General features: G+C 71.5%; 401 protein-coding genes, 19 pseudogenes and 2 riboswitches. Of the genes and pseudogenes, 213 read left to right on the top strand and 207 right to left on the bottom strand.

Translation table 11 applies throughout. From position 1 onward, the window contains the following. Positions 1-103: 103 nt before the first annotated feature. The 3 genes from QFZ82_RS33470 to QFZ82_RS33480 form a co-directional block, all read right to left on the bottom strand. The gene (locus QFZ82_RS33470) at positions 104-1,363 is read right to left on the bottom strand and encodes a S8 family serine peptidase (protein ID WP_307716682.1); all 1,260 of its coding nucleotides are present in this window, start codon (positions 1,361-1,363) and stop codon (positions 104-106) included. 375 nt (positions 1,364-1,738) lie between these two features. Further along, entirely contained in the window at positions 1,739-3,316 is a 1,578-nt protein-coding gene (locus QFZ82_RS33475) for an alkaline phosphatase (RefSeq protein WP_307716683.1), read from the bottom strand. Positions 3,317-3,463: 147 nt separating this feature from the next. Next, positions 3,464-4,294 (bottom strand): alpha/beta fold hydrolase, encoded by an 831-nt coding sequence (locus tag QFZ82_RS33480; RefSeq protein WP_307716684.1) that lies wholly within the window; start codon positions 4,292-4,294, stop codon positions 3,464-3,466. Positions 4,295-4,459: 165 nt separating this feature from the next. On the opposite strand from QFZ82_RS33480, the gene QFZ82_RS33485 reads away from it, so the two are divergent. Further along, the gene (locus tag QFZ82_RS33485) at positions 4,460-5,353 is read left to right on the top strand and encodes an RNA polymerase sigma-70 factor (protein ID WP_307716685.1); all 894 of its coding nucleotides are present in this window, start codon (positions 4,460-4,462) and stop codon (positions 5,351-5,353) included. 248 nt (positions 5,354-5,601) lie between these two features. Beyond that, on the top strand, positions 5,602-6,369 hold the full coding sequence (locus QFZ82_RS33490) for a GntR family transcriptional regulator (RefSeq protein WP_307716686.1): 768 nt from the start codon (positions 5,602-5,604) through the stop codon (positions 6,367-6,369). Positions 6,370-6,487: 118 nt separating this feature from the next. On the opposite strand, the gene QFZ82_RS33495 is transcribed toward QFZ82_RS33490, so the two are convergent. Continuing rightward, positions 6,488-7,645: an ROK family transcriptional regulator gene (locus tag QFZ82_RS33495; RefSeq protein ID WP_307716687.1), complete on the bottom strand. Its 1,158-nt coding sequence runs from the start codon at positions 7,643-7,645 to the stop codon at positions 6,488-6,490. 197 nt (positions 7,646-7,842) lie between these two features. On the opposite strand from QFZ82_RS33495, the gene QFZ82_RS33500 reads away from it, so the two are divergent. After that, on the top strand, positions 7,843-8,277 hold the full coding sequence (locus QFZ82_RS33500) for a hypothetical protein (protein WP_307716688.1): 435 nt from the start codon (positions 7,843-7,845) through the stop codon (positions 8,275-8,277). A gap of 20 nt (positions 8,278-8,297) precedes the next feature. Here QFZ82_RS33500 and mug read toward each other — a convergent pair whose 3' ends face one another. From mug to QFZ82_RS33515, 3 genes are read right to left on the bottom strand one after another with little or no spacing between them, the layout of a single operon-like run. Then, complete coding sequence (gene mug / locus QFZ82_RS33505; protein ID WP_307717921.1) at positions 8,298-8,858, bottom strand: G/U mismatch-specific DNA glycosylase; 561 nt, start codon at positions 8,856-8,858, stop codon at positions 8,298-8,300. Beyond that, positions 8,855-10,297, bottom strand: coding sequence for an adenylosuccinate lyase (purB, locus tag QFZ82_RS33510; RefSeq protein ID WP_307716689.1), 1,443 nt, complete (start codon positions 10,295-10,297; stop codon positions 8,855-8,857). The genes mug and purB overlap by 4 nt, the downstream gene beginning before the upstream one ends. A 59-nt stretch (positions 10,298-10,356) precedes the next feature. Further along, complete coding sequence (locus QFZ82_RS33515) at positions 10,357-11,175, bottom strand: SGNH/GDSL hydrolase family protein (RefSeq protein WP_307716690.1); 819 nt, start codon at positions 11,173-11,175, stop codon at positions 10,357-10,359. Between the two features lie 60 nt (positions 11,176-11,235). On the opposite strand from QFZ82_RS33515, the gene QFZ82_RS33520 reads away from it, so the two are divergent. After that, positions 11,236-12,243 carry a maleylpyruvate isomerase family mycothiol-dependent enzyme gene (locus tag QFZ82_RS33520; RefSeq protein ID WP_307716691.1) on the top strand — a complete coding sequence of 336 codons (1,008 nt, stop codon included), beginning with the start codon at positions 11,236-11,238 and terminating at the stop codon, positions 12,241-12,243. A 91-nt stretch (positions 12,244-12,334) separates the two neighbouring features. Here QFZ82_RS33520 and QFZ82_RS33525 read toward each other — a convergent pair whose 3' ends face one another. From QFZ82_RS33525 to QFZ82_RS33535, 3 genes are all read right to left on the bottom strand, one after another. Then, on the bottom strand, positions 12,335-13,348 hold the full coding sequence (locus QFZ82_RS33525) for a hemolysin family protein (protein WP_307716692.1): 1,014 nt from the start codon (positions 13,346-13,348) through the stop codon (positions 12,335-12,337). Next, the gene (locus QFZ82_RS33530) at positions 13,345-14,688 is read right to left on the bottom strand and encodes a hemolysin family protein (protein ID WP_307716693.1); all 1,344 of its coding nucleotides are present in this window, start codon (positions 14,686-14,688) and stop codon (positions 13,345-13,347) included. The genes QFZ82_RS33525 and QFZ82_RS33530 overlap by 4 nt, the downstream gene beginning before the upstream one ends. Positions 14,689-14,899: 211 nt before the next feature. Then, positions 14,900-15,322: a GNAT family N-acetyltransferase gene (locus tag QFZ82_RS33535; protein ID WP_307716694.1), complete on the bottom strand. Its 423-nt coding sequence runs from the start codon at positions 15,320-15,322 to the stop codon at positions 14,900-14,902. A gap of 120 nt (positions 15,323-15,442) precedes the next feature. Here QFZ82_RS33535 and QFZ82_RS33540 point away from each other — a divergent pair, with 120 nt between their 5' ends. After that, entirely contained in the window at positions 15,443-15,658 is a 216-nt protein-coding gene (locus QFZ82_RS33540) for an antitoxin (protein WP_307716695.1), read from the top strand. Next, entirely contained in the window at positions 15,655-16,026 is a 372-nt protein-coding gene (locus QFZ82_RS33545; protein WP_177152991.1) for a fic family toxin-antitoxin system, toxin component, read from the top strand. The genes QFZ82_RS33540 and QFZ82_RS33545 overlap by 4 nt, the downstream gene beginning before the upstream one ends. A gap of 54 nt (positions 16,027-16,080) precedes the next feature. On the opposite strand, the gene QFZ82_RS33550 is transcribed toward QFZ82_RS33545, so the two are convergent. The 5 genes from QFZ82_RS33550 to bioB form a co-directional block, all read right to left on the bottom strand. Next, positions 16,081-16,755, bottom strand: coding sequence for a class I SAM-dependent methyltransferase (locus QFZ82_RS33550; protein WP_307716696.1), 675 nt, complete (start codon positions 16,753-16,755; stop codon positions 16,081-16,083). 60 nt (positions 16,756-16,815) lie between these two features. Continuing rightward, entirely contained in the window at positions 16,816-17,169 is a 354-nt protein-coding gene (locus QFZ82_RS33555) for a VOC family protein (protein WP_307716697.1), read from the bottom strand. Between the two features lie 5 nt (positions 17,170-17,174). Beyond that, complete coding sequence (gene bioD, locus QFZ82_RS33560; protein ID WP_307716698.1) at positions 17,175-17,888, bottom strand: dethiobiotin synthase; 714 nt, start codon at positions 17,886-17,888, stop codon at positions 17,175-17,177. Between the two features lie 64 nt (positions 17,889-17,952). Then, the gene (locus QFZ82_RS33565) at positions 17,953-19,251 is read right to left on the bottom strand and encodes an adenosylmethionine--8-amino-7-oxononanoate transaminase (RefSeq protein ID WP_307716699.1); all 1,299 of its coding nucleotides are present in this window, start codon (positions 19,249-19,251) and stop codon (positions 17,953-17,955) included. Continuing rightward, positions 19,244-20,422, bottom strand: coding sequence for a biotin synthase BioB (gene bioB, locus QFZ82_RS33570; RefSeq protein ID WP_307716700.1), 1,179 nt, complete (start codon positions 20,420-20,422; stop codon positions 19,244-19,246). Before bioB ends, QFZ82_RS33565 begins: the two co-directional genes overlap by 8 nt. Before the next feature lie 146 nt (positions 20,423-20,568). Here bioB and QFZ82_RS33575 point away from each other — a divergent pair, with 146 nt between their 5' ends. Together QFZ82_RS33575 and QFZ82_RS33580 are read left to right on the top strand one after the other, a co-directional pair. Beyond that, on the top strand, positions 20,569-21,723 hold the full coding sequence (locus tag QFZ82_RS33575) for an 8-amino-7-oxononanoate synthase (protein ID WP_307716701.1): 1,155 nt from the start codon (positions 20,569-20,571) through the stop codon (positions 21,721-21,723). 216 nt (positions 21,724-21,939) lie between these two features. After that, entirely contained in the window at positions 21,940-22,371 is a 432-nt protein-coding gene (locus QFZ82_RS33580; protein ID WP_307716702.1) for an ATP-binding protein, read from the top strand. A 13-nt stretch (positions 22,372-22,384) separates the two neighbouring features. On the opposite strand, the gene QFZ82_RS33585 is transcribed toward QFZ82_RS33580, so the two are convergent. Further along, on the bottom strand, positions 22,385-23,320 hold the full coding sequence (locus QFZ82_RS33585) for a LysR family transcriptional regulator (RefSeq protein ID WP_307716703.1): 936 nt from the start codon (positions 23,318-23,320) through the stop codon (positions 22,385-22,387). An 82-nt stretch (positions 23,321-23,402) separates the two neighbouring features. On the opposite strand from QFZ82_RS33585, the gene QFZ82_RS33590 reads away from it, so the two are divergent. After that, positions 23,403-24,035, top strand: coding sequence for a LysE family translocator (locus tag QFZ82_RS33590; RefSeq protein WP_307716704.1), 633 nt, complete (start codon positions 23,403-23,405; stop codon positions 24,033-24,035). 99 nt (positions 24,036-24,134) lie between these two features. Here QFZ82_RS33590 and QFZ82_RS33595 read toward each other — a convergent pair whose 3' ends face one another. The 3 genes from QFZ82_RS33595 to QFZ82_RS33605 all read right to left on the bottom strand — a co-directional run bounded on the left by QFZ82_RS33595 (position 24,135) and on the right by QFZ82_RS33605 (position 26,061). Then, on the bottom strand, positions 24,135-24,611 hold the full coding sequence (locus tag QFZ82_RS33595; protein WP_307716705.1) for a C40 family peptidase: 477 nt from the start codon (positions 24,609-24,611) through the stop codon (positions 24,135-24,137). A gap of 3 nt (positions 24,612-24,614) precedes the next feature. Further along, a riboswitch (cyclic di-AMP (ydaO/yuaA leader) is annotated at positions 24,615-24,813 on the bottom strand. Positions 24,814-25,115: 302 nt separating this feature from the next. Next, positions 25,116-25,424 carry a hypothetical protein gene (locus tag QFZ82_RS33600; protein ID WP_307716706.1) on the bottom strand — a complete coding sequence of 103 codons (309 nt, stop codon included), beginning with the start codon at positions 25,422-25,424 and terminating at the stop codon, positions 25,116-25,118. Positions 25,425-25,431: 7 nt separating this feature from the next. Next, positions 25,432-26,061 carry an ATP-dependent Clp protease proteolytic subunit gene (locus tag QFZ82_RS33605; protein WP_307716707.1) on the bottom strand — a complete coding sequence of 210 codons (630 nt, stop codon included), beginning with the start codon at positions 26,059-26,061 and terminating at the stop codon, positions 25,432-25,434. Positions 26,062-26,140: 79 nt separating this feature from the next. On the opposite strand from QFZ82_RS33605, the gene QFZ82_RS33610 reads away from it, so the two are divergent. Then, positions 26,141-26,428 carry a type II toxin-antitoxin system Phd/YefM family antitoxin gene (locus QFZ82_RS33610; protein ID WP_307716708.1) on the top strand — a complete coding sequence of 96 codons (288 nt, stop codon included), beginning with the start codon at positions 26,141-26,143 and terminating at the stop codon, positions 26,426-26,428. 212 nt (positions 26,429-26,640) lie between these two features. On the opposite strand, the pseudogene QFZ82_RS33615 reads toward QFZ82_RS33610, so the two are convergent. Then, positions 26,641-27,563: pseudogene (locus QFZ82_RS33615) on the bottom strand (ABC transporter permease). Positions 27,564-27,691: 128 nt separating this feature from the next. Here QFZ82_RS33615 and QFZ82_RS33620 point away from each other — a divergent pair. From QFZ82_RS33620 to QFZ82_RS33655, 8 genes are all read left to right on the top strand, one after another. After that, positions 27,692-28,336 carry a TetR/AcrR family transcriptional regulator gene (locus tag QFZ82_RS33620; RefSeq protein WP_307716709.1) on the top strand — a complete coding sequence of 215 codons (645 nt, stop codon included), beginning with the start codon at positions 27,692-27,694 and terminating at the stop codon, positions 28,334-28,336. A gap of 127 nt (positions 28,337-28,463) precedes the next feature. Then, entirely contained in the window at positions 28,464-28,766 is a 303-nt protein-coding gene (locus tag QFZ82_RS33625; RefSeq protein WP_177152975.1) for an urease subunit gamma, read from the top strand. A 12-nt stretch (positions 28,767-28,778) separates the two neighbouring features. After that, on the top strand, positions 28,779-29,090 hold the full coding sequence (locus QFZ82_RS33630; RefSeq protein ID WP_307716710.1) for an urease subunit beta: 312 nt from the start codon (positions 28,779-28,781) through the stop codon (positions 29,088-29,090). Then, positions 29,083-30,804 carry an urease subunit alpha gene (locus tag QFZ82_RS33635; protein WP_307716711.1) on the top strand — a complete coding sequence of 574 codons (1,722 nt, stop codon included), beginning with the start codon at positions 29,083-29,085 and terminating at the stop codon, positions 30,802-30,804. The genes QFZ82_RS33630 and QFZ82_RS33635 overlap by 8 nt, the downstream gene beginning before the upstream one ends. 151 nt (positions 30,805-30,955) lie before the next feature. Continuing rightward, a complete protein-coding gene (locus QFZ82_RS33640; protein WP_307716712.1) occupies positions 30,956-31,618 on the top strand; it encodes an urease accessory protein UreF in 663 nt (220 codons plus the stop codon). A gap of 26 nt (positions 31,619-31,644) precedes the next feature. Then, positions 31,645-32,328: an urease accessory protein UreG gene (gene ureG / locus QFZ82_RS33645; protein WP_177152971.1), complete on the top strand. Its 684-nt coding sequence runs from the start codon at positions 31,645-31,647 to the stop codon at positions 32,326-32,328. Between the two features lie 9 nt (positions 32,329-32,337). Beyond that, a complete protein-coding gene (locus tag QFZ82_RS33650; protein ID WP_307716713.1) occupies positions 32,338-33,087 on the top strand; it encodes an urease accessory protein UreD in 750 nt (249 codons plus the stop codon). A 121-nt stretch (positions 33,088-33,208) separates the two neighbouring features. After that, positions 33,209-34,786: an alpha/beta hydrolase gene (locus tag QFZ82_RS33655; RefSeq protein WP_307716714.1), complete on the top strand. Its 1,578-nt coding sequence runs from the start codon at positions 33,209-33,211 to the stop codon at positions 34,784-34,786. A 64-nt stretch (positions 34,787-34,850) separates the two neighbouring features. On the opposite strand, the gene QFZ82_RS33660 is transcribed toward QFZ82_RS33655, so the two are convergent. Both QFZ82_RS33660 and QFZ82_RS33665 read right to left on the bottom strand, forming a co-directional pair. After that, on the bottom strand, positions 34,851-35,576 hold the full coding sequence (locus QFZ82_RS33660; protein ID WP_307716715.1) for a 1-acyl-sn-glycerol-3-phosphate acyltransferase: 726 nt from the start codon (positions 35,574-35,576) through the stop codon (positions 34,851-34,853). 345 nt (positions 35,577-35,921) lie between these two features. Beyond that, positions 35,922-36,737, bottom strand: coding sequence for a serine hydrolase (locus QFZ82_RS33665; RefSeq protein WP_307716716.1), 816 nt, complete (start codon positions 36,735-36,737; stop codon positions 35,922-35,924). 428 nt (positions 36,738-37,165) lie between these two features. On the opposite strand from QFZ82_RS33665, the gene QFZ82_RS33670 reads away from it, so the two are divergent. The 7 genes from QFZ82_RS33670 to QFZ82_RS33700 all read left to right on the top strand — a co-directional run bounded on the left by QFZ82_RS33670 (position 37,166) and on the right by QFZ82_RS33700 (position 43,554). Further along, positions 37,166-38,110: a nucleoside hydrolase gene (locus QFZ82_RS33670; RefSeq protein ID WP_307716717.1), complete on the top strand. Its 945-nt coding sequence runs from the start codon at positions 37,166-37,168 to the stop codon at positions 38,108-38,110. Between the two features lie 260 nt (positions 38,111-38,370). Next, complete coding sequence (locus tag QFZ82_RS33675; RefSeq protein WP_307716718.1) at positions 38,371-39,588, top strand: hypothetical protein; 1,218 nt, start codon at positions 38,371-38,373, stop codon at positions 39,586-39,588. 162 nt (positions 39,589-39,750) lie between these two features. Next, a complete protein-coding gene (locus tag QFZ82_RS33680) occupies positions 39,751-40,440 on the top strand; it encodes a class F sortase (RefSeq protein ID WP_307716719.1) in 690 nt (229 codons plus the stop codon). Between the two features lie 124 nt (positions 40,441-40,564). After that, a complete protein-coding gene (locus tag QFZ82_RS33685; protein ID WP_307716720.1) occupies positions 40,565-40,927 on the top strand; it encodes a hypothetical protein in 363 nt (120 codons plus the stop codon). A 163-nt stretch (positions 40,928-41,090) separates the two neighbouring features. Continuing rightward, entirely contained in the window at positions 41,091-42,068 is a 978-nt protein-coding gene (locus QFZ82_RS33690) for a hypothetical protein (RefSeq protein ID WP_307716721.1), read from the top strand. 109 nt (positions 42,069-42,177) lie between these two features. Further along, the gene (locus QFZ82_RS33695; RefSeq protein WP_177148161.1) at positions 42,178-42,528 is read left to right on the top strand and encodes a PRC-barrel domain containing protein; all 351 of its coding nucleotides are present in this window, start codon (positions 42,178-42,180) and stop codon (positions 42,526-42,528) included. Between the two features lie 606 nt (positions 42,529-43,134). Continuing rightward, positions 43,135-43,554 (top strand): SSI family serine proteinase inhibitor, encoded by a 420-nt coding sequence (locus tag QFZ82_RS33700; protein ID WP_307716722.1) that lies wholly within the window; start codon positions 43,135-43,137, stop codon positions 43,552-43,554. A gap of 22 nt (positions 43,555-43,576) precedes the next feature. Here QFZ82_RS33700 and QFZ82_RS33705 read toward each other — a convergent pair whose 3' ends face one another. The 5 genes from QFZ82_RS33705 to QFZ82_RS33725 form a co-directional block, all read right to left on the bottom strand. Beyond that, the gene (locus tag QFZ82_RS33705) at positions 43,577-43,735 is read right to left on the bottom strand and encodes a hypothetical protein (protein WP_307716723.1); all 159 of its coding nucleotides are present in this window, start codon (positions 43,733-43,735) and stop codon (positions 43,577-43,579) included. 107 nt (positions 43,736-43,842) lie between these two features. Next, complete coding sequence (locus tag QFZ82_RS33710; RefSeq protein WP_307716724.1) at positions 43,843-44,793, bottom strand: cytochrome c oxidase assembly protein; 951 nt, start codon at positions 44,791-44,793, stop codon at positions 43,843-43,845. A gap of 105 nt (positions 44,794-44,898) precedes the next feature. Then, entirely contained in the window at positions 44,899-45,924 is a 1,026-nt protein-coding gene (locus QFZ82_RS33715) for a 6-phosphofructokinase (RefSeq protein WP_307716725.1), read from the bottom strand. A gap of 188 nt (positions 45,925-46,112) precedes the next feature. Next, positions 46,113-46,841 carry a type 1 glutamine amidotransferase gene (locus QFZ82_RS33720; RefSeq protein WP_307716726.1) on the bottom strand — a complete coding sequence of 243 codons (729 nt, stop codon included), beginning with the start codon at positions 46,839-46,841 and terminating at the stop codon, positions 46,113-46,115. Between the two features lie 38 nt (positions 46,842-46,879). Next, on the bottom strand, positions 46,880-48,115 hold the full coding sequence (locus QFZ82_RS33725; RefSeq protein ID WP_307716727.1) for a MurT ligase domain-containing protein: 1,236 nt from the start codon (positions 48,113-48,115) through the stop codon (positions 46,880-46,882). A gap of 127 nt (positions 48,116-48,242) precedes the next feature. On the opposite strand from QFZ82_RS33725, the gene def reads away from it, so the two are divergent. Beyond that, on the top strand, positions 48,243-48,812 hold the full coding sequence (gene def, locus QFZ82_RS33730) for a peptide deformylase (protein WP_307716728.1): 570 nt from the start codon (positions 48,243-48,245) through the stop codon (positions 48,810-48,812). A gap of 407 nt (positions 48,813-49,219) precedes the next feature. Here def and QFZ82_RS33735 read toward each other — a convergent pair whose 3' ends face one another. Then, complete coding sequence (locus QFZ82_RS33735) at positions 49,220-49,855, bottom strand: TetR family transcriptional regulator (RefSeq protein ID WP_177148170.1); 636 nt, start codon at positions 49,853-49,855, stop codon at positions 49,220-49,222. Between the two features lie 163 nt (positions 49,856-50,018). Between QFZ82_RS33735 and QFZ82_RS33740 the strand changes: the two genes are divergently transcribed. After that, a complete protein-coding gene (locus QFZ82_RS33740) occupies positions 50,019-51,284 on the top strand; it encodes an acyl-CoA dehydrogenase family protein (protein ID WP_307716729.1) in 1,266 nt (421 codons plus the stop codon). A 68-nt stretch (positions 51,285-51,352) separates the two neighbouring features. Here QFZ82_RS33740 and QFZ82_RS33745 read toward each other — a convergent pair whose 3' ends face one another. After that, the gene (locus tag QFZ82_RS33745; protein WP_307716730.1) at positions 51,353-51,838 is read right to left on the bottom strand and encodes a glutathione peroxidase; all 486 of its coding nucleotides are present in this window, start codon (positions 51,836-51,838) and stop codon (positions 51,353-51,355) included. Between the two features lie 92 nt (positions 51,839-51,930). On the opposite strand from QFZ82_RS33745, the gene QFZ82_RS33750 reads away from it, so the two are divergent. Next, positions 51,931-52,335: a hypothetical protein gene (locus tag QFZ82_RS33750; protein ID WP_177148173.1), complete on the top strand. Its 405-nt coding sequence runs from the start codon at positions 51,931-51,933 to the stop codon at positions 52,333-52,335. 18 nt (positions 52,336-52,353) lie between these two features. Here QFZ82_RS33750 and QFZ82_RS33755 read toward each other — a convergent pair whose 3' ends face one another. Further along, positions 52,354-53,277: a LysR family transcriptional regulator gene (locus QFZ82_RS33755; RefSeq protein WP_307716731.1), complete on the bottom strand. Its 924-nt coding sequence runs from the start codon at positions 53,275-53,277 to the stop codon at positions 52,354-52,356. A 292-nt stretch (positions 53,278-53,569) separates the two neighbouring features. Between QFZ82_RS33755 and phnA the strand changes: the two genes are divergently transcribed. The 6 genes from phnA (at position 53,570) to QFZ82_RS33785 (ending at position 63,720) form a co-directional block, all read left to right on the top strand. Next, positions 53,570-54,814: a phosphonoacetate hydrolase gene (gene phnA / locus QFZ82_RS33760; protein WP_307716732.1), complete on the top strand. Its 1,245-nt coding sequence runs from the start codon at positions 53,570-53,572 to the stop codon at positions 54,812-54,814. A 125-nt stretch (positions 54,815-54,939) separates the two neighbouring features. Then, the gene (locus QFZ82_RS33765; protein ID WP_307716733.1) at positions 54,940-56,256 is read left to right on the top strand and encodes an MFS transporter; all 1,317 of its coding nucleotides are present in this window, start codon (positions 54,940-54,942) and stop codon (positions 56,254-56,256) included. Positions 56,257-56,324: 68 nt separating this feature from the next. Beyond that, positions 56,325-57,458, top strand: coding sequence for a TIGR03364 family FAD-dependent oxidoreductase (locus QFZ82_RS33770; RefSeq protein ID WP_307716734.1), 1,134 nt, complete (start codon positions 56,325-56,327; stop codon positions 57,456-57,458). Positions 57,459-58,225: 767 nt separating this feature from the next. Further along, positions 58,226-59,266: a lyase gene (locus QFZ82_RS33775; RefSeq protein ID WP_307716735.1), complete on the top strand. Its 1,041-nt coding sequence runs from the start codon at positions 58,226-58,228 to the stop codon at positions 59,264-59,266. 23 nt (positions 59,267-59,289) lie between these two features. Then, on the top strand, positions 59,290-60,633 hold the full coding sequence (locus QFZ82_RS33780; protein ID WP_307716736.1) for a cytochrome P450: 1,344 nt from the start codon (positions 59,290-59,292) through the stop codon (positions 60,631-60,633). 189 nt (positions 60,634-60,822) lie between these two features. Next, positions 60,823-63,720 (top strand): AAA family ATPase, encoded by a 2,898-nt coding sequence (locus tag QFZ82_RS33785; RefSeq protein ID WP_307716737.1) that lies wholly within the window; start codon positions 60,823-60,825, stop codon positions 63,718-63,720. A 90-nt stretch (positions 63,721-63,810) separates the two neighbouring features. Here QFZ82_RS33785 and QFZ82_RS33790 read toward each other — a convergent pair whose 3' ends face one another. From QFZ82_RS33790 to QFZ82_RS33800, 3 genes are all read right to left on the bottom strand, one after another. Further along, positions 63,811-65,268, bottom strand: a complete 1,458-nt coding sequence (locus tag QFZ82_RS33790; protein ID WP_307716738.1) for an aldehyde dehydrogenase — start codon at positions 65,266-65,268, stop codon at positions 63,811-63,813. A gap of 194 nt (positions 65,269-65,462) precedes the next feature. Beyond that, positions 65,463-66,326: an acyl-CoA thioesterase II gene (locus tag QFZ82_RS33795; protein WP_307716739.1), complete on the bottom strand. Its 864-nt coding sequence runs from the start codon at positions 66,324-66,326 to the stop codon at positions 65,463-65,465. Between the two features lie 24 nt (positions 66,327-66,350). Next, complete coding sequence (locus tag QFZ82_RS33800) at positions 66,351-68,873, bottom strand: RNA helicase (protein WP_307716740.1); 2,523 nt, start codon at positions 68,871-68,873, stop codon at positions 66,351-66,353. Between the two features lie 112 nt (positions 68,874-68,985). On the opposite strand from QFZ82_RS33800, the gene QFZ82_RS33805 reads away from it, so the two are divergent. Continuing rightward, a complete protein-coding gene (locus tag QFZ82_RS33805; RefSeq protein ID WP_177148178.1) occupies positions 68,986-69,777 on the top strand; it encodes a metal-dependent hydrolase in 792 nt (263 codons plus the stop codon). A 49-nt stretch (positions 69,778-69,826) separates the two neighbouring features. On the opposite strand, the gene QFZ82_RS33810 is transcribed toward QFZ82_RS33805, so the two are convergent. Both QFZ82_RS33810 and QFZ82_RS33815 read right to left on the bottom strand, forming a co-directional pair. After that, positions 69,827-71,608: an ABC transporter ATP-binding protein gene (locus QFZ82_RS33810; RefSeq protein ID WP_307716741.1), complete on the bottom strand. Its 1,782-nt coding sequence runs from the start codon at positions 71,606-71,608 to the stop codon at positions 69,827-69,829. Then, the gene (locus QFZ82_RS33815) at positions 71,605-73,407 is read right to left on the bottom strand and encodes an ABC transporter ATP-binding protein (RefSeq protein ID WP_307716742.1); all 1,803 of its coding nucleotides are present in this window, start codon (positions 73,405-73,407) and stop codon (positions 71,605-71,607) included. Before QFZ82_RS33815 ends, QFZ82_RS33810 begins: the two co-directional genes overlap by 4 nt. A 185-nt stretch (positions 73,408-73,592) precedes the next feature. On the opposite strand from QFZ82_RS33815, the pseudogene QFZ82_RS33820 reads away from it, so the two are divergent. Next, positions 73,593-74,971 (top strand): annotated as a pseudogene (locus tag QFZ82_RS33820) (peptide-N4-asparagine amidase). Positions 74,972-75,086: 115 nt separating this feature from the next. Here the strand turns inward: QFZ82_RS33820 and QFZ82_RS33825 are convergent. After that, a complete protein-coding gene (locus tag QFZ82_RS33825; protein WP_307716743.1) occupies positions 75,087-75,533 on the bottom strand; it encodes a MarR family winged helix-turn-helix transcriptional regulator in 447 nt (148 codons plus the stop codon). Between the two features lie 111 nt (positions 75,534-75,644). Between QFZ82_RS33825 and QFZ82_RS33830 the strand changes: the two genes are divergently transcribed. From QFZ82_RS33830 to mltG, 3 genes are all read left to right on the top strand, one after another. Then, on the top strand, positions 75,645-77,471 hold the full coding sequence (locus QFZ82_RS33830) for an ABC transporter ATP-binding protein (RefSeq protein ID WP_307716744.1): 1,827 nt from the start codon (positions 75,645-75,647) through the stop codon (positions 77,469-77,471). A gap of 121 nt (positions 77,472-77,592) precedes the next feature. Further along, entirely contained in the window at positions 77,593-78,186 is a 594-nt protein-coding gene (locus tag QFZ82_RS33835; protein ID WP_307716745.1) for a hypothetical protein, read from the top strand. A 176-nt stretch (positions 78,187-78,362) separates the two neighbouring features. Next, on the top strand, positions 78,363-79,220 hold the full coding sequence (gene mltG / locus QFZ82_RS33840) for an endolytic transglycosylase MltG (RefSeq protein ID WP_307716746.1): 858 nt from the start codon (positions 78,363-78,365) through the stop codon (positions 79,218-79,220). A 42-nt stretch (positions 79,221-79,262) separates the two neighbouring features. Here mltG and QFZ82_RS33845 read toward each other — a convergent pair whose 3' ends face one another. Continuing rightward, positions 79,263-80,363, bottom strand: a complete 1,101-nt coding sequence (locus tag QFZ82_RS33845; RefSeq protein ID WP_307716747.1) for an NAD(P)-binding domain-containing protein — start codon at positions 80,361-80,363, stop codon at positions 79,263-79,265. A gap of 89 nt (positions 80,364-80,452) precedes the next feature. Here QFZ82_RS33845 and QFZ82_RS33850 point away from each other — a divergent pair, with 89 nt between their 5' ends. Next, on the top strand, positions 80,453-80,875 hold the full coding sequence (locus QFZ82_RS33850) for a YjbQ family protein (protein ID WP_307716748.1): 423 nt from the start codon (positions 80,453-80,455) through the stop codon (positions 80,873-80,875). Between the two features lie 8 nt (positions 80,876-80,883). Here QFZ82_RS33850 and QFZ82_RS33855 read toward each other — a convergent pair whose 3' ends face one another. Next, positions 80,884-81,111: a hypothetical protein gene (locus QFZ82_RS33855; protein WP_307716749.1), complete on the bottom strand. Its 228-nt coding sequence runs from the start codon at positions 81,109-81,111 to the stop codon at positions 80,884-80,886. A gap of 80 nt (positions 81,112-81,191) precedes the next feature. Between QFZ82_RS33855 and QFZ82_RS33860 the strand changes: the two genes are divergently transcribed. After that, entirely contained in the window at positions 81,192-81,413 is a 222-nt protein-coding gene (locus tag QFZ82_RS33860) for a hypothetical protein (RefSeq protein ID WP_177148189.1), read from the top strand. Between the two features lie 56 nt (positions 81,414-81,469). Here the strand turns inward: QFZ82_RS33860 and QFZ82_RS33865 are convergent, their stop codons facing one another. The 13 genes from QFZ82_RS33865 to QFZ82_RS33925 all read right to left on the bottom strand — a co-directional run bounded on the left by QFZ82_RS33865 (position 81,470) and on the right by QFZ82_RS33925 (position 97,545). Beyond that, positions 81,470-83,686 (bottom strand): sialidase family protein, encoded by a 2,217-nt coding sequence (locus QFZ82_RS33865; protein ID WP_307716750.1) that lies wholly within the window; start codon positions 83,684-83,686, stop codon positions 81,470-81,472. 166 nt (positions 83,687-83,852) lie between these two features. Then, on the bottom strand, positions 83,853-85,451 hold the full coding sequence (locus QFZ82_RS33870) for a polyamine aminopropyltransferase (protein ID WP_307716751.1): 1,599 nt from the start codon (positions 85,449-85,451) through the stop codon (positions 83,853-83,855). Positions 85,452-85,457: 6 nt separating this feature from the next. Beyond that, positions 85,458-85,895, bottom strand: coding sequence for a DUF350 domain-containing protein (locus tag QFZ82_RS33875; RefSeq protein WP_177148190.1), 438 nt, complete (start codon positions 85,893-85,895; stop codon positions 85,458-85,460). 55 nt (positions 85,896-85,950) lie between these two features. Then, on the bottom strand, positions 85,951-86,352 hold the full coding sequence (locus QFZ82_RS33880) for a DUF4247 domain-containing protein (RefSeq protein ID WP_307716752.1): 402 nt from the start codon (positions 86,350-86,352) through the stop codon (positions 85,951-85,953). Next, a complete protein-coding gene (locus QFZ82_RS33885; RefSeq protein ID WP_307716753.1) occupies positions 86,349-86,843 on the bottom strand; it encodes a DUF2617 family protein in 495 nt (164 codons plus the stop codon). Before QFZ82_RS33885 ends, QFZ82_RS33880 begins: the two co-directional genes overlap by 4 nt. 269 nt (positions 86,844-87,112) lie before the next feature. Beyond that, positions 87,113-87,322 carry a Trm112 family protein gene (locus tag QFZ82_RS33890; protein ID WP_307716754.1) on the bottom strand — a complete coding sequence of 70 codons (210 nt, stop codon included), beginning with the start codon at positions 87,320-87,322 and terminating at the stop codon, positions 87,113-87,115. Positions 87,323-87,390: 68 nt separating this feature from the next. Next, a complete protein-coding gene (locus QFZ82_RS33895) occupies positions 87,391-88,272 on the bottom strand; it encodes a hypothetical protein (RefSeq protein WP_307717922.1) in 882 nt (293 codons plus the stop codon). A 4-nt stretch (positions 88,273-88,276) separates the two neighbouring features. Then, positions 88,277-88,996 (bottom strand): class I SAM-dependent methyltransferase, encoded by a 720-nt coding sequence (locus QFZ82_RS33900; protein WP_307716755.1) that lies wholly within the window; start codon positions 88,994-88,996, stop codon positions 88,277-88,279. Continuing rightward, positions 88,993-90,303 carry a condensation protein gene (locus tag QFZ82_RS33905; protein ID WP_307716756.1) on the bottom strand — a complete coding sequence of 437 codons (1,311 nt, stop codon included), beginning with the start codon at positions 90,301-90,303 and terminating at the stop codon, positions 88,993-88,995. Before QFZ82_RS33905 ends, QFZ82_RS33900 begins: the two co-directional genes overlap by 4 nt. Then, positions 90,303-94,478: an alpha-(1->3)-arabinofuranosyltransferase family protein gene (locus QFZ82_RS33910; RefSeq protein ID WP_307716757.1), complete on the bottom strand. Its 4,176-nt coding sequence runs from the start codon at positions 94,476-94,478 to the stop codon at positions 90,303-90,305. Before QFZ82_RS33910 ends, QFZ82_RS33905 begins: the two co-directional genes overlap by 1 nt. Next, positions 94,475-95,194 carry a class I SAM-dependent methyltransferase gene (locus tag QFZ82_RS33915; RefSeq protein WP_307716758.1) on the bottom strand — a complete coding sequence of 240 codons (720 nt, stop codon included), beginning with the start codon at positions 95,192-95,194 and terminating at the stop codon, positions 94,475-94,477. The genes QFZ82_RS33910 and QFZ82_RS33915 overlap by 4 nt, the downstream gene beginning before the upstream one ends. Next, positions 95,191-96,396, bottom strand: coding sequence for a glycosyltransferase family 4 protein (locus tag QFZ82_RS33920; RefSeq protein ID WP_307716759.1), 1,206 nt, complete (start codon positions 96,394-96,396; stop codon positions 95,191-95,193). Before QFZ82_RS33920 ends, QFZ82_RS33915 begins: the two co-directional genes overlap by 4 nt. 165 nt (positions 96,397-96,561) lie before the next feature. Continuing rightward, positions 96,562-97,545: a DUF3068 domain-containing protein gene (locus QFZ82_RS33925; RefSeq protein ID WP_307716760.1), complete on the bottom strand. Its 984-nt coding sequence runs from the start codon at positions 97,543-97,545 to the stop codon at positions 96,562-96,564. Positions 97,546-97,730: 185 nt separating this feature from the next. Here QFZ82_RS33925 and QFZ82_RS33930 point away from each other — a divergent pair, with 185 nt between their 5' ends. Then, positions 97,731-97,883, top strand: coding sequence for a hypothetical protein (locus tag QFZ82_RS33930; protein WP_177148201.1), 153 nt, complete (start codon positions 97,731-97,733; stop codon positions 97,881-97,883). Further along, on the top strand, positions 97,880-99,103 hold the full coding sequence (locus QFZ82_RS33935; RefSeq protein ID WP_307716761.1) for a helix-turn-helix domain-containing protein: 1,224 nt from the start codon (positions 97,880-97,882) through the stop codon (positions 99,101-99,103). Before QFZ82_RS33930 ends, QFZ82_RS33935 begins: the two co-directional genes overlap by 4 nt. A 75-nt stretch (positions 99,104-99,178) precedes the next feature. Here the strand turns inward: QFZ82_RS33935 and QFZ82_RS33940 are convergent, their stop codons facing one another. Next, positions 99,179-99,865: an HAD family phosphatase gene (locus QFZ82_RS33940; RefSeq protein ID WP_307716762.1), complete on the bottom strand. Its 687-nt coding sequence runs from the start codon at positions 99,863-99,865 to the stop codon at positions 99,179-99,181. A gap of 25 nt (positions 99,866-99,890) precedes the next feature. Further along, the gene (locus tag QFZ82_RS33945; protein WP_307716763.1) at positions 99,891-100,373 is read right to left on the bottom strand and encodes an Lrp/AsnC family transcriptional regulator; all 483 of its coding nucleotides are present in this window, start codon (positions 100,371-100,373) and stop codon (positions 99,891-99,893) included. 238 nt (positions 100,374-100,611) lie between these two features. Here QFZ82_RS33945 and QFZ82_RS33950 point away from each other — a divergent pair, with 238 nt between their 5' ends. Continuing rightward, positions 100,612-102,141 (top strand): FUSC family protein, encoded by a 1,530-nt coding sequence (locus QFZ82_RS33950; protein WP_307716764.1) that lies wholly within the window; start codon positions 100,612-100,614, stop codon positions 102,139-102,141. 132 nt (positions 102,142-102,273) lie between these two features. Next, positions 102,274-103,314, top strand: coding sequence for a lactonase family protein (locus tag QFZ82_RS33955; protein WP_307716765.1), 1,041 nt, complete (start codon positions 102,274-102,276; stop codon positions 103,312-103,314). A gap of 102 nt (positions 103,315-103,416) precedes the next feature. Here the strand turns inward: QFZ82_RS33955 and QFZ82_RS33960 are convergent, their stop codons facing one another. The 5 genes from QFZ82_RS33960 to QFZ82_RS33980 all read right to left on the bottom strand — a co-directional run bounded on the left by QFZ82_RS33960 (position 103,417) and on the right by QFZ82_RS33980 (position 107,402). Beyond that, positions 103,417-104,334, bottom strand: a complete 918-nt coding sequence (locus QFZ82_RS33960) for a sirohydrochlorin chelatase (protein ID WP_307716766.1) — start codon at positions 104,332-104,334, stop codon at positions 103,417-103,419. Positions 104,335-104,429: 95 nt separating this feature from the next. Continuing rightward, positions 104,430-105,413: an N-acetylglucosamine kinase gene (locus tag QFZ82_RS33965; RefSeq protein ID WP_307716767.1), complete on the bottom strand. Its 984-nt coding sequence runs from the start codon at positions 105,411-105,413 to the stop codon at positions 104,430-104,432. Next, positions 105,410-106,087 carry a uracil-DNA glycosylase gene (locus tag QFZ82_RS33970; RefSeq protein ID WP_307716768.1) on the bottom strand — a complete coding sequence of 226 codons (678 nt, stop codon included), beginning with the start codon at positions 106,085-106,087 and terminating at the stop codon, positions 105,410-105,412. The genes QFZ82_RS33965 and QFZ82_RS33970 overlap by 4 nt, the downstream gene beginning before the upstream one ends. A 61-nt stretch (positions 106,088-106,148) precedes the next feature. Next, positions 106,149-106,400 (bottom strand): hypothetical protein, encoded by a 252-nt coding sequence (locus QFZ82_RS33975; RefSeq protein WP_307716769.1) that lies wholly within the window; start codon positions 106,398-106,400, stop codon positions 106,149-106,151. A 264-nt stretch (positions 106,401-106,664) separates the two neighbouring features. After that, on the bottom strand, positions 106,665-107,402 hold the full coding sequence (locus QFZ82_RS33980) for a MerR family transcriptional regulator (RefSeq protein WP_307717923.1): 738 nt from the start codon (positions 107,400-107,402) through the stop codon (positions 106,665-106,667). A gap of 59 nt (positions 107,403-107,461) precedes the next feature. Between QFZ82_RS33980 and QFZ82_RS33985 the strand changes: the two genes are divergently transcribed. Then, a complete protein-coding gene (locus QFZ82_RS33985; RefSeq protein ID WP_307717924.1) occupies positions 107,462-107,941 on the top strand; it encodes a DUF6194 family protein in 480 nt (159 codons plus the stop codon). A 317-nt stretch (positions 107,942-108,258) separates the two neighbouring features. Here QFZ82_RS33985 and QFZ82_RS33990 read toward each other — a convergent pair whose 3' ends face one another. Together QFZ82_RS33990 and QFZ82_RS33995 are read right to left on the bottom strand one after the other, a co-directional pair. After that, entirely contained in the window at positions 108,259-109,344 is a 1,086-nt protein-coding gene (locus QFZ82_RS33990; RefSeq protein WP_307716770.1) for a sialidase family protein, read from the bottom strand. A gap of 247 nt (positions 109,345-109,591) precedes the next feature. After that, positions 109,592-110,671 (bottom strand): NADH:flavin oxidoreductase/NADH oxidase, encoded by a 1,080-nt coding sequence (locus tag QFZ82_RS33995; protein ID WP_307716771.1) that lies wholly within the window; start codon positions 110,669-110,671, stop codon positions 109,592-109,594. A 204-nt stretch (positions 110,672-110,875) separates the two neighbouring features. Here QFZ82_RS33995 and QFZ82_RS34000 point away from each other — a divergent pair, with 204 nt between their 5' ends. Beyond that, entirely contained in the window at positions 110,876-111,226 is a 351-nt protein-coding gene (locus QFZ82_RS34000) for a helix-turn-helix transcriptional regulator (RefSeq protein WP_307716772.1), read from the top strand. Between the two features lie 178 nt (positions 111,227-111,404). Here QFZ82_RS34000 and QFZ82_RS34005 read toward each other — a convergent pair whose 3' ends face one another. Together QFZ82_RS34005 and QFZ82_RS34010 are read right to left on the bottom strand one after the other, a co-directional pair. Then, on the bottom strand, positions 111,405-112,751 hold the full coding sequence (locus QFZ82_RS34005) for an FAD-dependent oxidoreductase (RefSeq protein ID WP_307716773.1): 1,347 nt from the start codon (positions 112,749-112,751) through the stop codon (positions 111,405-111,407). Positions 112,752-112,850: 99 nt separating this feature from the next. After that, positions 112,851-113,528, bottom strand: a complete 678-nt coding sequence (locus tag QFZ82_RS34010; RefSeq protein WP_307716774.1) for a DUF305 domain-containing protein — start codon at positions 113,526-113,528, stop codon at positions 112,851-112,853. Positions 113,529-113,686: 158 nt separating this feature from the next. Here QFZ82_RS34010 and QFZ82_RS34015 point away from each other — a divergent pair, with 158 nt between their 5' ends. After that, positions 113,687-115,207 carry an LVIVD repeat-containing protein gene (locus tag QFZ82_RS34015; RefSeq protein ID WP_307716775.1) on the top strand — a complete coding sequence of 507 codons (1,521 nt, stop codon included), beginning with the start codon at positions 113,687-113,689 and terminating at the stop codon, positions 115,205-115,207. Here the strand turns inward: QFZ82_RS34015 and QFZ82_RS34020 are convergent. The 5 genes from QFZ82_RS34020 to QFZ82_RS34040 form a co-directional block, all read right to left on the bottom strand. After that, the gene (locus QFZ82_RS34020; protein WP_307716776.1) at positions 115,174-115,845 is read right to left on the bottom strand and encodes a TetR/AcrR family transcriptional regulator; all 672 of its coding nucleotides are present in this window, start codon (positions 115,843-115,845) and stop codon (positions 115,174-115,176) included. The two genes, QFZ82_RS34015 and QFZ82_RS34020, sit on opposite strands and share 34 nt — an antisense overlap. 156 nt (positions 115,846-116,001) lie before the next feature. After that, on the bottom strand, positions 116,002-116,742 hold the full coding sequence (locus QFZ82_RS34025; protein WP_307717925.1) for an HAD family hydrolase: 741 nt from the start codon (positions 116,740-116,742) through the stop codon (positions 116,002-116,004). A gap of 25 nt (positions 116,743-116,767) precedes the next feature. After that, on the bottom strand, positions 116,768-117,463 hold the full coding sequence (locus tag QFZ82_RS34030) for a phosphatase PAP2 family protein (RefSeq protein WP_307716777.1): 696 nt from the start codon (positions 117,461-117,463) through the stop codon (positions 116,768-116,770). A 33-nt stretch (positions 117,464-117,496) separates the two neighbouring features. Further along, entirely contained in the window at positions 117,497-118,432 is a 936-nt protein-coding gene (locus QFZ82_RS34035) for a M56 family metallopeptidase (RefSeq protein ID WP_307716778.1), read from the bottom strand. Between the two features lie 96 nt (positions 118,433-118,528). Continuing rightward, positions 118,529-119,083, bottom strand: a complete 555-nt coding sequence (locus QFZ82_RS34040) for a DUF5134 domain-containing protein (RefSeq protein ID WP_307716779.1) — start codon at positions 119,081-119,083, stop codon at positions 118,529-118,531. 226 nt (positions 119,084-119,309) lie between these two features. Here QFZ82_RS34040 and QFZ82_RS34045 point away from each other — a divergent pair, with 226 nt between their 5' ends. Beyond that, a complete protein-coding gene (locus tag QFZ82_RS34045; RefSeq protein WP_307716780.1) occupies positions 119,310-119,864 on the top strand; it encodes a GNAT family N-acetyltransferase in 555 nt (184 codons plus the stop codon). A gap of 15 nt (positions 119,865-119,879) precedes the next feature. Here QFZ82_RS34045 and QFZ82_RS34050 read toward each other — a convergent pair whose 3' ends face one another. Further along, a complete protein-coding gene (locus QFZ82_RS34050; RefSeq protein WP_307716781.1) occupies positions 119,880-120,563 on the bottom strand; it encodes a glycerophosphodiester phosphodiesterase family protein in 684 nt (227 codons plus the stop codon). 314 nt (positions 120,564-120,877) lie between these two features. On the opposite strand from QFZ82_RS34050, the gene QFZ82_RS34055 reads away from it, so the two are divergent. The 5 genes from QFZ82_RS34055 to QFZ82_RS34075 all read left to right on the top strand — a co-directional run bounded on the left by QFZ82_RS34055 (position 120,878) and on the right by QFZ82_RS34075 (position 125,495). Next, positions 120,878-122,272: a DUF6421 family protein gene (locus tag QFZ82_RS34055; protein WP_307716782.1), complete on the top strand. Its 1,395-nt coding sequence runs from the start codon at positions 120,878-120,880 to the stop codon at positions 122,270-122,272. Positions 122,273-122,298: 26 nt separating this feature from the next. After that, a complete protein-coding gene (locus QFZ82_RS34060; RefSeq protein WP_307717926.1) occupies positions 122,299-123,054 on the top strand; it encodes an SDR family oxidoreductase in 756 nt (251 codons plus the stop codon). Then, positions 123,033-124,112 carry a low specificity L-threonine aldolase gene (locus tag QFZ82_RS34065; RefSeq protein WP_307716783.1) on the top strand — a complete coding sequence of 360 codons (1,080 nt, stop codon included), beginning with the start codon at positions 123,033-123,035 and terminating at the stop codon, positions 124,110-124,112. Before QFZ82_RS34060 ends, QFZ82_RS34065 begins: the two co-directional genes overlap by 22 nt. Before the next feature lie 76 nt (positions 124,113-124,188). Further along, the gene (locus tag QFZ82_RS34070) at positions 124,189-124,791 is read left to right on the top strand and encodes a transglutaminase family protein (RefSeq protein ID WP_307716784.1); all 603 of its coding nucleotides are present in this window, start codon (positions 124,189-124,191) and stop codon (positions 124,789-124,791) included. A gap of 11 nt (positions 124,792-124,802) precedes the next feature. Further along, positions 124,803-125,495, top strand: coding sequence for a B3/4 domain-containing protein (locus tag QFZ82_RS34075; RefSeq protein ID WP_307716785.1), 693 nt, complete (start codon positions 124,803-124,805; stop codon positions 125,493-125,495). 18 nt (positions 125,496-125,513) lie between these two features. On the opposite strand, the gene QFZ82_RS34080 is transcribed toward QFZ82_RS34075, so the two are convergent. Then, a complete protein-coding gene (locus tag QFZ82_RS34080) occupies positions 125,514-126,236 on the bottom strand; it encodes a 1-acyl-sn-glycerol-3-phosphate acyltransferase (RefSeq protein WP_307716786.1) in 723 nt (240 codons plus the stop codon). A gap of 245 nt (positions 126,237-126,481) precedes the next feature. On the opposite strand from QFZ82_RS34080, the gene QFZ82_RS34085 reads away from it, so the two are divergent. The 5 genes from QFZ82_RS34085 to QFZ82_RS34105 all read left to right on the top strand — a co-directional run bounded on the left by QFZ82_RS34085 (position 126,482) and on the right by QFZ82_RS34105 (position 131,061). Then, positions 126,482-126,808, top strand: a complete 327-nt coding sequence (locus QFZ82_RS34085) for a thioredoxin family protein (RefSeq protein WP_307716787.1) — start codon at positions 126,482-126,484, stop codon at positions 126,806-126,808. A gap of 199 nt (positions 126,809-127,007) precedes the next feature. Then, the gene (locus QFZ82_RS34090) at positions 127,008-127,619 is read left to right on the top strand and encodes a flavin reductase family protein (RefSeq protein WP_307716788.1); all 612 of its coding nucleotides are present in this window, start codon (positions 127,008-127,010) and stop codon (positions 127,617-127,619) included. 181 nt (positions 127,620-127,800) lie between these two features. Continuing rightward, complete coding sequence (locus tag QFZ82_RS34095; protein ID WP_307716789.1) at positions 127,801-128,586, top strand: electron transfer flavoprotein subunit beta/FixA family protein; 786 nt, start codon at positions 127,801-127,803, stop codon at positions 128,584-128,586. A gap of 56 nt (positions 128,587-128,642) precedes the next feature. Continuing rightward, complete coding sequence (locus QFZ82_RS34100) at positions 128,643-129,605, top strand: electron transfer flavoprotein subunit alpha/FixB family protein (RefSeq protein WP_307716790.1); 963 nt, start codon at positions 128,643-128,645, stop codon at positions 129,603-129,605. 160 nt (positions 129,606-129,765) lie between these two features. Then, a complete protein-coding gene (locus QFZ82_RS34105) occupies positions 129,766-131,061 on the top strand; it encodes an aldolase (protein WP_307716791.1) in 1,296 nt (431 codons plus the stop codon). A gap of 89 nt (positions 131,062-131,150) precedes the next feature. Here the strand turns inward: QFZ82_RS34105 and QFZ82_RS34110 are convergent, their stop codons facing one another. After that, complete coding sequence (locus QFZ82_RS34110; RefSeq protein ID WP_307716792.1) at positions 131,151-132,131, bottom strand: LacI family DNA-binding transcriptional regulator; 981 nt, start codon at positions 132,129-132,131, stop codon at positions 131,151-131,153. A 225-nt stretch (positions 132,132-132,356) separates the two neighbouring features. On the opposite strand from QFZ82_RS34110, the gene QFZ82_RS34115 reads away from it, so the two are divergent. Continuing rightward, positions 132,357-133,331: an ROK family protein gene (locus tag QFZ82_RS34115; RefSeq protein WP_307716793.1), complete on the top strand. Its 975-nt coding sequence runs from the start codon at positions 132,357-132,359 to the stop codon at positions 133,329-133,331. Between the two features lie 134 nt (positions 133,332-133,465). Here the strand turns inward: QFZ82_RS34115 and QFZ82_RS34120 are convergent, their stop codons facing one another. Then, a complete protein-coding gene (locus tag QFZ82_RS34120; RefSeq protein WP_307716794.1) occupies positions 133,466-133,645 on the bottom strand; it encodes a hypothetical protein in 180 nt (59 codons plus the stop codon). 165 nt (positions 133,646-133,810) lie between these two features. On the opposite strand from QFZ82_RS34120, the gene QFZ82_RS34125 reads away from it, so the two are divergent. After that, complete coding sequence (locus QFZ82_RS34125) at positions 133,811-134,845, top strand: NUDIX hydrolase (protein ID WP_307716795.1); 1,035 nt, start codon at positions 133,811-133,813, stop codon at positions 134,843-134,845. Here the strand turns inward: QFZ82_RS34125 and QFZ82_RS34130 are convergent. Both QFZ82_RS34130 and QFZ82_RS34135 read right to left on the bottom strand, forming a co-directional pair. Continuing rightward, entirely contained in the window at positions 134,819-135,526 is a 708-nt protein-coding gene (locus QFZ82_RS34130; RefSeq protein WP_307716796.1) for an MBL fold metallo-hydrolase, read from the bottom strand. The genes QFZ82_RS34125 and QFZ82_RS34130 overlap by 27 nt on opposite strands. A gap of 96 nt (positions 135,527-135,622) precedes the next feature. Then, on the bottom strand, positions 135,623-136,987 hold the full coding sequence (locus tag QFZ82_RS34135) for a dipeptidase (protein ID WP_307716797.1): 1,365 nt from the start codon (positions 136,985-136,987) through the stop codon (positions 135,623-135,625). 146 nt (positions 136,988-137,133) lie between these two features. On the opposite strand from QFZ82_RS34135, the gene QFZ82_RS34140 reads away from it, so the two are divergent. Then, complete coding sequence (locus QFZ82_RS34140) at positions 137,134-138,366, top strand: geranylgeranyl reductase family protein (RefSeq protein WP_307716798.1); 1,233 nt, start codon at positions 137,134-137,136, stop codon at positions 138,364-138,366. Between the two features lie 224 nt (positions 138,367-138,590). On the opposite strand, the gene QFZ82_RS34145 is transcribed toward QFZ82_RS34140, so the two are convergent. Beyond that, positions 138,591-139,049, bottom strand: coding sequence for a nitroreductase family deazaflavin-dependent oxidoreductase (locus QFZ82_RS34145; protein ID WP_307717927.1), 459 nt, complete (start codon positions 139,047-139,049; stop codon positions 138,591-138,593). A 165-nt stretch (positions 139,050-139,214) separates the two neighbouring features. Here QFZ82_RS34145 and QFZ82_RS34150 point away from each other — a divergent pair, with 165 nt between their 5' ends. From QFZ82_RS34150 to QFZ82_RS34160, 3 genes are all read left to right on the top strand, one after another. Further along, the gene (locus QFZ82_RS34150; RefSeq protein WP_307716799.1) at positions 139,215-140,153 is read left to right on the top strand and encodes a TetR/AcrR family transcriptional regulator; all 939 of its coding nucleotides are present in this window, start codon (positions 139,215-139,217) and stop codon (positions 140,151-140,153) included. A gap of 251 nt (positions 140,154-140,404) precedes the next feature. After that, the gene (locus QFZ82_RS34155) at positions 140,405-141,634 is read left to right on the top strand and encodes a sensor histidine kinase (protein ID WP_373429361.1); all 1,230 of its coding nucleotides are present in this window, start codon (positions 140,405-140,407) and stop codon (positions 141,632-141,634) included. Beyond that, positions 141,631-142,296, top strand: coding sequence for a response regulator transcription factor (locus QFZ82_RS34160; protein WP_307716801.1), 666 nt, complete (start codon positions 141,631-141,633; stop codon positions 142,294-142,296). Before QFZ82_RS34155 ends, QFZ82_RS34160 begins: the two co-directional genes overlap by 4 nt. A 67-nt stretch (positions 142,297-142,363) precedes the next feature. On the opposite strand, the gene QFZ82_RS34165 is transcribed toward QFZ82_RS34160, so the two are convergent. Beyond that, positions 142,364-143,845 (bottom strand): MFS transporter, encoded by a 1,482-nt coding sequence (locus tag QFZ82_RS34165; protein ID WP_307716802.1) that lies wholly within the window; start codon positions 143,843-143,845, stop codon positions 142,364-142,366. Between the two features lie 87 nt (positions 143,846-143,932). Here QFZ82_RS34165 and QFZ82_RS34170 point away from each other — a divergent pair, with 87 nt between their 5' ends. After that, positions 143,933-144,343 (top strand): MarR family winged helix-turn-helix transcriptional regulator, encoded by a 411-nt coding sequence (locus QFZ82_RS34170; protein ID WP_307716803.1) that lies wholly within the window; start codon positions 143,933-143,935, stop codon positions 144,341-144,343. Positions 144,344-144,532: 189 nt separating this feature from the next. On the opposite strand, the gene QFZ82_RS34175 is transcribed toward QFZ82_RS34170, so the two are convergent. From QFZ82_RS34175 to QFZ82_RS34185, 3 genes are all read right to left on the bottom strand, one after another. Next, positions 144,533-145,270 (bottom strand): maleylpyruvate isomerase family mycothiol-dependent enzyme, encoded by a 738-nt coding sequence (locus QFZ82_RS34175; protein WP_307716804.1) that lies wholly within the window; start codon positions 145,268-145,270, stop codon positions 144,533-144,535. A gap of 75 nt (positions 145,271-145,345) precedes the next feature. Beyond that, positions 145,346-145,690: an SCO4225 family membrane protein gene (locus QFZ82_RS34180; protein ID WP_307716805.1), complete on the bottom strand. Its 345-nt coding sequence runs from the start codon at positions 145,688-145,690 to the stop codon at positions 145,346-145,348. A 68-nt stretch (positions 145,691-145,758) separates the two neighbouring features. Then, entirely contained in the window at positions 145,759-147,045 is a 1,287-nt protein-coding gene (locus QFZ82_RS34185) for an MFS transporter (RefSeq protein ID WP_307716806.1), read from the bottom strand. A gap of 76 nt (positions 147,046-147,121) precedes the next feature. On the opposite strand from QFZ82_RS34185, the gene QFZ82_RS34190 reads away from it, so the two are divergent. Beyond that, positions 147,122-148,336 (top strand): ROK family protein, encoded by a 1,215-nt coding sequence (locus QFZ82_RS34190; RefSeq protein ID WP_177148246.1) that lies wholly within the window; start codon positions 147,122-147,124, stop codon positions 148,334-148,336. 82 nt (positions 148,337-148,418) lie between these two features. Next, on the top strand, positions 148,419-149,267 hold the full coding sequence (locus tag QFZ82_RS34195) for a YhjD/YihY/BrkB family envelope integrity protein (protein ID WP_307716807.1): 849 nt from the start codon (positions 148,419-148,421) through the stop codon (positions 149,265-149,267). A gap of 37 nt (positions 149,268-149,304) precedes the next feature. Here the strand turns inward: QFZ82_RS34195 and QFZ82_RS34200 are convergent, their stop codons facing one another. Continuing rightward, positions 149,305-149,886 carry a DUF4865 family protein gene (locus QFZ82_RS34200; RefSeq protein ID WP_307716808.1) on the bottom strand — a complete coding sequence of 194 codons (582 nt, stop codon included), beginning with the start codon at positions 149,884-149,886 and terminating at the stop codon, positions 149,305-149,307. 7 nt (positions 149,887-149,893) lie between these two features. After that, a complete protein-coding gene (locus QFZ82_RS34205; RefSeq protein WP_307716809.1) occupies positions 149,894-150,481 on the bottom strand; it encodes a TetR/AcrR family transcriptional regulator in 588 nt (195 codons plus the stop codon). A gap of 154 nt (positions 150,482-150,635) precedes the next feature. Here QFZ82_RS34205 and QFZ82_RS34210 point away from each other — a divergent pair. Beyond that, positions 150,636-150,749: pseudogene (locus QFZ82_RS34210) on the top strand (SHOCT domain-containing protein); the annotation flags it as partial. A gap of 171 nt (positions 150,750-150,920) precedes the next feature. Here QFZ82_RS34210 and QFZ82_RS34215 read toward each other — a convergent pair. Together QFZ82_RS34215 and QFZ82_RS34220 are read right to left on the bottom strand one after the other, a co-directional pair. Then, positions 150,921-151,442 (bottom strand): ATP-binding protein, encoded by a 522-nt coding sequence (locus tag QFZ82_RS34215; RefSeq protein WP_307716810.1) that lies wholly within the window; start codon positions 151,440-151,442, stop codon positions 150,921-150,923. A gap of 182 nt (positions 151,443-151,624) precedes the next feature. Next, a complete protein-coding gene (locus QFZ82_RS34220) occupies positions 151,625-151,948 on the bottom strand; it encodes a hypothetical protein (protein WP_307716811.1) in 324 nt (107 codons plus the stop codon). Between the two features lie 196 nt (positions 151,949-152,144). On the opposite strand from QFZ82_RS34220, the gene QFZ82_RS34225 reads away from it, so the two are divergent. Further along, complete coding sequence (locus QFZ82_RS34225; RefSeq protein WP_307716812.1) at positions 152,145-153,341, top strand: PLP-dependent cysteine synthase family protein; 1,197 nt, start codon at positions 152,145-152,147, stop codon at positions 153,339-153,341. A gap of 47 nt (positions 153,342-153,388) precedes the next feature. On the opposite strand, the gene QFZ82_RS34230 is transcribed toward QFZ82_RS34225, so the two are convergent. After that, positions 153,389-153,871 carry an SRPBCC family protein gene (locus QFZ82_RS34230; RefSeq protein ID WP_307716813.1) on the bottom strand — a complete coding sequence of 161 codons (483 nt, stop codon included), beginning with the start codon at positions 153,869-153,871 and terminating at the stop codon, positions 153,389-153,391. A gap of 179 nt (positions 153,872-154,050) precedes the next feature. Between QFZ82_RS34230 and QFZ82_RS34235 the strand changes: the two are divergent. The 6 genes and pseudogenes from QFZ82_RS34235 to QFZ82_RS34260 form a co-directional block, all read left to right on the top strand. After that, positions 154,051-154,315 (top strand): annotated as a pseudogene (locus QFZ82_RS34235) (aminoglycoside phosphotransferase); the annotation flags it as partial. 247 nt (positions 154,316-154,562) lie between these two features. After that, positions 154,563-155,900 (top strand): LCP family protein, encoded by a 1,338-nt coding sequence (locus tag QFZ82_RS34240; RefSeq protein ID WP_307716814.1) that lies wholly within the window; start codon positions 154,563-154,565, stop codon positions 155,898-155,900. A gap of 265 nt (positions 155,901-156,165) precedes the next feature. Then, a complete protein-coding gene (locus tag QFZ82_RS34245) occupies positions 156,166-157,782 on the top strand; it encodes a phospholipase D family protein (protein WP_307716815.1) in 1,617 nt (538 codons plus the stop codon). Between the two features lie 426 nt (positions 157,783-158,208). Beyond that, positions 158,209-158,865, top strand: a complete 657-nt coding sequence (locus tag QFZ82_RS34250; protein WP_307716816.1) for a DUF4360 domain-containing protein — start codon at positions 158,209-158,211, stop codon at positions 158,863-158,865. A 270-nt stretch (positions 158,866-159,135) separates the two neighbouring features. Continuing rightward, positions 159,136-159,780, top strand: a complete 645-nt coding sequence (locus QFZ82_RS34255; RefSeq protein ID WP_307716817.1) for a CBS domain-containing protein — start codon at positions 159,136-159,138, stop codon at positions 159,778-159,780. 152 nt (positions 159,781-159,932) lie between these two features. Further along, positions 159,933-160,634, top strand: coding sequence for a VOC family protein (locus tag QFZ82_RS34260; protein ID WP_307716818.1), 702 nt, complete (start codon positions 159,933-159,935; stop codon positions 160,632-160,634). Between the two features lie 216 nt (positions 160,635-160,850). Here the strand turns inward: QFZ82_RS34260 and QFZ82_RS34265 are convergent, their stop codons facing one another. The 6 genes from QFZ82_RS34265 to QFZ82_RS34290 all read right to left on the bottom strand — a co-directional run bounded on the left by QFZ82_RS34265 (position 160,851) and on the right by QFZ82_RS34290 (position 166,249). Further along, positions 160,851-161,189: a MerR family transcriptional regulator gene (locus QFZ82_RS34265; protein ID WP_307716819.1), complete on the bottom strand. Its 339-nt coding sequence runs from the start codon at positions 161,187-161,189 to the stop codon at positions 160,851-160,853. 794 nt (positions 161,190-161,983) lie between these two features. Then, the gene (locus QFZ82_RS34270) at positions 161,984-162,292 is read right to left on the bottom strand and encodes an SCO5918 family protein (RefSeq protein ID WP_307716820.1); all 309 of its coding nucleotides are present in this window, start codon (positions 162,290-162,292) and stop codon (positions 161,984-161,986) included. 49 nt (positions 162,293-162,341) lie between these two features. Then, entirely contained in the window at positions 162,342-162,740 is a 399-nt protein-coding gene (locus QFZ82_RS34275) for a CBS domain-containing protein (RefSeq protein WP_307716821.1), read from the bottom strand. A 45-nt stretch (positions 162,741-162,785) separates the two neighbouring features. Further along, entirely contained in the window at positions 162,786-164,303 is a 1,518-nt protein-coding gene (locus tag QFZ82_RS34280; protein ID WP_307716822.1) for a DEAD/DEAH box helicase, read from the bottom strand. A gap of 367 nt (positions 164,304-164,670) precedes the next feature. Further along, positions 164,671-164,874, bottom strand: coding sequence for a cold-shock protein (locus tag QFZ82_RS34285; protein ID WP_004986771.1), 204 nt, complete (start codon positions 164,872-164,874; stop codon positions 164,671-164,673). Positions 164,875-165,403: 529 nt separating this feature from the next. After that, positions 165,404-166,249 (bottom strand): DeoR/GlpR family DNA-binding transcription regulator, encoded by an 846-nt coding sequence (locus QFZ82_RS34290; protein WP_307716823.1) that lies wholly within the window; start codon positions 166,247-166,249, stop codon positions 165,404-165,406. Positions 166,250-166,472: 223 nt separating this feature from the next. Here QFZ82_RS34290 and QFZ82_RS34295 point away from each other — a divergent pair, with 223 nt between their 5' ends. After that, a complete protein-coding gene (locus QFZ82_RS34295; protein WP_307716824.1) occupies positions 166,473-168,929 on the top strand; it encodes a hypothetical protein in 2,457 nt (818 codons plus the stop codon). Positions 168,930-168,971: 42 nt separating this feature from the next. Here the strand turns inward: QFZ82_RS34295 and QFZ82_RS34300 are convergent, their stop codons facing one another. The 3 genes from QFZ82_RS34300 to QFZ82_RS34310 all read right to left on the bottom strand — a co-directional run bounded on the left by QFZ82_RS34300 (position 168,972) and on the right by QFZ82_RS34310 (position 173,114). Next, positions 168,972-171,398, bottom strand: a complete 2,427-nt coding sequence (locus QFZ82_RS34300; RefSeq protein ID WP_307716825.1) for a right-handed parallel beta-helix repeat-containing protein — start codon at positions 171,396-171,398, stop codon at positions 168,972-168,974. A 129-nt stretch (positions 171,399-171,527) separates the two neighbouring features. Continuing rightward, on the bottom strand, positions 171,528-172,136 hold the full coding sequence (locus QFZ82_RS34305) for a hypothetical protein (protein ID WP_307716826.1): 609 nt from the start codon (positions 172,134-172,136) through the stop codon (positions 171,528-171,530). Between the two features lie 516 nt (positions 172,137-172,652). Next, the gene (locus QFZ82_RS34310; protein WP_307716827.1) at positions 172,653-173,114 is read right to left on the bottom strand and encodes a DUF6643 family protein; all 462 of its coding nucleotides are present in this window, start codon (positions 173,112-173,114) and stop codon (positions 172,653-172,655) included. A 256-nt stretch (positions 173,115-173,370) separates the two neighbouring features. Here QFZ82_RS34310 and QFZ82_RS34315 point away from each other — a divergent pair, with 256 nt between their 5' ends. Continuing rightward, positions 173,371-174,651, top strand: coding sequence for a TerD family protein (locus tag QFZ82_RS34315; protein WP_307716828.1), 1,281 nt, complete (start codon positions 173,371-173,373; stop codon positions 174,649-174,651). Between the two features lie 18 nt (positions 174,652-174,669). Here QFZ82_RS34315 and QFZ82_RS34320 read toward each other — a convergent pair whose 3' ends face one another. Beyond that, positions 174,670-175,860, bottom strand: a complete 1,191-nt coding sequence (locus QFZ82_RS34320) for a glycosyltransferase (protein WP_307716829.1) — start codon at positions 175,858-175,860, stop codon at positions 174,670-174,672. On the opposite strand from QFZ82_RS34320, the gene QFZ82_RS34325 reads away from it, so the two are divergent. The 6 genes from QFZ82_RS34325 to QFZ82_RS34350 all read left to right on the top strand — a co-directional run bounded on the left by QFZ82_RS34325 (position 175,859) and on the right by QFZ82_RS34350 (position 182,453). Beyond that, entirely contained in the window at positions 175,859-176,707 is an 849-nt protein-coding gene (locus QFZ82_RS34325; protein ID WP_307716830.1) for a glutamate racemase, read from the top strand. The genes QFZ82_RS34320 and QFZ82_RS34325 overlap by 2 nt on opposite strands. Before the next feature lie 96 nt (positions 176,708-176,803). Continuing rightward, positions 176,804-177,364: a hypothetical protein gene (locus QFZ82_RS34330; RefSeq protein ID WP_307716831.1), complete on the top strand. Its 561-nt coding sequence runs from the start codon at positions 176,804-176,806 to the stop codon at positions 177,362-177,364. Between the two features lie 96 nt (positions 177,365-177,460). Next, positions 177,461-179,083 carry an apolipoprotein N-acyltransferase gene (gene lnt, locus QFZ82_RS34335; RefSeq protein WP_307716832.1) on the top strand — a complete coding sequence of 541 codons (1,623 nt, stop codon included), beginning with the start codon at positions 177,461-177,463 and terminating at the stop codon, positions 179,081-179,083. Positions 179,084-179,127: 44 nt separating this feature from the next. Then, complete coding sequence (locus QFZ82_RS34340; RefSeq protein WP_307716833.1) at positions 179,128-179,610, top strand: NUDIX domain-containing protein; 483 nt, start codon at positions 179,128-179,130, stop codon at positions 179,608-179,610. Positions 179,611-179,664: 54 nt separating this feature from the next. Next, positions 179,665-180,468 (top strand): 3-hydroxybutyrate dehydrogenase, encoded by an 804-nt coding sequence (locus QFZ82_RS34345; protein WP_307716834.1) that lies wholly within the window; start codon positions 179,665-179,667, stop codon positions 180,466-180,468. Positions 180,469-180,551: 83 nt separating this feature from the next. Continuing rightward, positions 180,552-182,453 carry a GAF domain-containing protein gene (locus QFZ82_RS34350; RefSeq protein WP_307716835.1) on the top strand — a complete coding sequence of 634 codons (1,902 nt, stop codon included), beginning with the start codon at positions 180,552-180,554 and terminating at the stop codon, positions 182,451-182,453. A gap of 170 nt (positions 182,454-182,623) precedes the next feature. Here the strand turns inward: QFZ82_RS34350 and QFZ82_RS34355 are convergent, their stop codons facing one another. The 4 genes from QFZ82_RS34355 to QFZ82_RS34370 all read right to left on the bottom strand — a co-directional run bounded on the left by QFZ82_RS34355 (position 182,624) and on the right by QFZ82_RS34370 (position 188,097). Next, positions 182,624-184,015, bottom strand: coding sequence for an MFS transporter (locus tag QFZ82_RS34355; RefSeq protein ID WP_307716836.1), 1,392 nt, complete (start codon positions 184,013-184,015; stop codon positions 182,624-182,626). A 382-nt stretch (positions 184,016-184,397) separates the two neighbouring features. Then, a complete protein-coding gene (locus tag QFZ82_RS34360) occupies positions 184,398-186,110 on the bottom strand; it encodes a hypothetical protein (protein WP_307716837.1) in 1,713 nt (570 codons plus the stop codon). Positions 186,111-186,249: 139 nt separating this feature from the next. After that, positions 186,250-186,480, bottom strand: coding sequence for an acyl-CoA carboxylase subunit epsilon (locus QFZ82_RS34365; protein WP_307716838.1), 231 nt, complete (start codon positions 186,478-186,480; stop codon positions 186,250-186,252). A gap of 72 nt (positions 186,481-186,552) precedes the next feature. After that, positions 186,553-188,097: an acyl-CoA carboxylase subunit beta gene (locus QFZ82_RS34370; RefSeq protein WP_307716839.1), complete on the bottom strand. Its 1,545-nt coding sequence runs from the start codon at positions 188,095-188,097 to the stop codon at positions 186,553-186,555. Positions 188,098-188,845: 748 nt separating this feature from the next. Between QFZ82_RS34370 and QFZ82_RS34375 the strand changes: the two genes are divergently transcribed. The 4 genes from QFZ82_RS34375 (at position 188,846) to QFZ82_RS34390 (ending at position 194,522) form a co-directional block, all read left to right on the top strand. Next, positions 188,846-189,388: an ATP-binding protein gene (locus QFZ82_RS34375; protein WP_307716840.1), complete on the top strand. Its 543-nt coding sequence runs from the start codon at positions 188,846-188,848 to the stop codon at positions 189,386-189,388. A gap of 182 nt (positions 189,389-189,570) precedes the next feature. Beyond that, positions 189,571-190,842, top strand: coding sequence for an MFS transporter (locus QFZ82_RS34380; RefSeq protein ID WP_307716841.1), 1,272 nt, complete (start codon positions 189,571-189,573; stop codon positions 190,840-190,842). A gap of 189 nt (positions 190,843-191,031) precedes the next feature. After that, positions 191,032-193,248, top strand: a complete 2,217-nt coding sequence (locus QFZ82_RS34385) for a nitrate- and nitrite sensing domain-containing protein (protein WP_307716842.1) — start codon at positions 191,032-191,034, stop codon at positions 193,246-193,248. After that, complete coding sequence (locus QFZ82_RS34390) at positions 193,248-194,522, top strand: ABC transporter substrate-binding protein (RefSeq protein WP_307716843.1); 1,275 nt, start codon at positions 193,248-193,250, stop codon at positions 194,520-194,522. Before QFZ82_RS34385 ends, QFZ82_RS34390 begins: the two co-directional genes overlap by 1 nt. 62 nt (positions 194,523-194,584) lie before the next feature. Here the strand turns inward: QFZ82_RS34390 and QFZ82_RS34395 are convergent, their stop codons facing one another. Continuing rightward, complete coding sequence (locus QFZ82_RS34395; protein ID WP_307716844.1) at positions 194,585-195,280, bottom strand: GntR family transcriptional regulator; 696 nt, start codon at positions 195,278-195,280, stop codon at positions 194,585-194,587. Between the two features lie 289 nt (positions 195,281-195,569). Between QFZ82_RS34395 and QFZ82_RS34400 the strand changes: the two are divergent. From QFZ82_RS34400 to QFZ82_RS34415, 4 genes and pseudogenes are all read left to right on the top strand, one after another. After that, positions 195,570-196,363 (top strand): annotated as a pseudogene (locus tag QFZ82_RS34400) (putative hydro-lyase). A 65-nt stretch (positions 196,364-196,428) separates the two neighbouring features. Further along, entirely contained in the window at positions 196,429-197,181 is a 753-nt protein-coding gene (locus QFZ82_RS34405) for a LamB/YcsF family protein (RefSeq protein WP_307717928.1), read from the top strand. Further along, positions 197,178-197,861 (top strand): allophanate hydrolase subunit 1, encoded by a 684-nt coding sequence (locus tag QFZ82_RS34410; RefSeq protein WP_307716845.1) that lies wholly within the window; start codon positions 197,178-197,180, stop codon positions 197,859-197,861. Before QFZ82_RS34405 ends, QFZ82_RS34410 begins: the two co-directional genes overlap by 4 nt. After that, positions 197,858-198,736, top strand: a complete 879-nt coding sequence (locus tag QFZ82_RS34415) for a biotin-dependent carboxyltransferase family protein (protein WP_307716846.1) — start codon at positions 197,858-197,860, stop codon at positions 198,734-198,736. Before QFZ82_RS34410 ends, QFZ82_RS34415 begins: the two co-directional genes overlap by 4 nt. Positions 198,737-198,848: 112 nt before the next feature. Here QFZ82_RS34415 and QFZ82_RS34420 read toward each other — a convergent pair whose 3' ends face one another. Beyond that, positions 198,849-200,153: an MFS transporter gene (locus tag QFZ82_RS34420; protein WP_373429459.1), complete on the bottom strand. Its 1,305-nt coding sequence runs from the start codon at positions 200,151-200,153 to the stop codon at positions 198,849-198,851. Between the two features lie 509 nt (positions 200,154-200,662). Here QFZ82_RS34420 and QFZ82_RS34425 point away from each other — a divergent pair. The 3 genes from QFZ82_RS34425 to QFZ82_RS34435 are packed head-to-tail and all read left to right on the top strand — an operon-like array spanning position 200,663 to position 203,087. Further along, entirely contained in the window at positions 200,663-201,757 is a 1,095-nt protein-coding gene (locus QFZ82_RS34425; RefSeq protein WP_307716848.1) for a M20 family metallopeptidase, read from the top strand. After that, positions 201,754-202,359 carry a hypothetical protein gene (locus QFZ82_RS34430; protein WP_307716849.1) on the top strand — a complete coding sequence of 202 codons (606 nt, stop codon included), beginning with the start codon at positions 201,754-201,756 and terminating at the stop codon, positions 202,357-202,359. The genes QFZ82_RS34425 and QFZ82_RS34430 overlap by 4 nt, the downstream gene beginning before the upstream one ends. Before the next feature lie 35 nt (positions 202,360-202,394). Next, on the top strand, positions 202,395-203,087 hold the full coding sequence (locus tag QFZ82_RS34435; RefSeq protein WP_307716850.1) for a DUF4253 domain-containing protein: 693 nt from the start codon (positions 202,395-202,397) through the stop codon (positions 203,085-203,087). A gap of 244 nt (positions 203,088-203,331) precedes the next feature. On the opposite strand, the gene QFZ82_RS34440 is transcribed toward QFZ82_RS34435, so the two are convergent. The 3 genes and pseudogenes from QFZ82_RS34440 to QFZ82_RS34450 form a co-directional block, all read right to left on the bottom strand. Then, a complete protein-coding gene (locus QFZ82_RS34440) occupies positions 203,332-204,321 on the bottom strand; it encodes a BtrH N-terminal domain-containing protein (protein ID WP_307716851.1) in 990 nt (329 codons plus the stop codon). Positions 204,322-204,416: 95 nt separating this feature from the next. Further along, positions 204,417-204,638, bottom strand: a complete 222-nt coding sequence (locus tag QFZ82_RS39865) for a MerR family DNA-binding transcriptional regulator (protein ID WP_373429362.1) — start codon at positions 204,636-204,638, stop codon at positions 204,417-204,419. 61 nt (positions 204,639-204,699) lie between these two features. Next, a pseudogene (locus QFZ82_RS34450) lies at positions 204,700-204,881 on the bottom strand (IS630 family transposase); the annotation flags it as partial. On the opposite strand from QFZ82_RS34450, the pseudogene QFZ82_RS34455 reads away from it, so the two are divergent. Next, a pseudogene (locus tag QFZ82_RS34455) lies at positions 204,822-205,049 on the top strand (MerR family transcriptional regulator); the annotation flags it as partial. The pseudogenes QFZ82_RS34450 and QFZ82_RS34455 overlap by 60 nt on opposite strands. A gap of 138 nt (positions 205,050-205,187) precedes the next feature. Here the strand turns inward: QFZ82_RS34455 and QFZ82_RS34460 are convergent. The 5 genes and pseudogenes from QFZ82_RS34460 to QFZ82_RS34475 form a co-directional block, all read right to left on the bottom strand. Beyond that, positions 205,188-206,708 (bottom strand): cellulase family glycosylhydrolase, encoded by a 1,521-nt coding sequence (locus QFZ82_RS34460; RefSeq protein ID WP_307716852.1) that lies wholly within the window; start codon positions 206,706-206,708, stop codon positions 205,188-205,190. A gap of 158 nt (positions 206,709-206,866) precedes the next feature. Next, a complete protein-coding gene (locus QFZ82_RS34465; RefSeq protein WP_307716853.1) occupies positions 206,867-207,646 on the bottom strand; it encodes a fibronectin type III domain-containing protein in 780 nt (259 codons plus the stop codon). A 601-nt stretch (positions 207,647-208,247) separates the two neighbouring features. Further along, positions 208,248-208,571: pseudogene (locus QFZ82_RS34470) on the bottom strand (fibronectin type III domain-containing protein); the annotation flags it as partial. Positions 208,572-208,586: 15 nt separating this feature from the next. Continuing rightward, positions 208,587-208,838, bottom strand: a pseudogene (locus QFZ82_RS39870) (carbohydrate-binding protein); the annotation flags it as partial. Between the two features lie 272 nt (positions 208,839-209,110). After that, positions 209,111-209,440, bottom strand: a complete 330-nt coding sequence (locus QFZ82_RS34475; protein WP_307717929.1) for an ATP-binding protein — start codon at positions 209,438-209,440, stop codon at positions 209,111-209,113. Positions 209,441-210,254: 814 nt separating this feature from the next. On the opposite strand from QFZ82_RS34475, the gene QFZ82_RS34480 reads away from it, so the two are divergent. The 6 genes from QFZ82_RS34480 to QFZ82_RS34505 all read left to right on the top strand — a co-directional run bounded on the left by QFZ82_RS34480 (position 210,255) and on the right by QFZ82_RS34505 (position 217,486). Further along, the gene (locus QFZ82_RS34480; protein WP_307717930.1) at positions 210,255-212,018 is read left to right on the top strand and encodes a glycoside hydrolase family 18 chitinase; all 1,764 of its coding nucleotides are present in this window, start codon (positions 210,255-210,257) and stop codon (positions 212,016-212,018) included. 101 nt (positions 212,019-212,119) lie between these two features. Continuing rightward, positions 212,120-212,464, top strand: a complete 345-nt coding sequence (locus tag QFZ82_RS34485; RefSeq protein ID WP_307716854.1) for a hypothetical protein — start codon at positions 212,120-212,122, stop codon at positions 212,462-212,464. Positions 212,465-212,930: 466 nt separating this feature from the next. Continuing rightward, on the top strand, positions 212,931-214,205 hold the full coding sequence (locus QFZ82_RS34490) for a sensor histidine kinase (RefSeq protein WP_307716855.1): 1,275 nt from the start codon (positions 212,931-212,933) through the stop codon (positions 214,203-214,205). 80 nt (positions 214,206-214,285) lie between these two features. Then, positions 214,286-215,161, top strand: coding sequence for a LytTR family DNA-binding domain-containing protein (locus tag QFZ82_RS34495; protein ID WP_307716856.1), 876 nt, complete (start codon positions 214,286-214,288; stop codon positions 215,159-215,161). Between the two features lie 113 nt (positions 215,162-215,274). Then, positions 215,275-215,592: a hypothetical protein gene (locus QFZ82_RS34500; RefSeq protein ID WP_307716857.1), complete on the top strand. Its 318-nt coding sequence runs from the start codon at positions 215,275-215,277 to the stop codon at positions 215,590-215,592. Between the two features lie 52 nt (positions 215,593-215,644). Further along, positions 215,645-217,486 carry a cation acetate symporter gene (locus tag QFZ82_RS34505; protein WP_307716858.1) on the top strand — a complete coding sequence of 614 codons (1,842 nt, stop codon included), beginning with the start codon at positions 215,645-215,647 and terminating at the stop codon, positions 217,484-217,486. Here QFZ82_RS34505 and QFZ82_RS34510 read toward each other — a convergent pair. Then, positions 217,483-217,965: an ATP-binding protein gene (locus QFZ82_RS34510; protein ID WP_307716859.1), complete on the bottom strand. Its 483-nt coding sequence runs from the start codon at positions 217,963-217,965 to the stop codon at positions 217,483-217,485. The two genes, QFZ82_RS34505 and QFZ82_RS34510, sit on opposite strands and share 4 nt — an antisense overlap. Positions 217,966-218,501: 536 nt before the next feature. Here QFZ82_RS34510 and QFZ82_RS34515 point away from each other — a divergent pair. Together QFZ82_RS34515 and QFZ82_RS34520 are read left to right on the top strand one after the other, a co-directional pair. Further along, positions 218,502-218,939: pseudogene (locus QFZ82_RS34515) on the top strand (transposase); the annotation flags it as partial. Between the two features lie 1,113 nt (positions 218,940-220,052). Then, entirely contained in the window at positions 220,053-221,465 is a 1,413-nt protein-coding gene (locus tag QFZ82_RS34520) for an RtcB family protein (RefSeq protein ID WP_307716860.1), read from the top strand. 60 nt (positions 221,466-221,525) lie between these two features. Here the strand turns inward: QFZ82_RS34520 and QFZ82_RS34525 are convergent, their stop codons facing one another. Beyond that, a complete protein-coding gene (locus QFZ82_RS34525; RefSeq protein WP_307716861.1) occupies positions 221,526-221,990 on the bottom strand; it encodes an archease in 465 nt (154 codons plus the stop codon). Between the two features lie 241 nt (positions 221,991-222,231). Here QFZ82_RS34525 and QFZ82_RS34530 point away from each other — a divergent pair, with 241 nt between their 5' ends. Then, positions 222,232-223,386, top strand: coding sequence for a site-2 protease family protein (locus tag QFZ82_RS34530; protein ID WP_307716862.1), 1,155 nt, complete (start codon positions 222,232-222,234; stop codon positions 223,384-223,386). A 129-nt stretch (positions 223,387-223,515) separates the two neighbouring features. On the opposite strand, the gene QFZ82_RS34535 is transcribed toward QFZ82_RS34530, so the two are convergent. Both QFZ82_RS34535 and QFZ82_RS34540 read right to left on the bottom strand, forming a co-directional pair. Continuing rightward, the gene (locus QFZ82_RS34535) at positions 223,516-224,337 is read right to left on the bottom strand and encodes a hypothetical protein (RefSeq protein ID WP_307716863.1); all 822 of its coding nucleotides are present in this window, start codon (positions 224,335-224,337) and stop codon (positions 223,516-223,518) included. A 5-nt stretch (positions 224,338-224,342) separates the two neighbouring features. Beyond that, positions 224,343-225,224, bottom strand: coding sequence for an alpha/beta fold hydrolase (locus QFZ82_RS34540; RefSeq protein ID WP_307716864.1), 882 nt, complete (start codon positions 225,222-225,224; stop codon positions 224,343-224,345). 349 nt (positions 225,225-225,573) lie between these two features. On the opposite strand from QFZ82_RS34540, the gene QFZ82_RS34545 reads away from it, so the two are divergent. From QFZ82_RS34545 to QFZ82_RS34610, 14 genes are all read left to right on the top strand, one after another. After that, entirely contained in the window at positions 225,574-226,773 is a 1,200-nt protein-coding gene (locus QFZ82_RS34545; RefSeq protein WP_307716865.1) for an acetyl-CoA C-acyltransferase, read from the top strand. Position 226,774: 1 nt separating this feature from the next. After that, positions 226,775-227,413 (top strand): HAD family phosphatase, encoded by a 639-nt coding sequence (locus QFZ82_RS34550; RefSeq protein ID WP_307716866.1) that lies wholly within the window; start codon positions 226,775-226,777, stop codon positions 227,411-227,413. 79 nt (positions 227,414-227,492) lie between these two features. Next, positions 227,493-229,019 carry an AMP-binding protein gene (locus QFZ82_RS34555; protein WP_307716867.1) on the top strand — a complete coding sequence of 509 codons (1,527 nt, stop codon included), beginning with the start codon at positions 227,493-227,495 and terminating at the stop codon, positions 229,017-229,019. A 79-nt stretch (positions 229,020-229,098) separates the two neighbouring features. Beyond that, entirely contained in the window at positions 229,099-229,791 is a 693-nt protein-coding gene (locus tag QFZ82_RS34560) for a TetR/AcrR family transcriptional regulator (protein ID WP_307716868.1), read from the top strand. Between the two features lie 318 nt (positions 229,792-230,109). Continuing rightward, a complete protein-coding gene (locus tag QFZ82_RS34565) occupies positions 230,110-230,928 on the top strand; it encodes an SDR family oxidoreductase (protein ID WP_307716869.1) in 819 nt (272 codons plus the stop codon). Beyond that, positions 230,925-231,737: an enoyl-CoA hydratase-related protein gene (locus QFZ82_RS34570; RefSeq protein ID WP_307716870.1), complete on the top strand. Its 813-nt coding sequence runs from the start codon at positions 230,925-230,927 to the stop codon at positions 231,735-231,737. Before QFZ82_RS34565 ends, QFZ82_RS34570 begins: the two co-directional genes overlap by 4 nt. Beyond that, positions 231,724-232,953 (top strand): acyl-CoA dehydrogenase family protein, encoded by a 1,230-nt coding sequence (locus QFZ82_RS34575; protein WP_307716871.1) that lies wholly within the window; start codon positions 231,724-231,726, stop codon positions 232,951-232,953. Before QFZ82_RS34570 ends, QFZ82_RS34575 begins: the two co-directional genes overlap by 14 nt. 1 nt (position 232,954) lies before the next feature. After that, complete coding sequence (locus tag QFZ82_RS34580; protein WP_307716872.1) at positions 232,955-233,737, top strand: SDR family oxidoreductase; 783 nt, start codon at positions 232,955-232,957, stop codon at positions 233,735-233,737. Next, the gene (locus QFZ82_RS34585; protein ID WP_307716873.1) at positions 233,730-234,764 is read left to right on the top strand and encodes a phosphotransferase family protein; all 1,035 of its coding nucleotides are present in this window, start codon (positions 233,730-233,732) and stop codon (positions 234,762-234,764) included. Before QFZ82_RS34580 ends, QFZ82_RS34585 begins: the two co-directional genes overlap by 8 nt. 60 nt (positions 234,765-234,824) lie before the next feature. Beyond that, on the top strand, positions 234,825-234,962 hold the full coding sequence (locus QFZ82_RS34590) for a hypothetical protein (RefSeq protein WP_307716874.1): 138 nt from the start codon (positions 234,825-234,827) through the stop codon (positions 234,960-234,962). Then, positions 234,959-235,756, top strand: coding sequence for an SDR family oxidoreductase (locus QFZ82_RS34595; protein ID WP_307716875.1), 798 nt, complete (start codon positions 234,959-234,961; stop codon positions 235,754-235,756). Before QFZ82_RS34590 ends, QFZ82_RS34595 begins: the two co-directional genes overlap by 4 nt. Before the next feature lie 78 nt (positions 235,757-235,834). Then, positions 235,835-237,493, top strand: coding sequence for an AMP-binding protein (locus tag QFZ82_RS34600; protein ID WP_307716876.1), 1,659 nt, complete (start codon positions 235,835-235,837; stop codon positions 237,491-237,493). A gap of 20 nt (positions 237,494-237,513) precedes the next feature. After that, positions 237,514-238,398 (top strand): acyl-CoA thioesterase II, encoded by an 885-nt coding sequence (locus QFZ82_RS34605; RefSeq protein WP_307716877.1) that lies wholly within the window; start codon positions 237,514-237,516, stop codon positions 238,396-238,398. A 31-nt stretch (positions 238,399-238,429) separates the two neighbouring features. Beyond that, complete coding sequence (locus QFZ82_RS34610) at positions 238,430-240,505, top strand: 3-hydroxyacyl-CoA dehydrogenase NAD-binding domain-containing protein (protein ID WP_307716878.1); 2,076 nt, start codon at positions 238,430-238,432, stop codon at positions 240,503-240,505. Between the two features lie 152 nt (positions 240,506-240,657). On the opposite strand, the gene QFZ82_RS34615 is transcribed toward QFZ82_RS34610, so the two are convergent. From QFZ82_RS34615 to QFZ82_RS34625, 3 genes are all read right to left on the bottom strand, one after another. Continuing rightward, the gene (locus tag QFZ82_RS34615) at positions 240,658-241,977 is read right to left on the bottom strand and encodes an aldehyde dehydrogenase family protein (RefSeq protein WP_307716879.1); all 1,320 of its coding nucleotides are present in this window, start codon (positions 241,975-241,977) and stop codon (positions 240,658-240,660) included. Positions 241,978-242,099: 122 nt separating this feature from the next. Further along, on the bottom strand, positions 242,100-243,026 hold the full coding sequence (locus QFZ82_RS34620; RefSeq protein WP_307716880.1) for an NADP-dependent oxidoreductase: 927 nt from the start codon (positions 243,024-243,026) through the stop codon (positions 242,100-242,102). A gap of 62 nt (positions 243,027-243,088) precedes the next feature. After that, positions 243,089-244,486: an MFS transporter gene (locus tag QFZ82_RS34625; RefSeq protein WP_373429363.1), complete on the bottom strand. Its 1,398-nt coding sequence runs from the start codon at positions 244,484-244,486 to the stop codon at positions 243,089-243,091. 246 nt (positions 244,487-244,732) lie between these two features. Here QFZ82_RS34625 and QFZ82_RS34630 point away from each other — a divergent pair, with 246 nt between their 5' ends. The 3 genes from QFZ82_RS34630 (at position 244,733) to QFZ82_RS34640 (ending at position 246,999) form a co-directional block, all read left to right on the top strand. Continuing rightward, positions 244,733-245,197, top strand: a complete 465-nt coding sequence (locus QFZ82_RS34630) for a MarR family winged helix-turn-helix transcriptional regulator (protein WP_307716882.1) — start codon at positions 244,733-244,735, stop codon at positions 245,195-245,197. A 311-nt stretch (positions 245,198-245,508) separates the two neighbouring features. Next, entirely contained in the window at positions 245,509-245,940 is a 432-nt protein-coding gene (locus QFZ82_RS34635) for an NfeD family protein (protein WP_307716883.1), read from the top strand. A 3-nt stretch (positions 245,941-245,943) separates the two neighbouring features. Beyond that, on the top strand, positions 245,944-246,999 hold the full coding sequence (locus QFZ82_RS34640) for an SPFH domain-containing protein (RefSeq protein ID WP_307716884.1): 1,056 nt from the start codon (positions 245,944-245,946) through the stop codon (positions 246,997-246,999). 251 nt (positions 247,000-247,250) lie between these two features. Here the strand turns inward: QFZ82_RS34640 and QFZ82_RS34645 are convergent, their stop codons facing one another. Then, positions 247,251-249,275: a S8 family serine peptidase gene (locus QFZ82_RS34645; RefSeq protein ID WP_307716885.1), complete on the bottom strand. Its 2,025-nt coding sequence runs from the start codon at positions 249,273-249,275 to the stop codon at positions 247,251-247,253. Positions 249,276-249,418: 143 nt separating this feature from the next. Here QFZ82_RS34645 and QFZ82_RS34650 point away from each other — a divergent pair, with 143 nt between their 5' ends. The 6 genes from QFZ82_RS34650 to QFZ82_RS34675 all read left to right on the top strand — a co-directional run bounded on the left by QFZ82_RS34650 (position 249,419) and on the right by QFZ82_RS34675 (position 254,227). Next, positions 249,419-249,961 carry a hypothetical protein gene (locus QFZ82_RS34650; RefSeq protein WP_307716886.1) on the top strand — a complete coding sequence of 181 codons (543 nt, stop codon included), beginning with the start codon at positions 249,419-249,421 and terminating at the stop codon, positions 249,959-249,961. A gap of 194 nt (positions 249,962-250,155) precedes the next feature. Further along, on the top strand, positions 250,156-250,605 hold the full coding sequence (locus QFZ82_RS34655; protein WP_307716887.1) for a hypothetical protein: 450 nt from the start codon (positions 250,156-250,158) through the stop codon (positions 250,603-250,605). Between the two features lie 55 nt (positions 250,606-250,660). Further along, a complete protein-coding gene (locus QFZ82_RS34660; protein ID WP_307716888.1) occupies positions 250,661-250,933 on the top strand; it encodes a hypothetical protein in 273 nt (90 codons plus the stop codon). Then, complete coding sequence (locus tag QFZ82_RS34665) at positions 250,930-251,580, top strand: hypothetical protein (RefSeq protein WP_307716889.1); 651 nt, start codon at positions 250,930-250,932, stop codon at positions 251,578-251,580. The genes QFZ82_RS34660 and QFZ82_RS34665 overlap by 4 nt, the downstream gene beginning before the upstream one ends. A gap of 526 nt (positions 251,581-252,106) precedes the next feature. Next, a complete protein-coding gene (locus QFZ82_RS34670) occupies positions 252,107-252,811 on the top strand; it encodes a GNAT family N-acetyltransferase (protein ID WP_307716890.1) in 705 nt (234 codons plus the stop codon). A 303-nt stretch (positions 252,812-253,114) separates the two neighbouring features. Next, the gene (locus QFZ82_RS34675; RefSeq protein WP_307716891.1) at positions 253,115-254,227 is read left to right on the top strand and encodes a PP2C family protein-serine/threonine phosphatase; all 1,113 of its coding nucleotides are present in this window, start codon (positions 253,115-253,117) and stop codon (positions 254,225-254,227) included. A 53-nt stretch (positions 254,228-254,280) separates the two neighbouring features. Here the strand turns inward: QFZ82_RS34675 and QFZ82_RS34680 are convergent, their stop codons facing one another. Both QFZ82_RS34680 and QFZ82_RS34685 read right to left on the bottom strand, forming a co-directional pair. After that, positions 254,281-254,946 (bottom strand): TetR/AcrR family transcriptional regulator, encoded by a 666-nt coding sequence (locus tag QFZ82_RS34680; RefSeq protein WP_307716892.1) that lies wholly within the window; start codon positions 254,944-254,946, stop codon positions 254,281-254,283. Further along, on the bottom strand, positions 254,943-256,238 hold the full coding sequence (locus QFZ82_RS34685) for a CdaR family transcriptional regulator (RefSeq protein ID WP_307716893.1): 1,296 nt from the start codon (positions 256,236-256,238) through the stop codon (positions 254,943-254,945). Before QFZ82_RS34685 ends, QFZ82_RS34680 begins: the two co-directional genes overlap by 4 nt. Positions 256,239-256,426: 188 nt before the next feature. Between QFZ82_RS34685 and QFZ82_RS34690 the strand changes: the two genes are divergently transcribed. From QFZ82_RS34690 to QFZ82_RS34715, 6 genes are all read left to right on the top strand, one after another. Next, positions 256,427-257,185 (top strand): ABC transporter ATP-binding protein, encoded by a 759-nt coding sequence (locus tag QFZ82_RS34690; protein WP_307716894.1) that lies wholly within the window; start codon positions 256,427-256,429, stop codon positions 257,183-257,185. After that, positions 257,182-257,988, top strand: coding sequence for an ABC transporter ATP-binding protein (locus tag QFZ82_RS34695; RefSeq protein ID WP_307716895.1), 807 nt, complete (start codon positions 257,182-257,184; stop codon positions 257,986-257,988). The genes QFZ82_RS34690 and QFZ82_RS34695 overlap by 4 nt, the downstream gene beginning before the upstream one ends. Further along, entirely contained in the window at positions 257,985-258,875 is an 891-nt protein-coding gene (locus QFZ82_RS34700; RefSeq protein ID WP_307716896.1) for a branched-chain amino acid ABC transporter permease, read from the top strand. Before QFZ82_RS34695 ends, QFZ82_RS34700 begins: the two co-directional genes overlap by 4 nt. Then, positions 258,872-259,975: a branched-chain amino acid ABC transporter permease gene (locus QFZ82_RS34705; protein WP_307716897.1), complete on the top strand. Its 1,104-nt coding sequence runs from the start codon at positions 258,872-258,874 to the stop codon at positions 259,973-259,975. Before QFZ82_RS34700 ends, QFZ82_RS34705 begins: the two co-directional genes overlap by 4 nt. A gap of 5 nt (positions 259,976-259,980) precedes the next feature. Further along, a complete protein-coding gene (locus tag QFZ82_RS34710) occupies positions 259,981-261,258 on the top strand; it encodes an ABC transporter substrate-binding protein (protein WP_307716898.1) in 1,278 nt (425 codons plus the stop codon). Between the two features lie 332 nt (positions 261,259-261,590). Further along, on the top strand, positions 261,591-262,385 hold the full coding sequence (locus QFZ82_RS34715) for a serine hydrolase (RefSeq protein WP_307717931.1): 795 nt from the start codon (positions 261,591-261,593) through the stop codon (positions 262,383-262,385). Between the two features lie 30 nt (positions 262,386-262,415). Here the strand turns inward: QFZ82_RS34715 and QFZ82_RS34720 are convergent, their stop codons facing one another. Beyond that, positions 262,416-263,825: a S9 family peptidase gene (locus QFZ82_RS34720; RefSeq protein ID WP_307716899.1), complete on the bottom strand. Its 1,410-nt coding sequence runs from the start codon at positions 263,823-263,825 to the stop codon at positions 262,416-262,418. A 421-nt stretch (positions 263,826-264,246) separates the two neighbouring features. Between QFZ82_RS34720 and QFZ82_RS34725 the strand changes: the two genes are divergently transcribed. Continuing rightward, on the top strand, positions 264,247-264,720 hold the full coding sequence (locus tag QFZ82_RS34725; protein ID WP_307716900.1) for a TetR/AcrR family transcriptional regulator: 474 nt from the start codon (positions 264,247-264,249) through the stop codon (positions 264,718-264,720). Here the strand turns inward: QFZ82_RS34725 and QFZ82_RS34730 are convergent. Genes QFZ82_RS34730 through QFZ82_RS34740 form a run of 3 tightly spaced genes read right to left on the bottom strand, consistent with a single transcriptional unit; the run spans position 264,704 to position 268,992 of the window. After that, positions 264,704-266,071 (bottom strand): phenylacetate--CoA ligase family protein, encoded by a 1,368-nt coding sequence (locus tag QFZ82_RS34730; protein ID WP_307716901.1) that lies wholly within the window; start codon positions 266,069-266,071, stop codon positions 264,704-264,706. The genes QFZ82_RS34725 and QFZ82_RS34730 overlap by 17 nt on opposite strands. Further along, positions 266,068-267,729: a carboxylesterase/lipase family protein gene (locus QFZ82_RS34735; protein ID WP_307716902.1), complete on the bottom strand. Its 1,662-nt coding sequence runs from the start codon at positions 267,727-267,729 to the stop codon at positions 266,068-266,070. Before QFZ82_RS34735 ends, QFZ82_RS34730 begins: the two co-directional genes overlap by 4 nt. After that, positions 267,730-268,992 (bottom strand): CSLREA domain-containing protein, encoded by a 1,263-nt coding sequence (locus tag QFZ82_RS34740; RefSeq protein WP_307716903.1) that lies wholly within the window; start codon positions 268,990-268,992, stop codon positions 267,730-267,732. Positions 268,993-269,462: 470 nt separating this feature from the next. Here QFZ82_RS34740 and QFZ82_RS34745 point away from each other — a divergent pair, with 470 nt between their 5' ends. After that, positions 269,463-270,575, top strand: a complete 1,113-nt coding sequence (locus QFZ82_RS34745; protein WP_307716904.1) for a catalase family protein — start codon at positions 269,463-269,465, stop codon at positions 270,573-270,575. Between the two features lie 117 nt (positions 270,576-270,692). Here QFZ82_RS34745 and QFZ82_RS34750 read toward each other — a convergent pair whose 3' ends face one another. The 5 genes from QFZ82_RS34750 to QFZ82_RS34770 all read right to left on the bottom strand — a co-directional run bounded on the left by QFZ82_RS34750 (position 270,693) and on the right by QFZ82_RS34770 (position 275,083). Then, positions 270,693-271,745, bottom strand: coding sequence for an alcohol dehydrogenase catalytic domain-containing protein (locus QFZ82_RS34750; protein WP_307716905.1), 1,053 nt, complete (start codon positions 271,743-271,745; stop codon positions 270,693-270,695). A gap of 25 nt (positions 271,746-271,770) precedes the next feature. After that, positions 271,771-272,778, bottom strand: coding sequence for an NADP-dependent oxidoreductase (locus tag QFZ82_RS34755; RefSeq protein ID WP_307716906.1), 1,008 nt, complete (start codon positions 272,776-272,778; stop codon positions 271,771-271,773). A 300-nt stretch (positions 272,779-273,078) separates the two neighbouring features. Continuing rightward, on the bottom strand, positions 273,079-273,543 hold the full coding sequence (locus QFZ82_RS34760) for an SPW repeat protein (protein WP_307716907.1): 465 nt from the start codon (positions 273,541-273,543) through the stop codon (positions 273,079-273,081). 24 nt (positions 273,544-273,567) lie between these two features. Continuing rightward, complete coding sequence (locus QFZ82_RS34765) at positions 273,568-274,494, bottom strand: hemerythrin domain-containing protein (RefSeq protein WP_307716908.1); 927 nt, start codon at positions 274,492-274,494, stop codon at positions 273,568-273,570. Positions 274,495-274,645: 151 nt separating this feature from the next. Continuing rightward, complete coding sequence (locus QFZ82_RS34770; protein ID WP_307716909.1) at positions 274,646-275,083, bottom strand: DUF4383 domain-containing protein; 438 nt, start codon at positions 275,081-275,083, stop codon at positions 274,646-274,648. 347 nt (positions 275,084-275,430) lie between these two features. Here QFZ82_RS34770 and QFZ82_RS34775 point away from each other — a divergent pair, with 347 nt between their 5' ends. From QFZ82_RS34775 to polX, 3 genes are all read left to right on the top strand, one after another. Next, a complete protein-coding gene (locus tag QFZ82_RS34775) occupies positions 275,431-276,249 on the top strand; it encodes an alpha/beta fold hydrolase (RefSeq protein ID WP_307716910.1) in 819 nt (272 codons plus the stop codon). 250 nt (positions 276,250-276,499) lie between these two features. Then, the gene (locus QFZ82_RS34780; protein ID WP_307716911.1) at positions 276,500-277,183 is read left to right on the top strand and encodes a triacylglycerol lipase; all 684 of its coding nucleotides are present in this window, start codon (positions 276,500-276,502) and stop codon (positions 277,181-277,183) included. 100 nt (positions 277,184-277,283) lie between these two features. Beyond that, complete coding sequence (gene polX, locus QFZ82_RS34785) at positions 277,284-278,999, top strand: DNA polymerase/3'-5' exonuclease PolX (RefSeq protein WP_307716912.1); 1,716 nt, start codon at positions 277,284-277,286, stop codon at positions 278,997-278,999. Between the two features lie 183 nt (positions 279,000-279,182). Here the strand turns inward: polX and QFZ82_RS34790 are convergent, their stop codons facing one another. The 5 genes from QFZ82_RS34790 to QFZ82_RS34810 form a co-directional block, all read right to left on the bottom strand. Further along, the gene (locus QFZ82_RS34790) at positions 279,183-280,832 is read right to left on the bottom strand and encodes an FAD-dependent oxidoreductase (protein ID WP_307716913.1); all 1,650 of its coding nucleotides are present in this window, start codon (positions 280,830-280,832) and stop codon (positions 279,183-279,185) included. Positions 280,833-280,891: 59 nt separating this feature from the next. Further along, on the bottom strand, positions 280,892-281,818 hold the full coding sequence (locus QFZ82_RS34795; protein ID WP_307716914.1) for a diiron oxygenase: 927 nt from the start codon (positions 281,816-281,818) through the stop codon (positions 280,892-280,894). A gap of 424 nt (positions 281,819-282,242) precedes the next feature. Then, complete coding sequence (locus QFZ82_RS34800; RefSeq protein WP_307716915.1) at positions 282,243-284,564, bottom strand: FtsX-like permease family protein; 2,322 nt, start codon at positions 284,562-284,564, stop codon at positions 282,243-282,245. Between the two features lie 2 nt (positions 284,565-284,566). Next, entirely contained in the window at positions 284,567-285,328 is a 762-nt protein-coding gene (locus QFZ82_RS34805; protein ID WP_307717932.1) for an ABC transporter ATP-binding protein, read from the bottom strand. Between the two features lie 137 nt (positions 285,329-285,465). After that, positions 285,466-285,972 carry a PadR family transcriptional regulator gene (locus QFZ82_RS34810; RefSeq protein ID WP_307716916.1) on the bottom strand — a complete coding sequence of 169 codons (507 nt, stop codon included), beginning with the start codon at positions 285,970-285,972 and terminating at the stop codon, positions 285,466-285,468. A gap of 168 nt (positions 285,973-286,140) precedes the next feature. Here QFZ82_RS34810 and QFZ82_RS34815 point away from each other — a divergent pair, with 168 nt between their 5' ends. The 6 genes from QFZ82_RS34815 to QFZ82_RS34840 all read left to right on the top strand — a co-directional run bounded on the left by QFZ82_RS34815 (position 286,141) and on the right by QFZ82_RS34840 (position 295,380). After that, positions 286,141-287,412 (top strand): ABC transporter substrate-binding protein, encoded by a 1,272-nt coding sequence (locus QFZ82_RS34815; RefSeq protein ID WP_307716917.1) that lies wholly within the window; start codon positions 286,141-286,143, stop codon positions 287,410-287,412. Between the two features lie 214 nt (positions 287,413-287,626). Further along, a complete protein-coding gene (locus QFZ82_RS34820; RefSeq protein ID WP_307716918.1) occupies positions 287,627-289,306 on the top strand; it encodes a glycoside hydrolase family 13 protein in 1,680 nt (559 codons plus the stop codon). Between the two features lie 28 nt (positions 289,307-289,334). Continuing rightward, positions 289,335-290,666, top strand: coding sequence for an ABC transporter substrate-binding protein (locus tag QFZ82_RS34825; RefSeq protein ID WP_307716919.1), 1,332 nt, complete (start codon positions 289,335-289,337; stop codon positions 290,664-290,666). 10 nt (positions 290,667-290,676) lie between these two features. Beyond that, the gene (locus QFZ82_RS34830) at positions 290,677-292,008 is read left to right on the top strand and encodes a carbohydrate ABC transporter permease (protein WP_307716920.1); all 1,332 of its coding nucleotides are present in this window, start codon (positions 290,677-290,679) and stop codon (positions 292,006-292,008) included. Then, on the top strand, positions 292,005-292,934 hold the full coding sequence (locus QFZ82_RS34835) for a carbohydrate ABC transporter permease (RefSeq protein WP_307716921.1): 930 nt from the start codon (positions 292,005-292,007) through the stop codon (positions 292,932-292,934). The genes QFZ82_RS34830 and QFZ82_RS34835 overlap by 4 nt, the downstream gene beginning before the upstream one ends. Positions 292,935-293,160: 226 nt before the next feature. Then, positions 293,161-295,380 carry an NADP-dependent isocitrate dehydrogenase gene (locus QFZ82_RS34840; RefSeq protein WP_307716922.1) on the top strand — a complete coding sequence of 740 codons (2,220 nt, stop codon included), beginning with the start codon at positions 293,161-293,163 and terminating at the stop codon, positions 295,378-295,380. Positions 295,381-295,513: 133 nt separating this feature from the next. On the opposite strand, the gene QFZ82_RS34845 is transcribed toward QFZ82_RS34840, so the two are convergent. Beyond that, a complete protein-coding gene (locus QFZ82_RS34845; protein WP_307716923.1) occupies positions 295,514-296,437 on the bottom strand; it encodes a glutamate ABC transporter substrate-binding protein in 924 nt (307 codons plus the stop codon). Positions 296,438-296,820: 383 nt separating this feature from the next. Between QFZ82_RS34845 and QFZ82_RS34850 the strand changes: the two genes are divergently transcribed. After that, the gene (locus QFZ82_RS34850) at positions 296,821-297,228 is read left to right on the top strand and encodes a hypothetical protein (protein ID WP_307716924.1); all 408 of its coding nucleotides are present in this window, start codon (positions 296,821-296,823) and stop codon (positions 297,226-297,228) included. Between the two features lie 139 nt (positions 297,229-297,367). Here the strand turns inward: QFZ82_RS34850 and QFZ82_RS34855 are convergent, their stop codons facing one another. Continuing rightward, positions 297,368-299,818, bottom strand: a complete 2,451-nt coding sequence (locus QFZ82_RS34855) for a SpoIIE family protein phosphatase (protein WP_307716925.1) — start codon at positions 299,816-299,818, stop codon at positions 297,368-297,370. 143 nt (positions 299,819-299,961) lie between these two features. On the opposite strand from QFZ82_RS34855, the gene QFZ82_RS34860 reads away from it, so the two are divergent. From QFZ82_RS34860 to QFZ82_RS34875, 4 genes are all read left to right on the top strand, one after another. After that, complete coding sequence (locus QFZ82_RS34860; protein ID WP_307716926.1) at positions 299,962-300,435, top strand: VOC family protein; 474 nt, start codon at positions 299,962-299,964, stop codon at positions 300,433-300,435. A gap of 98 nt (positions 300,436-300,533) precedes the next feature. Further along, positions 300,534-301,898 carry a cytochrome P450 gene (locus tag QFZ82_RS34865; RefSeq protein ID WP_307716927.1) on the top strand — a complete coding sequence of 455 codons (1,365 nt, stop codon included), beginning with the start codon at positions 300,534-300,536 and terminating at the stop codon, positions 301,896-301,898. Positions 301,899-301,970: 72 nt separating this feature from the next. Further along, positions 301,971-302,627, top strand: coding sequence for a maleylpyruvate isomerase N-terminal domain-containing protein (locus tag QFZ82_RS34870; protein WP_307716928.1), 657 nt, complete (start codon positions 301,971-301,973; stop codon positions 302,625-302,627). Positions 302,628-302,686: 59 nt separating this feature from the next. After that, the gene (locus tag QFZ82_RS34875; RefSeq protein ID WP_307716929.1) at positions 302,687-303,631 is read left to right on the top strand and encodes a hypothetical protein; all 945 of its coding nucleotides are present in this window, start codon (positions 302,687-302,689) and stop codon (positions 303,629-303,631) included. Positions 303,632-303,674: 43 nt separating this feature from the next. On the opposite strand, the gene QFZ82_RS34880 is transcribed toward QFZ82_RS34875, so the two are convergent. From QFZ82_RS34880 to QFZ82_RS34890, 3 genes are all read right to left on the bottom strand, one after another. Then, positions 303,675-303,890, bottom strand: a complete 216-nt coding sequence (locus QFZ82_RS34880; protein ID WP_307716930.1) for a hypothetical protein — start codon at positions 303,888-303,890, stop codon at positions 303,675-303,677. Positions 303,891-304,174: 284 nt separating this feature from the next. Beyond that, positions 304,175-304,834, bottom strand: coding sequence for a hypothetical protein (locus QFZ82_RS34885; protein WP_307716931.1), 660 nt, complete (start codon positions 304,832-304,834; stop codon positions 304,175-304,177). A gap of 277 nt (positions 304,835-305,111) precedes the next feature. Further along, on the bottom strand, positions 305,112-305,498 hold the full coding sequence (locus QFZ82_RS34890; protein ID WP_307716932.1) for a VOC family protein: 387 nt from the start codon (positions 305,496-305,498) through the stop codon (positions 305,112-305,114). 397 nt (positions 305,499-305,895) lie between these two features. On the opposite strand from QFZ82_RS34890, the gene QFZ82_RS34895 reads away from it, so the two are divergent. After that, the gene (locus QFZ82_RS34895) at positions 305,896-308,316 is read left to right on the top strand and encodes a SpoIIE family protein phosphatase (RefSeq protein ID WP_307716933.1); all 2,421 of its coding nucleotides are present in this window, start codon (positions 305,896-305,898) and stop codon (positions 308,314-308,316) included. Between the two features lie 40 nt (positions 308,317-308,356). Further along, complete coding sequence (locus QFZ82_RS34900; RefSeq protein WP_307716934.1) at positions 308,357-308,824, top strand: MarR family winged helix-turn-helix transcriptional regulator; 468 nt, start codon at positions 308,357-308,359, stop codon at positions 308,822-308,824. Positions 308,825-308,855: 31 nt separating this feature from the next. On the opposite strand, the pseudogene QFZ82_RS34905 reads toward QFZ82_RS34900, so the two are convergent. Then, a pseudogene (locus QFZ82_RS34905) lies at positions 308,856-310,114 on the bottom strand (Tm-1-like ATP-binding domain-containing protein). 223 nt (positions 310,115-310,337) lie between these two features. On the opposite strand from QFZ82_RS34905, the gene zwf reads away from it, so the two are divergent. From zwf to QFZ82_RS34935, 6 genes are all read left to right on the top strand, one after another. Further along, the gene (zwf, locus tag QFZ82_RS34910) at positions 310,338-311,873 is read left to right on the top strand and encodes a glucose-6-phosphate dehydrogenase (RefSeq protein WP_307716935.1); all 1,536 of its coding nucleotides are present in this window, start codon (positions 310,338-310,340) and stop codon (positions 311,871-311,873) included. Further along, the gene (gene opcA, locus QFZ82_RS34915) at positions 311,870-312,814 is read left to right on the top strand and encodes a glucose-6-phosphate dehydrogenase assembly protein OpcA (RefSeq protein WP_307716936.1); all 945 of its coding nucleotides are present in this window, start codon (positions 311,870-311,872) and stop codon (positions 312,812-312,814) included. The genes zwf and opcA overlap by 4 nt, the downstream gene beginning before the upstream one ends. A 586-nt stretch (positions 312,815-313,400) precedes the next feature. Then, positions 313,401-313,619, top strand: a complete 219-nt coding sequence (locus tag QFZ82_RS34920) for a type A2 lantipeptide (protein ID WP_307716937.1) — start codon at positions 313,401-313,403, stop codon at positions 313,617-313,619. A gap of 151 nt (positions 313,620-313,770) precedes the next feature. Then, positions 313,771-314,577 (top strand): HlyD family efflux transporter periplasmic adaptor subunit, encoded by an 807-nt coding sequence (locus QFZ82_RS34925; RefSeq protein ID WP_307716938.1) that lies wholly within the window; start codon positions 313,771-313,773, stop codon positions 314,575-314,577. Next, positions 314,574-316,862: an NHLP family bacteriocin export ABC transporter peptidase/permease/ATPase subunit gene (locus tag QFZ82_RS34930; protein WP_307716939.1), complete on the top strand. Its 2,289-nt coding sequence runs from the start codon at positions 314,574-314,576 to the stop codon at positions 316,860-316,862. Before QFZ82_RS34925 ends, QFZ82_RS34930 begins: the two co-directional genes overlap by 4 nt. A gap of 1 nt (position 316,863) precedes the next feature. Then, positions 316,864-319,767, top strand: a complete 2,904-nt coding sequence (locus QFZ82_RS34935) for an NHLP bacteriocin export ABC transporter permease/ATPase subunit (RefSeq protein ID WP_373429364.1) — start codon at positions 316,864-316,866, stop codon at positions 319,765-319,767. 112 nt (positions 319,768-319,879) lie between these two features. Here the strand turns inward: QFZ82_RS34935 and QFZ82_RS34940 are convergent, their stop codons facing one another. Together QFZ82_RS34940 and QFZ82_RS34945 are read right to left on the bottom strand one after the other, a co-directional pair. Next, positions 319,880-320,290 (bottom strand): hypothetical protein, encoded by a 411-nt coding sequence (locus QFZ82_RS34940; RefSeq protein WP_307717934.1) that lies wholly within the window; start codon positions 320,288-320,290, stop codon positions 319,880-319,882. Positions 320,291-320,621: 331 nt separating this feature from the next. Further along, the gene (locus QFZ82_RS34945) at positions 320,622-321,545 is read right to left on the bottom strand and encodes a MurR/RpiR family transcriptional regulator (RefSeq protein ID WP_307716940.1); all 924 of its coding nucleotides are present in this window, start codon (positions 321,543-321,545) and stop codon (positions 320,622-320,624) included. 108 nt (positions 321,546-321,653) lie between these two features. On the opposite strand from QFZ82_RS34945, the gene QFZ82_RS34950 reads away from it, so the two are divergent. Both QFZ82_RS34950 and QFZ82_RS34955 read left to right on the top strand, forming a co-directional pair. Then, the gene (locus QFZ82_RS34950; RefSeq protein ID WP_373429365.1) at positions 321,654-324,230 is read left to right on the top strand and encodes a SpoIIE family protein phosphatase; all 2,577 of its coding nucleotides are present in this window, start codon (positions 321,654-321,656) and stop codon (positions 324,228-324,230) included. Beyond that, a complete protein-coding gene (locus QFZ82_RS34955; RefSeq protein WP_307716941.1) occupies positions 324,227-325,057 on the top strand; it encodes a uracil-DNA glycosylase in 831 nt (276 codons plus the stop codon). Before QFZ82_RS34950 ends, QFZ82_RS34955 begins: the two co-directional genes overlap by 4 nt. Here the strand turns inward: QFZ82_RS34955 and QFZ82_RS34960 are convergent. The 4 genes from QFZ82_RS34960 to QFZ82_RS34975 form a co-directional block, all read right to left on the bottom strand. Further along, positions 324,993-327,119, bottom strand: a complete 2,127-nt coding sequence (locus tag QFZ82_RS34960; RefSeq protein ID WP_307716942.1) for a xanthine dehydrogenase family protein molybdopterin-binding subunit — start codon at positions 327,117-327,119, stop codon at positions 324,993-324,995. The genes QFZ82_RS34955 and QFZ82_RS34960 overlap by 65 nt on opposite strands. After that, positions 327,116-328,111, bottom strand: a complete 996-nt coding sequence (locus QFZ82_RS34965) for a xanthine dehydrogenase family protein subunit M (protein ID WP_307716943.1) — start codon at positions 328,109-328,111, stop codon at positions 327,116-327,118. The genes QFZ82_RS34960 and QFZ82_RS34965 overlap by 4 nt, the downstream gene beginning before the upstream one ends. Further along, the gene (locus QFZ82_RS34970; protein WP_307716944.1) at positions 328,108-328,683 is read right to left on the bottom strand and encodes a (2Fe-2S)-binding protein; all 576 of its coding nucleotides are present in this window, start codon (positions 328,681-328,683) and stop codon (positions 328,108-328,110) included. Before QFZ82_RS34970 ends, QFZ82_RS34965 begins: the two co-directional genes overlap by 4 nt. A 129-nt stretch (positions 328,684-328,812) precedes the next feature. Further along, positions 328,813-330,414 carry an FAD-dependent oxidoreductase gene (locus tag QFZ82_RS34975; protein ID WP_307716945.1) on the bottom strand — a complete coding sequence of 534 codons (1,602 nt, stop codon included), beginning with the start codon at positions 330,412-330,414 and terminating at the stop codon, positions 328,813-328,815. A gap of 165 nt (positions 330,415-330,579) precedes the next feature. Between QFZ82_RS34975 and QFZ82_RS34980 the strand changes: the two genes are divergently transcribed. After that, positions 330,580-330,732: a hypothetical protein gene (locus QFZ82_RS34980; RefSeq protein ID WP_307716946.1), complete on the top strand. Its 153-nt coding sequence runs from the start codon at positions 330,580-330,582 to the stop codon at positions 330,730-330,732. 44 nt (positions 330,733-330,776) lie between these two features. Then, positions 330,777-331,139, top strand: coding sequence for a hypothetical protein (locus QFZ82_RS34985; RefSeq protein ID WP_307716947.1), 363 nt, complete (start codon positions 330,777-330,779; stop codon positions 331,137-331,139). A 32-nt stretch (positions 331,140-331,171) separates the two neighbouring features. Here the strand turns inward: QFZ82_RS34985 and QFZ82_RS34990 are convergent, their stop codons facing one another. From QFZ82_RS34990 to QFZ82_RS35005, 4 genes are all read right to left on the bottom strand, one after another. Next, positions 331,172-331,879, bottom strand: a complete 708-nt coding sequence (locus tag QFZ82_RS34990; protein ID WP_307716948.1) for a DUF6766 family protein — start codon at positions 331,877-331,879, stop codon at positions 331,172-331,174. An 87-nt stretch (positions 331,880-331,966) separates the two neighbouring features. After that, entirely contained in the window at positions 331,967-332,380 is a 414-nt protein-coding gene (locus QFZ82_RS34995) for a hypothetical protein (protein WP_307716949.1), read from the bottom strand. A gap of 4 nt (positions 332,381-332,384) precedes the next feature. Further along, positions 332,385-332,777 carry a DUF6479 family protein gene (locus tag QFZ82_RS35000; protein ID WP_307716950.1) on the bottom strand — a complete coding sequence of 131 codons (393 nt, stop codon included), beginning with the start codon at positions 332,775-332,777 and terminating at the stop codon, positions 332,385-332,387. Between the two features lie 122 nt (positions 332,778-332,899). Then, the gene (locus QFZ82_RS35005; RefSeq protein ID WP_307717936.1) at positions 332,900-333,913 is read right to left on the bottom strand and encodes a LacI family DNA-binding transcriptional regulator; all 1,014 of its coding nucleotides are present in this window, start codon (positions 333,911-333,913) and stop codon (positions 332,900-332,902) included. A gap of 400 nt (positions 333,914-334,313) precedes the next feature. On the opposite strand from QFZ82_RS35005, the gene QFZ82_RS35010 reads away from it, so the two are divergent. Genes QFZ82_RS35010 through QFZ82_RS35035 form a run of 6 tightly spaced genes read left to right on the top strand, consistent with a single transcriptional unit; the run spans position 334,314 to position 343,898 of the window. After that, entirely contained in the window at positions 334,314-335,612 is a 1,299-nt protein-coding gene (locus tag QFZ82_RS35010; protein ID WP_307716951.1) for a sugar ABC transporter substrate-binding protein, read from the top strand. 24 nt (positions 335,613-335,636) lie between these two features. Beyond that, complete coding sequence (locus tag QFZ82_RS35015; RefSeq protein ID WP_307716952.1) at positions 335,637-336,608, top strand: carbohydrate ABC transporter permease; 972 nt, start codon at positions 335,637-335,639, stop codon at positions 336,606-336,608. Next, entirely contained in the window at positions 336,605-337,465 is an 861-nt protein-coding gene (locus QFZ82_RS35020; protein ID WP_307716953.1) for a carbohydrate ABC transporter permease, read from the top strand. Before QFZ82_RS35015 ends, QFZ82_RS35020 begins: the two co-directional genes overlap by 4 nt. Positions 337,466-337,501: 36 nt before the next feature. Continuing rightward, positions 337,502-338,788: a glycosyl hydrolase gene (locus tag QFZ82_RS35025; protein WP_307716954.1), complete on the top strand. Its 1,287-nt coding sequence runs from the start codon at positions 337,502-337,504 to the stop codon at positions 338,786-338,788. A 30-nt stretch (positions 338,789-338,818) separates the two neighbouring features. Further along, positions 338,819-340,837, top strand: a complete 2,019-nt coding sequence (locus QFZ82_RS35030) for an endo-beta-N-acetylglucosaminidase (RefSeq protein WP_307716955.1) — start codon at positions 338,819-338,821, stop codon at positions 340,835-340,837. 28 nt (positions 340,838-340,865) lie between these two features. Then, positions 340,866-343,898, top strand: a complete 3,033-nt coding sequence (locus QFZ82_RS35035) for a glycoside hydrolase family 38 C-terminal domain-containing protein (RefSeq protein WP_307716956.1) — start codon at positions 340,866-340,868, stop codon at positions 343,896-343,898. A gap of 133 nt (positions 343,899-344,031) precedes the next feature. On the opposite strand, the gene QFZ82_RS35040 is transcribed toward QFZ82_RS35035, so the two are convergent. After that, positions 344,032-345,429, bottom strand: coding sequence for a 3-hydroxybutyrate oligomer hydrolase family protein (locus tag QFZ82_RS35040; RefSeq protein ID WP_373429460.1), 1,398 nt, complete (start codon positions 345,427-345,429; stop codon positions 344,032-344,034). Between the two features lie 92 nt (positions 345,430-345,521). Further along, positions 345,522-346,991, bottom strand: a complete 1,470-nt coding sequence (locus tag QFZ82_RS35045; protein WP_307716957.1) for a PHB depolymerase family esterase — start codon at positions 346,989-346,991, stop codon at positions 345,522-345,524. Positions 346,992-347,257: 266 nt separating this feature from the next. On the opposite strand from QFZ82_RS35045, the gene QFZ82_RS35050 reads away from it, so the two are divergent. Together QFZ82_RS35050 and QFZ82_RS35055 are read left to right on the top strand one after the other, a co-directional pair. Further along, positions 347,258-348,538: a streptophobe family protein gene (locus QFZ82_RS35050; protein ID WP_307716958.1), complete on the top strand. Its 1,281-nt coding sequence runs from the start codon at positions 347,258-347,260 to the stop codon at positions 348,536-348,538. Between the two features lie 331 nt (positions 348,539-348,869). Then, entirely contained in the window at positions 348,870-349,343 is a 474-nt protein-coding gene (locus QFZ82_RS35055) for an ATP-binding protein (RefSeq protein ID WP_307717938.1), read from the top strand. Between the two features lie 216 nt (positions 349,344-349,559). Here the strand turns inward: QFZ82_RS35055 and QFZ82_RS35060 are convergent, their stop codons facing one another. Together QFZ82_RS35060 and QFZ82_RS35065 are read right to left on the bottom strand one after the other, a co-directional pair. Beyond that, a complete protein-coding gene (locus QFZ82_RS35060) occupies positions 349,560-349,793 on the bottom strand; it encodes a hypothetical protein (protein WP_307716959.1) in 234 nt (77 codons plus the stop codon). Between the two features lie 149 nt (positions 349,794-349,942). Continuing rightward, positions 349,943-350,860 (bottom strand): S1 family peptidase, encoded by a 918-nt coding sequence (locus QFZ82_RS35065; protein ID WP_307716960.1) that lies wholly within the window; start codon positions 350,858-350,860, stop codon positions 349,943-349,945. A 670-nt stretch (positions 350,861-351,530) separates the two neighbouring features. On the opposite strand from QFZ82_RS35065, the pseudogene QFZ82_RS35070 reads away from it, so the two are divergent. Continuing rightward, positions 351,531-352,196 (top strand): annotated as a pseudogene (locus QFZ82_RS35070) (DUF6629 family protein). A 140-nt stretch (positions 352,197-352,336) separates the two neighbouring features. Here the strand turns inward: QFZ82_RS35070 and QFZ82_RS39875 are convergent. Next, positions 352,337-352,594, bottom strand: a pseudogene (locus QFZ82_RS39875) (carboxypeptidase-like regulatory domain-containing protein); the annotation flags it as partial. A 368-nt stretch (positions 352,595-352,962) separates the two neighbouring features. Here QFZ82_RS39875 and QFZ82_RS35080 point away from each other — a divergent pair. The 6 genes from QFZ82_RS35080 (at position 352,963) to QFZ82_RS35105 (ending at position 359,464) form a co-directional block, all read left to right on the top strand. Then, positions 352,963-353,340: a hypothetical protein gene (locus tag QFZ82_RS35080; protein WP_307716961.1), complete on the top strand. Its 378-nt coding sequence runs from the start codon at positions 352,963-352,965 to the stop codon at positions 353,338-353,340. Between the two features lie 58 nt (positions 353,341-353,398). After that, positions 353,399-354,802, top strand: a complete 1,404-nt coding sequence (locus QFZ82_RS35085; RefSeq protein ID WP_307716962.1) for an NADP-dependent succinic semialdehyde dehydrogenase — start codon at positions 353,399-353,401, stop codon at positions 354,800-354,802. A 3-nt stretch (positions 354,803-354,805) separates the two neighbouring features. After that, positions 354,806-355,771, top strand: a complete 966-nt coding sequence (locus QFZ82_RS35090; protein ID WP_307716963.1) for an LLM class F420-dependent oxidoreductase — start codon at positions 354,806-354,808, stop codon at positions 355,769-355,771. Between the two features lie 164 nt (positions 355,772-355,935). Further along, positions 355,936-357,600 (top strand): hypothetical protein, encoded by a 1,665-nt coding sequence (locus tag QFZ82_RS35095; protein WP_307716964.1) that lies wholly within the window; start codon positions 355,936-355,938, stop codon positions 357,598-357,600. Continuing rightward, a complete protein-coding gene (locus tag QFZ82_RS35100; RefSeq protein WP_307716965.1) occupies positions 357,540-357,926 on the top strand; it encodes a hypothetical protein in 387 nt (128 codons plus the stop codon). The genes QFZ82_RS35095 and QFZ82_RS35100 overlap by 61 nt, the downstream gene beginning before the upstream one ends. Beyond that, complete coding sequence (locus QFZ82_RS35105; protein WP_307716966.1) at positions 357,923-359,464, top strand: hypothetical protein; 1,542 nt, start codon at positions 357,923-357,925, stop codon at positions 359,462-359,464. Before QFZ82_RS35100 ends, QFZ82_RS35105 begins: the two co-directional genes overlap by 4 nt. 51 nt (positions 359,465-359,515) lie before the next feature. On the opposite strand, the gene QFZ82_RS35110 is transcribed toward QFZ82_RS35105, so the two are convergent. From QFZ82_RS35110 to nagB, 22 genes are all read right to left on the bottom strand, one after another. Then, positions 359,516-360,394 carry a peptidoglycan-binding protein gene (locus tag QFZ82_RS35110; protein ID WP_307716967.1) on the bottom strand — a complete coding sequence of 293 codons (879 nt, stop codon included), beginning with the start codon at positions 360,392-360,394 and terminating at the stop codon, positions 359,516-359,518. A 25-nt stretch (positions 360,395-360,419) separates the two neighbouring features. After that, positions 360,420-361,967, bottom strand: a complete 1,548-nt coding sequence (locus QFZ82_RS35115; protein ID WP_307716968.1) for a DUF6519 domain-containing protein — start codon at positions 361,965-361,967, stop codon at positions 360,420-360,422. 46 nt (positions 361,968-362,013) lie between these two features. Further along, positions 362,014-364,167 carry a hypothetical protein gene (locus tag QFZ82_RS35120; RefSeq protein WP_307716969.1) on the bottom strand — a complete coding sequence of 718 codons (2,154 nt, stop codon included), beginning with the start codon at positions 364,165-364,167 and terminating at the stop codon, positions 362,014-362,016. Between the two features lie 22 nt (positions 364,168-364,189). Continuing rightward, the gene (locus QFZ82_RS35125; RefSeq protein WP_307716970.1) at positions 364,190-367,960 is read right to left on the bottom strand and encodes a putative baseplate assembly protein; all 3,771 of its coding nucleotides are present in this window, start codon (positions 367,958-367,960) and stop codon (positions 364,190-364,192) included. Then, positions 367,957-371,136 (bottom strand): putative baseplate assembly protein, encoded by a 3,180-nt coding sequence (locus tag QFZ82_RS35130; protein WP_307716971.1) that lies wholly within the window; start codon positions 371,134-371,136, stop codon positions 367,957-367,959. The genes QFZ82_RS35125 and QFZ82_RS35130 overlap by 4 nt, the downstream gene beginning before the upstream one ends. Further along, entirely contained in the window at positions 371,133-371,510 is a 378-nt protein-coding gene (locus QFZ82_RS35135; RefSeq protein ID WP_177148429.1) for a GPW/gp25 family protein, read from the bottom strand. Before QFZ82_RS35135 ends, QFZ82_RS35130 begins: the two co-directional genes overlap by 4 nt. Further along, the gene (locus tag QFZ82_RS35140) at positions 371,507-371,857 is read right to left on the bottom strand and encodes a hypothetical protein (protein WP_307716972.1); all 351 of its coding nucleotides are present in this window, start codon (positions 371,855-371,857) and stop codon (positions 371,507-371,509) included. Before QFZ82_RS35140 ends, QFZ82_RS35135 begins: the two co-directional genes overlap by 4 nt. A 38-nt stretch (positions 371,858-371,895) precedes the next feature. Beyond that, entirely contained in the window at positions 371,896-372,423 is a 528-nt protein-coding gene (locus tag QFZ82_RS35145) for a phage baseplate assembly protein V (protein WP_307716973.1), read from the bottom strand. Positions 372,424-372,457: 34 nt separating this feature from the next. Then, positions 372,458-373,597, bottom strand: coding sequence for a hypothetical protein (locus tag QFZ82_RS35150; RefSeq protein WP_307716974.1), 1,140 nt, complete (start codon positions 373,595-373,597; stop codon positions 372,458-372,460). Continuing rightward, positions 373,590-373,961 carry a hypothetical protein gene (locus QFZ82_RS35155; RefSeq protein WP_307716975.1) on the bottom strand — a complete coding sequence of 124 codons (372 nt, stop codon included), beginning with the start codon at positions 373,959-373,961 and terminating at the stop codon, positions 373,590-373,592. The genes QFZ82_RS35150 and QFZ82_RS35155 overlap by 8 nt, the downstream gene beginning before the upstream one ends. A 5-nt stretch (positions 373,962-373,966) precedes the next feature. Next, entirely contained in the window at positions 373,967-374,653 is a 687-nt protein-coding gene (locus QFZ82_RS35160) for a hypothetical protein (RefSeq protein WP_307716976.1), read from the bottom strand. Then, complete coding sequence (locus tag QFZ82_RS35165; protein WP_307716977.1) at positions 374,650-375,345, bottom strand: hypothetical protein; 696 nt, start codon at positions 375,343-375,345, stop codon at positions 374,650-374,652. The genes QFZ82_RS35160 and QFZ82_RS35165 overlap by 4 nt, the downstream gene beginning before the upstream one ends. Next, complete coding sequence (locus QFZ82_RS35170) at positions 375,342-381,758, bottom strand: DUF4157 domain-containing protein (RefSeq protein ID WP_307716978.1); 6,417 nt, start codon at positions 381,756-381,758, stop codon at positions 375,342-375,344. Before QFZ82_RS35170 ends, QFZ82_RS35165 begins: the two co-directional genes overlap by 4 nt. Continuing rightward, positions 381,755-382,051 (bottom strand): hypothetical protein, encoded by a 297-nt coding sequence (locus QFZ82_RS35175; protein WP_307716979.1) that lies wholly within the window; start codon positions 382,049-382,051, stop codon positions 381,755-381,757. The genes QFZ82_RS35170 and QFZ82_RS35175 overlap by 4 nt, the downstream gene beginning before the upstream one ends. After that, positions 382,042-384,444, bottom strand: coding sequence for an AAA family ATPase (locus QFZ82_RS35180; RefSeq protein ID WP_307716980.1), 2,403 nt, complete (start codon positions 384,442-384,444; stop codon positions 382,042-382,044). The genes QFZ82_RS35175 and QFZ82_RS35180 overlap by 10 nt, the downstream gene beginning before the upstream one ends. 33 nt (positions 384,445-384,477) lie before the next feature. Then, the gene (locus QFZ82_RS35185) at positions 384,478-385,284 is read right to left on the bottom strand and encodes a DUF4255 domain-containing protein (RefSeq protein WP_307716981.1); all 807 of its coding nucleotides are present in this window, start codon (positions 385,282-385,284) and stop codon (positions 384,478-384,480) included. Next, positions 385,281-386,000 carry a hypothetical protein gene (locus QFZ82_RS35190; RefSeq protein ID WP_307716982.1) on the bottom strand — a complete coding sequence of 240 codons (720 nt, stop codon included), beginning with the start codon at positions 385,998-386,000 and terminating at the stop codon, positions 385,281-385,283. Before QFZ82_RS35190 ends, QFZ82_RS35185 begins: the two co-directional genes overlap by 4 nt. Beyond that, positions 385,993-386,730 (bottom strand): hypothetical protein, encoded by a 738-nt coding sequence (locus QFZ82_RS35195; RefSeq protein ID WP_307716983.1) that lies wholly within the window; start codon positions 386,728-386,730, stop codon positions 385,993-385,995. The genes QFZ82_RS35190 and QFZ82_RS35195 overlap by 8 nt, the downstream gene beginning before the upstream one ends. Before the next feature lie 25 nt (positions 386,731-386,755). Further along, entirely contained in the window at positions 386,756-387,280 is a 525-nt protein-coding gene (locus QFZ82_RS35200) for a phage tail protein (RefSeq protein ID WP_159694533.1), read from the bottom strand. A 36-nt stretch (positions 387,281-387,316) separates the two neighbouring features. Further along, on the bottom strand, positions 387,317-389,167 hold the full coding sequence (locus QFZ82_RS35205) for a phage tail sheath C-terminal domain-containing protein (RefSeq protein WP_307716984.1): 1,851 nt from the start codon (positions 389,165-389,167) through the stop codon (positions 387,317-387,319). Between the two features lie 777 nt (positions 389,168-389,944). After that, the gene (locus QFZ82_RS35210) at positions 389,945-390,511 is read right to left on the bottom strand and encodes a transglycosylase SLT domain-containing protein (protein ID WP_307716985.1); all 567 of its coding nucleotides are present in this window, start codon (positions 390,509-390,511) and stop codon (positions 389,945-389,947) included. 527 nt (positions 390,512-391,038) lie between these two features. Next, positions 391,039-391,824 (bottom strand): glucosamine-6-phosphate deaminase, encoded by a 786-nt coding sequence (gene nagB / locus QFZ82_RS35215; protein WP_307716986.1) that lies wholly within the window; start codon positions 391,822-391,824, stop codon positions 391,039-391,041. Between the two features lie 199 nt (positions 391,825-392,023). On the opposite strand from nagB, the gene QFZ82_RS35220 reads away from it, so the two are divergent. Further along, positions 392,024-393,022 (top strand): alpha/beta fold hydrolase, encoded by a 999-nt coding sequence (locus QFZ82_RS35220; protein ID WP_307716987.1) that lies wholly within the window; start codon positions 392,024-392,026, stop codon positions 393,020-393,022. A gap of 8 nt (positions 393,023-393,030) precedes the next feature. Here the strand turns inward: QFZ82_RS35220 and QFZ82_RS35225 are convergent, their stop codons facing one another. Further along, positions 393,031-393,246: a hypothetical protein gene (locus QFZ82_RS35225; protein ID WP_307717939.1), complete on the bottom strand. Its 216-nt coding sequence runs from the start codon at positions 393,244-393,246 to the stop codon at positions 393,031-393,033. Positions 393,247-393,665: 419 nt separating this feature from the next. Between QFZ82_RS35225 and QFZ82_RS35230 the strand changes: the two genes are divergently transcribed. Beyond that, on the top strand, positions 393,666-394,340 hold the full coding sequence (locus tag QFZ82_RS35230; RefSeq protein WP_307716988.1) for a hypothetical protein: 675 nt from the start codon (positions 393,666-393,668) through the stop codon (positions 394,338-394,340). A gap of 269 nt (positions 394,341-394,609) precedes the next feature. On the opposite strand, the gene QFZ82_RS35235 is transcribed toward QFZ82_RS35230, so the two are convergent. Beyond that, positions 394,610-394,996: a metalloregulator ArsR/SmtB family transcription factor gene (locus QFZ82_RS35235; RefSeq protein WP_307716989.1), complete on the bottom strand. Its 387-nt coding sequence runs from the start codon at positions 394,994-394,996 to the stop codon at positions 394,610-394,612. A gap of 123 nt (positions 394,997-395,119) precedes the next feature. Here QFZ82_RS35235 and QFZ82_RS35240 point away from each other — a divergent pair, with 123 nt between their 5' ends. Continuing rightward, positions 395,120-397,096: a heavy metal translocating P-type ATPase gene (locus QFZ82_RS35240; protein WP_307716990.1), complete on the top strand. Its 1,977-nt coding sequence runs from the start codon at positions 395,120-395,122 to the stop codon at positions 397,094-397,096. Between the two features lie 300 nt (positions 397,097-397,396). On the opposite strand, the gene QFZ82_RS35245 is transcribed toward QFZ82_RS35240, so the two are convergent. The 7 genes from QFZ82_RS35245 to dhaK form a co-directional block, all read right to left on the bottom strand. Then, entirely contained in the window at positions 397,397-398,239 is an 843-nt protein-coding gene (locus QFZ82_RS35245; protein ID WP_307716991.1) for an energy-coupling factor ABC transporter ATP-binding protein, read from the bottom strand. Then, a complete protein-coding gene (gene cbiQ, locus QFZ82_RS35250) occupies positions 398,236-398,985 on the bottom strand; it encodes a cobalt ECF transporter T component CbiQ (RefSeq protein ID WP_307716992.1) in 750 nt (249 codons plus the stop codon). The genes QFZ82_RS35245 and cbiQ overlap by 4 nt, the downstream gene beginning before the upstream one ends. Before the next feature lie 6 nt (positions 398,986-398,991). Then, positions 398,992-399,390 (bottom strand): energy-coupling factor ABC transporter substrate-binding protein, encoded by a 399-nt coding sequence (locus QFZ82_RS35255; protein ID WP_307716993.1) that lies wholly within the window; start codon positions 399,388-399,390, stop codon positions 398,992-398,994. Continuing rightward, the gene (locus tag QFZ82_RS35260; protein WP_307716994.1) at positions 399,387-400,076 is read right to left on the bottom strand and encodes an energy-coupling factor ABC transporter permease; all 690 of its coding nucleotides are present in this window, start codon (positions 400,074-400,076) and stop codon (positions 399,387-399,389) included. The genes QFZ82_RS35255 and QFZ82_RS35260 overlap by 4 nt, the downstream gene beginning before the upstream one ends. A 28-nt stretch (positions 400,077-400,104) precedes the next feature. Further along, a riboswitch (cobalamin riboswitch) is annotated at positions 400,105-400,301 on the bottom strand. Positions 400,302-400,395: 94 nt separating this feature from the next. Continuing rightward, the gene (locus QFZ82_RS35265) at positions 400,396-400,809 is read right to left on the bottom strand and encodes a PTS-dependent dihydroxyacetone kinase phosphotransferase subunit DhaM (protein WP_307716995.1); all 414 of its coding nucleotides are present in this window, start codon (positions 400,807-400,809) and stop codon (positions 400,396-400,398) included. Next, positions 400,806-401,420 carry a dihydroxyacetone kinase subunit DhaL gene (gene dhaL / locus QFZ82_RS35270; protein ID WP_307716996.1) on the bottom strand — a complete coding sequence of 205 codons (615 nt, stop codon included), beginning with the start codon at positions 401,418-401,420 and terminating at the stop codon, positions 400,806-400,808. The genes QFZ82_RS35265 and dhaL overlap by 4 nt, the downstream gene beginning before the upstream one ends. A 50-nt stretch (positions 401,421-401,470) precedes the next feature. Next, the gene (dhaK, locus tag QFZ82_RS35275) at positions 401,471-402,463 is read right to left on the bottom strand and encodes a dihydroxyacetone kinase subunit DhaK (protein ID WP_307716997.1); all 993 of its coding nucleotides are present in this window, start codon (positions 402,461-402,463) and stop codon (positions 401,471-401,473) included. Between the two features lie 377 nt (positions 402,464-402,840). Between dhaK and QFZ82_RS35280 the strand changes: the two genes are divergently transcribed. Genes QFZ82_RS35280 through QFZ82_RS35290 form a run of 3 tightly spaced genes read left to right on the top strand, consistent with a single transcriptional unit; the run spans position 402,841 to position 403,963 of the window. Further along, a complete protein-coding gene (locus QFZ82_RS35280) occupies positions 402,841-403,176 on the top strand; it encodes a helix-turn-helix transcriptional regulator (RefSeq protein WP_307716998.1) in 336 nt (111 codons plus the stop codon). Next, complete coding sequence (locus QFZ82_RS35285; protein WP_307716999.1) at positions 403,176-403,352, top strand: hypothetical protein; 177 nt, start codon at positions 403,176-403,178, stop codon at positions 403,350-403,352. The genes QFZ82_RS35280 and QFZ82_RS35285 overlap by 1 nt, the downstream gene beginning before the upstream one ends. Next, positions 403,349-403,963, top strand: a complete 615-nt coding sequence (locus QFZ82_RS35290) for an isoprenylcysteine carboxylmethyltransferase family protein (RefSeq protein WP_307717000.1) — start codon at positions 403,349-403,351, stop codon at positions 403,961-403,963. Before QFZ82_RS35285 ends, QFZ82_RS35290 begins: the two co-directional genes overlap by 4 nt. Positions 403,964-404,069: 106 nt before the next feature. Here QFZ82_RS35290 and QFZ82_RS35295 read toward each other — a convergent pair whose 3' ends face one another. After that, complete coding sequence (locus QFZ82_RS35295) at positions 404,070-404,207, bottom strand: hypothetical protein (protein ID WP_307717001.1); 138 nt, start codon at positions 404,205-404,207, stop codon at positions 404,070-404,072. Between the two features lie 1,041 nt (positions 404,208-405,248). On the opposite strand from QFZ82_RS35295, the gene QFZ82_RS35300 reads away from it, so the two are divergent. The 3 genes from QFZ82_RS35300 to QFZ82_RS35310 all read left to right on the top strand — a co-directional run bounded on the left by QFZ82_RS35300 (position 405,249) and on the right by QFZ82_RS35310 (position 409,311). Beyond that, positions 405,249-406,382: a PLP-dependent cysteine synthase family protein gene (locus tag QFZ82_RS35300; RefSeq protein WP_307717002.1), complete on the top strand. Its 1,134-nt coding sequence runs from the start codon at positions 405,249-405,251 to the stop codon at positions 406,380-406,382. Then, positions 406,379-407,680: an MFS transporter gene (locus tag QFZ82_RS35305; RefSeq protein WP_307717003.1), complete on the top strand. Its 1,302-nt coding sequence runs from the start codon at positions 406,379-406,381 to the stop codon at positions 407,678-407,680. The genes QFZ82_RS35300 and QFZ82_RS35305 overlap by 4 nt, the downstream gene beginning before the upstream one ends. 185 nt (positions 407,681-407,865) lie before the next feature. Continuing rightward, the gene (locus QFZ82_RS35310) at positions 407,866-409,311 is read left to right on the top strand and encodes an MFS transporter (RefSeq protein ID WP_307712680.1); all 1,446 of its coding nucleotides are present in this window, start codon (positions 407,866-407,868) and stop codon (positions 409,309-409,311) included. 232 nt (positions 409,312-409,543) lie between these two features. On the opposite strand, the gene QFZ82_RS35315 is transcribed toward QFZ82_RS35310, so the two are convergent. After that, positions 409,544-410,293, bottom strand: coding sequence for a TioE family transcriptional regulator (locus QFZ82_RS35315; protein ID WP_307717004.1), 750 nt, complete (start codon positions 410,291-410,293; stop codon positions 409,544-409,546). 58 nt (positions 410,294-410,351) lie between these two features. Between QFZ82_RS35315 and QFZ82_RS35320 the strand changes: the two genes are divergently transcribed. Further along, a complete protein-coding gene (locus tag QFZ82_RS35320; RefSeq protein WP_307717005.1) occupies positions 410,352-411,557 on the top strand; it encodes an erythromycin esterase family protein in 1,206 nt (401 codons plus the stop codon). A gap of 69 nt (positions 411,558-411,626) precedes the next feature. Continuing rightward, positions 411,627-412,493 carry an N-acetyltransferase gene (locus QFZ82_RS35325; RefSeq protein WP_307717006.1) on the top strand — a complete coding sequence of 289 codons (867 nt, stop codon included), beginning with the start codon at positions 411,627-411,629 and terminating at the stop codon, positions 412,491-412,493. Between the two features lie 52 nt (positions 412,494-412,545). Here the strand turns inward: QFZ82_RS35325 and QFZ82_RS35330 are convergent, their stop codons facing one another. The 8 genes and pseudogenes from QFZ82_RS35330 to QFZ82_RS35365 form a co-directional block, all read right to left on the bottom strand. Then, positions 412,546-414,084, bottom strand: coding sequence for an alpha/beta fold hydrolase (locus tag QFZ82_RS35330; protein ID WP_307717007.1), 1,539 nt, complete (start codon positions 414,082-414,084; stop codon positions 412,546-412,548). Positions 414,085-414,162: 78 nt separating this feature from the next. Then, complete coding sequence (locus QFZ82_RS35335; protein ID WP_307717008.1) at positions 414,163-414,855, bottom strand: alpha/beta hydrolase; 693 nt, start codon at positions 414,853-414,855, stop codon at positions 414,163-414,165. Next, on the bottom strand, positions 414,849-415,262 hold the full coding sequence (locus QFZ82_RS35340) for an SDR family NAD(P)-dependent oxidoreductase (RefSeq protein WP_307717009.1): 414 nt from the start codon (positions 415,260-415,262) through the stop codon (positions 414,849-414,851). The genes QFZ82_RS35335 and QFZ82_RS35340 overlap by 7 nt, the downstream gene beginning before the upstream one ends. 45 nt (positions 415,263-415,307) lie before the next feature. Next, the gene (locus tag QFZ82_RS35345) at positions 415,308-416,381 is read right to left on the bottom strand and encodes an acyl-CoA dehydrogenase family protein (protein ID WP_307717010.1); all 1,074 of its coding nucleotides are present in this window, start codon (positions 416,379-416,381) and stop codon (positions 415,308-415,310) included. A gap of 143 nt (positions 416,382-416,524) precedes the next feature. Next, positions 416,525-417,190 (bottom strand): annotated as a pseudogene (locus tag QFZ82_RS35350) (MFS transporter); the annotation flags it as partial. 127 nt (positions 417,191-417,317) lie between these two features. After that, complete coding sequence (locus QFZ82_RS35355) at positions 417,318-418,307, bottom strand: acyl-CoA dehydrogenase family protein (protein WP_307717011.1); 990 nt, start codon at positions 418,305-418,307, stop codon at positions 417,318-417,320. Next, positions 418,307-419,485 (bottom strand): acyl-CoA dehydrogenase family protein, encoded by a 1,179-nt coding sequence (locus tag QFZ82_RS35360; protein ID WP_307717012.1) that lies wholly within the window; start codon positions 419,483-419,485, stop codon positions 418,307-418,309. The genes QFZ82_RS35355 and QFZ82_RS35360 overlap by 1 nt, the downstream gene beginning before the upstream one ends. Next, the gene (locus tag QFZ82_RS35365) at positions 419,485-420,345 is read right to left on the bottom strand and encodes an enoyl-CoA hydratase (RefSeq protein ID WP_307717013.1); all 861 of its coding nucleotides are present in this window, start codon (positions 420,343-420,345) and stop codon (positions 419,485-419,487) included. The genes QFZ82_RS35360 and QFZ82_RS35365 overlap by 1 nt, the downstream gene beginning before the upstream one ends. A 104-nt stretch (positions 420,346-420,449) precedes the next feature. On the opposite strand from QFZ82_RS35365, the gene QFZ82_RS35370 reads away from it, so the two are divergent. From QFZ82_RS35370 to QFZ82_RS35390, 5 genes and pseudogenes are all read left to right on the top strand, one after another. Then, entirely contained in the window at positions 420,450-421,616 is a 1,167-nt protein-coding gene (locus tag QFZ82_RS35370) for an acyl-CoA dehydrogenase family protein (RefSeq protein WP_307717014.1), read from the top strand. Continuing rightward, positions 421,613-422,401 (top strand): SDR family oxidoreductase, encoded by a 789-nt coding sequence (locus QFZ82_RS35375; RefSeq protein WP_307717015.1) that lies wholly within the window; start codon positions 421,613-421,615, stop codon positions 422,399-422,401. The genes QFZ82_RS35370 and QFZ82_RS35375 overlap by 4 nt, the downstream gene beginning before the upstream one ends. 45 nt (positions 422,402-422,446) lie before the next feature. Beyond that, positions 422,447-423,034, top strand: coding sequence for a TetR/AcrR family transcriptional regulator (locus tag QFZ82_RS35380; RefSeq protein ID WP_307717940.1), 588 nt, complete (start codon positions 422,447-422,449; stop codon positions 423,032-423,034). Positions 423,035-423,060: 26 nt separating this feature from the next. After that, a complete protein-coding gene (locus tag QFZ82_RS35385; RefSeq protein ID WP_307717016.1) occupies positions 423,061-424,218 on the top strand; it encodes an acetyl-CoA C-acetyltransferase in 1,158 nt (385 codons plus the stop codon). 430 nt (positions 424,219-424,648) lie between these two features. Beyond that, positions 424,649-425,380: pseudogene (locus tag QFZ82_RS35390) on the top strand (ATP-binding cassette domain-containing protein); the annotation flags it as partial. A gap of 197 nt (positions 425,381-425,577) precedes the next feature. Here QFZ82_RS35390 and QFZ82_RS35395 read toward each other — a convergent pair. The 5 genes from QFZ82_RS35395 to QFZ82_RS35415 are packed head-to-tail and all read right to left on the bottom strand — an operon-like array spanning position 425,578 to position 429,375. Continuing rightward, positions 425,578-425,871 carry a tyrosine-protein phosphatase gene (locus tag QFZ82_RS35395; RefSeq protein WP_307717017.1) on the bottom strand — a complete coding sequence of 98 codons (294 nt, stop codon included), beginning with the start codon at positions 425,869-425,871 and terminating at the stop codon, positions 425,578-425,580. A 60-nt stretch (positions 425,872-425,931) separates the two neighbouring features. Further along, positions 425,932-426,996, bottom strand: a complete 1,065-nt coding sequence (locus QFZ82_RS35400) for a nitronate monooxygenase family protein (RefSeq protein WP_307717018.1) — start codon at positions 426,994-426,996, stop codon at positions 425,932-425,934. Further along, the gene (locus QFZ82_RS35405; protein ID WP_307717019.1) at positions 426,993-427,763 is read right to left on the bottom strand and encodes a CoA-transferase subunit beta; all 771 of its coding nucleotides are present in this window, start codon (positions 427,761-427,763) and stop codon (positions 426,993-426,995) included. The genes QFZ82_RS35400 and QFZ82_RS35405 overlap by 4 nt, the downstream gene beginning before the upstream one ends. Continuing rightward, positions 427,760-428,623, bottom strand: coding sequence for a CoA transferase subunit A (locus QFZ82_RS35410; RefSeq protein WP_307717020.1), 864 nt, complete (start codon positions 428,621-428,623; stop codon positions 427,760-427,762). The genes QFZ82_RS35405 and QFZ82_RS35410 overlap by 4 nt, the downstream gene beginning before the upstream one ends. Next, positions 428,620-429,375 carry an enoyl-CoA hydratase family protein gene (locus QFZ82_RS35415; RefSeq protein WP_307717021.1) on the bottom strand — a complete coding sequence of 252 codons (756 nt, stop codon included), beginning with the start codon at positions 429,373-429,375 and terminating at the stop codon, positions 428,620-428,622. Before QFZ82_RS35415 ends, QFZ82_RS35410 begins: the two co-directional genes overlap by 4 nt. Positions 429,376-429,452: 77 nt before the next feature. Between QFZ82_RS35415 and QFZ82_RS35420 the strand changes: the two genes are divergently transcribed. Both QFZ82_RS35420 and QFZ82_RS35425 read left to right on the top strand, forming a co-directional pair. Then, positions 429,453-430,229, top strand: coding sequence for an SDR family oxidoreductase (locus QFZ82_RS35420; RefSeq protein ID WP_307717022.1), 777 nt, complete (start codon positions 429,453-429,455; stop codon positions 430,227-430,229). Between the two features lie 119 nt (positions 430,230-430,348). After that, positions 430,349-431,263 carry an SDR family oxidoreductase gene (locus QFZ82_RS35425; RefSeq protein WP_307717023.1) on the top strand — a complete coding sequence of 305 codons (915 nt, stop codon included), beginning with the start codon at positions 430,349-430,351 and terminating at the stop codon, positions 431,261-431,263. 39 nt (positions 431,264-431,302) lie between these two features. Here QFZ82_RS35425 and QFZ82_RS39880 read toward each other — a convergent pair. Together QFZ82_RS39880 and QFZ82_RS35435 are read right to left on the bottom strand one after the other, a co-directional pair. After that, positions 431,303-432,141 (bottom strand): annotated as a pseudogene (locus QFZ82_RS39880) (transposase). Positions 432,142-432,170: 29 nt separating this feature from the next. Continuing rightward, a pseudogene (locus tag QFZ82_RS35435) lies at positions 432,171-432,476 on the bottom strand (pyridoxamine 5'-phosphate oxidase family protein); the annotation flags it as partial. A gap of 252 nt (positions 432,477-432,728) precedes the next feature. On the opposite strand from QFZ82_RS35435, the gene QFZ82_RS35440 reads away from it, so the two are divergent. The 6 genes and pseudogenes from QFZ82_RS35440 (at position 432,729) to QFZ82_RS35465 (ending at position 436,840) form a co-directional block, all read left to right on the top strand. Continuing rightward, on the top strand, positions 432,729-432,989 hold the full coding sequence (locus QFZ82_RS35440) for a hypothetical protein (protein WP_307717025.1): 261 nt from the start codon (positions 432,729-432,731) through the stop codon (positions 432,987-432,989). A 300-nt stretch (positions 432,990-433,289) separates the two neighbouring features. After that, entirely contained in the window at positions 433,290-434,606 is a 1,317-nt protein-coding gene (locus QFZ82_RS35445) for a PQQ-binding-like beta-propeller repeat protein (protein WP_307717026.1), read from the top strand. Positions 434,607-434,853: 247 nt separating this feature from the next. Then, positions 434,854-435,095 (top strand): annotated as a pseudogene (locus QFZ82_RS35450) (transposase); the annotation flags it as partial. Next, positions 435,067-435,570: pseudogene (locus QFZ82_RS35455) on the top strand (SDR family NAD(P)-dependent oxidoreductase); the annotation flags it as partial. The pseudogenes QFZ82_RS35450 and QFZ82_RS35455, both read left to right, overlap by 29 nt. 152 nt (positions 435,571-435,722) lie before the next feature. Beyond that, complete coding sequence (locus tag QFZ82_RS35460) at positions 435,723-436,178, top strand: hypothetical protein (RefSeq protein WP_307717027.1); 456 nt, start codon at positions 435,723-435,725, stop codon at positions 436,176-436,178. Positions 436,179-436,306: 128 nt separating this feature from the next. Next, the gene (locus QFZ82_RS35465) at positions 436,307-436,840 is read left to right on the top strand and encodes a GNAT family N-acetyltransferase (RefSeq protein ID WP_307717028.1); all 534 of its coding nucleotides are present in this window, start codon (positions 436,307-436,309) and stop codon (positions 436,838-436,840) included. Positions 436,841-437,692: 852 nt separating this feature from the next. Here the strand turns inward: QFZ82_RS35465 and QFZ82_RS35470 are convergent. Beyond that, the gene (locus QFZ82_RS35470) at positions 437,693-438,676 is read right to left on the bottom strand and encodes a LysR family transcriptional regulator (RefSeq protein ID WP_307717029.1); all 984 of its coding nucleotides are present in this window, start codon (positions 438,674-438,676) and stop codon (positions 437,693-437,695) included. A 301-nt stretch (positions 438,677-438,977) separates the two neighbouring features. On the opposite strand from QFZ82_RS35470, the gene QFZ82_RS35475 reads away from it, so the two are divergent. Beyond that, positions 438,978-441,182, top strand: a complete 2,205-nt coding sequence (locus QFZ82_RS35475; RefSeq protein ID WP_307717030.1) for a M9 family metallopeptidase — start codon at positions 438,978-438,980, stop codon at positions 441,180-441,182. Between the two features lie 308 nt (positions 441,183-441,490). Here the strand turns inward: QFZ82_RS35475 and QFZ82_RS35480 are convergent, their stop codons facing one another. Continuing rightward, a complete protein-coding gene (locus tag QFZ82_RS35480; protein WP_307717941.1) occupies positions 441,491-442,390 on the bottom strand; it encodes a LysR family transcriptional regulator in 900 nt (299 codons plus the stop codon). Positions 442,391-443,354: 964 nt separating this feature from the next. On the opposite strand from QFZ82_RS35480, the gene QFZ82_RS35485 reads away from it, so the two are divergent. The 10 genes from QFZ82_RS35485 (at position 443,355) to QFZ82_RS35530 (ending at position 448,439) form a co-directional block, all read left to right on the top strand. Next, positions 443,355-443,657: a gas vesicle protein gene (locus QFZ82_RS35485; RefSeq protein ID WP_307717031.1), complete on the top strand. Its 303-nt coding sequence runs from the start codon at positions 443,355-443,357 to the stop codon at positions 443,655-443,657. 65 nt (positions 443,658-443,722) lie between these two features. Then, positions 443,723-444,157, top strand: coding sequence for a gas vesicle structural protein GvpA (locus QFZ82_RS35490; protein ID WP_307717032.1), 435 nt, complete (start codon positions 443,723-443,725; stop codon positions 444,155-444,157). Between the two features lie 3 nt (positions 444,158-444,160). After that, positions 444,161-444,874, top strand: a complete 714-nt coding sequence (locus QFZ82_RS35495; RefSeq protein ID WP_307717033.1) for a GvpL/GvpF family gas vesicle protein — start codon at positions 444,161-444,163, stop codon at positions 444,872-444,874. A gap of 25 nt (positions 444,875-444,899) precedes the next feature. Beyond that, positions 444,900-445,154 carry a gas vesicle protein GvpG gene (locus tag QFZ82_RS35500; RefSeq protein WP_307717034.1) on the top strand — a complete coding sequence of 85 codons (255 nt, stop codon included), beginning with the start codon at positions 444,900-444,902 and terminating at the stop codon, positions 445,152-445,154. A 157-nt stretch (positions 445,155-445,311) separates the two neighbouring features. Next, positions 445,312-445,755 (top strand): gas vesicle protein, encoded by a 444-nt coding sequence (locus QFZ82_RS35505; RefSeq protein ID WP_307717035.1) that lies wholly within the window; start codon positions 445,312-445,314, stop codon positions 445,753-445,755. Next, complete coding sequence (locus tag QFZ82_RS35510) at positions 445,752-446,582, top strand: GvpL/GvpF family gas vesicle protein (protein WP_307717036.1); 831 nt, start codon at positions 445,752-445,754, stop codon at positions 446,580-446,582. The genes QFZ82_RS35505 and QFZ82_RS35510 overlap by 4 nt, the downstream gene beginning before the upstream one ends. Then, positions 446,579-446,791 (top strand): gas vesicle protein, encoded by a 213-nt coding sequence (locus QFZ82_RS35515; RefSeq protein ID WP_307717037.1) that lies wholly within the window; start codon positions 446,579-446,581, stop codon positions 446,789-446,791. The genes QFZ82_RS35510 and QFZ82_RS35515 overlap by 4 nt, the downstream gene beginning before the upstream one ends. Next, a complete protein-coding gene (locus QFZ82_RS35520) occupies positions 446,724-447,149 on the top strand; it encodes a gas vesicle protein K (RefSeq protein ID WP_373429461.1) in 426 nt (141 codons plus the stop codon). The genes QFZ82_RS35515 and QFZ82_RS35520 overlap by 68 nt, the downstream gene beginning before the upstream one ends. Positions 447,150-447,292: 143 nt before the next feature. Beyond that, the gene (locus QFZ82_RS35525; RefSeq protein ID WP_307717942.1) at positions 447,293-447,808 is read left to right on the top strand and encodes a DUF2165 domain-containing protein; all 516 of its coding nucleotides are present in this window, start codon (positions 447,293-447,295) and stop codon (positions 447,806-447,808) included. 256 nt (positions 447,809-448,064) lie between these two features. After that, positions 448,065-448,439: a VOC family protein gene (locus tag QFZ82_RS35530; RefSeq protein WP_307717039.1), complete on the top strand. Its 375-nt coding sequence runs from the start codon at positions 448,065-448,067 to the stop codon at positions 448,437-448,439. Positions 448,440-448,538: 99 nt separating this feature from the next. Here the strand turns inward: QFZ82_RS35530 and QFZ82_RS35535 are convergent, their stop codons facing one another. The 3 genes from QFZ82_RS35535 to QFZ82_RS35545 form a co-directional block, all read right to left on the bottom strand. Then, positions 448,539-448,985, bottom strand: coding sequence for a roadblock/LC7 domain-containing protein (locus tag QFZ82_RS35535; RefSeq protein ID WP_307717040.1), 447 nt, complete (start codon positions 448,983-448,985; stop codon positions 448,539-448,541). After that, the gene (locus QFZ82_RS35540) at positions 448,982-451,039 is read right to left on the bottom strand and encodes an ATP-binding protein (protein ID WP_307717041.1); all 2,058 of its coding nucleotides are present in this window, start codon (positions 451,037-451,039) and stop codon (positions 448,982-448,984) included. The genes QFZ82_RS35535 and QFZ82_RS35540 overlap by 4 nt, the downstream gene beginning before the upstream one ends. Positions 451,040-451,342: 303 nt before the next feature. After that, a complete protein-coding gene (locus tag QFZ82_RS35545) occupies positions 451,343-454,339 on the bottom strand; it encodes a family 16 glycoside hydrolase (protein WP_307717042.1) in 2,997 nt (998 codons plus the stop codon). Positions 454,340-454,769: 430 nt separating this feature from the next. Here QFZ82_RS35545 and QFZ82_RS35550 point away from each other — a divergent pair, with 430 nt between their 5' ends. Next, on the top strand, positions 454,770-455,582 hold the full coding sequence (locus QFZ82_RS35550; protein WP_307717043.1) for an AraC family transcriptional regulator: 813 nt from the start codon (positions 454,770-454,772) through the stop codon (positions 455,580-455,582). A gap of 118 nt (positions 455,583-455,700) precedes the next feature. On the opposite strand, the gene QFZ82_RS35555 is transcribed toward QFZ82_RS35550, so the two are convergent. Continuing rightward, entirely contained in the window at positions 455,701-456,972 is a 1,272-nt protein-coding gene (locus QFZ82_RS35555; protein ID WP_373429366.1) for an alpha-L-fucosidase, read from the bottom strand. 223 nt (positions 456,973-457,195) lie between these two features. Then, on the bottom strand, positions 457,196-457,759 hold the full coding sequence (locus QFZ82_RS35560) for a rhodanese-like domain-containing protein (protein WP_307717045.1): 564 nt from the start codon (positions 457,757-457,759) through the stop codon (positions 457,196-457,198). Positions 457,760-457,858 lie beyond the last annotated feature (99 nt).

Consider the following 457,858-nt stretch of genomic DNA (forward strand, 5'->3'; position numbering starts at 1 on the left):
GGCCGGGCCACGTGGCACCCGGACCCGTAGTCGCAGAAGCGCCCATGGCGTGGGCGCGCACCCGCACCGGTGCGCGCCCACGCCATGGGGCAGGTGACCGCCGTCAGAAGGACGTGAGCCCGAGCAGACGCTCCTTGGTGCCGTTGCCGTCCTGCGAGGGCCAGGTCCAGTTGAGGCTGCCGGCGGCCTGCAGAGCCGTCTTGACGCTCTGCGGCAGTGCGCCGGGGTGGGTGGCCCGGTACAGCGCTGCGCCGCCCGCGACGTGGGGCGCGGCCATCGAGGTGCCGGACAGCGTGGTGTAGCCCCCGGTGTTGGAGGTGGAGCGGATGCACACGCCGGGCGCGATCAGGTCGACGTCGGAGCCGTAGTTGGAGAAGTCGGCGAAGGTGTCGTCCTGGTCGTTGAGGCACGTCGGCCGGCCGAGACGCCCCGGCTTGCCGTCGAAGTCGGCCAAGGCGCTGACCGTGATCACTTCGTCGTAGGCGGCGGGGACCATGTCCTTGGCGTCGGCATGGTCGTTGCCGGCTGCCACGGTGTAGGTGACGCCCTTGGCGACGGAGTTGCAGATCGCCTGGTGCATGGCGTCGTTGTTGCTCTTGCCACAGTTGCCGTCGTCGGTTCCCGCGCCGCCCAGGCTCATGTTGGCGACCTCGATCTCGTCGGCGTGCTGAGTGACGTAGTCGATGCCGCAGACGACCGCCGAGGTGGTGCCGCTGCCCAGAGGGTCGAGCACCTGCACCGGCCAGAGCCGGACGCCCGGCGCCGTACCGACCACCCCGGTGCCGTTGTCCAGGGCGCCGATGGTTCCGGCGACATGCGTGCCGTGACCGTGCCAGTCGGAGGGGGGCAGGACGGGCAGCCAGCAGTTCTTGCCGCCGGAGCGGTGCACATTGAGATCGGGGTGGTTCGGGTTGATCCCGGTGTCGATGACGGCGACGTCGGCGTTCACCCGGGTGTCGACACCGTCGATGGCCGCCGTGGGGCTCTTGTCGGCCTCCACCCGGTCCACACCGGTCGGGACGGACTGAGCGGTGGCCTGTACCCGCCGGTCGGGCTCCACCGAACGCACCCGCGGGTCGTCGGCGAGCGTGGCCGCGACCCTCGGGCTCATGGACGCGGAGTAGCCTTGGAGGGCGTAGCGGTACACGTGCTGCACATCGGCACCCAGGGTGGTGGCCTGCTCGACAGCCGCGTTCACAGCCGCTTCCACGCCGGCGGCGTCGGCAGCGGCTGTGTCCTTGAGGGTCACGATGTAACGGTTGGGAACCTGGTCGGACTGCGAAGGCGCCTTGGCCGCCGCCGGGGCCAGCGGCGCGGCGGCAAGAGTGAGCGCGAGGAGGGCCACAGGGAAGATTTTGGGCATCCCAGACCTTTCGTGAGGGCATGGAGGCCGGAGAGCAACGCGGTGTTTCCGGACAACTTGTCGTAGCGTGTACATTTCGCTACCGCGCTCACTGCTAGCAGGTTCGCGGCGGTGGCGGCAGGCCGACATCCGGCGTTCACCGGATCCGCTGACCCTCTGTCAACCATGTGGTCCTGTGGCGCCGTGCTCCCGGCCGCAGCCCGAGGTCGCCCCGGGCTGCTGTGCCCCTTGAACGACCGTCGGCCGTGCCTTCCGGAAGCGGAAGAACACGGCCGGCGGCCACGTCTGTGCATCAGGGCGAGGCCAGCGCCTCGCGGCGTCCGCGCCGGTCCGGTGGACCCACGAGGCGCGGGCAGCCGGTCCCGCCGCCCGCGGCTACTGCCCTACGCGCCCCGGCTGGAGCGTCTTGGTGAACAGAACCGTTCCGCCCTCGGCGCGCAGCCGTACCGTCAGCTCGCCGCTGTCGCCGTCGATGTCCACCTCGCCGAAGTACTGCGGTGACTCCATCGGTGACACGTTCGCCCGCTGCGGGGCGCGCACGAAGACCCGGTCGGGGCCGAACGTGGCGTCGAGCGCGTTCGCCGGGAAGCCGCCCGCGGCGAGCGGGCCCGAGACGAACTCCCAGAACGGCGCGAAGTCCTTGAACACCGCACGCTCGGGCGCGTAGTGCTGGGCCGACGTGTAGTGCACGTCGGCGGTCAGCCACACCGTGCCGGTGATGCGGCGGTGCTTGACGTACCGCAGCAGGTCGGCGATCTGCAGTTCGCGTCCGAGCGGCGCGCCCGGGTCGCCCTGCGCCACGGCCTCGAAGTTCGCCGAGCCGTCCGGCACGATCAGGCCGAGCGGCATGTCGGAGGCGATCACCTTCCACACCGCGCGCGACCGGGACAGTTCGCGCTTGAGCCAGGCGAGCTGCTCCGCCCCGAGGATGCCCTGGGTGTCGTCGGCCTGCCGGCCCGGCGAGTTGGCGTTGCGGAAGCTGCGCATGTCGAGGACGAACACGTCCAGCAGCGGCCCGTGGTGCACCACCCGGTGGATGCGCCCCTCGCTCCCGCGCGCGGAGAGCGTGCCGACGGGGAAGTACTCGGCGAACGCCCGCATCGAGCGCCGCGCGAGCACGTCGACGTTCTTCTCCGTGTACCGCGCGTCCTCGAGGATCTGGCCCGGGTACCAGTTGTTGCGCACCTCGTGGTCGTCCCACTGCACGATCGTCGGGACCTGCGCGTTGAACCGCCGCACGTTCTCGTCGAGCAGGTTGTAGCGGAAGTTGCCGCGGTACTCGTCCAGCGTCTCGGCGACCTTGGACTTCTCCTCGGTCACGAGGTTGCGCCACACCCGCCCGTCCGGCAGGGTCACGCTCGGCACGAGCGGCCCGTCCGCGTAGACGGTGTCGCCGCTGCACAGGAAGAAGTCCGGGTCGAGACGGCGCATCTCCTCGTACGCGCGGTAGCCGCCGATGTCCGGGTTGATGCCCCAGCCCTGCCCGGCGATGTCGCCCGACCACAGGAACCGCACGCCCTGCCGACGCCGCGCGGGCGCGGTGCGGAAGGAGCCCTGGACCGTCTCGCCGGTACGGCGGGGGTCGTCCGGGTCGGCGAGCGTGACGCGGTAGTGGACCTGCTCGCCGGGCGGCAGCCCGCGCAGCGCGGTCGTCCCGGTGAAGTCGGTGTCCGGGCCCAGCAGCGGACCGTGCCAGGTGCGTGGCCGGCGGAAGGACTCCGTCGCCGACGTCTCCACGATCATGCGGGCGGGCCGGTCGGAACGCACCCAGACGAGTCCCGACGTCGTCGTCACGTCACCGGTCTGCACCCCCCACGCCGCGCGCGGCCGGCCCGAAAGCGCCAGGGCGGGGGCCGATCCCACGGCCGGCAGGGCCAGCGCCGCCGAGGCGGCGGCCGTTCCGCGCAGGACGGAACGGCGGGCGGGGGTGAATCTCCGGGGGCTCTGGGACATCGCTGCGCCTCCATACGGGGTCCGGACGGTGTGCCGCCATGCCTAATGCCCGGCCGCGGCCGGGACAAGAACCCCAAATGAACAGACGGATGCGCTCGTTGTGTCACGGCCTGCCCGGCCCCCGTCCTCCCGGGCGCGCGGGAGGCGTCAGCGGCTGCCGTCCAGCAGGACGCGGGCGACGAGCGCCGGGTCGTCGCTCATCGGCACGTGGCCGCAGCCCGGCAGCCGTACGAGCCGTGCGCCCGGGATCACGTGCTTGGCCCGCAGCCCCTGGCGGCGGAGCAGGAGTCGGTCCTTGGTGCCCCAGCCGATGGTGACGGGAATGTCGCGGATGTCGTCGGTGAACAGCACGTCCCGGCCGGCAGCGAGGGTCCGGTGGAAGCCGGAGGCCCTGCGCAGGGCGTACGTCTCGGCGACGGCGGCCTCGGGGGAACGGCGGGCGGGCCGGGCGTAGATGGTGCTCACGAGCGCCCTGCGGCCCACGGCGGAGCGGGACAGCCGCTCGATCACCGGCCCGGGCATCGAGGCGGCGCCCACCCGCATCGCGCGCAGCAGCCCGAAGGCGTAGATCCGCTCGCGCTCCGACCAGAAGCCGCCGGGGGACAGGGCGGTGACCGACCGGACGAGCTTCTCGCGGCCGAGTTCCAGGGCGAGCAGCCCGCCCAGCGAGTTGCCCGCGGCGTGGGGGCGCTCGATGCCGATGGCCTCGCAGAACGCGCCCAGCGCCGCGCCGACCGTACCGAGGCTGTACGGCAGTCCGTCCGGCAGTGCGGCCGAGGCGCCGAAGCCGGGCAGGTCCACGGCGACGACGTCCCGTTCCGTGGCAAGGATGTCCATCACGGGCTCCCATGCCTGCCAGTGGTGGCCGATGCCGTGGAGCAGCAGCAGCGGTTCGCCGGCGCCCCTGCGCTCGTAGTGCAGGGTCACGGTGCGGCTGCCGTCGGCGGCCTGGACGGCGAACGCGATCTCTTCGGCCATGTACGCCAACTCCCTGATCACCAGAAGGATGTAGACGGCTTGTCAGTAACAATTACCGCTCGGTAGCCGACGGTTCAAGAACCGTGGCGCAGACGCCTGCCGATGTGCTGCGCGCCGCACTGATACCTCCTGGACACCCGGGGTCGCGTCGGCTGGGATGGAACCGTGGCAACAGACACCGTGACCGACGTCTTCGAAGAACACCGGCCCGTCCTGACCGGCGTGGCCTACCGCATGCTCGGGCGCGTCGCCGACGCCGAGGACGTGGTCCAGGAGGCGTGGCTGCGCTGGTCCGCGGACGCCCGTGACGACGTGCGCGAGCCGCGCGGTTTCCTCGTACGCATCACGACCCGCCTCGCCATCGACCGGCTGCGGCACGTCCAGTCGCGCCGTGAGTCCTACGTGGGGCCCTGGCTGCCCGAGCCGATCGTCACCGACTTCGGCCCGTCGGTCCCCGACACCGCCGAGCGGGCCGTCCTCGCTGACTCCGTCTCGCTCGCCGTGCTCGTGGTCCTCGAGTCCCTCTCGCCGCTGGAACGCGCGGTGTTCGTGCTCCGGGAGGCCTTCGGCTTCCCGTACGCGGAGATCGCCGCCACCCTGGAGAAGTCCGAGGCGGCCGTGCGTCAGCTCGCCGGCCGCGCCCGCAAGCACGTCGACGAGCGCAGGCGCCGCTACGACGTCGACCCCGGCGAATGCCGCGCACTGACCGAGCGGTTTCTCGCCGCGGCGGCCGGAGGCGACCTGTCCGGACTGCTCTCCCTGCTCGCCCCCGACGTGACTCTGGTCGGCGACAGCGGCGGCAAGTCCAAGGCGCCGCTGCGGGTCATGCGCACCGCCGACAAGGTGGGCCGCTTCCTCCTCGCGGTGTCCCGGCAGCCGCTCGAGGAGATGGAGGTCCGTTTCGTCGAACTCAACGGCGCACCCGCGCTGCTGATCCTGTCGGGCGGGCGGCCGGACAGTGTCTTCCAGATGGAAGTCCTCGACGGGCGCATCAGCTGCGTCTATATCGTCCGAAACCCGGACAAGCTCACCTCGCTGGCCGTCACCGGCACCGCTTGAAACCGCCTGCGCCCCACGTCAGACCCCGCGTCCGCTTTCGGATGCGGGCTCTTGTGCTGCCCCGCGACGCCTCGGTACGAACACCCTGTGAACGCTCTGCGAAGCGGCACGGTTCCGCTGGGTGACCGTCGCAGCATTGGTCTTGACCAAGGGTGAGGCCCGTCCTATGGTCGCAGGGATAGTGCAGGAACCTTTAATAAACAAGGGCACGGAAAGCCGCCGGGACACGGCGATTGCGGAGGATCAGGGTGGGGACCACGCAGCTGGACACGGTGCCGGAACCTAAGTACTGGCACCTCAAGACCGTGATCGGCGAAGCGCTCGACTCGGACTTCTCGGTGGGCGAGATCCTGCCCAACGAGCGTGACCTCGCCGCCCGTTTCGGAGTCGCCCGCGCCACCCTCCGGCAGGCGCTCGAACAACTGGAGCTCGAAGGCCGTCTCCAGCGCCGCCGCGGCGTCGGCACCACCGTCGCGCCGCCCCGCATGGGCGTCGACGTCTCGCCGTCGCCGCACGACTGGCCGGGCGCCGGTGCGACCGAGGCATGGCAGGCCACCGAGTGCGGCTCCGCGGTACCGCCCGCGTCCGTCGCGCGCCTGCTGGACCTCGACGGCGACGAGGAGACGCACGTGGTGCGCCGCGTGCGCGCCGACCACGGTCAGCCCGTCGCCACGGAGCTCCTCTACGTGCCGGCCTCCTCCGTGCCCGACCTGCCGGCCATCGACGCCCCTTCCGGTCCCGCGCTCGCCCGCGGCGTCCTGCGCGACCTGGCCCGCCTCGACCTGGAGGGCCAGGACCGCGCGGTGGAGCTGGGCTCCGCCGGCGCCGTCGACGCCAAGGAGCTGGACCGGCTGCCCGGCGCTCCCGTCCTGGTCGTCACCACGCGCTACTTCTCCGAGGGCCGCACGGCCGCCGTGTCCGTCGCGACCTACCGGGCCGACACCTGCCGGCTCACCTTCGGCGCCTACGGGGACCTGGAGATCAGCCACGGGGCCGAGGAGCGCCGCGCCTCCTGACGGAGGGTCCACCGCCTTCTCCCACGGCCCGTCGCCCGAGCGCCCCGCTCGGCGGCGGGCCGTTGCCCGCGGCCGGGTGCGCAGGCGTCGCACCGCCCGGGCCCGGACCCGCCGGTCCTCAACGGCGGGCCGTCACCGTGCCCTCCACGGCGAACAACTGCTCCTCCACGTGGTCGAGCGCCAGCCGCAGCGCACCCGTCGCCACAGCGGCCTCGCCCAGCAGCGACAGGGTCACCCGCGGCGGGCGCAGACAGTAGCGGGACAACTCGTCGCGCAGGGGCTCCAGTACGCCGTCGAGCCCGGCCGCCCAGCCGCCGATCACCACCAGCTCCGGATCGAGCGCCAGCACCAGCGCGGCGACGTCGTGCACGAGGCGCTGGTTGAAGCGGTCGACAGCGGCCCGCGCCCGCTCGTCCCCGCTCTTCGCGAGCGAGAAGACGTCGGCGACCGCCTGTTCGTCCAGCGGATGCAGCGGCTCGTCCGTCGTCGACAGCAGTCTCTCCGGGGTCACCTCGCGGCCCAGCAGATGCAGTGCCCCGATCTCGCCCGCCGCGCCGCCGTAGCCCCGGTGCAGCCTGCCGCCGATCAGCGATCCGGCACCCGGGCTCAGCCCGGCCAGGACGAACACGATGTCGTCCGAATCCGTGGCCGCGCCCTTCCAGTGCTCGGCGACCGCGGCCGCGTTGGCGTCGTTCTCCACCAGCACCGGACAGCGGAAGGACCGGCGCAGCCGGTCCCCGAGCGGCAGCCCCGTCCAGCCGGGCAGCGCCGTCGACAGCCGCACCGTGCCGTCGGTCTCCACGATCCCCGGCGAGCCCACGCCCACCGCCCGCAGACTGCTGCGCGCCACACCGGTCCTGCGGAGCACGTCCGCGACGACCGTGCGTACCTTCTCCAGCCTGTCGTCCGCGGACGCCGTCTCGGACACGTCCCGGGAGCCGGCGCCGATGATGCGCCCGTCGAGACCCGACATCAGCACCGCGACCCGGTGCGCCCCGATCTCGATGCCCAGCAGATGACCGGCCTCGGCGCGGAACCGGAAACGGCGGGCCGGGCGCCCCTGCCGGCGAGCCTCGCCCTCCTCGGGAACGCTCTCGACGACCAGACCGGCCTCGATCAGCCCCTCGACCACGCCCTCGACCGTCGGCCTGGACAGTCCGGTGATCCGGGTCAGGTCCGTGAGCGTGGAGGAGTCGGCGCCGCGCAGGGAATGGAGTACCACTGCGGAGTTGATCCGCCGCAGCAGCGACGGGTCTCCGCCGGTCAGCCGCCCCACTGTGTGTCCTTCCAGCTCGAGCGCGTGTCTGCGGGATCGTACTCGCTGCCGCCGCTCGCCGCGCGCACACCCCGGAGGGCGGCGGCCGTCCGCCTCGGGCGGGGCTCGTGGGTCGCCCGGGCACAGGGCTCGGCCCGCGTGGCCGAACGCCACCTGACGGTGTGCCAATTGTCAGTAGGGGCCGCTTTACTGGCGTCATGACCACTGCACAGCACCTCGCTGCGATCGACCTGCTGCGGCGCCGGGCGTTCCCGGCCGTGCGCGGCCGGTCGGAGCTCGGCGACAGTGGCCCGGGCTATCACCTCGCCCGCCTCTCCACGGCGGGGGTGGACGGGCAGGAGTGCGGCGTGCGGCAGGAGGAGGCGGCCGAGCAGTGCCGCGCGGAGTGCGAGGCGCTGGCCGACGCGCTCAGCACCCGCTGGGGGCAGCCGCAGCAGGTCAGCCTGTGGTCGGTCTCGGTGAGGAGCATCGCGGGGGAGGAGGTTCCGGACCCGTGGGAGGAGCTCGGTCAGGTCGCGGACGACCTCCATTTGTGGCGGGTGGACGGCCACTGGATAGCCGTCGGCGTCGCGCGGGCGGACGAGCACCGGTGGGAACTGCTCGCGGTCGTCACGGAGACGGACCCTCCCTGAGGCAGTTCCGGGCGGCCCGCTCAGGCAGGAGCGTCGGCCGCCTCGGCGGCATCGCGCAGCTCCCCGTACGCCGCCGCCATGGTCTGCGCCGTCCAGTGGGCGTTCAGCCCGCTCGGATTGGGCAGCACCCAGATCCGGGTGTCCCCGATCGTCCGCTCCTGCGGTCCGATCGCGGCCCCGCGCTCGCCGAAGGCCGTGCGGTACGCGGTCACGCCGACCACCGCGAGCCAGCGCGGCCGCAGCCGCTCCACCTTCGCGGTGAGGATCCGTCCGCCCTCGCGGTACTCCTGCGCGCTCAGCTCGTCGGCGCGTGCGGTGGCCCGCGCCACCACGTTCGTGATCCCCAGCCCGAGCGCCGGCAGTTCGTGCTGTTCCGAGGGCTTCAGCAGCCGGGGTGTGAAGCCCGACAGGTGCAGCACCGGCCAGAAGCGGTTGCCGGGACGGGCGAAATGGTGACCCGTGGCCGCCGTCATGAGCCCCGGATTGATCCCGCAGAACAGCACGCGGAGGCCGTCCGCGACGACATCCGGCACGAGCCGGTCGCGGGCGGCCTCCAGCTCCGCCGGTCCCAGCCGGGTCAGAGGATCGCTCCCGGGGCGTACGCCGCGGCCTCGGGGTGCTGCTTGGCGATCTCCTCGATGCGGGAGACGAGAACGGCCACCTGGTCGGCGGCTGCGCCGGTGAACGACAGCTTGTCGGCCATCAGTTCGTCCAGCTGCGCCCGGTCCAGCGGGATGCGCTCGTCGGCGGCCAGCTTGTCGAGCAGTTCGTTGCGCTCCGCACCCTGCTCGCGCATCGCGAGCGCGGACGCCACCGCGTTCTCCTTGATGGCCTCGTGCGCGACCTCGCGGCCGACACCCGCGCGCACCGCGCCCATCAGCACCTTGGTCGTGGCGAGGAAGGGCAGGTAGCGGTCCAGCTCGCGGGCGACCACGGCCGGGAACGCGCCGAACTCGTCGAGCACCGTCAGGAACGTCTCGACCAGGCCGTCGAACGCGAAGAACGCGTCCGGCAGCGCCACGCGGCGGACCACGGAGCAGGACACGTCGCCCTCGTTCCACTGGTCGCCGGCGAGCTCGCCGGTCATCGAGGCGTAGCCGCGCAGGATCACCATGAGCCCGTTGACGCGCTCGCAGGAGCGGGTGTTCATCTTGTGCGGCATGGCGGACGAACCGACCTGGCCCGGCTTGAAGCCCTCGGTCACCAGCTCGTGACCGGCCATCAGACGGATCGTCTTCGCCACGGAGGACGGGGCCGCCGCGAGCTGCACCAGCGCCGAGACGACGTCGTAGTCCAGCGAGCGCGGGTAGACCTGGCCCACGGAGGTGAAGGCGTGCGCGAAGCCGAGGTGGGCCGCGATGCGCTGCTCCAGCTCGGCCAGCTTGCCGGCGTCGCCGCCCAGCAGGTCGAGCATGTCCTGCGCGGTGCCGACCGGGCCCTTGATCCCGCGCAGCGGGTAGCGGCCGAGGAGGTCCTCGAGCCGGCTGTAGGCGACCAGCAGCTCGTCGGCGGCCGTCGCGAACCGCTTGCCGAGCGTCGTGGCCTGCGCGGCCACGTTGTGCGAGCGGCCCGCCATGACCAGCTCCGCGTACTCGCCGGACAGCTTGCCCAGCCGCGCGAGGACCGCCACGGTGCGGTCGCGCATCAGCTCCAGGGACAGCCGGATCTGCAGCTGCTCGACGTTCTCGGTGAGGTCGCGCGAGGTCATGCCCTTGTGGACGTGCTCGTGCCCCGCGAGGGCGTTGAACTCCTCGATGCGGGCCTTCACATCGTGGCGCGTGACCTTCTCGCGCTCGGCGATGGAGGCCAGGTCGACCTGGTCGAGCACGCGCTCGTAGTCGGCGATCGCCGCGTCCGGCACGTCGATTCCCAGGTCCTTCTGGGCACGCAGCACCGCGAGCCAGAGCTGACGCTCCAGCTTGACCTTCTGCTCGGGGGACCAGAGGACGGCGAGCTCCGTGGAGGCGTAGCGGCCGGCCAGGACATTGGGGATGCGAGGCTTCGCAGACACAGCAGTCACGTGACCAGATTCTACTGGCGGTTTCTGCAGGCCAGCGCCACGGTCCTGGTTGTACCTTGCTACGAACCGGCGACACGGTCCGGCCGCAGGACCAGGTCCTGCGGCGCCGGCGGCTCGTACGGCAGGAGTTCGGGCCGCTTCGCCGGCCGGCCGTCACCCGACGAGCGCCCCGTCAGCCGCCGCGCGATCCACGGACCCAGGTGCTCGCGTGCGAAGCGCAGGTCGGCCGCCCTGCGCGCCGCCCAGCCCACCCGCGCCGGCGGGGGCAGCAGCGCCTGCCAGTCGGTCTCGGCGTCCAGGCCCAGCGTCTGCCACACGGCCTCGGCGACGCGTGCGTGCCCCTCGGCCGTCAGGTGCAGCCGGTCCACGTCCCACATCCGCTGGTCGCCCAGCACCGGTGAGCCGTAGAGGTCGACCACCAGCGCGCCGTGCCGTGCCGCCAGCGCGTCGACGTGGGCGAACAGCTCCTCCATGCGCGGGCGGAACCGTTCCATCACGGGGCCGTTGCGGCCCGGGCTGCGCATCAGGACCAGCGTCCCGCACGAGGGCGCGAGCCGCTCCACCGCCTCCTCCAGCAGACCGCGCACCCTGGCCATGTCGCACTTGGGGCGCAGGGTGTCGTTGAGCCCGCCGACGAGGGTGACCACATCGGCCTCCATCGCGGCCGCCACGTCGACCTGCTCGGAGACGATCTGGCCGATCAGCTTCCCGCGCACGGCGAGGTTCGCGTAGCAAAAGCCCGGCGTACGGGCCGCCAGGCGCGCCGCCAGCAGATCGGCCCACCCGCGGTAGGAGCCGTCGGGGAGCAGGTCCGACATCCCCTCGGTGAACGAATCACCCACCGCGACAAAGCTCGTGTAATTGGCATGCGTCTCCATGGCGGAGCGATCCTACCGCGCGGTAAGGTCCGTCGGTTCCGTACCGGGAGGAGAGCATTCGTGAGCGACGCACTGCTCAACACGCTGGCCGAAGCGCTGGCCGATGTGGTGATCTCGATCGACACCTGTGACGACGACGTACTCGACCCGGACACCGCGGTGAAGTGGCTGGAGACCACGGGATCCCTGCTCGACCGGCTCCCGCCCGCCGACCGGCGCGAGCTCGCCCGGCTCTTCCGGCGCACCGCCCGCAGGTACGCCGAAGGGGCCCGGCGCGACGAGCTGCTGCGCATACCCGACGGCTTCGGCCTCGACGACGACCAGCACGAGCTGTACTGCGACGCCATCGAGCACATCGAGCGGCGCTTCGTGGCGACCGTTCGGGAGGCGGATCCGGCCGCGCCGGTGACCACCTGCCCGGGCTGGACCTTCGCCGACCTCGTACGCCACCACGGCACCACGCACCGCTGGATGGAGCACCTGGTACGGACCCGGGCCTGCGAGCGCGTCCGGTCGCGCGAGATCCCCCTCGACCTGCCCGACGACCCGGCCGCCTACCCGGACTGGCTCGCCCGCGGCGCGGACAGCGTGCTCGGCATGCTGCGCAAGGTCGACCCGGACACCCCGATGTGGTCCAACGGGGCGGACCAGCGAGTGGCCTACTTCCCGCGCCGGCTGCTGTTCGAGGCGCTGGTCCACCTCGCCGACGCGGAGCTGTCGCTGGGGCGCGCGCCGAGCATCGACCCGGGAACGGCGGCGGACGGGATCGAGGAGTTCCTGGAGAACCTGCCGTACTTCTCGTGGCTCGCCGAACCGGTGTCGCGCCTCGCGAACGGCTCCGTCGTCCTGACGGCGACGGACACCGGAGCGTCCTGGACGGCCGCGTTCGGCGAGGTGGGTTTCCGCTGGTCGAAGTCCGCGACGTCCGAGCCGTCGGTGCGCGTCGAGGGCCCGGCCGGTGACCTGCTGCTCCTGACGTACGGCCGCCGCTCGGCGGACGATCCGCACTTCAGGGTCACCGGAGACGCGTCCGTGCTGGCGTCCTGGCTCGCCGCGACGGCGTTCTGAGCGACGCCGCCCCGCGAGCGGATCCCGCACGGACCGGGGCCGGGAGGCATCGTGCCCTCCCGGCCCCGGGACCGCCTGCGGACGTCGGGCGTCAGGCGGGACGGCCCACCAGCTCGCGCAGGATGTCCTCCATCGTCACCAGCCCCTCCGGCCTGCCCTGCTCGTCGAGGACGGCCGCCAGGTGGGTGCGGCTGCGGCGCATCGCGGTGAGCACGTCGTCGAGCGGGGTCGTGGCCCGCACCCGGGCGATCGGGCGCATCGCGCCCACCGGGAACGGCACGTCACGCGGAGCGGCGTCCAGCGCGTCCTTCACATGGAGGTAGCCGAGGATGCGACGTCCCGCGTCCACGACCGGGAAGCGGGAGTACCCCGACTCCACCGACAGCTGCTCCAGCTGCTCCGGCGTCGTCCCGTCCTTCGCGTACACGACCTGCTCGATCGGCATCACCACATCGCGCACCGGCCGGCGTCCGAGCTCCAGCGCGTCCCGCAGCCGTTCCGCCGAGCGGTCGTCGAGCAGGCCCGCCTCGCCCGAGTCCTGCACGAGGCTCGCCAGCTCGTCGTCCGAGAACGTGGCGGACACCTCGTTCTTCGTCTCGACCCTCAGCAGCTTGAGCAGCCCGTTCGCGAGGGCGTTGACCGTGAAGATCACCGGGCGCAGCGCCCGCGCCAGCGCGACCAGCGGAGGCCCGAACAGCAGCGCGCTGCGCACGGGCTCCGACAGCGCGACGTTCTTCGGCACCATCTCGCCGAGCAGCATGTGCAGATACGTCGCGAGCGCCAGCGCGATCACGAACGAGATCGGGTGGACTGCGCCGTGCGGCACGCCCACCGCGTCGAAGACCGGTTCCAGCAGATGCGCGATGGCCGGCTCGGCGACGATGCCGAGCACCAGGGTGCACAGCGTGATGCCCAGCTGGGCCGCCGCCATCAGCGCCGAGACGTGCTCCAGACCCCACAGCACGCTGCGCGCCCGCCTGTTCCCGGCCTGCGCCTCCGGCTCGATCTGACTGCGCCGCACCGAGATCAGCGCGAACTCGGCACCGACGAAGAAGGCGTTGAGCACCAGGGTCAGCAGACCGATGAAGAGCTGGATCGCGGTCATCGTCCGGCCTCCTCGGCCACATCGCCTTCGGCGGCGTCGAGCGGTGCGTGCATCAGCACGCGCGCGGCGCGGCGCCCGGTGGCGTCGACCACGTCCATCTGCCATCCCCCGAGATCGATCCGGTCGCCCTTGGCGGGGATGCGGCCCAGTTCGGTGGCGATGAGACCGGCGAGGGTCTCGTAGGGGCCGTCGGGGACCCACAGCCCTATGGTCTCCAGCTGGTCGGTACGGGCGGCGCCGTCCGCGGACCACAGCCTGCGGCCGTCCGCGTCCTCACCGGCCCGCGCCAGGTCGGGCGTCTCGTGCGGGTCGTGCTCGTCGCGCACCTCGCCGACGACCTCCTCGACGATGTCCTCCATCGTCACCACGCCGGCCGTGCCGCCGTACTCGTCGATGACGACGGCCATCGTGGACTTGCCCGTCAGCTGGTCCAGCAGCCGGTCCACGGTCAGCGTCTCGGGCACCAGCACCGGCTCACGCAGCAGGTCCGCGATCGAGTGACGGGCCCGGAACTCCGCCGGGACCGTCAGGATGTCCTTGATGTGTGCGATGCCGACGACGGTGTCCAGGCTGCCCCGGTAGACGGGGAAGCGGGACAGGCCGGTCGCGCGCGTGGCATTGGCGACGTCCTCGGCGGTGGCCGACGCGTCGAGAGCCATGACCTGCACGCGCGGCGTCATGACGTTCTCCGCGGTCAGCTCCGCGAGGTTCAGCGAGCGCACGAACAGCTCGGCGGTGTCCGCCTCCAGCGCGCCCGCCTTGGCGGAGTGCCGGGCCAGGGCCACGAGTTCCTTGGGGCTGCGTGCGGACGCGAGCTCCTCCGTGGGCTCCATGCCGAGGCGGGTCACGATGCGGTTGGCGGTGTTGTTGAGGTGGGCGATCAGCGGCCGGAACGCGGCGGTGAAGATCCGCTGCGGTGTGGCCACCACCTTCGCGACGGCCAGCGGGGAGGAGATCGCCCAGTTCTTGGGGACCAGCTCGCCGACGACCATCAGCACCACCGTGGACAACGCGGTGCCGATGACCAGCGCCGCGGACGACGCGACGGAGGGCGACACGCCGAGCGCCTCGACCGGACCGCGGATGAGCGTGGCGACGGACGGCTCGGCGAGCATGCCGACGACCAGGTTCGTGACGGTGATGCCGAGCTGGGCGCCGGAGAGCTGGAACGTGAGGCTCCGCACGGCCTTGAGGGCGCCTGCGGCGCCCCGTTCGCCGCGCTCGGCCGCACGTTCGAGCTCGCTGCGCTCGACCGTCGTGAGGGAGAACTCCGCCGCGACGAAGGCGCCACAGGCGAGCGAGAGCAGCACGGCCACGGCGAGCAGAAGCACTTCGGTCATCGGGTCACCTCCGTCCCATGGTCGGACAGGGGAGGTGGAATGCGCGATGTCGGCTACTGGGAGGCTCGCCCATGGGCGGACGCTCACACCTTTCGTACGGGGAGTGGATGGTCCACTCATGGTAAAGGACCGGCAAAGCCGCCGGGGCGGCGGAGAGCGCGACCGGGCGGACCGCGCGTCCCGGCTGACCGGGTGCCCACGGGCGCCGCGCTCAGACGAACGGCTTGACCCAGCGGCGCCAGTGGTCCTCGCGGTGGTAGCCGGCGGAGGCCCACGCCCGGTGGGCCCGCTCGTTCGCCTCCAGCACCATCGCGTCCCCGCGCCGCCCGCCCGCCGCGACGAACCGCTTCTCGGCCGCGTCCAGCAGGGCCGCCGAGATGCCGCGGCGCCGGTGCGAGGGAAGAACGGCGAGGCGGTACAGCGAGCAGCGCCAGCCGTCGTACCCGGCGATCACGGAGCCGACCAGCAGCCCGTCGGCCTCGGCCAGGATGAGGGCCTCGGGGTCGCGGGCGATGAGCCGGGTGACGCCGTCCACGTCGTCCGTGATGCTCGTGCCCTCCGCCGCCTCCTCCCAGAAGGCCAGCACGGACGCGGCGTCGTCGACGGAGGCGGTACGTATGCGCAGATCGGTCATGCCGGGAGCCAAGCATGCCCGCCGCGCCCCACGCCAGCGACTTCCGGCACCCAGGACAGGCCGCGGCCGCGCCCGGGGGAGGACCTTGCCGTGCTAGCGCCCGCGCGCTAGCGTGAAGACGTGGCGAAGACTCAGTTGAACGTACGCGTGGACGAGGCCACCGCGGAGGCCGCCCGCCGGCGGGCGCTCCAGCGCGGGATGAGCGTGAACCGCTACATCGAGGAGCTCGTCAGGCAGGACGCAGGCGAGGTGGGCCGCGCCTTCGTGGACGCTGCGGCCGATTTCATGAAGCAGTACGAGTCGGTTTTCGCCGAGGAGTTCGGCGAGAAGCGTTGAACCTGACGATCGATCTCGCCTGGCTTCTCATGGTCGCCGAGCACAAGACCCCCGGCGACCCCCAGGTCACCGACTGGGGCGCGCTCGTCGCCGCCGTCAGCCGTCATGACGCGGAGATATTCGGCACGCCCGTCTACGCCGATCCGCACGCCCGCGCCGCGGCCCTGCTCCAACTGCTGCTGCACGTGCCCGCGTTGGAGCACTCCAACGCGATGTTCGCCTCCGCCGTCGCCTACGGCTACCTCGTCGCCAGCGGACTCAAGGTGGTCACCTCGCCCGAGCAGGTGCGGGACCTGGCCCGCCTGGTCAAGGAGGGCAAGGCGGACGTACGCGCTGTCGCGGACGAACTGCGCCAGTGGAGCGAGTGACCGTCTCCCGGGGCCGGCCCGCGGGTCGTGGCCCCCGCCCCAGGGCGCTCCCGTCTAGGACGTGAACGGGCGGCGCGCCACCCCCAGAACGCACGGCGAGGTCGGCAGCCGCAGCCGGCCGTCCGGCACATTGAACCTGCGGTGCGTCCCGAGCTCGAAGCCCGCCGCCTCGATCGCGGCGAGCGTGTCCCTGGCCGTGTGGCAGCCGCCGAACAGACGGGGCCACACCGTGCGGTCCAGCGCGCGCTGCGTCCGCGCCAGGCCCGGGCTGCCGGCCAGGCCGTGCTCGAAGAACCGCAGCTCCCCGCCCGGCCGCAGCACCCGCCGGATCTCCGAGAGCGCCCGCGGCAGGTCCCGTACGCTGCACAGCACGAGGGAGGCCACCGCCGCGTCGAACGCCTCGCTCTTCACCGGCAGTGCCTCCGCCGCACCCGGCACGACGTCCACCGGGACCCCGGCGCGCAGCCCCGCCTCGACGGCCAACTTCCGCAGGGTGCGCTCCGGTTCGAGAGCGACGACCTCGGAGACGGCCGCCGGATAGTGGGCGAAGTTGAGACCGTTGCCCGCGCCGATCTCGATGACACGGCCGGACAGGCCCGACAGGAGCTCCGCGCGGTAGGCGGCGATGCCGCCCTTCACATCCGCCGATACGCTCATGCGCGCGTAGAAACGGGCGAAGACCGGATGGTGGACGGCGTCCCGGGGCGCCTTCGTACTGCGCGGCGGCATCGCGGACCTCCTCGGACGGGGCGGACCGGTCAGGGCCATTCTCCCCCGATAAGACTCCGCTCAGCCGTCGTTGCCCGCCACGAAGCAGAATTCGTTGCCCTCGGGGTCCCGCAGGACCTGGAAGCGGCCGTGGACGTCGGGGACGACGGCGCCGACGCGCTCCGCGCCCAGCCGCACCGCCTCGTCGGCGGCGGCGTCCACATCGCCCGCGTACAGGTCCAGATGGAGCCGGTTCTTCGCCGTCTTGCCCTCGGGCACCAGCTGGAACGCCACGCGGGCGAACTCCGGCGGATCGACGTACGACCAGTCCTCGCTGCGGTCGACCGGCTCGCCGCCGAGGAGCGCCGCCCAGAACCGGACGAGGCGGGCGGGGGCGTGACAGTCGAAGACGATCTCGTCGATCCGTGCGCGCATGGACCTCAGCCTACGGCCGAGCCGAACGCCTCCGCGTCCCAGCCGCCGCCGAGTCGCGGGGCCAGCCACTGCCCGGCCCGCTCCCGGAACGCGGCGGGCGCGAGCGCCCCGGCGCCCTCCGGGACCGCCCCCAGCAGCGGAGCGCCCGCCGCCTCCGGCAGGTCCGCGAGGTTGCAGCGGGCCGCGAGGTCGGGCCGGCCGGGCCAGCTGCCGACCACCACGCCCAGCTGGTCGAGCCCACGGGCGCGCAGGGCTTCGGCGGTCAGCGCGGTCGTGTTGAGAGTGCCCAGGCCGGCGGGCACGACGACCAGCACGGGAGCGCCCAGCAGACCCGCCACGTCGGCGAGTGTCGCGCCCGCTTCGTCGAACCGTACGAGGAGGCCGCCCGCCCCCTCGATGAGCACGAGGTCGTGCTCCGCCGCGAGCTTCCCGGCCTCCTCGGCCACCGCGTCGGGCGTGACGGGGGCGAGCCCGGCCCGCCGGGCGGCCGTCGCGGGCGCCAAGGGCTCCGGGAACCGGCCCAGTTCGACGCCCGTGACCGGCCCGGCGAGCCGCCGGACCTCGTCGACGTCGCCCGCTTCGTGCGGCCCGACCCCGGTCTGCGCCGGCTTGACCACGGCGACCGACCGGCCCTCGGCCACGGCGAGCGCGGCGACGGCCGCCGTCACGACGGTCTTCCCGATCTCGGTTCCCGTCCCGGTCACGACGATCACTGTCATGGTGCTTCCCTGTCCTGTCTCGCTCGTCTCCTCCGGGCGCCGCATGCGCGCCGCGGCCCTGGCGTCAGCCCGCTGCCGCCGCCGCCCGGACCGCGCGGCACACCCGCGCCAGGTCCTCGTCACCCGTCACGTACGGCGGCATCGTGTACACGAGGTCCCGGAACGGGCGCAGCCACACGCCCTCCCGCACGGCGGCCGCCGTCGCCGAGGCCATGGCCGCCTCGTCAAGGGCGCAGTCCAGCTGTACGACACCGATACCGCCGAGCACCCGGACGTCCTTCACGCCCGGCAGGGCGGCGGCCTCGGCCAGACCGGCCCGCAGGCCCGTCTCCAGGCGCTCCACCTCCCGCTGCCAGTCCTGGCCGAGCAGCAGATCGATGGACGCGCACGCCACCGCCGAGGCGAGCGGGTTGCCCATGAACGTCGGGCCGTGGGCGAGCACGGGGACCTCGCCCCGCGAGATCCCGTCCGCCACCCGGGAGGTGCACAGCGTCGCGGCCAGCGACAGGTAGCCGCCGGTCAGTGCCTTGCCCAGGCACATCACGTCCGGGGCCACACCGGCGTGACCGGCCGCGAACAGCGCGCCCGTGCGGCCGAAACCGGTCGCGATCTCGTCGAAGACCAGCAGCACGCCGTGCTCGTCGCACGCCTCGCGCAGCACCCGCAGGTATGCGGGGGAGTGGAAGCGCATGCCGCCCGCGCCCTGCACCACCGGCTCCACGATCACCGCGGCCAGCTCGTCCGCGTGCCGCCCGATCAGCTCGCGCAGCCCGTCCGCGTACACCTCGTCGTAGTCGGCCGGCGGGGCGGGCGCGAAGAGCTGCCGGGGCAGCACGCCCTGCCACAGACCGTGCATGCCGCCCTCGGGGTCGCACACCGACATCGGCTGCCACGTGTCGCCGTGGTAGCCGCCGCGCCAGGTCAGCAGCCGCTGCTTGGCCGGGCGGCCCACCGAGCGCCAGTACTGCAGGCACATCTTCACCGCGACCTCGACCGACACCGAGCCCGAGTCGGACAGGAAGACATGCCGCAGAGGCTCCGGCGTGATCTCCACCAGCCGGGCCGCCAGCCGTACGGCGGGCTCGTGCGTGAGCCCGCCGAACATCACATGGCTCATGCGGCCCAGCTGCGCCGTCGCCGCCTCGTTGAGGACGGGGTGGTTGTAGCCGTGCACGGCCGACCACCACGACGACATGCCGTCGATCAACTCGCGCTGCCCGTGGATCTCTTCGGCCAGCCTGAGCCGCACCCCGGCCGCGGACTCGACGACCAGCGGCTCCTCCCGGCCGGGCATCGGACCGTACGGGTGCCAGACGTGGGCGCGGTCCAGGGCACGCAGCTCGCCGGGCGTGAACTCACGCATTGGGCGCGAGGTCCGTCCCGGCGCCGCGGCGGCGCACGGCGACCAGGTCCGTACGGGCCGCCGGGACCTCCGACGGAGCGGCCTCCGCCTCCGCCGCGGCGGACGCGTCGTGGCAGCCGCCCGAGCCCTCGTCGTCGCCGCACACCGAACCGCAGCCGCCGACCGCCCCGCGGTGCTCGGGCAGGGTCGTCGTGTCGGTGCCCTCCACCTCGAAGCCGGCGTCCGCGATCATCTCCAGGTCGGCCTTGCCCGCCTGGCCCTCGCTGGTCAGGTAGTCGCCGAGGAAGACGGAGTTGGCCAGGTGCAGCGCGAGCGGCTGCAGCGTGCGCAGATGGACCTCGCGCCCGCCCGCGAGACGCACCTCGACGTCGGGGCAGACGAAGCGCACCATCGCCAGGATGCGCAGCGCCCGCTGCGGGGTCAGGTTCCACTCCTTGGCGAGCGGGGTGCCCTCGAAGGGGATCAGGAAGTTCACCGGCACCGAGTCCGGGTCCAGCTCGCGCAGGGCGAAGACCACGTCCACCAGGTCCTCGTCGCTCTCGCCCATGCCGGCGATCAGACCGGAGCACGCGGACAGGCCCGCGGCGTGCGCCTTGTTCACCGTGTCCACGCGGTCCGCGTAGGTGTGCGTGGTCGTGATGTCCCCGTACGTCCCCTCGGACGTGTTCAGGTTGTGGTTGTACGCGTCGGCGCCCGCCTCGCGGAGCCGTTCGGCCTGGCCGTCGGAGAGCAGACCGAGACACGCGCACACCTCGACGCCCTCGTTCTCCTCCTTGATCGCCTCGATCGTCTTCGACACCCGGTCTACGTCCCGGTCCGTCGGGCCGCGCCCGCTCGCCACCAGGCAGACCCGCTTGGCGCCGCCCGCGACGCCGGCGGCCGCGGCCCGGGACGCCTCGTCCGGCTTCAGCCAGGTGTACTTGAGGATCTCCGCCTTCGACCCGAGCCGCTGCGAGCAGTACGAGCAGTCCTCGGGGCACAGGCCGGACTTCAGGTTGACCAGATAGTTGAGCTTCACCCGCCGTCCGAACCACTGGCGGCGCACCTTGCCGGCCGCGGCCACCACATCGAGCAGATCGTCGTCGGAGGTCGCCAGTACGGCGAGCGCTTCTTCACGGGTCGGCAGCTCGCGCCGCAGCCCCTTCTCCACCAGGGTGTTCAGCAGGTCCATGGCGCTGATCCTTACCCACGGCAGCCGCCCGGGCCAAGGAGGAACCCCACAACAGCGGCGGATTGAGGTGTGTGCATGGCCACATCCGCACCCGGCCCGCACGCGGTTAAGGTCTGTGCGCTGCCTACAAAAGGACCGGACCCCTCATGCCGCAGGCCACTCAGGATCCTTTCGACTGGATCGACGACGAGGCGCGCCGTCGCGAGCGTGCGGGCCTCGTGCGCACGCTCCGGCCACGCGCCGCCGACTCGCCCCTGCTCGATCTGGCGAGCAACGACTACCTGGGACTGACCCGCCGGCCCGAGGTCACCGCCGGGGCCGCCGACGCCGCCCGCCGCTGGGGCGCGGGCGCCACCGGCTCCCGCCTGGTCACCGGCACCACCGCGCTCCACGCCGAGCTGGAACGCGAACTCGCCGCGTTCTGCGGTTTCGAGGCTGCCCTCGTCCTGTCCTCCGGCTACGCGGCCAACCTCGCCGCCGTCACCGCCCTCGGCGGACGCGACGCCCTCGTCGTGTCCGACGCGGGCAACCACGCCTCCATCGTCGACGGCTGCCGGCTCGCCCGTGCCGAGACCGCGGTCGTCCCGCACGCCGACCCCGACGCCGTACGCAAGACCCTCGGCGCCCACCCGGACCGCCGCGCCCTCGTCGTCACCGACTCGGTGTTCTCCGTCGACGGCGACGCCGCGCCGCTGCCCGCCTTCGCGGCAGCCTGTCGCGAACACGGCGCGGCCCTGCTCGTCGACGACGCCCACGGCCTCGGCGTCCTCGGCGACGGCGGCCGGGGCGCGCTCGACGCCGCCGGACTGGCCGGCGCGACCGGAGTCGTCGCCACCCTCACCCTCTCCAAGTCCCTCGGCAGCCAGGGCGGCGCGGTCCTCGGCCCGGCGCGGGTGATCGCGCACCTGGTCAACACGGCCAGGACCTTCATCTTCGACACCGGACTCGCACCGGCCGCGGCGGGCGGCGCGCTCGCCGCCGTCGGGGTGCTGCGCCGCGAACCGGAGCTCGCCGGCCGGGCGCGGGAGGTAGCGGCCGTGCTGCACCGGCGGCTCACGGACGCGGGACTGACCGCCGCGCGGCCGGACGCGGCCGTCGTGTCCGTGCAGGCGCCCTCCCCGGAGGCGGCGCTGCGCTGGGCGGCGGACTGCCGGACGGCAGGTCTGGTCGTGGGCTGCTTCCGGCCCCCGTCGGTGCCGGACGGCATCTCGCGCATCCGGCTCACCGCCCGCGCCGATCTGACCGCCCGGCAGGTCGACACGGCCGTCGCGACGATCATCGCCTCCGCGCCGCGGGGCTGAGAACAGCCGGTCCGGAGCGTGCGGTCCGTCCCCAAATACGGTCTCTCGTCGCAGACTTCACCGCTTTGAGCGACAGATATGCACGTATCTTGGTGGATTGCCGCACCGGCCTGACGACAAGTGGCAGTCTGACGCCGAAGCGCAATCCGTGGCCGTCCTCGCGTGTCATCCGCTACGAGTCGGAGCCCGGCCCGGTGGGAAAGGGACAGCGTCGCCATGGCAGACCGTCAAGAAGCATCCGTCACTCTGCCCAGCGATCCGGCATCGGTCTCCGCCGCCCGGAGATATGTCACCGATGTCGTCTGCGGATGGGGTCTGCCGGACGGCACCGACGCCGTCGACACCCTGCGGCTGATCGTCTCCGAACTGGCGACCAACGCAGTGCAGCACACCTTCGGCCAGTCGCCCACCTTCACCGTCGACGTGCGCCTCGAACGGGACGAGCGACTGTGCATCGGCGTCACCGACAGCCACCCGCGCTGGCCGCGCCGGCTGCCCGCCGCCGTCCGACAGGACAACGGCCGGGGGATGGTCATCATCCGCAGTCTCACCGCGCAGTACGGCGGGCGGCTCTCCGTGACACCCACCGAGGAGGGCGGCAAGACCGTGTGGATCGCCCTGCCGTGGACCGTACCCGTGAAGGGCTGATCCGCGCCCGGGTTCACCACACCCTGGCCGCAGTGCCCTGTTGACCCGCCCGTCCGAACGAGCTCCGCAGGAGAGCCCGCAGCGACTGCGCCGCCGGCCCCGACTCCTCTCCCCGGTGCGCCACAGAGATCGTGCGGCGGAAGGCCGCCGGCTCCAACTGCCGTACCTGCAGCGGCGTGGCGGACATCGCCGCCACCATCTCCGGCACCACCGCCACCCCTATCCCCGCGGTCACCAGGGCGCACACCAGCGCGTAACCGGGCGACTCGCACACCACGGCCGGCGTCGCCCCCGCCTCGGCCAGCGCACCCTCCACTCCCTTGCGCGGCGGATGCGCCGGAGCGCTGCTGATCAGCGGCTGCCCGGCGAGTGCGCTCACCGGCAGCCGCCCCGATCCGCCCGCCAGGGCGTGCCCGGGAGCGGTGATGAGCACCAGCTCCTCGACCAGCAGCGTTTCCACGACCACCCCCGGCGGGGGCGGCGCCGGATCGGCGGGCTCGTAGGCATGCGTCAGCGCGAGATCCATGGCGCCGCGCGCCACTGCCGTGACCCCATCCGGGGGTTCGTACTCGGCGACGGTCAGGTCCACATCCGGATGGGCGCGCCGGAAGGCGCTCAGCACCGGGGGCAGCAGGTGGATGCCGACCGTGGTGAAGGTGGCCACCCGCAGCCGGCCGCCCGCGAGCCCCGACAGCCGGGCCAGCTCGTGCCGCGCCCGGTCCATCTCGTCCAGCACCCGGCGCGCCCGCTCCGCGAGCAGCTCACCCGCGGCCGTGAGCCGCGCCCCGCGGTGGTGGCGCACGAGCAGAGGCGCTCCGGCCTCGCGCTCCAGCTTGGCCAGCTGCTGGGAGAGCGCCGGGGCGGTGTAACCCAGGCGGGCCGCGGCGCGGGTGATGGAACCGGCCTCCGCGACAGCGACCAGGGCGGCCAGCCGGGTCGGGTCGTACATCGCACCCCTTAAGCATTGCTTTTGGCTGACCCAGGATATTCCCCATACACGCTGAAGGCACTGAGACGGCAGGCTGGAGGGCATGGACGCACACCTGATCGCTTTCACCGGTGTCGCCGCGGGCATGGTCGCCATGCCGGGTGCCGACTTCACCGTGGTGGTACGCAGTGCGCTCGCCTCGCGCCGCGCGGGCGTCGCCTGCGCGGTCGGTGTGGCGGGCGGGCTGCTGGTGCACACCGCGCTGGCCGTGGCGGGACTCGCCGCGGTGCTGGTGGCGGTGCCCGTGCTCTACCGGACGCTGCAGATCGCCGGCGGGATCTACGTGCTGTGGCTGGGCCTGCGCGCTGTGCGCTCCGCGCTGCGCCCGCTCGAAGGGCCCGCCGCCCCCGACGGCGCCGCGCCCTCCCACGGCGTCGGGCGCGGCCTGCGGCAGGGCTTCCTCACCAACGTCCTCAACCCGAAGGCGCCGGTGCTGTTCCTGAGCCTGCTGCCGCAGTTCGTGCCCGACGGCGCGGCGGTGCTGCCGCGCACCCTGCTGCTGGCCGCGATCGTCGTCCTCCTGGCGCTGATCTGGTTCCCGGCGGTGGCCCTCCTGGTGGACCGGCTGGGCCGGTGGCTGCGCAGGCCGCGCACCACGCGTGCCGTGGAAGGAGTCACGGGCGGCGCGCTCACCACGCTCGGCGCGACCCTGCTGGTCCAGCCGCTGGCACACTGACCGGCACCGGTCCGTCGCACCATGGTGGGTGCGGACGATTCTCAGGCGCGGGGCCGCCGCCGGGGAGCCGGAAAGGCGGGGCAGCCGGAAGGCGGGCCGTCAGCGCACCCGGCCGTACGAGACGCCCCTGGTCCAGATCTTGGCCAGCCGCACGACGTCGCCCGTCTTCGGCGAATGCCAGATCCGCCCTCGGCCGGCGTAGATGCCCACGTGGTAGACGTAGCCGCCGGAATGGAAGAAGACCAGGTCACCGCGTTTTCGTTGGGAGGCGGAGACATGGCGCGTACGGTTGTACTGCTGCTGAGCGGTGCGCGGCAGCTTCTTGCCGGCCTTCTTGTACGAGTACTGCGTCAGCCCGGAACAGTCGAAGCGGTGCGGGCCTACGGCGCCGAATCTGTACGGCGACCCCTTCTTCGATGCCGCGACCTTGAGTGCCTTGCTCGCGTAGCTGGTGATCGCGTGGGCCTCGGGGGCGGTGCCGGGAGCGAGGAGCGTGCCGCCGACGGCGGCGATGGTCAGTGCCGATACGGCGCCCGCACGTGTGAGCAGGAACGGGACATGCATCTGCGCAGTCATGCGCAACCCTTCGTCAGCCGCCTGTGAAGGGTGACCTGTCGGGTTCGGACTGGCGAAGACGCCCGGCCGCCGAAGCGGCTTCACCCCAAGGGGCCTACCGGGATCACCGGTCACCCCGTGCTGCTCGGGTCCTCCACTCCTGCCGATGCACTTCTGTCGACCAGTCGTCCGGTGCGGCGGCAGGATTCAGCGTCCGCCCGGACCGCCCCGTCAAGGTGGCGGGGGCTTGTCGTCCCAGCGATCGTCACTCATGGATGTCCGATTTCCGAGTTGAAACGGCTTTTGTGAAGCCAATCACGACTGATCTGTTCGGGTGGACAGGGATGTTGGCGGTCGCCTCGCCTGACGCGGAATCATGGTCGTACCAGCGCGGAAGCCGTTCGACTCCGCCAAATCGGTGGTGTGCGTGGCGCAACTCCTGCGGCACGGAACAACGTCGCCGAAACTCCACCGAACGGGGTACGAAAGCCGCGGCCCCCTTGGCGGAAAGCAGCGGATCGACCGTCAACTCGTCGAAACCGGGGGCATGGTCACCCGGTTCGCTCTGCGTTCCCCGTCGAGAATCCGCAGCGCCTCGGCGAGCGTGTCCGCGTAGACCTCGTTCTCCCCGCGCAGGTGCATCAGCGTCAGGGCGTCCTTCAGGGCGGTCGCCCGCCCGACCAGTGCCTGAGCGGCGCGCAGCGCGCCGTAGGTGTGGGTGACCCGGGACGGATTGATCCGCCCCAGCAGATCGACCACTTCGAGATACCTGTCGATCAACTCCGCCTCCGCGCGGGTCAGCCCGGGAAGCGGTGGCAGCTCCGGGAGCAGCATCCCTCGCTCACCTCGCCCCGGCCGGCGAGGCTTTGCGGCTCCCGATGACGTGGTCCACCAGGCCGTATCCCTTCGCTGCCTCGGCGTCGAAGATCCTGTCCCGCTCCAGATCGGCCGCGATGCGCTCGGCGCCCTGTCCGGTGTGGCGTACGAGCATGGCCGCCAGCTGCTCCCGCAGGCGCAGCAACTCGGCGGCGTGGATCTCAAGATCGGACGGCTGGCCGCGCAACGGCTCCTCCACGGCGGGCTGCTGGACGACGACACGTGCGCCGGGCAGCGCCGACCGCTTGCCCGGGGTGCCCGCGGCGAGCAGCAAGGCGGCTGTCGAAGCGGCCTGGCCCAGGCAGGTGGTGGCGATGTCGCAGGTGATGATCTGCAGGGTGTCGTAGATCGCGGTCATGGCGCTGATGGAGCCGCCGGGGGAGTTGATGTACAGGCAGATGTCCTGATCGGGGGCCGCGTACTCGAGGTGCAGCAGCTGGGCGACGACGTCGTTCGCGGCGGTGTCGTCGACGGCGGTACCGAGAAAGACGATCCGCTCGTCGAGCAGCTTCGAGTACGGGTCGAGGGTGCGGGTGCCCGAGCTGGTGCGCTCGGTGAACTCGGGCAGGACGTAGCGGGCGGCAGGACGGTTCATGGCATGCCTCTCGTCGGAGTCGGGCGAGCTGCGTTCTGTAAAAAATGTACAGGACGTACAGGCCGTTATGATGGGGAGCATGGCCTACGAGATTCCGGTGACGCAAGCCCGCGCAGAGCTCGCCGAACTGATCAACCGCGTCGTCTACGGCGGGGAGCGCGTCGTGGTGACCCGTCACGGGAAGCCGCTCGTGGCGCTGGTCTCCGCGGCTGACCTGGAGCGACTGGAGAGCGAACGGGAGGCGGCGGAGGAGCAGGTGATCCGCTCCGTCTCGTCGCTCGGCTCGTCGTCGTCCGCTGCCGGCGAACGCGGCCGGTTCGGCCTGGCGGCCGAGCACCACCGCCCGGGCGACGACCGCCGCGCCTGAACACCCGGCGGCGGCTCCCCGCCGCGCGCGCTGGGGCTCTGCGCCGCACCCTCCGTGCCGCCTGCATCCCGTCCGGGCGCAGCAGCGCCCGCTCCCGGTGCAGCCCGACCGGTGCCAGGAGACCCGCATTGCACCGCGCAGGAAAGAGGCCGCGTGCCTCCCCGTCCGCTTCGGCGGACGGGGAGGCACGCGGCCGGTTCAGGGGGTGGCCGTCAGGCCGTCGGGGCCGGTGTGCGGCGGAGGCGGGGGGCGGCGACGACCGCGATCAGACCCAGGCCCGCCCACAGCGACAGCGTGAACAGGGCCGATCCGATCCCGTGCCCGTCGAAGTACGCCACCGAGCGCAGCAGCCACGCCCCCGCGCCCGGTGGAAGCCACTGTCCGATCACGCCGGCCGGGTCCGGGAGCAGTTCGGGCGCGCTCGACGCACCCGAGAACGGGTTGCCGATCAGGATCATCAGCAGCGCGCCCACACCGATGCCCGGTATCCCCAGCAGCGCCCCGAGCCCGGCAACGGACGCGCCGACGGCGAGGGCCGTCAGGCCCAGCGCCCCCGCCTCGGCCCACCAGTTGCCGTCCAGTACGCCCAGCCAGCTGTGCGCGATCCCGGCCGTCGTCACGCCGACCAGCAGCGCCGCACCTGTCAGCGCGGCGGCGCCGCGCATCCCGCGCAGACCGAGCACGGTGACCAGCGCCCCGGCCGCGACCCCGGCCAGCGCGAGGGGCAGCGCGCTCGCCGCGAGGGCGCTGCCGCGCGGGTCGCCGGAGGGGAGCGGGGCCAGGTCCGCCACCTGGACCCGCGCGCCGTCCGGCGCCGCCGCGGTCACGGCCTCCTCGAGCATCTGCGCCACGACGGGGCTCCCCGCGGGCGCGGTCAGCAGGGTCACGCCCTCGGGGGACGCGACGACCGCTCCGTATACGACCCGGTCCTCGACAGCGGCCCGGGCGGCCGCCTCGTCCTCGTACCGGTGCACCTCGAACGCGCCCGCGCGCTGCTCGAAGCCCCGGTCGCCGCGGCGGCGGGGCCGGCGACACCGACGGGGACGTCGCGGGGCGCTGTACGGGCCGCGGGCCATGCGAAGGCCCACAGGGCCACGGCGACCATGACCGGGATCAAGGCCGTCACCGCGACCATGCGGCGTGTGTGTGGCACTCATGAGAGGGCTCCCGTAAAGAGAAGGATCGTTCGTTTTGCTTTCATCGCCACTGTCGTCCCGGGGTCGTTCCTTGTCAAGAAGGAACGTTCGTTTTAGGTTGGTCGCCATGGCACGCGTATCCCAGGAACACCTCGATGCCCGTCGGCGGCAGATCCTCGACGGCGCCGCTCGCTGCTTCGCCCGCAACGGCTTCCACGCGACGTCGATGCAGGACATCCTCCGCGAGGCGGGCCTCTCGGCAGGCGCGGTCTACCGCTACTTCCGCAGCAAGGAGGAGCTGATCGAGGCCATCGCCGACGAGGCGTTCGGCGGTATCCGGGCCGCCTTCGACGACGCCGCCCGCACGACCCCGCCGCCCACGCCCGACGTGCTCCTCGGGCGGGTGCTGCGCAGGCTGCTGATCGACGAGGCGCCCGGCGGCGACGCGAGGGCTTTCGCCCGGCTCGTCGTCCAGGTGTGGACGGAGACCCTGCGCAACGAGACGCTGGCCGCCACGCTCGCCGAGGGATACGGCGGCATGCGCCTGGCGTGGGCCGAGCTCGTTGTCGCCTACCGCGCGGCCGGCCTGATGGAGAAGGAAGTGGACGCCGACCACGTCGCGCGCACGCTCATCGCGACCGCCCAGGGCTTCATCGCCCAGCAGGCGCTCTTCGGCGATGTGCGCGTCGAGGTGCTGGAGGAGGGGCTGCGCGCCCTGATGTCCATGCAGGATCCCCAGATCGGTCAACGGCAGGATCCCCGGGTCAGTTAACGCGCCGGAAAAACTTGCGTCCTAACGTTCACCCCCTGGTCGTGAGATGCCCGTGCCCAGGTCGACTCTGCGGTGGCCTGGGCCAGGGTCCACACGCCCCCGGGCCGGACGACAGTGAGGTGGACGCGTGCAACTCTCCCCGCACGAGCAGGAACGACTTCTCATCCACGTGGCCGCCGACGTGGCCGAGAAGCGCAGGGCGCGCGGGGTGAAGCTGAACCACCCCGAATCCGTCGCCCTCATCACCTCGCACATCCTCGAAGGCGCGCGTGACGGCCGCACCGTCGGCGAACTCATGGCATCGGGGCGCAAGGTGCTCACCCGCGCCGACGTCATGGAAGGCGTCCCCGAGATGATCCACGACGTCCAGGTCGAGGCCACCTTCCCGGACGGCACCAAGCTCGTCACCGTCCACGACCCGATCGTCTGAGGGGCGGAGCCGATGATTCCCGGAGAGATCCTCTTCGCCGACGAGCCCGTCGTGCTCAACGAAGGCCGCGAGACCACCCGCCTCACCGTCGTCAACGCCGCCGACCGGCCCGTCCAGGTCGGCTCCCACTACCACTTCGCCGAGGCCAACCCGGGCCTGGAGTTCGACCGGGCGGCCGCCCGCGGCAAGCGGCTCGCGATCGCGGCCGGCACCGCCGTACGGTTCGAGCCGGGCATCCCCGTCGACGTCGAACTCGTCCCGCTGGCCGGCCGCCGCATCGTCGCCGGACTGCGCGGGGAGACCGGAGGTCACCTCGATGGCTGAGCTGCACCGTGCCGTGTACGCGGATCTCTTCGGGCCCACCACCGGCGACCGCATCCGCCTCGCCGACACCGATCTGCTGGTCGAGATCGAGGACGACCGCTCCGGCGGCCCCGGCCGGGCGGGCGACGAGGCCGTGTTCGGCGGCGGCAAGGTGATCCGGGAGTCGATGGGCCAGTCCCGTGCGACACGGGCCGACGGAGCCCCCGACACCGTCGTCACCGGCGCCGTCGTCATCGACCACTGGGGCGTCGTCAAGGCCGACATCGGCATCCGGGACGGGCGTATCACCGGCATCGGCAAGGCCGGCAACCCCGACACCATGGACGGCGTCCACCCCGACCTCGTCATCGGGCCCGAGACCGAGATCATCTCGGGCAACGGGAAGATCCTGACGGCCGGGGCGGTCGACGCCCACGTCCACTTCATCTCGCCGACCCTCGTCGACCAGGCACTCGCCACCGGCGTGACGACCCTCGTCGGGGGCGGCACCGGACCGGCCGAGGGCACCAAGGCCACCACCATCACGCCCGGCTCCTGGCACCTCGCCCGGATGTTCGAGGCCCTGGACACGTACCCGGTCAACATCGGCCTGCTCGGCAAGGGCAACACGATGTCGCGCGAGGCCATGCACGCGCAGCTGCGCGGCGGAGCGCTCGGGTTCAAGATCCACGAGGACTGGGGCGCCACCCCTGCCGTCATCGACGCCTGCCTGACCGTGTGCGACGAGACCGGTGCCCAACTCGCCGTCCACACCGACACGTTGAACGAGGCCGGATTCGTCGGCGACACACTCGCCGCCATCGCCGGCCGCACGATCCACGCGTACCACACCGAGGGCGCGGGCGGCGGCCACGCGCCCGACATCATCACCGTGGTGTCCGAGCCGCACGTGCTGCCGAGCTCCACCAACCCGACCAGGCCGCACACCGTCAACACCATCGAGGAACACCTCGACATGCTGATGGTCTGCCACCACCTCAACCCCGCCGTGCCCGAGGATCTCGCCTTCGCCGAGTCCCGCATCCGGCCCTCCACCATCGCGGCCGAGGACGTCCTGCACGACCTCGGCGCCATCTCGATCGTCTCCTCCGACTCGCAGGCCATGGGCCGCATCGGCGAGGTGGTCATGCGCACCTGGCAGACCGCGCACGTGATGAAGAAGCGGCGCGGCGCACTGCCCGGCGACGGACGCGCCGACAACCACCGGGTCCGTCGCTATGTCGCCAAATACACGATCAACCCGGCGGTCGCGCAGGGACTCGCCCACGAGATCGGCTCGGTCGAGACCGGGAAACTGGCGGACCTGGTGCTGTGGGAGCCGGCGTTCTTCGGCGTGAAGCCCCAACTCGTCATCAAGGGCGGGCAGATCGCGTACGCGCAGATGGGCGACGCCAACGCCTCCATCCCCACCCCGCAGCCGGTCATGCCGCGGCCGATGTTCGGCGCGCTGGGGCGCGCGGCGGCGCACGGGTCGTTCAACTTCGTGGCCCGGGCGGCGATCGAGGACGACCTCCCGGAACGGCTGGGGCTGGCGAAGACGTTCGTACCCATCACGAGCACGCGGCGGATCACGAAGGCGGACATGCGGGAGAACGACGCACTGCCGCGGGTCGAGGTCGACGCGGACACGTTCACGGTGACGATCGACGGCGAGCCGGTCGAGCCCGCGCCCGCCACGGAACTGCCCATGGCGCAGCGGTACTTCCTGTTCTGATGCGCCCACCGAAGACACCACAGGTGCTGACCGCTGCGCCGCGTCCGGCTCCGACGGCCGCGCCCCCGAGCGCCGGGTTCGACGGGAGCCCGGTGCGGGGCTCGCGCCCCGGGCGCGGGATGGCCCGTTACGCAGCCATGGCGGGTGGCGCATGAGCCGCGCCGCGCTGCTCGTGCTGGCCGACGGGCGGTTCCCCGCAGGAGGGCATGCGCACTCCGGCGGTGCCGAGCCGGCCGTTCGGGAAGGGCGGATCCGGGACGCCGCAGGACTCGCGGACTTCTGCCGCGGGCGTCTGCACACCACCGGGCTCACCTCCGCCGCGCTCGCCGCCGCTGCCGCCCTCGGGCACGACCCCGCCGAGCTCGACCGCGCCGCCGACGCGCGTACGCCCTCACCCGCCCTGCGGGGCGCCGCCCGCAAGCTCGGGCGCCAGATGATGCGCGCCGCCCGCGCCGCCTGGCCGGGGCCCGAACTCGACGCGCTGGCCGCCGCGTTCCCCCGCGGGACGCACCAGCCCATCGTGCTCGGCACCGCCGCCCGCGCAGCCGGTCTCGGACCGTACGACGCCGCGCACTGCATCGTCTACGAGACCGTCAGCGGCCCGGCGACCGCCGCCGTACGGCTCCTCAGCCTCGACCCCTTCCAGGCCACGGCGGTCCTCGCCCGCCTCGCGCCCGAGATGGACGAGGTCGCCGCCCGGGCGGCCGGGGCCGCCCACGAAGGAGTGGACGCCCTTCCCGCCGCATCCGCCCCGCTGCTCGACATCACCGCCGAGCAGCACGCGACCTGGCCCGTACGCCTCTTCGCGTCCTAGACGCCCGCACCAAGGAGCCGCACCCCATGCATCTCGATCACAGCCATGACGAGGCCGGCGCATCCGCCGTCGGCGCCGACGCCGTGCGTCCCGACGGCACACGGCGGGCCCTGCGGATCGGGCTCGGCGGGCCGGTCGGCTCCGGCAAGACCGCCACCGTCGCCGCACTGTGCACCGCCCTGCGCGACCAGTTCTCCATCGCGGTCGTCACCAACGACATCTACACCCGCGAAGACGCCGAGTTCCTGCTGCGCAACGCCGTGCTGCCGCCCGAACGCATCCAGGCCGTCGAGACAGGAGCCTGCCCGCACACCGCGATCCGCGACGACATCTCCGCCAACCTCGAAGCGGTCGAGGACCTGGAGGACAGTGTCGGCCCGCTCGACCTGGTCCTCGTCGAGTCCGGCGGCGACAATCTCACCGCCACCTTCTCCAAAGGGCTCGTCGACGCCCAGATCTTCGTGATCGACGTCGCCGGGGGCGACGACATCCCGCGCAAGGGCGGTCCCGGCGTCACCACCGCCGACCTGCTCGTCGTCAACAAGACCGACCTCGCGCCGTACGTCGGCTCCGACCTCGCGCGCATGGCCCGCGACGCCAAGGAGCAGCGCGGCGAACTGCCCGTCGCGTTCACCTCGTTGCGCGAGGGCGACGGCGTCCGCCCGGTCGCCGACTGGGTGCGGGCGCGGCTGGCCGCCTGGACCGCCTGAGCGCGCCGGATGAGCATCGAGGCCAGAGCCCGCGTCGTCGCCGACCGTACCGGTCTGCCCGTCCTCGTCAGCGACGGGCCGCTCGCCCTGCGCCGTACCCGCGCCACCGGTCCGGGCAGCAAGGTCACCGTCGTCGGCGCGATGAGCGCGCCGCTCGGCGGGGACCGGCTCGCCATCGAGGCCGAGGTGCGCGAGGGGGCCCGCCTCACCGTGGACTCCGCCGCCGCGACCATCGCGCTGCCGGGGCCCACCGGCGAGCATGCCCGCTACGACGTGACCCTGAAGGCGGGGGAGGACTCTGTACTGCACTGGCTGCCCGAGCAGCTCGTCGCGGCCAGGGGGAGCATCCTGCACCAGCGCACCCGCGTCGAACTCGCGCCCGGAGCACGGCTGGTGCTGCGCGAGGAGCAGGTCCTCGGCCGCCACGGCGAGGAGCCGGGCACGCTCGTGACGCGCCTCACCGTCCACCGCTCCGGCCGCCTCCTGCTCGACACGGAGCTCGCCTGCGGTCCCGGCGCGCCCGGCGGCTGGGACGGCCCGGCCGTTCTCGCCGGGCACCGGGCGGTCGGCCAACTCCTCGTCGTGGACCCGGCATACGCCGACAAACCACGTGAACCGCTTCTGCTCGGACCGACCGCCGCACTCGCACCGCTGGCCGGACCCGCCGTTCTCGTCACGGCCGTTGCCGCCGACGCGCGCGCCCTGAGGCGGCTGCTCGACGACGGTCTGGCCGAGGCCGCCCCGGATCTGCACCGCTGAGCGGAAACCGTTCACCGGTTATTGGTTCGGTAAAGAACACCTGTGCGGACTGTCCCCGCTGCCCTGTTGGCGAAAGGATCCCCCGGAGCTTACGACTACAGCAGCAGGGGGAGGTTTCCACGTGAGACGCACAGCAGTGCTCGGCTCGGCCGGCACTCTGATAGCGGGCACGCTCATGGCCGGTGCCATCGCGGCACCGGCGGCGAACGCCGACAACCGTGACCACGGTTGGTCCGAGGCCCGCGGCGCGCGGATCGCCGCGGAGCGGGCAGCGGAGCGAGGAATCGACTGGGCGGACTGTCCCGAGGACTGGGGGCTCGCCAAGCCCATCCAGTGCGGATGGGTGACCGTACCCCTCGACTACAGCCGGCCCGACGGCCGGCAGATCAGGCTGGCCGTCGACCGTATCGGCAGCACCGGCGCCAAGGACGAGCGCCAGGGCGCACTCGTCTACAACCCGGGCGGCCCCGGCGGCTCGGGCATGCGCTTCCCGGTCCGCGTCACCGGCAAGAACCCGCTGTGGGCCAAGACCGCGAAGGCGTACGACTTCGTCGGCTTCGACCCGCGCGGCGTCGGCCACTCCACGCCCATCTCGTGCGTCGACCCGCAGGAGTTCGTCAAGGCGCCCAAGCCCGACCCGGTGCCCGACGGCGAGGCCGACAAGCTCGCCCAGCGCAAGCTCGCCGCCGAGTACGCGGACGGCTGCGCCGAGCGCAGCGGCTGGATGCTGCCGCACATGACCACGCCGAACACCGCGCGCGACCTGGACGTCATCCGGGCCGCACTCGGTGAGAAGAAGCTCAACTACCTCGGCGTCTCCTACGGCACCTACCTCGGCGCGGTGTACGCGACCCTGTTCCCCGGCCACGTCCGCCGGATGGTCGTCGACAGCGTCGTCAACCCGTCCCGGGAGAAGATCTGGTACCAGGCCAACCTGGACCAGGACGTCGCGTTCCAGACGCGCTGGGACGACTGGAAGGCCTGGGTCGCGAAGAACGACGCCGCCTTCCACATCGGCGACACCCCCGAGAAGGTCGAGGCCCAGTGGGTGAAGCTGCGGGCCGCCGCGAAGGAGAACCCGATCGGCGGGGTCGTCGGCCCGGCCGAACTCATCGGCCTCTTCCAGAGCGCCCCGTACTACGACTCCGCCTGGATGCCCGTCGCCCGCACGTGGAGCAAGTACCTCGCCGGTGACACCCAGGCACTGGTCGACGCCGCCGCGCCCGACCTGTCGGACACCGCGGGCAACATCAGATCGGAGAACGGCAACGCGGTCTACACCGCCGTGGAGTGCGCGGACGCCAAGTGGCCCACCAGCTGGAAGAAGTGGGACCGCGACAACACCCGGCTCCACCGGGACCACCCCTTCATGACGTGGGCCAACGCCTGGATGAACCTGCCGTGCGCGACCTGGTCCGTCAAGCAGCAGACCCCGGTCGAGGTGCGTACCCGCAAGGGCCTGCCGCCCGTGCTCATCGTGCAGGCCACCCGTGACGCCGCGACCCCCTTCGAAGGCGCCGTCGAGCTGCACGAGCGGCTCAAGGGCTCGCGTCTGATCGTCGAGAAGGACGCCGGGTCCCACGGTGTGACCAGCCTGGTCAACCCGTGCGTCAACAACCGGGTCGACGCGTACCTGCTCAGCGGCGAGCTGGACAGCAGCGACGTGACGTGCGAGCCGCACGCCACGCCGAAGCCGTAAGGACACGGACGAACGGGAGGGGCGGCAGGACACCGGCCGCCCCTCCCGCCGTGCACGGCCCGGCCTAACACTTGCGCCGCGCCGGGAACCGTTTCAGCCGCGGCTGCTCCTGCTCCTGCTGCTCCGCCTTGACCTCGGCCGCGTACCGGTCCACGTACTCCTGGCCGGACAGTTCGAGGATGGCGTACATGATCTCGTCGGTGACCGCCCGGATCACCGCCTTCTCGTTCTCCATGCCCGCGTACCGCGAGAAGTCCAGCGGCTCGCCGAACCGGACCGTGACCCGCTTGATCTTCGGGAGCACCTGACCCGGAGGCTGGATCTCGAACGTGCCCACCATCGCGCACGGCACCACCGGTACACCGGCCTTGAGCGCCATGACCGCGACACCCACCTTGCCCTTGTAGAGCCTGCCGTCGTGCGAACGGGTGCCCTCCGGGTAGATGCCCAGCAACTCATCCTTGCTCAACACCCCGAGGCCCTCACGGATGGCCGCCTGCCCGGCCTCCTTGCCGGAGCGGTCCACTGGGATCTGGCCGGCGCTGCGGAAGAACGCGGCGGTCAGCCGGCCCTTGAGGCCCGGCCCGGTGAAGTACTCCGCCTTCGCCAGGAAGGTGATGCGCCGCTTGAGGATCGCCGGCATCAGGAAGTGGTCGGAGAACGACAGATGGTTCCCGGCGACGATCGCCGCACCCTCGGCGGGGATGTGCTCCAGTCCCTCGATCCTGGGGCGGAACAGCAGCCGCAGCAGCGGCCCCAGAAGGACGTACTTGAGCACGTAGTAGAACACGGTGGCTCTCTCCCATCTCGGCGCGTCCGCGGCGATCGATCGTAGCCCGACCAGGTCGGGAGGCTCACCGGCTCTGCATCAGGTGCTCATGGTGAGCCTGACGCACAGGCATGTCGCGTACCGCCCCTTCCTGTCCGGGTGTCTGCCGGCACGTCTGACGAAGGGTCGGGAACCCCTTCAGGGGAATGCTCTTCCACTTCCCCCGAATTGGCCAGGGACGTGGAGCAATGGCCATCAGTCCTCTCTACGGGCGGGGAACAAGGACGCCAGGGCGCCGAGCGTGGAGCTTCAGCGCCCCTCGGCGGTTCACACACGTCGAGCCGCGACGCCGAGGCGCCCGCTGCCTCACCGGCCGGGGTACAGGTTCCGGTGGACGGCCTTCGCCACGCCCTCGATCGTTTCCATGCCGTAGGCCCACCCCGCATCCGGGTCCTGGTCCTCGGGGACCCGGTTGTTCTCGGTGAGGACCACCAGACCGTAGTCGTAGGCCCGCCCGGTGAGCGCGCTCATGCTGTTGACCTTCCAGTCCCCGCGGTCCCGGGGGTCCTTGAGGTTCTTGTCGGAACGCTGAAGCCATCCGTTCTTGACCTGGACGGCAGCGTCCGCGGGCGCCCCGGCGGGCGCTCCCCAGCGCTGATCCTCCTGCACATCGTGCATGAGCCCGAGGATGTAGGCGCGCTCTTCCGTGCCGAGGACCGCATCGTCCTCGCCGGTGAGCAGTTCGAGCAGGGTGGCCTGGTCCCGGGCGGTGACCTGCGTCAGGCCCATGAAACCGGCTTCGTCGATGATGGTGTTCGTCATTCCGGCGGCGTCCAGAAAATCCTGGATGTTGTCGGGGCCCACGAGGTCCCACAGCACATACGTCGATGCGTTGTCCGAATGCACAATCATTTTCCTGGCGAGATCCTGCTCCTCTGCGGACAATTCCCCGCCCGTGGCGTGAAGCAGCGCTCCCAGGACGATCGGTTTGACAATGCTCGCCGAGTCGTAGTGTTCGTCGGCGCGGTACATGCAGGAAGTGCGCGTGGTCCGGTCGTACAGCACTATCGAGACCCGGCTGTCGCGACTGGCCAGGGATCGGGTTATGTCCCGGGTCAGGGCCTGGGCGAGCCGGGGTTTCGCGGAAGCGCATTGGATGGGCTCGCCCTCGAGCCGTTGCACGGCGGTTCCCGCATTCCCCGTCCCGCGAGAGGCTGCGGGAGCGTGTGCCGGTGGCGAGGCCGGAACGGAAGGAACAGCCGAAGCCGGACGGGGGGCGGAATTCTGGGAAGGGGCCGAAGCGGCTATGGCGAAGGCAAGGGCGGCCGCGACGGAAATCGTTCCCGAGGTCACCTTCGACGTCGTCTCACTGAACATCAGCCCGTTGCCCTTTCGGTGTCGGCCCGCCTCCGCGAATGTGGCAAGCGTCGATACGGCGCCGTCCGGCGCCCGCGAATGCGACGCTACAAGCGGGTAATCCGCCTGGCCTGTTCTGTCGGCCGATAGGCCTAGGCGGGCAGGTGCCGGTATGTCCCGGACGGGGGAGCACGGGAAGCGCGGCGCGTGAGGAGAGACTGAGGACGTCCACGCCCCGCGAGCCGAGGAGAGCCGTGTCCGTCCCCCTCATGATCGACTGCGACCCCGGGCACGACGACGCCATCGCCCTCATGCTGGCCGCGGCCGACCCGGCCGTCGACCTCCTCGCCGTCACCACCGTCGCCGGCAACCAGACCGTCGAGAAGACCACGCTGAACGCCCGCAGGGTCTTCACCGTCGCCGGCATCACCGGCGTCCCCCTCGCGGCCGGCTGCGCCAGACCCCTGGTGCAGCCCCTGGCGGTCGCGGACGACGTGCACGGCGCCTCCGGACTGGACGGCCCGCGGTTCCCCGCCCCGGCCGTGGACGTCGTTCCGGAGCACGCCGTGGAGCTGATGCACCGCGTCCTGACGGGGCATCCGGAACCGGTCACCCTCGTCCCCACCGGGCCCCTGACCAATGTGGCGCTGCTGCTCACCCGATACCCGGACGTCACCGCACACATCCGCGAGATCGTGTTCATGGGCGGCTCCACCGAGCGCGGCAACCGGACACCCGCCGCCGAGTTCAACGTCCACGTGGACCCGGAGGCCGCCGACATCGTCCTCACCAGCGGCGTGCCGGTCACCATGTGCGGGCTGAACGTGACCCACCAGGCCCTGGCCACCCCCGCCGTACTGGCCCGCCTGGAGGCCCTGGACACCGAACTCGCACGGACCTGCGTCGAGTTGCTGACCTATTTCGCGTCCACGTACCGGCGGCTGTGGGGCTTCCCCGCGCCGCCGGTGCACGACCCCGTGGCCGTGGCCCGCGTCATCGACCCCGCGACGGTGCGCTGTGTGGACGCGCATGTGGCCGTCGAGCTGTGCGGGCGGTACACGCGGGGAGCGACCGTGGTGGACCTGCACCGCTACACCGGCCGGCCCGTGAACGCGCAGGTGGCGGTCGGTCTGGACGCCGACAGGTTCTGGGACCGGGTCATCGCCGCGGTGGACGCTCTGGGGCGGCGCGCGACGTGAGGGAAGCCGCGGGGGAAGCGGCCGGGACGCCGGCATTTCAGCCGTGACGCCAGGCCAAACCTGGCTTCGGCGTGGCGTGCAGTCCCCCGGGTGAATATCGCACCGAGGGTCACTCTTCGGGCCCATGATGTCGCCCGGATGCCAGGCTCTCCAGTGGTGGCCGACCGCGAATGGGCTGACGGTGAATCACGTCGCCACTGCGATGAGGCGAGCCGACGACGTGTCGGCCCTCGCAGTCGCGGCGAAAGGAAAGGCTCACCATGCGCTCTGCCCGCATCCTGCTCGCCTCGGCCGTTGCCACGGCGGCCCTCGCGATCTCCGGTCCGGCCTATGCCGTGATCACCGCCGACGACTGGGATGACTCCTCCTCCTCGAGCAGCGAGAAGAAGGACGACTATTCGTCGGACAGCGACAAGAAGGACGAGTACTCCGACAAGAAGGACGATTACTCGGACAAGAAGGACGACCACTCGTCCGAGAAGAAGTGGGACAAGAAGGACCACGACAAGAAGGACCACGACAAGAAGGACTACGACAAGAAGGACTACGACAAGAAGGACTACGACAAGCCGCACGGCGGCGTGCACACCGGTGGCGGTGCGCTGGCGCGTGTGGCTGCCGACGAGGACGAGGACAAGGACGACTACTCGTCGGACAGCGACAAGAAGGACGAGTACTCCGACAAGAAGGACGATTACTCGGACAAGAAGGACGACCACTCGGACAAGAAGGACGACTACTCGTCCGAGAAGAAGTGGGACAAGAAGGACCACGACAAGAAGGACTACGACAAGAAGGACTACGACAAGCCGCACGGCGGCGTGCACACCGGTGGCGGTGCGCTGGCGCGTGTGGCTGCCGACGAGGACGAGGACAAGGACGACTACTCGTCGGACAGCGACAAGGACGACTCGGACAGCGACAAGAAGGACGAGTACTCCGACAAGAAGGACGATTACTCGGACAAGAAGGACGACCACTCCGACAAGAAGGACGACTACTCGTCCGAGAAGAAGTGGGACAAGAAGGACTACGACAAGAAGGACCACGACAAGAAGGACCACGACAAGAAGGACTACGACAAGAAGGACTACGACAAGAAGGACTACGACAAGCCGCACGGCGGCGTGCACACCGGTGGCGGTGCGCTGAACCGTATGAACGCGGACGACTGGAACAAGGACGACTCGGACAGCGACAAGAAGGACGAGTACTCCGACAAGAAGGACGATTACTCGGACAAGAAGGACGACCACTCGGACAAGAAGGACGACTACTCGTCCGAGAAGAAGTGGGACAAGAAGGACTACGACAAGAAGGACCACGACAAGCCGCACGGTGGCGTGCACACCGGTGGCGGTGGCACGGCCATCTCCGGTAGCGGCCTTGCCGCCGGTTCGGTCCTGCTGCTCGGCGGCCTCGGTGCCGGTGCGTACATGCTGCGCCGCCGTGGCGCGAACGGCTCCGCCGCGGCCTGACGCCCCCCGGGCCGTACCCGGCCCACGCCCGTCGCGGCCGCCGCCCCCAGGGACGGCGGCCGCGACGTCGCCGCTTCCGAGCCCGGTCGGCGGCCGCGCACCCATCAGCGCCCCGCCCGGCCCTCACCACGTCGTCACGGCAGTGAAAGGTAACGAACCCGCATGTCCGCGCAGCCTCCCCTCGTGCAGTCGCAGACCGAATCCGCCCCCCGTTCCCTCGGACGCGCCTTGCTCTGGCCTGCCGCGGCCGTCGCTCTGGGTTTCCTGCTGGTCTTCAACTCCTTCGGCACCTCCACGGACGCCAAGCCCCCTGCTCAGCCCGTGGTCTCGGCACCCGTCGTTGTCCAGTCACCGTCCGCCAAGGCCGAGGAAAAGGGCCTTGAGCTGCCACCCGCCGAACCGAAACGGCTGAAGATCGCGGAGATCGCCGTCGATGCCCCCTTCACGGGCCTGTCCCTCGAGGCGTCGGGCCAGTTGGAGGCGCCGCCGGCGAACAACAGCAATCTGGTCGGCTGGTACCAGGAGGGCGTGATGCCCGGTGAACGCGGCACGGCGATCGTCGCCGGCCATTTCGACACCAAGACGGGCCCCGCCGTCTTCATGCAGCTCAGCGAGCTCAAGCGGGGGAGCAAGATCGACATCAGCCGCGAGGACGGCTCGGTCGCCACCTTCGTCGTCGACTCCGTCGAGGCCTTCAGCAAGGCGGAGTTCCCCAACAAGCGCGTGTACGCCGACACCCCTGACGCACAGGTGCGGCTGATCACCTGCGCGGGCGAGTACGACAAGAAGGCGCAGGACTACACCGAGAACCTGGTGGTCTTCGCGCACCTGGAGGCGGTGAAACGGCCGTGACGGCGTCCGGGCCCGGGCGCGCCGCACAGCCGAGTGAGTGCGCAGATGGCGCATTGTCCTAGCGGTTCCGGGCACCTTCGATACGGCGGAAGCCGTGAAACCGCCGAGCGGACGGAGGCTCGTGATGCTGCACCACACGATCGAGCGCGGAGTTCTGGTCGTCACGCTTCACGACGACGTGTGCCTCGGTAATCGCGTCGCTGCGGCGCACGGCATCGCGTCCCTCGTCAAGGCCCATATGCCGGCCCCTGTGGTGATCGTGCTAGCGGCCTCCGCGGTGAGCGCCGCCGCGCTCGGCACGGTGTTGCGTGCCCACCTCCTGTGCAGTCGGCTGCAGGTGCTGATGGCGGTCGTGACGCCGAGCGCGCCCGCCCGCCGTGTGCTCGAGGCGAACGCCGACGTCGGCGGCACCCGCCTTGTCGTGTTCGCGCGCAGCGGCCAGGCGATCGACGCTCTGGCCGGGTTCGGTCCCGTCTGGGCGGCCTGAGCTCCGCGCCGTGCCGCGGCCCCCACGCCTGCGGGCGTGGGGGCCGCGCCGCATACCGGGCACCCGTATCGCGAGAAGCCCCGAACCGGGTTGACTTTATACCCCCCAGGGGTATGTTGAGGGCGTGTGGTCGCGGAGGGCGGCCCCGATCGAGGAGTGGGTCATGAACACGGGCGTCAGGATCACCGCCTTCGCGGCGGCACTCGCCGCGGCCTTCGGCACCGCCTATGCCGTGGGCCAGGGCATGGGCCCCGTGGTGGCCGAGGCGGAGCCGGCGCGGCACGGCGGTCACACGGACGAGGGTCAGGGCGAGGCGCGCGGGGGCCACGACGGTCACGAGGGCGAGAGTGGAGGGACACCATCCGCTCCGGGCGGCCTCCAGGTGTCCGAGGCGGGCCTAAGGCTGGACCTCGAGACGCAGCGCGTGGAGGCGGGCAGGAACACCGAACTGCGCTTCGCCGTGGTGGACGAAAAGAAGGACCGCCACGTGACCGCGTTCCGCCGTGAGCACGGCAAGGAGCTCCATCTGATCGTCGCGTCGCGCGATCTGACGACGTATCGGCACCTGCACCCGGTGCGAGCGGCCGACGGTACCTGGTCCGTACCGGTCCGGCTCCCCGAGGCCGGCGGCTACCGCGTCTTCGCCGACTTCACCCCGGACATCAAGGGCGCCCGCGGCCTCACGCTCGGCGCCGACCTCGCCGTGTCCGGCCCCGCCGACCCCGATCCGCTGCCCGCGCCGAGCGCCACCGCCACCGTCGACGGCTACGAGGTGACCCTCACCGGCGGCCTCCGCCCCGGCACAGGCAGCGAACTGCTCTTCGGCGTCGCCAAGGACGGCGAGCCGGTCACCGACCTGCAGCCCTACCTCGGCGCCTACGGGCACCTCGTGGCCCTGCGCTCGGGAGACCTCGCCTACTTGCACGTCCACCCGAACGGCGAGCCCGGCGACGGCGCCACGAAGCCCGGGCCGGAGATCTCCTTCACCGCCACCGCGCCGAGCAAGGGCGCCTACCGCCTCTTCCTCGACTTCCGGCACGAGGGCAAGGTCCGCACCGCAGCCTTCACGGTCCACGCCGGGGGCCCCGCCGCCGAGCGGACACCCGCGGGCGGTGACGAGGAGCCCGGCCACCGGCACTGACCCGGCCACCGTCACTGACCCGGTCGGCGGACGGCGCCGTGTGAGCGTGCCGTACCCGGGGTACCCGCGCCGGTGGACGGGGACTGTCGGGCCAGGTGAGGAGGCCGAGATGGGTGCTGACATCTGGGGCTACCCGGAGACAGCCGCGTACGTGCCGGGAGCGGAGCTCGTGGGGTTCTCGGTCGAGGCGACCGACGGCTCGATCGGCAAGGTCGACAAGCACACCGAGGAGGTGGGCAGGTCGTACCTCGTCGTGGACACCGGGCCGTGGATCCTCGGTCGCCGTGTGCTGGTCCCCGCGGGCGTCGTCTCGCGCATCGACACCGCCGACCAGGTCGTCCACCTGTCCTGCACCAAGGCCGAGGTGAAGGACTCGCCGCCGTTCGAGAGCGGCCGGCACGAGGAGGACCTGAGCTACCTCCAGCTCATCGAGCACTACTACGCCAACCGCCATATGTGACGGGCGACCGGTCCGCCGTGCGCGACGACGGTCGTGCTCAGCACGACCGTCGTCGCGCACAGCGCGGTCGGACACACTCTGCGCTGCATGAACCATTCCTTCCCAGGTGAGCCGGGGGTGGAGGCGGCGCGGTCACGACGGTACGCGCGCGCGCCGTGTCAGGGGATGAACAGGCCGTCGGGCCAAGGCAGTCGGGGCGCCGGTGAGGGAAGCCGCCCTCGTGGCGGTCGTTGCGGACGCGCACTTCCTGAGTCCCGCGTACCGGTGAGGCGCGGCGGAGCAGGGGGCGGCGGGCGGACGCCGTCCATCATCGCGATCCGGGGCGGCGCGACAGCGGTGGCGCGCGCGAACGGCAGGGCGGCGTCGAAGTACGACAATGCGCCCAAGACGGTTCGCGAGGTCCGCCGGAGGCATACGGGTCGCTCCGGCCAGGGGAAGGGGAACGGCCGAAGGGGCGGCCCGGCGGAGCCGTCCGGGCCAATCCGGTGTACCCCTCCGCGCTACGGCCCGGCGTGGCGCGTTGCGGCGGGCCCGGCGGAAGGGTGCTCTATGGCTCGCCCGAACCCGTACCGGCCGCGTGCCGGCTTCCCCGTCAGGAGGCACCGGATGCACCGCACCGCAGCCCTCGCCGCAGCGGCCCTTCTCGCCGTCGCGGCAGCCGTCCCCTCGGCCCTCCCCGCCGCGGCGTCCCAGGCGCCGGAGCGGGTGGACAAGCCGGTCCCGCGCCATGGACTGTTCCTCACCGTCTCGGGCGCGGAGAACACCTGGATCCGCGGTGTGCTGCTGCACTGCAGCCCCGTGCCGAGCGGCCCGCACCCCGACGCCGTCGGCGCCTGCGCCGCCCTCGACGCGGCCGGCGGCGACCTTGACAGCCTGCCGGGCGAGCCGCACCCGTGCACGAAGCAGTACGACCCGGTCACGGTGAGCGCCACCGGAGCCTGGCGCGGCCGGCCGACCGCCTGGCACAAGACCTTCTCGAACGCGTGCGAACTGGCCGCCGCGACCGGGGCCGTCTTCCGCTTCTGACGCCCTCGGCCGGCGCCCGGCCTCAGGTGCTCCGCGAGGCGACCACGCCGAGGGTCACCAGGCCGAGCACCACCCACCCGAACCACAGCCAGCCGTTGCTGCCGAGTGCCGCCGTGTACGCCGTCACGGCCACGAGGGACCCGACGGTCAGCACTCCCATGACCTTCGTCGAACCGGACATGCGCGCGCCCTCCTTCGACGGCGGGAACCGTCGGGACCATGGTCGCGCGTAAGGAGGGCCCCGCGCCAGCGGCCTGCGGAAACCGGCCGGGGGCTACCGGCGGCGCGTCACCGGCCGCGGGCCTGGAGCGAGGCGAGATACGCGTTGTACGCCTCCAGCTCCTTGTCACCGTCCCGGTCCGCCGCCCGGTCGCGGCGCTTGGCCTGCCGCTGGTCGGAGCGGTACCACTGGAAGACCAGCGCGATGAGCACCAGCACGGAGGGGATCTCGCTGAACGCCCAGGCGATGCCGCCCGCCGCGTTCTGGTCCGCCAGCGCGTCGATGCCCAGGGACGCGGGCGGATTCTCGTACGCCTCGACCATCGGCGCGGTCGCCATCATCAGCGCGATCCCGAAGAACGCGTGGAACGGCATGCCCGCGAACAGCTCCAGCATCCGCATCACGTAGCCCGGCCGGTGGGGGCCCGGGTCCACGCCCATGATCGGCCAGAAGAACACGAGGCCCACCGCGAGGAAGTGCAGCATCATCGCGATGTGGCCGGGCTTCGACTCCATCAGGAAGTCGAACAGCGGCGTGAAGTACAGCCCGTACAGGCTCGCGATGAACAGTGGGATCGTGAAGGCCGGGTGGGTGACGACCCGCATGTACCGGCTGTGCAGCAGCATCAGGAGCAGCTCGCGGGGACCCTTGCGGCCTCGGCCCGCGACGGGCAGCGCCCGCAGCGCGAGCGTGATCGGTGCGCCGAGAAGGATCACGATCGGCGACAGCATGCTGATGACCATGTGCTGCACCATGTGCACGCTGAACATGACCATGCCGTAGTCGTTCAGCTTGGTGCACATCACCAGCGCGACACTGAGCACGCCGACGGTGAACCAGACCGTACGGCTCACCGGCCAGGCGTCCCCTCGTGCCCGAAGCCGGGCGACGCCCCACCCGTACAGGCCGAGCGCCAGCAGGCAGCCGACCAGGAAGAAGGGGTCCGGTGAGAACTCCAGGCCCCGCCCCAGCGTGAACGGCGGCAGATCCATGGTCATGCCGTGCCCGCTGTGATCCATCTGTGTGCTCCCGGGCTCCCGATTCGTGCCTGTTGTCCGGACCAGACTAGATGTGCCCCCGGCCGCGACCGCGACCGGGGGCACAACCCATGGCAGGGGGCCGGATCAGAGCACGCACTCCGCCTCGTCGTACCGGTCCGCGGGAACCGTCTTCAGCGTCCGGGTCGCCTCGGCGAGCGGCACCATCGTGATGTCCGTGCCGCGCAGCGCCGTCAGCATCCCGAACTCGCCGCGGTGCGCCGCTTCCACCGCGTGCCAGCCGAACCGCGTGGCCAGCACACGGTCGTACGCGGTCGGGGTGCCACCGCGCTGCACGTGGCCGAGGATCACCGGACGGGCCTCCTTGCCGAGCCGCTGCTCCAGCTCGACGGAGAGCTGGCGGGCGACGCCCGCGAACCGCTCGTGCCCGTAGATGTCCTTGCCGCCCTCGTCCCAGCGCATCGTGCCCTCGCGGGGCTTCGCGCCCTCGGCGACGACCACGATCGCGAACTTCTTTCCGGCGGAGAACCGCTCGCCGACCCGGGCGGTCAGTTCGTCGATGTCGAAGGGGCGCTCCGGGACGACGATCGCGTGGGCGCCGGCCGCCATGCCCGAGTGGAGCGCGATCCATCCCGTGTGCCGGCCCATGACCTCCACGATCAGCACCCGCTGGTGCGACTCGGCCGTGGTCTTCAGCCGGTCCAGCGCCTCCGTCGCGACACCGACGGCGGTGTCGAAACCGAAGGTCACGTCGGTGGACGCGATGTCGTTGTCGATCGTCTTCGGCACGCCCACGATGGGCAGGCCGGCCTCCGACAGCAGGTGGGCCGCCTTGAGCGTGCCCTCACCGCCGATCGGGATGATCGCGTCGAGACCGAGATCGGCGACATGGCCCTTGGCCCGCTCCACACCGTCGCGCAGATGCGCGGGCTGGACGCGGGAGGAACCGAGGATCGTGCCGCCACGGGCCAGGATGCCGCCCACCGCGTCCAGGTCGAGCTTGCGGTAGTCGCCCTCCAGGAGGCCCTTCCAGCCGTCGTGGAATCCGATGACCTCGTCGTCGTGGTCGACGACGGCACGGTGCACGACGGAACGGATGACGGCGTTCAGACCGGGGCAATCGCCGCCGGAGGTGAGCACACCAATGCGCATAGCCCGAAAACCTTTACAACGTGGGCCGACTCCCGGACCACGTCGTCCGGTTGGATCCCCGCCACCCTACCGGCGTCGGGCGGCCGGTCAGAAACGGGCGTCCGACAGGTGGGACCGGGCAGAAGACCCCTTCGCTCGGCTGAGCGAAGGGGCCTTCAGGATGTGCGCTCGACTGAGCGGAGGCGGCGTCAGGCGGGCTGGGTGGCGGACGCGATCCGCTCGGCGCGCAGGGCCTCGTACCAGCGGTCGTCGGTCGGCGGCAGCGCGTTCACGTCGAGCGCCAGCTTCAGCAGCAGGTCCGCGATCTGCGGGTTGCGGGCCATCACGGGACCGTGCATGTACGTGCCGAAGACGGTGTCGTTGTACGCCCCTTCGGTGCCGTCCCCGGTGCCGTTGCCGCGGCCGAGGACCGTGCGCGCGAACGGCCGGGCGGTCGGGCCGAGGTGGGTGATGCCCTGGTGGTTCTCGAAGCCCGTCAGCTGGGGCAGCCCCAACTGCGGGTCGATGTCGGCCAGGACGTCGCCGACGCAGCGGGCGCCCTCGCCGCGCGTGGAGATCACGTCGATCAGGCCGAGACCCGGCTCGCGCTCGCCGAGGTCGTTGATGAACTCGTGGCCGAGGATCTGGTACCCGGCGCAGACCGAGAAGATGATCGCGCCGTTGGAGGCCGCACGGCTCAGGCCGCCGTCGCGGCGCAGCCGCTCGGCCGCGAGCCGCTGGGGGCGGTCCTCGCCGCCGCCGATCAGGTAGATGTCGCCGGATGTCGGCACGGGCTGGTCACTGCGCACGTCGATGCGCATCACGTCGAGACCGCGCTGGCGGGCGCGGCGCTCGACGACGAGCGCGTTGCCCTGGTCGCCATAGGTGCTGAGCAGATCCGGGTAGACCCACACCAGACGCAGACTGCTGTCACTCATTCCCATAAGTCCTTTTCGTCCGTCCGCTCGTCAGTCGCTCAGTTGCCGACGCGGCGGCGCACGTCCTGGAAGGCGGTGTAGTTGGCGATCAGCTCGATCCGGCCCGGCGGGGCCGTCTGCACGGCCTCGTCGACGGTCTCGCACACCCGGAAGTCCAGGCCCGCGACCTCCAGCCGGACCGCGAGGTCGAGCTTGCGGTCACCGATCACGAAGATCGGGTGCCCGGCGAGACGCGTGTAGTCGACGTCCCACAGCCACGAGGTGTCGGTGCCGTCCGCGCCGCGGGCGTTGACGGACAGGATCACCGGCGTCGGCGGCGGGTCGATCAGCGAGAACGTCTCCAGCCAGCCGGCCGGGTTCTTCGCGAGCAGCAGCCGCACGTCACGGCCGAGGAAGGAGACGACGTCGTACCGGCCGGCGACGGCCTGGACCTGGTACATGCGCTCGAGCGCGACCTGCGGCGGAACGCCGAAGCAGGCGGCGACGGCGGCCGAGGTGGCGGCGTTCGCCTTGTTGGCGCGGCCGGGCAGCTGGAGGCGGATCGGCCAGGCCGAGCCGTGCGGGTCGAGGACGTGGTCACCGCTGAGCACCCAGCTCGGGGCGGGACGGCGGAAGCCGCACTCGCCGCAGAACCAGTCGTCGCCCGGGCGCTGCATCACACCGCCGCAGGACGGGCAGGACCAGGCGTCGTCCTTCCACTCCTGCCCGGCGGCCACCCACACCACATTGGGGGAGGAGGACGCGGCCCACACGACCAGCGGGTCGTCGGCGTTCGCGATCACGGTGGCCTTCGCGCCCGTGAGGCCCTCACGCCACTTCTCGGCCAGCATCCGGGTCTCGGCCGCGCGGTCCAGCTGGTCGCGGGAGAGGTTGAGCAGCGCGATGGCCTTGGGCGTCACGTCCCTGGCCACACCGGCGAGGTACTTCTCGTCGACCTCGATCACACCGAACTTCGCGTCCGAGCCGCCGGCCAGTGCGGAGGTGATGCCCGCGGGCATGTTGGCGCCGAGCGCGTTCGAGACGACGGGGCCGCTGGCGCGCAGGGCCTCCGCGATCAGCCGCGTGGTCGTGGTCTTTCCGTTGGTCGCCGACACGAGGACGACGTCCAGGTGCTGCGCGAGCCGTCCCAGCAGGTCGGGGTCCAGCTTGAGCGCCACCCGGCCGCCGATCACCGATCCGCTGCCGCGCCCGGCGGCGCGCGACACCGCCGCTGCGGCCTTGCCCGCCGTAACGGCCAGCTTGGCTCGTGGCGTCAGCTCCGAGTTGCCTGACATCGTCCTTGATCCTCCTAGCATCGGTCGGGAGTCAGCCTATCGACCTCTTCTCGGCAGCCCGTACCGCGGCACCGTCGGAATACGTGGAGGTCACGGGGGGACCTGCGCGGAACGTAGGCTGGTCGCCATGCGAAACCGGCCCATCCCCGGCAGTTCCGGACTGGTCAGGCCCATGAGCCTGCTCGGTGATCCGGTGCTGCACGCCCCCTGCGAGCCCGTCACCGACTTCGGCGCGGAGCTGGGGCGGCTTGTCGAGGACATGTTCGCGACGATGTACGCGGCCCAGGGTGTCGGTCTCGCGGCCAACCAGGTCGGCGTCGCGCTGCGGGTGTTCGTCTACGACTGCCCCGACGACGAGGACGTCCGCCACGTCGGGCACGTCGTCAACCCGCGTCTGGTCGAGGCCGACGGCCTCACGGTCCGCGGCCCGGAGGGCTGCCTGTCCCTCCCGGGCCTGGAGGCGGGGACGGAGCGCTTCGACCGGGCGGTCGTGGAGGGCGTGGCGCTGGACGGCGAGCCGGTCCGCGTGGAGGGCACGGGGTTCTTCGCGCGCTGTCTGCAGCACGAGTGCGATCATGTGGACGGCCTGGTGTACGCGGACCGGCTGACGCCGTGGCGCCGTGGCCGCCTGGCGCGGGCGGCCCGCAAGGCGCCGTGGTCGACGCCGGAGGGCGTGTCGCGCCTGCGGCGCGCTTAGCCGGGGGCCGTTTCCCCCACCCCGCCCCTTACCCGTAACTGGGGCTCCGCCCCGGACCCCGTGCCCCTGCGCCCTGACGGGCGCAGCGTTGGGCTCCGCGCCCGGGCCGCCGTGTGCTTTGCGCCCTGGCGGGCGGGGGCATTTGGGGCTTCGCCCCAGACCCGTGCCCAGTTCGCTGCCGGCCCCCACTCGTGCACCGGGTTCTGTGCCCGGTTGGCTCCGCCCCGGGAACGGGAACGCGCTTCGCGCGGTGTCCTTCAGGTGCCGGACGGGCAGGAAACCCCAGCCCCGCCGGCGATTGAGGCCGGGGTTCGGGGCGGAGCCCCGACGGGTGTGTCGGGCAGGGGTATTCAGTCCCGCCGGTGATTGAGGCGCAGCGGCCCCGGATGCGCAGCGCGGTGTATCCGTCAGAAGCCCGGGCCGCCCACGCGGTCAGGGGCGTCGAAGAGGCGGCCGCACAGGAGGTCCGTCAGGCTTTTCACCAACTGCGCGCGCGAGCAGGGGCGTTCGCCCAGCCACCAGTCGCCCGCCGCGTGCATCATGCCGACGATGCCGTGGCCCCACACCCGCGCCAGCAGGTCGCCGCCCGGGCCGAGGTCGACGCGGTCGGCGATCACCTTGCCCAGCTCCTCGCCGAGGCGGCGCAGCAGCGGGGCCGAGTGGCGGCCGACGTCGAAGCCCTGTTCGGAGGGCTGGTTGTCCTCGGCCGGGTGCATCAGGAAGCGGTAGACCTGGGGCCGCGCCTCGATGGCCGCGAGGTAGGTGTCCAGCGTTCCCGCCACCCGCTCGCGGCGGTCGACGTCCGCGTCCACCGCCACCTGCAGAGCCCGCAGCAGGGCGTCGGTGTGGCGCTTCGCCAGGGCCCGGTACAGCCCGCCCTTGTCGCCGAAGTGACGGTAGAGGATCGGCTTGGTGATGCCCGCCTCGGCCGCGATCGCGTTCATGGAGGCGTGCGGCCCCTCGCGGAGCACCACCCGGTCCGCTGCTTCGAGCAGCTCCCGTCGCCGCTGGTCCGCCGACCGCTGCTGGTGTGCGCTGTCCATGCCCTGTCTCTCCCCGCCCTTGCGAATGCGTGACGCGCAAGGTAACACCCGCTGCGAGGGACCAGTGATCCGGTGGCCTCGGTTGACAGGTGCTACTACCCGGTAACAGACTTCGAGTTACCGCAAGTAACGCCCTGGCGGGCGTCGTAGTGCTGGAGGGGACATGGCCGAGTTCACGCTCGATCTCAACGAGGACCAGAAGCAGGTCCGGGACTGGCTCAACGGCTTCGCCAAGGACGTGATGCGCCCGGCCGCGGCCGAGTGGGACGAGCGTGAGGAGACCCCCTGGCCCGTCATCCAGGAGGCGGCCAAGCTCGGCATCTACTCCCTGGACTTCTACGCCCAGCAGTTCTTCGACCCCACCGGCCTCGGCATCCCGATGACGATGGAGGAGCTCTTCTGGGGCGATGCGGGCATCGCCCTGTCGATCGTCGGCACCGGCCTGGCCGCCGTAGGCGTCATCGCCAACGGCACCGAGGAGCAGATCGGCACGTGGATCCCGCAGATGTACGGCGACGCCGACGACGTCAAGGTCGCAGCCTTCTGCTCCTCCGAGCCCGACGCCGGCAGCGACGTGGCCTCCATGCGCACCCGCGCCGTATACGACGAGGCCAAGGACGAGTGGGTCCTCAACGGCACCAAGTCCTGGGCGACCAACGGCGGCATTGCCAACGTCCACGTCGTCGTCGCCGTCGTCGACCCCGCACTCGGCTCCAAGGGCCACGCGTCCTTCATCGTGCCGCCGAACACCCCCGGCCTCTCCCAGGGCCAGAAGTTCAAGAAGCACGGCATCCGCGCCTCGCACACCGCCGAGGTCGTCCTGGAGAACGTCCGCGTCCCCGGCCACTGCCTCCTCGGCGGCAAGGAGAAGCTGGACGAGCGCCTGGCCAAGGCGCGCGAGAGGGCCAGGTCCGGCGGCGAGCGAAGCGAGATGGGGGTCCCCCCGGCCGGAGGCTGGGGGAGGGTCAAGAACGCGGCGATGGCCACCTTCGAGGCGTCCCGCCCCGCCGTCGGCGCCATGGCGGTGGGCACCGCCCGTGCCGCGTACGAGGAAGCGCTCGAATACGCCACGACGCGCGAGCAGTTCGGACGTCCGATCATCGACAACCAGGGCGTCGCCTTCCAGCTCGCCGACATGCGCACGCAGATCGACGCCGCCCGCCTGCTGGTGTGGCGGGCCTCCTGGATGGCGACCACGGGCAAGCCGTTCACCTCGGCCGAGGGGTCCATGTCCAAGCTGTTCGCCAGCGAGACCGCCAAGAAGGTCACCGCCCAGGCCATCCAGATCCTCGGCGGCAACGGGTTCACCCGCGAGTACCCGGTGGAGCGCATGCACCGCGACGCCGCGATCTACACCATCTTCGAGGGCACCAGCGAGATCCAGCGCCTGGTCATCGCCCGCACGCTGTCGGGCATGCCGATCCGCTGACGGGCCGACGCGGCGAAGGCTCCCGTCCCGCCCGGGACCGGAGCCTTCGCGGTGTGCCCGGCGGCCCGTCAGGCAGCCAGCAGCCCCTCGATCGCCGCCACGACCTCGGCGGACTCCGGCTCGGTGCGCGGGCGGAAGCGGGTGACCTCGCCCTGCGGGGAGATCAGGAACTTCTCGAAGTTCCACTGGACGTCACCCGCTTCGCCGGCCGCGTCCGCGGTCTTCGTCAGCTCCGCGTACAGCGGGTGCCGGCCCTCGCCGTTCACCTCGGTCTTCTCCAGCAGCGGGAACGTCACACCGTACGTCGCCGAGCAGAACTCACCGATCTCCTCCGCGTTGCCCGGTTCCTGGCCCGCGAACTGGTTGCAGGGCACGCCGAGCACCGTGAGACCCCGGTCGCCGTACGTCTTCTGCAGCCGCTCCAGGCCCTCGTACTGCGGCGTCAGGCCGCAGCGGGACGCCACGTTCACCACGAGCACGGCCTTGCCGCGGTGGTCGGCGAGCGACGTCGGCTCGCCCGTCAGGGTATGCAACGGGATGTCGAAAAGGGACATCGAGGACTCCTTCGTACCTGTGTTTATGTGATTCTTATTCTTCGTGTAGCGTGCGCGCGTTCGATAAGCATGCAACCACGAGGAAGTCCGCCATGAGCGCCCCGACGTCCCCCTCCGCCCCGCAGGACCCCCAGCAGTTCCCGCAGGGTCAGCCCGATGCTGCTCCCGCTCCCCAGCCGGCCAAGAAGGGCATCGTCCGGAAGCTCCTCGGGGTCGTCGTCCTCATCGTCGTCGCCGTGGCCGTGAAGCTCGGCGCCGGCTACATCCTCGGTGACGCCCCGGTCCGCGCCGAGGCCGGCGACTGCGTCCAGGTCACCGGTCCGGACGACGCCCCGGAGGTCGAGACCAAGAAGTGCGGTGAAAAGGGCGCCAACTACAAGGTCGTCAAGGTCATCGAGAACAGCTTCGACGTCAACGCCTGCACCGTGGGCGAGGCCGCCCTGGCGCAGCAGTGGGACGCCGACAAGTTCGTGCTCTGCCTCGACCCGGCCAAGTAAGCGCCTCCGAGGGGCCCCTCAGGGCGCACCCACCGCCGGCAGCTCACGCGGCCACTCGCCGACGGAGCGCAGCAGCTCGATGAAAGCGCGCTCCGCCGGCGACAGCAGACGGTCCCTGCGGCGGACGAGATTGACGGGCCGTGACCGCGGCACCGGACTGACCGGCAGCACCGACAGCGTCCCGGCCCGTACGTCGTCCACCACGGCGTGCTCGGAGATGAGGGCGAGCCCGAGACCCGCCACCACGCACTGCTTGACCGCCTCGGGCCCCCAGACGTCACCCCGCGACACATGAGTCAACTCCCAGTCCGCGAGCGCCTGTTCCTGGAGCTCCCGCGTCTGGGACCCAGGCTCGCGCAACAGGAAGCGGCAGTCCGCCAGATCGCGCGGGCACACCTCGTCCCGCGCCGCCAGCGGATGCCCCGGCGCCGCGATGAGCACCAGACGTTCACCGAGCACCGTCTCCGGCACCAGCTGGGACGCCGTCGGCGCACCCGCGACCACCGCGACTCCGATGTCCCCGGCCAGCAGCCGCTCCAGCACGGCCTCGTTGTTGCCCACGAAGATGTCGCACTCGATGCCCGGATGCCGCTCCTGGAAGCGCGCCAGCAGCGGCGGCAGCAGATACGTGCCGACCGTCGTCGAACCGCCGACCAGCAGCCGCCCCGACGTCAGCCCGCTCACCTGCTGCACCGCCGCCACGGCCTCCTCGGCCAGCAGGAACACCCGCTTGCCGTACTCCGCCAGCACCTCGCCCTCGGCCGTCGGCCGCGCCCGCGAGCCCGAACGGTCGATCAGGGTGACCTTCAGGGACTGCTCCAGCCGGCGCACCTGGTTGGAGACCGACGGCTGACTCATGTAGAGCCGGTGAGCCGCCGCCGAGAAGCCCTGGTGCTCCACGACCTGCATGAAGATCCACAAACGGTGGAGATTGAGTTCCACTGGCCTCCCCACGCCGCTCGCCGATCACCCGGGCCGCCGACTCTAGCCCCGGGACGCCCTGGTGGGGAGGGTGCGGGACGCGGTGACCGCACCTGCCGGGGCCTTCCCCGAGGAAACACAGCAGCCGCCGACGGCCTCTGCCCTGGTCAGCCACGACCGCGTCAAGGGGCTATGGCGGCCATAGCGAATCCGGTGGTTCTGCCCCTGCTCGGCCCGGTGCTACCCATGAAAAGGCGGGACGGCGAACGAAGCGGTCGTCCCGGCTCCTTCGACCTCAGGGGTGGATCCGCACATGACCGAACCGCTGACAGTGAACGGGCGCCGCTACCACCGGCCCCGCCGGCCCGTTGTCGTGGTCTGCATCGACGGCAGCGAGGACGCCTACCACGAGCGGGCCGTCGCGGACGGCCGCATGCCCTTCCTGGAGCGCATGCTGCGCACGGGCAGCGACCTGCGCGCCGACTGCACGATGCCGTCCTTCACCAACCCCAACAACCTGTCCATCGCCACCGGGGTCCCGCCCTCCGTCCACGGCATCTGCGGCAACTACTTCTACGACACCGTCAGCGGCACCGAGGTCATGATGAACGACCCCGAACTGCTGCGCGCCCCCACGCTGTTCGCCGCCTTCTCGCGGCAGGGCGCCAAGGTCGCCGTCGTCACCGCCAAGGACAAGCTGCGCCGCCTCCTCGGCAGCGGTCTCGTCGACGGGATCTGCTTCTCCGCGGAGAAGGCCGACCAGGCCACCGAGGAGGAGAACGGCATCGGCAAGGTCCTCGCGCGGACCGGCATGGACCTGCCGTCCGTCTACAGCGCCGAGCTCAGCGAACTGGTCATGGCCGCCGGGGCCGACATCCTCGACAAGGACCGCCCCGACCTCATGTACCTCTCGCTCACCGACTACATCCAGCACAAACACGCACCCGGATCGCCCGTCGCCAACGACTTCTACGCCATGCTCGACCAGTACTTCGAGCGCATCGACGCGCTCGGCGCCGTCCTCGTCGTGACCGCCGACCACGGCATGAACGCCAAGGCCGACGGCGACGGAACCGCCCGGGTGGTCCACCTCCAGGACGTCCTCGACGCACGTCTGGAGCCGGGATCCGCCCGCGTCGTCCTGCCCATCACCGACCCCTACACCGTCCACCACGGCGCACTCGGCTCGTACGCCACCGTCCATCTGCCCGAAGGCGCCGACACCGGCGCCCTCACCGCCCACCTCGCGGCACTGGCGGGCGTGGACATGGTCCTGACCCGCGAGGAGGCGTGCGCCCGTTTCGAACTGCCCGGCGACCGCATCGGGGACCTGGTGGTCATCGCGGAACGCAACACCGTGCTCGGCACCACGCCGGCGCGGCACGACATCTCCGGCTTCACCGAGCCGCTGCGCTCGCACGGCGGACTCACCGAGCAGAAGGTGCCGTTCCTCGTGAACGCCCCCCTCACCGGGCTGCCCGACGGGCACCGGCTGCGCAACTTCGACGCGTACTGGGTCGGCACCGCGATCGCGGCGGGAGAGCCGCTCACCGCCTGAACCGCACCGATCCGCACACGACCCGGCCCCGGCGCGCCGCCGAGGCGCGCGCCGGGGCCGGGTCATGCCCGCTGCCGCCCCCCACGCCAGCCAATCCGCCCCAGGACGAGGGACAGGACACAGCTATGGCCGACCTCGCACCACCGCAACCGCACCGCAGACCCCTGCCCGGCACGACGGAGGCGGACGCCGTCCGCTGGCGCCGCCGGATCTTCGCCGTCACCTGGCTCGCCTACGCCGGGTTCTACTTCGTACGCCAGGCCTTCTCCGTCGCCAAACTCGGCATCCTCGACGACCCGGCCGTCGACACGGTCCTCACCGAACGCGTCCTCGGCGTCATCGACGCCGTCTACCTCGCCGCCTACGCGGCCGGGCAGTTCCTGTGGGGCGTGTGGGCCGACCGCTTCGGCCCCCGGGTCGTGGTCATCGGAGGCATGATCGGCGCCATCGCCGCGGCCTGCGTGATGGGCCTCAGCAGCGCCCTGCTCGTCTTCGGCGGCGCGATGGTCGTCCAGGGCCTCGCCCAGTCGGCCGGCTGGGCGCCGCTGTGCAAGAACATGGGCAGCTTCTTCCCGGTACGGCAGCGCGGCCGGGTCCTCGGGTTCTGGAGCACCAACTACGCGTTCGGGGGCCTCGCCGCGCCCCCGTTCCTGGGCTGGATCGCCTACTCCCTCTTCGACAGCTGGCAGGTGGCGTTCCTCGCGGGCGCCGCGACCCTCGCCGGCGTACTGCTGCTGTTCGTCGCGCTCCAGAAGGACTCTCCGCGGGACGCGGGCATCGCCGAGGACGACGCACCCGGCGAGGAGGCGGCGCCGGAGCCGGGTGAGCGGCGCGGCGGGCTCGCGCTCTACCGCGAGACGCTGCGCGACCGCATGGTGCTCACCCTCGGCGCCGCCTACTTCCTGCTCAAGCCCGCCCGTTACGCGATCCTGCTGTGGGGACCCGTACTCGTCAGCCGGCGGCTGCCCGACATCGACAAGGTCGGCGCCGTCCTCATCCCGATCGCCTTCGGGGCGGCCGGCGTCCTCGCCCCGATCGTCGTCGGCTGGGTCTCCGACCGGCTGTTCGCCTCGCGCCGCGTACCGCCGTGCGTCCTCGCGCTCGCGGTGCTGACCGTGACCCTCGCGCTGTTCATGCCGCTCACCGCGACCGGCAGCGTCCCGGTCATGATCGGTGTCCTCGCCGTGATCGGGCTGACCGTGTACGCCGCCGACTCGATGATCTCGTGCGTCGCCGCCGTGGACTTCGGCACCGACAAGGGCGCGGGCACCGCGGCGGGGCTGGTCAACGGCTGCGGCTCCGTCGGCGCCATTCTCGGAGGGCTGCTGCCCGGGTTCCTCTCCGGCGGGGCGCTGTTCACCGGTTTCGCCGGCGCCGCGCTGCTGGCCGGGCTGCTGATGCTGCCGCACTGGAACCGGCTGCCGCGCACGGCAGGCGCGTGAACTGCCGTCGCACGAACCCGCGTCACCCCTCGCCGTACCGGCCGTACCGAGAGAGGAACCGAAACCCCATGACCGTCAACCAGGCCGACACCGTCGTCGTCGGCGCAGGAATCGTCGGACTCGCGCACGCCCTGGCCGCCGCCCGCCGCGGCGAGCGCGTCGTCGTCTTCGAGCGCGACGACTTCGCCGTCGGCGCGTCCATCCGCAACTTCGGGATGATCTGGGCCATCGGCCAGGAACGGGGCGCCGTCTACGAGCGCGCGCTGCGCAGCCGCGAGATCTGGCTGGAGGTCGCCGCCAAGACCGGTCTGTGGGCCGAGCAGACCGGCTCGCTCCACCTCGCCCACCACCCCGACGAGGTCGCCGTCCTCGAGGAGTTCCTCGCCACGACGCCGGCCGCCCGCGAACGCGGCGCCACCCTGCTCACCGCCCGGGAGGCCACGCGGCGCAGCGCGGTCGCCCGGCCCGACGGCCTGCTGGCCGCGATGTGGAGCCCGACCGAGGTCAACGTCGACCCCCGGCGGGCGATCCCCGCCGTCGCCGAACACCTCGTCGCCGAGTACGGGGTCGACATCCGCTTCGGCACCACCGTGCGCTCGGTCGACCTGCCCACCGTCTCCACGACGGCGGGGGAGTGGCGTGCCGGGCGCGTCTTCGTGTGCAGCGGGAACGACTTCGCGACGCTCTACCCTGACGTCTTCGCCGAGAGCGGCCTCGTCCGCTGCAAGCTCCAGATGATGCGCACCGGCGTCCAGCCGGGCGGCCGGCAGCTCGGTCCGATGCTCTGCGGGGGGCTCACGCTGCTCCACTACGCGGCTTTCGACGGCCTCGCCGCCCGCGTGCCGCTCGCCGAACGGATGGCCGCCGAGCTGCCGTTCCACCGCGAGCACGGCATCCACGTGCTGCTCTCCCAAACCGCGGACGGACGGCTGACGATCGGCGACAGCCACGCCTACGGCATGACGCACGACCCCTTCGAGAACGAGGAGATCAACGAAGCCGTCCTCGCCTACCTGGCCACCTTCGCCGTGATCCCCGACGCCCGCATCACCGAACGCTGGACGGGCTACTACCCCTCCCTGCGGGACGGGCGCACCGAACTCGTCGTCTCCCCCGAGCCGTCCGTCACCGTCGTCAACGGCGTCGGCGGGGCCGGCATGACGCTCTCCTTCGGCCTCGCCGAGGAGGTCGTCGGCGCCTGAACGGGTGGAAGAGCCCCGGCGGGAACGTCCTGACGCCGTTGGCGCACAACGGGCCCGGCGCGACGTCGGCCTTCACGACCCGGTGGTGGTGAAGGCCGACGTCGTGTTGTGGGAAGGGCGTCGGTGTCCTTGCGTATCGAGGAGCCAGGGGAGGTCCCGGACGGGACGCCCCGCGTGGCTGTCCAGGCTGCCGCGGCTGGTCACATGCCCGCAGCCGATCGGGGAAGAGCCGTTGGAGGCGGACAATTGAGCCGGGCGGCGCGCAGGGCGAAACGTCGGCGCACGAGTACGGACACGGGCGCCTGACGGGCTCGCGCGCGCCTGGCGGCCTCCTCCCGGCCGGCCCTGCCCTTCTCGTCTCCTCGCGTCGACACGTCCCTCTGCGCCCGGTCCTGAAGCCATGGCGATGTACGCCTCTGACCTGCGGGTTCTCCGGCGGGTGCCGTGCGCCCCGCGTGGGGTGTGGGCGATGTGCCGGACTCTCTGGCGTCATAATTATGGCATTCGCATATGACTTCCCGAATAACCGCCTGGCGATTGCCCAAAGCGTCCCGGAATTTCGTGCCCGGATTACATTGACAGTCTGCTCGATACCGCGCGTTAATTGACCGCCCGAGGTGTTAGATCTTCTCGCGCGGATGCGCAAATCGACCAATTTTGTGACCAGAGTGATCGTGGAAACATGTCGGGCCATACCGTACTTGAGGCGTGATCGCCTGGGCGTTCAGTGCGGAAGTGTCGAATCCGGATTCCCTCTGGAGGGATTTATGGCCCTTCTCGACTCCTTCTCCATTCCAGACTTCCATCTGCCCTTCGAATCCTCCAAACATCCGCAGTCGGGCCAGGCGAACGACGAGGCGACCTCGTGGGCACTTCGCCGTGGGCTGATCACCGACGCGGCGGAGCAGTTCGCCGGCATCGGTTTCGGGCACCTGTCCGGGCGGGTGTGTCATGAGGCGCCCTACCAGCACGTCGTGCTGCTTGCCGAGTGGATGGCCTGGTCGTTCGTCCTCGACGACCAGCACGACCACCTCATCAGGACGGGTCGGCTCGAGGCGTGGCGTCCCCTCGCCGATGCGATCACCGGGTACCTCGCCACGGGGAAGATCGACGGTACGCCGCAGCTGCGCCACAATCCGCTGGTGGTCGGCTTCGTGGACCTGTGCGACCGCATCCTGGCCGGGATGCCGCCGAGCACAGGGGAGCGCTACCGGGGGCACATCCCCCTCATGCTGCGCTCCCTCGACCAGGAGGCGGTCAACCGGAATGCCGCACAGCAGCCGACGATCGACGACTACGTCCACATGCGCCGGCACAGTTCCCAACTGCTGCCGATGATGGACATGGTGGAGGCCGGCCTGGGCGTGGAAGTGCCTCCGGAGGTGTACGACAGCTCCCCGTTCCAGGACCTCATGAGCAGTGCCCTGGACGTCATCTCATGGGGCAACGACGTCTTCTCCCTGCGCAAGGAGTTCTCCTGCGGGGACAACAACAACCTCGTCTCCCTCCTTGCCTGGTGGAACGAGTGGTCACTGCCACAGGCCGTGCTCGCCGTCCAGGAGCGCACCCGCGTCCGCGTCGAGGACTTCCTGGCCGCCGCTCAGGGGCTGCCCGATGTGCTGGACACGCTCGGGGTGACGGACGCCTCGGTGCGTGCCGGAGTCGCGCGCTGTGTGAAGAGCTATCAGGACTGGATGATCGGCGCCGACCTCTGGCAGCGGTACGAGTGCACCCGCTACAGCGATGAACGGTGGGTCGCGGGCCTCGAGTCCACGTACATACGCCCGGATCTGGTCCCGGGGACATGAGCGGCAGGACGGAGAGGTCGCCCATGGCGCACGTCAACCCGGCACGGAACGCGGCGGTGGCTCCGGGGAGTCTTCCCGTCCTCGGCCACGCACTGCAGTTGTGGCGCAGGCCGATAGCGTTCCTGGAGTCGCTGCGGACGCACGGCGATGTCGTGAGGGTCGACGTGGCCACCTGGCCCGTCCACGTCCTCACCAGCCCGGAACTGATCCAGACCGTACTGGTCGGTGACGCGAAGAACTTCGGGCGCGGCAGGGTCTTCGACAGGCTGCGCCCGCTGTTCGGCAACGGTCTTCCGTTGACCGACGGCGAGTTCCACCACAGGCAGCGCCGTCTGCTGCAACCGGCGTTCCACCGCAATCACATCGCCGCCTACGCGGAGATGATGTGCCGACAGGCGGACGAGATGTCCACCTCGTGGACCGCCGGACAAGAGATCTCGGTGACGACGGAGATGCGCCGGTTCGCGCTGTCCTCGGTCGCGGCGATGATCTTCTCCGGCGACCTCGGACGGTCGGCTGTCGAGGAAGTGCACCGCTCGTTCCCCATCCTCGTGGAGGGCATCCTCAGGCGAGCGATCATGCCGAAGTCGCTGGACCGGTTCCCGGTCACGATGAACCGGCGGTTCGACGCGGCCGCCGCACGGCTGCGCCGGATCATCGACGAGGTGATCGCGCGCTACGGCACCGAGGAGTCGGGCCGTGACGACTTTCTGTCTCTGCTGTTGTCCACCGTGGACGCCGAGACGGGCAAGGCGATGAGCGACGAGCAGGTGCGGGACGAAGTGATCTCCATCTTCTTCGCCGCGACGGAGACGTCGGCCACGGTGCTGTCCTGGATCTTCCATGAACTGGCCCGTCATCCGGAGGTGGAGAAGCGCCTGCACGCCGAAGTCGACGCAGTGATCGGCACGCGGCCCGTCCGTCCCTCCGACATCGCCCATCTCACGTATACGAACAATGTGTTCCAGGAGGCGCTTCGCCTGCATTCGCCGCTTCTGTTCACCAGGCGTGCCCTGGTTCCGGTGAAGATCGGTGGCGCCTCGATCCCGGCCGGAGCCGAATTGGGCTACAGCCCCTACGCGCTCCATCGGGACCCCGCGCTGTTCCACGAGCCCAGGACATTTGATCCGGATCGTTGGAACACCGGCTCGGCGGACCGGCCACGCCCTCACAGGTTCATTCCGTTCGGGGCCGGTCAGCACAAATGCATCGGGGATTCCTTCGCGGCGTCAGAGATCGTGATCGCCGTGGCGACCGTGGCCTCCCGGTGGCGGTTGGTCCATGCTCCGGGCACCACTGTGCGCGAGGTTCCCGCAGGTATCCCGCAGCCGGACGCGCTGGCCATGATTCCCCTCGCACGGCACTGACGGAATAGGCCCCTGGCACCTTCGGGACGATCGTCGGCCGGTCTCGCGACTGCGTGCCCACGGCTGCGTCAGCGGAGGGTACAGGTCCCCCCACGAATGAGTGGCCGATTTCCCTGAAAATGGTCGCAAGGAGTATCACCCCACGCCTCTGACCGTACACTCGGCGGCACGCGCTGGAGGGGGCACGAGGTGACACAGGTCGTCGAGCAGCACGGGTGGGCTCATCAGCCCATTCTCGAACGGGAAGCCGAAGTCCGCGCGATCCAGCATGCGTTGGACGAGTTGTACGGAGCCTCGGCCAACGGCTCGGGTGCGCGACGCGGCGGCGTGCTCGTCTTCGCGGCACCAGCCGGACTGGGCAAGACCACCCTGCTCGCCGAAGCCCGCCGGCGCGCCACCGAACGCGGCTGCACGGTGCTGTCCGCGCGCGGCGGCGAGCAGGAGAAGCAGGTGCCGTTCCATGTGGTGCGCCAGCTCATCCAGCCCACGGTAGCCGCCATGAGCGAGGGCGAGCACCGCGAGATCCTGGGGCACTGGTACGGCATCGTCGCACCGGCGATCGGTCTGACGGCCCCGCAGGATGGCACCGCACCCGACCCCCAGGGCGTGCGCGACGGTCTCGACTGGGTCGTCACCCGACTGTCGGTGCGCTCCACGCCCGTCGTGCTGATCCTCGACGACGCGCACTGGGCAGACGCGGAATCCCTCGCGTGGCTCACCGCCTTCGCCACACGCGCCGAGCAACTGGGGATGCTGATCGTCGTGGCCTGCAGGCCGGATGAGCTCCCTCCCGACGCCACCGTGCTGCACACCCTGGCCTCGCGCCACGGGGCACGCCCGCACCAGCTGGAGCCCCTCACATCGAGTGCGGTGGCGCGCATAGTGCGCAGCGCCCTCGGCGACGGCGCCGACGACCTGTTCTGCCGGGAATGCTGGACGATCACGGGTGGAAACCCGTTCGAGGTCGTCGAACTCACCGCGAAGGCCCGCGAGCGTGGCCTGAAGCCACAACGGGACACCATTCCCCACCTGCGCGATCTCGCCTCGGCCGTCAAGGGCAGCGGGCTCATCGAACGGCTCGAACAGCTCGGTCCCTCCACCGTCCGGCTCGCCTGGGCCGCCGCGGTGCTGGGCACCGGTATTTCCACCAGGATCGCAGCGAGCGTCGCCGCGCTCGGCGACGCGCAGATCAACGAGGCCATCGACCAACTGCACGCCGCGCGCATCCTGACGGTCCTGACCACGGTGCAACGCGACGAGGTCGTGGAGTTCTTCCACCCGCTGATCGCCACCGCCGTGTACCGGTCCATCCCTCCCGGCGTACGCGTCGCCATGCACGGCATGGCGGCGAAGGCAGTGATCGACGCCGGCCTCGGCGCCGGGGCCGCCGCCCGCCACATGCTGGAGATGCATCCGGAAGGCGACAGCTGGGTCGTGCAGCACCTGCGCCAGGCCGCCCGCGAAAACTTCTCCGCCGGAGCTCCCGACGCCGCCCGCCGCTATCTGGCCCGCGCTCTGCGTGAACCGCCGATTCCCGAGGACCGGGCCCACGTGCTGTTCGAACTCGGCTCAGCCAGTCTCCTCCACGAACCCGCCACCACCGTCAACCACCTGCGGGCCGCACTGGAAGAGCCCGAGATCGAACAGGGTCTACGGGAAGACGTCATCTACCGGCTCGCCCAAGCCCTCGCCCACACCGGGCAGTTGGCCGAGGCAACCGAACTCCTCGCTGACGAGGCCCGCCGCACCTCCAGCGCCCGCGCCAAACTGCGGATGCAGGCCGAGCAGTTCAAATGGAATGCGGTCCGCGTCGACGAGCAGGACTCGCCGGCCCGCTCGCGGCTGCTGGCCCAGTTCGCCAAGCGCCTCACCGGCCACAGCCTGGCCGAACGCCACATCCTGGGGCTGCGGGGCTGGGACTGCGTGATGCGCGGCGAACCCTCGGCCAGGGCGCTGCAGTACGCGGAACGGGCGCTGGACGGCGGCCTGCGCTGGACCGACCAGGACTTCGGGTTCGAGGTGCCGGCCGTCATCGCTCTCACCCTCATGTACTGCGATCAGCCGGGCAGGGCCGAAGAACTGTTCAGCGATGCCATCACCGAGTTCGAAGCACGAGGATGGCGCGGCGCGCACCTGTCCTTCGCCTACACCCTGCTCGGCTACGTCCGCTACCGGCGTGGACGGCTCACCGAAGCAGAGGACTTCGCGCGCCAGGGACTTGAGATCGCCGACCGGGTGGGGCGCGGAATCCCCGCGCAGTGGCAGGCGGTCGGCACCCTCATCGAGACACAGCTCGCCCACGGACACACCGCCGAGGCCCAGCGCGTCGCCGACGCCTACGACTTCGGAAAGGACTTCCCCAACTCGGTCATCTACCCCGACCCCCAAGCCGTCTGGGGAAAGCTCCTCCTGGCCCGCGGCATGCATGACGAGGCCGAGCGGCAGCTCGCCGAAGCCGGCCAACGCCTCGACAGCCGAGGCACACGCAACCCCTCGTGGAGCCCCTGGCAACTCGACCTCGCCCTGGCACAGGCCAAGCATCAACCCGAGAAGGCCCGTGCCACCGCGCAAGAGGCCGTTGCGCGCGCCCGCGCATTCGGCACCGCCGGCGTCATCGGTCACGCACTGCGCGTCCAGGCGGCGACCACCGACCCGGCCGAGGCGGTCGTCCTCCTCCAGGAAGCCGTCGAGCACCTCGAGAAGTCCCCGGCCGCGTACGAACTCGCCCACGCACTCGTCGACCACGGCACCGCCCTGCACGCCCTCGGCGACCTGGAGCGCGCCGCCCACCAGCTCTACTCCGGCATGGAAGCCGCGACCGGCTGCGGCGCCGAAGTCCTCGCAACCCGCGCCCGAACCGAGCTCGCCGCCGCCGGACTGTCCCCGCGCCGCCGCCAGGTCGCGGAACAGGACACCCTCTCCGAAGCGGAGAGCGCGGCAGCCCGCCACGCCGCGCTCGGACTCGACAACGCGGCGATCGCCGCCGAACTCGGCACCGGCGAGCACGCCGTGTCGAAACTGCTGTCCGCGGTCTTCACCAAACTGGGAACCGACCGAGGGGGCCTGCGCCGCGCGCTCGGCATGTGATCCGGCCGGGCCCGGGACGGCGCACGCACCCACGCCGACGCCGGGAGCGGTAGCCGCCGCCGTCCCTGTGTCCGCTTCGCCGTGCTGCGCTCAGTAGCCGATACAGGCCGAATGCCACGCGGTGTAGAACTCCCACACCTGAGGCGAGCACTCCGGAGGACCGTACTGGGACGCCTTCGCGCCGGTGTGCGGCAGATGCGCGTACGCGCCGACGCCCGGACGGTTCACGTGCAGCATCCCGGCCTCGAACCGTTCCACCGCCTCGAACGCCCGCGACTGGGACGCCGTGAACACCGTCCCGCTCATCCCGTACCTCACCGAGTTCGCGATGCGCATCGCGTCGTCGAAACCGTCCGCGTCGACGACGGCCAGCACGGGCCCGAACACCTCCTCCTGGGCGAGTTCGCTGTCCCACGGCACGTCCCGGATCACCGTCGGCTGCACGTAACACCCCTCCGGCAGCCCCTCCCGCTCCTCGGGGCCGCCGCCGCACAGCACCTTGCCGCCGTCGTGCTGCGCCCCGGCGACCGCGGCCAGCGCGGCGTCCCTGCGCACCGTGTTGACCACCGGGCACACCTGCGAGTCGGGATCGTCACCCGGCCCCACCCGCAGGGCGGCCACTCGCGGCACCAGCCGCTCCAGGAACTCCTCCCGCACCCGTACGTCCACCACCGCCCGGCTCGTCGCACTGCACCGCTGCCCGGCCTGCCCGAACGCGCCGTGCACCACCGCGTCCACGGCCCGGTCCAGGTCGGCGTCGTCGCACACCACGACCGCGTTCTTGCCGCCCAGCTCCAGCTGCGTCCGCAGCAGCCGGTGCGCGCCGCCGGTGTGGATCGCGGTGCCCACCGCGAGGGAACCGGTGAAACTGATGCCCGCGACGCCCGGGTTGGCGACCAGCGCCTCACCGGCCGCCACATCGCCCTGCACCAGGTTGAGCACCCCGTCGGGCACCCCGGCCTCCTGGAACACCTCCACCAGCAACGCCGCCGTGAGCGGAGTGAGCGGCGAGGGCTTCAGCACCGCCGTGCACCCCGACAGCAGCGCCGGTGCCACCTTCCACATCGGGATGGCGAGGGGGAAGTTCCACGGGGAGACCAGACCCACCACACCGATCGGGCGGCGGAAGGTGTACGCGAAGGTCCGCTCGTCCTCCGCGGGCGCCGTCACCCCGCCGAGCAGCCGCGCCTGGCCGGCCGTGAAGTCGAGCACGGCACGCGCCCTTGCCACCTCGCCGCGCGCCTCGGCGAGCAGCTTGCCCTGCTCCCGCGTGATGACGGCGGCGAACTCCTCGGCACGTTCGGCGAGCAGCGCGCCCGCCCGCGCGAGATACGCCGCCCGCTTGATCGGACCGAGCCCGCGCCAGCCGGGCAGCGCGGCCCGCGCCGCGTCGACCGCCCGGTCCACGTCGACGCCGCCCGATTCGGCGAACTCGCCGACGGCGTCGGTGAAGTCGGCCGGATTGATGTTCTCCCTGGTCAGCCCCGACTCGGCCGGGACCCACTGTCCGTCGATGAAGTTGAGCCGAAGGTGCTGTGACTGAGCCATGCCCTCCCCTTCGCTGGACCACGTCGGCACTGCTGCCGGACCCGGCCAGACTCTCCGACGGAGAGCGCCGTCACAACGCGCGATTGCCGAATGCGGCCGATAGCCCCGGCCTATCGGTGGCGCGTCCCGTCGACGGGGACGCCCCTGCTGCCGGAGGGCGACGGGACCGGACACCGGGACATACTGCTGACCGGTTACACCGGCCGGAACAGGCCCTCCTGCACCACCGACACCAGCAGCTGACCCTCCCGGTTGTAGATCCGGCCGCGCGCCAGGCCGCGACCGCCGGTCGAGATCGGGGACTCCTGGTCGTACAGGAACCACTCGTCCGCCCGGAACGGGCGGTGGAACCACATCGCGTGGTCCAGCGACGCCATGTCGAAGCCGCGCGGTCCCCAGAGCGGCTCGACGGGGATGCGCACCGCGTCCAGGAGCGTCATGTCGCTCGCGTACGTCAGCGCGCAGGTGTGCACCAGCGGGTCGTCGCCCAGCGGGCCCACGGCGCGCATCCACACCGCGCTGCGCGGGTCCGCGTCCTTCAGCTCCTCGCGGGTCCAGCGCAGCCGGTCGACGTAGCGGATGTCGAACGGCTGCCGCCGGCCCATCCGCTCCAGCGACTCGGGCAGAGCGCCGAGGTGGTCGCGGATCTCGTCCACGAGCATCGGCAGGGTCTCAGGGGCGGGCACGTGCCGCGGCGGCAGCTGGTGCTCGATGCCGCCCGGCTCCGGGCGGTGGAAGGACGCCGTCAGGTTGAAGATCGTCTTCCCGTGCTGGACGGCGGTCGTGCGGCGCGTGGTGAACGACCGGCCGTCCCGGACCCGTTCGACCTGGTAGACGATCGGCACACCCGGAACCCCCGGCCGCAGGAAGTACGCGTGCAGCGAGTGCACGGGGCGCTCCCCGTCCGTCGTCCGGCCGGCCGCGACCAGCGCCTGGCCCGCGACCTGCCCGCCGAAGACGCGTTGCAGCGACTCCTCGGGGCTGCGCCCACGGAAGATGTTGACCTCGATCTGCTCCAGGTCGAGCAGATCGACCAGCCGCTCGGCCGGATTCGTCATGACGGGTCGTCCTCTCGATGCGTTTCAGAGCTGGCCGACGGACGTGACGCGCACGACCGCCCGGCCCTCCTCGTCGGAGGCCGCCAGATCGACCTCCGCGCTGATGCCCCAGTCATGGTCGCCGTTCGGGTCGGCGAACGTCTGGCGCACACGCCACAGACCGTGCGCCGGGTCCTCCTCGATGGCGAGGAGCTTCGGGCCGCGGGCGTCCGGGCCGGTGCCCAGATCGTCGTACTCGTCCCAGTAGGCGTCCATCGCCTCGCCCCACGCCTCCTCGTCCCAGCCGGACTCGGCGTCCATCTCACCGAGTTCGCCGACCTGGTCGAGGGCGGCGAGCTCCACCCGGCGGAACATGGCGTTGCGGACCAGGACGCGGAAGGCGCGGGCGTTCGCCGTGACCGGCCTGACCTGGTCGGCCTTCTCCTGCGCCTCCTCGGCCGTCTCCACCTCGGGGTTCGCCAGCTGTTCCCACTCGTCCAGCAGGCTGGAGTCCACCTGACGGACCATCTCGCCCAGCCAGGCGGTCAGATCCTCCAGGTCCTCGGTCTTGATGTCGTCCGGGATGGTGTGGTCCAGCGCCTTGTACGCGCTCGCCAGATAGCGCAGCACGATGCCCTCGGTGCGGGCCAGCTCGTAGAAGGACGTGAACTCCGTGAAGGACAGCGCCCGTTCGTACATGTCACGGATGACCGACTTCGGCGACACCGGGTGGTCGCCGACCCACGGGTGCGACTTCTTGTACGTGTTGTACGCGTGCCAGAGCAGCTCTTCGAGCGGCTTGGGGTACGAGATGTCCTGGAGCCGCTCCATCCGCTCCTCGTACTCGACGCCGTCCGCCTTCATCGCGCCCACGGCCTCGCCGCGCGCCTTGTTCTGCTGGGCGGCCAGGATCTGACGCGGGTCGTCGAGCGTCGACTCGACGACGGAGACCATGTCGAGCGCGTACGACGGAGACTCCGGGTCCAGCAGCTCGAACGCTGCCAGCGCGAACGTCGACAGCGGCTGGTTGAGCGCGAAGTCCTGCTGGAGATCGACGGTGAGCCGGATCGTGCGGCCCTCGGCGTCGGGCTCGTCGAGCTGCTCGACGACCCCGCCGTCCAGCAGCGAGCGGTAGATCGCGATGGCGCGGCGGATGTGCCGCAGCTGGTTCCTGCGCGGCTCGTGGTTGTCCTCGAGCAGCTTGCGCATCGCCTCGAAGGCGTTGCCCGGCCGGGCGATGACCGACAGCAGCATGGTGTGGGTGACACGGAAACGCGAGGTCAGCGGCTCGGGCTCGGAGGCGATCAGCTTCTCGAAGCTGTTCTCCGTCCAGCCGACGAAGCCCTCCGGGGCCTTCTTGCGCACCACCTTGCGGCGCTTCTTCGGGTCGTCGCCCGCCTTCGCGAGCGCCTTCTCGTTCTCGATGACGTGCTCCGGCGCCTGCGCGACCACGAAGCCCGCCGTGTCGAAGCCCGCGCGCCCGGCCCGGCCCGCGATCTGGTGGAACTCACGCGCCCGCAGCGTCCGCACCCGGTTGCCGTCGTACTTGGTGAGCGCCGTGAACAGCACCGTGCGGATGGGGACGTTGACGCCGACACCCAGCGTGTCCGTGCCGCAGATGACCTTCAGCAGACCCGCCTGGGCCAGCTTCTCGACCAGGCGCCGGTACTTGGGCAGCATGCCCGCGTGGTGCACGCCGATGCCGTGCCGCACGTAACGGGACAGGTTCCTGCCGAACTTGGTGGTGAAGCGGAAATTGCCGATCAGCTCGGCGATCCTGTCCTTCTCCTCGCGCGAGCACATGTTGATGCTCATCAGCGACTGCGCCCGCTCGACGGCCTGCGCCTGCGTGAAGTGGACGATGTAGACCGGCGCCTGCTTGGTATCCAGGAGTTCGGTCAGCGTCTCCGTGATCGGCGTCAGCCGGTACTCGTACGAGAGCGGGACCGGGCGCGTCGCGGAGCGGACGACGGACGTGGGACGTCCCGTGCGGCGCGTGAGGTCCTTCTCGAACATCGACACGTCGCCGAGCGTCGCCGACATCAGGACGAACTGCGCCTGCGGCAGTTCCAGCAGCGGGATCTGCCAGGCCCAGCCGCGGTCCGGCTCCGCGTAGAAATGGAACTCGTCCATCACGACCTGGCCGATGTCGGCGTCCTTGCCGTCACGCAGCGCGATCGACGCGAGCACCTCGGCGGTGCAGCAGATCACGGGGGCGTCGGCGTTGACCGAGGCGTCGCCCGTCAGCATGCCGACGTTCTCCGTGCCGAACAGCTTGCACAGGTCGAAGAACTTCTCCGACACCAGCGCCTTGATCGGCGCCGTGTAGAAGGTGACCTGGTCATTGGCCAGCGCCGTGAAGTGCGCACCCGCCGCGACCAGGCTCTTCCCGGAGCCCGTGGGGGTGGACAGGATCACGTTCGCCCCCGAGACCACCTCGATCAGGGCCTCCTCCTGAGCCGGGTACAGCGTGATGCCCCGCTCCTGGGTCCAGGAGGAGAAGGCGTCGAAGAGGGCATCGGGGTCGGCGTCGGGCGGCAGCTGATCGATAAGGGTCACGCCCCCCATCTTGCCTGGCTTCCGCCCGGATGAGGGAACCGGCCGCCGCAGCGAAGATCACGAACGATACGCTGCCCTGTCAACTGGGGTTCAGCACAACAGCAATGGGGCGGGCACACACATGATGGGACCGGCGCACTCTCTGTCCGGGGCGGCTGCCTGGCTGGGGGTGGGAGCGGCGACGGCCGCCGCCGGCCACCCGATGCCGTGGCCCGTGCTCGTCGTCGGAGCGCTGATCTGCGCGGGCGCGGCGCTCGCCCCGGACCTCGACCACAAGGCGGCGACGATCTCGCGCGCCTTCGGTCCGGTCTCGCGCGGGCTGTGCGAGATCGTCGACAAGCTCTCGTACGCGGTCTACAAGGCGACGAAGAAGCCGGGGGACAAGCGCAGGACCGGCGGCCACCGGACCCTGACGCACACCTGGCTGTGGGCGGTGCTGATCGGCGGCGGCGCCTCGGTCCTGGCGATCATGGGCGGCCGCTGGGCCGTGCTCGGGATCCTGTTCGTCCACATGGTGCTCGCGGTCGAGGGCCTGCTGTGGCGGGCCGCCCGCGTCTCCAGCGACGTCCTGGTGTGGTTGCTGGGCGCGACGAGCGCGTGGATCCTCGCCGGCGTGCTGGACAAGCCGGGCAACGGGGCGGACTGGCTGTTCACCGCGCCCGGCCAGGAGTACCTGTGGCTCGGCCTGCCGATCGTGCTCGGCGCCCTCGTCCACGACATCGGCGACGCGCTGACGGTCTCCGGCTGCCCGATCCTGTGGCCGATCCCTGTGTCCGGCAAGCGGTGGTACCCGGTGGGCCCGCCGAAGGGCATGCGGTTCCGGGCGGGCAGCTGGGTGGAGCTGAAGGTGCTGATGCCGGCGTTCATGCTGCTGGGGGGCGTGGGTGGAGCGGCGGCGCTGAACATGATCTGAGGGGGGCTTCCCGGAACCGGGGGCAGGGCCCCGGCCCCGGGCAGGGCCGTCACCCGTGCCAGGAGCGCCAGAGCGCCGCGTACGCCCCCTCCGCCGACACCAGCTCGTCGTGGCTGCCCAGCTCGCTGATCCGGCCGTTCTCCACCACCGCGATCACGTCCGCGTCGTGCGCCGTGTGCAGCCGGTGCGCGATCGCCACCACCGTGCGGCCCTCGAGCACCCGCGACAGCGAGCGCTCCAGGTGGCGCGCCGCCCTCGGGTCCAGCAGCGACGTCGCCTCGTCCAGGACCAGCGTGTGCGGGTCCGCCAGCACCAGGCGGGCCAGTGCGATCTGCTGGGCCTGGGCCGGGGTGAGCGTGACACCGCCGGAGCCGACCTCGGTGTCCAGACCCTCGGACAGCGCCCGTGCCCACCCGTCCGCGTCGACCGCCCCGAGCGCCGCCCACAGCTCGGCGTCCTCCGCGGACGTACGGGCGAGGAGCAGGTTGTCCCGCAGCGAGCCCACGAAGACGTGGTGCTCCTGGTTGACCAGCGCCACATGCTCGCGCACCCGTTCCGCCGGCATCCGCGACAGCTCGGCCGCGCCCAGCGTGACCCGGCCGGTGCGCGGGGCGTAGATGCCCGCCAGCAGCCGGCCCAGCGTGGACTTGCCCGCGCCCGAGGGGCCGACGAGCGCCAGCCGGGTGCCGGGCGCCACGTCCATCGAGACGCGGTGCAGCACGTCGACGCCCTCCCGGTACCCGAAGTGGACCCGGTCCGCGCGCACGTCGCGCCCCTCCGGACGCACCGCCCCGTCGCCCGCGTCCGGCTCGATCTCCCGCACGCCGACGAGCCGTCCCAGCGACACCTGGGCGACCTGGAGCTCGTCGTACCACCGCAGGATCAGGTTCACCGGGTCGACCATCATCTGGGCGATCAGCGCGCCCGTGGTCAGCTGTCCGATGCCGATCCAGCCCTGGAGTACGAACACGCCGCCGATCATGAGCACGGAGCCGAGCACGGTCGCGTGCGTGACGTTGAGGACGGGGAAGAGCACGGAGCGCAGGTAGAGGGTGTACCGCTCCCACGCCGTCCACTCCTTGATCCGCCGGTCGGAGAGCGCCACCCGGCGTGCCCCGAGGCGGTGCGACTCCACGGTGCGGCCCGCGTCGACGGTCTCGGCCAGCACGGCGGCGACGGCCGCGTAGCCCGCGGCCTCCGAGCGGTAGGCGGAGGGGGCCCGCCGGAAGTACCAGCGGCAGCCGATCACCAGCACCGGCACGGCCACGAGCACCGCGGGCGCCAGCGGCGGCGCGGTCACGGTCAGCCCGCCGAGCAGCAGCACGATCCAGAGCACACCGATCGTCAGCTGCGGGACCGCCTCGCGCATCGCGTTCGCCAGCCGGTCGATGTCCGTGGTGATACGGGACAGCAGGTCGCCCGTCCCGGCTCGCTCCAGCACGCCGGGCGGCAGCCCGACCGACCGTACGAGGAAGTCCTCGCGCAGGTCCGCCAGCATCCGTTCACCGAGCATCGCGCCCCGCAGCCGTACCAGGCGCACGAACGCGGCCTGGATCACCAGCGCCACCGCGAACAGCGCGACCGTCCGCTCCAGATGGAGCTCGCGCGCCCCGTCCGCCGCCCGCTCCACGAGCGAGCCGAGCAGCCACGGGCCGGCCATCGAGGCCACGACGGCCACGGTGTTGACGAGCACGAGGAGCACGAAGGCCCGGCGGTGGCGGCGCAGCAGCCCGGCCACGCACGCCCGTACCGTCGCGGGTGAGCCCACCGGCAGAGTCGTCGCCGTCCGGGGAGCCGCCGGGTCGTAGTCCGGTGGCGCCACGCCGATCATGCTGTCTCCTCGATGTCGATCCCGGTCCTGAGGGCGCCGTCGCCCGACGCGTGGACCGAGGAGAGCTGTTCCTCGTCGGTCTCGCGGGTGACGACCGCGCGGTACCGCGGTTCCTTGTGCAGCAGTTCGCGGTGCGGGCCCACCGCCGCCGCCTCGCCGTCGTGGACCAGGACGACCCGGTCGGCGCGGTCCAGCAGCAGCGGCGAGGACGTGAAGACGACCGTCGTACGTCCGGAGCGCAGCGACCGCACTCCCTCGGCGATCCGCGCCTCCGTGTGCGAGTCGACGGCCGACGTCGGTTCGTCGAGCACCAGCACCTCGGGGTCGGTCACCAGCGAGCGCGCCAGCGCCAGGCGCTGGCGCTGGCCTCCGGAAAGGGAGCGACCGCGCTCGGTGATCGGCGCCTCCATGGGGTCCCCGTCGAGCGACGCCTGCGCGAGCGCGCCGAGCACGTCCCCGCACTCGGCGGCCGCGAGCGCGTCCGCCGCCGACACCGCACCGGACGCGGGCACGTCGAGCAGCTCGATCAGCGTCCCTGACAGCAGGACCGGGTCCTTGTCCTGGACGAGGACGGCCGCCCGCGCGGCGTCCAGGGGCAGGCCGTCGAGGGCGACGCCGCCGAGCAGCACGGACGGCAGTCCCTCCGGTTCCGCGGGGTGGCCGCCGAGCCGTTCGGCCAGCCGGCCGGCCGCGTCCGGATCGCCGCACACGACCGCGGTCAGCAGGCCGGAGGGCGCGTGCACCCCGGTGGACGGGTCGTACAGGTCCCCCGTCGCCACCGCGTCCGTGCCCGTGCCGCTCGTGGGGCGCTCCAGTGACAGGACCCGCGCCGCCCGGCGCGCCGAGGGGCGGGAGAAGGAGTACGCCATGGCGATCTCCTCGAAGTGCCGCAGAGGATAGGCCAGCAGCATCACCGCGCTGTACGCGGTGACCAGTTCGCCCACCGCGATACGGCCGTCGCTGACCAGCCCGACGCCGTGGTGGACGACGGCGATGGTCAGGAGACCCGGCAGCAGCACCTGCACGGCCGCGATCAGCGACCACATCCGGGCGCTGCGCACCGCCGCCCTGCGCACCTCCTGGGAGGCACGGCGGTAGCGGGCCAGGAACAGCTCCTCACCGCCGATGCCGCGCAGCACCCGAAGGCCCGCGACCGTGTCGGAGGCCAGTTCGGTGGCCTTGCCCGCCTTCTCGCGCTGCGTGTCCGCGAGCCGGGTCGCGCGCGGCAGCAGCGGCAGCACGCCGAGAGCCAGGACCGGCACCCCGATCGCGACCAGCACACCGAGCGCCGGCTGGTAGACCAGCAGGGCGGCGCAGACGACCACGACCGTGACGGCCGCCGCCAGGAAGCGGGAGACCGCCTCGACGAACCAGCCGATCTTCTCGACATCGCCCGTCGAGACCGCGACGACCTCACCCGCCGCGACCCGGCGGGTGAGCGCCGAGCCCAACTGCGCGGTCCGGCGGGCCAGTAGCTGCTGGGTACGGGCGGCGGCCGTGATCCAGTTGGTGACGGCCGTACGGTGCAGCATCGTGTCGCCGAAGGCGATACCGGCCGTCGCGAGCGCCATCAGGCCGCCCGCCGCGGCGAGTTCGGACCCGGAGCGCTCCACCACGGCCTGGACGGCGAGACCGACGCCGTACGGCAACGCCATCACGGACACGAAGTGCAGCAGGCCCCAGCACAGGGACTTGACCTGTCCGCCCAGCTGGCCCAGGCCGAGCCAGAGGAGGAAGCGGGTGCCGGACCGGACGTCGGGTACTCCTGGATCGGGATACGGAAGATCGCGAATCTGCATGACGTCCCAGGGCTCGTCGAAGAGGGGGGAAGGGGAGGGAGCAAGGGTGGTTCAAACCGTGCAAGGTTCGCGGTTCACCGCCCCCGCGAGCAATTGATTTTCTGCGCACGGCGGCACAGAACGCGCCAATATCCATCAGCGGGGGTCTGGCGCGGCACGGCCCGCGCACGCTTCCCTCCTGACCCATGAAGCGAAAGATCATGTCCATGATCGCCGCGGCGGTCGTCGCCGTCGGCACGCTCCTGGGACGGCACCGGCGTCGGCGGCCGAGAGCCCGCCCGCGGAGTCCGGCAGCGACTGGCACGATCCCGTCAGTGCCGCCCCGCCTGTGGAGCGCCCCGACACCAGATCGTGCCAAGTCACCGTCGCGCAGGCCAGGTTCCGTGACTTCACGCCCTACCGCGGCGCCTACGCACCGCCCGCGGAGTGCGGCACCCTCCCCCAGCTACCGCTGGGAGGTGCCCCCAGAGCAAGGTGGTGCTGCGGCTCGAAGGCTCCGTGAAGGGACGCCAGTACGACCGGCTCGGCCACCTCGCCATCGGCGGGATTGAGATCCTGCGGACGTCGGCCCCGCAGCCCTCGCCGGACGGCATCACCTGGTCCGTGGAGAAGGACGTCACCCGCTACAGCGACACCCTGCGCCGGGCGCAGCCCGTCGAGATGCTGATCGGCAACGTCGTCAACGAGACGTACACCGGCGTCATCGACGTCAAGGTCACCTTGACCTTCTACACCCCGGGGCGGGGCGCCCGGGCCGCCGAGACGCCCGACAAGGTGCTCACCCCCGACGGCACCACTCTCACCACCCCGCGCAACAGCGAACGCGTCGTCGCGGAGGTCTACGCGACCGGTTCGGGCGGCGGCTGCGAGGAATACTGGTACATGACCGTTCCCGACGCCGCCCCGTACTCCTGCAAGGCCGCCGACGGTCCCTACCGGGAAGTGCAGATCAGCGTCGACGGGCAACTCGCGGGCATCGCGGCACCGTTCCCGACCGTGTGGACCGGCGGCTGGTCCAACCCGTTCCTCTGGTACGTCGTTCCGGAGCCGCGGGCCCTCGAGCCCGGACACCCGCGGCGCACACCGCCTCACCGCCGCCGGCCACCTCGACACCTCGCACGGCAGGGTCGCCACGACGGTCGCCCGGTCCGTGGCGAACACCTCGGTCCACCGCTGGAGCGACGGCGAGAACCCCGACGCGCTCACGGCCACATGGACCGACGACGAGACGGTCACCAGGTGAGGCGTCGTCACCGCCACCCGTCGCACGTACGAGATGGACGGGGTGACCACGCTCGGCGAGGGCGACCGGCTGCGTACCGTCCTCACGCTCGCGGACAAGGCCGACACCACCGTCACCCGGGGCGCGCGGCGGCTGTCGTGGTCGCGCCTCGACGACACGTACACGGGTGATGCCACGTACACGGCGAATGTGCCCCGCGACCAGCGGCACGCGGTCGGCACGACGGCCGAGCGCTATCGGCTGTACGGCTCCGACGGCTGCTACGACCGCAGCCTGCGCACGGTGCAGGGAGTGCTGACCGAGGACCGGCGTCTGTGCTGACGTGACCGGGAGGGGGTGCCCGGCCGGCGTGCAGGGAGCCGGCCGGGCACCCGGCCGCGGGCCGGACGGGCACTCGACAGTCCCAGAAGCCGGCGCCCCGGCCCGGCGGTGACTCTCAGCAGCGCGGGCCGGTTCCGTCGACCAGCGTGGACAGCAGCTCGCCCAGCACCTTGCGCTGATCGGTGGTGAGCGGTGCGAGGACGTCCTCCGCCGCGGCGCGCCGCGCGTCGCGCAGGGTCCGGAGCGCGGCGCGGCCGGTGTCCGTGAGCTCGATGCGGGTCACCCTGCGGTTGGCCGGGTCGGGGACGCGCCGCACGCAGCCGCCCGCCTCCAGCCCGTCGACGAGGCTGGTCACGGCACGCGGCACCACTTCAAGGCGCTCCGCGAGATCGGCCATGCGCGGCGGCCGGTCGTAGTGCGCGACCGTCCGCAGCAGGCGAGACTGCGCCGGAGTGATGGCGATGTCGGCGGACTCCAGCTGGCGCTTCTGGCTGCGGTGGAGGCGGCGGGTCAGCCGCAGCAGCTGCTCGGCGAGCAGGCCGTCGGCGTCAGGGGTGCTCATGCGGGAACATTAGCAGGATGTTGTTCATTGTGAATACAGGTAACAGTGAGCTAGGCTCTCGGACGTCGTCCGCAGGACGACCCCGTCCGTCCGCCCACCGGAAGGAGCCCGGTGCGCCCCGAGCACCCGACCTGGACCCCGCCGCCCAAGGACCCCGACCAGCCGCCCGCGGACGTCCGCCGCATCCTCCGCCTCTTCCGGCCCTACCGCGGCAGGCTCGCCGTCGTCGGCCTCCTCGTCGGCGCGTCCTCGCTGGTCTCCGTCGCGTCGCCGTTCCTGCTCCGCGAGATCCTGGACACCGCGATCCCGCAGGGCCGCACCGGGCTGCTCAGTCTGCTGGCACTCGGCATGATCGCCACCGCGGTGACGACCAGCGTCTTCGGAGTGCTCCAGACCCTGATCTCGACCACCGTCGGCCAGCGTGTCATGCACGACCTGCGCACCGGGGTCTACGCGCAGCTCCAGCGCATGCCGCTCGCGTTCTTCACCAGGACGCGCACGGGCGAGGTCCAGTCCCGCATCGCCAACGACATCGGCGGCATGCAGGCGACCGTCACCTCCACCGCCACCTCCCTGGTCTCCAACCTCACGGCCGTGGTCGCCACCGTCGTCGCGATGCTCGCCCTGGACTGGCGGCTCACCGTCGTCTCGCTGCTCCTGCTCCCGCTGTTCGTCTGGATCAGCCGCCGCGTCGGCCGTGAGCGCAAGACGATCACCACACAGCGGCAGAAGCAGATGGCGGCGATGGCCGCCACGGTCACCGAGTCCCTGTCCGTCAGTGGCATCCTCCTCGGCCGCACCATGGGCCGGGCCGACTCGCTGACCCGGTCCTTCGCGGACGAGTCCGAGCGGCTCGTCGACCTGGAGGTGCGCTCCAGCATGGCGGGCCGCTGGCGGATGTCGACGATAGGCATCGTCATGGCGGCCATGCCCGCCCTCATCTACTGGGCGGCCGGTCTCGCGCTCAGGACGGGCGGACCGGCGATCTCCATCGGCACGCTCGTCGCCTTCGTCTCGCTCCAGCAGGGCCTGTTCCGCCCGGCCGTCAGCCTGCTGTCCACCGGCGTGCAGATGCAGACCTCGCTCGCCCTCTTCCAGCGGATCTTCGAGTACCTCGACCTGTCCGTCGACATCACCGAGCCCGCGAAGCCCGTGCGGCTCGACAAGATCAGCGGCGACGTGCGCTTCGAGGCGGTCGACTTCGCCTACGACCCCGCGCAGAAGCAGCCGACCCTCGACCGGATCGACCTCGCCGTGCCGGCCGGCGGCTCCCTGGCCGTCGTGGGCCCCACCGGCTCCGGCAAGTCCACGCTCAGCTACCTGGTGCCCCGGCTCTACGACGTCACGGGCGGCCGCGTCACGATCGACGGCGTCGACGTCAGGGACCTCGGCTTCGACACCCTCGCCCAGGCTGTCGGCGTCGTCTCCCAGGAGACGTACCTCTTCCACGCCTCCGTCGCAGACAACCTGCGCTTCGCCAAGCCCGACGCCACCGGCGAGGAGATCGAGGCCGCGGCCCGCGCCGCGCAGATCCACGACCACATCGCGTCGCTGCCCGACGGCTACGACACCCTGGTCGGAGAGCGCGGATACCGCTTCTCGGGCGGTGAGAAGCAGCGGCTCGCCATCGCCCGCACCATCCTGCGCGACCCGCCCGTGCTGATCCTCGACGAGGCGACCAGCGCCCTCGACACCCGCACCGAGCACGCCGTGCAGCAGGCCATCGACTCCCTGTCCGCCGGACGCACCACCATCACCATCGCCCACCGGCTGTCGACCGTCCGCGACGCCGACCAGATCGTCGTGCTGGAATCCGGACGCATCGCCGAGCGCGGCACGCACCAGGAGCTCCTCGACCGGGACGGCCGCTACGCCGCACTGGTCCGCAGGGACGCGGAGCTGCGGCCCGACGCGGCCGTGACCGCCGACGTCACCTGACGGCCCGCGCCCCAGGGCCTCCTGACGACGTGTCGGCTCGCGGCCGCCCTCGACCGCTCGCGGCTCATGAGCGGCACCCCGCGGGCCCGCCGATGCGCCCCATGCGGCATGATCGCCGGCCATGAGAGCACTCCTGGGTGTCGACCTGCCGGGATTCCGTCCCGTCGACCACGACGTATGGGCCAACGACGAAGGCGACATCCTGTCGCTGCACTTCTTCGGGCTGCCGCCGGACCTGCCCGCGTCCCTCGACGACGGCCCCGCGCTGCGCGCCGCGCTCACGCGGTACACCGCCGAGGCCGGCGGCGGCCTGATCGAGGCGTCCGTCAAGTCGCTCGGTTCCCTGCCCGCGCTGCGCCAGATACTCAAGCTGCCGCTCCCGGGGCAGCCGAACGGCCAGGTGTTCATCGGCAGCTTCACGGTGCCCCGCGCCACCTGCAGCACCGTCGTGAAGATCCAGGCGCCCGAGCGGGGGACGACCGGGATGCGCGAGGCGATGGTCATGGCCCAGGTCGGCCCCACCGACTACTTCCGTCCGCACCCCTACGCACCCGAGGTGCAGGGCGGTCTGCCCTTCCACGCGGCCGACCACGCCCAATGGGACGCCCAGTTCCCCGACCACCCGCTGAGCCGGGTCCGACGCGGGCTCGCCACCCTCGCGGAAGGGGTGCAGGCGGTACCGGAGTTCGCCGCGCTGCCGCCGTTCGCACCCTGACGGAGCCGTACCTGACGGCGACGCCGCTCCCCGGGGACGGCTGAGCGGCGTCGCCGTGGGGCGAGTGCGGGGCGCGCCGGCGCACGACGTGGACGGCTCCGGCGGGCAGGCGCGTCCTTCGTGTCGCAGCGCGAGAGGTACCCGGGCGAACGGGGCGGCCGCGTTAGCGTGCCCGTATGACGAACGAGCGCTCGTCGGCCCGGCGCGGGCGCGGGTACCGCCTCACCCGCCGCGGCCGTCTGGTCCTGCTCCTCGGCACGGCCACGGTGGCGGCGGCCGCCGTCCTGGTGCCCTTCCTGCTGAGGGAGGAGAAGAGCGAGCGGCCCCGCCCCGCCCCTGTGTCGCTGGTGATCCCCGAAGGATGGCGCGCGGGCCAGGTGTACGCCGCCGTCGACAAGGCCCTGAAGCGCCCACCCGGCACCACGCGGACCGCGATCCGCTCGGCCCGGCTGAAGTTGCCGCCGGAGGCCCGGGGCAACCCCGAGGGGTACCTGTTCCCGGCCACCTATCCCATCGACGAGAAAACCACCCCGGCGAGCCTGCTCAGCTTCATGGTCAACACGGCGCACCAGCGGTTCGGGGCCAGGGCCGTCATCGCGAGCGCCCGCAGGGGAGGGCTCAGCCCCTACGAGGCGGTCAACGTCGCCAGCATCGTGCAGGCCGAGGCGGACACGGCGTCCGACATGGGCAAGGTGGCCCGCGTCATCCACAACCGGCGCGCCAAGGGGATGCCGCTCCAGATGGACTCCACCCTCAACTACGCCCTCGATCGCAGCACCGTCGACACCACCACCGCGGACACACGGCTCGACAGCCCCTACAACACGTACGACCGCACCGGCCTGCCGCCGACGCCCATCGACAACCCGGGCGAGGAGGCGATGCGCGCGGCCGTCGAGCCGCCCGCGGGCGACTGGCTGTACTTCGTCACCGTCGAACCCGGTGACACCCGCTTCACCAGTGACTACGAGGAACACCAGCGGAATGTGGGGGAGTTCAACGCCCGCCGCGCCGAGGCCGGGGACGCGGGCTGACCGGCGGCCCGCTCCCGGCCGCCGCCGCGGGACCACCGCGCCTCACACCAGCGCCGGTTCGCGCTCCGGCTCCGGTTCGCGCTCCAGGAGGCGTTTGATCTCGCGGACCGCGGCGCGCCCTGCCCGGTTCGCCCCGATCGTCGACGCCGAGGGGCCGTAGCCGACGAGATGGACGCGCTCGTCCCGTACGGCCCTGGTCCCCTCGACCCGGATGCCGCCGCCCGGCTCCCGCAGCCGCAAGGGCGCCAGATGGTCGATCGCCGCCCGGAACCCGGTCGCCCACAGGATCACGTCGGCCTCGACCGTCCGGCCGTCGTCCCAGGCCACCCCGGTCGGTGTGATCCGGTCGAACATCGGCTCGCGCTCCAGCACCCCGGTCTCACGGGCGTGCCGGACGGCGTCGGTCAGCGGCAGCCCGGTCACCGACACCACGCTCAGCGGCGGCAGTCCGCGCCGCACACGCTCCTCGACCATGGCGACGGCCGTCCGTCCGGCGTCCTCGTCGAAGGGCCCCTCGCGGAAGACGGGGGGCCGGCGCGTCACCCAGGTGGTCTCCGCGGCCACCTCGGCGATTTCCATCAGGTGCTGGGTGCCCGACGCCCCGCCGCCCACCACGACGACGCGCTGCCCGGCGAACTCCTCCGGGCCGGGGTAGTCCGCGGTGTGCAGCTGACGCCCCCAAAACGTCTCCTGACCGGGGTAGCGGGGCCAGAACGGCCGGTCCCAGGTGCCGGTCGCATTGATCAGCGCGCGCGCCGACCACACTCCCTCGGAGGTCTCGACCGCCAGCCGGCCGCCGCCCGCCTCGCGTACCGCGCGGACCTCCACGGGGCGGTGGACCCGCAGGCCGAAGCGTTCCTCGTACGCCGTGAAGTACGCGCCGATCACCTCGGAGGACGGCCGGTCGGCGTCGGCGCCGGTCAGTTCCATACCGGGCAGGCTGTGCATGCCGTGCACCTTGCCGTAGGTGAGCGAGGGCCAGCGGAACTGCCAGGCGCCCCCCGGGCGCGGTGCGTGATCCAGGACCACGAAGTCCCGGTCGGGCACCAGGCCGGCGCGCCGCAGGTGATAGGCGGCGGAGAGCCCCGCCTGCCCGGCGCCGATGACGACCGCGTCCACGTCCTGTGCCCCAGAGTTGTTCACGGTTCTACCAACCGGGAACGGGCCCGGGATCTTCCCCGAGGCGGCCGTGCGACGCGCGCCGGGCAGGTGACGGGCGGGAGGATGGAGCCATGCCCGGACACTTCACCACCACGACCCTGACCCTCGCCACCGGATCCGGCGAGACGGTCACCGATCTGACGCACACCTGCGAGCAGTTCCTCGCCCAGCACGCGGACGGCAGGGACGGCCTGCTCAACGTGTTCGTCCCGCACGCCACCGCCGGAGTCGCCGTCATCGAGACCGGCGCGGGCAGCGACGACGACCTGCTGGCCGCGCTGCACACGATCCTGCCCGCCGACGACCGCTGGCAGCACCGCCACGGCAGCCCCGGCCACGGCAGGGACCACGTCCTGCCCGCCTTCGTCCCGCCGCACGCGACGCTGCCGGTGCTCGGCGGCCGCCTGGAACTGGGCACCTGGCAGTCGGTCTGTCTGGTCGACACGAACAAGGACAATCCGAGCCGCCAGGTGCGGTTGACTTTCCTGGGCTGACCCGGGCGTCATCGGTCGCCGCTCGGCCCGTCGGCGTAGTCCTCGAGCAGGTCGCCGATGAGCGCGAGCAGGGCGTCGGCCCGGTGCCGGTCCTCGCGCTGGTTCCGCAGGGCGTGGTCGAGCGCTCGAAGTGCGGCCAGGGCGGCCGGGTCTGCCCAGAGGCAGCGGCTCCTCCGCGGACCGGCGACGGCGCCGAGGGCGGTCGGGGCGCGTGCCAGGGCAGGCGGGCCATTCAAGATCGAAAGACGGGTGCCGGGGAACCAGGGGCGGCCGGACAGGGCTCGCGACCCGCTCGGCGGGGCATACTTAGTCCACGATGACAAATCGATCCGCGCCGCGGCGCCACCTGCCCACCAGCCCCTTCGCAGCTCCAACCGATCCCGTGATCAAGGACTTCGCCCTCGGAGACCGCGTCTCCCACGACCGGCACGGCCTCGGAAAGATCGTCGGTCAGGAGGCCGCTGGTGCCTTTCTCGTCGACTTCGGTGCCTGCCAGACCCGCATCGTCAGCCCCTACAAGGGCATGCACAAGCTCTGACCACCCGTCCCCGGGGCACGGCCGCTCGGCGGCCGGGCCCCGGGGACGTACAGCGGTCAGCCGGTGGTGAGCTCGTAGAAGCCCCGGCCGAACGTGGCCGCGACCATGCGGTGGTGGCCGGCGTCGTACTCGATGTCGTCCACCGGGACCGCGGGCATGCCCCGGCCCAGGCGGAACCACTGCCGCCCGCCCGACGGGGACGTGAAAACACCCTGGTCGGTGCCGATGTAGAGCACCTTGCCGCGCCCGACGACGAGATCGTTGACGGGTGCGTCCGGCAGGTTCCCGGACAGGTCCTTCCAGTGCCTGCCGCCGTCCGTGCTGCCGTAGACGTGGGCGAGTCCCGAGCCCGCGCGGTAGGCCGAGTGCGTGGTGTAGACCCGGTCGGGGTCGGCGGGATCGACGACGACGCGGGTCACCCAGGGCAGCCCCTCCGCCAGCTTGGTCCAGGTGGCGCCCAGGTTCCTGGTGACCCAGACCCGGCCGTCGTCGGTGCCGGCGTAGACCGTCCGGCCGTCACCGGCCGGGGCGATCGAGGTGATCGTCCCGTAGTTGGTGTAGATCGGGTCGGGCCCCGGGCCGCCGGACAGGTCCGGGCTGATGGCCTGCCAGGTCACACCGCCGTCCGTGGAGCGGTTGAGCACCTCGGCGCCGTAGTACACGATCTTGGGGTTCCGCGGGTCGAGGACGACGGGCGTGAACCAGTTGCGCCGCTTGAAGGTCGTGCGGTCGGCGAAGTACGTCAGGGTGTCGCCGCCGTCGGTGGACCGGAAGCAGTTGCCGTACTGGTAGCAGGCGTACACCTTGTTCACGTCGGTCGGGTCGATGACGTTCTCCTCGCCGTCCCCGCCGAGGTACTCGTTGAAGCCGTCCCCGCCCCAGGAGCGCAGCGAGCCGTTGTCCTGTGATCCGCCGGAGACGCGCGAGGTGTCCTGCGGGCTGATCGCCGCGCTGTAGAGCTGGGTGTACGGCTCGTGGCGGGCCTTGACCCAGCCGCCGTCCCCGTTCGCGTCCGAGCGGTAGACCCCGCCGTCGTTGCCCAGGTAGACCCGGCCCGGCCGGCGCGGGTCCCAGACCATCGCGTGGTGGTCGACATGGATGCTGGTGTCGTCGTACGTCCAGGTGGCGCCGGCGTCCTTGGTGGTCATCAGCGGTACGCCGGCGACGTGCACGTGCCGCGCGTCCTTCGGGTCGGCCCAGATCTTCCCGAACCACCATCCGAAGGACGACTGCGACTCCGTGAGGTTCTTGTTCTCCGGGGTCCGGCTCCAGGTGTCGCCTCCGTCGGTGGAGGTGTAGAAGCCCTCGAAGGGGCCGCTGGTCCGGTTGACGATGGCGTACAGCCGCTCGCCCGCGACGGCGAGTCCGATCCGGCCCACCTCGGGGCCCGGTGCGGGCAGGCCGCCGCCGAGGCGCTGCCAGGTCCTTCCGTCGTCGGTGCTGCGGAAGACGCCGGAGCCCGCGCCGCCGTAGGTGCGCAGTTCCGGCGTACGGCGGTGGTCCCACATCACGGCGTACAGCGTCGAGCCCTGGACGAACACCTCGGTGGCGCCGGTGAACTCATTGGCTCCCGCGAGGATCCGCCGCCAGGTGTTGCCGCCGTCGTCCGAGCGGTACACCCCCCGGTCCCCGCCGCCGTTGTAGAGCGAACCGGCCGCGGCCACATAGATGCGCCGCGGGTCGGCGGGATCCACCGTGATCGCGCTGATCGCGCCGGAGTCGCGCAGCCCGATCGGGCGCCAGTGCTCGCCGCCGTCGGTGCTGCGGTACAGGCCGGTGCCCTCGTACGTGATGCTGCCGCCACCGGGGTTGGGCTCGCCGGTCCCCGCGTACAGGGTCCCGTCCGGGGCCGTGGCGACCGCTCCCATGGCCTGCGTCCAGTCGTCCGGCCACGCGGACTCGAAGGTCTGCCCGGCGTCCGTGCTGCGCCAGACGCCTCCGCTCGCCGCGGCGGCGTACACGGTGTCGGCCCGCTGCGGGTCGAGCGCGAGCGAGACGATCCGCCCGCCGATGTCGGTGGGTCCAACCGCCTTCCAGCGTCCGCCGACCGTGGGCAGCAGGCGTGCCTGCGCGGCGGCGTCCGCGTGGGCGTGGCGCGGGATCGGCTGTCCGGGCAGCGTCTTCTGCAGGTACCGGTACTCGGCCGGTGCGGCGGGCCCGCGGACCGGGCGGTACACGTCGGGCGGGCCCGGTGGTGCGGCGGCGGCCGGCGCCGCGATCACCGCGAGGCCCGCCGCAAGAGCTAAGACCAGCTGAAGGAGACGCTTGTGCATGGGCACCCTCTTCTTTGTCATGGCCATCTCAGGCCGTGACGTTACGAGAGTCGGCGGCGCAACAGAAGGTCACGGACGGGACTTTGCGCCGTAGGAGTCTCAGAGGCCCGGTCTGGAGGCGTGACGGGTGGGGGCACGGGGCGGGCGGGCGACGCCGTGGACCGGATCAGTAGTTCTGCCACTCGTTGTTGGTGTACTCCAGGATCACGGGGTCCATCAGGGTGCTGGCCCGTACGTTCTGCGGGCGGCGGTCCACGGGGAAGACGGTGGCCGCCTCGAGGACGGCGTCGTCCAGGAAGCGCAACGGCGGGGCGTCCTCGGCCAGGCGCAGGGGCGGCGGCGGCCCGTCCGTGCCAGGAGTCGCCAGGACGAAGCCCCAGTTGCCGAAGCTGGGGACGTCCACCTGGTACTCGGTGGTGCGGTAGCCGGCCTCGCCGATCGTCGCGGCGATGGACCAGTACGACTTGGGGGCGAAGAAGGGGGAGCCGCCCTGCACCATGACCTGGCTGTCCGGCTTCAGGACGTGACGGAGCAGGTGGTAGAACTCGACGGAGTAGAGCTTGGCGAGCGCCGCGTTGTCCGGGTCGGGGAAGTCGATGACGACCGTGTCGTAGCGCCGGCCCGCGTCGCGCAGCCAGTTGAAGGCGTCCGCGTTGACGGCCGTGACCCTCGGGTCGTCGAGCGCCCGGCCGTTGAGCTCGCGCAGCGGTGCGAAGGTGCGGGCCAGCCGCGTCATCGCCGGATCGAGGTCGACCAGCGTGACCGTCTCGACGTCGTCATAGCGCAGGACCTCCCGCAGGGCCAGGGCGTCGCCGCCGCCCAGGATCAGCACGGAGGACCGCTTCGCGGACAGGGCGGGGTGGACGAGGGCCTCGTGGTAGCGGTACTCGTCGACGGACGAGAACTGGAGGTCGCCGTTGAGGAACAGCCGGGTGTCCGGCTCCCCGGTGAACGCGGTGGACCGGGTGACCACGATGTCCTGGTACGGCGTGGTCTCGGCGTGGATGATCGGGTCGCGGTAGAGCTGCTGCCGCGCGGTGACCTCGATGTCGTCCGCCAGGGCGTACACCGTGCCGAGTACCGCCAGGACGGCGGCCATGCCGGCCAGCAGCGCGATGCGCACGAACCGGCGGGTCTCGCGGCGGAAGATCCACAGGACGACGAGGACACCCGCCACCGCGTTGACGGCGCCCACCACCAGGGCGCCCTTGAGCTGGCCGAAGGCCGGCAGGAGCAGCAGCGGGAAACACAGACCGCCGACGAGGGCGCCGATGTAGTCCACGGCGAACATGTCGGCGACCGCGCTGCCTGCCTCCTGACGCCTGATCCGCTGAAGCAGCGTCATCAGCAGCGGTATCTCGGCCCCGATGAGGAGGCCGACGACGAAGGACACCACCACCATGGACGGCATGTAGATGCGCAGCCAGGCGAACGACACGTACAGGACGAGCACCGACAGCCCGCCGGCGAGCGCGAGCAGGCCCTCGACGAGGGCGAACGCGCCGACCGCGCGCCGCTGGAGCGGCTTGGCCGCCAGCGATCCGACGCCCATGGCGAACACCATGACGGAGATGACCACGGAGGTCTGCATCACGGAGTTGCCGATGAGGTAGCTGCCCAGCGCGGTGAGCGCCAGTTCGTAGACGAGGCCGCAGGCCGCGCAGAGGAACACCGAGAACAGCAGCAGGAAGCGCGCCCCCCGCGAGCGGGTCGCGGGCGGGCGGGCGGCGGCCGTGGTGGTGCGGTCGAGCGTGGTGGTGCCCATGTGTGGTTACGAGACGGCGGCGCCGACCATGAAGGCCGTGCCGATGTACATCGCGGCCTGGACCCAGGCGGCGGGGTGGGGGCGGTCCCCGTTGTCGTCGAGCACGGCGTGACCGAGGCGGCCCGGGGTCAGCAGACCCACGACGCAGGAGATGAACGTCATCACGGCGACGCCCGCGAGGCCGTACAGCAGGGTGCTGAACAGGCCGAGGCCCAGGCCCAGTTCGGACTCGCTCGCCCTGATGGACTGGTCGATGACGAGGCCGATGGCGATCGTCTGACCGGCGAGCAGGACCGCGGCGCCGCGGTTGCGCTCGGTCCAGACCACGTGAAGGAGCTTGCCGGGGGTCACGAGGTCGAGTGCGATGAAGCCGACCGCCATCACGATGAAGCCGACCAGGCCGTAGAGCAGGGCGGTGCCTGCCGACTCGAGGATCTCTGCCACGGGGGTGCCTTTCGGGGACGTCGTCGGTGAGTTCGGGTGGGTGGACCGGATGCGGTTACTTGCCGGAGCCGGGGCCGCCGCCGCGGAACGCGTCGCTGTCCGGGTCCGGCCACACGTTGCCGATACGGGACTTCCAGCGGCGGTGGCCGTCGCGGTAGTCGTCGATCTCGATCATGCTGCCGCTCTGGTGGGGGGTGATCGCGACGATGTCGTCGCGGTAGCGGAGGAACACGTGGCCGTCGTCCTCGATGCGGTCCCCGGCCGCGGTGTGCCCGCCGATCTCGTCCCCGACCGCGGCCGGCGTGTCGAGGCTGTCGGTGTACGTCGGTCCGACGCCGTCGTACTCCTGGTGGATCCACGACCTCGGCACGTCGTTGACGTCGTCGGACTCACCGGCACAGGCGGTGAGCGCGACCGTGGCGAGCATCGTCACGCTGATGAGTCGGGCGGTCTTCATCGGGCCTCCAGCCGGGTGTGCGTCGCCACGATCTGGCGGCTCTGCGGATAGGTGTGCCACGTGCGCCAGTCCAGTCCGGTGGCGTGCCGGTCGACGGTCAGCGCGGTGACGGCTTCGGGGGAGCCCGGGAAGATCCCGTACAGCGCCTCGGGGTTCCCGTCCGACCGGCTGCGGATCCATGCCACCCGGTTGCTGAACCCGGCCGAGGTGAAGTGCCGGACGCGCGCGGCGAAGTGGTAGGTCCAGTCGTCGAACTCCTGCACCGTCGTCCGGGGCAGACCTCCCGCGACGCCCGGGAGGCAGGCCACGGTCTCCCGGACCGGCCCGGCGAAGACCTGATGGGAGGCGCCCAGGAGTCTGAGCTGGACGTCGAGCCCGCCGACCGTCAGATCGCGTACCGCGAGCGCGTCGAGCGCGGGCAGGACCAGCGAGAAGGAGAGCTGGTCCGCGTCGGTGTCCAGATACGGGGTCGTCAGTGCTATGCCGCTCACGTACCGCTGCCCGCCCGGGGGTCGGATGCGGCAGCCCCGGAGGGGCGCCCTCCTGGCGCGGGCGTCCGCTCCCTGCGACCGGCACCGGAGACGGATCCGGTGGCGAGGACGGCGGACTGGGGCTTCAACGGTGATCCCTACGACATGGAACGGGCAATGAGCGCGCTGAGTATGGCACAGGCGTTCCCCGTCACAGTGCGGGGGTGGCCCCCGCGATCCCGGTCGGCCTGCGGCGGGCCCGGGGGCCCGCCGCCCGCCGACCGGGGCGGTCAGCCTGCGGCCGCCCGCACGAAGCGCTCGTGGTCGTCCGCGCAGACCTTGCTCCCGGAGGAGGGCAGCAGCTGCGGAATGCCGTCCACGATCGGGTAACTCAGCTGGAGACGCGGGTTGTACAGCACGTTCTCACCGGCCGGCAGCGTCAGCGGCCCCTTGTCCAGCGGGCAGGCCAGGATCCGCAGCAGCGGGTCGTCGGGGTTCATGGGACGGGCTCCTCGTTCTCGTGGGCGGTACGGGGGATACGGGCGGCACAGGCCGTACGGCGGACGGGTCAGGTCTGCGGGTCGTGGCGCGGCATGGCCAGCAGCACGGACAGCGCCAGCGCGGTGCCGGCCACCCGCAGGGTCAGCAGCAGCGGGTCGTCCGGCAGACGTTCCCCGAAGGTCAGCGTCCCGAGCACCGCCGTGAACAGGCAGGTGACCGTCGTGCAGACGGGCACGATCAGGGAGGCCCTGCACCGCTGCAGCGCGGCCTGCGACATGACGAGACCGGCGACGGCCGTGAACAGCAGCAGATACGGATAGGGGGAGGCGAACAGCGACCGCGCCGCCTCACCGACGCCCGCGCCCGTCAGCCGGCCGGACGCGCCCTTGATCGCCAGCGAACTGACCCCGTACAGCAGCCCGACGGCCACCCCGTACCCGATGCCGTTCGTCGGCACCCGGTGCCGCCTTCTCGCCCGCGCCTCCACGCGCCCGTACAGCCACACCCCGCCCGCCAGCGACGGCACGCACACGAGGAGCACCAGTGTCCACGGAGCGCCGGTGCTCACGACGTCCTCGCCCTCGCGGACCGAGGCGACGACCATCAGCAGGGCGACGAGCACGGCGCCGAGCGCGTAGCGTTCCCGGCCGGAGGGCTGTTCGCCGAGCACGGCGGACGACAGCAGCAGGAGCAGGACGAGACCGGAGACGAAGATCCCCTGCGCGGCCGCGATCGGCAGCGCACGGTAGACGATCAGCTGGGCGACGAACCCGGCGGCGAGCGCCAGCGCCCCGGCGATCCACAGGGGGCTCGCCAGCAGCACGGCGACGACGCGCGCGGGCCGCCGGGCCGACAGGGCGGGCAGGTCGCCGAGCGCCCGTTTCTCCAGCACGAAGCCCACGCTGTACAGCACGTTGGCCAGCAGCGCCGCACCCACACCCCACCACATGCCGCTACCTCCGCCGGGCATGGGCCAGCAGGATGGACGACGCCGAGGGCACGGCGCAGGCAGCCCGGTCCAGCAGCCGCAGCCCGCGCGGCACCCCGTGGAACGGGGCGCCCGAGATCCGCACGACCTCGAAACCGGACGCGGTGAGGAAGGAACGCAGCGCACGGGCGGTGTACAGCCGCAGATGGCCGACCACTTCGCGGCCCGGCCGGCCGTGAATGCCGCGCAGGCTCACCTCCGAGAAGACGGGTTGCCATCCGGCGAGCAGCAGCGCGCGGTTGTACCAGGCGGCCAGGTTCGGCGTGGACAGCATCAGATGACCGCCGGGCCGCAGGATCCGCCGCAGCTCGTCCAGCGCCGAGTCGGGGTCGGCGAGATGCTCGACGACCTCGCTGAACAGCACGGCGTCCGCGCAGCCGTCGGCGAACGGAAGGCCGCCGTCGCCCAGTTCGCCGCGCACCGCGTGCGCGAGCCGGGGCCGGGCCCGGCGCAGGGCGTCCTGCGACCAGTCGACACCGACGATCCGGTGTCCCGCGAGGACCGGCGCCGCGATGGCGGCCGCACTGCCGTCCCCGCAGCCGACGTCGACGACGAGCGCGCCCGGTACGCCGAGCGCCCGGGCCAGCAGCCGCGCCTGGCGCCTGCTGCGCGCGTCGCCCGACGCCACCGGAACGGCGGGGTTCTCGTAGAAGGCACGCAGGCCGGAGGGGGCGGTGCCGCTCACAGGGCGTCCGCATCGGTCGCCGCCAGACGGCCGGCGAACACGTCGCGCAACCGCAGCCCGTCGTCGTCGCCCAGCAGCGCCCGGGACCAGCGCAGCACCAGGTGCAGCCGGCCGCCCGTGGACGCCGTGGTGACGGTCAGACCCCGCGGCATCCTGGCGGGCGCCGAGAACCAGACGGCACTGGCCCGGCCGGCCTCGCCGAAGTCCAGGGGATAGGGGACCCGGCCGATGTTGCTGAGCAGCGTCGTGGACGTCCACGGCGAGGCCAGCCGCGTCAGGCCCCGGGTCGTCGCGGCCCTGGCGCCGACGGGCAGTACCGGCGCGGTCAACAGGGACGCGCCGCGTCCCAGTGGGGGACGGGGCCGCGCCTTGAGGGCGCGGGTGCGTTCCGCGGTGAGCCGCAGGAGGACGCCCATGTCGGCGCCGGCCGCCACTTCCGCCGCCGTGAAGCGGACCTCGACCAGGCGGGTGCCGTTGCCGATCGGCATCTCGGGACCGCGGCTGCGGTCGTCGACGGGCATCGTGATGCGCAGCGGGCGCTCGGGCGCGCCGTGCTCGCGGTTCCAGTCGGCGACGGTCAGGGCCGTGGCGGCCATCAGCTGGTCGTTGACCGTGTACGGAGCGCCCGGCTCCCGCCGCGGCACGGGCAGTTCGGCGACGAGCATCGCGTTGCCGGGCACCGGCCCCGGTCTGCCCGCGGCGACCCGGGCGGGTCTGGCCAGTACGGGCGTACGGGCCGCCCTCCGCTCCGGGGCGGCCAGGGGCCGGACCGGGGACGGCACGACCGGGGCCGGGCGGCCGCTGAGGAGCTCCGCCGCCGTCGCCGCGATCCGCAGGCACGACGGGCCGTCGAGTGCCGTGTGGTGCACCGTGAACAGGAGCACGCAGCCCGGCGTTCCCGGCTCCTCCACGACCTCCAGGCGCAGCGGAGGGGACGCCGACAGCGGCGGCGCCGCGGTGAGCGCGCGTGCGCGGGCGAGTGCGAGGGCGCCGGATACGGGTGGCGGCACGGAGACGACCTCGGTGTCGGGCCCGTCCGTCAGCTCCCACTCGTAGCGCCGCGCGAACGGGCCGTGTGCCCGCTCCCGCATCAGTGCCCGCGGGTGCCGGCGCAGAGCGTGGGCGAACGCCTCGCTCAGCCGGTCCGGTGGCAGGCGGCCCGGCAGGTGGATCTCGATGTGCACGGTGTTGGGCTCGGAGGAATCCATGCAGTGCCGTGCCACCTCGTCGACGACCGGGAACGGCACGCGGGCCAGCGGTCCCCGCGCGGCTGCTCCGGCGGCGGACGATTCTTGAACGGTGGCCATCAGACCCTCCCTCGGTCGTGGTGGGGCGCGTGCCCGCCGCCTTCCGTCGGCCCGGTGGCCCGGTGGGCCCCGCTCCGGCGCTCCCGGCCCACCGTCACCAGCGCGGCGAACAGCGCGGTCAGGGCGAGGAGTTGGGCCACCGGGCCGTACGCCCCCCGGCCCAGCGCGGCCGCCTCCCCGCTGCCGGCGACGGCGGCGACACCGGCACCGGCCATGGCCACGAACGCGAGCGGACCGAGGACCGCCGGGCGCAGCCACGCCACGACGGCGAGCAGGGGCACCACCGCGGCGACCGGACCGGCGACCACCGCACCCACCAGCGTCAGTGCGACGGTGCCGAGCAGCAGCCCGGGGCCGGGCGCCGTCTGCTCCGGCAGCGCCGGCGCGGCGGGGGAGCGGCGGCGGACGAGGGCGAGGGCGGCCAGCAGCACCAGCAGCACCCCGGCACCGGTCATCCCGGCGTCGTACACGCGCGAGGGCTCGTAGAGGAGCGTCACCGTGCCGCCCTGACCGGCCGGGACGAGCCATGCCTGCTGCCAGCCGTCGATCCGCAGCGGCGTCAGCTCCCTGCCGTTCAGTGTGGCCTTCCAGCCCGCGTTGTGGTTCTCGTGGATCTGGAGGTACGAGGCCTCTCCCGCACCCACCAGCACCGTGCGGCGATCGCCGCCGCCCGAGACGGTCTCCACGCGGCGAGGTGTGCCGGCCGCGGCCCGCGACGGCCCGGTGGCGAGCGTGATCCCGGTGACGGCCAGCGGGCCGGTGTCCCCGGCCTCGACCGTGTGCGGGCCGCGGTCGAGCGGCACACGCCCGCCCTTGGTGCAGAGCGAGACGGCGACCGGGCGGCGCTCGGTCAGATCCCGTACCCGCCCCTCGGCGCGTGTCTCGAGGAACTGGCCGTCGACCGACACGATCGGTCCCTTGCCGCAGGGCAGCCTGAACGTCTTGTCCGGGTCCGGCTGCGGCGCGCGGAACTTCTCCAGGGCCGGGATGTGCACCTCGCTCAGCCCGACCGGGAGCTGCAACCGGTCGTCGGCGACCGGGTTGTGGAGTGTCAGCGGGGCCACCCGCGAGATCGTGATGTCCATGCGGTCGGTGGTGACGGGCGAGAACCGGGCCATGCCGTTCTCGTCCACCGCCGCCACCGCCGTCCCGTCGGGAGAGCTGATCTGCACCTGCTCGGGCCGGGTGGCGAGCCCCCCGGCCGCCGCGAAGACGATCTCGCCGACCGCTGTCTTCTTCGGCCAGGACAGATGCAGGACGGGGCGTTCACCGGCGACCCAGGCCGTGGTCAGGTCGCCGTCGGTGAGGTTGCGGGGGCTCAGGTTCGTGCCGAGGCGCGCCGTGGAGTCCGCGCTCACGAGGATCTTGTCGCGCTGTCCTGTGAGGCCGAACAGCAGCTCGTCGAGCGCGTCGCCCGGCACGGGCAGCGCGGTCGCCCGCACCGTGTAGTCGCCGGGGCGGGCGGCGTCGAACTGCCGGTGCAGCCCCACCTCCGCGGGCACCGCGGACAGTCCGCCCGGATCGCTGCCGCGCCGCAGCGAGTAGACGACGGAGCCCGCGCCGTCGCGCGGAGCGTCGGCGGGCAGCTCCAGCATCCGGGTCACCTGCACACCGGGCACCGAGATCTCCGTGAATCCCGCGCCGGTCAGGCCGGGGCGGCCCTGCTGGGAGTCCAGGATCGTCACCTTCAGCCACCGCGCGTCGCCCTCGGGGGCGGCCACCTGCTGGGCGGTTCCGTCCGGCCGCAGCGGGGAGACCCTGCTGCCCCGGTCGGTCTCCACCCGCACCGACGTGGGGGCCGCGCGTACGTTGCCACTGGGCAGCGGGGTCATGGACAGCGTCGCGGGTACCCGCGTGGGGCCGGTGAACGCGATGCGCAGCCACTCGCCCTCCGGCGAGCCCGGCGATCCCTCCGCCCAGCCCGTGTCGGGATTGCCGTCGAAGGCGTTCACCGGGTCGTACTGGGGCAGATGGAACAGCCAGTTCCCCACGGAGGACGCGCTGACGGACGCGGCCCCCCGCAGCACGGCCGTCGTCCGGTGCCGCTCCGCCGTCAGGGGCAGGATCTGCCGCGGCTGCGCGCCCGGGTCCTGCGCCGCGTTCTCCGGGTTGCGCTCCTGACGCGTGTACGTGTGCGACGTGTGCGAATTGACCAGCCCGAACCGGGTGTCGGCACGGCGCATCCCGTCGCCCGCCGCGTACAGGGAAGGACGGTCCACCCCGGGATGCGCGTCCCCCGCGAGGACGGCGGACCGCCCGGTGAGGGCGCCGTCGGCGGACAGCGGCAGCAGGGTCTCCGGCCCGCCGCTGACCACAGCCGTCGACGCCACCGGCGTCATCCGTGCCCTGCCGGGGCGCTCGGTCCCGGCGGGCGGCTCGTAGACCTCCACCGCGCGCTGGCGCGGGAACAGGCCCTCGACCTGCACGGGGGTGTCGTCCGCGATGCGTCCGCCCGTGAGCACCGGACCGAACCCGATGACCCGCTTGTACCCGGACGCCTCCAGCGTGCGCTTCACCGTCGTGGTGGGGACGTGGCCGATCTGGTCCGGGTCGAGGTCGTTGCGCACGACGACGTGGTGGAGACCCGCGCGGCCCAGGAACTCGCTCAGGCCGGGCACTTCACCGCCCGACGTCAGCGCCTGCTCCACCGCGTCCATGGCCCGCCGGTTGCCGGGAGTGCCGAAGGGCACGTAGTCGCGCTGCGCCCAGGGCGAGCGGGCGAGGACGTCCAGCGGCTGGTCGATGGGCGAGCCCCAGGTGTAGAGGCCGTGCGCGGTCGCCGGCACGACGAGCGCCCGGTCCTCGGGCGAGTTCTCGGCCAGCCAGTCGGCGGTCGTCTCCCAGTACGCGGGCAGCTGCCGGAACGAACCGGGCTGCAGGATCGAGCCGTTGACGTAGGGCCAGCAGAGGCCGGGCAGCACGAGGGCGGCCGCCGCCACGGGCGCGAGGCGCCGGGCGCGGGCGGGCACGGTGCGCGGCACGACGGCCGTGAGGTGCATCAGCCCGAGGGCGAGCGCCAGCGCCAGGCCGGTCTGGAACTTGTAGATGTTCCGGAACGGCACCAGCGGCCCGTTCAGCCAGCCCTGCACCGTCTCGTGGAACGGGCCGCCCAGCGCGCCGCCGTACCCGGCGAGGGTCACGAGGGCGACCGTCAGCACGGTCAGCACCAGCCAGCGCCGCTCGGGGAGATCGCGCCGCGCGAGACCGGCGAGTCCGAGCGCGGCCGCGAGCGCCGATCCGGCGATCACCAGGGCCGAGGTGGCGACGGTCCAGCCGGCGGGCAGCCAGGCCTCCCCGAAGTTCAGGTAGCCGACCCAGTTGCCCGCGCCGCGCAGCACCTCGGTCGCCGACATCGTCGCGGTGGTGGTCTGTGACGTCTCCACGTACGGCATGAAGTTCTCGCCGTACGTGCCGAGCAGCAGCAGCGGCACGATCCACCAGGCGGTCGCGAGGACCACGCACGGGGTCCACCAGGCGATCAGCGCGCGCTTGCGGGGCCCGGCCGGCCGGCACAGCAGGTACAGGCCCACGGGCAGCAGCGAGGCGAGGGTGGACGCGGCGTTCACACCGCCCATGAGGGGGATGATCAGCGCGGAGCGGGCGGCGGCGGTCCGGGGGCTCGTGCGCGGGTCGGTCAGCGGCAGAAGCACCCACGGGAGCAGCGCGCCGGGGAGGGCGGCGGCCGAGGTCGAGCCGACGACGATGGTGTACGTCGGCCACAGGGCGTACACCGCGGCACCGGGCAGCCGGGTCGCGGCGGAGCCGGTGCCCAGGCGCTCGGCCAGGCGCAGCGCACCCCAGAAGGCGGTGGTGACCACCAGCGAGAGCCACAGCCGTTCGGCGAGCCACACGGGCAGCCGCACGAGGTCGGCGGCCGCGTGGAACGGCAGCATCGGGATCAGGTAGCCGGCGTACTGGTCAGCGATGCCGCCGAACCCGGCCCGGTCGTGCCACAACTGGCCCAGGTCGCGGAGGAACTTCCAGGGGTCGGCCACGACGCCGAGCTTCGTCTCGAACGTCATCCGCCCCGGCGAGACGGCGAGGAACGCGACGAGGACCGCGGCCCAGAAGCCGAGCAGCCAGCGGCGCGAGCGCGGCGGCTGGGGCGGTGGACCGGGCGGCGGGGGGCCGGCCGCGGGGGAGGCGGGCGGGCGGGCGTGCACAGCGCTGGTCATGGACACCGCCGGAGGATGAGGAGGAGGTTCCAGGTGGCGAACTCGCGCAGCCCCGGCACGAGCGGGACGAGCTGGGGGACGACGGGCCAGTACCGCGACCGCGCGGAGACGATCTCCACGTCGCCGCGGCCCCTGACGTGCCGCAGGGTCGCGCCCACGCCGACGGCGAACAGGTTCTCCCCGAGGCGGTGCTTGGCCGGCCGGCCCGTCCGCCGCTCGTAGCGGGCCCGGGCACGCTCGGCACCGAAGTAGTGCCAGGGCGCCCACTCGTGACCGCCCCACGGGGACAGCCAGTTGGTGAACGAGACGTAGATCAGCCCGCCCGGACGGGTGACCCGCACCATCTCGCTGAGGAAGGTGCGCGGGTCGGACACATGCTCCAGCACGTTGGACGAGAAGCACACGTCGGCGGCGCCGTCGGTGAGTGGCAGGAGATAGCCGTCCGCCACGACCGTGCCCGCACCCGGCTCGGCGGCGAGCTCCGCCGGGTCCGGTTCGAACAGGTAGCTGTGGGCGCCGCGCCTGCGGAACTCCCGCGTGAAGTACCCGTGTCCGCCGCCGACGTCGACGACGACGCGGCCGCTCAGCCCCATGTGGCGTTCCACCTGGTCGGCCGCGTCCCGCGCCAGCAGGCGGTAGGCGGTACGGGGATCGTCCTGCTCGCGGAGGAAGGCCCGGAAGAGGGTGAGGGAGCGGCGGAACGACGGATCCCTCACCTGCGCGCGCCCGTCGTCCCGGCGCCGCCGCCCTGGGCGCCGGCGCGCTCCACGGCCTCGGCCGCCACCGTCGCGAACTGCCGTACGGTGCTGTTCCAGTGGAAGGCGGCGGCGTGCTCGGCCGCGGCCTTTCCCATGCCCTCACGCCGGTCGTCGTCGAGCGCCAGGGTGCACCACGCGGCCGCGAACGACGACTCGCCGCCGACGAGAACGCCGGTGACGCCGTTGTCGACCGAGTCCCGCAGGCCCGGCACGTCGAAGCCGAGGGCCGGCGTGCCGCGCGCCCCGGCCTCGGTCACCACGAGCCCCCAGCCCTCGACGGCCGCGGGGTGCAGCAGGAGCCAGGAGGCGCACAGCAGCCGGTGCTTCTCCTCCTCCGTGACATGGCCGGTGAACTCGACGGACGGGCCGGCGAGGCGTTCGAGCCGCTGCCGTTCGGGGCCGTCGCCGACGATGACGAGCCTGCCGCCGGTCACCGGACGGACCCGTTCCCACAGCCGCAGCAGGAGGTCGATGCGCTTGTAGTCGACCAGCCGGCCCAGAGCCAGGAAGAGCGGCGTCGTGGAGCGAGGCGTGCGCACCTCGGGCTCGTGGACTCCGTTGTGCACCACGCGGATCTGCTGCGGCTCCACGCCGATCGCCCGCAGCGCGTCCGCCGTGGACGGGGAGACGGCGACCAGGAGGTTGCCCCGGTGCGCCCGCGCCAGGGCCCAGTGCTCCAGCAGCCGCCCGGCCCGGGCGACGGGCGCGGGGAAGCGCATGTCCCACAGCTCGGTGTGCACATGGTTGACCAGGCACAGGGTGGGACCGCGGTGCCACAGCGGTGTCAGGTACGGCATCCCGTTGCAGACCTCGACGAGCAGGTCGCACGCGCCGATCTGCCGGGCGAAGGCCGAACGGGCGCCGGCGTAGTGCCCCAGCGCGCTGCCCGCCGACACGACGCGGTAGGGCCGCCGGTGTCCGGCGGGGCCGCCGCACAGCAGGGTGACGTCGTGGCCGCGGTCCGTGAGACCGCCGGCGAGCCGGTCGATCAGCAGCTCGGAGCCGCCGGCGGCGGGGTTGTCCAGGTCGCGGTGGGCGAGGAAGACGATGCGGCGGGGCGGCCCGGGGTCGTGCGGTGCGGCCAGGGCGAGGCCGAGCGGGTGCCGGTGCGGGTGCCGTCCGGCGTCGAGCAGTGGGGGAGGAGGTACGTGCTGGGGCATGCGTGCTCCAACTCGTGTCGCTGTGTGGGAGGTTGAGGGGACGCGGCACAGAGGTCGCAAGGTGGGGGAAGGTGACCGGGTGGGGCCGTGCTCTGGTGGGGAAAGCCAGTGTTCGGCACGTGTTCGACACACGGCTACTCACCGGTTTGACAACTTGTTCGACTGTCAGGCGGCCTGATTCGTCATCAGGTGAGCATCCGGATGCGCGCGTTCCGCTCGGCGGCCCCGTGCGACCAGCACACCGCCCAGGAGGGCGAGTACCGCGCCCAGGACCGCCGCCCCGGCCGGCGCGGTCGTACCGAGCAGTGCGAGCTTCCCGCTGTCCGCCGCGGCCAGGTCCACCTGCTGCCGTTGTGTACGCGGGGTGAAGGCGATCTTCTCGCTCGCCAGGAGCACGACCGCGTCCTTGTCCGAACCGGGCGCGCGCAGGGTCTTCCTCGGGCCGATGGCGGCGTACACGATACGGCCGGTGCGCCGGTCCGCGACCAGCTCGATGCCGCTGTTGGAGTACCACTCCTCGGCCAGTACCTGCGGCGTCCGCGGCCTGCCGACGAGCCGGCCCGGCACCTGGCGCACCCCTGTCCTCGTGGGAGCGACGCTGCCGGTGAACCGGAGTCCCTCGTACCCCTGCACCGTCCGGCGGCCGGCGTAGCGGAGCTGTACCACCGCGCCGAGCGTGCCGTCCCACCAGCGGTAGGAGCGCTCCTCGACGTCGAAGGGGAACTTCAGGTACGCCTCGCCGTCGAAGGCGGGCGTCTCCTGGCAGCAGTGCACCGGTTCGTTGGTGGAGCGGTCGGTCACCCAGCGCTCCAGCGTCCACTGGAGGGAGTCGCGGGTGTCGGACGCGGGCAGCGTGCGATCGGTGTCGACGGAGGTCGACACGTCCCACACGGCGTTGCCGCTCCTGATGCTGTCGGACACGTCGCCGCGGACCTGGCGGGTGATCGTGATCGTCTTCCCGTGCACGGTCCTGAGCTTCGAGGTGTCGAAGTAGCTCCCCGTACCGGTGAACACCGTGGTGGTGTCGACGTCGATCGGGGTGCGCTTGGCCTGCGGCTGGACGTACGCGACCAGGAGAGGGGCCAGGACCAGCAGGAAGACTCCGGCTCCCAGCAGGACAAGGGACATCGGTGAAGCGGTACGGCGCATCCGGGCACTCCTGAATCGAGAAACTCGCACGGAGATGCACGGGCCCGGGCCGGTCAGCCCTCGCGGGCCATGACAGTAGGGGGGTACTTGACGGATTGTCAATGTCCCGTCAACACTGTGCGTCCAGCCGGTGGGGGCCGGCGTTACGGGGTGGGGATCGTCTCCAACGAGGAGCTGACCCGACTATGCGCAGACTGTTCGCCGCCGCAGCGACCGCGGTGGTCGCCGCCGTACTCGCCGTGGGCACGGCCTTCGGGATCGTCGCCGTGCTCAACGCCACTCCCGAGCAGCCGAACGTCCCGTTGATCAGCTACGACACCGCCCCGCCGGGCCGATGACCCGCCCGGCATGGAGCGAGGTGCCCAGGCCGAAGGTGGAGCGGTTCGCCGCCATCGCCCTCGGCGAGGCCGGCGAACTGGCCCAGGCGATCCTCCGTGAGATCCGCCACGACTTCCCGCACCTGCGGCTCGTGGGGGACGAGTCCGGCGAGCCGATGGCACTCGTCGGCATCCGGCGCGCGATCGAACGCTTCGTGCAGCACCTGGCGTCCGGTGCCCAGGACGCCCGGGTGCCGCCCGAGGTGTTCCAGGAGTTCGGGCGGGGCGAGGGCCTGAACGGCCGCAGTCTCGACTCCCTCCAGGCGATCTACCGGCTCGGAGTCCGGCTCGCGTGGCGGAGGTTCGCCGAGATCGGCCAGCAGGTCGACATCGCCGCGCCCGCCATGTACGAACTCGCCGAATCCGGCTTCGAGTACCTGGACGGGCTCGTGGAGCAGTCGGTGCGCGGCTACGCCGAGGCGGCGGCCCGCCGCGCCGGCGAACGCCTGCGCCTTCAGCGTCAGTTGATCGACCGGTTGCTGGTCGAACACCGCGGCGACCCGGCCGCAGCTCTCGGCGAACGGGCCGCCCGCATCGGCTGGGAGCTGCCGGCGGCGATCGCCGTGGGCGTGCTCATCCGGCCGGCCAGGGAGGCCGTGGCGCCGGCCGTCGGCCAGGGCATCCTCCTCGACATGGAGAGCGAGCAGCCCCGCATCGTCATCCCCGAACCGGACACCGCGGGCCGCTGGGACATGGTGCGCCGCGCCACGGCCGGCTGGTCCGGCGCGATCGGCCCCTCGGTGCCGCTCGCCGCCGCCGCGACCTCGCTGCGCTGGGCGGAAACGGCGGTGCGGCTGGTGGAGAGCGATCTGCTGCCGCGGGGCGAGGTGCTGCACTGCACCGAACGCACGGAGGAACTGGTGCTGTTACCGTCCCAGGAGCTGATCGACGCGGCGGCGCGGCGCTGTCTCGCACCGCTGGAGGGCACGAGCCCGGTGCAGGCGCGACGCCTCGCCGCGACGCTGCTCGCCTGGATCGAGACCTCGGGCGGCGCCCCCGAGGTCGCGACCCGCCTCGGCGTCCACCCCCAGACGGCCCGCTACCGGCTGCGACAGATCCGCGAACTGTGGGGCGACGCGATCGACGACCCGGACCGCCGCTTCGAAATGCTGCTGGTACTGCGCGCCCAGCGCCTGCGCGGCGAACTGAAGGACGCCACGGAATGCGCGCCGGGCCGCTGACACCGACGTCGCCGCCGTCCTGCGCCGGCTGTCTCGGCCCGCCGGCGCGGCACCCGCAGGGCGGCCCGCCGCGCGTCAGCGCGGGGTCGTCGTCCAGGCGTACGCCGTCTCCGACGTGAACTCCCGCTGGCCGCCCGCGAACAGCAGGTCCGCCGCCAGGAACGCCGGGTCGGACGCCGTGCCCGGCACGTACGGCACGGCGATGCAGCGCATGCCCGCCGCCCGCGCGGCCGCCGCGCCGGGCGGCGCGTCCTCCAGGACGACGCAGTCCGCGGGGTCCGCGCCCAGCCGGCGGGCCGCCTCCAGGAAGACGTCCGGCTCCGGCTTGCCGCGTCCGACCTCCTCCGCGGAGACGGTCAGCGGGATGTACGCGTCGAGGCCGGTCCCCGCGAGGACGGCCTCGATCGCGGCCCGCGACGAGCCCGACGCGACAGCCATCGGCACCCCGTCCGCCGTCAGACGCTCCACGAACTTCCGCATCTCGGGGAAGACGTCCGTCGACGCCCGCGCCAGCTCCAGATAGATCCGGTTCTTCTCCGCCAGCAGGGCGTCGAGCGGCGCGTCGATGGTGTACCGGGCCCGCAGGATCTCCAGCGTCTCGCGCGTGCCGATGCCGATGAACGAGGTGTGCTCCGCCCAGTCGAATCCGGTCACACCGTGCGAGGCGAGCACCCTGCGCCCCGCCTCGTAGTAGTTCGGCTCGCTGTCCACCAAAGTGCCGTCGAGATCGAAGATGACCGAGGGAGTACGCGCAGTGCTCATGGCGTCCAGCATGCCAAGGGGCCGATCAGCGGGATGAACCGGCTGCCTTCCCCACCGATTCGACCAGCGGCAGCAGCCGGTAGGGCACCCGCTCGCGCAGGGCCATCTCCGTCCGCGTACGGACCACGCCGGGCAGGTTGATCAGCCGCTGGATGACGTCCTCCAGATGACCGTTGTCCCGCGCCACGACCCGGGTCAGCAGATCCCCGCCGCCCGTGATCGAGAACGCCTCGACGATCTCCGGCACGGCCGCCAGCGACTCGCCGACCTCGTCCAGGTGCCCCTGGGTCACCTCGATGTGGACGAAGGCGAGCACCGGATGACCGAGCGCGGCGGGGGAGAGGTACGGCCCCGTGCCGGTGATCACCCCCTCCCGCTCCAGCCGGTCGATCCTGGCCTGCAGCGTGCCGCGGGCGATCTGGAGAATGCGCGCGTACTCCCGCACGCTCGTGCGCGGCTGTTCGATCAGCAGGCGCAGGATGCGGGTGTCGAGCTCGTCCACCGCCATGGTCCGTTGGTCCTTCCATGGTCCCTGTGCACCGTCTGCAACTGTACCAATGGCCCAGTGGAAATCCACCCGGTTGAGCCATTGACCTGCGGATGTTTTCCTTGCACCGACAGGGCGCTGCGCAGCGCCGGCCGGCGACGGAGCCGGACCCGGACCCGCGGCGCCTTTGCCGTGTCCGAGACCGCCGCCGAGCGGCGAGTCGATCAGCAAGGGGGGCGGGACGACCGTCGTGAGGAGCATGACCGGCCTGCAGCACATCAAGAGGGCGTTCACCGCGCCCGACCCGGGACGCCTGCGGCTGCGCGTCTCGACGCGCGCCGTCCTCGGCGTCGGCCTCGCCGTCGCCGCCACGGAGCTCGCCGGCCTCTCGCTCGTCGCCTCGATCACCGGCGGCCTCGCCGCGATGCTCGCCCTCTTCACCGTCGCCGACCCGACCGTGCGCCGGCAGGCCGTGACGACGGCCCTGCTGCCGGCGGCCGGCTTCCCCGTCCTGGCACTGGCCACCGTCCTGCACGGACAGCCGCCGGCGCGCGCCGCCGTCTGGCTCGCGGTGGTCTTCTGCGGTGTCTACGCCCGCCGATGGGGTCCGCGCGGGCACGCGCTGGGAATCTTCGCGTTCATGATGTTCTTCGTCACCCAGTTCCTGCACGCCGTCCCCGCGCAGCTGCCCGAACTGTACGGAGCCGTCGCCCTGGCCCTCGCCGCCGCGTCCGCCGTCCGCTTCGGGGCCTGGTGCATCGAGCGCCGGACGCCCCCGCCCCCACTGCCCGCGCCGCTGCCCGGCCGCGGCCTCGCCCGGCCCACCACCCGCCAGGCCTTCCAGGCCACCGCCGCGTGCGCCCTCGCGCTCGCGGCCGGGCAGCTCGTGTCGGGGGACCGCTGGTACTGGGCCGTCGGCACCGCCTGGTGGATCTTCGTCAACACCGCGTCCCGCGGCGAGACGCTGATACGCGGCTTCCGCCGGGTCGTCGGCACCGTCACCGGCATCCTCGCGGGCCTGCTGGTCGCCGTCCCGGTGGCGGGCGCGCCCGGTCCCACCGCCGCGCTGGTCGCCGTGTGCGTCTTCGGCATCTTCTACACCGCGGCCCCCTCCTACAGCTGGATGATGTTCTTCGTGACCGTCATGGCCGGTCTGCTCTACGGGCTGCTCGGCGTGCTCCATCCGGGCCTGCTGCTCCTGCGCCTGGAGGAGACCGCGGTCGGCGCGCTGGGCGCGGCGCTCGCCGTCGCGCTGGTCCTGCCCGTGACGACCCACACCGCGACCGACGCCTGGATCCGGCGCGCGGTCCGGTGCGTGCACGACTGCACCACCACGGCCGCGCGGCGCCTCGCCGGCGACGAGACGGCGGATCCCGCGCCGCTCGCCGCGGAGCTGGAGCTGCTGCTCGGCCGCGTACGCCTCTCGCTCGCCCCGCTGGTCCACCCGCTCAGCCCGCTGCGTGCGCGAAAGGCCCGCGCGCGCCGGGTCATCGAGCTGCTCGACGTATGCGCCCGCGAGGTGCGCGGCCTGGCCGCCGTCGCCGCCGATCCGCAGGCGTCCCACGACGCCCGGCTCGCCGCAGCCTGCGGCCGCGTCGAGGCGGCCGTCCACGCGCTGGTGCCGGCGCGGCCCGCCCGCCCCTCGGCCGCGACCGAGGTCGTGCACGTACCGCCGCACCACCCGGGGGCCGAGGCGGCGCTCGGTCACCTCCATGGCCTCGAACGGGCGCTCGCGGACCTCGCCCATCCGGTGCGCACCTCCCCGCGCGCCCCGCTGGTACCGGCGTGAGCGGCCTGCCGCGCGGTTGCCGCCCCGAGCGATCCCCTTTGGTCTAGACCTACTGCTACCGTCGGGGCCGCGCACCCATGTGCGGCCCGTGGGCGGTCCACGGGCGCTCCACGGGGCGGAGAGGGGATTGCTGTGGGTGACACAGGCGTGGGGCGGGCCTTCATCGGATCGTTCACCTCGGCGGGCGGACGGGGGATCGTCGCCGCATCGGTGGACCCCGGCACCGGAGCCCTGACGGCCACCGCCGCCACTCGTGCGGTCGCCGACCCCTCCTACCTCGCCGCGACGGACTCGGTCCTGTACGCCGTCTCCGAGACGGCCGACGGCGCCGTCGCCGCCTTCGACATCACGGGCGGCGCGCTGCGCCCGCTCGGCGAACCGGTACTCGTCGGCGGCCACAGCCCGACGCACCTCGCGCTCGCCCCGGGCCGGCTGCTGACCGCCCACTACGGCTCCGGCAGCGTCAGTGTGCTGCCGCTCGGCCCGGACGGATCACCGGGCCCGGTCGCGTCGGTCGTCCGGTACGAGGGCCGCGGCCCCGACCCGGACCGGCAGACGCGGCCCCACGCCCACCAGGTCCGGCCCGACCCGTCCGGGCGCTGGATCCTCGCCGTCGACCTCGGCTCCGATGCGGTGCGCGTCCACGCCCTCGATGCCGTCACCGGCGGTCCGGCGGCGGGCCACCGGACGACCGCGCTGCCGCCCGGTACGGGACCGCGCCACCTCGCCTTCCATCCCGGCGGCCGACATGCCTACGTGCTGGGCGAACTGGAGCCGACGCTCACCGTGTGCCGCTGGGACGACCGCAGCGGGATCCTGGAGCCGGTCGCCGCGAACCGCGTCCTGCCGGACGGCGTGGCGAAACCGGCGTATCCCTCGGCAGTCGTCGTCGCGCCGGACGGCAGGCGCGTGTGGGCCGCGATCCGGGGCCACGACAGCATCGCGGTGCTGGACCTGGACGAGACCTCCGAGAAGGCGGAGCTCGTGACCACGGTCCCGTGCGGCGGCCACTGGCCCCGCGACCTCGCACTCGATCCCTCGGGCCGCAGGCTCTACGCGGCGAACGAGCGTTCCGGGGACGTCACCTGGTTCCACGTCGAGGAGGCGACGGGCATCCCGCACCCCGCGGGCTCCCTGCCGGTCCCGGCCGCTTCCTGCGTGGTCTTCACCTGACCCGTCCGGTGCACGGCGGTCGGCCGCACCCACGCGAAGGGCCCGTGCCGGTCGGGACGTCGACCGGCACGGGCCCTTCGGCACCGACGCCCTGCGGGACCGTCAGCGCAGCTGAGTCCCCTGCGGCTGGGCGATGCCCAGGGCGGTCGCGTACTGCGACAGCACCAGCTTGCCGATGGCCGGGTACGCGCCGAGGGCCTCGGAGGCGGCGCAGCCGGCATCCTTCACGGCGGCGTCGAGCAGCCCCTCCGGCAGCTCCGGACCCACCAGGTACGGCGCCAGCGCCAGCTGGACGGAGCCCGAACCGCGCAGCTGCTCCGCGACCGCGGCCACCGAACCCGGCTCGTCGAGCCCCGCGGCCATCACCGGCACGGCCAGCCGGGCCGCCAGGAGCATGCCGGTGATACCGGCGGCCTGTACGGCCTCCTCGCCGCCCACCGTGGCGAGGATGATGCCGTCGGCCGCCGTCGCCACCGTGAACAGCCGCGCGCGGTCGGCACGCGCCATACCGGCCTCGGAGAGCCGGACGTGCACGGCCTCGGCGAGCAGCGGGTGCGGACCGAGGACGTCGGTCAGCTCCACCGTGACGCGGCTGTCCATGAGGGCCTCGCGGATCCGGCGCATCAGCGCGTTGTCCGGGCCCGCCAGCAGCGGGACGACGACGGCGGCAGGGCCCTCGGGCTCGGCGACCTCGCGGCCGGCGGCCTTGGCGATCTCGTACCGCTCGGTGCGGACGGCCGCCGTGCGCGCGAGGACCGTCGCCAGCGTCGGGTACTCCTCGTCGTCGCCCTCGAGGTAACCGATGGCGACTTCGAGGCCGGGCAGCTCGGAGCGGGCGATGCTTATGACCTCTTCGGCCAGGCTGCGCGTCGTGGGCGCGGGGGCGCCGGGCACGGCGAGAACGAGCGGGGGCGCGCCCTCGGGAGCGGCCACGGGCTCCGGGCGGCGGTGTCGCCCGGTCTGTCGGGGGCGTGGCATTCGTACAGGCAGGCCGGGTGCAGGCCCAGTGGGGGAGCTCATGGCGCCGCATGCTACTGGCTTTGTGCGCGCGGCTGTTCGGGGAGGGTGCAGTCGTGCGTCTTCTGTCCGTGTTTATCCGCCGGGCGGTGTACGGATCACGCAACTCCGTCCATCACGACGTGCAGCAGGGCCGGATGCGGCGGCAGCAGCAGCCCGCCGCTCGCGACGGCCTCCGCGAGAAGCAGCGCGCCGGACAGCGGATCCCCGGCCGCGGGGACGACGCGCGCCTGGGGGACCTGGTGCGCGAGCTCGGCCCGCAGCGGCACGAGCAGCGGGTCGCCGAGCTTCGCCACCCCGCCGGTCACCGCGACCTCGCACCCGTCCGGCGCGTCGGGCCCCGCCGGGCACACCGCCGCGGCAGCCTCGGCGATGTGCTCGGCCGCGCGCGCGAGGACGCCCGCCGCCACCGGGTCGTGGGCCGCGCAGGCGGCCACCTCGGGGGCGAAGGAGGCCAGCGTCGCGGGCCGGTCGGCGCGGGGGTAGAGCAGCCCCGGCAACTCCGCCGCCGGGCCGAAGGCGGCCTCCATCCGCGCCAGCAGCGCCCGCGAACCACCCCTGCGTCCGTCGTGCGCGCGCAGCGCCGCCTCGAGGCCCGCCCGGCCGATCCAGGCGCCGCCGCCGCAGTCGCCCAGCAGATGGCCCCAGCCGTCGGCCCGGCGCCACGACGCGAGGTCCGTGCCGACCGCGATCATGCCGGTGCCCGCAGCGACCACGGCGCCGGGTCGCTGACCCAGCGCACCCGCGTACGCGGTCACCGCGTCGGCGGCCAGCCCCAGCCGCCGTACGCCGAGCGACGCGGCCAGCGCGGCGGGCAGTTCGGCGCGCAGCCGGCCGCCCAGCGTGGCCATCCCGGCCGCGCCGATCACCACGGCCGTCGGCTCGCCGCCCCCGGCCCGCTCCAGGAGGGCGCGCGCCATCGGCATGAGCTGCTCCAGCATGTGCCCGGCGTCGATCCCGTCCGAGCCCGTGCGCACCGGTTCGGCCGACACCGAGATCGCGGCCTTCTCCAGCGCGCCCGCCTCGGCGAGCGCGACCCGCAGGCCCGAGCCGCCCGAGTCGACGCCGAGCACGCGGATCACGGCAGCCGCCAGTCGACGGGCTGCCCGCCCTGCCGGATCAGCAGCTCGTTGACCCGGCTGAACGGGCGGGAGCCGAAGAAACCGCGGTCCGCGGACATGGGCGAGGGGTGCGACGACTCGATCGCCGGCAGATCCCCCAGCAGCGGGCGCAGATTGCGCGCGTCCCGGCCCCACAGCACCGACACCAGCGGCTTGCCGCGCGCCGCGAGCGCACGGATCGCCTGCTCCGTGACCTCTTCCCAGCCCTTGCCGCGGTGCGCGGCGGGTTTGCGTGGTGCGGTGGTCAGCGCCCTGTTGAGCAGCAGCACACCCTGACGCGTCCAGGGCGTGAGATCCCCGTTCGAGGGACGGGGATGGCCGAGGTCGGCGTGCATCTCCCGGAAGATGTTGTCGAGGCTCGGCGGCCACGGCGACACGTCCGGCGCCACCGAGAAGCTGAGCCCGACGGCATGGCCCGGCGTGGGGTACGGATCCTGGCCGACGACCAGCACTCGGACATCGTCGAACGGCTGCTGGAAGGCGCGCAGCACGTGCTGTCCGGCGGGCAGATATGTACGCCCTGCGGCGATCTCCGCGCGGAGGAAGTCCCCCATGGCGGCGATGCGTTCGGCCACGGGGGCGAGAGCGTCGGCCCAGCCGGGCTCGATGATTTCTTTCAACGGTCGTGGTGCCACGGGTGCCTGTCCTCAGGTGTCGCTTGTGTGTCAATGAGCAAAACGCGGGTCGAGGCGGCCCTCAAACCTGCAGGGGAGGCAAGTGGATCTCGCCGGGCAGTGGCGTGCCCGGCACGCCCTCCAGGGCCTCCATGATCTGATCCCACAGGCACGAGCGCTGCCGGCGCAGGAGCGCTGGGGCGAAGGCGCCGAAGGCCCCGTACGTGACCGGCAACTGCCGCCAGGTGACCCGGTGCGCGCCTTGTGGAGCGCCGCAGCCGCGTCCGGCTGCTTGTGCTGAGCGGATGCACGGCTGCTCGTGCTGCGACGTCAAAGGCGGCTGTGAGAGTGTTGGTCATGTCAGTCCCTTCACGACTGGCGACCCGATCCCGGTGGCGTGGCCTCGCTGCCGGGATCTTCAGCTTGGCGGCAGCATCTTATGCGGCGGGTCTGTCAGGCCGAGGCGAAAAGAGATGTGCAGCAGGCGGCTGTCAGCGCCTGCGTCGTGCTCGGTGTTGAGGTCCCAGCTGATCCGGATCCGGAGTTGCAACGCGGTCTTGACCGCGGTCCGGATGTTTTGTGGCGAGGCGGTCCGGGCCTATCCGGCGATCGGTTCCTGACCGGACGTGACAACGGCCGCCAAGTCTGCGCCCGCTCGGAGTAGCGCCACGGTCCGCGTGGCGATCTGGTCAAGACGTTGCTGCAGGATGCGTTGGGTCTCTCCCAGCCCGTCGAGCTGGTGCAGGGAGCCCATGATCTCGCGCACTGCGGGGATGCCGTAACCGGTGCCGCGCAGGGCCGCGACGATTCGGGCCGCTCTGATCGCTGAAATACCGTAACGACGTGCTCGCAGTGACGTCACCCGCTCGGGAATGACAAGCCCTTCCTGTTCCCAGAACCGCAGGGTTGAGGGACGTACATCGAGCGCTGCGGCCAGCTCCGTGATCGTCATCGCGTCACTGGCCTGCTCGAGCTCGGGTGTGTTCGTCTCATCCTGGATCGCACGCAACGCTTGTTGAGCGCGCAGTGCCTCGTCTCGCTCCCGCGCGAGCCGAACGTGCACCGAACTGATCGCCGAGGCTGCCGCCGCGATCGTCTCCGTTCGCAGCTCCGCGAGCATCTGCCGGGCCGCGACAGGCCCGACAGCACCTGCGAGTCCGCGATAGGCGCGAAGAGCATGCACGTGAACTGATGTGTATGAACGGTAACCGTTGCTCGATCGAGCGGCTGGGGGAATGACTCCCAGCCGCTCCAGGTCGCGAACCTGTTGCACCGAGTACCCCGACTCTCTGGCGACATCGACTGTTCTGAGCAGTACTCGTTGCGAACCGCTCATGGTCTCGCCCACCAGCCAACCCCACATAAGCACTTGAAGGTGATGCTTGAACCATGAGTATGGAACAGATCATCGCGACCGTGCGAGGCTTCGACGGCGCGCTCGTGCTCGTCCCGGAACCGGGAGGCGACTTCCCTGAGCTCGCGTGGGGGGACGCGTTCTTCTACTACGCCCCCGACGGCCAGATGCCTGAGAACGTCCAGCCCTACGGGACGATCGTCACCAAGAACTACCCCGACGACGCCGCTTCCGACCTCGACCCTCCGGGCCGCTGGCGCGTGAACGTCCGCGTCGACCGTGCGACGTTTCAGGAGGTCACTGGGGAGGATCCGCGCAGCATCAGCCGCCGCCGAGACCATGCAGCCGCCGACAGCCTGATGCCGCACCCGGTATACGGCGCGCTCGGCTGGATCTGTGTCGTCAATCCCGGTGAGAGGACAACGGACACCGTCGCGCAGCTTCTGCGCAGCGCCCACGACGCCGCTCGTGCCCGGTTCGCGCGGCGACACGAACCAGGACAGCCGCTGGACGCGGACTGACGTCACTGGCGATCTTCGACCTCTGGCGAGCATCGTGAATGCGCGCAGCTCCTCGGTGCGGCAGGCGCCGAGGAGTCCTGTTACCCCGGCCCTGCTGCTGAGGCCACAGGGGAGGGTCGTCCTCCATCTCCTCGGTCGGCAGGTCGCGCACGTCCTTGCGGAGATCGAGCCGCCACTTCTTCATTGCCATGGGCCCCATGCGAAGAGCCCCCGCATGAGCGGAGGCTCTTGCGCTGTTTTGTGGTGCCTCAGCCCCCGCGGCACCACATGATCCGTTCCTCCGGCGGCCGTGGGCCGCCGTCCGTGACCGGCCCCTGTCAGCGCATCACCGCCGCCCGCACGCACAGCACGTCCGGGAGATGCGAGGCGAGTTGCTTCCAGGAGTCGCCGTCGTCCGCACTCGCGTACAGCTCGCCGTTGCGGTTGCCGAAGTAGACGCCGGCGGGGTCCGCGTCGTCCGTGCACATCGCGTCGCGCAGCACCGTCCCGAAGTGGTCGCCCTCGGGCAGACCCGCCGACAGCGCCTCCCAGCTCCCGCCCGCGTCCCCGGTCCGGTAGACCCGGCAGCGCCGGCCGGCCGGGACGCGGTCGGAGTCGGCGGTGATCGGGAAGACGTACGCGGTGTCGGCGCGGTGCCGGTGCGCGGCCACCGCGAAACCGAAGTCGGACGGCAGTCCGGCGCCGATGTCGGTCCATGTGGCCCCGGCGTCGTCGCTGCGGTAGACGCCCCAGTGGTTCTGCAGGTAGAGGCGGTCCAGGTTCGCGGCGTCCTGGGCGATCTTGTGCACGCACTGCCCGAACTCCGGGTGGGGATCGGGCAGGAAGACCGCCGACACCCCCTGGTTGGAGGGCGCCCAGCTCGCTCCTCCGTCGCGGGTGCGGAACACACCTGCCGTCGACACCGCGACCGTGACCGCGTCGGGGTCGCGGCGGTCGGTCACCACCGTGTGCAGACCTTCACCGCCGCCGCCCGGCACCCACTGCGAGCGGGTCGGGTGCTCCCACAGCGGCCTGATGAGCTCGAAGGTCTCGCCGCCGTCCTCGGAACGGAACAGCGCGGCGGGCTCGGTGCCCGCGTAGACCACGTCCGGTGCCGCGTCGGACGCCGGGTGGAGCTGCCACACCCGCTCCAGCGAGGCGCCGGTGTCCTTGGGGAACTTCACCGCGGGCTTCTTCGGCTCGATCCAGGTCCTGCCGAGGTCGTCGGAGTGGAAGACGGACGGGCCCCAGTGCGCGCTGTCGCCGCCGACGAGCAGCCGCGGCACCCCTCTGCGTGTGTCGATGCCGACCGAGTAGACGGCCTGCGCATTGAAGTGGGGGCCGTCGAACTCCCATGCACCGCCCCTCCTGCGGCCGATGAAGAGCCCTTTGCGAGTGCCTACGGTGAGCAGTACATCGGTCATGGCCGATATCCCTCCAGGACGCCGTTGTCTCGGATACGGGCCAGTCTGCACCCGACCACTGACAACGTCCTGCGATGCGGTCCGTGCGCACGTCGGCCCCGTGACAGCAGTGCGGACCGGACCGGCCGGCGAAACTCATCGGTGTGCGCGGGTGAATCCCGCGCACACACGCCGGCCCGCCGGGAGAGATCTCCCGGCGGGCCGGCGTCAAAGGCCCCGAGGGCGGGTGCCCGGAAGGACGGACGGATCAGACGGAGCGGTGGTACTGCTGCGGCACGTGGACCTCGGCGCCGAGCGTGCGGGCCGCGTGCCGCGCCCACGACGGGTTGCGCAGCAGCTCGCGGCCGAGCAGCACGGCGTCCGCCTCGCCGTTGGAGAGGATCTTCTCGGCCTGCTCGGCCTCGGTGATCAGGCCGACCGCGGCGACCGGCAGCCCGGTCTCCGCCCTGACCCGCGCGGCGAAGGGCACCTGGTAGCCGGGACCGGTGGGGATGCGGACGCGCGCGGCGTTGCCGCCGGAGGAGACGTCGAGCAGGTCGACGCCGTGCTCCTTGAGGAGAGCGGCGAAGCGGACGGTGTCGTCGACCGTCCAGCCGTGCTCCTCCAGCCAGTCGGTGGCCGAGATGCGGAAGAAGAGGGGCAGTTCCTGCGGCCACACCGCGCGCACGGCGTCGACGACCTCGAGCGCGAAGCGGACCCGGTTGTCGAAGGAGCCGCCGTACTCGTCGGTGCGGCGGTTGCTGTGCGGCGAGAGGAACTCGCCGATCAGGTAGCCGTGCGCGCCGTGGACCTCGGCGATCTCGAACCCGGCGTCGAGCGCGCGGCGGGCCGCGTCGGCGAACTGCCCGACGATCTCGGCGATCCCTTCCCGCGTCAGCTCGTCGGGCACGGGGTGCCCCTCGTCGAAGGGGACCGGGCTGGGGCCGAGCGGCTGCCAGCCGTGCTCGTCGGCTCCGAGCGGCGCGCCGCCCTTCCAGGGCCGGTCGGTCGAGGCCTTGCGGCCGGCATGGGCGAGCTGGACGCCCGGAACGGTGTTCTGGGTCTTGAGGAAGCGGGTGATGCGCCGGAACGCCTCCACCTGGGTGTCGTTCCAGATGCCGAGGTCCGCGGGGCTGATCCGGCCCTCGGGGCTGACCGCGGTCGCCTCGACGAGGATCAGGCCGGTGCCGCCGGCGGCGCGCGCCGCGTAGTGGGTGAAGTGCCAGTCGCCCGCGACGCCCGCGTTCGGGCCGAAGACCTCCGCGCTGTACTGGCACATCGGCGCCATCCAGGCGCGGTTGGGGATGGTCAGCGAGCGCAGGGTGTAGGGCTGGAACAGCGAGCTCACGGGGGACTCCAATGCAGACAGGACGGAACCGGGATACAGAATCGAGGGGCGGGACCCCGTCACGCTTCGTACGATACCCATCGTAGTACGGGAAGTGTCAAACTACGATACCTCTCGTACAATGGAGTTCGGGGTGAGCCGCAGCGGCCGCGCCCCCTGCCGTACGAAGCCCACCGGACGAACCCCGGACGAAGCGGAGCCACCGTGACCAGCGTGAGCAGCGCCCGAGTTCTCGATCACCCCGCGCGGGACGAGATCCGGCTGGAGAACGTGCTCCACGCACTCTCCGACCCCATGCGCATGCGGGTGGTCCGGGCGCTGGCGACCACCCACGACGAGCTCTCCTGTTCGTACTTCGACCTGCCCGTCACCAAGTCGACGACCACGCACCACTTCCGGGTGCTGCGCGAGAGCGGCGTGATCCAGCAGATCTACCGCGGCACCGCCAAGCTCAACTGCCTGCGCCGGGACGACCTGGAGGCCCTTTTCCCGGGTCTGCTCGACAGCGTGCTCGCCGCGGCCGAGGGCCAGGACGAACGCCTCGGCGCACGCTGAGCGGCCGGGCCCCGGCGGGCTCGGTCCGGCAGGCGGCCCCGAAGTGCGGGGTCAGGGCGACGACGACACCTGCGACGGTCTCGATGACCGCCGCCCGGTCCGCGGCGGCATCCCGTGACACGCCGACGTGGCCAGCGACAGGCGGCGCCGCCTGCCTCGGGCCGCCGCCCGTGCCGCCTCAGTCCGCCCCGTCCGCGGCCGTCAGCAGACCCTGCCAGTCCGCGATCTTGACCGAACGCCGGCCCAGCGTGCGGCCCAGTGCCTCCTCGGCCGACTCGATGGCCAGCCAGCCCGGCCAGGCGACCGGACGGTGCCCGGCCGCGCGCAGCTCCGCGACCGGATCGGCCGCGACCGGCCTGGCGGCCAGGCGTGCCGCGTCCTCCAGCAGCGAGGTGACGGTTTCCTTGGCGCACGGCCGGTTGGTGCCGATGACGCCCGTCGGTCCCCGCTTGATCCATCCCGCCACGTACTCGCCAGGGGAGGGCACGCCGCCCCTGAGCACGCGCCCGGCCGCGTTCGGCACGATGCCGCGATCCGCGTCGAACGGGAGGCCCTCCGTCGGCACACCGCGATAGCCCACCGCCCGCAGCACCAGCTGCGCCTCGATGTCCTCGTACGCGCCCGTGCCCCGCACCCCGCCCCGGCCGTCGGGCGCCGTGCGTTCGAAGCGGACCCCCGCGGCCCGCCCGCCGCGCTCCAGCACCTCGACCGGGCGCAGGAAGAACCGCACATGGATGCGCCGGGCCCTGCCCGTGGGACGCCGGGCGGCCCATTCCCGTACGACCGCGAGGTTGCGGCGGACGACGGCGGGCACGGCCTCGGGATCGGCGTACGCCGTCTCCAGGGCGAGGTCCGCCGGCTCGACCAGCACGTCGGCCCCGGGCAGCGCGCCCAGTTCCCGCAGCTCCTTGGTGGTGAACTTCGCGCCGGACGGACCGCGCCTGCCCACCATGTGCACCTCGCGCACGCCGCTCGCCTCGAGCGCCTCGAGCGCCGGTTCGGGCACGTCCGTGGGCCGCAGTTCGTCCGCACCCCGGGCGAGGATGCGGGCCACGTCGACGGCCACGTTGCCGACCCCGATCACGACGGCCGACGGTCCGCCGAGCGGGAATCCGCCGGTCACCGCGTCGGGATGGGCGCTGTACCAGGAGACGAAGTCGGTGGCGGAGTGACTGCCGGGCAGGTCCTCACCGGGAATGCCGAGTCTGCGGTCCCGCGCCGCCCCCACGCAGTAGACGACGGCGTGGTACAGCTCCAGGAGCCGCGCCGGCGTCAGGCCGTGCGCCCCTACCTCGATGTTGCCGAGGAAGTCGATGCGGTCGTCCTCCAGCACGGACCGCAGGTTGTTCTGCAGCGACTTGATCTTCTCGTGGTCGGGGGCGACCCCGTAGCGCACGAGTCCGTACGGGCAGGGAAGACGGTCCAGGATGTGCACCCGGACGTCGGGCACGGCGGACTGCTGGACGAGGGACTGCGCGGCGTAGACCCCGCTGGGGCCCGATCCGACGACGGCGACACGAAGCACGACTGCGCTCCTTCCCGCAGGGGATTCCAGCATCGCACCGGTGTGCGCGCCTGGGGAGTCTCCCGCCCGAGTGTCGTCGCGGCGCCGCGACGACGCAGCTCACAGCGCTCGCATCCGGCCGATCTCGCTCGTCTGCTGCGCGATCACGTCGTTCGCCATCTCCTCCACCGCGACGTTGTTGCCGCTCGACAGGACTTCGGCCGCCATGGTGAGCGCCCCCTGGTGGTGGGTGATCATCAGCTTGAGGAAGAGCTCGTCGAAGGCCGTCCCCTCGGCATGGCGCAGCTGGTCCAGCTGGGCGTCGGTGGCCATACCCGGCATGGAGGCGTGGTCGTGCTCGTGGGCGCCTGCCGAGTCCCCACCGTGCGTCTCCAGCCACGCCCGCATCGCCCCCACCTCGGGCTCCTGCGCGGCGGCGATGCGCCCGGCGAGCCGCTCGATGCGCTGCGAGCCCGCTCGGCCCTCGGCCAGCGAGGTCATCTCCAGTGCCTGCTCGTGGTGCTTGATCATCATCTGCGCGTAGCGGAAGTCGGCGGCGTTGGGACTGTCGTCCGGCACGGCCTTCGCGGCCTCCTCGGCGGACAGGGTCTTCGCCGGCTCTCCCGGCTTCCCGGGCGCGAGGACCGGCGCCCCCTTGTCCGCGCCGGCCTCGGCGCGCGTGCCGGAGTCCGCGTCGCAGGCCGCCAGGACGAGCGCGGCGGCAACCGCCGCGACCCTGAAGGAGGTTCGGGTGCGCGCGGATCTGCGGGGCTTCAACACGGCGACCTCCTGGGGCACTTGGGGTGTTCGAGGAGCGTACTTGCTTGAACGCGCGGCGAGTCGATCAAAATCCTTCATTACATGTGTGTTGCCATCTGTTGAGATGTGCATGCAAAGGAAGATACTGCCGGGGTCCGTGAACCGTTCCGCCAAGAACGGCGACAAGGGAGGACGCAGTGACCCCGTTGCACACCACCGGAGTGCGGCGCAGACGTCTCGGCGCGGCGACGGCCGCCGCCGGTCTGCTGACCGCGCTGCTGACCGCGGGACCGGCCGTGGCGATCCCCGACCCGGGAGACGCTCCGGCCGGGGGCAAGGTCTCGTCGAGCCAGGCGGCCGGGACCCGGTCCGCCATCGCGAGCGGTGACATCCCCGGTGTGGACGAGATCGTCCACAGCGACAACATCGAGCACGTGAGCAACATCCCCAAGGACGCGATCAAGGGGACCAACTCGGACCTCGCGTTCCAGGGCTCGTATGCCTTCGCCGGCAACTACGACGGGTTCCGGATCTTCGACATCAGCGACCCCAGGTCACCGAAGTCCGTGGCCCAGGTGCTGTGTCCCGGATCGCAGAACGACATCAGCGTCGCCGGCGATCTGCTCTTCCTGTCCACCGACTCCTCGCGCAGCGACAACTCCTGCAACAGCACCTCGCAGCCGGCCACGGAGAAGTCGTCGTGGGAGGGCATGAAGATCTTCGACATCAGCGACAAGCGCAACCCGAAGTACGTCGCCGCCGTCGAGACCGCCTGCGGCTCGCACACCCACACCCTCGTTCCCGAGCGCAGGAACATCTACGTCTACGTGTCGTCCTACGCGCCGAACGCCGCGTTCCCCGACTGCCGGCCGCCGCACGACGGCATCTCCGTCATCAAGGTGCCCCGCAAGGCCCCCGAGCTGGCCGCCGTGGTGAACTTCCCCGTGCTCTTCCCCGGTGAGGGCCCCGACGGAGGCGGCAACCCGGGAGGGCCCACCAACCCGGGCGTCTCCAAGACCACCGGCTGCCACGACATCACCGTGCTGCCCGCCAAGGACCTCGCCGCCGGCGCCTGCATGGGCGACGGCATCCTGTTCGACATCGAGGACCCGGAGAATCCGAGGGTCATCGACCGCGTCCAGGACAACGTGAACTTCTCCTTCTGGCACTCGGCCACCTTCAACCAGAAGGCGAACAGGGTCGTCTTCGCCGACGAGCTGGGCGGCGGCGTCGCGGCCACCTGCAACACCCGGGTCGGCCCGAACCGCGGCGCCGACGGCATCTACGACATCACCGGCAAGGGCGACGGGCGCAAGCTGGTCTTCCGCAGCTACTTCAAGATCGACCGCCACCAGGCCGACACCGAGAACTGCGTGGCGCACAACGCCTCGCTGATCCCGGTCAAGGGCCGCGACATCATGGTCCAGGCGTGGTACCAGGGCGGCGTCTCCGTGGTGGACTTCACCGACGCCGACCGGGCCGAGGAGATCGCGTACTTCGAGCGCGGCCCGGTCAGCACGGGCAATCTCGTCGTCGCCGGCTCCTGGTCCGCGTACTACTACAACGGCTACATCTACTCCAACGACATGGCCAAGGGCCTCGACGTCCTGAGGATCCACGACCGGCGCACCGACGCCGGCGCGCAGGTGCGGATGCACGAGCTCAACGTGCAGACGCAGCCGGACTACTTCGAGGACTTCGAGAGCTCCGACGACTGACCCGGGACGGCCGGGGCAGGACGAGACGTTCCGCCGGGTCCACGCGGGCCCGGCGGAACGCCGAGCTCCCAGTCCAGCCCGTAGCGCTGGAACAGCTCGGCGCGCAGCCGTGCGAGAGGCATGGGCGCGCCCGGCAGCAGCACGGCGAACACCGCGCCCATCAGCAGGGCGCGCAGCAGCGGATAGTCGGTGTCCACGTCCGTGGAGCCGTACCGCTCCACGGTGTCGCGCAGCAGAGCGGCGAGCTGCTGCTGCTCCGGGCACTGCACGAACCCCTCGGACTGCAGGATCCCCGCCATGTGCGTACGCATCAGCCTCGGATGCTCGACCGCGAGACACAGGATCGCGTCGACGGCGCGCGCCAGGCGCTCCTGCCCGTCCTCGGTGTGCGGCTCGCGTTCGAGCGCGGCCTCCAGCGTGCGGCGCATGAGCCGGTGCACCGCGGACTGCAGCAGCTGGTGCTTGCCGGGGAAGTAGTACGAGACGAGACCGCGGGCCGAGCCCGCCCGGTCGGCGATGTCGCCGAGCGTCGTCGCCTCGAATCCTCTCTCGTCGACCAGCTCCACCGTCGCCTGCAGCAGCCGCTCGCGCGAACGCCGACGAAGTTCTTCATTGACCTCTGCGCTCCGCGGGGACATCCTGGACTCCTGCGTTGACTGGCTCGGAGCCAATATACTCAGCGCGTCCCGCCTCCAGGCCCAGCGGGGGCTGGTCGGCGGATGTGGTGCCCGGACCGGGCGACGCGGGGGATCGCCCGGTCCGGGTGGCTCTTCACCTGATTCTGTCGGCTGTCTTCAGTCTGCTCCGCTCGCGTCGCCGACCGGGTGCCCGGCCGCCCTGCGGTCCCGGTCGACCAGTTCGAGCACCGGGCGCAGCCCGTCGGGCCGCTCGTCCACCGGCAGGTGGTCCACGAAGCGCACCGCACACCCGAGGGCCGCGGCGCCGCCGTCGGCCTGCGGGTGGTCGCCCACCATCAGGGCGTCGTGCGGGTCCCGGCCGAGCGCCTCGCAGGCCGCGCGGAACAGCCGCGCGTCCGGCTTCTGCACCCCGTGCTCGTACGACAGCGTGTACGCGTCGACAAGGGCATCCAGGCCATGGGCGCGGAACACCGGCCTCAGGTCCCAGCCGATGTTGCTCACCACCCCGACCCGTACGCCGCGCTCCCGCAGCCCGCGCAGCACCTCGGCCGCGTCCGGGTAGGGGCGCCAGGCCGCGGGCGTCATGTGGCGGTCGTAGAGCGCGTCGTACAGGCCCTCGTCGGGCAGCGCCACCTCGCGGGCGAGGCCGGTGTACACGGCTCGGTGCAGCTCCGGGCTCCTGTCGCGTATCGCCCACTGCTCGCCCAGGTGTTCCGGCAGGCGCAGCGGCGGCGGCCCGCCGGGGAGGGCGCCGGCCTCGGCCAGCCGACGTGCGAGGTGGTCCGCTTCGGGCTCCGGGAGCGCGGTGTCCCGGTCCCGGAGCACCGCGCGGAGCCAGTCGTGGGCCGACTCGCTGCGGAACAGAGTGCCGGAGAAGTCGAACAGCACCGCCGTGATCGCCATGCCGACGATCCTTCACGGTTCAGCGACGCCGCGACAAGACCGCCCTGTGGTACGAGACCGTCGTCAGGGCCACCACGGCCGCCCCCAGCAACCATCCGGCGACCACGTCGGAGGGCCAGTGGACGCCCAGATACACGCGCGTGAGGCCCACACCGGCGACGCTCACGACGGCGAGCGCGACGCACCACGCCCAGCCGGCCCCGGAGGCTCCGTAGCGCCGGGCCAGCCACAGGAGCAGCCCGCAGGTCACCGCCGCCGTCATCGCGTGACCGGAGGGAAACGCCGAGTACTGCGCGGAGTCCACCGGGTCAGGCCACTGCGGACGTTCCCGGCCCGCCATCGCCTTCAGCGACTGCTGCACGGCCGCAGCCAGGGCGCTCGCGGCGGCCACCCACACCGCGAGGAGCCGTTCGCCCCGCAGCCAGAGCCACACGGTCGCCGTGGCGGCCAGCAGGCGCATCGTCCACGGGTCCCACACCCAGTCCGTCAGCACCCGGTTGACGCGGGTGAGCCCCGGCTCGGCGACCGCGGTGCTGTGCAGCGCCTCCGCGACGTCGCGGTCGAAGGCGAGCAGCGGGGACCAGGGCAGGACCACCAGCACCGTCAGCACGGCCGTCAGGGCCAGGCAGACCGTGCCCGTACGGGCCGCCGCGGTCACGCGCGGGGCCGGACGACGGGCAGGGGCGGGGGCCGGGCTCAGGCGCGAGAGGGTCATGCACCGATCCTGGCCCCTTGACGTGCGGTCCGGCTATCCCAGCGCGCGCAGTCCCGGGACGAATGCCACGAGCAGCGGAACGACGGGCACCAGCGCCGCGGCCGCCGTCAATTGAAACCGGCGGCCGGCGGTGAACCGCGGCACGGGGGTCAGCAGCCGGTTCACCCGCTGCGGGAGCTGTGCGCCTGGCGTGGGGCAGGGGCCGAAGACCCCGCGGTCCTCGTTCAGTTCGACCAGCGCCAGGGCGATCGTCAGCCGCCCGAACCGACGCGAGGCGACATCGTCCGCGGCCAGCTCGACCAGCCGGTGCATCTCGTCGCGGAACGCGGCGAACACCGGGATCTGCGGGAACCCGTTGGCCAGCGCGGCGGAACAGTGCAGCAGCCAGTCGTGCCGGGCCCGGGCGTGCCCCTGCTCGTGCGCCAGCACCGCATCCAGCTGACGCCCCTTCAGCCTGAGCAACGCCGCGGTCGTGATGACCAGTTGGGGCGCCGCGCCCGGGAGCCACCAGGCGTCCGGCCGCTCGCCCTCCAGGACCACCAGCGGCTCGTCGCCCGGCTCCTCGCCGGGCAGCAGGGGGGAACGCACCAGGAGCTCCCGGTGCCGCCGACGGCGCCGCGCGTGAGCCCGCAGCACCTCACGCGTGAGCATCGTCGCGGTCCACAGCCCGCCGCAGGCGAGGAGAACCGCCAGCACGGCGGACCAGGGCTCGTTCGCCCGCAGGGCGTAGGCCTCGACGACGCCGTGCGGAGCCGGGGCGAAGACATGGCCGCGGACCAGCTGCCAGGCCGCGGCGGCGCTGAGGACCATGGACAGGGCGAAGGAGAGGAGCACGGCGGCGACCACGCACTGCCACACCCACAGCGCGACGACGGGCTCGCGCTCCGCCCAGTCGCCGCGTGACACGAGTCGTGGGGCGACGAGGGCGGCCAGTACCCCGAGCAGAAGCAGCGCGAGCGAGACCATCATGGAATCCAGCCTATGAGCGCGGTGCTACCTGCCGGTATGGCCCTGCGCGTCAAGTGATGCACGCCACGGTTTGAACGGCGGACCGTCCGAGGCGGCTCACAGGGTCAGAAGCATCGCCAGCATCGCCGTTCCCATCGCGACTCTGCAGGCCAGGGCAAGTTCCGGTGGGGCGCCCCAGGAGGGCGCCGCCGGGCCCGGGCTTCCGGCGGGGGCCGCGACCGGGACGAGGCGCAGGCCGGCGCGCAGCACGTACCCCGCGAAATACACGACGAGCGCAGCAGTCAGCAGAGGGACTCCCGTGCGGGCGTGGGACGCGTGATGGGTGCCGGGTCCGGCCATCGCCGCCGCCATGTAGATCATCGCCAGGCACGCCACGAGATGGTGCACGTGGTGGCGGCGGGTGCGCAGCGCCCATATCGCGCGCAGGGCCGCGGCGCCGAACACCACGGCGTACACCACCCAGTGCCAGGAGGGAAGCGTGAGCACGGCAGCGGGTACGGCCATCGCCGCCATGCCGAAGCCCATCAGCGCCTCGCCCCCGGCCGCCTCGCGCGCCTCACCCGTGCAACTGCGCATCCGCAGCAGGCAGTACGCCCCGGTCGCGGCGCACAGCGCCATGAGCAGCAATCCGGACGTCATCGGTCCGTGCACGCGTCTCTCCCCCTTCGACGGCGTCGAAGGGTGCATGCCCGCAGGCACAGGACGTACCCGAGCGCACAGGAGTACAGGGGAGCGCGTCAGGGGCGCGGGCGGGGAGGTCCACGGGGTGACCGGGGCTGACTCGGCCGCCGGTGGGCACGTTACCCTCGTGCCACGCGTACCCCCTCGTGCCGCCGGCGCCTCGCCGTGCCCGCACCCGGTCGAAACGGAGCCGCCCATGGACACCGCACCGCCCCGCGATTCCGGTGAACTCACCTACCGTGACGCGGTGGCGGACGACGTCCCGGTGCTCGTCCCGCTGATCGAGTCGGCGTACCGCGGGGAGAGCAGCCGTACGGGCTGGACCACCGAGGCCGACCTCCTGCACGGTCAGCGAACGGACCCCGAGGGCGTACTCGCGGTGATCCGCGCGCCCGGCAGCCGGCTGATGGTGGTCGAGCGCGACGGCGAGCCGCTCGCCTGCTGCCAGCTCGAACACCGCGGCGACGCCGCCTACTTCGGCATGTTCGCCGTGCGTCCCGATCTCCAGGGCGGGGGTCTCGGCCGTCGGGTGATCGCCGAGGCGGAGCGCAGCGCGCGCGAGACCTGGGGAGTGCGGGAGATGCACATGACGGTGATCAGCCTCCGCGAGGAGCTGATCGCCTGGTACGAGCGCCGCGGCTACCGCCGTACGGGACAGCTGAGCCCGTTCCCGTACGGCGACGAGCGGTTCGGGATCCCGCAGCGCGACGATCTGGTCTTCGAGCTGCTGGTGAAGGACCTCACCGACTGATCGGAGCCGGCTCCGTCACGCGGTGAACCGCCCGGTGCGGCGGATCTCGGGGAAGTCGGTGGTCGCGCCGTCCAGTTCGAGGGCGCGCACCAGCCGCAGGTGCTCCTGGGTGTTGACCACCCAGCCGATCACTCCCAGCCCCGCGCCGTGGGCGCGCTCGACGGTCTCCAGCGTGAGCCTGCGGATGTTCAGCGCGAGCGACGCGGCGCCCACCGCCTTCCCCCGGTCCACGATGTCCGCTTCCCACCGGCTGGCGATCAGCACCGTCCGCACGCCCGGCACCAGAGTGGCCATCTCCGCGACGGCGTCGTCGTGGAAGGACGAGACCTCCACCCGGGGCACCAGGTCGCGGCGCTTCATCACCTCGGCCAGCGCGCGTGCCGCCGCCACGTCCTTGATCTCCGCCTGCAGCGGCGAGCGCACGGCGTCGAGGACCTCCTCGAAGACGGGCACGCGCTCGCCCATGCCCGCGTCGAGCTGACGCAGCTCCGCGAGGGTCTTCTCGGCGATAGGGCCGTTCCCGTCGGTCGTGCGGTCCACGTCGGCGTCGTGCATGACGGCCAGCGCGCCGTCCTTGGTCAGATGCAGGTCCAGTTCGATGGCGTCCATGCCGCACTGCTCGGCGCGGACGAAGGAGCGCAGGGTGTTCTCCGGCTCGACGCCCATGACCCCGCGATGACCGATGGTGAGGAAAGTCAAGATTCTCTCGCTTCCGTCGACGGCGGCTCCCGCGGCCCGGCCCCCGCTCGCCCACGCGGTGGGGGCGCACGCGGGTAAGGACGCAGCCTAACGGCCCCTCCCGCACAGGGGACCGTTCTCGTACGGGGTGTCCGGAAGCTGCCCGTCCGCGTGTCTCCCCAAGTCGCGGACTGTCCGTGATGCCCGCCACTCACCGCAAAAACTTCTGCGATCATGGGGGTGGGACAGGATAATTTCCGATGCCTCCTCTTGTATGGAGGAACGCCGCACCGATACGGTGTCTTGACGCGAGGTTCTCCCGTGAAGGAAGTGGCATGACGGAAATTCTTGTGCAGGACATGGCCGACAAGGGCATATCTCACGACGGGCGGGTGGTCGACCACCCGAGCTGGCCGGTGCTCAAGAATGCCGTCGAAGAGATCCGCCCCTGGCAGTCCAAGGACGGCTCCATCGACTTCGACGCAGAGGGCGCCCCCGCCCGCTCCGACGCCGAGGCCGCCGTCGAGCAGGTCATCGGCGCGGTGGAGGACCTCTCCCTGCTGCTTCCGCACGACGACGCCTACCACCGGGCCCTCGTCGCCGACCTGCGCAAGTGGGCGAAGGACGGCTTCACGGTCCCGGACTTCCTGGACTCGCTGCTCGCCTTCCATCCGGCCGCCGCCCGCGAGGACGGACTGCAGCACCTCGTCGTCTTCCCGATGTACACGCAGAACGGCAACCCGGACCGCAACCTCGAAGCGGTGGTCCTGCGCATGGTCTGGCCCGAGTGGCTCGCCGAGCTGGAGCGCACCCGCTACGACAACCCGCTCTTCTGCGGCATCACCTTCGAGGACTTCACCGCCGGGTACGACACCAACTCGGCCGTCCTCTTCCCGGAGACCATCGCCGTCCGCGAGGCCCCCGAGCGCTTCACCTGGGGCGGCATCTTCTGCGACCGCGAGGCCGCGCGCTTCCGTGCCGTGACCGAGGAGGCCGTGCGCATCCTCGGCCTGGAGCTGCCGGACGACATCCGCGAGATGGTCGGCGACCAGAAGCGCTGCGAGCAGGCGTTCGTGCTGTGGGACATGGTCCACGACCGCACTCACAGCCATGGCGACCTGCCGTTCGACCCGTTCATGATCAAGCAGCGCCAGCCGTTCTGGATGTACGGCCTGGAGGAGCTGCGCTGCGACCTCACCGCGTTCAAGGAGGCCGTCAAGCTGGAGGCCGAGGGCAGCCGGCACGGCCGCGACGTCCAGTACGCCGTCCTCTTCGACCGCATGTTCCGCTTCCCTGTCACGGGTGACCGGACGCGCAACTACGACGGCCTCGGCGGCCAGCTCCTCTTCGCGTACCTCCACAAGCACGACGTGGTGCGCTGGACCGACAACACCCTGAAGATCGACTGGGAGCGGGCGCCGCAGGTCACGAACCAGCTGTGCGCCGAGATCGAGAAGCTCTACCGCGACGGCATCGACCGCCCGAAGCTGGTCCACTGGTTCGCCGCGTACGAGCTGGTCTCCACGTACCTCGCCCCGCACCCGGGCTCCCGCTGGGCCAAGGGCCCCGACGCCCTGGACCTGTCCCAGCCTCCGCGCAAACTGGTGGACGACGTGCTTCCGGACGAGTTTCCGCTGAGCATGTTCTATGAGGCGCTCTCCAAGAAGCTGAAGAACGTGATCGCCTCCACCAAGGGGATCACCGCTGCTTCGGCCGGAGCGGCCGCGTGAGCTCTCGCATCCAGGAGGCGACCACCATGAACGGGAACGGCAACGGCGCGCTCGAAGGCGCGGTCGTGGCGGTGGCCGGTGCGGCCGGCCCCGCCGGACGGGCCACCCTGCTGAGGCTGGCCGAGGCCGGCGCGACCGTCGTCGCCTCCGACGCCGACGCCGAGCGTCTCGCCCAGGCCGTCGACGCCGCGCGGTACGCGCACGGCGGTGCCACGGTCATCGGCGACACCGTCGACCTGCTCGATCTGAACGCCGCCAAGGCGTGGGCGGACAAGACCGAGAAGGAGTTCGGCCGGGTCGACGGGCTGGTGCACCTCGTCGGCGGCTGGCGCGGCAGCGCCGGCTTCACCGAGAGCGACCCGGCCGACTGGGCCCTGCTCGAGAAGCTGCTGATCCGCACGGTCCAGAACACCTCGCTGGCCTTCCACGACGGACTGCTGCGCAGCGACCGCGGCCGCTATGTGCTCATCAGCGCCGCGGGAGCCACCAAGCCCACCGCCGGCAACGCCGCCTACGCCGCCGCAAAGGCCGCCGCCGAGGCGTGGACGCTCGCCGTCGCCGACTCCTTCCGCAAGGCGGGGGGCGATCAGGGCCCGGCGGCAGCGGCTGCCATCCTGGTCGTCAAGGCACTGGTGCACGACGCCATGCGCGCCGAGCGCCCGAATGCGAAGTTCGCGGGCTTCACCGACGTGACGGAGCTGGCAGAGGCCATCGCCGGAGTCTGGGACCGGCCCGCCGAGGAACTGAATGGACAGCGTCTGTGGCTGACCCCCAAACCCTGAAGACCGACGCCCGTCGTCACCACGACCCGTCCGTCCGCGGGTTCGCCAGTGACAACTACGCGGGCGCCCACCCGGAGGTGCTCGCGGCCCTCGCCCTCGCCAACGGCGGCCACCAGGTCGCCTACGGCGAGGACCAGTACACCGAGCACCTCCAGCGGGTCATGCACAGCCACTTCGGGCCGACCGCCGAGGCGTTCCCGGTGTTCAACGGCACCGGCGCCAATGTGACCGCCCTGCAGGCGCTCACGGACCGCTGGGGCGCGGTGATCTGCGCGGAGACCGCGCACATCAACGTGGACGAGGGCGGGGCGCCGGAGCGGATGGGCGGACTCAAGCTGCTCACCGTGCCGACCCCGGACGGCAAGCTCACCCCCGAGCTGATCGACCGGCAGGCCTGGGGCTGGGAGGACGAGCACCGCGCGATGCCCCAGGTCGTCTCGATCACCCAGAACACCGAGCTGGGCACCGTGTACACCGTGGACGAGATCCGCGCCGTCGTCGAGCACGCGCACGGCCTCGGCATGAAGGTCCATCTCGACGGTGCCCGGATAGCCAACGCGGCCGCCTCTCTGGACGTCCCGATGCGGACCTTCACCAACGCGGTCGGCGTCGACGTGCTCACCTTCGGCGGCACGAAGAACGGCATGCTCTTCGGCGAGGCGGTCGTCGTCCTCAACCCGGACGCGGTCAGCCACATGAAGCATCTGCGCAAGATGTCGATGCAGCTCGCCTCCAAGATGCGTTTCCTCTCCGTGCAGTTCGAGGCGCTGCTCGCCAAGGACCTGTGGCTGCGCAACGCCCGCCACTCCAACGAGATGGCGCAGCGGCTCGCCGCGGGTGTGCGCACGGTCGACGGCGTGGAGATCCTCCACGCCGTCGAGGCCAACGCCGTCTTCGCGCGGCTCCCGCAGGACGTGACCCGGCGGCTGCAGGAGCGCTTCCGGTTCTACTTCTGGGACGAGGCGGCCGGGGACGTCCGCTGGATGTGCTCCTTCGACACCACCGAGGACGACGTCGACACGTTCGTCCAGGCGCTGAAGGAAGAGATGGCGCGCTAGACGGGAATTGCATAAGGATGCGGCCAACCGGAAAACCATTGGTTTCCGGTCGGCCGCGCTCTTACGCTCGGTCGTCATGGAACTGATCCAGCAGGTCCCCGAACTGTCGGCGTACCTCGCCGCAGACGCCGCCATCGACCACGGCCATCCACGCGTCCGGGAAACCGCGGCGCAGCTGCGCGCCGATCACCCCGACGCATACTCATACGCCAAGGCGGCGTACGAATTCGTCCGCGACGCCATTCCCCACTCCGCCGACAGCGGCGACAGGCGGGTCACCTGGCGGGCTTCGGACGTGCTCGCGCTGGGTACCGGAATCTGCCACGCGAAGTCCCACGCGCTCGCCGCGCTGCTGCGTGCCGAAGGCATCCCCACGGCCCTCTGCTACCAGCGCCTCACGGACGACGACGGCTCGAACCCGATGGTCCACGGACTGGTCGCGATCCCCCTGCCCGGCGCATCGGGCTGGGCGCGCCAGGACCCGCGCGGCAACATCCCCGGGGTCGTCGACGCGCAGTTCTCGACGAACGGGGAGCGTCTGGCCTGGCCCGTACGACCCGAGTGCAGTGAAGTGGACTATCCGATACTCTTTGCTGCACCACATCCGGCGGTCCTCACGGCCCTGCGGACGGCATCCGACCGGCCGGCCCTGTGGCGCACGCTGCCCACGGACATCTGAACGGCGGACCCATGGCACTCTCCCTCACCGTCTCGGACGAGGTGCGCGCCCTCGCGCCCGGCTTCGTCCACGTCGCCGTCGAGGCGCACGGCCTCGTGAACGGCCCGAGCAACGACGACAGTTCGGCGCTGCTGGAGGACGCGGCACGCCGACTCGCCGCCCGTCTCGACGGCCGCGCGCCGCACGAGGACACGCACATGGCGGCCTGGCGCGAGGCTTACACCGCCTTCGGCGCCAAGCCCTCGCGCACCCGCAACTCGGCCGAGGCGCTGGCCCGGCGGGCGCTCGCCGACGGCGGACTGCCCCGCATCAACGCGCTGGTCGACCTCTACAACGCGATCAGCGTCGCCCATCTGATCCCGGTGGGCGGCGAGGACACCGACCGCATCGCCGGCGGCATGCGCCTCGTACGGGCCACGGGCGAGGAGCCGTTCGTCACGGTCGCGGGCGGTGAGGAGGGCGTGGAGCACCCCGACGCGGGCGAGGTCGTCTGGTGCGACGAGGAGGGTGTCACCTGCCGCCGCTGGAACTGGCGCCAGGGCGTGCGCACCCGTCTCACCGAGGACACGGTGAACGCGCTGTTCCTGCTGGAGGGCATGGCCCCGGCGACAGGGGGTGAGCTCGCGGCGGCAGCCGCCGAACTCGCCGAGGGTCTGGAGAAGCTGAGCCCCGGGGCGCGGGTCACGGTCCACGCCCCGCGGTAGGCCCTTAGGGCCGGGGCCTCAGCTGGCCTCGCGGACCTCGGCGGGCGTCGGTGCGGTGCCCCCGAGGTGCGCGGGGACCCACCAGGTGTCGCCCGCGTCCCTGGGGCGTACCGGGTACGCGCGCTGGGCCGCCTCCAGCAGCTCCTGCACACGCTCGCGCAGCCGCCGCGTGAGGGCGCCCGCGTACTGGTCCGTCGGTGCCTCCATGGGCTCGCCGACCCGGATCGTCACCGGGATGTGCGAGCGCTTGAAGTTCCGCGGACGGCCCTTGGTCCACAGTCGCTGCGTACCCCACAGCGCCACCGGGATCAGCGGCACGCCGGCCTCCTGTGCCAGGCGTACGGCGCCCGACTTGAAGGACTTCAGCGTGAACGACTGGGAGATCGTCGCCTCCGGGAAGACGCCCACGATCTCGCCCGAGCGCAGCGAGTCCAGCGCGTGCGCGTAGGCGGCCTCACCCTGTTTGCGGTCCACCGGGATGTGCTTCATCCCGCGCATCAGCGGTCCGGAGACCTTGTGGCGGAAGACCGAATCCTTGGCCATGAAGCGGACCAGGCGCTTCTGGGGCAGCGCGGCGAGCCCGGCGAAGATGAAGTCCAGGTAGCTGATGTGGTTGCTGACCAGGACGGCACCCCCAGAACGCGGAATGTTCTCGGATCCCTGAGTGTCGATCTTCAGGTCGAGCGCCTTGAACATCGTGAGGGCGGCGCCGATGACCGGCCGATAGACGAGCTCTGCCATCTGGGGGGGACCCTTTCGTCATGCCCGGGGAGGGTGCTCCCGGTTGGAAGTTACGCAGCCGTAGGTTTTCGGCATTGGGCCGATCGTCCCCCATGTGGGGCGTGCTGACCAGCCCTGGGGCCCGGGACAGGCGAGATTCTCATCACGTCCGGACCCCCGTCGCCGCCCGTTCACGCCCGTCACGGGGAATCATTGCCTTCCTGCGAACGCTACAGGGGCCGACGACTCGACGGAGGTGGACCGAAGTGCGCGCTCACGACCCGGAACGACGGCTCGGCGCGGCGGAGCTGGGTACGGGGCTCGGGCGGCGGGCGACGCTGGTCCAGTTCTCGACCGCCTTCTGCCAGCCCTGCCGTGCCACGCGCCGCACGTTGTCGGATGTCGCGGGCATGGTCGACGGTGTCGCGCACATCGAGATCGATGCCGAGGAGCGGCTCGCACTCGTGCGGGAACTGGGCATCCGCACGACGCCCACCGTCCTGGTGCTCGACTCCGCCGGGCGTGTCGTCACCCAGGCCTCCGGGGCACCCCGCAAGGCCGACGTCATCGCCGCACTCGGAAGGGCGGTGTGACGCCCCGTGAGCCCGGTCGCACATTCCCGTGCGCGCTTGACTGTACAGGGCAACTGTCGTCAGGCTGACGTCTGTGCCTCCAGTACTCCTTCTCTTCGGTCGGGTCCATGTGGACCTCGTCCGTCATGCGAGCGCGCGCTGTCCGGCTGACGTCGACGCCCCAGCCGCCTAGTTCGCACCCATGCAGAAGGAATCCTCGATGACGGCCCCGACCGATCTCGGCACCTCACCCCTGACCTCCTCCTCCGCCCTCGCCGTCCCCCGGCCCGGGTCCGCTGCGGGCCTCGGGCGCGCACAGCAGTCGCCGGCCGGCCGGCGTGCCGCCTCGCCCGCCTCTCCCGCCGCCGACGAGTTGCTGAAGTCGGTCTTCCGTCAGCACGCCGCCGGCGTCGCGGTGATCACCGCGCAGGGGGAGCGTCCCGTCGGCTTCACCGCCACGTCACTCACCTCCGTGGCCGCCGACCCGCCGCTGATCTCCTTCGGGGTGGGTACCGGATCCTCCAGCTGGCCGGTGGTCGCCGAGGCGGAGTACGTCGGCGTCCACATACTCGGCGAGCACCAGCAGGAGCTGGCCGCCACCTTCGCCCGCAGCGGCGCGGACCGTTTCGCCCCGCCCACCCGCTGGCGCACCGGTCCCGAGGGCGTGCCCGTCCTCGAAGGAGTGGTGGCGTGGCTGGTCGCCCGGGTGGTGGCACGCGTGCCCGCGGGAGACCATCGCCTCGTGATCGCCGAGGTCGTGACCGGGGACCCGGCCGGCGGCGGCCGTCCGCTGCTGTACCACCGGGGTCGCTTCACTGCGCTGCGCGACTGACCTGGCACGCCGTTGTCAAGGTCACAGTTCAAAGCGCTTGCTTAGCGGGAACAACATGGGTGTACTGACGAGTAATATTTCGATCGGAGCGCGGCCCGCCCCGACCGGGATCCGCCCCATCGGACGCCTATGCTGCGTTCACAAGGCAGTCCAGTAGAGACGATGCAGTAGGAGAGCCGGCGTGAGCCTGAGGATCGTTGTCTGTGTGAAGTACGTGCCCGACGCCACCGGCGACCGGCACTTCGCCGATGACCTGACCGTCGACCGCGACGACGTCGACGGCCTGCTGTCGGAGCTGGATGAGTACGCGGTGGAGCAGGCGCTGCAGATCGCGGAAGAGGCTGACGACGCCGAGGTCACCGTGCTGACCGTCGGTCCGGAGGACGCCAAGGACGCGCTGCGCAAGGCCCTGTCGATGGGCGCCGACAAGGCGATCCACGTCGAGGACGACGATCTGCACGGCACCGACGTGATGGGCACCTCGCTGGTGCTGGCCAAGGCGATCGAGAAGGCCGGCTACGACCTGGTCATCGCCGGTATGGCCTCCACCGACGGCACGATGGGCGTCGTTCCGGCGCTGCTGGCCGAGCGTCTGGGCGTCCCGCAGGTGACTCTGCTCTCCGAGGTCTCGGTGGAGGACGGCACTGTGAAGGGCCGCCGTGACGGCGACACCGCCTCCGAGCAGCTGGAGGCGTCGCTGCCGGCCGTCGTGTCGGTGACGGACCAGTCGGGCGAGGCGCGTTACCCGTCCTTCAAGGGCATCATGGCCGCGAAGAAGAAGCCGGTGGAGTCCTGGGACCTGGAGGACCTGGAGATCGACGCCGACGAGGTCGGTCTCGAGGGTGCCTGGACCAAGGTCGACTCGGCCGCGGAGCGTCCGGCCCGTACCGCGGGCACGATCGTCAAGGACGAGGGCGAGGGCGGCAAGCAGCTCGCGGAGTTCCTCGCGAGCCAGAAGTTCATCTAAGGCTTCGGCCACCAACCGCCCCCTTCATACTTCGCAAGCAGGAGAGAAGAAGTCCCATGGCTGAAGTTCTCGTCTACGTCGACCACGTGGACGGTGCCGTCCGCAAGCCCACCCTGGAGCTGCTGACCCTGGCCCGCCGCATCGGCGAGCCCGTCGCCGTCGCGCTCGGCTCCGGTGCCGAGAACACCGCCGCCGCGCTCGCCGAGCACGGCGCGGTAAAGGTGCTGACCGCCGACGCTCCCGAGTTCACCGAGTACCTCGTGGTCCCGAAGGTGGACGCGCTGCAGGCCGCGTACGAGGCCGTCTCCCCGGCCGCCGTGCTGGTCCCCTCCTCCGCCGAGGGCAAGGAGATCGCGGCCCGTCTCGCGGTCCGGATCGGGTCGGGCATCATCACCGACGCCGTCGACCTGGAGGCCGGTGCCGAGGGCCCGGTCGCGACCCAGTCGGCGTTCGCCGCCTCGTTCACCACCAAGTCCCGCATCACCAAGGGCACCCCGGTCATCACGGTCAAGCCCAACAGCGCGGCCGTGGAGGCCGCCCCGGCCGCCGGCACCGTCGAGGCTCTGTCGGTGTCGTTCTCCGAGAAGGCGACCGGCACCAAGGTCACCGCGCGTACCCCGCGTGAGTCGACCGGCCGCCCGGAGCTGACCGAGGCCGCGATCGTGGTCTCCGGTGGCCGTGGTGTCAACGGCGCGGAGAACTTCGCGATCATCGAGGCGCTGGCCGACTCGCTCGGCGCGGCCGTCGGCGCCTCGCGTGCCGCGGTCGACGCCGGCTGGTACCCGCACACCAATCAGGTCGGCCAGACCGGCAAGTCGGTGTCGCCGCAGCTGTACATCGCCTCCGGCATCTCCGGCGCGATCCAGCACCGCGCCGGCATGCAGACCTCGAAGACCATCGTGGCCATCAACAAGGACGCCGAGGCCCCGATCTTCGACCTGGTCGACTACGGCGTCGTCGGCGACCTGTTCGACGTCGTCCCGCAGCTCACCGACGAGGTCAAGTCCCGCAAGGGCTGACCGCACATCTTTCGGCAGGGGCCGCGTGGTGATCTCCACCGCGCGGCCCCTGCCCGTTGTGGCGGACCATTGACGCAGATCACGGGCTCCCGTTAACTTCATTCAACAGAATGTTGATTCCGTGAAGCGGAAAACACGGACACAGGGATCTGCGGAGGGTGTGGGAATGGGTCAGCAGGAGAAGGTGGCGACGAGCCTCGCCGGCGCGGTCAGCGAGGGCATCAGCGCCTCCCTGGCAACGGTGGACGCGGAGCTCGCCCGCCGGTACCCGGGAGACCCCGGCACCCGCCAGCCCGTCCACACCGTCTACGTCCCCGGCGACGTCTTCGCCGCCGACACCGTCCGCACCTGGGGCGACGCCGCCCTTGCGGCGCTCGACGAGCACGCCCCCGACGCCGCCGGCTTCGCCCGGGTCCTCGGCCTGAGTGACGAACTGGCCGAGCCGGTGTACACGCGTGTACGCGCCAAGCTGGAACGCGAGCCGATCGAGGACCTGCGCGTCGACTTCGAGGACGGCTACGGGGGCCGGGACGAGGACGCCGACGCCGCACGCGCCGCCCGGCTGATCTCGGAGGCGTACGCGAAGGGCGCCGCCGCGCCGTACATGGGCATCCGCATGAAGTGCATGGAGGCCGCCGTACGCGACCGGGGCATCCGCACCCTCGACATCTTCCTCACCGGCCTGATGGAGGCGGGCGGCCTGCCCGACGGGCTCGTCCTCACCCTGCCCAAGGTCACGTACATCGAGCAGGTGTCCGCGATGGTGCGGCTCGTCGAGGAGTTCGAGAAGGCCCGCGGCCTGGAGAGCGGCCGCATCGGCTTCGAGATCCAGATCGAGACCAGCCAGTCCATCCTCGGCCCCGACGGCACCGCCACCGTCGCGCGCATGATCGACGCCGCCGAGGGACGGGCCACCGGTCTGCACTACGGCACCTTCGACTACAGCGCCTGTCTCGGCGTCAGCGCCGCCCACCAGGCCAGCGACCACCCCGCAGCCGACCACGCCAAGGCCGTCATGCAGGTCGCCGCGGCCGGGACCGGCGTACGGGTGTCCGACGGCTCCACCAACGTCCTGCCCGTCGGCTCCACCGAGAAGGTCCACGACGCCTGGCGCCTGCACTACGGCCTCACCCGCCGCGCCCTCGCCCGCGCGTACTACCAGGGCTGGGACATGCACCCCGGCCACCTGCCCACCCGCTACGCCGCCGTCTTCGCCTTCTACCGCGAGGGCTTCGAGCAGGCCGCGGCGCGACTGTCCGCCTATGCCACCCAGGCGGGCGGCGACGTCATGGACGAGCCCGCCACCGCCAAGGCTCTCAGCTCCTACCTGCTGCGCGGCATCGACTGCGGCGCCCTCGACACCGCGGAAGTCGCCCGGCTGACCGGTCTCACGCGCGCCGACCTCGACGGCTTCGCGGCGCCCCGGCGCGGGGAGTTGACGGCCACAGCCGAGTAACAGCCTGCACCGGGCGCACCGCTGCCCCCTCAGGCTGTGTGCCGTCACCGTCGCATCTCGGGGGATGCTCCCCGAGCCGTGACGCTGGATCAGGCCGGCGGGGGAATCTCCCCGGAGCCGCGCGGGATCAGGACGGTGTCCAACGTCAGCTGCGCCGGCTCCTCGTTCACTCCGTCCAGCCTGCGGAACAGCCGCTCCGCCGCCGTACGGCCCAGGGCGGCCGCGTCCTGGGCTATGACCGTGATGCCGAGCAGGTCGGCGAGTTCGATGTCGTCGAAGCCGACCAGCGCGACCGGCTCCTCGCGTCCGGCGAGGAGCCGGACGACCGTCACCGTGACCCGGTTGTTGCCCGCGAAGATGGCGGTGACCGGCTCGGGGGCCTCCAATATCGACGTCACCGCGTCCCGGACCCGCTCCGGCGCCGTGGAGCCCAGCGAGACCCAGGAGCCGTCGATCTCCAGACCCGCGTCCTCCATCGCCGCGCGATAGCCGCGCAGTCGCTCGACCGCGGTGTGGATGCGTGGCTGGTCACCGATGAAGGCGATGCGCCGGTGGCCGTGTGCTATCAGATGCGCCACGCCCGCGCGTGCTCCGCCGAAGCTGTCGGACATCACCGTGTCCGCCTCGATCCGGCCGGCCGGACGGTCGACGAACACCGTGGCCACGCCCGCCTTGATCTCCGGCTCCAGGTAGCGGTGGTCGTGACCCGCGGGGATCACGATGAGCCCGTCCACCCGGCGCGCGCACAGTGCGAGCGCCAACTCCTGCTCGCGGTCGGGGTCCTCGGCGCTGGAGCCGTTGATCAGCAGGGCGCCGTGCGCCCGGGCCACCTCCTCCACGGCCCGGCTGAGCGGCCCGTAGAACGGGTCGGCGAGGTCCTCCAGCACCAGGCCGATGGACGCGGTGCGGCCCTTCCGCAGCACCCGCGCACTGTCGTTGCGGCGGAAGCCCAGCGACTCGATGGCCTCCTGCACCCGCCGCTCGGTGTCGGCTGTGACGCCCGGTTCGCCGTTGACCACCCGGGAGACGGTCTTGAGACCCACTCCCGCGCGCGCTGCGACGTCCTTCATCGTCGGCCGATTTCCGTAGCGGGGCTCGGGGCCTCGAGGGCTTCCCGGCGGCTGCGGGGGACGAGTCGTATCGGCCACGGTGAGCTTTCTGTCCGACGGCAGGCGGTCGCGTTCGATGGTATGGGATGGTGTGGCGTCGGGCATAGGGCCTGGACAACGTTGTCAGGGCAATGGAGACTATGGGAATCCGCAGGTCCGACAGTCTCCCCGGGGGATCGCACACCGATGCATACCAGCCTCGTCGCCGCTCTCGACATCGGCGGTACCAAGATCGCCGGCGCGTTGGTCGACGGGGGTGGCGCTCTCCTGCTGCGTACGCAGCGCCCCACGCCGGCCCGGGAGAGCGGTGACGCGGTGATGCGCGCGGTGGAGGGCGTCCTCGCCGAGCTGACGGCGTCGCCGCTGTGGGCGGACGTACGGGCGGTCGGCATCGGCAGCGCGGGGCCGGTGGACCGCTCGGCCGGTACGGTCAGCCCGGTCAACGTCCCCGGCTGGCGCGACTTCCCGCTGGTCGAGCGGGTGTCACGGGCCGTCGGCGGTCTGCCCGTCGAGCTCGTCGGCGACGGCGTCGCGATGACGGCGGCCGAGCACTGGCTGGGCGCGGCCCGGGGATACGACAACGCGCTGTGCATGGTCGTCTCGACCGGCGTCGGCGGCGGTCTGGTGCTCAACGGCCGTCTGCACGCGGGCCCCACGGGCAACGCCGGGCACATCGGCCACATCAGCGTCGATCTGGACGGCGACGCCTGCCCGTGCGGGGCGCGCGGCTGTGTGGAGCGGATAGCCAGCGGCCCCAACATCGCCCGCCGGGCCGTGGAGAACGGCTGGCGTCCCGGTGCCGACGGCGAGGCGACGGCCGCCGCCGTGGCCGAGGCGGCGCGGGCCGGCGACCCGGTCGCGACCGCCTCGTTCGAGCGCGCCGCCCAGGCACTCGCCGCCGGGATCGCCGCCACCGCGACGCTGGTGGAGATCGACATCGCCGTGATCGGCGGCGGTGTCGCGGGCGCGGGGGACGTGCTCTTCACGCCGCTGCGCCGTGCCCTGCGCGACTACGCGACGCTGTCGTTCGTGCAGCGCCTGACGGTGGCACCGGCGCGGATGGGCACGGACGCCGGTCTCGTGGGCGCGGCGGCGGCGGCGCTCACCCTCGGGCGGGCGGCGGACTGGGTGACGCACTCGGGCGCGGCCGGCCCCGTGTAGCTGGGCGCCTCTGTCCGGCGCGACTTCTCGGGCGTGCCGACCGCCGGGGCCCCGGACGACCCAGAGCCGTCACTGCCATCGGCCCCCGGCACCCCCGGGCAGGGGGTCACGGGGGCGCGACGCCCCCGGGACGCTCACCAGGCGCGGTCTCCGTGCTGTTGCCGGGGGACGACCACCAGGAACGCGTCCGACTCCAGGTCCATCACCACCTCGGCCGCCAGCCCCTCGTCCCGGCGGTGCCGGGCGTACTCCTCGGCGGCCCAGCTGCCCCGCGGATCTCCTGCGGGGAACTTCTCCAAAACAGTGCGGCGCATCGCGCACCCCCTTGTCTCTTCCGCTCCAACGACGGTCCTCGGCAGGTGTCACGGGCAACGGCCCGGCCACAGTTCCGTCCCCGATCAGCCAACCCGTTCCGGCCGGGGGTTTCCGTGGCAGGGTGATGCGGGCAAGCCACTGTGGGCAACGGAAGAGGGGGACCCGTGATCGTCTGGATCAACGGTGCGTTCGGAGCGGGCAAGACGACTGCCGCACGCGAACTGATCGATCTGATCCCCAACAGCACACTGTTCGACCCCGAGCTCGTCGGCGCCGGCCTGCGGTACGTGCTGCCGCAGAAGCGTCTCGACGATGTCGCCGACTTCCAGGACCTTCCCATCTGGCGGCGGCTCGTCGTGGACACCGCGGCCGCGCTCCTCGCCGAGCTGGGCGGGGTGCTGGTCGTACCGATGACCCTGCTGCGTCAGGAGTACCGCGACGAGGTGTTCGGCGGGCTCGCCGCCCGGCGCATCCCCGTTCACCATGTGCTGCTGAGCCCGGATGAAACGATCCTGCGCGCACGGATAGCGGGCCGGCCCGTGCCCGACACCCCGGACGGCGACCAGCGCGTCAGGCAGTGGTCGTACGACCGCATCGAGCCCTATCGCGCCGCGCTCGGCTGGATCACCGCCGACGCGCACGTGATCGACACCAGCCGTATCGACCCGCACGAGACGGCCCGGCGCATCGCCGCGGCCGTGCGTTCCGGAGCCGCGGCCGCCTGCGAGATCGTCCAGACGCCCGAACCCACCGCGGAGACCGTCGCCGCGGGCGTGCTCCTTTTCGACGACGAGGACCGGGTGCTGCTCGTCGACCCGACCTACAAGCCCGGATGGGAGTTCCCCGGCGGAGTCGTCGAGCGGGGAGAGCCGCCGGCACGGGCGGGGATGCGGGAGGTCGCCGAGGAACTCGGCCTCGAACTGGCCGATGTCCCACGGCTGCTCGTCGTCGACTGGGAGGCCCCGCGGGCGCCGCGCTTCGGCGGCCTGCGGCTCCTGTTCGACGGCGGCCGGCTCCCGGACGGCGACGCGCGACGCATACGCCTGCCCGGACCGGAGCTGCGCGACTGGCGGTTCGTGGGCGAGCAGGAGGCCGCGCACCTGCTGCCGCCCGCGCGCTACGAACGGCTGCGCTGGGCGCTGCGCGCCCGCGAACGCGGCACCGTGCTCAATCTAGAGGCCGGCATCCCCGTCGGCTGACGCCTCCGCCGCGTCCAGCAGCGCCGCGGTGGCGTTCTCGGTCAGCGGGTCGCCGTGGCCGAAGCAGACCGTCGACGGCGCGAGTGAGGCCAGCCGGCGCATCGACACCTGTGCCGTCGCCCGGTCCACGTTGAACACCCCGAGCATCACCTGCCCGACCCCCGCCACGCAGTCACCGGTGAACAGCACCCCGTGATGCGGCAGATGGATGCCGATCGAGCCGTCGGTGTGACCGGGGGAGTGGACCACGCGCGCACCGCCGCCGAAGTCCAGTACGTCGCCGTCCTCCAGCTCCCGGTCCACCCGGGTCGGCGGCGCGGGCGGCACCGTGAGCCCGTGCTCGTACAGCGGGACCTCCCAGTCCAGCAGTACGGGCTCGGGCACGGGCGCCTCGCCCCGTACGACCGGGGCGTCGAGGCGGTGCGCCAGCACCTCGGCCCCGTACCGTGCGGCCAGTTCGCCGGCCGCCCCCACGTGGTCGCGGTGGCAGTGCGTCAGAACGATCCGCCGCAGGGCCGCCGGATCGAGCCCCGCCCCCCGTATCGCCTCCTCGATCAGCGGCGCGGCGTCCCGGTGGCCCGCGTCGACGAGCGTCAGCTCGTCGCCGTCGCGCCACAGGTAGGCCTGGCCGATCGGGAAGCGGAACATGTGCAGCTGCGGCAGTACCGGGATGAAGTCCATGCGGCGAACGTACGCACAGGAGCACGCCCGCCGCCCGGAACTACGCTGCCGGCGATCTTCGCCGAGCGCGGAATCGCCTCCCCGCCCGGCAGGCAGTCAACTCAGCTTCGACTCGGCGTAGTTCACCAGGAACAGCGCCTCGGCGACCGACAGCCGCTCCAGTTCCTCGGGGGACACGCTCTCGTTCACCGCGTGGATCTGCGCCTCCGGCTCGCTGAGCCCGATCAGCAGGATCTCCGCCTTCGGATACAGCGCGGCGAGCGTGTTGCACAGCGGGATGGAGCCGCCCATCCCGGACGCCTGCATCTCCTCACCCGGGTACGCCACACGCATCGCCTCGGCCATCGACGTGTACGCGGGGCTGGTCACGTCCGCCTGGAACGGCTGGCCCTGGCCCACCTGCTCCAGCGTCACGCGCGCGTTCCACGGAGTGTGCTTCTCGATGTGCGCGAACAGCAGCTTCGTCGCCTCCGCGGCGTCCTGGCCCGGCGGCACCCGCAGGCTGATCTGCGCCCGCGCGCTCGCCGGGATGGACGGCGTGGCGCCCGCGACAGGGTGGCAGTCGATGCCGATCACGGTGACGGCGGGGCGGGCCCAGATCCGGTCCGCGACCGTGCCGTTGCCGGGCAGGCCGACACCGTCGAGGACCTTCGCGTCCTTGCGGAACTCCTCCTCCGGGTACTGCAGTCCCTCCCACTCGGCCTGCGCGGGAAGGCCGTCGATCACCGTCGACCCGTCCTCGGCGCGCAGCGAGTCCAGGATGCGGATCAGCGCGGCCAGTGCGTCGGGCGCGGCCCCGCCGAACTGGCCCGAGTGCAGGTTGCCTTCGAGTGTGTCGACCTGGACGCGGACCATGGTCATTCCGCGCAGCGTCGCCGTCACGGTCGGCAGGCCCACCCGGAAGTTCCCGGTGTCGCCGATCACGATCGCATCGGCCGCGAGCAGGTCAGGGTGCTCCTCCGCGTACCGCTCGAGGCCGCCCGTGCCCTGTTCCTCCGAACCCTCCACGACGACCTTCACCGAGACCGGGACGCCGCCGTTCGCCTTGAGGGCGCGCAGCGCGAGCAGATGCATGATGAAGCCGCCCTTGCAGTCGGCCGCACCGCGCCCGTACCAGCGGCCGTTGCGCTCGGTCAGCTCGAACGGCGGGCTCGTCCACGCGGCTTCGTCCAGCTTCGGCTGCACGTCGTAGTGCGCGTACAGCAGAACGGTCGGCGCACCCTCCGGGCCGGGCAGCAGCCCGTACACCGACTGCGATCCGTCCGGGGTCTCGAGGAGCGCGACGTCCTGAAACCCCTCCGCGCGCAACGCGTCCGCCACCCAGACCGCCGCCGCCTCGCACTCGCTGCGCGGCGCCACCGCCTCGTCCGCCACCGACTGGAAGGCCACCAGCTCGGTGAGCTCCGCCTTGGCACGGGGCATCAGCGAGGCGACGGTCTCGGCGATCGGATTCGCGGTCATGGGCACGCTCCTTGTGGGTGCGACGTTGTGCGCTGTGTGTACGGCGAATGTGTGGTCGATCCTCCCACAGGGGGCGGAAGCGGTCTGCGCCGTAGGATGCGGTCGAGAGCACGGGCCATGGGTCGGATCGGGAGCAGAAGTACATCGTGAGCAGCGAGAACGATGCCACCGGAGCAGAGGCGGCACAGGAGCTTGGCGAGGGTCCCGCGTGGGACGTCGTCGTGGTCGGCGCAGGACCCGCCGGAGCCTCGGCGGCGTACGCGGCGGCGGTGAGCGGTCGCAGGGTGCTGCTCCTGGAGAAGGCCGAACTGCCCCGCTACAAGACCTGCGGCGGCGGCATCATCGGCCCCTCGCGCGACAGCCTCCCACCCGGCTTCGAACTGCCCCTGCGCGACAAGGTGCACGCCGTCACCTTCTCGCTGAACGGGAAGTTGGCCCGCACCCGCCGCTCCAAGCGGATGCTCTTCGGTCTGATCAACCGTCCGGAGTTCGACGCCGGTCTGGTCGAGCAGGCGGAGAAGGCGGGCGCGGTCGTGCGCACGGGCGTCACCGTCTCCCGTGTGGAGCAGCACGGTCCCGCCGTCCCCGACCGGCGCACGGTCGCCGTCGTGCTGTCGGACGGCGAGACGGTGCTGGCCCGCGCGGTCGTCGGGGCCGACGGCAGTGCCAGCCGGATAGGCGCTCACGTGGGTGTGAAGCTCGACCAGGTGGACCTCGGCCTGGAGGCGGAGATCCCGGTGCCGGACACCGTCGCGGAGGACTGGGCGGGCCGGGTGCTCATCGACTGGGGACCGATGCCCGGCAGTTACGGCTGGGTGTTCCCGAAGGGCCGGACGCTGACGGTCGGCGTGATCTCGGCGCGCGGCGAGGGCGCCGCGACCAAGCGGTATCTGGAGGACTTCATCGCACGGCTGGGGCTGGCGGGTTTCGAACCCGCCATCTCCTCCGGGCACCTGACGCGCTGCCGCAGCGACGACTCGCCGCTGTCGCGCGGCCGGGTGCTCGTGTGCGGGGACGCGGCGGGACTCCTGGAGCCGTGGACCAGGGAGGGCATCTCCTTCGCCCTCCGGTCCGGGCGGCTCGCGGGGGAGTGGGCGGTGCGGATCGCCGAGGCGCACGACGCCGTGGACGCCCGCAGGCAGGCGCTCAACTACGCGTTCGCCATCAAGGCGGGGCTGGGTGTGGAGATGGCGGTCGGTCGGCGGATGCTCGCCGTCTTCGAACGCAGGCCCGGTCTGCTGCACGCGGCGATCACCGGGTTCCGGCCCGCCTGGACAGCCTTCACCGACATCACGCGCGGGGCGACGACGCTCGCGGGGCTGGTGCGGACGCACTCGCTGGCGCGGCGCGCGCTGGACGTGCTGGACAAGCGCGCGTAGGGGGCATCCGGTCCGGTCGCGCGGCCTCGCGCGGCCGGGTTTCGCGCGGACGGCAGGGGGAGCCGGCTTTCGCGCGCGGCAGGGGCGGGGCCGGGTTTCGCGCGCGGCGAGGGCGGGGCCGGTCGGTGCGGGTGCGGGTGCGGGTGCGGCTGCGGGTGCGGGTGCGGGGCTCTCGGCTCGGAGACCGGGCGCCGCGCGCCCGTGCGACGCCGCCGCGCAGGCGGTCACTTGGTGACCGTGATGCGGAAGACGGGGTGCTTGTGGGCGGCGGCGAGGAGCTCCTCGTCCGTGGAGTCCGCGTTGACGTCCCCGAAGAAGCGGCCGACCTCCCAGCCCCAGCGCTTGAGATACGAACGGAGCAGGTTGGGCTTCTCCTCGTCGGGGAGTTCCGCGGCGGTGAAGTGCTGGGTCCTGCGGCCGACCTGGAGACGGCCGCCGCCGGCCGCGCGCAGGTTGCGGACCCACTGCGAGTGGCCACGGGCGGAGATCAGGTACGGGCCGCCGTCGTAGGGGAGCGGGTTGACCGGTATGCGCCGCCACTCGCCGGTGGTGCGGCCGCGCACGGAGAGCTCCGCGGCGCCCAGGAGGCTGACGCCGCGGCGGGCGAGCCATCCGACGGTGTTGTTGAGGACCGTGTCGAAGCGGTTGGGCTTGATGTAGTGGGCCGGGGCGTGGTGCGGCATGGCCGTGATCTCGCTCTCTGTTCTGGTCGTCACCTATTCGAGAGCACTGCTCTCGCTTAAGAGCAGTGTGCACGGGCTCATGCTCTGAAGCAAGAGCACTGCTCTCTTTTGTGATGCCCGATCTCGTTCATGGTCGGTGCTCCAAAGCGTGACAGACTGTCTCGTATGACGACCGTCCGAGGGGCCAGGGAACGGGCCCGCAGCGAGATCACCGCGGCGATCAAGGAAGAGGCGCGCAGGCAGCTCGCGGCGGAGGGAGCGGCGAAGCTCTCCCTGCGCGCCGTCGCCCGCGAGTTGGGCATGGTGTCCTCCGCGCTCTACCGCTATTTCCCGAGCCGGGACGACCTGCTGACCGCGCTCATCGTCGATGCGTACGACGCGGTGGGGGCGGCCGCGGAGGCCGCGGCCGCGGTGCGCGGTCCGGCGCCCGCCGCACCCGCCGGGCACGCGCCCGCCGTGGCCGGGCGCCCTGACGGCCCCGGCCCTGACGCCGCCACACCCGCCGGGCACGCGCCCACCGCCGCTGCCCGCACCGACGCGCCCGGCCCCGAGGCCACCGCGGCCGCAGGTGTGCTCAGCGACGGCGACGGCGTTGCCGCCGGGGCGGCCGGTGGCAACGCCGGCGTACGCGATCGCACCACCGTGGCGCCGGGGCGGGAGTTCGCGCGGTGGGGCGACGTGTGCCGGGGCGTGCGGGACTGGGCGCTCGCGCATCCACATGAGTACGCCCTGATCTACGGCTCGCCCGTCCCCGGCTACACCGCGCCCCAGGACACGATCGCCCCCGCCTCGCGCGTCGGCGCCGTGTTCATCTCGATCGTCCGCGAAGCCCATCGCACCGAGGGGCTGGCGGTCCCGCCGCTCGGCGGCGGGGTGCGCACCGAGGCCGAACGCGTCGCCGCCGCCTTCGCCCCCGACCTGCCGCCGTCCGTCGTCGCCGCGCTCATCGCCGCCTGGGCGCAGCTGTTCGGGCTGATCTCCTTCGAGCTGTTCGGGCAGTTCGAGCGGGTCGTCGAGGACCGCGACGCGTTCTTCGCGCACGCCGCGGCGCGGCTCGCCGCCGAGGTCGGCCTGCGCCCGGGGCCGGCCGTCGGCACACCGTGACCGCGGCGGCAGGGCGGGGTCTGACGCGCCACCCGCCCCGGTTCGGGATGCTCGGGGCCGGTCCCACGAGTGCAGATGGCGATGCGGCTCTCCGGCAGCGCCGCCTGGTGGACGCCCGAGCCGCTGCGCCGGGTGCCGCGCGCTGCGGCTCGCGGACGCCTCGCACCCGGGTTCGTACTGCACAGGGAGTACGCGTGACCGCCACGCCGGGGTGACGTCCCCGTCCCGCGCCCGGGTCTAGCGTGGCCGGTATGGACGAGCAGCGCGCCCGCGGGTGCGGTGGTCCACCCCGGGCACGGGGCGGACCACCGCTGATGCGTCAGTGGGAGGAACGACGGCGCCGGGCCCGTGTTCCCTGGGTGTCGACCGTGGCGCTGGCCGTCTTCGTCATGGCCGGCACCGGCTTCGCCGCCGAGGGACAGCCCGAGCGGGAACCGCTCGACGCCTTCGCACGCGTCCTGCTCCTGCTCGGCCCCGCGCTGCTCCTGCTGCGCATCCGGTACCCGGTCGTCGCGGTCTCCGGCGTGTGCGCGACCGCCTTCGTGTACTTTGCGGCCGGCTACCCCTACGGCCCGGTCTTCCTCACGATCGCCGTCGGCTGCTTCTCCGCGATCGTCGCCGGGCACCGCCGCGCCGCCTGGTGGTCCATCGGTCTGCTGTGGGCCGGCCACCTGCTGATCGCGCACTGGGTCTACCGCTATCTGCCCCCGGGAGGCGACGACGCCGCCCCCTGGGGCCAGGAGGTCTTCGTCACCGCCTGGGTCGTGGCCGTCGTCGCCGCGTCCGAACTGGTCCGCGTACGGCGCGAGGTCTGGGCCCGGGAGCGCGCCGAACGGGCGGCCGCCGAGAAGCGCCGCGCCGACGAGGAGCGGCTGCGCATCGCCCGCGAGCTCCACGACGTCCTCGCCCACTCCCTCTCCGTCATCAACGTCCAGGCGGGCGTGGGCCTGGCCCTCCTCGACTCCGACCCCGAACAGGCGCGGACCGCGCTGACCACCATCAAGGCCGCGAGCAAGGAGGCCCTCGGCGAGGTGCGCCAGGTGCTGGACACCCTGCGCACCCCCGGCGACGCCCCCCGCGCGCCTGCCCCGGGCCTGGCACGCCTGCCCGAACTCGTCGAGCAGGCGGCGAGCGCCGGACTCACCGTCGACGTCGACACGGCGGGCACCCTGCCCGCGCTCCCGCCCGGCGCGGACCTGGCCGCCTTCCGGATCGTGCAGGAAGCGCTGACGAACGTCGTCCGGCACTCGGGTTCGCGTACCGCCCGGGTGCGCATCGCCTACGCCGCGGGCCGGCTCGACCTGCGGATCGACGACGACGGGCCCGCCACCGGCTCCGATGCCGGGGGCAGCGGCAACGGACTGGCGGGCATGCGGGAGCGGGCCGCCGCCCTGGGTGGCACCATCGAGGCGGGTCCGCGGCCGGACGGCGGCTTCCGGGTCCGCGCCGAACTGCCCGCGCAGCCCAAGGAGACGACGTGATCCGCGTACTGCTCGCCGACGACCAGATGCTGGTGCGGGCCGGTTTCCGGGCGCTGCTCGACGCCCAGCGGGACATCGAGGTCGCCGGGGAGGCGCCGGACGGCGAGGAGGCCGTGCGCCTGGTGGGCGAACTGCGCCCGGACGTGGTCCTGATGGACATCCGTATGCCGTTGCTCGACGGTCTCGCCGCGACGCGCCGGATCACCGGTGACGAGCGCCTGAGGGACGTCAGGGTGGTCATGCTCACCACCTTCGAGCTGGACGAGTACGTCTTCGAGGCGATCCGTTCCGGGGCCTCCGGTTTCCTCGTGAAGGACACGGAACCGGAGGAACTGCTGCGCGCCGTAAGGGCGGTGGTGGAGGGCGACGCGCTGCTGTCGCCGGGCGTCACCCGGCGGCTGATCGCGGAGTTCGCCGCCCGGTCCAGGGCTCCGGCGAAGGCCGAGGGACTCGACGAGCTCACGGAGCGCGAGCGGGAGGTGATGGCGCTGGTCGGCATCGGGCTGTCCAACGAGGAGATCGCGCGCCGCCTGGTCGTCAGCCCGCTCACCGCCAAGACGCATGTGAGCCGGACGATGGTGAAGCTGGGCGCCCGTGATCGGGCCCAACTGGTCGTCCTCGCCTACGAGTCGGGCCTCGTACGGCCCGGCTGGCTGGGCTGAACCGGGAGTCGTGAAGCGGCCGGCGGGCTGGTGCCCGCCGACCGCGTCCCCCGTGGCGGTGTGGCTGTCAGTCGCCGACCTTCACCGGCTCCGGCTCCACAGCCGGAACGGACGTGGCGACGACAACCGACTCCCCGGTGGCGCGTCGCGCACGCAGTCCGGTGAGGGTGATCAGCAGTCCGACGGCCGCGATCGCCGTGACGACCACCAGGCCAGGCCGGAAGCTGTCCAGCACCTCCTGCGCGGAGCGGCCGGTCTCGCCGCCCGCGGTGATCACGGCGGTGACGACGGCCAGGAAGATGGCGCCGCCGACCTGGATCGAGGTGTTCAGCAGACCGGACACCATGCCCTGCTCGTGGTCCTCGACACCGTTGGTGGCCTGGATGTTGAGCGACGGGAAGACCAGTGCGCATGCCGCGCCGAGCAGCAGCATCGACGGCAGGATCACGGCGGCGTACGTGGGCGTCAGGTCGATCTGGAGGAAGAGCGCGTACGCGACGACCAGCAGCGAGAACCCGGCGGCGATCACGCGGGGCGTCCCGAAGCGGTCCACGACCGAGCCGATCTTCGTCGCGGACAGCGCGACCAGCGCGCCCGCGGGCAGGAACGCGAGGGCGGTCTGCAGGGCCGACCAGCCGAGCAGCGACTGCATGTACTGGGTCACCAGGAACTGGAAGCCCACGTACGAACCGAAGAAGAACGCCGCGCCGAGGTTCGCCCGGATCTGGTTGCCGGAGCGCAGCACGCCCAGCCGGATGAGCGGGTGCGCGCTGCGGCGCTCGATGGTGACGAACGCGGCGAGCAGGACGGCGGTGGCGGTGAAGGAGAGCAGCGTCTGCGCGGACGCCCAGCCCACTTCGGGCGCCTGGACGACGGTGAAGACGAGCAGCAGCATCGACAGCGTGCCGGTGACCGCGCCGGGCAGGTCGTAGCCCTTGCCGGAGTCCTCGCGGCTGCTGCGCGGGATCAGCCTGACCCCGGCGACGAGCGCGATCAGCGCGATGGGCGCGGGCAGCAGCATGGTCAGCCGCCAGCTCACCTCGGTCAGCAGCCCGGAGAGCACGAGGCCCATGGAGAAGCCGGTGGCGGCGCAGGTGGTGTAGATCGACAGTGCGCGGTTGCGCTGCGGGCCCTCCTTGAAGGTCGTGGTGATGATCGACAGGCCGGCCGGAGCCGTGAAGGCGGCGCTGAGGCCCTTGATGAAGCGGCTGGCGATCAGCAGCGGGCCGGAGTCGACGAGGCCGCCGAGCAGGGAGGCCAGCGCGAAGACGGCGAGGGCGACGAGGAAGACGCGGCGGCGTCCGAGGAGATCGGCGGCGCGGCCGCCGAGGAGCAGCAGTCCGCCGTAGCCGAGGATGTAGCCGCTGACGATCCACTGCAGGGTCGAGGTGGACAGGTGGAGATCGGTGGCGATGGAGGGCAGCGCGACACCGACCATCGAGACATCGAGGGCGTCGAGGAACATCGCGGCGCAGAGCACGAGCAGGGTGCCCCACAGGCGTGGGCTCCAGCGGTCCTGCGATGTGGGGACGTCGATCGGAGAGGTCATGCGCAGCACACTACATGCACATGCATTGACTGCAAGTGCATTTAATTCCGGTGCAACAATGTGCGTCATTTCTGCTAACGTGCGGTCATGGCTGCGACGAAATCCGAGCGCGTGCTCGTGAAGGAGTGGCGGGACGTCCTCGCGCTGCACGCGCGCACGATGTGCGAGCTCGATCGTGAGCTGCACAGGTTCGGGCTGGGCGCCAGCGATTTCGAAGTGCTGGACGTGCTGGCCGAGTTGGGCGGCGATTACGGGGCGCCGGGCGAGTGCTCGTCCCGTGTCCAGGAGCTGGCCGGCCGCGTGCACCTCAGCCAGAGCGCGCTCTCGCGCCTGATCGCCCGTCTGGAGAAGGACGGACTGGTGACCCGGGGCATGTGCCCCGAGGACCGCCGCGGGGTGCGGGTGGCGCTCACCGAGGAGGGCCGCGCGCGCCATGCCGAGGTGAAGCCGCTGCAGCGCGCGGTGCTGTCGCGCATGCTGCCGGACGCGACGGGCTGAGCTCTGTCGCGCCCTGGCTCCGAGGCACGGTGACCGCGCACGGGTTCCCCCGCCGGCGCAGGCGCGTGTGACAGGGCGGAGGACGCGTGTCCCCGCCGACGCGTCGCCGGACCGGCGTGAACAGCGGCGACGCGGGCGGGGCTCCGGGCGGTCGGGGGACGGGCCCCGACCGGCGGTCGCGCCTAACTGCTAGGCGATACCCGAGGTCTTGCGCCACAGGCGGGCGAGTGCCGCATCGCCGGTGACGGACACGGCGTCCAGGGGCAGCCTGTTCCACAGCGTCAGGTAGAGCCGCTCCGCCGACCCGCTCAGCTCGCAGTCGCACGGACCCTCGCCGCCGCGTTCCGTGCGCGCCGGCTCCTGCGACAGCCGTACGGTCCACACGTCACCCGTGTCCGTGGTCGCGACGCGCAGCACCTTGGGGGTCGCGGTACGCACCCGGCTCTTGCGCCGTGCGTGGAACGCCGCCAGCAGCTCGTCGATCCCGTCCACCGCGAACTCCGCGGCGACCGGCCCGGGTTTCCCGTCCGACGCCGACTCGGCATCCGCCCGGTGCACCGCCGTCTCATGGGCCTGGCGCCGCGCCCAGAAGGCCAGCGGCGAGGGCGCGGGCAGGAACGACCAGCACGCGAGGTCGGCCGGGGCCTCGCTCAGCGCCGCCACCAGCAGCCCGTGCCCCTCTCGGAACCACGCGAGCAGTGCGTCGCCGTCGAGATCGGGCTCCCCGGCTTCCGGGCGGTACGCCGTGTGTCCCTCGGTGACGAACGACGTCGCCCAGCGGTGCACCGTGCCCGTGTGCCGCAGCAGGTCCCGCATCCGCCAGCCCGGACACGTCGGCACGAGGGCCCCGGGGCCGGCCGCATCGGCGGCCGCCGCGAGCAACTGCCCCTCGCGGACCAGGGACTTGATCAGCGCCGCGGTCTCCATGGCGCAGATTCTGCCAGCGCGACGGGATTCGCTCCAGGGCGCCCAGCCCCGAGCCCCGAGCGCCGGCACCGGGCGTCAGGCCCCGTGCGGGCGGGCGGCCTGCGGTCCGTCGCGCAGCAGTCGGACGAACAGGCCCAGCGCGCACGCCTGTACGAGCACCGCGACGACCAGCGCCGGGTAGAGGAACGCGGCGGACTCCGCCACGCCCTCCCCGAACACAGTGCCCAGCGCCATGAGCGCGAAAATCGTCGGCGCGGTCAGCAGGAACAGCCATATGCCGGCCATCGACGCGTCCTCGTGATGCACGAACAACGTGTCGACGGACACGAAGAGGGCCGCTGCGACGACCAGCGCCAGATAGATCCTGGACGCGAGGTTGCCGAAGGTCAGTTGTGCGAGCGAGGTCAGTCGAGCGTGCATGGCCGTCTCCCCTGGTGGTCGTCGTCCTTCCATGCTGCGCCCGTCCGGGTGCCCGCAGCTGAGTACGGCTACTCAGCCGCCATGGGGGAGACGGCCCGATCCTGTGAACGCCCGGCGGCCCGACCGCGCCGCGCGACCTCCGTACCCGGCGCCGAGGCGTGACGTGCGCCGTACGCGATCAGCGCGGCTCCTGCGGCCAGTGCCGCCACCGTCGTCAGCGCGACGGGCAGCGAGAACCAGTCGGCGAGGAAGCCGATCACGGGCGGGCCCAGCAGCATGCCGCCGTAACCGAGCGTGGACGCGGCCGCGACCCCGCTGGGCCCGGCCAGCGCGCCCGCCCTGCCGACGGCTACGGGGAAGATGTTCGCCAGGCCCAGACCGGCGACGGTGAAGCCCAGCAGCGCGAGCCACACGTTCGGCGCGAGCGCGCCGAGCAGCATCCCGGCCGCGGCGGTCGCGCCGCCGGCGACGAGCGTACGGGTCTGGCCGAGCCGCTCCAGCAGCAGCGTGCCGGTGAGGCGGCCCGCGGTCATGGCGAGGGCGAACAGCGAGTAACCGGCGGCGGCCACGCCCGGGTGCGCGTGCAGATCCTGCTCCAGGTGCAGCGCGCTCCAGTCGGCCATCGCACCCTCGCCGTAGGCGGTGCACAGCGCGATCACGCCGAAGAGGACCACCAGGTTGCGGGTGCGCCCCGTCAGGCGCGCGGGTGCGGTCCCGGGCGCGGGGTCGTCGGAGTTCGGCGCCGGGTGCGTCAGGAGCACGGGTCCGGCCGCGGCGGTGACCAGCAGGCCGAGCCCGGTGAGCGCGAGCAGGTGCGCGGTCGGGGACAGGCCGCCGGCGACGAGACCGCCGAGTCCCGCGCCGAGCATGCCACCGAGGCTGAACGCAGCGTGGAAGCCGGGCATGACGGGCCGGCGCAGGGCCGTGACCAGATCGACGGCCGCGCTGTTCATGGCGACGTTGATCCCGCCGTACGCGGCGCCGAAGACGAGCAGCACCAGACCGAGGGTGAGCGCGGAGTGCGTCAGCGGAGGCAGCGCCATGCTCAGCGAGAGCAGCACGGCGCTGCCCACGGTCACGGCGTGGCTGCCGAGGCGGCGGCACAGCCGGCCGGTGAGCGTCATGGTGACCACGGCGCCGGCGGAGACGCCGAGCAGGGCGAGGCCGAGATCGCTCGCGGAGGAGCCTGTCTGTTCCTTGATCGCGGGAATGCGGACGACCCAGCCGGCGAAGAGGAAGCCGTCGAGGGCGAAGAAGACGGTGAGGGCGGTGCGGAGGCGGGACAGGGAGAGCGGTGCGGTGTTTCCGCCGGGTCCCCCTGAAGCGGCCGTCCGGAGTTTGTTTAGAAGCGGCACAAACTCAGAATAGGGCCTCGGGCCCGTTGCGTACAAGGCGGCTGCTCCCCGTCCGGATCATGGGACACTCACCTGCATGAACGGCAAGGCGACGAGCAACCGGACGAGAATCGAAAGAGGCCGCAGCGCCCTCGGCCCGGCACTGGAACTGGTGCACACCGGGCGGGCGCCCACGCGTGCCGTACTCACCGCCGAGCTCGGCGTCACCCGCGCCACGGCCGGAGCCGTCGCCGCCGAGCTCGAAGCGCTCGGCCTCATCCGGGTCGACTCGCGGCCCGGAGCCGCCGCCGGATCCCAGGGCCGCCCCTCGCACCGCCTCGCCGTCGACGACACCGGCCCGGTCGTCCTCGCCGCCCAGGTCCACGCCGACGGATTCCGTGCCGCGCTCGTCGGCCTCGGCGGCCGCACGGTCGCCACAGCGCCCGGCTGCGTCACCGTCCAGGCGGATCCGGCGCAGGTGCTCGGTGAGGTCGTCGAGGCGGGCGCGGCTTTGCTGCGCGAGAGCGGCCGACGCTGTGTCGGCGCGGGGCTCGCCGTGCCCTCCGCGGTCGCCGAACCCGAGGGCACCGCCCTCAACCCCCTGCACCTGGCCTGGCCGGCCGGTGCCCCCGTACGCGACATCTTCGCCGAACGCGTCGCCGCGGCGGGCATCCGGGGGCCCGCCTTCACCGGCAACGATGTCAACCTCGCGGCACTCGCCGAGCACCGCCACGGCGCCGGCCGCGGTGCCCAGCACCTGCTGTGCGTCGCCACCGGCCACCGCGGCGTCGGAGGCGCGCTGGTGCTCGACGGCCGCCTGCACACGGGCAGTTCGGGCCTCGCGCTGGAGGTCGGTCACCTCACCGTCAACCCGGAGGGCCGCCCCTGCCACTGCGGCAGCCGTGGCTGCCTCGACGTCGAGGCCGACCCCCTCGCCTTCCTGACCGCCACGGGCCGCGACCTGGGCCCCGAGGTCTCGCTGCTCCAGCAGTCCAGGGACCTGCTGCGCGGGGAGTACGACGACCCGGCCGTCCGCAGGGCGGCGGAGGAACTCATCGACCGCCTCGGCCTCGGCCTCGCCGGACTGGTCAACATCCTCAATCCGGACCGGATCATCCTCGGCGGCCTCCACCGCGAACTCCTGGAGGCGGACCCGGAGCGCCTGCGCGCGGTCGTGGCGGACCGCAGCCTGTGGGGCCGCAGCGGGGGAGTCCCGATCCTGCCGTGCACCCTCGACCACAACTCTCTGGTGGGCGCCGCGGAGCTGGCCTGGCAGCCCGTCCTCGACGACCCGCTGGCGGCGCTCGCCTGACGCACCGACGGGCGGGACGGCGGCCACCCGTCCGGAGGACGGCCCGGCGATCCGCGCCGTGCTTGCGGGTAGTCGACGACACATGACCCACAAGCCCTCCGGGCCGCACCGCGCGCACCGGTTCGAGCACCTGCACCGCAGAGTGCTCGAATCACCCGTCGGGCTCGGCTGGAACCGCGGCCGGGAGATGGAGCTGCTGCACCGGGCCATGGGCTTCGCCGCACTCGGTTTCGTCACCCTCGTGCCGCTGCTCGTCGTCGTCGCGGCCGCCGACCCCGTCAGCGCCGAGGGCTTCGCCCGGTGGCTCGGCGAGGGGCTCGGCGTCTCGCCGGGGTCCCAGCGGCAGGTCGAGCAGCTCTTCGGCATGCCCGGACAGGCGCTCCAGCGCACCACGGCGTTCGGTCTCGCCGCGCTCGCCGTCTTCGGGCTCACCTTCGGGTCCGCCGTACAGACGGGCTACGAGAAGGTGTGGGACCTGCCCACCGCCCGCTGGCACACCATGTGGCGCCACGTGGTGTGGCTGGCGCTGCTGATCCTCTTCCTCGTGGTGTTCATCAATCTCCCGGAGCCGGACTCGGTCGTGGCCACCGTGTTCACCATGATCGCCGACCTGCTGGGCACGGTCGTGTTCTTCTGGGTGTCCCAGCGCATCCTGCTCGGCGGCCGGGTCCGCTGGCGCGCCCTGCTGCCCGGCGCGGTGGCCACCGCCGTGTCCATGCTCGGGCTGCGGGTCTTCTCGCAGCTCGTCTTCTCGCCGCTGATCGCCTCGAACGCCGTCACCTACGGCCCGTTCGGCACCGTCCTCGTGATCCAGTCGTGGCTCGTCGGCGTCGGCGTGGTGGTCTACGGCGGGGCGCTCGCGGGTCGCCTGGTCCACGAGGAGCTGACCCGGCGCAGGCTGCTCCGCGCGGTCGAGCACGACGACTTGTAGCCCACCGTCCCGCGACCGGGCCCGCCGTGCACGAGAGTCACCAGTGCCGTCCCCGGCCCAGGGAGCCGCGCTCGGGCGACGAGACGTGCAGGACCTCGTAACGGTCGCCGGGCGCCGCGGGCGAGTCGTGGTCCCACAGGGTCACGTGCATCAGCTCCCAGCGGTACGGGTCGACGCCGAGCGCCGCGCAGACGGCGCCCTCGCGCCGCGCGAGCCGTTCCGTCTCGGCAGCCGCCTCCTCGACGAGCGGGCCGGGCCTGACCCCCGGCGGAAGCCGCTGCCTGCGCCGGACGGCGGTGCGCGCCCCGGCCGCCGCCGAGGGCCCGTCGTGGTACGCGGCCCCCGTCCAGTGCTGCACCTCCGGGCGGCCGAAGTCGTCGACGATGCCCTGGAAACCGGGCCCCCACAGAAAGCCGTTCATGCCCTCGGGCGCGGCCCACAGATACAGCGGCGCGTACTGGTTCACGGGCGAGCCGGCGGCGCGTTCGCGCATCAGGTACGCCTTGAGGCCGAGTCCGGGGAAGCCGTCCAGCAGATGGCCGCGGCGCGCCACGCGGTCGCGGATGATCCCCATGTCGTAGTCGGCGGGCAGGGTGATCTCGTACTGCATCGCGTGCACGGTCGGGTCAACTCCTTTGGGCGGACGGGGGTGCGAGGAGGGCGAGCAGGCCGCGGACACCCGCGTCGAAGGGTGCCGTCGAGCCGGAGGCGCGGGCCAGCACGTAACCGCCCTGCACGGTCGCGACGATCGTCGCCGCGACCTCGGACGGGACCAGCGCGGCACTCAGCTCTCCGCTCTCCCGGCCCTCGTCGACGACGGCGGCGAGCCTGCCCCGCAGCCATGCGAGCGTCTCGTCCACCGGTGCCCGCAACGCGTCGCCGGCGACGACGTCCGGATCCATCGTCAGCCGGCCGACCGGGCATCCGCGGAGCACGTCGCGCTCGCGCAGCAGGTACGCGGCGATGCGCTCGTGCGCGGTGCCGGGACCGCCGAGCACCGTCTCGGCCGCGGCCCGCATGTCGTCGGCCGTGCGCCGGATCGCGGCCAGCGCCAGGTCGGGCTTGCCGGAGAAGTGGTGGTACATGCTGCCCTGGCCCGCGCCGGCCTGCTGCTGGATCGCCTTCGGGCTGGTGCCCACATAGCCGCGCTCCCACAGCAGTTCGCGGGTCGCCTCGATCAATCGTTCCGAGGTGCTCATGGAGGCAGTGTACATACCAGTAGGTACAGAACGTCATCCCCGGCCCCGAGCCGCCCGGAGAAGCCGCCCTCGCCCCGCGTACTCCCCGTGGGGTACGCGCACAGCCGCCGGCCGTACGACGATTCGGCCCCCGTCCGGCGGGAGCCTCGGAAGCGTCAGCTGAACCGAGATGAACACCCTCGCCTGCGACGGGCCCGGCCCGTGGATCCTCTTCTTCCCGCTGATCTGGGCGGCCGTCATCGTCGGCGTCGTCACCGTCCTGCGCCGCACCGGCGTCTGGCAGTTCGGCCGCACCACCAAGGACGGTGCGGCATGACCCCGCACCCGAACGGGCCCGGACCACCGGTCGGGGCGGGGGCGGACCACCGGGCCCCCGCCCCGCCGCCCGGGTCGTCGACGCCGTGAAGGTCTACGGCAGCGGGGACACCGACGCCGCCCTGCCCGCCCCGCCCGGTCAGCCGGCAACGGCCGACCGGGCGGTGGCAGTTGCGGCATCGGCCTTCGCCTCGGGCACCTCGGAGAACGGGCCGGTGGTCGTGGCCCCGTACACCGCCGGGTACTCGGGCAGCGTGATCGCGGGGCAGGTCGCGGGCAGGGTGAACCAGACGACCTTGCCCGCATCGCCGCGCGGCCGTACGCCCCAGCTCTCACTGACGGCGGCCACCAGCGCGAGGCCGCGGCCGTGGGTCTCGGAAGAGTCCGCGTCGTGGACGGTCGGCAGACGCGGATCGTGGTCGTGGACGGAGACCGTGAGCCGGTCGAGCAGCAGCTCGACGTCCACGGTGCACGTCTTGTCCGGCTGGGCGTGCCGGTGCACATTGGTCAGCAACTCGGTGACGCCGAGCGCTGCCTGGTCGATCAGAGGATCGAGATGCCAGTAGCGCAGTTGCGCCGAGATGATTCTGCGGACCTGACCGATCCGCGACGGCAGGGCCTGGAGCTCCACCGTGCAGTGCCTGCTGGGCTGGCTGATCACGGCTGCGACTCCCCGAATTAGGTCCGGAAGAAGACGAGACAAGAGATCCAGCAGTCGGCCGCCTGCTGAACATACCGGCGGGGCTGGATCTCAGCGTGACCGCCGGTTAACCCTGAGTGATGTGGAACCAGCGTGAACCATGACCTGGGGGGCCGCAACTCGCGGCACTCCCGTGCCTGTTCTCAACTCCTGTTGCCGCCCGCCCCGCGCAACGCCTCCAGGAAGCGTCCGGCGAGAGCCTTTCCGTCGGGCCGCCGACTGCGCTGACCCATGGTCAGGCGATACCGCTTCCCGTTCAGCGTCGCCACCGTGCTGTCGTCACCGGCGAACCAAGGCCGGCCCGCGGTGACGGCGCGCACGGGCGCGCTCTCGATCACGCGGCCGTAACTCGTCATCAGCGCCAGCCGGCCGTCCTTGATCAGCACTTGCCCGGCCCGCGTCAGTGAACGTGGCCAGCGCTCGATCCGCACGCCAGTCGCGCTGAAATCCGGCTCCGCGGTTGCCATCGTGTCCGCCCCCTTCGCAGCTACTCCTGTGGGAAGTCTGCACACTTGGGCCGCCGTGCACCAGTGCGCCTGGTCCAAGCCTTGCACAAGTGCCTCCTATGGATCCCCAAAGCGAATGTTTGCCCAGGTGAGGGGCTTACTGTTGCGGGTGGGCACACATCGTGGACCAGTGGCGGGCGAGGCGAGGACGGCACTCATGAGCACGCGTGAGAATCCAGTGGCGGGCGAGGCGGGCGACGTATCCGCCGAACGGGTGAGACCGGATGCGGACCCGGCTCCGCCCACGGCCGGGGCGGTCGCGACCGTCGACGTGGACCGCACCGACCCCGCGTACCGGACCTGGCTGAAAGAGGCCGTGCGCAAGGTGCAGGCCGACGCCAACCGCTCCGCCGACACGCACCTGCTGCGCTTCCCGCTGCCCGAGGAATGGGGCATCGACCTCTACCTCAAGGACGAGTCCACGCACCCGACGGGCAGCCTCAAGCACCGCCTGGCCCGCTCGCTGTTCCTGTACGGCCTGTGCAACGGCTGGATCCGGCCCGGCAAGCCCGTCATCGAGGCGTCCAGCGGCTCGACCGCCGTCTCGGAGGCGTACTTCTCGAAGCTGATCGGCGTCCCCTTCATCGCCGTGATGCCGCGCACCACGAGCCCCGAGAAGATCCGGCTGATCGAGTTCCACGGCGGGCAGTGCCACTTCGTCGACGACTCGCGCCGGATGTACGAGGAGTCCGCCGCGCTCGCGGAGCGGACCGGCGGCCACTACATGGACCAGTTCACCTACGCGGAACGGGCCACCGACTGGCGGGGCAACAACAACATCGCCGAGTCGATCTACCAGCAGCTGCGGCTCGAACGCTATCCGGAGCCCGCCTGGATCGTGGCCACCGCCGGCACGGGAGGCACGTCGGCGACCATCGCCCGCTACGTGCACTACATGCAGTACGACACCCGGGTCTGCGTCCCCGACCCGGAGAACTCCTGTTTCTTCGACGGCTGGACCCACGGCGACCCGGAGGCGAGCAGCGACTGCGGCTCGCGCATCGAGGGCATCGGACGGCCCCGCATGGAGCCGAGCTTCGTCCCCGGCGCCATCGACCGCATGATGAAGGTGCCCGACGCGGCGAGCGTCGCCGCCGTACGCGCCCTGGAGACGGCCATCGGCCGCAAGGCGGGCGGATCGACGGGTACCGGCCTGTGGAGCGCGCTCAAGATCGTCGCCGAGATGGTGGGCAGGGGCGAGAAGGGCAGCGTCGTCACCCTGATCTGCGACCCGGGCGATCGCTACCTCGACAAGTACTACTCCGACGAGTGGCTGGCCGCGCAGGGCCTGGACATCCGGCCGTACGCGGCCGCGATCGAGTCGTTCCTGAGCACCGGCGCCTGGCCCTGCTGAACGCCGCTCGGAGCTGGTCCGCCGGGGTACGGGCGCGGCCGCGCCCGTCAGGGCGTACCGGGTCCGGCCAGCCGGCGGTCCAGATTGCGCACCGCGTCCCTGAAGGCACGCCCCAGCCCTCCTCTGCCCAGCAGCAGCGCGAGGCGCAGCGGAGCGGGTCCGTCGGCGGCGAAGGTCCACTGGATGCGTGATCCCGTCGCCGTCGGTGTGATCCGCCACTCCTCCAACAGGGCGCGCAGGCCCGGGGCGTTGGTCTGCTCGATGCGGTACGCGTAGCGGGTGTCCGGTTCCTTGGCCAGGATGCGCTCGGTGAACACCGTGCCGCCCTTGAGCCTGACCTCGCGGCCCGCGCCGCCCTCCGTCGACCGGGCCGCTGTCACGGCCGTGAACCACTCGGGCAGGTGCTCCACGTCCTCGGCCAGCGTGGCGTACACGGCGGACGGCACGGCCGACACGGGGGCCGAGAACACCAGGCGTATCGGTGCGTTCTCCACGAACTCCAGCTCGACCGGGCGCAGTTGGCGTGCCATGGTGCGGACCTCCAGTGGCGGCGAAGGGTGTGGGGACCGCACACCCTAGCGGCGGGGGCGAAGGATGTCCGCCCCTACGGCTTTCGCCGCGAGCACCCGTCCCGCCCTGCGCCTCACGCGCGGTCGACGCGCCCCGATTGCGCAGCGCGCGAACAGTCCGCCCTGCGCCTCGCGACCCCGACCAGGGCGCGACGCAACCTTGCGACAGCCTCGCCGCCGCCTGGATCCTGCTGCCGGACGGCGCCGCCGGCCTCTTCCACGAGACCTACCGGCCAAGCCCGGACGCCGCGACCCTACGCCGCGCTCGCGGCTGGGCGGTGCTGCGCGCCCTCAGCGGCATCCACATCGGAGACGACGGCGCACGGTGGCCCCGGAGGCAAGCCCACCTGGGGCCCACCCGCCCACGCCGCACTGCAGCGCCTCACCGCATCGGTCCACCAGTGATCAAGCACCCCGGGCGCCGGGCACGGTGAACCACGGGCTGGACAGGCGCGCGGGGCACGTGACTCGCACCGTGACTGCGAACGTCCTGCGGCCGTGGACAGAAGGACCACCGGGGCAGTCCGAGACCCGCGCTGGACAACGCGGGTGACTACCGCGGCCCCGGCGGCGTGCCGAGCGCTCGTAGCGCGCTTCGTCCACTTCTTCCCGTTACCGTCCCACGTGTTCCCTACTCTCTCGGGGGTGTGTGATGCGCCGACTCGCTGTGGGTGTGGCCTTGCTGTCCTCCCTGGTCTCCTGGCCCTGGTTCGCGGGACAGGCCGACTCCGCCCTGGGCGCATCGGAAGCCCGGGCCACCGGCCGCGGCACGAACATCCTGATCGTGGGGACAGACAGCCGTGCCGGCCTGTCTGCTGCCGAGAAGCGGCGCCTCCACGTCGGCGGCGAGGGCTGCGACTGCACTGACGTGATGATGCTCGTGCACCTTTCCGAGGACCGTCGTCGCGCAAGCATCGTCTCCATCCCCCGGGACAGTTACGTCGAGTACGCCACACCGGAAGGTGGCACCACTCCGGCCCACCGGGGCAAGATCAACGGCGCCTTCAAGATCGGCCGGGGTCCCCTCGCCGTACGCACGGTCGAGAAGGCCACCGGGCTGCACATCGACCACTACCTCGAGACCGGCTTCACCGGCTTCGAACAGGCCGTCGACAACCTGGGTGGAGCGACCGTGTGCACGGACAAGCCGCTCAAGGACGAGAACTCCGGCCTCGACATCACCGCGGGAAGCCATCTCATCGACGGAAACGGAGCACTGCGCTACGCCCGGGCCCGGCACATCGACCGACCAGGAGACCTCGGCCGGGTCCGCCGCCAGCAGCGACTGCTCGCCGACATGCTGGCGGACCTGACGGCCAAAGGGGCGCTGACCGGCCCCGCGAGCGCCGCGAGCACGGCTCACCAGCTGCTCAAGTCCGTACGCACGGACGAGCGCACGGGTCTGGACGATCTTGTCCGCATCGGCTGGTCGCTGGGGCGGCTGTCGGCGGACCGGACGGAGTTCGCCACCGTGCCGATCTCCCACTTCGACCACCGGGTGCCCGGCGTCGGCTCCACGCTCCTCTGGCACGACGTCCGCTCCGAGGCCCTGTGGGACGCCCTGCGCGCCGACCGCCCCATCACCGGCGACACCCGCATTCTGCCCGTGCCGGAAACACGCGCCGAGACCGATCCCGCCCGAATCGCGGTACGTGTCGACGACGCCACCGTGGCCAAGGCTCTTCGGCGCAGCAAGTTCGTCGTGACGGACACCTCGGCGTCGGCTCCGGGGGTACGACCCGCAGGCCCCGCCGTCATCACCTACCCCGTCCGGCGTGAAGCGGACGCGGCCACACTGGCCGCGGCCCTGCCCGGGGCGCACCTGCGGGCAACCTCGCGGGCCGATGCCTTCTTCGACGTCGCCGTCGGTTCCGAGCCCGTCGCGGTCAGAGCCGTCACCTACGACCGCAACGTCGCGGACGGCGCCCCCGTCACAGCGGACCGTCTACGCTGCTCCAACGTGACCAGGGCGTATCGACCCCACCGCTGAGGGCCGACGCCGAGGAACCACTGGGCCTGTCGAACAGACCCCGGCCTCATCCTCAGGTGGGATTCCGCACCATGAGGCAGCGGTTGCGGCGTCGCGATCGTGCGGCGGTTCGCGTCAGCCGGCGCACGAGGCCCCGCCGGCCCGCGCCGGCGTCGGGCCGCTCACCGGAACAGGCAGCGGCTGCCGGATCGGCCCTGAAGTGGTACGAAAGAGACCGTCGGAAGCGCACGTGGTGCCCTGCGGTCGTAGGTCGGAGGTGCCGTCCGTGGAACCCATCGACTGGCTGCTGACGGCCAGGGAGCGCGGCAATCCCGCAACCCGCTTGGATCGTCGGCGCCCCGACGGGACGGCATGGTCGGCCGGCAACGAAGTTCGCCCCTTGGTCCACGGTGCGACGTACTTCGCCGAGCTGCTCGCCGCCGTCCGCGCTCTGCGGGCCGGAGACCTGCTGCTGTTCACCGACTGGCGCGGCGATCCCGACGAGCGGCTGGCGGGCCCCGGGACCGAGATCGGTGCCGTGCTGCGCAAGGCGGCCGAGCGCAACGTGGTCGTCAAGGGTCTGGTGTGGCGCTCCCACCTGGACAGTCTGCAGTTCAGCGAGGAGGAGAACCGCCACCTCGGCGAGGAGGTACGGGCGGGAGGCGGCGAGTATCTGCTGGACATGCGAGTCCGTCCCGGCGGCACACACCACCAGAAGTGCGTCGTCCTGCGCCATCCCGGGCGCCCTGAACTGGACGTCGCGTACATCGGTGGCATCGACCTGTCGCACAACCGCAACGACGACATCGACCACGGCGGCGACGACCGCTCACAGCCCATCGCCGCAGCGTACGGACCGCATCCGCCCTGGCACGACATCCAGCTCGCGATCCGGGGCCCCGCGGTCGGCGACGTCGAGACCGTCTTCCGGGAACGCTGGACGGATCCGGCGCCCCTCACCCGCAGCCCGCTGTCCCGGCTGCGCGAATTGCTGCACCGGGAGGACATCCACGCGAACCCACTGCCCCCTCAGCTGCCCGATCCCGCGCCCTGCGGCACACACTCGGTGCAGGTGCTGCGCACGTACCCCAACCGGCTGCTGCGAGGCTACGACTTCGCCCCCGACGGCGAGCGCAGCGTCGCGCGTGCCTATCTGAAGGCACTGCGGCGGGCCCGGGCACTCATCTATCTGGAGGACCAGTACCTGTGGTCCCCGCAGGTGGTGGAGCACTTCGCCCGGGCGCTCCGAGCGAATCCAGGACTACGCCTCATCGCCGTCATCCCCTCCGTCCCCGAACAGGACGGCCCGCTCACGCTGCCGATGAACCTGATCGGCCGCATCACCGCCCTGGAGACACTGCGACGGGCGGGCGCGGGGCGGGTCGCGGTATACGGGCTGGAGAACCATGCCGGGACACCGGTGTACGTGCACGCCAAGGTGTGCGTGGTCGACGACGTGTGGGCCGCGGTGGGCTCCGACAACATCAACCTGCGCTCCTGGACGCACGATTCCGAACTCAGCTGCGCCGTTCTGGACGAGACGACGGACTCCCGGGAACCGCAGGACCCCGCCGGCCTCGGCGACGGCGCGCGCCCCTTCGCCAGGAACCTCCGGCTGACGCTCGCGCGCGAGCACCTGGACCAGGAGGCGCCAGGAGACCCGCAGGCCCCCGACGTCCTGTGCGATCCGGTGGGTGCCTTCGACGCCTTCGCGTCGGCGGCGGCCGCGCTGGACTCCTGGCACGAAAGGGGCCGGTCCGGTGCGAGGCCGCCCGGCCGTCTGCGCACCTACCGGCCACCGGAGCTTTCGCGGGTGCAGCGGCTTCTCGCGATGCCGCTGTACCGCGTGATCATCGATCCGGACGGCCGCCCGCTTCGGCTGCGGCTGCGCAAGACGTTCTGAGAAGCCGGTGGCGCCGCCTTTCCACTTCTCGCTGTAGCCCAAGAAGGGCTTCCGGTCGGCCGAGTTGAAGCCGCATGTCCTCACGCAGGTCCCGGACGGACGCCGGTGATTCTCCTGAGCTCACCCACGTCCGGGAAGGACAGACTCCACGCTGTTCGCCCGCACCCTCTCGTTCCCGTGACGCCTGTGCGTCCTGGGATGCCTATAGCGGGGTCCCAGCGCAGGACGTCTCCCGCTGCGCTCGCCTGGTAGTGCTTTGTCAGGTGGCGTTGGGTGGCGTCAGGTGGCGTCGTAGGGCTGCCATGGCAAGTGTTCGGCGTGGGTCCCGCGGCTCGGAGTCACCTCATGGTCGACTTTGTGTCGCTATGGGTGACGGCCCCATCGAAGTGGTTCGAGCGGGCGCACTGAGCGATCGGAAGGGACCCCATGTTCAGAACAGTGTTCATCGGTGGCGCCACGGCGGCACTTGTCGCTGCCTTCACCCCGCCCTCGGGGGCCACGGCGGTCATGAAATCCCCCGCCCCGCCCGACAAGGTCACGATCGACCTCGTCTCCGTCAATGGCTCGGGCTGCCGACCTGGCAGCGCAACCGTGGCCGTCGCGCCGGACAACACGGCCTTCACCGTCACCTACAGCGAGTACCTCGCCCAGGTCGGCAAGGGCGCCAAGCCGACGGACTTCCGCAAGAACTGCCAGCTCGGTTTGAACGTGTACGCCCCGCAGGGCTTCACCTATTCCATCGCCAAGGCCGACTATCGCGGCTTCGCCAGCCTGCAGAACGGCGCGAGCGCCACGCAGCAGGCCAGCTACTACTTCCAGGGCATGTCCCGGACGTCGTACCGCAGCCACCGGTTCCACGGCCCGCTCCAGGGCAACTGGCAGGTCTCCGACACAACTGCCATTCAGGCCCTCGTCCACAAGCCCTGCGGTGAGGAGCGGAACTTCAACATCAACACCGAGCTGCTCGTGGACGGAGGACGCTCCGACACGACCAACACCACCAGCTTCATGGCGATGGACTCGACAGACGGCAGCTTCACGACCAAGTACCACTTCGCCTGGAAGAAGTGCCCGGTGCGCTGACGCCTGCGTAGCCGGCCCGGCGCCCGACGTGTCGGCCGCCGGGCCGGTTGGCCAGACCCAATGCTGCACGCCGCCGGTTACTGAAACCGCGGGGGCCGCTGGCCCTCCTCGCCAGGCCAAGTGTCACTGGTCGCCGGAGCGGCGGGGTGCTGTCATGGGTAGGGAAGAGGCGTTGACGAGCCGGCAGGGCCGCGGAGGCCGGCGCGCCGCGCGTGTCCGCTCAGGCGGTCCGACCGCGACCACCCCGTCGCAGCGGAGGAGGCCGATGCCATGCTGTACCGCCGCACGGTCGGTGACGTGATGACCGAGGAGGTCGTCACCCTCCGTCCCGACACACCGTTCCAGGAGGTCGCCGCCCTGCTGGACGCGAACGACATCGTCGCGGCCCCGGTCGTCGACGACGACGGTGCCCCCGTCGGCGTCGTGTCCGCGTCCGACGTGCTGCGGCACGAGACCGGTATGCCCGATCCGCTGGGGCAGGACGGGAACGATGAGCATGCCTGGGGCAAGGCGCGGGCCCGGACCGCGGGCGCGCTCATGAGCAGCCCCGTCTTCACCGCCCGCGCCGACTGGACGATCACCCGGGCCGCGCGGGAACTTCGCAGGCGGCACGTCAAGCAGCTGCCGGTGGTCGGCGACGACGGCCTCCTCACCGGCATCGTCAGCCGCAGCGACCTGCTCGACGCCTTCATCCGCTCCGACGCCGAGATCCGCGGCGAGGTCGAGCAGGACGTCCTGGGGCGAATCCTCGGCCTGGACGAGGGCACCGTCGCGGTCGAGGTCCGGGACGGGGCCGTCACCCTTCGGGGTCACGTTCCGGAACCGCGTCTCGTCCCGGTGGTCGTGGGCCTCTGCCAGGGCGTCGACGGTGTCGTCACCGTGGACGCCCAGCTCGCCGCCGCCAGGGAAGGCTAGCTAGGGCATTCCACTAAAGCGGATCTTGGTCGTGAGTGATCGCGTTCTGTGGGGCGTGGGGCTCTGGCGAACGGCCGGTGGGCCGACTTGAACCGTTAGGCGATCACCAACAAAATGTCCCTTACTATTCAAGTTTGACTAGACTGGCGGGCGTGAGTGAGAAGACCATCCCGATGCTGCCGTGCCGGACCATCCAGCCTGTTCTCGACTTCTACACCGCCCTCGGGTTCGACGTGACCTTCCAGCAGAAGAGCCCTAATCCGTACGCGGTCGTGGAGCGCGGCGGCATTCAGCTCCACTTCTTCGGGATGAAGCGGTACGAACCGGCCGAGTCTTACAGCACGTGCTACATCCAAACCGATGACGTCGATGGGCTGCACGAGGTCTTCCGGACCAGGCTCAAGGCGGCGTACGGAAGAATCCCGACCCGCGGGCTGCCGCGCATAGGGCCGCTGAAGGACACGTCGCACGGCGTACGGCAGTTCCTCGTGACCGATCCGGGCGGCAACTGCCTGCGCATCGGGCAGCAGACAAGTCAGGACCACCATCACCGGCCCGCACCCAAGGAGATCTTTTCCCGAGCCCTGCATCACGCGTCCCTCCTCGCGGACTCGAGGGACGACCCGGCGGGCGCCGTGAAAATCATCGACCGGGTGTTGCGCATCGAGGGCGAGTTGCCCACCCCCGTGCAGTTGCTTCGCCTCCTCGTGCTGCGTGCGGATGTCGCCGGGCGCCTCGGTGACGAAGAGACCGCGACGTCCGCGCTCACCAGGGCCGCCGCACTCCACCTCACCGCGCAGGAGCGGGAGTCGGTGCACGACGACCTCGAGCGTCTCGAGGAGCTGCGAGGCTAGGGTCTGCTGCGAAAGTGCTGGTCACAGCCACTTGTTGAGCCCATCGTCCGAGAAGTCCGCGCGGGATCCGGAGCCACCGGCTGCCATCGGCGAGGCCGGTGGCACCGGGGGCATGTGGCGCGACGCGACAGTGCTGTCAGGCTCCGTCCCGGGCCTGCTCGCCGCTGGGGGCGACGACCTCGTGCGCTGCAGCCGGGCCTTCGGGCCCGGACGGGCTCACTGGGACTCGTCGCCTTCTGCGGCCGCCGCGCGGCGGAACTCCGCGTTGATGCGCTGGGCCTCCTCGAGTTGGTCCTCGAGGATGACGATGCGGCAGGCGGCCTCGACCGGCATGCCTTCGTCGACGAGCTCGCGGGCGCGGGCGGCGATCCGAAGCTGGTAGCGGGAGTAGCGGCGGTGTCCGCCCTCCGAGCGGAGCGGGGTGATGAGCCGGGCCTCACCGATGGCGCGGAGAAAACCGGGAGTCGTGCCGAGCATCTCGGCGGCACGTCCCATGGTGTATGCGGGGTAGTCGTCGTCGTCCAGGCGACCACTGAGCGGAGTGTCTGCTGTCATTCTCACCTCGTAGTACAACGCGTCGAGGGGCCCTGGTGCTGTACGGCACCAGGGCCCCGAAGGAAATTCAACACCATCTGTCGGCTCTACTTGCTGTGCCGACCTGCTGTGTCCGTCACCTCGCCCGGGAGAGGGCGAGAGTACGGGGATCGCGGATGCGTGACCGGGGACCACCTTCCATTCCGGGGTCTTGCGGTACCCGGGCGGAATCCTCCGTGCCCGGGCGATCCTGATGGCGTCTGGTTCCTCCATTTCTCCGTCGAGCCGATCACCGGCAACTGACTGGTGGTGCGAACTGCTGGTGTTGCTGTCGGCAGCCCCTCGGCCTGCGGGCCGCCCGGTGCGCCTGCCAGTCCCGTCGCCGTCCTGCGAACAACGTGGCTTCGGAACTCCGCAGTCGCACCGTCCTGCGAACTTCTTGTACCGCTACCCGGCAGTTCGTCTCTGCCGGGTCTCATTCGACTTCTCCTGCGAAAGAAACGCTAGCTGGGTGGCAGTCCAATGTCTACTGTGGCGAGCATAGATTTTGATTGCTCATGACCGAGGTAATCCGCGCGCAGCAACGGCAGATCGCCCCGCTCGTCCGGTCCGGGCCATCGCACGCGGCGGGAAGCGCCGCCACGTGCCATGGCCAGTGGGCCCCGCCCGACGGGCCTGCAGATCTCCGACGCACCTCCCGCCACGCGGCTCGGGTGCCAGCCAGTCCGGATGCCGAACGCGACAAGGGCTCGACCGGCGAGTGCCGGTCGAGCCCTTGTCGCGTCGTGTGTCCCGCCTTTGGCCTCTTGCGCCTGCTACACGGCGGAGGAGCTGCCGAGCAGGGCCGCCGCTTCCTCGAACGGAGTGCGGTCACGCGCGGGCGTGGCGACGGGCTGGGCCCGGCACGTGAAGCCGAGGCGGGTCACGGCCCTGGTGACCTCGCCGGCGGTGAAGTCGCGACGGTCCTGCCGGGTGATGACCTCGCCCACTTGCATCACGGGGTAGTGGCGGCGGCCGATGATCACGAAGTCACCCTTGATCGGCTCGGGCCTGACGCCTTTCATCGACGCCAGCACCCCGCTCTTGGACAGGTCGAACGGGAAACGGGCGATGACGCAGCGCATGGTGCCTCACATTTGGGGAGAAGGGTCCGGCCGGGGGAGCGCCGACAGATCAGCGCGAGAGGGTGAGGACACCCACGGCGCAACCGTGCTCGTCGACGACGGGCAAGGATCCGAGCTGCAGGTATCGCATCGCGTGCTCCGCTTCGACCATCGTGGTCACGGGCGAGGGGAACGGTCCTGCGTCGCCGAGGATGTCCCGCAGGCGGACCCGGTCCGTGTAGGCGGAGCTGTCGCGGACGCCGGTGAGCTGGGCCTGAGTGATCAGGCCCGTGCACCGGCCGTCCTCGTCGATGACGAGCAGGTGCCGCGCATGGGCACCGGCCATGACGGACAGGGCCACCTCCACCGTCATGTCGTCCCAGACCTGCGGTCCGGGCGCGTCCATGGCGGAGACCACAGTCCTGGTGGCGGAACCCGCCGGGTGCGGCTGCATCTGGACCAGCGTCAAAAGTGCCTCCTGCGGAAGTGGGTGAGGGGTCTGGTCGCGGAAGTTCTAGGCCGCCGCGTCGAAGACGGACTGGCGCTGAGCCGTGCGGCGCGCCGTCTGGCGGGTCCGGCCGTTCCCGGCGGTACGGCCGCGGCGGCCACGGACGGCGGAGGCGCTGCGCCTGGGGCGCTCGGCCACCGGTGCCGTGATGACGACAGGGACGCCCGACGGAGTCCGCGCGCCGGTGATGCGGCTCAGTTCGGCCTCACCCGAGCGGACCTGGGTGGTGTGCGGGCGGATCCCGGCATCGGACATGAGACGGGTCATGCCGCGGCGCTGATCGGGCGTCACCAGGGTGACGACGAGACCGGACTCGCCGGCGCGCGCCGTGCGGCCCCCGCGGTGGATGTAGTCCTTGTGGTCGCTGGGCGGGTCCACGTTGACCACGAGGTCGAGGTTGTCGACGTGGATCCCGCGTGCCGCGACATTCGTCGCCACCAGGACCGTCACATGCCCCGTCTTGAACTGGGCCAGGGTCCGGTTGCGCTGCGGCTGCGACTTTCCGCCGTGGAGGGCGGCGGCCCGTACACCGCTGTTCAGCAGATGGCCGGTGAGCTGGTCGACGGCATGCTTGGTGTCCAGAAACATGATCACCCGGCCCTCTCGGGCCGCGATCTCGGTCGTCGCCCGATGCTTGTCCGCACCGTGCACATGGAGCACGTGGTGCTCCATCGTGGTGACCGCACCGGCGGACGGGTCGACGGAGTGGACCACCGGGTCGGTCAGGTACCGGCGGACCAGAAGGTCGACGTTGCGGTCCAGGGTGGCCGAGAACAGCATCCGCTGCCCGCCGGGACGCACCTGGTCCAGCAGCGCCGTAACCTGCGGCATGAAGCCCATGTCCGCCATCTGGTCGGCCTCGTCCAGGACCGTGATGTCGACCTGGTCCAGGCGGCAGTCGCCCCGCTCGATGAGGTCCTTCAGCCTGCCCGGCGTCGCGATGACGACCTCTGCCCCACCACGCAGCGCACTGGCCTGCTTGCCGATCGACATCCCACCGACCACGGTGGCCAGCCGCAACCGCACGGAGCGGGCGTAGGGAGTGAGCGCGTCGGTGACCTGCTGCGCCAGCTCCCGGGTAGGCACCAGCACCAGGGCCAGCGGCTGCCGGGGCTCGGCCCGCCGGCCGGCCGTACGGGCCAGCAGCGCCAGGCCGAAGGCGAGGGTCTTGCCGGATCCTGTGCGCCCGCGGCCGAGTACGTCACGGTCCGCGAGGGAGTTCGGCAGGGTCGCCGCCTGGATCGGGAACGGGACGGTCACGCCTTCGGTGACGAGCGCGGCCAGCAACGGCCGGGGCATGTCGAGGTCGGCGAACGCCTCGACGGCGGGCAGCGCCGGGGTGAGCGTCACCGGCAGGGCGAACTCGCCCTGGGGCGCGGCGGGACGGCGCCCGTGGCCACCGGAACGGCCCGGAGTACGGGAGCGGTTGGAGGCCGGGGCGCCCGAGCGGCTGCCGCCCTTTCCGGAGTAGGAACCGGCGGTACGCGTGCGGGTGGAACGGTCGTTCGTACGTGTGCGGTTCATGCAGAACCTTCCTCGAAGCGGCACGTACCAAGGAATTTCTGCGGAATGAACGGCGCAGAGAATCGCAAGAACGGGCCAACATGCGAAAGCGGACCGACCGGCGAGGGAATTCTCGGGTCGAGGCGCTGAAAATGGGTGGCGCCATCCGGTGCGGAGAGACCGGGCGCCGAGTACGGGAAGCTCTGGACGGACTGGGGGTCCGGAGCCTCGAGTGGAGCATCCGCCGTACTGAGGGGCTGCGGAGCTCTCGCAATCATGCCGCCGGTGAAATCGCCGCGGCGTGACAAAGGGGCTGTGCCCTGAAGTGGAACGAGCTGGGGCCCGCACCCAAGGTGCGGGCCCCAGCTACGAACTGTGCGCGTCAGCGTCAGGCGGGAACGATGTTCTCCGCCGTCGGGCCCTTCTGGCCCTGCGCGATGTCGAAGCTCACCTTCTGGCCTTCGAGCAGCTCGCGGAAGCCCTGGGCGGCGATGTTCGAGTAGTGGGCGAACACGTCAGCGCCGCCACCGTCCTGCTCGATGAAGCCGAAACCCTTTTCCGCGTTGAACCACTTCACGGTGCCAGTAGCCATTATTGAATCTCCTTCGGGGCAGTGCATCGGACTCCGCACTGTGCGGAGTCCGTGTCGCCGCGATGATTGCCCTGCCCGCGAAATGACGGGAAATACAAAAGAACTCTCGGTGGCTTGTGAAGCCGGTGAGGGCGCTTGAAGCTCTGGGAACCACAACTGCAACTGATGTCGACAGTAGCACGCCTGTGATCGGCTGTGCGCGGCGAATAATTTAGCTCCGTCTGTGGCGTCAGAAACCTCATCAGGTGCTGCGTCGATTTCTCATTTCACGGGCACAGATATTGGTTGGTCCGGAACACAGCGTCGGCTCGAGGGGCGGTCCTTCAGCTGTTTGGTGAGACCCGTCCGGCAGGCCCCGGACCACCGCCGAGGGCGTGGCAGGGCGCGGCGCCGGGGCAGCGGCCGCGTACACGAAAGCGTCGGTCCTTCAGGCCACGCAGGGCCTGAAGGACCGACGCTTCGCGATGGCCGGCGCTGTGACCGGAAATGATCAGCGGTTCGGTGCTGACTTGCCGGTTGAATGTGACGCTCAGCCGCCCTGCCCGTGAGCCACCTCGTCCTCACCGGCCACGACCAGGCCGGGCAGGTACTCGGCCATCTCCTCGCGCGCCTCGGCCGTGAGTCCCGCGTCCGTCACCAGCGTGTCCACGTCCGACAGCCGGGCGAACGAACTCAGGCCCACCGTGCCCCACTTGGTGTGGTCCGCGACCACCACGACGCGCCGCGCGGCCTCCACGAGCCGGCGGTTCGTCTCCGCCTCCGCGAGATTGGGCGTCGACAGACCCGCCTCCACCGAGATGCCGTGCACGCCGATGAACAGCACGTCGAAGTGGAGCGACCGGATCGCCTGATCCGCGACCGGCCCGACCAGTGAGTCCGACGGCGTGCGCACACCGCCGGTGAGCACGACCGTCGCGGCCCCCGGCCGCGGGCCGCCCGCCGGGCCCGTGCCACGGGCCGAGTGGAAGACGTCCGCGACACGCACCGAGTTGGTCACCACCGTCAGGTCGGGCACGTCCAGCAGATGGTGCGCGAGCGCGTACGTCGTGGTGCCGCCCGACAGGGCGATCGCACTGCCCGGGACCGCGAGCCGCGCCGCCGCCCGTGCGATGTCCTCCTTGGCGCTCAGCTCCAGCGCCGACTTGGCCTCGAACCCCGGCTCGTGCGTGCTCGCCTCGACGACCGGCACCGCTCCGCCGTGCACCTTCTCGACGACGCCCTGGCGGGCCAGGGCGTCCAGGTCGCGGCGCACCGTCATGTCGGAGACGTTCAGCCTGCGGGTGAGTTCGTTGACCCGCACGCCGCCGCGCCGTCGGACCTCGTCGAGGATCAGGGCACGCCGCTGCTCCGCGAGCAGGTTCTGGTTGTCGCTCACCGCCGGGGGACCCGTCCTTCCGTGTCGTCGCCGCATCGGGTCGCAGCGCCTGTCGGCCAGGGTTCCTCATCCTCGCACGCGTCCCTGAGGCCCGGCTCGGGGAGATTCCGTAAGTGCCGTGCGGCGCACGGTCATGATCCGGGATTCTGGTCACGAAACGCAGCACGGCCGCGCACCCGCCGTTCCGTTCACCCACCCTGCGACGAGAGAGCGAGTCACCTCAGTGTCCCCTGCCACCCCGGCACCGCAGGGCGAAGGGCCCGCGCTGGAGCTGCTGGTCCACGGCGTCGGCGGAGCCACTCCGCAGGACATGCTCAAGGACCCGCGCACCGTCCGGATCACCGGCGACGACAAGGCCGCCGTGCACCGGCGCGCCGACGACGCCGAGGCCGAGCAGCACCCCGAGGAGTACCTCGACCGGCCCGTCCCCGAGGCGTACTGCTGGTCCAACCTCACGTCCGGCAACGGTGCGCGGGCCCTGTGGCTGCTGTTGCTCCCGTTCATGGTCGCCAACCTCGCCCACTGGATGCGTCCCAAGGCGAAGGGCAGCCGGCGCACGACCCGCCTGTACGGCGCCCTGGTGCGGCTCGTCGCGCTGAGTCTCACGATCCTTCTGACGGCAGCGGCCTGCGAGGTCGCGCTGGACCTGCTGGCGTGGCAGTGCGCGGGCTCGGCCGCGTGCAGCGGGGAACGGGCCTGGCTCGGATTCCTGTCGGCCGAGCGGGGCGGCTGGTGGTCCCAGCCCGGTCGGCGGCTGGCGCTCGCGGCCGTGGTGCCCGCCGCGCTCGTGGTGCTGCTGTGGTACCTGTCCAACCGCACATGGAGCGCGTACGAGTCCCAGCGGCCGCCGACCGCCGCCGACGGGTGCGTCGCCGGCGTCGACTCCGGTCACGGTGACAGTGTCGGCTCCCGCGACGGTGACGACTTCCACGGCGATGAAGACTCCGACGACGGCGACGAGTCCGACGAGGTGTCCCACCACGAAGAAGGGGGCGGCGCGCAGGCCCCCGGGCCGCGCCGGCCCTTCGTGCGGCCCGCGCTCGGCAGGCCCGGCTTCTGGTACGGCCGCAGGCTCGTCGCCCGGCTGCGCGCCGCGCACACCGCGGCCGGATTCCTGACCGTCGCCGCCGCGGTGGCCGGCGCCGCGGCCCGCCACGACCGCTCGGCGGACGACACCCTGCTGAAGGCCTGCGGCGTACTGCTGGAAACCGCGCTGGCCCTCGCAGGCGCAGCGGTGCTGTGGGTGGTGCTGCGCAGGGGGCGCAGCGAGAGGCGGGTCGACGCGCGGCTCGACCGGACCGCCGTACGGTATCTCCCGGGCGCCGCCCTGGCGTTGCTCGCCCTCGCGCTCCTCTACGCCGCCTGGTCCCGGCCCTCATGGGAGTCGGCGGCGACGCTCCCCGGCGACGTCACCTTCCGTGTGATCGCCCTCGCCCAGGGCGCGCTCGTCGTCGCCCTCGCCGTGGTCGCCCTGCGGCTGCACCGCCGGGCACGCCACCCCCGCGCCGTGCTCCACGGCTTCGGCGGGCCGGCCGTCGCCATGCTCGCCTGCGCGCTCGGCGGCGTGATGACCGGCGGCGTGGCCCAGCGCGTCGCCGACTGGCTCGACGGGCCCGGCACGCCCGGCATGGACGAGCACGGCGCCATTCCCGGCCCGCCCGTCCTGCTCAGCTGGCAGGCCGCTGTGATACCGGTGCTGCTGATCGTGCTGCTGCTGCCCACGCTCGCCCTCGCCGTACGGACCTGGGTCCTCGGGCGCCGCCTCGGCCCCGTCGTCGAGGCCGAGTACCGCGAGGACCAGCCTGATCCCGTCCGCACCCGGCGCATCGCCGGCACCCGCGCCCGGGCCCGACTGACCGACGACGCACCCCTGTTGGTCGGCCTCCTGGCCGGGGCCACGCTCCTGCTCGGCATCGGTGCCGTCGTCGGCGCGTGGGTGAGCGGAGAAGTGCCGGGCCGCGCGTTCGGCGACAGCGATGGCCTGACCGAGTCCACGGCCGAGGCCGCCCAGGCGCTCGGCTCCTGGCTCGTCGGGTTCGGTTTCCTCCTGTTCGTCACCATGGGGCGGCGCGCCTACCGCGACGCGTCCGCCCGGCGCACCATCGGCATCCTGTGGGACGTCGGCACGTTCTGGCCGCGCGCCGCCCACCCGTTCGCGCCGCCCTGCTACGCCGAGCGGGCCGTGCCCGACCTCACCTGGCGCATGTGCACCTGGACGGAGCGCACCGGCGGGCGGCTCGTGATCTCCGGACACTCCCAGGGCAGTGTGCTTGCCGCGGCGGCCGTGTGGCAGCTGCCGGAGGCCACCCGCCGCCGCGTCGCCCTGCTGACGTACGGATCACCGCTGGAACGCCTCTACGGCCGCTGGTTCCCCGCCTACTTCGGACCGGAGGCGCTGCGGGAGCTCAACAGCCAGATGGACTGCTGGCGCAACCTGTGGCGGACCACCGATCCCATCGGCGGGCCGGTGCTGGTGCCCGCCGCCGACGGCCATCCCGACGTCGACCGCGACGCGCTCAAGGACCCGCTGGTCCACGGCCGTTCGGGCCGCTACCCGCTGCCCGAGCCGATCCTCGGGCACTCCGACTACCAGGCCGACCCGTCGTTCGCCAAGGAACGCGCGCATCTGCTCGACCGGCTCACCCCCGTCGTGCCCGCTCAGGCCAGGGTCGAGCCCTGACCGGGCTGCGAGGCTGTCCGGCCCGATCCGCCGGACAGCCCCTCAGGGCAGGTCCGGCAGATCCTCGGAGTAGAGCAGGCTCAGATCGTCGGTGCTCATCTCGACGAGCTCCGCCACCCGCACCGCGTGCCGCTCCACCATGGACTCGAACGTCTGCCGCGCGGTACGGCCGTTGCCGAAGGCCGGTCCCTTCGGCAGCGCCGTGAAGTACTTCAGCAGGGCCTCCGCCGCTCCCTCGCCCAGCCGGTACTCGTGCTCCTCGGCCTGCTGCTCGACGATCCGCAGCAGTTCCTCCGGCGCGTAGTCCGGGAACCTGATGGTCCGTGAGAAGCGCGATGCCACCCCGGGGTTGACGTTCAGGAACCGCTCCATCTCGGCGGTGTACCCCGCGACGATCACCACGACCGCGTCCCGGTGATCCTCCATCAGCTTCACCAGGGTGTCGATCGCCTCCTTGCCGAAGTCGCGGCCGGAGTCCTCGGGCGACAGCGCGTACGCCTCGTCGATGAACAGCACACCACCGCGCGCCCGTTCGAACGCCTCCTGGGTGCGGATCGCCGTCGAGCCGATGTGCTCGCCGACCAGGTCCACCCGGGACACCTCGACGAGATGGCCGCGCTCCAGGACCCCGAGCGAGGCCAGGATCTCGCCGTACAACCGGGCGACCGTCGTCTTGCCGGTGCCGGGGGAACCGGTGAAGACCAGATGGCGGCGTACGGAGGCGGCCTTGAGCCCTGCCTCCTGGCGGCGCCTGCCCACCTCGATCATGTTCGTCAGGGTGCGCACCTCGCGCTTGACGCTGTCCAGGCCCACCAGCGCGTCCAGTTCACCGAGGACGGCTCCGGAGCTGCGCGCCGGCTCGGCGGCGGGCGCGGCCGACCCCGCTCCTTCGCCGACGGCCGGGGGAGCGGCGCTCCGGGCGGCGGGGAGGGCCGAGAGCAGGCCGGGGGACTGCGGGGCGGCGGGCAGCACGGCCATGGCGGCGCCGGGCCGCACCGTGCCGCTCTCGTCGCTCGTGCAGTCCTCCACGATCGGTCCGTCGTCCTCGCCGAACTCGTAACCGCCGCGCGCACAGCGCTCGGTGCGGCAGCGGCTGAGCATCGTGCGGCAGCCGTCCATGATGTGGAAGCCGTAACCGCCGCTGCCCGTCACCCGGCAGTCGCGGAAGGTGCCCCGGCCCTCTGCCGACACGTAGAAACCGGCCTCGGCGGGCGAGGTGACCGTGCAGCGCTCGATCAGCGGGTCCGCTCCCTTGGTCACGATCACGCCGGTCTGCGCCGCGTCGATCGTGCATCCGTTCAGCGTGCCGCCGCTGCCGTGGTCACGGAACCAGGCGCCGGTGGACACCTCGCGGATCCGGCAGTCGTCGAGCTGGGCGGTGGCGCCGTCGCTCACGGAGACCGCCGTGTTGCGCACCTGGGAGAGATCGCTGTCGACGACGTCGGCGCGCGAGCCGCGGTCCAGGACGAACAGGGCGTCCGGGACGTCGTGCACACGGCAGGAGTCGAGCACGGCGGTCGCGCCGTCGCTGACCCAGACCGCCGGGTAGTCGCCCGTACTGTCGTGGATCTCGCACTGGTTGGCGTCCACCCGCGTGCCCGGGTCCCACACGGACAGGCCGTTGCGCCCGAAGCGGCGCACCGTCGAGCGGGTGAGCGTGAGCACGGATCGGGACCGCAGGTCGATCGCGTTCTCCGGGATGTCGTGGATGTCGCAGTCGGAGAGGGTGAGCACCGCATCCGTGTCGAGCGTGACACCGTCCGAGGTGGTGCGGTGCACGGAGGAGTCGGCCAGATGCGCGGTGGCTCGCGACGCGATCTGCACCCCGCTGCCCTTGACCTCGTAGATCTCGCAGCCGACGGCCTCCAGGCCGGTGCCCTCACCGGTCACGGTGACGCCCGCGCCGGAGGCGTGGTGGACCCGGCACCGGTCCAGACGAGGGTGGGCCCCGCCGCGCACCGACACCCCCGACTGACCGGCGGCGACCACCTCGCACTCCTCGAACACGCCGCTCGCGCCGTCGAGTACGGCGATGCCGACACCGGCCGGGTTGTCCACGGTGCAGCGGCGCACCGTGGGCCGTGCGGCACCGCGCACCTCGAGTCCCGCCGCCGAACGGGTCACGATCCGCAGGTCCGTGAGCTCCGGTGTGCCGTCCTCCACGAGCAGCGCGGGGGCCGCGGAGTCCTGGCCCTCCACATGAAGGTCCTGGACGGTGGCGGACGCGCGCACGGTCAGCGGCACTCCGTCCACGGGCGCGATCCGCACCGAGCCCACCGCACCCTCGGGCCCGCGCAGCGTCACCGCCCGCTGGACCACGAGATTCTCGCGGTACGTTCCCGGGGCCACGGTGAGGACGTCGCCGTCGCCGGCCGCCTCCAGAGCAGCGGCGAGGGACGCGTACTCACCTGTGCGGCGCCGCCACCGCGATGTGCCGGTGTGCGTCACCTGGACCGAGCCCTGTGCCATGGCGCTGCTTAGCCCCCACCTCGTGTTTTCGTGCAAAGCCGCGCCGCTGACGGGGACGCGTCCCGCCCCCCGCGTGGGGGTCGCACCACCGTAGCGCGCGCGGCGGACGGGAGTTGACGGGACCGGGAGTCAGCTGCCGGCACCGGCCCGTCCCCAGTCCGGACCCACCGCGGCCCAGGCCCGGTCCAGGTCCGCGAATCTGCGCCGCACCAGCCGCCAGAGCACGATCCGTCTGGCACATTCGACGAGCAGGCCGAGGGCCAGGGCGGCACCGATCCCGGCGAGCGTCGCGTGCACCCGGGCCGTGCCGGGCTCCATGGGGCGGGGGACCATGCGGCCAAAGCCGTCGGTCCAGACCGTGAACGTGGCACCCGTGCGTGAGGACCGCAGACCCGTCGTCAGGCTCCCCGTGCGCCGGGTGCCGTCGGGGGCCGTCCATTCGGCCGCGACCGCTCGGCGCTGCTCGCTCGCCGCGGTGGACTCGGGGGCGAAGGCCGCGGGGCCCGCCACGGTGGCCGGTCCCAGGACCGTGGCCGTCGTGGCGTGGCGCTGCTGGCGCTGGATCCGCACGGACTGCCGCAGCGACTCGTCCGTCAGCGTGCCGGTGATCCAGCCGACGACCGGGGCGGCCGTGACGAGGAGAAGCGCCGCGACGAGGGCCACCCACGCCTCGGCGAGGTCCGTCGCACGGCGCAGGGGATTGTGCCGCCAGCGCCAGATTCCCGCGGCTGCTCGCACTGCTCGCCACCCCCTTCTGTGTCCGTGATAGCCCGATACGGCACGGAACAAGCGCGGGTCGTGCGAAGAGAGAGCAACGTCACCCCCTCCCGTCGGCCCCCGTGTCCGTCGCGAGGATGTCCTCGCGACGGGTCCAACGCAGGGCGCTCCGCGAAGGGTTCCCGCCGGGCGGCGATTTCCACGGAACGGGTGCCGGAGGGCTTTGCGGGGTGCCCGAGGGAGGGCGGACCGAGGGCAGTACGGCGACGTGCGCCCCCGGCGCGCGGGCACACTCGGGCGCGGGGTCGCTCCGGCAGAGTGCCCCGGCGGCGCCTCGGCGCACGGCCAACACCGTTGGTGGAGCGCCCCGTTGCACGGGAACCCCGGCCGACGAGTCGGCCGGGGTTCCACCAGTGGTCTCCCCGCATTCCCCCGCGGCTCTGCCACCTTGCGCCGGGTGCGGTGCGCTCCCTGCCGTGGCGTGCCGCGTCGCGGCAGGCCGGAGGGGCGCCGTCACCGGCCGCCGTCACTGTGCCGTCAGTACCCCCGTCCCTGGTACGGGCGGTTGTACGGGTCGTCGTACGGCGCGGGAGAAGGCGCGGGCCGCGGCGCGGCCGGGCGCATCGCCTCGTACCCGGTGGCGACCGGCCGCGGCGGCTGCGGCTGGCCCTGGTACTGCGGGCCGGGGTACCCGCGGGGTACCGACGCCTGCTGCGGGATGTACGGCGCGGGCGCGTGCTGCAGCGGTACAGGCTGCGGCGCATGCTGCGGGTAGCCGTAGGCAGGGGCCGGTGACGGTGACGGTGCCGCCGGGAGGGCGGGCAGGGCCGCGGGGAGCGCCGGCAGGTAGCTGCTGCCGGTGTCGTACGCGGCGGGCACTCGGATCGGCGCGATCTGAGGCGTGCCCCGCTCCGCGACCAGAGAGTCGTAGATCGGGGTGTCGGGGAACGACGGCGCGGAGTAGTAACCGCCGCCGTAGGTGGCGCGGGGGGAGGTCATGGCACATAAGTTAAGCCCACGATGTGCTGGTTGGGGAGCCCGATAAGCGGGTTGTTTCGACAGCTCTGAGTGACCACGGATCCTCAATTCGAGCGAATCAGGTAAAAACGGTCGCCCCAGCGTCTCGCTTTCGTGTAAAGGGCAAGCGTAGAGAGGGTTACCGGCGGGTCGGGCTCGATCGGGCGGATGTATGCGGAATAGGTTGACGATGAATGAACTTCCGGGCGCAGGAACCGAACCGGTGATGGGGGCGGTCATGTCGATGCTCAAGGGAGCCAACACCGCGGTGCAGGCGCAGCGCGTCCGCGTCGAACTGGGGTGGCGGCCGGGGCCGGGCGTTCCGGACATCGACGCCTCGGCGCTTCTCCTGGCCGGCGGAAGGGTCCGCTCCGACGCCGACTTCGTCTTCTACAACCAGCCCGCGCACGCCTCGGGAGCCGTGCGCCACGAGGGGAAGCGGACCGGCCAGGGCGCCGCCACCGACGTGGTCGCCGTCGATCTCGACCGTGTCGAGGCCGGAATCGACCGGATCGTGCTGGCCGCGTCGGCCGACGGCGGCGCGTTCGGCCAGGTGCCCGGGCTGCACATTCGCGTCCTGGACGCGGCGTCCGGCGCCGAGCTGGCCCGTTACGACAGTAAGGACGCCACCGTCGAGACGGCGTTCGTGCTCGGCGAGCTCTACCGGCGCCAGGGCGCGTGGAAGTTCCGCGCGGTCGGCCAGGGGTACGGCACCGGACTCGAGGGGCTCGCCACGGACTTCGGCATCACTGTGGACGAGCCCCGGCGCCCGGCGGCGCCCGCTGCGGCCGTGCCGCCGGCGCCGGCCGCCCCGGCGCCCGTCGCCGCCTCGCCCGTCGCGGCTCCGCCGCCTCCCGCCCCGCACGCAGCGCCTCCCGCCCCGGTACGGCTCACCAAGATCACCCTGACCAAGGAGGCCCCGTCCGTCTCGCTGACGAAGCAGGGCGGCACCTCGGGCGCGATGCGCGTGAACCTGAGCTGGCAGGTGCGCAAGCAGTTCCAGGGCTGGGGCGCCAAGCTCGGCCGCGCCGTCGCCATGCACGGCGACCTCGACCTCGACCTGTGCGCCCTGTACGAACTCACCGACGGACGCAAGGGCGTTGTCCAGTCCCTGGGCAACGCCTTCGGCGCACTGCACCAGCCGCCGTACATCCACCTCGACGGCGACGACCGCACCGGCGGCACACCCGGCGAGAACCTCACCATCAACCTCGACCACAAGAGCGCCCTGCGCCGGGTCGTGATCTTCGTGACGATCTACGAGGGCGCGCGGAGCTTCGCCGACCTCGACGCGACGGTGACCCTGCAACCCCAGCACGGCGCCGCCATCGACTTCTCCCTCGGCGAGTGCACCGTGCCCTCCACGGTCTGCGCCCTCGCCCTCATCACGAACACCGGATCGGACCTCGTCGTCCAGCGTGAGGCCCGCTTCCTCCTGCCCGACCGGGGCGTCAGCCCCCAGCGCACCGTCGATCACGCCTACGGCTGGGGCATGAACTGGACGCCGGGCAGGAAGTGACGCCCGCCCGACGGGTGTTCAGCGGTCGGGCGCGGCCTCGGGCCGGGCGTAGGTACGCCCCTTCCAGGCCGCACCCCGGCCCCGGTGGTGCTGCACCGCCGAGTCGACGGTCATCAGCAGGTAGAGCAGCGCGGTGAACGGCAGCGTGGGCGCGAGCAGCAGCGGCTGGCGGTAGTAGCGAAGCATCGGCGCGTACGTCCCCGCCATCACCGCCCAGGCGAGTCCGGCCGCCCACGCGGCCACGGGGTCGCCCGCCGCCGTCGCGGCCGCCAGCACGACGGGCGGCGCGAGATACACCAGGGCGAGCCCCGCGACTGTGGCCACCAGCACCAGCGGGTTGTGCCGCAGCTGCGCGTACGCGCTGCGGGACACCATCCGCCACAGGTCCGCGAGCCGCGGATACGGGCGCACGCTGTCCACCCGCTCCGCGAGCCCCAGCCAGATCCGGCCGCCCGCGCGCCGCACCACGCGCGCCAGCGAGACGTCGTCGATCACCGCGTGCCGGATCGACGCCGGGACGTTCGCCCGCACCGCGGTGGCGGTGCGCAGCAGGACGCACCCGCCGGCCGCGGCGGCCGTCCTCGCGCCGGCCGAGTTGATCCAGCGGAAGGGATAGAGCTGGGCGAAGAAGTAGACGAACGCCGGGACCACCAGGCGCTCCCAGCCGCTCTCGACGCGCAGCCGCGCCATCTGGGACACCAGGTCGTACCCACCCGTGCCCGCGTCGCCGCTCCCGTGGGCCGCCGCCACAAGCTTGCGCAGGCTGTCCGGCTCGTGGGCGATGTCCGCGTCCGTCAGCAGCAGGAACTCCGGATCGTTCGCCCGGGCCAGGGCGATCCCGTGCCGCAGCGCCCACAGCTTCCCCGTCCAGCCCGGCTCCGGCTCGCCCGGGGTCACGACCCGCAGCGGCAGCCCGCCGTGCCGCTCGGCGAGCGAGCGCGCGACCTCGCCGGTGCCGTCGCCGCTGTTGTCGTCCACGAGCACGATCTCCGCGCGGCCCGGATACCGCTGGCCGAGCAGGGACGGCAGGCTGCCCGGCAGGACGGCGGCCTCGTCCCGCGCGGGCACCACGACGGCGACGTCCGGCCACACGGCGGGCGCCTGCCGCCCGGGCAGGCGCTGATCGGTGCGCCAGAAGAAGCCCTGACCGAGCAGCAGCCAGCACCACGCGGCCAGCGATCCGAGGGCGGTCCACGCAAGGGCGCTCATGCGCCGCAGTCTGCCCCACGCCGGCGGGCCCGCGGCGGCGGTCGACTATGGTGACCGGGTGAAGATCGCGCTCATGGACTCCGGACTCGGCCTCCTCGCGGCGGCCGCCGCCGTACGCCGACTGCGGCCCGACGCGGATCTGGTCCTCTCATCGGCTCCCGACAGCATGCCCTGGGGGCCCCATACGCCCGACGAGATCACCGAACGCGCGCTCGCCGTGGCCCGCGCGGCGGCAGCCCACCGTCCGGACGCCCTGATCATCGCCTGCAACACCGCCTCGGTGCACGCTCTGCCCGCGATCCGTGCGGAGCTGGAACCGGACCTCCCCGTCGTGGGGACCGTGCCCGCGATCAAGCCCGCGGCGGCAGGCGGCGGCCCCGTGGCCATCTGGGCCACCCCGGCGACCACGGGCAGCCCGTACCAGCGCGGACTCATCGCGGACTTCGCCCACGCCGTCGACGTCACCGAGGTCCCCTGCCCTGGTCTCGCCGACGCCGTCGAGAGCGCCGACGAGGCGGCGATCGACCGGGCGATCGCCGCAGCGGCGGCCATTACGCCGCCTCACGTCGGCGCCGTCGTCCTCGGCTGCACCCACTACGAACTCGTCGGTGAACGCATCCGCGCGGCCGTAGCGGCCGACGGTGACGGGGGCGCCCTCGCCCTCTACGGCTCCGCGGACGCGGTCGCCGCCCAGGCCCTGCGCCGCAGCGGTGCCGCCCTCGCACCCGATGCCGCGCCGAGCGGCCGGATCACGGTCCTGCTCAGCGGCCGGGAGTCCGAGCTGTCCCCCGCCGCCCTGGCCTACGCCGAGGGGCGCCTGCTCCAGGCGGTCACCCCCGCGGTCTGACGGCGCCCGCCACCGGCGCGCCGGCCCGCCGGTGATCATTACCCTCCGTCACGCCCGGACCGTGCTGTGTCCGCCGATGCTGGGTACGCTCCAGACATGAGGCACCATCTCCGCCACATGGGGCCCGGCATCGAGCCCCTTCCCGAAGTCTGGACCGGCCGAGCGACCAATCGCCTGCAGTGGGTGCTCGCGGCCGCGGGTGCGGGCTGCCTCGCGCTCGGTATCAAGCTCGCCGTCTCGGCCGACTGGGAGACGGGCATCACGGCCCTGTTGATGGCGGTGATCGGCTGCGTCGCGGCCGGCCTCCTGGTGCTCTACGGAACGCTTGCCTTCGTCCGCCTGGAAGTGACCATCGACCAGGAGGCCCTCGAAGTGCGCTGCGGCCATGTGGGCCTCCCGCGCAAGCGCATCCTCCTCAGCGAAGTCGTGAAGGCGGACTACGACCCGAAGATTACCCCGCATCAATGGGGCGGCTGGGGCTGCCGCTGGCGTCCGGAGAAGGGGACGGCGTGGGTCGTGCGGCGCGGCGAGGGAGTGGTCGTCACGCTGGCGGGCGGCGACACGTTCACGGTGACCGTCGACAACGCCGCGACGGCCGTGCGCGTCCTCCGGGACCGCCTCAGCCGGTCGAACAGCGGCCCCGTGCCGCACGTCTGAGCCGGGCCGCCCCAGGCCGAGCACGGTCGTGCCGTCCCCGTCGCGCACGGTGACCGCACTGCCGGGCACACAGGGCACCGCCGTAGACTCCGGCAGGTGAGCGTCACCATCACCCCACTCGACACCCCGCAGCCCGCCCGCGCGGCCGGCCGCCCGCTGATCCGGCGGTTCGTACGGCCCGGAGCCGCGGCCCTGTCAGGGGTGCTGCTCTACCTGAGCTTCCCGCCGAGGCCCCTGTGGTGGCTGGCTCTCCCCGCGTTCGCGCTGCTCGGCTGGACCTTGCGCGGACGGCGGCCGCGGGTGGCGCTGGGCCTCGGCTACCTGACCGGCCTGGGCTTTCTGCTCCCCCTGCTCCTCTGGACCGGCGAGGAGGTCGGCGCGGTCCCGTGGCTGGCGCTCGCCGCCGTCGAGGCGCTGTTCGTCGCGGTCACCTGCGTCGGCATGGCGGCCGTCTCGCGCCTGCCCGCGTGGCCGGTGTGGGGCGCGGCGGTGTGGATCGCCGGAGAGGCGGCCCGCGCCAGGGTGCCGTTCGGCGGCTTCCCCTGGGGGAAGATCGCGTTCGGACAGGCGGACGGCCTCTTCCTGCCGCTGGCCTCCGTCGGCGGCACGCCCGTGCTGAGCTTCGCCGTCGTCCTGTGCGGACTGGGCCTGTACGAAACGGTGCGGCAGGTGGCGGCGCGCCGCCGCACCGGCAGTGTGCGGCGCGGGGCGGCGGCCGCCGCGCTGCTGGCTCTCGTACTGCCGCTCGTGGGAGCCCTGTGCGCCCGGCCGCTCGTCGACGACGCCGCCGAGGACGGCACCGCGACCGTCGCCGCCATCCAGGGCAACGTGCCCCGCCTCGGTCTCGACTTCAACGCCCAGCGCCGGGCGGTCCTCGACAACCACGCGCAGCGCACCGAGCAGCTGGCCGACGATGTGGCGGCGGGCAAGGCGCCGAAGCCCGACTTCGTGCTGTGGCCGGAGAACTCCTCCGACCTCGACCCCTACCGCAACGCCGACGCCCGCCTCGTCATCGACGACGCCGTCAGGGCCATCGGCGTCCCGACCGTCGTCGGCGCCGTGGTCACCCCGGAGACGGGCACGCTCCGCAACACGCTGATCGAGTGGGACCCGCGCCGGGGCCCCGTCGACACCTACGACAAGCGCCACGTCCAGCCCTTCGGGGAGTACATCCCGCTGCGTCCGATCGTACGGATCTTCAACTCCGACGTGGACCGCGTCAGCCGCGACTTCGGTCCGGGGCACGAGGTCGGCGTCTTCGACCTGGCGGGGACGCGGGTCGGGCTCGTCACCTGCTTCGAGGCGGCGTTCGACGACGCGGCCCGCGACACGGTCACCCATGGCGCGCAGCTCATCTCCGTCCCCAGCAACAACGCCACCTTCGGCCGCAGCGAGATGACCTACCAGCAGCTGGCCATGTCGCGCGTGCGGGCCGTGGAGCACAGCCGGTCCGTGGTCGTCCCGGTGACCAGCGGCGTCAGCGCCGTGATCATGCCGGACGGCGAGATCGTCCAGGAGACGCGCATGTTCACGCCCGACGCGCTCGTCGCCGAGGTGCCGCTGCGCTCGTCCCTCACGCCCGCCACCCGGCTCGGCGTCTGGCCCGAGGTGGCGCTGCTGCTCCTCGCGGCCGCCGCAGTGGGCAAGGCCGTCACCGATGCCGTACGCGAACGGCGCGAGCGCTCGGCCGCCGCAGTGGAGCAGGGCGCCGGCGTCTGACCTCTCCGGTCGACGCCGGGGGCCGCCCCGTTAGGGTCGCGGGCATGGGCACGCCTGACTTCATCCGCGAGATCCGGGTCACCGCAGGCCACCAGCTGCTGCTCCTGCCGGGAGTGAGCGCCGTCGTACTCGACGACGAGGGGCGCGTGCTGCTCGGCAGACGCGCGGACACCGGCAAGTGGTCGATCGTCGGCGGCATCCCGGAGCCGGGGGAGGAGCCGGCCAGGACCGCGGAGCGCGAGGTGTTCGAGGAGACGGCTGTACGGTGCGTCGCCGAGCGGGTCGTGCTCGTGCAGGCGCTGCCCGATCCGGTCACCTACCCCAACGGGGACCGCTGCCAGTACATGGACATCACCATGCGCTGCCGGGCGGTCGGCGGCGACGCCCGGGTCAACGACGAGGAATCGCTCGAGGTGGGCTGGTTCTCGATCGACTCGCTGCCGGAACTCCAGGAATTCGGCCTGTTCCGGATCAAGCAGGCGCTGACCGAAGGACCAGCATGGTTCCACCCCACCATTGAGCAGTGAAGTATGGGAGCTGACCACATCGGTGGGGCAGTGATCGCTGCCTAGGGTGCACACATGACCGCGCCCATCACCTCAGGTCCCGCAGAGCCCTCCGTCTCCCTCGACCTCGGCGGCCGCACCGCCCTGGTCACCGGTGCCGCGGGCGGCATCGGCCACGCCTGCGCGCTGCGGCTCGCGGCCGCGGGCGCGAAGGTCAGAGCCGTCGACCGCGACGCCGAGGGGCTGGCGGCGCTGGTGGAGCGGGCCGACGGACTCGCCGGCGCCGTCGAGGCGCGGGTGCTCGACCTCACCGACCTCGACGCCGCCGAGGCCGTCGCCGCGGGCGCGGACATCCTCGTCAACAACGCCGGACTGCAACTCGTCCGCCCCATCGAGGAGTTCCCGCCGGACGTCTTCCACACTGTGCTCACCGTCATGCTGGAAGCGCCGTTCCGCCTGATCAGGGGCACGCTGCCGCACATGTACGCGCAGGGCTGGGGGCGGATCGTCAACATCTCCTCCGTACACGGGCTGCGGGCCTCCGCCTTCAAGTCCGCCTATGTGGCCGCCAAACATGGTCTGGAGGGCCTGTCCAAGACGGCGGCCCTCGAAGGCGCGCCCCACGGAGTGACGTCGGTGTGCGTCAATCCGGGCTATGTGCGCACGCCCCTGGTCGAGAAGCAGATCGCCGACCAGGCGGCCGCACACTCCCTGCCCGAGGAACGCGTCCTGACCGACGTCCTCCTCAAGGACTCGGCGATCAAGCGCCTCGTCGAACCGGACGAGGTCGCCGAGGCCGTGCTGTACCTGTGCTCGCCGCAGGCCGCGTTCATCACCGGCACCTCCCTGGCCCTCGACGGCGGATGGACCGCCCACTGACGGCGGGCGCGGCCGCCGAGGGCGGCCGCCCGGTTGTCCACAGGGCTGGCGCGACCCCGCCCGCGCCGGGTAATCCTGTGTCCATGTCCCTGGATCAAGCCGCCTACCTGGAGCTCCTCGCCCGCGGCGCCGCAGCCGAGGCCTACGACAGGCCCGTGCTCCTCGCGCGGGCACACGGCGCCGACGCCGAGTCGCTCGCCGCTGTCGAGCACGCCAAGCAGCTCGCGCTGCGGGTCCGTGCCGAGCTGGAGGGCCGCAGGCGGCGCGAGGCGGAGCTGTCCGCGCTCTTCGAGACGGCGCACGACCTGGCCGGTCTGCGCGACCTCGACGCCGTGCTGCGCGCGATCGTGCAGCGCGCCCGTTCCCTCCTGGGCACCGAGGTCGCCTACCTCAGCCTCAACGACCCCGTCGCCGGCGACACCTACATGCGGGTCACCGAAGGGTCGGTCTCGGCGCGTTTCCAGCAGGTCCGGCTCGGCATGGGGGAGGGCCTCGGCGGCCTCGTCGCGCAGACGGCCCGCCCCTATGTGACCGACAGCTACTTCGACGACGCCCGGTTCGAGCACACCGGGCCGATCGACGCGGCGGTCAGAGACGAGGGGCTGGTCGCCATCCTCGGTGTGCCGCTGACGCTCGGGAGCCAGGTCATCGGCGTGCTGTTCGCCGCGGACCGCCGCGCCCGCGTCTTCGAACGGGAACAGGTCGCGCTGCTCGCCTCGTTCGCCGCACACGCCGCCGTGGCCATCGACACGGCGAACCTGCTCGCCGAGACACGGTCCGCCCTGTCCGAGCTGGAGCGGGCGCACGCGATCATCCAGGAGCACAGCGGCGTCATCGAGCGCGCGTCGGAGGTGCACGACCGGCTCACCGAACTGGTCCTGCGCGGCGGCGGTGTCGACGACGTGGCCGCCGCGCTCTCCGAAGTCCTGGACGGCACGGTCGAGTTCACCGAGCACGGCCCACAGCTCACCGCGGCGGACGGCCGCGCGGGCCGCCGCGGCGACGACTGGGTCGCCGAAGTCTCCGCGGGCGGCGAGGTGTTCGGCGCCCTCGTGCTGCGCGGCCACCCCGACCTCGCCCCCGTCGACCAGCGCACCCTGGAGCGGGCCGCCATGGTCACCTCGCTGCTCCTGCTCGCCCGGCGATCGGCGCACGACGCCGAACAGCGGGTACGGGGCGAGCTGCTGGACGACCTGCTGGACGCGCCGGACCGCGACCCCCGCCTGCTGCGGGAGCGTGCGGCACGGCTCCGCGCCGACCTGGACCTGCCCCACGTCGTGCTGGCCGCGCGGATCGACGGCCACCCGGACACCGGCTCCGCGGCCGGCCCCGAGTCGGCCGCGCGGGAGAGTGCGGACCGGCAGCGGCTGTGGTCGGCCGCCTCGCACCTGGCCGCGACCCGTTCCGGCCTCGCCGCGGCCCGGGACGGCGGCACGGTCCTGCTCCTCCCGCTCGGCCCCGACGACACCCCGGCCTCCCTCGCCCGCCAGACCGCCCGCCAACTGGCGGGCACGCTGCGCGAGTCGGTGACTGTCGGGGCCTCGTCCCCGGTGGCCTCCCCGGCCGGCGACCCCGCTCCGATATCCGGTGCCTACGACCAGGCGCGGCGCTGCCTGGACGCGCTGCGCCTGCTCGGCCGCTCCGGACAGGGCGCGGCCGCCGAGGACCTGGGCTTCCTGGGGCTGCTGCTGGCCGACCCCGGCGACATCGACGGCTTCGTGCACCGCACGATCGGCGAGGTCGTCGCGTACGACAGACGCCGCGGCACGGACCTGGTCGGCACCCTTGACGCGTACTTCGCCAGCGGCATGAGCCCGGCCCGTACGAAGGACGACCTCCACGTCCATGTGAACACCGTCGCCCAGCGGCTCGAGCGCATCGGCCGGCTCCTGGGACCCGACTGGCAGACGCCCGCCCGCGCCCTGGAGATCCAGCTGGCCCTGCGGCTGTACGGGATGTCCTCGGCGGTGGCGCCCCGGGAATGAAGCCGGCGGCTCGCCCGCCGCTCTTGCGGCTGCCGGAGCGCGCCCTGCCCATGAAGTCCCTCCTTGCGTGCCCCGCACACGAAGCCCGTCTGCCTGGAGCCTGCGCCGCACATGAAGCCGCGCGGGACCGATGTGGTCCCGCGCGGCTTCATGTGCGGTGGGGGCGCTGCTCAGGCGGTACGGGCGGCATCCGCCGAAGGGGAGGACACGGAGTCCGCGGCGCCGTCGGAGCCGGGCTCCACGTCGTTGAGGTTCCGGTGCCTGGTCTCCTTGGCGCATGCGATGGCCACCACGGTGAGCAGGGCGGCGGCGATGACGTACAGGGCGATCGGCGTCGACGAGTGGTAGTCGGCGAGCAGGGCGGTCGCGATGAGCGGCGCGGGGGCTCCGGCGGCGACGGAGGAGAACTGCGCGCCGATGGACGCCCCGGAGTAGCGCATGCGCGTCGCGAACATCTCGGAGAAGAACGCCGCCTGGGGCGCGTACATCGCGCCGTGCAGCACCAGACCGACGGTCACGGCCAGCAGCAGCGAACCGAAGCTGCCCCGGTCGATCAGCGCGAAGAAGGGGAACATCCACGCGCCGACGCCGATGGCGCCGATGAGGTAGACAGGCCGGCGGCCGATCCGGTCCGAGAGCGCACCCCAGAGCGGGATCGTCGCGAAGTGGACGGCCGAGGCGATGAGTACGGCGTTGAGGGCGGTCTGCTTGCTCATCTCCACCGCGGTCGTCGCGTACACGAGGATGAACGCGGTGATCACGTAGTAGCTGATGTTCTCCGCCATGCGCGCGCCCATGGCGACCAGCACATCGCGCCAGTGGTGGCGCAGCACGGCGACGAGCGGCATCTTCTCGACCTGACCGGCGGCTGCCTTGCGCTGCTCGGCCTGGGCCAGGGCGGCCTTGAAGACAGGCGATTCATCGACAGAGAGACGAATCCACAGGCCGACGATCACGAGGACACCGGAGAGCAGGAACGGGATCCGCCATCCCCACGAGGTGAACGCGGCGTCCGAGAGCAGTGCGGTGAGCGCGGAGAGCACGCCCGTCGCGAGCAGCTGCCCGGCAGGCGCGCCGGTCTGCGGCCACGACGCCCAGAAACCTCGCCGGTCGGCGTCCCCGTGCTCGGACACGAGCAGGACGGCCCCGCCCCATTCGCCGCCGAGGGCGAAGCCCTGCACGAGGCGGAGGACGGTGAGCAGCACGGGCGCCGCGGTCCCGATGGTCGCGTGCGTGGGCAGCAGCCCGATCGCGAACGTGGCCCCGCCCATCATCAGCAGGCTGAGCACCAGCAGCTTCTTGCGTCCGAGCCGGTCACCGTAGTGCCCGAAGACGAGCGCCCCGAGCGGCCGGGCGGCGAAGCCGACCGCGTAGGTGAGGAAGGACAGCAGGGTGCCGACGAGCGGGTCGGACTCGGGGAAGAAGAGCTTGTTGAACACCAGCGCGGCGGCCGAGCCGTACAGGAAGAAGTCGTACCACTCGATGGTGGTGCCGATGAGGCTCGCGGCGACGATGCGCTTGAGCGAGTTCGGCGCTGGTGGAGCGGTTTGTGCGGCGGCCATGAACACCACTTCCGGACGGTTGGGCGGGGACGATTCCGTGTCGCCACACCGTAGAAACACGCAGGTCACGGGCACATGTGGTGGGACACCATAGTTCTGGGCGCTGGGGTGCGCGCGGCCACCATGAGGGCGGTGTCGGGGCTCCGTGACGGCCTCGACGAGGCCGCGAAGGGGGCTGTCCGAGTTGCACTGTTCGGGCATGATGTGGAGGTGCCGTGCTGACTCCCGTGCTGGTTCGGTGCTGACTGCGCAGCGTAGAAGTCCGGCATGTATTGCCGATCGGGCCCCGAGGTCGCCCGAGGAGATCGATCCGATCCTTGAGCAGGTCATGGACCACGGGTCGTTCGGGACCAGTCGACCTGGTGACTGCTTGCTTTGCGGGTCAGCGCGGAGTCCGCGCGGCGGCCGCGACGGTGAGGCAGAACAATGCGGGGGCGAGTCTGCGGCCCTGCCGTGTCGCGTTGGAGTCGGTGAAGCCCTCGCGGTGGCCAGACAGAAGGGTGGCAGCCGGCTCGATGTCGCGCGCCAGGCCATGGCCGTCGAAGGCGCGGGCGTGTTCCTTCGCCGCGGCCACCAGGCTCGCGTCGAGGAGAGGACCGGCCGTCGTGACCGCGGTCCGGAGCGTCATTGTCGCGGCCGGGCCGTCGGGGTCCCTGCGGATCTCGGCGATGGTGCCTGCGCCCACCGAGGGGTCGATGGCGGCTATCCTCATGCCCAGCGTGAAGGCCAGCGCCGCGGCGACATCGGCGTCGCGCTTCGGGTCGTAGTCCTTCTCGTGCTCCGGGTGAGCATGGAGGAAGTCGTCGATGGCCGCCCTCCACGCACGCTGGTGGGCGACCCTGGCGAATCCGGCCGGGCCCGGTGGTATCAGTCCGGTGGTCCGCGAGGCATGCAGTGAGGTGACCGACAGACCGGCTTCCTCGAGCAGGGCCAGCCACGGCGGCTCGGGCAGGTCGAGAATGGACGGGTCGAACAGCGGATCGTTGACCTGCAGCGGCCGCTTCAGCTGTGCTTCCCGCAGCTTCCGCTGGAACTTCACCAAGGCCGCGGCCTGCTCTCCGAGCGCGATGTGTTCGTGTTCGCTGGTCCGGACGCATGTTCCCGGCCGCAGGGCAAGCGCCTCGCGTACGGCGGCGATGCCGACCTCTGATCGCCAGGAGACGTGGGCGGGCTCGGCCGGGACGTGCACCTGGGGCAGTGTCATCAGCCGCGCGAGCGTCTCCGCACTGCCCAGGCGTCGGGCCGTTGCCCGGCAGGCGAGGTCGGCGACCGCGGTGACCGGAGCTCGTTCGGGAAGGCCGGCCACCCAGTCCTGTGCGCGCTCGCGAGCAAGCGCTGCGGTGACGTCGGCCGCGCCCCCGGCGTATCCGGTGTACCCCAAGCAGAGGGCCAGCAGTACGAGTTCGTGGTCGGCTGGGGTGACGTCGGCCGCGGTGAGAGTCCGCAGGCCGATGCGGAGGGCGTCGGCCGGAGTGAGGTCGTGGGGCAGCTCGGTCTCGATGGCCGCGAGCGCCCGCACGGCATCGGCCGCGCGGTGGGATTCCCGGGTGGGTTCGGGCAGCCGCTCACGGAGGTTGATGCCGGCAACGGATCGGTGCTCGGCGAGTGCCTCGGCAGGATGGAGGCCCAAGGGGAGCGCTTCCATGCACCGCTCAGCGGTAGAGAGGTCCGCGGACAGTTCCAGGAACAACCGCGGGGTGTCGATGGGCACATCCAGCCGGTTGCTGAGCGCGAGCATGCGCTCCAGCAGCTCCGCGACGGCGGGCCACTGCCGGTTCTCGCGCAGTACGTCCAACCAGGCGTCCCGCGCGTTGGCGAAGGACGCCTCGCCCTTCGGGGACTTGCCCCTGCACATGCCCAGGAACAGAAGGTCAAGCGGATCGCACTTCGAGTGCCAAGGCGGGGCCGTTCCGGCCTGCAGCCGGGTGACGACCTCGGCATAACCCATGAACAGCCCGGCGGCCGACGACAGTTGCCGACCACGAACGGAGCTGAGGACCTGCTCCAGCCGCTCGTCCTGTGACGGCGTCCTCGCGCGAGTGCCCGCCCGCGACGTGTTCCTGACTTCCTTGCGGCTCCTGCTGGCCCTTCCCACCTCGAGTTCCTCTCACGTTTGTGCGGCGCTCGGCAGCGTCGGTTTGTGGTCCGGCTCGTCCCTGACGCGACCGGACCTGTCGCCGGCTTCGTCGTGGCCGAGCGCCCTTTGCCGAGGAGCTTCGTACCAAGGGCACACATCACCCGGCCGGCCAGCCGTAGGCGGTGCGGGGGAGGCCGGTCAGGCGGTCGAGGGCCGGCGGGCGCACCCCGATGGCCGCTGCGCGGTCTGCCCAGGCCGAACGCCCTGTGCGGAGCGTTGCCGGGCCGGTGGCGGCCGCGGCGTGCGCGGCACGGATTCTGAGCACCGCGACGACCGCGGCCAGCTCCTCGGGGGTGGGCCGCCCGTACAGCACTTCGATGGAATCCATGGGATGCCTACTCCTGATGCCGGAAGACGTGTGTCATGGTGCGGCGGCCGCCTGGCAGGCCCAACACCTGTCCTACAGGGGGATGTTGCCGTGCTTCTTCGCAGGAAGAGCCTCCCGCTTCGTGCGCAGCGCTCGCAGGCCGCGGACGATGTACTGACGTGTCCTGGACGGCCTGATCACCGCATCGATGTCGCCGCGTTCGGCACTGGTCGAGGGGTTGAGCAGTGTCTGGGCGTACTCGGCCATCAACTTGGCCCGCCGTTCCTCCGCCACGGCAACTCCGCTGTGGTCAGCTGTGGCCGGCTCGTGCGGAAAGAGGGGAGCCATGGCGGTGTGGGGGCCGGCCGCAGCGATCTGTGCGGTGGTCCAGGCCACGCAGAGATCGGCGCCCAGGTGCTTGGTGCCCATCACGTCGTACGCGCCGCCGTACGCCTTGCGGGTGATGACGGTGACGAGGGGGACCGTGGCCTCACCGTAGGCGTATATCAGCTTTGCCCCGCGTCGGATGATGCCGTTGTGTTCCTCAGCGACTGTGGTGAGGAAACCTGGAACGTCGACGAACGTCAATATCGGCACGTTGAAGGCGTCGCAGGTCCGAACGAATCTGGCTGCCTTCTCGGAGGCGTCGATGTCCAAGCATCCGCCGAAGTGCAGTGGTTGGTTGGCGACCACGCCGACCGGGCTGCCCTCCACCCGGCCGAAGCCGGTCATGATGTTCGGGGCGAACAGTGGCTGCGTCTCGAGGAACTCCCCGTCGTCGAGCACGGACTCGAGGATCTGCCGCATGTCGTAGGGCTGATTGGCGGATCGGGGAACGACCGTGTCCAGCTCCAGGTCCTCGGTGCAGTGGTCCCGGGTCACCTCGCAGGGATGCACCGGCGGCTCGTCACAGTTGTTCGACGGGAGATACGACAGCAGAGCCCTGACATACTCGAGGGCGTCTTCCTCATCGCCCGCCATGTAGTGCGCGACGCCGGAGGCGGCGGCATGGGTGCGTGCGCCGCCCAGCTCTTGAAGGCCGACATCCTCACCGGTGGCCACGGCGATGGAGTCTGGCGCAGCGGTGAACATGCACGAGGTTCCCTCGGTCATCACCGTGAAGTCGGTCAACGCGGGTGAAAACACCGCGCTGCCGACGCATGCGCCGAAGACGAGCGAGATCTGGGGCAGCACGCCCGAGCAGTGCACATGGCGGCGGAAGATTCCGCCGTAGACGCCGAGGGCGCTCGTCCGGTCCCCCCAGCCGGCCAGCCCGGCATCATGGATGGCAACGACTGGACAGCCGGTCTTGAGCGCGAAGTCGATCACCTTGACGATCTTCCGGGCCGGCGCCTCGTCCAGAGCGTCACCGGGAACCGTGCAGTCGACCGCATAGACGGCCACCCTCCGACCGTCGACCGTGCCGTACCCGGCAACCACCCCACTGCCGCGCGGGCGGCCGTCTCCCGGTCGCGCGGCCGCCTCCTCCAACTCCAGGAAGGAGGATTCATCGACCAGCTGCTCCACGCGTTCCCGGGCGGTCGTCCTTGCCCCTTGGTCCGCGCCCTCGACGCTCCAGTGATCAACGGGTTTCTTGCGCACCGCAGCGCCACGGTGGTCCTTGTTCTCGGCGGCCATGGGCGCCTCCTTTTTTGGCGAGCGGGTGGGTGACAGGTGGGTTCTTCCAGGGCACAGCGAGACGGGTAGGCAGGGATCCGACGCTGCAGGACTCCCTTGGGCGGTGGGGTGGCCGCGGCCCGTCGGCGGTGAGGCCGTACCGGACGAGGGCCGGCGCCGAAGCTGCTTCGTAGGCACTGCCGGCGGTATGCGGGGTCAGAAGGGGTCATGGCACGCCTTGAGTGTGTGGCGCGGCAGGACGCAGGAGGCGGCATGGTCGAGGCGTCGCTGATTACGCGAGTGTAGTGATTGTTGAACGATTCCTCAATCCTTTCCTCGTAGGTGGCGCCAGTGATCCGCGTTCGTCTTCGGCGGCACGGACTCCACTGCGGTCCGCACGTGCCTGTGAGGGCGGCTGGCCAACGGGGGCGTTGCTCAGTTCACTGCCGTCGCCCCCCACTCCGGGGTGCCTCGCTCGCGAAGCGGGCGGCAGTGTCTGACGCCTGGAGGGGGTGCCTGGGAGCGGCTGCAACCTCAGGGCGAAGCCCTTGACAATCGGTGAATTGCCTGCTAATCCAGAAAAAGGATTGTAGAACGATCCCCGGAAAAGGTAGGCGAAAGTCGGGACTCGCGAGTGCGTGACCGCGGTCTCACCGACGCCAGAGGCGCCAGTCGCCATTCATTCCGCTCCGAGCCCTCTCGAGGCGGACCGCCTGCGGTCAGTCCCGGCAACGTCGGTGCCGCACACACATCCCTCTTGGGGTACGCAATGCCTCCCTTCGTTTCCGCCCAGGTGGAGCCGGCCGGTCCGACCCTCGGCCAGGCGGAGCTCCAGGCGAGTGTGACCTGGGTTCTGCGCCCGGCGGCCAGTTCCGCCCAGACCGCTCGTCGGCAGGTCGGCGCCCAGCTGGAGGCCTGGGGCCTGCGGCATCTCGTCGACAATGCCGAACTGATCATCTCCGAGCTGGTCACCAACGCCTTCAGGCATGGCTCGAAGGTGGAGCCGGTCTGGCACACGATGCGCCGCATCTCCACCGACTGCGGCGACGTGATCCGCCTCGAAGTCGGCGACTGTGGGGGTGGGGGGTCGGGCAGCGTTCCCGCTCGGCGGGAGGTGGTCGATTCCGACGCCGACGGGGACGAACTCCTCTGTAGTGGCCGGGGGCTGTGCCTGGTGGAGGCCGTCTCCTCGGACTGGGGAGTGTGGCGCCTGCCTCACGGCCATGTGGTCTGGGCGGTGCTGCCTGCTGGAGAAGTCGACCCGGGGATGGTCCGCGCTGAAGAGCTGCCGTACGAGTACGGCCTGAAATGAACCTGAGTTGTAGAAGTAACCTCCCACCCTCTTGAAGGATCGTTCAACGATCCCTACCTTGTTCCCATCGTCGAGCCGAGCCCGATGTGCGTGATCTCCCGATCGCGAGGCCGGAAGCACCGCTTCACCGGCAGTTCTCCAGAGGTCTCGGCCCGTTCCTTCCCTCCCTCCGTGAGGCCATCGTGACATCCATCCCCACCACCCCCCCGACGACTGTGGAGGCTGAGCCGACCGGCCGGTTCGCCTGGTACCGGTCGATGTCCCCGCAAGGCCGCAAGGCGTTCAAGGGGGCTTTCGGCGGCTATGCCCTCGACTCCTACGACTTCCTTGTGCTGCCGATGGCGATGGTGGCCATCACCGCCTACTTCGGCCTGACGACGGCTCAGACCGGCCTCCTGACCACTGTCACGCTGCTTGCATCCGCAGTCGGTGGCGTGATCGCGGGCATGCTGATCGACCGTATTGGCCGGGTGAAGACGCTGATGGTCACGGTGGCCACCTACGCGCTGTTCACCGTGCTGTGCGGCTTCGCCACCAACTACCCGATGCTGCTCGGCTTCCGGACGCTCCAGGGAATCGGCTTCGGCGGGGAGTGGGCGGCCGGAGCAATCCTGGTCGCCGAATACGCCAAGGCCCGCTACCGCGGCCGTGTTCTCGCCTGGGTCCAGAGTTCGTGGGCGGTGGGCTGGGCGCTGGCCGTCGTTGTCGGCACCGCCGTCATGAACAACGTCGACCCGGATCTCGCCTGGCGGGTGCTGTTCTGGACCGGAGCGCTGCCGGCGGTACTGCTGGTGTACGTGCGGCGCAATGTGGAGGATGCGCCCGAGGTGACCGAGCGGCTCGCGGAAAAGAACGCGCGCGTCCCCCTGTCCTCCATCTTCCAGGGTGACCTGACCCGCAGGACGTTCTTCGCGACCTTGCTGGCCACCGGCGTGATGGGCGGCTACTACACGTTCGCCACATGGCTGCCCGCCTACCTCAAGGCGGAGCGTGGCCTCACCGTCGTCGGTACCGGCGGCTACCTGAGCGTGCTGATCACCGGCGCCTTCTGTGGCTATGTCACCGCAGGTCACCTCGTCGACCGGCTGGGACGCAAGGCATCGTTCGCCCTCTTCGCATTCCTCAGCGCGGGCCTGCTGATGACCTACGTGAACATCCCCGAGGGGTCGAACACTCTCCTGCTCGTACTCGGTTTCCCCCTCGGCTTCAGCGCCTCCGCCATCTTCTCCGGCTTCGGCTCCTACCTGGCCGAGCTCTACCCGAGCGCGGTCCGCGGCACCGGCCAGAGCTTCACCTACAACGTCGGACGGGCCGTCGGGGCGATCTTCCCCACCGCCGTGGGCTTTTCGTCGGCGGGTGTCGGCGGTGCACTGATCTACGGCGCCATCGGCTACGGACTCGCCCTCGTCGCGCTCCTTTGGCTGCCGGAAACACGCGGCAAGGAACTGTCCTGACGCACCGCCGGCCTTCAGGCAGATGATTCTGCACATCAGTGGTGGTCGGCGGCACTGCCGGCCACCACTGATGTGCCTGGTCCGGACCGCCGGGCCGGCACTCACGAGAGGTTCCAGCCGTTGCACACCAGAGCGAGCCATTCCCTCAAAGGAAGGCTTCGGCGCCGGTATGAGCCGGAGGTCAAGGCCGTGCGCCGCTTGTACCGCCCCGAGAACTGGCGCGTCCGGCACAAGCTGACCGCGGTCGTGCTGTTCCCCGGCCTGCTGGCGGCTGCCATGGCCGTCGTGAGTATTTCGCACACCATCGGCGACGCGAACGACCACAGACGCTTCTCCGAGATGGCCCGGCTCCAGCAGCCGGCCCTCGACCTGGTCCGGGCTCTGCAGGACGAACGCGACGTCACGGCATCCTTCATCCGGGGCCGGCGCGAGGCTGCAGATACCGACCCACGGGAACAACGCGCCGAGGTCGACACAGCGGTGGCCGCCTACCGCTCGGCAGCGGCCGGCATCGACACCACCGATGATCCGCAACTCGACACAGTCCTCCAGGACATCGCCAGGGAACTGGGCAGCCTGCCGGCACTGCGCACGTCCGTGGACCGGGCCAACCTCACGCAGAGCTCCATCCTCGCCAACTACACCACGGCCATTCGCAGGTTGCTGGACATCGGACCGGCCCTGGCCTCGCGAAACGGCGGCAGCGCGGCCGCTTCTCACGTGCACTCCCTCAACGCCCTCTCCCGGGCCACGGAGAACACCAGTCGGGTGCGTGCCTCGCTCAACAGCGTGCTGACCACCCGCACCTTCCTTGTCGGGCAGTTCCCGGACTTCGCCGGCACAGTCGCCCGCCAGCAGGAATCCATCAACGAATTCATGACCACGGCGAGCACGGAGCAGCGGAGTCTGTACGCCGACACCGTGAAGGGCGTACCGGTCAGCACCGCACACGCCATCCAGGAACGAGCCACCGAACAGGCGCAGTCTGCGCGCATCGACGTGGACCCCGCGGCCTGGCACAGAGCCTCCAGTCACAAGATCACCCTGATGCGGGAGGTGGAAGCGGAGATCCTCGCCGACCTCGTGGCCGTCAGCAGCGAGGCACACGCCTCCCGGGAGCGTGTGGCCCTGTGGTCCGCGGTCGGACTGGCGGCCGTGTTCGCAGCCACGGGCTGCGTGATCACTGCCGTAGTGCGTTCCCTGACCCGTCCGCTGGCAAGGCTCCGCATGTCGGCACTGGAGGTTGCCAACGAGCGCCTGCCCGAGGCGCTCACCCGCCTGCGGCAGGCGCATGTCGACGATCTCGACGGTTACCGGTCCACGCCCACCGGCGTGGCGTCCGACGACGAGATCGGGGAAGTCGCCGAGGCCTTCGACGCGGTGCAGAACGCCGCCGTCGCACTGGTCAGGGACCAGGCAGCGCTGCGCGCGCACATCAACGGCATGTTCATCCACCTCTCACGCCGCAACCAGCAACGGGTGGGCAGGCTGCTCACTGAGATCGGCGACCTCGAGCAGCACGAGCGCGACCCCGACCACCTTGCCCGCCTCTTCCGCCTGGATCACCTCGCCACGCAGATGCTGCGCACGGACGAGAGCCTTCTGGTGCTCGCAGGGTCCGACACCGGCCGCATCTGGGAACAGCCGATGCCCCTGGCCGACATCATGCTGGCGGCCGGCGCCGAGGTCGAGCAGTACACCAGGATCGACTACCGTCCCCTGGTGACCGCGGACGTAGCGGCGGATGCGGTCACCGACCTGGTGCACCTGCTCGCCGAGCTGATGGAGAACGCGACGGACTTCTCCGGCGCAGACACGCGCGTCACAGTGACCTGCGGGATGGCGCCGGACCGTCTGAGCGACCTCCTCATCTCCATCCAGGACCACGGCACCGGGATGACGCCCGAGCACCTGGCCGCGGTGAATCAGCGGCTCGCTTCCGCTTCGTCTCTGGACCCGGGCGCAGGCCGGAGCATGGGACTGATCGTCGTCGGCCGCCTCGCCGCCAAACATGGCGTCCACGTCCATCTGGTTTCCGGCGTCCAGCGGGGGACCACGGCACTGGTACGCATCCCGGCGAGCCTGCTCACCGCCCGCCACCACGGTGCTCCCGCCGTCACCCACGAGCAGTGCCCCCCGACAGCCGATCGGCCCGTCTCCCGCTCCGAGCCCGCCCGGCTCTCCTGCCAGGGAACTGCCGACGACCCGGGTACTGCCGACGACAACGGTTTCCCCCGCGGCGCCCCCCACAGCACCGACGCCGCACCGGCCTTCTCCTCGCCGCAGGAATGGCTGACCCAGCGCCGGTTCGCCCAACGGTTGCACAGCGGTGACACCCCCGCTCCCTGCCCGTTGCCTCCCGCCCGATCCGGCAGCACCCCACCCGACACGGAAGGTCGCCTCTGATGCCCAGACCAGCTGCCGGCGTCGCCGCGCTCCTGTCCACCGCGCTGCTCGTCGCAACGGCCTGCACCGGAAGTGCCGACGTGCCGGTCCAGCCTCACCGCACGGTGAACATCGGCTTCCTCGCACCTGTGTCGGGGCCCGTGGCCACAGTGGGAACCGACACCCGGCGGGGCGCCGAACTGGCCGTCGAGATCGTCAACGGCCGTTACCCGATCCCTCTGCCACTGGCGAAGGGCGCGGGCCTGCCACGCCTGCACAACGCCCGAATCAAACTCCTGGTGGCCGACACCCACGGCTCCGCGACGCGAGGTGCCGCCGAAGTCGAGCAGTTGGCGAGCGACGGGCAGGCGGTTGCCATCGTCGGTGGATACGAGTCGGCCGTCACCGAAGCGTCCAGCGCGCGGTCCGAGAAACTCAAGATCCCCTTCGTCAACGGAGGCTCCTCCGCCTCCTCGCTGACCGAACGGGGACTGGACTGGTTCTTCCGCACCGGCCCCTCGGAGCTCGACTACGGCCGGGTGGTCTTCTCTCTGCTCAAGGAACGCCAGAGCACGGGTACGTCCGTCCGGCGCATCGCCGTCATCCACCAGGACGATCAGTACGGCAACGACGGAGCCGCCATGATCAAACGCCTCGCGTCCCACGTCGACGGGCACGTCGTCGCCGACGTGGCAGTCGAGAGCGGGACGGAGGGCCTCGTCGCTCCTGCGCGTGCGGTTGCGGAGGAGGAGCCCGACGTCGTCCTGACACTGCTGTACACCGCGCAGGCCCTGGCGCTGCAGGAGTCCTTCCGCTCCCTTGCCTACCGCCCCAAGGCACTCATCGCGTTCGGCGGCGGCCATGCGGATCCTGCCTTTCTGCGCAAGGCCCGGGCCGGGGCGGAAGGAGTGTGCAGCCGGTTCGCGTGGTCGGCAGACCTGGCCGAACGCAATCCCACGGCCAAGGCCGTCGCAGACCTGTACTGGAAGCACTATCGCGCTCCGATGAACGACGACGCCGCCCGCGCGTTCACCGCCGTCATGACCCTCGCCCAAGCGATCAACAGTGCTGGATCCCGCGAGCCGGCCGACATCCGCTCGGCACTGGTGAACACAGACGTACCGGGACGGGACACGATCATGCCCTGGGACGGTGTGAAATTCGACGACAATCATCAGAACATCGGCGCACGCGGCATCGTGGAACAGGTGCACGCCGGCAGATACCGCCTGGTCTATCCCTACGACGTCGCGCAGGCCCAGCTGGAGTGGCCAATGACGGGTGACGGTTGGTAAGCGGCCGCACGTCACCGGCGTCGGCCGGGTGGAGCCGGGGTGCCGGTCTGATGCCCGGCCCGTCAGGCGGTCCGGAGCTCTGAGTACCTCTGAACCAGCAGCTTTTCCGCGTCGGCAAGGTAATCGGCCAAGAGCAGTTCGGCTCTGACCCTGTCCGCCTCGCGCAGGGCGGAAAGGATCTGCCGGTTGCGCTCCAGGAAGGGCTCGTGAAAGCCGCGCGGGTTGTCCATGGCATGGAAGACCAACCGCAGTTCCGCCAGGACACCGCGCATCAGCTCGTCCAGACGCTTGCTCTTGGCGAGGGCCACGACAGCGTGATGGAAGTGGATGTTCGCTGTGCCGAGCTCGAGCCAGGAGCCTTCTGCCGCCGCCTTGTCGCCTTCGGCGACCGCGGCTTCAGCCCTGCTCAAGTCATAGGGAGGTGCCCCGAGATTGCGGACTGCCGCGCATTCGATGAGCTTGCGGACCCGGTAGATGTCGATCACGTCCTGCACCGTGAGGTCGCGGACGAACACGCCGCGGTTGAGCTCGTGGACGAGCAGCCTCTCGTGGGTCAGCAGACGGAAGGCCTCGCGCAGTGTGTTGCGGGAGACTCCCAATGCGCTGCCGATCGCGTCCTCGGACAGCTTGCTTCCCGGTCGCAGATACCCGTCGGTGATACGAGACCGCAGGATGTCGGCCACCCGGTCCGCGGTACTGGACCGCCCCAAGAGCGCCCGGTCCCCGGCGAGAACTGACGGGTCGACCTCGGTTGTCATCCCTTTTCCTTCCCCGACGGCCGGCGGTGCGGCCGATGACCTCTTCAAGCCTGTTCGTTTCCAGTCAACCGGAAATGGGTGAACGAAACAACACACCATCTACCGGATCGTTCAACGATCCTCTAGTATGGATGCCAGAGGTGCTGCTCTGCCGGGTCAAGATCTGGGTCCGGATCAGGGGCACGCCGGCGCTGTCGAGGGCCGCTGCGCCCCAGTGGCCAGAGCTTGATTCCTACAGGCCTGCACAGGACGGGAGTCGTCGCCGACACCTGTGACGAGAGGATCACCGATGACAAATGTTCCAGCCCCGGTAGCCCTGACTCCCCGGGCGGCGCGGGCGAGATTCCGCGACGGCACCGACGTGCCCACCACAGGCTGGTGCGCCGCCTATACGCAGGCGAACCTCATCGCAGTGCCGGCCGACTGGGCCTACGACGTTCTTCTGTTCTGCCAGCGCAACCCCAAGCCGTGCCCTGTCCTCGACGTCACCGACCCGGGCTCCTGGTCGACACCGCTGGCCCCCGGCGCGGACCTGCGTACCGATGTCCCCCGCTACCGCGTCTGGCAGGACGGACAGCTGGTCGACGAGCCCAAGACGTCGTCGACGTGTGGCGCGAGGACCTGGTCACGTTCCTCATCGGCTGCAGCTTCTCCTTCGAGACAGCACTGGCCGAGGCAGGCGTACCCCTGCGCCATGTGGATCAAGGCCGCAACATCGCCATGTACCGGACCAGCCTCGACTGCCGGCCGGCCGGCCGGATCAAGGGATCCGTGGTCGTGTCCATGCGGCAGATTCCCGCCGGCCTGGTCGACACCGCGACACGCGTCAGTGCTCTCATGCCGGCGGTCCACGGAAGCCCTCTGCACGTCGGCGACCCCGCCGCTTTGGGCATCAAGGACCTCGACCAGCCCGATTTCGGAGATCCGGTGGCGGCCGAGCCGGGCGACGTACCGGTGTTCTGGGCCTGTGGGGTCACGCCCCAGGCAGCGCTGATGGTGTCGCGACCCCCCTTCGCGATCACGCACGCCCCCGGGTACATGCTTATCACCGACGCTCGTGACACGGACTACCGCCTCGCATGACCGCGCAGTGGCTGCTCGTGCCGAGTGGACTGCTTCAAGGAGACACAACAGCTGTGACAGACATCGTGATCGACCTCAACGCCGATCTGGCAGAAGGCTTCGGTCGCTGGACGCTCACCGACGACGAGGCGATGCTGTCGGTGGTGACCAGTGCCAATGTCGCCTGCGGTTTCCACGCCGGAGACCCGAGCATCATGCACCGCGTCTGCGACACGGCAGCCGAACGCGGCGTGCGGATCGGAGCCCAGGTCTCCTACCGAGACCTGGCCGGCTTCGGCCGCCGAGCCATGGACGTCCCCGCCCAGGAGCTCGCCGACGAGATCACGTACCAGATCGGCTCCCTCCAGGTGTTCGCCCGGGCAGCCGGAGCGGACGTCGCGTACGTCAAGCCTCACGGGGCGCTGTACAACCGTGTGGTGTTCGACCACGAGCAGGCAGCCGCCGTCGCTGCGGGTGTCCGGCTCGCGGATGCCACGCTGCCCGTCCTGTGCCTGCCCGGCTCGGCCATGCATGCGGAAGCCCGGCTCGTCCGCCTGCCGGCTGTGGAGGAGGCTTTCGTCGACCGCGCCTACACGGCGGAAGGGACGCTCGTTCCCAGGGCCACCCCGGGCGCGGTGCTCACCTCTGCCCAGCAAGTCGCCCGGCGGGCCGTGGACCTGGCGCGGAAGGGTTGCGTCGACTCCCTCGACGGGGAAACGGTGCCCGTCAGGGCGCGCTCGCTGTGCCTGCACGGAGACACCCCTGGGGCCGTCGAGCTGGCCAAGCACGTGCGCCGGGCGCTGGAATCGGCGGGTGTCAGGGTAGAGGCCTTCGCATGAGACTGAACCCTGTGGGAGCCGATTCCCTCCTGGTCGACCTGGACACGCCGGAGGAGGCGCAAGCCTGGCATGTTCAGATCCTGAACCGCCGCAGCGCAGGCACGCTCCCGCCGGTGCGCGAGGTCGTGCCCGGCGAGAAGACCGTACTGCTGTACGGAGTCGGCGACGTCGACGTCATGGCCGCAGAACTGCGTCACTGGTCGGTTCCGACGCTCACAGCCGACAGCGGCCCGCTGGTCGAGATTCCGGTGCGCTACGACGGTGCCGATCTTCCCGCCGTGGCGGAGCTGTGGGGTGTCACCGAGCACGATGTGGCCGGCATCCACAGCAGCACCCAGTACCGCGTGGCCTTCTGCGGCTTCGTTCCCGGGTTCGCCTACATGCTCGGGCTCCAAGAGCCCTACCACGTGCCCAGGAAAGCGGAGCCCCGCACGTCCGTACCCGCGGGCTCCGTGGCACTGGCAGGCCCCTACACCGGCATCTACCCCCGTGCCTCTCCCGGCGGCTGGCAGCTGATCGGCACGACTGACGTGTGCCTGTGGGACATGGAACGCGACCCCGCCGCGTTGCTGGCCCCGGGCACGCGTGTCCGCTTCATCCCACAGCCCGTATCCCGTGATCGGGGCGCGTCCAAGAGAACCGCGCAGGCCGACACGAAGGGCGGGAGGCACAACGCATGAGCGGCGGCAAGATGGAAGTCGTACGGGCCGGCGCCCTCACAACGATTCAGGACCTCGGCCGGTTCGGCCACGCCAGTCTGGGCGTACCGCGGTCCGGCGCCCTCGACCAGCCGGCGCACCGTCTGGCGAACCGGCTGGTGGGCAATCCGGCCGACGCTGCGACCTTGGAAACCACACTCACCGGCGTGGCCGTGCGCGTCACGCAGGCTGTGGTCGTGGCCGTGACCGGTGCCCCCGCCCCGGTACGCGTCAACGACAGACCCGCGGCGTGGGCCGAGCCGGTGTACCTGCCCGCAGGCGCTGTGCTGTCGGTGGGCACGGTCACGAGCGGCCTGCGCAGCTACGTCGCCGTCAGCGGAGGTATCACCGTCCCGTCCACCCTCGGTAGCCGCTCCACCGATCTCCTCTCCGGCCTCGGCCCCGCCCCTCTCCGGGACGGCGACACCGTCGCCGTGGGCGTACCCGGCGGTCGGCCGATGCGATCCGACACCGTGGCATGGCAGGCACCCCCGTCCGAATTGGTGCTCCCGGTACTCCTCGGTCCTCGGGACGACTGGTTCACGCGCGCCGCGGTGGACACTCTCGCGAGCGCCCGATTCTGGGTCTCCTCCAAGAGCAACCGCATCGCGCTGCGGACGGACGGCCCCGTTCTCGAGCGCGCCGTGCACCGTGAAATGGCCAGCGAGGGCATGGTCGTCGGCGCGATTCAGGTGCCACCCGAGGGGAAACCCGTGGTCTTCCTGGCCGACTCCCCGACCACCGGCGGCTATCCCGTCATCGGTGTCGTACCCGAGAACCGACTGGCGGCGGCAGCCCAGGCCGTGCCGGGCCTGCCGGTCAGGTTCGGTCCGATCCACCGACGCCGCCGGATCTGAGCCGGCCGAAGCGTGGGGCGGACGAACTCCGCGCCGGCCGGCCCTCCAGGCCTCCGCACTCCTGGCCCGCCACCGGACCGACGACCGGCGGCTGCCTGTGCCGCTGAGCCGGTCAGGTGAGTTCCGTGCCGCGGGTCTCCGGCAGACCGACGAGGGCGATGAGGGCGACGGCGTAACCCATGACGCCGTAGACAAGAGCGCCGCCGACGCCTTCGTCGCCTGCCGCAAACCCCACGGAAGTCGGGAAGAAGGCCCCGCAGGCGCGTCCGACGTTGTAGGTGAAACTCTGCCCGGTGCCCCGGACAGCACTCGGGTAGAGCTCGGCGAGGAAAGCGCCGAAGCCAGAGAAGATGGCGGAGGCACAAAAACCCAGAGGGAAGCCGAGGACCAGAAGCATTCTGTTGGAACCCTGGGGGATGTTGATGTAAGCCATCAGCAGGCCCCCGCTGAGAACCGCAAAAAGGGCGAAGGACTTCTTGCGTCCCAGGAAGTCGACCACGTAGCCGGCGGTGACGTAACCACAGAAGGCGCCGGTGATGAGCACGAACAAATAGCCGCCGGTACCGACGACGGTCAGACCGCGTTCGGTCTTGAGATAGGCGGGCAGCCAGGTCGCAATGGTGTAGTAGCCGCCCTGCACCCCCGTCGCGAGCAGGGTGGCGAAGAACGTCTTGCGGGCCAGGGCGCCTTGGAAGACCGATGACAGCGGGACGCGCACCTCCTTCGCGAGCCGCCTGGTCAATTGGGGGGCGTCCTGCACCTTGCGGCGCACATACACCAGCAGCAGTGCGGGAAGAGCGCCGGTCCAGAACATCACGCGCCAGGCGATGGCGGGATCGAGGTTGTCCATCACCACGGTGCTCACGATGACCGCCAGCCCCCAGCCGACGGCCCAGGAACTCTGGATGAAGGCCAGCACCCGGCCCCGGTACTGGCTCCTGGCGTACTCGGCGACCAGGACGGCACCGGCCGCCCACTCGCCGCCGAAACCGATGCCCTGAAAGGCCCTGCTCACCAGCAGCATGGGATAGTTCACGGCGAAACCGCACAGCACGGTGAACAGGGCGTAGGTGCCCACGGTGATCATGAGGGTGCGGACCCGGCCCACACGGTCGATCAGCACCCCGGCGAGAATTCCACCGATCGCAGACATCAGCAGTGTGACGGTTGTCAGCAGCCCCGTCTGCGCCGTGCTGAGGCTGAAGTAGCCCGCGATCGCGACCATGCTCAGCGGCAGTACCTGAAAGTCGTAGGAGTCGAGAGCGAAGCCACCGAACGCCCCTTTGAAGGCCCGGCGTCCCTCGCGAGTGAACGACCGGTACCAGGACAGAGGGCCCGTCACCTCCTGGCCGTCCGGCCCCAGCCCGCTCGGCGTGGACGCCACGGTGTACCTCCGATCGCCAGAGAGGAGGCACATCGGAGGCTGCTGAGCCGCCCGACGCGGGCCTCGCCGGGAAATCCGCGCTTCCAGCCTCTCATCCGCCGGAATGTGGTGAGCCCAGATGCGCAGGATGTCGGCCAAGTCTGGCGCCCTTTCGAAGGGAATCCGGTGTCCCGGCGCGCGGGCCCCCGGTCGTCTCTACGCCGGATTGCCGCCTTGGTGAACGACCCCGTCTCGGCCACGGCCACGGGCAGCCGCAGCGCGTCGTTCTCGACACGTTCCTCCCGCCGCCGGGCCTCCCCTCGTCCCTCGACTCGTCCTCAACCCATGTCTGTGGCGCATGGATTCCATGCAATCCAGTCGCTGGTGACATCTCTTGCCGCGCCCTAGCGTCGTTCGTGCGGCGGCGCTGCGGAGGAGGAAGGCGCACGGCCGCTCCACCGACACGTGCGATCCGAGGGGAGAGGTGTGATGTTGCGACGAGCTGAGCAGAGGCGGGGCCGGTGGGATCAGTGAACCGGAGGGGCGTGCTCCAGTTGCCGGTGATGCTCGCTGATCTGAAGGAACTCGTCCGGTGCGAGTCCTTCTCGGGAGACCACGCCGCGGTGGCGCGCAGTGCCGAGGCGGTCGGCGCCCTCGGCACGAGGCTGCTGGGAGCCGAGCCGGAGACGATCGTGATCGACGGAGTGACCCATCTGCGGTGGGCGTTCGGTACCCCGCGGGTGCTGCTGGTGGGACACCACGACACGGTGTGGCCCATCGGCTCGCTCCGGTCCCGTCCTTGGTCGGTGGCCGACGGCATGGCCCGGGGCCCCGGGGTCCTGGATATGAAGGCGGGACTGGTGCAGATGTTCCACGCGCTGGCCTCGCTGCCTTCCCCGGACGGAGTGTGCGTCCTGGTCAACGGGGACGAGGAGGTCGGCTCCCCGACATCCCGGCACCTGATCGAGGAAACCGCGCGGGGGTGCGTCGCCGCCTTCGTGCTGGAGGCGGCCGCGGACGAGAGGGGTGCGCTCAAGACCGCCCGCAAGGGCACCTCACGGTACGAAGTCGTGGTGCACGGCCGGGCAGCCCACGCGGGTCAGGAACCGCACAAGGGGGTCAACGCCGCCGTGGAGGCCGCTCACCAGGTACTCGCCCTCGCCGGCATCGAGGCAGCCGTGGGCGCGGCTCACCCTCTTCTGGGCGCCGCGACCGTCACGCCCACCCTGCTGTCGGCCGGCAGCGCGCGCAACACGGTGCCCGCGACGGCGAGGGTGTCGGTGGACGTACGTGTACCGACCGCGGCGGCACAGGACCGGATCGACGGGCTCGTACGAGAGCTCACCCCACGAACGCCCGGTGCCCGGCTGGAGGTCCTGGGCGGCCCCGGGCGGCCGCCCATGGAACCGGAGTCCAGCGCCGATCTGTTCTCCCTCGCCTCCCGCGTCGCCGCGGAACTGGACCAGGCGCCTCTGCGCGCAGCCGTCGTCGGAGGCGCCTCGGACGGCAACCACATCGCGGCGACGGGCTGCCCGACCCTGGACGGCCTGGGCGCCGTGGGTGGCGGAGCCCACGCGGACACCGAGTACGTGGAGGTAGCGCAGATGGTCCCCCGCGCGCGTCTGCTGGCCGAGCTGATGAGGAGGACCGCGCGATGAAGCCACCGACACGACACCTCGGCTTGGTGTTCACCGCGCTCGCAGCCGCCGTGACCCTGGCCGCCTGTTCCACCGCTCCCGGCGCGGCACCGGCCACTGAACCGACGCCCACGGACACCACCACGGCGATCGCCGACCCGCTGACGCCGACGGAGAGCACTCCGCCGACGCACTACCCGTCCGCCACCACCTCCGCTCAGACCGCCGCCAATGTTGCGCTCTGGTACTGGTCCGGAGGTGAGGAGCAGATCACCGGCGTGCACCGCCGGGCGGAGGAGGTGTACTCCCACCATGAGGAGGACAGGTGGGTCATCGACTTCACCTGGTTCTTCGATGACGTCCGCGAGGCCAAGGAGTACCCTCCCATCCCCGACCCGAAGACCCAGGCCGCCTGGGCGGCCGCCCTCAAGAACATCAGCGAGGGTGGCGGCGCCGTGTACGACGTGACGCGGCTCGACACCGGCGAGAGCAGCCAGAGCGCCGAGGAGGCCAGGCAGATGGACCGGGGCTGGAAGGAACTCGCCAAGGGCATCAAGGGCCTCGAGGCGGTCGAAGAACGGCTCAGCCGGACCTTCGGACTCGAACCGCTGACGGCTCCCTGAGAGGTCGTCAAGCGGCCGGCAGGACGGTCGACGCCATGGGCGCCGCGCAGACGCATCTGGCCGGGCGAACGGCGGCCGCGGTCCCTGGTGAGGTGATCCGGGCCCACTGCCGCCCACGACAGCCGGTTGGTGTCGGAGGCGCGGGCGCCGTCCGCCTGGAGGGGGTGCTGGCCGCGGACTTCGCCGAGTATCGCCGCGGGAAGCTGCCGTTCTGGACGGATCCGACGCCGGCCCCGGTACCTGAAGGAGTCGAGCCGTGGCCACACGACCCCGGGCCGCCCTTCGAACAGTGGCCGGGCCTGGCGCCTGAGTTGCCCCTCACCTCTGAAGGCTCCGCGCCCGAGGAGGCTGCGTCAAGCCTGCTGGCCGGGCTCATCGAGACGGGCCGGTTCGGGCTGGACGCGTGTCGCCTCGTTCTCGTCCCTGCCCATCGCAGCGGCGATGCTCTGGCGTTGATCGGCTGGTCTGCAAAGGCGCCGCTTCCTCTGCTGTGTGCACTCCTGCGCAGCTGGGAGGACCGTTTCGGTGCCCAGGTCGTGGCCGTGTTCGGCAGCGAGCTGTATGTCTCGGTCGCGAGACCTCCCGTTGAAGCAGAGCACGCGAACCTGCTCGCTTTGGAGCACGTGCTGTCGACCGCGGACAACATCGTCGATGACCCGCCCACGCCGTTCCCCGAGTATGCGGCGGAGCTCGTGGGGCGGACTTCCTGGTCGTTCTGGTGGGACTAGGCATGACGGCCGGGCTGCCCAAGGAAGTAGGTGTGGTCAAGAAGGCGGAGCTCGACCGTGAGCGCACAGCAGTCCCGCCCAGCAGCAGGTCCTGCTCATCCTTGCCGGGCAGGCGTCGGCACTGCTGCCACAGGCGGCGTTCGACCTCCGCCACCTGGACGGTGCCAAGCGACTCGCGCGCACGGCTGTTCTGTACGGCGAACAGCGCGGTTCGAGCCGCTGCGGGCTGGATCCGCTCGGTGTCTCACTCCTGCAGGCAGCTCAGCGCCTGCATGGCCTCGCGCTCCAGGCGTGAAAGATCGCACAGGATGGTTCCTGCCTGTGCGAGGTGCTGCGCATCGCCTGATTCGCCGGCTGTTGTGATCAGTGCTGCGGCTTCCGTCCACAGGATGCCTGCCTCGGTGTACAGCCCGTGGCCGGTGCGCAGGTGGCTGCTGTCGAGTAGTTGGGTGCATTCGGCGAGGAAGTCGCGGTAGAGATTACGGAACAGGGCACCGCCGGTGCCGGCCTTCTCCATCGAGAGGGCGGCTTGGGGCAGGTCCCGTTGCGGGTTGTCGGTCCGCTGGAGCCATGTGCGCACCAGCTTGCCGGCCTTCTCGATCCCACGGTGGCCCAGGTTGGCGATGGGCGGGTTGAGGAAGGCGTCGGCGCAGGCGGTGATGGCGGGAATGATCTGGCCCTGTGGGGAGGGCAGGTTCGTCGGAGCGGTGAGGGTGAAGGACCGCTGCTTGGCGGTCATCGGGCCGCGCGCGGCCCTGGCCTTGGCGAGGCTGGTCAGGCTGGTGGACACGGCTCCGCCTTGCTGGTCGGTGTCCACCAGGTAGGCGTCGTGGTCGTCATAGCCGTACATGGCGACGACATGACCGCTGAAGTGCACCTTCGACCCGAAGTAATCCAGGTAGTAGCTGTCGAGCTGCAGTCCGACGGGGCGGCCGGCGTCGATGTGGGCTGCCGCGTTCTCCCATGCCCTGCGGGGGGAAGTGGTCTCCTGGACCAGGAGCTCCAGCCCGAGTCCGGCGGCCAGGTTTCTGGTGAGATCGAAAGGCTTGACCCGTCCCCCGAGGAAGGGGAAACCCATGTTCTTGCTGTCCCAGTAGATGAAGGACAGACCGGAGCCGAGGCCGAAGAGCATGGGCTCGGACAGATCGAGCCCTTGGTGCCGCAGCAGCACTCCCAGAGCTGTCGTCTCGCAGTGCTGTGTACTGCGGGCATCGATGCCTTTCACCGTGGTCATGCCATGCTCTCCTGGACGGGGATGATCAGCCGGGTCATCAGTTCCTCTTGCGGTGCCTCCGCCGGCCCGACGAGATAGGCCTCACGTACGGGCGCTTACGGGCGCAGACCGCGCTCGTGGACGGCGGCAAAGAGCGCGTTGTAGGCCAGGGGCAGCTGGCGTAGGGCCCGATGTGCATACGCGTAATAGCGATAGCCGGAGCCGGCGTCCACGCGGGCAGGAGCCAATAGCCCCATCTCGTCGTAGTGCCGCAGCTGCTTGACGCTGAGCCGGCACAGGCGGGCGAAGCGCCCGATGGTGAGAAGGCCGTCTTGCACGCCATCATGGTGGACTCTCCCATGGTGGGAGAGTCCACCGCTGTGCCCTGTTGAACTTGATCAGGAACTTCTTGAACTCCTCGGTGCGGTGCCGGCGGTGCAGGGAGCCGATCACTTTGCCGCTGGCGACTTCCAGTGCGGCGAACTGTGTGGTGGTGCCGCGCGAACGTAGTCGTGGGTGGCCCGCTCGGGAACCCCGGGCATCATCGGCAGCACGGGCTGGGACCTGTCCAGGGCCTGGATCAGCTGCGCATCGCCGCCCGCGACGCCCGCGAACTCGTAGACCAGGGCACCCCCATCGAGGCCGCCTGCCGCATCGTCATCCTCGAAGACCAACTCGAAGACGCCCAGCGCATCAACGACCAACTGCGCACCCAAGGCCGCGAGGCGCAGTCCAAGACCTCACCCTGATGGCGCCAGGCGCAAGCGGAACCGCCGGGGCTGCGCGCCGGGCCGTCCGGTCATCGTGAGAAGTTCCGCTGGAAGGTGGGGCCCGACTGATGGATGACGCCGCTCGAAGCGCCGAACGCGGGACGGGGGCAGTGCCGTTCAGCCGGTCGGGAAGTTGTCCGGGGTCCTGATCCGGTCACGGACCCAGACGCCGGCGGGCTTGAGTGAGCCGGTGCCTGTCCAGGGGCCGTTGTTGTTGCAGGTGCCGGGCTTGAAGACGGCGCCGGTGCGTTCGTCGTCGGAGTAGTTCCAGTTGACCCAGCTGATTTTCTTGGCCGCCATCAGGTCGAGATACTCCTGGGCGCGGGTGAAGTTGTTGGTCCCGTCGCCCGAGGCGGTCTGGGTACCGAATTCCGTGACGAACATGGGGATGCGGTCGGCGGCGCGGGACAGGGCGCCCACGTACGTGCTGCCGTGTGAGGCGGCGTAGAAGTGGAAGGTGTACATGATGTTGGACGCGTTCACCGGGTTGTTGATCACCTCGGTCTCGCTGCCGCCCTCCGAGAGGCCCAGCGAGGACCACCCGCGTGTGCCGACCAGAACGGGGGTGTCCGGGTCGTTGGCGCGGATGACCGGGATGAGTTCCTCGGCGTAGCCCTTGATGCGCGACCAGCTGACGCCGCTGGGCTCGTTGGCAATCTCGTACAGCAGGTTGGTCTTGTTGTTGTGGCGTTGGGCGATCTCGGTGAAGAAGGTCTTGGCGCGGCTGAGGTTGTAGTAGGGATCGCCGGGGCTGAGCATGTGCCAGTCGACGATCGCGTACATGCCGCGGGACGTGGCCTGCTCGATCAGGTTGTGCACCCGGTCGGTGTACAGCCGCGGATTGGTTTCGTAGCCGCCCTCCTGGATGTACATGGAGATCCGCATGACGTCCGCGTCCCAATCCGTGGCAAGTGCGTTGAGGGACCCGGTGGTCAGGCACTGGTTGTACCACTGCAGACCGTGGGTGCTCATTCCGCGCAGTTGGATCGGGTTGCCGTACCGGTTGCACAGCTTGATGCCGCAGACCTCGAGTTGCCCGTTGATCGCGGCCGGAGTCGAGCCCGCGTCGGATCCCGTGGACGAGGTTGTCGCAGTGATCTGGTTGCTCGCGGCGGAGACGTTGCCTGCCGCGTCCCTCGCCCGGACCATGTACGTGTAGGTGGTGTTGGTGGCCAGTCCGCTGTCGGTGTAGGAGGTGCCGGTCGGCGTGGCCACCCGTGTGCCGTTGCGGTAGACCTCGTAACCGGTCACTCCGACGTTGTCGATAGCGGCCGTCCATGACATGGAGACGCCGGCGGCCGTGACGCCGGTGGACTTCAGGCCGCTTGGCGCGCTGGGCGCCGTGGTGTCACCGCTGCCGCCGCCGACGGCCTTCCAGAGAGCGGGCACGTTCGGCGGTTCCCAACCCGGCTGAGAGGTGTGGCTTTGCAGCGCTTCGTAATCGATGCCGTTGTACGTCACCCGTGTTCCCACGGCGTAGGCCATCCACGGCTCCCAGGCGGCATAGGCAGCGAGTACGGTCGATCCCCCGATCTCGACCTCTTGACGGTCGGCGGTGGCGTTGGAGGTGTGCAGTGCGGTCAGTCCGAGAAGCAGCGCGGCCAGCAGCGCGCTGGGCCGAGGTCGGGCAGGCCTCATACAACTCTCCGTTCGTTGTGAGGAGAATTTCCTTATGCGATGATTGCGTACATGACAAATCGCGCGGGTATGAGCTGGGTTCGCACGCGTCGAGCGGACGCCGGCGCGGTGTTCGCCCCGGCCGAGGCGGGCAGCGCCGGCCTGCCGGTTTCTCGAAGCTAGTCCGGCGAACCGGGTGTCCCCGTCGAGACTGCCGAAGAGGGCTCGTCGGCGAACCGGGCGGAGCGGGTTTTCTGGTGTGCGACCTTGGATGGTGGCCCGTAGGTGAAGGCGCGGACGCGGTACCAGGCCTGTTTCTCGTGCGGCAAGGTGATCAGGCCGAATGAGTTGACGTCGGGATCGAGGACGGCGACCACTTTGAATTCCGAGCTGCCCGTCGGCTTGACCTCCAGGAGCTGTCCCTCTTCATCAGTGGCCCGGTCGCTCCATTGGAACCTGATGCCGTTGGCGTGCATGACGGCGGCGCTCAGGCCCGTCGGCGCGGCGGCGCCCTCTGCGATCGAGGCGGTGGCGGTCGGCCGCCCCGGAGCCGTCGTGGGCGCTGTCCAGTCATGATCGCCTCTCTGAGCCTTCTCATTGAAGGATCCTTTGGGCAGGGTCACTTTGATCGGTTCCGAGGCCGGGCCGTAGAGGGCACGGAGCCGGTAGTAGAACGGCGTGTTCGGCAGCAGGTCGGGGTGGGTGAAGCTCGTCTTCCGGGACGGCAGGAACTCCAACGGGGTGTAGGGGCCCTGCCGGTCCGTCGCGAACTCGAGGACGCGGCCGGCGGCGTCCCGGTCGTGTGCCCGCCACTCCAGCACGATGTCAGTGGGCGAGATCAGGGTGGCCGAGAGCTCCTCTACCGGGCGGGGCTCGGCTTTCTGGGTATGGGCACCGGAGCACCCGGTCAGCGAGCCCAAGAGCAGCGCAAGCGTCAGCATCGAAGTCTTTGCGGTCATTGCCTGCCTCGGGTGAAAGATCGTGACCGTCCCGGCTCTGCGTGCGGCGCGGCCGGGAGGGTCACGTCGTGCTGATAAGTCCGGTTCACTTGCGCCAGAACTGGATTCCGCTCCAGTCGACGCCGATCGGCCCGCTTCCGCTGGCGGTGCGGTAGGCGCCGAACTTGTCGTAGAAGTCGCCGGAGGGGCTTGAAACGCTGTGGCGCAGTGAGCCGTTGATGTAGGTGCGGTGGCTGCTGCCGACGACGTGGACTGTGTTGACTCGCACGTTGGTGCCGATCGTGGCACCGGTCGCGATCGTCGTCCCTCCATGTACGGCGTAGAGCCGTCCGCCCTGCTCGACCGCGAGCATGAAGAACGGGCCGGTTGTCTGGAAGGTCTGCTTGAGGCTGACGCGGGAGCCACCCATGCTGGTGATCCGGAAGTACCCCTCGAACTGGCGGCTGCCGCCGGTGTATGTGGCGTAGCGCCGCTCGGCCCGCTGGTCGCCATCAGCAGCGGAACAGGTCAGACGGAACGTCAGGTTGCTGACCACGCCGCAGCCGCGCTCCTGGATGCTGAAGCTGGGAGAGTACGAGATCCAGCCGCCCGGCTCGACCGGGCCACTGTCTCCCGAGCCCCCGCCGGTGGCGGTGGTGGCGTTGACGGTGTTGCTGGCGCCGGACAGGTTCCCGGCCGCGTCCCTGGCCTTGACCGTGTAGCTGTAGGCCGTACCGGAGGACAGTCCACTGTCGGTGTAGGACGTGCCGGAAACCGACGCGACCTGGGAACCGCCGCGGTAGACGTTGTACCCGGTCACACCCACGTTGTCGCTGGAGGCGTTCCACGCGAGGGACACGCTGGCGGCGGTGGTCCCGGTCGAACGCAGGCCGCCAGGCACGCTCGGCGCCGTGATGTCGCCGCCACCGCCGCCACTCCCGTCGACCTTCTTCCACAGGGACGCCACGTTCGGCGGCTCCCACCCCGGCTGGGACGTGTGGCTCTGCAGGCACTCGTATTCGACGCCGGCGTAAGTCACCCGATCTCCCACGGAGTAGGGGGTCCACGCCCGCCACTCCGAGTAGGCCGCGATCGTCGCCTCCGCGGCATTGAACCCGGTGGCCGATACGGGGGTCGACAGGGGTACTGCGAGGACGGCCAGTGCGCTCAGCGCGAGTACGAGTGGGCGTCGTCTCATGTCGGATCCTGTCATTAGGAAACTTTACTAACCAGGGTTATAGAGGTGTCTCGTGAGCCGCGCAAGCTCCATGGAGCTCTTGCATCGCTGCAGCCTCACTCGGCACCGCAGGGGCCGGCAGCACCCCGGCAATGCCGATGGCACCGCCGCTGCACGCTAGGGTTGTGTGCTGGTCAACAAGGCGGTGCTGAGGGCGCATGCGAAATGAGCGTGTCGGGCGCCTCGGTCATCGTCCGGGTGTCGGCGCGACCGCGGAAGAAGGTCTCGACGACTGCGTCCCCGGATCGCTATGCCCCGCGTAGCGGATCAGGTCGAAGCGACAGCAGGCGGTTCCCGCCATACCCACTTCGCTCCCACCACAGCCGGTCGGCGAGCTGCTCGATGATCCACAAACCCCGGCCCTGCGTCGCGAGCTCGTCCGGATCCTCGCACGGCTGTGGCAGGCGCGGATCGTCGTCCTCCACCTCCACGCGGACCGCCGCCGTATTTTCCAGACACAGGCCCACGGTCACCCAACGCCCGGCCAAGGCGCTGCCCGCCGGGCCGACCGTGTGGCGCACGGCGTTCCCGGCCAGTTCGGAGGCACGGAGCAGGACGTCGTCGGTCAGGAAGAGCAGGCGTCAGTCCGTCAGTGTGGCGGTAACCAGCGCCCGTACAGCGCGGGTCGTATTCGGGTAATCCACTGGGAAGGCGGCAACCCGATGCGGGAACGGCGAGGTTTGCGCGCCCTGCCGGCGGTCGTGGTGGGGCCGGGGACCGTACCTGGGCGGGAGGCGGCGAAGTGGGTCATGGCTGTGGCCCTCTGGGTGGCAGGAGCCCGGTCGGCGCAACCGCGATCGGGGGCCACGGCGCCCGGTGCGTCCCGGGCTCGAGGAGGCTTGCGCCGCACGGCCACGTGTTCACCGGGGGAAGGTGCCCGACCGGTCCCACACCGTCGCGGGAAGGCGGGCTTGCCACGGGGGCCGGCTCCGGCGGTCCCCGGTCGTTTTGGTCTACACCATTGGAGGAGTAGACCCGTTTTAGCACGCCCACCGAACAGCAAGGAAGAGGGCTCCACCAGCAAAACGGAACCTGGTGGAGGGGAGTCGAATGCCGACATCGCGGCGCGACTGGTCATGACCGAGGCCACGATGAAGACCCGAGTTGACAGGGTTACAGGGGGCTGGAGCTGCCCGGTTAGGTGCAAACTGCCGCACCGGCCCAGGAGTTGGATGTCTTCGGGGCGGACTATTGACCATTGGTCCAGACCTCCCTAGTCTCGCCGCACACTCTGCGGTGACCACGCAGTGTGCGGAGTTCACAAACCACCCCCGAAATGTCTGTCCGCTACTCGAGGAGCACCGCGTGAGAACCCGCATTCCTCTTCGCCGAAGAACGATCAGCACCAGAGCTGCGGCGGCACTCACCGCGCTGCTGCTCCCCCTCGCGGCCATGGTCGGCCTCGCCTCTCCCGCCGAGGCCGCCGATGCGGCCACCGCCACCTACACCAAAGCCTCCGACTGGGGGACCGGCTTCGAGGGCAAGTGGACGGTGAAGAACACCGGCACCACCTCGATCAGCTCCTGGACCGTGGAGTGGGACTTCCCCTCGGGAACCGCTGTCACCTCCGCGTGGGACGCCGACGTCACTGGCTCCGCCAACCACTGGACCGCCAAGAACAAGACCTGGAACGGCACGCTGGCCCCCGGCGCCTCCGTCTCCTTCGGCTTCAACGGCACCGGATCGGGCGCCCCCTCCGGGTGCAAGCTCAACGGTGCCTCCTGCGACGGCGGCAGCATTCCCGGCGACAACCCGCCCTCCGCCCCCGCAACGCCGAGCGCCGACAACATCACCGACACCTCGGTGCGGCTCAGCTGGAGCGCTGCGACCGACGACAAGGGCATCAAGAACTACGACGTGCTGCGCGACGGCGCCAAGGTCGCCACGGTGACCGGCACGACGTACACGAACGCCGGGCTGACCGCGGGCACGGACTACTCGTACACCGTCCGGGCGCGCGACACCGCCGACCAGACCGGACCGGTCAGCGGCGCCCGCGCGGTCCGCACCACCGGCGGCGGCACGAACCCTCCCGACCCGGGCAGCAAGGTCAAGCTCGGCTACTTCACCGAGTGGGGTGCCTACGGCCGCAATTACCACGTCAAGAACCTGGACACCAGCGGCTCCGCCACCAAGATCACGCACATCAACTACGCCTTCGGCAACGTCCAGGGCGGCAAGTGCACCATCGGCGATGCCTACCCCGCGTACGAAAAGGCGTACACGGCCGACCAGAGCGTCGACGGCGTCGCCGACACCTGGGACCAGCCGCTGCGCGGCAACTTCAACCAGCTCAAGAAGCTCAAGGCGAAGTACCCGCACATCAAGGTGCTGTGGTCGTTCGGCGGCTGGACCTGGTCCGGCGGCTTCGGCCAGGCCGCAGCGAACCCGACGGCCTTCGCGCAGTCCTGCCACGACCTGCTCAACGACCCGCGCTGGGCCGGCCTCTTCGACGGCATCGACCTGGACTGGGAGTATCCCAACGCCTGCGGTCTGTCCTGCGACACCAGCGGCGCCGCGGCCTTCAAGAACATGATGCAGGCCATGCGCGCCAAGTTCGGCACCGGCAAGCTCGTCACCGCTGCCATCACCGCCGACGCGTCCTCCGGCGGAAGGATCGACGCGGCCGACTACGGCGGCGGCGCACAGTACGTCGACTTCTACAACGTGATGACGTACGACTTCTTCGGAGCCTGGGACGCACAGGGCCCCACTGCCCCGCACTCCGCGCTCACCTCGTACTCCGGCATCCCGAAGCAGGGCCTCTACTCGGACGCGGCGATCCAGAAGCTCAAGGGCAAGGGGATCCCGGGCAGCAAGCTGAATCTGGGCATCGGCTTCTACGGCCGCGGCTGGACCGGCGTCACCCAGGCCGCCCCCGGCGGCTCGGCGACCGGACCGGCCCCCGGCAAGTACGAGCCGGGGATCGACGACTACAAGGAGCTCAAGACCAGGTGCCCGGCCACCGGCACCGTCGCCGGTACCGCCTACGCGCACTGCGGCACACAGTGGTGGAGCTACGACACCCCCTCCACCATCAACAGCAAGATGACCTACGTGAAGAACCAGGGTCTCAAGGGCGCGTTCTTCTGGGAGTTCAGCGGCGACACCAGCAATGGCGAACTGGCGACCGCGATCAGCAACGGTTTGCAGTAGCCCTGCTGCAAAGGAGCCTGGGAGAGATCCACTCCCGGGCTCCTTTGCGTTCGCCCGGCAGCCCTTGTCGAGCCGCATCCACTCTCCCCGGACACGGCGCGGTGCCGGTTCCGGACCCATTGCTCGAGGTCGCCGATGCGATTGCGCAGTTCGGCGCCGCGCCTGCCGGCGGCGGACGGGAAGCCGGGTCGTTGGCGTGGGCGCAGCGCGGCGAGGGTCATGTCGGGAAGACGCTGCTGCTGGGCCTGGCGCAGTCCGACGACGTCGTCGTCGGAGGCTGCGGCTGTGGGCCTGGCGCGGAGTCGTGGGCGGGGATCGGGTGGTGTCGGGCCGAGGCCCGGTACGGCGTGTCCGAGCCGGCAGCCACAGAGCACAAGGGCATCATTCTCGAGCAGGGTCTGGTGATCGACGCGTTCGGCTCTCCCTCGCCGGCACGGAGCACCTGAAGATCGACAGATGGTGGTTGCCGATGGTGCCTCCTGTCTGCGGTTCGCGGAGGCGTGCAACCCATGGGTCTGGAAGCAGGGCCGAAGGAAGCTGCCGGGGCCGCCCACCCGGCCGGAGAACGCACCGACTCCTGTGCCCAACGCAATGCCGCGAGGTCCCGTCGTGGCGCGAAGACCATCTCCAAGGCCTCCCCTCAGGCCCGCGGTGAGGGCCGCAAGAAGAAGGTCAGGCCGCAGACCTGTCCGCACCACCGGTCCTCGCAGGACCAGGCACGATCAGGAATGAGCGCGCAAGGTGCTGCGGCGGGGGCCGGGGCAGGAGCCTGGTGATTCCTGCCGCCTACCGGCCCACCCCACCAGCGCCCGCTGTGTCGCGGGACGGGACGGGACGGGCGGCAGCGGTCTGCCCGAGCGCGGGTCGCAGCGCCGCCCTGCGCGGGCCGGTGCGCGGGTATACCGTCCGAGCATGGCGTGGTTCTCCACCGGTACGGCTGTCCTGCTCGTGGGGGCGGTGCTGGTGCTCCTCATCGCTGCCGCGCTGTTCCTGCTGCGCACCGTCGGCCACCGGCAGTTCATGGGCACCGCGCAGGAGCGGGCGACGTACGAGACACTGCACACCGCGTCGCTGGCCGCGCCCCCGCTTCGGGCCACGCTGAACGCGGAGAGCGCACGGCGGGCCGGACGGCATCTCCGGGCGCTGCTCGGCGTGCCCGCGCTGGCGCTGACGGACGCGTCCGGCACGGTGCTGGCCTGGGACGGTTCCGCGGTCGGCCACGACCACGGGTCGGCTGTTCCCGGGCATGCTCAGCGGGCCCTCGACAGGGGACGCACCGAGGTCATCGGCCCAGGCGACACACCCTGCGACAGGGCCGACTGCCTGCTGCGACAGGGCGTGGTGGTGCCGCTGATCGTCGCGGGTCGGCCGGAGGGCGCACTCGCCGTCTACGGATCCCAGGCCTCGACCGGTCTGGTCCTGGCCACCACGGAGGTCGCACGCTGGGTGTCGACCCAACTTGAGCTGGCCGATCTAGACCGCTCGCGCGCCGCCGTCGCGGAGGCGGAGGTCCGCGCCCTGCGCGCCCAGATCTCGCCGCACTTCATCTACAACTCGCTGTCGGCCATCGCCTCCTTCGTCCGTACTGACCCGGAACGGGCCAGGGAGCTGCTGGTGGAGTTCGCGGAATTCACCCGCTACTCCTTCCGGCGGCACGGCGACTTCACCACCCTCGCCGAGGAGTTGCGCTGCATCGACCGCTACCTGCTTTTGGAACGCGCTCGTTTCGGTGACCGTCTCAAGGTCTCCCTGCGGGTGGCACCGGAGGTCCTCTCCGTGGTGGTGCCCTTCCTGTGCCTTCAGCCCCTCGTCGAGAATGCGGTCCGCCACGGCCTGGAGCGCCGCCCGGGCTCGGGGCACCTGGTGATCAGGGCCAACGACGCGGGGAGCGAAGCGTGGATCAGTGTGGAGGACGACGGCGCGGGGATGGACCCCGGGCGCCTGGCGCGCACACTCAGGGGTGAAAGCGAGGAGAGCCCGGTGGAGCCCTCCGGCTCCGAGCGGTGGCGGGAACCGGGGCGCGAGCCGGGGATCGGGCTGCGCAACGTCGACGAGCGACTGCGGCAGATCTACGGGGACGCCTACGGGCTGGTCGTGGAGACCGCGCCGAACGCCGGAACGACGGTGCGGCTGCGGGTGCCGAAGTTCCACCCTCGGGCCGTCCAGAACGGGCCGGCCCGCGACTGACGGCATAGGCGTGCATTCGGTGCACATCAGGCGTCCGGTTCGAGTTCCACCTCGGGTCAAAAGACGGTTAACCTCGCAATATGCTCCACATTCTCGCGGTAGACGACGAGGTGCCGGCCCTGGAGGAGCTGGCCTACCTGCTCCGCTGCGACCCGCGTGTGGCGGAGGTGCGGACAGCGAACGACGGGGCTCAGGCACTCCTCGACATCGGCGGGGCCATGGAGGCGGGACGTCCCCTCGACGCCGTCTTCCTCGACATCGGCATGCCCGGCCTGGACGGGGTGTCCATCGCCCGCGCGGTCTCCCGTTTCGCCCGGCCGCCACGGGTGGTGTTCGTCACCGCGCACGAGGACTACGCGGTGGACGCGTTCACGCTGCACGCCGTCGACTACGTGCTCAAACCCGTTGCCCGGGAGCGCCTGGCCGAGGCGGTGCGCCGTGTCGCGGACGAGGCGGATGAGACAGCGGACGAGCCCGCCGACCAGGCGACGCAGGCCGCCGCCACCCCTGCCGACGAGGTCATCTGTGTGGAGCTGGCCGGCGTGACACGCTTCGTCAAGCGCAGCGAGGTGCTCTACGCCGAGGCCCACGGCGACTACGCGCGCCTGCACGCCCCGTCGGGCACCCACCTGGTGCGGACACCGCTGGCCGCCCTGGAGGAGCGCTGGCGCGATGCCGGGTTCATCCGCATCCACCGCAGCTATCTCGTCGCCCTCAGCGAAGTGACCGAGCTGCGGATGGAGGGCGGAAGGACGTGTGTGCGGCTGGGGGATCAGCTGCTGCCGGTCAGCAGGCGCCACCTCCGGCAGGTCAGGGAGGCCCTGGTACGGCATGCTCGGACCAGCCCGCCCGACGGCCGCCCGGCGGGCCCGCCCTCGCCGGGCGGTGCGCCGTCCGCCACCGTGGTGCCGCCCGTCCAGCGACGGCCCTTCCCCGACCGTGGCGGTGCGAGATGACTGACATCCCGGATCCGTCGCGCGGCGATCCCGGCCCGGACGTGCCTCCTCCGCGCCGCGTCACCGTGGCCCACCCCCGGACGCTGGCGGCCCTCCGGAGCGGACAGACACCGATGGACCGTCCCGCATACGTCACCGACGATCTCGGACGGCAGACACCGCTCGGCGACATCTACCTCCGCTCACTGATGCGCAGCCAGCTGCGGCTCGGACTCGCCGTGGTGGGTGCTCTCGTCATTGTCCTCGGCGGCTTGCCGTACCTGTTCTTGTTCACGCCTGCCCTGCGGGACGGGACCCTTGCGGGAATCCCCGCGGCCTGGCTGGTCATCGGCGTGGCGGTGTATCCGGTGATCCTCACGCTGGCACTGGTCTGCGTACGCCATGCGAAGAGGAATGAGCGTGACTTCGTCGAACTGATCGAGCGCTCATGACGGGCGTCCGCGGAACGGGTCCACAGCGTCCTGTGGGGGTGGTCCGCGCCCCATGACCGACGCGCAGTCCATCGCTGCTGTGACGCTGGTGTGCGTCGCCACGGCCATGTTCAGTGTCTACGGGCTTCGGCCTGGCCGTGCCACATCGGACTTCTACGTCGCCTCGCGCGCCGTCTCCCCCCTGCGCAACGCCTCCGCAATCGGCGGCGAGTACCTCTCCGCGGCCTCCTTCCTGGGCATCGCCGGGCTCGTGCTGGCCTACGGCGCCGACATGCTGTGGTTCGGCGTCGGCTACACCGCCGGATACCTGGTGCTCCTGGCGTTCGTGGCCGCCCCGCTGCGCCGCTCGGGCGCCTACACGGTGCCGGACTTCGCGGAGGCGCGCCTGGAGTCCACCCGGGTGCGCCGCCTGACGGCGCTGCTCGTGGTGCTCACCGGCTGGCTCTATTTGCTGCCGCAACTCCAGGGTGCAGGACTGACGCTGCGTACCGTCACGGCCGCCCCGCTGTGGGTGGGGCCAGTGGTCGTGACCGGCGTGGTGATGATCACCGTCGCCTCGGGCGGGATGCGTAGTGTCACCTTCGTCCAGGCCTTCCAGTACTGGCTCAAGCTCACAGCGCTCGCCGTCCCCGTGATCTTTCTGCTCCTTGCCTGGCGCGCCGACGGAGCCCCCTGGCCCGGTGCCGACACCCCGCCGCGATTCCGGGAGGCGACGACCGTGTCCGTGCAGCAGGCCGTGCGGGTACGGGTCGACGAGCCCGTGACCGTGACCGTGAGCGGCAGCCTCGACGGGCAGCGTCTGGATGACGCACAGGTACGGCTCCGGCCGGGTGACCACCGGATCGGCGAAGGGGCCACCGTTTACTTCCCCGCCGGAGCCGACGTCCCCCACCCGGTGGGTCAGGAGCCGCTGAACGGCAACGACTGGGCCCGACCGCTGTCGGGCACCAGCCATCCGGTGTACGGGACGTACTCGCTCCTGATCGCCACCCTGCTGGGCACCATGGGGCTGCCCCATGTGATCGTGCGCTACTACACCAACCCCGACGGAGCGGCGGCCCGGCGCACCACCTGGGCCGTGCTGTGGCTGCTCGCCGCGTTCTACGTACTGCCCCCGGTGTACGGAGCGCTGGGCCGCATATACACACCGGAACTGCTCATGACCGGGCGCACCGACGCGGCCGTACTGCTGCTGCCGACTCGACTCGTCGGTGGGACGGTCGGGACGCTGCTGGGCACGCTCGTGACCGCCGGCGCGTTCGCGGCGTTCCTGTCGACGGCAAGCGGGCTGACCGTCTCGGTGGCCGGTGTGCTCAGCCAGGAACTGGAGCACATCCGGGCAAGAATCACGGCACGGCTCAAGCGCAGGGCGACGCCAATCGGCAGGCCGCGCCGCGCAAACGCCATGGCAGAGCCCCGGGAGGGCCGCGCCTACGTGCTGCGCCTGCGGCTCGCCGGTGTGGCGGCGGCCCTTGTGCCCTGCGCGCTGTCCCTCGTCGTGGTGCGCCTGCCGGCAGCGGACGTCGTCGGGCTTGCGTTCGCGGTGGCGGCGTCGTCGTTCTCGCCCTTGCTGCTCCTGGGCATCTGGTGGCGGGGCCTCACCCCGCAGGGTGCCGCGGCGGGACTGCTGGTCGGCGGGGGCGCCGCCATCGGCGCGGTGGCCGTCACCATCGCCGCCCAGCCGTCCGGGGGCTGGCCCCAGGCCATGCTGAGCCGCCCGGCGGCCTGGAGCGTGCCACTGGCCTTTGCGGTGATGATCGGGACCTCGATGCTGACCCGGCGCAGTATCCCTCCCGGTACCGCGCGTGCGCTGGTGCGCCTCCATGCCCCGGAGTCGCTGGTCCTGCCTCACCGACCGGGCTCTGCGGCCGCGGCCGCGCAGGACGAGCCCTAGAGGAAAGCAAGTGCCAGCCGGGAGCCCGCGCAGCACGGGGAGGAGACATGCCCGCTGCGGTCGCTGTGTCCCGAGCCGCTGACGGCCAGGGTGGCCCACACGACCTTTCCGCCGCACGGTTTGGCGATGGTGCCCCAGCAGCTGGCCAGGCACTGGAGGATGTGCAGGCCGCGGCCGTGTTCTTCCACCGCTGCGGGGGAGGTGGCCTCGGGCACAGGCTGGGCGGGGGACTCGTCTGTGACGGTGATCAGCAGCTGCGGGTCCGCCGGTGTGCCGCACTCGGCCAGTCGCACGGTGACGGTTTCGGTCCGCCCGTAGAGCACGGCGTTGGTCACGAGCTCGGACGTGATCAGGGCGGCGTCGTCGGCCATGTGGTCCAGGTTCCAGCACCGCAGATTGGCCGTGACCTGGCGGCGCGCGGTCGCGATGTGCGCCGGATCGGCGGCCAGGGCGAAATCGACGCGGTTCGGGCAGTTCATGGAGCGCTCGCTCGAGTGGTGTGCTTCCCGCGCGGAAGGACAGGAAGCCGGATCGGCTGCAGTGGTAGTGGACATGAGCGGGTGGTTCCCTTCGCGCGGCAGAGGACTGGGAGGAGTCCGTCGCTGCACCTGTCGGTCCGGCGGCCCGATACGGTTGGAGCCGCTTCCTCGCTCGAACGGCGTGCCGCCGGGGGGTCTCGGCAGTCCCTGCACTTCCTGTGTACGCCGTCGAGGCCGCACCGTTCCCCCTCCGGTACCTCGGGTATGCCGAGTGGAAGCGCTGTTGCGACGGGCGGACTGAGTGAGCGCGTCGAGCGGTGGGTCCGGCACGACGAACGGCAAGGGATACGGTCGCTCGTCGTACAGTCCTTCAGCGGGGCGCGCGCTACCGAGCGACCCGTCCGGCACTCAAGCCCGCCTCCTCACAGCACGACGACCTCTCCGACGCCAGCTGGCACATGCAGGCGATGGACCAGGGTCGCTGCACGCCTGAACGAGACGGTCCTGCGCCTGCGCTCGACAACCGTGAGCTTCCGATGGAGCGGTCGCCGGACGAAGCCCAGGTCGAACCCGTCGAGCCGTGGAGTGTGGTGAGTGGTCGCGCCCGTCGTATGCTCGCTGCAGCGTTGGAGGCCGAAGCCGACCAGCAGGTAGCCGAGTTGGCGGTGGAGACCGACGAGGTGGGGCGGTGCCTGGTGGTCCGCAAACGGCTACCACCGGCCCCGCAGCGTCGTCACCTCCGCCGGTTCGGTCGAGGTGAAGACCCCGCGCGTGAACGACCAGCGTGTCGATGAGATCACCGGCGAGCGGTGGCGAGTCTCGTCCGCGATCCCTCCGCCGTGGTGCGGCAAGTCGCCGCATGTCTCCGAGGTGCTGCCGCTGCTCTATCTGCACGGCCTGTCGTCCCGCGACTTTTCTCGGCGCTGGAGCACTTCCTCGGCAGCGCGGCCGGACTCTCGCCGGCGACCGTGACCGAATGAGGCGTCTTTCGGTCGCCGCCTTCCGCCAGGTGTGGTTCAGGGGAACGGGTCAGGAAGGAGGCTTGCTGTCCGGGGGCTTGACCACCTCGCGGATGTAAGGGCGGCACCAGCGTCTCCCCGAGCAGGAAGGCCAGGAACAGGCTGAGGAACGCCCAGATCGTCCAGTCGCCGGTGAGCGTCACATGGGCCTCTGGCAGGGCCTGGAGAACCGCGCCGGGCCCGCCCGCCTTGCCGAGGGCCGGTCTCTCATCGTGGCGCGAGCCGTCCGGCCGTTGACGGAGTTGGCGGCGATGCGGTCCGCGGGCCGCGTGCCGTGTTGGTGGGCGCGTGACGGTGAGACGGGCGCTTCGGTCCTGGTCTCGCATGTGGTCGACAGCGACTTCGCGACAGTCCAGGCAGCGAGTCCCAATGGTCTGTCATGGCAATGCGCTTTGTCGCCGGAGATGGCTCGGGATTACGGCCTCCCCTGTGAGTGGATCGGTGATCCGGTCGAAGTGGGTGAGCGAGCTGCAGCCTGGGCTCGCGAGGCCGGCCTTCGACCAGACCCGGTGGCCCTCAGGACTGCCCTGGTGGCTGAGTGTGATCCGCTGGCGGAGGACTTGGTCTTCGCGCTCGTTCACGCCTTGGGGTTCCGGTTTCGTGACAGGGTCGACCTGGAACCGCCAGCCATGTGATCAGGGAGTACCCGTTCGCCAACTGCGCCCCGGAGACTTCCTCGCCGCCGGGGAGCTGCCAGTCGTCGACCTGCGCACACAACGCTGCCCACCGTCAGGGAGCTGCAGCGGTTTGCGCGGCGGCCACGAACACCACTTCCGGACGGTTGGGCGGGGACGATTCCGTGTCGCGACGCCGTAGAAACTCGCAGGTCACGGGCGTAGGTGGGGGTACACCACAGCTCTGTGGGCGGGAGCGCGTGCGCCGCCACGCAGGCGGCCGTCGGCGGCGATGAGCGTTGCCTCCAGCCGATCGCGTCGGAAGGCGCGCATACGCCGGCGCTTGCGCCAGGGGCCGGTTCGGCGGCGCCGGACGTGGGCACTCGCGCCCGGGCCCGCTTCGGCGGCGACCGGGAAACGGCGGACCCTGGAAGAAAGAACCCTGGAGGCTGCCATGGAGCTCGTGGAGGAGCGCCCGTACCGCTACCGCATCGATCCGCAGCGCGACATGAGGGTGCCCGGGATCGTGTTCGCCTCGCGCGGGCTGCTGCGGGACGCCGAGAAGTCGTTGGAGCAGGTCGCCAACGTGGCGACGCTGCCGGGCATCGTGACGGCCTCGTACGCGATGCCGGACGTCCACTGGGGCTACGGCTTCCCCATCGGCGGGGTGGCCGCGACCGACGTCGAGGAAGGTGGAGTGGTCTCACCCGGCGGTGTCGGGTTCGACATCTCCTGCGGCGTGCGGCTGCTGGCCGCCGACTGCGACCGGCAGGACCTCGCGCCTGTGCTGTCCCCCTTGATGGACGGACTGGGCTGGGCCACCCCGCGCGGTGCCGGACGCGGCGCGGTCTGGCAGCTGGGCAGTACCGCTCAGCTCGAACGGGTACTGGAGGGGGGATCCCGGTACGCGGTCGAGAGGGGCCACGGCGAGCCGCGCGACCTGAGCCGCTGCGAGGACAACGGGGCGGTACCCGACGCGGACGTGACGCAGGTGAGCGAGCGGGCGGCGGAGCGGGGGCTCGGGCAGGTCGGCAGCCTGGGCGGCGGCAACCACTTCCTGGAGGTGCAGGAGGTCGCCGAGGTCTACGACGAGCCCGTCGCCGCCTCCTTCGGACTCGCCCTCGGCCAGATCTGCCTGATGATCCACTGCGGCTCGCGCGGACTGGGGCACCAGGTCTGTACGGACCATGTCCGGGCGATGAACCTGGCCATGCCGCGGCACGGCATCACGGTTCCCGACAAGCAGCTCGCCTGCGCCCCGGTCGACTCCAGGGAAGGGCGCGCGTATCTCGGCGCGATGGGCGCCGCGGCCAATTACGGGCGCGCCAACCGTCAGCTTCTTTCGGAGGCGGCGCGTCGTGTCTTCCGTCGCGAGCTGGGGGCCCGTCTTTCCCTGGTCTACGACGTGTCCCACAACCTGGCCAAGATCGAGACCCATCTCGTGCGGGGGAAACCGCGTACCTTGTGCGTCCACCGCAAAGGTGCCACCAGGGCGCTGCCGCCCGGCCACTCCGATCTGCCGGACGACCTGCGCGGGGTTGGGCAGCCGGTGCTCATTCCCGGCACCATGGGCACCGCCTCGTATGTCCTGACCGGGGTCCCCGACGGCGACGCGTTCCATTCCACCTGCCACGGGGCCGGCCGGGTCCTGAGCCGGCACGCGGCCGTGCGGGCGGTGCGCGGCCGGGAGCTGCGGTCCCGCCTGGAGGCGCAGGGCATCGCGGTACGCGGTGCGTCCTTGCAGGGTTTGGCCGAGGAGGCCCCAGAGGCGTACAAGGACGTCTCCGCCGTGGTGGAGGCGAGCGAGGGCGCGGGGCTGTGCCGCAAGGTGGTCCGGCTTGTTCCGCTGGGCGTGGTGAAGGGGTAGGCCGGACCGTCAGGGATCAGGCGTCATGGATCAGCCGGTCATACGTCCTGGATCAGCCCGTCATACGTCGACCGTCACCGCGCAGGACCAGCCGTACGGATCCGGGGCAAGGCGCAGATCGCTCCACGACACGGCCTTGGGCATGGCGCCGATGATCCGTACCGCCGCCACGTCGGTCACGGCCAGCCGTACGTCGAGTCCCCCGTCCGTCGGCTCCGCCTCCACATCCACCGGCACCTCGCCGTGCACCTCCAGCCGGAAGATGACCTCGTCCAGGGAGGCGATCAGCAGATCGTCGTCGTCGGCCTCGGCCAGCTCCACCTGCCGCACCGCGGTCGGCCGCACTCCGGAGACGTCCGCGAAGCACCCCACCATCCCGAGCACAGCCTCCGCCAGACACTGCTCCCGGCTCACCCCCCACGCCTCGATCCGCACATCGGCCGTGTGCGGGACCGTCCGGTGACCGCTCGCCTGCCTGCCCGCCCGCCCGTCACCTTGTGCGTCGTCCTGAGTGTCGTCGGCCATGTTTCCATCATGTGCCCGGTCCATGCCCGGGGCAGCATCGATGGTGTGGGCAGGGAGGCGCCGAGCGGTGACGGACCGTGGTGTACGCGAGCAGCAGCGCTCCTGTTGGCGGGCCGCGGGCACCGGATGGCCGAGCAACACTTTGAGTAGGGCGGACACCGTACTGAACCGATCCCCGGGAGCGCCCCGAGGGCCCGCAGCTCGGGTGGAGGACCGCCCGCTTCAGCCATGGGAGACGGAGATGAACGGCTCGGTACGGATCGGACGAGTATTCGGCGTGCCGCTGCGCATCCACTGGACCGTGCCCCTGCTCGTGGTCCTCTTCGGCTACAGCCTGGCAACCCAGACGCTCCCCGCCTGGATTCCGGACCGGTCGACCGCCACATACACGGTCGCCGGCCTGGTGGGGGCCCTGCTGCTCATCGCAAGCCTGCTGGCTCATGAGGCCGCGCACGCGATCATCGCCCGGAGGAAGGACATCCCTGTCCAGGACGTCACGCTCTGGGCGCTGGGCGGGATGACTCAGATGGGCAAGCCGCGCACGGCCGGCGCGGCCTTCCTGGTAGCGGTCGGCGGGCCGCTCACCAGCCTTGTCGTCGGCGCAGCGGCGCTCGGTGCGGGCGTCGGGCTCAACACGCTGTTCGGCTGGGCGGTGCCGGCGGCCGTCCTGGCGTGGCTGGCGTGGGTGAACTTCCTGCTGGGAGTGTTCAATCTGCTGCCCGCCGCGCCGCTCGACGGAGGGCGTGTGGTGCAGTCCGTGATCTGGTGGCGTACCGGAGACCGGGACCGGGCCGAACGAGCAGCCGCACGCAGTGGGCAGGTACTCGGCTTCCTGCTGATCGCCGGCGGCTGGATCTCCGTCCTGCGCGGTGCCTTGGGCGGTCTGTGGCTGATGGTCATCGGGTTCTTCGTCCTCATCGTCGCCAACGCGGAGCGACGGCAGGCCGGAATGGCCTCAGCCCTGCACGGGGTACGAGCGGCTGACGCCATGTCGAGCCCTGTGGAGACCTGCCCCGACTGGCTCACCGTGGAACGCTGTGTCGACGACGTGGCGATGCGGGCCCGCCATTCCGCCCTGCCTCTGATCGACTTCGAGGGCCGCCCCAGCGGTTTGGTCGACCTGTCGCGGTTCGCGAAGATCCCCCTTCCTCAGCGCAAGGAACTGCGCGTGCGTGACATGGCGACCCCGCTGTCGCAGTGCACCACCTGCGCGCCGGACGACCTCTTGGCAGACGTTCTCGAGAAGGCCGGCCCCGGCAGGAACGCCATGCGGGTCCTCGTCACCGATGGCCGGCTCCTGGTGGGCATCATCACCGCACGCGACATCGCCCGGCTCGTCCAGCGCCGCTCACTGCGCGGTACGGACAGCGGTACGAACAACGACACGGGCAACTGACGCCCCCACCACAGTCGTTGGTCAGGGGCCGCGAGCCTGCGGGGGAGCCGCTGACGTCGCGGCCACGCGTCGACGTGGGTGAGTCGGTTCGAGCAGACCGAGTACGAGGCGGAGGGAAGAAGGGCCCGGTCAGCCGATCTTGAGGAGGCCGGCCTCGACGACGGCGCGGCCGAAGGGGCTCGCGAGTTCGGCGAGGCGTTCGCAGTCGGCGTCACCCAGGGCGGCGTAGGCGGGAAGGGCCAGAAGGTCGGTGCGGTCCTCGATGTGCTGGCGCAGGCGTACGCCTTCCGGGCTGAGGGAGTCGCCGTCGAGGAGACCTCGCGTGCGCAGGCGCTCCTGGGTGCCGGCCCACTCCTCCTCGGGCCATGCCCGGCTTGCCTTGAGGAAGTCGACGGGAACCTCACCGGTCGCGGCGTGCAGAACCAGGGACTCCAAGCCCCCGACGCCCTCGCTCAGCAGGCACGCGACATGGCCGTCTCCACGGAACTCCCGGAGCAGCGTCTGGGCGTGCCACAGCTGCAGTACCGGTTCCTCCGGCCAAGGCAGTGCGGCATGCGCGGCGAACAGCGGGCGGCCCTGTGCGTGTTCGCAGGCCGCCTCGGCGGCCCGGCGGGTCAGTGCCACCACCTCGTCCAGAGCGGGGAGTTCGTGGATCCCGGCCCGGCGCAGGGCCTCGCTCGCGGCGGCGTGCCGCGCGTCCAGCACCTGCTGCGGCGTCGCCGCGTCCCAGGCCCCGTCGACCGCTTGCCGGACGAAATCGGGGTTGAAGTTGTAGAAGGTCGAGATGACCAGCTCGGCGGATGCCCGGCCGAAGGCGGCGCTCCGGGAGGTGAAGTACCCGGCGCGTCCGCTCAGTCCGAGGTCCGCGTACCGTCGCCTTCCCTCGGGGGCGAAGTAGATCATGGCGTGTACGGGCTCGAGCCGGCGCCAGGCTGCTCGTGCTGTCTTCATGGGGGTCACCTGTTCTGAGAGTCGGCAGTCGGGGACTGCGCTGTGGTTCCGTGATCGCCGTGCGTTCGCAGATGTTCGAGCAGCAGGCGGTTCAGCGTCTCGGGCGCCTCCTCCGGGACCCAGTGGCTGACGCCCTGGAGGGTCTCGAACCGGTACGGCCCGCCCACCCACTGCCCGGTTTCCTGCGCGGCCGCCGGGCCGAAAGCGCTGTCCTGCGTGCTCCAGACGTACAGCGTGGGCACGTCGATGACGCCGATCGCGCCGTCGGGGCGGCCGGCGCGGTACCAGTTCAGCGCTGCGGTGAGAGCGCCCGGCTGGGACAGGTGCCGCACGTAGGCGTCGGCACTGTCCTGCGGGATCTTTCCGGCGTAGGAGGCGCGAAGCGCCTCGGCATCGTCTGCGAGCATGTGTTCTTCGGTCGCGGGCGCTTCGCGCCAGTCGATCATGTAGCGCGATCGTTCTCGCTGGTCCGGGTCGGTACGCAGAGTGGTGGCGAGAGCGCCGGGGTGCGGCGTCGAGACAACCGTCAGGGTACGTACGCGTCCGGGGTGGGCATCGGCGGTCCACCACGCCACCGCGCCGCCCCAGTCATGGCCGACCAGGTCGAACGACGCCCAGCCCAACTCCTCTGTGATCGCGACGACATCCTCGACCAGAACGCTGATGCGGTAGTCCTCGGGCCGCTCGGGGCGGGCCCCGGGGGAGTACCCACGCTGGTCGGGTGCCACCACCCGGTAGCCGTGCGCGGCCAGCGCCTCGATCTGCCGTTGCCACACGAGCCCCGTCTGCGGGAAGCCGTGCAGCAGCAGCACGGGGCGGCCCTCTGGGGGACCCGCCGCGATCGCGTCGAACACGCCCGCAGCAGTGGAGATGCTCAGCTCGGTCACCTGTCCGCCCCTTCATACCGACTGGTCGGTCAGCTTCCAGTCGTGGAAATGGATTGTCAAGGTCGAGGGAGCGCGCATTCCCGCAACGACGACCGCACGCGGCGCTTTCTGGGCGGGGGGGGGGGTGCGCCAGGGGCATGGTTGAACCTGACGCCGGATTCAACTATAACCAACCGGGAGGCCGGCCCGTCATCCTGCGGCCATGGCGCACGCCCTCGGAAAAGGGGAGGCGGAGCGCCCCGGGTGGCATGCGGAAAGGGCGACCGGCATCGAGCCCGGCTCGCGGAGCCCGGGACACCGGACCTGAAGCTCCCGGACGAACCGGACCGACAGAAAGCAGTGAGGCGACATGAGGGAAGCAGTCATCGTTTCGACGGCCAGGACGCCGATCGGAAAGGCGTACCGCGGCGCGTTCAACGACACCCAGGCGCAGGAACTCGCCGCCCATGCCCTCTCGCACGCGGTGCAGCGTGCCGGGCTCGAGGGAGGCGAGGTCGAGGACGTGATCTTCGGCTGTGCCGTGCAGCAGGGGGCCTCCGGTGGCAACGTCGCCCGCCAGGCCGTTCTTCGTGCCGGACTTCCGGACGCCGTGTCCGGGATGACGATCGACCGGCAGTGCTCATCGGGCCTGATGGCGATTGCGACGGCCGCCAAGCAGATCGTCAGCGACGGGATGCAGGTCGCTGTCGGCGGCGGTGTCGAGTCGATCTCCTTGGTGCAGAACGACCACATGAACACCCACCGCATGGCGGATCCCTGGCTGGTCGAGCACAAGCCGAGCATCTACATGCCGATGTTGCAGACGGCGGAGATCGTCGCCGAACGCTACGGCGTGAGCCGGGAACGCCAGGACGAGTTCGCGCTGGTGTCACAGCAGCGCACCGCGGCGGCGCAGGAGGCCGGGCGGTTCGACCGGGAGATCGTCGCGCTCGCCAGTGTCAAGAAGGTCGTGGACAAGCAGTCCGGGGAGGTGCGGGAGGAGCCTGTGACCCTGACCCGGGACGAGGGCAACCGCGCGTCGACCACACGTGAGGGCCTGGCCGGGCTGGCGCCGGTGCTGCCGGACGGTCGGGTGACCGCGCATTCCAGCGTGACGGCGGGCAACTCCTCGCAGTTGTCGGACGGGGCTTCGGCGTCGGTGCTGATGGAGTCGAAGGAAGCCGAGCGCCGCGGACTGGAGCCGCTGGGGGTGTACCGCGGCATGGCCGTTGCCGGTTGCGGGCCGGACGAGATGGGGATCGGTCCGGTCTTCGCCATACCGAAGCTGCTGAAGCAGCACGACCTCACCATCGACGACATCGGTCTCTGGGAGCTCAACGAGGCGTTCGCTTCCCAGGCGCTGTACTGCCGTGACGAACTGGACATCGACCCGGAGCGCTTCAACGTCGACGGCGGCGCCATCTCGGTCGGCCATCCGTACGGAATGACCGGCGCCCGCCTGGTGGGGCATGCCCTGATCGAGGGCAAGCGCCGTGGCGTCAGGTATGTGGTGATCTCGATGTGCGTCGGCGGCGGAATGGGCGCGGCCGGGCTGTTCGAGGTGGCCTGAGGTGTCGAGCGTGACGGAAAAGGCGCGAACCGCGGTCCTCGTGGACTTCGGCGGGGTCATCACCTCCAGTGTGTTGCGGGCTTTCACCGATTTCGGCGCCTCGCTCGGCGGCGACCCGCGCCTGCCGCTCGACCTCCTGAGCCGGGATCAGCTGTCACGCGCCCTCCTGGCCGATCACGAGTCGGGCCGTATCGACGCGGAAGCCTTCGAGCGAGGGTTCGCCGAGCGTCTCCGCGCCCACGGCGCCGACGTACGGGCGGAGGGGCTCACGGCCCGGATGCAAGCGGGAATGTCGATCGATCAGGATGTGCTCGCCCTGCTCGATGACCTTCGCGCCGCCGGGTATCCCGTTGCGCTGGTGTCCAATTCGTTCGGGACCGGAACCTATGACGGCGTCGACCTCGCCTCCGTGGCCGACGCGGTCGTCATCTCCGCCGAGGTCGGCATCCGTAAGCCTTCCCGGCGGATTTACGCGATCGCATGTGAACGCCTCGGCGTCGCCCCCGAGGAGGCAGTCATGATCGACGATCTGCAGCAGAACCTCGACGGAGCGGCGCGCATCGGAATCGGGGGCGTACTGCACACCAGTGCCGCCGACACTCGCCGCCAACTCGCCGAACGCTTCAGGATCAGCGCCTGACCGCTCGACCGGTCGCAGGGGAACCGGTCGAGCGGATCCGCACCGCATCACCTGATCACACCTCCGGAAGGCACCGCCCATGGCCAGTGTTCTCGACCCGGTCTGCCGCCACGCGGCCGCAACTCCCGACAACATCGCGCTGCGCGGCGGCGCGGATCAGTGGACCTACCGGCAACTGCGCGACGCGAGCGCACGGTACGCGAGCGCCTTGGCGGCCGCGGGCCTGTCACCCGGGGACCGGGTGCTGCTGGCGGCGCCGTCGGTGCCCGAGTTCGTGGTGGCCTACCTCGGGATCCAGGCCGCGGGCTGTGTCGTGGTGCCGGTCAACACGATGTCCACCCGGGCCGAGGTCGAGTACGTTCTCGGCGACGCCGGGTGCTCGTTGGCGATCGCCTGGCACGCCCTGGGTCCCGCCGTAGCGGAGGCGGCCTCTTCGCTCACGGTGCCCTCCTGGACGCTGTCTCCCGGCGCGACGGTCACCGTTGCCGACCCGGCCCCCGTGGTCGACCGGGACCGCGACGAGACCGCGGCCATCCTGTACACCTCAGGTACGACAGGGCGGCCGAAGGGAGCCCAACTCACTGTGGGGAACCTGTTGTCCGCCGGGGAGATCGGCGCCGAGTGCAGCCGCGGGACAAGCGCCGACCGTACCGGCACCGGACTCCCGCTGTTCCACGTGTTCGGCCAGGCATCGGTCATGATGGCGACCTTGACCGTGGGCGGCTCGATGTCGTTGCTGGCACGATTCGACCCGACGTCGATGCTGGAGATGCTGCGTCGCGACCGGCTCACCATCATGGCCGGCGTGCCGACCATGTGGAACGCGCTGCTGCACGCGGCGGGTGATGCGGACCAGGCGGACTTCGCCGGGCTCCGTATCGCCGTCTCCGGCGGTGCGTCCCTTCCTGGGGAGATCGCCCAGGCCTTCGAGGCCCGCTTCGGCTGCACCATCCTCGAAGGGTACGGGCTCACCGAGACCACCGCCTTCGGCACCTTCAACGACATCGACCGCGGCGGCAAGACCGGGTACACCGGGCGGGCGGTCCCGAGGCTGCGGGTGCAGGTGCGGGACGACGACGGCAACGAGTGTCCGCCGGGCACCGTCGGCGAGGTCCACATCAAGGGGCCCACCGTGATGCGCGGCTACTGGAACCGCCCCGCGGACACCGCCGCGGCCATCTCGCCCGACGGCTGGTTCCGGACAGGCGACCTGGGTGAGACCGACACGGACGGCGACCTGCGCATCGTGGACCGGATCAAGGACCTGATCATTCGTGGCGGCTACAACGTCTATCCCGGTGAGGTCGAGGAAGTGCTCTACGAGCACCCGGACATCGTCGAGGCAGCCGTGATCGGCGTTCCCGACGACCACTACGGCGAGGAGGTCGCCGCGCTGGTCGCCGCCCGGCCCGGTTCGGAGCTCGGTGCCGCCGAGGTGTCGGACTGGACACGAGAGCGGCTGTCCGCCTACAAGGTGCCGCGCATCGTCCGGTTCGTCGACGCGCTGCCCAAGGGGCCGACGGGGAAGATCCTCAAGCGTTCCATCGACCGTACGGAGCTGACCCGTGACCCCGCGCTCGGCGACGCACCCGCCCGCCGACACTGATACATCCGTCGACGTTCCGCGGGCCTCGCGCACCCTTGCGTTTATGATCCCGGCGTCGGATTCACGTAGGGTTCTGGTGATGGACACCACTGCGCCCGAGGAGAACGACAGCGAGAAGGTCCCGCCGATGGCGCCTCTCTCGCCACTTCGCGAGCCGCCGACGACGAAGCGCGGAGCGCGGACACGCGCCGCTCTGGTGCAGGCCGCGCGGAAGGTGTTCGAGCGGGACGGCTACCTCGACACCCGCCTGGTCGACATCGCCAAGGAGGCCCGATGCGCGACGGGGTCCTTCTACACCTACTTCGCCAACAAGGAAGAGGTGCTTGCCGCTGTCCTCCTGGAGGCGCAGGAGGACATGTTGCACCCTGGCATGGGCCGGGTGCAGGGCACCGACGATCCGTACGCGGTACTCGAGGCCAGCAATCGCGCGTATCTCGAGGCGTACAAACGCAACGCGAAGTTGATGGGGCTGCTGGAGCAGGTCGCACAAGTGGAGCCGGTGTTCCGCGAGTTCCGGAGCCAGCGATCGGACGCGTTCGTCCGTCGTAACGCCCGCGGCATTGCCGACCTCCAGGCGCGGGGTGTCGCAGACCGCGAGATCGATCCGATGATGGCCTCCCATGCGCTCTCGGGCATGGTCAGCCTCATGGCCTACAAGGCGTTCGTGCTCGGCGAAGGGCGAGCAGAAGATACGCCGGTGGACTTCGAGGAGCTCGTGTCCACGGTCACACGGCTCTGGGCGAACGCCCTGCGGTTTCCCGGCCACCACTGATCCGGCAGCAGCCCACCGGGGCGGAGCCCGCCCCTACGGCCGTTCGACGTTCCTGGTGCCCGCATCGGCGACGCGCACCGGCTTGCGCGAGCCTTCACGCGCGACCACCTGATGCATCACACCTTCGCACCGTCGGCGACCCTTCACTCCTTCTCGTCGCCTGGCCGCAGTTCGGTGGGCGAGGCGGCGCTGTCCCCGTGGTGATGTGCCCCACGGTTGAACTTGACGTCGGATTCAAATATACAGGTGGGGCACACCACGGTCACAACATGTCGGGGTGCCCTGGCACCGCATGCTCCGCCACGGAGAGGGTTCGCTGTGAACGTTGCACAAAGAGTCGCCGTCGTCACCGGTGGCGGTGGAGGCATCGGCGGCGCGCTGGTCGCACGGCTCGCTCGCGACGGCGCAAGGGTCGTCGTCGCAGACCTCGACGCGGACACCGCACAGGCGGTGTCGGAGAGAGTCAACGCCGACCACCCCGGAAGCACCGTCAGTGCCGGCGCCGACGCGTCGGACACCGCCCAGATCCAGCAGTTGATCGCCCTCGCGGAGAGCACCTTCGGACCGGTCGACCTCTACTTCGCGAACGCGGGCATCGCCGGGGCACCGGGCCTCGACGTGAGCGAGCAGGACTGGGACCTCTCGATCGACGTGAACCTTCGAGCCCACATCCGTGCGGCGAAGCTGCTGGTGCCGGGGTGGCTCGAGCGCGGCGAGGGCTACTTCGTCAGCACCGCCTCGGCGGCCGGGCTGCTCACCCAGATCGGCTCCGCCACGTACGCCGTCACCAAGCACGCGGCCGTCGGCTTCGCCGAATGGCTGAGTGTCACCTATGGCGATCGCGGGGTCCATGTCAGCTGCCTGTGCCCGATGGGCGTGAACACCAGGATGCTGTCCTTGGGGAAGGACTCCGGGGACGCGCTGGGAAGAGCGGCCACGCAGGCCGTCACGTCCGCGGGTGACGTCCTCGAGCCGGCCGAGGTCGCCGACGCCGTCCTCGCCGCGATCGAGGAGGAGCGCTTCCTGATCCTCCCGCACGAGGACGTGCTGGACATGTACCGGCAGAAGGGCTCGGACTACGACCGGTGGCTGCGCGGCATGCGCCGCTACCAGAACTCCCTGCTGGCGCAGGCATGACCGGCGAGCCCGAGGAACTCGTCCTCGCCGAACACCGCGGGCCCGTGCTGGTGCTCACGTTCAACCGGCCGGCCAAGCTGAACGCCTGGACCGACGAACTCGAAGACCGCTACTTCGCGCTGCTCGACGCCGCCGAGGACGACCCGGACGTACGCGCCGTCGTGGTCACCGGCGCGGGACGCGGATTCTGCGCCGGCGCGGACCTCCAGCGGCTGCAGGCGGTGGGCGAGGTCTCCGAGGCGGACAGGGCGCGGCGCCGACCGCGCGACGTGCCGCTGACCCTGCGCAAACCGCTGATCGGTGCGGTGGGCGGGGTGGCCGCGGGCCTCGGCATGGTGGAGGCGCTCTACTGCGACATTCGTTTCGGCTCGCCCTCGGCCCGGTTCACCACGGCATTCGCGCAGCGCGGGCTGATCGCCGAGTACGGGATCTCCTGGCTGCTGCCGCGGCTCGTGGGGCACAGCCGGGCCATGGACCTGCTGCTGTCGAGTCGCATGGTGGACGCCGAGGAGGCGCTGCGTATCGGACTCCTCGACCACCTGGTCCCCACCGGCAGTGTGGTCGATGCCGCCGTCGCGTACGCCGCAGATCTGGCGACGCGCTGCTCCCCGGCATCCATGGCCACCATCAAGAGCCAACTGCAGGGCGACGCGGACGGCACGTACGCCGATTCCCTGGCCCGCGCGGAAGGCGCCATGCTCCAGGCCTTCCGCGGAGCCGATTTCGTCGAAGGCGTGGCCAGTCACCTCGACAAGCGCCCGCCGAGCTTTCCCTCCCTCCCCGTCAGGAGTTCAGATGTCCCTGTTTGATTTGTCGGACCGCGCCAAGAAGTACCAGGCGGATCTGCTCGAGTTCATGGACTCGCACATCTACCCCGCCGAGGAGGTGTACCACGAGCAGATGCGCGCGTCGGGCGACCCGAATTTCCACCCGCCGATCCTGGAGGATCTCAAGGCGGAAGCGCGTAAGCGCGGCCTGTGGAACCTCTTTCACCCGCACCCCGAGTGGGGCCCGGGGCTGACGAACCTCGAATACGCGCCGCTGGCCGAGATCATGGGACGCAGTCACATCGCCTCCGAGGCGTGCAACTGCAACGCCCCTGACACCGGCAACATGGAGGTGCTCACGCTCTTCGGCACCGACGAGCACAAGGAGAAGTACCTGAGGCCCCTGCTCGACGGGACGATGGCCTCGGCCTTCGCCATGACCGAGCCGCGCGTGGCAAGCTCCGACGCCACCAACATCGAGTTGCGGATGGAGCGCGACGGCGACGAGTACGTGCTCAACGGCCGTAAGTGGTTCGCCTCCAACGCCCTGCACCGCAACTGCAAGGTGCTCATCGTCATGGGGAAGACGGACGCCACCGCTGCCCCGCACCGGCAGCAGTCGATGATGGTCGTCCCGATCGACGCCCCCGGGATCACGGTGATGCGCGGGCTGCCGGTGTTCGGCTACCAGGACCGTGAGGGGCACGCCGAGATCGACTTCACCGACGTACGGGTGCCGGCCAAGGACGTACTCAAGGGCGAGGGCGAGGGTTTCGCGATCAGCCAGGCCCGGCTCGGGCCCGGTCGTATCCACCACTGCATGCGGGCGATCGGCGCGGCCGAGCGGGCGCTGGAGCTGATGTGCCGGCGCGCGCACTCACGGGTGACGTTCGGTCGTCCGGTTGCCGACCGGTCCAACATCCAGGACTGGATCGCGGAGGCGCGCATCGACATCGAGATGATCCGCCTGCTCACGCTCAAGGCCGCGTATCTGATGGACACGGTCGGGAACAAGGAAGCGCGCACCGAGATCGCGGCCATCAAGGTGGCCGCCCCCAACATTGCGCTGAAGATCGTCGACCGCGCGATCCAGGTGCACGGGGCAGCAGGAGTGACCGAGGACTTCCCGCTGGCGATGATGTACGCGCATCTGCGGACGCTGCGGCTGGCGGACGGTCCCGACGAGGTCCACAAGCGGGCCATCGCCAGGCAGGAACTGCGGCAGTACCGCGACGCAGCTACGGCAGCGGTGAGTTGAGATGGCAGGACTCGATCTCACCGGTCGCACCGCCGTCGTCACCGGCGCCTCGCGCGGTATCGGGCTGGCGATCGCCCAGGCCATCGCCGCAGCCGGCGGAAACGTCGTCCTCACCTCCCGGTCCCAGGAGGCGGCGGACGCCGCCGCGGCCCAGGTCAAGGGCACAGCGGTCGGCGTCGGTGCGCACGCGGTCGACGAAGAGGCGGCCCAGCGCTGTGTGGACCTGACGCTCGAGCGCTTCGGAAGCCTGGACATCCTGGTCAACAACGCGGGGACCAATCCGGCCTTCGGTCCGGTCATCGACCAGGATCACGGGCGGTTCGCCAAGACCTTCGACGTGAATCTGTGGGCTCCGGTCCTGTGGACGGGGCTGGCCACGCGGGCCTGGATGGGCGAGCACGGCGGGGCGGTCGTCAACACGGCGTCGGTCGGCGGCATGGCCTTCGAGGCGAACATCGGGTTGTACAACGCGTCGAAGGCCGCACTCATCCATCTCACGAAGCAACTGGCCCTGGAACTCTCGCCGAAGGTTCGCGTGAACGCGGTGGCACCGGGTGTGGTGCGCACGAAGCTGGCCGAGGCCCTGTGGAAGGAGCACGAGCAGGCGGTGGCCGACGCGACGGCGCTCGGGCGCATCGGGGAGCCTGCCGACATCGCCTCGGCGGTCGCCTTTCTCGTCTCGGACGCGGCGAGTTGGATCACCGGCGAGACGATGGTGATCGACGGCGGACAACTGCTCGGTGACGCCGTCCCGTTCAGGCAGGGAGCCGGCATCGGTGTCTAGCGCGGACGTCGTCGGAATCGACGCCGGGGCGGTGAGCCGCTGGTTCCACACCCTCGGCGTCGACTTCGCCGGGCCGCCTGTCCTCGACCGGATCGGGCTCGGCCAGTCGAATCTGACCTACCTGGTACGGGACCAGGACGGCCGCAGGTGGGTGCTGCGGCGCCCACCGCTGGGTCACCTGCTGGCGTCCGCGCACGACGTGGCGCGCGAGGCGCGGATTCTGACCGCGTTGGAGGGCACCGCCGTCCCGACCCCGCGGGTGCTCGGGCTGACCGATGATCCTGCCGTGACCGATGCCCCACTGCTGCTCATGGAGTTCGTGGACGGCCAGGTCGTCGACACGATGTCGATCGCACAGTCGTTGACGCCCGAGCGCCGCCGGGCGATCGGGATGTCGTTGGCGCGGACGCTGGCGAAGATCCACACGGTCGATCTCGAGACGGCCGGGCTGACCGGTCTGGCCGGCCACAAGCCGTATGCGCAGCGTCAGCTCAAGCGGTGGTCGGGCCAGTGGGAGAAGTCCAGGACGCGCGAGCTGCCCGCCCTCGAGGACCTCACCCGGCGCCTCGTCGCGGCAGTCCCGGAGCAGCGCGAACTGACGCTCGTGCACGGCGACTTCCATCTGCGCAACCTCATCACCTCCTACGACAGCGGGGAGGTGACCGCGGTGCTCGACTGGGAGCTGTCGACATTGGGGGATCCGTTGGCGGACATGGGCAGCCTGCTGGCCTACTGGCCGGCCCAAGGTGAGAACACCTCGGGCGACTTCGGCGCGACCGCTCTCGACGGCTTCCCGACCCGCGAGGAACTCGTGGCGGCCTACTTTGCGGCGTCCGGACGCGACCTGACGGCGCTGGGCTACTGGCACACGATGGGACTGTGGAAGGTCGCGATCATCGCGGAGGGCGTCATGCGCCGCGCGATGGACGAACCGCGGAACAAGGCCGCGTCCGGGACCCCGACCCCGCAGCGCATCGACGCGCTGGTGGCCAAGGCCCACGAAGTCGCGGACACGGCAGGCATCTGACCCGATCGCCTGCCCACGGGACTTCGACACTCACGCACACAGGACAGGAAAGGAGCGGTGATGAGGCAAGCAGTCCTCGTATCGGCGGCGCGTACGCCGATCAAGAAGGCCTACCGCGGCGCGTTCGGCAACACCGAGGCACAGGAGCCGGCGGCGCACGCGATCGGTGCGGCGGAGCTGTTCGAGGTGGTGTCGTGAACCCCGCCGCACTGTTCGACGTCAGCGGAAAGACCGTGGTGGTGACCGGCGGCTCACGCGGAATCGGGCTGATGATCGCGCACGGTTTCGTGGCGGCCGGGGCCACGGTGATCATCTCCTCCCGCAAGGCCGAGGCGTGCGAGAGGGCGGCAGCGGAGTTGTCCGCGCTGACGTCCCCCGGCGCCGGAACCTGTCTGGCGCACCCGGCGGACCTGTCCACCGCCGAGGGCCTCGAGAGCCTGGCCGAGCGGGTCGCGGAGGTGGCTCCCCGGCTGAACGTCCTGGTCAACAATGCGGGAGCCGCCTGGGGCGCGCCGATCGGCGAGTTCCCCGACTCGGGCTTCGACAAGGTGCTGAACGTCAACGTCAAGGCCGTCTTCTCGCTGACGCAAAGGCTGCTGCCGCAGTTGCGGACGGCCGCCACCGCGGAGGACCCCGCGCGAGTGATCAACATCGGTTCGATCGACGGGCTCGTGGTCTCCGCGTCCGACAACTTCTCCTACGTCGCGAGCAAGGCGGCGGTGCACATGCTGACCCGCAAGATGGCCGCCACGCTGGCGAGTGATCACATCACCGTCAACGCCCTTGCGCCAGGCCCGTTCCCGACCAAGATGATGGCGCACGCCCTGGACGACCCCGAGCTGCGGGACGCCGTGGTCGAGCGGGTGCCCCTCGGCCGCGTCGGCACCCCCGAGGACATCGCGAGTCCGGCGATCTTCCTCGCCTCCCGCGCGGGCGCCTACCTGACCGGCACGGTGATCCCCGTGGACGGCGGGATCTCCGGGACGCGCTGACCGGTCGCATGTGAAGGTCACCGCGCTGCGAGCGGGACACCCCCACACTCTCTTCCCCGAAAGGCGGGTCAGGCCGCGATGAGCTGGTTCGACGACAGTCCGTGGACGGCGCAGTATCCCGAACGGATGGCGGAGGTGGAACGGGTCCCCGACCGCACCACGCTGGAACTGCTGTCCGACGCGGTGGCCACTGCCCCTCAGGGCCCGGCCATCACCTACCTCGGTGGCACGCTGACCTACCGGGAAGTGGACGAGCTCTCCGACGGGGTGGCGCACTACCTGCTCGAGCGTGGCTTCGGTCCCGGCGACCGGCTGGCGTTGTACCTGCAGAACGTTCCGCAGTTCCTGCTGGCTCTGTTCGGTGCCTGGAAGGCGGGCGGCGCGGTCGTACCGCTGAACCCGATGTACCGGGACGAACTCGCGCACATCCTCACCGACGCGGGGGTGTCGGCGCTGGTGTGCGATGAGCGGGCCTGGACGGAACACGTCCGTGAGCGGGCCACCGCGGCGGGGGTGACGACAGCGCTCACCGCCAGCCCGCTGGACCTGCAAACTCTGGACGACGCGCGCGTCTTCGCCGGTCTGACCCGGCAGCGCAGCGAGGGCGCGGACGACATCCTCGACGTGGCGAGGGCACGGGCGGGGCGGCGACCCGCCCATCCCGGGCCGACACCCGACGACATCGCACTGATCTCCTACACCTCCGGCACCAGCGGACTGCCGAAGGGGGCGACCAACACCCATCGCAACCTGACCGTCAACGCGGTCCTGCTGCGGCTGTACGACGAGATCCCCCCGGGATCGCCGATCTTCGCGCTGGCCCCGCTGTTCCACATCACCGGCATGGTCGTCCAACTGCTCAACGCGGTCGACCTGGCGAGCCCCCTGGTACTCGCCTACCGCTTCGAGCCGGGCGTGGTGATCGACGCGCTGAAGCGGGAACGGCCCGCCTACATGGTCGGGCCGTCCACCGCCTACATGGCGCTGATGGCACACCGCGACTTCTCCGCCGAGGCGTTCGCCTCGCTGAGGACCCTCAACTCCGGCGGCGCTCCGCTGCCGCCCGCGGTCGTCGAGCGGTTCCGAGAGCAGACGGGACTGTACATCCGCAACGGCTACGGGCTCACGGAGACAAGTGCCCCTTGCGTTGTGGTGCCCGTGGGCAGACAGGCTCCCGTGGATCCCGACTCGGGCACCTTGTCGATCGGCCTGCCCCTTCCCGCCGCGATGGTCCGTATCGTCGACGAGGGCGGCAGGGACCTGGGACCGAACGAGGTCGGCGAGATCGCGGTCGAAGGACCCATGGTGGTGCCCGCGTACTGGAACAGGCCCGAGGCCACCGCGGAGTCGATCCCGAAGGGGCGGCTGCTCACCGGCGACGTCGGATTCATGGACCGGCAGGGCTGGGTGTACGTGGTGGACCGCAAAAAGGACATGATCAACGCCTCCGGGTTCAAGGTGTGGCCTCGCGAGGTCGAGGACGTCCTCTACCGGCACCCCGCGGTGCGCGAGGCGGCCGTGGTCGGTGCGTCCGACCCCTACCGCGGCGAGACGGTGGCGGCCTTCGTCAGCCTGAGGCCCGGAGGCTCCGTCGAGCCCGAAGAGCTGGTCGCCCACTGCCGCGAGCACCTGGCCGCCTACAAGGCCCCTCGGACCGTCAGCATCCGGGACGAGCTGCCCAAGACCAGCAGCGGCAAGATCCTGCGCCGCGAACTGCGCGGGGCGACGTCCGCATGACGAGCGAGAGGAGCCCAAGCATGGCCGGCCTGCCAGAGGTCCTGGCCCTCGACGAGATGGTGCCGGACCGGTTCCGGTCCGGCCCGATCCCCAGCGAGTGGGCGCGGACGTTCGGTGGCCAGATCGCCGCCCAGTCGCTGATGGCCGCGGCGCGCACCCTCGACCGGTCGTACTCGGCCCACTCGCTGCACGGCTACTTCCTGCGGCCCGGCCGTCCGCACGAGCCGACCGACCATCTGGTCGAGCGGATCCGCGACGGCGGCAGCTTCTGCACCCGCCGGGTGACCGCGGTCCAGGCGGGGGAGGCGATCTTCACGGTGACGGCGTCGTTCCATCGCGGGGACGAAGGGTTCTCCCACCAGGTGGACATGCCGGCGGTGCCGGCACCTGACGACATCCCGGAGTCCGACCGCATCAACGGCTGGGGCATGCCGCGGCCCGTGGAGTGGGGCGACTGGGACATGCGATGGGTGCCCGGGGGCGAGACCGGCCGCGTCCCGGGGGCGCCGGCCTGCCAGCGGGTGTGGATCCGGTACGGACGTCCGCTGCCGGACGACGGTGCCGTCCACACCTGCGCGCTGACCTACCTCAGCGACATGGCGCTGCTGGGCTCCGCGCGGCTGCCACATCCCCGAACCGCCGTACAGGGCGCGTCGTTGGACCATTCGCTGTGGTTCCTGCGTCCCTTCCGCGCGGACGAGTGGCTGCTGTACGACCAGGTCTCCCCGTCGGCCGAACACGGCCGGGCGCTCACCAGCGGAAGGCTGTTCGACACGGGCGGGCGTCTGGTGGCCGCCGTCGCGCAGGAGGGACTCATGCGCTTCGACCGGCCCCGGTCGGCGGAGAGCGGCGACAGGGAAATGTCCCTGTCATCCCCCGCTTCAGCCGTCCCCGACCCGCGTTGACCGACTACTCGTCAAGGAAGTGGTGCCGACCATGTCCACCCAGTACAGCGTCATCGGGCGCACAGCGATCCTCAGCCTCGACAACCCGCCGGTCAACGGGCTCGGCCACGCGACGCGGCAGGGCATCGTGCAGGGTCTGCACCGTGCCCTCGACTCCGGCGACGTCGATGCCGTCGTGCTCACCGGCCGCGAGGGATTCTTCTCCGCCGGGGCCGACATCACGGAGTTCGGGACGCCCAAGACCACCGCGGAGCCGACGCTCGGCGACGTCATCGCGGCGCTGGAGGCCGCGGGCAAGCCCGTCGTGGCCGCGATCGACGGCGCATGTTTCGGTGGTGGACTGGAGCTGGCGCTGGGAGCCCATTACCGGGTTGCGACGTCGAAGAGCAGGATCGGGCTCCCCGAGGTGAACCTGGGACTGGTCCCCGGCGCCGGTGGCACCCAGCGGCTGCCACGCCTGGTGGGGGCCGCCGTGGCGGCGGACATGATCAGCGGCGGTGCGCCGCGTACGGCGCGAGAGCTCGGAGACCTCCCTGGACAACGGCTCTTCGATCGGCTCGTGGACGGCGACGTGATGGCGGCGGCGCTGCAACTCGCGGCCGAGATGTCCGCGGTACGGCCGCTCCCGCGGGTCCGGGACCTGAGTGTGGATCCCGGCGACGCGGACGCGGTGAGCGCGACGCGGGAGCGCCTGAGCCGGCGCAGCCGAGGATTCCTGGCGCCGGCGGTGGCTCTCGCTCTGGTCGGGAAAGCGGCAACCACACCGTTCGAGGAGGGGCTGGCCGAGGAGCGGAAGACGTTCCTGGAGTTGATGAACGGCGACCAGTCGGCCGCCCTGCGCCATGCGTTCTTCGCCGAGCGGGCCGCCCGCAAGGTCCCCGGCGTCCCGCCCGGGACGCCGGCCCGGAGGGTGGACACGGTGGCGGTCATCGGGGCCGGAACGATGGGCGGCGGCATCGCGATGACCTTTGTGGACGCAGGGATTCCGGTCACTGTCCTGGAGAGCAGCCAGGAGACGCTCGACCGGGGTCTGGGCGTCATGCGCAGCAATTACCAACGCCAGGTGGACAAGGGAAAACTGACGCCCGACGGCCTGGAGCAGCGCATGGCGCTCCTGACGCCGACCCTGGACTATGCGGACGTGTCGGACAGCGACCTGGTCATCGAGGCGGCCTTCGAGGACATGGACGTCAAGCGTTCGGTGTTCACCCGGCTCGACGAGGTGGCGAAACCCGGCGCGATTCTGGCGTCGAACACCTCGACCCTCGACATCGATGCGATCGCCGCGGTCACCGGGCGCCCCGAGGATGTCCTCGGCATGCACTTCTTCAGCCCCGCGAATGTCATGAAACTGCTGGAGATCGTGCGCGGGGCCAAGACCTCGGACGACGTGCTGGTCACAGCCATGGCGGTGGGACAGCGGATCGGCAAGACCGGCGTGGTGGCCGGGGTGTGCGACGGCTTCATCGGCAACCGGATGCTGGCCAAGTACCGGGATGCGGCGATGGAACTCCTCCGCGCGGGCGCGACACCGGCCGATATCGATTCCGCCGCGGAGAACTTCGGCTTCGCCATGGGCCCGTTCCGGACGGCCGACCTGGCGGGCAACGACATCGGATGGGCAATCCGCAAGCGACGCTACGCGGAAGACCCCGGCATGCCCCGGGACGAGATCGCCGATGCCCTCTGTGAAATGGGACGGCTCGGGCAGAAGACCGGTGCCGGGTGGTACGACTACAAGCCCGGCAGCCGAGCGGCGATCCCGAGCCCTGTCGTCGACGACCTGCTGGCTTCGTTCCACGCCAAGCATGGCACCGAGCTCCGTACCTTCGAGGCGGATGAGATCGTGCAGCGCCTCGTCTTCGCCCTCATCGACGAGGGCGCGCGCATCCTCGACGAAGGCATAGCCCTGCGCGCCTCGGACATCGACGTCGTCTACATCGCGGGGTACGGCTTCCCGAGGTACCGCGGCGGACCGATGTTCTACGCCGACACGGTGGGTGCCGCACATGTCCTCTCCGGACTCAGGCGGTTCCACGCAGATGACGGTTGGGAGCCCTCGCCGTTGCTGATGCGGCTGGCCGGCGAGGCCGGGACATTCAACTGACGCCGGCAACTGCAGATGTGGGGCCCGGCGGTTACGCGGCGGCCGGCCGCGACTTCTCCAGGAGGAGCCGCGGCCGGCCGCCGCGCCGTGCGAGGCCGGCACGCGTAGCCCAAGTCGTCACCTGGCAGGACTTCGCATCGTTCACGCGTGGATCAGCCGAGGGGCTTGTCGAGGACGGCTTTGCGATGGCTGAAGGTCTCGATGGAGTAGCGGCCGTGGTAGCTGCCCATGCCGCTCTCCCCGACGCCCCCGAACGGCAGGTCGGAGATGGTGAGGTGGGCCAGCGGCAGGCCGAACCCGAGGCCGCCCGAGGAGGTTTCGGCGGCGAGCCGTTCCCGGGTGGTGTCCGATTCGGTGAACGCGTACAGAGCGAGCGGCTTGTCGCGGTCGTTGACGAAGTCGATCGCCTCGTCGAGCCCGGCCACCTCGACGATCGGGAGGATCGGGCCGAAGATCTCCTCCTGCATCACGGGCGCGTCCGGTGACACCTCGGCCAGGACGGTCGGCGCGATGTACTTGGAGTCCCGGTCGTACGCCCCACCGGTCACCTGGCGGCCGGAATCGAGGAGGGCGGTCAGCCGGTCGAAGTGGCGTTCGTTGACGATCCGGCCGTACTCCGGCGAGGCGGAGGCGTCCGGTCCGTACATGCTCTCCACAGCCTTGGCCAGCGCGCCCTCCAGAGCGCGTGCGGTCTCGGGGTCGGTCAGCACGTAGTCCGGGGCGACGCAGGTCTGTCCGGCGTTGAGGAACTTTCCGGCCGCGAGGCGGGCGGCGACGGCGTCCAGGTCGGTGCCCCGGTCCACGAATGCCGGGGACTTGCCGCCGAGTTCGAGGGTGACGGGCGTGAGGTGCCGGGCGGCCGCGGCCATCACGATGCGACCGACCGTGCCGTTGCCGGTGTAGAGGATGTGGTCGAAGCGCTGCTCGAGCAGGGCGGTGGTCTCTGGGACGCCGCCTTCGACCACGGCGACCGCGTCGGTGTCGAGGTACTGCGGCAACAGGCGGGCCAGGGCGGCGGAGGTGGCCGGGGCCAGTTCGCTGGGCTTGGCGACCACCGCGTTGCCCGCTGCCAGGGCACCGGCCACCGGGGCCAGCAGTAGCTGCGCCGGGTAGTTCCAGGGGGCGATGACCAGCACGACGCCCAAGGGGTCGGGCTGCGTCCAGGCCTTCGCCTCCCCGATGAACGCGGGCACCGGGGCCGGCTCGGGGCGCAGCCACCCGTCGAGATGCTCCAGGGTGTGATCGATCTCGCGTATGACGAAGTCGATCTCCGTGCGGTAAGCCTCGGTGGCGCTCTTTGCCAAGTCGGCGTGGAGTGCCGCGGCGAATGTCTCCCCCTGCTCGGTGAGCAGGGTACGCATCCGGCGCAGCTGCTCGGTGCGCCACTCCATGGGCTTGGTCCTGCCGGCGCGGAAGGTGGCGCGCAGCCGGGCGACGAGCTCGGCGGGCTGCTCGGGCGCTGGGTTGTTCATGGTTTCCCTCACAGGTGCGGTACGTGGACGGGGGGTTGTCGCCGCGCCGCGGGGCCGCCCGGGCGCCGGCGTCGACAGGGTTTCGCGCAGGCGCCGGTGGCGGGGCGGCGGCGAGCGGTGGCTCAGGCGACGGTGATGATGATCTTGCCGCGGGTGTGGCCCTCGCGGTTGAGGCGCTGGGCGTCGGCGGCCTGCTCGAGGGGGAACGTGGCGGCCACGTCCACCCGCAGCTCCCCGCGCTCGGCGAGCTCGGTGAGAGCCTCCAGGTCCCGGGCGTCGGGTCGCACGAAGACGTACCCGCCACCGAGGCCGAGCACGGCGCCGTCGACAGCCGAGGCCAGGCGGCCGCCCTCGGCAAGCAGCCCTGGCGAGACCTTCAGGGCGTCTCCGCCGACGAGGTCGAGGACGGCATCCACGCCCTGCGGCGCGAGGGCGTGGACACGGTCGGCGAGGCCCTCGCCGTAGGCGACCGGCTCCGCTCCCAGCCCGCGCAGGTAGGCGTGGTTGTGCTCGCCGGCGGTGCCGATGACCCGGGCGCCGAGAGATCTGGCGATCTGTACGGCCAGGGAGCCGACGCCACCCGCCGCGGCGTGCACCAGCACGGTGTCGCCGGCCCGCACCCGCAGGGATCGCGTCAGTGCCTGGTATGCGGTGAGGCCGGCCAGCGGGAGGCCGGCGGCCTCCTCGAAGGAGAGGTTGGCGGGCTTGCGGGCGAGCGTACGGACCGGAGCGGCGACGTACTCGGCGAAGGTCCCGCGGGAGACGAAGTCCTCACGGACGTAGCCGATCACTTCGTCACCTGGAGCGAACTCGGTGACCCCGACGCCGGTCTCCTCGACGACGCCCGCCACGTCCCAGCCGGGGATGACGGGGAAGACGGCGTCCATGACGGCGTCCAGGTACCCGGCCTGGATCTTCCAGTCGACCGGGTTGACGGAGGCGGCCTTGACGCGGACCAGCACGGTGTCCACGCCGAGCTTCGGGTTCGGCACATCGCCGTACTCCAGGACCTCCGGGCCGCCGTAGGTGTGGTAGGTGATGGCCTTCATGGTGGTGACTCCTTGGTGTGGTGGTGCAGTGGTGCGGGTGGCGCAGATCGGGGTGGGGCTCGTCAGGCAGCGGTAGTCGCAGCGGCCGGCTCCGTGGCGGGCAGGTGTTCCTTACGGGGTGCCTGCTGTCCCCGCCTGAGGCCCATCAGCGAGAGGGCCAGGACGAAGGCGAAGGCGACACCGGCAAGGGCGAAGCTCAGGGTGAACTGGCTCTCGGCGGGCAGCGGGGGCATTCCGGCCGGAAGGTTCTCGATGGTTCTGGAGGCGAGCAGTGAGGTGATCAGCGCGCTGCCGATCGAGCTGCCGACGGACCGGGAGATGGAATTGATGCCGTTGGCGATGCCGGTCTGGTGGGGTGGCACCCCCGCGACGATGAGGGCGGGCATCGCGGCGTAGCCGAGGCTGATGGCTGTTCCGACAGCCATTCCGGCGCCGATGACCGAGGGCGTCGAGGAGTGTGCGGCGGCCAGCCACGCGAAGCCGGCCATGCCGGTCATCGCGCTGAGGGCGAGGGTGAGGCGTGGTCCGATCCTGCGGATCAGCAGGCCGCCGAACTGGGAGGCGACGAGGGACGCGATGGTGCTGGGCAGCAGGTACTCGACGGAGGCGCGGAGCACGGAGGCGCCGAAGCCGTAGCCTGCGACGTCCCTCGGCACCTGCGCCAGGTAGGAGACGCCGAGGAACTGGGCGAACATCCCGAATCCCACGAAGAGGCCCGCGAGGTTGCTCAAGAGCACCGGGCGGTGGAGGAACATCCTCATGTCGACCATGGGTTCGCGGACGCGGCTCTCGGTGAAGCTCCAGACGCCGGCCATGAGGACCGCTCCGGTGAAGCTGCCCAGCGTACGGGCGGAGGTCCAGCCCCACTCGTGACCCTGGGAGATCGGCAGCAGCAGCAGAACCAGGAAGAGGCCGAGGGTGAGGGCACCGAGTATGTCGGTGCGGCCGCCGGTCTTACTGCGGCTCGCCGGTACGAGGAGGACGACGGCGAGCAGGGTGACCACTGCAAGGCCGGCGGCCAGCCAGAAGACGCGGTGGTAGTCGGCGTCCTCGCCGCGGGTCAGCAGGCCGGTGGTGACCAGTGCGAAACCGCTGCCGAATGCCAGGGTGCCGCTGACCAGCGCCATCGCTCCCGGCAGACGGCGGGCGGGGAGCTCCTCGCGGAGCACCGACAGAGCGAGCGGGAAGATCGCGGTGGCGGCGCCCTGCAACACGCGGCCGACGATCAGCCAGAGCAGCGAGTCGGTCGTGGCGGCCAGGACGGACCCGACGATCATCACTGCCAGCACGCCGATGAGGGTCGGCTTCTTGCCGTGCTGGTCGCCGAAGCGGCCGAGCAGCGGGGTGAAGACGGCTGCCGAGAGCAGGGTTGCGGTGGTGACCCAGCTGACCTCGGCGGAGCTGGCGCCGAGGCTGCTCTGGATCAGGCCGAGGATCGGCACCACCAATGTCTGCATCATCGACACGATCATCGCGGCGAGGCTCAGGGCAAGGACGACTGTGGTCTCGGCTCGGCGTCGGCCATGCGGCGGAGCAAGGGGTTGTGACACGGGTGCTTTCTCCGGTGCGGGGCGGGGCGTCGTGGGGGGAACTTCGACGGGGGACTGGTCGAACGACTAGATGCTCAATGAACCCAAGTAATGCCTGAGACGGTAAACCTCAATGGTTGAGGAAGTCAAACATTGATGCTCGCCTACACTTGAGGCATGGCCCACACCCCCGCCCCGCCCGCCGACCACTCCGCTGCGCAGGGCAGCGACCCTGCCCACGACGCACTCGTGGAGCGCTTGGCGCGCGCTGCTGCCGGTTACTACCGGGATCTGACAGCGGCGGCCGCAATGCACGGGCTCACCATGACGCAGGCCAAGATGCTGATCCTGCTCCGGCAACCGCTGCCCATGCGCGCCCTCGCGGGGCGGCTCGCCTGCGACGCCTCCAACATCACCGGACTCGTCGACCGACTGGAGGCGCGTGGACTGGTCTCCAGGCACGCCGACGCGGCCGACCGGAGGATCAAGAACGTGGTCGCCACCGAAGAGGGAAGGGAGGCGGTCCGCCTCATCCGCGCCGACATGCGGGCCACCTCGGCAGCCTTTGCGCGTCTGGACGAGGAGGGTCGCCGCAGTCTCTACGAGCTACTGGGGCGCCTGCACCCCGAGGAGACCACCTGATCGCGGCCGGGCACCGACCGCTGTATGTCACCTCGATCTCGGCGCCCGCGCCTCTCAACTCCCCAGCTGATCTCGTCAGTTCGTGCTCGCCAACCGTGGGCCTGGAGCTCGGACCGCCGAAGGCGTGCCGCGAGTGGGGGCGAAGAGGTCTCCGGATCAGTCGGCCAGGTCGTCGAACAACGCTGAACTCCTACTCGGTGGCTGCCTGGACGCATATGGGAAAAGGCCTGGGGTCCAGTAAAGGGGTAAATTGGCGTAAAGGGTGAATCAGTCGCCTGAGGTGCCCGAGCCGTAGCGGCCAGGAGGGCGCGATGGATCCATGGCTGATCTGGTTGATCGCCGCAGGGGTGCTGGCGGTGGCGGAGATCTTCACTCTCACTGCTGCGCTCGGGATGCTGGGTGCGGCTGCGTTGGTCACGGCAGGGTTCGCCGCGGCGGGACTTCCGATGCCCTTGCAATTCTTGGTGTTCACCGTCCTCGCTGCGGTCAGCTTGTTCTTCGTGCGCCCCATCGCGGTGCGCCACCTGCTCAAGCCTCAGGCCGAGCGGTTCGGCGTGGACGCACTGGTCGGCAAGGCTGCCTATGTCGTCTCGGAGGTGTCGGGCCTGGGCGGCAGGGTCCGCATCGGAGGCGAGGAATGGACGGCTCGTAGCTATGACGAGACGCTGGTCATTCCTCCGGGAACGACCGTCGACGTCATAGAAATCAATGGTGCCACCGCCCTGGTCTACCCCCGGGAGTGAGCCATGGAAGTCTCGGCGTTGCTCATAGCCGGCGTGATCGTCGCGCTCATCGCCGTATTCACGGTGGTGCGGGCGGTACGCATCGTGCCTCAGGCGCGCGCTCGCAATGTCGAACGCCTCGGCCGCTACCGGCGCACACTGAGGCCGGGTCTCAACCTTGTCATCCCTTATATCGACCGGGTCTATCCGGTGATCGACCTGCGGGAACAGGTCGTCTCGTTCAAGCCGCAACCGGTGATCACCGAGGACAATCTCGTTGTCGAGATCGACACCGTCCTGTACTTCCAGGTCACGGATCCACGAGCGGCCGCCTATGAGATCGCCGACTTCTTGCAGGGTGTCGAACAGCTCACCGTCACCACGTTGCGCAACGTCGTAGGTTCCATGGACTTGGAGAAGACGCTCACCTCGCGCGACACCATCAACAATCAGCTCCGTGGCGTGCTGGACGAGGCCACCGGCAAGTGGGGGCTGAGAGTCAACCGGGTGGAGATCAAGGCCATCGACCCTCCGCAGTCCATCAAGGACGCGATGGAGAAGCAGATGCGTGCCGAGCGCGACAAGCGGGCGGCGATTCTGGGGGCCGAGGGACAACGGCAGTCGCAGATTCTCACCGCCGAAGGCGACAAGCAGTCCGCTGTCCTCCGGGCGGAGGGCAACCGTACCGCTGAGATCCTCAAGGCCGAGGGCCAGTCCCGGGCCATCGACGAGGTGTTCCAGTCCGTGCACCGCAACGATCCCGACCCCAAGCTGCTCGCCTACCAGTACCTGCAGATGCTGCCTCAGCTCGCCCAAGGGGCGGGCAGTACCTTCTGGGTGATCCCCAGCGAGGTCACTTCCGCACTTCAGGGTGTGTCCCGCGCGTTCAGCGAGGTGCTGCCTCAGTCGCCGGCCACCCGTGAGACGTCCTCGGAGGACAGGGCGGCCGCCCAGGCCGCCGACGATGCGGCCCAGGCCGCGGAAGCCGCCGCCGAGGCCCTCGCCGACGCGGCGGAGGCCGACACCGGCCCGCCCCGCCCCCTCACAGACGGTCAACGCCGGTCACCGGACATGGAGTAGCCGTCGGCCGCCGTCGGGCATGTCCTGGCCGCGGCCGCGGCCGCGGCCGCAGCCGCACGGCGGACGGCTGCGGCGACGGCAGTGCCCGGCTCGTCATGGCCCGGGGCCTGCCGCACAAGCGGCGGCCCCAGGGCCGGGAGCCTGAAGAACCGTCCACATCCGGACGGTTCGGTCGGCGTTGACGAACGAAGGCCTGTTCTCATAAAGCTGCAGCCAACCGGCAATCGGCTTTCCGCAGCCCGGCCTGCCGGTCAGCCGGTGACCTTTCCGGTGGCGACCAGGGCGAAGTCGGCGTCGGTCGCCGGGGTTTCCACGTGGCCGTCTGTGTTGACCTGGCTGGCGACGACCTGGATGGTCCAGGTGCCGGCAGCCGGGTTTTCGATGAATACGTTCTCGACGGTGTCGATCGTGTTCGCCGAGCCACCCGGCGTCGACCAGTTGCCTGCCGCGAGTCCGTTGTTTCCCCAGTACACGGTGCCGTCCGGGGCGGTGAGCTTGAGGGTCAGATCGTTGACCCGCGCCTGGGCCGCCGAGGGGGAGCCCATCGGGTCGGTGTAGGCCATCGTCGCCTTCAGTGGCTGGCTGCCGTCGGTGGTCAGTGTGTAGGTCGCGGACTGGCCCTGCGTGAGCACGTCGGTCTCGTCGACCAGGATCGGCAGCTGCCAGTTGTTGTCCTGTGCTTGTTCGTAGAGGTTGCCGGCGCTGGCCGAACCCCAGCCCTGCTTCATTCGGGCCAGGTCGTGGGACTCTCCGGTGAAGGCGTACTGGTCGGCCGAGTTGATCAGCAATGCCTTGGCGGTGGCGGCATGCGGCCGGGACGCGAAGACGTCGCGGTTCTGACCGGGGCCGCCGTCGAAGACCCCGTCGGCCCACATCTGGTGGATGAGACCTGCGTAGCCGCAGGTGATCGGGGTGGCGGCGCTGGTGCCGTTGAACGTGCTGGTGTACGCGGCGTCGCCGCCGCTCGCGGTGGTGTGGACCGCGTCGTAGTAGTTCGACAGGTCGGGCTTGATCCGCCCGTCTGCGGCAGGGCCGATGCCGGCGCCGCCGTTCCACGCGTCATCGGTGCGGGAGAGGGTGTCGTAGTGGTATACGCCGCCGACGGACACCACGTTCTTCGCCCACGCCTGTGGCCGGGCAGAGCGGTTACCGGTGTTGCCCTGGGCCTGGCAGATCAGGATGTCGTGGTCGAAGACGATGTCGTCCATCGCCGCCGACGTCGAGTTGTAACCGAAGGTCAGCGCGCTGCCCCAGCTGTTGGACTGGAACACCGCGCGGTACGGGCCCGTCGGGTCGACGAGTTGCGCGGTGTGCGCCCACCGGTCGGACACCTGGTTGTTGGCGAAGATGGGCTGTGCCTGGGGGAGCAGGCCGCGGGCATTGGCGTTGACGCCGGAGGAGAAGATCTGCCCGTACGTCGAGGTGCCGTGGCTCGTGTTGGTGGTGTTTGCGGTGTGCATGATCGGCGGGAATGCCGCGAACTCCTGGTGGGTGGTGCGCAGTCCGGTGTCCATCACCTCACCGCGTACGCCTTGGCCGAGGTAACCCTGTGCGGTCTCGACCATGTTGGCGCCGCCCGCTGCGCGGGCGTTGTTCATGTCGACTTCGGGTGCCGTCCGGACGTCGAGCGCGAGCACCGCGTCCAGGTGCGCCACGGCAAGTGCCTGCGCCGGCTTCAGGGTTGCCTCGATCAGTTGCCTGCCGGCCGATGCGACGTGGACTTTCCCGCCGAGCTTGGTGATCTTCTGGACCACCGCGCGTTGGTCGGCGGCGTTCCGTTCCACGAGCGTGATGAGATATCGGCGGCTGCGGGACGGCACAGCCCCGCCTTCGAACTTGTCGCCGGCGTCGTACCGGCCGACCCATCGCACGTACGGCAGCGCGGCGACCCGTGCCCGGGCCGCGGCGTTCATGCGCACCACGTACGCAGCGTCGGGAATGTAGGCGCCGATCCGGGCGCCGAGGGCCGCCAGCTCGGTGCGGTGCCTGTCGAGCGGCGTGGTCGCGAACTGGACCAGGTACGCGTGGCCACCCACCGACCGCAGGGCTCCCCGCGGCCGGGTGCCCTCCGCCTCCGGTGTGGTCGGATCGAAGGTACGGGTGCGCAGCCGGATCAGCGTGGGGTCGTTCTGATTCCCGTGGTCGTGGCTGGCGTTGGCGAGCCGGGTCGGCTCCGTGCGGCCGTGGTGCGCCGGCATGGACAGGGCGGGGCTGGCGGCGGCGGTGAGGACCAGGGCGAGGACGGTATAGGTCGCTGTGCGTGCGGAGTTGCGCAAGGGGGCTCCTGGACGAAGATCCGCCGAGGGGTGCGGATGGGTGAAACCGGTCGAGGAACGCTAACCGGTTGCAGTCGGACAGAAACCGGCTGAACGGGTGACGATGGATCAAAATCACCCTCAGCGGGCTCTATAGTCGCGGCGTGCAAATGCTGTGGACGCTGCTGGGCGTCGGGTCGGCGGTCGTGGTGACGGTGCTGCCTGGCGCAGCGGCGCCGGTGACGAGCCCTGCCGTGGTACGCGTCGCGCAACCGCCGGGCACGCTGTCGATCAGCGTGCCGGCTGCGGTGAATCTCGGCGCGGCCTTCCCTGGTTCCTCGATCAGCCGGCAGCTCGGTGAAGTCCGGGTGTCGGATACGCGGGGCAGGCGGCCGGCGGTCTGGACGGCGACGGTGTCGGCGAGCGACTTCACGACGCCGGGCGGTGGCGCCGCCCGGCAGATCTCCAGGAGCCGGTTCTCATACTGGTCGGGTCAGGCCACCAGAACCATCGGCCCCGGCACCCGAGTGCCGGGCCAGCCCACGAGCGCGCAGGCGCAGAGCCTGAGCGTCCCGCGTACCGCGTTCGCCAAGACGTCGGGCAACGGGAACAACACCACCGCCTGGCAGCCGACGCTGATCGTCGCGATCCCCGCGTCCGCCGTGGGCGGCACCTACACCGGGACGCTCACCCACTCAGTCGCATGACTCGGACGGTGGCCGTGTGCTCCACGGTGATGAGGACACGAACGACTGGAGTACTAAATGTCAGCGTTTCGTCACAGACCGCATACGGTGGTGCTGTGAGAAGAAGAGCGATGTTTTCGTGCGCTGTCGCCGTGGCCGTGGTGGGCGCGGCTTCGCTGCCTGCGGTCGCCCAAGGGCCGTCCGGGGACACGACCGTGACGTTCACCGTGGCAACGTCGAACCTCGTGATCGAGGTGCCCTCATCGCGCGACCTGGGCTCCGGGTTCCCCGGGCAGACGATCAGCGGCCAGCTCGGCACTGTGACGGTGCACGACGAGCGGGCCGCGGCGGACGCCACATGGACGGCGCAGGTGTTCGCGACGCAGTTCGACACCGGAACGGACCAGCCCAGCGAGACCGTCCCGCCGAACCTGGTGGACTACTGGTCCGGGCCGGCGACCGCCACCACCGGCAACGGCGACTTCGTGCCCGGCCAGCCCACGCGTGCCAGCCGGGTCAGCCTGGAGCGGCCACGCACCGCGTTCTCCCATACCTCGGGCAGCGGAAACAACAGCGCGAGCTGGAACCCCACCCTGGAGATCACCATCCCCAATGACGCCGTCGGCGGGCTCTACAGCGGGACGGTGACCCATTCGGTTTCGTGAGCCCGCGGCCGGACTGCTCCTTGCGCTGTCCCTGCTCGTCGGATCAGTGGCGCCCGTGGCCGCAGAGGCGCCGCGGCGGGCCTCCGACGACGTGAGCGTCGGCATCCGGCTCGTCGACGCGCCGGTCAGCCGCCGCGACGACAACCGTGCCCACCGGTACGTCATCGATCACATCGAACCAGGCGAGCAGATTCGCAGGCGGATCGCGGTGACCAACCTGTCTGACACGCGACACCGCGTGCAGCTCTACCCTGCGGCCGCCGCGGTCCACAAGGACGGCTTCACCTTCGCCCCGGGCGCAGGGGCAACGAGCTCACCCGTTGGGTGAGGCTCGAGCACAGCGAACTCGTCCTGGCGCCCGATGAGACGGCGACCGTGTGGACCGAGATCACCGTGGCGAAGGATGCGACCGGCGGCGAACACTACGGTGTCATCTGGGCGGAGATCAGTCCCCAGCGCGACCCCTCACAGCAGGTGCACCAGGTGGCCCGCGCCGGGGTGCGCATCTATTTGTCCGTCGGGCCCGGTGGAGAACCGCGCTCGGACTTCCGCATCGAAGATCTGACCGGCGCACGCGCCAAGAACGGCGTACCGGTGGTCACGGCCCGAGTGAAGAACACCGGCGGGCGGGCCCTCGACCTCACGGGCAGACTCACCCTGTCGGACGGGCCGGGCGGGGTGTCCGCAGGCCCGTTCGACGTCAGGGCAGGCACCCTCGGCCCTGGCCGCTCGACGCTGGCGAAGACCACACTCGACCCGCGGCTGCCGGACGGTGCGTGGACCGCACAACTGTCCCTCGCCAGCGGACTCGTCACACGAGAGACCAGCGGCCGCATCACCATCGGCAGTCCGCAGCCGGCCCACCGGCGCGGTGGGAACACCCGGATGGCCATGCTCACGGTCGGCAGCCTCGTTTCGGTTGCCGCGACAGCGGTGATCGCGTACGCATACCGCCGCCGCAACCGCTCCCGCTGACCGGGCCACCCGGCGCAGCGCGGCGGCACGCCGTATTCCCCTCGGTCGTACCTCCCGGAGGGCGTGTCAGCCAGAACCTGTCCGGTCGATCACCTGTGTGCCGACATGGTGGGCCCCTGTCCGGTGGGGCAGGGGGCGGCTGCGAGCGGCGTCGCTGCGGCGGTCACAGGTGCTTGCCGAAGAAGTCGGTCAGTTCGGCGACGGCCGGCGTTACGCCTCGTTCCTGTCGTAGAGGTCGACATGGGCCTGCGCGGTGCGGGCCTGTCCGGACTGCTCGACCATGGCAAACATCATCGTGCGCGCGAGGTGCCCAAGAGTTCGGGGTAGTGGGAGGCCGCGCAGCAGTCCGAGCGGCCTGCGTCGCTCCTCCCTCGAGGCGCATGTCTATGATCGCAACCCGTACCGGGCTCAGCAGAGATGGCCGGGTCGGCTTGAGCCCGCTGCGCTTGCGGAGTCGGGTACGCCCTTCGGTGTCGAGCGGCCCTGGGCGCCGGACTTCCGCGCACGACATGAGAGGTACAGCACGATGGTTGACCGCGACGCCCTGGCACTCGACGACCCGGTGGGCCAGTCACTCAGCGGCCACCACGCACATTTCGCCCGGCGACTCGGTCGGACTGCCACCTACCTGCCGGGAGTCGCGACCTTCTCCGCGGTGTCCGCCGACGCGGACGCGGCGGAATGGGCCGACCTGGCCCGGCTGCTCGGTCCGGGTGAACTCGCCGACATGTTCAGCTCCCCGGCCGCTCCGCCGTCGGGCTGGGAGCCGGTCTTCAGCCTCGAGGGCCGCCAGATGATCTGGCCCGGCAGCGGCCGCCCCGATCACCCTCGTGCCGCGACCGACACCGGTGTCGTCGAACTGGGCGCGGACAGCGTGCCCGAGATGCTCGACCTCGTCGCGCGGGCCCAGCCAGGCCCGTTCTGGCCGCGTACCCATGAACTTGGTACCTATCTCGGCATACGTGACAACGGCACGTTGGTGGCGATGGCGGGTGAACGGCTGCGGCCTCCGGGCTGGACCGAGATCAGCGCCGTCTGCACCGCTCCCGAGGCACGCGGGCGAGGTTATGCCGCCCGTCTGGTCAGTGCGCTCGGCGCGCGTATCGTGGCTCGCAACGAACGTCCCTTCCTGCACGTGGCCGAGGCGAACACCGGCGCGATCGCACTCTACGAGCGGCTCGGCTTCAAGGTCCGCAAGCACGTGACCTTTTGGGGGCTCCGCACTCCCTGACGGCCCCGACCACGCACACCGCGGCGGATCGTCGCTGCGGCGCCGCGCCCATGAGTCGCGCCCGCAGGGCCCGTGGTGCCCTCGCTTCTGCCCGGCTCGTCGACCGCTACGGCCGCCCCGCCCTCGCGGCCGAGCCTCCGGCATCACGCTCCTCGCCGCCGGGATCACCGCCGCCGCAGCACCCGGGGACTCCGCCGGCCTCCGGGTCGCGAAGCAGCCAGGCCCCGGAACCGCTCCGACCGCCGGACATCGGTTCTGCGCTGTCGCGGATCAATGCCCAATCATCCCGATATGATCTGTTTCGTGATCAGGTCAGGACGGCTCCGGCGCCGCCATCGTCCGTACGGTGGCCAGCGGGAAGCCGTACTGCTGTCACCGGTGATCGTCACCGTTGTCATCGCCGGCCTGGCGTTCTCCACCCCGAGGGAGATCGCCTTCAGCCGCCTCCTGCCCGCGGCGCCCGCCCTCGCCGCCGCGTTGTGGCCGGTGCTCCCGACGGTCCTGCTGGGGTCGTTCTGCCTGATGATCATGATCGGCCTCAGCTTCGTCTACTCCGATCTGGGGACGCCGTACACGGCTGGCGCGATCGTCGCGGTCACCTTGGCGGCCGCATATGCGAGCCATCTCCGACTCCAGCGAGAGGAGACGCTCTTCCAGGTGCGGCTCGTCGCCGACGCGGCCCAGAAGGTGCTGCTGCGTCCGCTGCCGCACCGTATCCAGGACGTCGAGATCGAGTCGCTGTATCTGGCGGCCCAAGAGCAGGCCCGGATCGGAGGCGACTTCTACGAGGTGGCCGACACGCCGTACGGAGTCCGGCTGCTCATCGGCGACGTGCGCGGCAAGGGCCTGTCGGCGGTGGGGGCGGCCGCGGCGGTGATCAACTGCTTCAGGGAGAACGCGTACGACCAGCCCGACCTGAGGGGCATCATCCATCGCCTGCAGATCACCATCGGTCGCTACGGTGCCGCGATCCCCGCTGATGACCAACCGGAGCACTTCGCCACCGCTCTGATCGCCGAGATCCCGCACGGCAGCGGGCACGTCAGAATTCTCAACTGCGGGCACCCGCCACCGGTCTTCGTGCGGAGCGGGGAGGTCCACGTTCTTGATCCCGCCGTTGCCTCAACACCCCTCAATCTCGCGGCGCTCCTCGGAGACCACTACTACGTGGACACTGTCGCCTTCGGCCCGGGCGATCAGATGCTGCTCTACACCGACGGCGTAGCGGAGACCCGCGACCGCACCGGCGAGTTCTTCCCGCTGCCGGACTGGATGCGGCAGCACACCGCGGCGCCGCCCCGTGAACTGCTGGACCGGCTGCACGGAGACCTGCTCCACTACGGCGGCGGAAGGCTCGACGACGACATCGCGGCCCTCGCCGTGCGCTGCCGGCACACCCCGGCCCAGGAGCCCTAGCCCCACCTCGGGGGAGTGCGCGCACGGGTCCGAGGTGTCGGCGGGCCGGCCGGTCAGCCGGGTGGAGCCGTCAGGTGGACGAGGATGCCGCACACCTCGTCCACGATCTCCCGGGCCTCACTCTCGTCCGCGCAGTCGCCCAGCTCGCGTGCCGCCCCGCCGATGACGGTGGTCAGCACTCTCACGCGAACCCGGCCGGCGCGTCGCTTCTCGTCCACCTCCAGGAGCCGGGCGTTGCGCCGTACCCACGCGCGGTCCCACTGGCGGCGCAGTGCGTCGAAGCCCGCGGGGCCGTCGTCCTCCAAGAGGAGGGAGCCGAGGCGCCGGTTGCCCCAGGCACCCTCCAGGTACGCCCTGGCTCCCGCCACGAAGAGGGCGATGGGATCGTCCACGCCACGGCCACGCTCGCCGGCCAGCGTCGCCGCGGTCCTGCGCTCCTGCTCCTCCCGGAACTCCTCCCAGAGGGCGAGGTAGAGCCCTCGCTTTCCGCCGTAGTGCTGGAAGAGGCTGCCCACCGGGATGCCGGCGCGTGCCGCGATCTCGGCGAGACCGGCTTCGGCGTAGCCGCGCTCGGTGAACACCTCCAGCGCGGCGTGCAGCAGGGCGTGCCGAACCGATCCGTACCGCTCGGGGTGCCCCTCCGGCAGCCGCCTGCCTGCCTGCCCGTCCGGCCGCTGACGTGCCGCCTGCGTCCCGGTCGGCTCCACGATGCCGCTCACTGATCATTCCCGCCTTCTCCGGCCCCGTCGCGGATGGCGAGGGCGACCAGCAGTTCCAGGAGGTCGGCGATCCGGCGCGGATTGCGCCCGGTGCGTTCCTCGATCCGGCGCAACCGGTAGTGCGCTGTGTTGTGGTGCACCCGCAGCCGGTCGGCGGCCAGCCGCAGGTTCAGGTCCGCCTCCGCGAAGGCCCGTATGGTCGCCGCCAGCATGTCGCCACGTCCGCGGTCCTCCTCCAGCAGCGCACGCACGCGGGGATCGACCAGCTGGCGGGCGAGGTCGTCCGCGCGCAGCGCCAAGTAGTCGAAGGGGGACAGGCGCGGCAGCGCCGCCACCCCGCCCCCGCTCGGCACCAGGTCGAGGGCGGCCCGCGCCTCCTCGTAGGCGCGTGGCAGTTCGCAGGCGCCCCGGGCGACGGTGCTGATGCCCATGGAGAGCAGAGTCCCCTCCCGGGCGAGCCGCCGCTGCACCGCCTCGAAGTGGGCACAGATGTCCTCCGCGTCCATGCCGGTGCGCACCACGGGCACGGCCACCACCTCGCCGTGGCGTACGACGACCAGGGTCCGGCCGGCCCAGGGACCGGCGACGCTGAGAGACGCGCTGGTGGCGTAGCCGTGCTCGGCCGAGGTGAGGTCGCCGGTGCGGGTGTCGCCGATGCACACGGCCACGACCGCCATCATCGGCGAGTGCGGCCCGATGCCGTACGCCTGCGCCGCGGCCAGCAAGGGACCGCGCGTCGGCGCCGCGCCGGCCAGGAGCTGGTCCAGGAGATCCCGGCGCTCCCGGTCCGCGTCCGCGACGACGTGCTGCTGGTACTCGACATAGGCCTGGGCGGCGTGGGTGCTGGCGTAGTCGACGTACCGCATCAGCGGTGTGACGAGGGACAGCGCGGCCTGCTGTGCCTCGGCGGACGTGCCAGCGCAGTCCAGCAACGCGTCCCACAACACCTGCCGGCCGACCCTGAAGGCGCTGATCCAGTCCTCGAGGGCGAACCCCGCGCGCGCCCGGCGCATAGCTGCCGCGCGGCTGAAGACCAGGTCCTCGGGGGCGATGTCCTGGTCGCCGGCCAGCGCCGCCAGCTGCATCCGGTAGTGCGTGAGGACCTGGCCCCGTACGTCGTCGAAGAACCGCTCGTCCTGCAGCGCGTAGGACGGGATCTCGGTGCGCATCACCGCAACGGCGGCCTTCGCCACCTCCTCGAGCCGGCCCTGGACGGCGTGCAGGATCCGGTGCCGCTCCCGGCTGAGGGGTTCGGAGAGTGCGGGGGCGCCCAGGATGGGTCCGCGAGACATGGCGCCGATCGTGGCTGCCCGACTCGTGTCCCGTCAACAGGCTCGGCGGGCGAGATGCCGGGGCGACTGGGCGCGGCGCACAAGTCGGCGACTGCGAAGTTGGGTGCTCGCACCCAATGTGCGCCCGGAAGGCCCCCACCTACTGTGACGCTCGCCCAACCCCCAGCACCTCGGAAGGGGCGTCATTCATGCTCGCGGTCGACGGTATCAGCGTGCGCTTCGGCGGGATCACGGCACTGGACGGTGTCGCGTTCTCCGTCGAGCCGGGCACCGCCGTGGGGCTCATCGGACCGAACGGAGCCGGTAAGACCACCTTGTTCAACTGCCTCACCAGGCGCTGCACCCCTGATGCGGGGACAGTGCGGTTCGAGGACGAGGACCTGCTCGCCCTCCCGCCGCACTCCGTGGCCGGGCGCGGCATCGCCCGCACCTTCCAGAACCTGGGACTGTTCCCGCGGCTCACGGTCCGGGAGAACGTCATGATCGGCGCCCACAGCCGGGGGCGCACCGGACACCTCGCCGCGGCGCTCCGGCTGCCCCGCGTCCGGCGCGAGGAGGCGGAACTGCGTGACCAGGCGGACGACCTGCTACGGAGGCTCGGCCTGGCGGACGTCGCCGACCACCCCGCCTCCGGGCTGCCGTTCGGCACCCTCAAGCGCGTCGAACTCGCCCGGGCGCTCGCGGTACGCCCCCGGCTGCTGCTGCTCGACGAACCCGTCAACGGTCTCAGCCACGGCGAGGTCGACGAATTCGGGGATCTGGTCCGCGCGGTGCGCCAGGCATTCGACCTGACGCTCGTGGTGGTCGAACACCACATGGGTTTTGTGATGGGTCTGTGCGACAAGGTGGTGTGTCTCGACTTCGGGCGCAAGATCGCCGAGGGCTCGCCGGAGGAGATCCAGCGCGACCCGGCGGTCATCGAGGCGTACCTGGGGGTGGCGGCATGAGCGAGCCGACCACCGACCGCACCGAGGCCGGGCCGAGTGCGGAGCCGGACTTCCTGAAGGTGTCCGGCCTGCACGCCGGATACGGCCAGGCCCGCGTGCTCCAGGGTCTCGACTTCTCCGTCGCGCGCGGCGAGGTGTGCGCGATCCTCGGCCCCAACGGCGCGGGCAAGACGACAACCCTGCGCGCCCTGTGCGGCATGGTCCGTGGCCGAGGCTCGGTGACCTTGAACGGTACGGAGCTGCTGGGCCGCTCCCCGGAGCAGGCGGCCCGGCTCGGTGTGGCGCACGTGCCCGAGGGCCGGGGCACCTTCAACGACCTGACCGTCGAGGAGAACCTGCGCATCGGCGCCCACCTGCGCACCGGCCGGTGGCGGCGGGGCCGCGCCGAGCGCGGGGCCGTGGCGGCCGACCTGGAACGGATCTACGGCTACTTCCCCAAGCTGCGCCAGCGGTCCCGCCAGGCCGCCGGCAGTCTCAGCGGCGGCGAGCAGCAGATGCTCGCCATCGGCAGGGCATTGATGCTGCGGCCTTCGCTGCTGCTCCTGGACGAGCCGTCGCTGGGGCTCGCGCCGCTGGTCACGCGTGAGCTGTTCGAGATCGTCCGTGCCGTGAACGAGGAGGAACGCACCACCGTGGTGGTCGTCGAACAGAACGCCCAACTCGCGCTGGATGTCGCGCACCGGGCCCACGTACTGGAGGCCGGCCGCCTGGTGCTGTCCGGACCGGCCGACCGGATCCGCGAGGACGGGCAGGTCGCCGAGGTGTACCTCGGTGTCTCCGTCCGCTCCGGAAAGGACGGGTGAGCGCCGTGACCGAACTGCTCCAGCAAGTGGTGGAAGGGGTCGGCTCCGGCGCGGTCTACGCCAGCCTGGCGCTGGCTCTGGTGCTGATCCACCGGTTCACCGGGATCGTCAACTTCGCTCAGGGTGAGCTCGCCATGATCTCCACGTATGTGGCGTGGCAGCTCGTGGCGTCCGGGATGTCGTTCTGGCTGGCGCTGCCGGTCACCCTGACGGTGGCCTTCATCGGCGGCATGCTGGTCGAGCGGATCGTCATCCGTCCCGTGCAGAACGCGCCCGAGCTGACGATGGTCATCGTCACGGTCGGCCTGTTCATCTTCGTCAACGCGATGGCCGGTCTGATCTGGTCGTTCACCGTGAAGGACTTCCCGCAGCCGTTCCCCGGCGGCGGGATCGACCTGGCCGGAGTGCGCGTGGACTGGTCGACCCTCGGGATCATCGCGGTCGTCGCCGCCGTGATGGGGCTCCTGTACGTGCTGTTCCAGCACACCTCCATCGGCCTGGTGATGCGGGCGGTCGCCTGCAACCCCGCCTCCGCCCGGCTGTCGGGCATCCGGGTGGGACGGGTGCTGATGCTCGGCTGGGGGCTGGCCGCGACGGTCGGCGCGGTGTCGGGCGTGCTCGTCGCCCCGGTGCTGTTCCTGGAGCCCAACATGATGGGCGGGGTGCTCATCTACGCGTTCGCCGCGGCCACCCTCGGAGGCTTCGACAGCCCGGTCGGCGCGGTCGTCGGCGGCCTGTTCGTGGGCGTCGCCGAGACGCTGGCCGGGGCGTACGTGGACGTGATCGGTGCCGATCTGAAGGTGGGAGTACCCCTGTTGATCATCCTTGCGGTGCTACTGGTGCGGCCCCAGGGCCTGTTCGGACGGGCGGCGGTGGAACGCGCATGAGCACGATCGTCGCAACACTCGGCACCGAACGCGCCCGGCGCCTGCGGGCCACGGTCATCGGGCTGCTCGCAGCGGCAGTCGCCGTCGGCGCACCGTTCTACTTCGCCCCCTTCCAGGTCTTCCAGTTGACCATGGTGCTGCTGTACGCCGTGGCGCTGGCGGGACTGAACCTGCTGGTCGGATTCGGCGGGCAGATCTCCCTCGGACACGGCGCGTTCTTCGCGGCAGGGGCGTACACGGCGGCGGTCATGCTCGACCGGTACGACACCGGCCACCTGGCCACGCTGCCGGTCGCGGCCGCCGGATGCTTCCTGCTGGGCCTCGGTTTCGGGGTGCCCGCTCTGCGGCTGCGCGGGTTGTACCTGGCCCTGGTCACGCTCGCCTTCGCGGTGTTCCTGCCGCCGCTGCTCAAGCGGCTCGAACCGGTCACGGGCGGCTCGATGGGCCTGACCGTGGACAAGGTGCAGCCGCCCGCGTGGAGCGGGCTGGCCGAGGACCAGTGGACGTACTTCGTCGTCCTCGCCGTCGCCGCGGTGGCCCTGCTGCTCGCCCGCAACCTGCTGCGGTCCCGGGTCGGCCGGGCACTGCTCGCCGTGCGGGACAACGAGAGCGCCGCGGAGGTCATGGGCGTGCGACTGTCGCTGCACAAGACCCTCGCCTTCGCCTGGAGCGCGATGTTCGCGGGTGTCTCGGGGTGTGTGTACACCTGGGTGATCGGCTTCGTCTCCCCCGACTCGTTCAGCTTCGTCCTGTCCATCACGCTGCTGGCCGGCCTGGTGGTCGGGGGGCTCGCCTCGCTGTACGGACCGCTGCTCGGGGCGGCGTTCGTGATGTACGTGCCGAGCGTGGCCCAGGACATCAGCGACGCGGCGCCCGGTGTGGTGTTCGGCCTGCTGATCATCGCGGTGATGTTCGTGGCGCCGACGGGACTGGCCGGTCTGGCGGCACGTGTCCGTGGCGTCGCCGCCGGCCGCCTCACCCGTACCACCACCACCGACCGGACCCCTGACCCCGAACCCTCCGCGCCCCCCACCCCGGCGGATCCCTCACCTGCCGACGCCGAACCCGTGGGCGCTGCGCCCCGCACGGAAAAGGAATGACTCACATGCGCAAGACGACCTCTCTGCGGGCGGCCGCGGCCGCGTCCGCCGCCCTGCTCCTCGCCACCGCCTGCAACAGCCAGCGAGCGCAGGACGACAAGAACGCCGCCGCCGACGGCGCGTGCCAGGGGCAGCAGACCACCGGCATCACCGACAAGACCATCAAACTGGGCGGCATCTACCCGCTGTCGGGACCGGCCTCCGCGTACGGCACGATCAGCAAGGGCGTGAGCGCCTACTTCAAGCACGTCAACGACCAGGGTGGCATCGACGGCCGCACGGTGGAGTTCACCGTCCGCGACGACGGTTACCAGCCGCCCAAGGCGGTCGAGGAGGCCCGCAGACTGGTCGAGCAGGAAAAGGTCTTCGCCGTGTTCCAGACCCTGGGCACCCCGTCCACGGCAGCCGTGTGGGACTACCTCAACAAGCGGAAGGTGCCGCAGCCCTTCGTCGCCACCGGCGCCTCCGTCTGGGGCACGGACGACAAGCACCCGTGGACCACCGGCTGGCAGCCCAACTACGTGGCCGAGTCACGGGTGTACGCCAAGTACCTCAAGGACGAGAAGCCGAAGGCCAAGGTCGCGGTCCTCTACCAGAACGACGACTTCGGCAAGGATCTGCTCGGCGGGTTCAAGGAGGCCGTCGCCGGCAGTGGCATCAAGGTGGTCGCCGAGGAGAGCTACGAGGTCACCGACCCCTCCGTCTCGGCCCAGATGTCCGGGCTCGCCCGCTCCAAGGCGGATGTGCTGCTGAACATCACCACGCCCAAGTTCGGCAGCCAGGCGCTCGCCGCCGATGCCAGGAACACCAAGTGGAACCCGCTGCACATCGTGAACAACGTCTCCTCCTCCGCCACCGTGCTGGGGCCCGTCGGGTTCAAGAACGTCCAGGGAGTGGTCTCGGCGACCTACTTCAAGGACCCCGCCGACCCGCAGTGGGCCGACGACGCGGAGATGAAGACGTACCGGGACGCGCTGCGCAAGTACGCGCCCGGCTCCGACCCGGCCAACCAGTTCAACGCTTACGGATGGGCCGCCGCCTCCAGCATGCACAAGGCCCTGGACGCGATGAAGTGCCCGACGCGGGAGGGACTGCGGGACGCGGTGCGCAACCTGAAGGACGTCGAGGTGGACATGCTGCTGCCCGGTGTCACCCTCTCCACCGGGCCGGACGACGCCTTCCCGATCGAGACGATGCAGCTGATGCGGTTCGAGGGCGAGCGGTGGCAGCTGTTCGGCAAGCCGGTGGACACCCGCAAGGAGTTCGGTTCCCCGGCGAACTGAGCCGGCGGGGGCGGTCCGAGTCGATGCCCGACACTGAGGACCGCCCCCCAGCGACGACGTCGCTCCGGCGCGCCTTCCTGAGATCCCTCCGCCTGAACCTGTGGCTCTCCCCACAATTCAGGCAAAAAAGACTCTTTCGTTACATCGGTCACATCGCAGGACGGGCGTTCTGATTACGTTCGCAGTTCCGTGCCCTCCCACACGAACCGCGAGGCCCCTTCACCATGCCGCACCGACCGTCCCCCCTGTCGCATCCGCAGAGCGCACGGAGGCGCAAGCTCCCCGCCAGGCGTGCCGCAGGCCGCGTCGGCGTTCTCGCGGCATCCGTGGCGATGCTCCTCTCGGCCGGCACGCTCGCCCCGGCACTGGCGGCCACGGCGCCGACGGGGCCCGACGACGCCACGACCCACTTCCGTGCGCTGGTGCGGCCAGAGGGGAAGGAGCGGGTGACGGCCGCGGTGCTCGACCTGGACGGCACGGGCCGGGAGCCCGTGGTGTACGGCGACGACTCGCTCTACGACACCGCGAGCATCGTCAAGGTCGACATTCTTGCCGTCGCGCTGCTCCAGGCGCAGAACGCCGGACACGACTTGACCGCCCAGGAGCGCGCCTGGGCGACGGCGATGATCGAGCGCAGCGACAACGCGGCGGCGAACGCGCTGTGGCGGCGCATCGGCCTGGCGCCGGGCCTGGATGCGGCGAACAAGCAGCTGGGGCTGACCTCGACGAAGGGTGGCCCCGGCGTCAGGTGGGGGCTGACACGGACGACGGCGAGCGACCGGATACGGCTGCTGCGCGCGGTGTTCGACACTGCCCCGGCTCCACGCGCGACCCCCTCGGCGCTCCATGAGTCCTCCCGAACCTACATCCGCACCCTGATGGCCCATGTCGTCGGCGAGCAGGCATGGGGCGTCTCGGCGGCCGGCTCCGGATGGGCCTTGAAGAACGGCTGGCTGCAGCGCAGCACGACCGGGCTGTGGGACGTCAACAGCGTCGGACAGGTCACGACGCGTGGACACCGCTACCTCGTCGCAGTCCTCTCGGACGGCAGCACATCGATGAAGGACGGCGTCTCGCTGGTGGAACGCGCGGCCCGCGCGGCGGTCTCCTCGGCGACCGAGCACTGACGACACCTCGACCCCGGCCTCGTCCGCTGCTCAGCGTCCCGGCAACGTCTCCTGCAGCCAGTCGAAGACGACCTCGCAGTGCTCCTGCGGGGCCATCGGAGAGCAGTGCAGTTGCGCGCCGGTGGCGGCGCTGAGCTTCACGTAGTCCTTGGGGGACGTCAGCTTGTCGAACAACTCGCGCGGCTGCCCGGGATAGAACTGCTCGTCGTCGTAGTCCAGGACCAGTGTGGGCGTCTTGATGCGCCCCACGACGTTCGTGATGTCGAGCGACTCGACGAGCTTGGCCGGGGTGTGGAAGTCGGTGAACATCTTCCCCTGGCGGGCGGCGAGCATCGCCGGCACGGAGAACGGTTCGAACCGTTTCCTCAGCGTCGCGGCCTCGGCCGGCGACAGCTCGGGGACGACCTCCTTGTTCCAGATGTTGTTCGTCTCCTCCTTGTCCGGGGTGAGGATCTCCCGGATCTCCGCCGGGAAACCCAGCCAGGGCCTCAGTACTCCGGGCATCGCCACCAGAGCGGCGATCCTGTTCTCGTAGGCCGCGGCCCGGGGAGCCAGCTCGCCTCCCATGCTCAGTCCGGTCAGGGCGATCCGGTCGGTGTCCACGTCGGAACGGGCGGCCAGCCAGTCGACGAGGGGAGTCACCACCGTCTCCCAGCGCGGCGTGAAGACCACGCGGTCCACGAAGAGCATCTGGCCCTGGCCCGGTCCGTCGTACACGAGGGCGTTCCAGCCGCGCTCCAGGGCGGCCGGCACGCCGTAGGTCCACATGTCGACGTTCTGTCCGTCGCTGCCGTTGGTGAGGATCACGGTGGGGCGTCGCTCGGCGGAGTCGTCCGGCCGGAAGAACCAGACCGGAAGCGACGTGTTCCCGTACGGAACGTTCGCCGTCACCGGGGCCGGGTCGGAGAGCTTGCAGAACGTGTCCCAGGCGCCGCGCGTGGACTTGTACAACTGCTCCTCGTTGCCGGGGTCGTCGGAGCCGAGGACGAAGAACAGCGCCTGGCTGTAGTACTGCGATGCGCGCAGCGCACGGAAGCGCGTGGTCTCGGTGCCGGGCTTGTCGCCCTCGGGCGCCTTCGACAGCCGGTCGGCCAGCTTGCGGAAGGTCTCCACATACGTCTGCGCGGAGAGCCCGGCCTTGTTGATCGCGTTCACCGCGGTGAGCACCTCGCCCACTTCAGCGGAACCCTGGCCGGACCCGCCGAGGGCGAGAAGCGCGTTGAAGTTGAACGCCGGGTCCTTGAAGAGGGTCATCACCCCGGGCGTGGCACCGTCCGCGGAGCCGGTGGCCGACCTTGTGGGGCTCGGGGTGGTCCCTTGCGCGGAGGTATTGCCCAGGGGCGTACAGCCGGCCGCCAGCACCGCCCCGGCGCCGACGACGAGCCCAGTCAGTGCCGTCCGCCGGGTGGGGTCGGCGGCGCCCTTCGGTAGATGCGTCATATCAGCCGACCGTAGGAGCGGTGCCCCTCGCATCCCGTTGACCACACCGGCGAATCCCCCGAACAGCCGCCCTGCCGGCCCGGACGGCTCTGATGAGGGCCGTTCACGAGCACGTGAGGCGATCCGGCATGACCGCCGCCGTGGAGGCCCTCGCCGCGAGGAAGGTGCCCGTCCCGTCGCTGCCCATGCCTCGAGCAGAGGCCCTGTCGGCCTGTGTTTCCTCTAGAGTCGGCCCTATGACGGAGGCATCGGCCCAGGACCGTGGCGCGCGGTCCCGTGACGCGATACTGGACTCCGCCGGCGAACTGATGGCGCGCTGCGGCTACGCCGCCACCTCCATCTCGATGATCTCCGCCGCTGCGGTCTGCCGGTCAGCTCGATCTACTGGCACTTCGGCAGCAAGGACGGGATCTACGTCGCGGTGCTGGAGCGAGCCAGGACCGCGCTGCTGGCGGCCCTGCCCCCGGCCGAGGTGCCGGGTGCCGACGTGGCGCAGCGTCTGGACACCTTTCTCGTGGAGGTCGAGGACGCGTTCCGGCGTCATCCGCACGGTGTGAAGCTGCTGTTGGGGCTGGGCACGGTGCGGCAGGACGCCAGTGCGGCGGCCGTGGCCGAGGTGCGTCAGTACCGTGACGCGCTGGTGGGCTGGGCCCGGGATTCGGTGGGCTCCGTCTTCTCCTTGCGTGACCGCCCCGAGGTGGCGGACGAGTTGGCGCGTTTCACGCTGAGGATGGCGAGCGGAACCGCCGTGGCCCGTTGGTTCGAGCCGGACACCCTCCTGGAGACCGGACCGCTGCGCGTGGCGTTGCTGGCGCTGGCGGCCCACCACGGCGTTCCGGTGCGGGGCGTCCCGGGCGGGGACGCCCCGTCGCGTGGCGTCACGGCCGGGGAATGACGACCCGGTACTTGCCGCCCGGAGACTGCTCGGGCGGCTCATGGGCGCGTTCGACGCTCACCTGGCCCGCCCCGTGGGCGGTGAGCAGGGCAACCATCTCCTTTCGCACCGCCGCCCACAGCCGCTCCCGATCGGCTCCGGCGGCGGACCGGATCCGCACGCGGACACAGGCGGGCGCCGTCTGGACGATCTGGAACAGGTCGATGCCCGGGATGCTCTCCAGGAGGGTCTCGAAGGCCATGGGCACGATACGGACGGTGCCGCCGTCCCGGCGCGGGAAGGACAGCAGGTCGGCCGCGCGGCCGCGGACCTTGATCGCGGGGAGCGGGTCTCCGCACGGGCAGGCATCCGGGCGCAGCAGGACGCTGTCGCCGAGGTCGTAGCGCAGGATCGGCTGCGCCCATCGGCACAAGCTGGTCAGGAGCACGGTGCAGGACTCCCGGCCCGGCGGGGTGGGGCGGTGGTCGGCGTCGACGGGCTCCAGGATCAGCCAGTCGCTGTGGACGTGCAGCCATCCGAACGGGCAGCCGTAGGCCAGGGCGAGACTCTCGTTGCAGCCGTAGGTGTTGACCAGGTGCGCCCCGAAGGCAGAGCGGATCCTGCGGTGGTCGTGGTCACTGACGCCCTCGGCGAGCAGTGACACCACGGCCGGGGCGATGCGCAGCCGGCCGGCCAGCTGCTCGCCGGCGAGCAGCGCGATCACCGTGGCGTAGCCGGCCAGGAGCACCGGGCGGTACCGGTTGAGCCGGTCCACCAGCTCCGGCAGCGGGCTGTGCGCCGACAGCACCAGGCTGCCCCGGGCGGGCAGCCGGCCGGCCGCGCGGGAGCGGGCGATGACGGCGTACGCGGCCAGATGGCCGCTGGTGGCAACGATGTGCGCCGACCGCACACGGCGGGCGAGCAACCGGGCCGTCACCGAGGGGGTGAGGGTACGCAGGGCGGCCCGCAGTGACAGGGCCCTGACCACCGCCGCCGCGCGGTCGTCGAGCAGGAACAGGCCGCGGTGGCCGGTGGTTCCGGATGTGGTGGTGGCCAGGTACCGGCCCAGGAAGCGTTCGCCGGCCCGTCCGGGATCCGCGACGAAGGCCCGTACGCGGTCGATGGTCACCTCGGGATCGGTGACCCAGTCGTCGAAGCGTGCCATCAGGGTCTGCTTGTGCGTCACCGGCAGCAGGGCGGGGTCCTCGACGCGTTCGGGCAGGGTCCGGTACAGCTCGCGGTAGTACGGCGAGCGGGCGCGGGCGAAGCCGACCATCGCGGCCAGCCGCTCCCGCTGCCGGTGCGCCAGGGCGTCCGGGCCCTGCCTCAGCGTCCGGCGCCCGTCCCGGGCCAGGGCGAAGGTCGATGTCATCGCACCGCTCCTCGGTGAACGGGGGAGGACTGCCAGAACGCGCAGTGGTGGTCGGCGGCGAACCCGGTGGTGGGTCCGACCCGGTCCGGCGCCAGCACCTGGACGCGGTCCCCGTCGGCCGTGTAGCGCGGCCAGCGCGGAGTCCCGGGCGCGTTGGGATCGCCGGTGGCCGTGAAGCGGGCCCAGTAGGCGGTCATGGTGGCGGACAGCCGGCGCTGGGCGGGGTTCAGGGGCGGTAGAGCGTCCGTGGGGAAGAGATAGGCCAGTTCGGAGGCGTGGAAGGCACCCTGTGGCGTGTGTGGTGCCGGGATGAACGGCGGTGCCTGCGGGTCGTGGAACTCGTAGGCGTAGACGGCCGCCCGGGTGCTGTACAGCCGGCTGTCGGCCCGTGCCGGGCAGGCGAACCGCTGGTCGGTGCCGACGGCGGAGTAGGCCAGGTTGGGGGACGGATACGCCGGGGCGGGGTACGTGTCGAGGACCGCGGCCGCGCGGTCTCCGTGCTGAAGCCTGATCAGGGCGGCGTACGAGGCGGGGGTCAGCGGGCCGCCGCCGAGCAGATCCACGTACAGAGCGGTGAAGTAGCGGTACTCGTCATGGGTGTTGCCGCTCAGCGTCGGGACAGCGTTCACTCGTCCCTCGGCCCACGCCTCGTGCGGAGGGCGCGGGAGGACGCGTGGTCCGGTGTTCGGGCCCCACAAGGACGAGGCCCCGGTCCCGGTGGCGCGGATGAGCTCGGTGGTGGGCACGGCGCGCAGACAGGCCGCCGCGGTCGTCGGGTAGGTGCAGCCGACCGAGGCCGCGAAGTCGCTTCCCTTCCGCTCGGCCGCGTCGAGCGTGAGGGGCGTCAGACCACCGTCCGCGGCGCAGCTTCCGCTCTGCTGGATCGCCCGGTGGAACAGCCCCTTCGCGGTCGGCGAGGCGATGTGGAGGCAGGTGTCCGCCGATCCGGCGGACTGGCCGCCGAGCGTCACCCGGTTCCGGTCGCCGCCGAAGGCACCGATGTTGCGCCGCACCCAGCGCAGCGCGGCCTGCTGGTCCATGAGGCCGTAGTCGCCGGAGGCATGGTCCGCGCTTTCGGCGGACAGGGCGGGGTGGGCGAGGAACCCCAGGGCTCCGAGGCGGTAGTTGACGGTCACCACGACCACGCCCCGTGCGGCCAGCGCGGCGCCGTCGTAGTCGCTGCCCGCGCCGTAGACGTTGCCTCCGCCGTGCAGCCACACCAGCACCGGGAGGGGGCGGCCGCCGGTGCGGGCGGGCGTCCACACATTGAGGTACAGGCAGTCCTCTGTGGTGCTGCCGGTGCGGTTGGACTCGCCGGGCAGGACAGGGCCGCCGTCGGGGAGCAGCGTCAGCGGTAACTGGGGGCAGGGGTCGGCCGGTTCGGTGGCGTCCCGTACGCCGGACCACCGTGCTGCGGGTTGCGGCGGACGCCAGCGCAGCTCACCGGTCGGCGGGGCGGCGAAGGGGATCCCCTGGAAGACCCGCCCGCCGTCGCGGTCGGCCGCGCCCCGCACCCAGCCCCGGTCGGTGCGTACGGCCAGGGAGCCGGGGCCGGAATCGGCGCGGGCGGCGGGCGCAGGAACGGTCAGTGACAGGAGCAGGGCCGCGACGGCGGCTGTGGCGCGGGCCAGGGCGTGGCGCAGGCTCGGGGCTCTCATTCATCGCTCCAGGTTCGTTCGGGGGGTCGTGGCGTGCTCGTAGGCGCCGATGTCGCAGGCGGCGCCCTGCGGGCGGGTGACGCCGCGCTGATCGGTGGCCGGGCAGCCGTCGGCCGCGTCCAGGGCGGGGCTGCCCGGCAGCAGTGCGGCCGTGTCCGTGGAACCGCCGTGGTCGGCGACCGGTCCCAACAGCGGGTCCCGGCTGGGCAGATCACCCACGGCGGTGAGCCGGCAGCTGCCGTCGCCGTCGATGTTGTGGCCCAGCGACGTGATGGTGGCGAAGGCCTTCTCGCAGTCGCCGGCCGCGCCGTCGACGGTGTTGCCCGCGACGACGGAGTTGCGCAGGGTCATACGCCCCAGCGGCAGATCGACGATGTCGGGGATGGGCGCGGGCAGGCTGTCCAGGTAGGCCGGAGCGATGTTGATTCCGCCCCCGCCGTCGCTGGAACTGTTCCGCGTGATGGTCGAGTTGAGGATCCGCACGGTCCCCAGGCCGCGGATGTCGATGCCTCCTCCGTACCCGCCGAGGCTGCCGGGGCGGTCGCCGGGGTCCGTCGCCCGGTTGTCGGCGACCGTCGAGTTCGTCACGGTGCCGCTGTCGTCGAATCTGATGCCCCCGGCCTCTCCCGCGGCGTTCCGGCTGACCGTGCTGTCCACGAGATCCAGGTGGGAGTCCGGGATGTTGAAGACGCCGCCGCCGTAGCCGGCGGAGTTCCCGGTCACGGCGACCCGACGCAGTGTCAGGTGCCGTTCGTTGGCGATGCCGCCGCCACCGGTGTCGGTGAAGGGCAGTTCGCGCTGCCTGGCCCTTCCGCCGGTGATCGTCACATCGGACATGTGGGTGTCCGCCCGCAGGCGGAAGACCCGGTCCAGGCGGTTGGCGTCGATGACGGTGCTCCGTGCGCCGGCGCCTCGAATGGTGGTGGGTGCGTCGACGTTCAGGTCGCCTGTGGTGGGATCGGGATGGGACCCGAGGATCAGCCTCGGGTCCGGCGGGATTGTCAGCCGGTAGTGGCCGGGAGGCACCGTGACGGTGCTGCCCGGCCGGGCGTTGGCGGCCATCACGGCGGCGCGCAGGCTGCACGCGCCCGACGCGGTACGGCACCGGCCGTCCGACGGGTCGGCGTCCACCGCGTCAGCGGTGGTGTCCACGGTGAACTCCGTGGGGCCGGCGGCCCGAGCCGCGGCGGTGGGGGCGGCGAGGGACTCCGCGATGGCCAGGGGGATGACGGCGAGTGCCGCAAGGGTGACTCGGACCCTCATGCGGTGAACTCCTCTCGGCGAGCAATCTGGGCGTACGAGGACTCGGTTGCTGCGAGGACTTCGTGCTGGTGCGGGATGCACGGCTCGTGCGGAGAGCGTGACGGGGCTGCGCTCGAGCGGCGACGCGGACCGATGAGCAGAAGACGAACCGGCTGAGCGGGAGAACAGGTCGGCGTCTGTAGCGAGCGTTCCATTCAGAGCGGGTCGTGTCCACACAGCCACAGAGAATTGACCGAAGCGGAGCGGCTCCGTGGGTGGCCAGGGCGCTGCCGCAGGCAGCCGAAGCAACGTGAGAACGCCGGGTGTTGGCGACGGCGGCCGGTTGCAGCCGGACCGAGGCGATGCCCGGCGACGCGCGTTGTCCTCGGGTCGGTCTGGCGTGCGATTCATCACAGCAAGTTATGTTGTGCACAATTTAATTGCCCACTAGCGTCTGAGGTGAACACCACCACCGACATGGAGGCACCGTCATGGACCCCGTCCGCTACGAGGACTACCAACCCGCCGAACGTCCCACCTATCAGGATGAGTTGGATGCAGTGGTCGCCCAGGTGGCGCAGCGCACCCGCGCCTCGGTCGAGCGCGAGGCCGTCGGCCGCGCCGTCCGCACCGCCCACGGAAAGACCTACGGCCTCCTCAAGGCGACCGTCACGGTCGGTGACAACCCGGGCTTCTACGGCCAGGGCATCTTCGCCAGGCCCACCGTGTACGAGGCCGTCGTCCGCTACTCCAACGGCCTCGGCCACCAGCGCCCCGATCACCAGTTGGGCGCGGCGTGCGGGATGGGCATCAAGATGTTCGGCGTCCCCGGCCCCTCGCTGCTGGACGACGAGCCGGACAGCGGTACCTTCGACCTCAACCTGATCAACAACGAGGTCTTCTTCGCGAACACCGCCTACGACTACATGGTCATCGAGGAGTTGTTCGCCGAGCTGCCCGAGGCCCTGGTGAATCCCGCCCGCCGCAAGAGCTGGATGGCGGAGTTCCTGACCCGCCGGGGCACGCTCACCGATCCCGAAAGCTGGCTGTGGGACGAACTGTTCGCCATGCTGTCGTTCACCACCGTCCCGCGCAGGAACCTGCTGTCGTACACCTACAACAGCATGGGCGCCTTCCGGTACGGCGACCACATCGCCAAGATCCGTACCGTGCCGACGGCCGAGTCCCTGGCCTTGCTCACGCACCAGATCGTGGACGTGCGCGCGGACCACGAGGCGTTCCGCCGCACCCTGGTGGCCGAGGCCGTGGAGAGGGACCACTCCTTCGAGCTCCAGGTGCAGCTCAACACCGATCCGGTCCGCATGCCGGTGGACAACACCTCAGTGAAGTGGCCCGAAGAGCTGTCCCCCTGGGTGACCGTCGCCCGTGTGGACCTTCCGCGCCAGGACGTCGGCGGGGACGACAACCTCGCGGCCGCCGACGCCACATCGATCACCCCGTGGCGATCCCGCGAGGAGCACCGGCCCATCGGGGAGATCCAGCGGGTGCGGCAGGAGGTGTACCGGCGCTCGTCCATCGAGCGGCACCGCATCAATGGGCAACAGCGGCGCGAACCGGCCGGCAGCGCGGAACTGCTCGGCTGAGCGCACGGACGGGATGCGCCGGCACAGTGCAGGCCGAACAGCAGACCCCGGACCGGCTCGATCCGGGGTCTGAAGTGGGCCAGGTGCTGATGATCGGACGAGGCGGGCCGATGAAGGTCAGCGCGTGGGGTCGAGAAGTATCTTGCGGACGCCGTCGGAGCGGCCGGCGAACAGTTCGTACGCCGCCGGGCCTTCGGAGAGGGGGAAGCGGTGGGAGACCACGACCTCCGGCTTGATCCGGCCGGCACGGGTGAGGGCGAGCAGGGGAGGGAGCTCGTAGTGCACCGAGCAGAGTCCGATGGCGAACTCGAGTTCCTTGACCTGTGCCAGTCCCATGTGGAAGGGGAACGCCTTGCTCTGGCTGACTCCGATGACGCTGACCCGGCCGGCCTGCCGGACCGCCTTCAGGGCGAGCTCGATGGTGGCGTCCGAGCCCACGGCCTCCACCACGGCGTCCGGCCCGCGTCCGGCGGTCATCTCCCGTACGGCCGTCCGCGTGTCCTCGCCCTCGACCGGCTCGACACCCAGGGTGGCGGCGAAGGAGCGGCGCTCCGGGACCAGGTCCGCGCCCAGGACCCGCGCGGCGCCCATCGCGAAGGCGGACTGGGCGGCCATGAGGCCGACCGGACCGAGGCCGACGACCAGGACGGTCTCACCGGGCTGGATGCGGGCACGGCGGCAGCCGTACCAGGCCGTGGGGGCGTTGTCGGTCAGGACGACGGCGGCCTCGTCGGAGATGCCCTCGGGCAGCCGGACCAGATTGACATCGGCGTACGGCACCGCGAGGGCCTGGGCCTGGCTGCCCGGAAGCTGCGGGCTGACTCCGTAGCAGAGGTCGGTACTGGACTTGGCGCGTTCGCACCGGGCGGTGAACCCGGCCGCGCAGGACCGGCACAGGGCACAGCCGACCGATGCGGGCACCAGAACCCGGTCGCCGGGCTTGAAGCGGGTGACCTGGCCGCCGGTGTCCACGACCACGCCGACGCACTCGTGTCCCGGTGTGTAGCCCAGCTCCGGGCTGAACCCGTTGCCACCGTAGATGTGCAGGTCGCTGCCGCAGATGCCCGCCGTGGTGACCTGGACGACCGCGTCGGTCGGGCTGGTGACGGCCGGGTCCGGGACATCCCCGTAACGGATGTCGTGACGGCCGTGGTAGCTCAGGGCTTTCACTGGATCTCTCCCTCCCCCTGCCCGGTCAGTCCGCGATCTTCAGCACGAGCTTGCCGTGGTTCTCACCACGGAAGAGGCGCATGAGGGTTTCGGGGAACGCCGCCACTCCTCCGGACACCACGTCCTCCAGAGACGTGAGCCGGCCCTCCGCCCGCCATGTGGCCAGTTGTGCGACGCCCTCGGAGTACCGGTCGGCGTAGTCGAACACCACCATGCCCGTCATGGAGGCGCGGTTCACCAGCAGCGACAGGTAGTTGGCGGGGCCCTTCGGCTCGGTGCTGTTGTACTGGGAGATCGCGCCGCAGACGACGATGCGGGCACCGTGCGCCAGTCGCAGCAGCACGGCGTCCAGAACGTCACCGCCGACGTTGTCGAAGTACACGTCGACGCCGTCGGGGGCGTGCTCGCGCAGCGCCTTGCGCACGTCCTCCTTCTGGTAGTCGATCGCGGCGTCGAACCCGAACTCGTCGACCACCAGCCGGCACTTGGCCTCGCCGCCGGCGATGCCGATGACCCGGCAGCCCAGGATCTTGGCGATCTGCCCGACGACGCTGCCGACCGCTCCCGCCGCTCCGGAGACGACGACGGTCTGGCCGGGCTCGGGACGTCCGATGTCGATCAGGCCGAAGTAGGCCGTCAGGCCCGACATGCCGAGAGCGCCGAGATACGTCGGCAAGGGGGCGGCCGCCGGGTCGACCTTGGTCACGCCGCGCCCGTCCGACAGGCAGTACTCCTGCACGCCGAACGAGCCCGACACGTGGTCGCCGACCGCGAACCCGGAGTGCCGGGAGGCGATCACCCTTCCCACCGCGCCGGCGCGCATCACCTCGCCGATCTCCACCGGGCGGATGTAGGACCTGCCCGCGTTCATCCAGCCGCGCATCGCCGGGTCGATCGACAGACAGAGCACCTTCACCAGGAACTCCCCGTCGCCCGGCTCCCCGGCCGGCTCCTCGACGTGCTCCCAGTCGGTGGACCGCGGCTCTCCCACGGGGCGTGCAGCCAGACGCACCTGGTGGTTGATTCTGCTCATCTGCGCGGCTCCTTCGACGGTCGCGTGGGATCGGCGGCCGGTACGGGCGGCGGACCGGTGTCGTCGCGTACCGACGCGCCCGCACGGCATACCGGCTAGTCGGTATGGGGGTGAGCGTACGGGTGCCGTCCCGTCGGAGGCAAGAGGGGCCAGTGCGACGTACGACGCAAGGTCACACGCGATGTGGGGATGTGTCCGGCCACGGCTTCCGGCCCCGTGGGGAGGGCCGCGAAAAGTCAGTGGGCAAGGAGAAGGCCCCGGCGCTCCTGTCGCCGGGGCCGCTTCGTCGATCCAGGGCGGTCAGCTGGTCGGTCCGCGCCTGGCTGCGCGGCTGGAGCCGCCGCCTCCGGCTCGGGGGCCGGCCGCAGCGGCCATCGCCAGGCCGCAGAGCAGCGCGACCACGCCGACGATGATGTTGCTGACGACGCTACGGGTGGTGGCCATGTCGCCGGATACGACCCATGGGGAAATGATCGTCCAAGCGCCGATGGCGCACGCCGCCCAGGCCATGGCGTGGGTGCGCTCGTATGCGGAGCCGAATCCGCCCATGCACAGGACAAAGGCGATTCCTGTGATCAGATTGCACACGGCCAGGTTGGTCAGCCCGCTGAATCCGGCGATCCATGGCGAGGCAGCCAGGTAGAGGCCGGTGAGAACGGCCAGAGTCTCGACGGCCTGGGCGCGTGGCGTGCTGGTCGCCCGCTCGAAGCGGGAACGCATCTCGGCCAGGTCCGGGTGTTGCCCGATGTCTGCGTGTGTGGTCACGGTGGGCCGCCTCCTGTCAGCAGCTTATGTGTCCTTTATGTCCATGGAACGTCTGTCGGGGCAGCCGGTCAACCGGGAGGAGTGCGGCTCTCCGCAGCCGCGACAGGCGGTCGCCGGCCGGGGGCGCCATCGACGCCGCTCGCCCCGCAGGCTCCTCACCCCGCACGAACTTCCGGCCAGTGCCCGGGCCACGGCTGAGCGGCCCGTGTGCCGGGAGGACGAGCTGGATCGCCGCTGCTCGAATGCAGCGACGTGGCCGTGATTCGCCTGTGCTCGTCTGGCTGCGAACCAAGCGGTGATCAGCGCAGCCGTGAGTGCAGCCGTCATCACCGCGATCCTTCGGCCGCCTCCGGTCGGGGAACCGGCCCGGAACAGGTCGCGGGCCCGGTCGAACGCACTCAGCGGGACTCCGGCCACGGCGTTGCGCGGCGGTCGCCGGGACACTGACGGATGGGGATGCGTGGGGGCGGTACGTCGCACGGTCTCCCACGTGGTGCCCAGTCGACGCAAGCGCGCGGGGTCATGATGGAGCGCTTCCTGCAGGCGTGGCAGGAGCAGATCCTCCTCGTCCTGGATGTCCTGCCGTATGAGGGCGAAGGCCCGGCCGACCAGCTCGACGTGGCGGGGGTCGGCCGGGCTGGTGCGCTCGATGCCGGCGACCAGGTTGTTGATCTCCTGGTGCTCCTGTTCGACCCCCGCGGTGAGTTCTTCGCCGTCGTCTGCCAGCCGCCGCAGGGCCGGCCACAGCACCGTCTCTTCGGCGAAGGCGTGGCTGAAGGTGAGCTGGATGATGTGCTGCAGAGTCTGCTGCCGCTCCTGTGTCGGTTGGCTGCCTTCTGCGTAAAGGTTCATGAGGCGGTCGAGCTCGGCGTGGTCACGGCGCTGCCGGGCCAGGACGCTTGCCTCGCCGCCGAGCTGCTCGATGCTCTGCTCTGTGATGGAGGGCGACATCGCTTTCTCCTAGGGGGTCGCGGTCCTCGATGCGAGGGGCACGACGCCGGCGGCGTCCGGTGACCAAGGACTCGATCCCCCAGGAAGGTGACGATCGACAGCGATGCCGCTCCTCGGTCACGGCCAGCCCCGACCGTTCAACGACCTGACGTCAGCGTTGTGGACGACGAGTCAGCAGGAGCCCCAGCGCGATCATGACGGCGCCGAGCACGAGATGGAGCCAGTTGTCAGCGGTGTTGAGCGGAACGAAGTTGGCGGCGCTGTCGTGGTCGATGATCAATCCATAGATCCACAACACCAGGTAGACGAGCCCTCCACCGATGAGGAACGTGCGTGCGGTGACGGCTGCGCGGGCCATGAGCAGGCCGGCGATGCCGAACAGCAAGTGCACGATGTTGTGAAGGATCGACACCTGGAAAAGCCCCAGCAGCTTCGCTTCCGAGTCGTGCGCGAACTTCATGGTGTCGTAATCGGTGGTGACACCAGGGATGAAGCCCAGGACGCCCACGAGGAGGAACACCGCTCCGGCGAGCATCGCGGCCTGCTGCGCGGGTGACCTGGTCATAGGTGTGTGGTGTGTGGCGGCCATGGCGTGCCCCTTGAGATGCTCGGCCTCTGACGACCCGCGGGTACCCGTGTCGCGTTTGCTCAAGCCCCAAGAGCCCGCACGAACAGACCCGGGCGGGCTCCCGGGCAGGTCAGGAGGGGGACAGCGGACCTCGAAGGGTTGACACGCCGGTAACATACGCGCAAAATCGCGGCACCGCACGACATTGTCGAACGGTGTTCGGGGTTGATCTCCCTCAAGGGAGTCCGCCCTTGGTCCCGGCGAGCGGACGCGATCAGCGCCGTCCCCGGGGGCAGCCAGACACCGCCGTCGACCACTGCAGCCACGACTTGTGGTTCCCGCTCCCGTTCGCCACAGAAGGACATCCCGTGCCGAGACTGCGCCCGATCCTTGCCGCCGCCGCTCTCGCGGTCACCGCTACCCTCGCCCCCCTTCCGTCCGCCGTCGCCGACACCACCGATGTCTCCCCGCCCGGCGCCAACGACTGGTCGTGCAGGCCCAGCGCCGAGCATCCCGACCCGGTCGTGCTCGTGCACGGAACGTTCGAGAACATGGCCAAGAACTGGCCCACGCTCAGCCCGAAGCTCAAGAGCGAGGGATACTGCGTCTTCGCGCTGAATTACGGTGGCAACGCCATGGGGCCCATCGCCGAGTCGGCGCAGGAGCTCGACTCGTTCGTCGGCGCGGTGCTCGGGGCCACCGGTGCGCGCAAGGTCGACCTCGTCGGGCACAGCCAGGGCGGGATGATGCCCCGCTACTACATCAAGAACCTCGGCGGTGCGACGAAGGTCGACGATCTGGTCGGCATCGTTCCCTCCAACCACGGCACAGAGGGCGTCATCCCCCTGCCTGCCGGGTCCGAGACCAGCGCCTGTCCGGCATGCGACGAGCAGCAGGCCGGGTCGCAGTTCCTGACCGACCTGAACGCCAAGGACGAGACGCCCGCCGGCCCCGACTACACCGTCGTCACCACCAGGTACGACGAGGTTGTCACGCCGTACACCAGTGCCTTCCTGGACGGATCCGCCCGCGAGGTCACCAATGTGACCCTCCAGGACGCGTGCCCGCTGAACACCATCGAGCACGACCAGGCACCCAACGACCCGGTGGTCCACCAGTGGGTCCTGCACGCGCTGGAGCACACCGGTCCGGCCGACCCGGCCTTCCTGCCCTCCTGCGTCGCCTGACGCTCAGGCCGCCTGCCGTACGCGGTGGTCCCGAAGTATTTCCTGCACGCGTATTGCCATGTTCCGGATACCCGGCAGTAACCTTTCGGCACCCCCGTACGGCACCGGTGCCTCATCCCTGCGGCTTCTGCGGACTCCTGTTCTGCCGACCGCTCCTGGTCTTTCCGTGACCCGGGAACGACACGCTCTGGACAGTTTCCCCAGCGCCCCCGCGCGCTGTCCCGCTTGCCCGGAACTCCGTGAGGTGACCGTGAGAAAGCACATGATCGTGATCGCTCTGACCGCCGTGCTGCTGGCCCCGGGGTTCGGGACTCCGGCAGGCGCAGTCGGCACGTCGACGTTCAACTCCTCCAGCCATCCCATCCTGTTCGTCCACGGCTACAACGGCAGCGGTGCGAACTGGGACACCATGGTGAGCCGGTTCAAGAACGACGGCTGGCCCGCCGCGTACCTCGATCAGTGGAGCTACGACTCGCGGCAGTCCAACGCCACCACTGCCGAGCAACTCGCCGGTGCGGTCGACCGGTTGCTCGCCGCCACGGGCGCCTCGCAGGTCGATGTCGTCACCCACTCCATGGGCGGGCTCTCCTCGCGCCACTACCTCAAGAACCTCGGCGGCGATGCGAGGACCGAGGCATGGGTGTCGCTCGGCGGACCCAACCACGGCACCGACGCGGCCAATGGTTGCCTCGACCCCTCGTGTGCGGAGATGCGCATCGGATCGAACTTCCTGACCGCCCTCAACTCCGGTGACGAGACGCCAGGAGCCCCGCGGTACGCGACCTGGTGGTCACCCTGCGACACGGTCATCAACCCCGACAGCAGCGTCGCCCTCACGGGCGCCGGCAACACGCGGACCGCGTGCCTGGGCCACAACGCACTGCTCACCGACGCCACCGTCTACGCCCAGGTCCGCAGCATGATCAACAGTTGAGCCGTCTTCGCCTCCCGAGCAACCGGTCGCCGTGGGCACGGGCCCGGCGTCCGGCCTCGGCCGCGCTGCCCGCACGGCGGCGCCGAAGCATCCTGGAAGCATGGTGCGAGCCAATGAGGAGGTCCAAGCGCTCCTCCAGGAGTACGCCGACCTCATCGCCATCACCGGAGGCGACGCCTTCAAGGCGCGCGCGTACGAGAAGGCCGCGCGTGCGGTCGGCGGTTACCACGCGGACGTGTCCCGGCTGGACGCCGGGCAGCTGCGGGAGATTCCCAACGTCGGCAGGTCCATCGCCGACAAGATCGTGGAATTCCTGCATTCCGGCCATGTCTCCGCCATCGAGGAGCGCCGGGAGGCCATCCCGGCCGGCGTCCGCGAGCTGATCACCATCCCCATGCTCGGCCCCAAGAAGGCCTTGGTGCTCTACGAGGAACTGGGCATCTCCTCCGTTGACCAGTTGCTCGACGCCATCCACGAGGAGCGGTTGCGCGACCTGAAGGGCTTCGGCGAGAAGACCGAGGAGAACATCCTCCACGGCATCTCCTTGATGCAGAAGGCCGGCGACCGCATCCTCCTCGACGCGGCCATGGACACCGCCGAACAGATCGTCGCCGAGCTGTCCCGCATCACCGGCTGCGGACGATGCTGCTACGCCGGGTCACTGCGCCGCATGTGCGAGACCATCGGCGACATCGACATCCTGGTAGCGGCGCAACAGCCCCGCCCCTTCATGAACGCGGTCGCCGGCCTTCCGTACACCGCCGAGGTCATCGCCCGGGGCGAGAAGAAGACCAGCATCCGCACCACCAAGGGACTCCAGATCGACGTCCGGGTCCTGCCACCGGAGTCCTGGGGAGCCGGACTCCAGTACTTCACGGGGTCGAAGGCCCACAACATCCGCACCCGCGAGATCGCCGTGCGCCACAAGCTCAAGCTCTCCGAGTACGGACTGTTCCGCGTCAAGAGCGGCAAGAAGATCACCTCGGAGACGGAGGAGGAGATCTACGCCCGCCTGGGCCTGCCGTGGATTCCACCGACCCTGCGCGAGGACCGCGGCGAGATCGCCGCCGGGCTGCGCGGCGAACTCCCCGACCTGCTCGACGAGGCGGACATCCGGGGCGATCTGCACACACATACCGATCTCACGGATGGTCTCGCCCCACTGGAGGACATGGTCGCCGCGGCGGCCGAACGCGGCTACGCCTACTACGCGATCACCGACCACGCCCCCGACCTCGCGATGCAGCGCATGACGAAGGAGAAGATCCTCGCCCAGCGCGAGCGTGTACGGGAACTGGACCGCCGGCACAACGGCATGCGCCTGCTGCACGGCACGGAACTCAACATCGGCCCGGAGGGCGAGGTCGACTGGCCCCGCGACTTCCTGGAGACCTTCGACCTGTGCGTGGCCTCGGTCCACTCCCACTTCAACCAGAGCCGGCAGGACCTCACCCGCCGTCTCGTACGCGCCTGTGAGAATCCCTGCGTCGCCGTCATCGGTCATCCCACCACGCGGCTGCTCGGCAAACGCCCCGGCATCGACGCCGACTTCGACGCGGTCTTCGAAGCCTGCGCGCGCACGGCCACCGCCCTGGAGATCAACGCGCATCCGAACCGGCTCGACCTGTGCGACGAGGACATCCTGCGAGCGAAGCGGTACGGCGTGAAGTTCGCGGTCAACTCGGACGCCCACGCCACCACGCACCTGCCGTACATGCGCTACGGAGTCGGCACGGCGCAGCGTGGCTGGCTCACCACGGACGATGTCATCAACACCTGGCCGCTGACGAAACTGCGCCGCTTCCTGCGGCACTGATGCCGTGGGCGGTGTGGAGTGCCAGGGGCTGCCGTACTGCCGTGTCCACCGTTCGGGTGCGGCACCGGCGACCCGGCAGAGGCCGGGAGGCGAGCGGACGGCATCGCGCGGCGAGCTGCCCTCGCCCTCGGCGGCGACGGGCCGTCCGGTGCGGTGCACCCGACGGCCCGTGACCCCCGTGCTTCAGCGCGACAGCGCCCAGCGGCCACCCTTGGCCGCAGCGAGCAGTTCGGGCACCGTGGCCAGCTTGACCCTCGGCCGGCCGGTCCGGCGGCCACGGGTCAGCTCGGCCCGTTCGATCGCGGCCAGGCCGCGGGCGTCGACGACCTGGCGGTTGCGGCGGCGGGCGAGGCGGTGGAACGCCTTCGGCGGGGCCGTCGGCGTGGGCAGCGAGCCCGCGACGGCATCGGCGAGGAGCGTGCCGATCGTCTCGGCGGCGCACGTGCGGTTGGCGCCGATGCCCCCCGAGGGCCCGCGCTTGATCCAGCCCACGACGTACGTCCCCGGCCGGCCGGTCACTCGGCCCGCCTCGTGCGGGACGGTGCCCGTGACCTCGTCGAACGGCAGCCCGGCGACCGGCACACCGCGGTAGCCGACCGCCCGCAGCAGCATGCCGGCCACAACCTCCTGATCGCCGGAGTCCGTTGTGACACGCACGGCACGGACCCTCTCCTCGCCGAGCACCTCCGCCGCCGCGGAATGGAACCGGAAGACGATGCGCCGCCCCGGCGCGGGCGGAAGCGAGAAGTCGACACGGTCGCGGGTGACGCCCTGGAGCACCGCTGCCTTGTCCCTGGGCGCGGCCGCGTCGATCGACGCACCGGTCCGTGGATCGTGGTCGTCCACGACCAGCTCCACACCGTCCAGGTGCCTGAGCGCGAGCAGTTCGGACCTCGTGTACGCCGCGTCCTGCGGACCGCGGCGTCCGAGCAGCACCACCTCGCGCACCGAGGCGGCGCGCAGGGCCGTCAGCGCGTGGTCCGCGATGTCGGTGCCTGCCAGCATGTCCGGGTCCGCGACCAGGATGCGGGCGACGTCGAGGGCGACATTGCCGTTGCCGACCACGACCACGCGCTCGGCGGACAGGTCGATCGCGTCGGGCGCGACCTCCGGGTGGGCGTTGTACCAGGCGACGAACGCCGTCGCGGAGATGCAGCCGGGCAGTTCCTCGCCGGGGATACCCAGCCGGCGGTCGGTGGAGGCGCCCACGGCGTAGACGACCGCGTCGTGGTGCGCCGCGAGCTCCTCCGCGGTGATGTCCCGGCCGACTTCCAGGCCCAGGTGCATCCGCACGCGGGGGTGCGAGTGGAACCGCCCGAAGGTGTCGCCGACCTTCTTGGTGGCGGGATGGTCCGGCGCCACCCCGTACCGGACGAGGCCGCCGGCCACCGGGAGCCGGTCCACGAGCGTGACCTCGGCGTTGGTGTGCAGCAGCAGGTCCTCGGCGGCGTACATGCCGGCCGGGCCCGTGCCGACGACCGCGACCCGGATCGGCGCGAAGTCGGACGGCAGGCTGCGGTCGAAGGCGGGCTCGCCCCAGGAGTGGAAGTTCGGGCCGTCGTCGGCCGGTTGGGGCTCCTGGCCCTCGAAGTACTCCGCGTTGATCCGGGCGTACTCCTTCTGCGCGGTGGACAGGCTGTCCACCGGGAAGATCGCGTCCACCGGACAGGCGTCGGCGCACGCGCCGCAGTCGATGCACGACTTCGGGTCGATGTACAGCATCTCCGTGCTGCCGAAGGCGCGTTCCTGCGGCGTCGGGTGAATGCAGTTGACCGGGCACACGGCGACGCAGGTGGCGTCGCTGCAACAGGTCTGGGTGATGGCGAAGGTCATGTCGTCAGCTCGGTTCGGCTCGGATTCGGCTCTGTCGGGCTCAGCTCGGTCCGGCGCGGTCAGATCAGGTTCGCGCGCTTGTAGAACATCTGGGCCGGCTTGGTGAGCAGTCGGGCCGAGGCCAGGAACTCCATGAGGCCCGCGCAGCTCGAGCGCATCAGGGACTTATGGTGCTCGTTGGCCTTCGCCTCGCCGACGGCGCGCTTCCTGTCGAGTCCGGCGTTGGTGTAGACGTCCTTGTTCACCATGCTGGTGACGATGACGTAGGACGCGACCGCGATGACGAAGGCGTGGATCTGGCGGCGCAGCCACCCGGCCTTCTCCAGGTGCCTGCGCGTCTCGTCGCGGGCGAACTTCATGTGCCGCGACTCCTCGACGACATGGATGTTGTTGATGGTGCGGACGAACGGCACGACCCGCTCGTCGCGCATCCAGTCGCGCTGCATCACGTCGAGGACCTCCTCGGCCACGAGGATCGCGGCGTACGCGGCCTCCCCGAACGCAACTGTCTTGAAGACCCTGCCCAGTTCGACCGCGATCCGGTGCGGGCGGTACGCCGGTGCGCCGAGCTTCTTCGCGCCGCGGGCGAACATGATCGAGTGCCGGCACTCGTCGGCGATCTCGGTCAGGGCCCACTGGAAGCCGGCCTGGGTCGGGTCCTTGGCGTAGATGTCGCGGAGCACCATCTGCTGCAGGATCATCTCGAACCAGATGCCGGTGCTGGCGACCGACGCGGCCTCCTGCCGCGTCAGCTCCTTGCGCTGCGCATCGGTCATCTCCCGCCAGTACGCCGTGCCGTACAGCGTGCTCCACTCCGGGCTCGCACCGTGGAAGTCCTTGTCAAGCGGCGTCTCCCAGTCCACCTCCGTGACCGGGTCGTACGACAGCGTCGCGGCCGAGTCGAGCAGGCGCCGGGCGACGTCGTGGTCGCGGTCCTCGTCGGGGGCCCCGTCCTGGATCTCCGGCCGAACGGTGCTGCTTGCCATGGTGCGGCTCCTCGTTGCGGTGGGTGGTGTTCCTTGTTCGCTGGTGCGGGATGTGCGGGATGTGCGGGTTGTGCGGGGGTGCGTCGGGGCGACGGGAGGGCTGTGGGGCCGTCAGTCGCGCTCGTGCCCGCGCGGTGACCGGCGGCTCGCGAGATCCCGTCGCCGCCGCTTGTTAGACGGACCGTATAGTAAGAGTGCCGCTCGGGCCTACCCCCGAGTACAAAATCGTCAACGGCGGCCCGGCAGGGGTGTGCTGAGGAGTGGCGCCTCACCAGGACGTCCCGCTTCACGCACGGGAAACCGACCGGCACCGGCGCTGGACCTGCGACATGTACGGCACGCGAACAAGACCCGCGACTGCCGAGCCGCACACCGCACGGAGCCGCGGCCGACCCGACCGCCCGCGGTCAGCCGGCCCGTCAGCTCACAGCGTCTCGCTCAGCGAGTCCGCCGGCCTGCGACGGGCCGTTCGGGTCGCGGGGACCGAGGCCGCCGCCACCGCGCCGAGCACCGCCGCGGCGATCAGCGCCAACAGCACCGGCAGCGGCGGCAGTTGCGCAATGCCCGCGCCCATGCCGCCGGCGCCGCCCTGGGCGTCCACCAGACGGCGGCCCGCCACGGCGCCCACGGTTGTCCCGAGAACGGCGGACAGCAGCGCGGTCAGACCGGCCGCCGTCACGATCACCGCCCCGATCTGCCGGGGCGTCAGGCCGATGGCCTTGAGGGCGAGCAGGTCGCGGCCCCGTTCGCGTACACCCGTACCGATCAGTGTCAGCAGCTCGATCAGGCCGATCAGCGCGAGGACCGCGATCAGCGCGGCGATCACCGCGCGCGCCGGTTCCAGACGGTCCGCCGGGTTGGGCGTCTCCCGGATCTCCAGCGCGCCGCCGCCCGCCTCGGCGAGCTCCGTGCTCACCGCGCGCGGATCGGCGCCGTCGCGCAGCACCAGCGCGTGGAATCCGGGCCGCAGGCCGGGATCGCGCTCGCGCAGGGTGTCGATCGTCGTCGAGACGATCCGGCCGCCGGACTCCGGTTCGATGCTGCGGCCGACGATGTGGAGGATCTGCGGCCGTCCCTCGACCGTCATCCGCACCCAGTCGCCCACCCGTACGCCGAGCAGGTCCAGCAGCCCCTGGCCGGCGACCGCCTCGTCGGGGCCGTCGGGTGCCCGGCCCTCCACCACGGCGGACGGGTACGGCTCCTGGGCGGTGCCGAGCCCGCGCAAGGTGATGGTGCCCGTCTGGCCCGGTACGAGGGCCGCCGTCTCCACGCCGGGATGGACCGCTGTCACGTCGTCGACACCGGCGAGGATGCGCTCCAGCTCCGCCTCCGTCGGACCGCCCGGCTGCTCGGCCCGTACGGTCAGCGCGGCCGGCAGTCCCACCCGGTCCGGGTGGCTGCGGAACTGGTCCAGGGTCGACCAGGCGACCAGCGCCACGGTGATCAGCACCAGCGGCAGCGCGAGGCGGAGTACCGCCGCCACCGCGCCGCCCCGGCGTGCGAAGGCGGCGCGCGTGCCGAGCACGAGGGCGGGCGGCACCCGCATGCCGAGCGCCCATCTGCCGAGCACGGTCATCGGCGCGGCGGTCGGCAGCGCCGCCCGGGCCACGGGGACCGGGGGCACGCGTCCGGCACGCCAGGCCGCGAGGCCCGTGGCGACCGCGATGAGCAGCACCGCGCCGCACGGCAGGCCGATCAACAGGGCCGTGTGACCGGGCAGGTCCTGCCACAGGGCGACCGCGTCACCGATCCGGCCCGGTATCCGCGACCCCAGCAGGGCGATCGCGAGCGTGCCGAGCGCCGCGCCCAGGAGCGCGAAGGCCAGGTGCTGCACGAGGAAGCCGCGGACCACCTGGCCGGGTGTGAACCCGACGGCCTTGAGCACCGCGATGTCCCGGAGCTGGCCGCGCACCCGTGCGCCGATCGCCCCCGAAGCGGCCAGAGCGGCGGCCAGCAGCGCGCCCGTCCCGAACACGGCGAACAGCTGCCCCAGCAGCCGGTCGTCGCCGCCCGCCTCGGCCCGCGCCTGCTGCCACTTGGTGACCCGGGCGACGCGGTCGGCGCCGAGGAGCGTCACCGCGCGCTGGACGGTGAAGTCGGTGTCGTCCGGGTCGTCCAGCCGCAGGCCCACGGTCTGCCCGCCGCTGCCGGGGTCGACCTTGTCGAGCGTGCCGGGCAGCACCCAGCCGATGCCCGGCTCGCCCCCCGGCCGGTAGCGCGGCTCCGCGGCCTCCGCGATGCCCGCGACGCGCAGCGTGCTCGCCGAACCCTCCGGCCCGGCGACCCGCAGCGTGTCGCCCGGCTCCGCCCACAGGGCCCGGGCGACCGACGTCTCCAGCACGACCGCGGCCGCGCCGCCGTCGCCGGACGGCGGGAGCCAGCTGCCCGAGGTGACCAGCGGCCGGGCGGTCTCCGGGGGCCGGGCGCCGGTCGCGCGCAGTTCGAGGCCCGCCCGTGCCCCGCGCGACTCGACCGTGGTCGTCGCGGTGCGGTACGGGCCGGAGAGTGCGGCCACGCCGTCGAGCCGGGACAGGCCGGTGGTGTCGGTTCCGGCGCGCGTGTGCAGCCAGATGTGAGCGCCCTGGGACTGGTTGAAGACCCGCTGCCAGGGGTTGGCCGCGTAGCCGAACAGCGCGCCGGCCAGGAGCAGAGAGGCGATGATCCCTGCACTGGCGAGGACGACGAACAGGGCTTCGCCGCGGTGTGCCCGGAAGTCGGCGTGCGCCCAGCGCAGAGTGGCGCGCACCGTCAGTCCCCCAGCTCGAGCACGCCGGAGACGCCGCCGCCCGGGGCGCGGTGCCCGGTGCCGAGCACCGCGTCGTCGGCGATGCGTCCGTCGAAGAAGCTGATGACGCGGTCGGCGGCGCTCGCCATCCGGGCGTCGTGGGTGACCATGAGGATCGTCTGACCGCGCTGGTGGAAGCGGGAGAGCAGCCGCAGCACCTCACGGGTGCCCTTGCTGTCGAGGCTGCCTGCGGGCTCGTCGGCCAGCAGCAGCGCGGGGTGGTTGACGAGTGCCCGGGCGAGCGCGACGCGCTGCTGCTCACCGCCGGACAGTTCGCCCGGCATCGACTTCTCCCGGCCTTCCAGCCCGAGCTCGGCGAGCAGTTCGGCACGGGAGGCGCGCGCCGACCGGGGCGACGCCCCGGCGAGCAGCGCGGGCAGTTCCACGTTGTCGGCGACGGTGAGGTTGGAGACGAGGTTGAAGAACTGGAAGACGATGCCGATGCTGCGGCGCCGCAGCACCGCCCAGCGGGCCTCCCGGTAGGCGTCGACCTGCTCGCCGCCGATCCACAGCCGCCCGCTGTCGGGCCGCTGGAGCCCGCCGATCAGGTGCAGCAGCGTCGACTTCCCGGCGCCCGAGGGACCCGTGACCGCGACGAATTCTCCGGGCCGCACGGTCAGGTCCACCCCGCGCACGGCGTGCACGGCGGCGCCCTCGCCGTAGTGGGTCTTGGTCAGACCCTCGGCGCGCACGATCGGTGTGCTCCCGGCTCCGGAGGGTGGCATGTCCGGGTGCGGCGAGGAGCCCGTGTCCGCGCCGGTGCGGACGCCCCGGGCCTCGGACGGCCGGACACCGCGGTCCCGGCCGCCGGACCCGGCCGCGCCGGGCTGCGCCCTGCGACCGCCGGACGGCGCGTCGTCGCTCATTCCAGCTCCTCCTGACAACGTTCCAGCCAGTCGAGGTCGGCCTGCAGATGCAGCATGGCGCCCTCGATCAGCAACTGGGAGATCCTGTTGTCCCGGTCCTCGGACGCGGCCAGCTTCGACAGCTCCCGCATGGTGTTGAGGTACTGCCGCCGCTGCCTGTTGATCAGGGCGATCGGGTCGGCGAGCCCCGACTCCGGCGCGAGCGCGAGCTTCATGAAGAACTCGTCCCGCACCCGCGGCTCGTCGGTGGTCTCCTCGAACCAGGCCAGCACGGCCTCGCGCCCGGCGTCGGTGAGCCGGTACGTCCGTTTGTTGGGCCGGCCCGACTGTTCGACGTCCTCGCCGTCGATCAGGCCGCTCTTCTCCAGCCTGCCGAGAGTGACGTAGATCTGGCCGACGTTCGGCTGAGGGTACGCGGCGCCCAGGAGCTTCTCAAGGTCCTGCTTGAGCTCGTAGCCGTGCGCGGGGCCCCGGGTGAGGAGTGCCAGGAGCGGCAGCCGCACGCGCTCCCCCTCTCTCCCGCTGCGTAGTCTGCTGTTGGCCGGGCAGTGGGACGTCCGGACCGCCCGCCCGCCCCGTCTGCCTGGGCCTCTAGTATCGCCCATGCCTAACGGGTATATATAGGCCACGATGGTCGGCGGCGCAGCCGGATCGTGCACCGGGAGGAACCTATGCGGTGGATGCGTGCCGCGGGTAGGGGACTCCTGGCCGCGGCGGTGGTTCTCGCGGGATACGCCGGATTCGACGCGCGCGGCGGGGGAGCGGAGCCCGCCGGCCGGGGGCCGATGACCCTGGTGACGGCCGGCGACCTGACCGGCTATCTCCCGCCGCTGCTCGAGGACTGGAACGAGGAGCACCCCGGCGAACGCGTGACGCTCGTCGAGCTGCCGGACTCGGCCGACGAGACCCGCGCGCAGATGATCAGCGAGCTGCGCTCGGGCAGCGACCGGTTCGACGTGCTCAACATCGACGTGGCCTGGACCTCGGAGTTCGCCGCGGCGGGGTGGATCTCGCCGCTGGAGCGCGACCGCTTCCCCCTGGACACCTTCCTGAGTCCCGTGGTGGACACCGCGACCTTCGACGGGCGGTTGTACGCCGTCCCGTACGTGACCAACGCCGGGCTGCTCTACTACCGCCGGGACGTCCTGGACCGTGCCGGCGTGAAGCCGCCCCGCACCTGGGCCGAGCTGGCCCGCCAGGCCCGCACCCTCGCCCCGCGCCACGGCCTCGGCGGCTACGCGGGTCAGTTCCTGCCGTACGAGGGCCTGACCGTCAACGTCACGGAGGCGGTGCACTCGGCGGGCGGCTCGATCCTGCGGGACGACGGCGAACGGGTCACAGTGGACTCGGACGCCGCGCGTGCCGCCTTCTCCTTCCTCGCGGACGGCGTGCGCGAGGGCTGGATTCCCCGTGACGCCCTCGGCTACAAGGAGGAGGAGTCGCGCCGGGCGTTCCAGGACGGCCGGCTGCTGTTCCTGCGCAACTGGCCGTATGTGTACACCGACGCGAGCGCGAAGGACTCCAATGTGGCCGGGCGGTTCGGCGCGGTGCCCCTGCCCGGTGCCGACGGCCCGGGCACCAGCGTGCTCGGCGGCTCCAACCTGGCGATCAGCAGCCATGCGCGCCATCCTGAGTCGGCCGCCGACCTGATCGCGTACCTCACCAGCGAGCGCGTCCAGCGGAAGGTCCTGACCGAGGGGTCGCTGCCGCCCGTGCGCGCCGCGCTGTACGAGGATCCGGCGCTGATCGCCGCGCATCCGTATCTGCCGACCCTGCGCCGCAGCGTGCTGTCGGCCGTGCCGCGCCCCAAGTCCGCGCGCTACGACCAGGTGAGCCTCGCCGTGCAGGCGGTGGCGCAGGACGTCATGGCGCTGCGCCAGACGCCCGAGCAGGCGGTCGCGCGACTGGCGCGCGAGCTCGGCGCCATTTCCCGCACCGGCTGAGCCCATCGTCACCTCCCCCAGGAGCCCTTACTTACATGTTAAGTAGAGGCTCCTCGCTATTTGAAGACCCCAGAGCGGGACATAACCCCCCAGCTTTCGATAGTTTACGGACGCATCGTTGACACCTCGGCGTCATGGCTACTTAACATGCATGCATAACAGCGCCACTCGATCCGGGGCGCTCTCGCATTCAGCAGAAACAGGTCGACGCGAGATGCTCAGCACGCTTCCGGCCGGCATCGGCCACCCCACCCGCAGCTCCGCCACCCCCGAACCGTGGTGGCGCGACGCGGTGATCTACCAGGTGTACGTCCGTAGCTTCCTCGACAGCACGGGGGACGGGATAGGCGACCTGGCCGGCGTCCGTGCCGGGCTTCCCTACCTGCGGAAACTCGGCGTCGACGGCATCTGGCTCAGCCCGTTCTACCCCTCACCGCAGCACGACCACGGCTACGACGTCGCCGACTACTGCGACGTCGACCCCGTCTACGGCGACCTCGCCGAGTTCGACCGGCTGGTGGCCGACGCCCGCAGGCTCGGGCTCAAGCTGCTGCTCGACATCGTCCCGAACCACTGCTCCAGCGAGCACCCCTGGTTCCGCGAGGCCCTCGCCGCTGCCCCCGGCAGCCCCGCCCGCTCCCGTTTCCACTTCGCCCCCGGCCGCGGCGCGGACGGCGCCGAACCGCCCAACAACTGGCGCGCCATGTTCGGCGGCCCCGCCTGGAGCCGGACCACGGACCCCGACGGGACGCCCGGAGAGTGGTACCTGCACCTGTTCACCCCCGAGCAGCCCGACCTCAACTGGCGTGACCCGGCCGTCGGCGACGAGTTCGAGCGGGTGCTGCGCTTCTGGCTCGACCGCGGTGTGGACGGCTTCCGCATCGACGTGGCGGCCGGTCTCTACAAGCACCCCGACCTGCCGGACTCGGACGACCCCGAAGCGGACGAGCGCTCCCGCGACTCGGTCAACCCGCTCGCCTGGAACCAGCCGGAGGTCCACGACGTGTGGCGCCGCTGGCGCGCGGTGTGCGAGGAGTACGCCGCACGCGACGGTCACGAGCGGCTGCTCGTCGGCGAGGTCTCCGTACCGACCGCGCGCGAGCACGCCCTGTACGTCCGGCCCGACGAACTGCACCAGGCGTTCTTCTTCGACTTGCTCAGCGCCCCCTGGGACGCCGACGCCTTCCGTTCGACGATCGACGAGGCCGTACGCGACATCGCCGGCACCGGCTCCACCGTCACCTGGGTGCTCAACAACCACGACCAGATCCGCACGGTGACGCGGTACGCGGGAGAACCCGGTGTCGAGGGCAGCGGACTCGGCGCCGCCCGCGCCCGCGCCGCCGCCCTGCTGATGCTGGCCCTGCCGGGCGCCGCGTACGTCTACCAGGGGGAGGAGCTCGGCCTGCCCGAGGTCCTCGACCTGCCGGACGAGGTCCTCACCGACCCGATCTTCCACCGCACCGGCAGCCGCAAGCACATCCGCGACGGCTGCCGCGTTCCGCTGCCCTGGTCCGGCCATGCTTCCCCGTTCGGCTTCAGCCAGGGCGAGGCCGGGGCCCGGCCGTGGCTGCCGCAGCCCGAGTGGTTCGCGGAGCACGCCACGGACCGGGCCCTCGCCGACACCCGATCCTTCTGGCACCTGTACCGCGAGGGCCTGCAACTGCGGCACAGCCTCCCGCAGTTGGGCGAGGGCACGCTCCGCTGGCTGGACGCGCCCCCGCACGTGCTGGCCATGGTCCGCGGCGACGGACTGATCTGCGCCGTCAACTTCGGCGCCGAGCCCGTCCCCGCTCCCGCGAGCGGCACCCCTCTGCTCTCCAGCGGCCCCTGCCCCGACGGTGTGCTCCCCGGAGCGACCGCCGCGTGGTGGACCGCCGACCCCACCTCCTGACCGCCCCACTCTCGGAAGGACCCTCACCATGCGACGACCCTCGAACACGACCCGGCGGACGGCAGCGACGGTCTCGGCGGCCCTCGCCGTCGCCCTGACCGCCACCGCCTGCGGTGGCACCACCGGCCCCGCGAGCGGCGGTGAACTCAGTGGCCAGACCGTCACCGTGGCCGGTGTCTGGACCGGCAGCGAACAGAAGAACTTCAAGAAGGTGCTCGACGCCTTCACCGAGAAGACGGGTGCGAAGACCGTCTTCGTGCCCTCCGGCGACAACGTCTCCACCTTCGTCGGCAGCAAGATCGAGGGCGGCAACGCCCCCGACGTGGTGATGGTCCCGCAGGTCGGCGTGCTGAAGCAGTTCGCCTCCGAGGGCTGGCTCAAGCCGCTGTCGGACAAGACCGCGAAGTCGGCCACCGACGGCCTTTCCCCTGTCTGGAAGAACTACGGCACGGTCGACGGCACCTACTACGGCCTCTACTTCAAGGCGGCCCACAAGTCGACCGTCTGGTACAGCCCGGACGCGTTCACCCAGGCCGGCGTCACGGAGCCCAGCTCGTGGACGGGCCTGCTGGAGGCCGGCCGCACCCTCTCGGACTCCGGCCGACCCGCCTTCGCGATAGCCGGCGAGGACGGCTGGACGCTCACCGACTGGTTCGAGAACGTGTATCTCTCGCAGGCCGGACCGGAGAAGTACGACCAGCTCGCCCAGCACAAGATCAAGTGGACGGACGAGAGCGTCGTCAAGGCGCTGACCACCCTCGCCGAGGTGTTCAAGGACAAGCAGCTCGTCGCCGGCGGCGCCCAGGGCGCGCTGCGCACCGACTTCCCCGCCTCCGTCGAGCAGGTCTTCGGCCCCGAACCGAAGGCGGGCATGGTCTACGAGGGCGACTTCGTCGCGGGCGTGGCCAAGGACGAGTTCGGCAGGAAGCCGGGCGAGGACGCCAAGTTCTTCCCCTTCCCCGGGGTCGGCGCCGGGGAGCCGCCGGTGGTCAGCGGCGGCGACGCGGCCGTCGTCCTGAAGGAGGGCAAGAACGCCGAGGCCGGGATGCGGCTGCTGGAGTTCCTGGCGACGCCCGAGGCCGCGGAGGTCTGGGCCGGCGCGGGCGGCTTCCTCTCGCCGAACAAGGACGTCAGCCTCGACGCGTACAGCGACGACGTGACCCGTAAGACCGCCGAATCGCTGATCGGCGCGGGCAACTCGGTCCGCTTCGACATGTCCGACCAGGCACCCGCCGCCTTCGGCGGCACCAAGGGCGCGGGGGAGTGGAAGCTGCTCCAGGACTTCCTGCGCGACCCGTCCGACCCGAAGGCCACCGCGGCGAAGCTGGAAGCCGCGGCGGCCAAGGCGTACCGGAACTGAGGCCGCTCTCATGCCTGACACCCTCAAGGCCGGCGTCGCGGTGGACCCGCGGCGCCGGGCCCAGCGCAGGAAGCGCCGCCTCGCGGTCGTCTTCGTCCTGCCCGCACTGCTGCTCCTCGGCGCGCTCGTCGTCTACCCCGTCCTCTTCTCCGTCGGCCGCAGTCTGTTCGACGCGAGCGGGGACCGGTTCGTGGGCGCGGCCAACTACACCGAGATGTTCAGTGATCCGGCCACGCTCAGGGCCATCCGCAACAGCACCATCTGGGTCGTCGTCGCACCCGTCCTGCTGACCGGTCTCGGGCTGATGCTCGCCGTGCTCACCGAGAAGGTGCGCTGGGCCACCGCGTTCAAGCTGGTGCTCTTCCTCCCCATGGCGGTCTCCTTCCTCGCCGCGGGCATCATCTTCCGGCTCGCCTACGAGCAGGACCCGGACCGGGGCGTGCTCAACGCCGCCGTCGTCGGCGTCCACGACGCCTTCGAGGATCCGGCGGCGTATCCGACGGCCAGGGCCCGCGAGAACCAGGGTCTCGCCGGCGGCGCGGGCGGCTCCTACACCACCGAGGAGGCCGTGCAGCCGGGACGGACCGTGACCCTCGGCTTCGTGGGCGTCGCCCCCGACGCCATGCCCGCCGGGGCGAAGGCCGCGGCCGTGAAGGAGCCGGGACCCGACGCGATCGGCGGAGTCGTCTACCTCGACTTCGCCCCGGGAGGCGGCGGTGCGCAGGGAAAGGTCGACCCGGCCGAGAAGGGACTGCCGGGCATGACCGTCGAGGCCGTACGTGACGGGACGACCGCGGCCACCACGACGACGGCCGCCGACGGATCGTTCCGCTTCGCCGGCCTGGACGACGGCGCGTACACGGTCCGGCTGCCCGCGTCGAACTTCGCCGCCCCCTACGGAGGCGTGAACTGGCTCGGCCCCGCCCTCGTGACCCCCGCGATCATCGGCGCCTACCTGTGGGTGTGGACCGGATTCGCGATGGTGCTGATCGGGGCCGGCCTCTCCGCCATCCCGCGCGACGCGCTGGAGGCGGCCCGGATGGACGGCGCCACCGAGGGCCAGATCTTCCGCAAGATCACCGTGCCGCTGCTCGCACCCGTGCTCACCGTCGTCTTCGTGACCCTGGTGATCAATGTGATGAAGGTCTTCGACCTCGTCTGGATCATCGCGCCCGGACCGGTCCAGGAGGAGGCCAACGTACTGGCCACCCGCATGTGGCTGGTGTCGTTCGGCGGCGGCAACGACCAGGGCCTCGGCAGCGCGCTCAGCGTCCTGCTCCTCCTGCTCGTTGTCCCCGCGATGATCTTCAACGTCCGGCGGTTCAGGAGGAGCGGAGCATGAGCGGCCACAGCACCATCGAGCGCCCGCCGCTCGCCGAGGCCCCCGTCCCCACGGCGGTCCCGGCCGCGCCGCGCCGCCCCGGGCGGCAGAAGCGCCTGACCAAGTGGCTGAACAGCGGGATCGTCCAGGCCCTGCTGATCGTCGTGGCCCTGGTCTGGATCACGCCCCTCGCCGGACTGTTCCTCTCCTCGCTGCGCTCGGAGCGGGACAACGCGTCCGACGGCTGGTGGACGGCGCTCAGCGACCCCTCCCAGCTGTCACTGGACAACTACACGGCGCTGCTGGAGGACTCCGGCATCACCGCCGCGTTCTGGAACACCGTCCTGATCTCCGTGCCCACCACGATCCTGGTCGTCGGCATCGCCGCACTCGCCGGATACGCCTTCGCCTGGCTCGACTTCCCGGGCCGTGACGCGATCTTCCTGGTGGTCGTCGGACTGCTGGTGGTCCCCGTCCAGATCGGGCTGCTGCCCGTGGCCAAACTCTTCGGCGCCATCGGGCTGTTCGGTACGATCGCGGGCGTCGTCCTGTTCCACGTCGCCTACGGACTCCCGTTCGCGATCTTCCTGTTGCGCAACTACTTCGCCGAGATACCGCGCGAGATGCTGGAGGCCGCCCGGATGGACGGCGGCAGCGAGTGGCGGATCTTCTCCCGTCTCGTGCTGCCGCTCGGCCGGCCGGCCCTCGCGAGCCTCGCCATCTTCCAGTTCCTGTGGGTCTGGAACGACATGCTCGTGGCGCTGCTCTTCGCGGACAGCGGATCCCAGCCGCTGACCGTCGCCCTGCAGTCCCAGATGCGGCAGTTCGGCAGCAACATCGGTGTGCTGGCCCCGGGCGCGTTCCTCTCGCTGGTGGTCCCGCTGGTGGTCTTCTTCGCCTTCCAGCGGCACTTCGTGCAGGGAGTGATGGCCGGATCGGTCAAGTAGGACCGAGAGACCGGCGTCGTCCGCCCGTGGGGCGGACGACGCCGGTCCACGCGCGCGCGGACGCCGGCCGTCCCCCGCCACGGCCGTCCCGCCCGGGCGCGGGCGGTCAGGATCGCTCCCTCCGGGGCGCCGATCACGACCGTGACGAGGCCCCTGTCGATCAGGGGCCGATCACGAGATATCTTGATGTCGAGCAATGTTGCAGACGTGGAGAGCGGAGCACCCGGTGACTGACTCGACCATCATCTATACGCACACTGACGAGGCGCCCGCCCTGGCGACGTACTCGTTCCTGCCCGTGGTCCAGGCGTACGCCTCGACGGCCGGTGTCACCGTGGAGACCCGTGACATCTCGCTCGCGGGACGGATCATCTCCCAGTTCCCCGAGTACCTCGAAGAGGGACAGCGCGTCGACGACGCCCTCGCCGAGCTCGGCGAGCTGGCCAAGACGCCCAGCGCGAACATCATCAAGCTGCCGAACATCTCGGCCTCGATCCCGCAGCTGAAGGCCGCGGTCGCCGAGCTCCAGGAGCAGGGCTACGCGCTGCCGGACTACCCGGACGACCCGAAGACCGACGAGGAGCGCGACATCCGCGCCCGCTACGACAAGGTCAAGGGCAGCGCCGTCAACCCGGTCCTGCGCGAGGGCAACTCCGACCGCCGCGCCCCCGCCTCGGTCAAGAACTACGCCAAGGAACACCCGCACCGCATGGGCGCGTGGACCTCCGACTCGAAGACGAACGTCGCCACCATGGGCGTCGACGACTTCCGCTCCACCGAGAAGTCCGCGGTCGTCGCCGAGGACGGCACCCTGCGCATCGAGCTCAAGGGTGACGACGGCTCCACCACCGTGCTGCGCGAGTCGGTCCCCGTCCTCGCCGGCGAGGTCGTCGACGCGTCCGTCATGCGCGTGGCCGCCCTGCGCGAGTTCCTCACCGCCCAGGTCGCCCGCGCCAAGGCGGAGGGCGTGCTGTTCTCCGTGCACCTGAAGGCCACGATGATGAAGGTCTCCGACCCGATCGTCTTCGGCCACGTCGTACGCGCCTTCTTCCCGAAGACCTTCGCGCAGTACGGCGAGGCGCTCGCCAAGGCCGGCCTCACCCCGAACGACGGCCTCGGCGGCATCTTCAAGGGCCTCGAGGCCCTGCCCGAGGGCGCCGAGATCAAGGCGTCCTTCGACGCCGAGCTCGCCGAGGGCCCGACCCTCGCCATGGTCGACTCCGACCGCGGCATCACCAACCTGCACGTTCCGAGCGACGTCATCGTCGACGCCTCCATGCCGGCCATGATCCGCACCTCCGGCCACATGTGGGGCCCCGACGGCCAGGAGGCCGACACCCTCGCCGTCCTCCCGGACAGCAGCTACGCGGGCGTCTACCAGGCCGTCATCGAGGACTGCCGCGCCAACGGCGCCTACGACCCGGCCACCATGGGCTCCGTGCCCAACGTCGGCCTGATGGCGCAGAAGGCCGAGGAGTACGGCAGCCACGACAAGACCTTCGAGATCCCCGCCACCGGCACCGTCCGTGTCGTCGACGCCGACGGCAACGCCGTGCTGGAGCAGGTCGTCGGGGCGGGCGACATCTTCCGCATGTGCCAGACCAAGGACGCCCCGATCAAGGACTGGGTGAAGCTCGCCGTCACCCGCGCCCGCGCCACCGGCGACCCGGCCGTCTTCTGGCTGGACGAGGGCCGCGCCCACGACGCGCAGCTGATCGAGAAGGTCAAGGCGTACCTGCAGGAGCACGACACCGAGGGTCTGGACATCAGGATCCTGTCCCCGGTCGAGGCGACCAAGTTCTCCGTCGAGCGCATCCGCCGTGGCGAGAACACCATCTCCGTCACCGGCAACGTGCTGCGCGACTACCTGACCGACCTCTTCCCGATCCTGGAGCTGGGGACCAGCGCCAAGATGCTGTCGGTCGTCCCGCTGATGAACGGCGGCGGCCTCTTCGAGACGGGCGCCGGCGGCTCCGCCCCGAAGCACGTCCAGCAGCTCGTCAAGGAGAACTACCTGCGCTGGGACAGCCTCGGCGAGTTCCTCGCGCTGGCGGTCAGCTTCGAGCACCTGGCGACGACCACGGGCAACGCGCGCGCCCAGGTTCTCGCCGACACGCTGGACCGCGCCACCGGCACCTTCCTCAACGAGGACAAGTCGCCCAGCCGCAAGCTCGGCGGCATCGACAACCGCGGCAGCCACTTCTACCTGGCCCTGTACTGGGCCCAGGAGCTGGCCCGGCAGACCGACGACGCGCAGCTCGCGGAGGCGTTCGGGCCCCTGGCCAAGACGCTGGGCGAGCAGGAGCGGACCATCGTCGACGAGCTGATCGCCGTCCAGGGCTCCCCGGCCGACATCGGCGGCTACTACCAGCCCGACCCGGCCAAGGCCGCGACCGTCATGCGTCCCTCGGCGACCTTCAACCAGGCGCTCGCCACTCTCGGCTGACGCCGACGCACCCCATCCGCCCCGGCCGGCGCCACGCCGGCCGGGGCGGACGCGTACTCCCGTGACGTCGGCCGGGCACGACGAAGGGACGGCCACCCGATGACCGGGTGACCGTCCCTTTGGTGACGGTGCGTCAGTAACGCTCGACGAGCGGCGCGCCGCCGTACTTGGAGCCGGACAGACCGAGCGTCGCGTCGTACGCCTTCTCGTGGTCGCCGTTGGCGTCGTGCGCCTCGATCGAATCCGACACCGCCTTGCGCAGCGCCGTGTCGTCCTTGTCCATACCGATGCCGTACGGCTCCTCGGTGAACGGGTTGCCGACGACCTTCAGTTTGTCCGGCGCCTGGGCCGCGTAGCCCATCAGGATGGCGTCGTCCGTGGTCACGGCGTCGACGTCGCCGGCGAGCAGCCGCTCGACGCACTCGCCGTCCTTGTCGGTCGCGACCGTCTGCGTGTTGTACTCGGGCTTCTGGATCTCGCGCAGGGCCGTCGCGCCCTTCACCGCGCAGACCGTCTTGCCCTCCAGGGAGTACGGGCCGCCGATGGTGCCGTCGTCCTCGCGGACCAGCAGGTCGGCGCCGGCCATGAAGTACGGCCCCGCGAAGCCGACCTTCTTCTTGCGCTCGTCGTTGATCGTGTACGTGCCGACGTACAGGTCGACCTCGCCATTGGTGATGGCCGCTTCACGGCTGCGGGTGTCGATCGTCTTGAACTGGATCAGCCGGGGCGCGAAGCCGAGGTCCGCGGCGACCATCTTGGCGATCTCGATGTCGAAACCCGAGCGCTGGCCGTCCTTGTCCTGGTAGCCCAGGAAGGGCTGGTCGTCCGCGACCCCGATCACGAGCTTGCCCGCCTTCTGCGCCCTGGCCAGGGTCGGGGAGTCGAACGAGACGTCCGTCGCGACCTTGTACGTGGGGAGCTTGGGCCGGTCCATGGAACTCGGGCCGCCCGGCGGGTCGTCATCCGCGGAACGCGATTCGCCGCTGCAGGAGGTGGTGGTGAGAGCGACCGCGATCATGGTGATCGCCGCGAACGTGGCCGACTTGCGGGACTTCATGGTGCGACATCCTCTGTTCCAACGATCCGGGGGAGCGGACGACGCCCGGAGACGGCGTTCGCTCCCGCACCGAGACCGTGGTCCCCTGCTCCACCGTTCTCGATTGTGAGGACCCTAAGGAAGGGCGCGGTGGTTCGTCACCACATCTGAGCTGAACTTGAGGATCACGGTCCGGAAACGGAGAGGTGAAACCGGGGCGAACTGTGATGTCAACGGCGCGGTGATCCGGGTCAAGGGCACGAGCCGCACATCCCGAGGAAAAGCGCTGGTCGGAAAGTGTGGGCGAGGGGTCGTTCCCCCGGTTGTGGTGTGGCGTGTTGCGGCGGCGACCGCCGGGCCCCTAAATGAGGCAAATCCCTAAAATTTCCCGGATCGGATGGCTCATGGTGCTCACCTACACGCTCCACCGTGGCGTACTGGTCGTCACGCTCCACGGCGACGTCATGATCAGTGACCGTGCCACGGTGTCGCAGCAGCTCGCGGAGGTCGTCCGGTCCTATCTGCCGCGGGCCGTGGTGATCGAGCTCCGGACGTCGGTGGTGAGCGCGGCGGCGCTCAGCGCCGTGCTGCGGGCGCACCGGCAGTGCGGCCAGGCGGGCATGACGCTGTCGGCTGTGGCCACGGTGGCATCGGCCAGGCGCCTGCTCAAGGCCGGTACGGACGGCTCCGGCCTGCGGGTCTTCGCCCGCCGCGCGGACGCCGTCACAGCGGCGGTCATGCCCGCGGCGTCGCCGGTCGCCCCTCCCGCCGCGGTGACGCCTCCGGCGGCCGCTGCCCCGGCCCCGGCCTGACGGTCCGGTGTCGTCTCCGACGCCGCCCCGGGGGCCGGGGCCCGAAGCGTGTCGTGCGGCCGCCCGATGGCCGACGGCATCGCGTGCGCGCCCGTGGGCGTGCCGCCTCGGCCGCCGGGGCGCCGCGCGCCGGTCCCGGTCACACCACCGGGCTCCCCGGCGTCGGCGGGAGCAGCTGCTCCGTCCACACCGTCTTGCCCTCCCGCGCGTGCCGCGTTCCCCAGTGCTCCGTCAGCTGGGCGACGAGCAGCAGGCCGCGTCCGCCCTCGTCGGTGGAGCGGGCACGCCGCAGGTGCGGAGAGGTGCTGCTCGGGTCGGTGACCTCGCAGATCAGCCGGTGATGGTGGATCAGCCGCAGGGTCACCGGGCCCCCGGCGTAGCGGTACGCGTTGGTCACGAGCTCGCTGACGATCAGCTCGGTGGTGAACACCAGCTCGTCCAGCCCCCAAGCCGCCAGCTGTTCGGCCGTCAGCCGACGGGCCTTCGAGGGCGCGGTGGCCTCCGCGGTCAGCTCCCACGTGGCGACGAGTTCCGGCGCCAGCCTGCTCGTCCGTGCCAGCAGGAGCGCCACGTCGTCACTCGGCCGGGCGGGCAGGAGCGCGTCGACGACGGCCTCGGCCATCTCGTCCAGCTGCCGCGAACCGGACCCGCCGAGCACGGTGCACAGGCGGGCGATCCCGTCCTCCATGTCGTGCTCCTCGCCCTCGACGAGACCGTTGGTGTAGAGCGCGATCACGCTGCCCTCCGGCAGCGTCAGTTCCGCGGTCTCGAACGGCAGTCCGCCGAGGCCCAGGGGCGGCCCGGCGGGCAGGTCCGGGACGCTCACGACGCCGTCCGGAGTCACCACCGCGGGCGGCGGGTGTCCGGCCCGCGCGATGCAGCACTGCCGGGCCACCGGGTCGTACACCGCGTACAGGCAGGTCGCCCCCACCACCTGCTCCCCGGGGGCTCCCTCGTCGTCGGGCTCCTGCTCGCCGGCGAGACGGGTGACGAGGTCGTCGAGGTGGGAGAGGACCTCGTCCGGTTCGAGATCCAGGTCGGCCAGGGTGTGCACCGCGGTGCGCAGACGCCCCATGGTCGCGGCCGCGTTGATGCCGTGCCCCACGACGTCGCCGATGACGAGGGCGACCCGGGCCCCGGACAGGGGGACCACGTCGAACCAGTCGCCGCCGACCCCCGCCGCACCGCCGGCCGGCAGGTAGCGATGGGCGACGAGGACCGCGGGATGCTCCGGCAGTTCCCGCGGCAGCAGCCTCCTCTGCAGCGCCAGCGCCGTCCTGCGCTGCTGCGTGAACCGCCGTGCGTTGTCGATGGACACGGCGGCCCGCGCGGCCAGTTCGCCCGCGAGCGTGAGGTCGTCCTCCTCGAACGGTTCGGGCAGCCGGGAACGCCACAGGCTCATGCATCCCAGCACGAGACCGCGCGCGGTGAGGGGCACGACCATGAGCGAATGCACCCCCCGCAGTTCCGCGGCCTCCGCGCGATCCAGACCCGCGAGCGCCTTCGACAGGTCGACGAAGGGTTCGAGGACGGGACGCCGTCCGGACAGACAACGCGCCTGCGGTGTGCCGGGAGGGAAGGTGGTGAGCGTGCCCACCGGGAACATGATCCCTTCGGATTCGGGTGCGACGCTGTGCAGCGCCGTCCTGCGCACCGCGTCTCCCCTGCTGTCCGGAACCGGCTCCTCGCCACGGCTGACCTGTTCCAGGAGGTCGACCGAGACGCAGTCGGCCAGTCCCGGCACGGCCGCCTCCGCGAGCTCGGATGCGGTCGTCCCCACGTCCAGCGTCGTGCCGATCCCGGCGCCCGCGGCGCTGAGCAGCGCCAGCCTGCGCCGGGCCCGGTGCCGCTCGGTGACGTCCTCGACCAGCTGGGTCACTCCGAGCACCCGGCCGGTGGAGTCCTCCAGCCGGTACGCGGACACGTCGACGAACCGTTCCGTGGCGGGCGCGGCGAGCAGCCGGCAGGACTGCTCGGTGAAGATCAGCGGCTCCCCGGTGTCCAGCACCTCCCGCAGCCGGTCCTCCACGGTGTCCGCGTCCACCCGTACGAGGAAGTCACCGATCCTGAACCCGCGGGCCTGCTCCGCCTCGAAGCCACCGAGACGGGCGATCGCCCGGTTGACGCGCAGGATGCTCAGATCGGTGTCGTGGACCGCGAGCCCGATAGGGGACCTGCGGAACAGGCCGTCCATCACCGAGCGGTCGATTTCCCACTGGACGACCTCGGCCGCCGGGGCACCGACCAGGAACCACTCCGTCTCCCCGTCGTCCCGCGTCACGAGCCGGGCGCGGACCCCGAAGCCGAGGGTGCGCCCCTCCTTGACGCGTACGGGCACCACCCCGAACCAGCCCCGGTCCCGCCCGCACGCCGCCGCGGCCTTCAGGACGACCCCCTCGTCCTGGGGGTCCACCAGCAGCTCGGTGGCCGCCCGGCCGAGGGCCTCGCGGGCCGAGTATCCGAGCAGCGCCTCCGCGCGCTCGCTCCAGCCGGTGACCCGCCCGTGCGGATCCAGCACCACGGAGACGGCCCGACCCAGCGAGAACGGGTCCTCCGGGCTCTCACTGATCAGCGTCACGGAACCGGTCATCGCTTCCATCCTCCGCCGGGACCCCGGGCCGCGCACTCGGTGGCACTCCGGGAAAGTCCGGAGGCGGGCGGCGATGAATTCCGGACGGCCGGGCGGTCTGAACCGGCGAAGACCCGTCCGCCCCACCCGGTCAGGAGAACGACATGCCCAGGATCACGCCCAATCTCTGGTTCGACACGCAGGGCAAGGAGGCCGCCGAGTTCTACGTCTCGGTCTTCCCCAACTCCAAGATCACCAACGTCTCCTACTACGGCGAGGCGGGCCCGCGCCCGGCCGGGACCGTGCTGACCGTGGACTTCGTGCTCGACGGCCAGCCCTACACCGCGATCAACGGCGGACCCGAGTTCACCTTCGACGAGGCGGTGTCCTTCCTCATCGACTGCGCCGACCAGGAGGAGGTCGACTACTACTGGAGCAAGCTGTCCGAGGGCGGGCAGGAGGGCCCGTGCGGATGGCTCAAGGACAAGTACGGACTGTCGTGGCAGGTGGTGCCTGCCGTGCTGGAGGAGCTGCTGAAGGATCCCGACGCCGGGCGCGCCCAGCGCGCGATGAAGGCCATGCTCGGTATGGGCAAGCTGGACGTGGCGGCACTGCGCGAGGCGGCCGACGGAGCCTGACCGCGGCGGTGGTGGCCGGGCGCGCCCCTCACCCAACGCCCTTTGACACAATGGGCGTTCACAACGATGCGCGACGCCGCCGCCGACCTGGGGGGACCATGACCACCACTGCCGCACGGGTACCCGGTCCGGCGGGGCTGCCGCTGCTCGGGTCGATGCTCGACCTCAAGCGGGACTCCCTCGGCACCTTCCTCGCGGCCCGGCGCGAGCACGGGGACGTCGTCCGCCTCACCGCCGGGCCGCCCGGACTGCGGGCCGAGCTGTACGCCGTGTTCTCCGCCGAGGGCGCGCAGCAGGTGCTCGCCACCGACGCGGCCAACTTCCGCAAGGACAACGCCTTCTACCAGGAGGTCCGCGAGTCCTTCGGCAACGGCCTGCTGACCAGTCAGGACGCCGACTACCTGCGCCAGCGCCGTCTGGTGCAGCCGCTGTTCACCCGGCGCCGCGTCGACGGCTACGCGGAGGCCGTCACCGCCGAGACGGCGTCGATGCTCGCCGCCTGGCGCGGCGCCCCGGCCCGGACCGTGGACGTCGTCGCCGAGATGACGGGCCTGACCCTGCGCGCGGTAGCGCGCATCCTCTTCGGCACGGACGTCGAATCGGCCGTCGCCGTCGTCGAGCGCTGCTTCCCCGTCATCGGCGACTACGTCCTGCGCCGGGGCTACTCGCCCGTCAACGTCCCGCGCGACTGGCCCACTCCGGGCAACCGCCGCGCCGCGGCCGCGACCCACGAGCTGTACGCGGTGTGCGACCGCATCATCGAGAAGCGGCGAGCGGACGGGGACGCGGCGACCGGCGACGACCTGCTCACGCTGCTCGCGGCGGCGCAGAGCGAGGAGGACGGCAGCTTCGACGCCGCCGAGATCCGCGACCAGGTGCTGATCTTCCTGCTCGCGGGCCACGAGACGACGGCGACCTCGCTCGGCTTCGCGCTGCATCTGCTCGCCCGTCACCCCGAGCAGCAGGAGCGGGCCAGGGCCGAGGCGGCGAGCGTCCTCGTGGGTCGCGTACCGGGCGCGGCGGACCTCGACTCCCTGCCGTACCTGACCAAGGTGCTCAAGGAGACCATGCGGCTCTACCCGGCGGGCCCGGTCATCGGCCGCCGCGCCGTCGCCGCCACCGAGATCGGCGGTCACACCGTCCCGGCGGGCGCCGACGTGCTCGTCGCCCCCTGGGTGACGCACCGCCACCCGCGGTACTGGGAGGAGCCCGAGCGCTTCGACCCCGAGCGCTTCACGCCCGAGCGGGAGAAGGAACGGCCCCGCTACGCCTGGTTCCCGTTCGGCGGCGGGCCGCGCGCCTGCATCGGCCAGCACTTCTCCATGCTGGAGTCCGTGCTCGCGCTCGCGATGATCCTCGGGGAGTACGAACTGACCGCGAAGGACGAGACGGTGCCCGTCGACACGGGGATCACCCTGCGCGCCGCCGGGCCGGCCCGCTGCGTCCTGCGCCCCGTCTCCTGAAGGCGTCGGCTGAGGCCGCGTGGAGGGGTATCGGGTGGACGGCGACCCGTCCGCCCGGGATACGGTCCCGGCATGTCCCCTTCAGCCGAGAACAGGGCCCCCTCCGCCGTGACGGCGGACGACGTCGACCGCGCCGTGCGTCTCTGCCTCGATCTCCTGGGCTCCGCGCCGCCCGGCGCCGCGTGGGACGCGAGGGCGGGGACCCTCGAGTGGGACTGCTGGGAGACCGTCGAGCACCTCGCCGACGACCTGTTCGCCTACGCCGTCCAACTCGGCCCGCGCCATCCCTCCCCGGACCGCGTCGTGCCCTTCGTCTACGACAGCCGCAGGCCGGGCGGCCCCCGCAACACCGTGCACGTGGACCGCGGGGAGGGAGCGGCGGGGCTGCTGGAGGTCCTGGAGTCGTGCGGGGCGCTGCTCACCGCCATGGTGCGCACGGCGCCGCCCGGGCTCCGCTCGCACCACGTCTTCGGGAACTCCGACGCCGAGGGCTTCGCCGCCATGGGCGTCGTCGAGACCCTGGTTCACACGCACGACGTGGCGCTGGGGCTCGGGCTGCGCTGGGCCCCGCCGGACGGACTGTGCGCGGGGGTGCTGACGCGGCTGTTCCCCGACGTGCCGGGCGGTACGGACCCCTGGCCCACGCTGCTGTGGGCCACCGGGCGCGGCGATCTCCCCGGGCGGCGGCGCCGCACCGCATGGCGCTGGTACGGCGAACCGAGGTCGTGAGCCATCCTGGTCACGGGCCCTCTCCGCCGAGGGCGGGGTGACGGGCCGCAAGGAGGACCGTGGACCTGGAAAGCATCCTCGACGAGCTGTACGGGCTGCGCCCGCAGGACTTCACCGCAGCGCGCAACGCGCGCGCGGCCGAGGCCCGCGGAGCGGGGGACCCCGGCCTCGCGGAGCGCATCAAGGCACTGCGGCGCCCCACCGTCTCGGCGTGGGCGGGCAACCTCCTCGTGCGCCGCGACCCGGAACGGGTCCGGCCGCTGCTGGCCCTCGGCGAAGGTCTGCGCAGTGCCCACCGCGGCCTCGACGGCGAGCAGCTGCGCGAGCTGAGCCGGCAGCAGCATCTCCTGGTCGCCGCACTCGCCCGCGAGGCATGCGACCTGGCCGCGGCGGAGGGTCAGCAGGTGGGGGAGACCGCCCTGCGGGAGATCGAGGGGACCCTGCACGCCGTGCTCGCCGACCCGGCGGCGGCCGAGGAGTGGGCGGCGGGCCGCCTGGACCGGCCGCTGACCCCGCCCGTGGGGTTCACGGCTGCGGTGGCGGACCCCGGCGTCGTGGCGGATCGCGCCGCCGCGCCGAGGCCGGGCGGGAGGCCACAGGCCGAGGGCTCGGAACGCGCGGCGGGGCAGCGTGGACGAGAGCGGCGCGCGGAGCGGGACGAGGCCCGCCGGGCGGAGCAGGAGCAGGCCCGCCGCAAGGAGCGGGAGCAGGCCCGCCGGGCGGCCGCATCAGCCGAGGAGGAGGCGCGCGACCGCGAGGCGGAGCACGCGCGGGCCGACGAGGCCGCCGAACGGGTCGACGCGCGGGCCGACGAGGCCGCCGAACGGGTCGACGCGCTGACCGAGGAGCTGAAAGAGGCCAGGTCGGACCTGCGTGCCGCCGAGAAGGAGGCCCGCCGGGCACGCGACCGAGCCCGTGCCGCGGACCTCGCGGCTTCGTCGGCGCGCCACCGGGCCCGCCAGGCGTCACAGAACGTGGGGCGTCCGACGTCGGGCAGGGAGTGAGCCCGGCCGCCCGGGCCCGCCCCCCGCCGACTCGCCGTCCGCCTCAGCGCTCGCGCATACGCCGGGAGCCGGGGCCGCCGGCGCCTTCGGACCCGCCGGCGCCCTCGGACCCGCCGGGCTCGGCGTCGTCCGCACCCGGCTCCGGGTCGTTCGCCAGCTCGATGCGTGTGTGCTGCTGCCGGGACCGCAGGTAGTCCTGCACCTCGTGCTTCATCTCGTCGTCCTTGCGCGGGCTCACGCGGTTGCTGCCACGCTCCATGGAGAGCGCACCTCCTTAACGTGCCTTCGTTCTCTGCCCGGCCCATACCCGTAGGCGGCAAACCCACACGAAACACCCTGCCGTATCTGGTGGGCGCGCCGCAGCCGGAAGCAGTGCGCAGTACCCGCCGGGACGCCGATCATGCGCGGTATGCCGCGGACCTTCGACGCATTGATCGCCGAGGCCGAGTCGGCCCCCGTGGCGGCCACTCTCCCGACGTCGGGGCACGCGTTCGCACCGGCAGCGAGGCTGCCGGGCGAACCGGACCCTCCGGTCCAGGGCGGTCAGGTGCTGTGCGCCGCACCCGCCGCCCGTGTGCGGCGCACCAGCGCCGAGCCGGTCACGAGCGCCGCTGCCACCGCGCTGAGCATGGCCGCCGCCCTCGCCGAGGTGAACGACTCGCCGAGGCTGCTGTGCAGCAGGTCGACCGCGCCCGCACTCGCCAGAGCGTGGAGCGCGACGACGCCCACGGCCAGTCCCGCCGCCGCGGCCGAGACGACCACTGTGTCCCGCACGGCGAGCCATACGGCGCACACCAGGCAGAGCACCATGACGGCCACGGACAGCATCTCCGCGTAGCCGCCCGACCGCAGTCCCGCGAGGTCGGTCGGCAGATGGAGGAGGCCGCAGGCGAACAGCAGGACCGCCGCGGGCCAGCGCAGCGCAGAACGCAGCGCGGGGGAGACGGTGTGACTGCTCGGCCCTGCCGCGAGCGCGCTGTCCAGCGCCGCCGTCGGCCACGTCGAGGGCTCCGGCGACTCCTTCCGCTCCCGCGGCCGCTTCGACCGTTTCGGCCGCTCGGCCTGCACGGCGAGGACGGCCGGGGGGACCTTCCCGCCCTCGTCGCGTTCGTCCGGGCTCCGCGCGGCCCGCGCCGCCGGCGCGGGCCCGGCGGGCTGGTTCATGCGGTCGGCCGGATCCGGGGTGAAGGCGTCGGGGGGCATGGCGCGGGCTCCGTTCGTGGAACAACCGGTAGGCGTCCACCGTGTCTGTCTCGGGCTGCCTTGTGCTCATGAGCGGGCGCGTCCTCATGAGGGGCGCGCACTTGTTACATCTAGTGCGCAGTTCCCCGCACTGCGCCATCGGGGGTCGGCCCCCGATGGGCCGTCGGGGCGAACGGGTCCCGGATCCTCGGCAGCGGGAGGGCGTACAGGGGCGGGGACACGGTCCCCGCCCCTGTCGGAGCACTACGCGATCCGTGCGGGCCGCCGGCCCGCGGGCTCAGCTCCCGCCGCTCCCGTACGGCCGGGTGATGACCTCCATGCCGTGCCCTGCCGGATCGTGGAAGTACATGCCCCGCCCGCCGTCGTTGCGGTTGATCTCACCCGGCCGCTTGCCGTGCGGATCGGCGAAGTACATGACGCCCGCTTCCTCGATGCGCCGGAAGATCCCGTCGAACTCGTCCTCCGAGACCAGGAACGCGTAGTGCTGGAGGGGGACTTCGTCACCGAGCGTCGCGAAGTCGAGGGTGACGCCGTTGCTGAGGGCGAGCGGGATGAACGGGCCCCACTCCTGCCCGACTTCGAGCCCGAGGACATGGGCGAGGAACGCGGCCGACTCGCGGTTGTCCTTGGCGAACACGATGGTGTGGTTGAACTCTACTGACACTGTGGATTGCCTCCGTCGGGCAAACTCACGGGCACCTCCATGCCTCACCCGGTCGGTGACCGGCACGCGATGCCGTACACATGAGCGTAAATCGGCTCCCGGGCCCCTGTCACGCCGCTTTTCTGCCGCGCGCGGCACCCCATGTGGCGCTCCGCCGAGGCGAGTTGGCCTCACGTGACGCGGCGCGGGGCCGCCCCGAGGGCCCGGTCGGTGCCGGCCCGTTCACCGGTTCGCCGAGCGGCAGCGGGCCCGGTGGAGTTCAATGAGAGGCGCGGGGGCCGAGCGCACAGCCGTCGCCGGTCGCCGGCGGGACGGGACACCGGCCGATGCCGGGCGCGGACCGGCGCCGGGCAGGGACCGACGGATCACGGGAGCGCCTCCTGGGAGTGATCGACGAGTGAGCACCAGCGGCCATGTTCCCGGCAGCGGTCCGGACCGCCCGGAGGACGGCGCACTCCTCGTGCTCGACGACGCCGGTACGGTGCTCGCCTGCACCGCAGCCGCCGCCGAACTGCTCGGAGCCCCCGCCGCCGGGATCAGCGGACGCGACGTCGGCGCGCTCTTCGCCGAACCCGGCGACTGGCCACGGCTGCGGGGCCTCGCGCCCGACGACCGTCCCCGCTCGATGCGCGCATCGCTGCGCGGGTCCGGCGGTCCGGTGCCCGTGCAGCTGGATCTGCTGCCGATCGACGGCACGCTGCCCGCGCGGTTCCTGCTGCGGATCACGGCCGCGGAACACGTCGACCGGCGGGAGGAGAATGAGGCCCTCGTCGGCGCGCTGTTCTCGCAGACGGGCATCGGGCTCGCCATCCACGACCCGGAGCTGCGCCTGACGCGCATCAATCCGCTGCCCGGGGACGTGCGCCCCGGGGCGGCGCGGCGCGACCCCTCCGGCGGTGCGCTCGGGCTGCGGATCGGGGAGCTGCTGGTCCCCGAGGACGCGGCGGTCGTCGAGGCCCGGCTTCGCCGTGTCGCCACGACGGGCGAGCCGCTCATCGACTTCGTCACCCCGGCACGGCTCGCCAGGGCCCCCGAACGCGAGCGGGTCATCTCGCTGTCCGCGCTCCGGCTGTCGGGCGCCAAGGGAGCCGTACGCGGTGTCGCCGTGACGTTCACCGACGTGACCGAGCACGAACGCTCCCGCAGGCGCGCGGCACTCGTCGGCACGGCGGCCTCCGCACTCGGCCGGTCCCTGGAGGTCTCGCGCAACGCGCAGGTGCTGGCCGACCTGCTGGTCCCGGCGTTCGCCGACCTGGCCGCCGTGGACCTCACGGAGGCCGTGCTGGTGGGCGACGAACCGGGCGCCTTCGCGACGGGGGCGCCGCTGCGCCGGGTCTCGGCCGTCGCGGCCGACGGCGGGTGGCCCGACGAGCTGTACCCGCCCGGCTCCGTCATCCGCGTACGGGGCTACGAGAGCGACCGGCTCCGGCTCGGGTCGGCCGTCATCGTCGCCGACCTGGACGAGCTGCGGCCCAGGATCGCCGACGACCCCGACCGGGTGCGTCTCGTGCTCACCGACCGCGCCGCCTCGTACATGGTGGTGCCGCTGCAGGCCCGCGGGCACGTCCTCGGAGCGGTCTCGGTGTGGCGGAGCGGCGACCGGGCCCCGTTCGACGCGCAGGACGCCGCCGTCGCGGAGGACATCGGCTCCCGGGCCGCGCTCGCCGTCGACAACGCCCGGCGGTACACCCGTGAACGGCGCACCGCGGAGACCCTGCAGCGCAGTCTGCTGCCGCGCCCTCTGCTGAAGGTGACCGCGGCGGAGACGGCGGGGATCTACGTGCCCGGCAGGACGCTCGCGGGCACCGGCGGCAGCTGGTTCGACGTGATCACGCTCTCGTCGTCGCGGGTCGCCTTCGTCGCCGGCCATGTGCGCGGGCACGGTCTCAACGCGGCCGCCGCGATGGGCAGTCTGCGGACCGCCGTGCGCACGCTCAGCGATCTCGACCCGCCGCCGGACGAGCTGCTGACCCACCTCGACGATCTCGTGGTGCGGCTCGCGGAGGACGAACAGCCGGGCGGCGCCGAGGGCACGGTCCGCGGGGCGAGCTGTGTGTACGCCGTCTACGACCCGGTCAGCGCACGGTGCAGGATGGCCAGCGCCGGTCACGCGCCGCCCGTGCTGGCCCGGGCCGCCGGAGGCGCCACGCCGGTCGGGCTGCCGGCCGGCCCCGCTCTGGGCAGGGAGGGCGCGCCCTTCGAACCGGTGGAGGTGGAGCTCCGGCCGGGCGACCTGCTGGCGTTCACCGCCGGATCGCTGTCCGCCGAGGCGGGGGGCGCGGGCCGTGTGACCACGTATCTGGGCGAGGAGGCCGTCGGCGGCGGGACCCGGCCGGTGCCCGAGATCGGCCGGGAGATGCTCGTACCGTTCCTGGCCGAGCCTCCGGACCACGACGCCGCGCTGCTGCTGGCCAGAGTGGCCGTCACGCCCGAAGAAGCGGTCGCCACCTGGGAGTTCCCGGCGGACGTGAAGATCGTGGCGGACGCGCGGGCCGAGGTCGCCCGCCGGCTGACCGGCTGGGGGCTCGACGACCTCGTGTTCACCACCGAACTGATCGTCAGCGAGCTGCTCACCAACGCCATCCGGTACGCGGGCGGGCCGGTCGGTGTCCGGCTCATCAGGGACCAGCGGCTGGTGTGCGAGGTGTCCGACCCCAGCCAGACCCAGCCGCATCTGCGCCGGGCGCGCCTCACCGACGAGGGCGGCCGCGGACTCTTCCTGATCGCCCAGCTCACGCACCGGTGGGGGAGCAGGTACACCGCGTCCGGCAAGACGCTGTGGACGGAGCAGCTGCTGCCGCCGCACCTGCGCCCGTGAGCGGGCGGGACGCTGATAGTAGCCATGTACAGTGCCCGGCATGAGCAAGGCATCCACGGGTCCGACGCCCGGCTTCCTGGTGTGGCGGCTGTCGATGAAGTGGCGCGTCGCCGTCGACCGGGCGCTGGCGCCGGTGGGCCTGACCCACGCCCAGTACTCGCTGATGGCGACCCTGCACGGGCTCGACCGGTCCGGCGTACGCCCCAGCCAGCGCGAACTCGCCGACCACACCGGCCTCGAAGCGCTCTACGTGTCCAAGCTCGCCCGCGCCCTGGGGGCCGACGGGCTGATCGAGCGGGTCCGGGACGCCGCCGACAGCCGCGCCGTACGCCTCTCGCTCACCGAACGCGGACGGGACGTCACCGGCCGCGCCGTCGTGATCGTCCAGGACCTGATCGGCAAGCTCCTCGTCCCGCTCGGCGGCCCGGACAGCGACCGCACGGCCGCCTTCGTCCGCGACCTCACCGCCCTGCTCGACGCCCCGCTCGACCCGCCCGGCGGACCGTAGCGCCGACGCACCGAGTCCCACGCGGCCGGTGTCAGGCAGGGGCGGCCGCGCGAGCGGTGATCATCCGGTGCAGGCGTTCGGCCGTCGCCCGGCCGAAGAACGCGTCGTTGATGTCCGCGTCGATGTCGGTCACCGTGACCGCACTGCCCCGCAGTCCCTCTCCCGCAGCGCGTCGAACAGGGCCGCGTCCGCCGCCGGGTCGTGGTACGGGCCGCCCGGGACGCCCAGCGTCGACAGGCCGCGCAACGGTAGGCACACCTCGGCCGGGCCCGTGGCCGCACGCAGCTTCGCGGCGATCCGCCGGCCCAGTTCGGCGCACTCCTCCGCCGTCGTGCGCACCACCGTGATCGACGGGTTGTGGACCAGGACCTGACGGCCCCGCATCGCGGCCGGGAGCGTGTCCGGCGGGCCGAACTTCAGCATGTCCAACGCCCCCAGGCTCACCACCTGCGGCACACCGTTGCGCCCCGCGGCGGTGAGCCGGTCCGGTCCCGCCGACAGGATGCCGCCGGCCAGGTCGTCCGCGACCTCGCTCAGCGTCAGGTCGAGCACGCCGGCGAACAGCCCCTGCCCGGCCAGCGACTCCAGGGTCCGCCCACCAGGCCCGCTGACGTGGAACACCAGGACCTCGTAGCCCAGCTCGGTCAGCCGGGCCCGGGCCGCGTCGACGCCGGCCGTCGTCACGCCGGCCATGCTCGTCGCCACCAGCGGCCGCTCGCCCGCGGCCAGATCGGCGGGGCGCAGCGCCCGGCGCCCGGCCGCGAAGCCCTTCGCCATGCCCGCCGCCGCGTCGGCCGCGTTCGCGAGGACCGGGGCGGAGACGGAGTTGATCCCGGCGATGTCGACGACGCTGTGCATCATCGTGATGTCCGTGGACCCCACGTACGGCGACACGTCGCCCGCCGCCATCGAGGAGACCATCAACTTCGGAACGCCCAGCGGGAGCCCGCGCATCGCACGGGTCGCGATGGAGGTGCCGCCGCTGCCGCCCATCGCCAGGAGGCAGTGCAGCCGGCCCTCCCCGTACAGCCGCGCGACGGCTTCGGCCGCCCCGCGGGCCATCGCCGTCACCGCCGTGCCCCGGTCCCCCTGCGCGCGGAGTTCGGCCAGGTCCGTCCCGGCGGCGCGCGCCACCTCCTCGCGGGGGACGTCCGCGGTGAAGTGCGGCTTACCGATCACTCCCGTGTCGACCACCACCACGTCGACCCCGCCGCCGAGCAGCCGCTCGCGCAGCCAGCCGTACTCCTCACCCTTGGTGTCCAGGGTCCCCACCAGCACAACTGTCGCCATGGGACGTACTGTTCGGTACAACCGGGCCCGGGCACAAGAGCGCCGTCGCGGGCGGGCGGGGTCGGTGGCTCGGTGCGGACGGCGCACCGCGTGTGCCGCCGTTCGGACCGCACGGGAATGGATCGACGCGTCGCTGCGCTGATGTAGCCGCACAAGATCGGGTGAGATGCGATCCTCGGAACGGACGCACTCGAAGCCGTTCGCTCAAGGAGGCCTGACCCCCATGTCAGAGAACAGCGGCTGGGCGAATCCGCTGCGGGACCCGCTCGACCGGCGGCTGCCCCGTATCGCCGGGCCCTCCGGACTCGTGATCTTCGGCGTCACCGGGGACCTGTCCCGCAAGAAGCTGATGCCCGCCGTCTACGACCTCGCCAACCGGGGGCTGCTGCCGCCGGGCTTCTCGCTCATCGGCTTCGCCCGGCGGGACTGGGCCGACCAGGACTTCGCGCAGGAGGTCCACGACGCCGTCATGGATCACGCGCGCACACCGTTCCGCGAGGAGGTGTGGCAGCAGCTGGCCGAAGGAATGCGGTTCGTCCAGGGAGACTTCGACGACGACGCCGCCTTCGAGCGGCTGAGGGCGACGGTCGAGGACCTGGACAAGGCGCAGGGCACGGGCGGCAACTTCGCCTTCTACCTGTCGGTGCCGCCGAAGTTCTTTCCCAAGGTCGTCCAGCAGCTCAAGGACCACGGGCTCTCCGATGCGCCCCAAGGCTCCTGGCGGCGCGCCGTCATCGAGAAGCCCTTCGGTCACGACCTCGTCAGCGCACGCGAGCTCAACACCATCGTGCACGAGGTGTTCGCCCCGGACGAGGTCTTCCGGATCGACCACTACCTGGGCAAGGAGACCGTCCAGAACATCCTGGCACTGCGGTTCGCCAACACCCTCTTCGAGCCCGTCTGGAACCGGTCCTTCGTCGACCACGTGCAGATCACGATGGCCGAGGACATCGGCATCGGCGGCCGCGCCGGCTACTACGACGGCATCGGCGCCGCCCGTGACGTGATCCAGAACCACCTGCTCCAGCTGCTCGCGCTGACCGCGATGGAGGAGCCCGTCTCCTTCGACGCCGCTTCCCTGGTCACCGAGAAGCTGAAGGTCTTCAAGGCCGTCAAGGTGCCCGACGACCTGGGCCGGCACACCGTGCGCGCCCAGTACACGGCCGGCTGGCAGGGCGGGGCGAAGGCCGTCGGCTACCTCCAGGAGGAGGGCATCGACCCCGCGTCGAAGACCGACACGTACGCCGCGATCAGACTGGAGATCGACAACCGCCGCTGGGCGGGCGTCCCGTTCTACCTGCGCACCGGCAAGCGGCTGGGGCGCCGCGTCACCGAGATCGCGGTCGTCTTCCAGCGCGCCCCGCACTCCCCGTTCGACTCCACGGCCACGGAGGAACTGGGCCAGAACGCCCTGGTCATCCGCGTCCAGCCGGACGAGGGCGTGACCATGCGGTTCGGCTCGAAGGTGCCCGGCACCTCGATGGAACTGCGCGATGTGACGATGGACTTCGCGTACGGCGAGTCGTTCACCGAGTCCAGCCCCGAGGCGTACGAGCGCCTGATCCTCGACGTCCTGCTCGGCGACGCCAACCTCTTCCCGCGTGTGGAGGAGGTCGAGGAGTCCTGGAAGATCCTCGACCCGATCGAGCGGTTCTGGGACACGAACGGCTCCCCGGCCCAGTACCCCGCGGGCACCTGGGGGCCGAGGGAAGCGGACGAGATGCTCGCACGAGACGGACGGAGCTGGCGCAGGCCATGAAGATCGACCTCACGGACACCACGGCCAGCAAGATCAACAAGGCGTTGGTGCAGGGGCGCCGGGCCATCGGCACCCCCGCCGTCGGCATGGTGCTCACCCTCGTCATCGTCACCGACGAGGAGAACGCCTACGACGCGCTCAAGGCCGCCGGCGACGCCTCGCGCGAGCACCCCTCGCGCACCCTCGTCGTCATCAAGCGCGTCTCGCGCTCCCTGCGCGACCGCCGCGACACGCGCCTGGACGCCGAGGTCCGCGTCGGCGCCGACGCGGGCGCGGGCGAGACGGTCCTGCTGCGGCTCCACGGCGAACTGGCCGAGCGCGCCGACTCCGTCGTCCTCCCCCTGCTGCTGCCCGACGCGCCCGTCGTCGTCTGGTGGCCCGTCGACGCGCCGCCGGTCCCGGCCAAGGACCCCCTCGGCGCCCTCGCCCAGCGCCGTATCACCGACGCGTACGCGGTCGAGGAGCCGCTGCGGGAGCTGGCCGCCCGCGCCTCCGGTTACGAGCCGGGGGACACCGACCTGGCCTGGACACGGCTCACGCCGTGGCGCTCCATGCTCGCGGCGGCGCTCGACCAGGCGCGGGCGGAGGTCGTCTCGGCCGTCGTGGAGAGCGAGGCGGAGAACCCCAGTGCCGAACTGCTCGCCCGCTGGTTCGCCGACCGCCTCGGCGTGCCCGTCGAACAGGTCGTCACCGCCGGTCCGGTCGTCACGGCCGTACGCCTGCGCACAGCCGACGGCGAGATCCACATCGACCGTCCGGAAGGTCCCGTGGCGCGGCTCTCCATCCCCGGCCAGCCGAACCGCGTGCTGGCCCTCAAAGTGCGCACCACGGCCGAGCTGATCGCGGAGGAACTGCGCAGGCTCGATCCCGACGAAGCGTACGCTGCCGCACTTCACGCCCGGATCACCTCACCTGCGGCCGAGGCGGCCACGGGAGGCTGATTTCCTTCGCTTTTCCATGCACCGGGCGCCCCGTCCGGCATATCCGACAAGGTAAACTGGCCTTTACTGTCCGTAATTGCCCGGTGACACAATTCACGACCCGAGGGGTGCGGCGTACACGCCGCACCCCTCGGGTCGTGAACGCCTTGTGACGCCCCGTCAAGCCACCTTCACCTGCCGCGAATCTGCACAGTGAATGCGCAGGCGCCACACCGTCTCCTCATGGTCATCCCTGCTCTGACCAGCGATTATCTGGCTCTGTGGGGGAATGTCCCCTTCGTCGTCGGAGTGTGGCGCGCATGCATCGGGGCCCCGCGGGGTGATCATGTGAAGAAGATGGCACCAATTCATGTAGGGGCGTGCACGCTGCGGTAATACGACGACCTCTCGCGGCGCGATCCCGGGTTCCCGCCGTCTCCGCGATTGGCCGCTCAACACGCTTACGTGCTTTGATCCTTCGCACCGCGGGATTCATTGGGTTCCCGGATCCGGGAATCTCCCCACCCCGCTGGGCGGCCGGCAACACGCTCATTCCGTGCGACCGGGCGCTGTCATTTCGAAATATCCATCCGAAGGGAAGCTTCTTATGAACTTCGTCCCCACCCAGGAGATCTCCGACAGCGAGCTGGACAACGTGGCCGGCGGTCTGCACAGCGCCACGGTGAGCAACGCCACCGCCGCTCTTGACACCATCGTCCCGGTCTCCGGCACCGTTGCCACCGTCACCGGCGTCGTCGAGGGTGCCACCGGCATCAACTCCGCCGCGATCACCGGCCCGGTCAACGGCCTCGTCGCCGGTCTGTAAGACCTCCGCGGCCCGCCGGCCCGCTCTGCCGGCCGTGCCGAGCCGTGTGCCCCGGACCGATCCAGGATCCGGGGCGCACGGCCGTGCGCAGTTTCCGCCCCCCGGCGAATCCGGGGACCCGTACCGTTCAGGCAGTTGAGGGAAGAGTGTCGTGCAGTTCCGCCAACAGGCCCTTTCCAAGCTGCAGTCACCGGAGGAGATCGACCTTCCGGTGCGCTTCGCCCGCCCGCAGGGCCTCCTCGTCCTGGCCGTCACCCTCGCCGTCATGGTCGCCGCCGCCGTCTGGGCCGTCGCAGGGACCGTGACCTCCACCGTCTCCGCGCCCGGCATCCTCACCCACGGCCAGGGCAGTTACGTCCTCCAGAGCCCGGTCTCGGGACAGATCACCGAGGTGCTGGCCAAGGAGGGCGAACGCGTCGGGGCCGACGCACCCCTGCTCAAGGTCCGCACCGCTCAGGGCACCGCCGTCGTACGCACCATCGCGGCCGGACGGCTCACCACCCTCGTCGCCGCGATCGGCTCCGTCGTCACCACCGGCAGCGACGTCGCCGCCGTGGAACGCGTCGAGAGGCCCGGCGACCCGCTGATGGCCGTGCTGTACGTCCCCGCGGAGAACGGCGCGTCCGTGCCCGTCGGTGCCCGCGTCGACCTCACCGTCCAGTCCGTCGCGTCGCAGAAGTACGGTGTGCTGCGCGGCCGGGTCAAGGCCGTGGGCCGCACCGCCGAGACCCGCCAGCGCATCACCGCCTTCCTCGGCAGCAGCCAGCTGGGCGAGCAGTTCTCCAAGGACGGCCAGCCCGTGTCGGTGCTCGTCGAGCTGAAGAAGTCCCCCGGCACCGAATCCGGCTACGACTGGTCCTCCTCGCAGGGCCCTCCCTACGCCCTCGAGTCCATGACCCTCGCCGGCGGCTCCGTCCACCTGGCCGCCCAGCATCCGATCGATTGGCTGCTGCCGTGACCGCACACCGAGACACCGTCCCCGCCCAGCGGCAGCTCCCGCCCGCGGGCCGCCGCAGACACCGCCCGGAGCCGGCCCCCAGCGGCCGCCGCGGCGCGCGCCGCGCCGCCCCGCCGCCCCGCCGGCAGCAGAAACCCAAGCCCGTCCGCACGCCGACCGTCCTGCAGATGGAAGCCGTCGAGTGCGGTGCCGCCGCGCTCGCCATGGTGCTCGCGCACTACGGACGTCATGTGCCGCTCGAAGAACTCCGCATCGCCTGCGGCGTCTCCCGCGACGGCTCACGCGCCAGCAACATCCTCAAGGCCGCCCGCAGCTACGGACTCACGGCCAAGGGCATGCAGATGGAGGCCACCGCCCTCGCCGAGGTGCAGCCGCCGGCCATCCTCTTCTGGGAGTTCAACCACTACGTCGTCTACGACGGCACGGGCCGCCGCCTCGGACGCCGCGGCGTACACATCAACGACCCCGACAAAGGGCGTCGTTTCGTGTCCGTGGAGGACTTTGACACGAGCTTCACCGGCGTCGCCCTGGTCTTCGAGCCCGACCGCACGTTCACCAAGGGCGGCCGCCGGCCCGGGATCATGAAGGCCGTGCCCGCCCGGCTGCGCGGCACCACCGGCACCCTGCTGGCCGCGCTGCTCGCCAGCCTCCTGCTGGTCGCCGTCGGCGCGGCGGTGCCCGCGCTGAGCCGCACGTACATCGACATGTTCCTGATCGGCGGGCAGACCTCGCTGCTGGGCCCCCTGTTCGCCTCGCTGGCGACCCTCGTGGCGCTCACCGCCGTACTGACCGGCCTGCAACAGGCCAACCTGCTGCGCGGGCGCATCATCTCGTCCACCCTGGGCAGCGCCCGCTTCCTCAGACATCTGCTGCGGCTGCCGGTCACCTTCTTCGCCCAGCGCAGTCCGGCAGACCTGGTCCAACGGCTGCAGTCCAACGACGCGGTGGCCGAGACCCTGGCCCGTGACCTCGCGGCCGCCGCCGTCGACGGCGTCGTGGTCGTGCTGTACGCGGTGCTGCTGTGGACGTACGACCCCCAGCTGACGGTCGTCGGCGTGCTCATCGCACTCCTCAACGTGGTGGCCATGCGGATCGTCGTCCGGCTGCGGGCCACCCACACGCAGAAGCTGCGCGCCGACAGCGCACGGCTCACCAACACCTCCTACACCGGTCTCCAGCTGATCGAGACCATGAAGGCGACCGGCGGCGAGGACGGCTACTTCCGCCGCTGGGCCGGTCAGCACGCCACCACGCTGGAGGTGCAGCAGCGCCTCGGGGTGCCGAGCGCCGTGCTCTCCGTCGTCGCGCCCACCCTGGCCACCCTCAACAGCGCCCTGATCCTGTGGATCGGCGGCCTGCGGGCCGTCGAGGGCCACATCACCATCGGCCTGCTCGTCGCGTTCCAGGCGCTCGTCGCCCGCTTCACCGCCCCCATCACGCGCCTCAACGGCGTGGCCGGGCGCATCCAGGACTTCGCCGCGGACGTCGCCCGGCTCAAGGACGTCGAGAACTTCCCCGTCGACCCGCTGTACTCGCGCGACGAGCCCGACCCGAGCACCCGCAGACTCAAGGGCCATGTCACGCTGGAGGACATCACCTTCGGCTACAGCCCGCTCGACGCACCGCTGCTCAGCGGCTTCTCCCTCGCTGTCGGACCCGGCCGGCAGGTCGCCCTCGTCGGCGGCTCGGGCAGCGGCAAGTCCACGGTCTCGCGCCTCATCTCGGGCCTGTACACCCCGTGGGAGGGGACGATCCGCATCGACGGCGAACGACTGGAGGACATCTCCCGCAGCGCCGTCGCCGCCTCCGTCGCCTTCGTCGACCAGGACATCTTCCTGTTCGAGGGCACCGTGCGGGACAACGTCGCCCTGTGGGACCCCTCCATCACCGACGAGGCAGTCCTCGCCGCGCTGGAGGACGCCGCCGTCCTCGACGTCGTCCGGCGCAGGCCGGACGGCATCCACAGCCGCGTCGAACAGGACGGCCGCAACTTCTCCGGCGGGCAGCGCCAGCGCCTGGAGATCGCCCGCGCCCTGGTGCGCCGCCCGAGCATCCTCGTGCTGGACGAGGTGACCAGCGCCCTCGACGCCGAGACCGAGCGCGTCATCATCGACAACATCCGCCGGCGCGGCTGCGCGTGCGTGGTGATCGCTCACCGGCTGAGCACCGTGCGCGACAGCGACGAGATCGTGGTGCTCGACCACGGCACGGTCGTCGAACGGGGCCGACACGAGGAACTCGTCGCCGCCCAGGGCGCGTACGCCGAGCTGGTCAAGGAGCACTGACGTGTCATCCGCACACCCGGACGCAGGCCACACCGCGGCCGCGGGGACGCCGGAGACGACCGACGCGGTGATCCAGGCCTTCGGGGGCCTCGGCGCGCCCGTCGACTGCACCGGCCTGCGCAGCCTCCACCTCGAAGGTCCGCAGGTGCTGTGGCTGGTGCTCGGCGGCTTCCTCGACCTGTTCGCCGTGGACGCCGCCGAGCAGGGCCACTGGCACTTCCTCGGCCGGCTCGAACCCGGCACGCTGCTGCTCGGTCCGGTGGAGGGCCCGCGCCACACACTCGTCGGGCGCCCCTCGCAGGAGTGCGTGCTGCGCCGCATCGCCCTGCGCGAGCTGTACCAGGACCCCTACGGGCAGGACCCGTACGCGACCCAGGGCATCCACGTGCCCGACCCGTACGCCGCCCAGGACCCGTACGCCCAGGACCCGTACGGCCACGGAGCCTGGAGCCCGTTGGAGCACGCCTTCGCCCTGGGCGTGGGGCGCAGCCTCGGCGTCCTGTTCGAGGCGCCCCTCGACGGCCGCCCCGCAGACGCGGGCATGACCGACGAGGACATCCTGTGGATGCCCGTCGACCCGGGCAGCGTCCGCTACGGCGCCTCCTACAGTGCGGAGGCGGCGGCCGATCTGCTCGTCGAGGGCGCGATGTGGCAGCGGATGGTCAACCAGCAGTACCGGCTGCTGTCCGCCGTCGACCAGTGGATCGAACAGCTGGAGCGCGCCCACGAGGACCGCGCGGCGGCCGGGATCAAGGCGGGCGAGGACGTCCGCGCACGGGCCGACGAGGCGCTGATCGCCTCCATCGGCAAGCGCGGCGGCGCGCGCCGCACGGCCGGGGCGGACAGCGACGACGCCGTGTTCGCCGTGTGCCGCAGGGTCGCCGAGGCCGCCGGGATCACCCTCACCGAGCCCCCGAGAACCGCCGCCGACGAGGAACGCGTCAGCCCCGTCGAGCGCGTCGCGATCGCCTCCCGCGTCCGCACCCGGCCCGTACGCCTCACCGGCAGCTGGTGGCGCACGGACAGCGGCCCGCTGGTGGGGCACCGCGCGGCGTCCGGCGCACCCGTCGCCCTGCTGTGGCGACGGGGACGCTACGAGGCCGTCAACCCGCTCACCGGCTCGCGCACCCGCATCGCAAAGGACAACGCGGACGACTTCGAGCCGCGCGCGGTCATGTTCTACCGGCCGCTGCCCGAACGTCCCGCGAGCCTCAGGCGCCTGGCGAGCTTCAGCCTGCGCGGCACCCGCATGGACGTGCGCAACCTGCTGCTCGCCGGTCTCGTCACCGTCGGCGTCGGCGCCCTGGTGCCGGTGGCCACCGGAAAGGTGCTCGGCGCGTACGTGCCGAGGGCCGAGACCGGCCTGATCGTGCAGATGGCGCTCGCGGTGATGACCGCCGGCATCGTGTCGGCGGCGTTCATGCTCCTCCAGAACCTCACCATCCTGCGGATGGAGGGCCGGATCGAGAGCGCCCTCCAGCCCGCCGTGTGGGACAGGCTGCTGAGGCTGCCGACCCGCTTCTTCACCGAACGCTCCACCGGCGAGCTGGCGAGCGCGGCGATGGGCATCAGCTCGATCCGCCGTGTCCTGTCCGGAATCGGTCCGGTCGCGTTGCAGTCGGGCACCGTCGGCGCGATGAACGTGGCCCTGCTGCTGTGGTACAGCGTGCCGCTCGCCCTCGCGGCCATCGGCATGCTGCTGGTGATCGGTCTCTTCTTCCTCGGGACGGGGCTGTGGCAGGTGCGCTGGCAGCGGCGGCTGGTGGAGCTGGGCAACAAGCTCAACAACCAGGCGTTCCAGACGCTGCGCGGGCTGCCCAAACTCCGCGTGGCCGCGGCCGAGAGCTTCGCGTACGCGGCGTGGGCACGGGAGTTCGCCCGCTCCCGCGAACTCCAGCAGCGCGTCGGCCGGATCAGGAACCTCACCACCGTGATGGACGCGGTCTACCTGCCGCTGTGCTCGCTCATCATGTTCATGCTGCTGGCCGGCCCGGCCCGCGGCAGCATGTCGGCCGGTGACTTCCTCACCTTCAACGCCGCCGTGACGATGCTGCTGACCTCGGTCACCCAGCTGACCGGCGTACTGGTCTCGGCGGTCGCGGTGCTGCCCATGTTCGAGCAGGTGCGCCCGATCCTCGACGAGACGCCGGAGGTGCGGGGAGCGAGCGCCCAGCCGGGCGTCCTGTCCGGCGAGATCGAGGCGCGCAAGCTGTCGTTCCGCTACACCGACGACGGCCCCGCGGTCCTCGACGACGTGTCGCTCCAGGTGCGGCCGGGGGAGTTCGTCGCCGTCGTCGGCCCCAGCGGCTGCGGGAAGTCCACACTGCTGAGGCTGCTGATCGGCTTCGACCGGCCGGCCGCCGGGTCGGTGCTCTACGACGGCCAGGACCTCTCCGCCCTGGACCGCGCCGCGGTGCGCCGCCAGTGCGGCGTCGTCCTGCAGAACGCCCAGCCGCTGACCGGCTCGATCCTGGACTGCATCTCGGGCGCCGAGAGCTTCTCCCAGGAGGAGGTCTGGGCGGCTGCCGAGATGGCCGGACTCGCCGAGGACATCAAGCGGATGCCCATGGGGCTGCACACCATGATCTCCAACGGTGGCGCGATCTCCGGCGGGCAGCGCCAGCGGCTGATGATCGCGCAGGCGCTGGTGCGCCGCCCGCGCATCCTCTTCTTCGACGAGGCGACCAGCGCGCTGGACAACGAGACCCAGCGGACGGTGATGGACAGCACCCGCAAGCTGAGCGCCACGCGCGTGGTGATCGCCCACCGGCTCACCACGGTCATGGACGCCGACCGGGTTCTCGTCATGTCCGACGGCCGGATCGTGGAGGAGGGCCGCCCCGCGGATCTGCTCGCGGACCCGAACGGGCGGCTGTACGAGCTGGTGCGACGGCAGATGGCCTGACGGCCGGGGAAGCGCGGGCGCCCGACCGGGACCGGCCGGGCACGGCGCGGACCCCGGTCCCGACCGGCCCGCGGCGGTACGACGCGTCCTCGGCCCGGGGGTCCCGCCGCGGTTACGACACGCGCTGCGCGGGGGTGCGCCTGCGCGGCGCGGGGGGCGTGCCCTCGGCGAGCAGCGCGTCGGTGATGAGCCGGACGCCGCGCGCCAGCCGGTTCAGCTGGTCCAGCTCGACCGCGTACATCCGGATGCTGTTCTCGATGACCGATTCCGCGAGGCCCAGGGTCGGCAGCTCGGCACGGGCGGTCTGGAGCGCCACGCGCACGGTGCGCACCTCGTGCTGCAACTGGAGCTGGGCGTGGCGCGCGAGCAGGACGGGATGGCGGGTGAGCGGCGAGTATCCCGCGTAGCGGGCCGGCAGCAGGTCGCGGAGCCACCGGGCGGCCGTACGCTCCCAGTCGCGCGTTCCGGGGGCGCTGACCTGGCAGGGCCAGTCCGGTCCGAGCGTGGTGAGGGTCTGGGACATCGTCGTCGCTTCCGGGGTCATGCCGACGGGCTCTGATCGAGAGGCTTGTGGCGGTCCCGGCCCAGGGGTTGACCGGGACCGCCAGGGGCACCCGCGGTACGGCGGATGCCCGGATTGAACACCGGAGTCCGATGCGAGGAGGGAGCACCGGTCTCTGGATGTTCGGTCGTGGGGCAGGGGCGTGCTCGTGGTGCCGAGGACCCGGCTGCCACGAGCAGTAAATATATATACCGTCGAGTAAGCAAGAGTATGAAAAATTTCATGCAACCCCGGACGTGAAAATATCCCGGAAACACACAGGTCACACGGGAAAGTCGTCCACCCCTGACCGTCAGTCCTCGAGGAAGAAGTCGTGCTGCTCGGCGACCTGCTCGTACCCCTCGAGACGGGACTGCGTGCGCTCCGGGTCCGCGTCCGCCATCGCCTGCAGCACGGCGGCCGACAGGACGCCAGGCGCCGAGTACGAGTCGAAGACGAGCCGTGAGCCGGTCCCCGCCGTCAGCGACACATCGGCCTCGTCCACGAGCGGCCCGAGCGTCAGATCCGTGATCAGCGCCACGCGCAGTCCCGTGCTGCGCGCGGCCCGCAGCGCCGCGAGCGTCTCGTTGGCGTGCCGCGGCATCGCGTACGCCAGCACCCACGTCCCGCCCGCCTCGCGCGACTGGAGCAGCGCGTCGTAGGCGACGCTGCCGCCACGGGTCACCAGCCGCACGTCGGGGTGGATACGGCGTGCCGCGTACGCGAAGTACTCGGCGAGCGACACCGAGATCCGCAGGCCCAGCACCGTCAGCGGCATCGAGCGGGCCAGCTCCCGGCCCACGTCCAGGACCCGGTCGGTGTCGGCGAACACCCGGCGCAGGCTCTCCAGGTTCGCGATCTCCGCGTCGACGGCCGCCTGGAGCTCGTTGTGGCGGATCTGCTCGCGCGTCTCCTGGGCGCCCGCCACGGCGCTCAGCGCGATCGGCTGCAGCGCCTCCCGCAGTGCCGGGAAGCCGGTGTAGCCGAGGGAGGTCGCGAACCGGGTCACCGAAGGCTGGCTGACGCCCACCCGCTCGGCGAGGTCCGTGATCGACAGGAACGCGGCCTCGGTCAGATGGTCGATCATGTACTGGGCGATACGGCGCTGTCCCGGCGACAGCCGGTGGCTTCCGAACAGGGCCCGGACCCTGTCCGCGGGCGCGGCCTCGGGCACCGGCGACTGCCGGCCCGGGGTGATCGCCGCCGCCTGCGCACGTGCCTGCTGCCCTGATGGCACCGTGTGCCTCCTTGTCGTCCGGATCGGGCTCAAATCTAGCTCAACCGCCCAGACCCCAGGGCCGCCTCGCAATCGGCCGCAGGCGCCGCCCGCGCGACGGTCCCGAAGATGCGGAGCACGGCCGCCGGGGAGCATCCTGGCAAGGTGACCGGGAAGGGTGCGGGCAGGCGCCACCCGTCCGCCCGGGCCGGAGCGGAACCCGTGGCGGCGGCCGGGGTCGGCCCGGCGCCGGGGGAGCTGCCCATGGTGCTGGCCCAGGCGGAGGTGAGCGCCATCGAGGCCGTCGGCGGCTTCGCCGGCGGTCTCTACATGCGCTCCGGCACACCCGAACTGCTGCGTCTCGCCGTGCTCGCCGGACTGCCCGCGAAACTGTTCCAGCACTGGAGCCGGATGCATGTGAACCGGCCCTTCCCGCACTCCGACGTCTACCGTTCGGGCCGGCCCGTCTACCTCTACGACGCGGAGGAGGCCATGCGCTGCTACCCCCAGCTCATGGCCGGCCTGCCCTTCCCTTTCGCCTCGCTGTACGTGCCGGTCACCCACGAGCGGGAGACGTTCGGGGTGGTCGCGGTGCTCCGGCCCGCCACACCCGGCCTCCCGGTCGACGAGGGCGACCGCCGCCGCCTCCGCGAGGTCGGCGCCAACCTCGCCGGCACGCTCGCCGCCATGTCGGCGGACGGACGGCGTATCGAGTGGGACGACGAGCCGATGGCGGTCACCCTGCCCTCCGTCACCGCGCCGCCGGTACGGATCGGCTCGTTCGACTGGGACCTGGAGGCCGGTACGGTCACGGGCGACGAGGGCTGGTGCGCCATTCTCGGCACCACACCCGACCGACTGCCGGTCACCGTCGATGCGCTGGCCGCGCGGATCGAGCCGGAGGACGCGTACGGACTGTGGGCCCTGGCCCGGCAGGCGGCCGTGTCCGACCGGCCGGTGAACCGCCGGATGCGGCTGCAGGGATCCGACGGACGACCGCATCTGCTGGAGATCACCGGCCGGCGCGGACGCCCGCGGGACGGCCCGCCGGGCACGCACCTGACCGGCTACCTCATCGACCTGGGCGCCGGACCCGTCGTCGCCGAGGCCGCGGACAGGCTCCCGCACGGTGTCTGCAACGTCGACCGCCTCGGCCGCATCACCTACCTCAACCACCGGGCCGAGACCCTGCTCGGCCTGCCGCGCACCGAACTCGTCGGCCGCGTGCTGTGGGAGGCGGTGCCCTGGTTCGCGCAGGCCGCCTACGAGGACCACTACCGGGCAGCCCTGCTGTCCAGCGATCCGGTGCACTTCGCCGTGAACCGGGGCGGGGACTGGCTGTCGGTCTCCCTCTTCCCCGGGGCCGACGGGCTGACCGCGACCCTCAGCCCCGGCGAACACCCCGCCTACGCACCGGAATCCGTCGTCGCCCCCGGCACCGGACTCGGCTCGCCGGCCGACCGGGCCGTCGCCCTCTACCGTCCGGTCGCGCTCGCCATCGCGCTCACCGAGGCGGTCACGGCCCGTCAGGTGTCCGCCGTCGTCACCGAGGAACTGCTGCCGGCCTTCGGCGGCCGGCAGCTCGCCATCTACCTGCTGAGCAACCGTCACCTCCATCTCGCCTGGGAGACCGGTTTCCCCCGCGGCTTCCTCAGCCGGTTCGAAGGCGTCGGCCTCGACGCCAAGCTCCCCGGTGTCGAGACGCTGACCTCGGGCCGCCCCCTGTTCTTCGAATCCATGCAGCACCTGGCCGCCGCCTATCCGGGCATCCCCCTCGACGCCCACGTCGGCGCCCGCGCCTTCCTGCCGCTGATCGCCTCCGGCCGGCCGGTGGGCACCTGCATCCTCGGTTTCGACCAGCCCCGGGGCTTCGGCCCGGAGGAGCGAACGGTCCTCACCGCCCTCGCCGGACTCATCGCCCAGGCCCTCCAGCGCGCCCGGCGCTACGACTCCGAGGCCGCGCTCGCCCGCGGGCTCCAGGACGCGCTGCTGCCTCGCCGACTGCCCGTGGTCGACCATGTCGACACCGTCGGCCGCTACCTCCCCGGCACCCAGGGCATGGAGGTCGGCGGCGACTGGTACGACGTCGTCGAGACGGGCCAGGGACTCGCCATCGTCATCGGCGACGTCCAGGGGCACGGTGTCTCGGCCGCCGCCACGATGGGCCAGCTCCGCAGCGCCGTGCGGGCCCTGGCCGTCAGCGGCCACAGCCCCGAGGAAGTGATGAGCGGCACCAACCGGCTGCTCATCGACCTCGACCCCGGCCAGTTCGCCAGCTGCTGCTACATCGTCCTCGACCCGGCCACCGGCAGCGCCCAGGCCGTCCGGGCCGGCCACCTCCAGCCCCTGCTGCGCCACCCCGACGGCCGCACCGACGTCCTCGACCTGCCCGGCGGCGTGGTCCTCGGCGTCGCCGCGGACGCCGCGTACCCGGCCACCGGCCTGCGGCTCGCGCCCGGCGCCGTCCTCGCCCTGTTCACCGACGGTCTCGTCGAGCAGCCCGGAACCGACATCGACCAGGGCGTCGAAAGCCTGCGCCAGACCCTGTCGGATGTGGGCTCGTCCCCGCTCGCCGAGACGGCGGACCGCCTGATCAACGAGGCGCGACGGAACGCCGACCGTCCCGACGACATCGCCCTGCTCCTCGCCGCCCGCTGGTCCGAGCCGTCGGACACGTCCCCGCGGCCGCACCGGGGCGCCCGGTGACTCCCCGGCACGAGCGGTCCGTGCGGGGCGACGACGACGCCGGTGACCCGGACTTTCCCGCCCGTACCGCGCCGCACTGCTCCGGCCTCGGGGAGCTGGACGCGCAGGTCGCCCGGTGCCGGGCCTGTCCGCGTCTCGTCGCCTGGCGGGAGGGCGTCGCCGCGGAGCGGAGGGCCGCGTTCCGGGAGTGGGAGTACTGGGGGCGGCCCGTCCCCGGGTTCGGGCCCGACGACGCGGTCCTCGCCGTCGTCGGCCTCGCCCCGGCCGCCCACGGCGGCAATCGCACCGGCCGGATGTTCACCGGGGACGACTCCGGTGACGTCCTGTTCGCCGCGCTGCACGCGGCCGGACTCGCCTCGCAGCCCACCTCCACCCATCGCGGCGACGGTCTCCGCCTGCGCGGCGTGCGGGTCACCGCTCCCGTCCACTGCGCGCCGCCGCAGAACCGGCCCACGCCGGAGGAACGGGACACCTGCCGTCCGTGGCTCGCCGCGGAACTCGGGCTGCTGACCGGGCTGCGCGGAGTCGTCGTGCTCGGCGCCTTCGGCTGGCAGGCGGTGCTGCCCGTCCTCGCCGCCGCCGGATACCGGCTGCCGCGCCCGCGCCCCCTTTTCGGGCACGGCGCCCATGCGACGCTGCCGGCCGGGGACGGGTCCGGCGAACTCCACCTCTTCGGCTGCTACCACCCCAGCCGGCGCAACGTGTTCACCGGGCGCGTCACCCTGCCCATGCTCGTCGAGGTGTTCCGCCGCGCGGCCCGCGTCACCGGCCTGGATCCGGCGCCACCGGCGTCCGGCGCAGATGCGCCAGGACCTTGTCCGGGGTGAGGGGCGGCTCCCGCAGCCGTGCGCCGACGGCATGGTGGACCGCGTTGCCGATCGCGGCCGCCGTGCCGACGATGCCGATCTCTCCGATGCCCTTGCTCCCCATGGGGTTGAGATGGGAGTCGTGCTCCTCGATCCAGTGCGCCTCGACCTCCGGCACGTCGGCGCAGACGGGCACGTGGTAGGTGGCGAGGTCGCACTCGGCGAAGTCGCCGAAGCGGTCGTCCATGGTGCTTCCCTCGGTCAGCGCCATGCCCAGCCCCATCGTCATGCCGCCGATGAACTGCGAGCGCGCGGTGCGGGGATTGAGGATGCGGCCGGCCGCGAACATCCCCAGCAGCCGTCGCGTCCGTACCTCGCCGGTCACCGTGTCGGCCTGGACCTCGGCGAACACGGCCCCGAACGCGTGCCGCGCGTACGGCGGTTCCTCCGCCGTCTCCGCCCTCGTGTCGGCGGTGACCGTCAGGCCTTCGGCCGGCACACCGCCCGGCAGCCCGGCCAGCCGCTCCGCGAGCTGCGAGGCGGCTTTGTGCACCGCCCACCCCCACGACGCCGTGCCCGCCGAGCCGCCCGCGAGCGGCGCCGCTGGCAGGTCGCTGCTGCCGATGTCGATCCGTACCGCGTCGAGCGGCGCACTCAGCGCGTCGGCCGCGATCTGGGCCAGCACGGTCCGGGCACCGGTGCCGAGATCGGTCGCGTTGACGGTGATCCGGTACGTGCCGTCCGCGGCCGCGTGCGCACCGGCGCGCGAGGGGCCGATCAGTACGGGATAGGTGCTCGCCGCGACGCCCGTGCCCAGCAGCAGAGCGCCCTCCCGCCGCACCCCGGGCCGTGGGTCGCGGTCCTGCCAGCCGAAGCGGCGCGCCCCCTCGCGCAGGCAGGCGACGAGACCGCGGCTGCTGAAGGGCCGGCCGCTGTCAGGCTCCGTGTCGGGCTCGTTGCGCACCCGCAGCTCCACCGGATCGATCCCGGCCGCCGACGCGAGCTCGTCCATCGCGGACTCCAGCGCGTACATCCCCGACGCCTCTCCCGGTGCCCGCATCCAGGAGGGGGTGGGCACGTCGAGGGAGGCGACCCGGTGCACCGTACGGCTGTTGGGGGAGGTGTACATCACGCGGGCGGGCACCGCGGCCTGCTCCACGAACTCCCGCACCCGCGAGGTGTGCGTGACCACGTCGTGGTCCAGCGAGGTGATCACGCCGTCGGCCCGGGCTCCGATCCGCACCCGCTGCAGCGTGGGCGCGCGGTGCCCGACGACGGCCGCCAGCTGCCGCCTCGGGAGGGCGAGGGTGACCGGCCGTCCCGTGTGGCGCGCGGCCATCGCGGCGAGCACCACCTGGGGCCGTGGCGTGCCCTTGGAGCCGAAACCGCCGCCCACGTGCTCGGAGACCACCGTGATGTCGTGCCGGTCCACCCCGAACATCTTCGCCAGGACGTCCCGCACGGTGCCGGCGCCCTGGCTGGAGTCGTGCACGATCAGCCTGCCGTCGCGCCACTCGGCGGTCGACGCGTGCGGCTCCATGGGGTGGTTGTGCAGCGCGGTCAGTGTGTACGCGGCATCCACCCGCACCTCGGCCGCGGCGAACGCGCCGTCCGCGTCGCCGCGTTCACGCGCGCCGGGATAGCCGCCGTTGACCTCATCGGGCGTGTACAGGTCCGGACGGTCGCGGGTGAGCCGTACGTCGTGGTCCTCGGCCGCGTACGTGACGTGTACGGCGGCGGCGCCCGCGCGGGCGTTCTCCAGCGTGTCCGCCACGACGAGGGCGACGTACCAGCCGCGGTGCGGGACGCGTGCGTCCTGCAGGAGGGAGAGCGTCGGGTCGTCGCAGGGCGTCAGCCGCGGCGCGTTCTCGTGGGTCAGGACGGCGAGGACGCCGGGCAGCGCGAGTACGGCGCCGGCGTCGACCGCCGTGACGCGGCCGCGGGGCACACCGGCGGCCACGGGCCACGCGTGCGCCCGCCCTGCCGGACGGGCCTCGGCCGCGTAGCGCGCCCGCCCGGTGACCTTGTCGCGGGCCTCCCGGCGGACGGTGTCCGCACCGAGGGCGCGGGCGGACAGCTTCATGACGCCTCCTGTGACGGCACGAGACCTGACAGCACGTCGATCGCGACGTCGCCGGCGAGCCGCACCTTGAACGCGTTGTCGCGCAGCGGCTCGGCCGCGTCGAGCTCCGCCTCCACCGCATGCTCGAACGCCGCCGCGGTGGCCTGCGCGCCCAGCAGCCGTTCCTCGGCCGTCCAGGCCCGCCACGGCCGGTGCGCGAGCCCGCCGAAGACGAGCGCCGCATGGCGGATCCGGCCGTCCTCGACGGCGAGGACCGCCGCCACGGAGACCAGCGCGAAGGCGTACGAGGCCCGGTCGCGCACTTTGCGGTACACGGAGCGGGCACCCGCCGGCGGGGACGGCAGCTCCACCCCGGTGATCAGCTCGCCGTCCTCGATCACGGTGTCCCGGTCGGGCCGGTCGCCGGGCAGCCGGTGGAAGTCCGTGACGGGGACGGCGCGTTCGCCGCCCGTACCGCGCAGCCGGACCGAGGCGTCGAACGCGGCGAGGGCGACGGCCATGTCGGAGGGGTTCGTGGCGACACAGTGCTCCGAGTGCCCGATGATGGCCAGATCCCGGTGCACCCCCTCCCGTGCCGGGCACCCCGTCCCCGGCACCCGCTTGTTGCAGGGCTTGGACACGTCCTGGAAGTACGTGCACCGGGTGCGCTGCAGCAGATTGCCGCCGGTCGTCGCCGCGTTGCGCAGTTGGCCCGACGCACCGGCGAGCAGGGCCTGCGACAGGGCGGGGTAGCGGGAGCGCACCGCGCGGTGGGCGGCGAGATCGCTGTTGCGGACGGTCGCGCCGATCAGCAGGCCCCCGCCTGGCGTGTCGTCGACCGTGTCCAGCGGCAGCCGCCGGACGTCGACCAGCACGTCGGGGGCCGTGACGCCGAGCTTCATCAGGTCGACGAGGTTGGTGCCGCCGGCGAGGTACTGGGCGCCGGGACGGGCGGCGTACGCCTCGACGGCTTCCTCGGGGCTCGTGGCGCGGACATACGCGAACGGCTTCACGGCTTCGCCTCCCCGACGACGTCCTCGACGGCGGCCACGATGTTGGTGTACGCGCCGCAGCGGCACAGATTGCCGCTCATCCGCTCGCGGATCTCCTCGCGCGTGAGCGGGACGGCGCCGCCTGCGTGGTCACGGGCCGTGACATGGGACGGATGACCGTCCGCGGCCTCGGCCAGCATGCCGACCGCGGAGCAGATCTGGCCCGGCGTGCAGTACCCGCACTGCAGGGCGTCGCGCGCCACGAACGCCTCCTGGAGCGGATGCAGCCGCTCACCGTCGGCCAGCCCCTCGGCCGTGGTGATCCGCGACCCGTCGTACGCCACGGCGGGCAGCAGACACGGGAGCATCCTCCGGTCGTCCACCAGCACCGTGCACGCCCCGCACTGACCGTGGTCGCAGCCCTTCTTCGGCCCGGTCACGTCCAACCGCTCGCGCAACGCGTCCAGCAGCGTCGTGCGGTGGTCGAGGGCGATCGTGTACGCGACGCCGTTGACATGGAGGGTGAGGACGGAGCTGTGGGTGTCCGCCGCACCGGCCGCCCCCACGCTCCCCTGTGGCCTGCTCGGATCCACGCCTGGCACCTTTCCGTGTCACGTCCGCCGCACCGCGGGCCGCCCGGCGGCGGCTCTTCCAGCCTGTGGCGGAACGCGTCGTCGCGCTCGCCGAGCGACGCCGATCACGCGCTTCCCGTGCCGTCCGGCTCAGGGCTCCTCCGTGTCCGGCGAGCCCGCCGCGTCCGGGCCGCCGGCGCCGTCGACGTCGCGCTGTTCGAGCGGGTGTACGGCCGGCCCCTGGAGCACCGATCCGTCGACGCCGAACCGGGAGCCGTGACAGGGGCACTCCCAGGTGCGTTCGACGGCGTTGAACGACACCAGACAGCCCAGATGGGTGCAGCGGGCCGACACGGCGTGGCACACGCCCGCCTCGTCCCGGTACACGGCGCTGCGCCGCCCGGCGAGTCGGACGACCGCTCCCGTGCCGGGCGGGATGTCGTCCGCCGAGTCCACGTGGGTCGTGCGCAGCCGGTCGCCGACGAAGTGCTGGGCGACCTCGGCCTGTTGGGAGAGCATGGTCGGCGCCTCGCGCAGGGCGCTCCACAGCCGGCGCGGATCGTACAGCCGTGTCCACGGGGGAGTGACGGCGCAGATCAGATCGGTGATCAGCCGTCCCGCCATGACACCGCTGCTCATGCCCCATCCGCCGAAGCCGGTCGCCACGAAGGTGTGGCGGGCGCCCGGATGGAAGGCGCCGACGAGCGGGACCGAGTCGCTGGGGTCGTTGTCCTGCGCGGCCCAGCGGTAGCGCGTCGCGGTCACCGGGAAATGGGTGTGCATCCACTCTTCCAGACGGCGGAAGCGCTCGCCCGCGTCGGCGGTGCCGGGCGTGAAGGACTCACCGGTCACGATGAGCAGCCGGCTGCCGTCGTCGAGCGGCGCGGTGCGCACCGACCGCTTGGTTCCCTCTTCGCAGATGTACATGCCGTCCGGATCGCAGTCGGCGGGCAGGGGACCGGCGACGACCAGCTCCCGGCGCGGCGACATCCGGGTGAACAGCAGCGCCCGGTCGAAGACGGGGAAGTGGGTCGCCACCACGACGTCGCGTGCCGTGACGGTGTACCCGTTCTCCGTGGTGACCTGGCACGGCGTGCCCTCCCGCAGGCCGGTCACCCGGGTGCGCTCATGGATGGCGTTCCCGTACGCCGTGAGGTCCGCGGCCAGCGCGAGAAGGTACTTGCGGGGGTGGAACTGCGCCTGGCCGTCGATCCGCACGGCGCCGGCCGGCGTGAACGGCAGACCCGTCGACTCGACGTACGAGGCGTCCAGGCCGGCCGCACGCGCGGCCTCGGCCTCGGCGCGCAGCGCCGGGCGCTGCGCGGTGTCGCGGGAGTAGGCGTACGCGGGCACGCGCTCCAGCTCGCAGTCGATGTCCAGTTCCGCGCAGATCTCGGCCACGCGCTCGACCGCCGCCTGCTGCGAGCGCGCGTACAGCTCGGCGCCCTCCGCGCCGCGCGTGCGGCGCAGCCGGTCGTAGCGCAGTCCGTGCTGTGCGGTGAGCTTCGCGGTCGTGAAGCCGGTGACCCCGGAGGCGATGCGGTCCGCCTCCAGGACGGCGACCGAGCGTCCCGCCCGGGTCAGCTCCCAGGCGGTGCTCAGCCCCGCGATCCCGCCGCCGACCACGACGGCGTCGACTGTCGTGTTACCGGCCAGCGGCGGGTACGAGGTGCTGTCCGTGGTGCGCAACCAGTGCGATTCGGTGGTGCGCGGCGGGGAGGTCACGGGTGGGGTACGGGCATCGTTCGGCATGCCGTGCGAGTGCCCCGCCCACCGCGACCGAAGCATCACCTCTGCGGCCTTTCGTCCCGGCGGCCGGGACTGACGCGCCGCATTCCGGGTACCCGCAGCTCACATGAACGACATCACCGTTCCGGCGACGTCGCCGGTACCGAGGGACCAGAGGAGGTGTCAGCCGTGGACACCCACGCCGACACCGAACCGATGAGCAGCGAGATCCCCGAACACGAACGGGTGCGGACCTGTCTGCCCGCCGTCGTCCGGCAGGGCGTGGAAACGGAGCGGGGCGACAGCAGTGCCGACCTGACGATCGTCCGGGGCGAGGACTGATCCCCCGGGAGAACCGCCTGACTGCGTAATGGGAGGCGCGGGCCATGGACGGAGCCGGACTGTCGCAGAGGGAGCGCGCGATACTGGCCGGGATCGAAGAGCAGCTGAGGACCGACGCGCTGCTCGACCGCCGCCTCAGGACCATGCGCCCGGGACTGCCGTTCACGGAAGCCCCTGGCCTGCTCCGCGGGCGTCTGCTCACGCTCGGCACCGGCCTCGGAGGCGCCATGACGGCGGTGCTGCTGGTGATGGCCGCCTCATCCTCGTCGCCCGCACTGATCTGGGCGTTCGCCGCGACCTGGGTGCTCACCCTGAGCGGGCTGAGTCTGCTGCTCTGCCGGTGGTCACGGCGGCTCGCCGCCGGACACCTCGGCACGGACCGCCCCGACGGCGACGCGCAGGACTGAGCCCGGAGCCGTACGGTTTTGGGCCGTCGGCGTCAGCCCTCGACACCCGTCGCCTCGTGGGACGAGCCCACCGGCTTCGACTCCGGTGAACCCCGCTGGCGGAGATAGACCGACAGGATGACCATCGACGCCACCGCCAGCAGCTCCGACTGCCAGTTCTGCAGCGTGCGGTCCCAGAAGTCGGCCGACAGGACGTACTGGCCCCAGGTCATCGGCGCCTGCAGCCCCCGCAATTGCTCCTCGTTGAAGGCGACCATGCCCGCGATCGACTGGGCGGTCCACGAGGCGAGGAAGATCGTGCCCATGATGAGGCCGAGGGAGCGCGAGTACAGCGCCTGGCGCAGTCCCCCGGTGAAGGCCGAACGGGGTGAGTCCGGCCGCGCGAAGGAGCCCATCCGTTGTTCCCGGTCCGATTCGGTGCCCGCTTTGTGGAGCTGTTTGGACTCCGGCGACCCCAGCTGCAGCAGCCAGACCGTGAGGAAGATGAAGAGGAAGAACTGCAGGTACTCCGACTGCCAGTTCTCCGTCACGTCCACCGCGAACCGCGACGAGGCGAGGTACTGCCCGAACCCGATCGCGTGGAGGTGCTCGGCGGTGAGCTCGCTGTTGAACTTGGCGTGTCCCGCGAACGCCTGGCCCACGAGCGTGAGCAGGAACGCCGCGCCGAAGACCAGGGTCAGACCGTTCTGCTGCAGGGTCCTGAGGAGGGGGCCGCGCGGGGCGGACTGCTGATCGTTCAACGGTGCAGCACTCCCAACGCGATGAAGTACGCGAGCCCCAACCCGACCACGGCGAGGCAGAGGACGAACAGGAACCGTGTCATCCGCTCATTCCCCCTTCACTTCGCAGCTGTAGGGCAGGCCGCCCGTCCTCGGTTCGCAGCCGGCCGCGGTGATCCGCCAGCCGTCGGGGAAGACGGACAGGAAGAGCGTGTCGTGCAACAGGACCACCCGGGCCTGACGGCCGTAGACGTCGACGCGTTCGACCGCGCCGCCCGCGGGCACCTCGGCAGCACTCAGCGCGGCGGGACACGCCCTCTTCGCGGAGTCCTCGAGCTCCTCCAGGGTCCCGGGGGCGAGAACGGCGCAGGCGCGCTCGGCCTGTCCCGAGCGCAGCGCCGCCTCGAACCGTTCGACGGCACCGGAGGCGGCGCTCTCGCGCTCGGTGACCGAGGCGCACCCGCTCAGCAGAAGCAGCCCCGCCGCGGCGGCGGCGGGGCACAGGAACGGACGGTGCGGCACCGGGTCAGCCGCCGTGGCCGCCGCTGCCGAAGGCCCCGCCGCTCTCGTCGGAGTCGCGCGGCGGCTCCTTCTCGGGCGCGAGCCTGGACGGCATGTTCCCGTAGCCGTGCAGTTCGTGGGGTGTCAGGCGTCCGGGGGCCTGGTGGCCCTGCGTGGGGTCCACCTCGTCCGGCTCGAGACGGCTCTCGTAGTGGGTCTGGTGCTCGGGCGGAACGGGCTGCTCCTCCCGAGACGGGGGTGTGTCGCGCCGCCTTCTGGCGCCCACCTGCCAGACGACCCACACGAGAAGGACCAGCAGGCCGAGCACGACGAGGAGGAAGACGATGACCGCCGGCGCTCCCTCGCCCGCGGCGAGCAGCGCGGCGGCGTCCTGAGCCGTTTGACTGTAAGTGGCCATGACTATCGGGTACCCATTCTGGCTCTCTTATGAGCCAGTATGGACCCGGACGCCCTAATTGATGCCGCAGGCCGTAGCCCTTTCGTCCTCCAGGACGCGCGGGCCTGCGATCCGCAGGGAAGTCAGGGCCGGGAGCCGTGGATCGGTGCCGTGCTCTCCCGTTCGATCAGCTCCGGCAGCGGCACGTGCACCGAGCGGGCCGTGCCGCCGTCGAGCAGCGCCGTGAGCTCCTTGGCCGCGATACGGCCGAAGGCGACCGGATCGCGGGAGAGCGCGGTGAGGTAGGGGTGCACCATGCGGCAGAGCACGGAGTCCTCCCACGACACGATCGACACGTCCGCGGGCACGGCCAGGCCCAGGCCCGCGACGACGGCGGCGCCGGCCGCGGCCATCACGTCGTTGTCGTAGACCAGCGCCGTGGGCGCGGCCTCCGACGCCAGAACGCGCCGGGTGACGGCGGCGCCTTCCGTGTCGGAGTAGTCCGTGGTCACCGACCGCACCCCCGTCAGCCCGCGCCGCATTGCCTCGTCGCGCAGCGAACGGATGCGCCGGTCGGTGTGGGCCAGCGAGGGCAGCCCCGCGATGTGCACGATGCGGTGGTGGCCGAGCTCGTGCAGCCGGTCGACGACATGCGCCATGGCGCCGGTGTCGTCGGCCCGCACCTCCGAGAGGTTGGGGTGCCGGTCGGGCAGACCCCCGATGACCACGCCGGGCAGCCCCAGCTCGTCGAGGAGGGCCGGCCGCGGGTCATCCGTCCTGGGGTCGACGACCAGCACGCCGTCGACCCGGTGCTCGGCCCACCAGCGGCGGTAGGCCGCGCACTCGGCGGTCACGTCGTCCACCATCTGGAAGAGCAGGCCCAGCTGACGCTCCGCCAGGACCTCCTGGATGCCGGAGATCAGCTGCAGGAAGAACGAGTCCACGCCGAGTGTGGTCGCCGGGCGGGCCACGACCAGGCCGACGGTCGCCGCGCCTTCCCCCGACAGGGCGCGCGCTGCGGTGCTGGGGCGCCAGCCGAGCTGCGCGGCGACGCGGCGGACGCGGTCGCGGGTGATCTCCGAGACGCCCGGGCGGTCGTTGAGCGCGAAGGACACCGCGCTCTCCGAGACACCGGCCCGCTGTGCGATGTCCTTCATCGTCGGCCGCCGGGCGGGAGTGCGCCTCGGCTGCGAAGTGTCCCTGGCGGACGGGGTGTTGGCAGTCACCCGGACCCCTTCCCAAGTCTCCGTGCCCGCGTGGGCGGGCCGGTACACGGGCATCCTATGGCCTGCGCCCGGGCCGGTCGAAACAGTCGCCGATCGATCACTAAAGCGCTTGAGCCCCACCATCCTAAAGCGCATTAGTCGATCTCGACAAGAAGTATCTGGCATTCCTCTGACCTGCTGTGATGTCGCCAGGATGGAATTTGTGCGACGAATCTGTTGACTTTCTCCGCCGGGCCCGTGCAAGGTCTGCTGGGCATCCGCAGCCGGCCACCTCTTCGAGCCGGCCGCCATATCCCTCATGCGTCTGTGCCGAGCAAAGGAGCCGTTCACCGTGCGCATCAACCGCAGGGCCTTCGCCGCTGCCGCCGTCATCGCCGTCGTCCTGCCGCTGAGTGCCTGTGGCGGCGGCTCCGGTTCGGGCGCGGCCGACGGCTCGGGCAAGATCGAGGGCAAGGTCGAAGGCGAGATCACCTTCCAGACCTGGAACCTCCAGGCCAACTTCAAGGACTACTTCAACGGCCTCATCGCCGAGTTCGAGAAGCAGAACCCCGGCACCGAGGTCAAGTGGGTCGACCGGCCGGCCGAGGGCTATGCCGACAAGCTCAGCGCCGATGCGGCCGGCGGCACCCTGCCCGACGTCGTCAACGTCTCGCCCGACCTCGTCGCCCCCCTCGCCAAGGCGGGCCTCGCGCTGGACCTCGACAAGGCGGCGCCGCAGTACAAGAAGGAGTACCTGCCGGGTGCCTGGCAGGCCCACGAGGTACCGGGCGTCGAGGGCACGTACGCCTTCCCGTGGTACCTCAACACCGGTCCGCTCTTCTACAACAAGCGCCTGCTGAAGGAGGCGGGGCTCGACCCCGAGAAGCCCCCGACCACCTACGACGAGGTCTTCGACCACGGCCTGAAGATAGCCGAGAAGAGCAAGGGCAAGGTCGCCACCCTCGCGAACGTGCCCACCATCGAGGACTTCGGCCGCTACGGCGTCCCCCTGATGAACGAGGAGGGCACCGGCTTCGCGTTCAACGACGCCAAGGGTGTCGAACTGCTCACCCGCTACAAGGAGTTGTTCGACGCGGGAGCCCTGGACTCCCAGGCGCTGACCGCGACCCCCGAGTCCGCCGGCCACAAGTTCCTCACCGGGTCCGTCGCCATGAACCCCGGCAGCGCGCTCGACCTCGGCAAGTTCGAGAAGGAGGCCCCGAGCCTCTACGAGAACATCGGCATCACGGACCAGATCACCAGCACCGGCAAGGCGAACATGTACGTCATGGGCGTGATGGTCAACGCCCAGACCAAGCAGAAGCCCGCCGCCGTCGCCTTCGCGCACTTCGTGACCGACGCGACCCGCCAGATGGAGTTCGCGAAGCAGGTCGCCATCTTCCCGAGCACCGCCGGCTCCCTCGACGACCCGTACTTCACCGAGGAGGACGGCACCGACGAGACCCGGGTGCGGATCGCGGCCGCCAAGTCCCTGAAGACCGCGGTCAACTACACGCCGGTGCTGTTCAGCGAGCAGATGAAGACCGAGCTGCGCAACGCGGTCGCCCGTGCCCTGCAAGGGAAGCAGAGCCCCGAGGAGGCGCTTGATAACGCTGTCAAGGCGTGTGACCGGCTGCTGAAGCAGAGCTGACCGACCGAGCTGATCGACACCGCCATGAAGACCTTCACCGCCTCCGAGGCGATCTCGTCCGACGCGGCCGCATCCGGCCCGGCGCCCGGGAGCCCCGGCTCCCCGGAGCGCCGGCCCGGCGGCGCCGTCCGCCGCCATCTGCCGTCCAGTCCCTGGCTGTTCGCGGCGCCCGGCCTGCTCGTCGTCGGCGCGTTCGTCCTGTACCCGTTCCTCAGCACCCTGGTCAACGCGTTCACCGACCGGCGCACGCTCGTCCCCGGCCAGTTCGTGGGGCTCGCCAACTTCCGCGAACTGCTCGACGACGAGATGTTCTGGATCGGCCTGCGCAACAGCACCCTCTACGTCCTCGGTGTCGTGCCCGCCCTGGTGATCCTGCCGCTGCTCCTGGCGATGCTCGTGCAGCGCCACATCCCCGGCATCACCTTCTTCCGCTCCGCCTTCTACACCCCGGTCGTCGCCTCCATCGTCGTGGTCGGCCTCATCTGGGTCTGGATGCTGGACGACCGCGGCCTGGTGAACGCGGTGCTGGAGGCGGTGGGCGTCGGCCGGATCGGCTTCCTCAGCGACCAGTGGCTCCTGCTGCTGAGCGCGATGGCCGTCACGGTCTGGAAAGGCCTCGGCTACTACATGATCATTTATCTGGCGGCGCTGGCCAACGTCCCGCGCGAGCTGCACGAGGCCGCGGCCGTCGACGGAGCCGGACCCGTACGCCGCTTCTTCTCCGTCACCGTCCCGGCCGTCCGCTCCACCATGGTTCTCGTCGGGGCGCTCTCCGCCGTCGCCGCCTTCAAGGTCTTCTCCGAGGTCTACCTGATGGCCGGGCCCAGCGGCGGCCCCGCGGGCGAGGACACCACGCTCGTCATGCTCGTCCAGCGCGTCGGCACGGGCCTGTCCGGCCGCGTCGGCTACGCCTCCGCCATCTCCGTCGTCGTCTTCGTCGTCACCGTCGCGCTCATGCTCCTCGTGCTGCGCGCCGACCGGAAGGAGGACGCGTGAGCAACCGGGGTATCACCGACGCCGAGGGCAAGCGCATCCCCGCCACCCAGCTCGTCCTGCGCTACCTCCTGCTGCTCGCCGTGCTCGCGCTGACCGTCGGGCCGTTCCTCTGGCAGCTGTCCACCTCGCTCAAGGGTCCGCACGAGGACATCTTCAGCTCACCGCCGCGGTTCCTGCCGAGCGACCCGACGTTCGGCAACTACACGCGCGTCGCCGAGACCATCCCGGTGTGGGACTACGCGTTCAACTCGCTCAAGGTCGCCGTCGCCAACGTCGTCACCAACTGCGTCGGCGCCGCCCTCGCGGGCTACGCGCTCGCCCGGCTCAGCTACCGCGGACGCAGGGCCGCCACCCTGGCGTTCATCCTCGCCATGCTCGTCCCCGTCGAGGGCATCATCATCGCCCAGTTCACCACCATGCGGGACCTCGGTCTCAACAACACCCTGCTCGGTGTGCTGCTGCCCGGGTCGGTCGCCGCGCTGAACGTCCTGCTGATGCGCAACGCCTTCCTCAACCTCCCGCAGGAGGTGGAGGACGCCGCCTTCGTCGACGGCGCCAACGTCTGGCAGCGGTTCGCGCGCATCGCGCTCCCCTCGGTCCGGGGCACCCTCGCCGTGGTCGCCATCTTCGCCTTCATGGGCGCGTGGGACGACTTCCTGTGGCCCCTGATCGTGCTCAGCGACCCGGAGAACTTCACCCTCACCATCGGCCTCAACTACCTGCACGGCACCTTCGCCAACGACGAACGGCTCGTCGCGGCGGGCACGATCATCGCCGTGCTGCCGCTGATCGTCCTCTTCGCCTGCCTCCAGCGGTTCTTCTTCCGCGGCGTCGGCGAGGGCGCCGTCAAGGGCTGACCGACACCACGACGAGACTTGGGACACCGCCTCTCCATGAGTTCCGCCCCCCTGCGCTTCGGCGCCAACTACACCCCCAGCGAGGGCTGGTTCCACCACTGGCTGGACTTCGACATCGACGCCGTGCGCGCCGACCTCGACTCCGTCGCCGGCCTCGGGCTCGACCACATCAGGGTCTTCCCGCTCTGGCCGCTGTTCCAGCCCAACCGCACCCTCATCCGCCCGCGCGCCGTCGACCAGCTCGTCCGACTTGCCGACGCCGCGGCCGAACGCGGCCTCGACGTCAACGTCGACGGACTGCAGGGACACCTGTCCAGCTTCGACTTCCTGCCCGCCTGGACCCAGACCTGGCACCGGCGCAACATCTTCACCGACCCCGATGTCGTCGCCGGACAGGCTGCGTACCTGCGCACCCTCGCCGAGGCCCTCGCCGACCGGCCCAACTTCATCGGCATGACCATCGGCAACGAGATCGCCCAGTTCGCCGCGGGACCCCACCCCGACCCCGACCGCGTCACCCCCGAGCAGGCCGGCGGCTGGCTGGAGCGGCTGCTCGCGGCCTGCGAGGAGGGCGCGCCGGGCCGGATGCACCTGCACGCCGAGTACGACGCCTCCTGGTACCAGGACGACCAGCCCTTCACCCCCGCCCACGCGGCCCGCATCGGCCCCGTCACCGCCGTGCACTCCTGGGTCTTCAACGGCACCGCCCAGCGGTACGGCCGCACCGGCACCGCCACCGAGCACCACGCCGCCTACCTCATCGAGCTGTCCAAGGCATGGGCGCTGGACGCCCGCCGGCCCGTGTGGCTCCAGGAGGTCGGCGCGCCCGCACCGCACATCCCGGCCGAGCACACCGCCGCCTTCACCGAGGCCACCGTCGCGGGCGCGCTGGACTGCCCGGACGTATGGGGCGTGACCTGGTGGTGCTCCCACGACGTCTCCCGCTCACTGGCCGACTTCCCCGAACTCGAGTACAGCCTCGGCCTGCTGACCAACGACCGGAAGGTGAAACCGGCAGGACGGGCCATCGCCCGCATCACCGAGGCGTGGCGCGGACGCGAGCACCGCCCCGCGCCCCGTACGACCGCCCTCGTCGTCGACGCCGGCGACGAGGACACCGCGCCCCGGCGCTCGGTGTGCGCCCCCGGCGGCCCCGTCTTCGAGGCCTTCGCGCGCCTGACCGCCGACGGGGCACGACCCACCACCGTCCTCGCGAGCCGCGCCGGCGACCGGGCGCATCTCGCCGCCCGCGGCATCACCGAGGTCGTCACCCCCGAACAGGCCGGCGTCATTCCCGAGCCGGTCACCCCCACCGCACCGTAAGCCGTCCACGACACGATACGGAGCACCGTCATGACCCCCCGCCTGAGCAGACGAGCCGTCCTCGCGGCATCCGCGGCCGCCGCCCTCGCCCCGGTCCTCGTGCCGGGCACGGCCGCCGCCGCGAAGAAGAACGCGCTCGGCGCGCCGTACGCCTCCTACTGGTACCCCGACTCGCTGCCCTTCGGCAGCCCCGGGGAAGGCATCACCTGGCGCAGCCTGAAGTCCTGGCGGGCCGAGCAGGACACGGACCTGCCCTTCAACAGGTCCGCCGTCCCGCTCGCGCGCCGGTTCACCCCCACCCCGGTGAACGGCACCGCGCGCGCCGGCCAGGCCCGCATCCAGTCCCTCGTCTCCTTCGCGCCCACGGCATCCAACCCCTCCCAGGGCGCGCCCACCGCCGACTACTACGCCACCACCCACTGGGCGTACGTCGACGAACTGGTCTTCTGGGGCGGCTCGTCGGGCGAGGGCCTGATCCTCGCGCCCAACGCGCCCGTCGTGGACGCGGCCCACCGCCACGGAGTGCCCGTGCTGGGCAACGTGTTCCTGCCGCCCGTCGCCTACGGCGGTCAGCTCCGCTGGACCCGCGACCTGGTGCAGAAGGACGCCTTCGGCCGCTACCCGCTGGCCGCGCAGCTCGTCGCGGTGGCCGTGGCCTACGGCTTCGACGGGTGGTTCGTCAACGCCGAGACCGGCGGTGGCGACCGGGCGCTCGCCACCGACATGCGGGGCTTCCTCGCCGAGCTGAAGAGCCTCGGCACCGCGAAGGGCCTGCGCGTCACCTGGTACGACTCGATGACCGTGGACGGGTCGGTGGACTGGCAGGACGCCCTGAACGACCGCAACCGGCCGTTCTTCGAGGCCGCCGACTCCATGTTCCTCAACTTCAACTGGACGCGCGCCGACCTCACCTCCTCCGGGCAGCTGGCGCAGCGGATGGGCCGCAGCCGGTACGCGTTGTGGGCGGGCGTCGATGTGGAGGCCAGTGGCTCGAACAAGTCCGTCGACTGGGACGCCGTCCTCCCCGAGGACACGGACGACGTCGTCTCGCTGGGCTTCTACCGGCCCGAGTGGACCCGCAACCACCTGCCGGCCGGCCGCACCCCGGCCCAGTTCCACGCCGCCGACGACCGCTTCTGGAGCGGACGTTCGCTCGACCCGTCCCGGCCGGACACCTCCGACACCTGGCGCGCCCCGGCGCTCGCCGTCGCCGACCGCTCGACGGTCGGCGCCCTGCCGTTCGCGACCGTGTTCAACACCGGGCACGGCCTGCGCTGGTACGAGGCGGGCAGGGCGGTCTCGGACACCGCGTGGAACCACCTCGGCCTCCAGGACCGCATGCCGTCCCGCCAGTGGGTCGTGCGCACCGAGGGGACCCGGCCCGCAGTCGGATTCGACTTCGCCGACGCCTGGCACGGCGGCAGCAGCCTCCGGGTCGACGGAGCCCTCGACGCGCCGGCCACGCTCGACCTGTACGCGACGCGGCTGCCGCTCGCCGCGGACACCGTCGTGGAGCTCACGCACCGCGCCGAGGCGGGCGAGGTCGCCGTCGAACTGGCCGTCGCCACGGCGGAACCCGCCGGACCCGGCGAGCCCCACCCGTACACCTACCTCCCCGTGGGCACCGCCGGACCGGGCTGGATCACACGGACCGTGCGGCTCACGGGCCTGACCGGGACCGTGCACGCCCTCGGCGTACGGCTCACCGGCAGGGGTGGCCGGGTGACCTGGCGGCTCGGCGCCCTCGCCGTGCGCGCCGCAGGGACCGTACCCCGGCCCGCCGCTCCCACGGCCCTGCGCGTCACCGACGCCTCGGCCGCGGGCCTGCGCTTCACCTGGCAGCCCGCGCCCGGCGCCGTGCGTCACCACACCCTGCACCGCCTCCTGCCCGACGGGACGCGGCGCTTCCTCGGCGCCACCTGTCAGCGAGCCTTCTTCGTCCCCGGCCAGAAGCCCGAACAGGGCGAGCGGGCGGCCCGGTTCGAACTCCGCGCGGTGGGGGAGCTGTACAGCGTGTCCACCGCCGCGACGACCGACCACCTCTGGTAAATCACCACCGACCCCCGGAGCACCCCTCATGCATGACGACCGCACCCTCGTCGAGGCGCGCCTGAAGCGCGTCCTCGACGAACGCATCCGTCCCGCCGTCCACCCCGCGTCCGTGCCGCTCGACGTCGCGGTGTGGAACGCGCCGGGCGAGCCCGTCCCGGTCGCCGAAGGACTCGCCGCGACGCCCGCGCCGATCGCGGTCGGCGACCGGTGGGGTGCTCCGTGGGGCACCAGCTGGTTCACCGTCACCGGGACCGTTCCGGTCGAGTGGGCCGGCCGTACGGTCGAGGCGATCCTCGACCTCGGCTTCGACGAGAACATGCCCGGATTCCAGTGCGAGGGGCTCGTCTACCGCCCCGACGGCACCCCGGTGAAGGGCCTCAACCCGCGCAACCAATGGGTCCGCATCGGTGCACCGGTCAGCGGCGGCGAAGAGGTCCTGCTGCACGTCGAGGCCGCGTCCAACCCCGTGATCCTGGACTACCACCCCTTCCTGCCGACGCAGCTCGGCGACAAGGAGACCGCGGGCAGCGAACCGCAGTACCGGCTCGCGCGCATGGACCTCGCCGTCTTCGACGAGACCGTGTGGCAGCTCGTGCTCGACCTGGAGGTGCTCGGCGAGCTCATGCACGAGCTCCCGGCGGACGGCCCCCGCCGCCACGACATCCTGCGCGCCGTGGGCCGCGCACTGGACCGCGTCGACCTCCAGGACGTGAACGGCAGCGCCGCCGCCGCCCGCGCCGAGCTCGCCGGGGTGCTCGCCACCCCGGCCGAGCCCTCCGCGCACCGCATCAGCGCCGTGGGCCACGCCCACATCGACTCGGCGTGGCTGTGGCCGCTGCGCGAGACGGTCCGCAAGGTGGCCCGTACGACGTCCAACATGACGGCACTGCTGGAGGACGAGCCGGACTTCGTCTTCGCCATGTCGCAGGCGCAGCAGTTCGCCTGGGTCAAGGAGCACCGGCCCGAGGTCTACGCCAAGGTCAAGAAGGCGGTCTCCGAGGGCCGGTTCGTACCGGCCGGCGGCATGTGGGTCGAGTCCGACACCAACATGCCCGGCTCCGAGGCCATGGCACGGCAGTTCGTGCACGGCAAGCGGTTCTTCCTCGACGAGTTCGGCGTCGAGAACGACGAGGCCTGGCTGCCGGACACGTTCGGCTTCGCGGCCGGGCTGCCCCAGATCATCAAGGCCGCGGGCTCCAAGTGGCTGCTCACCCAGAAGATCTCCTGGTCGCAGACCAACACCTTCCCCCACCACACCTTCCTGTGGGAGGGCATCGACGGCACGCGCATCTTCACGCACTTCCCGCCCGTCGACACCTACAACTGCTCGATGAAGGGCAGCGAGATCGCCCACGCGGCGAGGAACTTCAAGGACAAGGGCGCAGCGAGGCACTCGCTCGCGCCGACCGGCTGGGGCGACGGCGGCGGCGGCACCACCCGCGAGATGGTCGCCAAGGCGGCCCGGCTGCGCGACCTCGAAGGGTCGGCCACCGTGACGTGGGAGACCCCCGCGGAGTTCTTCGCCAAGGCCGAGGCGGAGTATCCCGCTCCGCCCGTATGGGTGGGCGAGCTCTACCTCGAGCTGCACCGCGCCACCCTGACGAGCCAGGCGAAGACCAAGCAGGGCAACCGGCGCAGCGAGCACCTGCTGCGCGAGGCCGAGCTGTGGGCCTCGACCGCCGCCGTGCGGACCGGATTCGCCTACCCGTACGAGCAGTTGGACCGCATCTGGAAGACGGTCCTGCTGCACCAGTTCCACGACATCCTGCCCGGCTCGTCCATCGCCTGGGTGCACCGCGAGGCGGAGAAGACGTACGCGGCCGTCGCCGAGGAGCTCAGCGGCATCATCGACGAGGCCCAGCGGGCCCTCGCCGGAGACCCGGTGGCCGGCGGCGAACTCGTCTTCAACGCCGCCCCGCACGAGCGGCACGGTGTCGCGGCCGGCGGCGCCGCCGTGCCCGCCGAAGCGGGCGGTGCCCGGCTGACCGAGCGCGACGGCGGGGGTTTCGTCCTCGACAACGGCCTGCTGCGGGTGGAGGTCGACGCCGACGGCCTGATCGTGTCCGCGTACGACATCGCCGCCGAACGCGAGACGGTCGCGCCCGGCCAGGCCGCCAACCTGCTCCAGCTCCACCCCGACTTCCCGAACATGTGGGACGCCTGGGACGTCGACGCGTTCTACCGCAACACGGTCACCGACCTGACCGACGCCGACGAGGTGTCCCCGGTCGACGCCGGCTCGTCCGCGGCCGTGCGCGTCGTCCGCGGTTTCGGCGCGTCCAAGGTCACGCAGGTGCTCACGCTCACTCCCGGGGTCAAGCGCCTCGACATCGACACCGAGGTCGACTGGCACGAGACGGAGAAGTTCCTCAAGGCCTCCTTCCCGCTCGACATCCACGCCGAGCGGTACGCCTCCGAGACCCAGTTCGGCCACTTCCACCGCGCCACCCACACCAACACCAGCTGGGAGGCCGCCAAGTTCGAGGCGTGCAACCACCGCTTCGTCCACATGGAGGAACCGGGCTGGGGCGTCGCGCTCGTCAACGACTCGACGTACGGCCACGACGTGACCCGCACCGTCCGCACGGCCGACTCCGGCACCACGACCACGCTGCGGGTGTCCCTGCTGCGCGCGCCCCGCTTCCCCGACCCGGAGACGGACCAGGGCGTGCACCGCTTCCGCCACGCCCTCGTGCCGGGCGCCTCGATCGGCGACGCCGTCCGCGAGGGCTACCGCGTCAACCTGCCCGAGCGGCGCGTCCCGGGTGACACCGCGGTCGCACCGCTGGTCACCGTCGACAACGACGCGGTCGTCGTCAGCGCCGTGAAGCTCGCCGACGACGGCAGCGGCGACGTCGTGGTGCGGGTCTACGAGTCGGCGGGCGGCCGTGCGAGGGCACGGGTCGTCCCGGGCTTCACGGCGAGTGCGGTCGCGACGACGGACCTGCTGGAGCGCCCGCTCGCCGACCCGCGGCGGCACGAACTGGAGGACGGCGCGGTGCGGTTGAACCTGCGCCCGTTCGAGCTCGTGACGCTGCGTCTGACGCGCGGCGCCTGACAGCCGCGCGCACGGCCCGCCGCCTCACGCTCCCTGGGGAGCCGTGAGGTGGCGGGCCGGTGTGGCCGCCGACTGGAAGGTCGCCCGAACAGGCCCCTGCGGCAACTCGGACCGCCGGGGTGGAGGACCGCCCTCAGCCGCCCAGCGAACAGCGGCTGAGCAGATCGCGTCCGTCGCCCTCGCCCGCCCTCGGAAGCGGAACGGTACGGCTCGGCGCGGGCGCCCTGCCGTCCCCGATCCAGTCCTCCAGAGCGGTGAACGCCGAGCGGTGACACGGCGTCAGGGGCCGCAGCCGGTCCGGGAAGGCGTCGTAGAGCGAGTCCACATGCGTGCCGCCCTCGACGCGGTAGTACCGCAACAGCTTCCCGCGGCCCGCGTCGCGCACCATCCCCGCGTACACGTCGGAGTCCTTCCCGATGGGCAGCAGCACGTCGAGTGTGCCGTGCAGCGTGATCAGCGGCTTGCCGATCCGCCCCGTCAGCGCGATCCGTTCGACCGCGTCGGCCACCTCGCGGGGCCGGTCCCCGTACACGTAGTCCGCGTCGCACGCGGGGGTGCCGGGTGCGCAGAACGGGGTCCCGGCCTGCGTCGCGCCGTCGAAGCCCGGGTCGAGCTCCTCGCGGTATATGCGCTGTGTCAGGTCCCAGTAGTACCGGTGGTGGAAGGCCCACAGGAACTCGGAGCCCGCCGGATACCCGGCCGCCACCATCTCGCGGTGCGCCCGCTCGGCCCCCTCACCGCCCGCCGCGTACACGGGATAGCTGCGCAGCGCCGGGGGCAGGAACGTGAGCAGGTTGGGGCCCTGTGCGCGCCACAGATTGCCCTCCCAGTCCACGCCGCCGTCGTACAGCTCCGGATGGTTCTCCAGCTGCCAGCGCACCAGGTAGCCGCCGTTGGACATGCCGGTGGCCAGCGTGCGCGACGGCGGCCGGTGGTAGCGCTGGGCGACGACCGCGCGGGCGGCCCGGGTGAGCTGGGTGACCCGCTCGTTCCACTCGGCGATCGCCTCGCCGGGCCGGTCGCCGTCGCGGTGGAACGCCGCGCCGGTGTTGCCCTTGTCCGTCGCGGCGAACGCGTAGCCGCGGGACAGCACCCAGTCCGATATCGCCCGGTCGTTCGCGTACTGCTCCCGCACACCCGGCGAACCGGCCACGACCAGACCGCCGTTCCAGCGGTCAGGGAGCCGGACGACGAACTGCGCGTCGTGGTTCCAGCCGTGATTGGTGTTGCCCGCCGAGTCGTCGGGGAACCAGCCGTCGATCTGGATGCCCGGCACCCCGCTCGGCGTCGCCAGGCCCGCGGGAGTGAGCCCGGCCCAGTCCGCCTCGTCGGTGTGACCGGAGGCGATCGTGCCGGCCGTCGTCAACTCGCCGAGGCACGAGACCTCCTGGTGCCCGGCGCCCGGCACGCGCAGGGCGGCCATCCGGGCGCAATGCCCGCCGCCGGAGTCCGGGGCGGCCGCGGCCGGGACGGCGACGGACCCGACGAGCAGGGCGGTCACGGCCGCCGCGCGGGCGGTCCAGTGGGACAGCGCGTGCGCACGGCGGCGCGGGCGGACGGATGCGGTGCGTGGCGGCGGTGCGGACTGCACGGACGGGCCTCCTGGGGGTCGGGGGAGCGGGGTCAGAGACAGGAGCCGTCGGCGACGACGAAGTAGCCGGCCGGCGACTCCTTGAGCGTGTGGGTGACGAACGTGTTGTTGAGGCCCATGTACTGGCCGGATCCCCTGGCGTAGGCGTAGCCGCCGGCGGTGGTCGCCCGGCCCGCCTGGACGTGCGCGTAGTTGCTGCTCGTCCAGCAGGCCGCGGCCCGGCCGGTGGTCGACGCCGTGACCGCGCCGGAGCGGACGCCCTCGCTTCCCTGTGCGTCCCGTGCGGCCACGCTGTAGGCGTACGAGGAGCCGGGGGCCAGGCCGGTGTCGGTGTGCGAGGTGCCGGCGGGGGCGGCGATCCGGACGCCGTCGCGGTACAGGGCGTACCCTGCCGCCCCGTCGACCGCGTCCCAGCGCAGGGACACCGAGCTGTCGTCCGCTCCCGTGGCCGCGAGACCGTTCGGTGCGGGCAGACCGCCCGGGTCCGGGTCGCCGTCGCCCGCCAGGCCGAAGAACTCGCTCACCCAGAGGCTGGAGCAGATCGAGACGATGAAGTGCGGCGTGCCGGTCGCCCCGCAACTCTCCGGGCCGCTGCCCGGATCCACCGGCGTGCCGTGCCCGATCGCCGGCACCCGGTCCACCTCGACGGCGACCTCGCCGCCGTTCAGGTACTGCTCGCGCCGCGTCCCGTTCGGCCCGATGGCGCCGGTCCGGTCAGGGACCTGGCCGAGCCCGTGCACGGCCGTCCACTGGTCCCGGAGCTCACCGGCGTTCATCGGGGCGACCGTGGTGTCGTCGTCCCCGTGCCAGATCGCCACCCGCGGCCACGGCCCGGTGTACGACGGGTACGCGTCGCGCACCCGCTGCGCCCACGCCGAGGGCGTCCGGTCGGTGCCGGGGCTCATGCAGGTGAACGGTCCCGTGTCCCTCGTGCAGTCGTACGGGATGCCGGCGATCACGGCGCCCGCCTCGAAGACGTCCGGGTAGGCGGCGAGTACGACCGCCGTCATCGCGCCGCCGGCCGACAGCCCGGTGACGAAGGTGCGGGAGGGGTCTGCGCCGTAGGCGCTCTCGGCGTGCGCCACCATCTGCCGGACGGAGGCGGCCTCGCCCTGCCCGCGGCGGCTGTCCGCCGCCTGGAACCAGTTGAAGCAGCTGTTGGGGTTGTTCGACGCCGTCGTCTGGGCGAGGACCAGCAGGAAGCCGTGGCGGTCGGCGAAGGCCGCGAGCCCCGAGTTGTCGGCGTAGACCTGGGCGCTCTGCGTACAGCCGTGCAGGGCGACGACGACCGCGGGCTCGGCCGGAAGGGACGCGGGCCGGTGGACGTACATGGCCAGATTGCCCGGGTTGCTGCCGAAACCGGTGACCCGCTCCAGGGGGACGGCCGCGTACGCGGCGGGAACGGGGACGGCCCACAGGCACCCGAGCAGCACGGCGAGCACCGCGGCCAGCCGTCCGGCGGACCTCGGTCCCCGGGGCCGGGGGCTCATGCGCTGCGACATCCGGACCTCCCACGATCGGTGGATCCCGGTCACAGTAGGAACCGGCCACCCGCGACAGGAATGGTGAGGCGGCCCACAGCCACGCTCCCGGTCAGCGGCTCACGGCCTCTTGCGGCGGAGGCAGTTGTGCGCTATTTGCGCCCATGACGGAGTCGTGCCCCCGCTGCCGAGGGGTGCGGGACGGCCCTCGGATACGCGTCCCGCCATGGGCACGCGGTCGGCCCACCCGGGGCGCGCGGCGATCCGGGCCTGCTTAGCGTGGCAGCGTGAGTCAGGAAGCGACGACGAAGCCGGCCGGTACGGCGCGCGCTGCCCACGGCTGGCCCCATGCGCTCCTGGCCGTTCTCGCCGGTCTTGTGGTCATGGTCGTCACCGCCGCGCTCGGGTTGTGGGCGGCCGGTGCGGCCGACCTGCCCGACGGCGCCTTCGTCGACGTCCTGGCGGCCACCGTCGTCATGGCTGTCGGCGGCTCCATCGAGATCTCGGGTGAGGCCGGGGTGATCGCCGAGACGGACGCCGCACTCACCGCGGTGCCGCTGTCCGTGACGGTCGTCGGCGCCCTGACCGTGGCCGCAGGGTTTCTGCGGCCGCTGCGCCACCGGGCCGTCGCCTCCGCGCCGGAACTCGCCGGCTGGGCCCTGCGGTTCGCCGTGCTCTGGCTCCTCGCCCTCGCCGGCCTCGCCGTACTGGCCCGCCACACCTTCACCATCCCGTTCGAGGACCCCACGGGCGGCCTGATCGAGGACGTCTTCGACGTCACCCCACGCGTCGGCTTCCGCACCGAGGTGCCGCAGACCCTGGTCATCGGACTGCTGTGGCTCCTGGGGGTACTGGCCCTGGCTCTGCTCGTCTCCCGCGGCGCGCCGCTGCCCGCCCGTCTGCTGCGCTTCCAGGAAGCGGTGCGCCCCGCCGCGTACGCCATGGTCGCCCTGCTTCTCGCGACGCTCGCCATCGGCGTCGTCATCGGCCTCGTCGTCGCCGCGACCCGTGGACATGCGGCCGACACCTTCGCCGTGATCCTCCTCGGCCTGCCGAATCTGATGTGGCTGGCGTTCACGATCGGCCTCGGCTGCTCGTGGGAGGGCACGGTGCAGGGCCCGTTCGCGCTGCCGATGCCGAGGCTCCTGGACGAGGTGCTGCGTGCCGGGGACGTCTCCACCCTCGATCTCGGGGCGCTCACCGAACGCGACGGCCGGGCCTGGTGGCTGCTCGTCGTCACCGCGGTGCTCGTCCTGGCCGCCGCGGTCCTGACGGCGGTGCGCTCACCGGCCCGGATGCGGCCCCGCGAGCACGCCCTGCACATGGCCGTCGCGCTCGCGCTCACGGTCCTGTGCGTCTGTCTTCTCGTACGCCTCACCGCGCACTACGGTCTGTCCGTCCTCGGCGCCGGGGACCTCGGCGGCGACCTGGCGGGCGAGGTGTTCCTGCGGCCCCACCTGTGGCAGGCGGTCGGGCTGGGCGCCGGCTGGGGGTTCGTCGCCGGGTTCGCCGGGGGCCTGCTCGCCTCGCGGCTCCACCGGCGCGGCGAGGTCCCGGCGGACCGGTGAGCACGGCCGCCGGGCATTGGTGACCGGGCAGGCAGGCGGAGTCACCGGCCCGCTCCCGCCGCGTCGAGCAGTTTTCTCGCAAGCGGTACCGCCGCGCTCCGCACCCGGTCGGCGCAGTCGTCGGACCGAACGGCGCAGGCCCCGGCACGGGCTTGCGCCGAGCGGGCGCCCGCCGCGCGTGTTGCGGGGCGGGCCGGGTGCAGGCACCCTGATGGTGACCCAGAAGCGACAAGGGCTCACTCTTCGTACTCGGGGGTCCATCCTGCGAAATGAAGGGCCGTCGCGGTGAGGAGCCACGGTCATGAATGTTCCGGTTGCCTGCCACTACAGAATGGAAGTGGCGGCATCGTCAGAGCGCATTCCCCAGATCCGGCGCATTCTCGCGGCGCATCTGAGGTACTGGAGCCTTGAGCACCATGTGAATGCTGTCTGCAGCGCCGTCGACGAACTCGTCGACAACGTCGTGCAGCACGTCAGCGGCGACAAGACCTGTGTGGTCGAGCTGCGCTGGACCGGTCGTCGGCTGGTCGCGTCCGTCTCCGACCGGGACCGGTGCCTGCCACCGGTGCGGACCTCCTCCCCGTCGCGGGGAGGGCTCGCCACGGTCGCCAAGCTCAGCGACAGCTGGGGCACGTGCGGCACCGAGGAGGGCAAGGTCATCTGGTTCAGCAGGCGGGTCAAGGAGGCCGAGCGGATCCTGACCGGCCCCCGTGCCCCGAGGCGGCCCGTCGTCGAGTTCAGGCCGCTGGCACTGCCCGTGCATCCGTCCGACGCACCTGCCTTCGAGGTGGACGCCGTGCGGTGAGAGGTCCGCGGTCCCTCAGTCGCGCGCGTGCGGTGCACGCGCGTTTCGGCAGCGGGGCCGGCGGACACGAAAAGGCCGTCAACCCGGTCACTCCGCGACACGCGCCCTCTGTGGCGACACCCACGTCCGGCGAGACGGACCGCGGCCTGTCGGCAGCCCGTGCGGCCGGCCTCGGTCTCGTACCCGGGACCGGCCGCCGGGCGAATCGCAGCCGCCTCAGGCGGCGCTCCTGTTCTGCCGGGCGGTCGCGTGCAGGTCCGCCACCAGGCGGAAGAATCCGGCCTCGTTGCCCGCCAGTCCGACCGCGCTCAGCGCCTCGTCCGCCTCCGCCATCGGCGCGGACAGCAGCGGAAGCGCCGCCGGGGCCCGTTGGGGATCGGCGAGCACGGCTCTGGTGGTCTGCAGAAGCCGTACGTACGCCTGCGCGGCGGCGAGCTCGGGATCGTTCATCTCGCGGTTCCCCTCGTGAAGGTGTCGTACCGTCAAGCATCTCGTGCGGCACTGACAACGCCCTTGCGCCAACACGTTCCGGGCACGCGAGAACGACCGGCGGCCCGCCGGCCCGGATGATGTGCGGAACCGCAGAACGGCGGCGGGTGCTAGAAGACGCTCACGCCGTACGCGCTCAGCGCTTCGGTGACCGGCTGGAAGAAGGTGGTGCCGCCCGATGAGCAGTTGCCGCTGCCGCCCGAGGTGAGGCCGAGCGCGGTGCTGCCGGAGAACAGGGCGCCGCCGCTGTCGCCGGGCTCGGCGCACACGTTGGTCTGGATGAGCCCGTAGACGACGTCGCCGTTGCCGTAGTTGACGGTGGCGTTGAGGCCCGTCACCGAGCCGCCGCGCAGGCCCGTGGTGGAGCCGCTGCGCTGCACGGACTGCCCGACGTACGCGTTGCCGGCCGACGTGATGTCGCGGTAGCTGCCGTTGTAGAGGTACACCCGGCCGTCCGCCGCCGAGGCGTTGGAGTGGCGGATGATGCCGTAGTCGTTGCCCGGGAAGCTGGACCCCGTCCGGGTGCCGAGCAGCGTGGTGTTGGAGGAGTTGGTGTACCAAGTGCTGCCGATGTCGGTGCAGTGGCCGGCGGTCAGGGCGTAGTAGGTGCTGCCGCTGCGGACGTTGAAGCCGAGCGAGCAGCGTCCGCCGCCCGCGTAGATGGCCTGGCCGCCCGCGATGAGCTTGCTGAAGGCGCCGGGCGTGCGCTTGATCTCGAGGGCGTCGGCGTCGTCGCCCGCGGCCTTCTCGATGGCGGCGATCTCGGCGGCCGAGACGGTGGAGTCCGCCGTGACGACGACCTTGCCGGTCGCCTTGTCGGTGTACCAGGCCGTGCCCGGCACGTCGGCGTCGAGCACCGCGCCGTTCGCCCGGGAGAGTTCGGCGGTGGTGGCCTTGGCGGTGGGCGACGACTCGGCCACGGCCGAGGGGGCGGCAAGCGCGGAGACGGCCAGGAGGGCCGATGCCACGGCGATCAGCCGCGCACCTCTCGCCACGCCGCCGAGGGGGGACAAGCGCTTGATGTTCACTGCATCCTCCGGTGGGGGGTGTCGGGGCCCGCTGGATGGGCGGGCCCGTGCGAGCAAGGGCTGCCGGGCGGGCGGCCGAAGCGGACCTCGGGCGTCATGTGCCTGTCAACTCTTGCGGTAGGAATCCTGGGCTCCGGCCGCTCCGGTGGCAAGATCGGCTTTCGGTCGCTGTGCGCATGTCCGGCGGGGGCGCCGGTCCGCGGATCGGTTGCACGCGGGGGCGCGTGACGCAAGAGGGCGGAGGAGTGGGCGGGTGGTCCGGCTGCCGCGAAGTCTTGCCGTCGTTTGCTGATCGAGCGTCAGGTGGCATGGAGGAGAAAGCGCTTGCGCTCCAGCAAGGAAGAGGGCGCGGACGTAAGCGGAATCTGCAATCCCGTTTTAGCTGCTCAGCGCCGGACGCCGTCCCGGCCCCGGCGGCGCCGACCGCGCGGGGGTGCGGCAGGGTCGTTGGGACCGCACCGGTGCGTTGCAGTAGCGCTCGCACACACCAGACCCGCGCCCGCTGTCCGGGCGGGGCTCCGGTCTGTCCGTGCGGGGGCGGGCGGGCCGCCCCTCCCAGCGGGTGGCGCAGGGCCCGCCGGCCCCGCCCGGCGGCACCCTTATGCCGCGATCACTCCCCTTCGCGCAGCGCGCGCCGGTGTCCGGATCGCGACCGTCGTACGGTGACCCCATGTGCTGGAGTGCCACGGCCGACCTCGCCGCCGGTGCCGGTATCGCCGCCGTCGGAGCCGTCTGCGTCGCGACGACCGTGCGCCGCGGCCGCGCACACGATCTGCCGCTCGCCGCACTGCCGTTGCTGCTCGGCGCCCACCAGATCGTCGAGGCCGCCCTGTGGGCCGGGGGCGGCGGCGCCGGACCCGCCGTCACCGCCTGGGCCGTCATCGCCCTGCCGGTGCTCGCCGCCTGGGTCCCGCTCGGCGTGCTCGCCGCCGCGCCCGCGTGAGCCCGCGTGCGGGTGGCGGTCCCGGCGGCCGCGGGCGTGGCCACCTGCGTAGTGCTCACCCACGTCCTGGCCACGCGTACGGTGGCCGCCGACATCCGCGGCCACACCGTCGGCTACGTCATCGGCCTGCCGTACCCGGCCTGGCTGCTGACCGGCTACCTCGTCGCCACCGTCGGCTCGCTGCTCCTCGCCCCGGACCGGACCCTGCGGCTGCTCGGCATCCTCGCCGGGGCGGGGGCCGTGGCCTGCGCCCTGCTGTGGCGAACGGTGTTCGTGTCCACCTGGTGCGCGCCGGCGGCCGTCGCCTCCCTCACGCTGCTCGCCTGGGCCCGGCGTCCCGCCACTGTCGCCGAGCGCGGCCGCCCGCGCTCGGGTGCGGACCCCGTGTCCTGAGGGCCGTGCTGCCCGCCAGGCCGTCCGGTCGCCCCGCGTCGGGTGCGGATCGCCCGGTCGGCCCCGCGCGGTGGGGGCCGCCAGCCCCCCGCCGGCCCGGACGCCGTGTCCTGACGGACCTGCGTGGGCGTCAGCGTCATGTCGTACTCGGCCGCGGCGCCCTCCCGCTCGTACACCGCCGTGAACGCACGCGGCGCGTGCCCGGACGCCGTCACCGCCGGCACACAGCTCCCCTCGGGCGGCTCGGGGAGGGCGTAACGCCCTTGTGCGTCCGCCACCGCCAGGCCCGCCTGGCGGCCCGACCGGTCGATCAGCGTCACATGGGCGCAGGCCACCGGCGCGCCCTCCGACGTCCCGCACGTGGCCGTGGAAGCCGGCCGGCAGGTCGGCGGCGGGATCCTGGGGAGCGGTCGCCGGCAGCCGTGGCCGACCCGTCTCCTCGCGCGACGGCAGGAACGCGGCGCACACCAGCCCGGCCGGCACGGCGCCCACGGCGATCAGGAACGCCGGCCGGAAGCCGAGCATGCGTGCCTGCTGCATCTTTCCGCCGGCTCCCGTCCTGTCACCCCTCACCTCCTGACGGACCACGCATCGTCACCCGCCGCCTGGGTACCCGAAGCCCCCGGCGGCCGTCCGCCCACCGCCCGGACCCGGCCCGCTCGCACCGCCGCGGCCGGGGAGCGAGGCTTGAGAAGACGGGGAGGGCACGCCGCCCGGCGCGGACAGGCCCGGCCCCACGGGACAGGAACGGAAGGCGGGAATCACGGTGAACACTGCACAGGAGCACACGGAGTCGGTCGTCGTCACGGTCACCGGCTGCTCCAGCGAGGACGCGGACGCCGTCTTCCGCGCCCTCGGCCGCGCGTACCCCTCGGACCGCGACGAGTCCGAGGTGCCCCGGCACGTCATGGAGGGGCACGACACCGTATGGACGACCACGTTCGACGTGTCCCACCCCCTCGGCAAGGCGGAGCCGGTACGGCTCGCGGCACCCGTGACGGTCGAGATGCAGGGCGGCTACTGGGCCGTGGACCGCATGAAGGAGATGCTCGCGACCAGCTTCCAGGTCCAGGAGGAGGGCATGGCGGCCGGTGACCAGGAGAAGGACGTGCAGCTGCGGCTGACCAGCGGCATCCATCAGTGACCGGCTCGGCCGAACAGACCGGCGACCCACCAGGCACCCGAGCCCAGGAGGACTGTCCATGCCCATCGCCACCGTCAATCCCGCGACCGGGGAGACGCTCGAGACCTTCGACGCCTTCGGCCCCGGCGAGATCGAGCGGCGCATACAGCTCGCCTCCGACGCCTTCGCGAGGCATCGCACGACCTCCTTCGCCGAGCGGGCCGGCCTGCTGAACCGCGCCGCCGACCTGCTGGAAGAGGACCAGCAGGGCATCGCCCGCACGATGACCACCGAAATGGGCAAACCACTGGCCGCCGCCCGCGCCGAGGCGGCCAAGTGCGCCAAGGCGATGCGCTGGTACGCCGCCCGGGCCGAGGAGCTCCTCGCCGACGAGCACCCGCCGGAGGCCGACGTGACGGACTCCGGAGCGGCCCGCGCCACCGTGCGCTACCGGCCCCTCGGCGTCGTCCTCGCCGTCATGCCGTGGAACTTCCCGCTCTGGCAGGTCGTGCGCTTCGCCGCGCCCGCCCTGATGGCGGGCAACACGGGGCTGCTCAAGCACGCGTCCAACGTGCCGAGGACCGCCCTGTACCTGGAGGACCTGTTCCGCCGGGCCGGCTACCCGGAAGGCTGCTTCCAGACGCTGCTGGTGGGTTCGGACGCCGTCGAGAAGGTCCTGCGCGACCCGCGCGTGGCCGCTGCCACCCTGACCGGCAGCGAACCCGCGGGACGCTCCGTCGCCTCCGTCGCCGGTGACGAGGTCAAGAAGACGGTCCTGGAACTCGGCGGCAGCGACCCGTTCATCGTCATGCCCTCCGCCGACCTGGACCGCGCGGTCGCCACCGCGGTCACCGCCCGCGTACAGAACAACGGCCAGTCCTGCATCGCGGCCAAACGGTTCATCGTCCACGCCGACATCCACGACGCCTTCCGCGACCGGTTCACCGCCGCGATGCGTGACCTGACCGTCGGTGACCCGATGGACGAGTCCACCGACGTCGGCCCGCTCGCCACCGAGAAGGGCCGCGAGGACCTCGAACAGCTCGTCGACGACGCGCTGGCCCGGGGCGCCACCGCGCAGTGCGGCGGACGGCGCCCGCCCGGCCGCGACCGCGGCTGGTACTACGAGCCGACCGTGCTCACCGGCGTGACCGACGCGATGCGCATCCACCGGGAGGAGGCGTTCGGACCGGTGGCCACGCTCTACCGCGTTGCCGGCGCGGACGAGGCCGTCGCCCTCGCCAACGACTCGCCGTTCGGACTCAGTTCCAATGCCTGGACCCGCGACGAGGCCGAGGTCGAGCGGTTCTCGCGGGACCTCGAAGCGGGCGGCGTCTTCTTCAACGGCATGACCGCCTCCCACCCCGCCCTGCCGTTCGGAGGCGTCAAACGGTCCGGCTACGGACGCGAGCTGTCCGGGCACGGAATCCGGGAGTTCTGCAACGTCACCACGCTGTGGCACGGCAAGGACGAGGAGGCGTAGCGCATGGTGCGCATCGGATACACGATGATGACCGAGCAGGCCGGGCCGCGTGAGCTCATCGGCCATGTGGCCGGCGCCGAGGCGACCGGTTTCGACTTCTCCGTCATCTCCGACCACTACTTCCCCTGGCTCGGCTCCCAGGGCCACGCGCCGTACGCCTGGAGCGTCCTCGGCGCGGCCGCCCAGGCCACCTCGACCATCCCGCTCATGACGTACGTGACCTGCCCGACGACCCGGTACCACCCCGCCGTCGTGGCCCAGAAGGCCGCCACCGTCCAGCTGCTGTCCGAAGGGCGCTTCCGCCTCGGCCTCGGCTCCGGCGAGAACCTCAACGAGCACGTGGTGGGCGGCGGCTGGCCCAGCGCACACGAGCGCCTGGAGAAGCTGGAGGAGGCCACGGACATCATCCGCAGGCTCCTCGACGGCGAGCACGTGACCCACCACGGACCCCACTTCGACGTCGTCGACGCCAAACTGTGGGACGTGCCCGAACAGCCCGTGCCCATCGGCATCGCCGTCTCCGGCGACAGCTCCTGCGAGGTCGCCGGGAACAACGCCGACCTGGTGATCGCCACCGAGCCGAAGAAGGAACTGCTCGACGCCTTCGACCGGTACGGCGGCGCCGGCAAACCCCGCATCGGCCAGCTCCCCGTCTGTTACGACACCGACCGGGACGCGGCCGTGGCCCGCGCCCACGACCAGTTCCGCTGGGCGCTCGGCGGCTGGCGGGTCAACGCCGAACTGCCCGGACCGAAGTCCTTCGAGCAGGCCACCGCACTCGTCACCCCCGAGGACGTCGCCGGACAGATCCCCTGCGGCGACGACGTGGACGCCTTCGTCGACGCCGTACGCCCGTACGCGGAGGCCGGATTCAGCGAGGTCGCCCTCGTCCAGATCGGCGGGGACCGGCAGGGGCCGTTCCTCGACTGGGCCGGGAAGAAGCTGCTGCCGGCGCTTCGCGAGCTCTGACCTCCGCGCGTCGGCGCGCGCACTGCCCGCGTCATGCTCGGGCCGCAGGTGACACCGGCGCTCACAACCCCCTGCCGAGCGGGCGTACGTCGGGTAAATTCCCTCTGTGCACGGCGAGTTGATCTCATGATGCGCAGCTGGCAGGGGGAAGGCGGGGGAGCGCCATGGGCGGGAGACTGTACGGTCAGCAGGCCCTGCAGGAGGACTTCGTCCCCCGGCTGGTGGGACTGCACCACAAGAACGCCTACCAGGTCGCCTTCGCCTATCCCAAAGGCGCGCCCGTGGTGCGGATCGTCGGCGGACGCGGCAGCGGCAAGACCGCGCTGCTCGGGGCCGTCCATGACGCGTACAACGGCCGGGTGCCGCTCGCGCGGGTCGACCTCGGAGCCCCCGGATTCGGCGAGCCGGGTGTCGCCGAGCTCAGCGACGAGGAGGTCCCCAACGCCTCCCACATCACCCACCTGCTGTATCTCCTCGCCTACAAACTCGGCCTCGACGTCCGGCACTTCGGTCGGCCCATGGCCTTCCCCAGGCTGTCGCTCGGCCTCCTCGTCGTCACCGCCTGGCGCCCCTTGAACAGCGACGAGACCGATGTGCGGCCCCCCGACCTGCGGCGGGCCGAGGCCGACCTGCGCACCTTCATCACCGCCGAGGACCCCGACGTACGCCGCCGCAGGGAAAGCCTCGGCCGCTGGTTCGACGTCGTCACCGACAACCTCCCGCAGGTCCTGTCCGCCGTCCCCGGCCTCGACTCCATCGCCGGAATCGTCCTCGACACCGCACGCCAGCAACTCGTCAAGAGCGAACCGGACAAGGGCGCACTCGCCTGGTGGGGCGGCCGGCTGCACAGCTCCCAGGGCTACCAGGGCGACTCCCTGCAACGGCTGTTCCAGTTCGTCCGCGGGTTCCGCAGGCTCGACGACCGCCGGCGCACCGCCGAGGAGCACCTCGTCGCCGCCCTCCTCGACGACGTCGACGCCAACTACGGCAGACTGCGCCGGCTCAACAAGAAGCCCCGGCCGCTGCTGCTGCTCGACAACGCCCACTCCGACGTCGGACGCACCTTCCTCGACCTGCTCGACGCCGGCTACGACACCCCCGGCAAGGACCCGACGCGGCCCGTCACCCTCGCCACCGTCCTCGGCAGGAGCGAGGGGCATCCGCCGCTCGGCGAGGTCGGCGGCGACGCCGTCCCGCAGGACCGGCCCCTCGTCCTCGGCATCCCCGCCATCGAACCGGCCCACATCGCCGAGATGCTCAGCCGCGTCGACTACCCCGACCACCTGCCCCGCGTCGTCGCCCGCTACAGCGGCGGGCGCGCTGCCGCCGCCCGGATCCTCGCGGACGCGGCCGTCCGCCGCGTCCAGGAGGCCGGCACGCTGGGCAGCCGGGAACTGCTCGACGACGCCGCACCCGCACTCCTCGCCAAACTGCTGCCCGACCCCGTGCTGCGGGACCGTCTGGTGCTGCTGTCCGCCGCGGCCGACGCGGGCACCCGGCCCGGACTGTGGACCTTCGCCCACCCCGAGGACCACTCCGGCGACCTGGTCGCCGCCCGTGTCCGCGAGGCAGACGACTACCGCACCCGCTCCTGCCTCGACGGCGACCGTGCCCTCGACCTCCTGCTGCGGCACCGGCTGGCCGCCACCACCACCCACGAGCGCTGGCGCGACACCCAGCTGCGCCTGCGCTCCCTGTGCGACCCGCGCAGCGACACACCTACCTGCACTACACCCTCGCCCTCGGCCGCGTGGACGAGGTGGTGTGCGTGCTGCACCACCGGTTCACCGTCACCCCGCCCGCCGAGTGGCTCACCGCGCTCAACCTGATCTGCGCCGCCCCCCACCCCCGCGAGGGCTACGAGCCCCCGGCCGGGAGCCCCGCCCTGTCGTGCACGGCCTGCGGCAGCGACGTCCCCGGCCCGCACCACGAGGCCGTCGCCTCGCTGGTACCCCTGCTGTGGCGGCTGTCCGACCCGCTCACCCTCGCCCCCCGCGAGGACGAACTGACCACCGTCCGCATCGCGCTGGAGACGCTGTACGGCAACAAGGCCGCGCACGCCCCCTACCGCGAGGCGTCCGCCGCCTGGCCGGCCCGTCTGAGAGCCGGAACTCAGGCCCCCGACCTGCCCGTCCAGGAAGGTGTCGCGTCATGACGTCGTTCATCGGAAGACTCCCCGGCGGACCGCTCACCAAGGCGGCCGCCCTCGTCGTCGCCCTCGCCGTCCTCGGCGCCGCCGTGTGGACCGGCATCGTCGTCTTCGGACCCGACCCGGCCTGCGGCAAGGGCATCGAGGAACGCGGCCCCGAGGGCGCCAGGGAATGCACGGGCGTCACCGACGGCAGCTACGTCTTCGCCGCCAACCTCAAGGAGGTCAGCGCACGCATCAAGGCGGAGAACGACCGGATCGCGGGCGAACCGCACGTCTCCGTCGCCGTGATGCTGCCCATGGCGCCCAGCCAGGGCTTCGAGCAGGAGAAGACCCTGCACGAGGTGCAGGGCGCCTACCTCGCCCAGTACCGTGCCAACCACGAGTCCAACAGCAAGAAGCCCGCGATCCGGCTCCTGCTCGCCAACCCGGGCCGCAGCCACGCCCACTGGAGGCCCGTCGCCGAACAGCTCGGCGAGATGTCCGAGTCCACGACCGACAACCTCCGGGCCGTGATCGGCTTCGACGTCTCCACCGCCACCACCCAGGCGGCCATCGGCTACCTCACGCGGGAGCGCGGCATCCCCGTCGTCGGCGGTCCCATCACCGCCGACGACTCCGGCAACAGTCCCGAACGGCCCGACGCCTACCCCGGCCTCGCCCGGGTCGTGCCCACCACCACCGACCAGGCCAAGGCCCTGTCCCACTTCAACAAGGACATCGACCCCAGACACACCCTGGTGGTCGAGGACGTCCGCACCGGCGACAACTACGTCGACGCCCTCAAGCGGGCCTTCGCCGAACGCACCCTCGGATCGCCGCGCGCACCCGAGCAGTACCGCGCACCCGACGAGTTCCACGAGGAAGGCACCACCGCCAACGCCTTCGACCAGATGGTCGACACCATCTGCACCTCGGCCGCCAAGGTCATCTACTTCGCCGGACGCCCCGTCCAGCTGCGCCAGTTCGTCAACGAGCTCGGCAACCGCGGCTGCACCGAGAAGAAGTACACCGTCATCACCGGATCCGGCGCCTCCACGCTCTCCTCGGACAAGCTCCTCGACTGGGACGCCTTCCGCAAGGGCGTGACCCTCCAGTACGCGGCCGTCGCCCACCCCGACGCCTGGACCGGCCCCAAGGCGCCCGCCACCGGCGGCTCCGCGGCCGCCTACCGCACCCTCGCCGAGCTCGCGCGCAGCAAGGAGGCCGGAGACATCGGCGCGGTGGAGCTCACCGACTCACGGACCATCACCTTCTACGACGCGGGACTCACCGCCGTCACCGCCATCCGGATGCGCGACGACGGCGACCCCGTCATCCCCGCACTCAGCCGCATCAGCGACTCGTGGCTGCGGCTGCACGGCATGGGCAAGGTGGACGGCGCGAGCGGCTGGATCTGCCTGGACAACTACGGCAACCCCTACAACAAGGCGGTCTCCGTCGTGGAACTCACCCCCGACGCCCCCGGCCGCATCCGCTTCGTCGGACTCGCCTGGCCCACCGGCAGGCCCACGCCCGCGGACTGCACCGCGAGCCGTACCTGACACACGACGGCGGCCGCACACCCCGGGTGTGCGGCCGCCGCCACGCTCACGTCAGACGTTGGGCACCTTCAGCTTGTCCCAGCTCGTCCTGCCCGGGATGCCGTCCGCGTCGCCGCCCGAGTAGCCGAGCTTGCGCTGCCAGGCCGCGTACGACGCGCGGTCGGCCTCCGTCCACTCCGGGCCCGGCCCCACCTCGTAACGGCCGCAGCCCTCGGCCACCAGCCGCTTGCCCATCGCCGTGATGATCGGGCTGCGCCGGCCCGCCTGGAAGAACGCCGCGCCCGGGAACGGCTCGTACTGCGGTGCCGGCGGCGGTGTCGCCGGACCGTCCGGACCGCCGCCCAGCCGCTCCTTGATCCGGCTGCGCATCGAGTCCATCGTGAACCCGCGCGGATCCACCTTCCCCGGTTGCCACTCCTTGTGCCCGATCACCGAGCGGTGCGACCAGCCGTGCGCCCGGCAGATCGCCGCGGCGGCCTTCTCGATGGCCTCCAGCTGCGCCGCCGGCCAAGGGTCCTTGCCGTCGCCGAGGTTGATGCACTCGAAACCGTAGAAGTGCCGGTTGCCGTCGGTGTTGGCCTCGTTGTCGGCGGGCAGTGGCGCCGACTCGTTGACGACCGCGCGCAGGACGTCGTCGTCGCCCAGCCCGGCGTGGTTGGCGCGGCCGTTGCCGACGAGGTAGACCGTGCCGTCCTTCGCGATGACACCGTGGCACAGCGGTCCGGGCAGACTGGAGTGGCCGTTGTAGCAGAGTTCGACGGAACTCTCGGTGCCCTTCGTCACGGTGTGGTGGATCATCACGCCGTTCACCGGGCCCCACGGTCCCTTGTGGTTGCGGTTGTGCGTGCGCCAACTGCGGTGCTCGACCACGCGCAGGCCCTCGTTGCGAAGGGCCTTCAGCAGTCTGTCGGCCGACAGGGGTGTCGCCATGGTGATACTCCTTCCCGGGAGTCCGTCAGTTCTCCGGCCGTCCCTGATCGGTTTGCCCGGTCTCCGTATCCGCCGAACCGCCTTGCGCGGCACGCTCCGCCGCCACGGCCTCCTCCTCCGCGCTCGCCTCGGCCGCCAGCGCCTCCGCGTCGGCCGCGGGGATCGGCGCCGCCAAGGAACCGAAGGACTGCCGCAGATCGGCGACCGACCCCTCACCGAGCACCCACGCCAGCGGCGCGTAGTGCACCTCGACACCCTGCGGCGAGCGCAGCAGCGGACGCCGCGCGCTGTCCGTCGGCCACTCCACGTCGCCCGTCGCCGTGCGCGCCGCCACGGTCCAGAAGTCCCCGGACCGGTAGGCGCGTCCGGGCTCGAAGTACACGAACACCCCGTCCTCCAGGGGCAGCCAGACACCCTCCTCGATGCGCAGCGCCCCACCCCGCGCCTTCGACGCGCCGCCCTTGCCCCGGCCCGCAGGCGGCCGGTGGTCCCAGCGCCGCAGATACGGGTTCAGCTCGGGACGCCGGCCCACCGAGGGGTGCGGCTCGTCCGACAGCCTCACCCGGCGGCCGGGCAGGTCCAGTTCCTCGACCCGCAGCAGCGGTTGGGGCTCGCGGCGGCTGGTGTACGCGGTGTCGGTGAACTCGACCCAGTCACCCACGTTGAGGTCGAGCTTGTCGTCGCCGCCGAGGGACGCCAACTCGACCCAGGTCCCGTCCAGTTCGTCGACCGGGAAGGTCACCGATCCGTTCTCCCTCGACCACTTGAACGTCGCGTCCTTCGCCGCCCCGCCCTCGTGGATCTCCACCCGGTACAGCTGGTTCTCCGGTCCGCGGTAGCGGGCGTCGGGCGGCACCGGGCACGGGTCCTCGTCCGCGCGGTCCGGACGCTCGCTGCGCGCCGCCATCCGCGCCGTCGGAGCCTGCGCCGCGGCCCACTTGTCGAACGCGGCCCGCACCTGGTCCTTCGTCGCCCCGTCCGCCAGCTCCAGCTCGGAGCCGGGCACCGGAACGACCTGCCAGACCACCTTCACCCGCGCCGCGGTGTCCGGCATGGCCGAGCCGAGCGCGACCTCCCGCAGCAGCGGGTCCTCGGCGGCGGTCACGACCCGCTCCCACACCTTCAGCGCCGCCAGGTACGGGAACTGGGTCGGCAGCCGGTCAGCGGGCCGCTCCGGGTCGCGGTAGCCGTCCGGCTGGTCCCAGTACGTCCAGGTCGCCGGCGGCGGGGGACTGTCGGCGGCCTCGCCGTCCGCGGCCTGCTCCGTGACCGGGACGCCCGGCGCGGGACGCGTCGCGTCGACGAGGATGCCGTCCACGTAGTAGCGGCCGCCGCCGATCGCCAGATCGTCCAGCTCCCGGCTGCCGCCCAGGAACTGCACCGCGAAACCGGTCGCGCCCTGCGGGCCGCCGTGCTGCCCGATCAGATCGCGGGCGACGGTCCGGGCCTGATGCAGCTGGATCGCCGTCTGTTCGTTGGCGTCCGCGTCCAGCTGGACCCGGCCCTGCTGGGCGATCACCGCCGAGTAGTGCCTCTCCGGCCGGAAGGTGACGCGGGAGATGTCTGCGTGCATGAGTTGGGGTCCCCCTCGGGAAGTTCAGGCAGTCGTGAAAGTCGTGTCAGGTGACGGGGATGATCCCGGCGTCCGTACCGGCCGGGGTGTACTCGGCGAGCCGGGCCCGCAGGCTGTCCTCGCGCTGCGGTTCGTACAGGTCGTGGAAGACGCCCATCTCGGAGCCGTCGTCGGCGCCGCGCCGGATCTCCGGCGGGCACACCCCGGCGAGCCGGCCGTAGGCGGGCGTGCCGTACCGCTCGCTCGCGAAGAGCGGGCGGACCGGCTCACCGCCCGCGAGGTCCGGCTGGCAGCGGTGCCGGCGCGGGGTGCGGGAGCCCGGCGGCACGTACGAGTACCGCAGGCAGCCGATGCCGCGCCGGGCGACGCGCATCCGCCCGGTGAAGACGCTGTTCTCGCCGATCTCCACGGCATGCGTGTGCACTTCCCCGATCACCGTGGTGCGGTGGGCGTGCAGCACCGCGTGCGCGAGCCGGCAGTCGGGAGCGGACAGCGCCTCGCGGTCGTGGCCGGTGGCGTCCAGGATGCTGTCCCGGATGTGGAGCGGCAGCGGCTCGTGGTTCACCTCGTCCCCGATGACCTCGATCGTGCCCAGAACGCTGTGCTCGATCTGCACGCACGCCGTCGTCCGCTCCAGCACCAGGCTCGGCTCCTCGGGGGAGTGCGGGTCGCACTCGGGCTCCAGCGACCAGCCCGGCACCAGCGTGCAGTGCCGCAGCACCACCGCGCCCACCGGACCGCTCACATGCAGGCCGCGGCCGGTGACCAGCAGACCGTCCAGCACGATGCGCGGCGCCTCGCCCCCGCAGTCCTCCTCCTGCGCCCGGATGTTGAGCGCGTCGGGGCGGTTGCTGTACCAGTCGAGGAGGCGGATCACCGGGCGGCAGCCCTCCGCCGCCCTCAGCTCCAGCCGGTCGCCGCGCTCCAGGTCGAAGTCCAGCTGCTCCTGGTACGCGCCGCTGTGCGTGATCTCGATGACGCCCTCGGGCCCGCACCGGCCCGCCCTGCGGTCCTCGCGCCACTCCTCGTACGCGTCCATGATCTTCTGGTGGCCGCCGCCGGGACCCACCCGGTAGACCTTCGCCGCCGGCGAGGTGTCCCGCTCCCGCGGGTACTCGCCGCCGCCGATGTCGTCGCCGAACGCGTAGTGGTACGTGACCCACACGCCCTGCCGCGGCGCCGAACGCGACCCGAACGCGATCCGTCCCAGCACCGGGTCGACCGCCACCTGGCCGCGCCGCGGCCGGTAGCGCCACTGGGACAGGTCCGCGACCACGATGTCCGACATCGGCACGGGCTCGTCCTGGCCGTCCCGCCAGATCGTGAAGCTCTTGCCCGGCCCGTAGTAGTCCGCGAGCCGGTCGGCGAGCTGCCGGCGCCGGATGTACGCGGGCACGTTGTCGATCGTGGCGATGTGTGTCGTCGACGGCTCAGGCACCGGATTCGTCACCAGCGGGGCGTCGTTGCCGAGGATCGAGAAGGTGTAGAGACTGCGCGCACGGTCGATGCAGTACGCCGGGGCCCGGTTGAGGTGATACGGCTTCAGCCGCCACACGAACAGGCCCACTCCCGCGGGCGTGTACCCGCCCGTGCGTCGTGCGGAGCCCGCCCTGCGCACGTCCACCGACCGTGCGGTGTTCCCGAACGGGCCGCCCGCCAGGTCCAGTTCGGCGCCCTCCCGTACGTCGGCGAGCCGGCCGCGCCCGGCCCGGCGCACATCGGCGGCCGCCGGTCCGGACCCGTACAGCTTCACCGGCTGGTGGTGGGAGACGAGCCGGGAGAACTCCACGGCCCTCGCCGGCCACCCCCCGATCTCCTGCGCCAGCTCCTCCAGCAGGTGCAGCGTGCCCTTGCGGCGCCGGTTGGCGACCGTGGCCGCCACGTCCCGGCGCGGCGCGAGGGCCTCGGCGAGAGCGCCGCGCGAGGCGTCCCGGCCCGCGTCGCCGAGCCCGTCGGTGCGCACCCTCTCGTAACCGGGGAGCGGCCTGTAGCCCACCAGGTCGCCGATGTACGGCAGCACCCAGGGCGCGGCCGTCTCCACGAACAGGTCCTCGTAGCCCTGCTCCACCCGGTCGCGCACCAGGTCGGCCTGCTCGGCGATCACCGCGAGGAGCGCCCGCAGAGGTTCCCCGGCCTCGGCGTCCCGGAGCCGGTGCCACTGGGGGAGGAGCTCCGCGAGCCCGTCCGGTTCCCTGCTCATGCGGCGCTCCTTTCGTACGTGTTCATGCGGTGACCTCCGTGAGAATGAGCGTGTCCGCCACGTGGGGGGACAGCAGGACGAGCTGGGCCGGGCGGATGCCGCGGAAGACGCACACCGCGCGCCCCTTCGCCAGCCGCCGGGTGTCGGTGACGTCCGGGTTGAGGCGCAGGAGTTCGGACAGCGGGATCCCGTACCGGGCCGCCACCTCGGTCAGGGTCTCGCCCTCGTCGGCGGTGACCGTGTGCACGTCCTCGTCGTACGCGGCGAGCCGTGCCGGGACCGTCGGCCGCACCTCGGCGAGCCTCTCGGCGAGGCGGGTCAGACCGTCGGGCGTGACCGACGCCGGGACCCCGCCGAAGACGTCCACGTCGACGAAGTCGACGCCCGGCACCCGGTGCGCCGTCGCCAGCACGTCGGACAGCTGGGCGGGACTGCCGAGGTCGCGCCGGCCGGGCCCGAACTCCCGCAGCAGCGCCTGCCGCAGCCTCGGCTCCACCACCTGCCAGCTGTGGTCCGGCGCGACCTTCACCTTCGCCGCGATCAGCAGGAGCACCAGCTCCCGCACGTCCACCCGCACCGGCAGGCGCGAGTCGCCGTACTCGGCCAGCGAGGAGCGCAGGGCGCGCAGCACGTCGGAGTCCCCGGCGACCGGGATGTCGTCCACCCCGGCGACCGTCACGTGCAGCACCTGCCGGCGGCCGTCGAAGACCTCCCGTGCCACGGCCCGGCCGATCCCTGCCCGGGAGCGTGCGAAGTCCTCGTAGTCCGCGACCGATACGAGCCGGTCGAGCGCGGACACCGCGAGCGGCACCGTGCGACGGGTCAGCGAAGGCCCGTCGGCGTCCGCGCCGCCCGTAGCGGGCTGCGGATTGGTGACTCCCGTGACGCCCAGCGGCCGCGTGACGGCCTGGGTGATGCGGTTCGCCCGGACGTTGGCCGCGCGGCCGGTGCCGAAGCGGTAGCGGGCGCGGACGTTCTCGCTGCCGCTGGGCAGGCGCGCCCCGTGCACCCCGTCGCCGAACGTCACCGTCGTACGGCCGTCGGCCGTCGTGCCCGTGACGTACACCCTCTCGTTCGGGCCGCGCCCGGCGAGACTGTCCACCTCGTGCCACAGCAGCCCGTCGACACGGACCTCCAGCACGGGCGTCGCCCCCAGGGGGGTGTCGGCAGGCAGCCACGTCAGGGGCGACTGCCACAGGGCGAACGTCTGGTTCGGCCGGTTCGCGTCCCCGCTGCCGATCGGCTCGTCACGGCTCTCGCCGTGTGTCGCCGGCACCACGTTGCCCAGCACGCGCACCGTGTCACGGCGGTAGCGGTAGGCCAGCTTCGACGTCAGCGACAGCCGGGTGTGCACATGATCGCCCGGCAGACGCCGATCGACCACCTGCTCCACATCCGCGATCACCACCAGCTCCGTGCCCATGACCCCCGACGCCGCCGGGGACTGCGGCAGCACGTCCGTCCGTTCCCCGGAGACCACCAGGTGGCGCCCCGGACGCAACCCGTCGTACAGCTCCGCGAGTTCGATCTCGTCGCCGTGCACGTCCTCGCCGAGCGGCTCGCCCGCGAGCCGCAGGGTCTGACCGCCCGCGTGCACCGTGGTGTCGCGGATGTTGGACAGCAGTACGTCGTGCTCGTCCAGCCACGGGTCGGCCAGCGTCAGCTCCGTGCCCCGGCCCGTGATGCCGTAGTTGGTGTAGACGGCCGTGCGCACAGCCGTCACCCGGGTGGTGACGAAGCTCAGCCGCGCGTCGCCGGGGATCCCGTCCGCCCCCTCCGCGCCCTTGCGGGGACGCTCGATCGCCACCCAGCTGCCGACCGTCACCGAGTCCTGCACCGAGTCCAGCGGCAGCACATGACGGTTCGCCGGCTCCGGCACCGTCGCGATGCCGACCACGACGTTCGCCGGCTCGCTGCCCACCGTGTAGCTCACGGTCAGCTCCATGCCCCCGTGCCGGACCTGACGGCGCTCGCCCGGGGCGAGCCGCCAGTTCACCGGCTCGCCGTTCTGCACGGCCACGTGCACGCGGCCGTCCTCACCGGGACGGGACACGAACAGCGTCCGCTCCGGCAGGCCGTCCGACAGCTGTGCCGTCACGCCCGGCTCCTGGGAGTCCGCGGGCCGCCTGCTCAGCCAGCTCAGATCGTGGTCCTGGCCCGACCGCGTGCGCAGCGTGATCCTTCCGGGCCCCAGCTCGAACGACTTATCCGCCGGCAGGTTCTCGGCCACCTGGACCGACGAGCCCGTCTCGGTGTGCTGGAACTCGGCACGCTGCGGCACCCGCCCCGACGGGTCGTACACGATCCGCATCGTCGTCAGCGCCGCGCCCGTCAACGGCCAGTCCGCCTGCCAGACCACCCGGCCGCGCTCGTCCTGCACCGGCCGCAGCGGAGCCGTCGCACCGAACGGCGCCGCCGTCACCCGCATCGCCTGCAGCTCGGTCAGCAGAGCGGGTGCGGTCGGGGCGGACCGCCGCCACGCCGCGTACATCCCGTCGGCCACCCGGGGGTCGAGCGCGGACAGCAACTGCGCGCCCAGCTCCGAACCCGCGGCCGGAAGCCGGCCCTCGGGCAGCGCCCGTGCGCCCGCGCCCGGCCGCACGTCACGGGTGCGCAGCGCGGGCAGCACCGCGCCCAGCGCCCGCAGGGCCGCGGCGCCGCCGGACACCTGCTCCTCGGGCCGCGGCGCCGGCCGGGACGGCTCCAGATCGGCCGCCCGCTCACGCAGATCGCCGACCACGGCCTCCAACTGCTCGAACCAGGCCGTCACGTCCTCGTACGCGGCGGCCACCGCCTGCGCCTCGGCGAGCCGTTCGTGCGGACCGGCGAGCAGGGACGCGAACGCGGCGGGTGTGGTGACGGTGTCGAGGCCGGCCCGCAGCGGGGCGAGCACCTGCGCGTCGAACTCCTCGATGTACCGGCTGACGGGACGCGGATTGGGGTTGTCCGGCGCGGGTGCGCCGTCCTCGGTCGCCCGGTCGTCCTCCGTGATCCACCGGCGCAGCTCGTCCACCAGCTCGCCGAGCGTGGGCGGCGCGGACCGCGGCAGCGCGACCGCGGTCACGTCGTCGTCGCGGTCCACCCGGGCCCGCGCGACCGGCAGCAGCAGCCGCTGCCCCGCCGGCCCGCCCTCCTCACCGGCGAACACGAACAGCAGCCGGTCACCCGTGTTCAGCCCCGTGGACGTACCCGCGACGAAGATCTCCGACCGCCGCCCGAGATCGTCGGGCGTCAGCAGCGAGGGCCTGCGCCGGCGCACCGCCAGCTCGTTCCACGCCGCCCGCGCCACCAGGTCCTCGCTCGTCTCGAAGACCTGCGACTGCTCGTTGGAGGAGGTGGGCACGCTGTTGCTCCGCGCACCCCGGGGGATCACCACCGACAGCTCCGGCTCCCGCGGATCCCGGTCCAGGGTGTACGCGAGATGCGTGTCCGCCGCGATGCCCGGCCGCGGCCGGTGCCCCACCAGCCTGCCCAGCAGCGCCAGCGAGCGGTGCTCGTTCGCGGTGCGCAGGTACGCCTCGTCCGCGATCCGCTCCGAATGGAAGGTCAGCAGATCACCGACCACCGCCCACGCGTCCAGCAGCCCGATCGCCGGATCGTCCAGCGTACGGACCGTCAGCCCGCGCAGCGCCGGATAGGCGGGCGAGGCCAGCCGGTCCAGCATGGCCGCCAGGAACGAGCCGTACTCGCCCACGCGGTAGTCCAGCGCGTCCCGGCCCGGAGGGTTGTACAGGGCCCGCGGGGCGCGGCGCTCGTCGTGCCCGCCGCAGCCGCAGCCGCACGTGCCGCTCATCGCGCACCTCCGCCGATCTCGATGGACAGCAGCCCGTTCTCGGGCCGGTCGGGGTCGTTGTCGCAACGCGCGATCTCCAGCGGGCCGAGCCGCAGCACGCCTGCCTCCAGTGCCGTGTCGTCCGTCTCCTGCGCGGGCCCGGCGTCGAAGAGCCGGGCCAGCCTGGTCACCCGTACGCTCTCCACGCCCCGCACGGCCGCCGCCGCGGCCACCAGGCGGCTCAGCCGCACCGGTTCGCCGAACGACAGCGCGTCGGGGTGGAAGAAGCCGAGCCGCCCGCCGGGCAGCCGCCGGCTGCCCAGCAGCCGGTGCAGCTCGGCGAGGATCTGCCCGTGCTGGTGGCCGGGCGCCGCGCACACCCGCAGCGCGATGTCCAGCGGCACCATGCGCGCCGGGCCCACCACCAGGTCGTGCCCGATGCGCCGGTACGACTCCAGCGCGTACGCCACCGAGTCGAGCAGCCGCTGCGACGGCTCACCCGCGCCCAGGGCGTCCACGGCCACATGGGCCTCCTGCACACTGCCCGTCCAGCGGATCTCCGCCGCCGCCCGCTGCACACCCGGCAGCGCCGACGCCAGCGCGGCGTAGTCGTCGGCGGTCACCGCGCGCAGCCGCGAACGCCGCAGATCCAGCGGTGCGAGCTGACGTACCTGCTCCAGCGGCTCCGGCTCGGTGCCTCCCACCGCCGGAAGCGGATTGCGCACCCCCGCCACCGGCATCGCCTCGCCCGCGTCCGTCGCGTGCGGATCCCGGCACAGGACGAGGTGGTTGATGGCCTCCGCGCCCACGTTGCCCGCCGTGCCGCCGCCGAGCCGGTAGTGCAGCTCCAGACGGGCGCCCGGCCGCGGCCGCGCCCCGTGCCGCCCGTCGCCGAACCGCAGCGCGATCCGGCCGTCGTCCTCCAGCTCCCCGACGAAGTGCCGGTCACGCTTCCCGCTCGCCAGCAGGTCACGCCGAGCCGTCCACTCCTCGTCCCGCTCCGCGTCGACCACCCGCACCGCGGGCAGCGCCTGACGCGGGTCCTGGACGAGGGCCGCCGCGGGGCCGCGCAGTTCCGGCTCGTCCGGGTGCAGCCCCGCCGCGTACACCGGACCCCAGGTGTGCGCGACCTCCCAGGCGATCCCGCCGTCGAGAACGGCGCCCGCCCGGGCCCGGGCCGTCAGCACCTCCAGCCGCCGCAGCTTCGAGGCCAGCAGCCGCTCGCTGCGGTGCAGCAGCTCCCGCAGGGCGGGCACCGGCCGGCGGCGCAGCTCCAGCCGTTCGAGCACCTTCAGCCCGAACAGAACCGTCAGCTCGGCGATCTCCGGCTCGGTCAGACCGTCGCGGTCACGGGCGCTGCGCCACAGCTCCACCAGCCGCTGCCGCACCCGCTCCGGAATCGCCGACAGCCGGGCCGCCTGCCCGCCCGACACGTGCGCCGACAGCGGGAACGGCACCGACTGGACCACGGGGGAGCGGTGCAGCACCGGACGGAACCGCGGGCGGATGCCCGGATACACGACCTGCGCCAGCAGCGTCTCCAGCGCCTCCGCCTGCTCGTACGCGGTGCCCGGCACGACCTTCTCGCGCCGCCGGCCCGCCAGTTCCAGACCCAGACCGGCCCGGCCGGTCGCGTCCTCGCCGACGACCGCGAACAATTCCCGTATCTGACCGGCGGTCAGCAGCCTGCCGTGCCGCGTCTGGTCCAGGCGCGCACCGATCAGGTCCGCGACGGCGTTCCCCGCGTCCCGGTCCGGGCAGCCGAAGCCGGACGGATCGCACGAGCCGAGGACGGCGGGCTCGGCCGGCACGGTCACCGTCTCCGCCGTGCCCTCGCAGAACGTCAGGGAACGCCCGTGGTCGACGAGCGCCACGTTGCCGCGCGCCACACTCACGTCGGCCACCGGCTCGCAGTCCCTGCCGCCCCGCGTGGACAGGCACACCGGGAACGTGAGCGCGTCCTCCTGCGCCCATGCGACCTCCAGCACCGGCTGGTCGCACAACGCGTCCACCACCGGGGTGACGGAGGTGAGCCGCACCGCCTGCCGGTGCGCCGGGTCGGCGTCACCGGGCGTGCCCGAGACCGGCCCGCGCACCTCCTCGATCAGCAGCAGGTCGCCCGGCGCGAGACACAACTCCCTGACGGAGCACTCCTCGTCGGCCCACGCGTCGCGCAGCGTCGCCGACGTCGCCCCCTTCGGCAGCGAGCACACCTCGCCGCCCCAGGTCCAGAATCCGATGGTGTTGTGCGCCGGGCGCAGCACCAGCGGCTCGGCAGCCACGACCGGCTCGAACACCTCGACCGACCCGCGCTCCCCGAGGACCGCCAGATCCCGGTCGTCGATCACCGTGCCGATCTCGGGCCGGTCCCTCGGGCCGAGCCGCGCGACGTCGACCGCGGCGAACCGGAACGCGCCCGGCAGCAGGGTCAGTTCGCGCGCCACCTCGACGGTGACGAACGCGCGGGCGTTGCACCCGTCGTGCATCGGATAGTCGATCAGCCGCACATGCCGGCGCACCGACACTCGCCGCCGCGCGGTGTCGAGATACGCCTCCGTCGCGACCGCGTCCTGCTGGTAGCTGATCCGGTCGGCGGTGTGCGCCAGCAGCTCCACCAGCGTGACACCGAGATCGGCCGGGTTGCGCTCCACCCAGTCGGGAGTGGTCAGCGCGAGCCGGTCCAGGATCAGCCGGCGGATCGTGTCGTAGTCGCGCGCCGTGTAGTCGACGACGGGGGCGGCCGGGAAGTCCGGCGGGCAGTCGCCCGGCTCGTCCTTGCAGTCGAACGGGGTGGGGCAGTCCGGCCGGAACGCGAACCCGGCCGAGAAGTACCGCTGGTCGAAACCGGGGAACGGCTCCGTCCCCGGTCGCCCGTAGGGATCGGTGTCCACCACCGACAGCCGGTACCGGCTCGTGTCCCCGGTGCGGTCCAGCGTCACCAGCAGCCGGTCGTCGAGCTCCGGGTCCTCCTCCCGCTCCACGACGACGTCGACGGCCTCGATCCCGGTGACCCGCCGTCCACCGTCGATGCGGATGTTCTCGGGGCACAGCCCGTGCGGCGCCTTGCCGAGGAATGTGACCGTCAGCGTCAGCCCGTCGTCACCCACCTCCACCGCGTCCACGCCGCCGAGCTGCGCCGCGCGCACCTTCCCACGCCTGCCGTCGCCGCGGCAGACCAACTCCTCCACGCCGCTCATGCGGGCCCGCTCCCCTCGAACACCTCGTCGCGCAGGCTCCCGGTGGCGCGCACCGAATAGCGCAGATACACCCGGACCACGTTCTCCTCGCTCACCACGTCCAGCGACTCCACCTCGATCAGCTCACCCAGCCAGCGCTGCAACGACGCCTGCACCGAAAGCTCCAGTGCGGAGGCCAGTTCGGGACTGTTCGGGGTGAAGACCAGGTCCAGCAGCCCACAGCCGAAGTCGGGGCGCATGACCCGCTCTCCGGGGCTGGTGAACAGCAACTGCTCGATCAGATCGCGCACATGCTCGTCGTACGCGGCATGCGCGGTACGCCCCCGCCGGTCGCCGCGGAACGGAAACGCGATGTCACTGCGTACGGCCCTCATCGGCACATCACTCCCTGTCGTCCGGCGGAGACGACCACCGGTCCCTGCGGCACGAGCGCGGCGCCGAAGCACTGCGCGGCCGTGGTGTCCAGGAGCACCGGCACGCCGTCCACCAGCACACCCCTGGCGTGCGGATCGAAACGGGCGCTGGTGCAGGGCTGCGGCACACCGTCCACGGTGTGGGCGCAACCGGTCACGGCGAACACGTCCAAGGCCGTGTGGACGGGATGCCCGTCGACGCGCACCGCACCGGCCGCCGACGCGGCGAACACCCGGCCGCCGTGCGGACAGTGCATCGCCGAGGCGGCGCTGATGCAGACGCCGGAGTTACCGGAGTGTCCGGACAAGACTTCTCTCCCCGTTGTGTGGTCGCTGCCGTGCGTGGTCACTGCTTGCCCGGCACGATCAGCCGGCCGTCGTTGATGTCGACCTCGGCGCCGCTGAGGACGACCGAAGCGCCCTGACCGTTGGCGATGGTCACGCCCTTCTCATCGACCTGGATGTACGCCCCGGTCGCGGCCTGGAGCCGGATCCCGTTGCCCCCCGGCACGTCACCCATCACGAACTTGTGCCGGTCGGAGGTCTGGATCACCACGTTCTGGTGCGCGGGTCCGCCCGTCAGTGCGTCCGGCGGCAGTTCGGAGCGGTCCCCGTACCAGCACCCCGTCCAGATCGGGTAGCTCGGATCGCCCTGCTCGAACTCCACCCACACACCCGCCCCTTCGGCGGGGACGACATACTGCCCCGACCCGCGGCCCGTGAACGGCAGACAGGGCAGCGCCCACGTGGACGTCTCGTCACCGAGCACATCCGGCACCTTGACCGTGACCCGGCCGATCTTCAGCGGGTCGTCGTTGCTCACCACCCGCCCCCGGAACTTGCCGAGGAACCGGTTGTTCCCTCCTGCTGCCATGCGACGTTTCCCTGAACCTTTCCTCAAGCCTTCCTCAAGGCCGAACGGTGCTGCTCCGGGCGATCAGCCCCTCGCGCGAGAGCGTGAAGTTCTGCTGGTAGGAGCCGGGCCTGATGTTGTGCGTGACGGACTTGACGTAGTAGTCGCCGTCGTACGTCACCCCGGCCCCGCGCACCCCGACCAGCTCGCGCGGCCGCAGGATGTACCCGTGCCGGTTGACGTCGAGCGACCCGGAACCGGAGATGGCGTCGGCGGACAGCGCGGCCCGCGCCAGCAGCTCGGCCTGCGCCTGTTCGGACTCCTTCTTCGCCGTGCCCGACAGAGTCCGGCGCTTCAGCGCCGGCGTCGCACGCCGCCCCAGCGGCGGGCGCAGCGGACCGATGTCCGGCTGCGGCAGCAGCACCGAGTCGCGGGTCGCCGGGTTCTGCACGCGGGCCTGCGGCTCCTCCCGCGCGGTCCCGTCGTACGCGAACGTCAACTGGTCCACGGTCGAGTTGACGTCCATGTTGACGTTCAGCGCGTGCTGACGGTCCCCGATCCGGATCTCCGGACCCCACACCGCCGTGGAACGGCCCGGCCGCGGACCGGGCTCCAGATAGAAGATGTAACCGTTGGCCCGCGCCAGATCGTTCACGTACCCCAGATCGGTCCCGGTCTGGTACTCGACCCGCAACTGCTCCCGCGGCGGCTGCTCGATCTTCTCCTGGAAGACCCGCGGCTCGATCCCGTAGCCGGCGTACTTCCCCAGGATCCGCTGCACCCGCTCCGAGGGCCGCAGATTCGGATAACGGTCCGTGTGCTCCTCGAGATCCATGAGGATCGTCAGGTCCTCACCCGTCACCGTGAGCGTCGAATGCCCCGGCTGGTTGCTCGCACCGACCTCCTGCCGCACGATCAGCCCGTCCAGCAGCACCTCGGGAGTCCCCTTCACACTCACCGAGAGGATCACCCGCGTCTTCGGGTCGAAGAACCCCTCCGGCAGCAGCCGCTTGGACAGCGTGCCCTGCTTGGTGAGGTCGAACGCGATCTGGAAACCGCTGCGTTCACCGGCGGTCGCGGTGATCTGCGCGGACAGCAGCGCCTCCACGACCTCGGGCGGCACCGGCCGCGTCAGCAACGGCCCCATCTCCAGCGTGATGTGCACGGGACCGCGCCCGATGTGCTGGTCAGACATACGGAGCCCCCGACCCGGGGAACCCGCCGGCATACGGGACCCGGATGACCCGGCCCGCCTCGTCCGTCAGCTCGGCGGGATCGAGAACGGGATTGGCGTCCGCGATCTGCCACCACTGGCCCGGATCGCCGAAGTACCGCTGGGCGAGAAGGTCGGGCCGTTCGCCGGCGCTGACGGTGTGCTCGGCGACGTCGCCAGTTTCTGGCAGCGGCGGCAGCAACCGCCGCTTGGCGTATCGCACTTCGGTGCCGTCCTCGGCCCGATGAACCCCGATCTCGACATCGTGGTAACGGCTGGAGCGGGGATACGGGTGCGCCCCGGGTATCGCGTCCAGAGCACTCTCGTACGGCTCGATGTCTGCCATGTCCTTCAGCTCCTCCCCATGACGCCGCCGCGCCCGCCCAGCCCCAACGCGGCGAGCCCGCCGCTGCGCGCGGCCCTGGCGAGCCGTTCCTTCTGCGCGAGATGCGCCATGTACAGATCGGCGCCGCGGTGCCCGGCGGGCAGATCGCTGACGCTGAGGACCTTCATGCCGATGCTGAGAGACGCCCGAATGGGATTCAGATTCACATCGAACGCGGACTCGTTGATGGACAGCTCGGTGAGCCGCACGGGCATGACGCGCTTGCTCCCCCAGGTGAAGAGGGTGAGCGGCATCTCCATGGGTGTGATCTCGATGGTCCCCTTCTTGGTCTTGCGTGAGGCCTCCTGAAGCTGCTCGCTGGTGGGATGCACGAGCATCTCGAGGGTGGCGAGCTCGGGATGGATCCCGTCGGGAGCGGCGACGTCGAACTGATCGGTGGCGTCGATCTCGGCGGTGAACTTCCACGACTCCTGAGCGGGCCCCTTCAGCCGAAGGGCCTCGTTCCTGTCCCCGGACCCGCTGCCACCCCCGCCGGAATCCCCGCCGGTTCCGGCGGACTGGGGGGAGAGGCTGCGCTCGAGGGTGTCGGGATTGAACTGGAGGATGATGATGCGCTGGGGGGTGCCGCGGTCGGGGTCGACGACGACGATGCCGGAGCGGATGGGTTTGGGGATGTCGGGGTAGCGGGTCACAGGCGGGCCTCCAGTCGGGCGCGCAGTTCTGAGTAGTCGTAGTCGGGGAACAGTCGCGGCAGGGTCGTCAGCATTTCGTTGAGCCTGTTCGCGACGGATGCGAATCCCGTGCCGCAGTCCTCGGGCGCGCAGAACAGGTACTGCCAGCCGAGCACCCCTTTTGTGGTGAGTACGGCCTCCAGATAGCCCGCGTAGTCCAATTCCATCTTCATGGCGCCTTCGCGCAGGTCGAAGAACCAGATCTCGGGGTCGGTGGCACCGTCGGTCGCTCGTAGAGCGGCCAGGCGACCGGTTCCGGTACGCGGCGTGTCGTCGAAAACCCTCAGCTCCTCGTAGAGGTCGCGCTGGTCGTTGTCACTCTCCCAAATGTCACTCAGGTAGTTCTCCGTCACCGCGCGCATCACATGACAAAGCCGAAACTCTCCGACCATCACGGAGTCCTCGTGTTCGAGACGCCAGCACGCCGTGATCTCATCGTGTCGGAAGAAGTACTCCCGAACCTTCTGGCTCAATGGGAGACCGTCTTCGGCCATGCTCTCGAAAACGCTCGCAGGATCGCTGAGCAACGGTGATACATCGCCGAAGTGGGCTTTGTTCACATCGATCCCAGTCGCGTCTTTCAGCTCGAGAAGCGCCTTCTCGCAGCGCCTTTCGAAGGGGAACGCGACGGTCGAGTCTTCGTTTCCTGTCATCCCCAGTCCACTTCATTGGCTCTGTCTAGTTTGCTCAGGTTCCTGGTCAGGGTCGAGAGGCCTTCCAAGCTGATCCCCGGTTTTACCTCCCGCTTGTACTTCTTCAGTCCCTCTCTGACATCCGAGGGGCTCTTGAATGTTGTCCGCACGCTTGGATCGGAGTGGCTGTAGAGCCAGTTGCGAGCATCGACGAAGTGTGTGGCCAGATTCGGCCAATTGCGTTCGAGTAGTCTGCCGTAGACGGTCGGACTGCCGACCTTGCGGATCTCCAGGCGGCTCTTCTCGTTGTCCGCGATGCGCTTGTGGTACTCGCCCTTGTACTTCGTTCGGCCGAGTTCCCGCCAATCTCTCCGGTCCTTTCCGGTGCCCCTTATCTTTTCGTAGCCACCGTATTCGGCCCATATGTAGCTCGGTATTTGAGGTTGATTCGGATGCGCGAACCGAGCGCCGGACTTGTACCAGATGATTTTGAAGGGCGAAGGGATCGCGTTGTAGGCCTCCTTCTCGATGTCCTGGTAGAACTCCTTGTTCATCGACCCGCGGGCCGGCACCAGGTTGTTGCCGGAGGCCTTGCCGCCCAATCGTTCCGGCAGCAGATGCATGCGAACCCACAGGCCTCCCTCGCCCAGGCCTCGGTTGTCTGTCACGTCGAGCCAGCCGGGGGGTTGGTCCCACTTGGCGTCGCCGGCTTCCTGGCCGCTGCCGCCGAAGGCCGTCTTCGTTGGCGTTCCTATGTACCTGGATTCATGACTCTCGTTCGGTCGCCTGTCTTTGTCACTGGACAGGTTTACATCGCTGAAGTCCTGGAGTTTGTCCTTCGGGATGTCGAAGTACTCGCGTTTCCTCGCTTCGCCTGCAAAGCCTCGCATTTCCCTTTCAAGGGCGGCAAGTCGCTGCCGCTTCAGGCGCTTCAGCTCTTCTTCGGTTGCGGAGGAAGGTGTGGTCGCATGAATCTTCTCGACAACCTCGTAGGCCTTATTGGCCGCGCTGAGATGCTTCTGCTGCGCGGCTTTGTACGGTTTGGCCTCGGGCTTGCCGAGATCCTTCTCCCAGTCGTCGAGGAACGGCGGAACTTCCTTTGGGTCGCTGTGGATGTAGAGGGGGGCTCGTGGCCCGCGGCCGTGGAACCTCAGCATGTGGTGTTCGCCGTCGTCAGCATCGGTGAAGGGGACCTTGGGCAGGTCGACAGGCTGTTTGGTGTCACGCTCGTCAGGCCGCCGCTTGTCTCGCCGACGATCAGCGGCACGCCGCAGCCGATTCTTGAGGCGACGCCACAACTCTTTCAGCCGCCGCGCGAAGTTCTTCAGCTTGTTCAGCAGCTGCCGAGCCTTGTTCCCCAGTCGCCGCAGCGCCTTGCGCACCTTCGCCAGGGCGTTCCTCACCGCGTCGCGGACCCGGCTCAGGAGGCTCGGCTTCTTCGGCTTCTGCTTGCTGTCCGCCGGCTTGCGCTTCTGGCCCGGTGCATCCTTGTTGGGGCGCTTGCCGTCCTTGGCGGGCTTGCGTGACCCGGGGTCCTTGTCCTTGGGTTTGGCCGGGTCGGGGCGCTTCCCGTCGGGGCGCCTGTCGCCCGGGCGGCGCGAGCCGGGGCCGCCGTCGCGGTTGTCCGGGCGCCTCGGGTCCGTGCGGTCGACGGGCCTGGGCCTCGAGGTGGGCGACCGGTCGTCGTCCTCCTTGTTCCTGTCCTTGTCCTTGGCCGGAGGCTGCTCGGTCTTGCGGCCCGGAGCCGGAGGCTCTTCCGTTCGCTTGGGGCGCGTGGGCTGTGCGGGGCGGGGCGCCGGCTCCTGCCGGCGGGGTGGGCCGGTCTTCGGATCCCTTTCCGGATTCTTTTCCTGCTCCTTCTTCGGATCCTTGTCCTGGTCCTTCTTCGGGTCCGGCCCCTTGTCCTTCCCGCCCAACTTGCCCGCGCGATCGCGCAGTGCCTTCCCCACCTTGCCCAGATACTTCCCGACCCCGCTCACCAGCCACTGGTAGATGAGCTCCAGCAGGGCGACCACACCGGAGGCGACCGCCTTGGCGAACGGCAGAGCTCCGTTTCCGCTCTTGACGGACTTGAGGAACGTCATGAACATCCCGAACGCACGCAGGATGGCGCCGAGCGCGTCGTACGCCGTCTTCAGCGCGTCGATGATGGCCATGACCCAGCCCGCACCCGGGATCAGCTTCGCGACGACCTTGGTCACGATCAGTTCGCCGATGATCAGGGGCAGTTGTGGAAGCGCCGCGTCCCAGGCCATCTTGGCCATCTCTTCTTTGGATGTGCCGCCCTTCACCAGTCGGTTGAACATCTCCATCGGGATGCCGATGAGCTGCTGGACCTTCTGGTTGAACCACTCCTTGACCGCGGCCTTGATCTCTGTGAAGAGGTGCTGCTTGGCACCGGTGACCGCAGCGTCCTTGGCCTTGCCGATCCAGCCACCGGGGTCGCTGAGGATGTCTGTTGCGATGGCCGCCCACTCGCCCAGGCCCTTCAGCAGCGCGGCGCCCATCTCCATGGCCTTGACGGTGACCGTCTCCGCGATGCTCACCGCGGTCAGGAGACCCTTCTCCAGGAGGTCGAGGCCGGCCAGCAGTATGTCGCCGAAGGCGTCGATCAGCTTGCCCGCGATGTCCTTGAGCTTGTCCGCGACCTCGTTGACCTTCTTGACCGCGGCGTCGCGCAGACCGTTGATGGTCTTGCGCCACTTGTCCCGCATCGCGGGGTAGTCCTTGAGCAGTTCGTCACCGAGACGGATGAGTGCATCGGCGAACTTGTTGATCTTGTCGATGACCCACTTGCGTGCTTCGTCGATGAATGTGAAGACCTGCTTCTTGAATTCCTCGATGACTCCCTTGACCAGATTGCGGGCCTTCTCGAAGACGTCCTTGATGGCCTTCTTGAGCTTGTTGAACTGCTCCTTGATCCAGTCCAGGCCCTTCTCGAACCAGTTCCGCGAGTCCTTCTTCTCCTCGTCGCGCTTCCGCACGACCTCCTTCTCGGCCCCGGTGCGCTGGTCGTCGATCTTCTTCTGGTCGTCCTTCGTACGCTGGTCGACGTCGCTGTCGGTCTTCTCCTGCTTTTCCTTGATGTCCTTGCGGGCCTGGGTGTACTGCTTGCCCTTCTTGCCGTCTATCTCGCTGAGCTTGTCGTCCTGTTCCTTGCGCCAGCCCGCGCGGGACCTTGTGATCTCTGAACGGCCCCGATCGCGGGCGGTCGCCTGCTCCTTGATGCTGATGTCGATCTCGCGCTTGACGTTGCGCTGGTACTGCCGCCGGTCCTGGCCGGCCTTGGTCTCCTTCTCCTTGCGGGCAGCCGTCATCTTCTGCCGCGCCTGCCCGAAGGCGTGCTTGATCTGAGGACCCTGCTCGTGCTCGGCCACCGCCGACACGGCTTCGACGGGCAGCCCGGCGCCGGGGGCACCGGCGGGTCCGCCACCCTCGCTGCCCGGCCGCTTCCCACCGCCGATCTTCGCGGTCAGGGTTTCCTTCGGCACATCCGGGAAGATCTGATCCTCGCCCATAGGCCGTGCCGCGTCGTCGCGGCCGGAGGCGTGGAGCTCGGCGCTCTTGTCTTCAAGGAGCTTGGCCTGCTTGCCCGTTCGCTCCGGGTCGGAGTCGTCCTTCAACGGCAGCTTGGGTGCGTCACCGACCTTCGCGCCCTGCAGTCCCTTGTCCGTCGTCGGCAGGTCGTCGATCGAGCCCATGAGTCTGTCGAGCGGCAGAAGCTTGGACAGCACCTTCTTGCCCAGCGCGAAGGCGATCGTCTTGCCGATGTCCCACCAGCTCGGCTCCTTCGCGTCCCCGCCGGGCAGTTCACCGCTCGGCGTCTTCTCGCCCTTGATCTCCGGGGTGCTGCCCTGAGCAGCTTCGGTTTCACCGACGCGCTGCGTCGTGTACGAGCCGGGTGCCGAAGGCTTCGGGCCCCCGCGCAGGCTCTTCGGCGAGCCCACGGGCCGCTCCATCGTGGGCGGCGCTCCCTTGAGCTCTCCGCGTTCCTTCGAGACGCTGCGGCCGACCGCGCCGTTGACCCCCTTCAGGGTGGTCAGCGCGAGGTGCGGCTTCAGGCCCGACGCGGCGGCAAGTCCGGCCTCGGGGGTGGCATTGCTGACGTTCGGCGCCGATGCGGCCTTCTTCGGCTTCGCCGCCGACCGACCCGAGCCACCGCCCGCACCGCCGCCACCGCCGCCACCGCCTCCCGCGCCGCCGCCGCCGCCACCGCCGCCTCCCGCTCCGCCGGCGCTGCGCCCCCGCGGAGCCGCCTTTACCGATACGGGTTTGTCGTCGTCCTGTCGCGCGGGCTGGTGCTTCGGCGGTGCCTCGGCCCGTGGAGGCGCCGACCTGACCTCATCGGCGGCCGGGGTCACGCCTGTGTCACCGCCGGGGGCGGGTCGCACAGGGGCGGGAGCGGCGGCCACGGCGTTCGCAGCCGGGGCGGCGGAGGCCGCCTTCGCCGGAGCACTCCCGCCTCCTGCCGATGCGCCGCCGGTACCGGAGCCCGCGCCGCCGCCGCTCCCTCCGGCGGGAGCGGCCTGACCCCGCGCGTCGTCCTCCGCCTTCGCCAGCTTTCCGGAACCCGAAGGCGTCGTACCCTCCTGTCCGGCGTCATCGATGGCAGGGGTGTTCGCCTTCCCCGTCTCAGAGGCAAGTTCACGGTCCTGGGCCTCGCCCTTGGACTGCGCGGCGTCCTCCGTGTCCTTCTCAGCGGTGTCGCTGTCGGAGTCCGCCGCGTCAGCCTCCGGGGACTCGGGCTCCGCTTCGGCTGTTGCCTCCTCATCCATCTCGTCCAGGGAAGACGCCAACGCCTCGGCGTCCTCGGCGGACATGCGGGATTCGGACGGCCGGTTCGCCGTACCGCCCGGTGAGCCCTTTCCGACCGGCTGGGTGCGCGCGCTGTCGGTGGATGCGTCGAGTGCTTCCGGGGTGAGGGCATCCTGGTCCGTTGCGGAAGCAGCGTCGGCATCGGCATCCTCCTCTGCCTCTGCGTCGGCGAGCATGTCCTCCAGCTCCGCGACGGCCTCGGTCCCGCCGCCCTCGTCCTCGCTCGACTCCGCACTGTCAGGTCCCTGGCCGGATGCGTCATCCGACTCCCGCTCGGCGGGTGTCCGAGCCTCGTTGCGTTCGGCAGCGCTCTTGTCGACGGGCTCGGGACGCATGGCACCGGCCTGGAGGGCGGACGATTCCTTTGTCTTGTCCTCGGCCCGACGCGGTTTCGCGGAACCCTGTGGCTGCTCGGACTCCGCCTGTGGCGGACCGTCCTTCCCGTCGCGAGTGGCGCCCGTGTCCTGGGCGCCACCAGGGCTCTTGTCCGCGCCCTCGGACTTCCCTTCCATCCGCAGCGACTTCGCCTCGGTGGCATCCTGCTGCACCTGCTCGCCCCGCCGGCCCTGCTGCGCCGCCCCCGTCTGTCCACCGTCCGCAGGAGTGGACCGGCCGACGCCGTCCTCCGGTGCGCGCGCTCCGCCGGCGGCGCCGTCGTCGGTCTTCGGGTCCTCCGCCTTGCGCCGCTGGGCTGCGCGGATGCGGTCGTTCTCGAGCTGTTCGCCTTGTTCGAGCAAGGCTCGCCAGGTGTCTTCCTCGCTCTGCCGTTCCTGCTCGATCTCCTCGACGGTGTCGGCGACTCCGTGGGGAGCGCTCAGGGCGCCCAACGGCAGCGGATCCTGGTCCACCTCGTCGACGAGGTCGATCAGTTTGCTGTGTTCCGGCGTTGGCAGTCTCGTCTCCAGGCGGTCCAGGACCGCGTCCTGCAAATCCGAGGACATTTTGGCGAGTTGGAGTCGGACCCTTCCCGAAGCGTCCGCGGGGTCACCCCTGAGCGAGCGCAGCACACCATTGACCAGCCGGTCGACGACGGTGTCGGGGTCCAGTTGCTCGGCGCGCATGAGGTCCGCGTCCACCGTCGCGTACCGCAGCCAGCCCGGCGTCGCCTGTCCCTCCGCCACGGCCGCGCCCTCTTCGGCCGCACCCGTCCCGGCCTCGTGGGTGGACCCCACGGACTCCTGCGCCGCCGACTCCGCCTCGCGCTCCGTCGCCTGCTGGGGCAGGCTCACCGCGCCCAGGTCACGGCCCGCGCGCAGCGCTCCGAGACCGTGCGGGTTCTGCACCGTGTGCAGGAGTTCGTGGGCGAGCAGTCGCTGCCCGTCGGCCGTGCCCGGCCGGTAGGCGCCCTCGCGGAAGAAGATGTCCTGGCCGACCGCGACCGCGTCCGCGCCCAGCATCTCGGTCAGCGCGCCCGCGTCCCGGTCGGTGTGCAGCCGTACGCGGCCGAAGTCGTGCCCGAGCTGCTCCTCCAGCTCGCGCCGCACGCTCACGTCGAGCGGCTGGCCCGCGCCGCTGACGATGTTCTTCGGCTCGGGCGCACGCGAGGCCGACCGGTCCTTGCGCTTGCGGCGCTTGCCGGACTGGTCCGTCCGCGACTCCTGGGAGTGGGAGGTGCTCATCGTGTCACCTCGCCCCTGCCCGCCAGACCCGCGTGCACGGCGCGGGCCAGCTCCTGGCCCAGCCGGCGGGCCGAAGCGGTCGCGGGCAGCGGCGGCAGACCCGCCAGGCCGTCCAGCGCACGGCCCCCGTCCGCGGCGATCGGCACGCCCCGCTCCCGCACCAGCCGGGCCAGCTCGGCCTCGAAGGCCGCCGACACCCGCTCCGGGTCCACGCCCCGGCCGAAGCCGTCGAGCACCAGCTCACCGATGTCCACCCGCACCGACGTCTCGCGCGGTGCCTCGTTCAGACCCATCCGTGGACCTCCGAGGGTGTCAGGGAGCGGTCCAGCTTGAGGTATTCGGTGCGCGCGGCCTCGAGCATGTGCCGCATCTGCAACCGGTCGCCCTCCTCGGCGGCGAGGAACGCCCCCGAGAGCGCGATGTTGCGGATGGAGCCGCCCGCGACCGTCAGCCGCGCCAGCAGCTGCGGGTCGACGTCCTTCATCGGGACACGCGCGGGCAGCACGCGGCGCCAGATCTCCGCGCGCTCGCTCTCGCCCGGGAACGGGAAGTCGACGACGAAGCGGATACGGCGCATGAACGCCGTGTCCAGCGCCTGCTTCATGTTCGTGGTCAGGATCGCGAGCCCGCGGTACGCCTCCATCCGCATGAGCAGGTAGCTCACCTCGAGGTTGGCGTAGCGGTCGTGGCTGTCCTTGACCTCGCTGCGCTTGCCGAAGAGCGCGTCGGCCTCGTCGAACAGCAGCAGCGCCCCGCCGCGTTCGGCGGCGTCGAACACCCGGCGCAGGTTCTTCTCCGTCTCGCCGATGTACTTGCTGACCACCTGCGACAGATCGATGATGAACAGGTCGAGGCCGAGTTCCTTCGCCATCACCTCGGCGGCCAGCGTCTTGCCGGTGCCGGAGCCGCCGGCGAACAGGGCCGTGACGCCGAGTCCGCGGCGCAGGGTGTCGGCGAAGCCCCACTCCTGGTAGACGGTGGGGCGCTGCCGTACGTGCGCCACGATCTCGCGCAGGACCCTCAACTGCCGGTCGGCGAGGACCAGATCGCCCCAGTCGGCCTGGGGCTCGATCCGCCGCCCGAGTTCGTCCATGCCCATCCGGGCCTCGGTGAGGCCGGCGCGCCAGGCGAGGTCCGTGGCGTCGAGCTCGTCCTCGCCGGGCAGGTCGCGTGCCACGGCCGCGCCGGCGGACCGCACGAGGTGCGGCGGCAGGGAGAACTGGGCGACCAGGTCGCGCAGGTCGTCCTCCGACACCTCCGGGACGCCGGCGAACGCGTCGGTCCACACGCCGAGTTGCTCGTCGGCGTCCAGCGGCGGTACGAGGACGCGTTCGCCCCGCGCACGCGCCGTCCGGCGCGGCTCGGAGCCCGAGACGACGAGCGGTACGGCCGCGCTCTCGACGAACGCGTCGACGGCCGCGGCCTGCTCCCGGTCCACGTCGCCCACCTCCACGAGCAGCGCGGCGGGCAGCAGGATCGCCTCCCGCTGCCACAGCCGCGCGAGCCTGTCGCGCTCGGCGGCGCCGGTGGGGATGTCTTCCGCGGCCACCTCGTACAGGCCGAGTCCGCGGCGGCGGGCGGCCGCGGCGGCGATGTCCGCGCGGGTGCGCATGTCCCCGCCGACCAGCTCGACGCGCAGCGGCGCGCCCGCCCAGCCCGCCGCGACGCGCTCGGCCGCGAGGTCGTAGGAGGCGGGCAGCGAGTCGGGTACGGCGGCACGGCGGAGCATTCCGTGCAGCCGGGCGTCCAGATACGGCGAGCCGGCCAGGAAGTGCAGGATGCGCTCGTCGAGCCGCAGCCGGGAGGTGGTCAGCCGGGTCTCGTCGTCGAGCTCGACGATGCGCCAGCGCCGCAGGGGGGAGACGGGAGTGAGCGCGCTCCAGTGCGGCTCGCGCAGGGCGGCGAGGGCGAGGGAGAACGTGGGATGCGCCCGCTCCGGATCACCACAGGCGGCGGCGCACCGGGCTCCGGTGGTGGGTTCCAGCTCGGCGGCGGCGGTGAGCAGCACGATGTCGCGCTCGAACGGGCTGAGCCCGAAGCACGCGACGAGCGCGTCGAGTGCGGCAGTCGCGGGTGCGGGTGCGGGTGCGACGGCTGCCGGCCCGTCGCCGGACGCGTTGCTGCTCAACTCGTCGGTGTCGGCGGCTGCGTGCGCAGCCTCCTTACGGCGGTCGGCCTCGCCTTCGAGCTCGGCTCGGCTGGCCCCGGCGGGTCCACCGCCGAGTGCGGTGGGCTCTGCTTTGCCGTCGAGCGTCGCTCGGCCGGTGCTGGCGTCGCCTGATGGGGCGTTGCTCGCCTCGTCGGTGTCGGCGGCTGCACGGGCAGCGTCCTCGCGGCTGCGCCCGGCGTCGTCTGTCGGCGCACCGCCGCGTGCGGTGCGGCCTGCCGCGCCCTGGGGAAACGCGGCGGCACCGCCGCGCGCGCCTTGGCGGCGGGCAGGGGCAACTTCCCCCGCCCCGCCCGGCGCGGGGGAAGCGGTCGCCGTCCCGCCCTGCACGGGCGACCCCGTCGCAGCCCCGGTGTCGGCGCCCGGCCGGCGATGCCCGCCCGGGTCGGGCGACCCCGTGGCAGCACCGCCGCGCTCCGCGCGGCCCGCGCGGGCCGCGTGCGCGTCGATGCGGGACAGGACCTCGCGGATCGCCGACGTCAGCGCGTGGGCCTCCCCGGCTCCCTCGTACGTACCCATGTCCTCACCCGCCCCCGTCATCGGCACTCCGGCTCAGCTCTTTCCGCCCTGTTTCGGCACATCGGGCCCACCTGCCCTGCGGGCGCGCGGTGTTGTGGCCGTCCGCTTCGCCGGTGCGGTGCGGGCGGCCCGTTTGGCCGGTGCCTTCTCAGGGGGCGCCGTGGGCTCGGGGGAGGCCGCATCCTCCGGAGCCGGTGGCTCCACGGGCCCCGGCGGCACCGGCGCGCCGGGCGCGCCGAACGGCAGCACCTTGACCGTGCGTTCCTCCACCGGCTTCGCCGGCGTGGGCCGCTCCCGGCCCTCCAGCAGCACGAGCGACGCCTGGTACGCGACCGACAGCGAGTACGGCGTCTGGTGGAGCATCCCCCACAGCTTCGACGTCTCGTCGATGTCCATCACGATCGGCGAGAACCGCACCTTCTGCGGCGACTCGGCGAGATCCGAGCCGGCCAGGTACGGCCGCTCCGCCGCCAGTTCGATCACGTCCTTGGGCAGGACGGGGATCTCGTGGAGCGTACGGACCACGCAGCCGATGAGCCGCTGCCCGACGAGCTCCGCCTCTTCCCCGTACGCGCTGATCAGGTAGTGCAGGTCCAGCGCGGCCGCCGCGCGCTTGCGCAGCGTGCCGTCCGAGGCGCGGGTCGGCAGGTCGGCGTTGCGCATCGAGGGGTTCGGCGTCACCTGGTAAAGGAACACCGTGATGGTCGGTTCGGCCGGCGGTTCGTTCGGTGGCTTGCGGGTCTCCACCTTGACCGCGATGTCCATCTCCGGGCCGAGGTTGCTCTCGATGAGCAGGGCCAGCGCCTGGGTGACCGTCGCGACGGCGAGTGCGTTGCTCATGGTCGGTCCTTCCTCTCGCCGCGCGACAAGTAGTCGTCCAGGGTCAGTACGGGCGCGGGCCTGCCGCCCCGCCCGGCGGGTCGCCGGTCGGACGCCTGCGGGGGTGCCGCCGCGCTGACCTCCAGCCGTCCGATCTGCACATGCACGACCCGTTCCGCGGGCTTCTGCGCGCGCCGCCCCACCGGGCCGAGCGCCGCGCCGCGCACCGCGGCCGCGTCGGACCGGCGCGGTACGGGCGCGGCCACCGGTACAGCGGCCACGGGAGCGGTGTGCGCCCGCGCCGCCGGGGCGGCGGGCCGTGGGGCCGCGTCACCCGTGTCCCGCGCCGCGCGGTCCCGGCGAGCGGTACGCGGTGTCTGTTCCGCCGCGGGCCGTACCGGGGACGGCACGGGCGCGGCAGGCCGCAACAGGGGCTCGGGGGCGGACCGGACAGGCGCCGGATCCGTCTGTGCCCCCCGTGCCCGCTCCGTGCGCACCACCGTGCGGTTCTCCGTCCGTACGTCGTGCTCGTGCCGCACCGTCGCGGCGGGTGCGGACGGCGGCACGTGCGCCGTCGGGATCAGGGCCGCGGGCTCGTCGGGGTCCGGCGGCCCGTACCGCAGCGCTTCCACGCGCTCGAACGGACCGGGCAGCCGAGGCCGCACCCGGACGGGTGCGGCGGTGGCCGCGCCGACCGGCGTGTACCGGACCAGCAGCCGGTCGAAGTAGTCAGACATCTGCGCACAGCTCCAGGTAGTAACGACGCCGCAGCGGGCTGAGCGCCAGGATCTCCGGCTCGCTCCACCCGTAGGCGGAAGCGAGGAGATGGACATCGAGCATCAGGTCCCGTGCCCAGGTGTCGAGTTCGGTCCACAGATAGGAGGTGATGTCCAGCTCGGCCGGTGTGGCCTCGCCGCACTCGGGGCAGGCGATGTCGAGCGTCACGTCCGCCGTCGGGTCGGCCTGTGCCGCCTTCTCGGCGATCAGCTTCTCCACGCGCTCCGGCAGCAGCGATGCCAGTTCCTCCGGAGCGACCGGTTCGCCGCCCCGCAGCGCCAGGACCGTGCAGCCGGTCACCAGCCTGCGGCGCGCCCCGTCCGGGCGGGACGCCGTCGCGGCCGCAGCGAGGTCGGCGACGGTCGGCAGCCGGAACTCGACCACCCACTCGCCGTCCGCCACGCGCAGCGGCCCCTCGGGCAGCGCGCTCCGCGCACCCAGCACGCTCGCGTCGAGGTCGAACTCCATCGCCTCGCCGCACGCCCCGCACTCCACACGCACCTGCATGCGCTCGCCGAACAACGCCCGGCGCAGCGCGAACAGATCCGCCTCACGTTCTCCGACCGGCACCGACAGGAGTTCGTCGGTGGTGGCCGCCGGGCGGGCGGCCCGGTGCAGCAGCAGCGATCGCTCCGCTGCCCGCTGCGCCAGGCCGGCCTCCCAGACGGCCAGCAGCTCGGTGGGTCCCACCCCTGTTCCCCGTCGCGCCCGGCGGTCAGGCCGGGTGCGTGAAGGACGGTTCGACGGGCTCCGGCACCTCGTAGTCCCGCTCCCAGCCCTCGCATTCGAGCTTCACACTCTGGATGGCGACGGCGTTGGCGTTCGCGTCGAGCTCGCCGAGGACCTGGTACTCGCTGACCCACGCCCGGTAGAGCTTGTGCGAGACGGCGACCTGCCCGGCCTCGTTGAGGACCTGGATGATGATGTCCTTGCGGAAGTCCCGCAGCGACACCTCCGAGCCGAGCCCCGCCCCGACCTGCCAGACCTTGTTGGCCCAGCGGTCGAACTCGGGGTCATGGGTGACACCGCGCTCCAGGGTCACTCCCTCGAACTCGGAGCGGCCCGGGGACTTGCGCGGCGAGCTGGGGTCGCCGCCGTGGCGGTGCTTGACCACCTCGGTGGTGCGCTTGAGCGGACTGATCTTGCTGATGCCCGCGACCGTTCGACCGTCCCACAGGACCAGGAACTTGAAATTCTTGTAGGGGTCAAAACGATGGGCGTTTACCTGGAACTCAGCCATCGGTTTCCTTTGTGTTCCTCTTCCTCGGGCCTGCGACTACGACAGGTCGAACTGGCCGGCCATCTGCTGAATCTTGACGATCACGAACTCCGCGGGCTTGACCGGAGCGATTCCGATCACGACATTCACCACGCCGCGCTCGATGTCGGCTTCGGTGGTGGTGTCCATGTCGCATTTCACGAAGTACGCCTCGCGGGGCGTGCCGCCCTTGAAAGCGCCCTGCCGGAACAGGTCGTTGAGATACGCCGACGCCTTCAGCCGGATCTGCTGCCACAGCTGCTCGTCGTTCGGTTCGAAGACGACCCACTGCAGTCCGCGGTACAGGCTCTCCTCGATGTGGAGCGCGAGCCGGCGCACCGGCACGTACTTCCATTCGCTCGCCAGGGCGTCCGCACCCGCCAGCGTCCGCGCGCCCCACACCAGCGGCCCCACGACGGGGTAGGTGCGCAGGCAGTTGACGCCCAGTGGGTTCAGCAGGCCGTTGTCACGGTCCGTGAGCCGCACGGTCAGCGAACGGACCCCGGCCAGGCGCGCCTCGGTGCCCGCCGGCGCCTTCCACACACCGCGCTCGCCGTCCGTGCGGGCGATGACGCCCGCGACGGCACCGGACGGCGGGAAGGCCCGCATCCGGCCCGTGAGCGGGTCGGTGAGCTGCAGATGGGGGAAGTACAGCCCCGCGTGGTCGCTGCGCACGGTGTCGAACGCGCCGATGCCGGCGCGGGCCGCGTCGACGCTGCCCCAGGTGGAGGGCGAGTCGACGAGCAGGAAGATCCGCCGCTCCCGGCACAGCTGCTGCGCCGCGGAGACGACGGTGACCATGTCCTGCGTCGACTCGTAGGCCGCGAGTTCCGGCAGCGCCAGCAGGTTGACGTCGTCGACGTCCCGCAGCGCCTGCAGACCGGTCTTGTCCGCCTCGCTGCCGATCAGGTCGCGCGGTCCGGGGGCGTCACCGTCCTTGCCGCCCTGGAGTGCGAAGACCGGCGGGTTGACCGAGGCCTCCAGGCCCAGGTCGTTGGCGCATTCGCCGACGAAGCGCACCACGTCGTCCGGGTCGAGGGACCCGGCGACGACCTGGAGCCGGCGTCCGAACGCCGTGACCTCGGCGCCGGCGTAGGCGTGCTTGCCCGGAGCGTCGGGCAGGGCCCGGAGCTTGCGCTCCAGCAGCAGGGCCAGCTCGGTGACGTCGGTGGGCGGCTCGCCGTCGCGGTCGGGCTCGTAGAGCGTGAACTCCCGCTCCACGTCGCCGATCTTGACCTTCAGCTCGACGCCGAGGTCCGGCAGGTCGGCGGCGAACGGCTTGGAGACCGTGCCGGAGGGATCGGGCCGGTCCTCGTCGAGTGCCTTCACGCGTACGAGAGAGGATCCGGCGTTCACGACCGTCTCGACGAAGCGGCCGTGCCCGGCGTGCATCGACAGGCCGGTGAACGACTCGCGGGCGTCGCCGCGGGCGTCCAGGACGTGCAGGTTGAACGTCTTGTCCGGGGTACGGGTGTCGTGGTCGACGGCCACCCGCAGGCCCGACCCCCACACGCCGGGCTCCTTCGCGTGCACCTCCAGCACCGGGCACTCGCTGCGCCCCTCGGTGGACTCGAGCGTGACGCAGGCCTCCTCGCCGGTGCCGGCCCTGGCCACGCGTACGACGACCGCGACCGTGCCGCCGTTGCCGAAGAACTGGTGCACCGCGTAGCCGACAGCGCTCTGGGCGGTCAGACCGCCGAAGCGGCGCTCGAAGTCCGCGAAACTGGTGATGCGGACCGGTTGGTTGAGCGGACCCCGGCGGGTGTGGCCCACGAACGCGGTCACCGATGTGGTGACCGAGGCGATGGTACGGACGCTGCTGGGAAGTTCTTCGATGTATACGCCGGGATAGCCCATGTGCGTCGGCATTCCCCCTCCATTCCCTTCGCGCACCAAGAGATGAGGAGAGGACGTGAAGCAGACGTCCGCGCATGCGGACGCAACGAACGAGCTCTTCACTTTCCCCCGCCACACACCCCGTGCGATATCGGTCTCAGGGGCCATGCGCATGCGCATGCGCTTGTGACCCCTGGTGCATGAGTGCCTCTGCGAGTCTCGTTCGTCTCTCAAGTGCCGGTCAAGGGACCGATTCGGTCATCCGCCCGAACGCAACCGTGAATGAAGTGGTTGGTCAATCGGCATGGTCAGGGCCATGTGGGTGACTGGATATGGAGAGTAATTCACAAGGGCTTCACACAATTCCGTCGGCCGGGGTCCGGATTCGGCCGATCGAAAATTGCTCCGGCGCGCCGCCTTGTGTCCTTGATGTGTCGGATTGTGACGTAATTCTGTCCGGTACGGCTGGGCGCGCCCGCGTGCCGCCGTCAAAACCGGTCCCCCCATGCCGGAATCGTCTTTCCCGGCCTGGCCGCATCACGCCCAACCGTTCCGGCGTGCCGACCGGATCACGCCGCGGAGTGCCGCCGGAGGGGAGCGGCTGCGTACGCGGCCGGAAAACGGTCAACCCCTGGCGCCGGGCGAGGAGTTCCTTCCCGCCGACGGCTGCCGGCCCGGGCGTTGTGGAGGGACAACGTCACCTCGGACGCGACGGCGTGGCCGGCGCCGTCCGGCGACGACGACGCGGCCCCGCCCGAGGGGCGGGGCCGCGCGTGCCGAACGGTCCGGGGGGACGGTTCAGAAGGCGTGTCAGTAGGCGGAGTCGACGTTGTCGATGGAGCCGTACTTGTCGGCGGCGTAGTTCGCGGCCGCGGTGATGTTGGCCACCGGGTCGGTCAGGTCGTGCGGGGTGCCGTCGACGTGGTAGGCGTCGAAGGTCGGCTGGATGACCTGGAGCAGGCCCTTGGACGGCGTGCCGTTCTGTGCGTTGACGTCCCAGTTGTTCTGGGCGTTCGGGTTGCCGCTGGACTCCCGCATGATGTTGCGGTGCAGGCCCTCGTAGGTGCCGGGGATGCCCTCGGACTTCATGATGTCCAGCGCTTCCTTGATCCAGCCGTCGAGGTTGTCGGCGTAGACCTTCTTGGCCTTCTTCGCCTTCTTCGGGTTGTCCTTCTTGGGCTTGTCCTTCTTCGTCGGCGCGACCTCGGCCGTCGCGACCGTGGCCTTCGACGCGCTCTCCGTGGCCGGAGCGGCCTGCGCCGGCGAGGGAGCCAGGGTCAGCGCCAGTGCTGCGGCGCCCGCCGTGGCCAGGCCGGTGACAGAGAGCTTGCGGAAGCGGGCGGTGCGGCTGGCGGTGGTCTGCGTGGCGGCGGTCATACGGAAGGAACTCTCCAAACGGGGGACGTCATGGGGAGGCCGGCCATCGATGCGATCGGCGGGCGGCGGAGAAGGTCTCCGCCTCGGGGCCGGAGCGGTCGACCGGGCGGGATTCACCCGATCCCGGCGCTGGCTCCCCGGAACGTCAGCCATGGTTAGGGGCGGTTCGAACCGCGCGCAAGAATGTGACCTACTACCCCACTACAGAGCAATGTCACCAAGAGAAGCTTCTGGCCTGTTTGTCCCCGCGGATCGGCAGGCGTCGGCTCCACTATCGCCTTTAGGAAGTGACGTGGCTCCTATGCCCGGCATCACAAGAGGGCCGGTGATGCGGGGCAGCTGCGCTACTCCCGGTGAGCGGGCGTCGCTCGCTCACTGCCGCCGGCCCGGCCCGGGATCAGGCGCGGGCGGACGACGAGTTCAGCGGGAGCCGTCGACCGGAACTGCCGGTGCGAGCGCGGGCCGGCGGCGGAAAGGGGCGGGCCCGGCCGATCCGGCCGGGCCGGCCCCCCGTGTCGCGTACAGACTTACAGCCCCTGCCACTGCGGCTTCGCCGCGTAGGTGGCCCGGAAGTAGTCGGCGAGCTTCAGGCCGGCGGCCGCGGCCTCGTCGACCACGACCGTCGCGTGCGGGTGGAGCTGGAGGGCGGAGGCGGGGACCAGGGCGGACAGCGGGCCCTCGACCGCGAGCGCCACGGCGTCCGCCTTGGCCTTCCCGGTCGCCAGCAGCACCAGGTGACGGGCCTCCAGGATGGTGCCGATGCCCTGGGTGATGACGTGGCGGGGGACCTGCTCGATGTCGCCGTCGAAGAAGCGGGCGTTGTCGACGCGGGTCTGCTCGGTCAGCGTCTTGATCCGGGTGCGCGAGGCGAGCGAGGAGCAGGGCTCGTTGAAGCCGATGTGGCCGTCCGTGCCGATGCCCAGCAGCTGGAGGTCGACCCCGCCCGCCTCCGTCAGTGCGCGGTCGTACGCCAGGCACGCCGCCGACACGTCGTCGGCGGCTCCGTCGGGGCCCATGAAGGCCGCCTCGCTCAGGCCGAGCGGCTCGACGACCTCGCGCAGGACGACGGACCGGTAGGACTCGGGATGCCCGGCGGGCAGGCCCACGTACTCGTCGAGCTGGCAGATCCGGGCGCGGGAGGCGTCGACCTCCTTCGCCGCCACCTTGACCCCGAGGGCTTCGTAGACCGGCAGCGGGGTCGACCCCGTGGCCACGCCGAGGAGGGCGTCGGGCTTGCGTCGCAGCAGGTCGGCCATGGCCTCGGCGATGAGTTCGCCGCCCGCGGCGGAGTCCGGAACGATGACAACTTCCACGAAGATCCCTGTTCTCTGAAGCGCCCAGTGGTGTAGACCAATCTACCCGGCGGAAGGGATCCTGTCTCCCGGAGAGAGCGGTTACGCGCTGGTAGTCAGGTGGAGCCCGCAGACGTATCCCGGGCGAAACCCGGCGGAAACTCCCCGTGCGACGGCGGTTCTACGCTCGGACGAGATCCTCGTCAGCAGGAGGCCGTCGATGCTCCCGCCCCAAGCGTCCCCGCCCCAGGGCCGGCTGCGCCCTGTGTCCGCGGCGGACGTGCGACTGCACCACCTGACGGTGCACGGCTACCGCCGCGCCTACCGCATCGCCGGTCAGGGCCCGGCGCTCCTGCTCATCCACGGCATAGGGGACTCCTCGGCCACCTGGGCCGACCTCATCCCCGCCCTGGCCCGCTGCCACACCGTCATCGCCCCCGACCTCCTCGGTCACGGCGCGTCCGGCAAACCCCGCGCCGACTACTCGGTCGCCGCCTACGCCAACGGCATGCGCGACCTGCTCGGCGTCCTCGGGATCGACCGGGCGACCCTCGTGGGCCACTCGCTGGGCGGCGGGGTGGCCATGCAGTTCGCCTACCAGTTCCCCGAGCGCACCGAGCGCCTGGTGCTGGTGAGCGCCGGGGGAGTGGGCCGCGCGGTCAACCCCGTGCTCCGGGCCGTGTCCCTGCCCGGCGCCGAGGTGCTGCTGTCCGGCCTGCGCCTGCCCGGCATGCGCCACGCGATGCGGCTGTGCACCGAGCTGATGCGCAGACTCGACACCGGCCTGGGGCAGGACGCCCCGGAGCTGCTCGGCCTCGTGGACGCGCTTCCCGACGCCACCGCGCGCAGCGCGTTCATCCGGACGCTGCGGGCCGTCGTCGACTGGCGGGGGCAGGTGGTGACCATGCTCGACCGCTGCTACCTGACCGAGGGGATGCCGGTGATGCTGGTGTGGGGATCACGCGACAGCGTGGTGCCCGTGGACCAGGCCCACACGGCACATGTCGCGATGCCCGGCAGCCGACTCGAGATCTTCGAGGGGGCGGGGCACTTCCCGTTCCACACCGACCCGATGCGCTTCCTGGCCCTCGTCGAGGACTTCGTCGCCACCACCGAGCCCGCCGACTGGGACAGGGAACGCTGGCGCGAGCTGCTGCGGTCCGCGGGCGCCGGTGCCGGGAACACGCCCGACCCGGCGAACGAGCGCAGCGCGACCTGAACGCACCGTCAGAACAGAGGCAACTGCCCGGGGAACTCCGGCACGAAACTGCCGTCCAGCGACGGCTGGAGCGCCGGAGCGACCGGGGCCTGACGCCGCGAACCGGGACAGGAGACCAACTCCGCGCCCGAGCGGGCACCGGCGGGGTCGTGGCGGGCGAACCGTCCCGCCACGACGGCGATCTCGCGGCGGCACTTTGGACACAACCGGCGGGGAGCTGACATGCGCTCCAGTCTGCCAGTCCCCCCTGACACACCCGGCCCACGGACCGGCCGCGCCTCCGCCGCGACGGACGGCAGCCACCCGCGCAACTTCACCTGCTGGTCGGGGCCTTCCAGGCGCACATCGTCGGGGCCGGGACCGCCGAAGGTGATGCGGACCATGTGCGGGGTGGGACGCCGGGCGGCGACGAGGTGGAGGTGACGGACCGGCAGGGGCTGGGACATGTGGTCTGCGGACGGGGGGAGAGGGGATCGGGTGACACCGTCGCAGCGGCTGCCGACACGCCGCCGACAGCGCACCGACACGCCGGCGGCCCGTGGGGGAGGGCGCAGGGATGAGTAGTCGTACTCATGCCCCGTGTCCGCCGGAGCCGGACGATGTCGGCGGGACACCGGACGTGCGGCGGCGACAGGGGGACGGTATGGGGAAGCTCTTGGCAGCGGCACTGGCGGCGGCCGCGCTCGCGGGCGCGCTGGCACTGGCGTACGCGGTGGGCGCGCCGCCCGTCGTCGTCCTCGGCACGGCGGCGGGCGTGGTCGGCCTGCTCTGGCTCATGGTCCTGCTGACCGTGCCCTGGAACCTGTACTTCCGCGCACACTCCGTGCTGGCCGAGATCGCGATCAGCCGCGGCAAGGGTCTTGAGGTGTCAGGGAAACGGGACGCCGAGGCCGCGCGCATCGCGCGCACGACGCTGCGGTGGGCCGTCGCGGGGCACGTCGTGACCGCGGGCCTGCTGGTGGCGCTGACGGCGGCCACCGGCAACGCGGCCGGCTACTGGTTCGCGGGCTTCTTCCTGGTGAGCACGTTCTTCCGGCCCGCGGGCGCGTACTTCACCCAGCTGCGCCGGCGCCTCGGCGTGCTGCTGAAGGACGTGACGCACCCCCGCGACGACGTCGTGGAGCTGCGCCGGCAGGTCGCCCATCTTCACGCCGGTACGAGGGCGCTGGAGGAGAAGGCCGAGGAGCAGTACCGGACCGTCTCCGAACTGCGGCGCTCCGTCGATGCGTTGGGCGTGTCGGTCTTCGCGCGGGCCGACGAGGCCGACCGGAGGATCGCCGCGAGGGGCGCGAGTTCGAGTCCGCCGTCAACCGCCTGACCGACAACGAGGAGATCATCACCGGGCTGAAGGCATTCCTCCGGATGCTCCGCACGCCCGACGCGACGGGAACGTGACCGCTCGGCGCACGGTGATCTGCCGGGCGGACGCGACCACGTTCCCCTCGTAGCGATGTCCTTCGCGTACCGGCCGCCGCAGGTGATCAGCCGGATCTCGGAGGCCGCGCCGACCGCATGGACCCGCTCGGCCGGGAAGTCCTTCTGCCGACGGGACAGGCCGGGCGGTCCCGGCCGGGGCGTGGCAGGGCGTCAGGCGCGGTCGGCGGTGTCCTCGGCAGCCTCCGGCTCCGGCAGGTCGCGGGCTCCCAGGCGCAGATGCTCGATGTGGTAGACCGCCTCGTCCAGGAGCTGGGCGACATGCGTGTCGTACAGGCTGTACTCGATCCGGCGGCCCTGGCGGGTCCCCGTGACCAGACCCAGGGCGCGCAGCAGGCGCAACTGGTGGGAGACCGCCGACTGTTCCATGTCGACCGCCTCCGCGAGCTCGGTGACCCCGCAGGGCCCCTGGCGCAGCCGCGTGAGGATCATCAGCCGCGAGGGGGTGGCCAGGGCCTGGAGAGTGGCGGCGATCGTCGCCGCGGAGTCCGCGTCCAGGTGGGCGGCCGGTGTGATGCCGCTGCTGACTCCGTGTCCCATGCAGCACATCGTAGCCGTGCGCTCAGCCGTATGAATGAAGACCTCTTCATGTGTTCCGCTATGGTGAGGGGCGTCAGCCGAGACGGCTCCGCCCTGCCCGGAGCCCCGAGAAGAGGTGTCCCGATGGTTCCCCCGACCTCGCCGACCACCGCGCCCGCGCCCACGGCACGGCCGGCCGCGCCGCCCGCCGCACCACCGGGCCGGCCGCGCACCCGGCTGTTCGCCCTGGCCGAGGTCCGCTGGGCCGCCCTGTCCGCCGCCGCGTTCCTGTGCGCCCTGCCGCTCGACCTCGCCGGCGCGCCCGCCTGGGCCTGGGGACCGCTCTACGCCCTGTGCTACGCGGCCGGCGGCTGGGAGCCCGGCCTGGCGGGCCTTCAGGCCCTGCGCGAGAGGACACTCGACGTCGACCTGCTGATGGTGGTCGCCGCGATCGGCGCGGCAGCCATCGGGCAGTACCTCGACGGCGGTCTCCTCATCGTCATCTTCGCCACCTCCGGCGCGCTGGAGGCCCTCGCGACCCGGCGTACCGCCGACTCCGTCCGCGGACTGCTCGACCTCGCCCCCGCCCGTGCCGCACGCCTCGCCGGCGACCGGTGCGAGACGTGGGAGACGGTCGACGTCGCCGACCTGCGGGTGGGCGACACCGTCCTCGTACGGCCGGGAGAGCGGCTGCCCGCGGACGGCACGGTCCTCGACGGAGCGAGCGAGGTCGACCAGGCCACGATCACCGGCGAACCCCTGCCCGTGGACCGCCGCGCCGGTGACACCGTCTACGCGGGCACCCTGAACGGCACCGGCTCCCTGCGCGTCCGCGTCGACAAGGACGCCGCCCGGTCGGTCATCGCCCGCATCGTCGCCATGGTCGAGGAGGCGAGCGCCACCAAGGCGCCCACCCAGCTCTTCATCGAGAAGATCGAGCAGCGCTACTCGACCGGTGTCGTGGTCGCCACACTGGCCCTGCTCACCCTGCCCCTCGCCTTCGGCGCCGACTTCACGAGCACCCTGCTGCGCGCCATGACCTTCATGATCGTCGCCTCGCCGTGCGCCGTCGTGCTCGCCACCATGCCGCCGCTGCTCTCCGCCATCGCCAACGCCGGACGCCACGGAGTGCTCGTCAAGTCCGCCGTGGCGATGGAGCGTCTGGGCGAGATCGACCGCGCCGCGCTCGACAAGACCGGCACGCTGACGGAGGGTTCGCCACGCGTCGCCGAGGTGCGCGTGCTGCCGGACACGGGAGTCACGCAGGACCGTGCGCTGGCCCTCGCCGCGGCCGCCGAGGTCCACAGCGAGCACCCACTCGGCAGGGCGATCGTCGCGGCCGCGCGTGAACGCGGCCTGCGGCTGCCGGGGGCGCGGCAGTTCGCGTCGACGCCCGGACGCGGCGTCTCGGCGAGCGTCGACGGCAGCACGGTGCGCGTGGGAAGCCCCGCCGCCCTGCTCGCCGAGGAGTGCGCGGCGGCCGTCGAGGTGGAGGCCGAAGGCCGTACGGCCGTCCTCGTCGAGGCCGACGGGGTGCCGGTGGCCGTGCTCGCCGTCGACGACCGGCTCCGGTCCGGGGCGCCGCAGGCGGTCGCCGCGCTCGCCCGCCTCACGGGCCGCACGCCGACGTTGCTGACCGGCGACAACGCCCGCGCGGCCGCGCGGGTGGCCGGCGAGGCGGGCATCGAGGACGTACGGGCCGGCCTCCTGCCCGGGGAGAAGGTCGCCGCCGTGCGCGCGTGGCAGGAGGCGGGGGAGAAGGTGCTGATCGTCGGCGACGGCGTGAACGACGCCCCCGCGCTCGCCGCCGCCCACACCGGCATCGCGATGGGCCGCGCCGGCTCCGACCTGGCTCTGGAGAGCGCGGACGCGGTGGTCGTACGGGACGAACTGGCCACCGTCCCGGCGGTGGTGGCCCTCTCGCGCCGGGCCCGCAGGCTGGTGGTGCAGAACCTCGTGATCGCGTCGGTGTGCATCGGCGTGCTGGTGGTGTGGGACCTGGCGGGCCACCTGCCGCTGCCCCTGGGCGTGGCGGGGCACGAGGGCTCGACGGTACTGGTCGCCCTCAACGGCCTGCGTCTGCTGCGGGAATCGTCCTGGCGCGAGGCGACGGGGGCGTGACACCACGGGGGGCGGTGCCCGCGGCGGGTCCGACAGGCCCATGGGGGGCCAGATGCCGGGTGCACCGTCCGGCCGGACCGCGTGCCGGACCCGGGGGCGCCCCGCGGACGTGTACGGTCGGCCGATTCGTCGCCTTCCAATGCGCGCCGGACAGCCCGTCGGCTCGGCGGCCCGGCCGGCATGCGTCGGCTGGGCGGCCCGACGACCGGCGGCCGGGGTGCGTCCGTACGTGGTACGGGCCGGCGTCCCGGCTCTTCCGGGCCCGGGGCCTCGCGCGACGGCCCGCCACGCGCGGCGGGGTTACTCCGTGCCGGCCCGGGCCGGGCCCGCCGCCCAGTGGGACAGGTCCTCCGGGGTGCGGGGCCCCGTTTCCGCCGGGGCGAGCAGGCCGTGCGACCTCAGCAGCTCCGCCACCGCCGTGCCCCACGGCCTCCGCAGGCGCGCCGCGTCCAGCAGGGCCTGGTCCGCGAGCAGTTCCGCGACGGGACCGGTGCGCAGGCCCGTCGGCGCGAGGACGGCCGCATCGTCCGCCCAGCGCAGGGCCAGATCCACGTCGTGGGTCGCCATGACCACCGTCGTACCGGACGCGCCCAGCGTGCCCAGCACCTCCAGCAGCCGCTCCTGGCCGTGCGGATCGAGCCCCGCCGTCGGCTCGTCCAGAATGAGCACGCGCGGCCGCATCGCCACCGCGCCCGCGATCGCCGCCCGTTTGCGCTGTCCGTACGAGAGAAGATGCGTCGGCCGGTCCCTCAGCGCCACGATGTCCATCGCCGCCAGCGCCTCGTCCACCCGGGCGCGTACCTGCTCCTCCGGCAGCCCGAGGTTCATCGGGCCGAACGACACGTCCTGTTCGACCGACGCCGCGAACAGCTGGTCGTCGGGGTCCTGCACCACCAACTGCACGCTCGTCCGCAGCCGGGTCAGCCCGGCACGGTCGTACGTCACCGGCTCGCCGTCCAGCCGGACGTGGCCCGTCGCCGGGCGCAGCCCGCCGCTCAACAGCCGCAGCAGGGTGGTCTTTCCGCTGCCGTTGCGCCCCAGCAGAGCCGTGGAGCGGCCCTCCTGGAGCGCGAGGCCGACGCCGCTCAGCACGACGGGCCCGTCCTCGTACGCGAAACCGGCGTCGACGAGCTCAACGATCACAGGACGAACCTTTCCAGCAGATGGGTGAGCAGCACGATGCCTGCCAGCAGCGCGGCCACGGCGGCGAGGAAGGGGCGCGACACGGACGCACGCGGCACGAGGACCCGCAGCGTGCCGTCGTAACCGCGTCCGGCGAGCCCGGCCTGAAGCCGGCCGGCCCGGTCGAAGGCGCGGACGAACGCGGTCGCCCCCAGCCCCGCCAGCGAACGCCACGCCGCCGCCCGGCTCGTGTGGCCGAGACGGGCCGCCTGCGCCTGGCGGACCCGGCCCATCGCGTCCAGCAGCAGGAAACTGATCCGGTACATCACCAGTGCCACGTCCACCACCGCCGGCGGCACGCCCGCCCGCACCAGCCGGGGCAGCACGTCGGAGACCGGCGTGGTGAACGCGAACAGCAGCACCCCGAGCGACGCCGCCGAGGTCCGCAGCAGCAACGCGGCGGCGTGCTCGGGACCGTCGGGCGCCAGAGCCACCGGCCCCGCCGCGCCGCCCACGGCGAACAACAGCGGCAGTGCCCCGGTGACACAGAACCCGAGGGGGATGCGGAAGGCCCGCCACAGCTGCCGGGGCGCGACCCCGGCCGGACCCAGCAGGACGGCGAGGGAGGCGGCGGCCACGAGAACGGCGCCGGGCCAAGGCGGCAGGCACACGGCCGTCACCGTCAGCCCCAGCCCGAGAACGGCCTTCTCACAGGGATGGCGGCGGCGCCAGCGACTGCTGTGCGCCGCCGCGTCGATCGGCAGCATCGGCGCCTACGGCAGCTTCGCGGCCGGGGCGTCGCCGCTGCCGGGCTCCGCTCCGGGCGCCTCGCCGGCGGCCTCTTCCGGAAGGGCGCCCGCGCGCGCCGCGGCCCGCTCCTCACCCTGCCTGCGTCCTCTGCGCAGGCCGAAGTAGTACGCCAGCACCCCCGCGCCGAGCGCGGCCTGGAGTGCGAACAGCGCCGACTCGATCTCGGCCGACGGCGGCTCGTACAGCGGGGAGAACCACGGCTCGTAGTCCGGCTCCAGCTCCGTGATAGCCGTCTCCGCCTGCGCGTCGGAGCCGGTGAACGGCTCCTCCCTGTGGTCGCCGAGCCCCAGTACGAGCGGCAGGACGGCCAGCGCCGCCACGGCCAGCAACAGCAGCGTATTGATCCTCGCGTTGCGGCTCATCGGACCCCGGCCTCCTTCTTCGCACCCGGGACCAGGACGCCGAGACGGGCCAGGTCGCCCTTGCTGGACTGGCTGAGCAGCCGCATCACCAGCACGGTGAGCAGCCCCTCGCTCACCGCGAGCGGGATCTGCGTGAGCGCGAAGATGCCGCCGAACTTGGCGAGCGCGCCCGCGAATCCGCTGCTCGGGTCGGGGAAGGCCAGCGCGAGCTGCACGCTGGTGACGCAGTACGTCGACAGGTCGGCGACGAACGCGCCGAAGAACACGGCCACCATCAGCGGGACACCCGACCGCCGCAGCAGCCGGTAGACCCCGTAACCGGCCCATGGACCGACGATCGCCATGGAGAACACGTTGGCGCCGAGCGTGGTGAGGCCGCCGTGCGCCAGCAACAGGGCCTGGAACAGCAGGGTGATCGTGCCGAGCACCGCCATGATCGGCGGACGGAACAGGATCGCGCCCAGCCCGGTGCCGGTCGGATGGGAGCAGCTGCCGGTCACCGACGGGATCTTCAGGGCGGACAGCACGAAGGTGAAGGCGCCGGAGGCGCCGAGCAGCAGGGTGGACTCGGGGTGGGCCTTGACCTCGCGCGTCAGGGCACGTACACCGTGGACGACGAACGGGGCGGCCGCGACGCCCCAGGCGGCGGCGTGCAACGGGGGCAGGTACCCCTCGGCTATATGCATGGTCGGGAGACCCTCTCCAGCACCTCGTGGATGGACAACGCGCCCTGGCCGGTCTCCTGGCTGACGGGTCATGCCGCCCGTGACTCCGCCTTCCCAGGCACCGCGCTCTCCCGCGGTGGCCCAGTGACTTCCCCTGAGGGGTGGAGCCGGACTTCCCGATCACAGTGGCGAGGGCCGCACCGGTACCGCACCGGTTTCCCGAACACCAAGGCTCCGTGACAGTAGTGCGCCGACCAGCGACATCACAAGCCGCGCACGGATGCACCGGCCCGCGGCCGGGTGAGCCGTTCGCCACACCCGGCCGCACGCACCCCTCCCGTCACTCCTTGCGGTACCCGTACGCCTCCGAGGCCGCCGCCTCCACGGCGTCCAGGTCGCCCCCGGCCGACGCGGTCACCACCGCGGCCACCGCGCCCTCCACGAACGGGGCATCCACGAGCCGGGTGCCGTCGGGAAGTTCGTCGCCCTCGGCGAGAAGGGCCTTCACCGTGAGTACGGCGCTGCCCAGATCGACCAGCACGGCCACGCCCGCGCCGCGGTCCACCTCCGCCGCCGCGGCGGAGACCAGCTCGGAGCTGGTGCCGAGACCGCCGTCCGGCGTGCCGCCCGCCGCGGCGACCGGCGCGAGCTCCCCGCCGCCCGCGAGCCCGTGCGCCAGCGCGGCGACCGAGCGCGCCACGTCCGCGCTGTGCGACACCAGCACGATCCCGACCCGCCGGGCGGAGTCGCTCATACGGCCGCCTCCGCCGTCTCGGCGAGCGCGGCCACCAGCAGCGCCGACGACGTCGCCCCCGGGTCCTGGTGCCCGATGCTGCGCTCGCCGAGATAGCTGGCCCTGCCCTTGCGCGCCTGCAACGGCACCGTCGCCAGCGCCCCCTGCTCGGCCGCCTCCCGGGCCGCGGCGAACGACTCCGTGCTGTCGCCGAGCGCCGCCACCGCGGGCTCCAGGGCGTCCAGCATCGTCTTGTCGCCCGCCTTCGCCCCGCCCAGCTGCGCCACGGCCGCGACGCCCGCCCGCAGTGCCTCGGCCAGCTGCCCCGCGCTCACCTCGGCGTCGTCGCCGAGGGCCTTGCCGGCACGGCGCAGCAGCGTCCCGTACAGCGGCCCGGAGGCCCCTCCGACCGTCGAGATCAACTGCCGTCCCGCCAGGACCAGTACGGCTCCGGGCGCGGCCGGCGGCTCCTTGTCCAGGGCCGCGACGACGGCCGCGAACCCACGCTGGAGATTGCTGCCGTGATCGGCGTCACCGATCGCGGAATCCAGCTCGGTCAGACGGTCGGCCTCACGGTTCACGGCCGCGGCGGCGGCCGTGAGCCAGCGGCGGAAGAATGCGGCGTCGAGCACGAGAACTCCTCGGTTCGGATGATCGGTTCGGGAGGGGGCGGGGCGCGGTCTCAGCGTCCCCACCGCAGGGCGGGCGTCTGCACCGGCGCGTCCCACAACCGCAGCAGCTCCTCGTCCACCTGGCACAGCGTCACCGAGCAGCCGGCCATGTCGAGCGAGGTCACGTAGTTGCCGACGAGCGTGCGGGCCACGGCCACGTCGCGCTCGGTCAGCACCCGCTGCACCTCGGCGTTGAACCCGTACAGCTCCAGCAGGGGAGTGCCGCCCATTCCGTTGACGAGGGCGATGACCGGGCCGGTGGGGCGCAGGTCGTCGAGGACCGCTCCCACGGCGAAGTCCGCGATCTCCCGCGCGGTCATCATCGCCCGCCGCTCCCGGCCCGGCTCGCCGTGGATGCCGACGCCCAACTCAAGCTCGCCCGGGGGCAGATCGAAGGTGGGCCCGCCCTTGGCGGGAGTGCTGCAGGCGCTGAGCGCGACGCCGAAACTGCGGGAGGACGCGTTCACCTGGCGGGCGAGGGACTCGACCCGCTCCAGCGGGGCGCCCTCCTCGGCGGCGGCGCCCGCGATCTTCTCCACGAACAGGGTCGCGCCGGTGCCGCGCCGGCCCGCCGTGTACAGGCTGTCCGTCACGGCGACGTCGTCGTCGACCAGCACGGTGGCGAGCCGCACGCCCTCGTCCTCGGCGAGTTCCGCGGCCATCTGGAAGTTGAGCACGTCGCCCGTGTAGTTCTTCACGACGAACAGCACCCCCGCACCGCTCTCGACAGCGGCGGCGGCCCTCACCATCTGGTCCGGCACGGGACTGGTGAACACCTCGCCCGGACAGGCTGCGTCCAGCATCCCGGGCCCGACGAACCCCCCGTGCAGCGGCTCGTGCCCCGAGCCGCCCCCGGAGACGAGCGCGACCTTGCCGGCGACCGGTGCGTCCCGCCGGACGATCACGCGGTTGTCCACGTCGACATTGAGGTCGGGATACGCGGCGGCCATCCCGCGCAGCGCATCCGCGACGACGGTCTCCGGGACGTTGATGAGCATTCTCAACGGTTCCTCCTGGGGGAGTTCCAGCTAGGGCCTTGAGCAGGGTTCTGCCTGGTCAGCAGGTAGGGGGGCGGCGGTGGCTCTTGGCGGCCGGCGGCGACGTCCGTCGGTGTCCGGCGGGGCTGCTGACTCCATGCCGACTTTCCTGACTTCGCGTCAGGCACGTTTCTGTCCTGTTGTCGCCGTTGATGGCTGCCGCACCCAGTATCGAAGAGACGCGCAGGAAGGGGAAACGACGCGTCGATTGCCGACCGCCGTATCCGGGCCGTTCCCCTGGATGCGGCGCTCCGTGTTCGCGCCGTGGTCCCGGTGTTGTCGGGGACGGCCACTGATAACTGTCCAGGACTTTGTGAATTCAGGATTCCATGTACTCTCGGCGTGTGCAGACTGTTGCTCCCGATATCGAGGTGCTGGTGCGGTTCGGCCGTGCGCTCGCCGACCCGATCCGTTGCCGGCTCCTGCTCGCCCTGCGCGAGGCACCCGCCTACCCGTCCGACCTCGCGGACGCCCTCGGCATCTCCCGGACCCGGCTGTCGAACCACCTGGCGTGCCTGCGGGACTGCGGCCTGGTCGTCACCGTGCCCGACGGCCGCCGCACGCGGTACGAACTGGCCGACGAGCGCCTCGGGCATGCGCTCGACGACCTGCGCACCGCCGTCGTCGCCGTCGAGTCCGACCGCACGTGCGCCGAGGCGGACGAGAAGGGCTGCTGCTGATGACCGTGATGTCCCTCGGGCCGTCCCCGGCCCGCCGCGACGCCTGGCGGGGCAAGGGCTGCTGCGCGGCCCCCGCCGCCGTGACAGCACCTGCGGCCGGCGAGGTGGACGCGGACGCATGCGGCTGCCGTCCCGGCTGTGCCTGCCGCGCCCCGGTGAAGGAGGTCCGGCGATGAACGGATGGGCCTGGACGGCGCTGGTCCTGTACCTCGGCTGGATGGTGACGGCCTTCGGTGTCCGTGCGGTCGTACAGCGCCGTCGTACCGGCGACGCCGGCTTCCGCGGCATCTCCGGCCGCCCTGGTTCAGCCTCCTGGTGGGCCGGCGTCCTGTTCGTCGCCGCCCTGATCGGCGGCGGGGCCGCACCCGTGGCCGCACTCGCCGGCCTCCCCGAACTGCCGGGCACCGACAGTCCGGTCCTGCACTGGGCGGGACTTGCCGTCACCCTGGCCGGGACGGCACTCACTCTGGCGGCCCAAACGGATATGGGCGCCTCCTGGCGCGTGGGCGTGGACGACAACGAGCACACAGCCCTGGTCACCGCCGGCCTGTTCGCGCACGTGCGCAACCCGGTCTTCACCGCCATGGCCGTCACCGCAACCGGTCTCGTGCTGATGGTGCCCAGTCCCGTCGCGGTCCTTGCACTGGCGGCCCTGGTGGCCGCGGTCCAACTCCAGGTCCGCGTCGTCGAGGAGCCGTATCTGGCGGACCTGCACGGAGGCGGGTACGCCGCCTACACGGCCCGAGTCGGACGCTTTGTGCCGGGCGTCGGGAGACAAGGGGCCTGAACCGCTTCGTCCCGTCCAGGGCTCTTGTGTCCGCGCACCGGATTCCGGCCAAACGCCTGCCGTGGGGGACTCGGTGGCGGGCGGAGGGCGAGGCGAGTGGTTAAGATCACGGCATGGTCACGGCTCGGTCGACTTCCCGCGTGCCGCGGGCCCGCTCCTCTGCGGGTCCGCTGCGCTTGCTGTGGGTGGCGATCACGCTCTTCGCCTTCGTGTACGCGCACGGCGTGAGCATGGACGGGATCACCGGTCACCTCGACAGGGCGGCTGTGTCCGCATCGAACGGCATCGACCGGCATGCGGCTCCCCACGGACCGATGGACCATCACGGGGGTCAACACGGCCCCTCGCACGCGGCTCAGGAGTGTGTGCCGGGCCAGCCCGAGCAGACGCCCGTTCCGGCAGCTCCGCGTGCCTGCTCACTTTTTGAGCAAGGGACGGCCGTTCCGGGCCGCCCTGCCTCCGGTGACTTCGGTGACGCCCCCTCGGCCCGACCTCTGCCCGGTACGGCGATAAGAGCCACCGTTCTTCAGATCTAGGATCCGCGCGGCTTTCCGTCGCCCCCGTGACGCCTTCTCATCCGTGTTCCTGAGGCGTGACGAGGTCGGCCATTGCCGTGAGCGGCACCGGCTCCCGAGATCGCTGGTGCGACCAACCTCTGCGGCGATGTCCTGAACCTGCCCCATTCCCTGCCAGCCGTCCGACGCGCCCTTGACGTCCGACGGCCGCCTGCGGAGGAACCGTGCGTTCGCCATTCCGTATCCCGTCACACCCGCATGCCGTCGACCGCCGACCGCGGCCGCTGGTCCTGCTTCTGAGCGTGCTGCTGCTGACCGCGCTCGACTGTGCTCGACCGGCGCATGCAGCCGGTCACGATCACAGCGCAGTCTCCGTGGCCTCGGCTGTCGCGTGGGCGTCCCTGGCGAAATCACCGCCGCCGCGTGCCGTGACGCCGGGTGATTCGTCGTGCTCGTCCTCCGGTTCCGGGCCACAGGGAGCAGCCCGCCCGCAATCACGCACCCAGCCGACCGACATCACGAAGCCGGCGCCTTTGGCGACGGTGATGCGGGCCGCGGCGCACCACGAGGCGCCCCGGCCTGCGCCGTCGGGCACCGAAAGAGCTGTGCGGGGGCGCTCGACTCTGTGCGCCTTGTGCCAGTGGCGGACATAGGCCACGTCTTCAGCCGCAACGCGCGTGCCCGGTGGGGGCCGAGGAACGCCTCCGGGCCTGCGTGACGCGGCAGAGCCAGGCCGCCACACACACTTCATGAAAGGCGAGAGCCATCTCATGCACTCTTCCGATACGACACACCTCACCAGGCCCGGCCACGCCGCCCTCTCCGGCCTGGTCGGCAACACACCCTTGCTCCGCGTGGGTGAGCCCTTCGCCCACGAAGGCAGGGGATTCTGGGCGAAGCTGGAAGGCTTCAATCCCGGTGGCATCAAGGACCGGCCGGGTCTGCACATGGTCGAACGTGCCCGAGCCCGCGGCGAATTGAAGTCGGGCGCACGCATCATCGAGTCCACCAGCGGGACCCTGGGCCTGGGGCTCGCCCTCGCCGGAATGGTGTACGGCCATCCGGTCACCCTGGTCACGGACCCGGGCCTGGAGATGTCGATGACCCGCCTGCTCACCGCCTACGGCGCCCAGGTCAACGTCGTCTCCGAGCCGCATCCGACCGGCGGCTGGCAGCAGGCACGACGCGACCGCGTCGCCCAGCTCATGCTGCAGCACCCGCATTCCTGGTGCCCGGACCAGTACAACAACCCCGACAACACCGCCGCCTACACCCCGCTGGCCCTGGAGCTCGCCACCGAGCTCGGACACATCGACGTGCTGGTGTGCAGCGTCGGCACCGGGGGACACTCGGCGGGCGTCTCCCGTGTCCTGCGGCAGCTCTACCCGGAGCTGAAGCTCGTGGGCGTGGACACCATCGGATCCACGATCTTCGGCCAGCCGGCTCGGCCCCGGCTCATGCGGGGGCTGGGCTCCAGCATCTATCCGCGCAACGTCGCCTACGACAACTTCACCGAGGTGCACTGGGTCGCCCCGGCCGAAGCGGTGTGGGCCTGCCGGCAACTCGCCGCGTCCCACTACGCCACCGGCGGATGGAGCGTCGGCGCCGTCGCCCTGGTCGCCGGATGGCTCGCCCGGTCCCTGTCCGCGGACACCCGGATCGCCGCGATCTTCCCCGACGGGCCGCAACGGTATCTCGGCACGGTGTACGACGACGACTACTGCGCTGCCCACGGCCTTCTCGACTCCCCGCCGGCGCAGGAACCGGAGGTGATCGGGCGCCTCGACGAGAAGGAGGTGACGAGGTGGACCCGCTGCACCGCAGTGGTCGATCCCCTCGCGCTGGTTCAGGACGAAGTCACGGGCGAGAAGCCCGGAGGCATCGACGCCGAGGGGGACCGGTGAAAGGCACCATCGCGCAGGTCCGTACGTACGAACGCAGCGTCCAGTTGCTGATGGTGAACCAGTTCACCATCAACCTCGGTTTCTACATGCTGATGCCCTACCTCGCCGCTCACCTGGCAGGACCGCTCGGCCTCGCAGGCTGGCTGGTCGGGTTGATCCTCGGGGTGCGCAACTTCAGTCAGCAGGGCATGTTCCTGGTCGGCGGCACCATGGCGGACCGCTTCGGGTACAAGCCCATGATCATCGCCGGACTCGCCCTGCGCATCGTCGGGTTCGCGACGCTCGGGCTGGTCGACAGCGTTCCCGCACTGATCGCGGCGTCCGCCGCGACGGGTCTCGCGGGAGCCCTGTTCAACCCGGCCTCCCGGGCCTACCTCGCCGTGGACGCGGGAGAACGCCGGGTCGAGGCGTTCGCGCTCTTCAACGTCTTCTACCAGGCGGGCATCCTGCTCGGCCCGCTGGTCGGCATGGTGCTGACGGGCATCGACTTCCGCGTCACGTGCCTCACCGCGGCGGCTGTCTTCGCCGTCCTGGCCATGGTGCAGGTGCGTGCCTTGCCCGCACGCCGAGCTGAGGGTGGGACCGGCACCGAGGAACGGCAGAAGAGTGTTCTGGCCCAGTGGCGGAGCATCATCTCCAACCGGCCCTTCCTGCTGTTCTCCCTCGCCATGGTCGGCTCGTACGTGATGACCTTCCAGGTCTATCTCGCCCTGCCGTTGGAGGTGCGTCGCCTCGGAGGTGAGGGCGAGTTCGGCACGGCGGCAGTCGCGGCGCTGTTCGCGGTCTCGGGGCTCAGCACCATCGTCGGCCAGACGAGGGTGACCGCCTGGTGCAAGGCCCGTCTGGAACCGGCGCATGCGCTCACATGGGGCCTGCTGGCCATGGGAGCCGCCTTCGTGCCCCTGCTGGTGGCGACGGCTGTACCCGTACCGGAGGAGGGGCTCGGGCTGTGGCTGATGGCGGCGGTGCCTCTCGCCCTGTCGGCCCTGCTGCTGGCCCTCGGCACGATGATCGCGTACCCCTTCGAGATGGACACCATCGTCCGCCTCTCCGGGAACCGCCTCGTGGCGACCCACTACGGGCTCTACAACACCGTCTGCGGTGTCGGCATCACCATCGGGAACCTCCTCACAGGAGCTGCCCTGGACGCTGCCCGTACCGCCGGCCTGCCCGCCCTGCCTTGGGCTGCGCTGTTCGTGCTCGGCCTGGCGTGTGCCGCTGCGGTGTACGGCATGCACCGCACCGGTCGACTGGCCCCGCCTGCCTCCGCGGGTCGGCGTGAACCGGCGGTGGCGTAACGGTGGTGTCTGCCTGATGACTCTCCGGCTTCCGCGAGTCGGCTCGGCGCGAGTCCTCGAGAGGCCATCGCTCTCCTGTTGATTCCGAGCATCGGGCGACCCTCTTCTGTCTATACCCCCTGGGGGTGTGCTATGGTGCGCTTCAAGATACCCCCAGGGGGTATAAGTGAAGGGGAGGCAGGATCATGTCGACGCCAACGGTCGATCCGCGGCGGTGGTGGGCGCTCGCAGTGCTCGCGGCCGCGCAGTTCATGGTGATCATGGACACGTCCATCATCGGTGTGGCGCTGCCCGAGATGCAGAAGGATCTGGGCTTCTCGCAGGGCGAGCTCCAGTGGGTGTTCAACGCCTACGTCATCGCCTTCGGCGGTCTGCTGCTGCTCGGCGGGCGCCTGTCGGACCTTCTCGGGGCGCGCAAGGTCTTCAACGCCGGCTGGGTGGTCATGATTGCCGGTTCGGTCGTCGCGGCGGCTGCCCAGACGGCCTGGGTCGAGGTCGTGGGCCGCGCCGTGCAGGGAGTGGGCGGCGCACTCATCGCCCCCGCCGCGATGACGCTGCTGATGATGCTCTTCGGGCACAACCCGAAGGAGCTCGGCAAGGCGATGGCGCTCTACGGAGCCGCGGCACCCGCCGGCGGCACGGCGGGCGTGTTCCTCGGAGGTGTGTTCACCGAGTGGCTGAGCTGGCCGTGGGTGTTCATCATCTATGTGCCCATCGGCCTGGCCACCCTGGCCGCCACGAAGCTGCTGCCCGCCGTCGAGGGCCGCCGCGGCTCCGTCGACATCCTGGGCGCCGTCGCCGTCACCGCCGGTCTGGCGCTCGCCGTGTTCGCCGTCGTCCGGGCGCCCGAGGCCGGATGGGGCTCGACCGGCACGATCCTGCAACTGGTCGGCGCCGCGGCCCTGCTGACGCTGTTCTTCGTGATCCAGAAGTCGGTTCGCACGCCGCTCATGCCGCTCGGCATCTGGCGTGTTCCGCGCCTCGGCTCGGCCAACCTGGCCATGACGCTGCTCGGTGCCGCGTGGATCCCGATGTGGTACTTCCTCAACCTGTACCTGCAGCAGGTCCTCGGCTACGGCGCCTTCGCCTCCGGAGCCGCGCTGCTGCCCATGACGGTGCTCCTCATGATCTTCATGACGGCGATCACGGCCCGGCTGCTGGCGAGGTTCGGGGCCAAGCCCCTGATCGCCGGCGGTCTGTTCGTCCTCGCGGCCGGACTCGTATGGCTGTCGGCCGTGGAGCCGACCGGCACCTTCCTGGTCGACGTCCTGCCCGCCTCGCTCGTCGCCGCGCTGGGCATGTCACTGGCCTACATCCCCGCGATGATGGCTGCCCTGTCCGGAGCGCCGCAGGAGCAGGCCGGCCTCGCGTCGGGCATCGTCAACACCACCTACAACGTCGGCTCCGCACTGGGCCTCGCCGCGCTGACCGCGCTCGCCATGTCCCAGGGCGCCGGGGAACTCGGCAACCTGCCCGCCCTCACCGACGGCTTCAGTGCCGCGTTCATCGCCGCCGCCGCGATCGCCGCGATCGGGGGTCTGATCACCCTGCTCGTGATGCGGAGTGACAAGTCGGCCGCGGCTGCCGCCCAGGCCGCCCCTGCCGCGCACGGTGAGCAGGTCGGCGTATAGCCGATGGGCTGCCGTGCAGCCAGGGGAGTGGAGAGGTCCGACACCCAGGGGCCGCCCGATGTCTCACCGCAGGCATCGGGCGGCCCCTTCACCGTTGTTGCTGCGAGGCGCTCACGATCTGGTGGTGCCGATGCGGGCGATGAGGATGGCGATGTCGTCCTCGGCCGAGTGGGGAGTTCGGACAAGGGGGTGTCGCACAGCTCGTCGTTCTCTTCGGCCGGCGGCCGAAGTCTCATCCGCGCTCGCGGAGGTACGCCTCCAGCTCCGCGGCCCCGGTGAGCATCGCCCGCCCGCGCGTGGACAGCCGGTCGCGCCAGTCGCCCAGTGCGGCCTCCAGCGGCTCCAGCCCGCCGGCCGCCCGCACCTGGGCGATCAGCGGGGCGATCTGCTCCAGCAGGTAGCCGCCCCGCCTGAGCTGATGGGCCAGCCGGGCGTCCCGTACGTCGGCCTCGTCGTAGACGCGGTACCCGGTCCGCGGGTCGCGTCGCGGGCGCACCAGCCCGGCGCGCTCCCATTTGCGCAGCGTCGCGGGCCGGATTCCGAGTTTCCCCGCCAGCGGCCCGATGAACGTGCCGCCGGGCCCGGACACCGTGGCGGGCTCGGACTCCACACCGGGCTCGGGCGCCGTGGTGGGCTCCAGGTCGCGGAGGGCGCTCTCCACGGCCTGGAGGGTCCGCCGGTCGTCGAGGAGTTGGGCGTGGCTCTCGTCGATGAGGCGGAACGCCCCATCGGCCGCGCCCCGGTTCACGGCCCGCATGATCGACGTCGCCCTCTGGTGGCCGTGGCCCGGCACCAGGGCAAGAAACGCGCGCAGGGCCCCCGCGTGCAGCGAGGTGTAGGTGCGGTAGCCGTGGGGTGTGCGACCGCCGGCCGGAAGGATGCCGGCCTCCTCGTAGTTCCTGATCGCCTGCGTGGACAGACCGTGCCCGCGCGCCAGATCAATCGGCCGGAGTCGCTCGCCCCTTTGAAGGTTTTTCCCCATGGGACTGACGATATCGCGGAAAAGTTTCCATCGAAGGTTCAACGATACCGTTGAAGGCATGGCTACTGATGTCAAGGACACCGCTCATGCCGTCGAGGCCGCCGCCGTCATGAGGCTGCTCCCGGCCCGGCCTCGGCTGCTCGCCCTGGGCGAGCCCACCCACGGCGAGGACACTCTGCTCGACCTGCGCAACGAGCTCTTCCGGCAGCTCGTCGAGCAGGAGGGCTACCGGACGATCGCGATCGAGAGCGACTGCATGAGGGGCCTGGTCGTGGACGACTACGTCACCTCGGGCACGGGCACTCTCGACGAGGTCATGGAGCACGGATTCAGCCACGGCTGGGGCACCTCCGCGGCCAACCGCGAACTCGTGCGCTGGATGCGCGCCCACAACGACGGCCGGCCCGCGTCCGAGCGGCTCCGCTTCGCCGGTTTCGACGGCCCGCTGGAGATCACCGCCGCCGCGAGCCCCCGGCAGGCCCTCACCGCACTCCACGGCTACCTCGCGCCCCGGGTGGACGCGGACCTGCTCCCCTGCACCGCGGAAACACTCGACCGCCTGCTCGGCACCGACGACCGGTGGACCCATCCCGCCGCGATGACGGACCCCGCCCAATCCGTGGGGCAGTCGGCCGAGGCCGGTCAACTGCGGCTGCTCGCCGACGATCTGGTGGCGCTGTTCGACGCGCAGATGCCACACCTGATCACGGCGACCTCGCGGGAGGACTGGGACCGGGCGCGCCTGTACGGGCGCACCGCGACCGGCCTGCTGCGCTATCACCACTGGATGGCCGACACCTCACCGGCCCGCATGACCCGGCTGGTGGGTGTGCGGGACCAGATGATGGCCCACAACCTCCTCGCCGTCGCCGCTCGGGGCCCGGCACTCGTCCACGCCCAGAACTCCCATCTCCAGCGGGAGAAGAGCACGATGCGGATGTGGGAGGGGCCGGTGGAGTGGTGGAGCGCCGGTGCGCTGGTGAGCGCCCGGCTCGGCGAGGAGTACGCCTTCGTGGCCACGGCCCTCGGCACGATCCGGCACCAGGGAGTGGACACGCCGCCGCCGGACACCGTCGAAGGACTCCTGTACGCGCTCCCGGAGGACCGCTGCGTCATCGACGCCCGTCGGCTGGCCACCGCCCTCGGCGACACGCGGCCCGCGCCGCGCGTATCCCCCTGGTTCGGCTACTCCCCGCTTGACCCGGCCCACTTGGCGGACAGCGACGGCATCGTGTTCGTCAAGGACGTCCCGCAGAGCCAGTGACACCATCAGCAGTCCGGCCGGTCGGAAACCGGGTGCGGACTGCCGGTGCGGTGGTGTGTGATCGGAAGTATGACGATGGTGTCGGGCAAGCCGGGAGTCGACGGGCTGAGCGAGGCTGTGGGCGTGCTGCGGGAGTGGCAGTACGACGGGGCTCCGATGCAACTGCATCCCGGGGACCTGGGCTGGTTCTGGCGGTTGGGCGCGGAAGCGACCGCCGCGGCGGTCAGGACGTGGAGCCGGGACGGACAGATCCTCGCCGTCGGGCTGCTGGACGGTCCCGGCTTGTTGCGGCTGACGATCGCGCCAGATGCTCAGCGGGACGAGGAACTGGCGCAGCAGTTGGTCGAGGACGTGACCGGGCCGGAGCGCGGTGTGCTGCCCGAGGGGAAGGCGAACATCGAGGCGCCGATGGGTGCGCTGGTCCAGGATCTGCTGTTCGAGAACGGCTGGAACGCCGACGAGCCGTGGACGCCGCTGCGCCGAGACCTCACCAAGCCGGTGAAGGACCCGGGCGTGCGGATCGAGGTGGTCGGGCCGGAGCAGGCGCGTGTACGGACCGCCGTACAGCGGGCAGCGTTCGACGGGTCGAGGTTCACGGACGAGCGCTGGCACGCGATGGCGGCCGGGTTGCCGTACGCCGACGCCCGGTGTCTGGTCGCGTACGACGACCGGGGCAACGCGGTGGCGGCGGTGACGGTGTGGTCGGCCGGTCCGGGGAAGCCCGGGTTGCTCGAACCGATGGGCGTGCACCGCGAGCATCGCCGTCACGGCTACGGCGAGGCGATCACCGTCGCCGCGGCGGCCGCACTCCAGGAGCTGGGCTCGTCGAGCGCGATCGTCTGCACCCCGAGCTCCAATGTCGGCGCCGTCGCCACCTACACGTCAGCCGGCTTCCGACAACTCCCCGAGGTCCGGGACCAATACCGGGACGCCTAGGCGTGTTCGAGGAGTCGGTGACCCGTGGCTTCGAAGCGGACCGCGAGTGGTTTCAGGGCCCGATCTCGAACTCAGGCGGCTCCAGGCTGTTCAGGCATCCGGTCTTCGGCGCGGCCGGGGTGTCGAAGAACGAGACGGTGATCTCCTGGGCGCACTCCGACGAGGCGAACACCACATGCGGCTCGTAGGGGACCGTGACGACCTTGGCCCGGCTCAGCGTACGGGCGACGTACGGCCCGTTGTCCGCCCCGGTCTGGGAGTCGAACCCGCCCGACACGACGAGGGTGGGGATGTCGCTCCGCGTGACGTCCCGGATCGTGCGCGGCGCCGCGGGGACCTTCCAGACGTCGCAGTCCGGCCGGAGGAAGGTGAGCTGCGGAGCCTGGGCCAGCACCGAGCGGGGGAACGACGGGAACGCTTCCCGTCCGGCCTGGAGCGCCTCTTCCTGACTCTCGTACGGCGTCCACGCGCTGCAGAAGACGCCGTAGGCGAGACCGTGCGAAACCCTTCCCACGGCCTGGGGGCTGACCTTGCCGCCCGCCCACTGCTGGGCGATCCGCTGCGGCTTGCCGTGAGCCAGCTCGTCGAGGGCGCGGGGCACCTGGGGCGCCACGTGGGTGGCGGAGGTCATCCAGTTCACCAGGGCTCCGCCGTCCAGCACGACCTTCACCGGCTTCGGGTTGCCGGGGAGCTTGACGGTCGTCGTGACCGGATGGGCTTCCAGGTCACGGACGAGCCGGTCGAAGGTGGCCGACAGGTTCGGATAGCGCCGATTGCACGCCGGCTGCTCCGCGCAGGCCTTGAACAGGCCGTCGAAGCCCTGCCGGGCGCTGCTCCAGGTCAGGGCCGACCCGGCTCTGGACGGCGGCAGTATGCCGTCGATGCCCACCGAGCGGAGCCCCTCGGGGTGCAGGCGCATGTAGACCAGTGCCAGGTGGGTGCCGTAGGAGATGCCGAACACGTTCCACTGCTTGATACCCAGCGCGGTGCGCAGATCCGCGTAGTCGGCGGCGCTCTCGGTGTCGTTGTAGGCACTGAGGTCGCCCCCGCGGCCCGCCAGCTTGTCGCGGCAGGCCTTGGTGGCCTCGACGTGCAGGCGCTCGGTGGAGGGAGCGCCGTAGACGAGGCCGACCGCGCGTGCGTTGAACTGGTCGACGTTGGGGCACAGGAGCGCCGGGTCGGCCGAGTACGTACCGCGCTGGGACATGAAGATCACGTCACGGTCGCGGTTCAGGCCGCCGTCGATCGCCATCTGCGCCTCCCCCACCGAGTCGTCTCCGGGTCCGCCGGCGAACCACACGATGGGGTCGGGTTTCGGTGTGCCGGCCGCGGCGGGCACGATCGCGACACCGAGTTTGATCGTTCGACTGCTGGGTTTGGCGCGGTTCTCGGGCACGGTGAGCGTTCCGCAGCGGGCTTCTTCGAGCGCCTCGATCGGTTCCGGCGTCTTCGGGCAGGGGCCCGGTTCGAAGCCGGCGTCGCCCACCGTCCGAGCGGCCGTGCCGATCGGCGCTCCGGTCCCGGTGCCGGTGCGGGGCTGCGCCTGAGCGGGTGCTGCGAGCAGCCCGGTGATGAGGAGACCGGTCGCCATGCCGACCGAAGTGGCCTGGAGTCGTCGTACGGTACGGCGACGACTGGGGGCTCGGTGGCGTGACATCTGCCCTCCCGGTCATTTCGGGATGATCGTGAACGGTTTGGGCTCGAGGCCGTCCACGCAACCGGTGCCGGGCGCGGTCGGGCGAGCGAGGAACGAGGCCAGCACGCGTTGCACGCAAGGCGACTGCGGGACCACCCAGTGGCCGATTCCTGGGACCTGCACGGCGGTCGAGCGGGACAGGTTACGGGCCACGTCCCGCGCCCAACTCGCCCCGGTCTTCATGTCGAACGTGCCGGAGACTACGAGCGCCGGCACCGCGCTGGCCGTGGCCACCCGCTGGACGGACGCGCGATCCGGAACGTTCCAGACCCGGCACGCCGCGTACTGGAAGGGAAGCTGCGGCGGCTGGGCCAGGACCGTGTCCGGCCACCCCGGGAAGGCCCGGCGCCCTGCGTTCAGCACGTCGGATTCCGAGTACCCCGGCGCCCACTCGCTGCACGCCACCGACTCCGTCAGGCCGTGCGCGAACGCGCCGACGTTCTGGACGGAGCCGGCCGCGCGGGCCTGAGCGAAGCGCTGCGGGCGTCCGTGGCTGAGTTCCTCGAGCGCGGCCGGAACGTCCTTGGCCGGGACGGCGTTGCCGACCACCAGGTTCAGCAGCGCGCCCCCGTCGAGGACGACCTTGACCGGCTTTCCTCCGCTCGGCGGCGGGACGTTCAGCGTCAGGGGCTGTGCCTCCAGCCTGCGCACCTGCGACGTCAGCATACGGGGGAGGTCCGGGTACCGGTCCTTGCAGCGGGGCTCCGCCGCGCACGCCTCGAAGATGTTGCGGATCCCCTCCTGGGCGCTGGGAAGACGCCGATCTCGTTGACGTCGATCACCCGCCGGTAGTCAGCCTCGGTCAGCTCCTCGATGGGGCAGCGGTGGACCAGGCCGGCGTTGTTCACCAGGCCCGTGACCTTGCCGTACACCTCCTCCGTGCGTGCGACGGCCGCCGTCCAGGACACCTCGCTGGTGACGTCCAGTTCCACGAACAGGGCGTTCCTGGCGCCCAGTTCCTCCACCAGGGCCTGGCCCTCCTTCACGAGGACGTCGCCGATCACCACCTTCGCGTCCTCCGCGACCAGCCGGCGCGCGTGCGCGGCGCCCAGTCCGCGTGCCCCGCCCGTCACGACGACCACTTTGCCGTCCGCCCGTCCGCCCGTCCGCTTGTCCGGTCAGGCCGCTGTCAGACCCAGCTCCTCGGCGAGCCGGCCCCGGTGCCACGCCGGTGGGCCGAACAGCTGGGCCGAGCCGTGTGCGCGTTTAAAGTAGCGGTGGGCATCGTGCTCCCAGGTGATACCGATGCCGCCGTGCAGCTGGATCGTCTCGCCCGCCACCGCCGAAAACGCCTCCGAGCAGGCGGATTTGGCGACGGCCGCGCAGCGTGGCAACTCCGATGAGCCGGCGGCGGCCGCGAAAGCCGCGCCGAGCGCGGCCGACCGCGCCGATTCCACCAGCACGTACGCGTCCGCCAGCCGGTGCTTGAGCGCCTGGAAGGAGCCGATCGGCCGGCCGAACTGCCTGCGCTCCTTGGCGTAGGCGACCGTGAGCTCCAGGCAGCGCTCGGCCGCGCCGGCCTGCTCGGCGGCGAGCGCCGTGCAGGCCAGGTCCAGTACGTGCCGCAGGACACGGCCGCCGTCGCCCTCCTCGCCGATGAGCCGGCCCTCGGCCCCGTCGAGCACGATGCGCGCCTGCGCCCGGGTCTGATCCATGGTGACCACCGCCTCACGGCGCAACCCCGCGCCGTCGACGGGCACCTGGAAGAGGGAGACACCCGCCCCCGCTCGGGCCGCCACGAGCAGCACATCGGCCTCGGTCCCGTGCAGCACGAACTCCTTGGTCCCGCCGAGTCGCCAGGTGCCACCCAGGCCCCGGGCGGCGCCGGCCCGGACGGCCGCCGGGTCCCAGGAACCGTGTTCGGCCCACGCCAGGGCCCCCACCGTCCGGCCCTCGGCGAGCCCCGGCAGCAGCTGCGCGCATGCCCTCGTGTCGCCGGAGGCGAGCAGGGCCTGCACCGCGAGCACCGCCGAGCCGAGGTAGGGGACGGGGCTCAGCTTCCGGCCCAACTCCTCCATGACGACGTGGACTTCGCGTGCTCCGCAGCCCGCACCGCCGTACTCCTCGGGGACGGCGAGCCCGGCGACGCCGATCTGCTCGGTCAACGGCAGCCAGGCCGCCGCACCCTCGTGGCGTGCGAGCGACGCCCGCACGGCGGACCGCAGCTCCTTCTGTTCCTCCGTCGGCCTCACCTGCCGGCTCCCTTCTGCGCCGCTCCGTCCGGCGTGCCGTGCTGCTCCCGTGAGGATTCGGGCTTCCTTCGCAGGACGAAGTCGGTGAAGAGGAGACCGGCCATCACATCGGAGGTCGCGTATCCGACGGACGTGGCGTAGGTGAGCATGAAGGTGCTGATCAGCGCGGGGATGCGCCGGCCCCAGGCCAGGAGCTGGTCCGGGGGCAGCAGTGTGGTCGCGGTGACGGCGAGGGTGGACAGCAGGAATCCGAGTGGCGATCCCATCTGCATCACGCCGCTCCACAGACCGCGGCGCCGGGCGTCGGCGTGTTCGACGACCATCAGCGTGGCGCCTGCCCACTCGCCGTCGATGGCGATGCCCTGGACGACACGGAACAGGACCAGCAGGACCGGTGCCGCGATGCCGATGGTCTCGTAGGTCGGCAGCACGCCGATCAGGAAGCTCGCCGCGCCCATGAGGACCATCTCAGGATGAGCATGGACTTGCGGCCGATCCGGTCGCCGAAGTGCCCGAAGACGGCGCCGCCGACGGGACGCGCGACGTAGCCGGCGGCCAGCGTGCCGAACGCGGCGATCGTGCCGACCGCGGGATCGGACTCGGGGAAGAACAGCCCGCCGAACGCGATCGCGGCCATCGTGCCGGTAGAGCAGGAAGTCGTAGTACTCGATGACCGTGCCGAGCAGGCTGGACAGGGCCACTTTGCGCAGCAGGGCAGGGTCCGGGACCGCGCCCGGTCCCTCGGGCCCCTCGGCCCCCTCGGCTCCCTCGCCTCTCTCAGGTCTCTGCGGGGTCGGTGCGGTGGACATGGCTGACTCCAGGGTGTGCTGGGGACGTCGGGGATGTACGAGCGGTGATCCGCCTTGGGGGTGGCGGACAGTCCGCTCTCCCGGTCGGATGGTCCCGGGAGAACGAGTCGTGGGGCCCGGAGTGGGTTCAGGAGGCGAGCACGCCGGCGCGGCAGGCGGCCGGTGTGCCCCAGGCTGATCGCAGCGGGCGGGCCTTGCGGATCCACAGGGAGAGGTCGAGCTCCTCGGTGTAGCCGAGGGCGCCGTGGAACTGCAGGGCGGTACGGGCAGCGGCGCAGGCCGCCTCGCACGCCGCGACCTTCGCCGCCGCGATCTCGCGGCCGGACGCCGGATCCTTCGCGGCCAGGGCCACGGCTGCGGCCTGGATCAGGGGCTGGGCGAACTCCAGGGCGATCAGCATGTCGGCCAGCCGGTGCTTCACCGTCTGGAACGAGCCGATGGCCACCCCGAACTGGGTGCGCTGCCGGGTGTATTCGACGGTTCGGGCGAGCAGGGTGCGGCCCAGGCCGAGCGCCTGTGCCGCCGTCGCCAGCGCCGCGACGTCGGCGGCGTGCGTGGTCGCGGCGGCCACCTCCGGCCCCCGCGCCAGGACGGCGCCGCCGAGCGGGCGGGCCGGCCGGCGCGCCGGGTCGGCGGACGGCTGGACGGGCCCGGCCGCTGCTGCCAGGCGTACGGCGTCGCCGTCCACGACGAAGACGGCGTCGGCGGCGTGGGCGTCCAGGGCGTACGGGCTGCTCTCGGAGAGCAGACACAGCGAGGCGGCCGTCTTGCCGGACGCGATGCCCGGCAGCCATGCGGCGGCCGCCGCGTCGTCCCCCAGACGGTCCAGGAATGCCGCCGCGGCCACCGTCTCCACCAGCGGGCCCGGGACCGCGTGGCGGCCCAATTCCGTGAAGGCGACGGTGAGTTCGACGGGGAGCGGGCCGAGGCCGTCGTGCTGCTCCGGCACGGCGAGGGCGAAGACGCCGGCCTCGGCCAGCTTCGCCCACACGTCGCGGCCGGGTGCGGTGTCCCCGGCGGCCCAGGCCCGTACGACGGCGGGGGTGCCGGCCGCCGCGAGCATGCCGTCCAGGGAGCGGGCGAACGCCTGCTGCTCGTCGTCGGGGAGGAACCGCATCACCGGCGTCCCTTCGGCAGGCCGAGCAGCCGCTCGGCGATGATGTCGCGCTGGATCTCGTTGGTACCGGCGTAGATGGGGCCGGCGAGGGAGAAGGTGTATCCCTCGGCCCAGCTCCCGTGCGCGGGCGCCTCCCCGGCCGTGTCCGACAGTTCGCCGTACGGGCCCAGCAGGTCCAGCGCGGTCTCGTGGAGGGCGATGTCCAGCTCGGACCAGAAGACCTTGTTGAGGCTCGACTCGGCGCCGATCGCTCCTCCGGCGGCGATCCGCGAGGCGCCCGCGTAGGTGAAGAGCTGGTACGCGCGGGCGCCGATGACCGCGTCGGCGACCCGGTCGCGCAGGGCGGTGTCGCTCGGGTCCGCGGCCGAGCGCCACAGCGCTGTCAGGCGGTCGGCCGCCGCGGTGAACCGTCCGGGGCTGCGCAGCGTCAGCCCGCGCTCGTTGCCCGCGGTGCTCATCGCGACCCGCCAGCCCTGGCCCGGTTCGCCGATCACGTCCTGGTCCGGGGCGAAGACGTTGTCGAGGAAGAGTTCGGCGAAGGCGGGCTTGCCGTCGAGCCGGCCGATGGGGCGCACGGTCACCCCGTCCGCGTCCAGCGGGAACATGAGGTACGTCAGGCCGCAGTGGGGCTTGTCCGCGTTCGTGTCGCCCCGGTCACTTCGGAAGAGGCCGAACGCGCGGTCGGCGAAGGCCGCCCGTGACGACCAGGTCTTCTGGCCGCTCAAGAGCCAACCGCCGTCGGTCCGTACAGCAGTGGAGCGCAGGCTTGCGAGGTCCGAGCCGGACTCCGGCTCGGACCAGGCCTGGGCCCAGATCACCTCGCCGCTCGCCATCGGCGGCAGGACCCGGGCCAGTTGCTCGGCCGTGCCGTGCTCCAGGAGGGTGGGGGCGAGGAGATGGATGCCGTTCTGGCTGACCCGGCCGGGTGCGCCGGCGGCGTAGTACTCCTCTTCGAAGATCAGCCACTCGAGGAGGGAGGCCCCCCGGCCGCCGTACTTCTCGGGCCAGGAGACCACCGACCAGCGGTCCGCGGACAGTGTGCGCTCCCACTCACGGTGGGCGGCGAAGCCCTCGGCGGTCTCCAGGGAGGGCAGGGGTGCGGCCGGGACACGAGTGGCGAGCCAGGCGCGGGCCTCGGCACGGAACGCCTCCTCCTCGGCGGTGAAGTCGAGGTCCATCAGGCGGAGGCCTCCTTCATCGCGCGGACGTCCATGCCGCCGAGCGAGTCCTTCGCGGTCTCGGCGTTGTGGGCGTGCGCCAGGTGGTGCAGCCCGAAGACCGAGTCCATTCCGGCGTGCATTCCCTGAAGGTCCTCGGCCTGGTTGACGGCCCGCTTGGTCAGCGCCAGCCCCAGGCGCGGCATGTCGGCGATCCGGTTCGCCAACTCCATGGTGTGGTCGGCCAGTTCGGCGCGGGGCACGACCCGGTTGACCATCCCGACCTCGTACGCGCGCTGCGCGCTCATCCGGTCGCCGGTGTAGAGGAACTCCTTGGCGATGCGCGGCGGCATCACCCACGGATGGGCGAAGTACTCCACGCCCGGGATGCCCATACGCACCACCGGGTCGGCGAAGAACGCGTCCTCGGAGGCGACGATCAGGTCGCAGACCCAGGCGAGCATCAGGCCGCCCGCGACGCACGCGCCCTGCACGGAGGCGATCACCGGCTTGGGCAGTTCACGCCAGCGGCGGCACATGCCCAGGTAGACCTCGGACTCGCGGGCGTAACGGCTCTCCGCGCCCTGCTTGTCCGAGTGGTCCCACCACAGGCCCGCCTTGCGGTCGAACGGCAGATGCGCGTCCCGTTCCGGGGTGCCGATGTCGTGGCCGGCCGAGAAGTGCTTCCCCGCTCCGGCGAGGATCACGACCTTCACCTCGTTGTCGTCGGCCGCGCGGTAGAGGGCCCGGTCCAGGGCGTAGGTCATCGCGGAGTTCTGGGCGTTTCGGTAGTCGGGCCGGTCCATGGTGACCACGGCGACGGCTCCGTGGCGCTCGTATCGGACGGGCTCAGCGGGGGGTGCAGTGCGGGCAGCGGACATCTGCCCTCCTTCCCTAACAAGTGTTTGGTAAGTTAACGTACGGACTCTCGGCCGTCGAGAAAGTCGAGTCGCCCATTCGTCGAGAGTCGTCCGGAGCCGCCCCCATGAGCAGCGTCGAGGAGTTCCGCACCGAGGTCCGCGGCTGGCTGCGGGCCAACCTCACGGGGGAGTTCGCGAGCCTGCGCGGGCGCGGCGGGCCCGGCCGGGAGCACGAGGCCTTCGCCGAACGCCTCGCCTGGGAGCGGCACATGGCCGCCGCGGGCTGGACCTGCGTCGGCTGGCCGAAGGAGTACGGCGGCCGCGGCGCCACCCTCGAGCAGCAGGTCGCCTTCCACGAGGAGTACGCCCTCGCGGACGCCCCCGCCCGTGTCAATCACATCGGGGAGCAGCTGCTCGGCCCCACCCTGATCGCCTTCGGTACGCCCGAGCAGCGCGACCGCTTCCTCCCCCGGATCGTCGCCGTCGAGGAGCTGTGGTGCCAGGGGTACAGCGAGCCGGACGCCGGGTCGGACCTGGCGAACGTACGGACGCGGGCCGAGCTCGACGGCGAGGAGTGGGCGGTCACCGGCCAGAAGATCTGGACGTCACTCGCGCACGAGTCCCACTGGTGCTTCGTCGTCGCCCGCACCGAGACCGGTTCCACCCGCCACCAGGGCCTGTCCTGTCTGCTGGTACCGCTGGACCAGCCCGGTGTGCAGGTGCGGCCGATCACGCAGCTGACCGGCACCTGCGAGTTCAACGAGGTGTTCTTCGACAGCGCCCGCACACCGGCGGCGAACATCGTCGGAAGGCCCGGCGAGGGCTGGAAGGTCGCCATGGCCACGCTCGGCTTCGAGCGCGGTGTGTCCACCCTCGGCCAGCAGGTCGGCTTCCGCCGCGAGTTGGAGGCCGTCATCGAGCTGGCCAAGCGCAACGGCGCGGCCGACAGCCCGCTGATCCGCGACCGGATCGCCCGGGCCTGGATCGGTCTGGAGATCATCCGGGGCAATGCGCTGCGGATGCTCGACGGCGTCGCGGCCGGCGCACCGGGCCCCGAGGCGTCCATCGGCAAGATTTTCTGGGCGACCTGGCACCGGGAGCTGGGCGAGCTCGCCATGGACGTCTGCGGCGCCGACGGGATGCTGGCGGCCGGCGAGCCCTATGACCTCGACGACTTCCAGCGGCTGTTCCTCTTCTCCCGCTCCGACACCATCTACGCCGGGTCGAACGAGATCCAGCGCAACATCATCGCCGAGCGTGTACTCGGCCTGCCCAAGGAGGTTCGCCCATGACCTCGGCCCCGCCGCCGTACGTACCGGGCCACCGCCTGCTCGCCGGCCGTACCGCCGTCGTCACCGCCGCTGCGGGAGCGGGGATCGGCGGCGCGACCGCCAAGCGGCTCCTGGAGGAGGGGGCGAGCGTCGTCGTCTCCGACGCGCACGCCCGCAGGCTGAAGGAGTCCGAGGCGGAGCTCGCCGCCGCGTTCGGTGCGGACCGCGTGACGTCGCTGCCCTGCGACGTGACCGACGAGGCCCAGGTCACGGCACTCTTCGACCTCGCCGAGGAGCGGCACGGACGCCTCGACATCGTGGTCAACAACGCCGGGCTCGGTGGCACGGCCGATCTCGTCGACATGCCCGACGAGCAGTGGGACAAGGTCCTCGATGTCACCTTGAGCGGCACCTTCCGCTGCACCCGCGCCGCTCTGCGCCGCATGAAGGCCGCGGGCGGCGGGGGCGTCATCGTCAACAACGCCTCGGTGATCGGCTGGCGGGCGCAGAAGGGCCAGTCGCACTACGCCGCCGCCAAGGCCGGGGTCATGGCGCTCACCCGCTGCGCCGCGCTGGAGGCCGCCGACTACGGCGTACGCGTCAACGCCGTCTCGCCCAGCCTCGCCATGCATCCGCACCTGGTGAAGGTCACCACCCCCGAACTGCTGGAGGAGCTGACCTCCCGCGAGGCGTTCGGCCGCTACGCCGAGCCGTGGGAAGTGGCCAACGTCATCGTGTTCCTGGCCAGCGGCTACTCCTCGTACATGACCGGAGAGATCCTGTCCGTCAGCAGCCAGCACGCGTGAGGCGAGAATGGCCGCGTGCCGAGAAGCAGCAGCAGGAAGACCACGATGAGCCCGTCGCCCGAGCGGCGCGGGGAACTCCTCGCCACCGCGGCCGAGGTGTTCGCCGCACAGGGGTACAACGCGACCACCGTCCGCAAGATCGCGGATACGGCGGGGATGCTCGCGGGCAGCCTCTACTACCACTTCGATTCCAAGGAGTCGATGCTCGACGAGATCCTCTCCACCTTCCTGGACGAGCTGTGGGCCCGGTACGACGCCGTGCTCGCCGCCGGACTCGGACCACGGGAGACGATCGAGGCGCTCGTCACCGAGTCCTTCCGGGAGATCGACCGGCACCGCGCCGCGGTCGCCATCTACCAGAAGGAGTCCAAGCACCTGCGGCCCCAGCCGCGTTTCGGCTATCTCGCCGACTCGCAGCAGAAGTTCGAGAAGGCGTGGCTCGGGACGCTGGAGCGCGGGGTCGCCGAGGGCGTCTTCCGCGCCGACCTCGACGTCCGGCTCACCTACCGCTTCGTGCGCGACACCGTGTGGGTCGCCGCGTCCTGGTACCGGCCGGGAGGACAGCACAGCCCGGAGGAGATCGCCCGCCAGTACCTGTCGATGGTGCTGGAGGGGATCGCCCTCCGCGCATGACACTGAAGACCGGAAAAGGAGTGGCCATGGCCGAGGCATACATCGTCGAAGCGGTCCGTACCCCCGTCGGGAGGCGGAACGGCGGGCTGTCCGCCGTCCACCCGGCCGACCTCGGCGCACACGTGCTCAAGGCGCTGATGACACGCTCGGGCGCCGATCCGGCGGCCGTCGAGGACGTCGTCTTGGGTTGCCTGGACACCGTCGGCCCCCAGGCCGGCGACATAGCCCGCACCTCGTGGCTCGCCGCGGGGCTGCCGCAGGAGGTGCCCGGCGTGACCGTGGACCGCCAGTGCGGCTCCTCCCAGCAGGCGGTGCACTTCGCCGCGCAGGCGGTGCTGTCCGGCACCAGCGACCTGGTGGTCGCGGGCGGCACCCAGAACATGTCGCAGGTGCCGATCGCCTTCGCGAGCCGCCGGGCCGCCGAGCCGCTCGGACTGACCGAGGGCCCGTACGCCGGCTCCGAGGGCTGGCGGGCCCGCTACGGGGACCGGCCGGTCAACCAGTTCCACGGCGCCGAACTCATCGCCGAGCAGTGGGACATCTCCCGCCGCGACATGGAGGAGTTCGCGCTGAGCTCGCACCAGCGGGCGATCCGCGCCATCGACGAGGGGCGCTTCGACCGCGAGGTCGTCCCGTACGGGGACGTGGCCCGCGACGAGGGCCCGCGCCGCGACACCACCCTGGAGAAAATGGCGGGCCTGAAGCCGCTGGTCGAGGGCGGCCGGCTGACCGCCGCGGTCTCCTCGCAGGTGTCCGACGGCGCCTCCGCGATGCTGCTCGCGAGCGAGCGTGCCGTACGGGAGCACGGGCTGACCCCGCGCGCCCGCGTCCACCACCTCTCGGCGCGCGGCGAGGACCCGATCCGCATGTTGTCCGCGCCGATCCCGGCCACGGCGTACGCACTGAAGAAGGCGGGGATGACGCTCGACGACATCGACCTGGTCGAGATCAACGAGGCGTTCGCGTCCGTGGTGCTGGCGTGGCTGAAGGAGACCGGGGCCGACCCGGAGAAGGTCAACGTCAACGGCGGCGCCATCGCCCTCGGCCACCCGCTCGGTGCCACCGGCGCCAAGCTGATGACCACCCTGTTGCACGAACTGGAGCGCACGGGCGGCCGCTACGGCCTCCAGACGATGTGCGAGGGCGGCGGCCAGGCGAACGTCACGATCATCGAGCGGCTGTAGCGCCGACACGATGTGCGAGTGCGGTGGCCAGGACGACGTCACCATCATCGAGTGCTTCTGCCGTGCGACGTCCTCGCAAACCCGCCTCCACCAAGGCTCGCTGCGCGCGCGACCCGGACGGCCTCGCCCAAACCGGCTGCAGCGAGAAGGTGTTGACGGCACGACGACTCACGCGCATGACCCCGGCCGGCCACACCACGACCGAGCAGGAGGACGACGGCTGTTAGGCTGTGAGTGACGTAGACCGTGCATCGAGGAGACGCAGACGTGGTGGGTGAAGACGACATCTCCGGGTGAGATCCGGATCTGACGGCCACCGGCCGGCGCTCAGGAGCGCTGCCGACGTGGTCCGTTTCGTCGTCTCCTTTATTCCCGCGTCTGCCCAGGGCAGAGGTCCAAGCCCTGCCCTCAGTCCCCCCGAGGTCGCTCCATGTCCGACGCAGCCATCGTCTGCTCGAACCTCTCCTTCGCCTGGCCCGACGACACCCCGGTCTTCCAGGATCTGTCCTTCACCATGACCACCGGCCGCACCGGCCTGGTCGCCCCCAACGGCTCCGGCAAGAGCACCCTGCTCAAACTGATCGCCGGCGAACTGAAGCCCGCCACCGGCTCGGTGTCCGTCGGCGGCACACTCGGCCACCTCCCGCAGAGTCTCCCCCTGACCGGCAACCTCACGGTCGCCGAGGTGCTCGGCGTTGCGGCGGTGATCCGCGCCCTGGACGCCGTGGAGTCCGGGGACGTCAGCGAGGAGCACTTCACCACCATCGGCGACGACTGGGACATCGAGGAGCGCACCCGCGCCCAGCTCGACCGCCTGGGCCTCGCCGACCTCACCCTGGACCGCAGCCCGAGCACGCTCAGCGGCGGCCAGGTCGTCTCGCTCGGCCTCGCCGCCCAGCTGCTGGGGCGCCCCGACGTGCTGCTGCTCGACGAGCCCACCAACAACCTCGACCTTCAGGCCCGGCACAAGCTCTACGACGTGCTGTCGGACTTCACCGGCTGCCTGCTGCTGGTCAGTCACGATCGCGCACTGCTCGACCGCATGGAACGCATCGCCGAGCTCGGCAGCGACGAACTGCGCTTCTACGGCGGCAACTTCACCGAGTACGAGCGGGCCGTGCGCGCCGAGCAGGAGGTCGCCGAGAAGAACGTCTGCTCAGCCTTCCCGTCACCGAGCAGCTCCTGCTGCGCGACCGAGTCCTTGGAGCCGATGGCCGCCATGATCCTTTCGTACAGCCCGAGGTCGTTCACGGGGCGGGAGACCGCGGTGACGCCTGCCGGGAGGCGGTCGGTACCCTCCCGCTGGACCTCCAGCGGGACGCGGAAGTCCACCACGGTGCGCAGGTCCAGCGCGGACAGCTAGGAGACGTCCGCGTCGGTCAGCCTGCCGAGCGCGTCGGCGCGGAAGCCCTGGCCGTAGCGCACCTGGCGGCCCTCGTCGGTGCGGTAGCCGCCGAGGTCGCGGACGTTGATCGCGCCCTGGAGCGCGATGTGGCGGACGGTGGAAGTGGGAGTGGCAGTGGGCGTGGCGTTGTGCGAGGCAGTGGCGGCAGGGTGCGCCGCGGCGTAGGTCGCGGCACAGGCGGGAAGACAGCCGAGGACGACAGCGCAGGCCACCGCTCCGGTCGCACGGCGGATGGGGACAGCATGCATGGGATCAACTCCAAGAAGGATGGGGGGACATTTCCCGGCGGTGGAGCGGAACGCGGCCCTTCAGCCCGCGAGGGGCAGGGTGCGGAGTGTGGTGTGCGCTTCGGCCATCACGCGGTCGACGAGCTCGGCACAGGACGGGAGATCGTCGATCAGCCCCGCCACCTGGCCGGCGGCCATCACACCAAGGTCGGTGCGGCCCTCGACCATCGAGGCCTTGAGCAGCATGGGAGTGTTGGCGGCCAGCAGCACCTGGCTCCAGGTCAGTTCCTTGCCGTGTTTCATCGCCAGGCCCTCGCGGATCATCTGCGGCCAGCTCATGCCGCTCTCGCGCCGGAAGGCCCCGGCGTGGCGGACCGCCCGCAGCAGTGACCCGGCCCGGCCCGAGCGCTCCAGTGCGTCGACCAGCTCGGTGCGGAGCATCCGGTGGGGCAGGCCGTCCACCTTGGTGGTGACGGTGACGTCCTTGACCGCCGCAGCCAGGTACGTGGCCTTGACCGCGTCGGGGACGGTGCTGTCGGAGGTGAGCAGGAAGCGGGTGCCCATGGCGATTCCGGCGGCGCCGTAGGCGAGCGCGGCGACCAGGCCGCGCCCGTCGTGGAAGCCGCCCGCCGCGATGACCGGGACGTCGACGGCGTCCACGACCTGGGGCAGCAGAACGGTGGTGGCGACGTCGCCGGTGTGCCCCCCGCCTTCGCCGCCCTGCACCACCACCGCGTCGGCGCCCCACGCGGCGACCTTCTCGGCGTGCCGCCTGGCGCCGATGGACGGGATGACGACGACCCCGGCGTCCTTCAGCCGGGCGATCAGTTCCAGGGAGGGTGCGAGCGCGAACGAGGCGACCTTCACGCCCTCCTCGACGATGATCTGTACACGCTCCGCCGCGTCCCCCGCATCCGCGCGCAGATTGACCCCGAACGGCGCGTCCGTACGGGACTTGACCTCACGCACGGCGGAGCGGAGCCGGCCTGTGGTCATGGTGGCGGAGGCGAGTATCCCGAGCGCACCCGCGTGGGCGGCGGCCGAGACCAGGCGGGGCCCGGCCACCCAGCCCATGCCGGTCTGCACGATGGGGTGCCGGACACCGACCAGTTCGGTGAGCGGGGTGTTGATCGTGGCGTCGCTCATGCGGCCGGCACCTCGCGGTCGCGCAGCGCCTTCGGGTCGATGACCTCCCGGATCAGCCGCAGCTCCTCGGCGGTGGGCTCGCGGGTGTGCGGCACCTCGTCGGGGACGGTGAGCGCGAAGCCGGTGGCCGCGACGACCTGCTCGACCGTGACGCCGGGATGCAGCGAGCGCAGCCGCATCGTCCGGTCCGGCGTCTCGAAGTCGAACACGCCCAGGTTGCTGATGACGTCCGGGATGCGGTGGTAGCGGGTCGCGGAGGGACCGGCCGCGGCGGCGCGGTCGTAGCCGACCCCGGACACCATGTCGACCCGCTCGACGAAGACCCGTGGGGAGTGCTTGGCGACCCAGTAACTGGTCGGGTTGTTGAGGGTGTTGACGGGGGCGCCGCGCACGCCCAGCAACTGCCGCTCGGGCCGGGCCCACGCGCCGATGCAGGAGATGTTCTGGTTGCCGTGCCGGTCGAGCTGGCTCGCGCCCATCATCACGTGCCGCCGCCCGGTGGCGACCAGGGCCAGGTGCTGGCGGTACGGCAGCCAGCCCTCCACCACCTGTGCCCGGGCGCCGACCGCCGGTACGTCGCCGATGAGCAGCGCTTCGCCGTCCGTCAGCAGCAGGTCGGGGGAGAAGGTGAGCTTCGCCAGCCGGGCCCCGATCGTGGGGACGGTGCCCATCGGGCCGGCCAGCACCTCGCCCGCGCCCCGCCAGGCCTCGGCGCACGCCACCACGCAGTACTCGGCCCGCGTCGCCGTCGTCGTACCGCTGCTCATGCTTCCTCCTCGTGGAACGCCGCCACCGCGGCCTGGTACGCGCCCTCGTCACCCGACAGGAACCGCTCGTCGAAGGCCCGCCAGGCCTCGGGGTCGCGTGCGGCCCTGGCGTAGGCGCGCTGGAACGCCTCGTCGCGGTCGTGGTCGGGGGCGCAGGAGGTGAAGTGCGCGCCGTTCGGTGTCTCGACGACGCCGTTCACGAACGCGCGCTTGACCAGCAGGGACTGCGGACCGGAGTCCCCCCGCAGGTCGGCGGTGTCCACGATCCGCTCGCAGGAGACGTACGCCGCGTCGGCGGCCTCGCAGAACAGATCGTCGAAGTACGGGTCCGGGCCCAGGTACTGGGCGTTGCCCTGCACGTCGGCCCGGTTGAGGTGGACGAGCGCGGCGTCCAGCCGCAGGGCCGGGACCGCGACCAGCTCCTCGCCGTCCTCGTACGGGGAAGTGACCGTGCGCAGTGACGGGTTGACGCTCATCACGTCCGAGGCGAGGCCGGCCCGGATCGGCATGAACGGCAGCCGGTGCGCGGCGGCCGTCAGGCCCCACATGACCATGGCCTCGTCCAGCTCCACCATCTCGAACGCGGCTCGCTGCCGGGCCGCCCCGAAGTTCGGCTCGAGGGGGACGGAGTCGAGTGTGGCGAACGCCGCGACCAGCTTGCGGATCTTCCCGGCGGCGGCGAGCAACCCGACGTCCGGACCGCCGTACGAGACGACGGTCAGATCGGTGAGATCCGAGCGCAGCAGCGCGCGCACCAGCGCCATCGGCTTGCGCCGCGAGCCCCAGCCGCCGATGCCGATCGTCATCCCGCTCTCGAGGCGGCCGACCACCTCCTCGGCGGTCATCGTCTTGTCACTCACCGTCGGTCCTCCTTGGACGACACGAACGCGTCGCGGTGCTTGTCGGCGACGCCGCTGAGGTTGGCCTCGAAGGTGAAGCCCTGCTCGAAGCGGTAGCTGCGGCGGACGTCCACAGGGTCGATCCCGTTGATCGCGGCCTTGGCGAGGCGGATCAGACAGCCGTCCTTGGCCGCGATCTCCCGCGCCAGCTCCAGCGCGGCGTCGTGGAGATGCTCGCGGGGGACGACCCGCCACACCGAGCCGTGCCGGTGCAGCTCCTGCGCGGTGGCGGTGCGGGAGGTGTAGTACAGCGCCCGCATCAGATGCTGGGGGACCAGCCGGGCGAGGTGGGTTGCCGCGCCGAGCGCGCCCCGGTCCAGCTCGGGCAGCCCGAAGGTCGCGTCGTCGGCGGCGACGATGGCGTCGGCGTTGCCGGCCAGGCCGATGCCGCCGCCCAGGCAGAAGCCGTGCACGGCGGCGACCACCGGGACCTCGCAGTCGTAGACCGCGGCGAACGCCTCGTAGCAGCCGCGGTTGGCGCCGATCAGGGCGTCGTGCCCGGTCGTGCGCTGCATTTCCTTGATGTCCACGCCGGCGTTGAAACCGCGGCCGGCGGCGGTGAGCACCACGCAGCGAACCGTCGGGTCGGCCCCGGCGGCACGCACCTCGGCGGCCAGGTCGTACCAGCCCTGTACCGGGAGGGCGTTGACCGGGGGGAAGTCCACGGTGACGACGGCGATGCCCTCGTGCGGGGCGGAGGTGGAGACACCCATGAGCAGATCAGCTACCTTTCCACCAAACATTTGTTAGGTGAAGGTAGCAGTGGATCCCCCACTACGGGAGGTGTCAATTGGCAGCGATCATCGACCTGTCCGGCTCCGTCGCCGTCGTCACCGGCGGAACCCGAGGCATCGGCGCGGGGATCACCCGCGCCCTGCTCGAAGCCGGTGCGCAGGTCGTGACCTGCGCGCGACGGGCTCCGGACAAGCCTGTCGAGGCTGCGGGGCGCAGGGCCCGCTTCCTTCCCGTCGACCTCCGCGACCCGCAGGCGGTCGGTGGATTCTTCGAACGGGTGCGGAGCGGCTACGGGCGGCTGGACACCCTGGTCAACAACGCCGGGGGCACTCCCTTCCGGATGCTCGACGAGGGCGGAGCCGAACGCCACGCCCGGGTCGTCGAGCTGAACCTCGTCGCGCCGCTGACCGCCTCGCTCGCCGCGTACGAGGTGATGCGCCATCAGAGCGGGGGCGGATCGATCGTGATGATCGGCAGCGTCAGCGGGACCCGCCCGTCCCCGGGGACCGCGGCGTACGGAGCCGCCAAGGCGGGCCTGGAGAACCTCGCACGCTCCATGGCCGTGGAATGGGCGCCCCGGGTGCGGGTCAACACGCTCGTCCTCGGAATGGTCCGCACCGAGCTGTCCCACCTGCACTACGGGGACGAGGACGGCATCGCCGCCGTCGGCCGCACCGTGCCGCTCGGCCGGCTCGCCGATCCCTCCGACATCGGCGACGCCTGCGTCTTCCTCGCCTCCGACCGGGCCGCGTACATCAGCGGCGCCGCCCTGCACGTCCACGGGGGAGGGGAGCGCCCCGCCTTCCTCGACGCCGCCGGCGTCAACAACTGACCGCCTGACCGCCTCCGGCAGGGGTGGGGCGTGAAGACGCGCGCCGCCGCCGTGGTGCCGGGGCACCTGCCCAGGGCGGCTGCCGCAGGACATCCGCTCTCACTGAAAGGACACAAACCATGACCACGGGAATCTGCACCGGACGCGTCGCCGTCGTCACCGGGGCCGGCCGCGGGCTCGGCCGCGCGCACGCCCTCGCCTTCGCCGCCGAGGGAGCGAGCGTCGTCGTCAACGACCTCGGCGTCGGCCTCGACGGCACGGGAGAGGCCTGCGGGCCCGCCCAGCAGGTCGTCGACGAGATCCGCGCGCTCGGCGGGGAGGCGGTCGCCCATGGCGGGGACATCGCCACCGCCGACGGCGCGGCCTCGCTCATCGCCACCGCCGTGGACGCCTTCGGCCGCCTCGACACCCTCGTCAACAACGCCGGATTCCTGCGCGACCGCATGCTCGTCAATCTCGACGAGGACGACTGGGACGCCGTCATGCGCGTCCACCTCAAGGGCCACTTCCTGCCGCTCAGGCATGCCGCCGCGCACTGGCGCGCCGAGGCGAAGGCCGGCCGTACGCCCGAGGCCCGCGTGATCAACACCAGCTCCGGGGCCGGCCTGCTCGGCAGCGTCGGCCAGGGCAACTACGCCGCCGCCAAGGCCGGGATCGTCGGCCTGACGCTCGTCGCCTCGGCGGAGATGGCGCGCTACGGCGTCCAGGTCAACGCGATCGCCCCGGCCGCCCGCACCCGGATGACCGAGCGGACCTTCGCCGACACCATGGCCGCCCCCCAGGACGGCGCATTCGACGCCATGGCCCCGGAGAACGTCTCTCCCCTTGTCGTCTGGCTGGGCTCCTCCGCCTCTGCCGGGGTGACGGGACGGGTCTTCGAGGCCGAGGCCGGCCGGATCACCGTCATGGAGGGCTGGCGGCCCGGTCCCACCGCGGACAAAGGCGCCCGCTGGACCCCGGCGGAGGCGGGGGAGACCGCCCTCAAGCTGCTGGCCGAGGCCGAGACCCCCCAACCGGTGTACGGGGCGCGTTGACTTCCGCTCCCCTGCCTTCGTGACCCCGTTGCTGATCTTTCATTTCGAGGGGCGCGCGAGGAGGCGGCATAAGTGGGTGGTGCGGGTGCGCTCGGGGCGGTGGCCTTGCTGCCAGGCATCGATCCGGATGAGGTTGACGGCCGTGGCGGCAAGGCAGTGGCCCAGGTGGGTGGCGGCTGCGGTCCGGTAGCGGCTGCGGCGTGCGTGGGTGCCGTGGATGATCTGGCAGACGGTGGCCTCGATTCCGGCGCGTCGGCGGTAGCGGTCCCGCCAGGCGTCGGTTTCCTGTTCGCGGCGGCGCTGCTGGAGGGCCGCTCTCTGGGCGGCTCGCGCAGGGTGAGTGCCCGCCCCCACTTGCCGTTGCCCGCTGTCGTGCACTGCGAGCGCAGCGGACAGGCACGGCAGGTCGCCGCGTCGAAACGGATCTGGACCAGGGGGACGCGTGTGCGGCGACTGCTGCGGGTGGCAGCCCAGGAGACGCTGGTGTGCCCACCCGGACAGATCGCCTCACGTCGGGCGTCGTCGATCTGGAAGTGATCGTGGCCAAACCGTTGGAGGCCGTCGCCTCCGGTGATAGGGCGTGCAGGGCCGACGAGGTCGATGCCGTGTTCCTGACGGGCGGTGACCAGGGTGCCGGCCGTGACGTAGCCGCTGTCGACGAGCTGTTCGGTGGGCAGCAGCTTCCGCTCGGGGAGGCGGGTATGGATGCCGGGCAGGGCCTCGCTGTCCCCGTCGGCCGCGGTCGCGGTGGCGACGTCCGTGACCAGCCGGGGTGTTTCGTCGTCGCAGGTCTCGGTCAGGTGCAGCCAGTAGCCCGTCCAGCTCGTGGTCTTCTTGGTGCCGTAGCGCGCCTCGGTGTCATAGGGGCTTACCAGCATCTGGTGCGCAGGGGGCAGGTCCTCGCCTCGTCGCCGGCAACCGTCGTGATCTCGGAGACCTCGGCCTCGCCCTCGGCGACGGCGAACGACCACACGTCACCGCCCTGCACCTGCAGCGCCGCACGCGGATCGCGCCGCAGGTGCGCGACCTTGATGCGGTCAGCCGTCGTCGAGAGCCGCACGATGCGGGCCTCGCGGTCCCAGCTGTAGAGCATGGTGGTCAGGTGCGGGTGGCCACTGCGCTTGACGGTGGCGAGGGTACCGAACTGCCGCTTGCCGAGCAGGTCGGAGAGGGCTTCGTCGGACAGCGGGCGAGGTGTCGGTCCTTGAGTCATGACGCAATCAACGCCCGTGACCGCCTGGCAATTTCATGGACGCCCCGCAGTGGGCCGCCCCACCACTCACCTTCGCAACAGGCCCTGGGCAGTGTCTCCAAATGATCTCGGTTCCGGGATCACGGGGTCGTGATACATCGTCGTGAACTGCCTTATGCCGAAGGCGAGTCGCGGGGGCGGAATGCCGCAGGCCTCGCTGAGGAACTGCTGGGGCTTGCGGTTCGGGCGGTGGTCTTCAGGCGGTGTTGTTCAGTGGGTTCCGATCTGGAGGAATGCCTGGACGAGTGGGACAGGGGGCACTGCGGGCGACATGACCTGGGAGCCGAAGTGCACGACGACGAGGTCGAGTCGGGGCGAGATGAACAGGCGCTGGCCGTGTCGAACGTGCCGTTCGCCGCCCACCGGCGGAAACGGGTGGAGAGAGCGGCCCACGGTCCGTACCGCTCGGTAACTCGCCGCGAGACTGTCGGCCTCCAGCGCAGAGTCAAGCGGACGAAGGTCGAGCAGCAGTGAGTGATCTTGGCCATGCGGTCCGTGCAGAGCACCGGTCCTTCCCTGGTGCGCAATTCACTCTGCCCGTCGATGGCACCGGGCTAGGGTTCTGTGTCCCCGTTTGCCGATCAAGGATTGGTGTTCTGCATGTCTCAACCACCGATGCCGCCCACTCCGCCGTCCCACCATGGTTCCTACGGCCCCCCTTCCCAGCCGGTCGCCCCGTATGGTCCGCCTCCCGAACGGGGACGTGCTCGAGCTGGTGTGCTGATCGGCGTGGTGGCTGCCGCGCTGGCCGTGGTGGCGGGTGGTGTCGCGTGGGTGACTTCAGATGCGGGGCAGCAGGACAGCACCGCCGGCAAGGGTGCCTCCCCCTCGTCCACGTCTCCCGCGCCGTCGCCGAAGTCGTCGAGCACAGAAGGGAAGGTCGCCTGGGAGGTTGCCGCGCCAGCAGCCGAGCAGGACGGGCGGACAGTGTCGGCGCCAGGTGCCTGGCTTTCCGGGACCACATACGCGACCGGTGTCTCCGACGGGGTAACCGGCTACGACGTCGCCAGCGGCACCGAACAGTGGTCGATTCCGCTCAGTGGCGACATCTGCCAGGCCTCGCCCACCCGCACGAGCAACGGCTATGTGGCCGTCGCCTACCGCACGGGCAAGCAGACCGAGAGTTCGTGCACCCAGTTCGCCGTCATCGACATCACCAAGGGCCGCGTTGTGTGGCGCACCGCCCTGAAGACCACGCTGAAGCCGCGGGGACTGGGCATGAGCGTGGCTGTCACCGACCAGGTGGCCGCGATCGGCTGGCCCACCACAGCCGAGGCGGCCACAGCGGCTGGCGGTTCGTTTGGGTTCGAGCTGAACACCGGTAAGACCGTGTGGACCGCCCCAGCTCCGGGATGCGACGGCGATGAGCATGTGGGCGGGAAGGTACTGGTCACGCACAGCCTGTGCGGCGGGAACTGGAAGGGCGGCACCCATCGGGTCGGCCACCGCGAGCCTGCGACCGGGAAGGTGACCTGGCGATACACGACCCGCGCCACCGACGCCTGGATCGTGTCCGCCGATCCCCTGATCGTTGGCGTCAACTCCGGCCCGTTCGAGCAGGACGCCCCCGACCGACTGCTCTCCGTCTCGACGCAGGGCAAGGTCCAGGCCACCTGGAAGAGCAAAGACACCTACGCCACCGGCTGCACCGGGCAGCACCGCCGCTGCGGCGGAGTCCTCACCACACCCGGAACTGTGTACCTCGCGACGGATGACTTCCACAACGCCAACTCCATCCATGCGTTCGACACGGCCACCGGGAAGCGAAAGTGGTCCTTCACCCCGGACACCGGACTCAGCCGGGTCCTGGTCCCCGTCCAAGCCGACCGCAACGGCCTGACCGTCCACATGCAGCCCACCAGCAACCGCGGCAGCGAGGTAATCCGCCTCGCCGCGGCAGACGGCAAGTCCACCCAGCTGATGAAGATGCCCGACGCGGGCATCGGCGAGACAACACCTGATTACGAGATGGTCAACGACCTGGTTGAAGACCCGCTGCACTATGCGGACCAGCGGCTGTTCGTACACCGCCGCGGCCAGTTCAACTACTTCATCGACGCCCCGATGACCATGGTCCTCACGACGCGTTGAGGCCGCCACGTCAGGGCGTCCGCCCGCAGGGCTCGAATCCGACAGAAGGTCCGGCCCGCAGCGGCCGGACCTTTCCCTCCAATGGCTATCTACCCCGGCCGCGCCAGGGCTTGCGGGACGGGACCTGCCGCAGCCGGCACCCTGAACGGCGCAATTGGGCTCGTCGCCGGTGGTTTCCTTACCCGATGCAGTGAGTAGGACTCCGTTAGGTCTTCGGGTTCCGCCTGATTCTGGGCACGTTGGGTGGATGGACGCACATGAAGTGAACCGTGTCCGGGCGGAGTCGGCGTTATACGTGGCTCATGTGTTCGCCTCGGTGCCGCGCAAGGACCAGCGGGCCGAAGGCGACTGCTACCTGCGGTGACTGATGTCGGACGCCGCCGCAAGTCGATCCAGGCCATGGCCTCGCGGCTGCCGGACGGCAACGAGCAGAACCTGCAGCAGTTCGTGAACCAGTCCCGTGCGGGAGGGCGTCCAAGGCGCGCTCGCCGATCTGGGGGACCTGGACGTGCCGGTCAACGCGGCGGACATCCTGCGGTCCGCGCACACCGAGCAGATGTCGCTGGAGTTCTGGAACCGGATCGTCGCGGTGAACCTCACCGGCACCTTCCTGGTGACCCGCGAGGCGCTGCCCGCGCTGCTGGCCACCGGCCGGGGCGTGGTCGTCAACTTCAGCTCCACATCGGCTGCGGGCGTTGTGCGTGGCGCCGGGCAGCATTTTTAGCGGCATGACCGACGGCTCCGGTGCCGGCGGCTCGAACCGCGGGCCCGGCCTGCCGGAGGACACCGACTGGGAACTGCTCGGCAAGCTGCGGCCGGCGCTGACGGGGGAGGCTTCGCCGATCCGGCGACGGGCTTCGCCGGTCCGGAGTCCGTCGCGGGCGACGTGGCGATGCTGGCCTCGGACGAGGGGGCCTTCATCACCGGCACCGAACTCCGCATCGACGGCGGCACCCACATGTGACGGCGCGCCGGTCCTTGTCGGCCGTATCGAGCTCGCTGCGGTCGTGCTGTGCGATGCCGAGGCGGTGCCTCGCTCGAGGAGGTGCTGACCAGTACTCTTCCGGGGGCCGCAGGCCGGTGCTCGGCGCTGTCGTAAACAATGTGGATGTGGATGTGGATCTGAGACCGGAGCTGATGCCGCCTGTTGTGGGCCCTGAGCGGCTGGAAGAGCTGAGCCGCGAGATCGAACGGATCGCCGGCCTGGTCGAGGCCCGTTCCGCGGACGAGGATGAGGCGATCCGCGCCTTCAACACGATGACCGGCCACGATTACGAGGCTTGTCACTTCGCCCATTACTGGCGCAGCAGGGACCTGGAGGACTTCGCCCGGGAGGCGGCCCGGCCGGCTCGCCCCCGGGTCGCGGACGTCACGAAGGAGGAGCTCGTGGAGATCGTCCGCAGAGTGCTCGTCGCCGACGCGGAGACCGACTACTACCTGCTGCTCCTCCAAATGAACGTGCTGCATCCCGCGGTCAGCGGTTTGATCTTCCATCCCGCGGACGCCCTCCGGGACGCGTCTGCGGAAGAGATCGTCGAGGAGGCCCTGGCGTACCGGCCGATTGCGCTCTGAGCTTGCAGTGTGCCGAGGCCCGCCACCGGGGCCTACTCGCCGGGCAGTTGGGTGGCGTGGCGGCATCCCGGGACCGGCGAGACCTCCCTGGCATGGCCAGGAGCCGGCACGAACGGGATCATGGCGAGATGACTGATCGCCTCTCTTCCGCATCGCCAACCGTGGTGCGGCTCACGGAATATACGAAGACCGAGCAGATCGAAATCCTCGGCGACAGCGCCGATCCCTTCGGCGTCGCGGACGCCGGATTGACGTGGCTGCCCAAAGAAGATCATTTCGGCGTCAGGCAGGAGGGCCGCCTCGTGGCACACGCCGGTCTGCTGCGGCTACCCGTGTTGATCGGCGGTGTCGGCACACAAGTGGTCGGTGTCGGCGGGGTGGCTGTCGCGCCTGATCTGCGGGGGCAGGGACTGGCACGGTCGGTCGTATCGGCGGCTCTGGAGCACGCGCGGACGATGGGGCCGCAGCATGGGCTTCTCTTCTGCCGACCGCCCCTCGTCTCGCTCTACGAGCGACTCGGCTGGCGAACGCTTGAGCAGGACGTCCAGGTCGACCAACCCGATGGACCCGTGATCATGCCGCTGCGGACCATGTGGACACCCCTGCGGGACGGCGCCAGTTGGCCCGCGGGAGCGGTACGCCTGCTCTCGTTCCCCATGTGATCGACGGATCCGGTGAGTGCCGTCCCCGGGCCGGCGGCGATGCTGCCGTCACGCCGGGCGCGGATGCCGCGGCGGCCGGGTCCGCCGGGCCTTGAACGGGCGCGCTCATGGGGATGTTCCGAACGTCTCCATGAGCGCCTACCCGCCGAAGCGGACGCGTCGGCAGGGAAGTAGCGCAGGTCCGGGTGGGCCGGGTCGAACCGGGGCATGCCGGGGGGAAGGACAGGGTGCAGCGCCTCGAAGACCCTGCGCACGGCGTCGTCCGTGTACTCCGCTGCCGTCCTGGTGGCCTGGAGGACGGCCCTGCCCGCCCGGAGCGGGAACACCGCGTGGAAGGCGCCCGACGCGGCGAGAGCGTCGGGCCCGCCCAGGCGTTGCGACAGCTCCTCCGGGCACACCGTCGTCCAGGAGTAGCCGCGGAGCAGCTTCCTGGCCTCCCGGACCGAGTCCCGCACCCGCCGGCCCAGCACCCAGTCGAGGTTGGTCTCCTCCGAGGCCGGCGCGTCGGCGCCCAGCCACGCGAAGGCCGGGTTCACACCGTCCAGCGCGGCCACCAGAAACTCCACCGCACGGGCGCAGAACCCGGCGTCGTCGAGCCCTCCGCAGTCCGCCCCGAACAGCAGCTGGGCCTCGGCGTTCGGGCGGCGGACCCTGATGGTCGAGCTGCGTACATGGACGCGATCTCCCGCACAGACCAACCACCGGCCGGGACACCCCGGCCGGTGGTCAGACCGCGCTATGCCGTGAGCTCGTAGAGGCCGCGCGCATGGCAGGGCCGGAGGACTCTCCGGCCCTGCCGTCGTTCTGCAGGCCGACTGCCGGATCGCCGGTGTGCGCGGCCTGGCAGCCCCGTCACGTGAGCTTCGTGCCGCTCCGACCCGTCGGACGAGCGGCGGCGTAGGTCCGGTTCGCCCAGGCCTGGAAGTGCGGGGCACGGATGACGAGTTCACGGTAGGCCGCGGCCGCGTAGTGGTGGAGCGCTTCCGCCGTCACCTCGTCGACGCTGTCGCGCCGCCGGATCATCAGGTGCCTGAGCCACAGCGGCGTACCGGCCAGCGGTTTGATCTGCACGCCGTCGACGGGCCTGTGGGTGGCCTGGATGGCGGAGACGCCGTGGCCGTCGGCGATGAGTGCCTGCAACTGGTCGAGCGGGCTGAACTCGTGCACGGCCGCAGGGGTGAAACCGGATGCCCGGCACGCATCGTAGAACGCGCCCGGCCAGCCCACCCCGTCGTCGGGCGCGACGAACCAGGTGTCCTCGGCCAGCTCCTCGAGCGGCACCTCCACCCGGTGCGCCAGCCGGTGATCGGCGGGCAGCGCGACGAAGACCGGTGCCGTGACGATGGCGCGGTGTGCGAGCGCGGGGGAGTGGCGCAGATCCTGCCCCGGGTAGTCGATGCCCAGCGCGGCGTCCAGTTCGCCGTCCTCCACGAGCCTGACCAGTTCCCCGGTGGCGTACACGCTGCTGATCGACATCGTCAGATCCGGGAAGGCCGTGCGCATCGAGGCCACGAGGCCGGGCAGGACCGGGGTGTTCGTGGCACCGAGCCGCAGCGTGCGCGTCGTTCCCGGCGGCGTGGCGGTCCGCCGCCGGCCGAGGGCGTCCGCACGGGCGAGGACGTCGCGGGCCTGGCTGACGACCTCGACACCGTACGCGGTGAGCTCCACCCCCGTGCTGCCCCTGGTGAACAGCGGCTCGCCCAGCGCCTTTTCGATGCGCCGGAGCTGCGTGCTCATCGCAGGCTGGGTGTATCCGAGGGCCGTGGCGGCCCGGCCCACGCTCCCGGCGTCCGCGATGGCGCACAAGGCACGCAAATGGCGTAGTTCCAGCTCCACTTGCACACACCTCGCCGACCGGGGGGACTGAGACGACCGGCCCATTATGAGCGGCTCCCCGCCCCTCCGGTACGGCACGGGCGCGCTGGGGCCGCGCCCCCGGTGTTATGCCTGGTCCGGTCGATCTCCTATCCCTCAACTCGTTGTTCCGGCACGGCAGTCGTGGAAATCTCCCTGTGCGCCTTCGCCCCGATCGGGCGAGCGGGCGGAGCCGCCCGGCCGGCGCAACCCCCCACCAGGAGTGTCGATGCGAAGAAGAATGTCTCCCTTGCTCGCCTGGGCATCCGCAATATGTGCGTCCGTGGCGCTGGCGATCACCGGAACCCTCCCCGGCTCCGCGTCCGGGGCCGTCGGCCGGCCCGCTCCCGAACCGGCCGTCTCCTCCGCTGCGTCCGCCGCAGCCGATCGGGCATGGACGGGGACCGGGAACGCCCCGACGGACCGCCAGCTCAGGCCGCTGACCCCGGGCGAGCTTCCCCCGCTGTCCGGCCCGGGGTCCGGGAACGGACCGGCCCCGGCCACGCTCACCGCCCCGGCCGCCGGGACAGCAGCCGCCTGCTCACCCGCGGACTTCGGCTCCCGTGACGGCGCGCAGCTCGTGAGTCTCGTCAAGTCCTCCACCGACGCCTGCCTGAACAGCCTGTTCAGCGTCGGAGCGGCCGACGCGCACAGCGTGTTCCGCGAGGCGAAGATGGTCACCGTGGCCGACGCCTTCCGCACCTCCGCGCTCCGCTACACCGGAACCAACGCGGACGGCACCTACCAGCTGGTCCTCTTCCTCCGTGCCGGCTACTACGTCCAGTACGGCCATCCCGACGAGGTCGGCGAGTACGGAGCGCCGCTGAAGACCGCGATACGCGGCGGCCTCGACGCGTTCACCCGGAACAGCCACTACCTGGACGTCACCGAGGAACACGGCCGTACGCTCAGTGAGTCGGTCATCCTGATCGACAGCGCCGCGGAGGCGGGCCGCTATCTCGGGCCGCTCCAGCGGGTCCTGAACGGCTACAACAACAGCTGGAACGCGTCGAGGAGCATGGTGGCCTCCGCCAACGCGGTGTACACGCCGTTGTTCCGAGGTCACCAGTTCCCCGATTTCGTCAGGGCCGTCACCGCCGATCCGGGCATTCTGCGCACCCTGAACCGGTTCGCCCTCGGCCACCTGGACCTGCTCGGCACCGACCGGGCGTACCTGACCAGCAACGCCGGAGCCGAGCTCGCCCGTTTCCTCGGGGACGCCCCGCTCAAGGCGACGGCCCGCCCGCTGGTCAAAGAGGTGATCGACGCCACCGGCATGACCGGGCCGACCGCCCGGCTGTGGCTGGCCACGGCGAACCTGGCCGACTACTACGACGCCACAGCGTGTGGGTACTACGACATCTGCGGATTCAAGGACGAGCTGGCCAAGGTCGCCCTGCCGATCACCCACGCGTGCGATCCGGCCCACACCATCCGGGCCCAGGAGCTGACGGCCGCCCAGCTGGCCGCGTCGTGCGGCAGTCTGCAAAGCCAGGACGCGTACGTCCACGACATCATCGCCGACAACGGTCCCGTGGCCGACGACCACAACACCACCATCCAGGTCGTCGTCTACAACAGCCGTGCGGACTACCAGATGTACGCGGGGGTCATGTTCGGCATCGACACCGACAACGGCGGCATGTACCTGGAGGGCGACCCCTCCCGCCCGGGCAACCAGGCCCGCTTCATCGCCTACGAACAGGACGGCCAGGTCTGGAACCTCAACCACGAGTACACGCACTACCTCGACGGCCGCTTCAACACCCACGGCGACTTCGCCGACTCCGTGGCCGTGCCCACCGTCTGGTGGATCGAGGGCTTCGCCGAATACGTCTCCTACAGCTACCGCGGCATCGACTACACCGCCGCGATCACGGAAGCCGGCAAGCACACCTACGACCTGAGCACCCTGTTCGGCACCACCTACGAGAACAGCAACCAGGCCAGGACCTACCAGTGGGGTTACCTGGCGGTCCGCTACATGCTGGAGAAGCACCGCCCCGACGTGCTGGCCATCCTGGCCAAGTTCCGCACCGGCGACTACAACGGCGCCTACGCCCTCTACGCCGACGGCATCGGCACCCGCTACGACGCGGACTTCGACGCCTGGCTCACCGCCTGCGCCGCCGGTGCCTGCCAGGGCGGCCCGTCCGCGACGCCGTGCACCGGCGCCGACACCCGGCTGCTGGGCCGGAACTGCTCACGCTCCGGCCGTTCGGCCGCGGCAGGCGGCACCGACCACCTCTATCTGTGGATGCCGGCCGGCTCCACCACCCTGACCGTCACCACCAAGGGCGGCACGGGCAACGCCGACCTGTACTACAACGCCGGCACGTGGGCGTCGCCGAGGGTGTACAGCGCCCGCTCCACCGGCACCGGCACCACCGAACGCCTGACGGTCACCAACACCACGGCCGGATACCGCTACATCAGCCTGTACGGGGCCACGGCCTTCAGCGGCGTGACGGTGACCACGTCGTACTAGGCGGTGTCTTCGCATGATCTCGAGTGGTGGATCACGGTCGGTGATACGTCGCCGTGAAGTCTCGGATGGTGAGCGGTAGTTCGCCCGGCCGCTGTTGCCCGATTCGTTGCGGGCCAGGAAGCGGTTGGACGACCGCGCGGTGCTCAACGGGATCGTGTGGAATGCGCTCACCAGCATGCGGCGGGGCCCCCGAAAGGGGGCTCCGCCACCCGGGACTCGGACGCTCCCGAGGTGGCCCGGCCAGCAGGATTCACCGGGTTCGCCTCGGCCCGGAGCGAAGAGGTCGCGCGCCGCCGGTTCGGTGTCGACTACACCCTGGCCCGGCGGGACTCGGCGTCGCGCAGCAGATCCCGCAGTTTCAGTGCCGCCGGTAGCGGGGCGGCAGGCAGCGCCACATGTACGGTCCGGCGCAGGGCCGGGTCGGTGAGGCGGCACAGGACGAGTTCGTCGGGGACCGCCCAGGCGGCCAGCGAGGGGACCAGCGCCACCCCCAGCCCGGCGGCCGCGTAGCCGAACTTCCCGGTCCACTCCGCGATGCGGATGATCTTCCTGGGGGTGAAGCCCGCTCGCGCGCAGGCGTCGGCGAGTATCGTGGGGCGGTCGCCGTACGCGTTCTGGAGCCAGGCCTCGTCGTGCAGTTCACGCAGGTCGATCGTCCCGGCTCCGGCCAGGCGGTGCCCGCGCGGGAGAGCGACGAACAGCTCGTCCTCGCACAGTGCGGTCGTCGTGACACCGTCGGCCGACGGCAGACCGGACGGGTAGTCGCTGACGACGGCGAGGTCCAGCGCCCCGTCCGCGAGGCGCTCCATCAGCGTGTCGGTCGGGCCCTCGACCGCGACGACCTCGACATCCGGCCTGGCGTCCTGGAGCGCCCGCACGGCGGTGGGGACCAGGGAGATGTTGGCGGTGGCGAACGCGCCTATGTGCAGCAGCCCGCCGTGGCCCGCGTGCAGCACCGCCAGCTCCCGCTCCGCCCGCGACAGCCGGTCGAGCACTTCCATGGCGTGCCGGTGCAGCGTGCGGCCTGCGGGATTCAGTCGTACGCCTCGCGGGAGCCGTGCGAACAGTGGTCCGCCCGCTTGCTGTTCCAGCGCGGCGATTCGCCGGGACACCGCGGACTGCGTGTAGTTGAGCCCGGCCGCCGCTTTCGTGAACGATCCGGTTTCGGCCACGGTCACGAGCAGTCGCAGCGCGTCGATCTCGAACACGTTCCCCCACGCCTCCAAGGTTCTCCTCAGGCCCTCACCATCTTCCCCCAGACATTCCTCGGGCACATAGATCCTATGCAATCCAGGCGCTGGTGGAATGCCTTGCCCCGCCTTGACGTCGTTCACGAGGCGGTTCTGCTGGTGGCTGGGCCGGCTGCTGCCGGTGATCGCCGCCTACCGGCTGTGCTCCCCGACGCCGGATCACCGACCCCTGGTCGCCAGGCTGCGGCTCTGGCGCACCGGTGTCGGCTTCGCCGCGACCGTCGGCGCCTGGCTGAGCCTCGGATTCGTCGCCCCTCGCGACATACCGGCCCGACTGCACGAGGACTTCGGCACCGGCCGTCGTGTCCGTCGTGCCGCTCCTGCCCGTCAGCCTTCCGCTGCTGGCAGCCGACCCCGTGTACGACCGGGTCTCGCTGCAGCTGCGCCTGCTGATCGGCCTGATCGGCCCGGTGACCTGATCGCACTCGCCCGTTGGGAGCTGCGCCGCCTGCGCCGCCTGCGCCGCCTGCGCCGCCTGCGCCGCCTGCGCTGGCTGTACGGCATACGCCTGTCCGACACATGGCGTCGGCCCTGAGCCCGCCGAGTTACTGGTGAGCGGTGTCCGGAAGCCCGGCGTAGTCCGCCTCGGTGAAGCCTGTGCGAAGACAACTCCCAGGACTGCCGCGCCCCGGTCGGCGGCGGTGGTGCGGTCCGCTGTCCTGTCACACACGCGCCGCGCGGTGTGTCAGCGCAGCGACGAAGTCACCGCCCCTGCCGGTTGCACGTGCCGGCAGCCCGTCCGCTGAGGGGCATGTCCCCTTCGTCGCCCCCAGGGGGTATCTGAGCTGGTACGCGGAAAATCAGTGGCGACAAGTAACCGACACCGCCGCATAGGTCCGGTTCTCACGGGCACGCGCATCGAAGCCACGGCGGACGGCCCAAGTCCTCGCCGGAACACGATTTCCGAGGCACGACAGGCGGGATGATGAACACCACGGACGGCAACGGCGGTACGGCCGCCGAGAAACGAATCGATGTTTCCACGGCCATGCGCCGTGCCTCCGACCAGCTCGCCGAGTTGCTCCGGTGCGAGCCCGGCGCCGTTTCCGCGCTGCGTGCCACCGATGAGGGGTGGCGCGCCGACGTGGAGGTCGTCGAACTCGAAAGAGTCCCGGACACCATGAGCGTCATGGCGTCCTACCGCGTCGAACTCGACGCCGACGGCCGACTCGTCGCCTACGAGCGCAGGCACCGGTATGCGAGAGGCCGGATCGACCGCCGCTGAAACCGGGGCCCGGCCCGTCAGGTGAGAGGCCGGGTCCGAACCAGCTCATCGGATGGAGTTCTGCTGTGACTGTCGTCCAGCAAAGCAATGCAGCGACCAGTGGGAGCGGCTCGGGAACCCTGTACGACGTCCTCGAGCTCATCCTCGACCGAGGGCTCGTCATCGACGCCTTCGTGCGGGTCTCCCTGGTCGGGATCGAGATACTCAAGGTCGACGTGCGCGTGGTCGTCGCCAGTGTCGACACCTACCTGAGGTTCGCCGAGGCGTGCAACCGGCTGGACCTCGAATCCGGGCGCAAGGCGCCCAGCCAGCTCACGGACATCGTCGGCGACATGACCGAGAACGGCGCGAAGGGCAAGTCGAAGGGCGCGCTGAGCGGGGCGGTGGAGGCTTTCACCGACACGATCAAGGGCAACCGCGACGAACCCGAGGAGGAGCCGCGCAAGCGCTCCGCCCGCAAGACCTCTGCCAGTCAGACGTCCCAGAGCCGGGGGGAGTGACTGGTGCCCACCTACGTGTACGCCATCACCCGGGCCGACCACCCGCTGCGCCTGGACGGCGTGGCCGGCGTCGGTGACCCGCCGGCGGACCTGCGCACGGTCACCGCGCGGGACCTCACGGCCGTGGTCAGCGAGGCGCCGCCCGGTCTGCGGGCCAAGCGCCGGGACGTGATGGCCCATCAGAGCGTTGTCGAGAGGCTCATGGACGACGGCGCGACCCTGCCCATGCGCTTCGGCCTGCTCGGTCCCGACGACGAGCAGGTGGCCGCCGTCCTCGAACAGGAGCAGTCCGGCTACCGGGAACGGCTCGCCGAGCTGGAAGGCCACGTCGAGTTCCATCTCAAGGCGTCCCGCGACGAGGACGACCTGCTGCGCGAGATCATGGAGCGGAACGACGAGATCCGCCGGCTCAACGAGCTCACACGGGACGACCCCTCGGCCCACCAGGAACGCGTGGCACTCGGCGAGGTGGTGTCCGACGCCGTCACGGCCCGCCGGCAGAGCGAGGCCGACGAACTGGTGGCCCTGCTGGAAGGGGCCGCCGCGCGGACCGCACGGGGCGAGGCCGCCACGAGCGTCTTCCTCAACGTGTCGTTCCTCGTCAGAGACGAGGAGGCGGCGGCCTTCACCCGGCTCGTCCGCGAGGAGGCGGAGCGGCGGGGGAAGACCTACCAGCTCACGCTCACCGGGCCGCTTCCCCCGTACAGCTTCGTCTGACCCTCCCCGACGGAAGGTGGCAGCCGTGGGGCTCATCACCGGCCTCCTGACGTTCCCGCTCGCTCCCGCCCGGGGTACCGCCTGGGTCCTCGACCAGCTCGTGCTGGCCGCGGAACGCGAGTACTACGACCCGGAGCCGGTGCTCAGGGAACTGGCGGCACTGGAGCGGGACCTGACCGCCGGCCGTATCGGGGCGGAGGAGTTCGACCGGCGGGAGGACGATCTCCTCGACCGGCTGGAGGAGATCGAAGCCCACCGGCGCGGAACGCGCGGCCCCTGACCGGGCCGTGCGTGCCCCGGGCGCCGCGGCGTTCCGCGGTGCTGAGACAAGGAGGTGCACGGGCAATGACGGACAACGCCGGGCCGGGCGCAGCCCCGGCAGGGGAGCGGAGCACGTCGCCGGGCGAGACACCGGTGGTGCGGAGGGGACGGACGCCGTGACCCAACCGCTCGCCGGCCGCACGGCCGCTTCCCCGTACGGACAGCAGGGTTCGTCGGCCAACCTCGCCGACATCCTGGAACGCGTCCTGGACAAAGGTGTCGTCATCGCCGGCGACATCCAGATCAACCTGCTCGACATCGAGCTGCTGACCATCAAACTCCGCCTCCTCGTCGCCTCCGTGGACAAGGCGAAGGAGATGGGCATCGACTGGTGGGAGCACGACCCGTCGCTGTCCTCCCGAGCGGTGGCGCCGCGGCAGGCCGCCCCGAACGGGCACCCGGCAGCGGCGGAGGCCGCACACGACGGGCAGGAGGCCCTGGCGCACGAGAACGAGCGGCTGCGCGCCGAACTCGCCGCACTGCGGGCGGCGGCGGGACTGCCCGGAGCGGCCACGGGCACGGAGGGGCACGCCACCACAGAGAGGCGGGACGAACAGTGAACACCGCGGCCGACACCCCGCTGAGCCGCCAGGCCGGCGACGAGCTGTCGTACGTGTACGCGGTCGGCCGGGACCACGACGCGCTGGCGCGCACCGCCGTGCGCCTCGCCGGTGTGGACGACCGGCCCGTGGGCGTGGTGGCCCGCGCCGGCGGACTCGCCGCCCTCGTGTCGCGCGTACCGGCCGTCGCGTACGGTGAACACGGGCTGAAGGCACAGCTGGAGGACCTGGCCCGGCTCGAGGCGGTCGCCCGCGCCCACCACGCGGTGGTCGACGCCGCGTTCGCGGCGGCGACGGTGCTGCCCATGCGGCTGGCCACGGTCTACCTGGACGACGAGCGTGTGACCGCGATGCTGGGGGAACGTCACCACGAGTTCGACGAGCTGCTCCAACGACTGGACCGGCACGTCGAGTTCGGGGTGAAGGTCTACGCCGACCCGAGCGGCACCGCTGTTCCGGAGCCGAGCGGCGAATCGGCGGCCGAGAGCCCCGGGCGCGCCTACCTCCAGCAGCGGCGGGCCCAGCGGCGCGCGGGGCGGGATGCCCACCGGGCCGCCGCCGCCGTGGCCGCGGACGCCGCCCGGGCCGTCCGTGATCTCGCCCCGGAGCGTGTGGTGCACCGCCCCCAGCAGGGCGAACTGTCCGCCCGGGAGGGGGAGAACGTCGCCAACGAGGCCTATCTCGTGCCCGAGGACCGTGCCGGACTGTTCCGTACGAGGCTCCAGGCGCTCGTCCGTGACACACCGGGCGTACGGCTCGAGGTCACCGGTCCCTGGGCCCCGTACTCGTTCGCGACCCCCGTCGCCGACGGCGGCGCCGCACGATGAGCGCCGAGCCGGACCGGGCGGACGCCGCCGCGACCGGCACGCCCGCGGGCCCGCAGATCGCGCTCGTCGATCTGCTGGACCGCCTCCTCAACGGAGGAGCGGTGCTCACCGGCGACCTCGTCCTGTCCGTCGCCGACGTGGATCTGGTGCACATCAATCTCCGCGCCGTCATCCGGTCGATCACGGCGGACGAGCCCGGCCCGTGGTGAGGCGCGCCAGGCACCCGGCGGGAAAGCCCGTACGGTCACACCCGAGGAGGACCCAGTGAGCGGCGAAGCCCGCACGACGGCCCGGCGTCTGGAGACGGATCCCGAGACGGTGGAACGGGACCTGATCAAACTCGTGCTCTCCCTGGTGGAGTTGCTGCGCCAGCTGATGGAGCGCACGGCACTCCACCGTGTCGACGAGGGAGACCTGAGCGAGGACCAGGAGGAACGCGTCGGGATGACGCTGATGATCCTCCAGGAGCGGATGGCGGAGCTGTGCGACCGCTACGACCTCACGATGGACGACCTGAACATCGACCTCGGCCCCCTCGGCTCCCTGCTCCCGCGGCACACCGACTGAGCCGCCCCGGCGACGACATCGTGGAGCGCCTCCCCAACTCGCCGTGCTCATGGCAGAGTTGAGAACCGGGTAGCGGCGAGGCGCCGGCGCCGGCGAGCGAGGGGGCGGACGTGGCGGACGGCACCACGCGCGGCGGCGGCCTGGTGGACCGGCTGCTCCAGCTCGGTACCGCGCCCGTCGCGGCGACCGTTCTGACCGGGACCATGGCGGTGTACATGACGCTGGTCGTCTTCGGGAACATCACCGACTTCGGTACGAACCAGCAGTTCGTCCAGCACGTTCTCGCCATGGATACCACGTTCAAGGATCCGCAGCTGATGTGGCGGGCGATCGAGTCGCCGGCGCTGCAGAACGCCGCCTACGTCGCCATCATCGCCTGGGAGACTCTCGCCGCCGCGGTCCTCCTCCTCGCCACCTGGCTGTGGGCGGCGGGCCTGCGCCACCGCGCCCACGACCGTGCCCGGCGGGCGAGCACCGTGGGTCTCGTGATGGTGCTGCTGCTTTTCGGGCTGGGGTTCATTGCCATCGGCGGGGAGTGGTTCGCCATGTGGCAGTCGTCGGACTGGAACGGCCTGGACGCCGCGGCGCGCAATGTGACGGCGGCGGCCTTCGCCCTCGTGGTGGTCCATCTCCCGTCCGTGCGCGGCGGCGGCAACTGATATCCCGTCAACAGGGTGCCGCGCAGGCTCAGGGGCCTTCCCCGCGCATTTCTGTTGTCGTAGTCGGCAGGATCAAGTAGCGTCACCCGACGTGAACACCGGACCGGCGATACGCCACACACAGACGGGCCATCCGGTGGAGGGCTGATCGCTCGTCGGGTGCCGAGAAGGCACCCTCTCGTTTCGGCACGCGGACCTCCCAGTGCTCGCGCACAGCGAGTCCCTTTTCGTGTCGAACACCAGCGAGGTCAGACGTATGACAGTCACGTTCAACCACACCATCATCGCCGCCAAGGACCGCACCGAGTCGGCGCGGTTCTTCCGAGAGCTGTTGGAACTCCCGGAAGCGCCGTCCTGGGGCCTGTTCACGAACATCCAGCTCACCGACGGCGTCCTGTTGCAGTTCGCCGAGCCGCCGGTCGAAATCCAGATGCAGCACTACGCGTTCCTGATCGACGACGAGCTGTTCGACCGGGCGTACCAGCGCCTGTGCGACGGCGGCATCGACCACTGGGCCGATCCGCAGATGCGGCGCCCGGGCGAGATCAACAACGAGCACGGCGGTCGAGGGGTGTACTTCAAGGACCCCGCGGGCCACGCGATCGAGCTGATCACACGCCCGTACCTGTAGCCGGGTCCGTGCCCGGCCAGGCCCCCGCGATGGGGCGCCCGGCCGGGCACCGGGGTCACCTCTTCAGGGTTCGCTGCTCATGCGGGCATAAGGCGCGCCTCAGCGCGTGGCGGCCACCTGGAGTTCGGTGACCAGCTGCGGCGTGAGCAGGCCGCCCACGCGGTCGGACAGCACCCCCATCTCGTAGCCGATCATGCCGACGTCGCTGCCCTCCGCCGCGACCACGCCCAGACAGCTCCCGTCCCGGACCGTGGTGACCAGCAGGAAGCCGCCGTACATCTCGATCATCACCAGCCTCACACCCCCTCCGCCGTGCCGGCCATGGGCCCGGGCCGCGCCCAGGGCGAGGCTCGTGATACCGGAGACGACGGCGGCCAGGTGGTCGGCGCGGTCGCGGCCCAGGGAATCGGAGGCAGCCAGCAGCAGCCCGTCGGACGAGACGGCGACCGCGTCGGCGACGCCGTGGACGGTCCGTACGAATTCGGCGATGAGCCAACTGAAGTTCTGCGCCTCGCCGGTGAGCGGGGTGCCGGTCGTCACGGTCATGCGCTGTCCTTTCCGGCCGCCGCGCCGCGGGCGACGCCCTCGCGGAAGCCGCTGAGCATGGACCTGATCCGGTCCTTGCCTGGTGGTTGCTCGATGGGGGCGGGGGCGGCGAGCAGCGCGGGCGGCAGGGCCACGTATGCGGTGATGCCTGAGCCCTCGGTCTCGCGGAGTTCGACCTGCGCGCCGAGGCGGGCGGAGAGCCGACCGACGACGTAGTGGCCGAGGAAGCGGGTGGGTGCGACGAGGAAGCTCTGCTTGCCGGAGAGACGGGCGTTGGAGCGGGCCAGCGCCTCGGCGGTCATGCCGACGCCGCGGTCCACGACGGCGAGGCAGTACTCGGCTCCGTCGCGCCAGCCGTACACCTCGACAGGGCGGTCTGGCGGAGAGAAGACCAGTGCGTTCTCGATCAACTCGGCGAGCAGGTGGGACAGTTCGGCCACCGCGTGGCCGCGGATCCGGCACGGCTCGACGTCCACGGCCGCCACCCGCTGGTACTGCTCGACCTCCGACACCGCTGACTGGACGACCTCCAGCGCACCGACCGTGCCCGTCCAGGTACGCGGCGGCCCGTGCTCGCCGACGAGGACGAGCAGCGATTCGGCGTTGCGGCGCATCCGGGTGGCGAGGTGGTCGAGCTCGAAGAGCTCGGCGAGCGCGTCCGGGTCGACCTCCTGGCTCTCCAGCGTGGTGATGAGGCCGAGCTGGCGGCGGAGCAGGCTCTGGTTGCGGCGCCCGAGGTTGGCGAGAGACTCCGAGGTGTTGCGGCGGAGGACGGCCTGCTCGGCGGCGAGGCCGACAGCCGTCCGCTCGACATTGTGAAGAGCCGCGGCGAGCAGGGCGATCTCCTGCGCGCCGTCGTGGAATCCGGGCTCCGGCCCTGGTTCGGGCGGCTCGGACGTGAGGTGGGCCGCGGTGTCGTCCGGGTCGGCCTGCTGAATGCGCAGGACCGCCTCGGACAGGCGTGCACCCGCCACCTCGTCCGCCTCCTGCGCGAGGGCGCCGAGCGGGCGTGTGATGGAGCGGGCCGAGAGTACGGCGAGGGCGGTGGCGAGCGCGACGATCAGCACGCCGAGGCCGAGAAAGCCCCCGAGCTGGCCGGTCGCATCATCGCTGAGCTGCCCTGCCCTGTCCCGTACGTCCGCGCCGACGCTCCGCTGGACGGCGTGCAGGTCGTCGACCAGCACGGTCATCGACCGCCACCACACATCCGGGTCGACGTTCAGCCGGGACCCGTCCGCGCCGGCCGCCGCACGTTTCTCCAGGCCGGTGGCCCGCTTGGCGTCGCGGGTCGCGAACGCACGGTCGAGCGCCCCCCGCTGGGCCTGGGTGGCCGACTGCGCGTACTGCCCGCGGGCGGCGATCCGGGCGGCCCGTACCTCGGTGAACGCCAGATACTCACCGCCTCTGAAGCGCCCCGCCGCGAACACTCCGTTGAGCGAGCCGCGCTCCAGCGCCACGGATTCCTCGATGTCGGCGAGCGCCTGGAGCGCGTCGATCCCGTCCGCCAGCGCCCTGTCGCCGCGCGCCGCGTCATCTCCGTCCGCCGACTGTGCCTTGATCAGCGCGGTGATGACGGAGGTGTAGAAGCGCAGGGTGGCCGCACGGTCCGCGGATCCGTCGTCGACCTCGGCCCGTACGGCGGCCAGACCCGTCAGCAAAGCCCGCGCTCCCTCCACCGCGGACGCGGTCTCCGGGTCGTTGTCGCCCTCGGCGAGCAGCGCGGCGAGGTCGGCACGGGCCTCGTCGGAGCGCAGGCGCTGCCCGTCGACGTCGTCGCGGTACTGGCGGGCCCCGCCCAAGAGGCCGTTGGTGAGGCCCCGCTCGCGCTGCAGATCGTGGACAAGCGCCTGGACCTGGAGCACGAGGTCCACCCGTTCCCGGGTCTCCCGCGCCGCGGACCAGTCGGCGGCGCGATCCGCGACCGCGAGCCCGGTGAGCACGAGCAGCAGACACGTCGGCACGGCCAGCACGACGGCGACCCGCCCGCGGATGGTCTTCCAACCAGGCAGTGCACGTGCGATGCGGCCGATCCCCGGCTTGGCGTTCCCCGTCACACGATCGACGCTAGGCAACGACCGTCAGCACGCCATTTCCCGTCAGTAAGGAGCCCGTTGCACCCCCCTCACCATGGGGCGGTCGCCGGGTGCGGGCCGCGCCATCTCTCCGTAATACGCACACCGACGCGGCCGAGGACAACATTCCTTCATGTTCGGCGGCCTCGGGCCGGAACCGGAACCGGGCATCTGCGCGGACGCTCCTCGAATGCCGATGACGGGTGACACCCCTGTCCTCATCTCTTCGCCGAAACGCCACGACGGCCGTCCCGGGCCCCCGGGACGGCCGTCGCGAGTGGGTCCCTACGACAGGGGCTCGATCCACACGGAGCGGTAGCGCACCTTGTTGCCGTGGTCCTGGAGGCGGATGGCGCCCGCCGTCGGCCCCTCGGGCGCGCCCGCGCCGGTCGGGCCGGTGATCGCCACGTCGTCGTGGACGGTCGTGCCGTTCCAGACCACCGTGACGCGCGCGTCCTCGGTCTTGGCGCCCTTGTCGTCGAAACGGGCCGCGCGGAAGGTGATGTCGTACGTCTGCCAGGTCCCGGGGGGCCTCGCGGCGTTGACGTCCGCGGCCTTCTGCTTGTAGATCGCGGCCGCCTCGTCGTCGGCGGGCGTGGTGTCGCCGTACGAGTCCAGGATCTGGATCTCGTAGCGCTCCTGGAGGTACACGCCGCTGTTGGCGCGGTTCTGGCCGGTCACGTCCGGCGGCAGCTCGGGCAGCCAGAACTCGATGTGCATTCGGAAGTCGCCGAACGCCTGCTTGGCGCGGATGTCGCCGCAGCAGACCTCCATCGCGCCGTCCGTCAAAGGCCACTGGGCCGTGCGCCCGTCGGTGTGCTGCCAGGCGCCGCTGTCCGCTCCGTCGAACAGGACGACGCGGCTGCCGTGGGGATGGACGGCGACGAGGTCGAGGTTGACGTGGCCGGTGTCGCCGTCGTCGTACCGGTAGGTGACCGTGTTGTGCCCGGCGTGCAGGGGCAGCTGCTCGGTGCTGGTGGACCAGCTGTTCCAGGCACCCGTGCTCAGCAGCTTCGACTGCTTGATCCTGGTGCCGTTGACGTACACACTCACCGACTTGGTACCGGTGAACGGATTCGGTCCGTTGGCGTACCGCAGGCCGACGTCGTACGTGTCCTCCTTCTCCACCTCGACGTCGAACGCGACGGCTGCTCCCTTGGTCCCGAACCCGTCGACGAAACCGCTGCCGGAGTAGCCGGCGTGGTTCGTGGCGGTACCGGCGCCGCCCGCGAGGCGCGCCTCCTCCGCCTCGTAGAGCGTGGTCGGCGGTGTTCCTCCCGGCATGGCATTCAGTGTGTACCAGGCCTCGGTGCTCCACAACGCTTCGCCGCTCGCGGAGCTGAAGGGGCGCGGCGAGCGCACGTGGACCACGCGGTCCTGCTTGAGGCCGACGATGTCGAGAGTGACCTTCTTGCGGTCCTCGGACAGCGTGGCCGACCGTACGGCAAGGGTCTCCTCGTCGACCTTGGGGCCGCCGTACGCGGGTGTGGCGACGTAGCGCCACTGCTTGACCTGGTAGCGGGCGGCCAGCGTGTCGGCGGTGGCCTGGGACAGCGGCTGCGTGTACTCCAGCTCGAAGCCTCCCGGCTTCGCCCGCATCGCGAGGATGTCGAAGGCGTTGCCCCCGTTCGGTGTCAGCTTCTGCAGGCCGTGGGCGAGCTTGCCCTCCTGGCCCCAGTTGCCGCCGGCGCCCAGTCCGCCGGCGTAGATCGCGCCGTCCGGGCCGCGGCTGATCCGGTTGACGCCGGCTTCGAGGCCCTGGGTGTGCCGGAAGACGGCGCCCTGGTCCTGGCCCTCGACCCGTTCGAGGTAGGCGCGCTGGAGTCCGCCGTAGGTGACGTCGCCGAAGAGCATCTGACCGGCGAACGGGCCCTCGGTCAGGTGCAGCGGTGTGCTGGGCGAGTTGGCGATCTCGTTCTGGGGCAGCCAGAGCACCGGCTTTGTCACCGGGTTCGCGTCGAACGGCCCGTCCGGGTTCGTGTAGTGGTTGAAGAAGCGGTCCTGCTTGATGCGCACCAGTTTGGAGGCCGGCAGCCAGCCGCCCTGGTTGTCGGTCACGAAGATGTCGCCATCAGGTCCCCAGCCGATGCCGTTGGGCGTGCGCAGGCCGCCGGCGACGTACGAGACCTTGCCGGTCTTCCGGTTGACCTTGACGGTGGTGCCGCGGTTGGCCGCGGGCTGCGGGTCGGTCGTGGCACCGCCGTAGTTGATGGCCACGGACAGGTTGAGGTAGAAGAATCCGTCCCGGTACAGCAGGCCGAAGGCGAACTCGTGGAAGTTGCCGCCGAAGGGCCAGGTCGCGACCGTCCGCGTCGCGTCGACGACGTCGTTCCCGTCGGTGTCCGCGAGTTCGGTCAGCTCGTGCTTCTGCGAGACGTACAGCTTGCCGTCGACGGCCTTGATGCCCATCGGCTCCTTGAGGCCGCTCGCCACCTTCTTGACCGTCACCTTCTCCGGGCCGGTGTCGCCGGTGACGTTGCCGAGGAGGTACACCTCGCCCGTCGTGTTGTCGGTGCCGCCCCACGTGGTCACGGCCAGGCGCCCGTCCGGGAGCCAGTCCATGGCCGTGACCTGCGGCTCGAATCCGCTCGGACGGAGGTCGGTCAGCCGGTAGTTCGGGTGGACACCGGCCAGGGGGAGGCCGTCACCGGGGGAGTCGGCGCCGCTCTCGCACTCCTTGCGGCCCGGCGCCGTCACACGCACGACCCCGGCGTCGGTGCTCAGGACGGAGCCCGGTACGAGGGAGAAGCCCGAGGAGCCCGGCGGCCGCCAGGCCAGGGTGATCTGCTGGCCGCCGGTGCGGTCGAAGTGGTCGATGCGCAGAGCATGGTGACCCTGGGTCAGGTGGACCGTTCCGTCCTTGGGCTCGGCGGCGTGGAGGCCGTCGTGGTCGATGACCGGTCTGTCGTCGATCAGCAGGCGCGAGCCGTCGTCGCTGGTCAGCCGGAAGTCGTAGGAACCGTCCTGCGGGATGTCGATGTTGGCGATCACCTGCGAGACGAAGTGGTCGCCGACGCCGAAGTCCTCGGTCGCGCTCCAGTCGATGACCGGCATCAACTTGTCGACGTTCGGGGTCTGTCCGGGCTTGAGGGAGCAGATCTTGTTCATGGGCAGCTGCACGTCGAAGACGCGCAGGGTGACGCCGGGTTCCTGCGGCGGCAGGTCGCCTGCGGCCGTGTCCGCCGCGTACGACGGCGCCGAGGTGAAGCAGCCGGCGAGGAAGGAGGCGACGACCAGGCCGGTGAGTCGTCTGCGAAGTCGGTGGTGCAGCCGTGCGTGCATGCATCCTCCCGGGCTCCCAGCGGCGGGAGCGCGTAACGGTGGTGAACGAACGTGGACCACAACGCGGGCGGGATCGGGCGATTCCGATCCGGGGGCGATGAGCGGTGGGCGAAACCGTGCGGAAACCTGAAGCTCACACGAGTGCGTCGCACACCCTAGGAGTCTTTCGCTCACGGTGTCCATACTTCGTCATCACTGTGTACAAACTTCAGGGCTTCAAAGGTGAAGTCGCATCGTTTCCCGCGAACTTTCCCTTGCCGCAGCAGAATTGACGGCTCACCGTTCTCGTGGGTCTCACCCTGTGTCTGCTCGGCTCACGGCGGCGCGCCGCCCGGGCCTCGGCGGGCAGGGCACGGCGGAGCCGTGGTCGCGGCCGAGCCCTGCCGTGGACCGTCCGGGACGCCCCGACGGCCACTGGTAGTTTTTCGCCATGACGGACAGCAGCCCCGGCACATCATCCGGCCGGACGGTCGCGCTCCGTCTGGACCGGCCGCCGCGCGTCGCGAGCCTCGGTGTCGGTGTGCACGGCACCGCCGGCCTGGCCGACGTCTTCCGCCTGCCGGACCTGTGGCAGCTCCATCTGTACGCGTACGACGGTGAACTGGCCGTGGACGGCGAGGAGTTCACGATCAGGCCGGGCCGGGTCAGCGTGGTGCCGCCGGGCGCGCTCGTGCGCTACCGCTACCGGGGGCGGTCGGAGCACCTGTACGTGCACATGGAGCTGCCTGGGGCCGGGGAGCCGTGCCGTGTACCGCTGATGCAGGACGCCGGTCCGCTGCTGCCCGTGCTCTGCGACCTGCTGCGCCACGCCGTCGCGGCCGGGCCGGATCAGTCGGGCCGGGCGGCCGCCGACGTGTGGGCGGTGCTGTGGCGGGTGGCCGGACTCCCTGCGGCGCCGGGTGCGGGCGGCGGGCCGCACCCCGCCGTCGCCGCAGCCGTCGCGCACGTGGAGTCGCACCTCGCCGGCCCGTTGACCGTTCCGGACGTCGCCAGAGCCGCGGGGATCTCGCACAACCACCTCACCCGGCTGTTCCGGGCCGAGACCGGCGACACCGTCGTGGCGTACATCAGACGCCGGCGGATGGAACGGGCCCGGCATCTGCTGAGGGAGTCGACCCTGACCATCCCGGCGATCGCGGCGGCGGTCGGGGTGGCCGACCTGCAGGCGTTCAACAAGGCGTGCCGACGTGAACTCGGTGCTTCCCCGCGCGCCGTCCGCGCCGGCGTCCGCCCGGGCGATTGAACCCCGGTGCCGGCGGCCGCCCGGGCGCCTCACGGCCCGGTGCCACTCCGGGTACGCCTGACGGCCCGCGCGCGGCGCTCACCCATACGCATACTTCGTCGCCGCCCGCGGACCCGTCTCAGTCCCGGCCCGTGCCCCGGTACACGTCCAGCTCGCCGTCGAGTTCGACGGCCAGCACGGTCGCGTACTCGTCCACGTCCCGTGCCGCAGGCGCGTCGATCCAGGTCACGCCCGGCACGTCGCCCAGGCCGCCGACGACGCGGTGCGCGAGCGGCGCACCCGTGCCCAGCACCGACACACGCCGCACCCGGCTGCGCAGCCCGCGCACGCCGACGCTCTCGCGCGGCGGGTCGAAGCAGACCAGGTAGAGCGTGCGGCGGTCGGGCGACAGAGTGCTCGGCCCGTAGTGGTGCCCCGCGGGCAGCCCGGCGACCGTGCCGTACACGGCCTCCCGGTGCGCGGCGATCCACCCGCCGAGACCCTCGAGGCGGGCCGACTGCTCGTCCGTGATCGTCCCGTCCTCCCTCGGGCCCACGTCGAGCAGCAGGTTGCCCCCCATGCCGATCGTCTCCGCGAAGTAGCGCACCAGTTGGCGCACCGACTTGTGGTTCGTGTCGCCGTGCTGGAAGCCCCACGAGTCGTTGACGGTCAGGCACAGCTCCCACGGTCCCTCGGGAGCCTGGAGCGGAACGCCCTGCTCGGGCGTGGCGTAGTCCCCGTGACCGAGCATCCGGGCGTTGAGCACGGTGTCCGGGTTCCCGGCCAGGATGCGGGCGGCGAGCGCGTCCAGGCCCCACTGCTCCTCGGCCCGTTCCCACTCGCCGTCGAACCACAGCAGATCCGGGCGGTAGCGGTCGACCAGCTCGCCGACCTGGCCGTCGCGGTAGGCCAGGTAGCGGGCCCAGGCCGCCGGGTCCTCGACACCGTCCGCGGGTGCGACCCAGCGGCTGGTGAGCACGTCCTCGTGGGTCGGGCGGGGGTGCAGCACGCTCGCGTAGTCCGGGTGGTTCCAGTCCGAGTGCGAGTAGTACAGCCCCACCTTGAGCCCCTGCTCGCGCAGCGCGTCGGCGTAGGGGCCGACCAGATCGCGTGCGGCGGGCGTGCGGCGTACGACGTCCAGGTCGCCGAGCGCGGTGTCCCACAGGGCCACGCCGTCGTGGTGACGGGCCGTCAGCACCGCGTACCGCGCGCCCGCCCGCACGAACAGCGCCGCCCATTCCCGCGGGTCGTAGCGCGCGGCGGTGAAGCCGTCCAGCTGCTTCATGTACTGCTCGTGGGAGACCTGACCGGTGTAGAACGACCAGGACTCGGGCACGCCGTCGACGGCGTAGACGCCGTAGTGGACGAAGATTCCCAGCTTCGCGTCGGAGAACCAGGACTGCATGGGCATGAGGGCAACACCTCGGTCGCGGTGACGGAAGGGGCGGCCGTGCGCCGCGCCGCGCCGCGCCGACGCTATGCCGGACGCGGGATCCGGTGCGTGGGGCGCGCTCACCTCAACTGGTCGTTTTTCACCGACGCAGAGTCGCAGACGGAGCCAGAAGGGAGTCAGAGGGGAGTCGCGCCTCCGGTGCCGTCACACCGGGCGGCCCCGGGTGACGGCACGCCGCCCCTCACGCCGTCAGCGAGGCGATCGTGGCGTCGAGATCCGTGTCCTTGGGACGGTTGTGGGGGAGCTTGGCCAGGACGTGGGCCATGCCGCAGGTGTCGGTGAGGGCCGAGAAGACCAGCCCGCCCGCGATGCCCGCGGACAGCAGCCTGGCCGCGGGCCGCACCCGGCCGAGGGCGAGACCCGCCAGCACCAGCGAGCCGGCCGCCAGCCGGACCTGCCGCTCCATGGCCCACGCCGTCCGCGCCCCGGCCGGCCGGTGCAGGTCGTGACCGAGCTCGGCCCAGCTGTCGGTGCCCCCGGTCAGGGTCGCCGCGGTGATGCCGTGCCCGGAGAGGATGTCGCACGCCCGGGCCGAGCGGGTGCCCGAGGCGCAGACGACCAGCAGATCGCCGCGCTCGGCCGCGGTTCTCAGCGCGGGCAGCGCCCGGTCCAGACGGTCGAGCGGAATGTTGTGGGCGCCGGGCAGGTGGCCGGAGGCGTACTCGCCCGGTGTGCGCACGTCGATGACGGTCAGCTCGTGCAGCCGGGGGCGGGCCTCGGAGGCGGTCAGGGAGGAGCTCGGCATGGTCGCTTCCTTTTCCTTCTTCCTGTCTTCCTGGTGGGACGTACCCCCACTCAACCAGGTTCGGCAGGAGGGCCGTCGGGCGGGAGGTCCCGGCGCGGA

The sequence above is a fragment of the Streptomyces sp. V4I23 genome (genome assembly GCF_030817975.1).
In the GTDB taxonomy this organism is placed as follows: domain Bacteria; phylum Actinomycetota; class Actinomycetes; order Streptomycetales; family Streptomycetaceae; genus Streptomyces.

Coding starts and splice junctions, on each gene's coding strand:
- QFZ82_RS33535 (WP_307716694.1), bottom strand. CDS start 15,322: ATGACCGATCTGCGCATACGTACCGCCTCCGTCGACGACGCCGCGTCC.
- QFZ82_RS35185 (WP_307716981.1), bottom strand. CDS start 385,284: ATGAGCAACGCACTCGCCGTCGCGACGGTCACCCAGGCGCTGGCCCTG.
- QFZ82_RS33690 (WP_307716721.1), top strand. CDS start 41,091: ATGAACACGGGCGTCAGGATCACCGCCTTCGCGGCGGCACTCGCCGCG.
- QFZ82_RS34525 (WP_307716861.1), bottom strand. CDS start 221,990: ATGGCCGACGACACTCAGGACGACGCACAAGGTGACGGGCGGGCGGGC.
- QFZ82_RS34950 (WP_373429365.1), top strand. CDS start 321,654: ATGCGGAGCACGGCCGCCGGGGAGCATCCTGGCAAGGTGACCGGGAAG.
- QFZ82_RS34755 (WP_307716906.1), bottom strand. CDS start 272,778: ATGAGCAGAATCAACCACCAGGTGCGTCTGGCTGCACGCCCCGTGGGA.
- QFZ82_RS34795 (WP_307716914.1), bottom strand. CDS start 281,818: ATGGCAAGCAGCACCGTTCGGCCGGAGATCCAGGACGGGGCCCCCGAC.
- QFZ82_RS34825 (WP_307716919.1), top strand. CDS start 289,335: ATGCGACGACCCTCGAACACGACCCGGCGGACGGCAGCGACGGTCTCG.
- phnA (WP_307716732.1), top strand. CDS start 53,570: ATGACCGAACCGCTGACAGTGAACGGGCGCCGCTACCACCGGCCCCGC.
- QFZ82_RS35210 (WP_307716985.1), bottom strand. CDS start 390,511: ATGACCGCCGCCACGCAGACCACCGCCAGCCGCACCGCCCGCTTCCGC.
- QFZ82_RS35260 (WP_307716994.1), bottom strand. CDS start 400,076: ATGCATATAGCCGAGGGGTACCTGCCCCCGTTGCACGCCGCCGCCTGG.
- QFZ82_RS34355 (WP_307716836.1), bottom strand. CDS start 184,015: ATGGCCGCCGCACAAACCGCTCCACCAGCGCCGAACTCGCTCAAGCGC.
- QFZ82_RS33795 (WP_307716739.1), bottom strand. CDS start 66,326: ATGACGAATCCGGCCGAGCGGCTGGTCGATCTGCTCGACCTGGAGCAG.
- QFZ82_RS33600 (WP_307716706.1), bottom strand. CDS start 25,424: ATGCTGCTCCCGGAGCTGCCACCGCTTCCCGGGCTGACCCGCGCGGAG.
- QFZ82_RS34605 (WP_307716877.1), top strand. CDS start 237,514: ATGGCCGGCCTGCCAGAGGTCCTGGCCCTCGACGAGATGGTGCCGGAC.
- polX (WP_307716912.1), top strand. CDS start 277,284: ATGGTGCGAGCCAATGAGGAGGTCCAAGCGCTCCTCCAGGAGTACGCC.
- QFZ82_RS35105 (WP_307716966.1), top strand. CDS start 357,923: ATGACGTCGTTCATCGGAAGACTCCCCGGCGGACCGCTCACCAAGGCG.
- QFZ82_RS33575 (WP_307716701.1), top strand. CDS start 20,569: ATGCCGCAGGCCACTCAGGATCCTTTCGACTGGATCGACGACGAGGCG.
- QFZ82_RS34255 (WP_307716817.1), top strand. CDS start 159,136: ATGCTGTACCGCCGCACGGTCGGTGACGTGATGACCGAGGAGGTCGTC.
- QFZ82_RS35535 (WP_307717040.1), bottom strand. CDS start 448,985: ATGACCGTGACGACCGGCACCCCGCTCACCGGCGAGGCGCAGAACTTC.
- QFZ82_RS34205 (WP_307716809.1), bottom strand. CDS start 150,481: ATGTACACTGCCTCCATGAGCACCTCGGAACGATTGATCGAGGCGACC.
- QFZ82_RS35200 (WP_159694533.1), bottom strand. CDS start 387,280: ATGGCTGAGTTCCAGGTAAACGCCCATCGTTTTGACCCCTACAAGAAT.
- QFZ82_RS34415 (WP_307716846.1), top strand. CDS start 197,858: ATGAGCGGCGGCAAGATGGAAGTCGTACGGGCCGGCGCCCTCACAACG.
- QFZ82_RS34900 (WP_307716934.1), top strand. CDS start 308,357: ATGAGCAAGGCATCCACGGGTCCGACGCCCGGCTTCCTGGTGTGGCGG.
- QFZ82_RS34745 (WP_307716904.1), top strand. CDS start 269,463: ATGGACCCCGTCCGCTACGAGGACTACCAACCCGCCGAACGTCCCACC.
- QFZ82_RS35030 (WP_307716955.1), top strand. CDS start 338,819: ATGACCCCCCGCCTGAGCAGACGAGCCGTCCTCGCGGCATCCGCGGCC.
- QFZ82_RS34240 (WP_307716814.1), top strand. CDS start 154,563: ATGCGCCGACTCGCTGTGGGTGTGGCCTTGCTGTCCTCCCTGGTCTCC.
- QFZ82_RS34055 (WP_307716782.1), top strand. CDS start 120,878: ATGACGGAAATTCTTGTGCAGGACATGGCCGACAAGGGCATATCTCAC.
- QFZ82_RS35180 (WP_307716980.1), bottom strand. CDS start 384,444: ATGGGTACGTACGAGGGAGCCGGGGAGGCCCACGCGCTGACGTCGGCG.
- QFZ82_RS34155 (WP_373429361.1), top strand. CDS start 140,405: ATGGACGAGCAGCGCGCCCGCGGGTGCGGTGGTCCACCCCGGGCACGG.
- QFZ82_RS33515 (WP_307716690.1), bottom strand. CDS start 11,175: ATGGAGACGCATGCCAATTACACGAGCTTTGTCGCGGTGGGTGATTCG.
- QFZ82_RS35370 (WP_307717014.1), top strand. CDS start 420,450: ATGAGCAGCGTCGAGGAGTTCCGCACCGAGGTCCGCGGCTGGCTGCGG.
- QFZ82_RS33630 (WP_307716710.1), top strand. CDS start 28,779: ATGATTCCCGGAGAGATCCTCTTCGCCGACGAGCCCGTCGTGCTCAAC.
- QFZ82_RS34230 (WP_307716813.1), bottom strand. CDS start 153,871: ATGGCACGCCAACTGCGCCCGGTCGAGCTGGAGTTCGTGGAGAACGCA.
- QFZ82_RS34410 (WP_307716845.1), top strand. CDS start 197,178: ATGAGACTGAACCCTGTGGGAGCCGATTCCCTCCTGGTCGACCTGGAC.
- QFZ82_RS34740 (WP_307716903.1), bottom strand. CDS start 268,992: ATGAGGGTCCGAGTCACCCTTGCGGCACTCGCCGTCATCCCCCTGGCC.
- QFZ82_RS34225 (WP_307716812.1), top strand. CDS start 152,145: ATGAGCACGCGTGAGAATCCAGTGGCGGGCGAGGCGGGCGACGTATCC.
- bioB (WP_307716700.1), bottom strand. CDS start 20,422: ATGGACCTGCTGAACACCCTGGTGGAGAAGGGGCTGCGGCGCGAGCTG.
- QFZ82_RS35485 (WP_307717031.1), top strand. CDS start 443,355: ATGATGAACACCACGGACGGCAACGGCGGTACGGCCGCCGAGAAACGA.
- QFZ82_RS34220 (WP_307716811.1), bottom strand. CDS start 151,948: ATGGCAACCGCGGAGCCGGATTTCAGCGCGACTGGCGTGCGGATCGAG.
- QFZ82_RS35000 (WP_307716950.1), bottom strand. CDS start 332,777: ATGGCCACTTACAGTCAAACGGCTCAGGACGCCGCCGCGCTGCTCGCC.
- QFZ82_RS34510 (WP_307716859.1), bottom strand. CDS start 217,965: ATGAACTGCCCGAACCGCGTCGATTTCGCCCTGGCCGCCGATCCGGCG.
- QFZ82_RS34620 (WP_307716880.1), bottom strand. CDS start 243,026: ATGAAGGCCATCACCTACCACACCTACGGCGGCCCGGAGGTCCTGGAG.
- QFZ82_RS34020 (WP_307716776.1), bottom strand. CDS start 115,845: ATGTCCCCGCGGAGCGCAGAGGTCAATGAAGAACTTCGTCGGCGTTCG.
- QFZ82_RS35110 (WP_307716967.1), bottom strand. CDS start 360,394: ATGGCGACACCCCTGTCGGCCGACAGACTGCTGAAGGCCCTTCGCAAC.
- QFZ82_RS35190 (WP_307716982.1), bottom strand. CDS start 386,000: ATGTCTGACTACTTCGACCGGCTGCTGGTCCGGTACACGCCGGTCGGC.
- QFZ82_RS35175 (WP_307716979.1), bottom strand. CDS start 382,051: ATGGGTCTGAACGAGGCACCGCGCGAGACGTCGGTGCGGGTGGACATC.
- QFZ82_RS34555 (WP_307716867.1), top strand. CDS start 227,493: ATGGCCAGTGTTCTCGACCCGGTCTGCCGCCACGCGGCCGCAACTCCC.
- QFZ82_RS35090 (WP_307716963.1), top strand. CDS start 354,806: ATGGTGCGCATCGGATACACGATGATGACCGAGCAGGCCGGGCCGCGT.
- QFZ82_RS34960 (WP_307716942.1), bottom strand. CDS start 327,119: ATGAAGCTGTCCGCCCGCGCCCTCGGTGCGGACACCGTCCGCCGGGAG.
- QFZ82_RS33565 (WP_307716699.1), bottom strand. CDS start 19,251: ATGCGTGAGTTCACGCCCGGCGAGCTGCGTGCCCTGGACCGCGCCCAC.
- QFZ82_RS34130 (WP_307716796.1), bottom strand. CDS start 135,526: ATGGACTTCATCCCGGTACTGCCGCAGCTGCACATGTTCCGCTTCCCG.
- QFZ82_RS34855 (WP_307716925.1), bottom strand. CDS start 299,818: ATGACCGGTTCCGTGACGCTGATCAGTGAGAGCCCGGAGGACCCGTTC.
- QFZ82_RS34985 (WP_307716947.1), top strand. CDS start 330,777: ATGGACGGAGCCGGACTGTCGCAGAGGGAGCGCGCGATACTGGCCGGG.
- QFZ82_RS35125 (WP_307716970.1), bottom strand. CDS start 367,960: ATGAGCGGCACGTGCGGCTGCGGCTGCGGCGGGCACGACGAGCGCCGC.
- QFZ82_RS34805 (WP_307717932.1), bottom strand. CDS start 285,328: ATGCCACCCTCCGGAGCCGGGAGCACACCGATCGTGCGCGCCGAGGGT.
- QFZ82_RS34080 (WP_307716786.1), bottom strand. CDS start 126,236: ATGGCAGAGCTCGTCTATCGGCCGGTCATCGGCGCCGCCCTCACGATG.
- QFZ82_RS34630 (WP_307716882.1), top strand. CDS start 244,733: ATGGCCCACACCCCCGCCCCGCCCGCCGACCACTCCGCTGCGCAGGGC.
- QFZ82_RS35325 (WP_307717006.1), top strand. CDS start 411,627: ATGACGATGGTGTCGGGCAAGCCGGGAGTCGACGGGCTGAGCGAGGCT.
- QFZ82_RS34490 (WP_307716855.1), top strand. CDS start 212,931: ATGGCGTGGTTCTCCACCGGTACGGCTGTCCTGCTCGTGGGGGCGGTG.
- QFZ82_RS33815 (WP_307716742.1), bottom strand. CDS start 73,407: ATGCAGATTCGCGATCTTCCGTATCCCGATCCAGGAGTACCCGACGTC.
- QFZ82_RS33860 (WP_177148189.1), top strand. CDS start 81,192: ATGACAAATCGATCCGCGCCGCGGCGCCACCTGCCCACCAGCCCCTTC.
- QFZ82_RS33715 (WP_307716725.1), bottom strand. CDS start 45,924: ATGCGCATTGGTGTGCTCACCTCCGGCGGCGATTGCCCCGGTCTGAAC.
- QFZ82_RS33895 (WP_307717922.1), bottom strand. CDS start 88,272: ATGTGGTGGGGTGTGGGTGCGGCGCTGCTGGCCAACGTGCTGTACAGC.
- QFZ82_RS34320 (WP_307716829.1), bottom strand. CDS start 175,860: ATGAGCGCCCTTGCGTGGACCGCCCTCGGATCGCTGGCCGCGTGGTGC.
- QFZ82_RS33775 (WP_307716735.1), top strand. CDS start 58,226: ATGGCCCTTCTCGACTCCTTCTCCATTCCAGACTTCCATCTGCCCTTC.
- QFZ82_RS34535 (WP_307716863.1), bottom strand. CDS start 224,337: ATGAAGACAGCACGAGCAGCCTGGCGCCGGCTCGAGCCCGTACACGCC.
- QFZ82_RS35145 (WP_307716973.1), bottom strand. CDS start 372,423: ATGGCAGCAGGAGGGAACAACCGGTTCCTCGGCAAGTTCCGGGGGCGG.
- QFZ82_RS33835 (WP_307716745.1), top strand. CDS start 77,593: ATGAGAGCACTCCTGGGTGTCGACCTGCCGGGATTCCGTCCCGTCGAC.
- def (WP_307716728.1), top strand. CDS start 48,243: ATGCGAAACCGGCCCATCCCCGGCAGTTCCGGACTGGTCAGGCCCATG.
- QFZ82_RS34590 (WP_307716874.1), top strand. CDS start 234,825: ATGAGGCAAGCAGTCCTCGTATCGGCGGCGCGTACGCCGATCAAGAAG.
- QFZ82_RS33550 (WP_307716696.1), bottom strand. CDS start 16,755: ATGCCGCCGCGCAGTACGAAGGCGCCCCGGGACGCCGTCCACCATCCG.
- QFZ82_RS33890 (WP_307716754.1), bottom strand. CDS start 87,322: ATGAACCCCGACGACCCGCTGCTGCGGATCCTGGCCTGCCCGCTGGAC.
- QFZ82_RS33685 (WP_307716720.1), top strand. CDS start 40,565: ATGCTGCACCACACGATCGAGCGCGGAGTTCTGGTCGTCACGCTTCAC.
- QFZ82_RS34720 (WP_307716899.1), bottom strand. CDS start 263,825: ATGACGCATCTACCGAAGGGCGCCGCCGACCCCACCCGGCGGACGGCA.
- QFZ82_RS33990 (WP_307716770.1), bottom strand. CDS start 109,344: ATGACCGATGTACTGCTCACCGTAGGCACTCGCAAAGGGCTCTTCATC.
- QFZ82_RS34425 (WP_307716848.1), top strand. CDS start 200,663: ATGCTCGCTGATCTGAAGGAACTCGTCCGGTGCGAGTCCTTCTCGGGA.
- QFZ82_RS34715 (WP_307717931.1), top strand. CDS start 261,591: ATGCTCCTCTCGGCCGGCACGCTCGCCCCGGCACTGGCGGCCACGGCG.
- QFZ82_RS33525 (WP_307716692.1), bottom strand. CDS start 13,348: ATGACCGCGATCCAGCTCTTCATCGGTCTGCTGACCCTGGTGCTCAAC.
- opcA (WP_307716936.1), top strand. CDS start 311,870: ATGAAGATCGACCTCACGGACACCACGGCCAGCAAGATCAACAAGGCG.
- QFZ82_RS34520 (WP_307716860.1), top strand. CDS start 220,053: ATGGAGCTCGTGGAGGAGCGCCCGTACCGCTACCGCATCGATCCGCAG.
- QFZ82_RS34345 (WP_307716834.1), top strand. CDS start 179,665: ATGACCGCGCCCATCACCTCAGGTCCCGCAGAGCCCTCCGTCTCCCTC.
- QFZ82_RS33825 (WP_307716743.1), bottom strand. CDS start 75,533: ATGAGCACCCCTGACGCCGACGGCCTGCTCGCCGAGCAGCTGCTGCGG.
- QFZ82_RS34195 (WP_307716807.1), top strand. CDS start 148,419: ATGACCCACAAGCCCTCCGGGCCGCACCGCGCGCACCGGTTCGAGCAC.
- QFZ82_RS35355 (WP_307717011.1), bottom strand. CDS start 418,307: ATGCGGTTCCTCCCCGACGACGAGCAGCAGGCGTTCGCCCGCTCCCTG.
- QFZ82_RS34730 (WP_307716901.1), bottom strand. CDS start 266,071: ATGACATCGACCTTCGCCCTGGCCCGGGACGGGCGCCGGACGCTGAGG.
- QFZ82_RS34365 (WP_307716838.1), bottom strand. CDS start 186,480: ATGGATTCCATCGAAGTGCTGTACGGGCGGCCCACCCCCGAGGAGCTG.
- QFZ82_RS35465 (WP_307717028.1), top strand. CDS start 436,307: ATGACTGATCGCCTCTCTTCCGCATCGCCAACCGTGGTGCGGCTCACG.
- QFZ82_RS35560 (WP_307717045.1), bottom strand. CDS start 457,759: ATGCCGAGCTCCTCCCTGACCGCCTCCGAGGCCCGCCCCCGGCTGCAC.
- QFZ82_RS35395 (WP_307717017.1), bottom strand. CDS start 425,871: ATGCATGCTGTCCCCATCCGCCGTGCGACCGGAGCGGTGGCCTGCGCT.
- QFZ82_RS34690 (WP_307716894.1), top strand. CDS start 256,427: ATGCTCGCGGTCGACGGTATCAGCGTGCGCTTCGGCGGGATCACGGCA.
- QFZ82_RS33705 (WP_307716723.1), bottom strand. CDS start 43,735: ATGTCCGGTTCGACGAAGGTCATGGGAGTGCTGACCGTCGGGTCCCTC.
- QFZ82_RS33695 (WP_177148161.1), top strand. CDS start 42,178: ATGGGTGCTGACATCTGGGGCTACCCGGAGACAGCCGCGTACGTGCCG.
- QFZ82_RS34815 (WP_307716917.1), top strand. CDS start 286,141: ATGCGGTGGATGCGTGCCGCGGGTAGGGGACTCCTGGCCGCGGCGGTG.
- QFZ82_RS34110 (WP_307716792.1), bottom strand. CDS start 132,131: ATGAAGGACGTCGCAGCGCGCGCGGGAGTGGGTCTCAAGACCGTCTCC.
- QFZ82_RS34045 (WP_307716780.1), top strand. CDS start 119,310: ATGGACACCGCACCGCCCCGCGATTCCGGTGAACTCACCTACCGTGAC.
- QFZ82_RS35225 (WP_307717939.1), bottom strand. CDS start 393,246: ATGTCAGCTCCCCGCCGGTTGTGTCCAAAGTGCCGCCGCGAGATCGCC.
- QFZ82_RS33635 (WP_307716711.1), top strand. CDS start 29,083: ATGGCTGAGCTGCACCGTGCCGTGTACGCGGATCTCTTCGGGCCCACC.
- QFZ82_RS35130 (WP_307716971.1), bottom strand. CDS start 371,136: ATGAGCGGCGTGGAGGAGTTGGTCTGCCGCGGCGACGGCAGGCGTGGG.
- QFZ82_RS33480 (WP_307716684.1), bottom strand. CDS start 4,294: ATGGCCGAAGAGATCGCGTTCGCCGTCCAGGCCGCCGACGGCAGCCGC.
- QFZ82_RS34165 (WP_307716802.1), bottom strand. CDS start 143,845: ATGACCTCTCCGATCGACGTCCCCACATCGCAGGACCGCTGGAGCCCA.
- QFZ82_RS33925 (WP_307716760.1), bottom strand. CDS start 97,545: ATGCGCCGTACCGCTTCACCGATGTCCCTTGTCCTGCTGGGAGCCGGA.
- QFZ82_RS34580 (WP_307716872.1), top strand. CDS start 232,955: ATGGCAGGACTCGATCTCACCGGTCGCACCGCCGTCGTCACCGGCGCC.
- QFZ82_RS34170 (WP_307716803.1), top strand. CDS start 143,933: ATGGCTGCGACGAAATCCGAGCGCGTGCTCGTGAAGGAGTGGCGGGAC.
- QFZ82_RS34300 (WP_307716825.1), bottom strand. CDS start 171,398: ATGGCACAGGGCTCGGTCCAGGTGACGCACACCGGCACATCGCGGTGG.
- QFZ82_RS34500 (WP_307716857.1), top strand. CDS start 215,275: ATGGACCGTCCCGCATACGTCACCGACGATCTCGGACGGCAGACACCG.
- QFZ82_RS34940 (WP_307717934.1), bottom strand. CDS start 320,290: ATGTCCCAGACCCTCACCACGCTCGGACCGGACTGGCCCTGCCAGGTC.
- QFZ82_RS33790 (WP_307716738.1), bottom strand. CDS start 65,268: ATGGCTCAGTCACAGCACCTTCGGCTCAACTTCATCGACGGACAGTGG.
- QFZ82_RS33920 (WP_307716759.1), bottom strand. CDS start 96,396: ATGCCCCAGCACGTACCTCCTCCCCCACTGCTCGACGCCGGACGGCAC.
- QFZ82_RS35315 (WP_307717004.1), bottom strand. CDS start 410,293: ATGGGGAAAAACCTTCAAAGGGGCGAGCGACTCCGGCCGATTGATCTG.
- QFZ82_RS33805 (WP_177148178.1), top strand. CDS start 68,986: ATGATGGGACCGGCGCACTCTCTGTCCGGGGCGGCTGCCTGGCTGGGG.
- QFZ82_RS33980 (WP_307717923.1), bottom strand. CDS start 107,402: ATGAGCGGTTCGCAACGAGTACTGCTCAGAACAGTCGATGTCGCCAGA.
- QFZ82_RS33810 (WP_307716741.1), bottom strand. CDS start 71,608: ATGATCGGCGTGGCGCCACCGGACTACGACCCGGCGGCTCCCCGGACG.
- QFZ82_RS35150 (WP_307716974.1), bottom strand. CDS start 373,597: ATGTCTGACCAGCACATCGGGCGCGGTCCCGTGCACATCACGCTGGAG.
- QFZ82_RS33945 (WP_307716763.1), bottom strand. CDS start 100,373: ATGGCGGTGGACGAGCTCGACACCCGCATCCTGCGCCTGCTGATCGAA.
- QFZ82_RS33725 (WP_307716727.1), bottom strand. CDS start 48,115: ATGTCAGGCAACTCGGAGCTGACGCCACGAGCCAAGCTGGCCGTTACG.
- QFZ82_RS35005 (WP_307717936.1), bottom strand. CDS start 333,913: ATGAAGGACATCGCACAGCGGGCCGGTGTCTCGGAGAGCGCGGTGTCC.
- QFZ82_RS35425 (WP_307717023.1), top strand. CDS start 430,349: ATGACCACGGGAATCTGCACCGGACGCGTCGCCGTCGTCACCGGGGCC.
- QFZ82_RS34460 (WP_307716852.1), bottom strand. CDS start 206,708: ATGAGGCCTGCCCGACCTCGGCCCAGCGCGCTGCTGGCCGCGCTGCTT.
- QFZ82_RS34315 (WP_307716828.1), top strand. CDS start 173,371: ATGTCGATGCTCAAGGGAGCCAACACCGCGGTGCAGGCGCAGCGCGTC.
- QFZ82_RS33595 (WP_307716705.1), bottom strand. CDS start 24,611: ATGACTGCGCAGATGCATGTCCCGTTCCTGCTCACACGTGCGGGCGCC.
- QFZ82_RS33770 (WP_307716734.1), top strand. CDS start 56,325: ATGACCGTCAACCAGGCCGACACCGTCGTCGTCGGCGCAGGAATCGTC.
- QFZ82_RS34135 (WP_307716797.1), bottom strand. CDS start 136,987: ATGACCGCGAATCCGATCGCCGAGACCGTCGCCTCGCTGATGCCCCGT.
- QFZ82_RS34570 (WP_307716870.1), top strand. CDS start 230,925: ATGACCGGCGAGCCCGAGGAACTCGTCCTCGCCGAACACCGCGGGCCC.
- QFZ82_RS35055 (WP_307717938.1), top strand. CDS start 348,870: ATGGAAGTGGCGGCATCGTCAGAGCGCATTCCCCAGATCCGGCGCATT.
- QFZ82_RS34530 (WP_307716862.1), top strand. CDS start 222,232: ATGAACGGCTCGGTACGGATCGGACGAGTATTCGGCGTGCCGCTGCGC.
- QFZ82_RS33650 (WP_307716713.1), top strand. CDS start 32,338: ATGAGCATCGAGGCCAGAGCCCGCGTCGTCGCCGACCGTACCGGTCTG.
- QFZ82_RS33735 (WP_177148170.1), bottom strand. CDS start 49,855: ATGGACAGCGCACACCAGCAGCGGTCGGCGGACCAGCGGCGACGGGAG.
- QFZ82_RS34560 (WP_307716868.1), top strand. CDS start 229,099: ATGGACACCACTGCGCCCGAGGAGAACGACAGCGAGAAGGTCCCGCCG.
- QFZ82_RS33850 (WP_307716748.1), top strand. CDS start 80,453: ATGCCCGGACACTTCACCACCACGACCCTGACCCTCGCCACCGGATCC.
- QFZ82_RS34735 (WP_307716902.1), bottom strand. CDS start 267,729: ATGAGAGCCCCGAGCCTGCGCCACGCCCTGGCCCGCGCCACAGCCGCC.
- QFZ82_RS33500 (WP_307716688.1), top strand. CDS start 7,843: ATGACCACTGCACAGCACCTCGCTGCGATCGACCTGCTGCGGCGCCGG.
- QFZ82_RS34710 (WP_307716898.1), top strand. CDS start 259,981: ATGCGCAAGACGACCTCTCTGCGGGCGGCCGCGGCCGCGTCCGCCGCC.
- QFZ82_RS35555 (WP_373429366.1), bottom strand. CDS start 456,972: ATGCCCATGCAGTCCTGGTTCTCCGACGCGAAGCTGGGAATCTTCGTC.
- QFZ82_RS34865 (WP_307716927.1), top strand. CDS start 300,534: ATGACCACCACTGCCGCACGGGTACCCGGTCCGGCGGGGCTGCCGCTG.
- bioD (WP_307716698.1), bottom strand. CDS start 17,888: ATGACAGTGATCGTCGTGACCGGGACGGGAACCGAGATCGGGAAGACC.
- QFZ82_RS35320 (WP_307717005.1), top strand. CDS start 410,352: ATGGCTACTGATGTCAAGGACACCGCTCATGCCGTCGAGGCCGCCGCC.
- QFZ82_RS34885 (WP_307716931.1), bottom strand. CDS start 304,834: ATGCCCCCCGACGCCTTCACCCCGGATCCGGCCGACCGCATGAACCAG.
- QFZ82_RS35235 (WP_307716989.1), bottom strand. CDS start 394,996: ATGGGACACGGAGTCAGCAGCGGCATCACACCGGCCGCCCACCTGGAC.
- QFZ82_RS35205 (WP_307716984.1), bottom strand. CDS start 389,167: ATGCCGACGCACATGGGCTATCCCGGCGTATACATCGAAGAACTTCCC.
- QFZ82_RS34615 (WP_307716879.1), bottom strand. CDS start 241,977: ATGAACAACCCAGCGCCCGAGCAGCCCGCCGAGCTCGTCGCCCGGCTG.
- QFZ82_RS34860 (WP_307716926.1), top strand. CDS start 299,962: ATGCCCAGGATCACGCCCAATCTCTGGTTCGACACGCAGGGCAAGGAG.
- QFZ82_RS34765 (WP_307716908.1), bottom strand. CDS start 274,494: ATGTCGCCCTCCATCACAGAGCAGAGCATCGAGCAGCTCGGCGGCGAG.
- QFZ82_RS35170 (WP_307716978.1), bottom strand. CDS start 381,758: ATGAGCACCTCCCACTCCCAGGAGTCGCGGACGGACCAGTCCGGCAAG.
- QFZ82_RS34070 (WP_307716784.1), top strand. CDS start 124,189: ATGGAACTGATCCAGCAGGTCCCCGAACTGTCGGCGTACCTCGCCGCA.
- QFZ82_RS34880 (WP_307716930.1), bottom strand. CDS start 303,890: ATGGAGCGTGGCAGCAACCGCGTGAGCCCGCGCAAGGACGACGAGATG.
- QFZ82_RS34190 (WP_177148246.1), top strand. CDS start 147,122: ATGAACGGCAAGGCGACGAGCAACCGGACGAGAATCGAAAGAGGCCGC.
- QFZ82_RS35375 (WP_307717015.1), top strand. CDS start 421,613: ATGACCTCGGCCCCGCCGCCGTACGTACCGGGCCACCGCCTGCTCGCC.
- QFZ82_RS33800 (WP_307716740.1), bottom strand. CDS start 68,873: ATGGGGGGCGTGACCCTTATCGATCAGCTGCCGCCCGACGCCGACCCC.
- QFZ82_RS34250 (WP_307716816.1), top strand. CDS start 158,209: ATGTTCAGAACAGTGTTCATCGGTGGCGCCACGGCGGCACTTGTCGCT.
- QFZ82_RS34075 (WP_307716785.1), top strand. CDS start 124,803: ATGGCACTCTCCCTCACCGTCTCGGACGAGGTGCGCGCCCTCGCGCCC.
- QFZ82_RS34310 (WP_307716827.1), bottom strand. CDS start 173,114: ATGACCTCCCCCCGCGCCACCTACGGCGGCGGTTACTACTCCGCGCCG.
- QFZ82_RS34830 (WP_307716920.1), top strand. CDS start 290,677: ATGCCTGACACCCTCAAGGCCGGCGTCGCGGTGGACCCGCGGCGCCGG.
- QFZ82_RS34545 (WP_307716865.1), top strand. CDS start 225,574: ATGAGGGAAGCAGTCATCGTTTCGACGGCCAGGACGCCGATCGGAAAG.
- QFZ82_RS33780 (WP_307716736.1), top strand. CDS start 59,290: ATGGCGCACGTCAACCCGGCACGGAACGCGGCGGTGGCTCCGGGGAGT.
- QFZ82_RS34035 (WP_307716778.1), bottom strand. CDS start 118,432: ATGATGGTCTCGCTCGCGCTGCTTCTGCTCGGGGTACTGGCCGCCCTC.
- QFZ82_RS35310 (WP_307712680.1), top strand. CDS start 407,866: ATGTCGACGCCAACGGTCGATCCGCGGCGGTGGTGGGCGCTCGCAGTG.
- QFZ82_RS35035 (WP_307716956.1), top strand. CDS start 340,866: ATGCATGACGACCGCACCCTCGTCGAGGCGCGCCTGAAGCGCGTCCTC.
- QFZ82_RS34505 (WP_307716858.1), top strand. CDS start 215,645: ATGACCGACGCGCAGTCCATCGCTGCTGTGACGCTGGTGTGCGTCGCC.
- QFZ82_RS35045 (WP_307716957.1), bottom strand. CDS start 346,991: ATGTCGCAGCGCATGAGCCCCCGGCCCCGGGGACCGAGGTCCGCCGGA.
- QFZ82_RS34770 (WP_307716909.1), bottom strand. CDS start 275,083: ATGGCCGCCACACACCACACACCTATGACCAGGTCACCCGCGCAGCAG.
- QFZ82_RS35015 (WP_307716952.1), top strand. CDS start 335,637: ATGAAGACCTTCACCGCCTCCGAGGCGATCTCGTCCGACGCGGCCGCA.
- QFZ82_RS33910 (WP_307716757.1), bottom strand. CDS start 94,478: ATGACCAGCGCTGTGCACGCCCGCCCGCCCGCCTCCCCCGCGGCCGGC.
- QFZ82_RS34265 (WP_307716819.1), bottom strand. CDS start 161,189: ATGACAGCAGACACTCCGCTCAGTGGTCGCCTGGACGACGACGACTAC.
- QFZ82_RS33870 (WP_307716751.1), bottom strand. CDS start 85,451: ATGGGCACCACCACGCTCGACCGCACCACCACGGCCGCCGCCCGCCCG.
- QFZ82_RS33475 (WP_307716683.1), bottom strand. CDS start 3,316: ATGTCCCAGAGCCCCCGGAGATTCACCCCCGCCCGCCGTTCCGTCCTG.
- QFZ82_RS33865 (WP_307716750.1), bottom strand. CDS start 83,686: ATGCACAAGCGTCTCCTTCAGCTGGTCTTAGCTCTTGCGGCGGGCCTC.
- QFZ82_RS35285 (WP_307716999.1), top strand. CDS start 403,176: ATGACCGTGATGTCCCTCGGGCCGTCCCCGGCCCGCCGCGACGCCTGG.
- QFZ82_RS33905 (WP_307716756.1), bottom strand. CDS start 90,303: ATGGCCACCGTTCAAGAATCGTCCGCCGCCGGAGCAGCCGCGCGGGGA.
- QFZ82_RS33950 (WP_307716764.1), top strand. CDS start 100,612: ATGACCGGCCTGCAGCACATCAAGAGGGCGTTCACCGCGCCCGACCCG.
- QFZ82_RS35135 (WP_177148429.1), bottom strand. CDS start 371,510: ATGAGGGCCGTACGCAGTGACATCGCGTTTCCGTTCCGCGGCGACCGG.
- QFZ82_RS34150 (WP_307716799.1), top strand. CDS start 139,215: ATGACGACCGTCCGAGGGGCCAGGGAACGGGCCCGCAGCGAGATCACC.
- QFZ82_RS35230 (WP_307716988.1), top strand. CDS start 393,666: ATGGGGAAGCTCTTGGCAGCGGCACTGGCGGCGGCCGCGCTCGCGGGC.
- QFZ82_RS35550 (WP_307717043.1), top strand. CDS start 454,770: ATGACGGACAGCAGCCCCGGCACATCATCCGGCCGGACGGTCGCGCTC.
- QFZ82_RS33765 (WP_307716733.1), top strand. CDS start 54,940: ATGGCCGACCTCGCACCACCGCAACCGCACCGCAGACCCCTGCCCGGC.
- QFZ82_RS35360 (WP_307717012.1), bottom strand. CDS start 419,485: ATGGACCTCGACTTCACCGCCGAGGAGGAGGCGTTCCGTGCCGAGGCC.
- QFZ82_RS33555 (WP_307716697.1), bottom strand. CDS start 17,169: ATGCGCGCACGGATCGACGAGATCGTCTTCGACTGTCACGCCCCCGCC.
- QFZ82_RS33590 (WP_307716704.1), top strand. CDS start 23,403: ATGGACGCACACCTGATCGCTTTCACCGGTGTCGCCGCGGGCATGGTC.
- QFZ82_RS34790 (WP_307716913.1), bottom strand. CDS start 280,832: ATGACCTTCGCCATCACCCAGACCTGTTGCAGCGACGCCACCTGCGTC.
- QFZ82_RS35380 (WP_307717940.1), top strand. CDS start 422,447: ATGAGCCCGTCGCCCGAGCGGCGCGGGGAACTCCTCGCCACCGCGGCC.
- QFZ82_RS34145 (WP_307717927.1), bottom strand. CDS start 139,049: ATGCCGCACCACGCCCCGGCCCACTACATCAAGCCCAACCGCTTCGAC.
- QFZ82_RS33935 (WP_307716761.1), top strand. CDS start 97,880: ATGACCCGCCCGGCATGGAGCGAGGTGCCCAGGCCGAAGGTGGAGCGG.
- QFZ82_RS35335 (WP_307717008.1), bottom strand. CDS start 414,855: ATGCTGACGTCGCAGGTGCGCAGGCTGGAGGCACAGCCCCTGACGCTG.
- QFZ82_RS34395 (WP_307716844.1), bottom strand. CDS start 195,280: ATGACAACCGAGGTCGACCCGTCAGTTCTCGCCGGGGACCGGGCGCTC.
- QFZ82_RS34100 (WP_307716790.1), top strand. CDS start 128,643: ATGGCTGAAGTTCTCGTCTACGTCGACCACGTGGACGGTGCCGTCCGC.
- cbiQ (WP_307716992.1), bottom strand. CDS start 398,985: ATGCTGCCGATCGACGCGGCGGCGCACAGCAGTCGCTGGCGCCGCCGC.
- QFZ82_RS33640 (WP_307716712.1), top strand. CDS start 30,956: ATGAGCCGCGCCGCGCTGCTCGTGCTGGCCGACGGGCGGTTCCCCGCA.
- QFZ82_RS33960 (WP_307716766.1), bottom strand. CDS start 104,334: ATGAGCTCCCCCACTGGGCCTGCACCCGGCCTGCCTGTACGAATGCCA.
- QFZ82_RS34340 (WP_307716833.1), top strand. CDS start 179,128: ATGGGCACGCCTGACTTCATCCGCGAGATCCGGGTCACCGCAGGCCAC.
- QFZ82_RS34440 (WP_307716851.1), bottom strand. CDS start 204,321: ATGACCACGGTGAAAGGCATCGATGCCCGCAGTACACAGCACTGCGAG.
- QFZ82_RS34920 (WP_307716937.1), top strand. CDS start 313,401: ATGAACTTCGTCCCCACCCAGGAGATCTCCGACAGCGAGCTGGACAAC.
- QFZ82_RS33720 (WP_307716726.1), bottom strand. CDS start 46,841: ATGAGTGACAGCAGTCTGCGTCTGGTGTGGGTCTACCCGGATCTGCTC.
- QFZ82_RS35330 (WP_307717007.1), bottom strand. CDS start 414,084: ATGGCGACCGGTCTCCTCATCACCGGGCTGCTCGCAGCACCCGCTCAG.
- QFZ82_RS35155 (WP_307716975.1), bottom strand. CDS start 373,961: ATGGCAGACATCGAGCCGTACGAGAGTGCTCTGGACGCGATACCCGGG.
- QFZ82_RS33745 (WP_307716730.1), bottom strand. CDS start 51,838: ATGTCCCTTTTCGACATCCCGTTGCATACCCTGACGGGCGAGCCGACG.
- QFZ82_RS33750 (WP_177148173.1), top strand. CDS start 51,931: ATGAGCGCCCCGACGTCCCCCTCCGCCCCGCAGGACCCCCAGCAGTTC.
- QFZ82_RS35400 (WP_307717018.1), bottom strand. CDS start 426,996: ATGAGCGACGCCACGATCAACACCCCGCTCACCGAACTGGTCGGTGTC.
- QFZ82_RS35240 (WP_307716990.1), top strand. CDS start 395,120: ATGGTTCCCCCGACCTCGCCGACCACCGCGCCCGCGCCCACGGCACGG.
- QFZ82_RS34850 (WP_307716924.1), top strand. CDS start 296,821: ATGGTGCTCACCTACACGCTCCACCGTGGCGTACTGGTCGTCACGCTC.
- QFZ82_RS35405 (WP_307717019.1), bottom strand. CDS start 427,763: ATGAGCAGCGGTACGACGACGGCGACGCGGGCCGAGTACTGCGTGGTG.
- QFZ82_RS35415 (WP_307717021.1), bottom strand. CDS start 429,375: ATGGGTGTCTCCACCTCCGCCCCGCACGAGGGCATCGCCGTCGTCACC.
- QFZ82_RS34670 (WP_307716890.1), top strand. CDS start 252,107: ATGGTTGACCGCGACGCCCTGGCACTCGACGACCCGGTGGGCCAGTCA.
- QFZ82_RS33880 (WP_307716752.1), bottom strand. CDS start 86,352: ATGAAGACCGCCCGACTCATCAGCGTGACGATGCTCGCCACGGTCGCG.
- QFZ82_RS33470 (WP_307716682.1), bottom strand. CDS start 1,363: ATGCCCAAAATCTTCCCTGTGGCCCTCCTCGCGCTCACTCTTGCCGCC.
- QFZ82_RS34350 (WP_307716835.1), top strand. CDS start 180,552: ATGTCCCTGGATCAAGCCGCCTACCTGGAGCTCCTCGCCCGCGGCGCC.
- QFZ82_RS33620 (WP_307716709.1), top strand. CDS start 27,692: ATGGCACGCGTATCCCAGGAACACCTCGATGCCCGTCGGCGGCAGATC.
- QFZ82_RS35025 (WP_307716954.1), top strand. CDS start 337,502: ATGAGTTCCGCCCCCCTGCGCTTCGGCGCCAACTACACCCCCAGCGAG.
- QFZ82_RS34115 (WP_307716793.1), top strand. CDS start 132,357: ATGCATACCAGCCTCGTCGCCGCTCTCGACATCGGCGGTACCAAGATC.
- QFZ82_RS34420 (WP_373429459.1), bottom strand. CDS start 200,153: ATGTGCCTCCTCTCTGGCGATCGGAGGTACACCGTGGCGTCCACGCCG.
- QFZ82_RS33680 (WP_307716719.1), top strand. CDS start 39,751: ATGTCCGCGCAGCCTCCCCTCGTGCAGTCGCAGACCGAATCCGCCCCC.
- QFZ82_RS35300 (WP_307717002.1), top strand. CDS start 405,249: ATGCACTCTTCCGATACGACACACCTCACCAGGCCCGGCCACGCCGCC.
- QFZ82_RS34635 (WP_307716883.1), top strand. CDS start 245,509: ATGGATCCATGGCTGATCTGGTTGATCGCCGCAGGGGTGCTGGCGGTG.
- QFZ82_RS34465 (WP_307716853.1), bottom strand. CDS start 207,646: ATGACCGCAAAGACTTCGATGCTGACGCTTGCGCTGCTCTTGGGCTCG.
- QFZ82_RS35515 (WP_307717037.1), top strand. CDS start 446,579: ATGAGCGCCGAGCCGGACCGGGCGGACGCCGCCGCGACCGGCACGCCC.
- QFZ82_RS35095 (WP_307716964.1), top strand. CDS start 355,936: ATGGGCGGGAGACTGTACGGTCAGCAGGCCCTGCAGGAGGACTTCGTC.
- QFZ82_RS35265 (WP_307716995.1), bottom strand. CDS start 400,809: ATGAGCGACTCCGCCCGGCGGGTCGGGATCGTGCTGGTGTCGCACAGC.
- QFZ82_RS35290 (WP_307717000.1), top strand. CDS start 403,349: ATGAACGGATGGGCCTGGACGGCGCTGGTCCTGTACCTCGGCTGGATG.
- QFZ82_RS34695 (WP_307716895.1), top strand. CDS start 257,182: ATGAGCGAGCCGACCACCGACCGCACCGAGGCCGGGCCGAGTGCGGAG.
- QFZ82_RS33585 (WP_307716703.1), bottom strand. CDS start 23,320: ATGTACGACCCGACCCGGCTGGCCGCCCTGGTCGCTGTCGCGGAGGCC.
- QFZ82_RS34600 (WP_307716876.1), top strand. CDS start 235,835: ATGAGCTGGTTCGACGACAGTCCGTGGACGGCGCAGTATCCCGAACGG.
- QFZ82_RS34325 (WP_307716830.1), top strand. CDS start 175,859: ATGCGCCGCAGTCTGCCCCACGCCGGCGGGCCCGCGGCGGCGGTCGAC.
- QFZ82_RS34180 (WP_307716805.1), bottom strand. CDS start 145,690: ATGCACGCTCGACTGACCTCGCTCGCACAACTGACCTTCGGCAACCTC.
- QFZ82_RS35545 (WP_307717042.1), bottom strand. CDS start 454,339: ATGCACGCACGGCTGCACCACCGACTTCGCAGACGACTCACCGGCCTG.
- QFZ82_RS35530 (WP_307717039.1), top strand. CDS start 448,065: ATGACAGTCACGTTCAACCACACCATCATCGCCGCCAAGGACCGCACC.
- QFZ82_RS33710 (WP_307716724.1), bottom strand. CDS start 44,793: ATGGATCACAGCGGGCACGGCATGACCATGGATCTGCCGCCGTTCACG.
- QFZ82_RS33580 (WP_307716702.1), top strand. CDS start 21,940: ATGGCAGACCGTCAAGAAGCATCCGTCACTCTGCCCAGCGATCCGGCA.
- ureG (WP_177152971.1), top strand. CDS start 31,645: ATGCATCTCGATCACAGCCATGACGAGGCCGGCGCATCCGCCGTCGGC.
- QFZ82_RS34435 (WP_307716850.1), top strand. CDS start 202,395: ATGGGCGCCGCGCAGACGCATCTGGCCGGGCGAACGGCGGCCGCGGTC.
- zwf (WP_307716935.1), top strand. CDS start 310,338: ATGTCAGAGAACAGCGGCTGGGCGAATCCGCTGCGGGACCCGCTCGAC.
- QFZ82_RS35060 (WP_307716959.1), bottom strand. CDS start 349,793: ATGAACGATCCCGAGCTCGCCGCCGCGCAGGCGTACGTACGGCTTCTG.
- QFZ82_RS33930 (WP_177148201.1), top strand. CDS start 97,731: ATGCGCAGACTGTTCGCCGCCGCAGCGACCGCGGTGGTCGCCGCCGTA.
- QFZ82_RS33740 (WP_307716729.1), top strand. CDS start 50,019: ATGGCCGAGTTCACGCTCGATCTCAACGAGGACCAGAAGCAGGTCCGG.
- QFZ82_RS34030 (WP_307716777.1), bottom strand. CDS start 117,463: ATGACCCTCTCGCGCCTGAGCCCGGCCCCCGCCCCTGCCCGTCGTCCG.
- QFZ82_RS35220 (WP_307716987.1), top strand. CDS start 392,024: ATGCTCCCGCCCCAAGCGTCCCCGCCCCAGGGCCGGCTGCGCCCTGTG.
- QFZ82_RS34370 (WP_307716839.1), bottom strand. CDS start 188,097: ATGGCCGCCGAGAACAAGGACCACCGTGGCGCTGCGGTGCGCAAGAAA.
- QFZ82_RS34285 (WP_004986771.1), bottom strand. CDS start 164,874: ATGGCTACTGGCACCGTGAAGTGGTTCAACGCGGAAAAGGGTTTCGGC.
- QFZ82_RS33605 (WP_307716707.1), bottom strand. CDS start 26,061: ATGAACCGTCCTGCCGCCCGCTACGTCCTGCCCGAGTTCACCGAGCGC.
- QFZ82_RS34090 (WP_307716788.1), top strand. CDS start 127,008: ATGACGGCCCCGACCGATCTCGGCACCTCACCCCTGACCTCCTCCTCC.
- QFZ82_RS34495 (WP_307716856.1), top strand. CDS start 214,286: ATGCTCCACATTCTCGCGGTAGACGACGAGGTGCCGGCCCTGGAGGAG.
- QFZ82_RS34330 (WP_307716831.1), top strand. CDS start 176,804: ATGAGGCACCATCTCCGCCACATGGGGCCCGGCATCGAGCCCCTTCCC.
- QFZ82_RS34175 (WP_307716804.1), bottom strand. CDS start 145,270: ATGGAGACCGCGGCGCTGATCAAGTCCCTGGTCCGCGAGGGGCAGTTG.
- QFZ82_RS33985 (WP_307717924.1), top strand. CDS start 107,462: ATGGAACAGATCATCGCGACCGTGCGAGGCTTCGACGGCGCGCTCGTG.
- QFZ82_RS34430 (WP_307716849.1), top strand. CDS start 201,754: ATGAAGCCACCGACACGACACCTCGGCTTGGTGTTCACCGCGCTCGCA.
- QFZ82_RS34870 (WP_307716928.1), top strand. CDS start 301,971: ATGTCCCCTTCAGCCGAGAACAGGGCCCCCTCCGCCGTGACGGCGGAC.
- QFZ82_RS34270 (WP_307716820.1), bottom strand. CDS start 162,292: ATGCGCTGCGTCATCGCCCGTTTCCCGTTCGACCTGTCCAAGAGCGGG.
- QFZ82_RS35255 (WP_307716993.1), bottom strand. CDS start 399,390: ATGAGCCGCAACGCGAGGATCAATACGCTGCTGTTGCTGGCCGTGGCG.
- QFZ82_RS35365 (WP_307717013.1), bottom strand. CDS start 420,345: ATGTCCGCTGCCCGCACTGCACCCCCCGCTGAGCCCGTCCGATACGAG.
- QFZ82_RS34375 (WP_307716840.1), top strand. CDS start 188,846: ATGCCTCCCTTCGTTTCCGCCCAGGTGGAGCCGGCCGGTCCGACCCTC.
- mltG (WP_307716746.1), top strand. CDS start 78,363: ATGACGAACGAGCGCTCGTCGGCCCGGCGCGGGCGCGGGTACCGCCTC.
- QFZ82_RS33940 (WP_307716762.1), bottom strand. CDS start 99,865: ATGAGCACTGCGCGTACTCCCTCGGTCATCTTCGATCTCGACGGCACT.
- QFZ82_RS34685 (WP_307716893.1), bottom strand. CDS start 256,238: ATGTCTCGCGGACCCATCCTGGGCGCCCCCGCACTCTCCGAACCCCTC.
- QFZ82_RS33530 (WP_307716693.1), bottom strand. CDS start 14,688: ATGACCGAAGTGCTTCTGCTCGCCGTGGCCGTGCTGCTCTCGCTCGCC.
- QFZ82_RS34120 (WP_307716794.1), bottom strand. CDS start 133,645: ATGCGCCGCACTGTTTTGGAGAAGTTCCCCGCAGGAGATCCGCGGGGC.
- QFZ82_RS34480 (WP_307717930.1), top strand. CDS start 210,255: ATGGTCGGCCTCGCCTCTCCCGCCGAGGCCGCCGATGCGGCCACCGCC.
- QFZ82_RS34835 (WP_307716921.1), top strand. CDS start 292,005: ATGAGCGGCCACAGCACCATCGAGCGCCCGCCGCTCGCCGAGGCCCCC.
- QFZ82_RS34705 (WP_307716897.1), top strand. CDS start 258,872: ATGAGCACGATCGTCGCAACACTCGGCACCGAACGCGCCCGGCGCCTG.
- QFZ82_RS34845 (WP_307716923.1), bottom strand. CDS start 296,437: ATGAAGTCCCGCAAGTCGGCCACGTTCGCGGCGATCACCATGATCGCG.
- QFZ82_RS35165 (WP_307716977.1), bottom strand. CDS start 375,345: ATGACAGGAAACGAAGACTCGACCGTCGCGTTCCCCTTCGAAAGGCGC.
- QFZ82_RS34610 (WP_307716878.1), top strand. CDS start 238,430: ATGTCCACCCAGTACAGCGTCATCGGGCGCACAGCGATCCTCAGCCTC.
- QFZ82_RS34390 (WP_307716843.1), top strand. CDS start 193,248: ATGCCCAGACCAGCTGCCGGCGTCGCCGCGCTCCTGTCCACCGCGCTG.
- QFZ82_RS34820 (WP_307716918.1), top strand. CDS start 287,627: ATGCTCAGCACGCTTCCGGCCGGCATCGGCCACCCCACCCGCAGCTCC.
- QFZ82_RS33700 (WP_307716722.1), top strand. CDS start 43,135: ATGCACCGCACCGCAGCCCTCGCCGCAGCGGCCCTTCTCGCCGTCGCG.
- QFZ82_RS34625 (WP_373429363.1), bottom strand. CDS start 244,486: ATGATGCAGACATTGGTGGTGCCGATCCTCGGCCTGATCCAGAGCAGC.
- QFZ82_RS34640 (WP_307716884.1), top strand. CDS start 245,944: ATGGAAGTCTCGGCGTTGCTCATAGCCGGCGTGATCGTCGCGCTCATC.
- QFZ82_RS35115 (WP_307716968.1), bottom strand. CDS start 361,967: ATGCACGCAGACATCTCCCGCGTCACCTTCCGGCCGGAGAGGCACTAC.
- QFZ82_RS35085 (WP_307716962.1), top strand. CDS start 353,399: ATGCCCATCGCCACCGTCAATCCCGCGACCGGGGAGACGCTCGAGACC.
- QFZ82_RS34975 (WP_307716945.1), bottom strand. CDS start 330,414: ATGCCGAACGATGCCCGTACCCCACCCGTGACCTCCCCGCCGCGCACC.
- QFZ82_RS33675 (WP_307716718.1), top strand. CDS start 38,371: ATGCGCTCTGCCCGCATCCTGCTCGCCTCGGCCGTTGCCACGGCGGCC.
- QFZ82_RS35120 (WP_307716969.1), bottom strand. CDS start 364,167: ATGAGCAGGGAACCGGACGGGCTCGCGGAGCTCCTCCCCCAGTGGCAC.
- QFZ82_RS35385 (WP_307717016.1), top strand. CDS start 423,061: ATGGCCGAGGCATACATCGTCGAAGCGGTCCGTACCCCCGTCGGGAGG.
- QFZ82_RS34280 (WP_307716822.1), bottom strand. CDS start 164,303: ATGAACCGCACACGTACGAACGACCGTTCCACCCGCACGCGTACCGCC.
- QFZ82_RS33610 (WP_307716708.1), top strand. CDS start 26,141: ATGGCCTACGAGATTCCGGTGACGCAAGCCCGCGCAGAGCTCGCCGAA.
- QFZ82_RS34060 (WP_307717926.1), top strand. CDS start 122,299: ATGAACGGGAACGGCAACGGCGCGCTCGAAGGCGCGGTCGTGGCGGTG.
- QFZ82_RS34575 (WP_307716871.1), top strand. CDS start 231,724: ATGTCCCTGTTTGATTTGTCGGACCGCGCCAAGAAGTACCAGGCGGAT.